This is a genomic window from Enterobacter sp. LU1 (assembly GCF_008271405.2).
In the GTDB taxonomy this organism is placed as follows: Bacteria; Pseudomonadota; Gammaproteobacteria; order Enterobacterales; family Enterobacteriaceae; genus Enterobacter; species Enterobacter hormaechei_C.
This window is the reverse complement of sequence record NZ_CP043438.2, coordinates 685,859-1,147,231: the sequence shown is the minus strand read 5'-3', so window position 1 is coordinate 1,147,231 and position 461,373 is coordinate 685,859. Positions and strand designations below refer to the sequence as shown.

Genomic DNA, 461,373 nt, shown 5'->3' with positions numbered 1-461,373 from the left:
TAGTGGCAGAGTACGCGCCAAGCTCGGAGTTAATCTGGACTGCGCGCATCATCTCGGGAGACATATCAACCGGCACCATAACCCACCCATCCGGAATCACCGGAGAGTTGCCAGACACGACGTCAGCGCGAACATAGAGAGTGTCGTCCTTGTGCTGATTGTCGCTGCACCATGTTAATTCGCTGAACTCGCCATTCTCTGGCCATACTCCAGCAGTCTGAAGCCAGATATGCTCTGGCGCATCCTTGCATGGCGTATAGGCTGGCAACTTGTTAGCAGTCTTTACAGGTTCGGCACCCTGAAGCATGGCGGCGCGGCAGGCGTTCCATCCATCAATTTTCCCAGCCTGATAGCACGACAGAGGGCCATTAAGCTCAAAGTCATCAGCTTTGCCCTTTTCATCAGGCACAGATACCGGCGCTGGAGGGGCGGCGTAAAGAGGGAATGCTCCCTTAATATTCTGACTGCACTGGTCGATCAGGTCTTCATCATCTGCGTCGAATCTTCCGAAGTAACCCACAGCCTCCGCTTCTAGCGATGCCAGCGCGATAGCAAACAGCTCGTTATCCATCACCAACCCATCAGCGTCAGTGTCCCTACTGATGCGGTATTTATTGATTGCCGTTACCTGATTGATACGGGCGATTAACTGCTCTTTGGTGAAGGTGCTCATGATGCATCTCCTTTACCGGCTGCTGCGGCGCGTAAGTTGCGCTCTGCAATTAAAGCTGTATCAGTCGGGTCGGTGGTTTCAACGACGCCCGGTTGCAAACGGCTCAAGTCAGAGCCCGTCAGGTTAAAGATTGCGTAAGAGATATCACTGGCGGCCTGGCGCATAATCTCCCTTTGTTCATCAATCAGCGTCTGTGCGGCTTCCAGCTCATCCATCAACGTCACCGCATCTAGAGCCATCTGCTGTATGATTTCAACGTCAGCGTGACCTAGGGTGTAACCAGCTTTCAAATCGGCAACTGCTTGCACGGCCCGTTTGTCGATGTTGCTCATTGGGCGGACTCCTGCTTCTGCTTGTTGTATACGGCCCAACTCAGAGAATCGAGCTTGTCACGGCCTGCTTTGTCGTACATGTGGATGCCGTCTTTGCAGGCGTGTTCGAGTTTCACCTGCTCCTCAAGCTGATTGAGTTCGTCGTATGACAGGGTGGCCAGCTTCAGGCGATTCCAGCCAAAGTTACGGATGCGTGTCATACCCCTACCCTCCCCCAAACCATCAATACCCTTCTCATCGCCGGACTGTTGCGGCACTCCTGGCAGATCACGTTTGCCTCTGTGCGCTGCACCAGCTTCGAATTTCCCTTCGGCATGGCCGGTATGGTTTCCGGTGCGTATTTCATGCCGTAGCTGGTCAGCCGATAAAGCCGCTGGCCATGCTTACCCTCGAACTCGATCAGGCCGTCTGCAAACAACGTGCTTAACGGGCCGGAAATCTTTTTGGTGGTCATGCCGATCATGCTGGCAATGCGAGCACTGCTCAGGCCCGGGTTATTACGCAGGGCTGCAAGAATCTGCCCACGAATTGTTATGGTCATCAGAACCCCCCTTTCTTTTTCGGCTGCTGCTCACGCCCGCGGCGTTCTGCGGCGGCGGCCTGCTGGTCTGTGTCGTGAATTGCCCCGTTGTTCTGATTGCAATAAACCGTTCCGGTACTGCCGTGGCGGTTGAGTCGCAGGATTAACTCGGTTTCTCCCGGCGGCACGCTGTCATCGAAAGCACCTTCCCGGTGGATGCCAACCCAGTAGTCGCAGTCCTGCTCAATCTGCCCTGTGTCGCGGGAATCGCTCGGCAACGGGCGTTTATTCACTCGCTTCTCCAGTTCGCGGTTGAGCTGGGTCAGCAGCACGACGACGCAGCCAAGCTCTTTGGCGAGGTTCTTCAACCCTTTGGTGATCATCCCGTAGGCCAGGTCATTACGGTCTGCTTTTTCGGCGGTCATCAGCGTCAGGTAGTCAACCAGAATCATGCCTACGCAGCCCTTCTCGCGTTTGATTCGGCGGCTTTCGCTAACGATGTGCGCCAGTGACAGGCCCGGAGTGTCGTCGATGTACAGCATGTCGATTTCACTCAATCGCCCGGCTGTGGCGATCGCCTTCTTAAAGTCGCCGTCGTAATCGCCCTGGTACTGGTCATCGGCGTCATCCGTGGCGGGCATGTAAAAAATGCTCGGGTTTACGCCGGACTTCTGCCCAACAAGCTTTTCGAGGATCTGGTCGCTGGGCATTTCCAGGCTAAACATCAGCGCTGGCTTTTTCTCGCGAATCGCGCAGTTGATTGCCATCTGCCCGTACAGGGTTGTCTTGCCCATCTTTGGTCTTGCGCCAATCACAAACAGGGAGCCTTTCACCAGGCCTTTCGGCGCTAACAGTCGGTCGAGTGACGGGATGCCGGTACTCATGCCACGCTGTTCGCCTGAAGGGTCGAAACGCTTCTCCAGATCCGCCACCCAGTCATCCATAACCTCGCCGAACGACCGCAACCCACGGCGACTGCCGGTTTTTGAATGGTCTGCGAGCTGGGTGAAAATACCCTGAATGGCCTCGTACTTCTGCGTAGCGCTCATGCCGTTACGGGAATACAGCAGCTCGGTAGCTTCGGTCAGGCGGTTGATACCGTAGCGCTCCATTGCGGCTTCCCGGACTGATGCTGCGTATGCCACGATGTTTGCAGCGCTTGGAGTGTTCTTGGCGATCTCAGCCAAGTAAGCAAAGCCACCTACCTGCTCCGCGAGCCCTTTTCCTTCAAGCGCGTCGAACAGTGTCAGACCATCGACTGGCTTGTTGTCGCGGAACATCTGGCGCATCTCGGCAAAGATCAGCTGGTGAGGTCGGCTGTAGAACGACTCAGGCTTGAGCATCGCCAGAACCTTCTGGACTCGCTCGCTGTTGTCATCATCCAGCAACAGGCCACCGATAACGCTCTGCTCTGCCTCGAGGTTTTGTGGTACAGCCATGAAATCAGCGGTCATCACGATCCCCCTCGCGCACTTCGATGTAGAGCTTTTCGGTCAGGAACTTATCGAATTTCATGCGGCGCCAGGTCTTCCCGGATTTCTGGTCTGGTCGGTCTTCAAGCATCCAGCGGCAGTTCTGAGCGATGTAGCGCAGATAGCTTCTGAAACCGTCCATATCCATCGGCTTACCGTCCAGGTTGCGGGCAATTTTGTTGGCCTTACCCCAGAAGGTGCGGATCAGATTGCGTCGCTCATCAGTGAGGCATCTCCATCCCCGGGCTTCAGGCAGTTCGTCTTTCAGGCATTGCCATACTTCATCGCATGACAAACGGGACTTTTTCTCTTCAGCGGGTTTCTGGTCGTTTGCGACATACTTACTACCGTTAGGTAGTAAGTTATTTAATATATTGTTATCTGTGGACACTGGCTGGACATCGGCTGGACACTCCGCCTCCACAGGTATTGATATAACTGCGTTTGCGCTGGACACTGGCTGGACATCGGCTGGACAAAAATTTGACTGATATTCGTCATATTTGACCACTTTTAGAACAGTAAAACGGTTGTTTGATTTGGTGGTGATCATGCCCAGATTCTGGAATTTACGGAGCAGTGATTTAACGCGATCAGCGGTCAAACCCGTTTCCATTGCCAGCGTGTTTCGCCCGGTAATGAACTCTCCGCGTTCGCAGATCACATCGCCAACATCAGTAGATACCAGTGTCTGTTCGTGATTAGCGCGCAGGAGCAGGTGAACCCATAAATGAGCCGCCTCAGCGTCCTTATAGAACGGCACATCCATAATTTTACGGTGCAGCAAGGCAAACCCCTTACCGTCATTCGTGCGCGGTTTCTGGAGCCTTCTGGCCTCTCTGGCTTCGGCTAAATTGGATACGTTACCCACGGCCACTCTCCTTACGTTTCAGTTCTTCCAGAATGGCGCGCATCTTCTCTGCCACAATCGGATTAACCGAGCGGATGAAGCGGTCGCGGGTTATGTTTTTATGTACAGCGGTATGGTAATAGCGTGGATTTTTTGCCATTATTCCTCCTGCAATGAGTGCAGACGATTTGCATCTGAAGGCCAGTTCTGTTGACGCAGACTGGCTTTCGCCATTTTTGATACTTCCCATCACATAACCCCCAACATCGACGTCACCATCGTCATCAGCGGTCCTACCTGCTCCGGCATGAGGCGGAACAGCGACGCTATACCCTCGCTTACCTCTTTCAGCTTCTGGTGCTCTGGGGCGTCCAGCAGCACGGCCTGTTTAGCTTCTGCACACTCTTTCATCGCAGTAGCGATCAAAGACATCGTGTCGTTCTGCGGCGCCAGCCGGTTGCGGTACTCCAGAGGCAGGACGGACATGATTGCGGGCGTCAACTGGCGCACGTTCTCGCGGTACTGTTCGGAGTCGAAACGGTTATCCAGAAAGCGAAACAGCTTCTGGCGCGCCCGGCTAATATCTTCCGGAAAGCTGATGGCGGTCCCGCCCTGCTCCCGGTATTCGTTGATGATCAGCGCTGACACCACGTCCTGATTGTCCAGCGCCGACGACCATGCTCGGACCGCATCGCGGATCTTTTCGTGGTCTGGCGCCGCTTTAGCTTGAGCGCGGTTTATCATCGCCCCCGGGTGTATTCCAGTATTGTGTTGATACGCAAGTGAATGCATTGCTTTCCCTTTCGTGGTGAGGGCCGCCGTTAAGCGGCTGTGTTGTCGGACGGTGACGGGAACAGCGTCGGCAAATCAGGGCGAATCTGGTATGCCTGAATCTCGCCACCAGTTGCTTTAACGATGCTGTTCACGTGTTCCGGAGAAACCTTCGCTTTGTTGTGTAGCCACTTGTAAACCGCCTGCTGCGACACTGCGCACGCTTCACCAAGGGCTTTTTGAGAACCGACAATGGTGATAGCGGTTTTAATGGTTGGGTTCATAACAACCTCCGTAGTGAATATGAATGAAGAATAAAACTATGGTTGTATTTAGTCAACAACCATTTTCGTTTGATGGAATAAAACCATGGTTGTACATTGCGCGTATGAAAACGACACTCGCTGAAAGATTGAAAGAAGCCAGGACATTACGAGGCCTTACGCAAAAGGCTCTCGGGGATCTGGTTGGGGTGAGCCAGGCGGCTATCCAGAAGATTGAAACAGGAAAAGCCAACCAGACAACAAAGCTGGTTGAGCTTGCTAATGCGTTAAAGGTAAAGCCTGAATGGTTGAGTTCTGGTGAAGGCGCTATGCTTCTCACTGGGCAGGATGAAGCCATCCCACCGTCTGATCAGTGGGGTACCGTTGAGCCTTGGGATAATTCAACCCCATTACCTGATGACGAGGTAGAAGTGCCATTTCTAAAGGATATTGAGCTGGCCTGCGGCGATGGGACGTTTCCTCGCGAAGATTACAATGGCTATAAACTCCGCTTCTCAAAAGCGACTCTACGCCGAGTTAATGCCCACAGAGAAAGTGTTATCTGCTTCCCCGCACATGGGAATAGCATGGAGCCAGTTATTCCGGAAGGAACGACTGTCGCTATCAATATTAACGACAAAAAGATCGTGGACGGAAAGGTCTACGCCATCAGCCAGGATGGATGGAATCGCTTAAAAATACTTTACCGTGTGGGCCCGAACAGGCTGAGCATTCGCAGCTTTAATCATGTCGAGCACCCAGACGAAGAAGCGGACCTTGATAGCGTCCAGATAATCGGAAGAATGTTTTGGACTTCAACAATATGGTAGGGAAGCAACTATGAAAAAATTCTTATGGGCAATATTATTTCTGACACCTCTGGCGGCCAATGCGGAAGAGTCGGCTCTCGATCAGCTAAAGCAATCACCATCTGCAATCTGTAAAGACCACGCACAGCCAGGTCAGTGCAAGGTAGCAGTCCAGGCTACGATGCTGGCGGTTTACAACATCACTTCGCTTGATGCTGGATGCGAGAGTAGTTCTGACGAAGTTAAAGCAAAAATGAACAATGAGCTGAAAGCGCAGTGCGCGGCAGCCAAAGAGATCTCCGATTACCTGAAAAGCCAAAACCGATAAATACTCCTCCCCTATGAAACCTCGCTCCGGCGGGGTTTTTTATTGCCAAAATCCCGCCACCAAACATTTCTTAAAAATAAATTCCTTTCAAATACAACCAAATAAAACCAAAACAACCATTAATACAACTATTGTTGTTGACGATAAAACAACTATGGTTTTTAATGAGTTCATCGAAACGAAACATCGACAGCTGAGCGAAGTTAGCCAGCGGCGGACAGCAAGTCGCCTGCTTTTTAACAACATACAAAGTCGGAACAGCACTCAGTAATCCTGTTTAGACCCCAACGTACAAATTCGGCGTAGCACCGGGCGCGATCCGGTCGGTGTGAGGCTACCCCCTCGCGAGAGCGATAAAGGCGTGGGAACGGGCAACACAGGCGGGATGAGAGGTGCGAAGCGCAAAGATTTACCAACAGCTCTTTGCGAGGGGCTGACGGTAAATCAATAAGAGGAGTGGAAATCATGCTTGGGTGTGAAAAGTGCGACCACGGATTCGTGTTCACTAGATGCTGTTCTGGTCTTGCTGAAATGTGTGGGTGCGGCGGAATGCCGGTGCAGGTAACCAATTGCAAGAACTGCAATCCAGAGAATAAAGAGCCGGATGACGCGGAGACAGAATCGCTTCTTCAGTATGTCGAATGGGTCGATTGATCAACATTTCCCCCGCATCAGCGGGTAACGACAGAGGGTAAGGGTATGGATGAAGATTTACAGCCGACTGAGGCGATGATTGAAGCGGGCATTTCCACTCTTTGGGAGATGCTGCCTGGCTCGATGGATAGCTTGTATCAGGATATTGATGATGAGGCAGAGCGTTCCGAATTACTAAGCGACACGGTCACTTTCATCTGGCAAGCCATGAAGGAAGCTCAAAACACATAACCCGCTCCGGCGGGTTTTTTATCGGCCATACATAGGCAGATTTTCGAGTCTGCCCATTTATGACAACCGGCGGCCATCCACCGCCACTATTTTTGTATTTTCGCACAAGCGCAGAAGTCTTGTATTAACCGTTCCGTTCGCCGCGATAAGGCCAAGAGGAAATCATGGTAAACCAGCAGCAGATCAGAGAGGCCCAACGGCTCGCGTCGTTTGCGGTGCTCCATCGCAATGCTCCGGCGTGGGAAGAAGCAAAGCGCCTTTACGCCGTCGCCATCGGGAGGACTCTTCACTGATGGAAACTTTATTCGCGCTCGTCCTGACCGTGGCAATGACCAACGGTGATTATCAGGATGTCATTCTCGGCGTTTACGACAGCCAGCAGGAATGCAGTCAGGCGGCTTCAGAGCAGAAAGTGTCAGCTGAATGCTGGCCGGTAGAAAGCATCCTCCGCAACGGCGAGTTCCCGGCGAAATCCATCGCGCAGCAGTAACCACCCTATTCAACCGATCTGCCTGGCTCAATGCGGGCGGCATCTGCACATCCAAATTTCAGGAGAAACCATGAGCGAAGTAACGGACTTAACTGTCATCGAAATCAAGCCTGAGCAGGCACCAGTGCTTTACGTAGCTGGCGGCCTTGATGCTTACCTCGAGCAAATCCGCCAGGCAGTAAACGAAGTGCCGGACCTGTCCACGAAGAAAGGTCGTGACCGTGTCGCCTCTCTGGCTGCTCAGGTGTCCCGCAGTAAGACGGCAATCGAAAAGCCAGGCCGTGAGTACCTGAAGCGCCTGAAAGAGGCTGTTCGACCGGCTGAGGCCGAAATTAAGCGATTCGTTGATGCCTGCGACGAGCTACGTGATGCGACCCGCCGACCACTCACCGAATGGGAAGCCGAGCAGGAACGCATTAAGGCTGAAGAAGCCATGAACGCGATGCACGCCGAAGCGCTGGAAATGAACATCAAGTTCGATCAGGAGCTGGCGGCCAAGTTTGAAGCAGACCATGAAATGGCTCTGCTGATGAACAAGGATTTCGACCGTGACCGCGAAGAGCAGCGCCGCCAGGCAGAACAGGCTCAGCGTGAACGTGACGAACGACTGAAGCAGGAAGCGGCAGAACAAGCCCGCCGCGATGCCGAAGCGAAGCACAAGGCTGAGCTGGATGCAGCGGCGCGCCGTGAAGCCGAAGAGAAAGCCCGCGCTGAGCTGGCTGAACGCCAGCGCGTCGAAGCTGAGCAGCGTGCGGCACGTGAGAAGCAGGAAGCGGAAGAGCGTGCGCGACGTGAAAAAGAAGAAGCCGTTGCCGCCGAGCGCCGCCGCCTGGAAGAGGCAGAAGCCGCCCGTCTGGCCGAAGAGCAGCGCAAAGGTGAAGAAGAAGCGCGTCGCGCCGCAGACAAAGAGCACCGCCGTACCGTCAACCGTCGAGTCATCGCCGACCTGATTGCTCAGGGCATCCCCGAAGAATTCGCGCAGAAAGCACTGCTGGCGATCGCTGGCGGCAAAGTGCAGGACGCGCACATCAAATATTGAGGCAACCATGAACGCATTCCTCACTTACGACCGCATCGAAGATCGGCGCTGGGTTGAGCAACAGCTCACCGACGAGAAAGAGAAGTGGATTGACGACCGGGCTCAGCAAATCATCGACATGATGCCAAAAGAGCCGTCCGGCCTCTTCCACTTCTCAGTACCGATCGACTCCAGCCCATACGAAGGGCTTCGCAGCGATAAAGCTGGCGAGGCCTACAACGATTTCATTTCGGCAGTTGCTTACGCCCAGGCGGAATACGACTGGGAACACCGGACCGGCTGCCCGTTCTAAGGAGGGATTATGAGCTTAACCCTTGTTGATTTCGTCAAACAACAGGAGCCGCTTTTCATTAAGGCGGCAACTGACGAGCGGATGGTATGGGCGAAGGAAAGCCAGTTCGCCATTCAACTATTTCAGAACAACGACTACCTAGCCAAAGTTGCATTCCAGAACCAGACCAGCACGCAGAACGCGATCGTCAACGTTGCGGCAATCGGCATTTCGCTAAACCCAGCTCAGAAGTTAGCCTACCTGGTTCCTCGTAAAGGGGCTATTTGCCTCGACATCAGTTACATGGGCCTGATGCACATTGCGCAGCAGTCTGGCGCCATTAAGTGGTGTCAGTCGGCAATTGTTCGCAGAAACGACCAGTTCCGCCGCGAAGGGCTCGATAAGCCGCCGATCCATATCTACAACGACTTCGATACCGAAGAGCAGCGCGGGGACATCGTAGGCGCATATGTAACGGTAAAAACTGACGATGGTGATTATCTCACCCATACGATGCGCATCGATGCCATCTATTCCATCCGTGACCGGTCTGAAGCATGGAAGAAGTACAAATCTGACAACAGCAAAAAGTGTCCATGGGTCACCGATGAAGAGCAGATGATCCTCAAGACGGTCGTGAAGCAGGCCGCAAAATACTGGCCGCGCCGTGAGCGCCTGGATGCCGCAATCGACCATGTTAATACCGAGGGTGAGGAAGGTATCAACTTTGCAGCCGAACGCCAGCCTGAACGAGATGTAACCCCAGCAGGGGACGAAATTATCAAGGAGATTAACGACGTCCTTATCGCAATGGATAAGACATGGGAAGAAAACCTGCTCCCAGTCTGTTCGCAAATTTTCCGTCGTGATATTCGCGATTCATCCGAGCTTACCCAAGCCGAGGCAGTTAAGGCCCTAGGCTTCCTCAAGAAGAAGGCGGCAGCATGACACCAGAAATTATCCTGGCCCGGACCGGCATTGACGTAACCACTATCCAACAGGGCGATGAGGCGTGGCACCGGTTGCGCCTCGGCGTCATCACCGCCTCAGAAGTACACAACGTCATCTCTAAGCCAAGATCGGGGAAGAAGTGGACAGACATGAAATTGTCCTACTTCCACACGCTGCTCGCCGAGGTATGCACAGGCGTGGCGCCAGAGGTTAACGCCAAGGCGCTGGCCTGGGGCAAGCAGTACGAGGAAGACGCCCGCACCCTCTTCGAGTTCACCACGGATGTGAAAGTCACGGAGTCTCCGATCCTGTTCCGTGACGAGAGCATGCGCACTGCGTGCTCCCCTGACGGCCTGTGCAGTAACGGGTTTGGCCTTGAGCTTAAATGCCCTTTCACCTCTCGCGACTTCATGAAATTCCGCCTTGGCGGTTTCGAAGCAATCAAGTCCGCCTACATGGCCCAGGTGCAGTACAGCATGTGGGTGACCGGAAAAGAGGCCTGGTTCTTTGCCAATTACGACCCGCGCATGAAACGGGAAGGCATTCACCACGTCGTCGTTGAGCGGGAACCGCTGTATATGACCGACTTCAACGAAATGGTGCCGGAGTTCATTGAGAAGATGGACGAGGCGCTGGCGGAAATTGGCTTCACGTTCGGGGAGCAGTGGAAATGAAACGCACACCCTTCTACCGCAGACCCGGTCGAACCGGGCAATTCTCCGGCCTCCGTGAGCGCGTTATCTGGATGATTCAGACGCGCGGCCGCCCGGTCACCGGTAGCGAAATAGCCGAGAAGTTTGGCGTAACACTCATCGAGTTTAACCGGGTCGCCAACGGCATTACCCGCGGCTCCGGACAGATAGCGCAGATCGTTGAGTCGGAAAAATGGATCAACGAGGACGGCATCTGCGACCGGAAATTTAACTTGGCCAGCAAGCCAAAGGTCGTAACGCCGCAAGGCAAATCACGGCTGTTCACCCGGCGCGCCATTGAACAATCGCAGGAAGGTAGACGGCAGGAGTGCATTGAACGCGCCGCCCGCCGTAGCCGCCTGATTGCTCAGGGCCTCTACATCGACGAAATGGAGTCCATTCTATGACTCATGCTCACGACAACATCAGGGTTGGCACACTGTGCCTTCCCTTCATTGGTAACGGCTGGCTAATGCCATGGGGTGAAGTGGTCCGCAATCCATTAAAGGCGCAGCGGCTCGCTGAGGAATATCGGGATAGGCAGGAGGCGGCATGAGCGAAGCACCAATGATTATCGTGCCGACGGATATCAGCCAGAAGATTAAAGAAATCGAATCTGCTTACCAGCGTTACGGCGATGAGTTCAGGATCCCTGAAGACCACAAAATCATCGTTAACTTTTCTGCCGGTAAAGATTCCACTGCCACCATGGCGATCGCCCACGCGCTGTTCGGCGACAAGGTGCAGGGTGTCATGGCCGATACCGACAACGAACACGAGCTGACAATTGAGTTTGGCAAAACTATTCATGAGCAAATCGGGTGCTCACCAGTTCAGATGGTGAAGCGTATTTATACGCAGGAAGAATTTGATGCCCGCCGTGTATCCTTAACAAAAAACTGGAGCAAGCGCCAGGCGATACGCAGTGGGGCTTATCGTGGTGTCATCATGCCTTCATTGTCACGGTCAGATACTCCATTTGGTCGCGCATGGCTGAAAACAGCAGAGCGTTGGGGTATTGAATTTGACACCCCTCTTGAGGCGGCTCTTTCAGTTCTCCATCCAAGCGGAAACAGCTTCCTGGACGCTGCGTTACTGCATGGGATGTTCCCTATGCTCCGCAACCGATTCTGTACAGACGAGTTGAAAATCCAGGTTGCATTCGATTTCGCGATCAAACCTTTGCTAGATGATGGTGAAGTCGTTGTTCAGTGGTCCGGCGTTCGTGGTGACGAATCAGCTAAGCGTGCGGGATACGAGCGCTTTTCCGCCGATCAGAGAGACCCTGAGTTTCTCTACAATTTCCTTCCTATCCACCAGTGGACAGCAGCAGATGTATTTGCCCTTCATAAATATTTCGGTGTTGCCCCGAACCCTTTGTATACCCAGGGTGCTGCGCGCGTCGGCTGCATGAACTGTGTGCTGTGCAACAAAGAAGAAATTTCAGAAACCGCCGCCCGCTGGCCAGAGCACATTGAGAAGCACCGCCAGTGGGAGCATAAGGTTCGCCTTGTTTCTCGCTGGGTTCACTGGATGAGCGTTGGCACAGAGAGCCAGGCATGGATGCGTTCACAGCTTGGGTTCAGAGAGATCAACTGGAGGGAATTTTCCGGATTCTCCGAAGAAGAATCAGCACCAGGAATCATCGAGCGCAGCAGGAAATACCCGGTACATCTCGGTAAAGATGTCCTGCTTTATGGGCTTGACCCGGATGTTCAAAATATTGACTGGTCAGGGTTCTATGGCCCGCGCGGAAATATGGGCGCGCCGTCCGTTCCGGAAGTCGTCGAGTGGGCCAAGACCGGTCGGGGGGGGAAGGTTTACGACCTGGTGAAAGCGAGCATGGACGCATCAGTTTGCTCGTCCCGTTATGGACTCTGTGAGTGAGGTTTCGTAATGACTGGAAAATACTCCCTTATCTATGCAGATCCTCCCTGGTCTTACGGCAACACCATCAGTAACGGTGCCGCAGCCGACCACTACTCCACCATGAAGCTCATCGACATCAAGCGCCTGCCAGTGTGGGAACTTGCCGCCGATAACGCGGTGCTGGCGATGTGGTACACCGGCACACATAACCAGGAGGCTATCGAACTTGCCGAGGCCTGGGGCTTTACCGTTCGCACGATGAAAGGCTTTACCTGGGTGAAATTGAATCAGAACGCGGAACTGCGCATCAACAAGGCGCTGGCCGAGGGTGAAATCACCGACTTTTACGACTTCCTCGATCTGCTTAACGCCGAGACGCGCATGAACGGCGGCAACCACACCCGGGCCAATACCGAAGATCTGCTGATTGCTACCCGCGGCGCCGGGCTGGAAAGAAAGCACGCCGGGATTAAGCAGGTGGTCTACAGCCCGCTCGGCGCGCATAGCGAAAAGCCGTGGGAAGTGCGCCACCGGCTGGAGCTGCTTTACGGTGATGTGCCGCGCATTGAGCTGTTTAGCCGCAGCGCGGCGCCAGGCTGGCATCACTGGGGAAATCAGTGCGCCACCTCCGCGGTTGAATTGCTACCCGGCTGCGCCATCGACGTCGTGAAAACGGAGGCCGCATGACGCCAGAAACAGACAACGCCATCCGCGCCGCCTGCCGCCGCTGCACCGAAGAAATCCAGCAGGCCATGCGCAAGAAGCCAAAGCCTAACTGGAACGAAACGGTGCCCCCCATCATCAACAAGCATCACAAGAAAATTGAAGCTCTTGGGGTTAGCCTCCTGGAGTTCGTCGTATACACAGGGCGGCTTAATCGCCGCTTCGGAGCAGAACAATGACAACAGAATTTAAAGCGCTTCCCGTCGAACGCGACCAATACGGTTACTGGACTCATCCGCTTTACGATGAATTTTGCGATGGGCGTGAGTCTATCTCACCTGATGAATTTAACGCCTGGCTGGATAAGAACGGCCTTGAGTGGAAAGTAGAGTACCGCGATGAGGATGACTTCGATCCAGAGGTTGACGGTTATGACATTTCAGCTTGGCAGCCAGAAACACCCGCCGGCGATGGTTGGTTTGTCGGTTCAATTCACGACACGGAAGATGGCGCGGTCTGCATCTGGCTGCGTCACGCTGGCGGTGCGGCATGAACAGAGCCTCACCAGTTGATTTGAGGAGAAGCCTCGAAATTGCCAACAACCTCGCGCACATCGGGATTCGCTTCGTGCCGATTCCGGTGGAGACCGAGGAAGAATTCCAGACGATGGCCGCCGAGTTATCGCGACGGCTTGAGCAGATGGCAGTCGAAGCCGAGAAGAATGAAGGCGGTGCAGCATGAGGGCACTAATCACCAGGTCGCTAAAGCGGCCTTTTTTATTGATGGCGTTCACCTTCAACCGAATTAACCGACAGTTCAGGGAGCATTGACCATGGCCGATATCATCGATACCGCAGCAGAGATTGAAGAGCTTCAGCGTAACGCTGCCCTTTCCGCTCACCGCCTCAACCACAACGCAGTATCAGAAACACATTGCGAAGAGTGCGATGAGCAGCTTAGCGATGAGCGGAGACAAGCCTACCCGGGCTGCACGATGTGCGTTAGCTGTCAGGGTGAGATGGAGTTACGGAATAAGCAGAGGGGGATGTGATGGATTACAGCAAGCTCAGTGATGGTGAAATAAGCATCAGGCTGGCGTATTTTCTCAAGCCAAAATACAGCGCCACTATCCATCCTAATGACAAGTCTGGCGCTCAGTTGTCATGGAACTGGTTCAACACAGTGCAGAACACTGGTTATTTCCCGCTACGTCGTGCCGAAGAGCTTTTCTCGGTTATGAAGAAGCATCGGATCGGCCTCGCTCCATCAGGAAAGACTGTCTGGCAGGCAACCCACGAGTCGGGCATCAAAGCCACTCACCGCAACCCACTTCGAGCTATAGCCATCGTATTCCTCATGATGCAGGAGTCAGCCAATGTTCCAGCTAATTCAACAGGGTCAGATATACGCTGACCAGCACGGTTGGCCAGTTATCATTCACAGCAGCACATCAGAAATAGTCCGCTACTGGCGACAGGGCCGGATCAACACCGCTTCAATCGACCGTTTTAACAATGATTTTGAGCACCTCGATCACCGTGAGGCGGCGCAGATACGCGCCGAACTGGAGACGAGCGAGCACATTAAATCGCTACGTGCCCAGCGCGCGGCATGAGGAGAGAGCGTGAAACCTTACGAATCGAAGAAATCACAGTTCACCAGAAACCTTATCCGGCGGCGCCACGCTGAATGGTCAGAAAAGACCTTCGGTAATGTCGGCCCTATCGGACCGCTGAAACACCTTTCTAAAGAAGCGCTGGAAGCTGCCGCCGATCCCGGCGACCTCAGCGAATGGGCTGATATGCAGTTCCTGCTATGGGACGCGCAGCGGCGCGCCGGTATCACCGATGAGCAAATCACCGAGGCGCTGGAAGAAAAGATGAAGGTGAACATGACCCGCCACTGGCCGGAACCGAAAGACGGTGAGCCGCGTCTTCACATCAAACCATGACGCAACTGATAGCCAGTTATGAGCTGGCTATTGGGTGCGAAAGCACCACCTCGTGATCCCTTTTGCCCGGCCCCGCGCCGGGTTCTTTTTTGCCTGGAGGAAATGCATGGTTGAGGCAAAAACACTGACAGCCAGACAGGCGGCCGAGCTACTAATCACCTCACCGAGAACTGTCTACCGTCTTATCGACTCCGGGCAACTAGCCGGTAAGAAGATCGGTAACAAATACCGCACGACCGACGTTGCATGTATTGCGTATTTACATGACCCGCGCGATCCTGTTCCTGCGAGCGCGGGTGAACATAAAGGAGAAATTTTATGTCAATCACCCTCAGAGGCGGCGTCTGGCACTGTCATTTCGTTACGCCGTCAGGGAAAAGAATTAGACGATCTCTTGGTACGGGGGACAAGAAACAAGCGCAGGAGTTGCACGACAAGCTGAAGGCAGAAGCGTGGCGGGTTGATAAAATTGGAGAGCTGCCGACGAGGGCGTTTGAGGAATGTTGTATCAGGTGGATCCGCGAGAAGGAGCATAAGCGGTCACTCGATGACGATAAGACCAAAATCGAATATTTCCTGCGGCATTTCTCCGGCCGGGATATTTCAACCATCACAGCTGATCAGGTTCATGAGGCTGTTTCGAAGATGGTCAACCGTAAGCATATTCAGGTCTGGGAGTCGCGCAGGGACGCGGCTATACGCCGGGGGAAGGAACCGCCTCCGTATGTTGAGAAACCGGTAAGCCAGGCCACAAAGAGCCAGCACCTTTCGTTCATGCGATCTCTATTCAAGGCTGCGGCTAATGACTGGGGCTGGATTAAAACGGCCCCGGTTATAAAAACGAAAAAGCCGATCAGCAAACGCATCCGATGGCTGACCAGGGACGAGGCAGAACGGTTAATTGCCTGCATGCCGGATTCGATAAAGCCGGTGGTGATATTTGCACTGGCAACCGGCCTGCGCCGCTCCAACATCATTGATCTGGAGTGGCAGCAGGTCGATATGCAGAGAAAGGTTGCATGGGTAAATCCGGAGAACGCGAAGGCGGGCAAGGCTATCGGCGTGGCTCTGAATGATACCGCATGCAGGGTGTTAAGGGATCAGATCGGGAAAAGTTCCAGGTGGGTATTCGTTCACACGAAGCCATCAACGCGCCCGGATAAAACCGTCACTCCGGCTGTCCGCAAAATGCGAGTGGATGACAATGTCGCCTGGCGCATTGGACTGGAAAGAGCTGGTATAGAGGACTTCCGTTTTCACGACCTTCGTCATACATGGGCGAGCTGGTTAATTCAGTCCGGCGTTCCGTTGTCCGTTCTGCAAGAAATGGGAGGCTGGGAGTCAATCGAAATGGTACGTCGATACGCTCACCTGGCACCGAACCATTTAAGCGAACATGCACGGAAAATTGATGCCATTTTTGGCAACCATGACACAAATACGACACAAGGAGAAAATCAGGCTGGGTTGAAACTGGCGTAAGTGCCTGATATTTAATGGCACGCCCTGTAGGATTCGAACCTACGACCTACGGCTTAGAAGGCCGTTGCTCTATCCAACTGAGCTAAGGGCGCACGGAGAAGAGTGTACTTCGCGGTGGTGAAACGCCTGGAATTATACGGTCAATGCGTAGTGAGTCAATGCCTTTTCCGCCTTCTCTGGCGATAATGACTAGCTGATTGTAAATACGGCTGTTTTTTCAACATTTATCCCTCTTTTACGGGCTGCGAAAAGGCTTAGCCGCTTTTAAGTAACGCCTGCTGTTTTCCTGTTTACTTCACCTTCACACTGTCCAGCGGTAACCCGGCCGCCTGGAGGCTGGAAGTGAACAGGACGACGGAGTGACAGCGCCAGACCAGACAGGTTTTCCCTCGTGCGTGCAGCACATCTCACACGATATTACAGGCATTAAGCTTGAACCCATTGTCGCCCTCTCATCTTCGCGCACGGTGGGGGCCGAAGTGCTCAGTGTGCTGTCGCCGCATCAGCAAAACGAAAGCTTTTTCCAGGACTGGTCCGCCGCCCGGGCGCTTATGCTGCTGGAAGCACAGATCGCCGCGTTAAAAAACCCCTTCCCCTGTGACAACCTTTTCATAAATTTGCCGATAACCGTTCTGACCATACCGGAAATGTTCCAGCGTTTACTGCAACTTAACAGCCCACCGCTGAACATTGAACTCGTGGAGCCTGCCTCGTTCTTTACACTCTCAGACCCGGCGCGTCTGAGGGTGAGTTGTGCGCTTCAGCAGTTGACCGCGCGAGGACACCGGATCTGGCTGGATGATATTGATGAAGCGTCAGGACAAGCATTTTTATCCTGCCGCCTGCCATTAAGCGGAATAAAAATCGATAAGATCGCTTTCTGGCGTTTACGTGAAACGCAGGCGCTGACACAGCTGGTCACCCTTTGTTCAAAAATCGCTGCGAATGTGCTTATTGAAGGCATTGAAACAGAACGGGACCGTACTTGCGCGCTTCATGCTGGCGCGCGCTTCGGTCAGGGATATTATTGGCCATCCTGGAGATGGCAGGAGGACTGAACGGTCATCGCCAAGAGGGAAGCTATGCGAATGACAGTGCGCCGTTACCGGCGTCGTCGGACAGGAAGTGATTCACTGGGTTCTACGCACTCGCCTTTTGCTCTCCCATTTTTTGATCGTCTCGAATATTTGAGCCAGTCAATCAACCAGACCCGCAAAACCGATGCTCCCTTTATCATTCTGGTCACACAGGATAATTTTTTCCGTTCCGGTTTACTGAGCGGGCAGTCGCCCCTGAGCAATTGCTGCGACTATTCCACGCTGGAAGCCGCCCTCAGTGATTTAAATCACTGGCCTTCATCGCGTCTGGTAATAGACATTGAGAGCCGCGCCTCGCCGCTAATCGACCTGCTGGACCGATTACGCCGCCACAGCCTGTTCGCCCCCTACCTGACACCCTACCTGCTCGTCCGCGCCGATGATTATGATGCTCGCCTGTTTTGTAAAGCGGCTGGCCCTTTTCATGTGCTTGAACGCCAGCTAACGGCGCTGGCTATGCAACAAACCTTGCTGGAAGCACCGTCACCCGCCGGCAACCGCAAAGAGTGGTTTTCACGGGATGAATGGCCGATTTTACAGGCGCTGTCGCAGGGGAGCTCCTTGCGGCAGATCGCGCAGTTACAGAACCGCCCCTACAGCCGCATTATTTACCGTCTCAGCTGCATCCTGGCGAAACTTGGGCTGAATCATCGTCATGAGTTGCTACATCTTCTCAACAACCTCTCAGATTTCACGTATTAACGTATTCAGTAACTTCTTAATTCCTAAAGACCTTTAGGAAATTACTTAGGATATATGTTAAATTTTTGTGTTTTTTAACAAAACTTTCGATTTTATAACTATTCCTAATTCCAGGTCTTAAACCATGCGAAATGCTGCCGGTACGCTCAACGAGAGTGATTTTATCCATGCGTTAAGGTTCTGGCGCTTCAGTTAACAGGATGATAATGGTGTAAAAACAAGCGATTCACCTGTAAAAGAATGCGATGAGAGGTGAAGAAAACAGCAGATAGTACTGTTCTGTTGTTGGGAACGGCAATTTGCCAGGAGGCGTTTGAAACGGAGAGATGACGCACGAAATGGCGGATTTCAGGGATGGCAGGCAGGCGGGATGCTGGTTGTCACAGCCCGCTCGCTGTTAACATTCATTTAACATACAGTAAAATCGTTTATTTTTTGTTATTACATAAAGATGAAAGTGTGTGGTAAATGCAATATCAGGACATTTTTGCTAATTTTAAAAAGTTAGTGATTCAGATCCAGAACATAATAATCAGCAATATATGGATATTAATTTACAGGCTTTTCGGACAATACTTAAACGGTATAATAAGACGTGTTTGACACGCGAATAAGAAAAATCATTTTGCCATAACCAGCCTTATGAGATAACTGCGCTGAGGCATTGATATCACCACTACGTAAACAAGGATGCTTTCGCTCTTCCCAGGGACATTTACCGTACAAGGATCTGCGCAATTATCCTTCCGGCTTTTCGAGAGTTTTAACAAAACTCAGCATAACGCTTTTAACAATCTGAGGCATAAAAAATGAAACCGGCATCCGTTATCATTATGGACGAACACCCTATCGTCAGAATGTCGATAGAAGTCCTGCTACAGAAAAATAAAAACATCCAGGTCAAACTGAAGTCAGGCGACAGCCACGAGGTGCTTGACTGTATACGCAACCACCCCATTGATCTGGTCATTCTCGATATTGAAATGACGGGCACAGATGGGTTTGTATTGCTGAAAAGAATCAGGAACTTAAATAAAGACATTAAGGTTCTTTTCCTCTCTTCGAAATCTGAAGCCTTCTACGCAGGACGCGCCATCCGCGCCGGGGCAAATGGTTTTGTCAGTAAGCGAAAAGATCTGGGGGAAATTTATAACGCGGTGGAAATGATCCTGACGGGCTATTCTTTCTTCCCCTCAGAAACATTGAGTTTTATAAACCATCTGGGCTCGCGGACGGGCGCCGCTGTGGATATGCCATTATCGAATCGTGAAGTGACGGTTCTGCGATATCTGGCGAACGGATTATCTAATAAGGAGATTGCGGATCAATTATTACTTAGCAACAAAACAATTAGCGCCCATAAGTCTAATATCTTTTCCAAGCTGGGTGTGCAAAGTATCGTTGAATTAATTGATTACGCGAAAGCGCACGAATTACTGTAATCCCTCCCTCTCCCTGCAACATATAACCGTTACAGGGAGAGTGGATACGATTAATTATAATTAATCATGAACGTTGCATCGGCGTCAGCCCGGCCCGGCTGCGGGTTATCCGCCGTGGCGATATAATTGGCATAAAACGACAGTTCGGCATTTCCCTGCGCATCTACCGCCACCGTCTGGCTGGCCTGCTGCAACGCGAGGCGCGTTTTATCCCGGTCAAGGATCTCCACGGCCACGTTGCTGGCCGCACTGGCAGCATTCAGCGCCAGCAGGCTGTTATCATGCCCGTCCATCTTCCCCGTAAATGTGACCGAAGCCGCCCCCGGCGGGCATCCGGTCAGCTTCAGGGTGAACGGTACAGGCTGCGTCCGGCTCCCCGTTGTGCGAAGCTGTTTCGTGGGCCAGGTGCCGAGCGTGACGGTTTTATTGCTGTCGTCCCCCTCCGCCACGCAGGTAAAATCCACGATATTGCCGTAAAGCTGAATGTTAATTTCCCCAAGCGCCGTCTCTGCGTGTGCAGGGGAGCAAAGCGCAAAGAGCGCGACGGCTAAATACCGCATTCCGTTTCGCATACCTGCTCCTTAGTCGTAGTCGACGCGTAAATAGCCGCGAGAGGTAAAACGCCCCTCGGCAGGTTTTTTACCGGTCACGCTGACGGGCCACGCGCGGATCCCCACCTGCGCCTGAGCGCTGTCGTCCAGACGGAACGGGATTTTGCTGGTCAGGTTGTTGGGCGTCAGCGGCACGCCATTACTGTTGGCAATCACAAAACCCACATCCGCGTTATCGGAAACCAGCGTACTGCCTGAAACCTTCTCCGCTTCAACACGCATCGTGAGCATGGCGTTCGCCTCGACGTTGGTGCATTTTATGCCGATGGTTTTGCTTTGCGCTGAGATCCCCTCCGGCTTATTCCCGATGCCCGCTTTACTGAACAGGGAGGCGCCGATGTCTCCGAAATCGAACTCCACCACATTCCCGGCATTAATTTCACAGCTCTGAGGCACCTGAATGGTCCCGCTGTAGCTGATGGTATAGACCGGCGTGGTGAGCGGATCCGAGGAGGTCGTGGTGACGTAAACCCGGAACATGGTCGCCCGGGGGATCACCACCATATTGATAAAGCGTCGGGTCACTTTAAGCCGGAAGACGAGGCTGGAATCCTGTACGCCAAACGGTTTGTTTTTAGACACATTCGGGTGGCTCCCCATCTGAATGTAGCTTTTGGGCGGATAAAACGTGCCAGCGTAGCTGTCGGTGATTTTCATCGCCCCGTCCAGATAGTCGTTTAGCTTCAGATACTGGTAGCCATCGCTGGTGCCCGTGACCGGGAAATCGGTAACATAGCTGCGCTTGGTGGTGTTCCCGGACGTTCCCTTAGGACAGACGGCGTTAACGCCCACCCACTGGGACTTCTCGCTGAGCGTGACAATCTGCCCCACCTGGTTATTGGAGCTGTTGAATTTATCCGTCAGGTCGTAATACACCTCCGTCGGCACGCCATTTTCATTGACGCAGACCGTGGCGAAGGCCTCAGATAGCGGAAAAAACGCCAGCAGGGATAGCCCCAGATAATGGATTTTATTCACAGCGGATCCCCTTAAGTGTGATCGCCTGTTGCAGGCTTTGTTCTGGCAGGCTGTAGGGCGCACGACACTGGGACTGTTTCCCGTCTCCCCACTGAATCAGCAGTTCTCCGCTCAGCGGCAGCCCGCTCAGGTAAATCTGACCGTCATCTCCCACCATGCTGGTTACGCCGCTCTGCGTCTCACGCACCACCGCCCCAAACGGTACAGGCTGGTTATCACGCTTCACGGTGAGCAGCGCACGCACGCCGATGCGGGTGTCAAAACTGGCGCGCACCAGCGCACCGTTCGTCGGCACGACGCTGGAAACGTTATTTTCAATGTCGGTGTTGTTGCTCATGGTGTTGGTGTCGAGCGCCACGCGGTTGTAACGGTACACCGTGGCGTAAGGCATCACCGCATAGCCACGCCAGTCTGTTTTGACGCCGGTCTGGTTTTCGACGCTCACGCCTGACGCGCCCGGCGCTTTGATCAAGACGTTGGTATCGCCCAGCGGCTGACTGAATGTGATGCCGTCTGAATGCCCTACCACGCCGCCGGAGAGCTGCCAGTTGAGGTCGTGCTGATCCCGGGCGTAGTTGTAGCCCACGCCCAGCGTGCCGTACGTTGCCTGCCAGTTAGCGCTGGCGCTGCCGCTGGCACCGTTATTGCTGGTGTGACCCTGCGTGACGCTGTAGTTCAGGTTACGATCCTGGAGCAGCGTTCCGCTGATCCCGGTCTGCCAGCTGGTATCACCGTCGCTGTTGCGGCTGGCTGAGGCCGTGGCATAGGCCCGGTCGATCGCGTTATCGCGACGGTAGCCGTGACGGGTGAACAGGCTGAACGGGACGGAGACGTTGAACGAAGCGATCCGGTCGGTTCCGTCAATGCCGACGGCCTTGTTCCACGACCAGGATAAGGCGTAGCTGACCCCTTTCACCCCGCCCGCGTAGCCAAGCTGATACCAGACGTTGGATTCGCTGGTGCCCCAGTAACTCTGCTGGCTGCCCGACACGTACACCGAGCCGTAATCGCCGAGAGACTGGGAGATATTGAGCTGGAAACGCCCTTTTTTATTCAGCGTCAGGTTGTGATAGCTCTGCACGTCCGGCACGCCGTCATCGTCCTGATCGTCGCCATACTGGTAGCCTTCCATTGTGCGCCAGGCCACATCGTCGAGGGTGTAGAAGCCTTTGGTCGAGTAGCGATAGCCCAGCAGCTGGAAGTTGGTGCCGAATCCGTTAAGGGATTTTGCGTACAGGAACCGCAGGGACTGCCCTTCATGGCGGCTGTCATCGGCAAGCTGGCTGCGGGCATGGGTGAGATCAAGTGAAACCGCCCCCCAGTCACCGAGGTTTTTACCCGCGCCAATGGCGATGGCGGTATAGCGCGAGGCCAGCTGCGTTCCGCCGTACAGCGTGTAGCCGTCGGCAAGACCCGCAATCATCGTACCCTGAGTAAAGAACGGCGTGTCCTGCTCGCTGTTGCCGCTGCGATAGTCCCCTGCCACCAGATCGTATTTCCAGCGTCCTTCACGCTGGAGCAGCGGAACGGTGGAATACGGGACGGTGTAGCGCTGCTGGCTGCCGTCCCTCTCTTCCACCGTCACCTCCAGGTCACCGCTTGAGGAGGTCGGGTTAAGGTCAGTTATCGCAAAAGCCCCCGGCTGCACATAGCTCTGGTAAATCACGTATCCGTTCTGGCGGATCACCACTTTGGCAGGGGTGCGGGCGATTCCGCGCACGGTAGGCGCGTAACCTTGCAGGCTGTCCGGGTACATACTGTCGGACGAATAGAGGCGACCACCGCGAAAACCAACGCTGTCGAAGACATCGTTACCGGTGTTGCTGTCGCCAAGCACCAGCTCGCTTTTCAGCGGGATGATCGTACGCTGCGCCCAGGTACCAATATTTTGCCAGCTGCTGTGCCGCTGGCCGTTGCTTTCGGTATAACGCCACGCTCCGTTATTGCGTAATCGCCAGGCGCCATAGTTCAACCCGCTTTGCAGGTTCAGATAGTAGCTGTCGTCGTCGCTGCCCCTGTTGCCGGTAAAGCTGTAGTTCAGCAGCGCGGCGGGGATGCCTTCATCCCACTGTTCAGGTGGAATATACCCGCGGGCGCTGTTTTGCATCGCCACCTGAGGCAGGCTGACGTTCAGGCGCAACGAGGCGAAGTTGAACGCCGTTTCGCTGCCCGGAATAGCCGTGGTGAGCGGAACGCAGGTATCGCCCTGCACGTTGCTCAGTTCCGGGAAGGCGGCGATATTGACGCCAAAGCGATCGAGCATCGCGCGCGTAATGCACGGCGACAAACCGCCCGCGACCGGCGGCGCGTTGTCAGCTTGCTCAAACCGCACGTCCTGCGTGCCGATAAACTCATCGTTACGCCAGATATCGACGCGATAGACGCCCGGTGCCTGCTGGTGGCCTTTTTCAAAACGCGACAAATCCGCCACGCTCGCCGTGTCATCGGAGAGAAACGCCGGGTTAAAGTAGCTTTCGCCCCAGCCAGCGAGTGGCCAGAGCGTTGCCATCAGTGCCAGCGCAACCGGGCAGTAACGCCATTGAGTGTTCATCGCCCTGTCTCTGCTCACAGGCTGACGCTACGCGCCGGCGTAATGGCGCCATAGTCATTCACACTCTGCCAGGAGAGCGTGCCGCTCGCAGCGGCAGGCAGCACCTGCTGCGCCGAGCTTTTAGGAGCAACCATCAGGTTATCCAGCGTCTGACCGCCGAGCTTCAGATTGACCAGCGTGACGTAATACGGCGAGGCATTGCTCACCTTAAGATGGTTGCCGACGCGCTCAAAGCGCAGCTGTGAGAGCGCCTCTTCCGGCGGCATCGCCAGGTTAGCCGGGCGAACAAACAGCTTGATACGTGACAGAATAGCCAGTTGCAGGACGTTGTTGCCGTCCTGATGTTTTTTGCTGACGGAGGGAATCGCTTTGACGTTCATGTAAAAGAGCGATTCGCGATCGGCAGGCAGCGCCGGGCCTGCGTAGATAATGCGCAGGGTGTTTTCGCTGGCCGGCTCGCTGACAAACAGCGGCGGCGTGACGGCAAAGGTTTTTTCCTTTTGCCCGTTGGCATTTTCTATCCACGCGTTAATTAAATAGCGCTCTTGTTTATTGCTGTTGGTGATCGCCAGCGACGTTTGTTTGGCATCGGCCGGATAAATAACGCGCGTCGCGCCCAGCGCAATTCCGCCGGACGCATTCGCGCTGGCAGAAACCATCATCAAAATAAAAGATAAAAACAGTCCAGGTTTAATCAGGGTGTTCATCACAACCGTACCTTTAATAATTAGTTCGCAGGCGTCAGGGATAAATCAACGTAAACCAGACATTCGACTGAATAGTGCCTGGTACAAGGTGTTCGGAAATTGCCCGGTAGCGGGCGCTGAAATGAAATACCAGCTCGCGGGTGTCAATGGGTAACCAGCTCACCGCCGTCGCGTTCGGGATGATCTGACGTTGCTGTTCGTCAAAAAGCGCCAGCCCGACACCGCTGCTGACCGCATTTTCCCCCGGCCGCGATGTCGCCAGGAAAACCTGCGGATCTTCTGCCGGTGTCACTCCCTGGAACTGGATCCCCACGGTGCGGGAGACGTCCACGCTGCAATCCAGCAGACGTACGGTGAAAGGCACATTAACCGTGGAAAAGCTGCCGACGCCGGAAAAGGCGTTTGTGCGGTATTGCCCCATATCCACGCGCATATTCTGGCTGTCCGGGGCCACGGCGCAGCCGCCGTTCACCAGCTCTCCCCTGAGGTGTACTTTGCCGCCGTCTATGACCACGGTATGTGCGTTTACCGCTGAGGCAATCGCAAGGGCACACAGCAGTATCCCAGTCCTTGTCATCCTTCGCTCCCGGTATAGGCGATCAAAAGACCTCTTCCCTGAGGCCAGCCACATCCCTGTACTCAGGCATTACTCGTATTTCATTACGAATGTTGCGTCCGCGTTTGCCTGGCCTGGCTCGGTGGTCGCCGCCGTGGCTTTATAGCGCGCGGTGAAGTTCAGGGTGTTAGTCCCTTCAATCAGGTTCTGCGCCGCAGAGAAGGTGGCGCCGTCCGGGGTCAGCGTGGAGGATTTGCTGTCGAGGATCTCAATACCCACGCCCTTCGCGGAGTTGTCGTTATTACCGGAGCTTACCGCCAGCAGCGTTTTGTCGGTGGCGTCGATCTGGCCGGTAAACGCGACAGCAGCGGTTTTCGCTACCGCAGGATCGCAGTCGTTCAGTTCGATGGTGAACGGAATATTGGAGGTGGTGTCACCTACTTTAGTGAATTTCGCGGTACGGTACTGGCCAAGATTAACCGTCTGCTCTGAAGAGTCAGTATTCACTGAGCACGCGGCATTCACTAATTCACCTTTAAAATGCACCGTACCACCGTTTACAGATACAGGCGCTACCGGATCTTCTGCGTGAGCGGCACCCGCGACCAGGGCCAGAGTTGCAATAACAGTAGAAGCAATGTTGCTGAGTTTCATGTCTATTCCTTTAAAATGTAAATAACCCTTCCCGCGCATATTCGGGAATAAGAAATACGATCAATTAAAAAATTGAAGGCTTATTTCGGAGAGGACAAAGTAGCTCAGGAATCTATTTTGTAATATGTCAAAACGCTGCCATTTTGCCAGGTCACATCCTAATCACCTCTAAGAAATTGACCATGCCCTGAGAAGGGATTTTGCGGGACATCGATGAAATCTCGTAAAGGGTGACTGACAGCGGCGCTCGCTTCTGACAAAATACAGGCAATCCCTCCTTTCTAACGTTACAGACGGAATCTTCTCTCTGATGGCAGCAAAGATTATTGATGGTAAAACGATTGCGCAGCAGGTGCGCTCTGAGGTTGCGGAAAAAGTGAAGGCGCGTAAAGCCGCCGGATTTCGCGCCCCCGGGCTGGCCGTTGTGCTGGTTGGCAGCAACCCGGCTTCGCAAATTTATGTCGGCAGCAAACGCAAAGCGTGTGAAGAGGTGGGGTTCGTCTCCCGCTCTTACGATCTGCCGGAAACCACCAGCGAAGCGGAACTGCTGGAACTGATCGACACCCTGAATGCCGATAAAGAGATCGACGGCATCCTTGTTCAGCTGCCGCTACCTGCGGGCATTGACAACGTGAAGGTGCTGGAGCGCATCGCGCCAGACAAAGATGTTGACGGTTTCCATCCGTATAACGTAGGCCGACTGTGCCAGCGCGCGCCACGCCTGCGTCCGTGCACCCCGCGCGGCATCGTGACGCTGCTGGAGCGTTATAACATCGATACCTACGGCCTCAACGCCGTGGTGATTGGCGCCTCCAACATCGTGGGCCGCCCGATGAGCATGGAGCTGCTGCTGGCGGGCTGTACCACCACCGTTACCCACCGCTTCACTAAAAACCTGCGTCACCACGTCGAAAACGCCGATCTGCTGATCGTTGCGGTCGGCAAGCCGGGCTTTATTCCGGGCGAGTGGATCAAAGAGGGCGCAATCGTCGTGGACGTGGGTATTAACCGTCTGGAAAACGGCAAAGTGGTCGGCGACGTGGTGTATGAAGATGCCGCAGCGCGCGCATCCTATATTACTCCGGTCCCGGGCGGCGTAGGCCCGATGACGGTAGCAACACTGATTCAGAATACCTTGCAGGCGTGCGAGGAGTATCACGACGTAGAGGACGCGTAATCATGGCAACTTTTTCTTTAGGTAAACACCCGCACGTTGAGCTGTGCGATCTGCTGAAGCTGGAAGGCTGGAGCGAAAGCGGCGCGCAGGCGAAGATCGTCATCGCCGACGGGCAGGTAAAAGTAGACGGCTCGGTGGAAACCCGCAAGCGCTGCAAAATTGTCGCGGGTCAGACCGTGAGCTTCGCAGGACAGAGCGTGACCGTGACGGCCTGAGCTGTCTGATGCCCGGTGGCGCTGCGCTTACCGGGCCTACGTACTGTCTCCGTTTGTAGGCCGGGTAAGGCGAAGCCGCCACCCGGCAACTTCTCTCACAATCCCCTCACACCCATCACGGTTAATTATCGATCAACTTCAAATAATCACTATTCCCTCTGGCGAAATGTGAAAATTAAGTTGCGCGATTTTCAGACTTTCCCCACGATAAGTAGAACGTTCTACTAAAACGTTCTACTTAAAAATAACAGCGCGAAAAAGCGCTACTCGGGGGAAATCAGCATGAGCCTGATATCAGGGTTTGTTAAATCGCTGTCTAAGTTATCGATGATTGGTCGCGCCTTAATGCTGCCAATTTCACTGCTTCCCGCTGCGGGCCTGCTGCTGGCCTTCGGCGATAAGTTCCATCTGCCGCTGATGATGAACGCCGGCGGGGTTATCTTTGATAACCTGCCGATGCTGTTCGCCATCGGCTCTGCCGTCGGACTGGCTTCGGAATCCGGCATTGCCGCACTCTCTGCCGCGGTCTCCGTGTTTGTCACCAACATCACCATCAGCACCGTGCTGAGCATCACGCCGGAAATGGCCTCTCAGGGCGGCAAATACGCCATGGTCGTTGGCATTCCGACGTTGCAGATGGGCGTCTTTGGCGGCCTGATCTGCGGTATTCTTGCGGCCTGGTGTTACAACCGCTTCCACACCATGCAGCTGCCGGAGTTCCTCGGCTTCTTCTCCGGCAAGCGCTTTGTGGCGATTGCGACGGCGTTTCTGTCGTTCCTGCTCGGCCTGCTGCTGCCGTACGTCTGGCAGCATATTCAATCCGGGATCGACGCCCTGTCCGTGGTGGTAAACGGCGATAACCAGGCGGCCTCGACCTTTATCTTCGGGCTGGTGGAGCGCGCGTTGATCCCGCTCGGCCTGCACCATATCTGGTATCCCTCCTTCTGGTATTCGTTCGGGGATTACACTACCCAGGCGGGTCAGGTGATCCACGGTGACCAGACCATCTGGTTCAAGATGCTGGAAGAGGGAGTGAAATCCTTCAGCAGCGACACCTACCAGAACGCCGGGAAATTCATGCAGGGCGAGTTCCCGCTGATGCTGTTCGCACTGCCTGCGGCGTGTCTGGCGATGTACCACGAAGCGCACACGAAGAATAAGAAAATCGCGGCCGGTATTCTGTTCTCTGCGGCCCTCACCTGCTTCCTGACGGGCATCACTGAGCCGGTAGAGTTCACCTTTATCTTCGTGGCGCCGATCCTTTACGTCTTCAACGCCATTATGGCGGGCCTGGCGTACATGACCATGTACCTGCTGCATGCGCACATCGCCAAGTCGTTCTCGGCGGGCTTTATCGACTACCTGTCGTTCGGGATCCTGCCGTCGTTTAACGGCTATCAGACCAACTTCCTGAGCGCCATTATCATCGGCATTCCGATGGCATTGATCTACTACTTCACCTTCCGCTTCGTGATCCGTCGCTTCGACGTGAAAACGCCGGGCCGCACCGAAGTGACCGCCAGCGCGAATGACAAGTCCGATTCCGAACTTGCCACCGAAATCATCGGCCTGCTGGGCGGTGCGCAGAACATTGATTCCGTCGGCTCCTGCATCACGCGTCTGCGTCTGGAAGTGGCGAAGAGCGAAGCGGTGGACCGGGACGGGCTGAACGGGCTTGGCGCGCGCGGCGTGGTGTTCGTTGGCGATAACGGAATACAGGTGATTTTCGGGGCCAGAGCACAGTTTATCGCCCAGACCATGTCCACGATGATTGGCAAATAATAAGATGCCTGAAGGAGGCGTCTCCTGTACGCTGGGGGACGCCTCTTATCTGGCTGATAATCGGGAAATTTCAGGGAGCGGTTTTGAAGAAAGTCAGCATTATTGATGTCGCAAAGCATGCGGGCGTGTCGGTTTCTACCGTTTCGCTGGTGCTGCGCCAGAAAGGGAAGATCTCAGAGGCGACGATCGGGAAGGTCAATGCCGCCATCACAACGCTGGGCTATGTTCATAACGTCGCCGCTGCCAATCTTCGCGCCAACACCTCCAACTTAATCGGCCTGATCCTGCGCGACTTCAGCGACAGCTTTTCCATCAAGGTGATGGCGAGCATCGTTCAGGAGCTGGAGAAACAGGGTTATATGGTATTTCTCGGTCAGCCGCTGAACGACGGCGAACATCTTGAGCGTACCCTGCTCTCATTTAAGCAGCAGGGCGTGGCGGGCGTCATCTACCTGGCGTCGGACACCCGCGCCGCCTCTCTTCCGGAACACATTCGTCACTGCCCGCTGCCGCTTGTGGCGGTTTCGCAGTCGTTGCTGGAAGAGAAATGCAACCTGGTGATGCGCGATAACCGCCAGGCGGCGAACCTGGCCGCGCGTTATATTATCGAGCGCGGGCACCGTAACATCGCCTACATTGGCGGGCGCGACGGGTGCCGTATCCGCGAGCAGCGCCTGCTTGGTTTTCGCAGCGCGATGACGCAGAGCGGCCTGGTCTGGCGTGAGGAATATTCTCCCGCCTGCACCGATGACACGCAGGCGGCGGCCATGGCGACTCGTCAGCTGCTGGAGAAGAACAACACGATTACCGCCCTGCTCTGCCATTCACCGGACGCGATGATCGGTTCAATCTCAGGTATTCACCAGGTGGGGCGCACGGTGGGTAAAGACGTGTTTTTAACCCAGCAGGTGGCGCTGATTGGTTTTGAAGATATGCTCCACGTTAATCTCACGTCGCCGTCACTGACTTACGTTTCGTCTGCCAGCGAAGAGACCGGCCGCCAGGCGGCAGGGCTGATGATCCGCAGGCTGAAAGAGCCGGATCTGCAAACGCAGCGCATTACCCTCTCCGGGCAGCTTATCGCGCGAGAATCGGCGTAAAATCAGAATTTAGCACAGGTTTGCTGCGGCGGATCTGCTGCTATATTCCCATGATTTGCCATGGATAAATGCAATGCCTACCATTATCACCCACGCTGCCGTACCTCTGTGTCTGGGCTTAGGGCTCGGAACCAAAGTCATCCCACCCCGCCTGCTGTTTGCCGGGATCGTCCTCGCCATGCTGCCCGATGCCGACGTACTGGCGTTTAAATTCGGTGTCGCCTACGGGAATATTTTCGGCCACCGCGGTTTCACTCATTCGCTACTGTTTGCCCTGGTGGTGCCGATACTCTGCGTGCTGGCAGGCCGACGTTGGTTCAGGGCCAGCCTGACGCGGTGCTGGCTGTTTTTAACCGTATCATTGCTGTCGCACAGCCTGCTGGATTCAATAACGACAGGCGGGAAAGGCATCGGCTGGCTGTGGCCATGGTCTGATGAACGCTTCTTTGCGCCGTGGCAGGTGATCAAGGTCGCGCCGTTTGCGCTGTCACGCTACACCACGCCGTACGGGCATCAGGTAATCATTTCAGAACTGCTGTGGGTGTGGCTGCCGGGGATGTTGCTGATGGGGTTGCTGTGGTGGAGGCGGAGGTAAAAGAAAAGCCGGGTGGCGGCTACGCCTTACCCGGCCTACGGTCGTGATTTTGTAGGCCCGGTAAGCGTTAGCGCCACCGGGCGTTACGGACCTACTTACGACGCCAGGTGGTTCCCTGCGGGCCGTCTTCCAGAATAATGCCCATCTCGGTCAGACGGTTACGCGCCGCATCCGCCGCCGCCCAGTCTTTCGCCTGACGCGCTTCGAGACGCGCTTTGATCAGTGCTTCAATTTCCGCCACTTCACCGTCGTCCGCCTGCGCGCCGCTTTGCAGGAACAGGTCCGGCTCCTGCTCCAGCAGGCCGAGCACGGAAGAGAGCTTACGCAGATGAGACGCCAGCGCATTGGCCGCCGCCATATCTTCTGACTTCAGGCGGTTCACCTCACGCGCCATGTCGAACAGCACGGAGTAGGCTTCCGGGGTGTTGAAGTCGTCGTTCATGACCTCAACGAAGCGGGCCTCGAACGCCTCACCGCCTGCGGCCGGAACAGATTTATCGGTGCCGCGCAAGGCGGTATACAGACGCTCCAGCGCAGCGCGAGCCTGCTTCAGGTTCTCTTCGCTGTAGTTCAGCTGGCTGCGATAGTGGCCAGACATCAGGAAGTAGCGCACGGTTTCCGCGTCGTAATACTTCAGCACGTCGCGCACGGTGAAGAAGTTACCCAGCGATTTCGACATCTTCTCGCGGTCAACCATCACCATCCCGGAGTGCATCCAGTAGTTCACGTACTCGCCGCCGTGTGCACAGGTGGACTGCGCGATTTCGTTTTCATGGTGCGGGAACATCAGATCCGAACCGCCGCCATGGATGTCGAAATGGTTGCCCAGCTGCTTGCAGTTCATCGCGGAACATTCAATGTGCCAGCCCGGACGCCCTTCGCCCCACGGGGATGGCCAGCTCGGTTCGCCCGCTTTGGACATCTTCCACAGCACGAAGTCCATCGGATTACGCTTCACGTCAACCACGTCCACGCGCGCACCGGCCTGGAGCTGGTCCAGATCCTGGCGGGAAAGCGCACCGTAGGTTGGGTCCGTAGGCACCGAGAACATCACGTCACCGTTGTCCGCCACATAGGCGTGACCACGCTCGATCAGCTTTTGGGTGATATCAATGATTTCATGGATATGGTGGGTCGCACGCGGCTCGCTGTCCGGGCGCAGAATATTTAAGGCATCAAAATCCTTGTGCATTTCGGCGATCATGCGATCCACCAGCGCGACAAAGCTTTCGCCATTTTCATTAGCACGTTTAATGATTTTGTCGTCGATGTCGGTGATGTTGCGCACGTACTTCAGGTTGTAGCCCAGGAAGCGCAGGTAGCGTGACACCACGTCGAACGCGACAAAGGTACGGCCATGGCCGATATGACAGAGATCGTAAACCGTAATACCACACACGTACATGCCGACTTCCCCGGCATGGATAGGTTTAAATTCCTCTTTTTGGCGCGTCATTGTATTAAAGATTTTTAACATCGAAGATTCCATGTAAACACGTGTGTGGATTGTTTGTTCCTTATAATACCCATAATTCGGAGTACGGTCAGCACACAATGCAAGGTGATCGTGTCCTGTGGTTATGCTATAACAAGCCCCTATATGTGACCCGAGCACGGGTCGACGCACCACAATAACGGAACAGGATGCAAAAATGGTTACTTTCCACACTAATCATGGCGATATCGTAATCAAAACCTTTGATGACAAAGCGCCTGAAACAGTTAAAAACTTCCTGGACTACTGCCGCGAAGGTTTCTACAACAACACTATTTTCCACCGTGTGATCAACGGCTTTATGATCCAGGGCGGCGGTTTCGAGCCTGGCATGCGCCAGAAAGAGACGAAAGAAGCGATCAAAAACGAAGCGAACAACGGCCTGAAAAACACCCGTGGTACGCTGGCAATGGCCCGTACTCAGGCGCCACACTCTGCGACCGCACAGTTCTTCATCAACGTAGCGGACAACGACTTCCTGAACTTCTCTGGCGAAAGTCTGCAAGGCTGGGGCTACTGCGTATTCGCAGAAGTGGTTGAAGGGATGGACGTGGTCGACAAGATCAAAGCCGTTTCTACTGGCCGCAGCGGTATGCACCAGGACGTTCCTAAAGAAGACGTTGTGATCACAAGCGTGACCGTCAGCGAGTAATTCGTGGCGACACTCTTTATTGCGGATCTGCATCTGCAAACAGAAGAACCGGCGATAACCGCCGGTTTTCTGCGTTTTTTACGCGGTGAAGCGAAAAGCGCCGACGCGCTGTACATTCTGGGCGACCTGTTTGAGGCCTGGATTGGCGACGACGATCCGAACCCGCTGCACCGTGAGATGGCGGCGGCCATTAAAGCACTGGTGGATTCCGGCGTCCCCTGCTATTTCATTCACGGCAACCGTGATTTCCTGATCGGCCAGCGCTACGCCCGCGAGAGCGGTATGACGCTGCTGCCGGAAGAGCAGGTGCTCAACCTCTATGGCCGCAATATTCTGATCATGCACGGCGACACGCTCTGCACTGACGATACCGGCTACCTGGCGTTTCGCGCCAAAGTTCACACCCCGTGGATCCAGAAAGTGTTCCTCGCCCTGCCGCTGTTTATCCGCAACCGCATCGCCGCCAGAATGCGCGCGGGCAGCAAGGCCGCCAACAGCAGCAAATCGATGACCATCATGGACGTCAATCCGCAGGCGGTGGTGAAGGTGATGGAGAAGCATCGCGTTCAGTGGCTGATCCACGGCCATACCCATCGTCCCGATGTGCATTCCCTTATCGCCAACGGCGAGCCCGCCCATCGCGTGGTTTTAGGCGCCTGGCACAGCGAAGGATCGATGGTCAAAGTTACGCCGGAAGGTGTCGAACTGATCGCCTTCCCGTTTTAACGCCTCCCCGTCTTTTCGCTCACTTCCCGACCACGCAACCGTTTTCCTTGCCGGTATTACATGCTATTCTCTGTGCCCTCGAAAGCAGTGTGTTCCGCACCACAGGAGTTTTAAGACGCATGTCTTCCCGCAATAATCCGGCGCGTGTCGCCATCGTGATGGGGTCCAAAAGCGACTGGGCTACCATGCAGTTCGCCGCCGAAATCTTTGAAATCCTGAATGTTCCGCACCACGTCGAAGTGGTTTCCGCGCACCGTACGCCGGATAAACTGTTCAGCTTCGCCGAAAGCGCCGAAGAGAACGGTTACGAGGTGATCATTGCCGGTGCGGGCGGCGCAGCACATCTGCCGGGCATGATTGCCGCCAAAACGCTGGTGCCGGTACTGGGTGTTCCCGTGCAAAGCGCCGCGTTAAGCGGGGTGGATAGCCTTTACTCTATCGTCCAGATGCCGCGCGGTATTCCTGTCGGTACCCTGGCGATTGGTAAAGCAGGTGCGGCAAATGCCGCCCTGCTGGCCGCGCAGATCCTGGCGACGCATGATAAAGATTTGCACCAGCGTCTGGCGGAGTGGCGTAAAGCCCAGACCGATGAGGTGCTGGATAACCCGGATCCGCGGGGTGCAGCATGAAGCAGGTTTGCGTTCTTGGTAATGGTCAGCTTGGCCGGATGCTACGTCAGGCCGGTGAGCCGCTGGGTATTGCCGTCTGGCCCGTCGGGCTGGATGCCGAGCCGGAAGCCGTGCCGTTCCATCAGAGCGTGATCACCGCCGAAATTGAACGCTGGCCGGAAACCGCCCTGACCCGCGAGCTGGCGCGCCATAACGCCTTTGTGAACCGCGACGTCTTCCCGATCATTGCCGACCGTCTCACGCAAAAACAGCTTTTCGACAAGCTCGGCCTCGCGACCGCGCCGTGGCAGCTGCTTTCCGATAAGCGCGAGTGGGATGACGTGTTTGCGATGTTGGGAGACCTGGCGATTGTGAAGCGTCGCGTCGGCGGCTACGACGGCCGCGGGCAGTGGCGCCTGCGCGCGAACGACACCGCCGAGCTGCCGGACGACTGCTACGGCGAGTGCATTGTTGAGCAGGGCATTAACTTTAGCGGTGAAGTGTCGCTGGTTGGCGCGCGCGGGCATGACGGGCACACCGTTTTTTACCCGCTAACGCATAACCTGCATCAGGACGGGATTCTGCGCACCAGCGTCGCCTTCCCGCAGGCCAATGCTGACCAGCAGGCGCAGGCGGAAGAGATGCTCTCTGCCATTATGCATGAGCTGGGCTATGTGGGCGTGATGGCGATGGAGTGTTTCGTCACGCCGTCGGGTCTGCTGATCAACGAACTTGCGCCGCGCGTGCACAACAGCGGCCACTGGACGCAAAACGGCGCCTCCATCAGCCAGTTCGAGCTGCACCTGCGCGCCATCACCGATCTGCCGCTGCCGCAGCCGGTGGTGACCAGCCCGTCGGTAATGATCAACCTGATCGGCACCGATCTGAACTACAACTGGCTGAAGCTGCCGCTGGTGCACCTGCACTGGTACGACAAAGAGGTGCGTCCGGGGCGTAAGGTCGGCCATCTGAACCTGAACGATACCGACACGGACCGACTGAGCGCCACGCTGGAAGCGATTGTTCCCCTGCTGCCGCCAGAATATGCGAGCGGTATTGTCTGGGCGCAGTCAAAACTGAAGTAAGTATCCCTCGCCGGGGAGTTGACCTTCCCCTTCCCCGGCGTACAATCCCCGCCCATTGCTGCTCAGTTTTCTTCTGGAACCACCATGAACGATGGAACGGACTATCGCGCGATCCTCGCGTCCGATACCCCTTTAATCGACGTTCGCGCGCCGATCGAATTTGCCCAGGGTGCGATGCCCGCCGCACTCAACCTGCCCTTAATGAACGACGACGAGCGTGCCGCCGTCGGCACCTGCTATAAACGCCAGGGTCCGGACGCCGCGCTGGCGCTCGGCCATAGCCTGGTCAACGGCGAGACGCGCGAGGCGCGCATCAGCGCCTGGCGGGAAGCCAGCCTTGCCCATCCTGAGGGCTACCTTTGCTGCGCGCGCGGTGGCCAGCGCTCACACATCTCCCAGGCCTGGCTGAAAGAGGCGGGAATCGACTACCCGCTGATCCGCGGCGGCTATAAGGCCCTGCGTCAGACGGCGATTCAGGTGACCATTGAGCAGTCACAAAAGCCGATGGTGCTTATCGGCGGCTGCACCGGTAACGGGAAAACGCTGCTGGTGAAGCAGCATGCGCAGGGCATCGATCTGGAAGGGCTGGCGCACCATCGCGGCTCGTCATTTGGCCGCACGCTCACGCCGCAGCTTTCCCAGGCCAGCTTTGAAAATCACCTTGCGGTTGAGCTATTGAAAAAAGACGCCGCGCGCTGGGTGCTGGAAGATGAAGGCCGGATGATTGGCTCTAACCACCTGCCGGAGTGCCTGCGAGACCGCATGGCTGAAGCGCCTGTCGTGGTGGTCGAGGATCCGTTTGAGATCCGTCTTGAGCGCCTGCGCGAAGAGTATTTCGTCCACATGTGGGCCGACTTTTCTGCCGCCTGCGGTGAAGAGGCGGGCTGGAAAGCGTACAGCGAATATCTGCATCACGGCCTGTACGCCATTCGTCGCCGTCTGGGGCTGCAACGCTTTGCGGAATTTACCGCCCTGCTGGATGCCGCGCTTGTCGAGCAACAGCGTACTGGCAGCACTGACGCGCACTTCAGCTGGCTTGTGCCGTTGCTGAAGGACTATTACGACCCGATGTACGGCTATCAGCTGGAGAAAAAGGCGGAGAAGATTGTGTATCGCGGGACGTACGAAGAAATTGCTGAGTGGCTCGATCGCTGAAAAATAAAGCCGGGTGGCGAGGTAAAAGCAAAACGGCAACCTGGGTTGCCGTTTTTAATGTTTTTTCCCTCTCCCCGTGGGAGAGGGTCAGGGTGAGGGCATCAGGCCGCACCCTACATGACAACTTAGAAGTCGTAACGCAGACGCACCAGGTTCATATCGCCCAGGTTGTCGGTGCTGGAGGTGAACACGTGTTCGTAATCCACGCGGAAACCGTAATCCAGCTGGAAGCTGATACCCACACCGTTGTCGATGCGCTGGTAGTTACGGCCATTCACGTACTCAATACGGTCGCCCATGAAGTACGGCTGGATGGATTTCACCGCATACTGACCAACCGGGAACTTGTAACCCGCAAAGTATTCAATACCCCATGCATCACCGGCGAAGTAGTCGTTAACGGACACTTTTTTGGTGGTCAGGAAGTTTTGATACCAGCCGCCGCCTGCGGAGAAGGTCCAGTTATCCGGCGTCCAGCTCAGGGCGGTACCAAGGATGTTCTGGTCGTAGGATTTGCTGTCGCCGTTGTCCGGGTTACGCATGTCCGCGCGGGTGTAGTTCCACGCTGCGCCCCAGGTCAGATCGGTGGTCAGGTGATAATCGATACCCAGAGAACCGCCGCCTTTACGCTTGTAGCGCAGGCCGTTGCCCGGCAGGTATTCGCTGTCTTCAAACAGGTAAGAGGCGTAGATGTCAGCATCGCCCACGGTTTTCTTGTACTTCAGCATCTGGCGTGAACGGTAAGAGCCGTCGTAGTCGCCATTGATCCCGTTACCTGGCGCCTGACCAATCATGTCGTAGTCCCAGATGTCGGTTTTTGCGCCCACCACGTCATAGTACACGCTGTTCTGCTGGCCGAAGGTCAGCGTACCCCAGGTGTCGCTCTTCAGACCGGTGTAGAGCATACGACGAGAGGTGTCGTGCGCGCCGTCGGCGTAGTGATGATCCCAGTTGAACTGCGCCGGAATGTTCACACCCAGCTCGTAGTAGCTGATCCAGCTGATGTCATCGAACAGGTAGTAATCCGCAGCGAAACGGAAGCGGGTGCCGCCGTCAAAGCCGTTGCGCTTGTAGCTGTTTTTGCCGTCATCACCGGTCATATTCTGGAACTGAGGACGAATACTGCCGCCAACGGTGAAGTTCAGGCGGCTCAGCGGGTTACCCGCCTGCGGATCCTGTTTCAGAAGGGTGATTTCCGCCTGAGATGCGAAAGAAGCCAATGCCACTGCTGCGCCGATCGTTGTCGCCAGCGCTGTTTTTCTTATAGTCATTCTTTTTCCTTGATAGACACGCTGCTAAATATTTAGCTGGTGAATATTAACCGGAAAAATTCGGGCTGTGTGGGCGGGTTTTTAATGTTTTGTGCTACTAAATGCAGGGGCATTAACGATTTGTGCCGTTAAGCGATGACACACCAGCAGAAATGCCGGTGCGTCATCATCACGTCAGTAAACTAGCTGACAAACTGGCGGAATAGCGCTTTACCTTTCAACAGCCGGGTTCCGAGCCAGCCGCCGCACAGGGACAGCAGCACGGCGCCGCAGACGGGCAGCGTGAGCCACAGCCGCCAGTCGGGCTCCCACGGGAAGTCGAAGACTTTGCTCTGGAGTACCGCCAGCGCGGTTTCCGCCCCGATGGCCGCCACCAGGCCCGCCACCAGACCGAGCAGGGCAAATTCGCTCCACAGCGTGGCGCGCAGCAGCCGTTTACTGGCTCCCAGCGTGCGGTAGACCACCAGCTCCTGATGACGCTGACGCATGCCCACCTGCACCTGCGCCAGCAGCAACAGCACGCCGCAGACGGTCACCAGTACTACCATCACCTCCAGCGCGCGGCTCACCTGCTCCAGCACCTGCCCGACCTGTTTGAGGATCGCGCCGATATCCAGCAGGCTCACCGTCGGAAATTCCCGGTTAAGCTGCGTCAGCATGCCGTTGCCGTTTTCCCAGCGGAAGCTGGTGAGCCAGCTCTGGGGCTGTCCGTCCAGCGCACCCGGCGGGAAGATGAAGAAGAAGTTTGGTCGCAGGCTTTCCCAGTCCACTTTACGCAGGCTGGTAACTTTGGCGGTGAAATCCTGGGTATCACCGGTGAAGGTCACGCTGTCGCCGAGGTTCACGTTCAGGCGTGTCGCCAGCCCCTCCTCCATCGACACTTCCCCCGCTTTCGGCGGCCAGGTGCCGGCAACGATCGGGTTATGGTCCGGACGTTTCGCCTGCCAGGTCAGGTTGAGTTCGCGATTGAGCGATTCATCCTTATTTCCCTCCGTCGACTGGCCGTTGATCTGCGTCAGTCGGGCGCGCACGATCGGATAGAACGATTCCGGAATAATGTGATGCTCAGACAGGAAACCCTTCAGCGGCGTCACCTGTTCGGGAGCAATGTTGATCAGGAAATAGTTCGGGCTTTCCGGCGGAAGCTGTTGCTGCCAGCGATCCAGCAGATCCCCGCGCAGCACCAGCAGAAGCGCCAGCAGCATAAACGACAGCGAAAATGCCGAGAGCTGGCTGAGGGTAGACCACGGCTGGTGCAGCAGTCGGTTAACCGCTAACCGTATGGGGAGTGATTTAACTGTCAGCTTTCTCAGGACATTAAGCAGTATCCAGCCCACTACGCCGCACAGCAGCGCCAGCACCACCGCGCCCGCCAGCACCGCCCACAGCAGCGTACTGCCGCCCATCAGCCAGGCCAACAGCCCGACCGCCACCGCAATAATCACCGGCAGATAGAACTTCAGCGGCCAGACGCTGGCCACCACATCGCGGCGCAGCACGCGCAGCGGCTGGGTGGCGAGCAGCAGCCGGTACGGGCGTAACCCCACCAGCAGGGAGATCGTCGTCATCGCGCCGATGGCCCACAGCCACGGCCAGAGGCTGGCAGGCGGTAATGCGGCGGGCAATACCGGTTTGAGCAGCACCATCAGCAGCTTTTCAAACAGCAGCCCTATCGCCCCGCCGGTCAGAGCCGACAGCGCCAGCACCATCAGCCACTGGCCGACAATCAGCTTGCGCAGCTGCGCGCGGCCCGCGCCGAGGGTTTTGAGGATCGCCACCAGATCGTAACGGCTGCGGCAGTAGTGCCCCATCGCCACGGCAACCGCCGCAATGGCAAGCAGCAGAGTTAACAGCGCCGACAGCAGCAGGAACTGCTGGGAACGTTCGAGGGATTTGCCGAGCGCCCCGTCATCCTGCTCCAGCCCGTACCAGCGGTGTTCCGGCTTGAGCTGCGGCAGGAGCCATTTTTCGTACGCCTCCAGCTGCGCAGGCGTCCCGCCAAACTTATACCGCCAGGTGACACGGCTTCCCGGCTGGACGGCGTTGGTTTTCGCCACATCAGCGGTGTTCATCAGCAGGCGCGGCGCAAGCTGGAACGGATTAAATCCAGAGTCGGGCTCCTGCACCACTTCCCCGGCAATTTTGAGTGTCGCGTCGCCGACGTCGATACTGTCGCCGGGTTTCAGGTTCAGCAGCGCCATCAGTCGCGATGCCAGCAGGACCGTACCGGCCGTCGGTTTTAGCCCCGGCGGGCTGGTTTGTAAGTCACCATACATCGGGTAGATGTCATCCACGGCTTTTACGCTGGCAAGCTGCGGCGTGTCGCCCGCAAAGGTCATAGTCTGAAAGGTGATCTGCTCCCCTACCTTCAGCCCCTCTTTGCGCGCTTCCTCAATCCAGCCCGGCGGCACGGGGCGAGAACTTTGCAGAGCCCGGTCCCCGGCCATAAATTCCCGACTCTGCTGGCTAAGCCCTTTCTCCATACGATCGCTGACGCTGCCGAGCGCCAGCACGCAGGCCACCGCCAGGCTCAACGCCAGCCAGACAATCAGCAGCGAGGGCGAGCGCCACTCGCGCCAGAACCAGCGGGCAATCATGCTTCCTCCTGAAGAATACCGTTCACCAGCCGCAGGCGGCGGTCGCAGCGGGCGGCCAGCTGCGGATCGTGGGTAACCAGAATCAGCGTGGTGCCGTGCTCGCGGTTGAGGGAAAACAGCAGATCGGCAATCTTGTCTCCGGTTTTACGGTCAAGGTTACCAGTGGGTTCATCGGCAAACAGCACTTCAGGGCGCCCGTTAAACGCGCGCGCCAGCGCCACGCGCTGCTGCTCACCGCCGGAAAGCTGTGCCGGAAGATGGTCGAGACGTTTGCCTAGCCCCAGCTGTTCCAGCAACGCCTTGGCGTGATCGCGGCTTTCACGGGTATTGTCACCGCGCAGCAGGCCGGGCAGCTCAACGTTTTCCATCGCGTTCAGCGTCGGGATCAGCATGAATGACTGAAAGACAAACCCGATATGCCGGGCACGCAGCGCGGCGCGGGCCTCTTCATCAAGCGCGTGGAGGGGCTGGCCGACCAGGTTCACTTCCCCACTGCTGCCATCGTCCAGACCGGCGAGAATGGCCAGCAGCGTGGACTTACCGGAACCGGATTCACCAATCAGGGCGATGGTTTCGGCACGTTTGACAACGAGTTCAACTCCGGTGAGGATGGAAAGCTCGTGTTCTCCCTGACCGACGGACTTCTTAAGACGATGAACTTCAACAATGTTTTCCGCTGGCATTTGCCCTTCCTGTTTTTGATGCTGATGACCTTCCGCGCGGCGGCTGCGGACACGTTATTGATTCTGGGCGACAGCCTGAGCGCGGGCTATCGTATGGCCGCCAGTGCGGCCTGGCCCGCCCTGCTCAATGATAAATGGCAGTCCCGGGCATCTGTCGTGAACGGCAGCATCAGCGGCGATACGTCGCAGCAAGGCTTATCGCGCCTGCCTGCCCTGCTTAAGCAGCATCAACCGCGTTGGGTGCTGGTTGAACTGGGCGGTAATGATGGTTTGCGCGGCTTCCAGCCTCAGCAAACGGAGCAAACGCTGCGGACTATTTTGCAGACCATTAAGGCCGCCAATGCCCAGCCGCTGCTGATGCAAATTCGCCTGCCCGCCAACTACGGCCGTCGGTATAATGAGGCGTTTAGCGCGATCTATCCTAAGCTTGCCAAAGAGTTTGATATTCCGCTGCTGCCATTTTTCATGGAAGAGGTCTATCTGAAACCCCAGTGGATGCAGGATGATGGCATTCACCCCAATCGCGATGCCCAGCCGTTCATTGCCGACTGGATGGCAACCCGGCTGGCTCCTTTAGTAAAACATGACTCGTCAAACAGCTGAGAACCTGACAGGTAAAGTTATGCAAAAATCGGTCTTAATAACAGGATGTTCCAGCGGAATTGGCCTTGAAAGCGCCCTTGAACTGAAACGTCAGGGGTTTTGGGTACTGGCAGCCTGCCGCAAACCCGAGGATGTCGAACGCATGCGAGGGCTGGGATTTACCGGCATTCTGCTGGATCTCGATTCGCCAGAGAGCGTAGAGCAGGCCGCCGATGAGGTTATCGCCCTGACCAACAACCGTCTTTACGGTCTGTTCAACAATGCGGGCTACGGCGTGTACGGCCCGCTACAGACTCTCTCACGGGAACAGCTGGAGCAGCAGTTCTCCGCAAACTTTTTCGGGGCGCATCAGCTTACCATGCGCCTTCTCCCCGCCATGCTGCCGCACGGCGAAGGGCGCATCGTGATGACCTCCTCGGTCATGGGCCTGATCTCCACGCCGGGGCGCGGGGCTTACGCCGCCAGCAAATATGCGCTTGAAGCCTGGTCCGATGCGTTGCGCATGGAGCTGCGCCACAGCGGTATTAAGGTCAGCCTGATTGAACCGGGCCCGATCCGCACCCGCTTTACGGAAAACGTTAACCAGACGCAGGCGGACAAACCGGTCGAAAACCCCGGCATCGCGGCGCGTTTTACGCTTGGGCCAGAAGCCGTTGTTGCCAAAGTGCGCCACGCGTTTGAGAGCGATACCCCTAAAATGCGCTATCCGGTCACGCTGGTAACCCATGCCGTCGGCTGGTTGAAACGCCTGCTGCCGGGGCGGATGATGGACAAAATTTTGCAGGGTTGAGTTGAAGCGACGACGCTTACCCCCATGTAAAGAGTAAACCGATAAAAGAGAATGCCGCATGTCCGTACAGAATATCGTCAACATAACTGAAGCTAACCTGCAACAGACGCTCGAACAGTCAATGACTAAACCGGTGCTGTTCTACTTCTGGTCTGAACGCAGCCAACACTGCCTGCAACTGACGCCGGTCCTGGAAAGCCTTGCCGCGCAGTACAACGGTCAGTTCATTCTGGCGAAGCTGAATTGTGACGCCGAACCAATGGTGGCTTCCCAGTTTGGCCTGCGCGCGATCCCAACCGTCTACCTGTTCCAGAACGGTCAGCCGGTGGATGGCTTCCAGGGGCCGCAGCCGGAAGAGGCGATCCGCGCCCTGCTGGATAAAGTTCTGCCGCGCGAAGAAGAGCTGAAAGCGCAGGAAGCCATGGCGCTGATGCAGGAAGGCAAGTACGACGAGGCGCTGCCGCTGTTAAAAGACGCGTGGCAGCTGTCGAACCAGAACAGCCAGATTGGTCTGCTGCTGGCAGAGACCCAGATTGCGCTGCACCGCCCTGAAGACGCGGAAGCCGTGCTGAAAACGGTGCCGATGCAGGATCAGGATACCCGTTATCAGGGTCTGGTGGCGCAGATTGACCTGCTGAAACAGGCGGCCGATACCCCTGAAATTCAACAGCTTCAGCAGCAGGTTGCGGACAACCCGCAGGATGCCGCGCTGGCAAGCCAGCTGGCGCTTCAGCTTCATCAGGTGGGGCGTAACGAAGAGGCGCTGGAGCTGCTGTTTAGCCATCTTCAGAAGGACCTGGGCGCCGCAGACGGACAGGCGCGGAAGATGTTCCAGGAGATCCTGGCCGCGCTGGGTACCGGTGACGCGCTGGCGTCGAAATATCGTCGTCAGCTGTACGCGTTGCTCTACTAGTAAAAAAATGCCCGGTGGCGCTAACGCTTACCGGGCCTACAAAAGCCGATATTACCCCGTCTTTTTCAACTGCGTCACCACCAGCTGGTGGCGCGCGTTGTAAAACTTCCGATAGGTCAGGTAGCAGGCAATGATGGTGGACAGGCTCGCCGTAGAGAGCAGCATAAACGTCACCATAATCTGGTACTTAATCGCTTTTACCGGATCGATACCGGCAAAAATCAGCCCCGACATCATGCCCGGCAGGCTCACCAGACCCACCGTTTTGGCGGAATCCACCGTTGGGATCAGCGAAGAGCGAATGCTGTCGCGGATCAACCGCGCAGAGGCCACCTTCGGCGTCGCGCCCAGGCTTAGCTTCTCCTGAAGCTGCTGCTGTTCACTGCTGAACCGTTGCCCCAGATTGTTGTAGCACAACCCGACCGCCACCATCGCATTGCCCGCAATCATCCCGGAAATGGGGATCACCTGCATCGGCGTAAATTCTATCGAGCCGGAGAGTACCAGTACCGCCAGCGTTAACGCGGTCCCGGTAGTGATGGCGATCAACGACGAAATGAACGCTTTATCGATGTATTTACTGCGTTTCTGCGCGTTCCATGCCGCGTTAAAGCAGATAAACAGCACCATCAACAGGGTCAGCACGGCATGATTGACGTTGAAGATGTATTTCAGCACATAGCCGACGATGATGAGCTGAATGACCGCGCGGGCGATACTCCAAAGAATATCTTTTTCCAGCCCCAGCTTTTCCCGGTAGCTGACCACAATCGCCACCAGCACCAGGACCATCGACAGCGCCAGCGATTCGTTGGTTATGTTATGTTCACCCACGATGAGCCTCCTCCATTTTCCCGCCCTGCGGCCTGAGCGTGATGACATCATCCGCATGGGTAATTTCATTTGAATCATGCGTCACCCACAGCACGGCAATATTCTGCTCCCGGGCGTAGCGATGGATAATGTCATTGACGTTGCGCTTGTTAGCGTCATCCAGCGCGCTGGTGATTTCGTCCAGCAACAGCGCCTTCGGCAAGAATTGCAGGTTACGGATCAGCGAGACGCGCTGCTTTTCCCCTCCCGACAGTTCGGCGATCGATTTGGTCAGCGTCTCCGGCGAAAGCCCGAACCGAGTCAGATCGTCGGTAAACTTTTTTGGATCAGGCGTTTGGTTGCGGATGTGCCAGGGGAAAACCAGATTGTCGTACACCGTGTCGCCAAACAGGGACGGCGTTTGCACGCAGTATGACACCTGCTGGCGATAGCTTTCCGGTGAAAGCGTGGCGATATCTTTTCCTGCAAACAGGATGGTTCCCTCCGTTGGGCTCAGTAGCGAAGCCACGATTTTCAGGAGGGTGCTTTTGCCGCAGCCGGAGGAGCCAGTTATCAGTTTAAATTCGCCCGGAGAGAGACAAAAATCAACGTGCTGAAGGATGGTGTTATCACCCACACGAAAGCCAACATCCCTGATATCCAGAAGATTTTTTTTATTATTCATTCCGATTCCATTAACCGCTGTAATAAGAACAGCCTTTAGCATAATCCTTTCCGCTACGCAGCGCGAATAGCCTTAACCTATAGCAAGTGTTAAACTTTTTGCTCGCTAATTGTCACCTCTATAACTACAGGAAGTCAGCAACATGACACATATCTTTTATGAGTTCTCTTCCCTGAAGCCTGGTGTTCCTGATGTGGAAACATTAATGGAAGTCATCAATTCTTCTGAACTCACGCGTTTTGTCATGGGTGCAGAGGTGGTCGATTTTGTTAAGAAGGCGCTCATCGTTAACACCACAATCGGTAGCTTTAAAAACTGCTATTTTGCTTTCGATGATGGGGCTTACTTTCTCGAGTTTGACGGCAAGGGTAAATCCAGACGCTTTACTGAGGTGCCGGACTGGTTCGTTTCCCCCGCGGAATTTGCCCGCTCGCAATGGCTGATTAACCATGATCTGGCCGATGTGAAGGCGACGGCGTTTATTGACGTGCTGATGTCCTATCCGCTTAAAGAGCGCCGGGCGCACTGCAATCTGCTGTTTGGTCTGGATCTGCATAAGGTCAATGTGGTTCCGGCGCCTACAGCCCCTGCCGGAAAAATGGGCAATAAAAACGGAAAAACCACCAAGCCTCGCGTCACAGACCTCGGCTCTTTTGAGCTTTTTACCGCGTTCTTTGCGCGTATGAAAACCGCCGTCAATGCTAATGAATTCCCTACCCTACAGGTGCTGACCGGCCAGGAGGATCTTACAAAAGCGCCGCACAGCTTAAAGCAAGGGATCAGAACCTGGTTTAAGGCGATTACCGGCGATCTGCCGCCGAACAACAAACGTGTCGGGGCGGGCAATGCGGTATTGTTCTGCGCTCCCGTTCGCGAGCAGATCCAGCAGATAGAGGCCATCGGCCTGGAAAAATACTATCAGGGCTTATCAAAAGCTATCGCTGACGCCGGGGATGGGTTTATCACTGACTTCAGCTATACCTGGTCTGAAAAGTAACGCTTTGCGCCCCGCATCCCGAACGGGGCGTTTTATTTCTGCCAGTCCGGTTCCCACCTCTTTACAGGGGCGAAATCCTGTTCGTTAGCCGATATACTTACGTTCAACAAATACGCAGTTTTTCTCGTTACGGCATGCAAAACAGGAGGTTTTTATGCTCATCGTTGTTCCTGTCCTTATATTCGTTGCGCTGGTTATCGTGGGCGCAGGCGTCAAAATTGTCCCGCAGGGTTACCAGTGGACCGTCGAACGCTTCGGTCGCTACACCAATACTCTTCAGCCGGGTTTAAGCCTGATCGTCCCGTTCATGGACAGAATTGGGCGTAAGATCAATATGATGGAGCAGGTGCTGGATATCCCTTCCCAGGAAGTCATCTCCAAGGATAACGCCAACGTCACCATCGATGCGGTTTGCTTTATTCAGGTGATTGATGCGCCGAAAGCGGCCTATGAGGTGAGCAACCTGGAGCTGGCGATCGTCAACCTGACCATGACCAACATCCGTACCGTGCTTGGCTCAATGGAGCTGGACGAAATGCTCTCCCAGCGCGACAGCATAAATACCCGCCTGCTGCACATTGTGGATGAAGCCACCAATCCGTGGGGGATCAAAGTGACCCGCATTGAGATCCGCGACGTGCGCCCACCGGCAGAGCTGATTGCTTCCATGAACGCGCAGATGAAGGCCGAGCGTACCAAGCGTGCCTATATTCTTGAAGCCGAAGGGGTGCGTCAGGCTGAAATCCTGAAAGCGGAAGGGGAAAAACAGTCGCAGATCCTGAAAGCCGAGGGCGACCGTCAGTCTGCCTTCCTCCAGGCGGAAGCGCGTGAACGTTCGGCAGAAGCGGAAGCCCGCGCGACGCAAATGGTCTCCGAGGCGATTGCCGCCGGGGATATCCAGGCCGTGAACTACTTCGTCGCGCAAAAATATACCGATGCGCTGAAGGAGATCGGCTCCGCGAACAACAGCAAGGTGGTAATGATGCCGCTGGATGCCAGCAGTCTGATGGGATCTATCGCCGGAATTGCCGAGTTGATCAAAGACGGCGGAAACGAGCGTAAAAAATGATTGAGCTCATCGTTGCACATCCTCATGCGTTCTGGCTAAGCCTTGGCGGCTTACTGCTGGCCGCCGAGATGCTTGGCGGCAACGGTTATCTGCTGTGGAGCGGGGTTGCCGCGGTGATTACCGGGCTGGTCGTCTGGCTGCTGCCTGTCGGCTGGGAGTGGCAGGGCGCGCTGTTTGCCGTGCTGACGCTGCTGGCCGCCTGGCTGTGGTGGCGCTGGCTGAACAAACGGGTGAAGGCGCAGAAGCCGGTCGACGCGCACCTCAACCAGCGTGGGCAGCAGATCGTGGGTAGACGCTTTACGCTTGATAACGCGCTGATCAACGGACGCGGTCATATGCGCGTGGGGGACAGTTCGTGGCCAGTGGTGGCCGACGATGACCTCAGCGCCGGCACGCGGGTTGAGGTCATTGCGGTGGAAGGCATTACCCTGCGGGTTAAAGCCTGTTAGGCGTGGGTTTTACGGTGGCAGCAGCCGGAAAGATTGTCGATAATCGGGCACTCGGCGCTGTCATCTCCCGGGCAGGATTCTGCCAGCTGTAACAGTTGCTCACGCATCGCCTGTAATTCGATGATATGGCGTTCGATCTCCGCCACTTTTTCCAGCGTACGTTTTTTCACGTCGGCACTGTGGCGTTTCGGATCGTTAAACAGGTTAACCAGCTCGCCGCACTCTTCAAGGTTAAATCCTACCTGTCTTGCCTGGCGGAGTAACGTCAGTTCATCAAGATGCAGCTGCGTATAGCTGCGGTAGCCGTTCTCACTGCGCAACGGTGGCGTCACCAGCCCTTTTTCCTCATAAAAGCGAATCGCTTTGCTGGTTAAGCCGGTTTTTTTCGCAACATCGCTGATATTCACATTTCCCCCTTGACCTTCCCCTTGATGGAAGGTTTAACCTTCATAACAGTTAGCGAAAAGCAGAGTGAAGGTCAACAATTGACCAGAACATTATACGGGAGTTTTGTTATGTCTCATACTATTGACCTGACACTGGACGGCCTCTCCTGCGGCCACTGTGTCAAACGCGTTAAAGAAAGCCTGGAGCAGCGTCCTGACGTGGAAAGCGCTGAGGTGAGTATCGATCATGCCGCCGTGACCGGCAGCGCCAGCGCCGACGCGCTGATTGATGCCATTAAACAGGCCGGTTACGGGGCGGAGTTAAGCCACCCAAAGGCTAAACCGCTGGCAGAGTCATCATCCCCGTCGGAAGCACTGACAGCGGCCACTCCTGAGCTTCCGGTAGCTGATGATATTGATGACAGCCAACAGCTGCTGATCAACGGCATGAGCTGCGCCAGCTGCGTCTCCCGGGTACAAAACGCCTTACAGGCGGTACCGGGCGTCGCACAGGCACGGGTAAACCTGGCGGAGCGTACTGCGCTGGTGATGGGCAGCGCCTCCGCCGCAGAGTTAGTGCAGGCCGTGGAGAAAGCGGGCTACGGGGCGGAGGCCATCGAAGATGATGCCGAGCGCCGCGAGCGCCAGCAGGAAACGGCTGTCGCCACTATGAAGCGTTTCCGCTGGCAGGCGATTGTCGCCCTGCTGGTCGGTATTCCGGTGATGGTGTGGGGCATGATGGGTGACAACATGATGGTCACCGCTGACAACCGCACCCTGTGGCTGGTGATTGGTCTGATTACCCTTGCGGTGATGGTGTTTGCTGGCGGACATTTCTATACCAGCGCCTGGAAGAGCCTGAAAAACCGCACCGCGACGATGGACACGCTGGTCGCGCTCGGTACCGGCGCGGCGTGGCTGTATTCGATGAGCGTGAACGTCTGGCCGCAGTGGTTCCCGATGGAGGCGCGCCATCTCTATTATGAAGCGAGTGCGATGATTATCGGTCTGATTAACTTAGGCCATATGCTCGAAGCCCGCGCGCGTCAGCGCTCGTCGAAAGCGCTGGAAAGATTACTCGATTTAACCCCGCCGACGGCCCGCGTGGTCACGGACGACGGGGAAAAAAGCGTTCCGCTCTCAGAGGTACAGCCGGGAATGACGCTGCGCCTGACCACCGGCGACCGCGTGCCCGTCGACGGTGAAATCACCCAAGGCGATGCCTGGCTGGATGAAGCGATGCTGACCGGCGAGCCGATACCCCAGCAGAAATCTCAGGGCGATGCGGTGCATGCGGGTACGGTGGTACAGGACGGCAGCGTACTGTTCCGCGCCAGCGCGGTCGGGAGCCATACCACGCTGTCACGCATCATTCGCATGGTCCGCCAGGCGCAGAGCAGTAAGCCGGAGATTGGTCAGCTTGCCGATAAAATCTCCGCCATTTTTGTGCCGGTGGTCGTCGGTATTGCCCTGCTGAGCGCGGCGATCTGGTATTTCTTCGGCCCGGCGCCGCAGATTGTCTACACCCTGGTGATCGCCACCACGGTGCTGATCATCGCCTGCCCTTGTGCCCTTGGCCTGGCCACGCCGATGTCGATTATCTCTGGCGTCGGACGCGCCGCCGAATTTGGCGTACTGGTCCGTGATGCTGACGCCCTGCAACGGGCAAGCACGCTGGACACCCTTGTCTTTGATAAAACCGGCACGCTCACCGAGGGCAAACCGCAGGTGGTGGCCGTCAGTACCGTTGGCTGTACGGAGACGGACGCCCTGCGCCTTGCCGCCGCGCTGGAACAAGGTTCCAGCCACCCGCTGGCGCGCGCCATCCTGGAGAAAGCCGGTGATGGCCGTCTGCCGCAGGTCAGCAACTTCCGCACCCTGCGCGGTTTAGGGGTCAGCGGTGAAGCCGAAGGCCATACGCTGCTGCTGGGCAACCAGGCACTGCTGACTGAACACGGCGTTGATACGTCCGCGCTAGACGCAGAGCTAAACGCGCAGGCCTCTCAGGGCGCAACGCCGGTTCTGCTGGCGAGGGATGGTCAGGTGGCGGCGCTGCTGGCCGTGCGCGATCCGTTACGCCAGGACAGCGTAGATGCCTTACAGCGCCTGCACCGCGCGGGCTATCGTCTGGTGATGCTGACCGGGGACAACCCGACCACCGCCAACGCCATTGCGAAAGAAGCCGGTATTGATGAGGTGATCGCGGGCGTGCTGCCGGACGGCAAAGCGGACGCCATCAAGAACCTGCAAAGTCAGGGTCGCCAGGTGGCGATGGTGGGCGACGGCATCAACGACGCCCCGGCGCTGGCGCAGGCTGACGTAGGCATTGCGATGGGCGGCGGGAGCGATGTCGCCATTGAAACCGCGGCGATCACCCTGATGCGCCACAGCCTGATGGGGGTGGCGGATGCGCTGGCGATTTCGAAAGCCACGTTGCGCAACATGAAGCAGAACCTGCTGGGGGCCTTCGTCTATAACTCGCTCGGCATTCCGATTGCCGCCGGGATTTTGTGGCCGCTGACCGGTACCCTGCTGAACCCGGTTGTTGCGGGTGCGGCGATGGCGCTCTCGTCAATTACCGTGGTGAGCAACGCTAACCGTCTGCTGCGGTTTAAACCGAAGGATTGAACCTTGTACCCGTACGCGCTAGCATGAACCTTTGCGATCATGGAGCGCGTATGGGTCTGTTTAATCGTCTAAAAACATCGTTTCGCGCCCTTTTTCCCCGCCGTTATGCCTGGCCCGGTATGGATATTTCGCTTCCGGGCGGGCAGCATCTGCACCTGGTGGGAAGCATTCATATGGGCACGCAGGATATGTCCCCCCTGCCCTCCGGCCTGATTAAACTGCTGAAGCGCGCCGACGCGCTGATCGTCGAAGCCGACATCTCCGGCCATGAATCGCCGTTTGCCGGGCTGGAAAGCGATCGCCCCCTGGCGGAACGTCTTAACGGGACGCAGCTGGCTGAGCTTACCCGTCTTGCGGATGAGACCGGCGTCTCGCTCTCAATGCTCGACACTCTGCCCCTGTGGCAAATTGCCATGGTGTTACAGGCCACCCAGGCGCAGCGCCTGGGGCTGCGCGGCGATTACGGTATCGATTATCAACTGCTGAATGCGGCAAGGGCGCGCAACCTGTCCGTCATTGAACTGGAAGGCACGGACAGCCAGATTGCGCTTCTTCGCCAGCTTCCCGATGACGGCCTGATGCTGCTGGATGATACCCTGACCCACTGGCACACCAACGCGCGTCTGCTGCAAACGATGATTGGCTGGTGGCTGGATGCGCCGCCCGCAGACGGTAAGCTGGCGTTACCGTCGACGTTCAGTGAATCGTTGTATGATGTGCTGATGAACGCGCGCAACCAGGCGTGGCGGGAGACACTATATGCCCTGCCTGCCGGTCGTTATGTTGTCGCGGTTGGCGCGTTGCATTTGTACGGAGAAGGGAATTTGCCGTCGCTGCTGAAATAAAAAAATGGCCAATATCTCTATTGGCCCGTCAAAGAGGAATTTCATCGTTTTTATTATACCGAAGTGACCTTCGGCTACGCCGATTGTCGCTCAAAGTAACCATCACTGCCAATACTATTGCGCAAGATGGTGCTATTTTTTAGACAAACGTCAGGCGTATGCTGCTGGTATGAATCGTCTGTCGTAAGAAGGATAGCCATGACTCCCGCCGTTAAATTACTCGAAAAAAACAAAATTTCTTTCCGGATCCACACCTACGATCACGATCCGAACGAAACCAACTTTGGTGATGAAGTGGTGCGCAAGCTGGGGCTGAACGCGGACCAGGTCTACAAAACGCTGCTGGTCGCGGTGAACGGCGATATGAAGCACCTCGCCGTGGCAGTGACGCCCGTCGCCGGACAGCTTGATCTGAAGAAAGTGGCCAAAGCGCTGGGAGCGAAAAAGGTCGATATGGCTGACCCGATGGTTGCGCAACGCACAACGGGTTATCTGGTCGGCGGGATCAGCCCGCTCGGCCAGAAAAAGCGTCTGCCGACGCTGATCGATGCGCCTTCGCAGGAATTTGAGACGATCTATATTTCTGGCGGCAAACGCGGGCTGGATATCGAACTGGCCGCAGGCGATCTGGCGAAAATGCTGGACGCGAAATTTGCGGATATTGCGCGCCGGGATTGAGAAAATTGCCCGGTGGCGCTGCGCTTACCGGGCCTACGATTCGAATGTAGGCCGGGTAAGGCGAAGCCGCCACCCGGCAAAAAAACGCACTACTGCCAGCTCACCTCGCCTTTCGGCTCATACATGTTCACGTCAATCGGTGAATTTTGCTGGATAAACTGCTTCAACACTTCCGCATCAATAAACCCGGTATTTACATAGCCCGGTTTGTTATCGATATGCGGATAGCCGTCGCCGCCGGTGGCGTTAAAGCTTAACGTTGCCAGGCGGTAGGTTTTCGCCGGATCAACCGGTTCGCCTTTGATTTTGAGATCGTTAAGCTTGCCGTCCTTCGCGACGAAGCTGACGTTAGCAAACTGCGGATACGCCCCGGAATCCGGCTTCATCTGCGCCACGGCGGTCAGGTAGTCAATCACCTCCTTCCCGCTCATGTCCGCATAGACCACCACGTTGCCAAACGGCTGCACCTTGAGCACGTCTTTATAGGTGATGTCTCCGCCTTCGATGGAATCACGAATACCGCCGCCGCTCATCACGCCGAAATCAGCATTCGTGCGCGCCATCTGCGCGGCCAGCACCAGACGCCCCATGTTGGTCTGTACAAAGCGGACTTTGCTGCGGTCCCCTTCCAGTCGTCCGTTAAGCGTGCCAATCTTCACGTCCAGCTGCGCTTTCCCTTTGCTCTGGAACGGCGTCAGCAAAGAGAGCATCTGCTGGTTTTCAGCGATCTCTGGCGTGTAGAGTACCCGCTCGCTTTTGCCATCCGGGTAGGTCACTTTCTTCTTCAGGTTGACCGGGATGAGCTGATAGTGCACCAGCTTCATTTCGCCGTTACGGAATTCGAAATCCGCGCGGCCAACGTATTTACCCCACTCGTGGGCCTGTACAATCCAGATCCCGTTCTGACGATCAGGCGCGCACGGCGTGCCGGGCACATAATCTGCCTGCTTTTTATTCTCAGAAGCCATGCAGACCGGATCCTGTGAGTGACCGCCCACAATCATCGCCAGCGAGCCCGCAGGAAGGCTGCGCGCCATCTCCACGTCGCCCGGCGCGTTAGAGCCGTGCTGACCGTTATCGTAATGCCCCATGTGGGTGGTCGCGATAATCACATCCGGTTTTTCATTCTGCTGCAACTCCTGGATCACCAGCTTCGCTTCGTCCGCCGGTTTACGAAATTCGATGTCGGTGAAAAATTCAGGGTTGCCAATTTTGGCCGTATCGTCGGTGGTTAAGCCGATGACCGCGATCTTCAGATCCTGACGCTTAAACAGCGCCCACGGTTTAAACAGGCGCTCGCCGGTGCTTTTCTGATAAATATTGGCGGAAAGGAACGGGAATTTGGACCACTTCTCCTGCTGGCGCAACACGCTCAGCGGATTATCAAACTCGTGGTTTCCGACCGCCATCGCGTCGTAACCAATTAAATTCATGCCGCGGAAATCAGGCTCGGCATCCTGTAAATCAGATTCCGGCACCCCGGTATTAATATCCCCGCCCGACAGCAGCAGGACGCTGCCGCCCTGGGCCGCGACCTCTTTACGAATGCCGTCCACCAGCGTTTTTTGCGCCGCCAGGCCATATTCACCGTATTCGCTGCGCCAGAAATGGCCGTGATGATCGTTAGTATGCAGAATGGTAATTTTATAGGTTTTATCTTTTTCATAAGCCTGCGCGGGCAGGCTTGTCAGCCCCCATGCGGCGATGAGCGCCAGCGCGACGCCACGCTTCATTAACTTCATCTTCTCTCTCCCTGACCCATAGACAAACGCAAAAATTACAGTGACTCACAAGAATAGACAAATAAGTTTTCAGAATTGCGACTTTCTTCAAATGTCACGGACGGGTATGTTAGTCGGATAATAATTACTCCCTGCATCTCTAATAACAAATCGACGTGGTATTTATGGCAATCAGTGAATCAACCCAGCCCGTCCAGGGCGCTCCGGCGTCGCCGCCGAAATCGCGCACTTCCTTTAAAGTATTAGGCGCAATCAGTCTCTCTCATCTGCTCAACGACATGATCCAGTCGCTGATTCTGGCGATCTACCCGCTGTTGCAGTCTGAGTTCTCATTAACCTTCGTGCAGATCGGGATGATCACCCTGACCTTCCAGCTGGCCTCTTCGCTGCTACAGCCGGTAGTGGGCTACTGGACGGACAAATACCCGATGCCATGGTCGCTGCCCATTGGCATGTGCTTCACCCTGAGCGGGCTGGTGCTGCTGGCCATGGCGGGCAGCTTTGAGGCGGTACTGGTTGCCGCGGCGCTGGTGGGAACCGGTTCATCGGTGTTCCATCCGGAATCGTCCCGCGTGGCACGTATGGCCTCAGGCGGACGTCACGGGCTGGCGCAGTCTCTGTTCCAGGTGGGGGGTAACTTTGGTAGCTCCCTCGGTCCTCTGCTGGCGGCGGTAATTATCGCGCCTTACGGCAAAGGCAACGTGGCGTGGTTTGTGCTGGCCGCGCTGCTGGCGATTGTCGTCCTGGCGCAAATCAGCCGCTGGTATGCCGCGCAGCATCGCGTAAATAAGGGAAAACCTGCCGCGAAGATAACCAATCCCCTTCCGCGCAATAAGGTGATCCTTGCCGTCAGCGTGCTGCTGGTGCTGATTTTCTCGAAATATTTCTATATGGCGAGCATTAGCAGCTATTACACCTTCTATCTGATGCAAAAATTCGGATTATCAGTACAAAACGCCCAGTTCCACCTCTTTGCCTTCCTGTTTGCGGTGGCGGCAGGCACGGTGATAGGCGGCCCTGTGGGGGATAAAATTGGACGTAAATATGTCATTTGGGGCTCTATCCTCGGCGTCGCGCCGTTTACGCTTGTTTTACCGTACGCAACGCTGGAATGGACCGGAATATTGACGGTGATTATTGGTTTTATTCTCGCATCGGCATTTTCAGCCATCCTGGTCTACGCGCAGGAGCTGCTGCCGGGACGTATCGGTATGGTTTCCGGCCTCTTTTTCGGTTTTGCCTTTGGCATGGGCGGCCTTGGCGCAGCCGTGTTGGGGATGGTTGCAGACCACACCAGCATCTTCCTGGTCTATAAAATCTGCGCTTTCCTGCCACTTCTGGGGATGTTGACCATATTCCTGCCTGACAATCGTCATAAAGCGTGACTTCACGGCTGCCAAAGTTAAACTTTGGCAGCCGGATAACCTGATGCCATAAGGCTTTCCTCTCCCTCCCCTCAGCAAATTTATCAAAATCTGCCTTTTTTCATGCTTATTGCCTTTTTATTGTGATTTCAACAATTATTCATAAACATAAGCGTAAAAATTGTCATAAACTATTAATCGGCTTTTTGGTATTTGCACCAAAAATGGATCACCCATCGCGAAAGGAGACGGAATGCACCACGCCACACCGCTTATCACCACCATTGTTGGTGGACTTGTGCTCGCTTTTATTCTCGGCATGATTGCCAATAAATTGCGTATTTCGCCCCTGGTAGGCTATTTGCTGGCGGGCGTGCTGGCAGGGCCCTTTACGCCGGGTTTTGTCGCAGATACCAAACTGGCGCCTGAGCTGGCGGAATTGGGCGTGATCCTGCTGATGTTTGGCGTCGGACTGCATTTTTCCCTGAAGGATCTGATGGCGGTAAAGTCGATCGCCATACCGGGAGCGATCGCCCAGATAGGGGTGGCGACGCTGCTGGGCATGGCGCTTTCGGCGGTGCTGGGCTGGTCAATCATGACCGGTATCGTATTTGGGCTGTGTCTTTCAACCGCCAGTACCGTGGTGCTGCTGCGCGCGCTTGAAGAGAGACAGCTGATAGACAGCCAGCGCGGACAAATCGCGATAGGCTGGCTGATTGTTGAAGATCTGGTAATGGTGTTGACGCTGGTTCTGCTGCCTGCCGTTGCCGGGATGATGGAAAAAGAGAATATCGGCTTCGCCTCGCTGGCGCTGGATATGAGCATTACCATCGGTAAAGTCGTGGCGTTTATCGCCATCATGATGCTGGTGGGCCGCCGTCTGGTGCCGTGGATCATGTCCCGCAGCGCCGCCACGGGCTCGCGTGAACTGTTCACGCTTTCGGTCCTTGCGCTGGCGCTGGGCATTGCCTTTGGCGCCGTCGAGCTGTTTGACGTCTCCTTTGCGCTGGGCGCGTTCTTCGCCGGGATGGTGCTGAACGAGTCCGAGCTGAGCCACCGTGCCGCGCACGATACCCTGCCGCTACGTGATGCATTCGCGGTGCTGTTCTTTGTCTCCGTCGGGATGCTGTTCGACCCGCTGATCCTCATTCAGCAGCCGCTGGCCGTGCTGGGTACGCTGGCAATCATCATCTTTGGTAAGTCCGTTGCCGCCTTCTTCCTGGTACGGATGTTCGGTCACTCGCCGCGCACGGCGCTGACCATCGCCGCCAGCCTGGCGCAGATTGGCGAGTTCGCCTTTATTCTTGCTGGTCTGGGGATGGCCCTGAACCTGCTGCCACAGGCGGGGCAAAATCTGGTGCTGGCGGGGGCGATCCTCTCCATCATGCTAAACCCGGTATTGTTTGCCCTGCTGGAGAAATATCTCGAGAAGACCGAAACCCTCGAAGAGCAAACCCTGGAAGAAGCGATTGAGGAGGAGAAACAGATCCCCGTAGATATCTGCAACCACGCGCTGCTGGTCGGTTTTGGCCGCGTCGGCAGCCTGCTCGGTGAGAAGCTGATGGCCCAGGGGATCCCCCTGGTAGTGATTGAAACCTCCCGCACTCGCGTCGACGAGCTTCGCGAGCGCGGCATCCGCGCGGTGCTGGGCAACGCGGCTAACGAAGAGATTATGAATCTGGCGCATCTGGACTGCGCTCGCTGGCTGCTGCTCACTATCCCGAACGGTTACGAGGCTGGCGAGATTGTCGCCACAGCCCGTGAAAAATGCCCACATATCGAAATCATTGCCCGCGCCCATTATGATGACGAAGTGGAGTACATCACCGAGCGCGGCGCGAATCAGGTGGTGATGGGTGAGCGTGAGATTGCGAATACAATGCTGACAATGCTGACAAAACCGCCAGTTGAAGAGGCGGTGACGGGTTAAGTTTTGTGCGGCCTGATGCCCTCACCCTGGCCCTCTCCCACAGGGAGAGGGAACAAACACTAAAAACGGCAACCACAGGTTGCCGTTTTGCTTTTACCTGTCCCAATACGCCTCTTCGAGGCTGTCTTCCCGTTCCGGCAGCCCCCGCGTTAAGCGCGGTGAATGCTGGTTCAGCACCTGATAACTCACGCGGTTCGCGTACTTGCACACCTGCGCCAGCGAGGAGTAGGTCAGCCAGTTGAAGGTGTGCTTGCTGGAATTCGGCACATTGGTTTTGTGGTAGGCGTTGGCGGTGATGTCGTGCAGCAGCGCGGCCAGCGCGCCGTCGCCCGCGCCGTTGGTGTTCATGATCTTCTCGGGGCCACCCATATACGGTGCGATGTGGGAGAAGATACGCAGCGGGTTGATGCAGTCTTTATGACGCATGGCGCGGCTGAACTCGTACTGGTTAAATTCGGCGATTGCGCCCGGCAGCAGCGGGTGCTGGGTTTTCCGCTTGCTCTCTTCTTCCGTGAAGCCCGCCATATACAGCCCGACCGGCCCGGCGGTGCAGAGCACCAGATCTACCCAGTCCAGCGCCTTATCAGACGCCAGCAGCGGATCGCTTTCGCCGGTCAGCGCTTCGGCTTCTTCTTCATTCATCGCCAGAATCGAGACGTGTTCTTTCAGGAAGGCCTGCCACCACTCCGGGTTGTCGGCAATGACGAATTTGGTGCCCAGCGTCAGAACCACAGGCACGTTGTATTTCTTCGCGTACTCAATTGCCTTCATGGTTGCGTCCGGCATTGGTTCGCCCGGCTTGCAGCGCACCAGATAGGAGGTCAGTACCAGCGCAGACGCGCCCGCGATCACCTCTTCCGGGATACTTTCAGCGCGCAGCTTGTTCATATGGCCGGGGCTGATGGCAAAGGTACGCTCGCCGGAATCGCTTATCAGCGTAAAGCAGCGGCCAATCGGCCCGTCAACGCCCTGCAAATAGTTCAGATCGGTGCGGCTGGAGGTATTGCACAGGTAGCGGTAGGCATAGCCACCGATTTCGATATTGCTGCACATCACGCCAAGCAGCACCGAGCGGTCGTCTGCCAGTACGGAGTAGTTGTGCATGGTGTTGCCGATGGTGCCGCCGGCAAACTGGTGGGTGATAAGATTTTCGCGCACCAGCTCCTGATACAGCGCTTCAGCAACGTCATCCTCAATCACCAGCGAGTGCCCGGCGCTCAGACCGTAACGTGCGACAAACGCATCATCCACTTTGGCTTCAATGTCCACCAGCGTCTGATCGATACCGACCACCCAGGCAGCGCTGGTTTCGCTTTCCTGCTGAATTTGCTGTAACAGCGGATCGCGGGCATCGACGGGGAAATAGTGTTTGGACTTACGTTTACCGGGAAATTTCATGGTCTGAACTGTGCAAAGAATACGGGCCGGGAATGGTAGCACAAACCCGGCCCGTAACGCGATCAGCGGCGGGTGGTGACCAGTGACACCATCATGTCGATGTGTTCAGGGGAGTCGTTAAGCGCAGGAATGTATTCGTATTTCGTTCCGCCCGCCTCCATAAAGAACTCTTTGTTCTGGACAGCAATCTCTTCCAGCGTTTCCAGACAGTCCGCCGAGAAGCCCGGCGACATCACCTGAATGTGCTTCACGCCCTTCTCGCCCAGCATCTTAAGCGTTTCATCAGTATACGGGGTGAGCCACGGTTCACGGCCGAAGCGCGACTGGAAGGTCATCATCACCTTCTCAGGCGGCAGGCCGAGGGCGGAGACCAGCTCGCGGGTGGTATCGCGGCAACGCTGGGGGTAATCATCCCCTTCGTTCGCGAAACGCTGCGGAATACCGTGATAGGAGAGCAGCAGCAGATCCGGCTCGCCGTGTTTTTCAAACGACGCGCGCGCGCTGCTGGCAAGCGCCTGAATGTACAGCTCGTTATCGGCGTAGTCGCGGATAAAGGTGATACCCGGTATACGGCGGCGGGTCGCCAGAATGCGCGCCAGTTCGTCCCAGACGGCAGCTACCGTGGAGCACGAATACTGCGGATAAAGGGCCAGCACCACAATGTGTTCAACGCCCTGCGCCAGCAGAGAGTCGACGGCGCTTTCCAGGGACGGCTTACCGTAGCTCATGCCGAGCGCAACGGGCATGTCCGGCAGGCGGGCGGCCAGCGCCTTCTCCTGACGACGGCTGTACACCATCAGCGGCGAGCCCTCTTCCATCCACACGGACTGATAGAGCTTTGCCACACGCGGGGAACGAATCGGCAGAATGACGCCACGCAGCAGTGGCCACCACAGCAGTCTTGGGGTATCCACGACGCGCGTGTCGCTTAAAAATTGTCGCAGGTAGCGTTTGACCGCCGCTGGAGTAGGTGCTTCTGGGGTGCCCAGATTGGCAAGCAGGATGCCGGTTTTCGCCTGACTCATTCACGCCTCTTAACCATTTGATAGGCTGTCAATTGTAGCGGAAATGCGTTTAAACGAAACCCATTGCTGTAATAGGTAAGATGAGAATTTTTCTCACCCGGGGCTCCGGGTGAGAGAGGTGCGCTTAGCCGAGGATTTTTTCCAGCTCTGCACGTACGTCAGCCACGGCTTTGGTGCCGTCCACTTTCGCGTATTTGGTGTTACCCGCCTGCGCTTCTTTGGTGTAGTAGCCGATCAGCGGTGCGGTCATCTGATGATATTCCACCAGGCGTTTACGCACGGTTTCTTCCTGATCGTCTTTACGGGTGGTCAGCTCTTCGCCGGTCACGTCGTCTTTGCCTTCAACCTTAGGTGGGTTGAATTTGATGTGGTAAACGCGGCCAGAAGCAGCGTGTACGCGACGGCCAACGATACGGTCAACGATCAGCTCGTCTGGTACGTCGAACTCCAGCACGTAATCCACGTTGATGCCCGCTTCTTTCATGGCGTCAGCCTGAGGAATGGTGCGCGGGAAGCCGTCCAGCAGGAAACCGTTACGGCAGTCTTCCTGAGCAATGCGCTCTTTAACCAGCGCGATAACCAGTTCGTCGGTCACCAGTTTGCCTGCGTCCATGATGTCTTTCGCTTGTTTACCCAGCTCGGAGCCAGATTTAACAGCGGCGCGCAGCATGTCACCGGTGGAGATTTGCGGAATACCGTATTTCTCCATGATGAACTGAGCCTGAGTTCCTTTACCCGCGCCCGGAGCGCCAAGCAGAATAATACGCATTGCGAAAATCCCCTCAAAAGTCGATTCAATTTTTCAAAAAGCGCTAAACAATACCACCAGAACGGGTATGGCTCAAGGAAGGCGGGAAGGCTGAAACGGTTAACGGGGGGAGATAATTTGGCTTCGTGCGGTCTGGTGCCCTCACCCTAACCCTCTCCCTGTGGGAGAGGGAACTCTTTCACCCTCTCCCACAGGGAGAGGGCCGGGGTGAGGGAAGATTACGCCAGCAGCAGCGCATTCACACGTTTAATGAACAGGTTAGGGTCTTCCAGCGTACCGCGCTCGGCCAGCAGGGACTGATCGAGCAGCAGTTCAACCCACTCGGCAAAGCGGGCGTCGTCCTGGGTATCCGCCGCGCGTTTCACCAGCGGATGATCCGGATTAAGCTCAAAGATATATTTCACTTCCGGCACGGCCTGGCCCGCCGCAGCGAACAGTTTCGCCATCTGGGTGCTCATTTCGTCCGCATCGGTGGTGACAATGGCTGGCGTATCGGTCAGACGGTGCGTGAAGCGCACCTCTTTCACGCGGTCGCCCAGCAGGGTTTTCACGCGCTCAACGAACGGCTCCAGCGCCTTCTCGGCTTCTTTCGCGCTGTCGTCCACTTCATCCGCCAGCTTATCGATAGACTCGTCGGCTTTGGCAACGGACTGGAAGGATTTACCGTCGAACTCGGTCAGGTAGTTCATCATCCACTCGTCGATGCGGTCAGACAGCAGCAGCACTTCGATGCCTTTCTTACGCAGTAGTTCCAGATGCGGGCTGCTCTTCGCTGCCGCATAGCTGTCGGCGGTGATGTAGTAGATCTTCTCCTGCCCTTCTTTCATGCGGGAGACGTACTCTTCCAGCGACACGGTCTGGGCGGAGGAGTCGTTGTGCGTAGAGGCGAAGCGCAGCAGTTTAGCGATAGCTTCCACGTTCGCAGTATCTTCCGCCGGACCTTCTTTCAGCACCAGGCCAAACTGTTTCCAGAAGGTCTGGTATTTTTCCGCATCGTCCTTCGCCAGTTTTTCCAGCATCTGCAACGCACGTTTGGTCAGGGCGTTGCGCAGGTTACGGGTGACGGTGCTGTCCTGAAGAATTTCACGGGAGACGTTCAGCGGCAGATCGTTGGAGTCTATCAGGCCACGCACAAAGCGCAGGTAGTTCGGCATGAACTGCTCGGCGTCGTCCATGATGAAGACGCGCTGCACGTACAGCTTCAGGCCGTGCTTGTGATCGCGGTTCCACATGTCCCACGGCGCCTGCGCCGGAATGTACAGCAGGCTGGTGTACTCCTGTTTCCCTTCCACACGGTTGTGGCTCCAGGTCAGCGGATCGGTGAAGTCGTGGGCGATGTGCTTGTAAAACTCGTTGTACTCGTCGTCTTTAATTTCAGCTTTATTACGCGTCCACAGCGCCTGCGCCTTGTTGATTTTTTCCCAGGAAACCACGGTTTCGCCGTCTTTCTCTTCCTGTTTTTCAATCTCAACCGGCAGCGCAATATGGTCGGAATATTTGCTAATGATGGAGCGTACGCGCCAGTCGTTCAGGAAATCGTCTTCGCCTTCACGCAGGTGCAGGGTGATTTCGGTGCCGCGATCCGCTTTGGTGATGTCATCAACGGTGTATTCACCTTCACCTTTAGACTCCCACAGCACGCCGTTCTCTGCGCTGTCGCCCGCGGCGCGGGTGCGTACGGTGACTTTATCCGCCACGATGAACGCCGAGTAGAAGCCCACGCCAAACTGACCGATCAGCTGGCTGTCTTTCGCCTGGTCAGAGCCCATGGACTCCAGAAACGCTTTGGTGCCGGATTTGGCGATGGTCCCGAGGTGGTCAATCACCTCGTCGCGGTTCATCCCGATGCCGTTATCGGCGATGGTCAGGGTGCGGTTCTCTTTATTAAACGAGACGCGCACGCGCAGCTCGCCGTCGCCTTCATACAGATCCGGGTTAGACAGCGCGCGGAAGCGCAGCTTGTCCGCCGCATCAGAGGCGTTGGAAATCAGCTCACGCAGGAAGATTTCTTTGTTGGAATACAGGGAATGGATCATCAGGTGCAGAAGCTGTTTTACTTCTGACTGGAAACCACGGGTTTCTTGTCCTTTCATCTAAGTCGACCTCAACAATGCCATTTAATGGGGTTGTAAAACGTTGAGTGAGAGATGGGGATAAGGGGGGAAATTTTCAAGCGGAGGCCGCGCGCGCAGCCTCCGTTTGGTCAGAAAATAATCTTGTGACGTCCGGCCAGCGAGTGCGACAGCGTGGTGCCGTCGACCATCTCCAGCTCACCGCCGACTGGCACGCCGTGGGCGATGCGGCTGGCGTCAACGCCGTACTGCGCGCACAGTTCGGCGATGTAGTTGGCGGTTGCCTCCCCTTCCACCGTCGGGTTGGTGGCGAGGATCACCTCTTTGATGGTTTCCGACTCCAGGCGCTGCTCCAGGCGATCGAGACCGATATCGTCCGGGCCGATGCCGTCCAGCGGGGAGAGATGCCCCATCAGCACGAAATAGCGGCCGGAAAACTGCCCGGTTTGTTCGATGGCGTAGATATCCGCCGGACTCTCCACCACGCAAATCTGACCGTTTTCCTGACGACGCGGGTTCGTGCAGATGTTACATACGTCCTGCTCGGTAAAGGTCCGGCAATCCGCACAGTGACCAATTTCTGACATGGCGCGGGTCAGAGCCTGCGCCAGGCGCATCCCGCCGCTGCGGTCGCGCTGCAATAGCGTAAACGCCATACGCTGCGCCGACTTCGGGCCAACGCCCGGCAGGCAGCGCAGTGCTTCCATTAACTGCGTGAGCAGCGGACTGGTTTGCATCAGAATGGCATCTTAAAGCCCGGCGGCAGTTGCATACCGCTGGAAACAGAGGCCATTTTCTCTTTCTGGGTTTCGTCGATACGGCGAGCGGCATCGTTAAACGCGGCTGCAACCAGATCTTCCAGCATCTCTTTGTCGTCTTCGAGCAGGCTCGGGTCGATTTCAACGCGACGGCAGTTATGCGCACCGTTGATGGTCACCTTGACCAGACCGGCACCGGATTCACCCGTGACTTCCAGCTGAGCGATCTCTTCCTGCATCTTCTGCATTTTTTCCTGCATCTGCTGAGCCTGCTTCATCAGGCCACCCAGACCGCCTTTTCCACCAAACATAGGCTTCTCTCTTCTTTCACGTTAAGGATTACAACCGTAAGTCAGACTCACGATCAAATGGGGCGAATACTCTCTTCATCCAAATCGGCGTCGAAGAACCGGCGCAGGGTCTGGATGTTGTTATCCGCAATTATCGCCTCGCGCGCCTGCGCGAGCTTCTCTTCATAAATGGCCTGACGCCACTCGAGCGGCGTTTTCACCGCCGGATTATCATCTTCAATGATAGTCAATTCAACCGGTACACCCTGTAATGCGGTAAGCGCCTCGGCCAGCGCCTTTTGCGCGCCAGGGGAGTTGAGGTGCCGCTGGCCAGGGCGCAGGTGCAGACGCACCTGATTACCGTCCTGCTCTTTCCAGGCGTTCAGCGCGACCTGCTCCACCAGCTTCGGCAGTTGCAGTTTGCTGACCTCGGCGGCCCAGGCATCGCGCTCAATGGATTCTTCCGCGAGCTTCGCGGATAGCTCCGGCGTTTTTTCATGCTCCAGCGCCTTTTTCAGCGCTTTTGGCGTGGCGACCACTTCCTTGACCGTTTCAACAACGGTGGTCGCCTTCCAGCGGTATGCCTCTTCTTTCGCCGGGGCTTTTTGCTCGAGCGCGGACGGTGCCGGACGCGACTGCACGCGCTCCGTTACCGAGGCCAGTCGTTCAAGCGCGGCGTTGTTCACCGGCCGCGCTCTTGCAGGCGCTGCCGGTTCACTCTTTTTTGGTTTGGTTGCTCCCTGCGCACGTTGCAACTGGCTTCGTGCGGCAAGCACCGAACTGGTGGCATCCGACAGCGGCACGTTTTGCGGCGGCGGCGATGCCGGTTGCGGTGGCACCTGCTGCGGTGACATTACCGCGGTCGGCGCTACCGGCGCAAAGGACTGCCGGGGCGTTTCCGGCTCCGGCAATGGCTTGCGCGGATGGAAGGCCAGCGCGCGCAGCAGCGTCATTTCAACGCCCATCCGGCGATCCGGTGCAAACGGCAGCTCTTTGCGGCCAATCAGCAGCGTCTGATAATAAAGCTGAACGTCAGCCGGCGGCACGGTGCGCGCAAGTTCACGCATCCGCTGTTCAATGGTCGCCATGTCCGCGCCAATGGCCGACGGAGACAGTTGCAGCATCGCCACGCGGTGCAGCAGGCTGAGCATCTCGACAAGCAGCGCTTCCCACTCAATGCCACGGGCAGCGGCGTCGTTGACGAGGGTCATTACCCGCTCACCGTTGGCGGCAATCATCGCTTCAATAAGCGACAGCGCCTGATCGTCATCCAGCGTGCCGAGCATAGTGCTGACCGCGTCGGTGGAGAGTTTACCGTCACCGCTGGCAATCGCCTGATCGGTCAGGCTCAACGCATCGCGCAGGCTGCCGTCCGCGGCACGGGCCAGCAGTTGCAGCGCACGCGGCTCGTGGACAATGTTCTCTTCATCGAGGATATGCTCAAGCTGAGCGCGGATCTGCTCAACGTCGAGCGCCTTCAGATGGAATTGCAGGCAGCGCGAGAGGATCGTGACCGGCAGCTTTTGCGGATCGGTGGTCGCCAGCAGGAATTTGACATGCGCAGGCGGCTCTTCCAGCGTTTTCAGCAGGGCGTTGAAGCTGTGGCGCGACAGCATGTGCACTTCATCGATCAGATAGACCTTGAAGCGGCCGCGCGCCGGGGCGTACTGCACGTTGTCGAGCAGATCGCGGGTATCTTCCACTTTGGTGCGCGAGGCGGCGTCGATCTCAATCAGATCGACAAAACGCCCCTGCTCGATCTCACGACAGTTGTCGCACACGCCGCACGGGGTGGCGGTGATCCCGGTTTCGCAGTTCAGACCTTTTGCCAGCAGACGGGCAATAGAGGTTTTACCGACGCCGCGGGTGCCGGAAAAAAGATAGGCGTGATGGATGCGACCTAGCGACAAGCCGTTCGCCAGGGCCGTCAGCACATGTTCCTGACCGACAACGTCAGCAAAGGTTTGTGGTCGCCATTTACGGGCTAACACCTGATAACTCATGGGCAGGCTCTGCAACGCTGGAAGGTGAATTAATGGAGGGGAATGCTATCACAACCTCACCCATTGAGCGAGGTTGTGAGATACGGGATTAATGTCCCGGGAATGGCACCAGGCTGTAGCTGGTAATACCCTGTTTTTCCAGGCGCTGCTCGCCGCCGAGATCGAACAGGTTGATGATGAATGCCGCGTCGGTCACTTCCCCGCCCAGACGACGGATCAGCTTCACGGTCGCTTCGATGGTGCCGCCGGTTGCCAGCAGATCGTCCACCACCAGCACTTTGTCGCCTGGCTTGATGGCATCAACGTGAATTTCCAGCTGATCGGTGCCGTATTCCAGCTCATAGCTCTCAGCAATGGTTTCACGCGGCAGTTTGCGCGGCTTACGCACCGGCACAAAACCCACGCCCATCGCCAGCGCAACCGGTGCGCCAAACAGGAAGCCACGGGCTTCAGTACCTACTACTTTGGTGATCCCGGCGTTTTTATAACGCTCAACCAGCAGTTCAATGCTGAGGGCGTACGCTTTCGGGTCTTCCAGCAAGCTGGTGACATCGCGGAAAAGAATGCCAGGTTTTGGATAGTCCTGGATACTTTTGATGCTATTTTTCAGATATTCAAGCTGCTGTGCAGTTGCGGTCATCGGTTTGTGCCTAAATGAAACAGTGTTACTCACGGCGCGCGACGAGTCGGTCAAAGTAACAGTTGTTTAACCTTTGACCAGGCGCACCTGTGCTCGAAAACGGTCGAATTTACTGGCTGTGCGCCATAATTGCAACCGCCATGATGAGGCTTCAGTGCTTTTGTTGCTTTTCATCAACCACGGGGATCCGCCACATAAAGATCAGCAGGCAAACCAGGATCGCCAGCAGCAGAATGCGCACCCACATCATTTTCACCAGCCATAACGAGACGGCGAAGGTGATCAGGATGAAGGCAATGGCGCGCGGCTTGGCCCCGGGCGGCATGGCCCGGTGTTTTTGCCAGTGCCGCAGGTAGCCGCCAAACCACGAGCGGTACAGAAGCCAGTGGTGAAAACGCGGCGACGAGCGGGCGAAGCACCAGGCGGCCAACAGGATAAACGGGGTGGTCGGCAGCAAGGGTAAAACCACACCCAGCGTGCCCAGCACTACCGCGAGCCAGCCAATGATGATTAAAATAGTACGCTGCATAATGCGAATCGTTATCAAACTGAACGGCTACTTTACCACTGGAGAGCGCCTTGAAAACAGCACTGCTTCTTGAGAGGCTGCAAAATCAGCTGATCGCGCTGCGGGCGCAGGCCACGCCGTTGATGGGCCACGCCACGCTGAAACCGCGCTTTGACCGACAGCTCTTCCGCACCCGCAGCACCGTCATTGAGGATTATCTTGCTGAAGCGCAGACCAATCTCGACGAGCTTCGTCACGCGGTTGAGAGTGAACAGCAGGAACAGGTCGCGTGGCTTGCGGAGCATCTTACCGAGCAGATCACCGCCCTGCACCGCGAAATCGCCGCCTGGCCGTTACGGGCGTGGGACAGCGCCTCGCCGGGACTCGGAAAATGGCAGCGCAAGCGGCTGGAGAACCAGGAGTTTGAGCGCCGTCTGTTTGAGATGAAGCGCGAGCGCGAAGCCCGCCTGAACACCAGCGAAACGCTGGAAGAGCAGCAGTTATTAATGCGTGAAATCAGCGCGCTGGAAGGCCGCATCGTCCGCTGCCGTCAGGCGCTGGATGAGATTGAACGCGTCATTGAACGCCTGACCCGTTAACAGGAGCCACTGATGTCACTGGAAAATGCCCCCGACGAGGTCAAGCTGGCCGTCGATTTAATTATGCTGCTGGAAAATCACGAGATCCCGGCGGAGACGGTGCTGAAAGCGCTGGAGATTGTGCGACGAGATTTTGAGGGGAAAATTTCCCCTCACCCTGCCCTCTCCCCAGAGGGGAGAGGGAAATAGATTAGGCGAGAGTAGGGTCGTCCCCCTTAATCTCGCGCTTCACTTCCGTATGCTCATCGCCTTTCTCGTTGCGCAGATGAACCTCAAGCTGGTTAAAGGCGATATTAATATCGTTTTCACGACACAGACGGTCAATGGTGCGGTTCAGCTCATCGACGGTGTAGCTGCGATCGCGCAGTTCGCGTACGTACAGGCGCAGCTCATGATCCAAAGTGCTCGGCCCGAAGGTGGTGAAGAATACCGCTGGCGCAGGATCGTGCATCACTTTTGGATGGTCGGCTGCCGCCTTCAGCAGTACCTCTTTCACCTTGTCCAGATCCGAGCCATAGGCCACCCCGAGTCGGATCACCACGCGAGTGGTGGTATCCGAGAGCGACCAGTTGATCAGACGCTCGGTCACAAACGCTTTGTTCGGGATGATCACCTCTTTACGATCGAAGTCGGTAATGGTGGTCGCACGAATGCGGATCTTGCTGACGGTCCCGGAGAAAGTACCGATGGTGACGGTATCGCCGATACGCACCGGACGTTCGAACAGGATAATCAGGCCAGAGACAAAGTTACCGAAGATCTCCTGCAAGCCGAAGCCCAGACCCACCGACAACGCCGCCGCCAGCCACTGGAGTTTATCCCACGAGACGCCCAGCGAGCCGAATACCGTCATCGCCCCGACAATAATAATGACATAGTTCAGGATGGTGGTAATAGCGTACGACGCCCCCTGACGCAGGTTCAGCCTTGAGAGCACCAGCACTTCCAGCAGACCCGGCAGGTTGCGGATCAACGCCCAGGCAACCACTGACGACACCAGCGCAAAGAGCAGGCTGCCCATGGTGACGCTTTTCATTACCGCAGCGCCCGCTTCGGTACCGTTGTATTGCCAGAGCGTGATACTGTCGAGGTAGGCGAAGACGGTAATTAAATCAGACCAGATGGCCCAGAACATCACCGCAAACAGGGCGATCATCACCAGCATGGTAATACGCATCGTTTGCTGGTTAACCTGCTCCAGAGCAATGGTCGGCTCTTCCTGCGGCTCTGCCCCTTCAGCCCCCTCTTTCACCTGATGCTGCCGACGGGCAACAGCACGACGATACGCAATGCGGCGCGCCGCCACGCTCAAACCACGCAGCACGGTCTGGAACAGCAGGTTCCATACAATCACCAGATAAACCGTTTCGATCCAGCGACCGGACAGACGCAGCGTGGTATAGAAGTAACCCGTCGCCGTCAGCACCATCAGCGCCAGAGGAATGATCGCCAGTACCGTTACGGTAGCCAGACGAAGATTGTGGGACTCTTTATCCCGCCAGCTGTCGCGGCACATTGGCCACATCAGAACGGCAATCAGCAGCAGGTTCAGCATAATCACCAGTTGCCCCAGCACGTCATCCATCAGGTGCAGCGGGGAAAGCTCCGCCACAACTGACCAGAAGTGCAGCGGCAGCAGCGCGAGGCTGATGCGCACAATCTGGCGACGCCAGTGGCTGGTGAGTTTTTCCGGCATGTTGAAGTGGCGGACGGCGACGCCATCTTTTTCCAGCACTTTCCAGCACAGACCAAACACCAGCCAGAACAGCGCCAGCTTCTTGCTGAACGCCCACAGCAGATCGCTGATATTCAGCTGCATGGTCAGCAGGATCAGGCCCACGGCGAGTATCAACAGGCAGACCGGCAGAGCACGGATCAGATCGATCAGGATCGCTTTCGGGGTGTGCAGCTGGCTGTCGTTACGCAGTTGCCCCACTTCCGAGGCCAGCTTCGCCTGGTACTGTTTCAGCCATTTCAAACGCCAGCGTATGACGCCAGCGATGAGCAGCAAAGGCAGCCCCGTCAGGAAGGCAATCATCACCGCAGGCCAGGCTTTCTCCCAGTTCACGGTAATTTTCATGCTTTTGATCTGGGATTTCAGCGTTTCCGGGAAAGATTTAAACCAGTCCCAGTCCATGGGTTTATTGCTGTTCACCCAGAAAATCTGCTGGGTCAGGATCTCCTGGAGGCTTTTAGAAACGCTCACCAGCTGCTGCTGGTTGATTTGCAGGTTAATCGCCATCATCAGCTGGTTGCCCAGCTGCTTGTTAAGCTGATCGAGCAATTCGCGGCGCATGTCCACCACCTGCAACAGCGCGTCGTGAACTTCAGCGTTCACTTCACCTGAATGGCCCTCTTCCACTTTGGCAACGAAGGTATCGCTCTGGAATAGCGCATCGCGCTGCTGGTTAACGTCAAACTGTTCAAGACGCAAATCCGCAATGCGGTTGGTCATGTCTTCCAGCTCGTCGGCGGAAGGCAGCGTCTGCTGTTGCTGGTAGAGAATGCGCGACAGCAGCAGGCTGCCCTTCAGGACGGCAATCTGCTCCTTGACGTTGCGCTCGGCCTGCAAAGCGCGATCCAGCCAGTTTTTGACCTTAATATTTTGCTGCACCAGCGCGCTGCCGTTTTCAGTCGCCTGAATCAGACGCTCGCTCAGCTGGTGGTTAATCTCCAGCTCCTGCTTCACCAGCGGGTTGGCCTGAATACGGGCCGTCTCGTCTGGCGAAACCGCTTCCTGCGCCGTTTTTTCAGTCAGCGTCAGGCGCTTGCTGTTCACCGCTTCCTGCAACAGCTGAAGCTGATGCTCAAGCCGGTTGATATTCGCGGTCACGTAGTCACGCTGTTTTTGCAGCGCATCCTGTAGCACCGTGTTGCCTTCCAGGCTCTTACGCTGCTGTTCAATCTCCGCGTTTAGCAGCGTCTGCTGGATGTTCAGCAGCGTTTGCTGGGTGGGACGAAGCGCCCCTTCCCCCACGGTGATGCCATTCAGACGGTTACGTATCTGCTGTAGCTGTTGCGACGCCGAGTACATAGCGTTCTGCACGCGCTCAGGCTGGGTTTGCAGCGAAACCAGCTGGCTGTTGTAGGTTGAGAGATCGGACTGCGCCGTTTGCAGATCGTCCAGCAGCTGCGCCACGCGCGACTCAAGCTGGCGCAACGACAGCGTGGCAAGCGTTTTTCGGGTTTCATCGTCGTTATCGACGTCGCTGAGCGCACTCAGCGCCTCCGTTGCCTTACGCATGTTCTCCGGCGCCTGAGCGACCTTCTGCCGTAGCTGGGCCGTTTCGGCTTTGATGCGATCGATCTTGTCCAGCGTTTCCAGGGTTTCCGTCAGATCCTGCTGAACGAGCTTTTCCTGGGCGGAGAGATCTTTTTGCTTATTCAGGGTGTCGAGTTGCGACTGAACATCAGCACGCGTGGGAATGTCACTGCCGTTGTCTGCACGGGCCCATGAAAGCGGCGCGGCTGCAAAGTAAAACAGCAGGATCAAAAACAGGGCCAGAACAGGATGTTGCGAGCGATTGATGTGCAGCATAGTTGTGAATGTGATGTGAGAAATGACCGGAAATAGTCGGGCATGAAGGATATCACGCCCGGCTGAAGCAGAATAGTACGACGGAAAGGGTCTACGATTTTTCCCATGCCCGATCAGGCAGAGCGCGGGCTAAGTTTACTTTGAAGGGTCGGACAGAGCTGGCACATCTCAAGAAAAATTTCGACGTAGCTGCGCGCCTCTGATCTGAGATCGAACGACTCCGGAGCAAAAAGCCAGTTTTCCATCAGGCCGGAAATATAGCTGCGCATCAGGATCGCCGCCCGGCGGGTGAGTAATGTGGCAGGAAGCATTTTGGCCTGCATGCACTCCGTGAGGACCTGTTCGATGCGATCGTAGCTTTCCAGACACAGGTCGCGCTGCGCCTGTTGAACCACCGCCATTTCACCGACGAACTCACATTTATGGAAGATGATTTCCATCATCAGACGACGACGCTCTTCAACAACCGTCGCTTCAAGGATATATACTAGAATTTCTCTTAACACTGAGAGTGGATCGTGAGGGAATTTTGCCCGATACTCACTCTCAAGATCGCTAATGCTGGACTCTGAAAGCTCCCAGATTTCACCAAACAGATCGGACTTGTCTTTGAAATGCCAGTAAATCGCTCCCCGCGTGACGCCCGCGGCCTGAGCAATCTGTGCCAGCGAGGTTGCCGAAACACCCTGCTGTGAGAACAAACGCATTGCCACATCCAGAATGTGTTGTCGGGTTTCCAGCGCTTGTTGTTTGGTTTTTCGTGCCATACGTTGATGAATTTACAGGAGTCAGATTTACATACATTTATGAATGTATGTACCATAGCATGACGATAATATAAACGCAGCAATGGGTTTTTAGACTCAGGACCCTTGATCAATTTGAAATCGGACACTCGAGGTTTACATATGAACAAAAACAGAGGGTTAACGCCTCTGGCGGTCGTTCTGATGCTCTCAGGCAGCTTAGCGCTTACAGGATGTGACGACAAACAGGCTCAACAAGGAGCTCAGCAGGTGCCAGAAGTTGGCGTCGTGACGCTCAAATCCGAACCTCTCCAGATGACAACAGAACTACCGGGCCGCACCAGCGCCTACCGCATTGCGGAAGTGCGTCCGCAGGTGAGCGGTATCATCCTGAAACGTAACTTCACCGAAGGCGGTGATGTCAAGGCAGGCGAGTCTCTGTATCAGATTGATCCAGCAACCTATCAGGCGTCTTATGAGAGCGCTAAGGGCGATCTGGCCAAAGCCGAAGCGGCAGCCAAAATCTCGCAGCTGACGTTGAATCGTTACAAGAAACTGCTCGGCACGCAGTACATCAGCCAACAGGATTACGATTCTGCCCTGGCCGATGCACAGCAAGCCAACGCAGCCGTTGTGGCGGCGAAAGCGGCGGTAGAAACCGCGCGTATTAACCTGGCCTACACCAAAGTGACCTCCCCTATCAGCGGTCGCATTGGTAAATCAGCCGTCACCGAAGGTGCGCTGGTGCAGAACGGTCAAACCAACGCGCTGGCCACCGTGCAGCAGCTCGACCCGATCTACGTTGACGTCACCCAGTCCAGCAACGATTTCCTGCGTCTCAAACAGGAGCTGGCTAACGGCACCCTGAAACAGGAAAACGGTAAAGCCAAAGTGGAACTGGTTACCAACGACGGTATCAAGTTCTCACAGACTGGCACACTGGAATTTTCTGATGTGACCGTCGATCAGACCACCGGCTCTATCACCATCCGGGCCATTTTCCCCAATCCGGATAAAACCCTGCTGCCCGGTATGTTCGTACGCGCCCGTCTTGAGGAAGGGACTAACCCAAGCGCCATTCTGGTTCCTCAGCAAGGTGTGACCCGTACGCCACGCGGTGATGCGAGCGCACTGGTTGTGGGTGCCGATAACAAAGTCGAAACACGCAATATCACTGCAACGCAGGCGATTGGCGACAAGTGGCTGGTAACGGAAGGTCTGAAAGATGGCGATCGCGTAATTATTACTGGTTTGCAAAAAGTTCGTCCTGGTGCGCAGGTCAAAGCTCAGGAAGTGAAATCTGACGACAAACAACAAGCGTCGGCCGCTGGCCAGTCAGAACAAACCAAGTCTTAACTTAAACAGGAGCCGTTAAGACATGCCTAATTTCTTTATCGATCGCCCCATATTTGCGTGGGTGATCGCCATAATCATCATGCTGGCCGGGGGACTTGCGATCCTGAAGCTGCCTGTCGCGCAATATCCAACGATTGCGCCGCCGGCAGTGACGATCTCCGCAACCTATCCGGGCGCTGATGCCAAAACGGTGCAGGATACCGTTACGCAGGTTATCGAACAGAACATGAACGGTATCGATAACCTGATGTACATGTCCTCAAACAGTGACTCAACCGGTACGGTTCAGATCACCCTGACCTTTGAATCCGGTACGGATGCGGACATTGCACAGGTTCAGGTGCAGAACAAATTGCAGCTGGCGATGCCTCTGCTGCCGCAGGAAGTACAACAGCAGGGCGTGAGCGTCGAGAAATCGTCCAGTAGCTTCCTGATGGTTGTCGGCGTGATCAACACCAACGGCACCATGACGCAGGAGGATATTTCCGACTACGTGGGCGCCAACATGAAGGACGCCATCAGCCGTACGTCTGGTGTGGGTGACGTTCAGCTGTTCGGTTCCCAGTACGCGATGCGTATCTGGATGGATCCGAATAAACTGAACAACTTCCAGCTGACGCCGGTTGACGTTATCAGCGCAATTAAAGCGCAGAACGCCCAGGTTGCCGCCGGTCAGTTGGGTGGTACACCGCCGGTGAAAGGCCAGCAGCTTAACGCGTCGATCATCGCGCAAACGCGTCTGACCTCCGCCGATGAGTTCAGCAAAATTCTGCTGAAGGTGAATCAGGACGGTTCGCAGGTTCGCCTGCGTGACGTGGCGAAGGTTGAGCTGGGCGGTGAGAACTACGACATCATTGCGAAGTTCAACGGTAAACCGGCTTCCGGTCTGGGTATCAAACTGGCGACGGGCGCGAACGCCCTGGACACCGCGACGGCTATCCGTGCAGAACTGAAGAAGATGGAACCGTTCTTCCCGTCAGGTCTGAAAATCGTTTACCCGTATGACACCACGCCATTCGTTAAAATTTCGATTCACGAAGTGGTGAAAACCCTGGTTGAGGCGATCATTCTCGTCTTCCTGGTGATGTACCTGTTCCTGCAAAACTTCCGCGCAACGCTGATCCCAACCATCGCCGTGCCGGTTGTACTGCTCGGGACCTTCGCGGTGCTGGCGATATTTGGCTACTCGATAAACACCCTGACGATGTTCGGGATGGTGCTCGCCATCGGCCTGCTGGTGGATGACGCCATCGTGGTGGTCGAAAACGTCGAGCGTGTCATGGCGGAAGAAGGCCTGCCGCCGAAGGAAGCAACCCGTAAATCAATGGGCCAGATCCAGGGCGCGCTGGTCGGTATCGCGATGGTACTGTCTGCGGTATTTATCCCGATGGCCTTCTTTGGTGGCTCTACCGGTGCGATTTACCGTCAGTTCTCCATCACGATAGTTTCGGCGATGGCGCTGTCGGTACTGGTTGCACTGATCCTGACGCCAGCCCTGTGCGCGACGATGTTGAAGCCGATTCAGAAAGGCGGTCACGGCGAGCATAAAGGCTTCTTCGGCTGGTTCAACCGCATGTTTGATAAGAGTACGCACCACTACACCGACAGCGTGGGTAACATCCTGCGCAGCACCGGTCGTTACCTGCTGCTCTATATCATCATCGTGGTGGGCATGGCTTTCCTGTTCGTTCGTCTGCCAAGCTCGTTCCTGCCAGATGAAGACCAGGGCGTGTTCCTGAGTATGGCGCAGCTTCCGGCCGGTGCGACGCAAGAGCGTACGCAAAAGGTGCTGGATGAAATGACCGACTACTTCCTGACCAAAGAGAAAGACAACGTCGAATCCGTGTTTGCGGTTAACGGCTTTGGCTTCGCGGGTCGTGGTCAGAACACCGGTATCGCCTTCGTTTCTCTGAAAGACTGGTCTGAACGTCCGGGCGCAGAGAACAAGGTAGAAGCCATTACCGGCCGCGCGATGGGCACCTTCTCACAGATTAAAGATGCGATGGTCTTCGCCTTTAACCTGCCAGCGATTGTTGAACTGGGTACGGCGACCGGCTTCGACTTCCAGCTGATTGACCAGGGCGGTCTGGGCCACGAAAAACTGACTCAGGCGCGTAACCAGCTGTTTGGCGAGGTGGCAAAACACCCTGACCTGCTGGTGGGCGTTCGCCCTAACGGTCTGGAAGATACGCCGCAGTACAAGATCGATATCGACCAGGAAAAAGCGCAGGCGCTGGGTGTTTCCATCAGCGACATTAATACCACGCTGGGTGCAGCCTGGGGTGGCAGCTACGTCAACGACTTCATCGACCGTGGTCGCGTGAAGAAAGTCTACGTGATGTCCGAAGCGCAATACCGTATGCTGCCGAACGATATCAACAACTGGTATGTTCGCGGCAGCGATGGCCAGATGGTGCCATTCTCCGCCTTCTCAACCTCGCGCTGGGAATACGGTTCACCGCGTCTGGAGCGTTATAACGGCTTGCCATCGATGGAAATCCTCGGTCAGGCAGCGCCGGGCCGAAGCACCGGTGAAGCCATGAACCTGATGGAAGAACTGGCCAGCAAACTGCCTGCGGGTGTCGGCTACGACTGGACCGGCATGTCCTATCAGGAACGTCTGTCCGGTAACCAGGCCCCTGCCCTGTACGCCATTTCACTGATTGTGGTGTTCCTGTGTCTGGCGGCATTGTATGAGAGCTGGTCGATTCCATTCTCCGTTATGCTGGTGGTTCCGCTGGGGGTTATCGGTGCGCTGCTTGCCGCAACGTTCCGTGGGCTGACCAACGACGTTTACTTCCAGGTGGGCCTGCTGACAACCATTGGCTTGTCGGCGAAGAACGCGATACTAATCGTCGAATTCGCCAAAGATCTGATGGAGAAAGAAGGAAAAGGCCTGATTGAAGCAACGCTGGAAGCCGTTCGTATGCGTTTGCGTCCAATCCTGATGACGTCCCTGGCATTTATCCTCGGCGTTATGCCGCTGGTTATCAGCTCCGGCGCGGGCTCCGGCGCACAGAACGCAGTAGGTACCGGCGTAATGGGTGGGATGGTAACCGCGACCGTTCTTGCGATCTTCTTCGTACCGGTGTTCTTCGTGGTGGTTCGCCGCCGCTTCAGCCGTAAGAATGAAGACGTTGAGCACAATCATTCGGTAGAACATCACTGATACCGGTTTCACATGATAAAAAGGCCGCATTTGCGGCCTTTTTCTTTTTCAGAAAAAATCATAAAATAGACCTATTGCCTTTCTATTTATTTTCCTCTTTTTTAATAAGGCCTATCATAATAGGCCGATAACTTACACCAGGAACTCAGCATTCTTTTATTATCATTTCGTGACGTAAATTATTCGGACTATTCCTAAGCAATGGAAAATATCTGAAGATATCTGGTTTCGGACTTCACATGAAACTTTGCGCTAACTCAATGAATTCTAAGGAACCGATAAAAACCGTCTTTTTTATTGATTAACGCGTTCGCTGCAAAAGGTAGATTTGCGTAAAGGCTCGAACAGTAACGATTTAATTGTAATTTTTCGTAATAGCGCGGTGAAATCTTGATCAGAGTGGCTTATAGTTAGAGTTATCAGGAACACAGCTCCCGTGTGGCTAAGCAAGTTGTATCCATCCCGACATGATGTTCGGTGAGTAAAAAATCACTCAGAAGGGGATGCGCTATGGACGAGTACTCGCCAAAAAGGCATGATATCGCGCAGTTGAAATTTCTCTGCGAATCCTTGTACCATGACTGCCTTGCCAATCTTGAAGAAAGTAACCATGGCTGGGTGAACGATCCAACGTCTGCTATCAATTTACAGCTTAACGAGCTGATCGAGCATATCGCCACCTTCGCACTTAATTATAAAATTAAGTACAATGAAGATAATAAGTTGATAGAGCAAATTGATGAATACCTGGACGACACCTTTATGTTGTTCAGCAGCTACGGCATTAACGCACAGGATTTGCAGAAATGGCGTAAATCAGGAAACCGTCTATTTCGCTGCTTCACTAATGTCAGCAGAGCTAATCCGGTTAGTCTTTCCTGTTAAAATTATTACAATTACTAAGGTGAATTTATGTCTGATAAACCATTAACAAAAGTCGATTATTTGATGCGCCTGCGACGCTGCCAGTCAATTGACACCCTTGAACGAGTTATTGAGAAAAATAAATACGAGCTGTCTGATAATGAACTGGCGGTATTTTATTCAGCTGCCGACCATCGTCTTGCTGAGCTGACCATGAATAAACTGTATGACAAGATCCCCTCTTCGGTGTGGAAATTTGTTCGTTAATCGTTGAAGAGAGACTGTAAAGGCATTACGCCCGTTGTTAAGCTGAATTTACCTTTCGAATTACGCTTCAAATGCAAACGCCAGGTTCCCGTATAAAACGTATTTATGCGCAAGAATGTTGTGACTCCCGTCACAGCCACTTTTAGGGAACGTTCCCTTTCTGGTTAATCCTCTTTACGCTGCGTAAAACGATTCCAGAGAGGTTCCCATGAGTGAAGAAAAACAGAAGATGATTGCAGGTGAATATTACCGCCCTGGCGATGACACGCTGAGGGCTGACCGTTTACGCGCGCGTCATCTTGTTCACCGCTATAACCATACCGCACCCGATGAGAAGGCCGAACGTCGCGCCTTATTAGCTGACCTGCTGGGTCAAAGCGAAGGTGCCTATATAGAGCCAAGCTTCCGCTGCGACTACGGGTATAACATCTATCTGGGCAACAATTTTTACGCTAACTTCGATTGCGTCATGCTGGACGTCTGCCCTGTCCGCATTGGCGATAACTGTATGCTTGCGCCGGGAGTGCACATTTATACGGCCACGCATCCTCTGGACGCGACCGAACGTAACAGCGGGCTGGAGTACGGTAAACCGGTCACCATTGGTGATAATGTCTGGATCGGCGGACGCGCGGTGATTAATCCAGGCGTGACCATTGGCGATAATGCGGTTATCGCTTCCGGCGCGGTAGTGACCAAAGACGTGCCGGCCAATGCGGTAGTGGGCGGGAATCCGGCGAAAATCATTAAAATGATCTAAGCGCATCCTGAGTAACTGTTATGCTTTTTCCTGGCATAACTGTTACTTTCATCGCATAAACCCCTCTCATAAAATAGGCAGATCACCTGTATTTTTAACAATCATAAAGGCAAAAAATGACAGAGATACAGCGCCTGCTTACCGCCACCATCGACGATCTCAATACCCGCGAAAAGCGCGACAATCGCCCGCGCTTTAGCATCAGCTTTATTCGCAAACACCCCGGATTGTTCGTCGCCATGTACGCCGCCTGGCTGGCAACGCTTATCGTCATGCTGAAGTCTGAAACACTGGTTGATTCCGTCTGGCTACTGGTTGTGCTGTTCGTGGTGTTTAACGCGTTTTTCTTTTTCGACGTCAATCCGCGTTACCGGTATGAAGATATCGACGTACTCGATTTCCGCGTGTGCTACAACGGGGAGTGGTACAACACGCGCTACGTGCCGAAGGAGCTGATCGACAGCATCCTGCACTCGCCGGCCGTCGAAGCCGGGCAAAAAGAGAAGTTGCAGAAAATGGTCATCACTAAGGGCCAGCTCTCTTTTTATGATGTCTTTACCCTTTCCCGCCCCACTGCTGTGTAATGAGCGCCTGAAGACGTCGGATACCCGGCGCAAACTGCGAAGCAGAGGTATTACCGTAACCTAAAACCAGACCGGTTTGCCCCTGCTTCGTCTCAAGGTAATACCCGCTCAGCGCAGCGGGTGCCAGCTGAAACGCTCTCGCCTGCTCCACCAGCCGCTGGTCGTCGATACCGTCAATTGCCAGCGTCAGATGCATTCCCCCTTCCCCGGCAAGAACACGGTGCGGCGTATGAAGCTCTGCGCTCAGCACCTCCCGCAGCTGGCGGTAACGCTTACGATAAAGGCGGCGCATGGCGGCAAGATGTCGTGCATAGTGGCCTTCCTCAATAAACAGCGCCAGGGTACGCTGTTCAGCGCGATGCCCGCCGCGCAGCAGCGAGCCGATGGCCGGACGCGCCGCCTTCGCCAGCGCTGGCGGTAACACCATGAACCCCATCCGGAGCGATGGAAACAGCGTTTTGCTGAACGTCCCCAGATACACAACGGGCGCATTGTTGACCATTCCGAGCATCGCCGGGACGGGCTCACCGGTATAACGAAATTCGCTGTCGTAATCATCCTCAATGATCCACGCGCTGTGCTGCCGGGCCAGTTCCAGCAGCGCCAGACGCCGCCGCGCGCTGAGCACGCTTCCGCAAGGGAACTGATGCGATGGCGAGGTAAAAATCAGCGTGGGTGAAGGCGCAGACAGCCCTTCCCAGCACATCCCCTCGTCATCCACCGGTATGCCGGACATCGCCAGGCCGGTTTTGACGAAAGCGCTTTTGGCGCCGCTATAGCCGGGATTTTCCACCCAGGCAACATCCCCCGGCTCGCTTAACAGCATCGTGCACAGATTGACGCCCTCCAGCGCCCCTTCGGTTATCACAATCTGGCTGGCATCGCAGTCAATGCCGCGGGACAGCGCAAGATGGCGGGCAACGGCGGCCCGCAGCGTCGGCTCGCCGGCCGGGTCGCCATACCCTAACAGGGTGCTTCCCTCCTCGCGCAGAACACGATCGTACAACCGCCGCCACAGCGGTAAGGGGAAATAGTTGATGGCAGGCGTTCCCGGCGTAAACGCCATCACCGGGGTGTCGCGCGGCACAGGCGCGGGCAGCAGGGCGACACGTTTTGTCAGCCTGACGTCCGGGTCCGGTAATGTCCGGGTAATCGTACGAGGAGCGAATTGCCCCACCCGCGTACCCTGGCGGCTACGCAGCAAATAACCTTCGAGCGTGAGCTGGTCCAGCGCCGCGTTGACGGTGTTTCGGGACACCGAGATCTGCTGCGCCAGCGTTCGTGAGCCGGGCAAATGGCTGCCGGACCGAAGCCTTCCGCACAGTATGGCCTCCCGCAAAGCAAGATAGAGCGCACGCTGGAGCGTCTCTTCCCCACGTTTTTTCAGCGCAGCATGGAGCAAGGTGTAAAGCTCATCACCCGGTATATTCATCATTCCTCCTCGTGGTACCAGAAAAACATAGCCTGGTGGTTCTTTTTAAGGAACCAGCAATTCATTAATCTGGAGATCTTTTCAATTTGACGGGAATAAAGATGAATACATTCAATGAGTTTGGACAACCTGTAGGCGAAAGCCTCATCGACTGGCAGCCTCGCCCGCACCCGTCCCGGGTGGTACTTCAGGGTCGCTATTGTCGGCTTGAGCCTCTGCGCGTGGAGCATGCCCCGGCGTTGTTCTCTGCGTATTCCCTGGCCGGAGATACCCGAAGCTGGACGTGGCTGCTGCGTGAACCCGATACCACCGCAGAGGAGTTTGCCAAATGGGTGGCGAGCGTGAGCGAATTAGCCGATCCCATCCACTTTACCGTTATCGATAACCAGACCCAGTCTCCTGTCGGGACGCTGTCCTTGATGCGGATCGATCCTAAAAACGGCGTTGTGGAAGTGGGACATGTTCACTTCTCGTCACTGTTAAGTCGCACGCCCATGTCGACAGAAGCGCAGTATCTGCTGATGCGGTACGTGTTCGATACCCTGGGCTACCGGCGTTATGAATGGAAGTGCAACAGCCTGAACGAACCATCCCGCAAAGCGGCTCTGCGTCTGGGCTTTCAGTTTGAAGGGCGTTTTCGCCAGGCGCTGGTCATTAAAGGCCGAAACCGGGACACCGACTGGTTTTCAATTCTCGACAAAGAGTGGCCAGCGCTGGCGAGCGCGTTTGAAAGCTGGCTTGCCACCGACAATTTTACCGCCGATGGCAAACAGAAAAGCTCCCTGGAAAGCTGGCGAGAGACGCGCGTTTAGCGTCTTTTTTTACGTCCCTGCACCGCCTTAAAGCGCGGGTTAGATTTGCAGATCACGTATAAGCGTCCCTTGCGTTTGACTATCTGGCAATCCGGGTGACGCTGTTTTGCACTGCGCAATGAGTTCAGCACCTGCATGATTAGCCTCGCTTCGCATCAAGAAAGCCGCCAAAACGCTTGCGGAAGCGTGCCGCGCTGCCATCCGTCGAGAAGGTCTTCTGCTTCCCGGTATAAAACGGATGTGATTTAGAGGAGACATCAAGGGTAACGTAGGGATACGTTTTCCCCTCCAGCTCAATTTCACGGTCTGTCTTAATTGTTGAGCCGACTTTAAAGTATTCATTAGCCGTGGTGTCGTGAAACACAACGGTGCGATAGGTTGGATGGATATTCGGTTTCATCTCTGGCCTTCATGTATTGTTATAACATAACAAAATACTATCTGAGCTTTGCTGCAAAAACAACCCCTGTCACGCACAGCCTGTTTTTGAAAGGTTGATTCAGATACCTGCCTGAGACTGTCACATGCTATAACTATATCATTTAGCGATAAAAAACTTTTTCTTCTGGCGCGCAAACTCCAGGCCCAAGGTGGGCATATGGAAAGGATAAAGCAGCATGCGAACCCGACATCTGGTCAGCCTGGTAACAGGCATACTGATCTTCTCTGTGCTGGTCCCTGTGTGCCTCAGTATCTGGCTGGCGCATCGTCAGGCAGAGGATAAATTTGTGGACGCTCTGGACAGCTATGCCTCGCGCGTCCTGATCCGTACCGACAGAGTCGTTGCGCAGGCAAAACAGGCGCTCACGCACCTACAGACATTCCACGCCCCACCCTGCACTCCCCCGCATTTACGCGAAATGCGTCGGGTTGAATTCTCATGGCGCTATATTCAGGAAGTGATGTATATCGATAACCTGAAGCCGCTCTGCTCATCCCTTGAACAATCCAGTAATACGGCGATCTTACCGCCCCCGATGCGGATCACCGCAGACGGGTATAGCGCGTGGCTCACCTCGCAAAACGACCTCGGCATTCACCGCTATATGGCCGTTCTGGGGAAAGGACATTATCTGGTGATGGTTGATCCTGCCTCGCTTGTGGATGTTGTCCCGTTTGGTGAAATTTCGATGGATGCCGCCCTGGTGGGCAGTGAAACCCATCGGATATTTGCCAGAAGCAATATTGTCGACCCGTATATTCTTTCTGTCGTTAAGGAGCAGCAGGACGTTACGCGCGTACAATACAACGGCTCGATGTACGTGTTGAAACCTGTACCCGAACTGGGTTTTACGGTGATCGCGTGGGCGTCGTTAAAACCGCTGGCGGAATCGTGGCACCAGCAGCTGATCATCTGGCTACCGGCTGGCATCTTGCTAAGCCTGGCTGGTGCCCTTATTGTCCTGCGCATCCTCCGCCGTTTGCTGTCACCGCGTAACCGCCTGATCGACGCAATCAACAACCGGGAGATCGAGGTTTACTATCAGCCCATCGTAGCGCTGTGCAGTGGAAAACTGGTGGGTGCTGAAGCGCTGATGCGCTGGCCGCAGCCAGATGGCAGTCACCTGTCGCCCAATCTCTTTGTGCCGCTGGCTGAGCAGACGGGGCTTATTTCAACGCTGACGCAGCTGGTGGTGAATAAGGTGTTTGAGGATTTAGGCGCCTGGCTGCATCATCACCCGGAACTGCACATTTCTGTCAACCTTGCGCCATCGGATTTAACGTCCCCCGAGCTGCCTCGCCAGCTGAGTCAGTTGCTCAACAAATGGGGCGTCCACCCGCGCCAGATCGCCCTTGAATTAACCGAGCGCGGCTTTGCCGATCCCGCCGTCAGCGTGCCTGCCATCGCTGCGTTTCGCCGCGCCGGACACGCTATCTACATTGATGATTTTGGCACGGGTTACTCCAGCCTGAGCTATTTGCAGGATCTGGATGTCGATACCCTGAAGATTGATAAATCCTTTGTGGATGCGCTGGAGTACAAGAACGTGACTCCCCACATCATCGAAATGGCCAAATCGCTTAAACTGGCGATGGTCGCAGAAGGCATTGAAACTGAAGGGCAGATCGAATGGTTGCATCGCCACGGCGTGCAGTACGGCCAGGGCTGGTATTTCAGCAAGGCGCTGCCTAAAGAGGATTTCATTCTCTGGGCCGGGCACAACCTGGAGAAGCACATTACTTAAGGTACGATTTGATCACCTGCATCACGACCCCGAGATCGGCCTCGCGCTGCGCTTCCTCTGGCTCTTTCACCACGTGATCGGTTAAATGCCCCTCAATCACTTGCATCATCATACCGTTTACCGCGCCCCTGATCGCCGCCAGCTGCTGTAACACCTCGGCGCATTCATGATCGCTGTTAAGCATTTTTTCCAGCGCAGCGCTTTGCCCCTGAATTTTTTTCAGGCGGGTCAATAACTTCTTTTTATCACGAACTGTGTGTGACATCGCTTAGCTCCTCTTTGGTGGCGTAAAAAGCATATCACGCTCTACTCCCCCTGGGTATTTTTCTACTGGGGGGTAGTATTATACTACTGGGGGGGAGTAGTATTCTCGGCATGTTTTCCACCCCGGAATGTTCAATGAACGATTTTTCTTCTCTTCTACAGCAGGGTAACGCCTGGCTGTTTGTCCCCAGCGCCATCCTGCTTGGCGCGCTCCATGGCCTTGAGCCAGGCCATTCAAAAACAATGATGGCGGCTTTCATTGTGGCGATCCGCGGTACGCTGAAACAGGCTGTGTTGCTTGGGTTGTCCGCAACGCTGTCTCATACGGCGGTCGTCTGGATCATTGCGATGGCGGGATTATGGTTTGGTCGGGGATGGGATGCAGATACTTCTGAGCCCTGGTTTCAGTTGATTTCCGGGGTTCTGATCGTGTTGATCGCCCTGTGGATGGCGTGGCGAACCTGGCATGAGAGCCAGCCGCATCACCACCATGATGATCATCATCACCATCATGATCATCACGACCACGCGCATCATCACGACCACACGTCTCCTCTGGTTGAAGAGGAGTGGCAGGATGCCCACCAGCGCGCACACGCCCAGGACATTAACCGACGCTTCAACGGTAAAGAGGTCACCACCGGGCAAATCGCGCTATTCGGCCTGACCGGTGGGCTTATCCCCTGTCCGGCCTCCATTACGGTGCTGCTGATCTGCCTGCAACTGAAACATTTCGCGCTCGGCGCCACGCTGGTGTTCAGTTTCAGTATCGGACTGGCGCTCACTCTCGTCGCCTCTGGCGCAATTGCCGCATTAAGCATGAAACATGCGGCGAAGCGCTGGCCCGGCTTTAGCGCCTTTTCGCGCAAGGCGCCGTGGATCTCAGCGGCACTGATCGCGGTAGTCGGGATTTATATGAGCATTCACGGCGCAAGCGGGATCCTGAGATAAGCATTGCGGCCACGGCAGTGGCCGCACGTGTCGGCTCAGCCGTTCTGCTGCCAGCTAAACGTGTAGCGCAGCCGGCGGTTTTGCAGAATGAAGGCCGGGGCTACGCTCGGGCTCCATGAGTCGTCCCCCCCTACGCCCATGTGAAACGCATCAAGATTCAACCAGCAGCCAGCCTCTTCCCGCAGCAAATGCTGATGCGTTGTCTCATGCAGCTGCCGCTGGCTATAACGGCTCAGGGAGAAATGGAACTGTCCCTGCAACTGATGGGAGCCAAACGTCAGCTCGCGGGTGTCGCAGCGCAAGCCGTTCTCCGTCGGGAAGATATACGGCGTCTGCATCTCTTCCAGCGGTAACGCCCAACGCCCCTGCTGCGCCGCCAGTTTTCTGTCCGGATAGTTCTCCAGCGGGCCTAGCCCCAGCCAGCGCACCGTTTCCGGGATATCCGCCAGCATAACGCTCAGGCCCACGCGAGCGGGCTCAGGAATGTCAGACGCCACCGTCACCTGCACATCACCGTGCAGCACCCCGTGGTCATCAATCCGCCAGAGCTTGCAGCTGATAAACAGCGCTTTACCCTGATGCTCCCACACGTGCTGCGTGGTCACCACCACCTCACGGGCATGCTGCTCCGCTTCACACTGGAGGAGGCGCGCGGACATCCCATACATCCCTGCCGCTTTCCAGCGTTCCACCCACGCGTTCGGATCGATGCGGGTCGCCTCGCTGACGCCAATGTCATTGTCCAGCGGCGCGCGGGTGAAGTTATCCGTTAGCGGGGAACGGAGCGTTTCAGCGCCCTCGTTCCACCACTGGGCCAGGTTTCCGGTGAGACGGCTAAACTGCCAGCGCTGCTGCTGATGAGTAATGTCCAGCGCCTCGTCCTGCACCGTTAGCTGCGGAGGGGTTCCGCCTGCTTTCGGTGGCGCAAGGTACAGCGGAGCCGGGAGCGGCCACTGATCCCAGGCACAACGGTGGCCGGGCGGCGACCACGGCGTGGCCTGCGGCTGAACGATCTCCACGTTGAGCCAGACCTCGCCCGGCTCAGCGTCAAGCTCAGGCAGCGGGATCTCAACGCGCTGCGTCTCCTGAGGCGCAACAGAAAGGGGTGTTTCGCCGGAGGCCAATACCGCACCGTCACGCGCCACCGACCATCGCAGATATTCGTTGTCAGTATGACGGAACAGATATTCGCTCTGGATCTCGACGACCAGCGGAGCGGTGCTCACCAGCATAAAGGTAAAGAACTGCTGGGCACGCTGCGCCTCGTAAAGGGCGGGATGCGGAGTGCGATCGGGAAACACCAGTCCGTTGAGGCAGAACTGACGGTCGTTGGGCTTATCGCCAAAATCGCCGCCGTAGGCCCAGAATGCCGTGCCGTCTTCCGCTTTTTTCGTCAGCGCCTGATCGACCCAGTCCCAGACAAACCCGCCCTGCAAACGGGGATGGCTGCGGAATGCCTGCCAGTAGCTGGCAAAGCCGCCAAAGCTGTTGCCCATCGCGTGGGCATACTCGCAGAGGATCAGCGGACGGGTTTCGTCCGGCATGCCGATCCACTTTTTAATCGACCACTTTGGCACCGCCGGGAACGGCTGATCCTGATCGACGCGGGCATACATCGGGCAGACAATATCGGTAGCGGCTGTACTCGCGCCGCCGCCTTCGTACTGCACCGGCCGCGTGGGATCGGTGGTTTTCAGCCAGCGGTACAGCGCATCGTGGTTCGCCCCATGCCCGGACTCATTCCCCAGGGACCAGATGATGATGGACGGATGATTCCGGTCCCGCTGCACCATACGCGTTACGCGTTCGCTCATGGCAGGCAACCAGCGCGGATCGTCCGCCAGGCGGCTCATCGGCACCATGCCGTGGGTTTCAATATTCGCCTCATCGACCACGTACAGGCCGTAGCGATCGCAAAGCGTGTACCACAGAGGATGGTTCGGATAATGCGAGCAGCGCACGGCGTTGAAGTTATGCTGCTTCATCAGTTCGATGTCGCGGCGCATGGTCGCCTCATCCATCACCTGCCCCTTCTCAGGATGATGTTCGTGACGGTTCACGCCGCGGATCAGCAGCGGTTTGCCGTTAAGCTTCAGCAGGCCGTTGCTGATTTCGACGCGTCTGAAACCGACATCGCAGGCTTCAGTCTCCAGCACGTTACCCTGCGCATCCCGAAGCGACATTGTCAGCCGATAGCATTCCGGTGTTTCAGCGCTCCACAGCGCGGGAGCGTTCACGGGTATCGCCACCGTGAGCCGTTCTGCCCAACAGCCACGTTCGTCCACGATGGCCGATCCGGGCTGCTGCGTGGTTTGCGCGCAGGCTTCGCCGTTACGCCACAGGGTAAACGCCACCTCGCATTCGGCGTAGCGTGAGCCTTCCAGCGCAACGTCAACCCGGAGTATCGCCCGATCGCATTCGGCATTCAGATCGGTCACGATCTGATAATCGGCAATTCGCGTTTCCGGCTTGTGCAGCAGCGAGACGTCACGGAAAATGCCGCTCATCCGCCACATGTCCTGATCTTCCAGGTAGCTTCCGTCGCACCAGCGTAACACCATCACCGCCAGACGGTTCTGCCCCGGTCGCAGCACCGCGCTAAGATCGAACTCCGCAGGCAGACGGCTGTCCTGCGAATAGCCCACCCACTGGCCGTTACACCACAGATGAAAAGCTGAATTCACCCCGTCAAAAATAATGCGGGTTTGCCCGCTGCACAGCCAGGCGTCATTCATCTCAAATGTGAGCGAGTAACAACCAGTTGGGTTTTCAGCCGGAACATACGGCGGGTTCACATTTATCGGATAGGTGACGTTGGTATAGATGGGAGTGTCAAATCCCTCCATCTGCCAGTTCGACGGCACGGGCATCTCAACGGCGTCAGCCAGATCGTCCGTTATCCATGCCTCGGGAACCTGCTCTGGCGCCGGGAAAAAGCTGAATCGCCAGACGCCGTTAAGCAGACACTTGCTTAGCGAAAGTTTATCCTCGCGGGCGAAGGTTTCATCGCGCCAGCTATGAAAAGGCGCGTGTGTAGCCAGACGATTCCACTGCGTCACGCCCGGGTTTTCCCAGTCACGACGCGCCAGAAGTGCGCTGAGGGTCAGCGGTAATGTAGAAGACATATCAACCTCTTCGCGAAGCGCTCACAATTTCAGCCAACATGCCCTGGTAAACGGTGGCGGTAAAGACTTTGATCGTCACCAGGCGAGCACGATCACAAAAGTGCTAGCTGCGCGCCAGTTTCTCCGCCAGCAGCGCCAGCGTTCTGAGCTGTTGCGCCAGATCTTCACGATCGGCCTGCTGTGCGGCGCGCGGCGCGGTGGAATGACGTACTATCAACGTAACGGGAAGTTGTTCCTGCCAGCATTCGTCGTGATGGTCAGGTGCCATCAGCCACTCCACGCTGCGCTCACCGGCCTCGCGGAACGCCTGCCGAACGGTGGTGAGCGGAGGTGAAAACCACGCGCTGTCAGCCGTATCATCAAACCCGACAACCGAGATCTGCCCCGGTACCGCAACGCCTTTTTCCGCACAGGCGCGTAAAACGCCAAGCGCCATCTGATCGTTAGCGACGAGGATCGCCTCCGGCAGCTGCGCGCCCGCCAGGAGCTGATGCCCTTTCTCATAGCCCGAGGCCGCGCTCCAGTCGCCCTGCGCCACCGCAAACGCCTCCACGCCGGCCCGGGCCAGCGTGGTTTTCCATCCCGCCAGACGAGCCCGGGCAGAGACAGAACTTTCCGGCCCGGCGAGCAGCGCAATTCGCTGGTGCCCCAGCGAAAGCAGATGCTCTGCCCCCAGGCCAGCGCCCTGTTCGGCATTGAAAACAAGGCTGTTAACCCGAGCTGTGGGGGAAACATCGAGAAAAAGAACCGGGGTCGGCGAGGCCATTTCCTGAAGCATTTCTGCCTGTGCATCTTCCAGCGGAACGTTCACCAGCAGCGCCTCCACGCGCTGCGCCAGTAATTCCTGCAAAGCAGCCTGACACTGCGCGGGTTGCTCCACCATGGAGATGAGTACGCTAGCCCCCTGCTCCACTGCCCGGGATTTTACAGCTGAGGCGATTTGCGACGGCGCATGCAGCGCCAGATCGCTGGTCATTAGCCCCAGCGTGCGGGTACGTTTCCCGGCCAGCTGCTGCGCGCCACGGTTAGGCACATAGTGTAGCGCCGCCATGGCCTGCCGGACCTTTTCCCGCGTACGGGCAGAAACGTGTTCTGCGTCGTTAATCACCCGGGAAACGGTCTGATAGGAAACGCCCGCCACGCGGGCAACGTCATAAAGAGTGATCGCTTTCATACATTCTGGCGTCGTAAAAAGAGAAGTCTCTATTCTGACACAGTTACGCCATCATAGCCTGTGAGCGCTTCGCAAAATTAAACAATCCGCTCCGGCCGCGCGGCTTTCTGAATGCGCGGTCCCTGACGAAACCACGGCAAACAGAGCTGGATCAGCGGGCCGATGGTTAATGCATACAGTACGGTTCCAACGCCAAACGCTCCCCCGAGGAGGTAGCCGACGATCAACACGGTCACCTCGATCGCGGTACGCACGCTGCGGATCGACCAGCCCAGCCGGGCATGTATGCCGGTCATCAGACCGTCGCGCGGGCCTGCGCCAAAACCCGCGCCGATATACATCCCGGTGGCAAGGGCGTTAACCACAATGCCGGAAACCAGCAGGGTGATGCGCACGGGCAGCGAGGTGAGCTCAGGGATCAGCGCCATTGACGCATCGGCCGCCAGACCAATACAAATCACATTACTGATAGTACCCAGTCCCGGCAGCTGACGCAGCGGGATCCACAGCAGCAGCACCGCGGCCCCGGTTAAAATAATCACCGTGCCGATGCTCATCCCGGTCTGGATGGCGACGCCAAGGTGAAAGACATCCCACGGGTCGACACCCAGATCCGAACGAATAAACATCGCGGTTGAAAGCCCGTACAGGCCTAAACCGACATAAAGTTGTACCAGACGACGTACCATTTTCTCTTCTCCGAAGAACCAGGTTCCATCTTCGGTGAAAATGGCACTATGATTAATGTCCAGTTTTCAAATAGTGGACTGCACATGTCATCACGTCGTTTTGGTAGCCAGTCTCTGGTTCGCCTGTTAGGGCACTGGCAGCAAGCCTCTTCCCGTACCCCGCTGTGGCGCCAGCTGGCTGACGCGTTACGCCTGTTAATTCTGGATGGCAGGCTGGCGTTAAACACGCGCCTGCCCGGAGAGCGGGAACTGGCCGCCGCTCTGAGCGTAAGCCGCACCACCATCAGCAGCGCGCTGGCGCATCTGCGGGAAGAGGGTTATCTGGAGAGCCGTCACGGCAGCGGTTCGCGGGCGATCCTGCCAGACAGCCGCGCCGTGCCCACGCTTTCTACTGCCAGCGCGGCGCTGGATCTCTCAACCGCCGCACTCAACGCGGGGCCAGAGATCCACCAGGCCTACGCCCACGCGCTGACGGCCATCACGCCGAATCTGGCGCTGACCGGGTACGATCAGCTTGGGCTTCCGGCGCTACGTGAAGCTATCGCCGCCCGCTACACCGCACGCGGTCTCCCCACCCGGGCAGACGAAGTGATGGTGGTGAACGGCGCCGTCAGCGGCTTTGCCCTGATCTTAAGAATGATGACCGGCCCCGGGGATCGCGTGGTGGTAGATCATCCCACTTACCCGCTGGCGATAGCCGCCATTCAGGGGGCGCTATGCCGGCCCGTGGGCGTCTCGCTGCCTGAAACGGGCTGGGATACCGACGGTTTTGCCGCAACGCTTGCCCAGACAGCCCCGCGTCTGGCCTATCTGATGCCGGATTTTCATAATCCAACCGGACGTTGCATGGATGCCGCGACGCGCCAGACCATAACCGACATCGCCGCGCAGACCCGCACCACGCTGGTGGTGGATGAAACCATGGTCGATCTCTGGTTCGATGTTCCCCCGCCGCCGCCGCTGGCCGCCTTTAACCCGGAGGCCACGGTGATGACGCTGGGTTCCGCAGGTAAAAGCTTCTGGGGTGGGCTGCGTCTCGGCTGGATCCGCGCCTCGTCACGCACTATCGCCACCCTCGCGCAAACGCGCGACACGCTGGATCTGGGCTCGCCGGTGCTGGAACAGCTGGCCACGCTGTGGCTTATCGAAAACAGTGCAACCTTCCTGCCTGCCCGGCGGCAAATGCTGGCAGAACGGCGCGACCGCTGCGGCCAGATGCTGCGGGAACATTTCCCCGAATGGCGGTTTCAGGAAGCGGAGGGAGGGCTTTCATACTGGATTGAATTACCCGGCATGCTGGCGACACAGCTGGCGGCACGCGCCGAAACGACAGGCATCATTATGGGCACCGGCACGCGTTTTGGACTATCAGGCGCGTTTGACCGCTACCTGCGTATGCCCTTCTCACTCAGTTCACCAGAACTTGAAGAGGCATTATTGCGGATCAAACCGCTGTGGCGTGCATTAAATAAAAGTGTAGCGCCAGTAAAACGGAGCCTGGTGTAAATTATTCGCCAGAAACAATAAAAACTGCTGACTGTATCGCATGCAGTCAGCAGTTTTCATGAAGAACAACTTAATGTTGAGGTGGAATCGGGAAGCCTTTCAGCGAAATAATGAAATTATCCCCTTCTTTCTTTATTTTTGCACCGGTATCACACCAGTCAGACGCAATACGAAAGAACTCATCACTTCCTACATTCCAGCCAAGACGAACATGTTTCACGTAGCCGGAACGTAACAGATTGCAGGCCTCGTTGTAGTCACTGGCAGTCGATAGTTGTTGTTTCATTTTCTCTTCTTCAGAAGTTTACGTAGTGCTTTGATTTCTTTAGGAGTAAATGGAGTTACGCTCTCTTCTTCCGTATGCTGATTATCAACATCCTCTTCCGATACTCCCGCCTCTTCTACTGCTTCAAATGCCAGCAGCAGCAGTTTCTCTGTGGTCACGCTTAAATTCTCATTATTGTCTTCCGCATAGTGGCGAAGTCTTTCTTTTAGCGCTTCATCAATTTTAACGTTTAAAACCGCAGTAACCATGATTGTCACATCCTTTCGGAACACGTGTTTAATTTAATACACGAAGATAAGTTTGTTATCCAGATATATATTTTTTAGCTTATAACAGAATAAAGGCATCGAAAAATAAAATGACAGTCTATTATTACAGGTTTATGACATTATTATTTCAGTTAAATGAAGGTTGCATTACAAAAAATACAATAGTCACATTATTTAGAAGGTTTATTCAGGGGAACGACTGGAGAGGAGCTCAAATGGGTGGGGGCCCTGCCAGCTACATCCCGGCACCCACGTCGTCTGCCCTGGCTGCTTCCTTCCGGACCTGACCTGGTGAACAGAGTAGCGTTGCGGGAGAACCAACAGAGCCCCCATTGAGAGCGTTGATAACCAACGCGCTGGCGCATTATCCCTGTGGAGCACCTCAATTGCAAGCCGCTAGCAACCGGATGCTGGATTATTGCGCAAACTGCCCCGACAATCTTCTTTATCTTCGTATAACATTACCCTTCGCTGATTTCCCGCAGGAGAAACAATGGACGAACATGACACTTTCCCACAGCGAGTGTGGCAAATCGTAGCCTCGATCCCGGAAGGCTGTGTCACGACCTATGGGGAAGTTGCCCGGCTGGCGGGTTCTCCGCGCGCGGCGCGTCAGGTAGGCGGCGTGCTAAGGAGGCTACCAGAAGGAAGCACGTTACCGTGGCACCGGGTCGTCAATCGCCATGGCGCCATTTCCCTCACCGGGCCAGACTTGCAGCGCCAGCGTCAGGCTTTACTTTCAGAAGGGGTGCAGGTGTCCGGGGCAGGACAAATTGATATGCAGAAGTATCGCTGGGAGTACTGACGCCCTCTCCCGTCAACATGGAGAGGGCGAAAGAGAATTACAGCTGTGTTGGCGGTGTAGGCAGAGTCGGCTGATTGGTCTGCGTTGCAACAGGTACTTCAGTTTGCTGCACCGGTACCAGGGTCAGGTCGATTTTGGTGCCGCCTTTGTTGACCGCTTCCTGCACGGTATCGGTGATAAAGACCAGCTTATCGTTGATCGTTACCGCCGCGCTCAGGAGGATACGCGCATTGGGTTGCACGTCAGACGGGTTGTACGGCAGCACAAAGCTGAACGGCGCCTGTTTACCCTCTGTACGAACCGCACGCTGCGCAAGCACTTTAGACGGCGCATCCGCCAGGGAAGCATCAGACAGCGTGACAGTTAATACCGCATCCGGCGGCAGCGCAACCTTCTGTTTGATCCAGATCGTACCGGAAACATTTGGCTGCTGAATAGCTTGCTGTGAAAGGGTGTTAATCCCGTTTGCGCTTGCTGTTGGCACCGGTACATCGGCACTCTTACCAGCACAGGCGGACAACGCTACCGCAATTGCTACACCACTGAGCATAGGCACGAGTTTCATTGAAGTCTCCTTATCATCAATGCACCAGCGGGATCGATCCCATCTGATGTCGTTTTATTCACACAACGAATACAAGTGTGGCACAAATCACGGATTTATGCCTAATTTCGTCCGGATATTAAGATTATTCTACCCATCGGACCACTTTCATTTCTGGGTTATACTCAGCGTATCTTTCGCCACGGCGTTTATTGAGGACCACTATGAGTCAGGCACTGAACAATCTGCTGACATTGCTGAACCTGGAAAAAATAGAAGAAGGGCTATTTCGCGGACAGAGCGAGGATTTAGGCTTACGCCAGGTTTTTGGCGGCCAGGTCGTGGGGCAAGCGCTGTATGCCGCCAGGGAGACCGTCCCGGCAGACCGTCTGGTGCACTCGTTTCACAGCTATTTTTTACGCCCCGGTGACAGCGCTAAACCGATTGTTTACGACGTGGAAGTTCTGCGTGACGGTCAAAGCTTCAGCGCCCGTCGCGTGGCGGCCATCCAGCATGGCAAACCCATCTTCTACATGACCGCCTCGTTCCAGGCGCCAGAGCCGGGCTATGAGCATCAAAAAAAGATGCCGTCTGCCCCGTCGCCGGACGATCTGAAATCGGAAACCGAAATTGCCCGCGCTCTCGCGCATCTGCTGCCGCCGCAGGTAAAAGAGAAGTTCCTGTGCGATAAACCGCTGGAGATCCGCCCGGTCGAATTTCATAACCCAATGAAGGGGCATACCGCTGAGCCCGCCCGTCAGGTGTGGATCCGCGCCAACGGCAGCGTACCCGCAGATTTACGCGTGCATCAGTACCTGCTGGGGTATGCGTCGGATTTCAACTTCCTGCCGGTTGCGCTACAGCCGCACGGTGTGGGCTTCCTCGAAAAAGGGATGCAGGTAGCCACAATTGACCATTCCATGTGGTTCCACCGTCCATTCGATATGAATGAATGGCTGCTTTACAGCGTGGAAAGTACCTCTGCGTCCAGCGCGCGCGGCTTTGTACGCGGGGAGTTTTACACTCAGGATGGCGTGCTGGTGGCTTCTACCGTGCAGGAAGGTGTGATGCGTAATCGCGGGTGATGTAAAAAGCCCGGTGGCGCTGCGCTCACCGGGCCTGCGAATTGTGCTTTTTCAGGCCGGGTAAGGCGAAGCCGCCGCCCGGCAAAAGCACTCAAACTATGCGTTGTACGCATTCTCGCCGTGGCTGTTGACGTCCAGGCCTTCGCGCTCCTGCTCTTCCGGCACGCGCAGCCCAACGGTCATATCAGCCAGCTTGTAACCGATAAAGGCCACAACACCGGACCAGACAACGGTGATCGCGATGCTTTCCAGCTGTACCAGCACCTGATGCATCATGGTCACGCCTTCTGCGTAACCTACTCCGCCCAGAGATTGGGCAGCAAAGATACCGGTCATGATACAGCCGACGATGCCGCACACACCGTGTACGCCGAATACATCACACGGATCGTCAACGCGCAGAACACGTTTCAGTGCGGTAACGCCCCACAGCCCCGCCAGTCCTGCGACGATACCGATCAGCAGCGCACCGCCCACGCCCACGTAACCGCACGCTGGCGTAATACCTACCAGACCGGCAATCGCCCCGGAACAGGCACCCAGCAGCGATGGCTTGCCGCGAACGGCCCACTCGCCAAATACCCATGAGAGGATAGCGCCGGCGGTTGCCACAACGGTATTCACGAAGGCCAGCGCGGCGATTTCGTTAGCGGCGCTGGCTGAACCTGCGTTGAAGCCGAACCAGCCAAAATAGAGGATGGCGGTGCCGGTAAAGACCATCGGCAGATTGTGCGGCTTAAATGCTTCCTTCCCGAAGCCCACGCGCTTACCAATCAGGTATGCGCCTACCAGACCTGCTACCGCGGCGTTGATGTGCACAACGGTACCGCCCGCAAAGTCCAGCGCGCCATGGGAAGCCAACAGACCACCTCCCCAGACCATATGCGCAATCGGGATATAGGAGAGCGTCAGCCAGACCACCACGAAAATCAGTACCGCAGAGAAGCGGATACGCTCAGCCAGCGCGCCCACAATCAGCCCCACGGTGATGCAGGCGAATGAGCCCTGGAACGCGACATGAATATACTGATAAAAACTGCCCATCACCGCGGTCAGTTCGATATTTTTCAGCATCGCCCAGTTAACGTTGCCGAAGAAGGCGTTGCCCTCCCCGAAGGCCAGCGAGTAACCGTAAACCACCCACAGCACACACACCAGCGCGAACGTGACGGCAACCTGCGTCAGCATGGAGAGTACGTTCTTGCCGCGGATCAGGCCGCCGTAAAACAGCGCGATCCCCGGAATCGTCATGAACAGCACCAGCGCGGTGCAAATCATCATAAAGGCGTTATCGGCTTTGTCTGCCACAGCAGGTGCAGCCATTGCCAGGCCCGGCAGCAGTGCCAGCGAACCCAGACCTGTTTTCATTGTTGCTTTCTTCATTTTCTCGATCCCTATCACTGTGTGCCAGGAGTTACTTACAACGCCGCTTCGTCAGATTCGCCGGTACGGATGCGAATGACGCGCTGTAGTTCGGCAACGAAAATTTTGCCGTCGCCAATTTTTCCGGTGTAGGCTGCTTTGCTGACGACATCAATCACCTCATCAAGCTGATCGTCGGCAATCGCCACATCAATCTTCACTTTTGGCAGGAAGTTAACGCTGTATTCCGCCCCGCGATAAAGCTCGGCATGACCTTTCTGACGCCCAAAGCCTTTCACTTCGGTGACAGTCAGTCCCTGAATACCCATGGAAGACAGCGCTTCACGCACGTCTTCGAGTTTGAATGGTTTGATTACCACCGTAACCAGCTTCATATATCCCCTCCAGTCAGAATTCGGTAATGGCCGCAGCTAACACGAAAGGGATATTGCAAAGGGTGTGCCAGAAGTGAAAGGTGAGGAGGAAAGCGCCGCGGCGCGGATGCGCCGGGAAGAGGCGAAAAAAAACGCACCATGGCAGTGCAGGGTGCGTTTCAGTTTTGCACCAACGGTTAAGTCTGTTAGCGCATTGCCTTGTTATGGTGCATCAGGCGCTGAGTGACTCTTCCTCGCGCGCGCTGGCGGCCAGTTCGTCGCCTGCCAGCTGCAACTGATACATCTGCCAGTAGCGTCCTTTTGCCTCAAGCAGCGCTCTGTGCGTCCCCCGTTCAATGGCCTGGCCACGGTGCAGCACCAGAATGGTATCGGCATCGACGATGGTTGAGAGGCGGTGGGCGATTACCACCAGCGTAGTGCGATCCCGCACGGCAGCCAGCGCCTGCTGGATCGCCTGCTCGGTACCGGAGTCAATGCTTGCGGTCGCTTCATCCAGAATTAACACCTGTGGCGTCTCAATCAGCACGCGCGCCAGCGCAAGAAGTTGCTTTTGCCCGACCGAGAGATTATTGCCCTGCTCACCCAGCCGGGTATGGATCCCCTCGCTTAACCCGCGCGCCAGATCCGCAAGCTGTACCGTTTCCAGCACCTCCCATACCTGCTCAGGCGTGAAAGGTCGTCCCAGCGTCACGTTGGCATAAAAGGTATCCGCCAGTACCACCGGATCCTGCTGCACCATCGCGACGCCCTTACGTAACGCGTTGTGGCTAAGCGCGGCAAGCGGCCGTCCGTCCAGACGGATCTCCCCTTGCGTCAACGGATAGTAGCCCATCAGCAAACTGGCGAGCGTGCTTTTGCCGCTACCGGTATGCCCAACCAGGGCGACAAAACCGCGCGACGGTACCTCGAGGTTGATATCCTGCAAGACAAGCTGGTCGTCGCGGTAGGCAAACGAGACATGATCAAACGCTATGGATCCACTTTCCAGCGGGCGTTCGTCATCGCCATAGGTCTGACGCGGCCTGTCCATCAGCTCGAATACACGTTCGCCCGCGACCACTGCCTGTTGCAGCATCGATTGCTGCGTGGTGAGTTCAATCAGCGGTTCGTTAAGGCGTCCAAGGTAACTGATAAATGCGTACAGTACCCCCACCTCGATGGTTCCGCGCGTCGTCAGGCCAAACAGCATCAACAGCCCGCACAGCACCAGCGCAGAGAAGAGGCTCAGCAGCGGGCGTAACAGGAAGCCATCCAGCCGTAACGTCTGCATCCGCGCCATATAATGCGAGCGGCTGGCTTCTCCCATTCGCTCGCCAAAACGCGCCTGCTGGCGAAACTGCTGGATAACGCTCATGCCGTTGATCACTTCGTTGAAGCCATCATTGATATCTGCGAGGTAAGCGCGCACGCGACGAACAATCGGCGTGCTGTAGCGCTGGTAAATTACCATCACAATCAGCACCGCCGGGAAAATAGCGATCGCCACCAGCGCCATACGCCAGTCCAGGCTGAACATCGCCACCAGCATCGCGCCAATTAACGCGGCACTGCGCAGAACCGTTGCGACAACGGTTACATAGAGGTCGCGGATCACCTCGGTGTCATTGGTGACGCGCGAAATAACCTGTCCGACCGGCTGGGTATCAAACTCGCTCAGCGGCTGGCGCAGCGCGGCATCCATCACATCCGTGCGTAGCTGCTGGACCACGCCCACGGCAGCCCGGTTAAACAGCAGCGACTGCGCATAGTGCAGCCCCGCCGCCGTCAGCTGTAGGCCGACATACGCCACGCCCAGCCCCGCCACCAGCCCCAGCGGCAGATAGTTTTTCGCCACCATATTGTCGATGAAATAGCTGATAAGCAGCGGACCGGTCACCTCCGCAATCGCGGCGATCCACAGCAACAGCACGGCGATGGAAAGCGGTTTGCGCCACGGTGAGCCATAGGCCAGCAGCCGTTTTAACGTCGGCCACATCTGTCCAAACTTACGCATCGGCGACCTCCTCATCCAGCGCGGCTTCAAGCTGTTGATAGCGGTACATATCCCGATACCATCCGGTCTGCCCGGCAAGCTGCTCATGCTGACCACGCTGAGCAATATGCCCGTGCTGAAGCACCAGAATTTCACTGGCTTCGGTAAGGGCCGACAGACGGTGCGCGCTGATGATGACCGTGCGCCCCTCTCCCCACTGGCGAAGGTTATGCAAAATTTGATGTTCAGTACGTCCGTCAACCGCGGACAGCGCATCATCCAGTATCAGGATCTCAGCGTCCAGCAGCAGCGCGCGGGCAATAGAGATACGCTGTTTTTGTCCGCCGGAGAGCATAACGCCCCGCTCACCCACTTCCGTGTCGTAGCCCTGCGGCAGGCGCAGAATATCCTCGTGGACGCTGGCCAGACGCGCCACGTGCTCGATCTGGTCCTGTGTCGCCGTCGGACACCCGAGCGCGATATTGTTGGCAATGGTGTCTGAAAACAAAAACGGCGTCTGGCTGACGACCGCCAGGCGGCTGCGCCAGTCATCCAGCAGCAGACGTGGCAGAGGGACGTCGTGGAAACGGATATCGCCTTCGCTCACGTCAAAATGGCGCTGAATCAGTGACAGAATGGTGCTTTTACCGGAACCCGTCGGGCCACAGATGCCCAGCATCTGACCAGGACGCAGCGTGAAACTGACGTTCTCAAGCACCGGATGTTCCGTTTGCGGGTAGATAAAGGCGCGGATATCAGCCTTGAGAATACCCGGACCTTCCGGCACCGGCTCGCTGCCATCGTTCACGACCGGCACTTCCGCCAGCATGGCGCGGATACGGCTGTAAGCGGCGCTCCCGCGTTCAACGATATTAAACATCCAGGCCAGCGCCAGCATCGGCCAGATCATCAGCCCAAGGTACATCGCAAAGCTGGTTAACTGCCCGAGGGTCATCGTGCCTTGCACAACCATCCAGCTGCCGCCGCCCACTGCCAGCAGGTTCGCCATGCCAATCGCAATATAAATTGTCGGATCGAAACGGGCATCAATACGCGCCACGCGCATGTTTTTCGCGCCGGTATCGGCGGCGTCGGCGGCAAACAGCGCGGACTGGCGGTCTTCCAGACCAAACGCTTTAATCATGCGGATGCTGGTCATGCTCTCCTGGGTGCGATCGTTCAGCGACGAGAACGCCGCCTGCGCCAGCTTAAAGCGTTCATGGAGCTGCTCGCCGTAGCGGTTAATTGCCAGCGCCATCAGCGGCATCGGCAGCAGCGCCAGCAGCGTGAGCTCCCAGCTAATTTGCGTAGACATCACAATCAGTACCGCACAGCCCATCACCAGGGAATCCACCAGCGTTAGCACCCCTTCACCGGCGGCAAACACCACGCGGTCTACATCGTTAGTGGCGCGGGCGATGAGATCCCCGGTACGGTGACGCAGATAAAACTCAGGGTGCTGGCGGCTCAGCTGGCGGTAAAAGTCCTCACGCAGCTCAACGGCAAGCTGATAGGACGCGCCGAACAGCAGCACGCGCCAGACATAACGCAGCAGGTAAACCACCACGGCCGTCAGCACCAGCGTACCGCCCCACATCATCACCCGTGCGGCGGTGTAATGTTGTTCCGTAACGCCATCCACGACGTAACCCACCACTTTGGGCGGGATCAGTTGCAGAATGGCAATGATAATAAGCAGGGCCACCGCGCCGAGGTAGCGTTGCCACTCCCGACGAAAGTACCAGCTTAATTGGGCAAATAATCGCACGCGGTCTTTTCCTGAAGGTATTTTAAGAAGTTATTCAATGGGTAACGCTGTGGTGTATTTAATCTGTTCCATGGCGAAACTGGAGGTGACATCGGACAAGCCTGGTACGCTATTGACCAGCCGCTTGTAGAAATCATCGTAGCGCTTCATGTCTGCCACCTGAACGCGCATCAGATAGTCGTATTCCCCCGCCATGCGCCAAAAGCCGAGCACTTCGGGCATGTCGGAAACCTGGGTGACGAAGCGGCAGTACCATTCGCTACTGTGATGCTGCGTTTTTATCAGGACGAAGGCGGTCAGTCCAAGCCCCAGTTTTTCGGGATCCAGCAACGCCACGCGTCCCAGCAGAATGCCATCATCTTCCAGCTTCTTGAGGCGCTTCCAGCACGGTGTGGTGGTCAGATTAACGGCATCTGCCAGCGCCTGCAAAGAGAGGGTGCAGTCGCTTTGCAGCAAAGAAAGCAGCTTACGATCAATTTTATCTAACATAGCCACCTCGAAGAGAAAATTATTCTCCTTACATTCTATTTTAAAGGTCAGATAGCAACAATTTTTTCTGTGCTTTTCGCTATGCTGGGCACAAAATGACAAACGGATAACTACGATGAATAGCACCTGGGTTAAACATGCCATCAGCGAAATAAATGCCGACTATCAGCGCTCGGCAGACACCCACTTGATCCGCCTGCCTCTGCCTGGATTTCCCGGCATTCAGCTTTACCTGAAGGATGAAAGCACCCATCCTACCGGCAGCCTGAAGCATCGCCTGGCGCGTTCACTCTTTTTATACGGTTTATGTAACGGCTGGATTAAAGAAGGCACCACGATTATTGAATCGTCGTCCGGATCAACTGCCGTCTCCGAAGCCTACTTTGCCCGCCTGCTGGGCCTCCCGTTTATCGCCGTGATGCCCTCCTGCACGGCGAAACGTAAAGTCGAACAGATCGAATTTTACGGCGGACGCTGCCACTTTGTGGAAAGCGCCTGCGAAATCTATGCGGCCTCCGAAATGCTGGCCCGCGAACTGAATGGTCACTATATGGACCAGTTTACCTTCGCCGAGCGCGCCACCGACTGGCGCGGCAATAATAACATTGCGGACAGCATTTTCCGCCAGATGACCCACGAGCCGCATCCTGTTCCCTCTTACATTGTCATGAGCGCGGGCACGGGCGGAACCTCCGCCACCATCGGACGTTATATCCGCTGTCAGGGTTATGATACGCAGCTGATGGTGGTTGACCCGCAAAACTCGGTGTTCCTCGATTACTGGCAATCCCGCGATGCCAGCCTGCGCAGCCCCGTGGGGAGCAAGATCGAAGGGATTGGTCGCCCGCGCGTCGAACCCTCGTTCATTCCGGACGTTGTGGATGAGATGCTCCGCGTGCCGGACGCCGCCAGCGTCGCGACGGCGCACTGGCTGGAGACACAGCTTGGCCGTAAAGTCGGGGCTTCCACCGGCACCAATATGTGGGGCGCGCTACAGCTGGCCGCGAGGATGCGCGAAGAAGGCCGTACCGGCTCTGTCGTCACGCTGCTGTGTGACAGCGGGGAGCGCTACCTGGACACCTATTACAACGCAGAATGGGTGCAGGCAACTATTGGCGATGTAGAACCGTGGAAAGCGCAGATTTCGCAGCTGGTGAAATAAAAAAAAGCCAGGCTAAAGCCTGGCTTGCTGGAAGGGTCTCACTATTCGGGGGAATATGGGAGGTTATTTTTGTCCAGCCAATGCGTCAAAAAATGGGACACCGCTTCGTTACGACAGTGTCCGATAACCGGTAAATGCGGGAGCGCGGCAATAAGTTGCGGCATCGCGTTCCCCATAATCAGTCCACGACCCACGCTGCTCAGCATCTCGTGGTCGTTCATGGCGTCACCAAAGGCCATACAGTCCTGCATCGTCAGCCCCAGATGATCGCTCAGCACCGCCAGCGCAGATCCTTTGTTACAGCCCACCGGCAGCACTTCAAGGCAGTCCACCGCCGAGAAGGTCAGGTGCGCCCGGTCGCCCAGCGCCTCGTTAAGCTGAATACGCAGGCGGCAGAGATCGTCGTGATCGCCACAGAAGCAGATCTTGGTCACCTTGTGTGCCGGAATGCGGCGCAAATCGATAAGCTGATATTTAAAGCCGCTGTAAACGTGAGCGTGCAGCAAGGCCGGGATCGCACGCCCGGTAAACCAGCCTTCATCATTAAAAACATGCACGCTGGCCTGCGTATCCCAGGTGCTGTGCAGGACAATGTCCGCCACTTCCGGATTCAGATCCTGACGGTGCAGCATATTGCCGTCGACGGAGTGAATGCGCGTCCCGTTGCCGGTGATCAGGAACGCATCGAGGGCAAATGTTCCCAGCAGATGGCGCATCTCGAGAACATGACGACCAGTGGCAAACGTCAGGGTGACTTCACGCTCGCGCAGGCGCTTAAGTGTGTTCAGGGTTTTCTCCCCTAAACGGTGATCCGGCATTAACAGCGTGCCGTCCATATCAAATGCAGCGAGCCGAGCCATAATTACTCCCGAAATGTGATGCGGTTAACTTGTGCATCAGTATTACGTGAGATATACGGAAGTAATAGTGAATAGATGATAATTATTGTTCCGGGTTTTTCATGCGCCAGCTTAATCGTCTTAACCAGTATCAGCGTCTGTGGCACCCTTCCGCCGGCGCACCGCAGCAGGTTACCATCAGTGAACTTGCCAGCCGCTGCTTTTGCAGCGAGCGACATGTTCGCACCCTGCTGCGCCAGGCGCAGGAGGCGGGCTGGCTAAGCTGGCACGCCCGCTCCGGACGAGGTAAGCGTGGGGAATTACGCTTTCACGTCACCCCGGACTCGTTGCGTAATACGATGATGGAAGAGGCCCTGAAAAGTGGACAGCAGCACAACGCGCTGGAGCTGGCCCAGCTCGCGCCTGAAGATTTGCGATCGCTGCTGCATCCGTTTATGGGCGGGCAGTGGCAGAACGATACGCCGACGCTGCGTATTCCCTACTATCGCTCGCTGGAGCCGCTTCAGCCGGGGTTTCTCCCTGGCCGGGCGGAGCAGCATCTGGCGGGACAGGTATTCTCTGGTTTGACGCGTTTTAATGGTACCAGCAGTGAACCCACGGGCGATCTGGCGCATCACTGGGAAATCTCCGCTGACGGCCTGCGCTGGCATTTCTACATTCGCTCCACCCTGCACTGGCATAACGGCGATAAAATAGAGACGGCACAGCTCCGGAAAAGCCTGGCGGCGCTGTTATCGCAGCCCGGCATGGGCACGCTTTTCCGCAGCGTCTTACGTATCGAAACCACGCATCCGCAGTGCCTGACGTTTATTCTCCATCAACCTGACTACTGGCTGGCGCACAGGCTGGCAACCTACTGTAGCCGTCTGGCGCATCCCGATTACCCCGTGGTGGGCAGCGGTCCCTTTCGACTGAGCGTTTTTGAGCCTGAACTGGTGCGTCTGGAAAGCCACGAGCAGTATCACCTTGGCCATCCGTTGCTTAAGGCTATCGAGTACTGGATCACGCCCCAGCTTTTTGACTACAGTCTGGGCACCAGCTGTCGCCACCCGGTGCAAATCGCCATTGGCGAGGCCGACGAGCTGGCCAGCCTGCGGCTGGTGAGTAACAGCACCAGTCTGGGTTTCTGCTACCTCACGCTGAAACAGAGCCCACGTCTGAGCGAACTTCAGGCAAAGCGGCTGATTAATATCATTCATCTCTCAACGCTGCTGCACACGCTTCCCCTGAACGAAGGGCTCATCACCCCTACCGAGGAACTGCTTCCCGGCTGGGCGATCCCCCAATGGCCTGATTTAACCGACGTTGCGCTGCCAGAGGCATTGACGCTCGTCTACCACCTGCCGGTTGAGCTTCACACCATGGCCAGCCAGTTAAAAGCATACCTTGCGCGGCAGGGTTGTGAACTGACCGTCATCTTTCACGACGCCAAAACGTGGGACGGGTGCCAGCAGCTTGCCGATGCAGACATCATGATGGGAGACAGACTGATTGGCGAAGCGCCAGCGTACACGCTTGAGCAGTGGCTCTGCTGCGATGCGCTCTGGCCGCATCTGCTGAGCGCACCGGCATACGCCCATTTGCAGGCCACGCTGGATGCGGTGCAGACGCAGGCCGACGAACGTGACCGACACGCAGGACTTCAGGCTATCTTCAGCCGGTTAATGGAGACAGCCGTCTTGACGCCGCTCTTTAACTACCAGTATCAAATCAGCGCGCCTCCGGGCGTCAACGGCATACGCCTTAACACTCGCGGCTGGTTTGACTTCACCGAAGCCTGGCTTCCTCCCCCAAACGCGTGAAGAAGCTGGTCGCCGCTTTAGCCAGGCGTTAACATGACGCTTTTACTGTAACTGTCGAGATGATCTATGAAACGTGCCGTCGTCGTGTTCAGCGGAGGACAAGATTCCACCACCTGCCTGATTCAGGCGCTTCACCAGTATGATGAAGTGCACTGCGTCACTTTTGATTATGGTCAGCGTCATCGCGCTGAAATCGATGTCGCTCGTGAACTGGCCCTCAAACTGGGCGCCCGCGCTCATAAAGTGCTGGACGTGACGCTGTTAAATGAACTTGCCGTCAGCAGCCTCACCCGCGACAGCATTCCGGTGCCTGATTACGAACCGGATGCCAGCGGCATTCCGAACACCTTCGTACCGGGCCGCAACATTCTCTTCCTGACCCTGACGGCGATCTATGCCTACCAGGTGAAAGCCGAAGCGGTGATCACGGGCGTATGTGAGACCGACTTCTCTGGCTACCCGGACTGCCGGGATGAATTCGTGAAAGCACTCAATCACGCTGTCGATCTGGGAATGGCAAAAGAGACCCGCTTCGAAACGCCGCTGATGTGGCTGGATAAGGCTGAAACCTGGGCCCTGGCCGACTACTGGGGCAAGCTGGATGTTGTTCGCAACGAGACCCTGACCTGCTACAACGGCATTAAAGGGGACGGCTGCGGGCAGTGTGCCGCCTGTAACCTGCGCGCGAACGGTCTGAATCATTATTTTGCGGATAAAGCGGGCGTGATGGCCGCGATGCAGAAAAAGACCGGGCTGAAATAAGGGCTACCTGACCGTGCTGTCGAACGGTAAGTGTCGACAGCACAGTTATTCCTGAACATTTCTTACGCGATCATCAGCTCCAGCTTTTCGCGCAACTCCCCTTCCAGCGGCAACGCTTTCTGGGTTTTGAGATCGATACAGACAAAGGTGATCAGCGCATCGGCCACCACCTGCCCTTCTGGCTCCAGCGTAACGACCTGGCTCAATACACCACTTTTGCCATTCAGTTGTTGGACCTCACTGGTCACGGTGAGCACATCCCCCAGCACAGCCGGGCGGCGGTAGTTAATGTTGATATTGACGACCACAAACGCGATGTTGTGTGCGGTCAGCCACTGGAAGCTTTCGCTGTTCTCCAGGCCGTCCCAGCGCGCCTCTTCAAGAAATTCAAGGTAGCGGGCGTTATTGACGTGCTGGTAAACATCGAGGTGATAACCACGGACTTTGATTTGTGTCTGCATAGCGCAATAGCCTTTCGTTGTTATAGGTTCAGAGGTCATAACTGGTATGACCTCTTTATCCTGGCAAATTTTTGCCGCAGTGCAAGTGATTACGCGATTACAGCGTCAGGTGTGCGAGATTGCGCTCAACCAGCGCGCTGCCCATACCCGGCACCTGCTTGAGATCGTCAAGGGTTTTGAAAGGGCCATACTCTTCACGATAGCTGACGATGGCCTGCGCTTTTTTTAGACCCACACCATTCATAACGCGGGCAAGATCGTCCGCAGAGGCAGTATTGATACTGACCCGCGTACCCTCGTCCTCAATGGCTTTCGTGCTGGCCGTCGCGTTGGCTTTAACATGACCTTGTGACGTTGCATCGGCCTGGTTTTGTGCAGCCTGCGCTTTAACCGAGGGGGACGCCGCCAGCGCGCCCGCACTCATCCCGGAAGTGGCAATAGCCAGTGTAATTAACAGTGCTTTGATTCCACATTTCATGCTGTTTTCTCCTTGTTTGTTGACAGCCACGCCACAATAACCGCACGGGAAAACAGGGACAAACAACAGATTGCAGAAATGGAAAAGGCCGCGAAAGCGGCCTTTAGTTTTTGCAGAGCGTTACGAAAATCTGCGAGCAGATACGTAATTATTGCTCCTGAGTGACCACATCACCCAGTTTGATTTTGGCTTCTTTACGCAGGTTGCTCATCATCGCTTCGAAAGCAATCTGGGCATTGTTCTGGGTAATTCCCTGAACCATGGCCTTCTTCTGCGCGTCTGGCAGCGTACCGGCTTTTACTTCATCCAGCGCCAGAAGCACCACGTTACCCTGCATATCGGTCGTGGTGCCAAAGACAGGTTTGTCTTTCGCCGGCAGGCTCAGGCCAAACGCCGCCTGGCTGACAGGATCCTGACCGGTACGGCTCAGCGTTTTTGCTTCGCCAAAGCTCAGGCCAGCCGCTTTCAGCGCATCGTTCTTACCGGCTTTCAGATCGGCCAGAATTTTCTCTGCATCCAGTTTTGCCTGCTGTGCCGCTTTGTTGTGTTTGACCAGCGCCACCACCTGATCTTTCACTTCCGCCAGGGGCTTCACTGCCTCGGCTTTGTGCTCGCTGACGCGCAGTACGAACGCACGGTCACCGTCAACGGTAATGATGTCTGAGTTGCTGCCCGGCGTACCGTTCTCACCGACCAGACCACCATTGAAAATGGCATCTGAAACTGGTTTGAAGTTCAGTTCTTCCGGCAGGTTTTCGTGGCTGAACCAGCCCGTCTCAACCGCTTTAACGCCAGCAGCCTGCTCAGCACCCGCCAGTGATTCATTGTCGTTGCTTGCGGCATCGCTCACTTTCTGTTGCAGAGCATAGAAGGCGTCCAGCGCTTTCTCCTGCTTCACTTTCGCAGCGATATCATCACGAACGTCAGCCAGCGGCTTGGTTTTCGCCGCCACAACATCGTCCAGACGCGCCACCAGGAAACCAACGGAGGATTTGATTACACCAGACAGTTGGCCTTTCTCTTTCAGGCCTGCATTTTTCAGCTCGTCCGGGGTAGTGGACTCTTCCAGCCAGCCCATATCACCGCCGTTTTTGGCAGAAATAATGTCGGTGGATTTTGCTTTCGCTAAGGTGGCGAAATCAGCGCCTTTGTTCAGCTCGTCCAGCACGGCTTTCGCTTCTGCTTCCGTTTTGGTCTGGATCACGCTGTAACGGTTACGCTGCGGCTGAGTGAACTGATCCTGATGCTGGTCGTAATAAGACTGGATCTCGGCGTCAGTCGCGTTTTCCTGCATCGCAGCTGCATCCAGCTTGATATAGCTTACGCGGAACTGTTCCGGAGAGATGAAGTTGTTCTTGTTTTGCTCGTAGTAAGCATTAACTTCAGCGTCGCTAACCTGCTGTTTCGCTGCCAGTGCGTTGACATCAATCGTCGCTTCACGCACCACGCGTTGCTGCGCCACCAGTGCCGCCAGCTCTTCAGTTTCGCCTTTCAGCATGAAATCGGTGCCCACCACCGCGTTGATCAGCTGTTGCGTGGTCAACTGGTTACGCAGCGCCTGAGCGTACTGGTCAGCCGTAATACCCATCTGGTTAACAATGCTGTTGTAACGCGCGTTGTCGAACTTCCCGTTAGACTGGAAAGCCTGCGTCGAGAAGATGGCTTTTTTAACCTGCTCATCGCTGATGCCCAGACCCAGGCTTTTCGCGTACTGATCCAGCAGCGCTTCGTCGATAAGGCGGTTCAGCGTCTGCTGACGCAGGTTTTTCATATAGCCTTCGTTGGCTGCAAGTTCAGAGTATTGGTCGCCCAGTTGCTGCTGCATGCGGTTACGTTCACCAGCAAAAGCGTTCTCGAACTGCCCACGGCTAATTTCCTGGCCATTCACTTTTGCGGCGTAGTTCGCGCCACCGCCGATGAGGTAACTACTCACACCGGTCAATATGAACGACACGATAATGATACCGAAAATAATCTTGAGCACGAGACTGTTAGCAGCCGTGCGTAAGCTGTCCATCATGGTGTAACAACACTCCGCTGTAGGTGACTGGTTACCTGACGCTGACGGAAAATCCTGACCGTCGCGCGTAAAGGCGTATTGTGACAAGAAAACAGGGCAATTGTCAGCCCACAACTCGCATAAACTCGCACAAATCAGGTCTGGACAAACAAAAAAGGCACATCAAACGATGCGCCCTTGTACTTTTCAGCTTCCCTGGAGCGGGAAAGCAATCAGTTTACTGCGTCTTTCAGCGCTTTACCTGCACGGAAACCCGGCACTTTAGCGGCAGCAATGGTGATCTCTTTACCGGTCTGAGGGTTGCGGCCAGTACGGGCTGCACGCTCTTTAACCGCAAAAGTACCGAAGCCTACCAGTGCAACGTCGTCCCCAGCTTGCAGAGATTCAGTAACAGAAGCAATTAAAGCATCTAAAGCACGTCCCGCTGCAGCTTTAGAAATATCAGCACCCGCAGCAATTTTGTCAATCAGTTGAGATTTATTCACTGTTCTCTTCCTCTCTTTATAATTTATATCGCACCTGAATCCTTCACAGCGCGACCGCGCAGCAGTTATATCAGTCCTGCTATGACCTTACAACACCCGTTGTTGATGGCTAACCCAATCAGCAATCTAAATTAGCTATACAAAAAAAGGCTGGCAAGTACGAAATGACTTACCAGCCTTGTTTTTATTGGCGCTCTTTGCGCGAGGTCACTATTTTGCGGTTACAACCTGCATTCCGGACGGTTCATTTTGCAGTGCGAGAGTCAGAACTTCCTCAATGCGTTTCACCGGATGGATCTGCAAATCGGCAATAACGTTGTCCGGAATCTCTTCCAGATCGCGTTTATTTTCGTAAGGGATCAATACGGTTTTGATCCCACCGCGGTGTGCCGCCAGCAGTTTTTCTTTTAACCCGCCGATAGGCAGTACCTGACCACGCAGCGTAATTTCACCGGTCATGGCCACATCAGCACGAACCGGGTTCCCTGTCAGGCAGGAAACCAGCGCCGTACACATGGCAATACCCGCGCTTGGGCCATCTTTCGGCGTCGCCCCTTCCGGAACGTGAACGTGAATGTCGCGTTTTTCGTAGAAATCCGGGTTGATACCCAGTTTTTCCGCACGCGCGCGCACCACGGTCAGCGCCGCCTGGATGGACTCCTGCATCACTTCACCCAGTGAACCGGTGTAGGTCAGCTTGCCTTTGCCCGGGACACAGGCGGTTTCGATGGTCAGCAGATCGCCGCCCACTTCCGTCCATGCCAGACCGGTCACCTGACCAACGCGGTTTTCGTTGTCCGCACGACCGTAGTCGAAGCGCTGAACGCCAAGGTAAGCATGCAGATTGTCGCCGTTAATCACAATGTGCTTCAGGCTCTTATCCAGCAGCAGCTGTTTCACCGCCTTACGGCACAGCTTAGAGATCTCACGCTCGAGGCTACGCACGCCCGCTTCACGGGTGTAATAGCGAATGATGCCAATAATCGCGCTGTCCTCGACGGTCAGCTCGTTGGCTTTCAGCGCGTTACGCTCAATCTGTTTCGGCAGCAGGTGCTGCTTAGCAATGTTCAGCTTCTCATCTTCGGTATAACCGGAGAGACGGATCACTTCCATACGGTCCAGCAGCGGGGCCGGAATGTTCATGGAGTTGGAGGTCGCCACGAACATCACATCGCTCAGGTCGTAGTCCACTTCCAGGTAGTGATCGCTGAACGCCACGTTCTGTTCTGGATCAAGCACTTCCAGCAGCGCCGACGCCGGATCGCCACGCATGTCCGAAGACATTTTGTCGATCTCATCGAGCAGGAACAGCGGGTTTTTAACCCCCACTTTCGCCATCTTCTGGATCAGCTTGCCCGGCATGGAACCGATATAGGTGCGACGATGGCCGCGGATTTCCGCTTCATCGCGTACGCCGCCCAGCGCCATACGGATATACTTACGTCCGGTCGCTTTGGCGATGGACTGGCCCAGAGAGGTTTTACCCACGCCTGGAGGCCCTACCAGGCACAGAATTGGACCTTTGATTTTGTTCACACGGCTCTGTACCGCGAGGTACTCAAGAATGCGGTCTTTCACGCGTTCCAGGCCGTAGTGGTCGGTATCGAGGATTTCCTGCGCCTGACGCAGGTCTTTTTTGACCTTGCTGCGGGCATTCCACGGAACCTGCACCATCCACTCAATATAGCCGCGCACGACGGTCGCCTCTGCCGACATCGGAGACATCATTTTCAGCTTCTGCAACTCAGCTTCGGCTTTCTCTTTCGCCTCTTTCGGCATCTTCGCCGCGTCGATCTTACGCTTCAGCGCTTCGTTTTCATCCGGCGCATCGTCCATCTCGCCGAGCTCTTTCTGAATGGCTTTCATTTGCTCGTTCAGATAGTACTCACGCTGCGATTTTTCCATCTGCTTTTTGACGCGGTTGCGAATGCGCTTCTCAACCTGGAGCAGATCGATCTCAGACTCCATCATCGCCATCAGGTATTCCAGACGTTCGTTAACGTCGGACATTTCCAGCACGGACTGTTTGTCGGCAAGCTTCAGCGGCATATGGGCAGCGATGGTATCCGCCAGACGTGCAGGATCGTCGATGCTGTTCAGCGACGTCAGCACTTCAGGTGGGATTTTCTTATTCAGCTTGATGTAGCCTTCGAACTGGCTGATCGCGGTGCGTACCAGCACTTCCTGTTCGCGCTCATCAAGTTCCGGTGAATCAAGGTACTCTGCCTTCGCAGAGAAGTGCTCGCCATCGTCTGACAGAGTGGTAATACGCGCACGCTGTAAGCCTTCCACCAGCACCTTCACGGTGCCGTCTGGCAGCTTCAGCATCTGCAAAATAGAGGCCACGGTCCCGACGGTGAAAAGATCGTTTACACCCGGCTCATCCGTTGATGCTTCCTTCTGCGCGACCAACATGATTTTTTTATCATGATCCATGGCGGCTTCGAGGCAACGGATAGATTTTTCCCGCCCTACAAATAAGGGTATGACCATGTGCGGATAAACCACCACATCGCGCAACGGCAATACGGGGATTTCAATGCGTTCAGAACGCTCAGGATTCATAGAGCTCTCTCTTAGTTTAGTGTCCGCCAGGTAAACTGGTCATGTAACTGTGCTTCACACAACCATTAACATGTAATCCAGTATATGGGGATGTTTCCCATACATTCAACGCCATGAATACGGAAAAAGTAAAGGGGAGATAAAATCCCCCCTTTTTGATTAACTGATTGTATGAAATGGTGAATTATTCGCCAGATGCCTGCTGCGCTTCCGGTTTACCGTAAATCAGTAACGGCTTGGACTGGCCACCAATGACGGACTCGTCGATCACGACTTTTTCAACGTCTTCCATAGAAGGAAGATCGTACATCGTGTCGAGCAATGCTGCTTCTACGATAGAACGCAGGCCACGGGCACCGGTTTTACGCGCCATCGCTTTCTTGGCAATCGCGTCCAGTGCTTCGTCACGGAATTCCAGCTCAACGCCTTCCAGATTAAACAGCGCCTGATACTGCTTGGTCAGCGCGTTTTTCGGCTCTTTCAGGATTTGAATCAGCGCGTCTTCGCTCAGTTCGTTCAGGGTCGCCACAACCGGCAGACGGCCGATAAATTCCGGAATCAAACCGAATTTGATCAGATCTTCCGGTTCAACCTGCGCCAGCAGCTGGCCTTCGTTTGGTTTTTCAGACGTGGCTTTCACCGTTGCGCCAAAACCAATGCCGGAGCCGGTTTCCACACGGTGAGAGATCACTTTATCCAGGCCTGCAAACGCACCACCACAGATAAACAGGATCTTGGAGGTATCAACCTGCAAGAATTCCTGCTGCGGATGTTTACGTCCACCCTGCGGTGGAACAGCCGCAACCGTACCTTCAATCAGCTTCAGCAGCGCCTGCTGCACGCCCTCGCCCGAGACGTCACGGGTGATCGACGGGTTGTCTGATTTACGGGAGATTTTGTCGATCTCATCGATATAGACGATCCCGCGCTGGGCTTTCTGTACGTCGTAATCGCACTTCTGGAGCAGCTTCTGGATAATATTTTCAACGTCTTCACCCACATAACCGGCTTCGGTCAGGGTGGTGGCATCCGCCATGGTGAACGGAACATCCAGCAGGCGCGCCAGCGTTTCCGCCAGCAGGGTTTTACCAGAACCCGTAGGCCCGATCAGCAGAATGTTACTTTTGCCCAGCTCTACGCCATTGCTGGTATCGCCGTTACGCAGACGTTTGTAGTGGTTGTATACCGCCACCGCCAGCACTTTTTTCGCCTGCTCCTGACCAATGACATAGTCGTCCAGGTGGTGGCGAATCTCGTGTGGCGTTGGTAACGCGCTGCGCTCACGGTGCGGCGCGACTTCTTTAATCTCTTCGCGAATGATGTCGTTACATAAATCGACGCATTCGTCGCAGATATACACGGACGGCCCGGCAATCAGTTTACGCACTTCATGCTGGCTTTTGCCGCAAAAAGAGCAGTACAGCAGTTTGCCCGAACCATCTTTGCGTTTATCTGTCATGAGTCCAAACCTCTTTTTAAGTTCTATGTGCCGCACATGACGACGCAAATGCCATTCTCAGACGCAAGCTGCTTACAGGCAACGTTCCGCCCTACCTTAGTATAGCGGCACACTCGCGTCGCGGGCATCAATTACGATGGGTCAAAATGGAGTCGACTAAGCCGTACTCAACTGCCTCTGGTGCAGAGAGGAAGCGATCGCGCTCGGTATCGCGCTCGATCTGCTCGAGAGGTTGACCCGTATGCTGCGCCATAAGTTCATTCATGCGCGCTTTTACTTTCAGAATTTCTCGGGCGTGGATTTCAATATCCGTCGCCTGGCCCTGGTAACCACCCAGCGGCTGGTGAATCATCACGCGGGAGTTAGGCAGGCAGAAACGCTTACCTTTCGCCCCTGCGGTTAACAGGAAAGCACCCATGGATGCCGCCTGCCCCATACAGATGGTACTGACATCCGGCTTGATGAATTGCATGGTGTCATAAATTGACATGCCCGCCGTAATCACACCGCCTGGCGAGTTGATGTACAGGTAAATGTCTTTTTCCGGGTTTTCCGCTTCCAGGAACAGCATCTGCGCCACGATCAGGTTAGCCATATGGTCTTCCACCTGGCCGGTCAGAAAGATAACGCGTTCCTTGAGCAGACGGGAATAGATATCGAAAGAACGCTCACCGCGTGAGGTCTGTTCAATAACCATTGGCACCAGCGCCATATGGGGTGCAAAGTTATCTCGTTCGCCACTGTATGACATTTCCGTCTCCTGGTTCAAAATTGAAAACACCTGCTGTACTGATTGTAACCTTATGGACGGATTATCAGCCAGTCTCAATCATCGTGATTACATACTAATGGGGGTCGTCATGCCCTATTTCAAGCATAACAACGTTTTGTTGTAACGCTAACACTGAAAGGGCGTTTTAGCACCCTTCCAGGACTAAAGCTGTGATAAAAAAAACCCGTCGCCGGAGGGCAACGGGTTTTTTGTTCAAACTTTAAACCGTCGGGGCGAAATTACGCCTGCTGGTTCATCAGTTCGGTGAAAGAGGTCTCTTTTTCGGTCACTTTCGCTTTCGCCAGTACCGCTTCAACAGCCTGCTCTTCCAGTGCGACGTTGCGCATGTTGTCCATCAGCTCTTTGTTCTTACCGTAGAACTCGATCACTTCTGATGGATCTTCGTATGCAGAAGCCATCTCTTCGATCAGGCCTTTCACACGCTCTTCGTCTGCTTTCAGTTCGTGGGTACGAATCACTTCGCCCAGCAGCAGGCCGACAACAACGCGACGTTTCGCTTGCTCTTCGAACAGCTCGCGTGGCAGTTCCATCGCTTGCTGCTGGTTGCCACCGAAGCGCTGTGCAGCCTGACGGCGCAGAACGTCGATTTCGCTGTCGATCAGGGCAGCAGGAACGTCGATGTCGTTCGCTTTCACCAGACCTTCAATCGCCTGAGACTTCACGCGGTTACGTACAGCGCCGTTCAGCTCGCGCTCCATGTTTTTACGCACTTCGGTACGCAGGCCCGCAACAGAACCATCTTCCACGCCGAAACGCTTGATGAATTCTTCAGTCAGTTCTGGCAGTTCGCGCTCTTCCACTTTCTTCAGGTTGATAACGAACTTCGCTGCTTTACCTTTCAGGTTTTCAGCGTGGTATTCTTCAGGGAAGGTCACGTCGATGGTGAACTCTTCGCCCGCTTTGTGGCCTTTGATACCGTCTTCGAAGCCTGGGATCATACGACCCTGGCCCATCGCCAGTACGAAGTCAGACGCTTTACCGCCTTCGAACTCTTCGCCGTCTACAGAACCGGTGAAGTCGATGGTTACGCGGTCTTCCGCGTCAACAGCGCCTTCTTTCTCTTTCCAGTTCGCCTGCTGCTTGCGCAGGGTATCCAGCATGCCGTCAACGTCTTCGTCAGTCACGGAAACGATCGGTTTTTCAACTTCGATAGATTCCAGACCTTTCAGCTCAACTTCCGGGTACACTTCGAACTCTACGGAGTAGGTGAAGTCTTCGCCCTGCTTGTATTCACCTGGAACGTAGTTCGGCGCGCCGGCTGGATTGATTTTTTCTTTGATGATCGCGTCGATAAAGTTGCGGCTCATCAGTTCACCCAGCACATCCTGACGCACGGAAGCGCCATAACGCTGAGCAACAACATTCATTGGTACTTTGCCCTTGCGGAAGCCGTCAATACGTACTTTTTTTGCTACGTTGACCAGCTCGCTTTTCACAGCAGTTTCGATGCTGTCAGCAGCGATAGTAATCGTTACACGGCGGCCAAGGCCTTGAGTGGTTTCAACTGAAACTTGCATCTTGTTACCTCAAAAAAATCACAGTGCTCGGTCAACTCTGAATCTGTCTGTTATACCGGGATGCTCTCTTATGTGCAGATTCACATTCCCTGTCGCCAGAATCATCCCGAAGACATTCAATAAGACGCGGCATTATAGCGGCATCACTTAGGTGAGTCGAGAACGGTTGGAGCATGTTGCTGCGGCTTTTTTCACACTTTAAGGCTATTTTTAGCCTTAAAAACGCGCCATCCGCTCAAAACTCAGACAAAACAAAACGGCCTGAAGGCCGTTTTGACGAAATCTGTAAGCAACATACTGGAAAAACTCCGGCGGTTGCAAATCCGATTTATCAGGCGATGGTGCCTGCACCCCGACAAGGCGGTGATGCGAATACCGTATCCTGTAGCCCTTCCCATTCCTTAATGGTGTAGGTATGCAGCGCCAGCGCATGTACGGTTGTGGAGAGTTCTTCCGTCAAGGTGCTGTAGATCAAGCGGTGTCGGTTCAGGAAACGTTCTCCCGTGAAGCGATCGCTGACCAGAACCACTTTAAAGTGGCTTTCAGAACCTGCCGGCACGTTATGACGATAGCTTTCGTCGACAACTTCGAGAAACACAGGGTTGAACGCTGCCCTTAATTTTTCTTCTATCTGTTCACGTATCATCATGAAATCACTCCTCCGACAACGCTAAGGTGTCACCCATCCCTTTAAATATTAGCCGCTTTTACCGGTTCCATTACACCTTGACAACAAATATTTAGCTTTCGTCTGATTTTCTCATCCAAACGAATGAAGTTCACTATGAGGTTCATACGTTTTGTCACTTACAGGCAGAGAAAAGCGGAAAGGTGGTCAGTTTTCGGACAAGGCGATGAATTTACATGCGTTGACCACTTCCCCTGGCCGTTAGCGATGTTATGATGGCGGCAATTTTTCTCTCTTTGCTTACGATTCGTTGAGAACCCGAAAATGTTAAAAAAACTCTTCTTTCCGTTGGTAGCACTCTTTATGCTCGCCGGCTGCGCGACTCCGCCGACGACCATTGACGTTTCACCAAAAATTACCCTGCCTCAGCAGGATCCAAGCCTGATGGGCGTCACAGTCAGCATTAATGGCGCCGATCAGCGTCAGGACCAGGCGCTGGCGAAAGTGACTCGCGACAACCAGCAGGTCACGCTGACCGCCTCCCGCGACCTGCGCTTCCTGTTGCAGGAAGTGCTGGAAAAACAGATGACCTCCCGTGGATACATGATTGGCCCAAGCGGCGCGGTTGATCTGCAAATCATCGTGAACAATCTGTACGCTGACGTCTCCCAGGGTAACGTTCGCTACAACATTGCGACCAAAGCCGATATCGCCATCATTGCTACCGCGAAGAACGGCAATAAAATGAACAAAAACTACCGTGCAAGCTATTCCGTTGAAGGCGCATTCCAGGCCTCCAACAAAAATATCGCTGACGCGGTTAACAGTGTGCTGACTGACACCATTGCCGACATGGCACAGGACACCAGCATTCACGACTTCATCAAGCAGAACGCCCGTTAATCCTGCTGACTGACCCGGTGCTTCACCGGGTCAGTTCATAAGAACATGTCCAGTCACTACTTACGTATTTTCCAGCAACCGAAATCAGCTATTCTGCTGATCCTTGGTTTCGCCTCCGGTTTACCCCTTGCGCTCACCTCCGGCACGTTACAGGCGTGGATGACGGTTGAGAACATCGATCTTAAAACCATTGGTTTCTTCTCGCTCGTCGGCCAGGCTTACGTCTTTAAGTTCCTGTGGTCGCCGGTGATGGATCGCTATACCCCACCGTTCCTCGGGCGCCGTCGCGGCTGGTTAGTGATGACGCAGGTGCTGCTGTTGCTGGCCATTGCCGCAATGGGTTTCCTTGAGCCGTCAACACAGCTGCGCTGGATGGCCGCGCTTGCGGTGGTGATCGCCTTCTGCTCCGCTTCGCAGGACATTGTTTTTGACGCCTGGAAGACGGACGTCCTGCCAGCGGAAGAGCGTGGCGCCGGTGCGGCAATCAGCGTGCTTGGCTACCGCCTGGGTATGCTGGTTTCCGGCGGGCTGGCCCTCTGGCTTGCCGACCGCTATCTCGGCTGGCAGGGAATGTACTGGCTGATGGCCGCTCTGCTGATCCCCTGCATTATTGCCACGCTATTCGCGCCTGAACCGAGCGATGTGATTCCGGTCCCCCGCTCGCTGGAGCAGGCCGTCGCCGCACCGCTCCGAGATTTCTTTGGTCGCAATAATGCCTGGCTGATCCTGCTGCTGATTGTCCTTTATAAGCTTGGCGACGCTTTCGCCATGAGTCTGACCACCACCTTCCTGATCCGCGGCGTCGGGTTTGATGCGGGCGAAGTCGGCGTGGTAAACAAAACCTTGGGACTGTTTGCCACGATCGTCGGCGCGCTGTACGGCGGTGTATTGATGCAGCGCCTGACGCTGTTCCGCGCTCTGCTGATCTTCGGCATCCTTCAGGGCGCATCGAATGCCGGTTACTGGCTGCTGTCGATCACCGACAAGCATATGATCAGCATGGCGACGGCGGTATTCTTTGAAAACCTGTGTGGCGGTATGGGTACTGCGGCATTTGTCGCCCTGCTGATGACGCTGTGCAATAAGTCATTTTCCGCCACCCAATTTGCGCTACTGTCTGCCCTTTCTGCCGTCGGGCGCGTATACGTTGGCCCCGTCGCGGGCTGGTTTGTTGAAGCTCACGGCTGGCCGACGTTTTATCTCTTCTCGGTGGTGGCGGCGGTGCCGGGGATTTTATTGCTGCTGGTCTGTCGCCAGACGCTGGAATATACCCAGCGGACGGAACACTTCATGCCGCGCACGGAATATCAGGCTGCCTATCGGTTTGCCCTGCGTCTGCTGATGGCTGGTTGTCTTGCGCTGGTAGTGTGGCTCGCGGTACTCATCTTGAATGCGACGACCACCTTGTCGCTTCCGTTTGAAACCCAGCTGCTTGATGCAGGGGTGTTACTCGCCATCGTGGGTATCCTGACCGGTGGGATGCTGGATTTCATGTCATTGCGGAAAACGCAGATGACATGAAGTAAAAAGCGAAAGGTTATTTCCCGTTGTAATAACGACACGAAATTATAACGGCGAAATAACCGCCATCGGCAAAAAAAATATTTGTTGTTTTGTGCGGGATAGCATTCGGAAATTATTGGAGCTTATTTCGCTACGCTATTTTCCGTTAAACGATTCAGCATTCGAAAGATTGAATTTTCGTTTTTTAGTTGTCTTTTTATTGATAATTAATTGTTAATTATTTGTGTATTTTTCACAATGGTTATACCAATTGTCCCTTTTGCGGTATGCTGGGGCACCCTTTCGTTATAACGCCCGCTCCGTGCGGCTTCCCCCGGAAAACGCGACATAATTTGCAACACTTGTGACATGTGCGGCAGAACCCGGTAACACCTTCCTGACACAGGGCTAATGATGTTTACAGTAATGTAACCTTCCCGTAAAATGCCCCCACACTTTAAACGCCACCAGACTCCCGTGGAATTGAGGTCGTTAAATGAGACTCAGGAAATACAATAAAAGTTTGGGATGGTTGTCATTATTCGCAGGCACTGTATTACTCAGTGGCTGCGATTCTGCACTACTAGACCCCAAAGGACAGATTGGACTGGAACAACGTTCATTGATACTGACGGCTTTTGGCCTGATGTTGATTGTGGTTATTCCTGCCATCTTGATGGCTGTTGGTTTCGCCTGGAAGTATCGTGCGAGCAATAAAGATGCGAAGTATAGCCCTAACTGGTCACACTCCAATAAAGTGGAAGCTGTGGTCTGGACGGTACCTATTCTGATCATCCTGTTCCTTGCTGTACTGACCTGGAAAACCACTCACGCACTTGAGCCGAGCAAACCGCTGGTTCACGATGAAAAACCTATTACCATTGAAGTGGTCTCCATGGACTGGAAATGGTTCTTCATCTATCCAGAACAGGGCATTGCTACCGTGAATGAAATCGCCTTCCCGGCGAACACTCCGGTTCAGTTCAAAGTGACCTCCAACTCCGTAATGAACTCCTTCTTCATCCCACGTCTGGGCAGCCAGATTTACGCGATGGCCGGTATGCAGACTAACCTGCACCTGATCGCGAATGAAGCAGGCACCTACGACGGTATCTCCGCCAGCTATAGTGGCCCGGGCTTCTCGGGTATGAAGTTCAAAGCTATCGCTACGCCAGACCGCGCGACTTTCGACCAGTGGGTTGCAAAAGCGAAGCAGTCTCCAAACACCATGTCTGACATGGCGGCGTTCGAAAAAGTGGCTGCACCTAGCGAATACAACAAGGTGGAGTACTTCTCTAACGTGAAACCGAATCTGTTCAAAGACGTTATTGGCAAATTTATGGATCACGGCATGAGCATGGACATGACCCAGCCTGAAGGCGAGCACAACACGCACCAGGGTATGGAAGGCATGGACATGAGCCACGCGGAAACCGCTCACTAAGGGGCCGAGGAAGAAAATGTTCGGAAAATTGACACTGGATGCAGTGCCCTACCATGAACCGATTATTATGGTTACGGTGGCTGCAATTATCATTGGTGGCGCGGCCTTAGTTGGCCTGATCACTTACTTCGGTAAGTGGAGCTACCTGTGGAATGGGTGGCTGACTTCGGTTGACCACAAAAAACTCGGTATCATGTACTGCATCGTCGGTATCGTCATGTTAATTCGTGGCTTTGCGGATGCAATCATGATGCGTAGCCAGCAGGCGCTTGCGTCTGCGGGCGAAGCCGGCTTCCTGCCACCGCACCATTACGATCAGATCTTTACCGCCCACGGCGTTATCATGATCTTCTTCGTGGCGATGCCGCTGGTAATCGGTCTGATGAACGTGGTCGTTCCGCTGCAAATCGGCGCGCGCGACGTTGCGTTCCCGTTCCTGAACAACCTGAGCTTCTGGTTCACGGTTGTCGGCGTTATCCTGGTTAACCTGTCACTGGGTGTGGGCGAATTTGCTCAGACTGGCTGGCTGGCCTACCCGCCGCTGTCGGGAATTGAGTACAGTCCGGGCGTGGGCGTTGACTACTGGATTTGGGCGCTTCAGCTCTCCGGTGTCGGTACCACCCTGACCGGTATTAACTTCTTCGTGACCATCCTGAAGATGCGTGCACCAGGTATGACGATGTTCAAGATGCCAGTATTTACCTGGGCATCTCTGTGCGCCAACGTCCTGATTATCGCGTCGTTCCCAATTCTGACCGTCACCATCGCGCTGCTGACCCTGGATCGCTATCTGGGTACCCATTTCTTCACGAATGATATGGGTGGCAACATGATGATGTACATCAACCTGATTTGGGCCTGGGGTCACCCAGAAGTGTACATCCTGGTTCTGCCGGTGTTCGGTGTGTTCTCCGAAATCGCGGCAACCTTCTCGCGCAAACGCCTGTTTGGTTACACCTCTCTGGTGTGGGCAACCGTATGTATTACCGTCCTGTCGTTCATCGTCTGGCTGCACCACTTCTTCACCATGGGTGCGGGTGCCAACGTAAACGCCTTCTTCGGTATTACCACCATGATTATCGCGATCCCGACCGGGGTTAAGATCTTCAACTGGCTGTTCACCATGTACCAGGGTCGTATCGTGTTCCACTCAGCTATGCTGTGGACCATCGGCTTCATCGTGACCTTCTCCGTAGGTGGGATGACCGGCGTACTGCTGGCGGTACCAGGTGCTGACTTCGTTCTGCACAACAGTCTGTTCCTGATTGCGCACTTCCATAACGTTATCATCGGTGGCGTGGTCTTCGGCTGCTTCGCTGGTGTGACCTACTGGTGGCCAAAAGCGTTCGGTTTCACCCTGAACGAAAAATGGGGTAAACGCGCGTTCTGGTTCTGGATCATCGGCTTCTTCGTGGCGTTTATGCCGCTGTACGTGCTGGGCTTCATGGGGATGACCCGTCGTCTGAGCCAGCAGATCGATCCGCAGTTCCACCCAATGCTGATGGTTGCAGCGGGCGGCGCAGCGCTGATTGCCTGCGGTATTCTGTGCCAGCTGATTCAGTACTACGTGTCTATCCGTGACCGTAACCTGAACCGCGACCTGACCGGTGACCCATGGGGTGGCCGTACGCTGGAGTGGGCGACCTCTTCTCCGCCTCCGTTCTATAACTTTGCCGTAGTGCCGCACATTCACGAGCGTGATGCATTCTGGGAAATGAAAGAAAAAGGTGAAGCGTACAAGCAACCTGAGCATTACGAAGAGATCCATATGCCGAAAAACAGCGCCGCGGGCATGGTCATTGCCGCTTTCGCAACGGTATTTGGTTTCGCAATGATCTGGCACATCTGGTGGATGGCGATTGTTGGCTTCGCTGGCGTCGTAATCAGCTGGATTGTGAAGAGCTTTGACGAGGACGTGGACTACTACGTACCAGTCCGTGAAGTTGAAAAGCTGGAAAACCAGCATTTTGACGAGATTTCTAAAGCGGGGCTGAAAAATGGCAACTGATACTCTGGCGCACTCAACTGCCCACGCGCATGAACATGCGCACCATGATACAGGACCGACGAAAGTCTTCGGTTTCTGGATCTACCTGATGAGCGACTGCATCCTGTTCTGCTGTCTGTTCGCAACCTATGCCGTTCTGGTGAACGGCACAGCGGGCGGCCCGACCGGTAAGGACATCTTTGAACTGCCGTTCGTTCTGGTTGAAACCGCACTGCTGTTATTCAGCTCCATCACCTACGGCATGGCGGCTATCGCCATGTACAAAAACAACAAGAGCCAGGTTGTCTCCTGGCTGGCGTTGACCTGGCTGTTTGGTGCTGGCTTTATCGGGATGGAAATCTATGAATTCCATCACCTGATCATGGAAGGTTTCGGCCCGGATCGTAGCGGCTTCCTGTCAGCGTTCTTCGCGCTGGTAGGCACCCACGGTCTGCACGTGACCTCGGGTCTGATCTGGATGGCGGTGCTGATGTTCCAGATCTCCCGTCGCGGCCTGACCAGTACTAACCGTACCCGTATTATGTGCCTGAGCCTGTTCTGGCACTTCCTGGACGTGGTATGGATCTGTGTGTTCTCTGTTGTCTATCTGATGGGGGCGATGTAATGAGTCATTCTAACGATCATGGCGCTTCCCACGGCAGCGTAAAAACCTACATGACAGGTTTCATCCTGTCGATCATTCTGACGGTGATCCCGTTCTGGATGGTGATGAACGGTTCTGCATCTAAGCCGGTTATCCTGGGCGCAATCCTGGTGACCGCGGTGATTCAGATTCTGGTGCATCTGGTTTGCTTCCTGCACATGAACACCAAGTCCGATGAAGGCTGGAACATGACGGCCTTTATCTTTACCGTGATTATCATCGCTATCCTGGTAGTCGGTTCCATCTGGATTATGTGGAACCTTAACTACAACATGATGGTTCACTAAGAGCGGCGAGTATGTTTAAGCAATACCTGCAAGTCACGAAACCAGGCATCATCTTTGGCAACCTGATCTCCGTAATCGGAGGGTTCCTGCTGGCCTCTAAAGGCAGCATTGATTACACCCTCTTTATTTACACGCTGGTCGGTGTGTCACTGGTGGTTGCGTCCGGTTGTGTATTTAACAACTACATCGACATGGATATCGACAAGAAGATGGAAAGGACCAAAAATCGGGTGCTGGTTAAAGGCCTGATTGCTCCTTCCGTCTCGCTGGTGTACGCCACCTTGCTGGGTATTGCTGGCTTTATGCTGCTGTGGTTTGGTGCTAACCCGCTGGCCTGCTGGCTGGGGGTGATGGGGTTCGTGGTGTATGTGGGCGTCTACAGCCTGTATATGAAACGTCACTCCGTCTACGGCACGCTGATTGGTTCTCTCTCCGGCGCGGCGCCGCCGGTGATTGGCTACTGCGCCGTCACGAACGAGTTCGACAGCGGTGCGCTGATCCTGCTGGCTATCTTTAGCCTGTGGCAGATGCCGCACTCCTACGCCATCGCGATTTTCCGCTTTAAGGATTATCAGGCGGCGAACATTCCGGTTCTGCCGGTCGTGAAAGGCATTTCGGTTGCCAAGAACCACATCACGCTCTACATCATCGCTTTTGCCGTGGCAACGCTGATGCTCTCTCTGGGCGGTTACGCCGGATATAAATATCTGGTGGTAGCAGCTGCGGTGAGCGTATGGTGGCTCGGCATGGCCCTGCGCGGTTATAAAGTGGAAGATGACAAGGTCTGGGCACGCAAGCTGTTTGTGTTCTCGATTGTCGCCATCACCTCCCTGTCCGTGATGATGTCCGTAGACTTCATGGTGCCAGATTCACAACACCTGCTGACTTACGTCTGGTAAGAAGACTGATGTAAAAACGCCGGGTTTAGCCCGGCGTTTTTTATTGGTACGGCGTAACCCCTTTCTTTAACAGTATATTGCCGTATTTCGCGGTCTCGCCCGTCACCACGATGGCGTACGCTTTCTGTGCCCGCGCATAAAACGCATAACGGTCAATACGCGTAATCCCCTCCCCTTCCGCCTCACCAAAGAGTGCGTTGCGATAGCGCGCTTCTACCTGTATATCGAGTGTATCCCCGTCGACAGGGGCCATCATCACCAGCGGTGGCGCATAGCTGTCCAGTTCAAACAGCGGTATCACCGCGGCCAGCAAATCGCTGATGAGCAGGCCATCTGCGCGGATCGTCTTTGGCCCCAGGCTATGCGCGGGAAAGTGAGCATCTGCAAAAATAATCTCGTCACCATGACCCATTTCTGCCAGCGTTTTCAGCAGCTCGGGTGAAATCAGAGGGGATATCGTTTTAAGCACAAGGTTGCTCCTCAGGATAGAAATAACGGTAACGATAGTGGACCCGATCGCGAGCAGCCTCAGCGCTGGCCGTTTCTCCGACGCCCCACCATCCGTACAAAGACGCCCCCAGCACGGTCGTATCAGCCTCTTCAAGAACCTTCACCGGGATCCCAAGCGCATTGGACTTGAGCTGATTCCACAGCATATTGCGGCTACCTCCCCCCACCAGCAGGAGTTCACGCGCCTTAAATTGCGCGATCGCCTCCAGCGCCAGGCATTTTTCTTGCAGATGCACCGTGAGTCCTTCCAGGGCTGCGCGGTAAAAATGGGCTGGCGTTGTGGTGAGCGTAACGCCCTGCCAGCCGGCGAGTGGAGAATCGAGCAGTTGGGTATTCATCGTGACGCCATCCGCGCCGTTCGGAATTGCCGCCGCCTGAGCCAGAATAGTGTCCCAGTCGGTACCAGGCGACCAGAACAGCGCGCGGATCCACTCCAGTACGCCAGACGCCAGATATTGCATTCCCGGATTATAGAGCCCCGTCCGGCTATCCAGTTCGCAGGTCGCACCCGGGTATTGCCCCAGTAAAGCGGTATCAACCTGCGAGGTGCGCGCCATTAAAATCTCCCAGGTACCCGAAGAGAGAACTGGCTCATTAATTCCCGCCCCGGCGCCAAAAAGGGCAAACTGCGTGTCGTGCCCGGCGGAGATCACCGGCACTCCGCAAGGCAATCCGAGCCTGGATGCAGCGTCGGGCCGCAATTCACCAATCCTTTCTCCGGGGGAAACCAGCGGCGGGAAAAGGGAATGAGGCACGCCGATCTTGCTTAAGATCGTTTCACTGAAGCGCTGCTGATGCAGATCGAACATCTGACTGGTACCGGCCATCGTGAGATCGGTCGTCATCTTTCCGGTCAGGCGATGGTTGATTAGCGAGGAGATAAAAAGCCAGGCGTGAGCACGCTGTAACAGATCGGGATGGTTGTCCTGAAGCCAGCCTAGCTTATACAACGTGTTAAAACTAAACTGCCCAACGCCGGTGATCTGCTGTAGTTCTGCCGGGGAGCATGAACGGGCAACCGCTTCCATCACCGGCACGGTTCGCGGGCACTTCCAGCTAATGATCGGGTAAAGCAGTTCTCCCCGCTCATCTACCAGTGCGCCATCCACGCCAAAGGTCGTCACACTCATTCCGCACAGGTGATGCTCGCTCAGCGCTGCGCTGATTTTCTGACAACAGACGGCAAACCGTTGCATGATGGCGTCGAGCGACCACTGGTGCCAGGCCGGATTTTCAGCGGCGCTTTCGCTTTCGTTCGCCACCGCGGCGCGCGCCACAATATTCCCTTCGGGATCCAGCGCAATGGCGCGCACGTTCGTCGCGCCACAATCGAGAACCAGAAAACATTTTTTCATCGCGGTCCCCACAGGCTGCCAGCCCGCCGGAGCAGGCTGGCAGGCCGGATTAATGTTTGTATAACGGTCCGTAATTTTCACAGGCGCGGTAATCCTGCCCTTCCGGATCCATACCGTGAGCGCCCCAGGCCGTCGGCCGATAAATCAGCGCCTCCGGTACGTTATGCATGCATACAGGGATGCGTAGCATGGACGCTAGGGTGATGAAATCAGCGCCGACGTGCCCGACGGTTAATACCCCGTGGTTAGCGCCCCAGTTCGCCATCACTGAATAGACGTCGCTGAACGGGCCTTTACCGGTCAGGCGTGGGGCAAACCAGGTGGTGGGCCAGGTTGAATCGGTGCGCTTATTCAGAATGTCATGTACGTGTTCCGGCAGCTCAACACTCCAGCCTTCCGCTATCTGTAATACCGGACCCACACCCTTGATGAGGTTTACGCGGGTCATGGTAAATGGCACGCCACCCCGGGTGAGGAAGTTTGATGAGAAACCGCCCCCGCGGAAGTATTCATGCACCGCCGGACACCAGTGGGTTGCGGCCAGGCACGCGTTGGCTTCCTGCTCAGTAATGTCCCAGTGTGGTTTCAGGGTCGGTTTCCCCTCGGCGTCTTTCTGCTCCGCTGTACCGTCCAGCGCCGCCGAGCCGGAGTTGATCAGATGAATAATGCCGTGCTCAGCCCGTCCAGTGAGCTTCTGGCCGGTAACACGCTCAACCGACTCCGGCGACCAGTAGGTGCGTACATCAGCAAAAATCTGCGCGGTGCCGGTCATCAGATGCCCAAACAGCATCGCTACCCCGTTAAGGCTGTCATTTTCCGTCGCCACTACCAACGGCTGGCGAATACCGTTCCAGTCGAAAGAGCTGTTCAGCAGCGCCTCTGCGGTATCGCCATTTGGATACTGATCCGTCCAGTGGCGCTGCCCCTGGAAACCGGACGCAATGGCGTTATAGCCCAGCGATTCCTCCACGCGGCCCATCGCAGCGAGTTTAGGGTTGCCCTGCATCATGTCGCGGATGCACATCGCCATTAGCAGGCTCTCCCGCAGGATCGCGGCATTTTCCTGTTCATTGCGACGATACTGCTCTGCGTTTTTATCCTCGCCGAAACGGAAATGTGCCTTCGCCCAGCTCAGGGCCAGCTCAAGTTCTTGCTCGTCGTAAATCTTATGATCGATGCGGCGACGCAGTTCGGTCATATCCACCGCCTGCACCTTCATCCCCAGCCAGGATTCAAAGAAGTTGTGATCGACAATCGAGCCCGCGATCCCCATTGAGACACCGCCCACCGACAGATAACTTTTCCCCTTCATGCTGGCGACCGCCAGGCCCGCCCGGGCGAAGCGCAACAATTTTTCCTCAACGTCTGCCGGGATGGTCTCGTCGCCCGCATCCTGTACATCGTGGCCGTAAATGGAAAACGCCGGGATCCCTTTCTGGTTATGCGCTGCCAGCGCCGCTGCGAGGTATACCGCCCCCGGACGCTCGGTGCCATTAAAGCCCCAGATCGCTTTCGGGCGCAGCGGATCCATATCAATGGTTTCACTCCCGTAACACCAGCAGGGGGTGATGGTGATCGTCAGACCAACGTGGCACGTGCTGAACTTCTCTTCGCAAGCGGCGGATTCCGCCATTCCGGCAATGCAGCTGTCGGCAATTACGCACTCTACGGGCGTACCGCAGGGGTGGCGTAATTTTTCACTGAGTAGCGCCGCCGTGGCTTTCGCCATGTTCATGGTCTGCTCTTCCAGAGACTCGCGTACGCCCATTCGGCGGCCGTCAATAACAGGTCGAATGCCAATCCGGGGTAACGCTTTTATCGTTTTCATAGCCCTTCCTCACGTTGGTTAACCTATCCGTCTCAGGGGCATAGCCGTGAAAAAGCACCCGGGCAGCACCGTGAACGGAAAGCGGTGAAATTTGCTAACTCGAATTAGCTTAGGGTTCTCACTAAAAATGAGACAAGATAAATGTGCAGGATCTGTGAGCAGTTTCACGATGAGAGGTCAAAATTCGATCAGTGTCAGGTATTACGATTCAGCAAAATCTAAACATATCGTTTGAATTCAATTAAATAACAAAATACCTTTGCACGACGTCACAATTTGAATACAAATGATTTGGCTAAATTATGACCCTAAAATAGCTTTTAAGGACGAAAGCTAAGTCGAGTTAGCTTAATAACTAAATCACTGTGGCTTGTGATTCATTGCCTTTCCAACACAGGAATTTTGCAATGTCAGAGACTCTTATTCAGATGACGCGCATCACCAAACGCTTTCCCGGCGTGCTGGCGCTGAATCAGGTTGATTTCGATTTACGCCGCGGCGAAGTTCATGCCCTGTTAGGTGAAAACGGTGCCGGCAAATCGACGCTGATGAAAATATTATCCGGTGTTTACCAACCCGATTCCGGTGAAATTCGCTTTGAAGGGCAATCCGTATCATTCAGCGATCCGCTAAGTGCTCAGCACGCAGGTATTACGATTATCCATCAGGAATTTAATCTCTTTCCCGATTTAACCGTGGAAGAGAATATCTTTATTGGCCGTGAATTCTGCAAAAATAGTCGCTGGCAGTTAGATAAACGCGCCCAGCGACAGGCGGTTGAGAAAATACTGCACACGCTGAATTTAAAAATCGCCCCGGACGCCCGCGTCAGTGAATTAACCGTAGCCCAGCAGCAGATGGTTGAAATTGCCAAAGCGATTTCGGTCAATGCCAAAGTGCTAATCATGGATGAACCCACCGCCGCGCTGACCGAAAGTGAAATCGAGAGTTTATTTGACGTCACGCGGATGCTCAAGGCTCAGGGCACGGGGATAGTCTACATCTCGCACCGTCTGGAAGAATTGGCGCTGATCGCCGATCGCGCGACCGTCATGCGCGACGGACAATACATCGCCACCGTAGATTATGAAACGGTTCAGATCGGCGAGCTTATCGCCATGATGGTTGGCCGCAATCTCGATAACATCTACCCAAAACGCCCGCCGCATCAGCGCAGAGAAAAAGTGCTGGAGGTGAATGGCCTGACGCGAAATGGTGTACTGCACGACATCAACTTTACCCTCTGGCGCGGTGAGATCCTCGGCCTCGCTGGCTTAATGGGCGCAGGCCGAACGGAACTGGGCCGGGCCCTGTTTGGCGCCGATGCGATCGACGCCGGTACCCTGACGCTGAACGGCACCCCCACACGGATTAAAGACGTGGCTGACGCCATTGAGAAAGGCATCAGCTATTTAACAGAAGACCGCAAAAAAGAGGGACTCGCCCTCGGCCTTTCCGTTGAGATGAACATTATGCTCGGCAATTACCCGGACTACGCCGGCGCCGCGGGTAATGTCGATGAAAAACGCTGCCGGGAGTCCAGCCAGAAACTGGTGGATGCGCTGCGAATAAAAACGCCGCATCTGGAACAGGCGGCACTGAATTTAAGCGGCGGTAATCAACAGAAGATCATTATTGCCCGCTGGGTCTGTAAAGATACCGATATTTTAATTTTTGATGAGCCAACCCGGGGAATTGATGTTGGCGCCAAGCTGGAAATTTATGAACTAATGAACCGCCTTGTCGCTAAAGGTAAATCGATCATCATGATTTCATCCGAACTGCCGGAAGTATTAGGAATGTGCGACCGCATACTTGTGATGCGCAGCGGCCACATTGCCGGCGAAATAGAGGCTGAGCACGCCACCCAGGAAAAAATCATGCAATACGCCACGCTGGAGGATTAATCATGTCCGTTACCGTTCCATCGCCGCAAAGCGGAAGTCATACGATGAAAATAAATAAAGCGCTCCTGATGCGTCTGGCGCCTCTTTTTAGCCTGGTATTGCTGGTTCTGTTTTTCAGCTTCAGCTCACCGTTCTTCTTTAATACTGAAAATATCATGACTATCGCCCTGCAAACGGCGGTGATTGGCATCATGGCCATTGGCGTAACCTTTGTGATTATTACCGCCGGGATCGACCTGTCGCTCGGATCGGTGGTGGCGTTCTCAGGGGTTGCGGTGGGCATCGCCGCCGGGTTTGGTATGCCGCTGCCGGTCTGTATTCTGGCAGGCGTGCTCGCCGGCGGGCTTTGCGGCTATGTGAACGCGTTTCTGGTCACCAAAATGACCATACCACCGTTTATTGCCACCCTCGGCTTAATGATGTCGGTACGCGGCATCAATATGGTGATGACCGATGGCCGCGCGATTTATTTTTCTGACTACCCGCAGTTCAAGTTGCTAGCGCAGGGTCGCCTGTTCGACGTCCTGCCTTACCCGGTGTTCTACCTGGTCATCGTGGCACTGATCGCCATGTGGATCCTGAAGAAAACGGTGATGGGCCGCTATATCTACGCTGTCGGCAGCAATGAAACGGCGGCACATCTTTCCGGGATTAAAGTCCAGCGAGTGAAAATTTTCGTTTACGCCTTATGCGGCCTGTTAACCGGCGTGGCCGGGGTGATCCTCGCCTCTCGTCTCAATTCAGGCCAGCCAACCGTAGGCGTGGGTTATGAGCTGGAAGCCATTGCGGCGGTAGTGATTGGCGGTACCAGTCTGATGGGCGGCGTGGGCACGATTGGCGGCACCATCATAGGCGCGTTCATTATGAGCGTGCTGAAAAACGGCCTCAATCTCATGGGCGTGTCCCAGTTCTGGCAGATGGTGGCGATGGGCGTGGTCGTCGTTGCCGCCGTCTACCTGGACACGTTACGTAAAAGAATGCGTTAGGTTCTCGATACAACAAGCCCTGCCAACCCTACAACGGAGCAAATAATGAAAACCAGCCATATCCTGAGCGCCCTGTCGCTCGTTGCCATCCTGTCCAGCAGCGCGCTGGCAAAAGATTTAAACCTGCCGGTAGTCAGTAAAGGTTACCAGCACGAATTCTGGCAGACGGTCAAAATGGGGACGGAAGCTGCCGCAAAAGAGTTGGGTGACAAAACCAGCTACGTTGGCCCTGCCGATGAAACGCAAATCGCCGAGCAGATCCAGTTAGTCGAAAACACCATGGCACAAAAGCCAAACGGCCTGTTGCTGGCCGCGCTTGATGCAAACGCCCTTGCCCCGCTGGTCGAAACCGCCAACAGCCGGGGGATCAAAGTGGTGACCTTCGACTCGGGCGTGAACTCCGATATCCCGGCCAGCTTTGTCGCCACCAATAACCGTAAGGCGGGCGCACAGGCTGCGGATGCGCTGGCGGAGCAGGTAGGCCAGAAGGGGAAAGTGGGTATTATCGCCCACGTAGCCGGAACGACGTCCGCCATTGAGCGCTCTGAAGGATTCAGCGAGCGAATGAAAGAGAAGTACCCGAATATTCAGGTACTGCCGGTGCAATATAGCGACGGCGACCCGCAAAAGGCGATGGATAAAACCATTGATATGGTTCAGGCCAACCCGGATATCGCCGGTATTTATGCCACCAACGAAGGCTCAACCCTGGGCGTTGCGAACGCGATCGACAGCCAGAATCTGAAGGGCAAAGTGAAAGTCATCGGTTTTGACAGCACCGAAGCCATCATTAACTTCCTCAAAAACGGCGTGATTCAGGGCTTCGTGGTGCAGGACGCGTACCAGATTGGTTATCAGGGCATAAAGGCGCTGAACGCGGTGATTTCCGGACAGACGGTGGCTAAAGAAATTGATATTCCAGTGAAATATGTCAATGCGCAGAATATCAACACCCCTGAAATTGATAAACTGTTACATCCGTTTGGTAAAAAATAAGGAAGTTCATGATGAGTGACGGCTATTTCCTCGGGGTCGATGTGGGTTCAGCCAGCGTTCGTGCTGGGCTTTACTCTGCGCAAGGCGAGCGTTTGAGCTTCGCGACCCGTCCGATTTCGCAGTTTCACGCCAGCAACGCGCGCGTGGAACAGTCCTCCGCGGAGATCTGGCAGCAGGTTTGCGCGGTGGTGCGGGAAGCCGTCAACTCCTCTGGGATCTCACCCGACGCCATTCGTTCGATTGGCTTCGACGCCACCTGCTCGCTGGTCGCGCTGGATGCTGAGGGTAACGGCCTGAGCGTGTCCCCCGACAGTCCGGCATCGCAGGACATCATTATGTGGATGGATCATCGTGCTCACGAAGAAACTGTTCGCATCAATGCCACACGCGATCCGGCCCTGTGCTACGTGGGCGGCGAGGTGAGTATTGAAATGGAACTGCCAAAACTGCTGTGGTTGCAGCGACATCATCCTGAAACATGGAATCAGGCCTGGCGCTTTTTCGACCTTGCCGATTTTCTGGTCTGGAAAGCGACGGGCCAGGACGCCGCCAGCCTGTGCACCCTCACCTGCAAATGGAACTACCTTGCGCATGAGGCGCAGTTCAGCGAATCGCTGCTCAGGGAGGTGGGGCTGGAGACCTTACTGACAAAAATTCCCGATACTATTCTGGACGTCGCTGAATGCGTCGGGAAACTCAGCCCACAGGCAGCGCAAGCTCTGGGGTTGCCCGAAGAGGTGGTTGTGGCAAGCGGCATGATCGATGCCCACGCGGGTGGCGTGGCGCTGACGGGCTCACACCCGGAGGGCACGCTGGCGCTCATCAGCGGAACCTCGAACTGCCATATGCTTGCCAGTCAGACGGAGATCCATACGCCCGGCGTCTGGGGGCCTTACTGGAGCGCCATGCTGCCGGGCTACTGGCTGACGGAAGGCGGGCAAAGTGCTGCCGGGGCGCTGGTCGACTGGACGTTGCGCGAGCACGGAGCCAGCGCAGACCTGTTTGCAAAAGCAGAAGCGGCGCAACGCCATCCGGTGGCGCTGCTCAACGACTGGGTAGCCGCGCTTGAACAGGAAGAAAAATATCCCACCCGCAACCTGCACATTCTGGCCGATCACCACGGCAACCGCTCGCCGCGTTCGCGTCCGGATGCGCGGGGCAGCGTGGTCGGTCTGACATTAGAAACCGGTGAACGTGCGCTGGCGAGGCTCTATCTGGCCACGCTACAGGCCATAGCCTATGGCACACGACATATTATGGATACCCTGAAACATCACGGGCACACCTTGTCGCGCATTGTCATTTGTGGAGGAGCCACCCATAACCGGCTCTGGCTGCGGGAGTATGCCGATGCCACGGGCTGCGATATTCATCTCTTAGCCGAAGAAGATGCCGTCACTCTCGGCGCGGCCATTTGCGGCGCTGTGGCGAGCGGTGCATGGGCAACGCTCACCGATGCCACCCGGGAAATGGTCAAAGCCGGCGACATCATCACCCGTCGGCCGGAAACCGCGGCTTTCCACAGGCAAAAATATGAGGCGTACCTGATGCTGTGGACCCAGCAGCAGGCGCTTAATCTCCTGATGCAACAGGAAATGTAATGGCAGGATGCGTATGCTTTATCAGCAGTTTTTTACGTACGTTAAGGATTGAGGCGTAGCGATGGCCAAAACAGTTGAACAGATAGCGAAGGATCTGAATTTATCCGTCACCACCGTGCGGCTGGTACTGAGCGGGAAAGCCGAACAGTATCGGATCAGCGTGAAAACACAGTCCCGAATTAATGAACACGTCGAGCGCTTCGGCTATACCCTCAACCATTCGGCGCGCAGTCTTAAGCTAAACAAAACCGAGACGCTGGGACTCATCGTGCCCAACATCTCGAACGTGTTCTTTGCAACGCTCGCCGAGAAACTCGAACTGCGCTGCCGCCGTTCGGGCTACCAGCTGATGATCAGCTGTACTTACAACGATGTGGATTACGAAAATAAGCTGGTCAAAGCCCTGATGGCGCGCAACGTGGACGGCTTGTTTATCGTTCCCTCGACGCTGGAAAACCAGCAGCATCATTTGCGGCAGATCCAAAAACCACTGGTGCTCCTCGACCGGGATTTTGGCTTTACTGACAACGCGCTGGTTGAGAGTCATAACGAGGCCGGGGGGGATGAATTGGCCCGCAACATGCTGGCAGAGAGAAAAACGCCGCTCTGGTTCCTTGTGGGCGATACCGCACTGCCCAGTATTACGGACCGTCTGAACGGCTACTTACAGGCCCTGAAAACAGCCGGTATTCACCATCGCGAGTGGGTCATCGAAGGGCCGGACAATACGCCGGAGGGCGGATATGCCCTGATGGATTCGCTTATCGACAGCCAGGGTGTTCCGCAGGCGTTTATCGCCTCATCGTTACCCGTTCTGGAAGGGGCAATTGAAGCCCTGCGGACGCGTACCGGCACCGTGCCCCAACACATCAATATCGGCACCTTCGATGAGCACCCCATGCTGGGGTTCCTGCCTAACAGCGTCTGGTCCATGCAGCAGGATGAAGATACCTGGGCGGAAAAAGCGTTTGAACTGATGCAGCGAGCCATCGACGGCGAAGCGGTCAACGAGACGGCGAAAGTCGATATGAAGCTGGTCAAACGTTCCCGCCAGTAAAAATAAAACTGTACCCGGAGAATAAAAAATGGAACGAGCCCGATTAGCCAGAGACATTATCGACACCTGCCTTGAGATGACCCGCATGGGGTTAAATCAGGGCACCGCCGGCAATATCAGCGTTCGCTATCGCGACGGCATGCTGATTACGCCGACCGGGATTCCCTACGAGCATCTGACCGAAGAGAGTATCGTCTATGTAGATGCACAGGGGCGACACGAAGAAGATAAACTGCCCTCCAGCGAATGGCGTTTTCATCAGGTTGTGTATCAGACCCGCCCGGATGCTAACGCCGTCGTCCATAACCATGCGGTTAACTGTACCGCCGTCTCGATACTCAACCGCCCCATTCCTGCTATTCACTATATGATTGCCGCCGCCGGGGGAAACTCCATTCCCTGCGCCCCTTACGCGACCTTCGGGACGCGCGCGCTGTCAGAGCATGTCGCGGTCGCATTACGCGATCGCAAAGCGACGCTATTACAGCACCACGGCCTGATAACCTGCGAAGAAAATCTTGAAAAGGCACTGTGGCTGGCGCAGGAGGTAGAGGTGCTGGCAAAACTCTACCTGGCCACGCTGGCGATCGTGGATCCCGTTCCGGTACTCAGTGACGATGAAATTGCCATTGTTCTTGAGAAATTCAAAAGCTACGGATTGCGCGTCGAGGCGTAATTTTTTATCCGGGGGTGCTTTTATCACACCCTCGTAATATCTCTTAAACAAACACCTATTTACCGCACTTATCACCCCGCCTAAACTATGGCCTGCTTTTTGGTAGAGGTGGTAATGAACGATTATAAAATGACGCCAGGCGAACTGCGTGCGACCTGGGGTTTAGGGACTGTTTTCTCGCTGCGGATGCTTGGCATGTTTATGGTCCTGCCCGTTCTGACCACATATGGCATGGCGTTACAGGGTGCCAGCGAAGCGCTGATTGGTCTGGCGATTGGTATCTACGGCCTGGCGCAGGCGATATTCCAGATCCCCTTTGGCCTGCTCTCCGACCGCGTGGGTCGCAAACCGCTGATTGTCGGCGGGCTGCTGGTGTTTGTACTTGGCAGCATCATCGCCGCCCTCTCCCACTCCATCTGGGGAATTATTCTTGGGCGCGCCCTGCAAGGTTCCGGGGCGATTGCCGCCGCCGTGATGGCGCTGCTTTCAGACTTAACCCGCGAGCAAAACCGCACCAAAGCCATGGCGTTTATCGGCGTCAGCTTCGGCGTCACGTTTGCCATTGCCATGGTGCTGGGGCCTGTTATCACTCATGCGCTCGGCCTGCACGCCCTGTTCTGGATGATTGCGGTACTGGCGACCATTGGGATCGCACTCACGCTGTGGGTTGTGCCTGACAGTAAAAACCACATCCTCAACCGTGAATCCGGGATGGTGAAAGGCTGTTTCAGCAAAGTCATCGCCGAGCCGCGCCTGCTTAAGCTGAACTTCGGCATTATGTGCCTGCACATTCTGCTGATGTCCACCTTCGTCGCCCTGCCTGGTCAACTTGCCGCAGCAGGTTTCCCGGCGGCAGAGCACTGGAAAATTTATCTGGTCACAATGCTGATCTCGTTTGTCTCCGTTGTGCCCTTCATTATTTACGCCGAAGTGAAGCGCAAAATGAAACGCGTCTTCGTGGGCTGCGTGGCGTTATTGCTGATTGCCGAGATTGTGCTGTGGGGCGCTGGCCCGCATTTCTGGGAACTGATCGCCGGCGTACAGCTGTTCTTCCTGGCGTTTAATCTGATGGAAGCCCTGCTGCCGTCGCTTATCAGCAAAGAGTCTCCGGCAGGATACAAAGGCACCGCGATGGGCATTTACTCCACCAGCCAGTTTCTCGGCGTGGCGATCGGCGGGTCGCTCGGCGGCTGGGTGGACGGTCTGTTTGACTCCCAGACCGTTTTCCTCGCCGGTGCGCTGCTGGCGATGCTCTGGCTGTTTGTTGCCAGCACCATGAAAGAGCCGCGCTATGTAAGTAGCCTGCGGGTAGAAATTCCCGATGACGTGGCAATCGGTGACGCGTTAAAACAGCGTCTGGAAGCGACAGAGGGCGTGAGCGAAGTACTGATTGTCCCGGAAGAGCGCAGTGCGTATGTCAAAATTGACAGCAAAGTGACTAACCGCTTTGAGGTGGAGCAGGCGCTGAAGGCCTGAAAAAATGCCCGGTTTAGCCGGGCATGATTGTCTTAATCGCGGAAGTTTTTAAACTGGAATGGCTGACCGAGATCGCCGCCACGCACCAGCGCCATCACGGATTGCAGGTCATCACGGGATTTTCCGGTCACGCGGATCTCTTCACCCTGGATCTGCGCCTGCACTTTGAGCTTACTGTCTTTGATAAGCTTAACGATTTTTTTCTGTACCGCGCTCTCAATCCCCTGCTTCAGCTTCGCTTCCACAAACCAGGTTTTGCCGCTGTGAACAAATTCTTCCGGTACATCGAGTGAGGTTCCTTCTATGCCGCGCTTGAGCAGCTTGGCGCGCAGGATATCCAGCAACTGGTTGACCTGGAAATCAGACTCGCTCAGGACTTTGATCGTCTTGTTCGCGTCGTTCAGTTCAATGGTCGCCTCAACGCCACGAAAATCGAAACGTGACTCAACCTCACGGACAGCATTTTCTACGCCGTTACGCGCTTCCTGCAAATCAACTTCAGAAACAATATCGAAAGATGGCATCTTTTCTTCTCCCTTCATTTTTGTTGCGTTGCATAATACCCGCAACGAGGCATAACGAGAAGCTTAGCTGATGGCGCTATACTTAGCGTCATAGCACCTGGCGCCGTTGCAGGTGAGGAGGAACGATGAAAGTAACAGTGCTTGGATGCGGAGCCCTTGGCCAACTCTGGCTTACAGCGCTATGCAAACAGGGACACGACGTTCAGGGCTGGCTGCGAATTCCCCAGCCCTATTGCAGTGTGAACGTAATTGGTACAGACGGTTCAATTTTCAACGAGTCTTTGACGGCAAACGATCCGGAATTTCTTGCCACCAGTGATTTGCTGCTGGTCACGCTGAAGGCCTGGCAGGTCTCCGATGCGGTGAAAAGCCTGGCCGCCCAGTTACCTGAACGCACGCCAATCCTGCTGATTCACAACGGTATGGGTACCATTGAAGAGCTTAAATCTGTCCGGCAACCGCTGCTGATGGGGACAACCACCCACGCGGCACGTCGCGACGGTAACGTCATTATCCATGTTGCCAGTGGTATCACCCATATCGGTCCTGCGCGTGAACAGCCCGGCGATTACAGCTATCTTGCGGATACCCTGCAAAGCACGCTGCCTGACGTCGCCTGGCACAATAACATTCGCGCGGAGCTGTGGCGCAAACTGGCGGTCAACTGCGCGATCAATCCGCTGACCGCCCTGCTGGATTGCCCTAACGGTGAACTGCGTCAGCATCCCGATCGGGTAGCGCTGATTTGCCGGGAAGTTGCCGCCGTCATTGAACGCGAAGGCTACCACACCTCAGAGTCCGATTTACGTTATTATGTCGACCAGGTCATTGAGAGTACGGCAGAAAATATCTCCTCAATGTTGCAGGATATCCGGGCTATGCGGCATACCGAAATTGATTACATTACCGGTTATCTGTTAAAACGCGCCCGGGCACACGGTATTACCGTTGCGGAAAACAGCCGTCTGTTTGAGTTAGTAAAACGAAAGGAGAGTGAGTATGAGCGCATCGGCACTGGTATGCCTCGCCCCTGGTAGCGAAGAGACAGAAGCGGTCACCACCATTGATTTGATGGTGCGTGGTGGTATTAAGGTTACTACCGCCAGCGTCGCCAGCGACGGAAGTCTGGCGATTACCTGCTCGCGTGGGGTGAAGATCCTGGCGGATGCACCGCTTGTACAGGTGGCGGACGGTGATTACGACATGATCGTTTTGCCGGGTGGGCTGAAGGGTGCAGAGTGTTTCCGCGACAGCCCGCTGCTGGTTGAAACCGTTCGTCAGTTTCATCTTTCCGGGCGTATCGTCGCGGCAATCTGTGCGGCCGCAGGTACGGTGCTGGTTCCGCACGACATTTTCCCCATCGGGAATATGACCGGCTTTCCTGGCCTGAAGGACACAATTCCGGAAGACCAGTGGGTGGATAAACGCGTGGTCTGGGATCCGCGCGTTAACCTGCTCACCAGCCAGGGGCCGGGCACCGCCATTGATTTTGGCCTGAAGATTATTGACCTGCTGGTCGGGCGCGAAAAAGCGTACGAAGTGGCGTCATCGCTGGTGATGGCGGCGGGGATTTATAATTTCTACGAAGCCTGATGTGCTCCCGGGCTGGCAACGCGCTGGCCCGTCTGCCCTACAGAAATAGTGCAGTCAGCGTCACAGTTCTGCGATTCATTTTCCTGCCCTGAAGCGTCTCCCCACCGTCTCAACCTTCAAAAAACCCTTTATTTTCAGACAAATAATCAAGTATGCACCGCATTGCATGCCTGTTTGACAGGCTAAAAGAACCGTGAAAAACTGCATTCAACTGGTATATACCAGTTTAAAAATCCGCCAGCAAAGCCTGATAACATCAACAGCGGCGGGAGAGCAGAAATCTCTTCTGGAGTAAGCAATGTGATTACATTTCTTGAGCACAGAGTCATTCCTGTACTGATTCGCGTAGGCGAAAATAAAATACTGGTCGCCGTGCGCAACGGTATTGCGCTAACCTTACCCTTCACCATCACCGGTAGCCTGTTTCTCATTCTCGCCAATCTACCGATACCCGGCTGGAGTGAGTGGCTTGGCCCGTTTGCCGAAAAGCTCAGCGCCCCGGTGGGCGTTACCTTTGGTGCAATAGGGCTGATTTCTGCGGTGGGTATCAGCTACAACCTCGCGAAGGAGTACAACCTCAACGCTATCACCTGCTGCATAGTCACGCTGGTGGTGTTCTTACTGGCGCAACTCAACGACAGCTATCAGCTCAACGTTGACAATCTTGGTGCGGCGGGGCTGTTTTCTGCCATCATCCTGGCGATTTTGACGGTGCACATCGTGCGATTTTTTATCCGGCACAACGTCGTGATCACCCTGCCGGAGGGCGTGCCTCCTGCCGTGGCGCAATCTTTTGCGAGCCTGATCCCCGCCGCGGTAGCAATCACTCTGATCTGGCTGATTCGGGTCATCCTGAATTTTGATATCAACCACTTCTTCACCCTGCTGCTCAGCCCGCTCGTCTCCGGCCTCGGTTCGCTGCCGGGCATGCTGGTGCTTATTTTTCTGATTTCGCTGCTGTGGTGCTGCGGCATACATGGCGACAACGTGCTTTCCGGCATCACCAGTCCCATTTTCCTGAAATACATCGCTGAAAATACTCAGGCCTATCTGCATCATCAGCCCATTCCCCATATTACCGCCGACGGGTTTTATATCGTCTTTATGTGCCTGGGCGGAACGGGCGCGACCATGGGGCTGGTCATTGCCATGCTGCGTTCCCGCAGTCGGCTGTACAAATCAGTGGGCAAGCTCTCCCTGCCCTCCGCGATATTTTGTATTAACGAACCTGTCATTTTCGGTTGCCCGATAGTCTTCAACCCACTGCTGATGATCCCGTTTACCCTGACGCCGATGATCCTGTGCATCTCAACCTGGTCGCTGATGTACTTCGACATCATTGGTCGCCCCGTCTTACAGATCCCCTGGACCATGCCGCCGATTTTCGCCGCATGGTTCGTGACCGGCGGCAATATCCCTGCCGTGATCTGGTCCGTCTGCACGCTGGTTATTTCCGCCCTGGTCTGGCTGCCGTTTTTCAAACTGGCCGAGCGCAAACAACTTGAAACCGAAGCGGCCGAAGAGAATGCCCGCCGCAACGCGGACACGCTTTCCGACCCCATCTTGTAAAAAGGAACCACGATGAAAAAGCTCAAGGTTGTCACTATTGGCGGCGGCTCCAGCTACACGCCAGAATTGATCGACGGTTTTATCAAACGCTACGCAGAGCTGCCGGTCACCGATTATTATTTGCTGGATATTGAAGAGGGAAAAGAGAAGCTGGAGATTGTCGGAAAGCTGGCCCAGCGCATGGTAGCTGAAGCCGGGCTCCCAATGAATATCCACCTGACGCTCGATCGGGAAGAGGCGCTGAAAGATGCCGATTTTGTCACCACGCAGCTGCGTGTCGGCTTTCTTGATGCCCGCATCAACGATGAAAAAATCCCGCTAAAATACGGCGTTCTGGGGCAAGAGACGACAGGTCCCGGCGGGTTTATGAAAGCTCAACGCACGATCCCGGTCCTGCTGGATATCTGTAAGGACATGGAAAGATGGTGCCCGAACGGCTGGCTGATTAACTTCACCAACCCGGCCGGGATTGTCACCGAGGCAATCACCCGCCACTCGGCCATTCGGACCATAGGCATTTGCAGTGGCGCAAACAGCATGATGATGGACATCGCCAAAGCCTACGGCGTGAAGAAGTCGGACGTTTACGCACGCATTATTGGTCTGAACCATCTTATTTTTGCCGACCAAATTTTCCTCAAGGGAGAGGATTATACCGACGACTTTATTGAAAAACTGGCCGAGGGCAGCGCAAATAACTCCCTGAAAAATATACCGGACATTGGGTTTAGTGCCCGCTTTGCCAGGGCACTCCACATGTACCCTATCTCCTACCTCAAATACTATTTTTTGACCCGCGAGATGACCGACGCCGCGCTGCGCGATGCAAATACTAAGGGAACCCGCGGCGAGCAGACGCGCGAAATTGAGCAACGGCTTTTTACGCTTTATCAGGACCCCCATCTCGCGCACAAGCCGAAAGAGCTGGAGCAGCGCGGAGGCGCCTGGTACTCCGATACTGCATGCTCGATCATCAGCGCTATTTATAACGATAAAAAAGAGATCCACGTCGTAAATGTTCCTAACAGGGGCACAACACCCGATCTGCCGGATCACGTTACGCTGGAAACCAACGCCATGATCGACCGAAACGGCGCGCATCCCCTCGCCTATGGCAGGCTGCCCGTGAAGATTCGCGGCCTGATCCAGAGCGTGAAGGCCTATGAAGAGCTCACCGTTGAGGCCGCTGTCACTGGAAATTACGACACGGCGCTGCTGGCGCTGAGCGTAAATCCCCTTGTGCCTTCTGCCGCCGCGGCAGAACAGATCCTTAATGAATATCTTGAGGTCAACCACCGTTATTTACCCCAGTATGCTAAACGTAAGGACGCACAATGAACGTAGAACAGACAGACGATTATGCGGCGCTGAGTGACGCCGTGGCGAAAGCGGTCATTGAAACCGTTACGCAAAAACCCGATGCGCTGATTTGCATCGCGGGTGGAGATACGCCGCTGGGCGTTTTTGCCGCGCTTGTGCACGCCAGCAAACAGGGTAGGGTCGATTTTTCCCGTGCGGCATTTGTTGGCCTGGATGAGTGGCTGGGGCTCGGTCAGGCCGATAAAGGCAGCTGCCGGGAGATGGTATGGGGCCATTTCTTCAGCCACCTGGCCCTGCGCGACGATCAGATCTGTTTCTTTGATGGCCTGAAGCAATCCCCCGAGGAAGAGTGTCAGCGTGTGGATAACTTTATTACGGCCCACGGTGGGCCTGACATCATTGTGTTGGGGATCGGTATGAACGGCCATATCGGCTTCAATGAACCGGGCGCCGCCCTCGATACCGGTTGCCACATCGTGGACCTGGATGCGGTGACGCAGGCCGTTTCGGTTAAATACTTCGGCCAGCAGCGTCATATCCGTCAGGGCATTTCGCTGGGGATGAAGACTATCCTGGCCTCACGGGCCATTATTTTGATGGCAAGCGGCGAGAAAAAAGCCGACATCATCGCAACAACCGTCAATTCCGCACCGGACCCGGCGGTTCCCGCGACGCTGCTAAAGCCGCACCCACGGTTAAGGATCATTGTCGATAAAGCGGCAGCCGCTAAGCTGTAAAAGAGAAACAGGCGCTGATGCGCCTGTTATCGTTTGATATGCATATTCTTGACGCGGAAAATATCTGCCCGGTTGTAGCTGATGGAGAAGTTAAATGCTCTACCGTCATCGAGGCGCGTGACTTCGGTAATTTTCAACATCGGCTGGCCTGGCAGAATATTGAGATGGGCCGCCAGCTCCTCATCAAAAAGATCCGCTTCAATCAGTGAATCGGCGTCGCTGATTTTCTTACCGGTAAAGTCTTCAATATAGCCATACAGCGATCCCTCTTCGAGAATAGCCTGCGGAACAGTGGCAACCACCTTGTGAGGAATATTGCTGTCTTCAATTAACACCGGCTGTCCGTCCAGTAAACGGATACGGCGAATAAACCAGACATCATCACCCTGCGCAATTTCGAGGTGCTGTGCCAACGCCGCGTCGGCGTGAAGGGTCGTCAACGTCAGCAAGCGGCTGGTTACGTTGACCCGCCCCTGAAATTCACGGGAAAACCCGAGAATACTGTCACTCTTTTCATTATTCAGAATGTAAATATTGCTGGCAGTATTCTTTAAAACAAACATGCCCTTGCCGTGGATACGCTCGATATACCCTTCCTGTACCAGCATCGCCATGGCTTTCTGAACCGTTACGCGCGTAACGTCATAAATACCGGCAAGATCGCGCTCCGACGGAATGCTTTCGCCCTTTTTGTAGACTTCATTGAGAATATCTTTTTTGATTCTCTCTTTGATTTCCCAGTACTTATGTTTTTTTTCCATTGTCGATTACCCGGCCAAAAAGAGCATAGAATCGCAGGCCCGGTAGCGCTCGCGCCACCGGGCGAGAAACTACGGGCGATACACCTTCACGTTCGCGAAGCCCTGCTCACGCAGATACAGCGCCTGCAAACGGCTCATGACCCCACGTTCGCACCACAGCAGATACGTTTTGCTCTGGTCGAGATCGCCAAACTGGGTGCTCAGCTTGTAGAACGGCAGCGAAACCACCTCGACGCCTTCCACCTGCAACGGCTTGTCATCCTGCTCATCAACAGAACGGATATCCAGAATCGTATCGTTAGCACCGAAGCCGCTGACCGTCTCCACCTCAACCACTTCCTGCTCGGTCTGCTGAGCGATCTCACGGATATCGATGTTGGACGCTTCCGCCACCACTTTTTCCAGGATGCTGAAATCGAAGTTCTCTTCTTCCGCTTCGATCTTCGCCTTCACCGCTTTGATGGTTGGACTTTTTGAGATCACACCGCAATATTCCGGCATGGTGCGGGCAAAATCTTCAGTACCGATTTTACGCGCCAGATCGATGATGTGCTCTTTATCGTGAGAGATCAGCGGACGCAAGATCAGCGTATCAGACACGTTATCGATAAGACGCAGGTTAGTCAGCGTCTGGCTGGAGACCTGCCCCAGCGCTTCACCGGTGACCAGCGCCTGCACGCCGTAGCGCTCAGCCACTTTGGACGCCGCACGCACCATCATACGTTTCAGCACCACGCCCATCTGGCCGTCGTCCACTTTTTCGAGGATTTCGCCGACCACCGGCTCAAAGTTGATCGCCACAAAACGCACGCGGTGAGAGCTGCCGAAGCGGTTCCACAGGTAATGCGCCACCTGACGTACGCCGATTTCATGCGCCGCGCCGCCCAGGTTAAAGAAGCAGTAGTGCACGCGGCAGCCACGACGCATCAGCATATAGCTGGACACGCCGGAGTCGAACCCGCCGGAGATCAGCGACAGCACATCTTCCTGAGTGCCGATAGGGAAACCGCCAATACCTTCATAACGACCCTTGACCAGCAGCAGGCGATCGTTTTCGATCTCAAGGTTAACGGTGACGTCCGGGTTAGTCAGGCGCACGCGCGCCGTTTCAACGTGCTGGTTCAGACCACCACCGACGTAGCGCTCAACCTCAATAGAGCTAAACTCATGCTTACCCCGGCGCTTCACGCGCACGCAGAACGTTTTCCCTTCGATCTGGTCGCGGTACTGCACCAGCGCCTTTTCGAAGATATCGTGCATATCGGTGAAGGGAACGTCTTCCACTTCCAGAATATGGTGAATACCCGGGATACGGGTCAGCGCGTCGCGAATATCAAGACGTTTGTTTTCGTCTTTCGCGCGGACTTCTACGTGGTCCCAGTGACGCACCACGGCGAGCGTTTCGTCGTAGTGTTTTAATACGTTACGAATGTTCCCGGTGAGAATTTTAATAAAGCGCAAACGCACGGATTGGCTTTTGATGGTGATTTCAGGGAACAATTTAATGATAAACTTCATGGCGGCAATGTTTCTTAGGCAAGCTTATAAAGGCTTGTAGTGGAAAATGATACAGCAGCCCACACCCGTGGCTGCATCCAGGCGCGCAAGTATACCACCATCGCGCCACTCGCGTTATTTGATAATTGCCCCGAGTCCGTTACCATGTCAGGGCGAAAAATTTAAGAGTCAATTCACTATGCCGAAGAAAAACGACGCACCGGCCAGTTTCGAAACTGCGCTGAGTGAACTGGAGCAGATCGTTATCCGTCTTGAGAGCGGCGATCTCCCGCTGGAAGACGCGCTCAACGAATTTGAACGCGGCGTGCAGCTCGCGCGCCAGGGGCAGGTAAAACTCCAGCAGGCCGAGCAGCGTGTGCAGATCCTGCTTTCCGACAGCGAAGACGCTAAAACCACGCCATTCACACCGGACGCCGAGTAAATGGATTTTTCCAACGCGCTTCAGGCGCGCGTCATCCGCGCCAACGATGCGCTGCGCCGATTCATTGAGCCGCAGCCTTTTCAGAACACTCCACTGGTTGAAGCCATGCACTATGGCGCACTCTTGGGGGGTAAACGCCTGCGTCCGTTCCTGGTGTATGCCACGGGCAATATGTTCGGTATCAGCGATAACACGCTGGACGCCCCGGCAGCCGCCGTGGAGTGTATCCACGCCTATTCGCTGATCCACGATGATTTGCCGGCCATGGACGATGACGATCTGCGTCGCGGTCAGCCAACCTGCCATATCAAATTTGGCGAAGCGAATGCCATTCTGGCGGGGGATGCGCTGCAAACCCTGGCCTTCTCCATTCTGAGCGATGCGCCGATGGTTGAGGTGAGCGATTGCGATCGTCTGGCAATGGTGTCCGAACTGGCAATGGCCAGCGGCGTCGCCGGGATGTGCGGCGGCCAGGCGCTGGATTTAGAGGCTGAAGGGCGTCAGGTTACTCTGGAACAGCTGGAGCGCATCCACCGTCACAAAACGGGCGCACTGATTCGTGCAGCCGTTCGCCTGGGCGCGCTGAGCGCGGGTGAACGCGGGCGTAAAGCCCTGCCGATTCTGGACAGATACGCAGAAAGTATCGGTCTGGCATTCCAGGTTCAGGATGACATTCTGGATGTGGTGGGCGATACTGCAACATTGGGAAAACGTCAGGGTGCGGATCAGCAGCTTGGCAAAAGTACCTACCCCGCCCTGTTGGGCCTTGAGCATGCCCAACGTAAAGCCCGGGATCTGATAGACGATGCCCGCCGGTCGCTGAATGAGCTGGCCGCGCAATCGCTGGATACCTCGGCACTGGAAGCGCTAGCGGACTACATAATCCAGCGTGATAAATAAACTATAAATCTCGATGAGCCTTTGATGAGTTTTGATATTGCCAAATACCCGACACTGGCGTTAGTTGACTCCACTCAGGAGTTACGTCTGTTGCCGAAAGAGAGTCTGCCGAAGCTGTGTGACGAGCTGCGTCGCTACCTGCTCGACAGCGTTAGCCGCTCCAGCGGCCACTTCGCCTCCGGACTTGGCACGGTTGAGCTGACCGTGGCGTTGCATTACGTCTATAACACGCCGTTCGATCAGCTGATCTGGGATGTAGGCCACCAGGCCTATCCGCACAAAATTCTGACCGGACGTCGCGATAAAATTGGCACCATTCGCCAGAAAGGGGGCCTGCACCCGTTCCCGTGGCGCGGCGAGAGTGAATATGATGTGTTAAGCGTCGGCCACTCTTCCACCTCCATTTCTGCGGGCATTGGTATTGCCGTTGCCGCCGAAAAAGAGAATAAACAACGCCGCACCGTCTGCGTGATTGGCGACGGGGCGATCACCGCCGGGATGGCCTTTGAGGCCATGAACCACGCGGGCGATATCAAACCGGACATGCTGGTGATCCTCAACGATAACGAAATGTCGATCTCCGAGAACGTCGGCGCGCTGAATAACCATCTGGCGCAGCTGCTGTCCGGCAAGCTTTACTCCTCACTGCGTGAAGGCGGTAAAAAAGTCTTCTCCGGCGTACCGCCGATTAAAGAGCTGCTTAAGCGTACCGAAGAACACATCAAAGGCATGGTCGTGCCGGGTACGCTGTTCGAAGAGCTGGGCTTTAACTATATTGGCCCGGTGGACGGCCACGATGTGCTGGGCCTGGTGACGACGCTTAAAAACATGCGCGACCTGAAAGGCCCGCAGTTCCTGCATATCATGACCAAAAAAGGGCGTGGTTACGAACCGGCGGAAAAAGATCCGATCACCTTCCACGCGGTGCCTAAGTTCGACCATACCAGCGGTTGTCTGCCGAAAAGCAGCGGCGGGATGCCAAGCTACTCAAAAATATTTGGCGACTGGCTGTGCGAAACGGCGGCGAAAGACAACATGCTGATGGCGGTGACGCCTGCCATGCGTGAAGGCTCCGGCATGGTGGAGTTTTCCAAAAAATACCCGGACCAGTATTTCGACGTGGCTATCGCCGAGCAGCACGCGGTAACTTTTGCTGCGGGCCTGGCGATTGGCGGCTACAAGCCGGTGGTAGCGATCTACTCTACCTTCCTGCAACGCGCCTACGATCAGGTTATCCATGACGTTGCCATCCAGAAGCTGCCGGTGCTGTTTGCTATCGATCGCGCGGGCATTGTGGGGGCTGATGGCCAGACGCACCAGGGCGCGTTTGATCTCTCCTTCCTGCGCTGCATCCCTGATATGGTGATTATGACGCCAAGCGACGAAAACGAGTGTCGTCAGATGCTGTATACCGGTTACCACTATCAGGACGGCCCCTGCGCGGTACGTTATCCGCGCGGTAATGCCCTTGGCGTTGAATTACAGCCGCTGGAAAAACTGGACATCGGTAAAGGTCTGGTGAAACGCCGCGGTGAAAAAGTGGCGATCCTGAACTTTGGTACGTTGATGCCGGAAGCGGCAAAAGTCGCTGAAAACCTGAATGCGACGCTGGTCGATATGCGCTTCGTGAAGCCGCTCGATGAATCTCTGATTCTGAGCATGGCGGAAAGCCATGACGTGCTGGTCACGCTGGAAGAGAACGCCATCATGGGTGGCGCGGGTAGCGGCGTGAACGAAGTGCTGATGGCGAACCGTAAAGCCGTTCCGGTGCTTAATCTCGGCCTCCCTGACCACTTCATCCCGCAAGGCACCCAGGATGAGGCGCGCGCCGACATTGGTCTGGACGCCGCCGGTATCGAAGCTAAAATCCGCACCTGGCTGGCCTGATCCCTCCCCTTTTCTGCTCCTGCTATGCTTAAACGTATTGTTTAAACAGCAGGAGCGGAACCATGCAATACACGACATTAGGAAAAACGGACCTTAAGGTGTCCCGGCTTTGCCTGGGATGCATGACGTTTGGCGAGCCTGACCGGGGAAATCATGCCTGGACGCTGCCGGAAGAGAGCAGCCGCCCTATCATCAAGCGCGCCATTGACAGCGGCATCAACTTCTTCGATACCGCCAACAGCTACTCAGACGGCAGCAGCGAAGAGATTGTCGGCCGCGCCCTGCGAGATTTTGCCCGTCGTGATGACATTGTGGTCGCCACTAAGGTGTACTACCCGTCAGGCGATCTGGCGGAAGGCCTTTCTCGCGCGCAGATCCTGCGTTCCATTGATGACAGCCTCAGACGCCTGAACATGGATTACGTCGACCTGCTGCAAATCCACCGCTGGGATTACAACACCCCGATCGAAGAGACGCTTGAAGCGTTAAACGACGTTGTGAAAGCCGGTAAAGCGCGCTACATCGGCGCATCGTCCATGCATGCCTCACAGTTTGCCCAGGCGCTCGATCTCCAGGCGCAGCACGGCTGGGCGCGCTTTGTCACCATGCAGGATCACTACAACCTGATTTACCGGGAAGAAGAGCGCGAGATGCTGCCGCTCTGCTACCAGGAAGGCGTGGCGGTGATCCCGTGGAGCCCGCTGGCGCGCGGAAGGTTAACCCGTCCGTGGGGGGAAACTACCGCCCGGCTGGTATCGGATGAAGTGGGTAAAAACCTGTATGACGATACAGAAGCCAGCGATGCGTTAATTGCCGAACGCTTAGCCGGGATCGCCGACGATATCGGTGCAACGCGCGCGCAGGTGGCGCTGGCGTGGCTGCTGAGCAAGCGCGGTGTCGCCGCGCCGATTGTGGGCACATCGCGGGAAGAACAGCTGGATGAGTTGTTAAGTGCGGTGGACTTATCGTTGACGCCGGAGCAGATTGCCGAGCTGGAGACGCCGTATCAGCAGCATCCGGTGGTAGGGTTTAAATAAACACTTGCCGGGTGGCGCTGCGCTTACCCGGCCTACAAATAAAGTGCGATCGTAGGCCGGGTAAGGCGAAGCCGCCACCCGGCAAAACACTCACCCAAAGTGATCGTACCCTTTCCAGTCAAGCGTAACCGGGGCGCCGTCGCGGACAAACAGCAACCCTTCACTTTCCGGCATCACCTGCCCGATGCAGGTAAATTTCGCGCCGAGATGCGCTAGCGCCACATCCAGCGTCCCGCGATTCAGCTCAGGCACGGTGAAGCACAGCTCATAATCTTCTCCACCGGATAACGCCCAGCGCAGCGCCTGTTCAGGTTCGACATGGCGAAGCAGTTGCTCCGACAGCGGGAACAGATCCAGGTCAACGCGTGCACCCACGCCGCTGGCCTTCAGGATATGGCCGAGATCGGAGATCAGCCCGTCAGACAAATCGATAGCCGAACTGGCCCGCTCGCGCAGCGCCTGACCGTGCAGAATACGCGGCGTTGGCCGCAGATGGCGCTTCACCAGATACGCCGCATCGTCAGCCTCTTCAACCGTTAAGCGATTCTGAAGGATAGCTAACCCCGCGGCGCTGTCGCCCGGCGTACCGGTCACGTAGAGCCAGTCGCCTGGTTTTGCACCCGAGCGCTTCAGCGCGCGCCCGGCAGGCACATAGCCGTGGATTGCCAGGGTCATGGACAGCGGACCGGCGGTGGTATCACCGCCAATCAGCTGCATATCGTAATAATTCAGCTGTTCAAACAGGGCATCGCTGAAGGCTTCAAGCCAGGCTTCATCCACCTCCGGCAGGGTCAGAGCCAGCGTCAGCCAGGCCGGGTCGGCGCCCATTGCCGCCAGATCGCTGACGTTCACCGCCAGCGCTTTATACGCCAGATCGGCAGGATCGATATCCGGCAGGAAATGACGCCCACACACTAAGGTGTCGGTGCTGATTGCCAGCGTCTGTTTTTCGGGAATATTGAGAAGTGCGCAGTCATCGCCAATGCCGGTTTCAACATCAAGACGAGAGGTTCTGACACGGTCGAAATAACGGGCAATCAGGGAGAATTCGCCGCATGCCATACGTTATGCCTCAGCAAATTAAATAAAAAAACCGGAGCCGCACTGCCAAAAAGGCAATGCAAGACTCCGGTTTGCGGATCACTTTTTGTGGGGACGGATCGCAGGTGCGGCTTTATCCAGCACGCCGTTAACAAACTTGTGGCTGTCTTCAGCGCCGAAGGTTTTCGCCAGTTCGATCGCTTCGTTGATGGCCACTTTGTACGGCACATCATCACGTTTAGACAGCTCAAACAGCGCGATACGCAACACTGCTTTTTCGACCTGGCCCAGCTCTTCGAGCAGACGGGACAGGTATGGCTTCATCAGACCATCGAGATACGCGCTATTAGTCGCCACTCCCGACAGCAGTTCACGGAAGTACAGAACGTCAACGTCTTTCACGTCCTGTTCTGACAGGAACTGGTATTCAACATCAGCGATGTCGTTCTGGGACAACTGCCAGGAGTAAAGTGCCTGGACGGCACATTCACGGGCGCGGCGACGAGCAGCAGGTTTCACGGAATTCCCCTTACAAAAAAATCAGGCCTTGATGGCTTTCAATACATTGATCATTTCAAGCGCGGTCAGTGCAGCTTCTGCACCTTTGTTACCGGCTTTAGTGCCAGCACGTTCGATGGCTTGTTCAATACTTTCGGTGGTCAGCACGCCGAACGCGACTGGGATTTCAGCATCCTGTGCAACGTGTGCCAGACCGTTGCTTGCACCGCCCGCAACGTATTCGAAGTGCGCAGTGCCGCCACGAATAACGGTACCCAGCGCAATCACCGCGTCGTATTTACCGGTTTTCGCCAGCGCGCCCGCTGCCAGTGGCAGTTCGTAAGCACCTGGTACCCAAACGACGGTAATGTTGTCATCTTTAACCTGGCCGATACGTTTCAGGGCGTCAACCGCACCTTCCAGCAGGCTATCGTTGATGAAGTTGTTGAAACGCGCAATGGTGATGGCGACGCGAGCGTCCGGGGTAGCTACAGCAGCTTCAATAATGTTCATACTCTTCCTTTACGGGTTCATTTGGCCCCGCAGGGGGGCGGATTTTATCATAATACTTTGCGCACTGCTTCCCTATTTCAGGAGCAATTACGCTGTCGTTAAATGGAGGCAGACATCCGGGCCTACCGGACGAATCTCGCTGAATGAGAGTTGCGGCGCATCGGCCAGTTTTTCAAGGCCGGGCAGCACAAACAGGCCGCGCGCGTCATTACCTAACAGTTTAGGCGCAACGTAGACGAGAAGCTCATCCACCAGCCCCGCCTGAAGCAGTGCGCCGGCGAGCGTCGGACCGGCTTCAACCCAGATGCTGTTGACCTGCTGTTTGCCGAGCAACATCATCAGCACCACGAGATCGAGATGCCCGTTATGTTCCGGCACCATAATGCTGCGCACGCCTTCCGGCCACTCGCGCGTATCTTCTTTGGTGCGGGCAATCCAGGTTTCACCCGGCTGCTGCACGATGCGGTGCTCCGGCGTCACGCGGTTCTGGCTATCAACAATAATGCGCAGCGGCTGACGCAGGTTCTCCTGCGGATAGAGCGCCTGCGTATCCGCATTCAGCTCTTCCCAGCGCACGGTCATGGCCGGATCGTCAGCCAGTACCGTTTCACTGCTGGTGAGAATAGCATGGCTTTGCGCGCGCAGACGTTGCACATCGCGCCTTGCCTGCGGCGAGGTGATCCACTGGCTCTCGCCGTTCGCCATCGCCGTGCGGCCATCCAGTGACGCGCCAAGCTTAAGCTGGATAAACGGGAAGCCGGTGCGCATACGCTTCAGGAAGCCTTTGTTGATGTTTTCGGCATCCTGCATCATCAGGCCGTGGCTGACGTCGATGCCTTCCTGTTGCAGACGATACAGCCCGCGGCCCGCCACCTGCGGATTAGGATCCTGCATGGCGGCGACAACGCGCGAGACGCCCGCCGCAATCAGCGCTTCACAGCACGGCGGCGTACGTCCGTGATGACTGCATGGCTCCAGCGTCACATAGGCCGTCGCGCCACGCGCTTTCTCACCCGCCATGCGCAGGGCATGCACTTCAGCATGCGGCTCGCCTGCGCGGTAGTGAAAACCTTCCCCCACGATCTCGCCATCTTTAACAATGACGCACCCGACATTGGGGTTAGGGTGAGTGGTAAACCGACCGCGCTGCGCCAGCTTCATGGCTCGCGCCATGTACATCTCATCGTGCATGGGCTTAATCCTGTAAGCGGGCGATCTCTTCGCCAAACTCTTTAATGTCTTCGAAGCTGCGGTAAACGGAGGCAAAGCGGATATAGGCGACTTTATCGAGCTTCTTCAGCTGTTCCATCACCAGATTGCCGATCATTTTGCTTGGCACTTCGCGCTCGCCTAACCCCCGCAGATAAGATTTAATATGGTTTAACGCCATTTCGACGTCATCGGAGCTGACGGGCCGTTTTTCCAGCGCCTTGAGCATCCCGCTACGCAGTTTCTCTTCATTGAACGGTTCGCGCACATCGTTACTTTTTACCACGCGCGGCATTACCAGCTCTGCCACTTCAAAGGTGGTAAAACGCTCGTTGCACACCAGACACTGCCGACGACGACGCACGGAAGACCCTTCGCCTACAAGACGCGAGTCGATGACTTTGGTATCCACAGCGGAGCAAAATGGGCAATGCATACGATGTCCCTGTTATCTGGTTAACTGATTTCTATTTTACCCTGAACTGGCCCGACAACAAAGGAAGAGCTTTTTGAGACAAAGGATCTATGCCTGACGGCAATATCCTGTCTACCATTGCAGCAATCTGTGATTTCAAGGAATTAAACGCAATGACAAGACGTTACCTGAAAATAGTGCTGGTGGGGAGCCTGTTCACGCTCAGCGCCTGCGCACAGCAAAGCGAAGTCCGCGAGATGAAACAAAGCGTGAATACGCTTAACGTGGCGATGGACAAACTTAACAAAGAAACCGTGAAGATCACCCAGCAGAACGCGCTGAATGCCAAATCCAGCAATGGCGTTTATTTATTGCCAGGTGCAAACACGCCCGCGCGTCTGAACAGCCAGATTGGCACGCTAAAGATGTCTGTGGTGAATGTTGCAGCGAATGCCGATGGTACTCGCGCAACATTACGCATTCAGGGTGAGTCCAACGATCCGCTTCCCGCGTTCAGCGGCACCGTAGAGTGGGGCCAGATTCAGGGCACCACCGAGAGCTATCAGGAAGTGAACGTGAAGAATCAGCTCTTCACCGCCCCCGCCAGCACGCTGGCGCCGAGCGATGTTGATATCCCGCTCCAGCTGAGCGGACTGACCCCAGAACAGCTGGGCTTTATCCGTATTCACGACATTCAACCCGCCGCGCAATAACCCGCCCTTCTAGCGGAGTGAAATGTCACTCCGCTAACATTTACATTTCGTATGGATTGGCAACATAAATGATTGCCGCTACAATCCCGCCCGTCTAAAGTACGCAAACGTGAACGCAATCGATTACGTATGTGAGAGATATGTGAAACAACACATATTTTTGTGAGCAAGGATTCCTATAATAGGCTCCGCAGAAATACGAAATATTTAGAAACGCAATTCGCGCATTTTTCACTCCCGGAAGGGAATTTCAATCAGTGGCATGATTATGAAAAAAACATTATTCGCAGCCGGTGCAGTTCTGGCACTCTCCACCTCTTTCACTGTTAACGCAGCGGAAAACGACAAACCACAATACCTTTCCGACTGGTGGCATCAGAGCGTTAACGTTGTAGGCAGCTACCATACCCGTTTCGGACCGCAGATCCGTAACGATACCTACCTCGAGTACGAAGCATTCGCTAAAAAAGACTGGTTTGATTTCTATGGCTACATGGACGCACCGGTATTCTTCGGCGGTAACACCGACGCGAAAGGTATCTGGAACCACGGTTCCCCACTGTTCATGGAGATCGAACCCCGCTTCTCCATTGATAAACTGACCGGTACCAGTCTGGCGTTTGGTCCGTTCAAAGAGTGGTATTTCGCAAACAACTACATCTACGACATGGGTCGCAACAAGTCCGGTCGCCAGAGCACCTGGTACATGGGTCTGGGTACAGACATTGAGACTGGCCTGCCGATGAGCCTGTCCATGAACGTCTACGCAAAATACCAGTGGCAGAACTACGGCGCCGCGAACGAGAACGAGTGGGACGGCTACCGTTTCAAAGTGAAATACTTCGTGCCAATTACCCAACTGTGGGGCGGTAACCTGAGCTATATCGGCTTCACCAACTTTGACTGGGGTTCAGACCTGGGCGATAACGATTTCCGCGACCTGAACGGCAGAAAAGCGCGCACTAACGACTCCATCGCGTCCAGCCACATCCTGGCGCTGAACTACGATCACTGGCACTACTCTGTTGTTGCGCGTTACTGGCACAACGGTGGCCAGTGGAACGACGACGCCAGCCTGAACTTTGGCAACGGCGACTTCAGCGTTCGCTCTACCGGTTGGGGTGGTTACCTGGTCGTGGGTTACAACTTCTAATCAGTGCGGATTCCGCCCGGTGGCGCTACGCTTACCGGGCCTACGATCCGAATGTAGGCCGGGTAAGGCGTAGCCGCCCCCCGGCTTTTTACTGCCTCACCTTGCGCAAAAAATCTGCCAATGACCTGTCCGCACTCTCGCTAAACCGCCTCTCCGTCTGCACAATATTGAGGCATCGGTCGAGCCGGAAACAGCGGTAGTCATCGCGTCGCTCGCACCACGCAGCCAGCAGCCAGTGCTCCCCCCAGAAGAACAGCCCAAGCGGCTGCACCTCACGCCAGGTTAACTGCCCGGCCTCATCACGATAATGCAGCGCCAGCACGCGCTGCGCAGATATCGCCTGATGAATCACATCAAATCCGCTGCGGGAATGGGGCTGAAGCGCAATATCCGGCGCATATATACGCGTCTGCTCCGCCTTGCGGCGGCTCTCTTCTGGCAGGATCGCCAGCACTTTTTCCTGGGCCGACTCCAGCTCGCGCGACAGCGATTCCCCGCCCCAGGTTTTGAGCAGGCGAATCGCCACCATCAGCGCCTCGGACTCTTTGTTGGTCAGCATCAGCGGGGGTAAATCAAAACCCGACATCAGCCGATATCCGCTTCCCGCCTCGCCTTCCACCGGCACGCCGGAAAGCGACAGGTCGCGGATATCGCGGTACACCGTGCGCTCGGACACGCCAAGCCTTTCCGCCAGATGCGCTGCCGTTGTCAGACGCCTGCCCCGAAGGATCTGCACAATCTGGAACAAACGGTCAGCGCGTCGGGTCATCGGTTTACTCTCATACCGGTTGATGGAGGCCGACGCGATTACCTTCGCTGTCGGTAAACAGGGCTATAGTGCCAATGCCTTGCGGCAGTTCCAGCGGGCCAAACACGCACTCACCGCCCGCAGAAGCAATACGATCGAGCGTGGCCGCCAGATTGTCAGTATGCAGGTAGATAATAGCGCCCTGCGAAGACGGTGTAACGCCGTCAAATTTCGCCAGCGCGCCGCCGGTGGCCGGATCCTCGTGCGGGAAAATCGCCAGATCAGCCACGTCCATCTTCTCGCGCCGCAGCGCGACCTGCATCACCGACTCATAAAATTTGATGGCGCGATCCATATCGGCGACCGGAATTTCAAACCAGTTAATAACACTTTTCATACGTCCTCCTGCCTGTTGTTAGGGTTCAGAAGGAGTCTACGACAGGGCTCCTGACAGCATACTGTCAGGAGTGTTTGTGAGATGCAGACAAAAAAAATCCCGGCCAACAGGCCGGGATTTCGATACTACATAAGACTCTTACGGCAGAATGGACGGCTGATCCGCCCCTTCTTTCTCGACTTTCTGCTGGATCAGATGCTCGCGCTTCATGCCCAGCTTCAGCGCCAGTGCGGACGCGACGTAGATAGACGAGGCCGTACCGATAGACACACCGATCAGCATGGTCAGCGAGAAGCCTTCCAGCACCGGGCCACCGAACAGGAACAGCATCAGGATCACCATCAGGGTGGTGCCGGAGGTGATCAACGTACGGTGCAACGTCTGGGTCAACGACACGTTAAAGATTTCGTACGGCGTGCCGCGACGGATCTTACGGAAGTTTTCACGAATACGGTCAGATACCACGATACTGTCGTTCAGTGAGTAACCGATAACGGACATCAGGGATGCCACAATCGTCAGGTCAATCTCAATGTGGAACAGAGACAGTATGCCCATGGTGATCACCACGTCGTGCGCCAGGGCGATAACCACGCCTGCCGCCAGTCGCCACTCAAAGCGGAAACCGACGTAAATCAGGATCGAGATCAGCGCCACCAGCAGCGCCATCGCACCGGTCTGCGCCAGGTCAGCACCAACGCTCGGGCCGACAAACTCAATACGCTTAACCGTTGCATCCTGGCTGGTCGTTTCGTTAATAACCTGGACGACCTTGCTGCCCAGCTCCTGGCTGCCGTTGGCATCGTGTACCGGCGGCATACGCACCATGATGTCGCGGCTGCTGCCGAAGTTCTGTAGCAGCGGCTCTTCAAAGCCCGCTTTTTGCAGAGACTCACGCATCTGGTCCATATCGACCGGTTTTTCCAGGGTAATTTCGATCACCGTACCACCGGTGAAATCCAGACCCCAGTTGAAGCCTTTCACGCCCATAATGACGATGGACAAGATCAGCAGAAAACCTGAAATGCCGAAGGCCCAGTAGTCCCAGCGCATAAAGTCCCAGACTTTACGGCCGTGGTTCAATTGTTCAACAGTATATTCCTGTGCCACAACGCACTCCTCAGATAGACAGCTTTTTGACGCGCTTGCCGCCGTACAGCAGGTTCACGATGGCACGGGTGCCGACAATAGCGGTAAACATCGACGTTGCGACACCGATACCGGTAGTAATCGCAAAGCCTTTGATCGCGCCAGTACCCACTGCATACAGGATAAGAACCTTAATCAGTGTTGTTACGTTCGCATCGAAGATGGAGCTGAACGCCCCTTTGTAGCCTTCTTCGATCGCCTGCTGTACAGAACGACCGTTGCTCAGCTCTTCTTTGATACGTTCGTTTATCAGTACGTTGGCGTCGACCGCCACCGCAAGGGTTAGAACGATACCCGCAATCCCCGGCATGGTCAGCGTCGCCCCCGGCAGCAGGGACATGATACCGATGATCAGCACCAGGTTGGCAATCAGCGCGGAGGTCGCAATCAGGCCGAACTTCTTATAGAAGAAGATCATGAAGATGATGGACACCGCCAGACCGGCCAGACACGCTTCCAGACCCTGTTTGATGTTCTGCATACCCAGGGTTGGACCGATGGTACGTTCTTCAACAATCTGAATTGGCGCAATCAGCGCACCGGCACGCAGCAGCAGAGAGAGCTGACGCGCTTCGTTCGGGTTGCTGATACCGGTAATACGGAAGCTGTTACCCAGACGAGACTGGATGTTGGCGATGTTAATCACCTCTTCCTCTTTCACCAGCACGGCACGGCCATTGGCGTCTTTCTTACCGCTGTCTTTGTACTCCACGAACAGGGTCGCCATCGGCTTGCCGATGTTGTCCTTGGTGAAGTTAGACATGATGTTGCCACCTGCGCTATCCAGCGAGATGTTAACCTGCGGCTGGTTGTACTCATCCTGGCTTGAAGTGGAGTCGGTAATATGGTCACCGGTCAGGATCACGCGTTTGTACAGCACAACCGGCTGGCCTTCGCGGGTCTGTTTCACTTCAGAATCGCCCGGCACACGGCCTGAAGCCGCAGCAGCCTGGTCGACATTGGAGTTAACCAGACGGAACTCCAGGGTCGCAGTCGCGCCCAGAATCTCTTTCGCACGGGCGGTATCCTGGATACCCGGCAGTTCGACCACGATACGGTCAGCACCCTGACGCTGTACCAGTGGCTCAGCCACGCCCAGCTGGTTTACACGGTTACGCAGAATGTTAATGTTCTGCTGAACGGCGTATTCACGTGCTTCACTCAGACGCGCGTCGGTCATTACCGCACGCAGCTGGTTGCTGCCCTGAGAGGTGATCACCAGATCGCGGTGACGCTGAGACAGATACGTCACAGCCTGATCGCGTGCCGCGCTGTCGCGGAACGTGATGCTCAGGCCGTAGTTATCTTCTTTACGTACGGTGGTGTACGGAATGCCCTTATCGCGCAGATCGCTGCGCAGGCTGTCGATATTCTGTTCCTGTAGCTTGCCGAGCGCGGTATCCATATCCACTTCCATCAGGAAGTGAACGCCGCCACGCAGGTCAAGACCCAGTTTCATTGGCTCTGCGTTCAGCGCAGCCAGCCAGCGTGGGGTTGCAGGAGCAAGGTTAAGCGCCACGACATACTTATCACCCAGCACGCCCATCAGCGCTTCACGTGCGCGGAGCTGCGTGTCGGTGGTGTCGAAGCGAGCAAGAATTGCGCCCTCTTCCAGTGCCACAGACTTAGCGGTAATTTTTTCTTCTTGTAACGTTTTCTGGACCTGGATCAGCGTTTGCTCACTGGCGGCGACACCGCGCGCGCCAGTGATTTGAACGGCCGGATCCTCACCATACAGGTTGGGAAGCGCGTACAGCAGGCCGACGATAATCACGACGACCAGCATGATGTACTTCCACAAAGGATAACGGTTTAACACGGCAGTTCCCTTTGGGAAAAGTTGGGATTACAGCGCCTTCATGGTGCCTTTCGGCAGAACGGCAGCTACGAAGTCACGTTTGATAACCACTTCAGTGGTGTCGTTGAGGGCGATAGCAATGTAGCCGTTTTCCGCTACTTTGGTTACACGACCCACCAGGCCACCATTGGTCAGGACTTCATCGCCCTTCGCGATGGAGTTCATCAGGTTTTTGTGCTCTTTAGTACGCTTCTGCTGTGGACGCAGGATCATGAAGTAGAAGATCAGACCGAACACAACCAGCATCAGAATCAGAGACATCGGGCTGCCCTGCGCTGGTGCACCCGTTGCTGCTACCGCATCAGAAATAAAAAAGCTCATTCAAATTCCCTCATTATTAAAATTAATCAACGTTCAACGGTGGAACATCCCGCCCCTGACGTTGGTAGAAATCGGTCACGAAGCTCTCTAATTTACCCTCTTCGATAGCCTTACGTAAACCAGCCATTAAGCGCTGATAATAACGAAGATTATGAATGGTATTGAGACGCGCCCCCAAAATCTCGTTGCAACGATCGAGATGATGCAGATACGCGCGAGAATAATTGCGACAGGTATAGCAATCGCACTCGGAATCGAGCGGGCTGGTGTCACTCTTATGCTTCGCGTTACGGATTTTCACCACGCCATCGGTAACGAACAAATGACCGTTACGCGCGTTTCGGGTTGGCATAACGCAGTCGAACATATCAATGCCGCGACGTACGCCTTCCACCAGATCTTCTGGTTTACCCACACCCATCAGGTATCGTGGTTTATCCGCCGGGATTTGCGGGCAGACATGCTCCAGAATGCGGTGCATGTCTTCCTTCGGCTCACCCACAGCCAAACCGCCGACAGCGTAGCCATCAAAGCCTATCTCTACCAGACCTTTAACCGAGATATCGCGTAAATCTTCGTAAACGCTGCCCTGAATAATGCCGAACAGCGCATTTTTGTTTTGCAGGGAGTCAAAACGGTCGCGGCTACGCTTCGCCCAACGCAGGGACATCTCCATAGAACGCTTGGCGTAGTCCCAGTCCGCCGGGTATGGCGTACATTCGTCGAAGATCATTACGATATCGGAGCCGAGATCGTACTGAATCTCCATGGATTTTTCCGGATCGAGGAAGATTGGATCGCCGTTGATCGGGTTACGGAAGTGTACGCCCTGCTCGGTGATCTTACGGATATCGCCCAGGCTGAAGACCTGGAAACCGCCGGAGTCGGTGAGGATCGGGCCTTTCCACTGCATGAAATCGTGCAGGTCGCCGTGGAGCTTCATGATCTCCTGACCCGGACGCAGCCACAGGTGGAAGGTGTTGCCGAGGATAATCTGTGCGCCAGTGGCTTCAACTTCTTCCGGCGTCATTCCTTTTACGGTGCCGTACGTGCCCACAGGCATAAACGCGGGGGTTTCTACCACGCCGCGATCAAACACCAGACGACCGCGACGCGCGCGGCCATCGGTGGTATCGAGTTCAAATTTCATTTTTTCTCCGACGTCAGAAAAACAGTCCAACGTTGTAATACGGTGCCGCGGACTTATTCCCCGACACGCTCATTCAAAGCCTGCGGATTGTACGTGATAAACATCGCGTCACCGTAGCTAAAAAAGCGATATTTTTGTTCTACCGCAGACTTGTAGGCGTTCATCGTATGCTGATACCCCGCAAACGCGGAAACCAGCATAATCAACGTCGATTCAGGCAGATGGAAGTTGGTCACCAGCGCATCAATGACTTTGTACTGATAGCCCGGGTAGATAAAGATCTGCGTATCGCCAAAGAACGGCTCAATCAGCTCGCTTTTCGCGGCCTGCGCAGCGCTCTCAAGGGAACGTACCGACGTTGTACCGACGGCCACGACGCGATTACCGCGCGCTTTCGCCGCCAGCACCGCATCCACAACCTCCTGTGGCACTTCGGCATACTCAGAGTGCATGATGTGGTCTTCGATGCTGTCCACGCGCACCGGCTGGAAGGTGCCTGCACCAACGTGCAGCGTCACGAAGGCCATCTCAATGCCCTTGGCGCGCAGCTTTTCCAACAGCGGTTCATCAAAGTGCAGGCCCGCCGTTGGCGCCGCCACCGCGCCAGGCTTCTGGCTGTAGACGGTCTGATACAGCTCGCGGTCGGCCTCTTCGTCCGGGCGCTCAATATACGGCGGCAGCGGCATGTGGCCGATAGCGTTCAGGATGTCGAGCACCGTGCGCTCGTCGTTGAATTCCACTTCAAATAGCGCGTCGTGACGCGCGGTCATGGTCGCTTTGATGCTCTCGTCATCCCCCAGCAGCAGTTCAGCGCCCGGCTTCGGCGCTTTGGAGGCGCGAATATGTGCCAGAATACGTTTATCATCGAGCATACGTTCGACCAGCACCTCAATCTTACCGCCGCTGGCTTTACGGCCAAACAGACGCGCCGGGATCACGCGGGTATTGTTAAAGACCAGCAGATCGCCAGGGTTGAGCTTGTCGAGCAGATCGGTGAAAGTACCGTGCGTCAGCGCGCCCGTTGGCCCGTCCAGTGACAGCAAGCGACAGCTGCTACGCTCAGGCATGGGGTAGTGAGCAATCAGGGATTCAGGTAGTTCAAAGGAGAAATCGGCGACGCGCATGACGTATACTCGTGACTTAAAAACAGGCGGCATAGTCTAGTGCTCACACCCTTTTGCTGCAACAACTAGCCGCCACCGGACAACGAAAACGCATGAATTTTCTCGCTCATCTGCATCTCGCTCATCTCGCGGACAGCTCCCTCTCCGGCAATTTGCTGGCCGATTTTGTACGCGGCAACCCCGCGGAAGCGTACTCCCCTGAGGTTGTCGACGGGATTTTTATGCACCGCCGCATCGACGTGCTGACCGATAACCTGCCGGAAGTGACGGAAGCCAAAGCCTGGTTCCGCCCCGAAACCCGACGCGTGGCGCCGATCACGCTCGACGTCATGTGGGATCATTTCCTGTCGCGCCACTGGTCCCGGCTGTCGCCTGATATGTCGCTGCCTGAGTTTGTGCGCTACGCCCACGCGCAGGTGTCGATCATTTTGCCGGACTCCCCGCCGCGCTTTGTGAATCTGAATAACTATCTCTGGTCTGAACGCTGGCTGGAGCGATACCGCGAGATGGATTTCATTCAGAACGTCCTGAACGGCATGGCGAGCCGTCGACCGCGTCTGGACGCGCTGCGCGACTCATGGCATGACCTGGATGAACATTATGATGCGCTGGAAACCCGCTTCTGGCAGTTCTACCCGCGTATGATGACGCAGGCGAAAAATAAAGAACTGTGAAGTCGGTTCGATTGATAGGTAAAAGCTGGTGGAACGATTGTTACCACCTCTTTGTCTTATTCCCGTACTGCCTCTATACTGGCCCGCGTTGCGTTCCAAATAACCTTAGTATCTACAGGAGAATCATATGGTTCTGGTAACTCGTCCGGCTCCGGATTTTACAGCTGCCGCCGTTCTGGGCAATGGTGAAATCGTTGAAAACTTCAACTTCAAACAGCACACCAACGGTAAAGCGACCGTTCTGTTCTTCTGGCCAATGGACTTCACTTTCGTTTGCCCGTCTGAGCTGATCGCGTTCGACAAACGTTACGAAGAATTCCAGAAGCGTGGCGTGGAAGTGGTTGGCGTCTCCTTCGACTCTGAATTTGTACACAACGCATGGCGTAACACCCCTGTCGAAAACGGCGGCATCGGTGCAGTGAAATACGCGATGGTTGCGGACATCAAACGCGAAATCCAGCAGGCTTACGGTATCGAACATCCGGACGCTGGCGTTGCACTGCGTGGTTCTTTCCTGATCGACGCGAACGGCATCGTTCGTCACCAGGTTGTGAACGATCTGCCGCTGGGTCGTAACATCGACGAAATGCTGCGCATGGTTGACGCGCTCCAGTTCCACGAAGAGCACGGTGAAGTGTGCCCGGCTCAGTGGGAAAAAGGTAAAGAAGGTATGGCGGCTTCCCCAGACGGCGTAGCTAAATACCTGTCCGAGAACGTATCCAGCCTGTAATCGGCACGGTTTACGAAAAAAACCCGCGAATACGCGGGTTTTTTTATGGCTTATGCTGCGCCGTCTTTTTTTACCTCGCGCCAGATGCGCCATGCCATACCCGCAAGCACCATCACCCCCGCAATCAGTACGCCCCAGACCATCAGCGTTTTCATTCTGCTTTCCTGCTCAGCCGCAGACGTCGCGGTTAAACGCGCCTCGCCACCCAGCGGGACAGGTTCCAGCGTATCCGCCATCGGCAGGGCTGCCAGATCGTAGGTTTTACGCAGTTCGGTCGGGATCAGCATATCCGTCTCCACGCTCGCCGGTTTCGCAGCCCCGTTCCCCCACGCGAGCAGGTACGGCCCCTTCCCCTGCGCGTTAAACACCAGATCGTAGCGCACGCGTTGCCCGGTCACGCCAGGCAGGTTCTCAGGCAAACGCGCATTGAGGGTCTTGATTTTTACCGCCTCGACCAGCCCGCCAGGGAGCGGAACAGGTTCAGACGTTTTGCCGCCGAGCTGGTAGATCACCTCTTTTTTCAGCGTATGCCACCGATCCTTATCCGCCTCCCGCCAGGCTATTTCTGCCGGGAGAACACCGTCGCCATTCAGCATGAAGCCGATCGCACTCAGAGGCTGCGGATGTTTCCAGCGCCACACGGCTTCGCTTTCGGATAACCGCTCCCCCTCTCCCGCCAGGCTAATGTGCTCAGATTCCGGCTGTGCAGGTGCGTTAATCGCGTTGACGCCGGTTAACGTCAGGGCAGAACGCCCCGTGTTCAGCACCAGCAGCAGATAACGATTCGCCTCAGGCGATAACACCAGATCGGTATCGATGCGGTCGAGCTTCAGGCGATCCTGTCCACTCATCACGTCCAGCAGGGGCATCTCTTCGCGCAGGGTATACCAGTTTTTCAGATCCTCGCTGTAATAGACCGATGCCGTCCCCTGCCACGAGCCCTGCGGCGTGTCCCAGAAAAGCTGGAGCTGAGAGAGCGGAACCTCCGTCGCGTTTTCCGGCAGGGTCAGCAGATAGTGCTGTCCGGCAGCCGCCGCGTGTTGCCCTTCCAGCACAATTTCCACGCCGTTTCTGGCCCGTAGCATAATTTTATCGCCGCTGTCCTCTTCTCCGCCCGGCGAGGCGTTAAGCGCAAAGAGGCGCAGCGCCGTGGTGGTCGGTGCCGGCTGCGGACGCGTCGTGGTAACCAGGCTGAACGGTACCGGCTCGCCCGACTGATTAAACACGCGCACGTCGCGCAGATCGGGCGATGTGCTCTGCTGATAAACCGCCAGCGGCAGCATGACCCGATACCACGGCGAAGAGGCAGAGGTATCAAGGGACAGGCCATAGGCATAATCCCGCGGGGATTCCGCTGGCGCGCCCTCGCAGAATGCCGGACCGGCCACGGCCAGCAGTGCCGTACAAACAACCGCGTTCATCCATTTCATTTTTCTTCTCCTGCTTTAGGCGGTAGCGGCGAGAAATAGCCCACAATCAGGACCAGGATCGCCACGCCAATAAACGCGACGGCGCGCGCCAGGCCGCCACCGCCCGCGCTGTCCACCAGCATCAGTTTGAGCATGACCACCCCCAGTAGCGCCGCACCGCCAAGCCACTGCTGACGGGAGGCGTGACGGGTGGCGCGGATCATGACCACCAGCGCGCACAACATCCAGAACAGGGCAAAGGTGGTCTGGATAAGCCGCGAATGCCACAACGACTCCATATTCCAGGCCACCTCGCCGTACCACGCCAGCGCGCGCAGCAATGCGCCGTTAAGCCACCAGAAACCCAGGGCCATCAGCACAACGGCGGGCCACGGACGGGACTGCGCAAGCGATGCCGGATAGTAGCGATCCACTTCCCGATAAAACACCACCAGCCCCAGCAGCGCGAACGCCGCCCCTTCCTCAAGCGGGTTCACCAGCGGCAGCCATGTCTGTCGATAGACCACACCGTCCTGCAAATTGGTCACGACCAGCAATACCACCAGCGCCACAACCACAGGGATCGCGGCAAGGCAGGCGTAGAGCGCAGGCCATACCCGGAACGGCCACCCGCGACGCCGCACGGCCGCGGAGAGCGCCATAATCACCCCACCGCCAACAGCCATCGCAATGCCGCTTCCCCAGGCCGCCATGCCCCACGGCAGGGAGCGGGCAAACCAGTAAAGCTCGGCGGCTATGGCGAGTAAAATCATCCACACCAGCGACAGATGCAGCCCCATTGAGATGCGCGGCAGAAGTTTATCTTCGTCGCACCGCAGCAGCATCAGGGCGGCAGGCAGCGCAATAGCCCAGGCCAGATTTGCCCAGCTGGCCGCCAGGATTTGCTGTTGCCAGATCTGATACAGCACCATCAGCAGCATCACCGGCCACAGCAGCCATTTGCTGGCATCCAGCTCCCGCCACGCCAGACGAGCGGCGGCCTGCCGCCATCCCCAGGCCGACGCCGCCGTCAGCGCCAGCACGCCTGCCAGAACCGATAACTCCTGCTTCAGGAACAGCTGAGATGCGCCCAGCTGCGCCACTAACCAGAACAGCAGCCCACCGGCCAGCAATGCCCAACTGCCCGGCTGCGCGATTTTCTGCCACAGCCAGGCCGCAGCCAGCCAGCAAAGACTGAGCACTGCGAAAATAAGCAGCAGGCTCAACGAGGTGACGCCGTCCATTTGCGCCCATATCGCGCTGCCGAGCGCCAGCACCAGCAGCGCCGTCCCGCTATAGCTCATGCGCCGCTGCTGCTGTTGCACGCCCAGCCAGAGAATACCCAGCCCTTCCAGCGCCCAGGCCATCGCCGTCCAGCGCGCTGAAAGCGCCAGCGGAATGGCAAGCGTGGCAAACCCGCCGCCGATCGCCAGCGCCGCCATAATCAGTGGCCGCCCGACAGACGGATAGCGTCGCAGTGCGAGAAACGCCAGTGAGAGATAAAACGCACCATAGCCCAGCGCACTGAGCGCCGGGCCGTACGTCCAGTGAGACGTCATGCCATACTGCATCCCAAAACCAATCAGCGGCGGAGCAAACAGCAGTGCGCCGTCAATAATCTGTTTGCCTTTTTCCTGCGCCCGCAGCGACAGCGCCACGCTAAACACGCCAAAAATAAGCGTATTGGCAATCAGGAACAGCTGACAAATAATATAGTCTTCCGGCTGGTAGTCGCTCAGCCCCCACACCCCGCCAACACCAAACGTGAAGATCAACCCGAGCAGGTTCAGCTCGCGCCAGTGCTGCCAGATGCTGATGGCGAGAATGCCGATGGAAAGCAGGAGATAGAAGGAGAACAGCGCCACAAAGCTGCCGCCTCCGGTAGACAACAGCAGCGGCGCAAGGTATCCGCCGAGGCTCGCCAGCATGGCAAGGCTCAGCGCCTTTTGCAGCACGGCCAGCCCGACGCTCGCCGCGCAAATCACCACCAGCAGCGCAAACGCCAGCGTCATCGGCAGCATTTGCCACAGCCGGAATGCGCCAAAGACGGTCAGATAAAGCACGCCGGTCGCCCCGCCCTGGAGGATCAGCGCGTAGATCCGCTGCCTGTGCCGCAGCCGCCATCCAACGGCCAGCAGAACCATGGCAAATAGCGCCGTGGCGGCAAGACGCAGCTCAAGCGGAAACAGTGAATGTTCAACGGTATAGCGCAGCAGGAACGAGAGGCCGAGGAAGAGCAGTATAATCCCCAGTTTTGCCAGCGGATTGCCCTGCATAAACCAGCGCGTCAGCGAGGACAGGATGCCGCCAAAGGCGGAAGGCCGTTTTGCCGCCGGTACAGGCGCAGGTTCCGCTTCAGTGACGGGCGGTTCGGGACGCCAGGGATCGACAGGTGCGGTAACGGCTTCTGCCACCGACGCTGGCGTCTCCACCGGCGCGGCGGTCTGCACCGGCTCCGGCGCTTTCTCCGTGACACCGCGCTGCTCAAGCGCCTCAATGCGCTGGCGAAGCCGGGCGATCTCCTGCCGCGCCGCCGTGCTTCGGTTAAAGCCTATCACCGCGAGCACGGGTGCCACGACCAGCGCAAAAACCAGGAACAAACAGCCAAGGATGTAAAGCTCGTCCATGTTTCCACCTTCACCGTAAACGATCCGCTAAGATTGACACAAATCGTTGCATTTGCGCCATCTTAAAAGGTGAAAACCATTCTGCCTGCGCTTAGCTGCCGAACCAGACCGCAGCGGAGATCGCGGGCAGCGTGAGCACGCTCTCCTGGAACGTCGCTTTACCCTCTTTGATCTTCCACGTTTTACCGGCCAGCAGCGGTGAATCTTCCAGCACCACTTCACACGCCTCGCCCCGGTTGATCGCCACCAGCACGCGCTGCTGGTTATAGACGCGGACAAACACCACTACGTTATCGTGGGCGTACATCACCTGACAGCCCCCGTAGCGCAGGGCCTGACTCTGCCTGCGCAGCGTCGCCATACGCTGGTACAGGCTGAACAGATCCTGATCCTGTTTTTCACTCTCCCACGGGAAGGTTTTACGGCAGAACGGATCGTTATTCCCCTCCAGCCCCACTTCATCGCCATAGTAGATGCAGGGTACGCCCGGCCAGGTAAAGAGCCAGGTCACCGCCAGCGGCAGACGCACCACATCTTTACCCAGCAATGATTTAAAGCGCGCGGTATCGTGGCTGTCGAGCTGGTTAAACATCCGCAGCTGCTGCTGATGCGACAGGCCAGCGCGATAGTTTTCCATCCACGCCATGCAGGTTTCGGCGTCAATATGCTGCGGATCGTAAGAGATATCGGTGTTAGCGAGGAACCCCCACAGCGGGAAGGTGAAGCCGCGATAGTTCATCGCCGCGTCTTCTGCATCAGCCTGCAACCACTGACGCGCGTCGCCAAAGTGCTCCCCGAAGACGAATGCTTCCGACCGGGCCGCTTTTGCCGACCGGGTAATGGCGGCGACATGCTGAAGGTTATTCCGCGCCCCGCCTGCTTCACCCAGCATATGCACCACGTCTAGTCGCCAGCCGTCCATGTTCCACGGCGCTTTCAGCCAGTGGCGCACGATGCTGTCGTCGCCGCCGTAGATCTCATTCACCAGCGATGGCGACTGGAAATCGAGCTTCGGCAGACTCGGGTAACCCAGCCAGTCCAGGGCGCGGCCATTCTCATCAAAACTGTACCAGTCACGCTGCGGTGAGTCCGGATTATGGCATGCGCCGCCCATCGATTGATTATGACGGTCAAACCATGCGTGAGAATCACCGCTGTGATTGAACACGCCATCAAGGATCAGGCGCATACCCTCTTTTTGCGTGTTGTGCCGCAGCCGCAGCAGCGCCTCGTCACCGCCAAACTGCTCGTCAACGTGGCGGTAGTCCTGCGTATCGTATTTGTGCACGCTTGGCGCTTTAAACACCGGGTTCAGGTACAGCGCCGTGACGCCGAGCTTTTTCAGGTACGGCAGTTTTTCGCTGATACCGTCGAGATCGCCGCCGTAAAAGGTCGATCCCCCCGCCTGGGCGGTCAGCGGCTCGTCCCATTTTTTCAGAATGATGTCGTGACCGACCGCATGATGGTAATAAACCTTGTCCTGATCGGCGGTGCGCTTTTCGCTGCGCGCAAAGCGGTCCGGGAAAATCTGGTAAAAGACCTGATCGTTAACCCACTGCGGGCCGTTATCCGGGTGATCCACGGCAAACTGCTCCAGCCGGGCCGGAGGAAAACGGCTGAAGCCCTGCGGGGTAAACCACAGCTGCCGGTTATTCCACAGCAGCTTGAAGCCGTAGCGGCGACGCGGCTGCCCGCTGCGCAAATCGATATTTGCCCGCCACGCCGTGACGCCCGGCTGCGGCTGGCTGCGCACTTTGTGCATTTTCAGCGACGTTTCTTCGTTATCCACTTCGGCGCGCAGGGTCACACGTTCAGGCTGATTGTCCCCTGCCAGCCAGAGCGTAATCACAAGGTTGTCTTTGTTTTGCTTAACAAATGGGGCAACCGGAAGGTGCCAGGCGTTTAACATCACGAATCCCCTTTGATGAAATTGACGTCACCTTGCCACAGGGTGATTAAAGATAGCTCATCGTGTTCGGGATTATTGGGGGAGGAGAACGAAGGAGGAGATTTTTTCCAGGGCAAAAGGGAGTGTAGGCCGGGTAAGCGCAGCGCCACCCGGCATTTTTACCTTACTGTGCTTCCGCCAGCTGACGATCGCGGCGACATTTAAACATCCAGCCCACCAGCAGCAGGACGATCCACGCGAAGCCCACGTACAGGGAAATACGGGTATCCGGGTGATAACCAATCAGGCCAATGATGAAGACCAGGAAGATGAGACCGACAATGGTCGTTGGCACGCCGCCCGGCACTTTAAACTTCAGCGCTTTGGCCTCTTCTGGCGACAGGCGGCGACGGAACGCAATCTGCGACAGCAGGATCATGATCCACACCCACACCGTCGCAAAGGTCGCCAGTGACGCAATCACCAGGAAGACGTTCTCCGGCATGATGTAATTCAGGTAAACCGAGAACAGCAGCGCCACGGTCATGACCAGCACCGTTACCCACGGGGTGCCGCGACGCGACGTTTTGGCAAACACCTTCGGCGCACTGCCCTGCTCCGCCATGCCGTGCAGCATACGACCCACGCCGAACACGTCACTGTTGATGGCCGACAGCGAGGCGGTCAGTACCACAAAGTTGAGAATACTGGCGGCAAACGCAATGCCCATATGCTGGAAAGTCAGGACAAACGGGCTGCCGTTGGTGCCCACCTGGTTCCACGGGTAGATGGACATAATCACAAACAACGTGCCCACGTAGAACACCAGGATACGCATCGGCACCGAGTTGATGGCGCGCGGAATGGACTTCTCCGGATCTTTCGCTTCCCCGGCGGTGATGCCGATAATCTCAATACCGCCATAGGCGAACATGACCATCTGAAGCGACATGACCATCCCGAGCCAGCCGTTGCTGAAGAAGCCGCCGTTGCTCCACAGGTTATGGATGCCGGTTGGCTGCCCACCGTTGCCGATACCCCAGATGATGATGCCGAAACCGGCGAGGATCATGATGATAATGGTCGCGACCTTGAAGAAGGAGAACCAGAACTCCAGCTCGCCAAACACCTTCACGCTCATCAGGTTGACGGCGCAGATGATCAGCACCACGCTCAGTACCCAGATCCAGTGCGGCACGGCGGGGAACCAGACCCCCATATAGATGCCAAACGCCGTCACATCGGCAATGGCGACAATCAGGATTTCAAAGCAGTAGGTCCAGCCGGTGATAAACCCGGCCAGCGGGCCTAAGTTTTCTTGTGCGTAGCGGGAGAAGGAACTGGCAGAGGGGTTGTGAACCGACATCTCCCCCAGCGCACGCATGATGATATAGGCCGCCACGCCGCCGATGATGTAGGCCAGCAGAACGCTTGGACCGGCCATTTTGATGGCATCTGCCGAGCCATAAAAAAGACCGGTGCCGATAGCCGAGCCCAGCGCCATAAAGCGGATGTGGCGGGTGCTCAATCCACGTTTAAGTTTGTTAGTGCTTTCCATTAAAATCTTGCCATTCAACACGAAAAAAACAAAAAACCACGGGGCCTTAAGCCCCGTGGTTAAACAATTTGTTGCCGTTGATTAATGGGCGTTGGATGTCACCTGACGCCCTGCCGCACGGTCCCAGATAATCGCCAGAACCAGCGCTACAACGGAAGGCATCAGCCAGGCCAGGCCCTGCTCGGACAGCGGCAGACGCTGTGTCCAGGCTGGCAGGATTTCTGCAAATGCTGATGCTTTGATCCCGTCAAGGATACCAAAAATCAGGCTGATAAACATGGCCGGCGCAATAATTCGCGTCGAGTTATGCCACCACGGGCGGGTGAAGCTCAGCACCACCAGCACGATACATGGCGGATAGATCGCCGTCAGCACCGGAATTGACACCTGAATCAGGTGGCTCAGACCGAGGTTTGACACCGCCATGGAGAAGATGCCAAGGATAAACACCAGCGTGCGGTAAGAGAGCGGCAGATACTGAGCGAAGAACTCCGCGCAGGCGCAGGTCAGACCCACCGCCGTCACCAGACAAGCCAGGAAAATCAGCGCCGCCAGCAGCATGCTGCCTGCACCACCAAAGGTATGCTGCACGTAAGCATGCAGGATCGCCGCGCCGTTTGCGCTCTGATCGACCAGCGTTGCGCTATCTGAACCCAGACGGAACAGCGCCAGATACAGCAGCGTCAGGCCGACACCGGCCATCAGGCCAGCCCAGATGGTGTAGCGAGTCAGCAGGCGCGCTTCGGTCACCCCGCGGGAACGCGCGGCGTTAACGATAACGATACCAAACACCATCGCACCCAGCGTATCCATTGTCAGATAGCCGTTCACGAAACCGTTTGAGAACGCCGCGTTCTGATAAGCGTCCATCGCGGAGCTGATGGGCCCCGCAGGCCAGACGATGGCCGCAACCGCCAGCACGATCAGCGCCACAATTTTCAGCGGAGCCAGAAAGTTACCCACGGTATCCAGCAGTTTGCCGGGATAGAGAGAAACCAGAATCACGATGGCGAAGTAAATGAGGCTGTAAATAAACAGCGGCATCGCGCCGTCACCGGTCAGCGGGGCGATACCCACTTCAAAGGAGACGGTCGCCGTACGTGGGGTCGCGAACAGCGGGCCAACGGCCAGATAGCAGACGGTTGCCAGCAGAACGCCAGCCACTTTGCCAATCGGGGTGCTGAGGCTGTCCACACCGCCACCGACTTTCGCCAGCGCGATAACGGTCAGTACCGGCAGGCCCACGGCAGTAAGCAGGAAGCCAAACGCAGCCGTCCAGACGTGTTCACCCGCCTGTAAGCCAACCATTGGAGGAAAAATGATGTTACCTGCGCCAACGAACAGCGCAAATGTCATAAAGCCCAGCGCGATAATGTCACGCGATTTCAAGTGATGGGTCATAAAACCTTACTGCCTGTGGATGTGGTGTTGAATACGTTGAGATTTTCGCCATCCCTCACGGGACGATACAGCGGAAAATTTGCTCAATTTCAGCGGGATATGCTCCCGTCCTGGCGTGGCGAAGAATAGTTTTTCGATTTACCACGCAAATACAGTCGGTCTGACAGTATATGGGGGGCAATTTAAACGCTTATAACGTTTAAAGGCAAGAAGGGATCGTAAAACCAGAACAATATGCCAGCATGAAAATTCAGACCAAAATAATATGCCATGTATAAGAAAAACTCATGGCTAATCATGCGAACAAAAAAGCACCAGCCGTATAATATTCATCCGCGTTTCGCTTGACTGCAAAGCAAACGGGCCAGCAATCGCTGGCCCGTGGAAAGGTAGCCTGACACATCTGCCGTCAGGCGCTTTTTTTGGCAATTAATCGTTCCGGAATCACGAAGCTAAAGCGCGTGCCCTTACCCAGGGTGCTTTCGATATTGAGCCGGCTTTCGTGGTGGCTGACGGCATGCTTCACAATTGCCAGTCCCAGTCCGCTCCCGCCGGTCTGCCGCGAGCGCGCCTTATCCACCCGGTAGAATCGTTCGGTGAGACGCGGGAGGTGCTCGGGCCCAATCCCCGGCCCGTTGTCCTCGACGCTAAACTCAGCGCCCGCCGGGGTATGCTGCCAGCACACCGCGATATGCGTCCCTTTCGGGGTATGATTCACGGCGTTATAGACCAGGTTTGAGATAGCGCTTCGCAGCTCATCTTCACTGCCGAGCACTTTCAGCGTGTTATCAACGTCAAAACTCAGGGTGTGCTGATTATGACTCAGCGTTTGGGCTTCGCGCTCCACCACCCGCAACATCATCGGCACATCAATGATGTCGTTTAGCGCCAGCGACGGGGCAGCCTCAATCTTTGAAAGCGTCAGCAGCTGTTTGACCAGCCCTTCCATGCGGAACGTCTGCTCCCGCATGGTATGCAGTGCTTTCTCACGCGGCGCCCCCTCAAGCGTTTGCTCCTGCATCATCTCCAGGTAGCCCTGAAGCACCGTCAAGGGCGTACGCAGCTCGTGGCTGACGTTGGCAAAGAAGTTACGTCTCGCGCCCTCAAGCTGGTGCATCTGGGTAACGTCCCGCGCCACCATCAGCCACTGCCGATCGCTGTAGGGCATCACGCGGATTTCCAGATGGCGACCGTTATTGAGCTTCAGATTGTGCGGGCGCGAAAAATCCCGCTTTTTCAGATACAGCGTGAACTCGGGATAACGCAGAAGGTTCAGGATGTTCTGACCATTATCATCCGGCCAGCGCAGGCCCAGCAGCTGTTGCGCGAGGCCATTACACCAGAAGATTGTCCCTTCTTCTGTCGTCAGGATCACCGCGTCCGGCAGCGACTCCGCACCGCTACGAAAGCGTTTGATCAGGCTTCCCAGCTCACGACGGCGCTTTTTGTTACGCATCTGCATCTGGTGCAGGCCGTAGAGTAGCGGTTCCCAGCTCCCGCTTCCCGGCGGGGGTGTCATACTTCTGTCGACCCACAGCCACCAGGAGAGACGCAGTAAATTCCAGAAATGCCAGACGAGCAATCCCGTCACGGCCACCAGTAAAAACCACGGCAGATAGCCAAAGATAGCCCCCAGAATGAGGGCCGGAATACAACATAAGATCAGTTCAAAGACGAGCCTTTTCCATGACAGACGTTCCAGCACGCGTCACACTCCTGTCATTGTTCAGAAACGGGTCGAGAAACGATAACCCGTGCCGCGGACCGTCTGTACCATGCGATCGTGGCCGCTCAGTTCCAGTGCTTTACGCAGGCGGCGAATATGGACGTCAACCGTTCGGTCTTCGACATAGACGTTAGTTCCCCAGACGTTATTCAGCAACTGTTCGCGGCTGTAAACGCGCTCCGGGTGGGTCATAAAGAAGTGCAGGAGTTTAAATTCGGTCGGTCCCATATCGAGGGGATTTTCACCGGTCATGACCCGGTGTGAGGTAGGATCCAGGCTCAGCCCCTGCATCTCAATCACCTCTTCCACCGCCATCGGTGAAATACGGCGCATCACGGCTTTGATACGCGCCACCAGCTCTTTCGGGGAGAACGGTTTAGTGATGTAATCGTCCGCGCCGGTTTCCAGACCGCGCACGCGATCCTCTTCCTCGCCGCGCGCCGTCAGCATTACCACCGGGATATCGCGGGTCATCGCCTCGCGTTTGATATGCTTGATAAACTGCAATCCGGAACCGCCAGGCAGCATCCAGTCCAGCAGGATCAGATCGGGCCAGGGTTCATTCAGCTGGTTCACCGCGCTGTCATAATCTTCCGCTTCAACCGGCTGGAAGCCATTTTGTTCAAGCACGAAGCACACCATTTCACGGATCGGAGCTTCATCTTCTACGACCAGAATACGTCTCGCCATACTTTGCCCTGTCTTATCGTATTTAAGTTACAAGTCTGTAATGCGGCGTCATTATGCGTCAGATTTATGACAGATTTATGAAAAACATTACCACTATAAATAGCAAACTGTTGTTTTATTACAGCGGTTATTTTCCGTTCCCCGAACGTTTATAATCCTGCTTTCTTATTATTGCCACGGATCTTTTATGCGCATACTTCACACCTCAGACTGGCACCTGGGTCAAAATTTTTACAGCAAAAGCCGCGCCGCGGAACATGAAGCGTTCCTGAACTGGCTGCTGGAGACGGCTCAGGCTCACGAGGTGGACGCGATTATTGTGGCGGGCGACATTTTTGATACCGGATCGCCGCCGAGCTATGCGCGTGAGCTGTACAACCGTTTTGTGGTCAACCTCCAGCAAACCGGTTGTCACCTGGTGATTGTCGCCGGAAACCATGACTCGGTGGCGACGCTGAATGAATCCCGCGATATTCTGGCGTTCCTCAATACCACCGTGGTGGCCAGCGCCGGACACGCGCCGCAGATCCTGAAAAAACGCGACGGCACGCCGGGCGCAGTGCTGTGCCCAATTCCGTTTTTACGCCCGCGCGATATCGTGCAAAGCCAGGCAGGTCTGTCCGGCAGCGAAAAACAGCAGCATCTGTTGCAGGCCATCACCCGCTATTATCACCAGCAACATACGGAAGCCTGCGCCCTGCGCGGCGATCAGGCCATTCCGATCATTGCCACCGGGCACCTCACCACCGTCGGAGCCAGTAAGAGTGATGCGGTGCGCGAGATCTATATCGGTACGCTGGACGCGTTTCCGGCGCAAAACTTCCCTCCCGCCGACTACATTGCCCTCGGGCATATTCACCGGGCGCAGATCATCGGCGGCTGCGAGCATATCCGCTACTGCGGCTCGCCCATTTCGCTCAGTTTTGACGAAACGGGCAAAGCCAAATCCGTGCATCTGGTGAGCTTCACCGGAGGCAAACTCAGCGCCGTTGAGACGCTTGAGGTGCCGGTCACCCAGCCGCTGGCGGTGCTGAAAGGCGATCTGGCCGCTATTACCGCTCAGCTTGAGCAGTGGCGCGGCGCAGCGCTTAATCCCCCCGTCTGGCTCGATATCGAAATCACCACCGACGACTACCTGTACGATATGCAGCGTAAAATACAGACGCTGACGGAAGACCTTCCCGTGGAGGTGCTGCTGGTACGCCGCAGCCGCGAGCAGCGCGAGAAAATACTGCTCAACGCCCAGCGTGAAACGCTTAGTGAACTTCGGGTTGAAGAGGTGTTCGCGCGGCGGCTTGCGCATGAAGAGGTGGACGAGGCCAGACGCACCAGGCTTAACGAGCTGTTTGCCCAGACCCTGCATTCCCTCCATGACGAGGACGAAAACGCATGAAAATTCTGAGCCTGCGCCTGAAAAATCTGAATTCGCTAAAGGGTGAGTGGAAAATTGATTTCACCGCGGAGCCGTTCGCCAGCAACGGGCTGTTTGCCATCACCGGCGCAACCGGCGCGGGTAAAACCACGCTGCTGGATGCCATCTGCCTGGCGCTTTACCACGAAACGCCGCGTCTTAATAAGGTCTCTCAGGCGCAAAACGACCTGATGACGCGCGATACCGCCGAATGCCTGGCGGAAGTAGAATTTGAGGTCAAAGGTGTTGCTTATCGCGCTTTCTGGAGCCAGAACCGCGCCCGCAACCAGCCGGACGGGAACTTACAGGCACCGCGCGTTGAGCTGGCCCGCTGCGAAGACGGCAAAATTCTGGCCGACAAAGTCACGGATAAGCTGGAACAAACCGCCACGCTTACCGGGCTGGACTATGGTCGCTTTACCCGTTCGATGTTGCTCTCTCAGGGGCAGTTTGCCGCCTTCCTGAATGCTAAACCGAGCGATCGCGCTGAGCTGCTGGAAGAACTGACCGGCACGGAAATTTACGGCCAGATTTCCGCCATGGTTTTCGAAAAACACAAAGCGGCACGTAACGCGCTGGAGATGTGCGAAGCGCAGGCCGCAGGGGTTGTGCTGCTGAGCGAGGAACAGCAGCAGCACTTGCAGCAAAGTTTGCAGGCACTTACTGACGAAGAAAAAGTCCTGCTGGCACAGCAGCAAAGCCAACAGAAAGATTTTCAGTGGCTTACGCGTAACGACGAACTGATACGTGAGCAGCAGCGTGCAGCCGCTTCGCAGCAGCAGGCGCAACAGGCTCTGACAGACGCCGCGCCCCAACTGGCGAAGCTCAAGCTGGCGCAGCCCGCCGCCCAGCTACGTCCGCTATGGGAGTATCAGCAGGAGCAGACCACCCGCCTGGCACAGACAACAGAGCGAATTGTTGAAGTAAATACTCGCTTACTCGACAGAGCGGCGCAGCGCTCGCGTATCCGTAACGGTGCGCTGCGCAACCGTGAACAGTTGCAGGCAGAGCACACGGTACTGACGCAGTGGCTGACCGAACACGATCGTTTCCGTCAGTGGGGGCAGGAAATTGCCGGCTGGCGGGCGCATTTTACGCAGCTGAATCGCGATAAGAATCAGCTTGTTGCCCAGTCAGCGCGTATGGCTGAGCTTCGTCAGAAGCTGGCTGAGATGCCTGAAAGTAGGTTGACGCTGACGGCTGAGGATCTCGCGACGGCAATGGAGCAACAGGCACAATCGCGGGCGCTCCGCCAGCGTCTGACCGCGCTTCACGCTCGCTATCAGCCGCTGCAAAAACGACTGCGCCAGAATGCGGAAAGCGTGCAGAAAGCGCAGGCTGAGCAGGGTAAGCTCAATGAAACGCTGATCCTGCGGCGTCAGCAGTTCAAAGAGAAAAATCAGCACTATGCCGACCTGAAAGCGCTCTGTGAGCGTGAGGCGACAATCAAGGATCTTGAGAACTATCGTGCACAGCTCGAAGCGGGTAAGCCTTGCCCGCTCTGCGGTTCACGCGAACACCCGGCAGTTGTGCAATATCAGGCGCTTGAACTGACCGACAATCAGCGCCGCCGCGACGCGCTGGAGAAAGAGGTTGCCGCGCTAAAAGAGGAAGGATTGCTGGTGCTCGGGCAGGTGAATGCGCTGACCCAGCAGATCCAGCGCGAGACAGAGGAAGCACAGACTCTCTCTGAGGAAGAGCAAGCACTCACTAAAGAGTGGCTGGAGGTCTGCGCCTCCCTGAACATAGCGCTGAATATTCAGGATGATATTGCCCCCTGGATGAGCGAACAGGAACAGTATGAACGCCAGCTGTATCAGCTCAGCCAGCGTCTGACGCTGCAAAACCAGCTCAATGAACAGGAAGGTCAGGCGCGCCAGTACCAGCAGCAGCTGACGGCGACGCGTCAGGCGCTGGCGGCCTCGTTACAATCGCTGTCGCTTAGCGTGCCCGATGAAGGGGCTGAAAGCGCCTGGCTGAGCGCGCGCGAAAGCGAATATACCCTGTGGCAGGAAAAACAGGCCCAGCACGGTACGATTCAGGAAGGTATTAACGCCCTGATGCCCATTCTGGAAACGCTGCCGGTTACCAATGATGCAGAAGCCGACGCGGTTATCCCTGAGAACTGGCGCGGCATCCACGACGAATGCGTGTCGCTGCAAAGTCAGCTCACCACCCTACAGCAACAGGAGACGCTTGAGCGTGAACGGCTCCAGCAATCACAGGCTCAGTTCAACGCCGCGCTGACCGCGAGCTGCTTTGCCGATCGGGAAGCATTTCTCTCCGCCCTGCTGGATGAAACGTCGATCCGCCAGCTTGAACAACAAAAGCAGACGCTGGAGAACCAGCTCCAGCAGGCCACGGCGCTTTCGGTGCAGGCAAGCATGCAGCTTCAGGCGCATCAGGCACAGCGCCCCGAGGGGCTGGAAACCGATGCCGCAACGCTTCAGGCGCAGTTACACCAGCTGGCGCAACAGCTTCGGAACAACACCACGCATCAGGGGGAGATCCGCCAGCAGCTCAAACAGGACGCCGATAACCGTCTGCACCAGCAGGCGCTTATGCAGCAGATTGAGGAGGCGGCGCGTCAGGCCGACGACTGGGGCTATCTCAACGCGCTGATAGGCTCCAGCACCGGCGATAAATTCCGTAAATTCGCCCAGGGGCTGACGCTGGATAATCTGGTGTGGCTTGCCAACCAGCAGCTCAACCGTCTGCATGGCCGCTATCTGCTTCAGCGTAAAGCCAGCGACGCGCTGGAGCTGGAAGTGGTCGATACCTGGCAGGCCGATGCGGTACGCGATACCCGTACCCTTTCCGGCGGGGAGAGTTTCCTGGTCAGTCTGGCGCTGGCTTTAGCGCTTTCCGATCTGGTCAGTCACAAAACGCGCATTGACTCGCTGTTCCTGGATGAAGGATTCGGCACGCTCGACAGCGAAACGCTGGACACCGCGCTGGACGCGCTCGACGCGCTGAACGCCACCGGGAAAACCATTGGCGTGATCAGCCACGTAGAGGCAATGAAAGAGCGCATTCCGGTGCAGATCAAAGTGAAGAAGATCAACGGGCTGGGATATAGCAGGCTGGACAGGGAGTTTGCGGTGCAGTAAATGGGGGGATGATGCGCTCTGGTGCCCTCACCCTGGCCCTCTCCCACGGGGAGAGGGCACAAACATCAAAAACGGTTTTGCGTTTATTCCGGCCAGAGCCACGCCGCGCCGCGTACGCCGCTGGAGTCACCGTGGACGGCTTTGCGGATCGGCGTTTCGCACTCGCCGCCAAATACCCACTGTTTCACCAGCGTTGGCACCGTGGCGTACAGCCGGTCGACGTTGCTCATGCCTCCGCCCAGTACAATCACGTCGGGATCAAGAATATTGATCACATGCGCCAGTGACTTAGCCAGCCGCATTTCGTAGCGGTTGAGCGCCAGTTCAGCCACCGGATCCTGCTCCTCAACCAGACGCATAATCTCGTTACCTTTCAGCGGCTGACCGCTCAGACGATGATAATCGGTGGCAAACCCCGTGCCGGAAATAAAGGTCTCAATACAGCCCTGCTTGCCACAGTAGCACGGTACTTCGGCGCGGTATTTGAGTTCATCTTCGTCCATCCACGGCAACGGATTGTGTCCCCACTCGCCCGCGGTGCCGTTGCTGCCAATATGCGAGCGCCCACCGAAGGCCACGCCCGCCCCGCAGCCGGTGCCGATAATGACCGCAAATACGGTCTGCGCGCCAGCCGCTGCGCCATCCACGGCCTCAGACACCGCCAGGCAGTTGGCATCATTCGCCAGACGCACCTCCCGGTTCAGGCGTTGGCTTAAGTCTTTATCAAACGGCTGACCGTTGAGCCAGGTGGAGTTGGCGTTTTTCACCACGCCGGTATACGGCGAAATGGAGCCGGGGATCCCCATCCCGACCGTGCCCGTCTCGCCCGTTGCCTGCTCTGCCATATCGACCAGGCGGGCAATCGTCTCTATGGTCTGGTGATAATCATCGCGCGGCGTAGGCAGACGGTGGCGAAACAGTTGCTCCCCCTGCTCGCTCAGCGCAATAACTTCTGTTTTGGTGCCGCCCAAATCAATCCCAATACGCACAAGACACTCCTCATTATTTTGATTATCAACAGAGTAGAAGCCCGCTTCCCGATTAGCAATGCAAGCGATGCGACAATTCGTTATCATGCCCGCTGATTTAACGACAAGGCCGTGGAAATTATCATGCTGTGGTTCAAAAATTTGATGGTTTACCGTCTCAGCCGCGACGTTTCGCTGCGTGCAGAAGAGATGGAAAAACAGTTAGCCGCTTACTCCTTTACCCCTTGCGGTAGCCAGGATATGGCAAAAACCGGCTGGGTTCCGCCAATGGGTTCTCAAAGCGATGCGCTGACCCACGCCAGCAGCACGGGGCAAATCATCGTTTGCGCCCGTAAAGAAGAGAAGATCCTGCCGACGCCCGTGGTTAAGCAGGCGCTCGAAGCGAAGATCTTCAAGCTGGAAGCTGAACAGGGCCGTAAGCTTAAAAAAACCGAAAAAGATTCGCTGAAGGATGAAGTGCTGCACTCGCTGCTGCCGCGCGCTTTTAGCCGCTTTAGCCAGACCATGATGTGGATCGACACTGTTAACGGGCTGATCATGGTGGACTGCGCCAGCGCCAAAAAAGCGGAAGATACGCTGGCGCTGCTGCGTAAGAGCCTTGGCTCATTACCGGTGGTACCGCTGGCGCTGGAAACGCCGATTGAGCTGACCCTGACCGAGTGGGTGCGCAGCGGGACTGCCGCGCAGGGCTTCCAGATCCTTGATGAAGCAGAGCTGAAAGCGCTGCTGGAAGATGGCGGCGTGATCCGCGCGAAGAAACAGGATCTGGTGAGCGACGAAATCGCCGTGCACATTGAAGCGGGCAAAGTGGTGACCAAACTGGCACTCGACTGGCAGCAGCGCATTCAGTTTGTGATGTGTGATGACGGCTCCGTGAAGCGCCTTAAGTTCTGCGATGAACTGCGCGATCAGAACGAAGATATCGACCGCGAAGATTATGCTCAGCGCTTTGACGCAGACTTTATCCTGATGACCGGCGAGCTGGCGGCGCTGATTCAGAACCTGGTGGAAGGTCTCGGCGGCGAAGCGCAGCGCTGACAGGCAAAACGCAGGCCGGGTAAGCGAATGCGCCACCCGGCATGCTTTTATTTCAGATAGCGGCACAGATAAGAGGTTGGCTCTGCAACCTGCAAATGGAACTCGCTGTGGCCCGGCACGTTGAAGACCTGCCCGGCACTATAGACTTTCCACTCCGTTTCACCTGGCAGCAGGACGTTCAGCGCGCCGCTGACCACCGTCATCTCTTCCGCTTCTGCGGTGCCAAAGGTGTATTCCCCTTCCGCCATTACGCCGACACTGGCGCGGCCAGTGCTGCTGCTGGTAAAACCAATGGATTTCACTTTACCGGAAAAGTATTCGTTACTTTGAAGCATGAACTGGCCCTTATATTTATAGAGAAAAATCCACTATAGGGGCCATGCTCATGACCTGTCACGCAAAATCATTACACCAGTAATTCTGACGCCAGGCGCGCCATCAGGACGTTAGAGAGCAGCACCGGAACATCCAGCGCCTTTTGCAGTAAATCACGATGCCGCTGATGGAAGCCCAGGCAGTCGAGCATCAGGACATCCGCCCCTCTGTCGATCAACTCCTGCCCGGCTGCAATCAGCTTCGCTTCGCTGTCCCAGAACGGGTTTGCCAGCGCGTACAGCGGGGTGTGCTCCAGCGCGGCCCACTTCACCGTCTGGTTATCCAGCAGTTCCTCAACGGGAACGATGACCCCAACCTGATGACCATCAACAATTGAGGCCACCAGCGGGGGGATAATCCGCATCGGTTCGAGCAGAATGGCATTACGCGCGCTGAGCCCTTTAACGGGTGCTGTGCTCATCAGCAAAATAACGTCATAGTCCTGATTGTCGAGCACTTCGATCACGCCCTGTAGCGCGCGTTCGATTTTCTGGCGCGACACATGCGCCAGTTTACCGTCACTGAGTAACGTTGCCAGGGGATCTTCCCCCTCTCCGACCGCGTAGTCTTCCATGACCTCTTCCCGACTCAGCTTCCCTAACAGACTGAGATGCGTAATTTGTTGTTCAGAGACATGCTCGGTTAAGAGCGGTAATACTTCGCTTACAGGCACCACACCAATCGTGAGGATCGCCAACGTCGCCTTCATTTTGATCGCCTTCCGTTACTACCACAACTGCCACACAGGTACAGGCTCACTACGCTGCACTGTTCATTTTTTCAACAAAACAGCACCAAGGGTAGCAGGGGATCTCTACACCGTAATGTAAAGATCGACTGGCCTTTCCGAATCCACCTGTAATAACTAAATATTAACTGCTGCTTAACATCAGCGATATGTTAAAAGTGTGATTCAGGCACGGTTGTAACGAATTCGGATTCCTGTCAGGACTTCTCAGGATCCTCATAGCGCCGTTTCGCATCCAGCGCTTCCTGTTCGGTTTCATGTTCGCTGATCAGCGAATCAGGTTTAGGGTGATCGGCACGCAGCTGGTACCAGGTTACGGTCTGATCGCCGTTACCTTTTTCAACGGTAACGATGCGGGCTTCACGTGGATAGGGAGGTCTGGTTGGCATAGCTCATCCTTTTTTTATGTCTGAGCTATGAGTATAGACGGCTGTTAGCTGGCGCAAGCCAAACGCAGGGCGGTAATAATCTGAATCGCAACTTTCTCGGGTGACGCTGACGCATCCACAACGTGGTGTGCCGCCTCGCGGTACAGTGCATCGCGTTCGGCGAGGACGTCGCTGACCTCTTCACTCAGCGGTTTCGCGGTCAGCGCCGGGCGCTGTCCCTCTTCCGGAAACGCCTCCAGCCGCCCCACCAGCGTAGAGACCGGGGCACAGAGGTAGATCACGACACCCTTTTCGCGCATAAACTGGCGGTTATACGGTGCCAGAATAATGCCCCCACCGGTCGCGATCACGGTTGACGGCGCGGTCACCGCTTCCAGCGTGGCTGTTTCACGCGCACGAAAGCTCTCCCAACCCTCATCCTCAACGATATCGGCAATGGTCTTACCGGCATTCTCCTGGAGCCAATGGTCAGTATCGACAAACTGACTCTGGCACAGACGCGCCAGCTCCAGACCAACGGTGGTTTTCCCACAGCCGCGAGGGCCAACTAAAAAGATGGGTGGGTTCATAACCAGGTGTTCCCCTTGCTGCCGGATAACTGAAGGCTGTAAAGAAATGATTGCAGTAGATGTTGCGCTAACTTTACTGCAAAGCGGTACGGAATGACAAGCCTGTGGAAGCCACACTGTACCACAAAACCGCCCGGAGGTGGGCTACGCCGGGCGGCGCTTCACTTCCAGCAGCCATTTATCCAGCTCGGCGGCAAACTGCTGGCGATCGCGCTGCGACAGGCTGTCCGGCCCACCGGTTTGCACGCCGCTGGAACGAAGCGTATCCATAAAATCACGCATGGTGAGCTTCTCGCGGATCGTTGCCGGCGAATAGCGTTCTCCGCGCGGGTTCAGCGCCGCCGCCCCTTTCGCCAGTACATCGGCAGCCAGCGGGATATCCGCGGTGATCACCAGATCTCCTGCGTCACACAGGCGTACTATCTCGTTATCCGCCACGTCAAACCCGGCCGGAACGCGCAGAGAACGGATGTATCTGGAGGGCGGCACGCGGATATTCTGGTTCGCCACCAGCGTCAGCGGCATCTGCACGCGCTCGGCAGCACGAAATAAAATCTCTTTGATGACATTCGGACACGCGTCCGCATCAACCCAAATCGCCATAGTCTCTCCCCATTATGATTCTGGTGACTATTGTCGCCTGCATTTCGTTGTTAAGCTATCAATGAGAGATAACAACGCATAATAACGGAGAGACGTGATGGATAAGAAAATCGGGTTTATCGGCTGCGGAAATATGGGCAAAGCTATCCTCGGCGGACTGATTGCCAGCGGGCAGGTGCTGCCGGGGCAGATTTGGGTCTATACCCCATCCCCGGATAAAGTCGCGGCGCTGCGTGATGAGTATGGTGTCAACGCTGCCGAAAGCGCACAGGACGTGGCTCAGGTGGCGGATATTGTCTTTGGCGCCGTTAAGCCGAATATCATGATTAAAGTCCTGAGCGAGATCACCTCCAGCCTTAACAAAGAGACCCTGGTGGTATCGATTGCCGCAGGCGTGACCCTCGATCAGCTCGCCCGCGCGCTGGGCCACGACCGTAAGATTGTTCGCGCCATGCCAAACACCCCGTCGCTGGTGAATGCCGGTATGACATCCGTTACCCCGAACGCGCTGGTCACATCTGAAGACGTGGCGGATGTACTGAATATTTTCCGCTGCTTCGGCGAAGCGGAAGTGATTGCCGAACCGATGATCCACCCGGTAGTCGGCGTGAGCGGCTCTGCCCCGGCGTATGTCTTTATGTTTATCGAAGCCATGGCCGATGCCGCCGTACTGGGTGGAATGCCGCGCGCGCAGGCCTACAAATTTGCAGCGCAGGCGGTGATGGGTTCGGCCAAAATGGTGCTGGAAACGGGTAAACATCCGGGCGAACTGAAAGATATGGTGTGCTCACCGGGGGGCACAACCATTGAAGCCGTGCGCGTGCTGGAAGATCGCGGGTTCCGCTCCGCCGTGATCGAGGCGATGGAAAAATGCATGGAAAAATCAGAGAAGCTCAGTAAGTCCTGATGCGCTACGCCGGGCGTCAGGCGGCCACTTCGGTGCGGCCCCGTCCGGCATTTTTGGCTTTATAGAGGGCCACGTCCGCCGCCTTTAGCCATTCACGATAGTGGGTGAACTGCGCCCCCCAGGGGGCAACCCCAACGCTGATACACAACCTCGCCATAGGTGCTCCGTGCAGCGGCATGTTGACCAGCCGTTCGTGGACGCGCGACATCGCTGCAATCGCGCTGTCGGCAGGCGTGCCGGACATGATCACCGCGAACTCATCCCCGCCAAAACGGCCAATATAATCGCCTGAGCGCAGGGTCAGCTGAAGCTGGCGCGTGATGGCGACAATCGCTTCATCCCCCACGTCATGCCCCCAGGTGTCGTTGATCGTCTTGAAGTGATCGATATCGATGAGCAGTATCGTCGCCTGTCGATGGCTGCGACGGCAGGCCTCAAATTCATTACGCAGCAGCGTTTCCCAGTGACGGCGATTGAACACGCCGGTCATGCCGTCGCGGGTACTCATCAGCTCAAGCCGACGCTTATGCTCTGCCAGACGGATCGCCGTGCGGTGGCTGAGCCAGGCAAACAGTATGGGATAGACCACCAGCACGGGGAGCGTCAGCCACAACGACAGCGGTTCAGAGGTCAATACCACAGGAGTACCCGTGGATTGCACGGTGAGCAGAGCAGACAGAGCAAGCAGCGCCAGTCCTGTCAGAAATAACCGACATCCCCCCGATCCCATCATATTCATGCCGATCATCACGATCAGCGCCGCTGTTGGTAGCGCATTGAACCCTGTTAGCCCCATCCAGACACCGGCAATAATGGCATCGATTTTCAGATTAACAATTTCACTGCTGTGGGGTTCAGCCGAACGAAAAGCCAGCTGCCAGGCCAGATGGGGCCAGACAAAGACCCAGCCCACCAGCAATAACCACCAGACGCCGGAAAGAAACTGGCTCACCAGGACGCTGGCAAGCGGAACGAATAGCGCCGCCAGACCAACGATGCGTGCCAGCCGTATTCGCCGGGCAAATCGCAGACCGGAACGGTATGAATCATCCTGAGAAAGCTGCTGGTGCCACGCTTCCCGAATGTTCTCGTGATTGTCATAAAACTCATCATTCATCATTTTTGGGAATATTCTGAAACATTTTCCCAAATTATAGAGAGGGGGATAGCGGGGAAAGTATGAAATTTTGGGTGAGCCACAGCCGTGACTCACCCGTTAGCACTACGCCTGTTTTTTGAGGCACGCGCTCATAAACTTGCTGCGATCGTCGCCTTTCAGCATCTGCTGTGTCGCCTGGGCGTTGCACTCACGCATTTTTTGCTGCTGTGGGGTCAGGCTTTTTTCACCGGGTTTAGCCGCACCATTTTTAAGGCAGTCGCTCATGTACGTTTTACGGGCATCCCCTTTCAGGCTTTGCGATGTCGCCTGTTGGTTACAGGTCGTCATGCGCTGCTGCTGGGGCGTTAACGTTTTCTCTTCCGCGTGTGCTGAGGCGATCAGACACAGGCCAGAGAGCAGGGTAACCAGTATTGTTGTTTTCATTGCACCATCCTTTATGTGAAGTTCCACGTTAAGTCTGGCTCGTTACGGGAAAAAAACCACCCTGCGACTCTGATTTTCGCCGGGCTCTGCGGTTATTTCAGCCCTGTATCGGCACAATATTCATTAACCGGTTTCGCCGGGGGGGAGGCGGTAATTAATAACAGAAATTATGCGGTGAAAGGTGTGCTCTGTCTCAATTTAATTTTCCCTGCATAAATGTGTAAAAATAAAAACAGAGCGACGCCAGGCATCCTGCATGACAATTCTGTGACACGTCATTTCACCTCAGACAGGTTAGCTGCGAGGATGCCTTAAAAGCTTCTTTACGTATTGCTGAAGCAGCTCCGCATCTTCCGCAGGCACCTGGGAATCAGGACGCGCTTTTTCCAGCGCGCCTTCAACGTTGTCGATCAACGCCTCCTGCTCCGGTTTTGCCATCTGTCGCAGCAGCGCCGTCACAACGATTTCCAGCGCCTCGACCTGGGCAACCAGCTCTTTCGACTCTTCTTCCTTTTGGGCAAGCTTAACCAACAACTCAGCAATGAGATTTTTCATGGTGCTATTTCCTTATGTGATTTCCCCTGAAATTAACACCCTCTCTGAATAATGAAAAGCATGGATTGGCTTTATCTTATGCAAAAGTGACATCGCTGCCAAAAAAGATATTTCAGCGCGAAAGCGAAACGTTTTCCTGAAAGAAAGGCGCCGCATTTCGTTATATAAAAATGCGGCGTTCATAAGAATAAATAATATATTATCGTGTTTACCGGGCCGACTTTGCCTCAGCGATTCGCCTGCGGCGTCGCAAGGCAAAGGCCAGTTGAATAATATTCAGCAGGACCACCACCGCCGTCGCGGCAAATACCCAGCGGAAACCCGCCATCGCCGAGACCGAGGCGCCGATAAGCGGGCCCGCTACGTTGCCTAAATACATGAACGACTGGTTGTAGCCAAAAATGCGGCCGGTTACCTGGTCACTGGAATATTTCACCAGCAGCGTCTGAACAGCGGGCAGCATGGCGCCATCTGCGAAGCCAAGCAGGAAGCGCAGGATGCCGAGCTGAAGAGGTGTGGTGACGAATGACATGGCAAAGAAAAGGATCACCGCAATGATGAGCGTTGCCATCAGAATACGTGCCGTACCGATCCTGTCGCCCAGTTTCCCCAGACGCGGAGCAGACATCAGCGCCGACACGCCCGGCACCGCGGCAATCATCCCGCTCAGAAAAGCAATGTTGCTGCTGTCCGGCGCCATCGACTTGATAAACAGCGCCAGAATCGGCCCTACCGAACCGTTACAGAGCTGGATCACCATCGTCGTCACAAAGAGGCTAATCATCAGGCCAGGATAAGGCAGCGAGGCGAAAACCGCTTTTCCGCTCAGGCGTTCGGATTTACTGACAACAGGCCGCCCGCCCTCTTTAATCAGAAAAAGGGTGACCAGAAAGCTGATCGTTAGCAGGATCGCGGTAATGATAAAGACCGCACGCAGCCCGACATGGTCCGCCAGGAAGCCGCCGAGCAGCGGGCCGCCAATGACCCCGCTGATCTGGGCCGTGGAAAGCGTGCTGAGCGCCCAGCCGCTTCGCTCACGCGGTACCTGTGAGGCCACCAGCGCCATGGCATTCGGAATGTAACCGGAGGTCAGCCCCATTATCGCCCGCAGAATAAACAGCTGCCAGACGTTGGTGGCGAAGGCCTGGAGCAAAATGGCTATCGCCATCCCCAGCGAGGCGCGGAGCAGCATCAACTTGCGCCCCTTGCGATCCGCCAGGCTGCCCCACATCGGCGACACAATGGCGGAGACCAGAAACGTCACGCTGAACGTCAGGCCGGACCACATCGAGAGCGCTTCATGAGAAGTCACTCCCAGCTGCGACACATACAGCGGCAGGAAGGGCAATATTTGGCTGATAGCCAGTCCGGTGAAGAAGCAGCCGAACCAGACTGAAATGAGATTAACTTTCCAGGATTCCATAACAGAAATAGTCTTCATTTTTAGGCGAATTCGCCGACAGATTAGCAAGTTACGCGCAATGACATAGCGCCAGAGATGCGGCCTTGCAGACTTTGGTGTTTTATCTTCCCAGTCATCATATTTGTGAAATAAGTCACAATTTATCCAATTTTTGGCGGAAGATTATGCTTCATCGACATAATCCATAGCCGCGCATCCCCAGATGGAAATGGTTGGCATGGGCGGCATTATAGTCCGGCCCCAGACCGTTACCGTAATAGCCACAGCTTGCCGAGAGCAGGGCCTGTAGCCAGGGCTGCGTCTTTTCCGCTTTCCAGCCGTTCAGGACGGTAACGCGCTGTCCATTTGCCAGCCTGAAAGCGCTGATATCCAGCGCATCCGCCGTGGCATGTTCGCTGCGCCGCGCATCCGGGCGGCTGTAGATATTGCGGCAGGCGAAGCTGCCCAGATGTTCAATACGGGTAAGCTCGCTTCCCGTCCAAGTTTTAGTGAGCGGTCGGGCCTGCTGGCTGACAAACAGCGCCGAACTTAACGCCAGCGGACAACTGGCCAGAAAGCTGCTGTTCAGGCTCACCGGGCCAAAATCGCGCACGCGCACCACGTTACTCAGCGGACACTCACCGGCGCTGTCAGCGACAGCCTGGGTACGGATAAGCTGGCGTTGATTCGCCTGCGCTAACAGGCTTTCGCATGCCTGCGGTGTTAAACGTCGAAGTTTAAACTGGGTTATTTTTCCGGGCGGATCGTCAAGCGTAAGCGGCACGAAAGGATTGTAATACGGCGGCAACCAGCGGTAGCCCACCGTGGCGATCCCGGCAATAACAATAAGAATAAGCAGACCTTTTCCTTTCACGCGCCCCCCTTCAGCATCCCCAAAACATTATGGCAGAAGGCCGCGAAACCCGCCGGGCATCGTGGTATGTTATGGGCTTTTCGTCAGACTGGAAGAGAGTGAGATGGCAAAGCAGCGCGTAGGTATTGTCTTTGGGGGAAAATCGGCAGAGCACGAGGTGTCATTGCAATCGGCTAAAAATATCGTTGATGCGATTGATAAAAGCCGTTTTGACGTGGTGCTGCTGGGCATTGATAAACAGGGCCAGTGGCATGTTAACGATGCCAGCCAGTATCTGTTACACGCTGACGATCCGGCGCACATTGCCCTTAATCCTTCTGATGTCAGCGTCGCAACGGTTCCAGGCGTGGAACAGGGACAGCTTATCGATGCCGGGAACGCGCAGGCGCTGGCACAGATTGACGTAGTATTCCCTATCGTTCACGGCACGCTGGGCGAAGACGGCTCTCTGCAAGGCATGTTGCGGATGGCGAACCTGCCGTTTGTCGGTTCCGATGTGCTGGGCTCTGCCGCCTGCATGGATAAAGACGTCACAAAACGTCTCCTGCGCGACGCCGGTCTGAATATTGCGCCGTTCGTGACGCTCACTCGCGCCAACCGCGATAAACACAGCTTCGCGCAGATCCAGGCGCAACTCGGCCTGCCGCTGTTTGTGAAACCGGCGAATCAGGGCTCGTCCGTCGGCGTCAGCAAAGTCACCAGCGAAGCGCAGTTTAACGATGCCGTTCGTCTGGCCTTTGAATTTGACCATAAGGTGGTGGTTGAGCAGGGAATTAACGGTCGTGAAATTGAGTGCGCCGTACTGGGCAACGACTTCCCGCAGGCGAGTACCTGTGGTGAAGTGGTACTGAACAGTGACTTCTATTCCTACGACACCAAATATATTGACGACAAAGGTGCCCAGGTTGTGGTTCCCGCCGCGCTCGATCCTGACGTTAACGACAAGATCCGGGCGATCGCCGTTGAAGCTTATCAGGCGCTGGGTTGCTGTGGGATGGCGCGCGTCGACGTGTTTCTGACGCCGGATAACGAGGTGGTGATTAACGAAATCAACACTCTGCCGGGCTTTACCAATATCAGCATGTACCCGAAGCTGTGGCAGGCCAGCGGGATAAGCTATCCGGAACTGATCACCCGCCTGATTGAACTGGCACTGGAGCGCCACGCCGCTGACAGCGCCCTGAAAAGTTCCGTTAACTAACGGTTAGTCAGCTTTCTCTGCCGTCGTCGTCTCATCGGGACGACGGCGGATAATAAATCCCGCCAGCCAGAAACTGATTACCCAGGTTACCAGCCCAACCGCATAGGTTTGCCAGCCTTTCGCTTCAAATCCCAGCAGCCCGACAACACCGTTGAGAATAAAGATCAGCCCGATCGCAAAGGCGTAGTAATGCCAGTCACGGCGTAATTTGGAAGTGAGCTTCATGACAACTCCGGCAGAAAAAAAACTATCCTCTCACAGTTTGATAAAGGCGTCTGTGGCGGATACGTAAATTCTGAAATGCAGCGCAGTTTCACTTATGTTATCAATTTGTGACGTGATGCAGAAATCGACAATCCAGGAGAAATCCTGAGCCGAATTTCCCACGATTCTGATATTGACAAATGCTATGACCTGTCACACTCACCCTGTACGACGCGTATTAAAACAGAGTGATATTATCGGGAGGTCTTATGGCAGACTTTACATTGTCGAAACCGATTTTTGGCGGAAAACAACCAAAAACCTCCACGGCGGGGAATATTGCCTATGCCCTGTTTGTTCTGTTTTGTTTCTGGGCAGGAACCCAACTGCTGAATATGCTGGTGCATGCCCCTGGCGTGTATGAGCATCTGATGCAGGTGCAGGATACAGGCCGCCCGCGCGTTGAAATCGGTTTAGGCGTGAGCACCGTATTTGGACTCATTCCCTTCCTCGCGGGCAGCATGGTTCTGGGCGTGATTGCCCTTGTCCTGCGCTGGCGCAACCGCCACTGATTACAGTCCCATACAGCGTGCCCGACGATCGTCAACGCGTTTCGCGAACCAGGCGGTCGTCAGGTTACGCGTGATCTTCGGGCTTTCCAGCTGAATGCCTGGCAGAATGGCTCTGGGTAAAGCCTTTCCACTTTTCTTCTCGGCCAGCGCAAAGACCTGCTTATACAGATCCGTTTTCTCAAACGCCAGGCTGTCGCCCTTCTCCAGCTGTCGGCGAATGTCGCTGTTGCTCATCTCCAGCTTCGTCGAGAGTTTTCGCACCGCACGTTCGGTGGTCCCGGCCTCACTGCTGCCGTAAGCAATGAGATCGCCGTCCAAAGCGAGCTTCACACCGCTGGCGCGGCTTACCGCATTCTGGAAGGCTGCATTTCGGCTGGCATACCAGCCCGCGTTAAAGTCGGCAAAGCGATACAGCGGTTTATCGTAGTTGGCCGGATAATTCAGCAGGTGATACGTCCCAAACCACAGCCCACCGCGCAGGGAGAAGACCTCCTGACGTACCGTACCGTCGATATCCCACGGATAGCCGTCGGTATGCTTTTCCGCAAATGCGATACTGACCTGCATCGGACCGCCGGTATGCACCGGATTTAGCGAGCCAAACAGCTTCTGCCCCATCGGCACCATATTGATGAAATCATCGAAAATGGCGCTAAGCTGTTTCTCGGTTTTCACCGTATCCAGCCGTTCACTGTAGCTTTTACCGTTTGGCGAGGTGATTTTAAGGGCGGTATGCACCAGGAAAACCGGGATATGCATCGATTCGGCCCGGCGGTCGATCTCCTTCCAGGCGATTTTGTTCAGGCCAGGCACTACAGGATCTGACTGATACATCGATTCCTGCTGCGCCACCGCGAGCACCGAGCAGATATTCTCCTCGGTAGGCGCGATCTTCTGGCTTTTGAAGGTCGCTGCCAGCGCATCAGCCCACTCACTGCGATCCTTCACGCTGGCGGGCATCTTTTGCCGCACCACGCTCGCCACATCAACGGGCTTCTCCCCTTCTTTGAGCGGGGCAGCCCCTTTTTCGGCACAGCCCGCCAGCACAAAAGCGGCGAGTAACGTCAGCGGTAATGCACGTGGTACGGCAAATGGCATAGCAATTCCTTTTTAACCTAATGTATGGGTGACTTCCTGCACGTCCTTATCGTCCAGCTCACGCTCGAAACTGCGTAAACGTTTGTAGATGGACATCAGCTCCACCAGCGTAGTCCAGGAGCTGATCAGATACTGGAACGAACCGCGAACCTGACCAAAGACGTTGGTGATTTGGGTCATCAGACCGAGCGTAATCGTACCCGCAACGATGGACGGGAACAGCAGGAACAACCCGAAAACGTTATCAACCTGAAGATAAAGAATGCGCGCGATATTGAAATACATGTAATGGAAATAGAGGCGGAAATAGTTACGACGTACGGCGCCAAACAGCTCACGCACGGTAGGCGGTGACGCACGGTTGGCATCGTCTTCGCCATACACCAGTTCTTTACGGTAGGCCGCTTCCACGCGCTGGTTTTTAAACTCCAGCCCCGGCAGCTTGATCCCCACCACCGCCAGCAGCCCCGTTCCCATCAGCGACCAGACAATCGCAGCAATCACCAGGCCGTATGGCAGATGGCCGACAATCGGCAGCTCCGGAACGTGCGACGAGAGCGTCACCAGCACCGGCAGGAAGGCGATCAGCGTCATGATGGCGTTGATAAAGCTCACGCCCATATCTTCCAGAGTAGAGGCAAAACGCATGGTGTCTTCCTGCACACGCTGTGCGGCACCTTCGATATGCCGCAGGTGCTGCCAGTGCGCCATATAGTGTTCGTTCATCGCGGTACGCCAGCGGAACACATAGTGGCTGACGAAAAAGTTATTCATCACGCCAATCACCACGGCGATAAGGGCGATGCCGAGGAAGATCCCCACCTCATGGTAGAACTGGTTAATGGTCACTTTATGCGGCGAACTCAGCGCCGTCTGGATCAGATCGTAAAACGGCGCATACCAGGCGTTGACCGCTACGCCCACTTCCACCAGGAACCAGGTGACAAAGATGATTAACGACGTGCCGAGAATCGACCAGTATTGCCAGCGGTGAGGAGAATAGACGAACCAGAACATGGCGAAAAGCCCTACGCAGAGCGCGTAGTAAGCGTAGAAAAGCAGGTAGCTCATGGACCAGAAGCGCGCTGCGCTAATGGGAATATCGCCCGTTGCCCCCGTAAGACGGGTCAGCCACGCGCCGCCACCGGCCTGCCAGAAAATGACAGCCAGCAGTGCCCAAATAAATGCCGACAGGAAAAAGGGCCCCGGCTTTGGGAAAAAAGACTTAAACATTGTGCTTCCTTCTTGTTGTTATGGCTGTTGCTGTGTTCAACATATCGCCACACGAAACCTTGCCTGTGCCAGCCTCCCGGCTCAGGCAAAAAAGTGAGACCTGCGGGTGAATTATTAGTTCGCTTCCCAGTTTTCAGGAATTGTTTCGGTGCGTTTCATTCGCAACAGCGATCGTAGCGTCTATCATACGGTCGATGTCACAAAATGGGAGCCACGCCGCAAGTAATTGTTCAAATTTACCCACGGTTACGTTTTTCTCGCTATCGTTATGCAAATCGGGCCATTGCCCGACGCCGATTAGTAGTATAACTACCCGTAACTTTCCTTATTCACTTGATGGATGCTTTTCGTTGAAACGTTGTCTGCTCTCTATCGCCGCGCTGTGTGCGGTGAGCCTGTCCACCGCCCAGGCAGCACAGCCTCTGACGGCCCCGGTTCTGGCCTCTGACATTGCCGATCGCTACGCGAACCTTATTTATTACGGCAGCGGTGCGACGGGAATGGCGCTGGTCGTGATCGACGGTAACCAGCGGGTGTTTCGCAGCTTCGGTGAAACACGACCGGGAAATAACGTTCGTCCGCAGCTGGATTCCGTTATCCGTGTCGCATCGATAACCAAGCTGATGACCAGCGAAATGCTGGTCAAACTGCTCGATCAGGGCGTGGTGAAACTCGACGATCCGCTCAGCAAATATGCACCGCCCGGCGCTCGCGTTCCGACATATCAGGGAACGCCGATCAGACTGGTGAATCTGGCGACCCATACCAGCGCCCTGCCGCGAGAACAGCCCGGTGGCGCTGCGCATCGCCCTGTCTTTGTCTGGCCAACCCGCGAGCAACGCTGGAACTACCTGAGCACAGCAACCCTGAAATCGGCCCCGGGCTCGCAGGCCGGCTATTCTAACCTGGCGTTTGATCTGCTGGCCGACGCTTTAGCGACGGCGTCGGGTAAGCCCTACCCTCAACTGTTTGAAGAGCAGATCACGCGTCCGCTCGGGATGAAAGATACCACTTACACCCCCTCCCCGGACCAGTGCAAGCGTCTGATGGTGGCGGAAAAAGGGGCCAGCCCGTGCAATAACACGCTGGCCGCCATTGGCAGCGGTGGCGTTTACTCTACGCCTGGCGACATGATGCGCTGGATGCAACAGTTCCTCTCATCGGATTTTTACGCGCGCAGCAATCAGGCCGACCGAATGCAGACGCTCATCTACCAGCGTGCTCAGCTACGACGCGTCATTGGCATGGATGTTCCAGGTAAAGCCGATGCCCTCGGCATGGGCTGGGTGTATATGGCGCCAAAAGATGGCCGACCGGGGATTATTCAAAAAACCGGTGGAGGTGGCGGATTCATCACCTACATGGCGATGATTCCGCAATCAAACGTAGGCGCTTTTGTGGTGGTCACCCGGTCGCCAAATACACGCTTCGTGAATATGAGTGATGGCGTAAATAATCTGGTGGCCGAGCTGAGCGCCAATAAAGCGCAGGTGCTTACGGCCTCTAACTGATCTCAATAGTCCGTGGGCAAACGGTTGATACTGATCAGTTTGCCCCGGCTCATATTGATGTAGTTCCCCTGCCGCAGCGCCGCCAGAACCTCAGCAACGACCGAACGAGAAATACGCGTGCTACGCTGAATATGATTCATAACACCAATTTTTGAACGTAGCGTGTCATCCCACTCGGCCATATTGATCAGCATCGCCCGGATTTGGCTATAGGAATTATTTCCGACCAATTGCATGTCACGTTTTCCCAATAAATGGTTAAGCCATGACAGCCAGCAGAAAGCCTCTTGCCAAAGTTGCGCGTCCTGAATAAGCTGGTACGCGTCAGATGCCGGTAAATAAAATCCGGTACAAGGCGTCTGTGCCATCAAAGAATATTCAAGATAGTTTTCATTTATCCATGCGCTTAAACCGTGGATATACGGTGCCCGCGCAATACCCATAAGTAATTCGTCTGATTTACGGTGGACGGCCGTCAGGCCGGATTGTATGACAACGGTCAATGGTTCATCATCATTATTGCCGGTAGTTATTAATTGTTGTGGTTCGATCTTAAATGGGGTACCGGCGACTTCCATACACTTTATGAGCCGGCTTAATTCAGAAAGTGGCTTCGCATTAACGTTCATGCATACCTCAAGTCATCTGTATCTGTCGGTTCTTTATAATTTTTAAAACACATAAAAAAGCGGGGGAAAAATCCCCCGCGCTTTCTATATTACCAGGTGTATTTCACACCCAGGTTTGCTCCCCAGTTCTGGTCAACGTCGCCGCCGCCCAGATAAGTCGCATCAGTGTAAGCACTGAAGTTTTTCGTGAAGCTGAACTGAGTGCCCAGTCCCACGCGAACCGCAGAGCCTTCCACGCCGTTATCAATGCTGTCATTGTTGATATCAGCATTGTTGTCGGCATCGTCATACACGTAAGCCAGTTTGAAGTAAGGCGTTAATGCCTGCTCGCCGCCGTAGTTGAAGGTATAACCTGCATCCACGCCGAGTTCATAACGCATACTGTCGTAAGACTGACCATCGATACGCATGTCGTTGCTTAGCTGGTAGTCATCACCGGACTGGAACAGGCCAGAGATCGCCGCGTAAGGCGTGACGTAGCCAGACAGGTTTGGTTTCCAGTCATAGCCCAGTTTCATCCCGAAACCAACGGCGTCAGTCGTGGTATTACCGTCAACATACTGACCGTTGCTCATGGTAGCAGAGAGGTCGTTGTTGAAGCGGGTGTAGCTCAGGGAGCTGTCGAGGAAGATGTCGTTCATGAACTTCGCCGACGCGTAGATCATCGCAGTCTGGCTGTCCTGATCGACCTGACCAGTACGATCGCTGATATCACCCTTCGCGAAACCAGCCGCACCACCGACAATCCACTTCGCGTTATTACCGTCGATCTGAGTATCCAGACCTACCATAATGCCGCTTACGTCCTGATCGTAGCTAACGGTGCCATTATCCGCGTCAAAGTTGCCGCCGAAATAGCTCACCCATGCGCCGCCGTTATCTGCCAGGCCATGACGGCTGTTGGTCAGACGGGTACCCACGGTATCCTGTTGCAGATTCCAGATGTTGGTATTAGCAGAAGGAATGCTCAGCGCCATGTTGGCGTAGTCAGTCAGCTCTTCCTGCTGGAGAACAACGGTGTCGCCCTTCTGCTGCGCCTGATAGGTGTATGCACCTAAATCAGCTTTGTTTGCCGCAGTAAAGCTGGCAGCGGTATCCGCGTTATTGTCATAGACGCGAACGATCTCTTTGTTTTCGTAGTCAGCTACGGAGCCTGCGCCGGTCGCATCGTCGATGCGCACTTTATAGTTACCGGCAACGTCACCGTTCACCGCCAGATGGCCGTCAGAGTTCAGCGCGACAACACCATAGTCGTAATCCGCTTTAGAGCGATCGTTGGTGATATAGCGTGCGTTGTTCAGGTCGCTGTTCAGCACATAATCACGGCTGGCAACGTTAAGCACACCGCCATCGGTCAGCACCATATTGTGCGTATCAACCTGACCCAGACCCAGCGCCAGCTCTGCACCGTTGTCCACGGTAATGGTGTTGGCATACAGCTCAGCTGTCTCTTCAGTGAGTGCAGCACGGCTGTAGCTATCCAGATACAGGCTGTCGGTAGCCACACCACCGCTGTCGCCAATATTCAGGCTAGACGCATTGGTCAGGGTGATGGAATCTGCCAGCAGGCCGGAGTTTTCAACATTGACCTGAGACTGGTTGTTCACCGTCAGCGCGTCGATGTTGGAGATCTTACGGGTATCCCACTCGGAACCGTTATCCAGCGCCACGTTGAACAGGCCGCTCTGATAAACTTCTTCACCTGCAACATGACCGTTGCTGTCAAAGGTAGAATCAGGCCAGATGCTGTTTGGAGAAAGCGTGTGCCAGTCTACATCGCTGTAGCCTTCACCATACATCTGCGCCGTGCCGATGGCTTCAACGCTGGACTGCGCGGCACCCACCCATTTACTGCCGTTGGTCAGCGTGACATCCAGCTTGTCGGTATCATCCCAGCCGTTGGTGGTTGGGTTATAGACGCCGTCATCGGTGGTATCCGTTGCCGGATCGCCATTCTCGTAGAAGTTGTTATCAAAGGTGCTGGCGAAAAGGATGTCGCCGGTAATGGTAGAGTGATCGAAGGTAGCGGTGGTCTGCATAGCGTTATCAGACGCGCCAGCAACAACGATCAGCGCCGCATCATCCGCAGCCGTGGCGTTGGTTTCACCGTAGTCGCTCGGCTTCGCCGTTTGACCGTAGAAGCCACTGGTACCCAGATCGCTGTACGCACCAGAGGTCAGCACAGAATCTTTCACCACCAGCGTATCGGTAAAGATATTGCTGCTGTTAGCAACGCCTTCAACACCGTCGTATGGCGTGTTATCCAGCTCCTGATAACCCTGCGTCAGCGTGATGCCCGCGATATGGGAGTTGTTCTGAATAACGATGTCAGATTCAACCTCCAGCGTGATCGCGTTACCCAGACCATAGGTGTCCAGATAATGCGTTTCAGTGGTTTCACCATTGACGACATCGTAGGCGTAATGCTCGTAGGTATCGTTGATGGTGGAGTTATCAACAGTCAGGCTAAAACGATCATACTGGGTATGAGTGGTACCGTCAGTATCCACGCCATCTGCACACGTCGTGGTCATACACTCTGACGTGATCATGCCGTTAATGGTGCTGTTAGAAATACTCAACGCGTTCGCACGGCCATTGACACCATCATCCAGATAGTATGTCGAAATAACTCCGTTTACGGTTGATTTATTGATGACTGGATAAATGTCACCATCATGTGTGGCATCTGAATAATCCCAGTCAGCATAACCATAATACCAGGGCGTGGACGCGGTATTGTCATAGCCAAAAGTATTATATGTTGTGCCGGATATATCTTTCGCATTGGCCTGAGAAGCGATAGCCAGTGTGCAGGCTAATGCAAGTTGTGATACAACCAGTTTCTTTTTCCATGTTTGCATTGGGTCATCCCTCCTCAGGGACGTAAGCAAGTTTGTCCATCAAATCATTTGGCAACATTAAATTGCGGAAGGAATTATGCAGTTTCAGTTCGAAAAGGTTCAATGAATGATTCCATTAAGTCCGTATTCAGACAAATAAGCTTGTAAACCCAGGACAATATCAATCATTATGAATAAATATTATAAATTCAACTGATTGCAAACTACTTTAGTTGCTTCGGCACATATAATAAAAAGCAATAAATCATTTATATTTATAATCCCGAACCAATATAGAAACCTCACCAATATTAAACACCAGAATAAGTTTTATAATATAGACAAAATACATACAGCGAATATTAGTCGATTTCGAAAATCTAAAAGACAACTTTAGTAAAACACCGCTCCCTGCTTTCAGGTACACTATACCTCTTTGTTCCACAAACATCAGGCATACCATGACCGATTTAATTGCACGTCCCCGTCGCCTGCGCAAGTCTCCCGCACTGCGCGCCATGTTTGAAGAGACAACACTGACCTTAAACGATCTGGTGTTGCCGATTTTTGTTGAAGAAGAGATCGATGACTACAAAGCCATCGACGCGATGCCGGGCGTGATGCGCATTCCTGAAAAGCATCTGGCCCGCGAGATCGAACGCATTGCGAATGCGGGCATCCGCTCGGTAATGACGTTCGGTATCTCCCACCACACTGACGCGACCGGCAGCGATGCCTGGAAAGAAGACGGCCTCGTCGCCCGCATGTCGCGCATCTGCAAAGAGAGTGTGCCGGAGATGATCGTCATGTCCGATACCTGCTTCTGCGAATACACCTCTCATGGCCACTGCGGTGTGCTGTGCGATCACGGCGTGGACAACGATGCGACCCTGCTGAATCTGGGCAAGCAGGCGGTAGTTGCCGCCGCTGCGGGTGCGGATTTCATTGCGCCTTCTGCGGCAATGGATGGGCAGGTACAGGCGATCCGTCAGGCGCTGGACGCTGCGGGCTTCACCGACACCGCCATCATGTCCTATTCCACCAAATTCGCCTCCTCTTTCTACGGTCCGTTCCGTGAAGCAGCCGGCACGGCGCTGAAAGGCGATCGTAAAACCTATCAGATGAACCCGCTGAACCGCCGCGAAGCGATTCGTGAGTCTCTGCTGGATGAAGCCCAGGGCGCTGACTGCCTGATGGTGAAACCGGCTGGCGCATACCTGGATATCCTGCGCGACATTCGCGAACGCACCGAACTGCCGCTGGGCGCCTACCAGGTGAGCGGCGAGTACGCGATGATCAAATTCGCCGCGCAGGCGGGTGCCATCGACGAAGAGAAAGTGATCCTCGAAAGCCTGGGGGCGATCAAACGCGCGGGCGCGGACCTGATCTTCAGCTATTTCGCGCTGGATCTGGCTGAGAAGAAAATTCTGCGTTAATCCGCTTTAGCGCCGGGTAACGACTTCGCCTTACCCGGCCTGCTCTCTGCGCTAATCTTCACCAAACTGCAATACAAACGACATCTCCTCCTTCTACTGTCTGGGCAAGACGGCAGGAGGAGTGATCAATGTTTAGTCTCGACAGCGTTCTTGATGACCTTTGGCCTCAGGCGAGGCCCGCACCCTGGCAAAAAAGTCTGTTAAAAAGACTGCTTCACGAAGACGAATTTCAGCAGTTTGCCGCCAGCCACCGTCACCTGAAAGGGCTGGATATGGTGGAGCAGGTTCTGGAACACCTTGATATTCACTGCTCCGTTTCCGCCCGCGACCTCGAACAAATCCCCGAACACGGCCCAATCATTGTGATAGCGAACCACCCGACCGGCACCCTGGATGGGCTGGCGCTGCTGTATGCCGTTTCCCGCGTGCGCCGCGACGTGAGGGTTGTTACCAACAGGATGCTGTCCCACCTTGAGCCCCTCAGTTCATTATTTATTCCCGTAGATAATATGGGCGGCAGAACCGCAAAATCCTCGCTGATACAGATGGAGCAGCACCTGCAAAACGCCGGCGTGCTGATCTTCTTTCCGGCGGGCGAAGTTTCCCGCCCAACGCGCAAAGGCATCCGCGATAAAAAATGGCATCCGGGCTTTATCAAGCTGGCCGGCAAACTACGGGTGCCGCTACTCCCGGTACATATCCAGGCGCACAACAGCCTGCTGTTTTATGCCAGTACCCTGGTCTCGCCAACGGTATCCATGCTGCTGCTGATGCAACAGATGTTTCGCCGCCGTCACAGTCAGTTGCCGATCAAAATCGGCCAGCAGATTGCCTGGAATGAGCGGTTTAGTTCTACCCTTTCATCGCGTGAGATGGCCGAGCAGTGTCGTCAGCACGTGATACGTCTTGGCAAGGGATTGCCTGGCGTCTTTAAAACCCAGTGCGCCATTGCCCGCCCGGAAGACAGGGCGACGCTCAAGCGCGAACTGGCGCAGGCCGAGTGTCTGGGCAAAACCAGCGATGGTAAGGCCATCTATCTTTGGCAGCGCAACGGGCAGGAAGAGGCGCCTCTGCTGCGCGAGCTTGGGCGGCTGCGCGAGATTGCCTTTCGTGCCGTGGAGGAAGGCAGCGGGAAGCGCCGGGATACCGACAGCTACGATGATGACTATCTGCACCTTATTCTGTGGGATGACGATGACCTGGAGATTGTCGGCGCGTACCGCTTTATGCCAACGGCCATGCAGGTGGAAAAGCGCGGCGTCGAGGGGTTGTACAGCTACAGCCTGTTCCACTACGACGAAAAAATGCAGGACATACTGGAGCACGGTATTGAGCTGGGGCGCAGCTTTATACAGCCGCGCTACTGGGGGCGTCGCGGTCTGGACTATCTGTGGTCAGGCATTGGCGCCTATCTGGCACGCTATCCCCATTACCGTTACCTGTTTGGTCCGGTGTCCATCTCCGGCGGCTTACCGCCAGCCGCACGGGATCTGCTGGTGGCGTTTTATCGTCTCTGGTTTCCGGCCAGCCATCCCTTAGCCGCCTCGCGTCAACCCTACCCGGCCTCACTTCCGGACGTGCTGGCACAGTTTGGCGGAGTGGATTACGTGGATGACCTGACAAAGCTGAAATCCCTGCTCGGCAACCTGGGTTGCGGCATCCCGCCGCTCTACAAACAGTATTCCGAGCTATGCGAACCCGGCGGCGTGCAGTTTATCGATTTCGGCAGCGATCCGGCGTTCAATAACTGTATCGACGGGCTGGTGCTGGTGGATCTGTGTTATCTGAAGGCAAACCGCTATCAGCGGTATATAGAAGCACACCTTTAGCTCCGTTGCCCGGTGGCGCTGCGCTTACCGGCCCTACAATTAAACGTAGGCCGGGTAAGGCAACGCCGCCACCCGGCAATCAAGGCGCACGGTAAAACGGCTTATCCCCCAGGATCGTCGCCCGCTGCATAATCCTTCGCTGCGGCAGGTAATCCGCATTGGCGTAATGCTGCGTGACGCGGTTATCCCAGATCGCCAGATCGTTCTCCTGCCAGCGCCAGCGCACCTGGAACTCCGGTTTGGTGATGTGTGCGAACAGGAAGCCGAGCAGCGCCTCACTCTCTTTTTCCGCTACGTCCACGATACGCGTGGTAAACCCTTCATTCACAAACAGCGCCTGTTTGCCCGTCACCGGATGGGTACGCACCACCGGGTGCAGCAGCGGGGGATGTTTTGCGACCGCATCCAGCCAGCGCTGGTGCTCCTCTTCGCTTTTGCGGTACTTGTACTCCGGGAACGATTTTTTGAAGTCATGCTCCGCCCGCAGGCCGCTCAGCAGAGTCTGGAGCGGCGCGGAGAGCGCCTCAAACGCGGCAATCCCGCTGGCCCACAGCGTATCCCCACCCGTTTCCGGCAGCTGTTTTGCTGCCAGAATCGCCCCGGCTGGCGGTGTGTCGATAAAGGTAACGTCCGTGTGCCAGTTGTCATTATCGGGCGGGTTATCGTTATGGGTGTCCAGCACGATAATTTCCTCCACCCCTTCCGCATGCGGGTAGACCGGGTGGATATGCAGGTCGCCAAAACGCAGGGCCAGCGCGCGCTGCTGCTGTGGGGTAATGGCCTGTTCGCGCAGGAACACCACCTGATGACGCAGCACCGCGTGGTACAGCTGCTCAAACTGGTTATCGCTCAGCGGACGGGTTACGTCCAGGCCCGACACCTGCGCGCCAATATATGGCCCCAGCGGGGTAATGGTCAGTCGTTCACTCATTGTATTTCTCCATGCCAGGGCGTCAGGCGACGCTGTAGCGCGCGCAGTCCCAGTTCTAATCCAAAGGCAATCGCGGCGATCACCGCGATCCCTGCCAGTACCACGTCAGTCGCCAGGAACTCTCCCGCCGACTGCACCATAAACCCAAGGCCGCGCGTGGCGGCTATCAGCTCTGCCGCCACCAGCGTAGACCAGCCCACCCCAAGGCCGATGCGCAGCCCGGTCAGTATCTCCGGCAGCGCGCCTGGTAAAATGACGAACAGCAGTATCTGCGCGCGGCTGGCGCCGAGCGACTGCGCCGCACGTATGCGTACCTGCTGCGCACTTTTTACGCCAGCCAGGGCCGACATGGCTACCGGCGCAAATATCGCCAGGTATATCAGTAAGATCTTTGACGTCTCGCCGATGCCAAACCAGATCACCATCAGGGGCAGGTAAGCCAGCGGCGGGACGGGACGGTAAAGCTCTATCAGCGGGTCGAGAATGCCGCGTACCGTCGGGCTCAGTCCCATCGCGATCCCCACCGGAACGCCAATAATGACCGCCGCCAGCAGCGCCACCAGAATACGCATCAGACTGGCGCCTAAATGCTGCCAGAGCGTGGCATCCATAAAGCCCTGCGGCCCGGCGATGGTAATCAGTTTTTCCAGAACCTGGCCTGGCGGGGGCAGAAACAGCGGGCTGACCCACTGCTGCGCGGCAACCGCCCACCATACCGCCAGCAGCACCACCAGCGTGCTGAGGCTTAAGGTGAGCTGGCGAGAAAACGGCCAGCGTAAGGCAAGGCGCGTCCGCCGCGTTTTTTCACTGAAAACAATGCTCATGAGAACGCCTCCCGTTGCTCAAACACGCGGCTTAAGACGTATTCACGCTGTTCAATAAACAGCGGATCGGATTTGATGCTGCGTACCGGCTCTCCCGCCACATAGCGGCGGGCAAACTCAAGCGGCAGGCGCTCCAGCACGCGTCCCGGCCCCGGTGAGAGCAGCACCAGCTCCGTCGCCATAAACACGGCCTCTTCGATATCGTGGGTGATTAACAGCACCTGCTTGCCGGTTTCGTGCCACAGGCGCAGCAGCAGGGTTTGCATCTGCTCGCGGGTGAAGGCATCCAGCGCCCCGAAAGGTTCGTCCAGCAACAGCAGCTGTGGGTTAGCCGCCAGCGCACGGGCGATCCCGACGCGCTGACGCTGCCCACCTGAAAGCTGCCAGATAAAGCGTTTTTCAGCCCCCTCCAGCCCGACCTTTTTCAGCATATCGCGCGCCGTACTCAGGCGCTGTTCACGCGCTACACCGGCCAGTTGCAGACCAAACGCAACGTTTTCCTGAACGTTTCGCCACGGGAGTAATCCTTCATTCTGAAAGACCACGCCGCGCTCTGCGCCCGGCCCCGTTACCCGTTTTCCTTCCAGCTGGATCGTGCCGTGCTGATACGGTACAAACCCGGCGATCAGGTTCAGCAGCGTCGTTTTCCCGCAGCCGGACGGCCCCAGCACCACCAGCAGTTCACCGCTGTCCAGCGTCAGGTTGATCTCTTCCAGGGCGGGTTTGCCGCCGTAATCGGCAGACAGGTTTGTAATGTTCAGCATTGCAGCCCCCTTATTTCACAAAGCGATCGGTCACGAACTGGCTGTAATCCGCCGCCACCGCAGGCACTTTGCCCTGCTCTTTCAGGAACGTCGCAGTGTCGACAATCGCTTTGCTCACCGGCCCGTTCAACTGCTGGACCTGCTGCGCAGGCGTCAGATAGGTGTTGCCTTTTACCAGCCCCGGCACGTCAGCTTCCGGCACGCCGCTCAGACGTGAGAGCTTCTCCAGGTTGGCGGGATGTTTCAGCCATTCATCCGGGTTGCTGATGTATGGCTGCTGTGCGTCGATGGCGCTTTTGGCGAAGGCTTTCACCACTTCAGGGTGTTTCTCGGCAAAGTCCTTCCGTACGACCCAGACGTCAAGGGTTGGCGCGCCCCACTGCCCCACTTTTTCGGAGTCGGTCAGCACGGTGCCCTCTTTTTCCAGCTCGTTGACGGCGGGCGCCCAGACGTATGCTCCGTCGATGTCGCCACGCTGCCAGGCGGCAATAATCGCCGGAGGTTGCAGGTTAATGATCTGCACCTGGCCCGGCTTAATGCCCCAGTGTTTCAGCGCTGCCAGCAGGCTGTAATGCGTGGTGGAGATAAACGGCACCGCGATGCGTTTGCCGATCAAATCTTCGGGTTTCGTGATGCTTTTCTTCACCACCAGCGCTTCGGAATTTCCGAGCTGCGACGCCAGCAGGAAGACTTCAATCGGCACCTGCTGGCTGGCGGCCACCGCCAGCGGGCTGGAGCCCAGGTTGCCAATCTGCACGTCGCCCGAGGCTAACGCCCGCACAATCGCCGCGCCGCTGTCGAACTTGCGCCAGTCGACGTTCGCCCCGCTCGCTTTGGCAAAGGTGTTGTCCGCCTGCGCAACTTTCGCCGGCTCAGCGGAAGTCTGATACGCGACGGTGACGTCCACCGCCTGCGCCTGAAATGCCCACAGCGCCAGTGCGCCGAGAAGTGTGATTCGCGATGAAATTGCCATAGTGCCTGCTCCCCTTGTTGTTATAAGGGCAGTATTTCCGGCGCGAGAAATTTGATAAAGGAATAAAAAAGAATCGCTAATGACGATTCGTTTTTAGAAAAAAAGCGGGAAAGGATAGTGAATTTTGTGCGGTTGTTTCTCCGGGTGGCGCTGCGCTTACCCGGCCTACGGTTCGTGCAATTTGTAGGCCGGGTAAGGCGCAGCCGCCACCCGGCAAAGACCTCAGCGCTGAACCGTCAGCGCAGCAATATCCTGCGGCGTGGTGCGACAGCAGCCGCCAATCAGCTTCGCACCGGCATCCAGCCACTGCGGTAAATACCCCGCCAGCGTCTCGCAGGCTTCACCGTGGTGATGCCAGGTTTTGCTCACCGCATCATAATGCTCGCCGGAATTCGGATAGACCACCAGCGGCAGCGACGTCAGGCTGTGCAGATGCGTCAGCGCCGCGGTGGTGTTTTCCAGCGCGATACAGTTGATCCCCAGCGCGACAACCTGCGAGTAGTTTTCCAGCGCAGAAACGACATCCCGCAGCGGCGTCCCGTCACTCAGGTGCTCGCTGTCACGCAGGGTAAATGAGAACCATGCCCGGGCGCGAGGATACGCCGTCAGCAACGCCGCCAGCGCCTTAATCTCCGGGAAAGAAGGCAGCGTTTCACAGGCCAGCAGATCCGCGCCCGCATCCAGCAGCGCCTCCACGCGGGGACGGTGGAACGCGGTGAACTCTTCAGCGCGACGCACATAATCGCCGCGATATTCAGATCCATCGGCAAGGTACGCGCCGTACGGCCCTACCGACCCCGCCACCAGCAGCGTGCCCGCCTGCGCATTCTCTGCCAGGTACGCTTCCCGCGCTTTGCGTGCCAGCTCTACGCTTTTGCCAATCAACGCCCGCGATTGCGCCTCGTCGAGCCCGCGTGCGGCAAAGCCCGCAGGCGTGGCCTGATAGCTGGCGGTGATCGCCACCTGTGCCCCCGCGCGGTAATAGTCGAGGTGCACGTCCCGGATCAGCTCCGGGTTTTCCATCAGCACTTTGGCCGACCAGAGGCTGTCGGCAAGGTTACAACCGCGCGCTTCCAGCTCCGTTGCCATCGCCCCATCCAGCACGACAAACGGCTGGTTTTCAAGGAGGGCGGTAAGCGGATTATTCTGCGACATGTTCAGGCTCCTGCGTGGTCAGGTTTCGGGTCAGGTAGTACGCACCATAACACAGGGCGACAAACGGAAGCCCGCAATAAAGGGCAATACGCTGGCTGGGGTCAAACCACAGGCCGACGCAGGCCACCAGGCAGAGGATAAAGCCAAGCACGGGCACCAGCGGATACCATGGCGCGCGATACTGCAACGCCGAAAGCGGCTGCCCGGACTGCACGTGACGGCGACGAAACACGAAGTGTGACGCGCAGATGCTGATCCACACCGCCACCACCGCAAAACCGGAAATGGCTGACAGGGCCACAAACACCGTATCCGGCGCAACCACGCTGGAGAACAGCGCCAGCACGCCACCCAGCATGGAAACGGAGAGCGCCGTCAGCGGCACGCCGTTTTTGTTGACGCGGGCAAAGCAGCGCGGCAGCGTTTTCTCGTTAGACAGAGACCACAGCATACGGCCAGAGGCGTACAGACCCGAGTTCGCCGCCGAGAGGATCGCCGTCAGGATCACGAAGTTAAAGATATCCGCCGCATACGGAATGCCGACCTTTTCAAACACCACCACGAACGGGCTTTTCTCCACGCCAGCCTGCTGCATCGGGATCAGCGCCGCCAGCACAAACACGGTGCCAATAAAGAAGATGATGAGCCGGGCGATGGTGGTGCGAATAGCAACCGGAATAACCTTGTGTGGGTTTTCCGTTTCTCCTGCCGCGATGCCGATAAGCTCCGTTCCGGAGAAGGCAAAGTTGACCGCCACCATGGTCATCAGGATCGGCAGACCGCCGTGCGGGAACCAGCCTTCGGCAGTAAGGTTGCTTAAGCCCGGCGCCGGTGAACCGTCCTGCATCGGGATAAAACCGAAGATCGCCGCCCCGCCGAGAATAATGAAGGCGATGATGGTGATGACTTTCACCAGCGAGAACCAGAATTCCCCTTCGGCGAAGAAGCGAGTGGAAATGACGTTAAGAGCAAAAATCACCACGCAAAAGACGACGCACCACGTCCAGACGGGAACCTGCGGGAACCAGTACTGCATACAGAACCCGGCTGCGGTAAAGCTCGATCCCAGCGCCACTGTCCACGTAAGCCAGTAGAGCCACGCCACGGTATACCCTGTCGCCGGGCCGAGATAACGAGCGGCGTAGACGTGGAACGCGCCGGTTTCCGGCATTGCTACGGAAAGCTCGCCCAGACACTGCATAACCAGCCAGACCACCAGCGCACCAATAAGATACGCCAGCAGCGTGCCCGCCGCGCCGGTTGTCGAAATGATGTATCCGGTATTGAAGAATAACCCTGTGCCGATAACGCCCCCCAGCGAGAGCATAATCAGGTGACGGGTTTTCATGGTGCGCTTAAGCTGCCCGTTTTGTTGTTCTGTTTGCATATTACCTTCTAAACGTATGGACATCTAAACATCCAAAGAAGGGTGTTATACCGCGATTGTTAACAAAAAGCCACCCGGCACGACTTCGGCGCAATTATTGGTAAATCTTTAAATCAGTTCTATAGTCGACACAGTTTCTTCTTCACCTGGACTCACTATGCGATTTAACGGACTGACCAAAGGTTTCTTTATTCTCATCCTGGCCCTTGTTACCTGGGCTTTCTTTGACGTGCTGTCACCCTATTTCTCGGCGATTCTGTGGGCCGCGATCCTGACCATCATTTTCAACCCGGTGAAAAACAAATTGCGTACCGCGCTGGGCGATCGCAACGGGCTGGCTTCCCTCCTTACACTCGGCATTATCTGCCTGATCGTGTTTATTCCGTTGATGGTGATCCTTTCCTCGCTCGCGGTGGAACTGAACATGGTTTACACCAAGCTGCAACAGAACAACACGCAGTTCCCGGAAGTCATCGCCGGTATCTTCAATCGCCTGCCGGACTGGGCCAGCGGCTTCCTGGCGGATCACAACCTGACCAACGCCGCGCAGATTCAGAAAAAGCTTTCCGATGTCGCGTTACAGGGTGGACAGTATCTGGCGGGAAGCGCGTTCCTGATTGGTAAAGGGACGTTCGGCTTTGCTATTAGCTTCGGCATTATGCTGTACCTGCTGTTTTTCCTGCTCAAAGACGGGCCCTATCTGGTGCGCCAGATCCTCGACTCGCTGCCGCTGTCTGACTTCGCCAAACAGCACCTGTTCGCTAAGTTTGTCGGCGTCTCGCGAGCCACGGTAAAAGGTACGGCGGTCGTGGCAGTGGTTCAGGGTACGCTTGGCGGTATCGCCTTTGCCATCGTCGGTATTGACGGTAGCGTACTGTGGGGAGCGCTGATGGCGTTCCTCTCCCTGGTGCCCGCCGTCGGATCGGCTATCGTCTGGGTTCCCGCCGCGATCTTCCTGTTTGCCACTCACCAGCTGTGGCAGGGTCTGTTCATTGTGGGCTTTTTTGTCATTATCGTCGGGCTGGTGGACAACCTTTTACGTCCGCTGCTGGTGGGCAAAGACACCAAAATGCCGGACTACCTGATACTGATCACCACGCTCGGCGGTATGGAGCTGTACGGTATTAATGGTTTTGTGATTGGGCCGCTGATTGCCGCCCTGTTTATCGCCTGCTGGAACCTCTTCTCCGGCCGCGACCACGCAGGCAACGCCGAGGAGCTGGACGCAGACTTTATCGAAGAGGGAAAAAACCCTCCGGATCTCTAACGAAACGCGTTTTGTCAGGCGGCCCTGTGCCGCCTTTTTTTTCGCGATAAATCAGGGGTTTTCTATAATCTGAAATGAACGCTCTTCCACATTTGTCGTAGAAGGATCCAACAGGTGCGAATCGCCACGATCACAAACTGGGCCTATGGTGTCACGGTGTGCCTGACCATTGCCTCCGGTATCGTCATGCTGATGGCTTCCCATGCCGACAACGTAGAGCGTCAGGCTGTTAAGCAACGACAAATTTTTGACCAGCTTACGGAAGAGATTGAAGCAGAAACCTGGATGCTCTCCGATTTAGCGCGCCTTTACGCCATCAAAAAAGAGCCCGATGTGCTGAAAGCGTACCAGGCGAAAGAAGGTGAACTGAAGAATATTGAACACAAAGTGGGACAGTTAAAAGATACGGGCGCAACGGGCGAAGAGCTGGCGCTGCTGTATGAAGGGCTGAAGATTGTTGATGGCCTACAGGATGAACAGCAGGCAGCAATTGCCAGCGTCGCCCGGGGTGAGGAACAACAGGCCATTGCGTTACTCTTCGGCAAAATCTACGAACTTGAAACGGAACGCGCCCAGAGCAAGATTGACCATTTTCGTATGCTGCTGGATAAGCGCATTATTGCCGATGTCCAGGCGGCGACCAACACGTCGAAAACGCTGCGTACCGCCTCAGAGGTGATGGTCGGCCTGACCGCCCTGCTCTTCTTATTCGTGATGGGCTTTATTCTCAAGCACCGCGTGCTGCGCCCGGTAGTGCGCCTCAGCGATGTGGTTCACCGCCTGGCCTCACAGGATTACGGCGTCGAAACGCCCAATTTCAACCAGGTCGATGAGATAGGCGATATGGCGCAGGCCATTCGCATTTTCCGCGAGAACGGGCTGGCAAGGCAGCGGCTTGAAAAAGAACGCGACGCAGACTGGGCCATCCGCGAGCTGCTCGCGCGAATGACCCAGCGCTTGCAGGGATGCGAGAACGTCAGCGACGTGATTGAGGTGGCAGAGTTGTTTGCTCCCAACATTGCGCCGGGTGTCGCCGGACGTCTGTATATTCTGGATCGAAACCCGTGGGAGATGCGCTGTGCGGCGGAATGGTTATCTCCACAGGGAGAAAAAAATGCTTTCCACCCCGATCAATGCTGGGCCATACGCCGTGGTCAGAGCCATCCACCGGTCAACGGCGAGCCGGATATCGGTTGCCAGCATCTGCCTGAATCACAAAAAGACAGCTCACTGTGCGTGCCGCTCATTGCGCAGGGGGAAGCCATTGGTTTGCTGTCGTTTCAGAACATCACGCCTGAAACGGCACCGTCCCGCGCATATCTCGAATTAATGGCGGAAGCCCTGGGTCTGGCGCTGGCCAACCAGCGTCTGCGCGATGCCCTGCTGGAAAAAGCGCTATTCGACCCGCTCACCGGCTTGCGTAATCGTCACCACCTGGAAGATACCCTGCGCACTCAGATAGCTCAGGCAATGCGCAATGATGAGCCGATGAGCTGCATGATGATCGACATCGATCACTTTAAAAGCATTAACGATCGCTTCGGCCATGAGGCTGGCGATCATGTGATTAAGAGCGTGGCGACAATTGTTCAGCGTGCCGTGCACGATGCCGGCCTGGCCTTCCGCTTTGGTGGCGAAGAGTTTCTGGTGCTGCTAACGGGTGCGGATGAGGAAGCGGCTCACGCCTGCGCAACTGAGATTTATAACGGCGTCCATACGCTGTCGCTGCGCTATGGGCTTGCTGAGATTGGCCCAGTGGATGTGTCGATCGGGATCGCCAGTTACCCGCAGCACGCCCAAAGCGACGACCTGCTGCGCGCAGCAGATGTGGCGCTTTACCGGGCGAAAGAGCTGGGGCGCTCGCGGATCGTCAGTTTCAGTATGCTGGAGACGGGTTAACCGAAAATCCCTGCCAACGACGTCAGAGGTACGCGCACTCTCTTATTCCCTCACATTGAGGGTGCGTTATCATTCTTTGTACAAATAAATCAATCTTAACGATGCCACCATTGATAAAAAATGGGGGTGCGTAAATATATCAATAATCAAAGCGATCATTTTTTAAACCCGGGTGGCTAATTACACTGAGTTTTTATGTTTTAAAAAACGTAAGCTCCAGCCAGAGGTCTGCAATCACGGGGCAAACAACGATTATCCATTTGATTTTAATACATTTAATGAAGTATCGTTTGCAAAAAGCCATGGCGTTCAACAAAATAGACAAACTTATAGGATAAATAACTTATAATTCTTATACTTCTGTTAAAAAGAGGAGGCCAATATGCGAATAATCCTAATGCTGTGCTGCTTTTTGGTACAAAGTTTAAGCTGGGCTGGCGAACTGCCAAAGCCTGTGGGCAAACCCATCTTAACCATTACCGGTAATATAGAAAATACGAACGAAAATGGAAAAGCCGTTTTTGATATTGCCAGCCTGGAAAAACTGGGGATGGTGAGTTTCCAGACGACCTCTCCCTGGTATAATGGCCGCACGAAGTTTGAGGGTATCCCGATGCGCAAACTGATGGAGTATGTGGGTGCAAAGGGTTCTGTCCTGAATGTGATTGCACTCAATGATTACACTACCGTTATCCCTCTCAGCGACTTCCAGAAATACAACGCCATCCTGGCTTTAAAGGTCAATGGCGAATATATGCGCATCCGCGATAAAGGTCCGTCATTCATCGTCTACCCCTATGACAGTCTTCCTGAACTCAATAATCAGATTTATTACTCGCGATCGGCCTGGCAGGTCAGCAAAATGAAGATTGAATAGTAGTTCAGGAGAACATAATGAACAGGATACTGGTTGGTATCATTTTTTCTCTTTTTATCACTACGGGATATATAGCCTTTCTTGTCTACGACCGTCAGCAGGAGTTGCAAAAATTGACTCACTACACTGAGTCCTGGTCTGTAGCCCAACTGGTATCTGAATATTACCGATTTGAATCATGGATTGGACTGTACGCAACCGAGACTGATGACGTTACGGTAGACCAGGTTCGCATGCGCCTGGAAATCATGCTGAGCCAGAATGATTTATTGAAAGAGGGCGGCCTGGGTCGTTATATAAACAGCGAAAAAGCGCATCAGGCGCTCGCCTTACGCCTGGAAAATATACTGAACTATCTAGATGGTCATCTTGAGAAAATGAGCCGTTCAGAGTTAAAGCTCTATCTGAAAAATATGCATTCACTGGATGCACCGCTAAGCCAGCTTTCATCAATGGCTTTAACAAAAGATGTTAATACAATCAATGAAACTAACCTAAAAATACAGGTTCTGTATTATATTTATTCAGCACTTTCGCTGTTACTGGTTATTTTAAGCTTCATACTGGGCTTTTTGATTATCTATCAAAATAAAAACATCCTCAAAGCACATACACAGGTTAAAACGTTGGCTGAAGAACTTCAGCTGTCCAAAGAAACCCTGCAAATCCAGAATACAAAACTGGAATACGATGTTTATCATGACTCCCTTACCGGCATGAAAAACCGTCTTTTCTTCTGGGATGATCTCAATAAACTTAATCTACAGGCTGAGGAAAAACATATTTCGGTCACGGTGATGTTATTCGATTTAGACCGGTTCAAAGAGGTGAATGATACCTACGGTCATGATGCTGGCGATTTACTGTTACGTGAGGTATCCACGCGCCTTAACGCTTTGAGCCGCTTTTCAGAGACATTTTATCGTTTGGGCGGCGACGAATTTGCGTTTCTCTCCAGTGGCTTAACCGAAGCCGCAGCCGTTTCACGCGCGCGAGAAATCAGTGATAGCATCAGCAAGCCCTATACAATTAATAATCAACTTATAAAAATAGCCACCTGTGTGGGTATTGTTTTATCGGATAACGAACGACGTTCAGATTACCTTTATAAATTTGCCGATCTGGCGCTCTATGAAGCCAAGAAAGAAGGTTCTCAGCAAATCAAAGTCTTCCGCCAGCGAATGCTACAGAAGTTGCAGGAAAGCAGAACCCTTGAAAATGATATGGCAAGAGCAATAGAGAATGATGAGTTTATTGTTTATTACCAGCCTATTGTGAATTCCGTCAGCAAGGAAATTTACGGCTATGAAGCGCTTATTCGCTGGATGCACCCCGTCAAGGGGATGCTCTCCCCGGATAGCTTTATTTTCGCCGCTGAAAAAACAGGCATGATCAACGAGATAGGTAAAACTGTACTTAAACTGGCGTGTAGGGAGGCGGTCTCCTGGGCTGTTCCGGCCAGGATCTCCGTCAACGTCTCGCCTGTTCAATTGGGCAGCAAATCATTTATTAATACGGTGCAGTCCGTTCTGGCTGAGACCGGGCTACCGGCTAACCGTCTTGAGTTAGAGGTCACAGAGTCATCCCTCTTCAGTGACAGAAATAACCCCATTGCGATCCTCAAAAAACTCCGCGCACTGGGCGTAAGAATCTCCATTGATGATTTTGGCACGGGTTATTCGTCGCTCTCCAGACTCAGCGAACTGAATTTTGATAAAATCAAGATCGATAAATCTTTTGTCAATCCGATATCTACGCAGGAAGATGCGCTTAATATTGTGAAGCTGATTACCGGTATGGCTAAAAGCCTTAATATGGGCGTCATTGCCGAGGGCGTTGAGACCGAAGAGCAGCTTGAGCGGCTTCAGGCTCTGGGTTGCGAGCTTGTGCAGGGATATCTTTTCAGCAAACCACAGCCTCAGGTCGACAGCAAAATTAAGAGCGGCCAGGAATGATCCCCTCTCCTCAGCCCGATACCAACCGGGATCACATTTTTCACCCCTGGGTATTCACTGACAATAAACAGGTGTTATCATTCACCCCGTAAATACCTATCAACTCAATCCGAGGCTTTGATGCTGGAGAATGTAATCATCCGATAATCAGCTTCCCGACCTTTCCAGGCCGGACTGATTATCAATGCGCCGAAATCGTATGCGGACACCGCTGTGTGTTTGCACGTTTTGCACATGATGATTAAACAGGTTTTCCAGTATGAATTTATCCCGTCAGGAACAACGTACCTTACACGTTCTCGCCAAAGGTGGCCGTATTGTGCACGTCCGCGATAACTCTGGCCGCGTCACCGCCGTTGAATGCTATAGCCGCGAAGGGCTACTGCTGGCTGACTGCACGCTCGCCGTTTTCAAAAAGCTCAAAACCAAAAAGCTGATCAAATCCGTTAACGGTCAGCCCTACCGCATTAACACTACGGGGCTGAACAATGTTCGCGCTCAGCCTGATAATCGTTAAGGAGAGGATGATGGATATCCCACGTATTTTTACTGTTAGCGAAAGCAAACACCGCATTCATAACCCCTTTACACCAGAGAAGTACGCGACGCTGGGCCGCGTGTTACGCATGAAGCCAGGCACACGCATTCTCGATCTCGGCAGCGGCTCGGGAGAGATGCTTTGTACCTGGGCACGTGATTACGGTATTACCGGTACCGGCATCGACATGAGCCCGCTCTTCACCGCGCAGGCCACGCGGCGCGCAGAGGAACTCGGCGTCAGCGAACGCGTCCATTTCATTCATAACGACGCGGCCGGCTACGTCGCGAATGAAAAATGTGACGTGGCGGCCTGCGTTGGCGCAACCTGGATTGCGGGGGGCGTAGCCGGGACAATGGATCTGCTGGCAAAAAGCCTCAAGCCCGGGGGAATAATGCTCATCGGCGAACCGTACTGGCGTCAGGTACCTGCGACGGAGGAGACAGCCCAGGCCTGCGGCGTCTCGTCGATCGCAGACTTTCTCACTCTGCCCAGTCTGGTTGCGTCTTTCGATCAACAGGGCTATGACCTGGTTGAAATGGTGCTGGCTGATCAGGAAGGCTGGGACAGGTACGAAGCCGCAAAATGGATGACCATGCGGCGCTGGCTGGAGGAAAACCCAGACGATGACTTCGCGCAGGAAGTTCGGGCGGAGCTGACGATAGCGCCTGAACGTCATGTGACGTACACGCGGGAGTACTTTGGCTGGGGAGTGTTTGCGTTAATGGCGCGATAACATGGCGCTGGCGGTATAGCCTTTAGGGTTATGCCGCCGATCAACTTCTTTGAGGTACAAAACGATGACGCGAAAATGTGCAGCCATTAGCAACATTTGCTGCCATGATCTGAGAATGAGATTTACTGGAATGTAGGGTAACTATTTGATTTAGATGGTGCGATAATAGGAATAGCACAAACTTTCAACGTATTGATTTTAAATCATTTATTTTCAACAACAGATAAACATGCCCCCAAAAATGCCTCCACATCAAAAAAATGATGAATACGTAGTGCCAAGGTAGGTGGATATTATGAAGAAGGTCAATCTGCTCATTAAATCTTGAATGATATGGCTGTGAAACATTTGATCACAGCCGACTATAGAACCTAACTTAAAAGAAACTGTTTAATGGTCAAATAATCACTTACCCTACCATCCCAGTATGATTTAGAATTTTTCATCGATTCAATGAGGTCCTCGAATAAATAATCTCTAATTTTAACAATTATTTCTCTATCTGGAATACCTTCAGGATATATTTTGTGAATGTGCATCATTACATTGAATTTTTGAGTACTACTTGAGGAGTCATCTTTACTGCATGCATCAATTATAGAGGTTATATTTATTTTTTTTAAACGACAAACCTCTACCATGAACTCGAATTCATCTATTGTCATATAATAAATTCTTTCCTTATCAATTGGTAATTCACCATTCTTTTCCTCAATCATCTTAAAAAATGAATTATCAAGCATATCCTCAATCGTTTTACCTGTAGATATATAATGATCCATGTGAGTGATTATAATCAAAGAATCTCTTTTAGATTTTTTATTACCATTGATTTTATTTATGGTTCGAGCGCAATCCAATCCTTGCAAAACTCCTTTCATAAAGCTATTACCTAATCGCTGTTTAATTACAACAGCAGTGTTTGAATATTTTACCGTTTTATCAGGCTCAATTGCCTTTGAGTCTATATAAACATTCCCTTCATCTTCTTCGAGGATGAAATCGACGACCTTAGTTTTTTCAGAAACTTGATGTTTTCGATATAACTCTTTAATTTGCCTTTCTGTTTTAACATTTGGAAAGATTTCAGTTAGGAGGGTTTCTATGTAATTCTCCATAGCCTTTCCGAACTTATCCTTGTAAGCCGACCCCAAATCTTTTTTAAGTAATGAAGGAACTAGGCCAGAGAGTGATGCTCTTAAAATGTGTTTGCTCAACACTACCAAACCTTCGTTAATTTGTATGAAGGGTTTGGACAACATTGGAGTATCAAGAAAATATTCTATATCTTTTTGCTGCTCATCTTTAAACTGAACCATGAATGCTCTAAGTTCAGGCCATTTCACCGAAACAAGATTTAGATAATTCTTAAGTGTCTCGGGGCTAAAGTAAGGTATTAGGTGTATTATATAGACATTTGAAGCGATATATACAGATTCCTTATAATCTTCTACACAAGATAATAATGCAAAGTAAGCACTTATTTTATAATATTCTTCAAGAGTTAGACCATACAACTTTTCGAAGTTGCGCCGAAAATAACCGCCACCATAATTAGCATACCAGTAGTATTGCCGTGCAAGTGTGTTAAGTTCCAATTTCATGGGAACTTGATACAATTTCTGATTTACGATCATTCTTCTTATGCTGAGTAAAATTTTATTATTGTCATAAAGTCCTTCAACTTCACTCTGCAAATTATAAATCCTATTGATAATATCAATAAAGTCCTTCATTTCCATTTCGATGCATTTATGACGAATAGGCTCAGATAGCTTCCATTTCAAAGCAAGAAAGCAACACCACGGGAAATTAGACACAATTCCTGTCTTTGGTTGTCGAATAGTTTGAAAGTGCATATACATATTTTTAAAAAAAGAGTCATCCGTAAAAGTATTTAATTTCTTTTTAATGGATGTGACTTTACCGCTGTAATTCTTTGCTGTTTGAATCTGTAGTGGAAATGTTACTTTCATTGTAGCCACCAATTTCTTCTTATGAAATCTAGTAGTGACTCATCTTAAACCATTATTAACAAACGAAACAATCTATGCAAAAAATCTTTTAAAGTCCAAAATTGCACTACACCGCACCCGCCTGCGGTTTTCAGATCGCAAAAATTTTTCAGTTGGGATTTTTTACAAATGATAGCGCCAGACCGCGCCACAACTGGGGATTTACAGCGTGCAGGGAACTCAAAAGAGTGAAAAGAATTTCAGCTTTTTTCAGTTTAGCTTTACTCCAACATCGTAACCACTTGAATTAAGCCATTGGTAGTAAAGAGATATAAAATATTTGGTGAGATTTTTCATGATTACTGATGGCACACTTAAAAGTTAACAAATTGATTCTTATAGACATTTTTCCTTAATCAACTGAAATCTAATGAACCGAATCCGGGAAAATTTTAGTTACTCCCGGCGAACCGTTCAGTGGCTCTCTTTGGCTGCCAACAGGAGTTCTAATGCTTTTTGACGCTCGTCCGGTGGCAGGGCATCCATTAGCTCTTTAATCCGTCCCTGGCCGCTCAAAGCGCTGGGACTAATCGTGTGTGAGAAGGAAACGTTCATCACAAACGTATGCCCACATTCTACATTTGAGCAATAACAGTACACATCTGATAATTTGGGGTGCTTTCGGTTTGTTTTCCTCACCGTTGCCACAGACATACACTCCGGGGCAGTAAAGTGAGTTGACTTGAGAAAACGAAAGGATGGTGCCGATAATAGGAGTCGAACCTACGACCTTCGCATTACGAATGCGCTGCTCTACCAACTGAGCTATATCGGCCCTGAAAGGCCGGTTACGAGCGTAACCACGGGGCAAAAGAGTAGATCTAACCGGGTGATGCGTCAATGCCCTTTTGAATCAAACGGCTATTTTTGCATCACCCGCGATTATTTACCCACGAATCGTATCATCACCGTAGCCGATCCACTTGTAGGTGGTCAGTGCTTCCAGCCCCATCGGACCGCGGGCGTGCAGCTTCTGAGTGCTCACAGCCACCTCCGCGCCCAGACCAAACTGGCCGCCATCGGTGAAGCGCGTCGAGGCATTCACATAAACCGCAGACGAATCCACTTCATTCACAAACCGATCGGCATTGCGCAGGGTGCGCGTCAGGATCGCGTCAGAATGCTGGGTTCCGTGTTCACGAATGTGTGCAATAGCGTCATCAAGATCCGCAACTACCTTCACGTTCAGATCCAGCGACAAATACTCATCGTCGTACTGCTCCGCGTTAACCGGAACGACCTTCGCCGGACCGTCTTTCAGCAGGGCGAGAGACTTCTCATCCGCATGCAGCGTGACGCCACTTTCCGCCATCTGCTTGCTCAGCGCTGGCAGGAAGGTACTGGCGATGCCCTGATGCACCAGCAGCGTTTCCACCGTATTACAGGTGCTTGGACGCTGTGTTTTAGCGTTGACGATAATCTTCAGCGCAGGTTCTACCTCCGCGGTGTCATCCACTACGATATGGCATACGCCAATACCACCGGTGATCACCGGAATGGTAGATTGCTCACGGCACAGCTTGTGCAAGCCCGCGCCGCCGCGTGGAATCAGCATGTCGATGTATTTGTCCATGCGCAGCATCTCGTTGACCAGCGCACGGTCGGGGCTTTCAATCGCCTGCACGGCACCCGCCGGTAAACCACACTCCTCCAGCGCCTGCTGAATGACGTTTACCGTCGCGGCGTTGGTGCGCCAGGTCTCCTTCCCGCCACGCAGAATCGCAGCGTTACCGGTCTTCAGGCACAGGGAGGCGACATCCACCGTCACGTTTGGACGCGCTTCGTAAATCACCCCAATGACGCCAAGCGGCACGCGGCGACGCTCAAGGCGTAATCCGCTGTCGAGCACCCCACCGTCAATCACCTGCCCTACCGGGTCGGCGAGGTTGCACACCTGACGGACGTCGTCGGCAATACCTTTCAGACGCGCAGGGGTCAGCGCCAGACGATCGAGCATCGCTTCACTCAAGCCGTTGCGACGCGCTTCCAGCAGATCCTGCTCGTTGGCGAGCAAAATTTCCTGCGACTGAGATTCCAGATAATCAGCGATTTTTTCCAGCACGCGATTTTTCTCGCGGCTGGAAAGGAGCGCCAGTTTATAAGAGGCGGCTTTCGCGGCTGCGCCCATTTGTTCCAGCATGTTCTGGCTCCTTAACGAATAATCATGTCGTCACGATGCACGGCAACCGGGCCATATTCATAGCCCAGGATGGCGTCGATCTGCTGGGAATGGTGACCAGCAATCCGACGCAGCGCGTCGCTGTTATAACGACTTACGCCATTAGCGATGTCGCGACCTTCAAGGTTACGGATTCGGATCACTTCACCACGCGAGAAGTTGCCTGTCACGCTTTTAATTCCTTTTGGAAGTAACGAGCTTCCTCTTTCCAGAATAGCGGCGGTCGCGCCTTCATCCACGGTCAATTCGCCAGCCGGTGGCGCACCAAAGATCCAGCGTTTTCGGTTTTCCAGAGGGGACGCCTGGGCGTGGAAGCGAGTGCCCACAGAGATGCCTTCCATCACATCACCGATCACACCCGGACGGCTGCCCGCGGCGATGATGGTGTCGATACCGGCCCGGCACGCCACGTCCGCGGCCTGGAGCTTGGTGCCCATGCCGCCTGTCCCCAGACCAGAAACGCTGTCACCCGCAATGGCACGCAGCGCATCGTCAATGCCGTGAACGTCTTTGATCAGTTCAGCCTGTGGATTAGAGCGCGGGTCAGCGGTAAACAGCCCCTGCTGATCGGTCAGAAGCAGCAGCTTATCGGCCCCTGCCAGGATCGCCGCCAGCGCAGAGAGGTTATCGTTGTCGCCCACTTTGATTTCAGCGGTGGCAACAGCGTCGTTTTCGTTAATGACCGGAACGATATGGTTATCCAGCAGCGCACGCAGCGTATCGCGGGCGTTCAGGAAACGTTCTCTGTCTTCCATATCCGCACGCGTCAGCAGCATCTGCCCGACGTGAATGCCGTAGATGGAGAACAGTTGTTCCCAGAGCTGTATGAGTCGGCTTTGTCCCACGGCGGCCAGCAGCTGTTTGGAAGCGATCGTCGCGGGGAGTTCGGGGTAGCCCAGGTGTTCACGCCCGGCGGCAATCGCCCCGGAAGTCACAATCACAATACGATGCCCTGCGGCATGCAACTGAGCGCACTGACGTACAAGCTCAACGATATGGGCACGATTCAGGCGGCGCGATCCGCCTGTTAACACACTGGTACCGAGTTTTACCACCAGCGTCTGGCTGTCACTCATGATTCTCTGCCGTTCAACAATAAGGGAAAATGATGTCAGTCAGACGTTTTAACAGGTGTCAGCTCCGTTGCCAACTGCCTTAGCGCATGACCCGTCACTTTGTTGCGCGGGATCAGGAAGCGTAGCGGCAGATTTTGACAATTTTATTACCGAAAAATTAAAACATACTTTTTTAGACATATTCTTACTTTGTCATAAAACTTTCACCCACGAACGATAAAACCCTTCCTGTTTTTCACGGGGTAATAAGCCGAATCTTATTACTCAGCGAATATTAGCGCGTTTTTATAAAATCAGGATTGAAAATGAAAAAGAGCACTCTGGCATTAGTGGTAATGGGCGTAGTTGCTTCCGCATCTGTTCAGGCAGCAGAAGTTTATAATAAAAACGGGAATAAACTGGACGTGTACGGCAAAGTAAAAGCAATGCACTACATCAGTGATGATGACGCTAAGGATGGTGACCAGACTTACGTTCGTTTCGGCTTTAAGGGTGAAACGCAAATTAACGATCAGCTGACGGGCTACGGACGTTGGGAAGCTGAGTTCGCGGGTAACAAAGCTGAAAGCGACTCTTCTCAAAAAACACGTCTGGCATTTGCCGGGCTGAAACTGAAAGACTTCGGCTCACTGGATTACGGCCGTAACCTGGGCGCGCTGTATGACGTCGCCGCATACACCGATATGTTCCCGGAGTTCGGCGGTGACGGCCTGGCACAGACCGATAACTTCATGACGAAACGCGCCTCCGGTCTGGCCACATACCGTAATACCGATTTCTTTGGCCTGGTTGACGGCCTGAATATGACCCTGCAATACCAGGGCAAAAATGAAAACCGCGACGTGAAGAAGCAAAACGGTGACGGCTTCGGTACCTCCCTGAGCTATGACTTCGGCGGCAGCGATTTTTCTGTGATTGGTGCGTATGCCAGCTCCGATCGCACCAACGATCAAAACCTTCAGGCACGCGGCGAAGGTAAAAAAGCAGAAGGCTGGGCAACCGGTTTGAAATATGATGCCAACGATATTTACCTGGCCACTATCTATTCCGAAACCCGCAATATGGCCCCTATTTCCGGTGGCTTTGCAAATAAAGCGCAAAACTTCGAAGTGGTCGCGCAATATCAATTTGACTTTGGTCTGCGTCCATCTCTGGGTTACGTGCAGTCTAAAGGCAAAGATATCGAAGGTATCGGTGATGAAGATATCGTGAAATACATCGATGTAGGTGCGACATATTATTTCAACAAAAATATGTCTGCCTTTGTTGATTATAAGATCAACCAGATCGATGACGATAATAAACTGGGCGTAAGCAGCGATGATATCGTTGCGCTGGGCATGACCTACCAGTTCTGATGTTGTGGTAATAAAAAACCGGCGCTGAGCCGGTTTTTTTGTGCCCGGTGACGCTGTGCTTACCGGGCGTACGGGATAGTACATTTTTCATGCCGGGTAAGGCGTAGCCGCCACCCGGCGCTGTGACATCATCAGGCTCTCAGTTTCACCGCTTCGCTGGAAAAATCGTCCGCAGGCTCCAGCTTCAGATCCAGCGTTGCCAGCAGGTCGCGAGCTTTGCCGTGAAATTCTTTTAGCGTATGCTCCAGGCGATCGATCACTTCCTGATCTTTGATGCTCGTCGCCTGCCAGTGCCCGTCTTTATTAAACAGGCCAAACTGATAGCTATAGGTAAAACGGTTTTCCTGTGCTTCCATTTCCATCCACCAGCCCCAGAACTCACGTTTTTCGGGTGCAGGCTTCACGTTGACGCAAACAGCCAGGCAGTCGAAAAAAAAGCGATTCTCTTCACACTGCTCTTCTCGAATATACGGGCCAAGAGCCATGAACTTCTTAATCAGTCTACTTTTCGGGTGTCCACTCGGTAACGTCATTGCGATCTCCTTTTGTGAAGCACTGTTTTACCAAACCAACGAAATTTAGCAAACTATTAACACAATCTCTGCGTGATCCAGCGTGTGATCTCTTTCAGCGCTTTGTCAAAATTCTGGTACACCGGGCTGAAGGGTACCTCCAGCAATTTACCATCAGAAGATGACGACGTGATTAAGCGTGACTCCTCTTCCGGGCTAAACGGATCGTTCTTCCAGAAACCGGACATCATCGGGGTTGGGCAGCGGCGGCCGAGTAAGCCCTGCGTTTTTAATGAATAACGATTAAGTTCAATGCGCAACGCTTCATCTGAAGCATCATGCATGCCAAGTCGGCTCGCCAGCACGTCCAGATACATCTCAGGAACGCTACCCTGACGCGCAGGATCGCTTAACAGAGCATGCACCACCGGGCCAAGACAGGCGACGGCCTTCAGGCGTGAAGATTCAAGGTAGGCAAGCCGTACCGCGACGTTAGCGCCAAAGCGGAAGCCAAACGCGCCAACCCGGGTGTGGTCAACCCAGGGGATATTCTCCAGCGCTTTTAAAGCATGCTGGTGCAGCAGGCTGGAGTCTTGCGTAAGTTTCCATTTGGATGAAAAACCAATGGAAGGCATATCGAGCGTCAGCATGGCGATTCCGTTTGGGGCAAAGTAGCGCTCATACAGGCTGTAATAGTCAATTTGTAACGAGTCCAGTCCACCGCACATCAGAACCGTCGGGAACGGTCCTTCCCCCTCCGGCATATGCAGGAATCCGGTCACCGGGCTGCCACCGGGAATGGCGAACTCAATTTCACGCATCCGGCCAGGCAACCGCTGCGCGGCCTCTTCATAAGCCCGGTTTGCCAGCGCCTGCGCCTGCTCTGCCAGTTCATCGCCTTTAAGATGCGGATATGCAGCGATGCTGTACAGATTTGCCGCATGTAGCCAGTGCTTGCCGCTGAGAGTGGCATCTTCTTCCTGGCTCGCTTTTTGCTGCCAGAGCATGGCCTGCTTTGACCATTCGTAGATCCAGTTTCCACCACGGTAGCCCACCACCGTATCGTAGAGATCGCTGTCGGTACGCTCGGACTCGCTCATCACGATACGCGCCTGCACGTCGAGGATTTCACGCGGATCGATGCCGCGCCAGATCCACATCAGACGGTTAATCATTCGATACCAGTGGGGCACGTTCTTACCGTCTAACGCTGACTGAACGGCAGGCATTGTCCCCGGATTAAAACGACGCACCAGCGTCGACGTTTCAGGGTGCTTGAAACGGGGTTTGAAGAGAGTTTCGGTAAGATTCGCCTGCGTCATTGCGTTGCCTCCATGGATACGTCATATGAAGACCATTGTAACGCGTGGCAGGCTAAAAAGAACAACGCCCGGCATAACCGGGCGTGTAAAGTTACGTACTGAAATTAACGGCCAGAGATAGGCGGTACGAAGACCACGCCCATATCCCATGGCTGTTCAATCCAGGTATCCTGCGGGATATCAATAACGTAATCATCAACCAGTGGGCGACCCGCTGGTTTCGCGAAGATAGTGACGAAGTGCGCTTTTGGATACATTTCGCGGATAGCCACCGCGGTACCGCCGGTGTCCACCAGATCGTCGATAACGATAAAGCCTTCACCGTCGCCTTCCGCGCGTTTCAGCACTTTCAGTTCGCGCTGGTTGTCGTGATCGTAGCTGGAGATACATACGGTATCGACATGACGAATACCCAGCTCACGTGCCAGCAGCGCCCCCGGTACCAGACCGCCACGGCTGACGGCAATAATGCCTTTCCACTGTTCGGAAGGCATCAGACGCGCAGCCAGTTTGCGTGCGTGAATCTGCAACATGTCCCAGGTGACGACGTATTTTTCGCTCATGTGAAGTGTCCCAGCCTGTTTATATACGGCTTAAAAAAATGAGGGTGAACCAGGTTGCGCGAGATTATAGAGATCTGACGCACTAAAAACCAGTGTTACGCGCCATGAGCCTGAGTTTTTACATGCTTAATGCTACCAGCCACGGGAGAAAGTGGTATTCTCAGTTGCATCTCGCAAGCCTGACTTGTGGTAACGATTAACCTGCTAACCCTGTGACCTGCAACATTGTTTTGCAGCGCAACGACAAGGAGACCTATCGTGTCTGAACTGTCTCAATTATCTCCACAGCCGCTGTGGGATATTTTTGCCAAAATCTGCTCCATTCCGCACCCTTCCTATCACGAAGAACAGCTTGCCGAACATATTATGGGTTGGGCGAAGGAAAAAGGTCTGCACGCTGAGCGCGACCAGGTTGGCAATATTCTTATCCGCAAACCTGCCACCGCAGGTATGGAAAACCGTAAGCCAGTGGTATTGCAGGCGCACCTGGATATGGTTCCGCAGAAAAACAACGACACCGTTCACGACTTCACAAAAGACCCGATTCAGCCGTACATCGACGGCGAGTGGGTGAAGGCGCGCGGCACGACCCTGGGCGCAGATAACGGTATTGGTATGGCTTCCGCGCTGGCCGTGCTGGCTGACGACAGCGTTGAACACGGTCCGCTGGAAGTGCTGCTGACCATGACTGAAGAAGCGGGCATGGATGGCGCGTTCGGTCTCCAGGCAAACTGGCTGCAAGCGGACATTCTGATCAACACCGACTCCGAAGAAGAGGGTGAGATCTACATGGGCTGCGCGGGCGGGATCGATTTTATCTCTACCCTGCCGCTGTCCCGCGAAGCGATCCCTGCCGGATTCGAGACCTTTAAGCTGACGCTGAAAGGGCTGAAAGGCGGTCACTCCGGCGGTGATATTCACCTGGGCCTGGGCAACGCCAACAAACTGCTGGCGCGTTTCCTGGCGGGCCATGCCGCTGAACTGGATCTGCGTCTGGTGGACTTCAACGGCGGTACTCTGCGTAACGCGATCCCTCGCGAAGCCTTCGCCACCGTGGCGGTATCTGCGTCGAAAGCGGACGAACTGAAAAAACTCTCCAGCGTGTATCTGGAGATCCTGAAAAACGAACTGTCTGCGAAAGAGAAAAACCTGACGGTGGTGCTGGAGTCCGTTACGACGGATAAAGCCGCGCTGACCGCACAGTCTCGTGACACGTTCGTCCAGCTGCTGAACGCAACGCCAAACGGCGTTATTCGCAACTCTGACGTGGCGAAAGGCGTGGTGGAAACCTCCCTGAACGTGGGCGTGGTGACCATGGGTGACGACAGCGCAGAGATCATCTGCCTGATCCGTTCCCTGATCGACAGCGGCAAAGAGTACGTTGTGAGCATGCTGGAATCTCTGGGCACCCTGGCCGGTGCTAAAACGTCTGCAAAAGGCAGCTACCCGGGCTGGCAGCCGGATGCAAGTTCTCCGGTCATGGCACTGGTGCGTGAAACTTATCAGCGACTGTTCAACAGCACCCCGAACATTCAGGTTATTCATGCGGGTCTGGAGTGTGGTCTGTTCAAGAAACCGTATCCGGATATGGACATGGTCTCCATCGGGCCAACCATCACCGGGCCACACTCCCCGGATGAGCAGGTTCACATTGAAAGCGTCGGTCACTACTGGACGCTGCTGACTGAGCTGCTGAAAGCAATTCCTGTTAAGTAATTAGCCGTTTGATGCCCGGTGGCGCTACGCTTGCCGGGCCTACGATTAGCGTAATCTACAGTCCCAACACCAGCTGACGCTCCAGCTGCGGATCCAGCAAGGTGACGTGCAGCCCCACCAGCCTCACCCCTCGTCCGCCCCGCCGTTCTTCCCACGCCTTTTTCGCCGTCGCGATAAGATCCTCTTTGTTGAGGCGTGGCCAGACGTGCTCCTGCGTCGTCTGCTGAAAATCGTTAAATTTCAGTTTGATGCCCTGTCGGGCAATAAGCAGATCCGGTTTGACCTTCAGTAAGCGTCGTTCAAGCTCAGGATAAAGCTGTTCCGTAATAATGGTTTCACACTCGGTCCAGTCATGGATATCTTCGCTGAGCGTGCGTTCAACGCCGACCGATTTACGCAGCCGTTCGTTGTTCACATCCCGGTCATCAATGCCCTGACTGCGTTCCCACAGTACGCGGCCAAACTTGCCAAAACGCTTAAGCAGCAGCGCCAGATCGCTGTGCTGAACGTCTTCGCAGGTGCGTAGCCCCATACTTTCCAGCTTCGCGGCGGAGACTTTGCCCACGCCGGGGATTTTGCTGAGCGGCAGCGTCTTTAAAAACGCCAGAACCTCTTCCGGAGTGATGACGTACTGGCCGTTGGGCTTATTTAAATCGGAGGCGATTTTGGCGAGAAATTTTACCGGCGCGACGCCTGCCGATGCCGTCAGGTTCAGCTCATTAAAAATAGTCTGGCGGATCTCCTGCGCCATGAGGGTGGCAGAGCCGTGGCAGTGCATGCTGTGGGTGACATCCAGATAGGCTTCATCCAGCGATAACGGTTCAATCAGTGAGGTGTAGCGGGAGAAGATCTCCCGAATGTGGCTCGATGCTTCTTTATAGGCATCAAAACGTCCGGGCAAAAGAGTGAGATGCGGGCACAGTTTCAGCGCCATCGCTGTCGGCATGGCGCTGCGTACACCGTATTTGCGAGCAGGATAGTTGGCGGTGCTGATGACACCGCGCTGAACCCGGCTGCCGCCAATGGCGATCGGAATATCCCGCAGCGCCGGGTTGTCACGCATCTCCACTGCGGCAAAAAAGCAGTCCATATCGACATGGATTATTTTGCGCATAGTAAGCCCTCACTTATTACTGGATAAGTATACAGTAAACAAATGAGGGTTGAGAAGTGCGCGCAGGAATTGTCGGGTGGCGGCGTTGCCTTACCCGACCTGGAAGACTAAAGAATGCGTTGCTGCTCGCGAGCCATCCGCTTTTTCCGCGCATCGCACGGTTCCGGACAATCGCACACTTTTTCCATTCCGATGGAAGAGATTCCTCCGCAACTGCCTTGAATGCTTTTACGCTTGATGATCCAGCCTAAGGACATGCCGAAGATCACCAGCACAAACACCGCAAAGGTCGCCAGAAAAGTCAGCATAATCAGCCTCCGAAATCATCAAGCATGATGTTCTCATCTTCCACGCCAAGATCTTTTAGCATCTTAATCACGGCGGCGTTCATCATTGGTGGACCACACATATAGAACTCGCAGTCTTCCGGTGCCGGGTGCTGTTTGAGGTAATTTTCATACAACACGTTGTGGATGAAGCCCGTATAGCCTGTCCAGTTATCTTCCGGCTGCGGATCGGATAGCGCCACATGGAAGGTAAAGTTAGGGTTATCACGCGCCAGTTGTTCAAACTCATCGTCATAGAACATTTCGCGCAGTGAACGCGCCCCGTACCAGAAGCTGATCTTACGCTTGCTGCCAAGTCGTTTGAGCTGGTCAAAAATATGCGAACGCATCGGCGCCATACCCGCACCGCCGCCGATAAAGACCATCTCCGCGTCAGTATCTTTGGCAAAGAATTCGCCGAACGGGCCGGAAATCGTCACTTTGTCGCCAGGCTTGAGGGACCAGATATACGACGACATGACGCCAGGAGGGGCATCAGGCACATTCGGTGGCGGCGTGGCGATACGCACGTTGAGCATAATAATGCCCTTCTCTTCCGGATAGTTAGCCATGGAATAGGCGCGAAGCGCGGGCTCTTTTACCTCGGAAACAAAGCGGAAGAGGTTAAATTTATCCCAGTCTGCCCGGTACTCCTCAGGCACATCGAAGTCAGCATACGCGACGGTGTGTGCCGGACAATCAATCTGGATATACCCACCCGCACGGAACGGGACGCTCTCCCCTTCAGGGACACGCAGCTTGAGCTCTTTGATGAACGTGGCTTTGTTATCGTTAGAGATAACTTCGCACTCCCATTTTTTCACGCCGAAGATCTCCTCCGGCAGCTCAATCTTCATGTTCTGGCGCACAGCGACCTGGCACGCCAGACGGCATCCCTCTTTCGCTTCACGCTTCGTGATATGCGACAGTTCCGTTGGCAGAATATCACCGCCGCCCTCTTTGACCGTCACACGGCACTGGCCACAGGAGCCACCGCCGCCACAGGCAGACGAGACAAAAATCCCGTTGCCGGAGAGCGTGTTAAGCAGCTTATCCCCTGCCGGGGTACGGATCTGATTCTGCGGATCGTCATTGATATCAATGATCACATCCCCGGAATTGACCAGCTTCGCACGCGCCGCCAGGATCAGCCCTGACAGCACCAGTACTATCAGCGTGAACATCACCACGCCAAGAATAATTTCCATCTGTTAGCCCTTATAGCTGCACACCGGAGAAGGACATAAAGCCCAACGCCATCAGGCCGGTGGTGATAAAGGTGATCCCTAAGCCACGAAGCCCCGCAGGTACGTTGGCATATTTCATTTTTTCACGGATCCCCGCCATGGTGACAATCGCCAGCATCCAGCCGATACCGGAACCGAAGCCATACACAACCGATTCACTGAAGTTGTAATCGCGCTGAACCATAAACGAGACGCCACCGAAGATGGCGCAGTTTACGGCGATCAGCGGCAGGAAGATCCCCAGCGCGTTGTACAGCGACGGGAAGTATTTATCGAGGATCATCTCCAGGATCTGAACAAGCGCCGCAATCACTCCGATAAAGGTGATGAAGTTCAGGAAGCTAAGATCAACCCCCTCCACCAGCGCGCCATCGCGCAGCACGAAGTTGAATACCAGGTTGTTAATCGGAACGGAAAGCCCCAGCACAACGGTAACTGCCACGCCCAGACCAAATGCCGTCGATACCTTTTTAGAAACGGCAAGGAACGTACACATGCCCAGGAAGAAAGCGAGCGCCATGTTTTCAACAAACACCGCGCGCACAAATAAACTCAGGTAATGAGCCATTGTCGGTTACTCCTTTTCCTGCTGTTCAGGCTTCAACGTACGAATCAGCCAGATCAGCAAACCGATAATGAAAAATGCGCTTGGGGCCAGCAGGAACAGGCCGTTCGGCAGATACCAGCCGCCGTTCTGTACCGTATCCAGCACCGGAATGCCAAACAGCTTGCCGCTGCCAATAAGTTCGCGCAGGAAACCAACCGTCAACAGGATCACGCCGTAACCCAGACCGTTGCCGATACCGTCCATAAAGCTCGCCAGCGGTGGCATTTTCATCGCATAGGCTTCAGCACGCCCCATCACGATGCAGTTGGTGATTATCAGGCCGACAAACACCGAAAGCTGCTTCGAGGTTTCATAGGCGAAGGCGCGCAGGAGCTGATCGACCACGATCACCAGCGAGGCGATAATCGCCATCTGCACGATGATCCTCACGCTGTTGGGTATGTGGTGGCGGATCATTGAGATAAACATGCTGGAAAACGCTGTCACCAGCGTTACCGCCAGCGTCATGACCACCGCCGTTTCCAGCTTGGTGGTCACCGCCAGCGCCGAGCACACCCCCAGCACCTGTAGCGTTATCGGGTTATTGGCTAACAGCGGGCCAATCAGCACCTTTTTAACTTCTTTCAGTTCACCCGTATCAGCCATTATTCAGCGCTCCTTCACGTACATTCTTCAGAAAGGGACCAAAGCCCAGTTCACCCATCCAGAAATCAAAGCTGTGCTGCACACCGTTAGAGGTGAGCGTGGCACCGGAAAGGCCATCAACGGCAAATTCATCGCCGGGACGCGCGCCCCCTTTCACCACCTTCAGCGCAGGCTGGCCGTTGTCGTCGAGCACTTTTTTACCAACAAACTGTGCCCGCCAGTTAGGGTTCTCAACTTCGCCTCCCAGCCCTGGTGTTTCGCCCTGATCGTAATAAGTAATGCCTTTGACCGTACGACCATCGGTTTCCAACGCCACAAAGGCGTACATCATTGACCATAAACCGTTGCCATAGATGGGCAACACGATTTCCTGGATGCGCTTTTGCTCGTCACGGACGAGGTAAATCTCCGCGACATTGCTGCGGCGCTTAATGCCTGCCGGATCCTGCGAGGCGTCAAGCGTGGTGCTCATCTGCGGATCTTTTAGCGCCAGCGCCTGGTTGTATTTCGCCGGGTCTTTATCCATTAACTCCCCGGTTTTTAAATCCACCAGCCGTGCGGTAATACGTTCGGCAAACACCGCTGCGACGTCATCCTTCGTCATGCCTTCCTGCATCAGCCCGGCCACGGCCAGGATGTTACGCTGTTTATCCAGCGCTCGTTGCTCCTGCTGTAGCGGTTTTAACCCTACGGCAGAACCGGCCACGACAATGGAACAGACCAGACACAGTACCAGCACCACCAGCAGCGTTTTGCTGATGCTGTCGTTATTTTTGATCTCAGCCACGCGCCTTCCTCCGCTTAATGTTGGCGCGCACGACCAGGTAGTCGAACAGCGGCGCAAACAGATTGGCAAACAGAATGGCCAACATCATCCCTTCCGGATAAGCCGGGTTGACCACGCGAATCAGTACACACATCACCCCAATGAGCGCGCCGTAACACCATTTACCTCTGTCGGTAAACGAAGCCGAGACCGGATCGGTGGCCATGAACATCATGCCAAACGCAAAGCCTCCCAGCACAAGGTGCCAGTACCACGGCATGGAGAACATCGGGTTTGTGTCTGAACCAATGAAGTTGAAAAGCGTGGCGGTGAGTACCATCCCGAGCATGACGCCTGCGACAATGCGCCAGGACGCCACGCGGCCAAAGAGGATGATGGCCCCGCCGATCAAAATCATCAGGGTAGACACTTCACCGATGGAGCCCGGAATATTGCCGATAAACGCATCAAACCAGGTGACAGGCTGTCCGGTTGCATTATTGATCAGCGTTTCGCCGCCGCCAGCCGCCCACTGTGAAAGTGGCGTCGCGCCGGAGAATCCGTCTGCTGCCGTCCACACCAGGTCGCCCGAGATTTGCGCCGGATAAGCAAAGAACAGGAACGCGCGCCCTGCCAGCGCCGGATTGAGGAAGTTGCGTCCGGTCCCGCCGAAGATCTCCTTGGCAATCACCACGCCAAAGCTGATCCCCATCGCCGCCTGCCAGAGCGGCAGCGTTGGCGGAACAATCAGCGCGAACAGAATAGAGGTAACAAAGAAGCCCTCGTTGATCTCATGTTTGCGAATAATAGCGAACAGCACCTCCCAGAAACCGCCGACGATAAAGACAGTCATATAGATAGGGAGGAAAAAGACAGCGCCCAGCGTCATCATGCTGACCCAGCCGGCATCTGCCGCAAAGCTCACCCCCAGCGACTGCGCCAGACGATAGTGCCAGTCAGACTGAATCACCTGCGCCAGCTGCTCTGCATCGTACATATGGTGCAGCGCCGGAATAGTTTGCAACCCAACGTTATACATCCCCCAGAACATGGCCGGGAAGACCGCAAACCAGACCAGAATCATCATTCGCTTGAGGTCGATGGCGTCGCGAACGTGCGCCGCGCCTTTCGTCACCAGACCCGGCGTGTAGAAAATGGTCGTTGTCGCTTCATACAGCGGGTAGTACTTTTTGAGCTTCCCTTCGGTAAAGTGCGGCTCAATTTTTTCAAAGAGGTGTTTTAAGCCCATGGTTATCCTTCCTGCTCAATGCGGGTTAACACCTCGCGCAATACGGGTCCATATTCGTATTTACCTGGACACACATAGGTACACAGCGCCAGATCTTCTTCGTCCAGCTCCAGACAGCCCAGCGCCTGGGCACCGTCGGTATCGCCGGCCAGGAGATCGCGCAGCAGCACGGTGGGCAGAATATCCAGCGGCATCACGCGTTCGTAGTTGCCAATCGGAACCATGGCGCGCTCACCGCCGTTGGTGCTGGTGGAGAAGTTAAACAGCTTACGACGCAGGAAGTGGCCGAGCGTGGTGCGCGTTACCGAGTATTTTTCTGCACCAGGCAGTACCCAGCCGAACAGCTCTTTCTCGCGTCCTTCAAGCACAACGCTCACCTGAAGATGGAAACGACCCAGCCAGGCCATCGGGCCTGTCGCGTGCCTGCCGCTCAGCACCGAACCGGAAATAATACGGTTTTCACCCTCTTTCGTTTCGCCAGCCAACAGCGCCGTCAGGTCCGCCCCAAGCAGCGTGCGAACCAGACGCGGTTGGGTTGCCTGAGGGCCGCCGATGGCAATAATGCGTTCTGCGCACAGCTCACCCGTGGTGAACAGCTTACCGATAGCGATCACGTCCTGATAATTAAGATGCCAGACCTGTTTCGTCAGGCTTACCGGCTCCAGGAAATGAATATGCGTTCCCACCAGCCCGGCCGGATGCGGGCCGGCAAATTCATTAAAGGCCACCTGCCCTTGCGGATGCCCGCCCAGCTTACCGCCGCTGGCCTGGCAGACATGCACTTTGCCCGGCGTCAGGCGCGTTAACACGGTGAGGCCGGCATCGAAAGCGTTTCGTTCCGCCAGGATAAGAGGCTGCGGATCTGCGCTGAGCGGGTTGGTGTCGATGGCCGTAACGAAGATAGCGGCCGGCACAGTGCCTGGCACGGGCGTTTTGCTATAGGGGCGCGTGCGAAGCGCCGTCCACAGTCCCGACTCCAGCAGTTGCGTCTGCACCGCGTCGTGGCTGAGGGTGGCAAGATCGGCGGCGTCAAAACGCGCAAATTCGCGTTTCTCATCGCCTTCAATTTGAATAACAACCGATTGCAGGACGCGACGCTCACCACGATGGATGGCGACAACGGTGCCGCTGGCTGGGGCTGTAAACATAACGCCAGGATTTTTTTTATCCTCGAAGAGTGCCTGGCCTTTTATTACGCGATCGCCTTCCTGTACCAGCATCGCGGGACGCATGCCCACGTAATCATCACCTACAATAGCGACATGATGAATACTGGCGCCGGTGGTGACGTGCTGTTCAGGCACGCCAGAGATTGGCAGATCGAGTCCTTTTCTGATTCTAAACATGTGGTTAGCAGGTATCCATGAACAACAATCCAGAGAGGCCGGAGTGTACCATTTTCGGCCCTGCCAGGGGCAGTAAATCCGCCGTCTGGCGCGCCGAAATGCGAGCTATTGCGCAAAGTTCCTGGAGTCAGGACATTATGAATGGGTTATAAAGTAAAACTAATTTGTAAACGCAAAGGTTGGCTCTTGCGAAAATCTCCATCGGTGCTAATGTGAGCGCTCCTGTCCAGATTAGTCTGATTTCAGGTGTCTTTTGCCGTTCTGGCAAGTTGGTCATTGTTTTATCAAGGAACCAGTAGTATGCGTAAAATCGCATTGTTCATTGCGATGCTTCTGATACCGTGCATGTCGTTTGCCGGGCTGCTTGGCAGTAATAGTTCAACGACGCCGGTCAGCAAAGAGTATAAACAGCAGTTGATGGGATCCCCGGTTTATATTCAAATCTTCAAGGAAGAGCGCACACTCGATCTGTTTGTCAAAATGGGCGAGACGTATCAGCTGCTCGATAGCTACAAAATCTGTAACTATTCTGGCGGGCTGGGGCCGAAACAGCGCCAGGGTGACTTCAAAAGTCCGGAAGGGTTTTACAACGTTCAGCGTAACCAGCTAAAACCGGACAGCCGCTTCTATAAAGCGATTAACATCGGTTTCCCCAATGCCTTCGACCGTGCGCACGGTTACGAAGGGAAATACCTGATGATCCACGGTGCCTGCGTGTCTGTCGGTTGTTATGCGATGACGGATTCCGGCATTGATGAAATCTTCCAGTTTGTCACGGGCGCACTGGTCTTCGGCCAGCCGAATGTTCAGGTCAGCATCTATCCGTTCCGTATGACGGATGCGAACATGGCGCGCCATAAGTACTCTGTTTACACAGATTTCTGGAAACAGCTAAAACCGGGCTATGACTACTTCGAGCAGACCCATAAGCCGCCGGTGGTGTCCATCGTCAATGGCCGTTACGTGGTGAGTAAACCGCTCAGCCATGAAGTGGTTCAGCCGCAGCTGGCGTCAAATTACGCGGTCCCCGAGACAAAATAGCGCCCACTCGCCTGGCATGATCTTTTGCCAGGTTTCGTTGCCGGTCAGCGGCTGCGTTGCAATGACAGTGACCACATCGTTCGGTGTGGTCTCCTTCTGAAAATCAATTTCCACATCCTGATCGAGCAGCGTGGCGACGCCAAACGGCGCACGTCGGGTGATCCAGAACAGATTCGTCGAGCAGAACGCCATCACGTAGCGCCCGTCAGACAGCAGCATATTAAAGACGCCCTTCTCGCGTAACTCAGACGCCAGTGACGCTATGTACTTAAAAACGGCGGTCATATTGCCGGGCGTACGGGGGTAGCGCTCGGTCAGCTTGTGTAGCAGCCAGCAAAATGCTTTTTCGCTGTCCGTTTCACCGACAGGACGGAAATTGCCGGTTTCCAGCGACTTATAGCCCGAAAGCTGCCCGTTGTGCGCATAGGTCCAGTTACGGCCCCACAGTTCACGGGTAAACGGATGGGTATTTTCCAGCGCCACTTCGCCGCGATTTGCCTGGCGGATATGGGCGATCACCGAACAGGATTTAATAGGATAGTCCTGCACCAGTCTGGCAATGGGTGAGTTAAAGCTGGGTTGTGGATCTTTAAACGTGCGACATCCTTTGCCTTCGTAGAAGGTAATACCCCAGCCGTCTTTATGCGGCCCGGTTCCTCCACCGCGCTGAACCAGCCCGGTAAAACTAAAGCAGATATCGGTTGGCACATTGGCGCTCATCCCGAGCAGTTCGCACATAGATCACCTCCACAACAGCGGGGGGCACCGGCGCCCCCCAGCGAAGTCTTACTTAACCATCTCTTTTTCGATCAGTTGGATCAGGATGTGGATCACTTTGATGTGAATTTCCTGAACGCGATCCGCATAACCGAAGTGTGGTACACGGATTTCAATGTCCGCTGTACCGTCCATCTTACCGCCATCTTTCCCGGTCAGGGTGATCACTTTCATGCCCTTCTCACGCGCGGCGGCGATCGCTTTGATCACGTTAGCAGAGTTACCGGACGTGGAGATACCCAGCAGCACGTCGCCTTCACGGCCTACGGCTTCAACGTAGCGGGAAAAGATATGGTCGTAACCGAAGTCGTTGCCTACACAGGAGATGTGGCTCACGTCGGAAATCGCAATCGCCGGGTAGCCCGGACGGTTTTCACGATAGCGTCCGGTCAGCTCTTCGGCGAAGTGCATGGCGTCACAGTGGGAACCGCCGTTACCGCAGGAGAGCACTTTACCGCCGGCTTTGAAGCTGTCGGCAAGCAGGACCGCCGCGCGCTGAATAGCGTGAATATTGGCATCATCTTTCAGAAAATTCGCCAGCGTTTCCGCCGCTTCGTTCAGTTCGTTACGAATAAGATCCTGGTACATGAGGATAATCCTTCAGTATTGATGAAATAACACAGTGGAGTGTACCGGATAGCAGTAAAAGCGAGAAGCTAAAGCCATGCGAATCGTCCGGCGTTTTGATTTTTTGTGCCGGCTAAAACGCGAACAATGTGAACCAGGTTGTAATTATTTTGTAAACACATTGCTAAAGGAAATGACATCAACTACAACCATATCATCACAAGTGGTCAGACCTCCTACAAGCAAGGGAGCTTTTCTTTATGATGATTTTGAGCATTTTCGCAACCGTTGTGCTGCTCGGTGTGTTGTTCTATCACCGTGTCAGTTTATTCCTGAGTAGCCTGATTCTTCTGGCCTGGACGGCTGCACTTGGCGTCGCTGGCCTGTGGAATATCTGGGTCCTTGTTCCCCTGGCCATCATTTTGCTGCCGTTCAACCTGACGCCGATGCGTAAGTCGATGATCTCTGCGCCGGTGTTCAGGGGATTCCGTAAAGTGATGCCGCCGATGTCGCGTACAGAGAAAGAAGCGATTGACGCCGGTACGACCTGGTGGGAAGGCGATCTGTTCCAGGGCAACCCGGACTGGAAAAAGCTTCACAACTATCCGCAGCCGCGTCTGACCGCCGAAGAACAAGCCTTTATTGATGGTCCGGTAGAAGAAGCGTGCCGCATGGCAAACGACTTTGCCATCACTCACGAAATGGCCGACCTGCCGCCTGAGCTGTGGGCATACCTGAAAGAGCATCGCTTCTTCGCGATGATCATTAAGAAAGAGTACGGCGGTCTGGAATTCTCCGCTTACGCTCAGGCTCGCGTACTGCAAAAACTGGCGGGTGTCTCCGGGATCCTGGCGATCACCGTTGGCGTGCCAAACTCCTTAGGCCCGGGCGAGCTGTTACAGCATTACGGTACAGAAGAGCAGAAAGATCACTACCTGCCGCGTCTGGCGCGTGGTCAGGAAATTCCGTGCTTCGCGCTGACCAGCCCGGAGGCAGGCTCCGATGCCGGCGCAATTCCTGATACCGGCGTGGTTTGCATGGGCGAATGGCAGGGCCAGCAGGTGCTGGGCATGCGCCTGACCTGGAACAAACGTTATATCACCCTAGCACCTATCGCCACGGTGCTGGGCCTGGCGTTCAAACTCTCTGACCCGGAAAAACTGCTGGGCGGTGAAGAAGAGCTGGGTATTACCTGTGCGCTGATCCCAACCTCAACACCGGGCGTTGAAATTGGTCGCCGTCACTTCCCGCTGAACGTACCCTTCCAGAACGGTCCTACCCGCGGTCAGGATATCTTTGTTCCGATTGACTACATCATCGGTGGCCCGAAAATGGCCGGGCAGGGCTGGCGTATGCTGGTGGAATGTCTGTCTGTGGGCCGCGGCATTACCCTGCCGTCGAACTCAACAGGCGGTCTGAAATCGGTGGCGATGGGGATTGGGGCTTACGCGCATATCCGCCGTCAGTTCAAAATCTCCATCGGCAAGATGGAAGGTATCGAAGAGCCGCTGGCGCGTATTGCGGGCAATGCCTACGTGATGGACGCCGCAGCCTCGCTGATTACCTACGGCATTATGCTGGGCGAAAAACCCGCCGTGCTGTCGGCGATTGTGAAGTATCACTGTACCCACCGCGCACAGCAGTCAATTATTGATGCAATGGATATCGCAGGCGGTAAAGGTATCATGCTCGGCGAAGGCAACTTCCTGGCGCGCGGCTATCAGGGTGCGCCGATTGCCATCACCGTGGAAGGGGCAAACATCCTGACCCGCAGCATGATGATCTTCGGCCAGGGTGCGATTCGTTGCCATCCGTACGTGCTGGAAGAGATGGCTGCCGCGCAGAATAATGATGTGGATGCCTTCGACAAGCTGCTGTTCAAACATATCGGTCACGTCGGCAGTAACAAGGTGCGCAGCTTCTGGCTGGGCCTGACGCGCGGGCTGACCAGCGCGACGCCAACCGGCGATGCGACCAAACGTTACTACCAGCATCTGAACCGTCTGAGCGCCAACCTGGCCCTGCTGTCTGACGTCTCAATGGCCGTCCTGGGCGGTAGCCTGAAGCGTCGCGAACGCATCTCCGCCCGTCTGGGTGATGTGCTGAGCCAGATCTTCCTGGCCTCTGCGGTGCTGAAACGCTACGACGATGAAGGCCGTCAGGAAGCGGATCTGCCGCTGGTGCACTGGGGCGTGCAGGATGCGATGTATCAGGCCGAACAGGCGATTGACGATCTGCTGGCGAACTTCCCGAACCGCTTCGTGGCGGGTGCCCTGCGCGCGGTGATCTTCCCGACCGGTCGTCATCACCTGGCGCCGTCCGACAAGCTGGATCACAAAGTGGCAAAAATCCTCCAGGTACCAAGCGCAACCCGCTCTCGTATTGGTCGGGGTCAATATCTGGCACCTACCCCGCATAACCCGGTAGGTTTGCTGGAAGAGGCGCTGCTTGACGTGATGGCCGCCGACCCGATTCACCAGAAGATCTGCAAACAGCTGGGCAAAAACCTGCCGTTTACACGACTGGATGAGCTGGCAAAACAGGCGCTGGCAGGTGGCATCATCGACAACAGCGAAGTTGCGATTCTTGTGAAAGCCGAAGAGAGCCGTCTGCGCAGTATTAATGTGGATGATTTCGAACCTGAAGAGCTGGCGACACAGCCGGTAAAGCTGCCAGAGAAACACCGCAAACCTGAAGCGGCATAAGGCCTTTTGCTCCCACAAACCCCGCCCCGCGCGGGGTTTTTTATTGCCACATTTTCTGGTAATGACGTGCTACAGTGTCAAAAAGTGTTTATTAAGGAGCCTGTATCGTGCCTGGTTTAAAGATTTCTGTTTTGCAGCAACCTTTAGTGTGGATGGACGGCCCCGCCAACCTTCGCCATTTTGATCGCCAGCTGGAAGAGATTACCGGACGCGATGTGATTGTCCTGCCGGAGATGTTTACCACAGGTTTCGCGATGGAGGCAGCAAAACAGTCCATGCCGCAGGACGAGGTGGTGGCCTGGATGCACGCCAGGGCGCAGGAAACAAATGCGCTGATTGCCGGTAGCGTCGCACTCCAGACCGGGCGCGGACCGGTCAACCGCTTCCTGCTGGTCGAGCCGGAAGGAAAAGTCCATTTCTACGATAAGCGCCACCTGTTCCGCATGGCGGATGAACATCAACATTATGAAGCCGGAAGCGAACGCGTGGTATTTGAATGGCGCGGCTGGCGTATTCTGCCGCTGGTCTGCTATGACCTGCGCTTCCCGGTGTGGTCGCGCAACCGCAACGATTATGACCTGGCGTTGTACGTCGCCAACTGGCCCGCCCCACGCTCCCTGCACTGGCAGGCTTTACTGACCGCGCGCGCGATTGAAAATCAGGCTTATGTCGTTGGCTGTAACCGCGTGGGAACGGACGGCAACGGGCATCACTATCGCGGTGACAGCCGGGTGATCAGTCCGCAGGGAGAGATTATTGCCACCGCCGAGCCGCATCAGGCAACACGAATTGACGCTGAGATCTCGTTAACGACGTTAAAGGAGTATCGGGAGAAGTTTCCGGCCTGGCAGGATGCAGATCCGTTTACGATCGGATAAACGCAACCCGCGATGTTACCCTGGCTTATCGCCCTGCGTAACATCAGGGAAAAGCAGAAATGAAAAAGGCCCACGTTATAAATAACGTGGGCCTGAATAGTGGCGGAACGGACGGGACTCGAACCCGCGACCCCCTGCGTGACAGGCAGGTATTCTAACCGACTGAACTACCGCTCCACTGTTCCCGTTTGGGGAACGAGGCGAATATTACGGTTTGCCTCTGAACTCGTCAACGCTTTTTCTCAGGTTTTGAATCGTTTGCTGCAAAATTCACCCAAACGGTGATTTAACAAACGTTTCGGCACATTTTCACGTGCGCCACAAACAGCTTCCGCCCTTCTTCTGCACTAAATCGAGACGAGATTCATGGTTCATCAGTTCTTCATCACTGGCTAAAACAACCCGCAGGCGATTCGCCTGACGCACAATACGCTGAATTCCCCCTTCATCCCGCGTCTGCTGGGATTCATTTTCCATACTGAATTTCATCGACGTTTGCCCGCCGGTCATGGTCAGGTAGACATCGGCCAGGATCTGGGCATCGAGCAACGCGCCGTGCAGCGTTCGCTTGGTGTTGTCTATCTCATAGCGAGAGCACAGGGCATCAAGGCTGTTACGCTTGCCGGGGAACATCTTCCTTGCCAGCGCCAGGCTATCCGTGACTTTACAGAACGTATTCGTCTTCGGGATATCGCGGTTGAGCTTGCTGAACTCATAGTCCATAAAGCCGATATCGAACGACGCGTTATGAATGACAAGTTCCGCACCTCTGATGTAGTCGAGAAATTCATCTGCGACGTCGGCAAAGGTGGGCTTATCCAGCAAAAACTCATCGGCAATTCCGTGAACGCCGAACGCTTCCGGGTCCACCAGCCGATCGGGTTTGAGGTAAACGTGGAAGTTGTTGCCCGTAAGGCGACGGTTCACCACTTCAACGGCACCAATCTCAATGATTTTGTGCCCTTCGTAGTGGGCGCCAATCTGATTCATACCGGTGGTTTCGGTATCGAGAACAATCTGGCGAGTAATTGCAGTGCTCATAGCGGTCATTTATGTCAGACTTATCGTTTTACTGAACGTTTCAAATACAGGAAGTCTACCAGAGATGCGTAAACAGGTAGAAATTTTCACCGATGGATCTTGTCTCGGTAACCCAGGGCCCGGCGGCTATGGCGCCATTATGCGCTATCGCCAGCATGAAAAAACATTTAGTGAAGGCTATTTCCTGACCACCAACAACCGCATGGAGCTAATGGCGGCCATCGTGGCGCTGGAAGCGTTAAAAGAACATTGTGACGTGGTGCTGAGTACCGACAGCCAGTATGTCCGCCAGGGTATTACCCAATGGATCCACAACTGGAAAAAACGCGGCTGGAAAACGGCAGAGAAAAAACCCGTCAAGAATGTCGATCTCTGGAAGCGTCTTGATGCCGCCCTCGGTCAGCACGAAATCAAATGGGAGTGGGTAAAGGGGCACGCCGGTCACCCTGAAAACGAACGCTGTGACGAGCTGGCTCGCGCGGCGGCATCCAACCCAACCCATGAGGATGCAGGTTATCAACCTGAATCCTGATCATGGTTTTTTGTACTGCCGCGTGGCCCCCACGGTCTGGCGGATCCGCGTTTTTGATTTGCTTTGCTTCATCGGGTTGAGCGTAAGGGGGATCGTCCTCTTACGCGCGACAATAAATTGCATGCAGCCCAGCGCGGGTAAATGGGTGCTTAATAAGACCCCGCCTTTACGCGTCCAGGGGATGACCTGAAAACCCCCGTAGCTCAGCACTTCGAAATTTAACAGTGAAAGCCAGTCCAGCTGGCGCATCATGGTAAACATCCTGCTGTTATAAGGCGGCGTGCGACGCAGAACGGGCGTTAGCTTACGTAGCCCCATCAGACTCAGCGGATTAAAACCGCTCAGGATCAGCCAGCCGTCATCAATCAAAACGCGGTCGGCTTCCCGCAGCAGACGATGGGGATCGCTGCACCAGGGCAGCGTGTGGGCGAGCAGACAGGCATCAATGGATTTTTCCGCAAACGGCAAATGCAGCGGATCCGCTTTCACCTGAACCGGGGAGCCATTAAGCGATACGCTGACCTGATGCGAGATAGCGCAGCTTTCGGTATTGATTTCTGCGCTCAGATTGCCAATCTTAAGCAGGTGAAAACCATACATTTTCGCGAGCCAGGGTTTAAGCTGAAGTTCTAAGGCCTCGCGATAATATTCACCCCAGGGCAACTCTGCCCAACGTTCCGGTGGTGCGACAGTCTGAGGTATCCTTGCCGGTTTCATCAAAACACCCGCCACGCTATAAGAGGTAATGCATGAATCTTATCAGTATTTCCGCCTTTCAGGACAATTACATCTGGGTTTTAGTCGACGACGATCGCAGATGCATCATTGTTGATCCAGGCGAATCCGCACCGATCCTGCACGCGATAAAAGAAAACGACTGGCAGCCTGAAGCGATCCTCCTTACCCATCACCATCACGATCATGTCGGCGGTGTTCCCGATCTCCTTGCGCGCTATCCCCATCTACCCGTCTACGGACCAGCAGAGACACAGGATAAGGGTACGACGCAAGTTGTTGAAGAAGGTGAAAGTATCCTCATCCTCGGGTGGGAGTTTTCCGTATTTGCCACGCCAGGTCACACTTCCGGGCATATCTGTTTCTACAGCAAACCTTATCTGTTTTGTGGCGACACGCTGTTTTCTGGCGGCTGTGGAAGGCTGTTTGAAGGCACGCCAGAACAGATGTATCAATCTTTACAAAAAATTAATGCGCTGCCAGCCGACACCGTAATTTGTTGCGCACATGAGTATACATTAGGGAATATGAAGTTTGCTGCAAGCGTGCTGCCTGAGGATCGGGCGATTCAGGATTATTACCAGAAAGTGAAGGAGTTACGTGCAAAAAACCAAAAAACACTCCCCGTAATTCTGAAAAATGAGCGACAAATAAATTTATTTTTAAGAACTGATGATGTTGATTTAATTAATAAAATTAATCAAGAAACAAATTTGTTACAACCTGAAGCGCGATTTGCATGGTTAAGGTCAAAGAAAGATAACTTCAGATAATTGCGGGTTGCCTTTTCAAAATTTCGCCGTTATCATCGCTCGTCTTTTAAGCAACTATTGACACACACATGAAGGCAAAAGCGATATTACTCGCCTCTGTCCTGCTTGTAGGTTGCCAGTCACAAAACGGCAGCAACGTACAACAGCACGCACAGAGCCTTTCTGCGGCTGGTCAAGGGGAAGCAGGGAAGTTTACGAGTCAGGCGCGATGGTTGGACGATGGGACATCCTTTGCGCAGGAACAAGACTTGTGGGCCTCTATTGGCGACGAGCTAAAGATGGGAATTCCGGAAAACAGCCGGATTCGCGAACAGAAACAGAAGTATTTGAGAAATAAGAGCTATCTCCACGATGTAACATTACGGGCAGAGCCGTATATGTACTGGATAGCCGGGCAAGTTAAGAAACGTAACATGCCTATGGAACTGGTACTACTACCCATAGTGGAGAGCGCTTTTGACCCGCACGCGACGTCTGGCGCCAATGCAGCAGGCATCTGGCAGATCATTCCGAGCACAGGGCGAAATTATGGTTTAAAGCAGACCCGCAACTACGATGCGCGTCGTGATGTTGTCGCTTCAACGACAGCCGCTCTCGACATGATGCAACGTCTGAACAAGATGTTTGACGGCGACTGGTTATTGACCGTCGCGGCGTATAACAGTGGTGAAGGTCGTGTACTGAAGGCAATGAAAGCGAATAAAGCGCGTGGTAAACCCACAGACTTCTGGTCGCTCTCACTGCCACAGGAAACAAAGATTTACGTACCGAAAATGCTGGCACTGGGCGATATTCTCAAGAACAGCAAACGTTACGGTGTACAACTGCCAACACCAGACGAAAGTCGTGCACTGGCGCGTGTCCGCCTCAGCAGCCCGGTTGATATTCAACAGGTTGCCGATATGACGGGTATGTCGGTAAGTAAGCTTAAAACCTTTAATGCAGGTGTTAAAGGCTCCACGCTGGGCGCTAGTGGCCCTGGCTATGTGATGGTTCCGCAGAAACATGCGGAACAGTTACGAGAGTCTTTGGCTTCGGGTGAAATTGCAGCCGTTCAGTCCACGCTGATCGCTGATACGTCGCCTGTAAGCAGCCGCAGCTATAAGGTGCGTTCAGGTGATACGCTTTCAGGTATTGCATCACGTCTTGGCGTGAATGCGAAAGATCTCCAGCAGTGGAATAATCTGCGCGGATCTGGTCTGAAAGTGGGTCAAACGCTGACCGTAGGTGCAGGTAGCAGCGCACAGCGTCTCGCTAAAAACAGCGATAGCATTACCTATCGCGTACGTAAAGGCGACTCGCTGTCCAGTATTGCTAAGCGTCACGGCGTAAACATCAAAGATGTGATGCGCTGGAACAACGATACTGACAACCTGCAACCTGGCGACCAGCTGACGTTGTTTGTGAAAAACAGCGCTACGCCAGATTCCTGATAGTACGATCGCTTGTTAAAAAGGCACCGATTCCCCTCGGTGCCTTTTTTATTTATCCCGCTTTTTGCGCTTCAGCCATAATGGTGTCGCTGGTAAACGAACCATCGTCATGCAGTTCAAAGTACGCCTTCACGTCAGCAGAGGCGCTCTCCTGATACAATCGGATCGCCTGAGTCAATGCCTCGGGTGTGCGCATCCGTGCAATCCATGATGTGAACTCCAGCGGCAAACGGTCGGTTATCAATGAGCGTGAAATCAAGCCGGCTTCGGTGATAAACGTAAGCCACTCTCCACTGGAGTAGTTTTGCACGTGCGAGGTATCACGCAGCGCTTCAACCGTCTGGAGCCAGATATTTCGTACCGGATGTCCGGGAGACATCACGTCCATGATGATGAAGATTCCGCCCGGTTTGAGCACGCGTTTCACTTCCCGTAATGCCTGCCCCACATCATGCCAGTGGTGTGCAGAGTAACGGCTAATCACAACCTCAAACGACGCATCCTCAAAGGGTAAAGATTCAGCGTAGCCCTGGCGCGTCGTGACGTTATTCAGCCCTTTCGCTTTCGCCGCTTCAGCAACCACATCCAGCATCTGGCTCGATAAGTCATATGCCGTCACCTGAGCAACCTGCTGTGCGGCGGTAAAACTGGCGTGCCCCGCCCCGCAGCCTAAGTCCAGCACGTGCGCGTCAGGAAACGCGGCGAGCCGTTCGCCGAGACGCACCAGGTCGCGGCCAGAGGCGTGCACGGCGCTGCTCAGGTAGGCACTTGCCTGAGAACCAAACTGTTTTTCGACGTTGTCATGATGGGAGTGTGTTGTTGTCATGTTGCTGTCCTTTTATGGGTTAAAAAATAAAGGGCAGCACCCGCACAGGCCTGCCCCACGGCAGACCTGACGCACCATTATTTATCAGGTTTGCCGGGACTGAATTCAACTAGTAGAGGATTATGATCGGAGGCGCGCGTCACCAGAACGGAGGCGTCGTGCACGCTTAAACCCCGATAGAAGACAAAATCGAGAGGACGACCAAACGCTTTCTTGCGCTGGTCATCGTTAAAACGAACTTCACGCAGCGACATTTCACGCGCGAAGCGGTACAACGCGTTCATACGTGGACGGCTCCAGGCATTGAAGTCCCCGGCCATAATGATCGGCCCACTGTGATGAGCAATCTGATCGCCAATGGGTAGTAACTGCTTACTGTACACATCAACACCCAGGCTGAAGTTCACCGCATGAATGTTTACCACCATCAGCAGACGGGTGTCGGGCAACGGATAGACCGTGACCAGCGCCGATTTTGCCAGACGCAGGATTGGCTCACGTTCACGCAGCGGGCAGCAATAGACCGGATGTGCGGCTGAAAGGGTCATCACCCCAGAAGGATGCTGTGGCAGAACAAAGGCAGGCACCTGATCGGCTGCAAGATAGTTTGTCGTTGCAAACCTGACCAGCTCAGGCGTGGTTTGCGCCTCCTGTAACAGCACCAGATGCGCATCTTTACCAAAATTTTTAAGTACGGATAACCACTCCGCACGCTGTTGTTTAAAGATGTTCCACACCAGTACGCGAATTTTTTCGTCACTGCTTAATGGCGTGCCCGCTGGTAATGCCTGACCCAGGCTCGCAAACGACCCCGGAGGCAAGATCCTCTCCGCGGGCATTCCGGCAACATAACGCATGGCATAGGTATTTTTTCGCACTTTTGGAAACGACCTCTGTAACATGAACCAGCCCGGAAAACGGACTGGTTCTAATGTTATAGGGATTTTAGGTCACACTTTCAACGCAATTACTGAGAAACCGCTTTCCAGTTTTGTAAGCAAGCACTTACTGATACTTATCCAAGCGCGACGCGAGCGGGTTTATCAAGCCGTCCACTCAGACCAATAAGCAGGAAAGCGACAAGCACAATTACCGCACCAATCCATGGCGTTTGGGTTAATCCAACGTGTTCAACCGTCTGCCCGCCGATAACCGATCCGAGTGCGATACCGATATTGAATGCGGCGATATTCAGGCCGGATGCGACATCCACCGCATTGGGCGTATAGCGTTCGGCTTTCTGTACAACATAGACCTGCAATCCCGGTACGTTACCAAACGCGAATATTCCCATAACCAACACAGTTACCAGCGCAGCGTATTGTATCGACGCGGTGAACTGGAAAATCATCAGCAGGACAACCAGCGCGGCGAAGATAAATTTTAGCGCCGGTACCGCACCATGCTTATCTGCAAGCTTGCCGCCCCAGATATTGCCGATTGCGACGGAGATACCGTAGCCCAGTAAAATCCAGCTCACTGCGCCCGGAGAAAAACCAGCCAGCTCCTGCATCATCGGTGCAAGGAAAGTGAACGCAGTGAACACACCTCCATAACCCAGAGCCGTAACGGCATAGATCAGCAGCAGGCGCGGGTGTGTCAGAACCTTAACCTGATCGCTCAGGCTGGCGCTCGCGCGCCCCGGAATGCTGGAGGGCACCAGTAGCAGGCTGGCTACCAGAGCAATTACGCCCAACAGCGATACCGCAAGGAAGGTTTCTCGCCAGCCAAAATGTTGCCCAATAAACGTTCCTAACGGCACGCCGGTGACCAGCGCGACGGTTAAGCCGCCAAACATAATCGCAATGGCTGACGCCGCTTTCTCTTTTGGCACCAGGCTGGTTGCAATCGTGGAACCGATGGAGAAGAAGACACCGTGCGCGAGGCCAGTCAGCAAACGGGCAATGACCAGGGTAGTGTAGTCTGGAGCCTGCCACGCCAGAATATTGCCGGCAGTGAAGAGCACCATCAGGGCAACTAACAGTTGTTTACGTGGAAAGCGTCCAGTCAGTGCGGTCAGCACAGGCGCCCCAACAGCGACGCCTAACGCGTAAATAGATACCAGCAGCCCGGCAGAAGGCAGCGAAATGGCGAGTTGTTCAGCAATAGTGGGAACAAGTCCTACAATAACAAATTCGGTCGTGCCAATTGCGAAGGCACTGATCGTCAGGGCAAGAAGCGCCAGTGGCATAAATACTCCGTCTCTTCAGGATTAAGATGACAGGCAGTATGCGCCAGTGTTTAAATAACAAAAATGGTTAGAATCTCAATAGAATTTTGCGGATGATGCAATAATGAAAGCCACATCGGAAGAACTGACTATCTTTGTTGCCGTTGTTGAAAGCGGCAGCTTCAGCCGTGCGGCCGAACAGCTCGGGCAGGCGAACTCCGCCATCAGCCGCTCGGTGAAAAAGCTGGAGATGAAGCTCGGGGTAAGTCTGCTCAACAGAACAACGCGGCAGCTCAGCCTGACGGAAGAAGGTGAACGTTATTTTCGCCGCGTACAATCCGTTTTGCAGGAGATGGCGGCAGCTGAGACGGAAATAATGGAGTCGCGTAGCACTCCGCGTGGATTGCTACGCATTGATGCGGCGACGCCGGTCGTGCTTCATTTTCTGATGCCGTTAATCAAGCCATTCCGGGAACGTTATCCGGAGATGACTCTGTCCCTGGTCTCTTCAGAGACGTTTATTAACCTGATTGAGCGTAAAGTTGATGTGGCGATCCGCGCGGGAACCCTGACGGATTCAAGTTTACGCGCTCGCCCACTGTTCACCAGCTACCGCAAAATTATCGCGTCACCGCAATATATTGCAGAGCATGGCAAACCGGAGACCGTTGAGGAGCTGAAGCAGCACCTGTGCCTGGGCTTTACGGAACCTGTCTCGCTGAACACCTGGCCCGTGGCCTGTCATGACGGACAACTTCATGAGATCACTTGCGGACTTTCGTCTAATAGCGGAGAAACGCTGAAACAGCTTTGTCTTGAAGCAAATGGGATCGCCTGTTTATCAGACTATATGATTGATAAGGAAATAGCTGCGGGTCAGCTTGTAGAACTGATGGCTGACAAACGCTTACCTGTAGAGATGCCTTTTAGCGCAGTGTATTACAGTGACAGAGCGGTAAGTACGCGCATACGCGCTTTTATCGACTTCCTTAGCGAACATATAAAAACAGCTCCCGGAGGAGCTGTGTGAGGGTTTAAGGGTACAGAGGAAGGGCTTTTATTAATCCCAGTCTGGTGCTAACCCTTCCGGGCTGACCAGACGATCGTTACATTCCAGTGCAGCGATCGCGTTTTTATCTTCATCATCAAGCTGAAGATCCCGCACTAACAGGTTACTTGCCAGGTTTTCACGTTTGGTTGAAGACGGGATCACGGCATAGCCCTCACCCATCGCCCATGCCAGGATCACCTGTGCGGCTGTCGCATTGTGTTTTTCAGCGATGCGTGCAATCACTTCATCTTTCAGCGCCTTACCATATGCCAGCGTCATGTACGAGGTGATGTGAACACCATGCTGTTTCGCCCAGTCCACGACTTTGTGGTTTTGCAGGTAAGGAGAGAGTTCAATCTGGTTGGTGGCAATATTCTCTTTACCCACTGCGGCAATGGCCCTTTCCATCAACGGGATGGTGAAGTTAGAGATGCCAATTTCACGCGTTAAGCCCTGCTCTTTCGCTTCCAGCAGCGCCTGCATGAACTCCTCCACAGAGACGGCATCGTCAGGTGATGGCCAGTGGATCAGCGTAAGATCAACATAGTCAGTACGCAGCTTTTTCAGACTTTCCTTCAGGCTTGGGATCAGCTTGTCTTGGCCGAGATTCTCAATCCAGATTTTAGTGGTGATGAAAAGTTCGTCGCGCGGTACGCCACTCTCTTCGATGGCCTGGCCTACGGCAGCTTCGTTATCATAAATCTGCGCCGTATCAATAGCACGATAGCCCAACTCGAGTGCGGTTTTAACAGATGCAATAACAACATCGTCTTTCAGGCGGAAAGTGCCCAGACCCAGTGCAGGGATAGTCATATGATTCCTCAATCGTTATGTTCATAAACTGAGGAGAATTATCGCTGTAGTTGTTATGACGAAAAAGATCGTGAAACGCAGAGGATTTTTGCTAATTTCGCAACAATCAAACGACAGATAAGAAAAAAGCCCTGAGCGTTAGCTCAGGGCTTTTAATAAGTGGCGGAACGGACGGGACTCGAACCCGCGACCCCCTGCGTGACAGGCAGGTATTCTAACCGACTGAACTACCGCTCCACCGAATACTTCTGTAACCACCGGATTAATGCACCGGCTTACTACTTAATTTGATGCCTGGCAGTTCCCTACTCTCACATGGGGAGACCCCACACTACCATCGGCGCTACGGCGTTTCACTTCTGAGTTCGGCATGGGGTCAGGTGGGACCACCGCGCTAAAGCCGCCAGGCAAATTCTGTTAATCTGTATCAAAGCTGAAATTTGATTGTCTGTCTCTTCGCCAAAACACCTTCGGCGTTGTAAGGTTAAGCCTCACGGTTCATTAGTATCGGTTAGCTCAACGCATCGCTGCGCTTACACACCCGACCTATCAACGTCGTCGTCTTCAACGTTCCTTCAGGAGACTTAAAGTCTCAGGGAGAACTCATCTCGGGGCAAGTTTCGTGCTTAGATGCTTTCAGCACTTATCTCTTCCGCATTTAGCTACCGGGCAGTGCCATTGGCATGACAACCCGAACACCAGTGATGCGTCCACTCCGGTCCTCTCGTACTAGGAGCAGCCCCCCTCAATTCTCCAGCGCCCACGGCAGATAGGGACCGAACTGTCTCACGACGTTCTAAACCCAGCTCGCGTACCACTTTAAATGGCGAACAGCCATACCCTTGGGACCTACTTCAGCCCCAGGATGTGATGAGCCGACATCGAGGTGCCAAACACCGCCGTCGATATGAACTCTTGGGCGGTATCAGCCTGTTATCCCCGGAGTACCTTTTATCCGTTGAGCGATGGCCCTTCCATTCAGAACCACCGGATCACTATGACCTGCTTTCGCACCTGCTCGCGCCGTCACGCTCGCAGTCAAGCTGGCTTATGCCATTGCACTAACCTCCTGATGTCCGACCAGGATTAGCCAACCTTCGTGCTCCTCCGTTACTCTTTGGGAGGAGACCGCCCCAGTCAAACTACCCACCAGACACTGTCCGCAACCCGGGTAACGGGTCTACGTTAGAACACCAGCCATTAAAGGGTGGTATTTCAAGGTTGGCTCCACGCAGACTGGCGTCCACGCTTCAAAGCCTCCCACCTATCCTACACATCAAGGACCAGTGTTCAGTGTCAAGCTATAGTAAAGGTTCACGGGGTCTTTCCGTCTTGCCGCGGGTACACTGCATCTTCACAGCGAGTTCAATTTCACTGAGTCTCGGGTGGAGACAGCCTGGCCATCATTACGCCATTCGTGCAGGTCGGAACTTACCCGACAAGGAATTTCGCTACCTTAGGACCGTTATAGTTACGGCCGCCGTTTACCGGGGCTTCGATCAAGAGCTTCGCGTTGCCGCTAACCCCATCAATTAACCTTCCGGCACCGGGCAGGCGTCACACCGTATACGTCCACTTTCGTGTTTGCACAGTGCTGTGTTTTTAATAAACAGTTGCAGCCAGCTGGTATCTTCGACTGATTTCAGCTCCGCCCGCAGGGGCTTCACCTACACATCAGCGTGCCTTCTCCCGAAGTTACGGCACCATTTTGCCTAGTTCCTTCACCCGAGTTCTCTCAAGCGCCTTGGTATTCTCTACCTGACCACCTGTGTCGGTTTGGGGTACGATTTCGTGTTACCTGATGCTTAGAGGCTTTTCCTGGAAGCAGGGCATTTATCACTTCAGCACCGTAGTGCCTCGTCATCACACCTCAGCGTTAACAAGGTACCGGATTTACCTGGAACCTCCGCCTACATGCTTAAACCGGGACAACCGTCGCCCGGCTGACATAGCCTTCTCCGTCCCCCCTTCGCAGTAACACCAAGTACAGGAATATTAACCTGTTTCCCATCGACTACGCCTTTCGGCCTCGCCTTAGGGGTCGACTCACCCTGCCCCGATTAACGTTGGACAGGAACCCTTGGTCTTCCGGCGAGCGGGCTTTTCACCCGCTTTATCGTTACTTATGTCAGCATTCGCACTTCTGATACCTCCAGCATGCCTCACAGCACACCTTCAACGGCTTACAGAACGCTCCCCTACCCAACAACACATAAGTGTCGCTGCCGCAGCTTCGGTGCATGGTTTAGCCCCGTTACATCTTCCGCGCAGGCCGACTCGACCAGTGAGCTATTACGCTTTCTTTAAATGATGGCTGCTTCTAAGCCAACATCCTGGCTGTCTGTGCCTTCCCACATCGTTTCCCACTTAACCATGACTTTGGGACCTTAGCTGGCGGTCTGGGTTGTTTCCCTCTTCACGACGGACGTTAGCACCCGCCGTGTGTCTCCCGTGATAACATTCTTCGGTATTCGTAGTTTGCATCGGGTTGGTAAGCCGGGATGGCCCCCTAGCCGAAACAGTGCTCTACCCCCGAAGATGAATTCACGAGGCGCTACCTAAATAGCTTTCGGGGAGAACCAGCTATCTCCCGGTTTGATTGGCCTTTCACCCCCAGCCACAGGTCATCCGCTAATTTTTCAACATTAGTCGGTTCGGTCCTCCAGTTAGTGTTACCCAACCTTCAACCTGCCCATGGCTAGATCACCGGGTTTCGGGTCTATACCCTGCAACTTAACGCCCAGTTAAGACTCGGTTTCCCTTCGGCTCCCCTATACGGTTAACCTTGCTACAGAATATAAGTCGCTGACCCATTATACAAAAGGTACGCAGTCACCCCATAAAGAGGCTCCCACTGCTTGTACGTACACGGTTTCAGGTTCTTTTTCACTCCCCTCGCCGGGGTTCTTTTCGCCTTTCCCTCACGGTACTGGTTCACTATCGGTCAGTCAGGAGTATTTAGCCTTGGAGGATGGTCCCCCCATATTCAGACAGGATACCACGTGTCCCGCCCTACTCTTCGAGTTCACAGCAAGTGTGCTTTCGTGTACGGGACTATCACCCTGTACCGTCGGACTTTCCAGACCGTTCCACTAACACACAAGCTGATTCAGACTCCGGGCTGCTCCCCGTTCGCTCGCCGCTACTGGGGGAATCTCGGTTGATTTCTTTTCCTCGGGGTACTTAGATGTTTCAGTTCCCCCGGTTCGCCTCGTTAACCTATGTATTCAGTTAACGATAGTGCAACGGATTGCACTGGGTTTCCCCATTCGGACATCGCCGGGTCAAGGGTTCATATCACCTCGCCGGCGCTTTTCGCAGATTAGCACGTCCTTCATCGCCTCTGACTGCCAGGGCATCCACCGTGTACGCTTAGTCGCTTAACCTCACAACCCGAAGATGTTTCTTTCGATTCACCATCGACTTGCGAAAATTTGAGAGACTCGAACACACATGAGCTGTGTGTCGTTTCAATTTTCAGCTTGATCCAGATTTTTAAAGAGCAAAACTTCGCAGTGCACCTTTTCAGGTTCACTCTGAAGTTTTCTTGTGTTCGCAGTAAAAGATGGTGGAGCTATGCGGGATCGAACCGCAGACCTCCTGCGTGCAAGGCAGGCGCTCTCCCAGCTGAGCTATAGCCCCATCGTTTACAACCTCTTCAAATTTGCGAGGCAAATTTGGTAGGCCTGAGTGGACTTGAACCACCGACCTCACCCTTATCAGGGGTGCGCTCTAACCACCTGAGCTACAAGCCTGTAGAGGTTTTTTACTGCTGTTTTTCATCAGACAATCTGTGTGAGCACTGCAAAGGCAGGTTCTTTAAGGTAAGGAGGTGATCCAACCGCAGGTTCCCCTACGGTTACCTTGTTACGACTTCACCCCAGTCATGAATCACAAAGTGGTAAGCGCCCTCCCGAAGGTTAAGCTACCTACTTCTTTTGCAACCCACTCCCATGGTGTGACGGGCGGTGTGTACAAGGCCCGGGAACGTATTCACCGTGGCATTCTGATCCACGATTACTAGCGATTCCGACTTCATGGAGTCGAGTTGCAGACTCCAATCCGGACTACGACGCACTTTATGAGGTCCGCTTGCTCTCGCGAGGTCGCTTCTCTTTGTATGCGCCATTGTAGCACGTGTGTAGCCCTACTCGTAAGGGCCATGATGACTTGACGTCATCCCCACCTTCCTCCAGTTTATCACTGGCAGTCTCCTTTGAGTTCCCGGCCTAACCGCTGGCAACAAAGGATAAGGGTTGCGCTCGTTGCGGGACTTAACCCAACATTTCACAACACGAGCTGACGACAGCCATGCAGCACCTGTCTCAGAGTTCCCGAAGGCACCAATCCATCTCTGGAAAGTTCTCTGGATGTCAAGAGTAGGTAAGGTTCTTCGCGTTGCATCGAATTAAACCACATGCTCCACCGCTTGTGCGGGCCCCCGTCAATTCATTTGAGTTTTAACCTTGCGGCCGTACTCCCCAGGCGGTCGACTTAACGCGTTAGCTCCGGAAGCCACGCCTCAAGGGCACAACCTCCAAGTCGACATCGTTTACGGCGTGGACTACCAGGGTATCTAATCCTGTTTGCTCCCCACGCTTTCGCACCTGAGCGTCAGTCTTTGTCCAGGGGGCCGCCTTCGCCACCGGTATTCCTCCAGATCTCTACGCATTTCACCGCTACACCTGGAATTCTACCCCCCTCTACAAGACTCTAGCCTGCCAGTTTCGAATGCAGTTCCCAGGTTGAGCCCGGGGATTTCACATCCGACTTGACAGACCGCCTGCGTGCGCTTTACGCCCAGTAATTCCGATTAACGCTTGCACCCTCCGTATTACCGCGGCTGCTGGCACGGAGTTAGCCGGTGCTTCTTCTGCGGGTAACGTCAATCGACAAGGTTATTAACCTTATCGCCTTCCTCCCCGCTGAAAGTACTTTACAACCCGAAGGCCTTCTTCATACACGCGGCATGGCTGCATCAGGCTTGCGCCCATTGTGCAATATTCCCCACTGCTGCCTCCCGTAGGAGTCTGGACCGTGTCTCAGTTCCAGTGTGGCTGGTCATCCTCTCAGACCAGCTAGGGATCGTCGCCTAGGTGAGCCGTTACCCCACCTACTAGCTAATCCCATCTGGGCACATCCGATGGCAAGAGGCCCGAAGGTCCCCCTCTTTGGTCTTGCGACGTTATGCGGTATTAGCTACCGTTTCCAGTAGTTATCCCCCTCCATCAGGCAGTTTCCCAGACATTACTCACCCGTCCGCCACTCGTCAGCGAAGCAGCAAGCTGCTTCCTGTTACCGTTCGACTTGCATGTGTTAGGCCTGCCGCCAGCGTTCAATCTGAGCCATGATCAAACTCTTCAATTTAAAAGTTTGATGCTCAATGAATTAAACTTCGTAATGAATTACGTGTTCACTCGTTGAGACTTGGTATTCATTTAGTGTCCGAGGACATTAAGAATCCATGTCACTTTGAGTGCCCACACAGATTGTCTGATAAATTGTTAAAGAGCAGTTGCGACGCGCTTCAGCGCTCTGTCGCGAGGTGGCGTATATTACGCTTTCCTCTTTCAGAGTCAACCCGTTATTTCAGGATTTTTTCTCTTCAACCGACCGGGTTATCTGTGAAGTGATTCACATCCGCCGTGTCGATGGAGGCGCATTATAGGGAGCCGCCGAGGAATGACAAGCGGAAAAATGCATTTTTATTTCAACCGCTCACCTTTTCGCCAAAACGCCTTATTTTTGGTGCTTTTTAATCTCTTTTGGCAGTTCTGCCAGACTAGTTATCACCCAGTCGGCTGCATTTTCTGCTTCTGTGGTGACCGGTTTACCGGTACGCACTAATACCTTGGTACCTACACCTGCCGCCGCTGCTGCCTGCATATCTTCCAGTTTATCGCCCACCATATAAGATGCGGCCATATCAATGTGCAGGAATTCCTGTGCAGAGATAAACATGCCCGGGTGTGGCTTACGGCAATCACAGGTCTGACGATACGCCTCTACACTTCCCTGCGGGTGATGCGGACAATAATAGATGCCATCAAGATCGACGCCACGATCGGCCAGAGACCAGTCCATCCATTCCGTCAGCGTCTCGAATTGCGCTTCGGTGAATTTACCCCGGGCGATACCGGACTGGTTAGTCACCACCACCAGCGCATAGCCCATCTCTTTCAACTGGCGCATGGCATCTATTACGCCCTCGATAAACTCGAACTCATCAATCTCATGGACGTAACCGTGATCCACATTAATAGTGCCGTCACGATCGAGAAAAATTGCGGGTACAGATTTTGCCACCGGTTTGCTCCTGAAAAAGTCTTGTTCAGCTAGTATCTCATGAATCGCAGCGCAATAAAGTGCTCATCGCACAGAGGTGGATTGATTTAGACGTCTGGATGCCTTAACATCCATTTTGTTTACGGTCATTCCCCGTATCTGGCAGAAGAAAATGCCACGGCTAACTTACTTACGATAAAAATAATCTAATGATTAAACTTTCCAATATCACCAAAGTGTTCCAGCAGGGGAACCGAACCATTCAGGCGCTGAACAACGTCAGCCTGCATGTGCCTGCTGGTCAGATTTATGGCGTCATTGGCGCATCGGGTGCGGGTAAAAGTACGCTGATCCGTTGTGTTAACCTGCTTGAGCGCCCAACCCAGGGCAGCGTAGAAGTTGGCGGCCAGGAGCTTACCGCTCTCTCAGAAAAAGAACTCACCAAAGCGCGTCGCCAGATTGGCATGATTTTCCAGCACTTTAACCTGCTGGCCTCCCGCACCGTGTTCGGCAACGTTGCCCTGCCGCTTGAGCTGGATAACACACCGAAAGAAGAAGTTACGCGTCGCGTCACCGAACTGCTCGACCTTGTTGGTCTGGGCGACAAGCATGATAGCTACCCGGCAAATCTGTCCGGTGGGCAAAAACAGCGTGTAGCAATCGCTCGCGCGCTGGCAAGCAACCCAAAAGTGCTGCTGTGCGATGAAGCCACCAGCGCGTTAGACCCGGCCACCACGCGCTCTATTCTGGAACTGTTAAAAGACATTAACCGTCGCCTGGGCCTGACGATTCTCCTTATTACGCATGAAATGGATGTAGTGAAACGCATCTGCGACTGCGTGGCGGTCATCAGCAACGGTGAGCTGATTGAGCAGGACACGGTGAGTGAAGTCTTCTCACACCCGAAAACGCCGCTGGCTCAGCAGTTCATTCAGTCCACACTGCATCTGGATATTCCGGAAGATTATCTGGAACGTTTAAAAACAGACGCAACGCCTGACAGCGTCCCGATGCTGCGCATGGAGTTCACGGGCCAGTCCGTTGACGCACCGCTGCTGTCCGAAACCGCGCGTCGCTTTAACGTGAATAACAACATTATTAGCGCGCAGATGGACTACGCCGGTGGCGTGAAGTTCGGCATTATGCTGACGGAAATGCACGGCACACAGGAAGAAACCCAGGCGGCAATTGCCTGGCTGCAAGAACATCACGTAAAAGTAGAGGTACTGGGTTATGTCTGAGCCGATGATGTGGCTACTGGTTCGCGGCGTTTGGGAAACGCTGGCAATGACCTTCGTATCGGGCTTCTTTGGTTTTGTGATTGGGCTGCCGGTCGGCGTGCTGCTGTACGTTACGCGCCCGGGTCAAATTATTGAAAACGCGAAGCTGTATCGTACGCTCTCTGCGCTGGTGAACATTTTCCGGTCTATTCCGTTCATTATTCTGCTGGTGTGGATGATTCCGTTTACGCGCGTGATCGTCGGGACGTCGATTGGTTTGCAGGCAGCTATTGTCCCGCTGACCGTAGGCGCGGCACCGTTTATCGCCCGTATGGTGGAAAACGCCCTGCTGGAAATCCCAACCGGCCTGATCGAAGCTTCCCGCGCTATGGGTGCGACGCCAATGCAGATCGTTCGCAAAGTTCTGCTGCCAGAGGCGCTGCCTGGGCTGGTGAACGCAGCAACCATCACGCTTATCACCCTGGTCGGTTATTCCGCAATGGGCGGCGCCGTAGGTGCTGGCGGTTTAGGCCAGATTGGATATCAGTACGGCTATATTGGCTATAACGCTACCGTAATGAATACCGTTCTGGTATTGCTGGTTGTGCTGGTTTACTTAATTCAATTCTCTGGCGATCGTATCGTCCGGGCTGTTACGCATAAATAACGTTACAAACAACACAAACTCGACGAGTTAAGGATATAACATGGCGTTTAAATTTAAGACCTTCGCAGCAGTAGGCGCACTGATTGGCTCGCTGGCACTGGTGGGTTGCGGTCAGGACGAAAAAGATCCAAACCACATCAAAGTAGGCGTTATCGTCGGTGCAGAACAGCAGGTTGCTGAGGCCGCGCAGAAAATCGCTAAAGAGAAATATGGCCTGGACGTTGAACTGGTGACCTTCAACGATTACGTTCTGCCGAACGAAGCGCTGAGCAAAGGCGACATTGACGCTAACGCCTTCCAGCATAAACCGTACCTGGATCAGCAGATCAAAGATCGCGGCTACAAACTGGTTGCTGTCGGTAACACCTTCGTTTACCCGATTGCCGGTTACTCCAAGAAAATTAAATCTCTGGATGAACTCCAGCCGGGTTCACAGGTTGCCGTCCCTAACGACCCAACCAACCTTGGCCGTTCCCTGCTTCTGCTACAGAAAGTGGGCCTGATTAAACTGAAAGAAGGCGTTGGTCTGTTACCGACCGTTCTGGACGTAACCGAAAACCCGAAAAATCTGAAAATTGTTGAGCTGGAAGCACCACAGCTGCCACGTTCTCTGGACGATGCGCAGATCGCCCTGGCCGTGATCAACACCACTTACGCCAGCCAGATCGGCCTGACCCCAGCGAAAGATGGCATCTTCGTTGAAGATAAAGATTCCCCGTACGTCAACCTGATCGTGACTCGCGAAGACAACAAAGACGCGGAGAATGTGAAGAAATTCATACAGGCATATCAGTCTGAAGAAGTGTACCAGGAAGCCAATAAGGTGTTTAACGGCGGCGCGGTTAAAGGCTGGTAATCTCCCGGCAGTGTAATATCATCAAGACGGGCATTTGCCCGTCTTGTCATTTGTGCGGTCAACTGCTTCAATATCTGACGTTTTGATTATCCACTGAGGAATTATTATGCGTGCTTTACCGATCTGTTTTTTAGCACTGATGCTGAGCGGCTGTTCTATGCTAAGCAGATCTCCTGTTGAACCTGTTCAAAGCACTGCAACCCCGCCAAAAGCGGAGCCAGCAAAACCGAAAGCGCCTCGCGCTGCGCCGGTACGTATTATTACCAAAGCCGACGAGCTGGTCGGTAAGCCATTCCGTGAACTGGGCGAAGTGAGCGGCGAATCCTGCCAGGCAACGAATCAGGACTCCCCACCTAATATTCCGACAGCCCGCAAGCGTATGCAAATCAACGCGTCGAAAATGAAAGCCAACGCGGTGCTGCTGCACAGCTGCGAAGTCACCAGCGGCACACCAGGTTGCTATCGCCAGGCGGTATGTATCGGTTCTGCGCTTAATATTACGGCGAAATGAGTTCATTTCAGTTCGAGCAGATAGGCGTTATTCGCTCCCCTTATAAAGAAAAGTTCGCCGTGCCGCGTCAGCCGGGTCTGGTCATTAACGGCGGCGGCGAGCTTCATCTTGTCGCGCCGTATAATCAGGCCGATGCAGTGCGCGGGCTTGAGGCGTTCAGCCATTTATGGGTGGTCTTTGTGTTTCACCAGACCATGGAAGGCGGCTGGCGTCCTACCGTGCGTCCGCCTCGTCTGGGCGGAAATGCCAGAATGGGTGTCTTTGCCACCCGCTCAACCTTTCGTCCCAACCCCATCGGGATGTCGCTGGTCGAGCTGAAAGGCATACGTTGTCAGAAAGATCAGGTGATCCTGGAGTTAGGTAGCCTTGACCTGGTTGATGGCACGCCGGTCATAGATATTAAGCCTTACCTGCCCTTCGCCGAAGCGCTGCCGGATGCCCGGGCAAGCTATGCTCAGGACGCACCGCAGGCAGATATGGCGGTTCACTTCACGTCTGAAATTACAACGCAAATCAGCGAGCTGGAAAAGCGTTATCCTCGCCTGCGTGACTTTATCGTTGAAGTGCTGGCCCAGGACCCCCGTCCCGCCTACCGCAAAGAAGAGGAAGCCGGTAATACGTACGCCGTCTGGCTGCTGGACTTTAACGTGCGCTGGCGCGTGACTGCGGCGGGTTTTGAAGTGTTTGCCCTGGAACCCAGGTAATTTTGTTCTCCTCTCTTTTGGCATCTTTGCCACACTGGTAAACTAAACCACTTTTTTTGTGTCAGGCTGGTGTTTCAGCCTGTTCCAATCGTCGAAATGGAACCGTAACAACATGCGTACTAGCCAATATCTGCTCTCCACTCTGAAGGAGACACCTGCCGACGCCGAGGTGATCAGCCACCAGCTGATGCTGCGCGCCGGGATGATCCGCAAGCTGGCCTCCGGGTTATACACCTGGCTGCCGACCGGCGTGCGCGTCCTGAAAAAAGTCGAAAACATCGTGCGTGAAGAGATGAACAACGCCGGTGCTATCGAGGTGTTAATGCCGGTCGTTCAGCCCTCTGAACTGTGGCAGGAGAGCGGTCGCTGGGAGCAGTACGGTCCTGAACTGCTGCGTATTGCCGATCGTGGCGATCGTCCATTCGTTCTCGGCCCAACGCATGAAGAAGTGATTACCGATCTGATCCGTAACGAGCTGAGCTCTTACAAACAGCTGCCGCTGAACTTCTTCCAGATCCAGACCAAGTTCCGTGACGAAGTGCGTCCACGCTTTGGCGTCATGCGTTCTCGTGAATTCCTGATGAAAGATGCTTACTCTTTCCATACTTCTCAGGAATCGCTGCAAGAGACCTACGACAAAATGTACGCGGCCTACAGTAAAATCTTCTCCCGCATGGGGCTAGATTTCCGTGCTGTACAGGCTGATACCGGTTCAATCGGCGGTAGCGCCTCCCATGAATTCCAGGTTCTGGCGCAGAGCGGCGAAGACGATGTGATCTTCTCTGACTCCTCTGATTACGCCGCGAACATCGAATTTGCAGAAGCGCTGGCACCGAAAGAACCACGCGGCGCGGCAACGCAAGAGATGACGCTGGTTGATACGCCAAACGCGAAAACTATCGCCGAGCTGGTTGAGCAGTTTACTCTGCCGATCGAAAAAACCGTGAAAACCCTGCTGGTGAAATCGGCTGAAGGTAGCGCTTATCCACTGGTTGCCCTGCTGGTACGAGGCGATCACGAGCTGAACGAAGTGAAAGCCGAGAAGCTGCCGCAGGTTGCCAGCCCGCTGACCTTCGCAACGGAAGCAGAGATCCGCGCCGTGGTGAATGCTGGTCCTGGTTCTCTGGGTCCGGTGAACATGCCTGTTCCGGTGGTCATTGACCGCACCGTTGCGGCGATGAGCGACTTCGCTGCGGGCGCAAACATCGACGGTAAACACTTCTTCGGCATCAACTGGGATCGTGACGTGGCGACGCCGGAAGTGGCTGACATCCGTAACGTGGTCGCAGGCGATCCAAGCCCGGACGGCAAGGGTACCCTGATGATCAAACGCGGTATCGAAGTAGGCCACATCTTCCAGCTGGGCGATAAGTACTCGCGCGCAATGAACGCTGCCGTTCAGGGCGAAGATGGCCGTAACCAGGTTCTGACCATGGGCTGCTACGGCATTGGCGTAACGCGCGTTGTTGCTGCCGCTATCGAGCAGAACTATGACGAACGCGGAATCGTCTGGCCGGATAACATCGCGCCGTTCCAGGTGGCGATCCTGCCAATGAACATGCACAAGTCTTACCGCGTGCAGGAGCTGGCTGAGAAACTCTACGCTGAGCTGAGCGCGAAAGGTATCGACGTGCTGATGGATGACCGTAAAGAGCGTCCTGGCGTGATGTTTGCTGACATGGAACTGATCGGTATTCCACACACCATCGTCATTGGCGACCGTAACCTCGACAGCGACGAGATTGAATACAAATACCGTCGCACCGGCGAAAAACAGATGATCAAGACGGGCGATATTCTTGATTACCTGGTGAAAGCCATCAAAGGTTAAGAAACAAAAAACCCCGCCAGTGCGGGGTTTTTTAATGGCTATATCTTATTTGCTTTCGCAGTCTTTCCCCGCAGCAAACTTCGCGTCTTTATCTGCCACCAGCGTTTTCACCAGCTCGCCGCTATCCGGGTTTGGCTCCAGCGTAAAGTGCCCTTCAACCGTCAGCAACACTGGCTTACTGTCGTTGCCGCGCGCGACGGCATAGTCTCGCTCCAGCTGGGCATTGTTCGCCACGCTGACTTTCTTCCCGGTTGCACAGTCAGTGAAGATCGCCGCATCCGCCATGTAGAAATACATCCCTCGCATCGCCATTGGGGTGGCTGGCAGGGTCGCTTTTACCGGGGCCAACGTGTAGTTGAACTGGGATTCAATCGGATTACCTTCGCGATCGAGCATCTCCATCCCCTCGCCTTTGGCGCGGAAGAAGGTTTTATCGCCCGTGGTATCCGTCAATACCAGCTTCTCAGCCGTACGCGCCCATGTTCCGTAAGATGCAAAAGAAGACGGTTCTTTCGCCCCCTGGTAACGCTGGTTCATGACCCAGGTGCCATCTTTTTGCAGAAACAGAGAAGTTTCGATGCCCTCGCAATCTGCACACGGTAATACGCCGCGCCAGCTTTGCTGCATCGGCTTTAATTCTTCATTTTGCGTTGGCTGTAGTACCTGCGTTTCTGAACGGTTATTACAGCCAAAAAGCGCGAACAGGCTTGTCACGGCCAGCGCTGATAATAATGCTTTTTTCACAATACTTTCCTTATGAAAAAGGGTATCCCTTTCGTCACATTATGGGTGACGGACTTTGCCACGCAGTGATTTTACGGTGGATTTCTGCGCCTTCGATGACAACCGATGTTCTTTCGATGCCCGCGTTGGACGTGTTGCCCGGCGACTTTTTTGTACAGCCGTCAGCTCTTTGATGACCGCGACCAGCCGGGCTATTGCCGCTTCCCGGTTAAGCTCCTGGCTGCGATACTCCTGCGCTTTAATCACCATCACACCCTCGCTGGTGATCAGGTGATGGCTGGCGGCAAGCAGGCTTTCTTTATAATACTCTGGCAGGCTGGAGGCCCGAATGTCAAAGCGCAAATGGATAGCCGTTGAGGCCTTGTTAACGTGCTGTCCCCCTGCTCCCTGGGCCCGGATGGCGGTGATCTCCAGCTCGTTATCAGGGATGCTGACGTTTCGGGACAATACAATCATGATGCGGGCTGCCAGGCTGTGAGATGAATTTCCAGATTATTCTGAGAATCGGAAAGCCAGATGGCGCCGTCCTGAATCGTCGCCTGTAGCGCCATCGTCCGGCTGGCGAACGCACTCAGCTGCGCCAGCTGTTCATCATCCAGATACCAGACGGTAAGATTTTTGAACAGCGCACATTTATTTTTATTTTGTTGCCACCAGATCTCCGCCGCTCGCTGGTTGTAGGCAAACAACGCCACTTCAGCAGACTGGGTGCAGGCCTTTTTGATCCGGCGTTCATCCGGCAGGCCAAGCTCAATCCATAAATCGATACCCAGATGATCGTTGCGCAGCCAGGCTTCCGGTTCATCTTCCGCGCTTAAACCACGGGTAAATTGCAGACGCTCGTCGGCATACTTAATCCACGCCAGCAGGCGCAGCATCATGCGCTCCTGGGTTTCAGAAGGATGACGCGCCAGCGTCAATGACGCATCCAGAAACTGGTTACGGTCAAGATCCGCCACATTGACCACAGCTTTATAAATTGTCGCTTTCAGCGCCATGAGAGAACTCCTTTCGAATCAGGCGTACATTGTAGCGAAAACCGCGGCAAAAGGCTGTTACGAGGTGGTGGCGCCCTCTTATCAAGGCGCTGATATTGCTTAAATGAGTATGGTATAGTCACCTTGCTAAACCGAGTTTAACTTCGTAGGCTTAATGATATCTCACAGTAAGTCAGTACGCTGGCAGGAGGTGATGTGAATAATTATTGTGAGTTGATTCGCAGACGGTATGCGGAGATCGCCAGCGGAGATCTGGGGTACATTCCGGATGCGTTGGGCTGTGTATTGAACGTGCTAAATGAAGTGGCCTCTGATGAGAGCCTTTCTGAATCGGTCAGGGAAAAAGCAGCGTATGCTGCGGCGAATTTACTGGTGAGCGATTATGTCGATGAATGATACCTATCAACCCATCAATTGTGATGACTATGACAACCTCGAACTCGCCTGCCAGCATCATTTAATACTGACGCTGGAGCTAAAAGATGGCGAAGTGCTAAAGGCAAAGGCCAGCGATCTGGTTTCCCGTAAAAATGTGGAATACCTGGTTGTGGAAGATGCAGGTGCAACGCGTGAGCTACGCCTCGACAAAATTGCCAGTTTCAGCCATCCGGAAATCGGCACCGTTGTGGTGAGCGAATCCTGATAACCAACGGGCAGCCAGGCTGCCCGTTACGCTTTCCATTCAAAATTAACACCCGCTTCAGCCCACCCCTCTTCAGTGATGAACACCTCTGCCGCCGCGATGAGCGTGTCGCCGTAAAACAGAAGCGGCGTGGTATCACGTCGCCAGGGCGGAACGTTCTGTTCCTGCCAGATTTTCTTCAGCTTACGCCCGCCGTTACGACCGACGATATGCAGCATGCCGCTGGTCCTGAAGCGTATGGTAACGTTCTCGTCCGGCTCAGGTAGACGCACATTGCCCGAATGGCTTAACGCAACGACACCGGCATTCATCGGTAGCGTTAATGCTTTTTCCGGCGACGGCCAGTCGAGCACAACGTCAGCCAGCGACGGCACAGATTTCACCCACCAGAGTTGCCCTTTATAGCGCCTGACGTCATAACCATTCAGGTGTATACACGGGGCGGCATCTTCCCTCGCCTGTGCAACTTCCTCCCAGATACGGTTGAGCATCGCCCGGGACGGCATAACCGCACGGTGGTAAGCCAGCCAGCGACGAATCAGAGCAGCCCGACGCAGAGGGCTCATCACTTTCAACGGCGCAATGTTCAGGGCACCGTCAGCGGTAGTCAGCGTATCCAGCTCCTCGCTCAGCAACTCATCCAGCAAGCTTTCCTGTTCAGCACACAGCATGGCGCTTCTGGCCGCCGCTTCGGAAAAATGCGCCCAGCGCTCACTCAGCAGCGGTAAGACGCGCAGGCGCAGGAAGTTACGGTCGTAACTGTCGTCCTGATTGCTCTCGTCTTCAATCCAGCACAGATGATGCTGCTGCGCCCAGGCTTCCAGTGATGCGCGCGTCTCACCCAGCAGCGGGCGGATGAGCTCTGTTTCAGCAAAATCTGCGCGCTCAGGCATGGCGGATAACCCCGCAGGCCCGCTGCCCCTCTTGAGCGCCAGTAAAAACGTCTCGCACTGGTCGTCCAGATGCTGCGCGGTGACCAACGCTTCCCCTTGCTGTAATGCGCCGGAAAACGCGGCGTAGCGGGCTTTCCGCGCCTGCGCCTCAATACCCAGCCCCTCATCCTCAAGCGTGACGCGTTCAACGATCAGCGGGATCGCCCACCCTGAACACACCGCTTCGCAGTGCGCCACCCAGTCGTCGGCATGGGGGCTTAAGCCGTGATGGATATGCATCGCCCGCAGCTGGACGTCAGGCTCACGGTCGCGCCAGAGCTTAAGGCGGTGCAGCAAAACGGTGGAATCCAGGCCACCGCTGAACCCCACCAGCAGCTGGCGGTAGGGTGAAACGGCGTGCGCGATAGCGGGTAAGGTCATAGGAAATTACACATAAAAAATGCCCGAACTGAACGGGCATTATCACACATGACGGCGATTACTGCTGGTAAAGCTCCAGCGGCAGCCCGTCCGGATCGTTGAAAAAAGTGAAACGTTTATCGGTAAAGGGATCGACACGAATCGCTTCGCAGGCCACGCCGTGGGCTTTCAGATGTTTTACCGCGCTGTCCAGGTCATCGACGCTGAAGGCCAGGTGGCGCAGGCCGCAGGCTTCCGGGCGTGAAGGACGCGCTGGCGGGAAAGGAAAAGAGAACAGTTCAATCACATATTGTCCGTTTAACGCCAGATCGCCTTTCCAGGAGTCGCGCTCCTCACGGTAGGCCTCGCTCAACAGCGTAAAGCCGAGAACGTCGCAGTAGAATGCCTTACTTTTCGCGTAATCGGTGGCAATGATCGCAATATGATGAACCGCTTTTAAACCCAGCATAGTTTCTCCTTTTTATGATGCCCTGAACGTTACAACCGACAACCCGCCCCTGGCAAGCAGACCCTTTTATTTTAGGACTATCACCCAGTACACGCCGTTATCATCGCGTTTCGCGCCATGAATATCCGTTTCAAAGCCCGGATAGTGGCGCCCCACCGAACAGAGCATCAGCAGGAAATCGAGCACCGCCCGGCTCTCCTCAGTGATCATTTCACCCGGCATCAGCAGCGGCACGCCCGGCGGATAAGGCAGGATCATGTTGGCCGATACCCGCCCGACCAGGTTCTCCAGCTCAACGGTTTCAACCTCCCCTTTCACCTGGCGCTGCCACGCCCTGTGCGGCGTCAGCTTCATTTCAGGCAGAACATCAAATGCCTGCAACATCAGGCGCGGCAGATCGTGCTGGCGGATCAGCCTGTGGATCCCCTGGGCCAGATCCTGAATACGCATATTGCGATAGAAGTCAGGATCTTCCGCGTAGAGATCCGGCAGCATATTCTTCACCCGCAGGTTCAGATCATATGCACGCTTAAACTCCATCAGTCCGCGCAACAGCCCCATCGCGCGGGTTTTATCGATCCCGATGCTGAACAGGAACAGCAAATTATAGGGGCCGGTTTTCTCCACCACCACGCCGCGCTCATCAAGGAACTTCGCCACCAGCGCAGCCGGGATCCCTTCCTCACCCATCACACCCTGCTCATCCATGCCCGGCGTCAGGATCGTCACCTTAACCGGATCGAGGAACATGTGGTCCGCATCGGCATCCCGAAAACCGTGCCAGCTCTCCCCCGGCGCGACGGGCCAGCATTCTGCTTCATCAATCTCTTCCGGCTGCCAGATATCAAAGAACCAGCCGTCCGCTTCATCTTTAAGCCGCTGAACCTCTTTTCGGAAATGCAGCGCCCGTTCCACCGAACGATTGATCAGGCGTTTACCCGGATTACCGCGCAGCATCGCCGCCGCCGTTTCGATGGACGCCACCAGCGGGTAGCTCGGCGACGTGGTCGTGTGCATCATAAAGGCTTCGTTGAAGGTGTCCTCGTCGTACTCGCCCTTGATGTGAATGAGAGACGCCTGGGAAAACGCGGCCAGCATTTTGTGCGTCGACTGCGTTTCGAAGAACACCTTGCCCGGCACCCGCTCGCCGCTCATCCCACTTTTACCCGAGTAAATCGGGTGGAAATTGGTGTAAGGCACCCACGCGGAGTCAAAGTGGATCGACGGCACGTCGAGCGTCTGCTTGATCCAGTTCGTGTTGTAAAGCAGCCCGTCATAGGTGGAGTTGGTGATCACCGCGTGCACAGGCCAGCCTGCCTCGGGGATCGCTGCGATCTTATTTTCAATGGCTTCATGCGCGAATTCACGGCGAGGAATGCCGCCGAGAATACCCAGCGCATTACGCGTAGGCGACAGCCAGAGCGGCACCACGTCGCTCATCATCAGCAAATGCGCCAGTGATTTATGGCAGTTGCGGTCAATCAGCAGCGTACTGCCGGCAGGCGCGGCGTACATCCCGACGATTTTGTTCGAGGTTGAGGTACCGTTGGTCACCATGTAGCTTTGCTCGGCGCCAAAGGTCCGGGCGATGTACTCTTCGGCTTCCAGATGCGGGCCGGTATGATCCAGCAGAGAGCCTAACTCGGTGACCGAAATCGACACATCCGCCTTCAGCGTGTTACCGCCGAAGAAATCGTAGAACAGACATCCCACCGGGCTTTTTTGATAGGCTGTTCCCGCCATGTGGCCTGGCGTACAGAAGGTGTACTTCCCTTCATTCACATAGGTGAACAGCGCGCGCGTGAACGGCGGTGTGATGTTATCGAGGTATTCACCGGTGTACTGCTGAATGCGGGTCGCAATGTCCTCGGCAACGCCGAGTGAGTATTCGAAGAACCACAGCGCCATACGCATATCCTGCGCGCTCACGTCCATGGTCGAGTGAGTGTTGATAAACGCGTACAGCGGAAGATATTCGTTGAGCTTATTGATATCGCTGCACAACTCCATGTCGTATTCGTCCCAGTCGAATATCACGCCACAGATGCGCGGATTGTGTTCGATAAATTTCAGCAGGTCGGCGCTGTTTTGCGGCCAGATCAGCTGGTATCCGCGTGCTTTAAGGGCTTGCTCCAGCTCCTTGATGGGTTCGTCTTTATAAAAGACGCCGTGTGGCCCCATGATGGCAATGATGTTCATGGTTTACCTCCTTGAAAAACATCAGATAAGCATAGTTAAGGTAAACGGCAGGTATAAAAAAAGCCGCAACAATGTGCGGCTTTTAGGATAATTGTGAGGCTTACGCGTAACCGTAGGTCATCAGACGCTGATAACGACGGTTGAGCAGATCTTCTGTGCTCAGCACGTCCAGGTCCGCCAGATCTGCCAGCAGCTGCGCTTTCAGGGAAGCAGCCATCACTTCCGGCTTACGGTGCGCGCCGCCCAGCGGTTCAGGGATAACGGTGTCGATCAGCTTCAGCTCTTTCAGACGTGGGGCAATGATGCCCATCGCTTCAGCAGCCAGCGGCGCTTTATCGGCACTTTTCCACAGAATGGAGGCACAGCCTTCCGGAGAGATAACGGAATAGGTACTGTACTGTAGCATATTCACTTTATCGCCCACGCCAATTGCCAGCGCACCGCCGGACCCACCTTCACCGATAACGGTACAGATGACCGGCACTTTCAGGCGAGACATCTCACGCAGGTTGCGTGCGATGGCTTCAGACTGACCGCGCTCTTCAGCGCCAACACCCGGGTAAGCACCCGGCGTGTCGATGAAGGTGATGATAGGCATATTGAAACGCTCAGCCATCTCCATCAGACGCAGGGCCTTACGGTAGCCTTCTGGTGCTGGCATACCGAAGTTACGACGGATTTTCTCTTTGGTTTCACGGCCTTTCTGATGACCAATAATCATCACCGGACGTCCATCCAGACGCGCGATACCGCCGACGATAGCTTTATCGTCAGCGTATGCGCGGTCGCCTGCCAGTTCGTCAAATTCGTCAAACGCCAGGCGGACATAATCCAGGGTGTACGGACGCTGTGGATGACGCGCCAGCTGGGCGATCTGCCATGCGCCGAGATCGGCAAAGATTTTGCGCGTCAGTTCTACGCTTTTTTCGCGCAGACGATGCACTTCTTCGTCGATGTTAATATCCAGTTTTTCATCCTGACGGCTCACGGCTGTCAGAGAATCGATTTTCGCTTCCAGCTCTGCAATCGGCTGTTCGAAATCAAGGAAATTCAGACTCATAGTATTCCTGTATTAGTCAAACTCCAGTTCCACCTGCTCCGAACCAATGAGGCCACGGAGATCGTTCAGTAAACGATCGCTCGGAGAGACACGCCACGTTGCACCAAAGCGCAACCGCGCACGTGCATCCGCCCTCTGATAGTAGAGATGTACTGGAATGGTCCCCGAGCGGTGGGGTTCCAGAGACTGACGGAGTCGGTTTAAAAGCTGGTCATCAATTTGCCTGTCCGTCAGCGAGATAGCAAGCCCGCGAGCATATTTTTCACGGGCTTCGTCAATGTCCATCACTTCGCGGGCGGTCATTTTAAGCCCCCCGCTGAAGTCATCAAAGCTGACCTGTCCGCTGACGATAAGTATGCGGTCTTTTTCCAGCAATTGCTGGTATTTATCCAGCGCGTCGGTGAACAACATCACCTCCAGACGCCCGGAACGGTCATCCAGGGTACAGATGCCGATACGATTGCCGCGCTTGGTGACCATTACCCTTGCAGCAATCACGAGCCCCGCAGCCGTGGTGATTTTACCACGTTCTGTCGGATGCATGTCTTTAAGCCTGTGGCCGCCGACATAGCGCTCAATTTCTTTCAGATACTGGTTGATCGGGTGCCCCGTCAGGTACAGGCCTAACGTCTCACGCTCCCCATCCAGCACCACCTGTTCTGGCCAGGGCTGGCAGTTGGAATAAGACTGCTCAATCTGCTCTGGCTCTTCCGCCAGCACGCCGAACATATCTGCCTGGCCAATGGCTTCCGCTTTCGCGTGCTGATCGGCCGCTTTCAGCGCATCGCCGAGCGAGTTCATCAGCGCGGCGCGGTGTGGCCCCAGCCGGTCAAACGCGCCGGACATGATCAGTTTTTCCAGCACGCGGCGGTTCAGTTTTTTGGTATCGGTGCGGGCGCACAGATCGAACAGCTCGCGGAAATAGCCGCCGTTGTTACGCGCTTCGATGATCGCCTCGATCGGCCCCTCACCCACGCCCTTGATCGCGCCGATCCCATAGACGATTTCCCCGTCATCGTTAACGTGGAAATGGTACAGGCCAGAGTTAATATCCGGCGGCAGGATCTTCAGCCCCATGCGCCAGCACTCGTCCACCAGGCCAACCACCTTCTCGGTGTTGTCCATATCGGCGGTCATTACCGCCGCCATAAACTCAGCGGGATAGTGAGCCTTCAGCCACAGCGTTTGATACGAAACCAAAGCATAGGCGGCGGAGTGGGATTTGTTAAATCCGTACCCGGCGAATTTCTCCACCAGGTCGAAGATTTTCATCGCCAGTTCGCCATCGACGCCGTTTTTCTTCGCCCCATCCTCAAAGATGGAACGCTGCTTGGCCATCTCTTCCGGCTTTTTCTTACCCATCGCACGACGCAGCATGTCTGCGCCGCCAAGGGTATAACCCGAAAGCACCTGGGCGATCTGCATGACCTGTTCCTGATACAGGATGATGCCATAGGTTGGCTCCAGTACCGGTTTCAGGCTTTCATGCTGCCACTGCACGTCCGGGTAGGAAATCTCTTCGCGCCCGTGTTTACGGTCGATAAAGTTATCTACCATCCCCGACTGCAACGGCCCCGGACGGAACAGGGCCACCAGCGCGATCATATCTTCGAAGCAGTCTGGTTGCAGACGCTTAATCAAATCTTTCATGCCGCGGGATTCAAGCTGGAAGACGGCTGTCGTCTCCGAGCGTTGCAGCATGTCGAAACTTTTCTTGTCATCAAGCGGGATAGCCGCGATATCCAGCGGAGGCTCGCCGTTCTTCTCGCGACGGGCGTTGATCATCTCCAGCGCCCAGTTGATGATGGTCAGCGTACGCAGGCCGAGGAAGTCGAACTTCACCAGCCCGGCGTATTCTACGTCGTTCTTGTCGAACTGGGTGACCGGATGCTGGCCCGCTTCGTCGCAGTACAGCGGCGCAAAGTCGGTGATTTTGGTCGGGGCGATAACCACGCCCCCCGCATGCTTACCGGCGTTACGCGTGACGCCTTCCAGCTTGCGCGCCATGTCGATCAGCGCTTTGACCTCTTCGTCGGCTTCGTAGATTTCCGGCAGCTGAGGCTCAGCTTCAAAGGCTTTCGCCAGAGTCATGCCCGGATCGGGCGGCACCAGCTTAGAGATACGATCGACAAAACCGTACGGGTGGCCCAGAACGCGGCCCACGTCGCGGATAACCGCTTTCGCCGCCATCGTACCGAAGGTGATGATCTGCGAAACCGCATCACGACCGTACATATCGGCCACGTGCTCAATCACCTGGTCGCGTTTTTCCATGCAGAAGTCGACGTCAAAGTCGGGCATGGAGACACGTTCCGGGTTGAGGAAACGTTCGAACAGCAGGTCGAATTCCAGCGGATCGAGGTCAGTGATTTTCAGGGCGTACGCCACCAGCGAGCCGGCACCAGAACCACGGCCCGGGCCTACCGGCACGCCGTTATCCTTCGACCACTGGATGAACTCCATCACGATCAGGAAGTAGCCAGGGAACCCCATCTGGTTGATCACCTGGAGTTCAATATCCAGGCGCTCGTCATATTCAGGACGCTTCTCTTTACGGACCGCTTCATCCGGGAAGAGGAATTCCAGACGCTCTTCCAGACCCTCTTTCGATTTCATGACCAGGAAATCTTCGGTGGTCATGTCGCCCGTCGGGAACTGCGGCAGGAAGTATTCGCCGAGACGCACGGTGACGTTACAGCGCTTGGCAATCTCTACGCTGTTTTCCAGCGCTTCCGGGATGTCGGAGAAGAGCTCACACATCTCCTCTTCGCTGCGCATGTACTGCTGCGATGAGTAGTTGCGCGGACGTTTCGGATCGTCGAGGGTGAAGCCGTCGTGGATAGCGACGCGAATTTCATGTGCGTCAAAATCAGCCGCCTCAAGGAAGCGCACATCGTTGGTGGCCACCACAGGCAGGCCACGCGCTTCCGCCAGGGCGACGGCCGCATGCAGGTAGCTCTCTTCATCCGCACGCCCGGTACGAATCAGCTCCAGGTAATAGCGATCCGGGAAATACTCTTCGTAGAACGAGACGCACTGATCCACCAGCGCGTTATTACCGCGCAGCAGACATTTGCCGACATCTCCCATACGGCCACCGGAGATCAGCAGCAAACCTTCGTTCAGCTCCGCCAGCCAGTCGCGGTCAATCCATGGACCCAGTGCGCCGTAGCCGCGCTGGTAGGCTTTTGAGATCAGCAGAGTGAGGTTCTGATAGCCCGTGTTATTCATGGCTAACACGGAAATTTGCGTCATCTCATCGCCGAGCAGGTCGCTCTGCACATGAAAATCCGCGCCGACGATGGGCTTTAATCCTGCACCATGCGCCGTTCCGTAGAACTTCACCAGGCCACAAAGGTTGGTAAAATCGGTGATCGCCAGCGCAGGCATGCCAAGCGAAGCCGCCTTTTTTACCAGCGGCCCGGTCTTTGCCAGCCCATCGATCATGGAGTAGTCGCTATGCACCCGCAGGTGTACGAAACGTGGTTCAGCCATCTTCAAATCCCGCGTTACTTAATTGCTTGCGTCTTGATTCAGGACACCAGTCCCAGCGCGCGTTTCACCGGGCCAAAGCTGCGCCGATGATGTTCAGTTGCGCCATGTTCAGCCAGCTTTTCCAGATGGAAAGCCGTTGGATATCCCTTGTGCTGGGCGAAACCATACACGGGATAAGTGAGGTCCAGCGCGGCCATTTCGGCATCGCGCGTCACTTTGGCAATGATTGACGCCGCACTGATTTCTGCGACGCGGCTATCGCCTTTAACAACAGCCATGGAAGGCATCGGCAGCGCCGGGCAACGGTTACCGTCGATCAGCACATACTCAGGCACAATCTTCAGGCCAGCAACGGCACGCTGCATCGCCAGCATGGTGGCGTGCAGAATGTTCAGATCGTCGATCTCATCCGGCTCTGCGCGCCCGAGACTCCAGGCCAGCGCCTTCTCTTTAATTTCATCGAACAGCGCCAGGCGACGCTTTTCACTCAGTTTTTTCGAGTCGTTCAGGCCAACGATCGGGCGGGCTGGATCGAGGATCACCGCCGCGGTAACAACGGCACCCACTAACGGGCCACGACCGACTTCATCCACACCGGCAACGAGGTGGGTATGGGGATAAATAAATTCCATCATTGTGCTAACTCCAGCACCGCATCGGCCGCCTGCTCATCAGCATTACAGCGGATCAATTGATGCAGTTCACGGAAGGTATCATGCATCTGGTGGCTGGTTTTACCGTTGGCCAGCAGCGGCAGTAATGCATCAGCCAGCGCCTGCGGCTGGCATTCATCCTGCAAGAGCTCTTTCACCAGTTCGCGACCCGCAAGCAGGTTTGGCAGGGATACGTAATCTGTTTTTACCAGACGTTTTGCCAGCCAGAAGGTAAATGGCTTCATGCGATAACCGACCACCATTGGGCATTTTGCCAGCATACACTCCAGCGCAGCCGTGCCGGAAGCCAGTAGTGCAGCATCGCTCGCAAACATGGCTTGCCGCCCTTTCCCGTCCAGCAGGCGGACGTGAAGATCCGGGGCGACGTCGGCTTTGATACGCTCAAACTGCTCGCGGCGTTTGGCATTCACCAGCGGCACGACCACTTCAAGATCGGGGTAAGTCTTGCGAAGAATTTGCGCCGTTTTCAGGAAATCGGCACTGAGCATTTCAACTTCCGCACCCCGGCTCCCTGGCAGCAGCGCCAGACAGTGCACATCATGCGGGATGCCCAGTTCATCACGCGCCGCGTTTTTATCCGGATCCAGCGGCATGGCATCCGCCATGGTATGACCGATAAAACGGCACGGGACATTAAATCTGTCGTAAAACGCTTTTTCGAAAGGCAGAAAAGCCAGCACCAGATTGGTGGACCGTCCGATTTTGAAAACGCGTTTCTGTCGCCACGCCCACACGGACGGGCTGACGTAATGGATAGTTTTGATCCCCTGCTTTTTCAGGTTCCCTTCAAGGGTAATATTGAAGTCAGGCGCATCAATGCCGACAAATACATCGGGCTTGAGGTCGGTAAAGCGGCGGGTAAGGTCGGCGCGAATATGCAGCAGGCGACGCAAGCGGCCCAGCACTTCGACGATGCCCATCACAGCCAGTTCTTCCATTTCATACCAGGCTTCACAGCCTTCGGCCTGCATCAGCGGCCCAGCCACACCCACAAAGCGGGCATTGGGTACACGGGCTTTAAGCGCGCGGATAAGACCTGCACCAAGAATATCGCCGGAGGTTTCTCCGGCGACCAGGGCGATGGTAAGCGGACGACTGTCGACCATTAACGAATCAGACCACGGGTTGAACGTTCAAAGAATTCCATGAACATCTTCACTTCAGGGTGCTTATTCGCCAGCTCGGCAATTTCCGGCTTCGCCTCTTCCAGCGTTTTACCGCTACGGTACAGCAGTTTGTACGCGTTGCGGATGGCAGTAATCGCTTCGCGACTAAAACCACGACGCTTGAGACCTTCGATGTTCACGCCAAACGGCGTGGCATGGTTGCCCTGCGCAATCACAAACGGTGGGACGTCCTGCGCCACACCGGAGCATCCGCCGACCATCACGTGTGCACCAATGATGCAGAACTGATGGACTGCGGTCATGCCGCCAATAATTGCGAAATCATCGACCGATACGTGTCCCGCCAGCGTTGCGTTGTTGGCGAGAATACAGCGGCTACCCACGGTACAGTCGTGCGCAATGTGCGCATTAACCATAAACAGGTTGTCGCTGCCCACCTTCGTCAATCCACCGCCTTGCGTTGTACCACGATGAATGGTGACGCTTTCGCGAATGCGGTTACGATCGCCGATTTCCACGCGGGTCGGTTCGCCAGCATACTTAAGATCCTGGTTAACTTCGCCGATGGAGGCGAACTGATAGATCTCATTGTTGCAGCCAATGGTGGTATGACCATTCACGACAACGTGAGATTTCAGTACTGTACCCTCACCAATTTCGACATGGGGTCCAACAATACAAAACGGGCCAATGTGGACGTTGGCACCAATGATGGCACCCGTTTCCACAATGGCGGTAGGATGAATAAAGGCGGATTTATCAATCACGTATCAGGCCTCCCGGCTACGCGCACACATCATTGTCGCTTCGCAAACAACTTTGCCGTCAACCATAGCTACGCCTTTGAAGCGAGTCAGGCCGCGACGCGTTTTTTCAAAAGTGACTTCCATGATCATTTGATCACCAGGCACGACCGGACGCTTGAAGCGCGCTTCATCGATACCCGCGAAGTAATAGAGTTCACCCGGTTCCAGTTTACCTACGCTTTTAAACGCCAGAATACCGGTAGCCTGTGCCATCGCTTCCAGGATCAATACACCCGGGAAGATAGGCTTACCAGGGAAGTGCCCCTGGAAGAACGGCTCGTTAACGGAGACATTTTTCACTGCGCGCAGAAAGCGACCTTCTTCAAAATCCAGCACACGGTCTACCAGTAAAAACGGATAGCGGTGCGGCAGAAGTTCTAAAATCTCTTCAATATGCAGAGTATGAGTGTCAGTAGTCAAAATACTCTTCCTGTCAAATGTACTAAGTAGCAATAATAACACGGCCTGCCGGTTTATAAACAAAGCCGACAGGCCGGGAAATTTAGCGTTAAACGGATGAACGCTTAGTCTTGTTGATCGATTTTGCGCTCAATCGCTTTGAGTCGCTTGCTCATATCATCAATATTCATCACCAGTGCAGCTGTTTTACGCCAGACCTTGTTCGGTTGCAGCGGAATACCTGAGGAATAAACGCCAGGCTCAGTGATTGGACGCATCACCATACCCATCCCCGTCACCGTGACTTTGTCGCATATTTCCATATGGCCATTGATCACGCTGGCACCGCCAATCATGCAGTAACGGCCAATTTTCAGGCTGCCTGCCATGATAACACCACCCGCAACTGCGGTATTGTCGCCAATCACAACGTTATGTGCAATCTGGCACTGGTTGTCTATGATAACACCGTTACCAATAATGGTGTCGTCAAGCGCACCGCGGTCGATAGTTGTGCAAGCGCCGATCTCTACACGATCGCCGATAATCACGCGACCCAGCTGAGGGATCTTAACCCAGTTACCCCGATCGTTGGCGTAACCAAATCCGTCAGAACCAATCACCGTGCTGGACTGTACGAGACAATTCTCGCCAATCTCAACCTCATGGTAGACAGAGACATTGGCCCACAGACGAGTCCCTGCGCCAATTTTCGTATTTTTTCCAACAAAGCAGCCAGGGCCAATCACCACGTTATCACCCAAAACAACGCCGGATTCGATAACGGCGTTTGCGCCGACTGATACGTTGTTACCCAGCTGAGCCGTCGGATCAATCGCAGCACTGGCTGCAATGTTCTGTGCCGGCTGCGGCGTGGTATCAAGAATTTGGGCCATGCGCGCATAGGTCAGGTAGGGATTTTTCACTACCAGTGCAGCGCTAGTGGCAAACGGAAGATCGTCCTGCGTCAGCACAACGGCAGACGCCTGGCACTGGGCCAGGTGTTCACGGTACTTAGGGCTTACCATGAAGGTAATAGTGCCTGCTTTAGCAGATTGCATGGACGCAACAGCGGTGATGACGATATCGCCATCACCGTGTAATTCTGCATCCAACTGCTGAGCTAAATCAGCCAGTCGAATTGAAGGCATTACTTATTTAACCTGTTTCAGAACATCAGCGGTGATGTCTTTAACATCGCTGCTGTTGAATGCAACGGCGTTCGCATCAACAACCAGATCGATGCTCTGATCGGCTGCTACTGCTTTAACGGCAGACTGAATACGCGTCACCAGTTTGCCACGCTCTTCGTTAGAACGACGCTGACGATCCTGCTCGAAAGCCTGTGCTTTCTGAGAGAAGGTCTGGCGCTGAGACATGACGTCTTTTTCCAGTTTGCTGCGCTCGCTCGCTTTCATGGTAGAACCATCACGCTGAAGACGCTGCATCTTGGACTGAAGATCACCTTCCATACGTTGCAGTTCGCTCGCACGGCCTTTGAATTCGTTTTCCAGCGTTGCAGAAACACCGGTTTTCTGTGCAACCTGCTGGAACAAATTACCCATGTTGACGATTGCAATTTTATCCGCTGCCTGAGCAGAAGTTGCCATCGCTAAACCGAGACCTGCAGCTAATAACCACTTTTTCACAATTAACTCCTTACCATCCCATTGGCACCCGAGGGGTACCGTTCTTTGCGTGGCAAGGCGACCGTGTTACCGATCGCCGGTTGTCAGCGCTACACTGCCAACGCATTCCATTGCAGCGGATTATTACCAGGTTTTACCAATGTTAAACTGGAACTGCTCCGCTTTGTCTCCATCGTATTTCTTAAACGGCTGGGCGTAAGAGAAGACCAACGGCCCCAGCGGTGACATCCATTGTAATGCGATACCTGCGGACATGCGAATGTTGCTCGGATCGCTGTAGTCCGGAACCCCCGCCGCACGCATCTGGGCGGTGTTCTCCCAGTTGGTGTCCCACACCGTACCTGCATCCATAAAGAAGGAGGTACGCACGGAGTTCGCATACTTATCACTGATAAACGGCGTAGGCGTGATGAACTCGAGGCTCGCCACGGCCATAGCGTTACCACCTACTGCGTCATCAGAGCTACATACTTGCTTAGGATCACGGCTTGCGCAGTTATCTTCGTCATTACCGCCGTAATAAACCGCTTTCGGACCAATGTTATTGGACTGGAAGCCACGCACGGTGCTTGAACCACCGGCGTAGAAGTTTTCATAGAACGGCAGTTCTTTGCTTCCAATACCGTCACCATAACCCCAACGGGTACGACCCAGAACGACCCACTTGTGATCTTCATCAATTGGGAAGTAGGACGCTGTATCCAGCGTGACCTTGTAGAACTCGTTATCCGAGCCCGGGATAGTCACTTTACCGTTCAGGTTGACGCGTGAACCTTCCGTCGGGAAGTAGCCACGGTCAAGACGGTTGTAGGTCCAACCGTAGTTGAAGGTGAAGTCATCCGCGGCGAAACCGTTATCATCGCTGGACGTACTCGCCGACTGACCGATGGAGTCCAGGTAACGCCACATCGCCACCTGCGGTTGCATGTTGGACAGGTCGTTATGCACGTACCCTAAACCTGCGCGCAAGGTGTTGTATTCGTTAACCGGGAAGCCGAGCGTACCATCCAGACCGTAACTCTTGTTGGTATACGAGGAGAGGTCCGCGTCGTCCGCTTTAAAGTCGTTATAGAAGATACGACCGCCCAGGCTTACACCGTCGACGGTGAAGTATGGGTTGGTAACGGAGAACTCAGAGTAGGTCTGGTAGTCGTTTTTCGTCCCGTTGATACCGACAGAGTAGCCCGTACCCAGCCAGTTATCCTGCTGAACACCGACCTGGAAGCTAACGCCACTTTCAGTACCGTAACCAATACCGAAGTTGAAGCTACCGGTATTACGTTCTTTAACTTTATAAACAACATCAACCTGATCCGGACGACCTGGTACACGCTGAGTATCGGTATCGACCGTTTCGAAGTAGCCCAGACGGTTCAGACGCTCTTTACCCTGATCTACCAGATCGCTTCCCAGCCATGCCCCTTCCATCTGGCGCATTTCACGGCGCAGAACGGAGTCTTTAGAGGTATCGTTACCTTCGAAGCGGATCTTACGCACGTAGAAGCGGTTGCCCGCATCAACGTTAACGTGCAGCTTAACGGTTTTATCCGTGTCGTTAATTTCCGGCTGCGTTTGCACACGCGGATACGCATAACCATAACGGCCGAGCAGCTTCTTAATGCTGTCTTCCATTTTGGTGACTTTAGATCCGCTGTACAGATCGCCCGGCTGAATTTTGGTCAGAGATTCAATTTCAGCTGAATGTCCTGCCAGGTTGCCGCTGACTTCAACACCCGAAAGCGTGTACTTATCGCCTTCTGTGATGTTAACGGTAATGTAGATACCTTTCTTGTCCGGAGTCAGACTCACCTGAGTTGAATCGATGTTGAAACGGGCGTAACCGCGATCCAGATAGTAGCTGCGCAGGGTTTCAAGGTCACCCGCCAGTTTCTGTTTCTGGTATTTACGATCGCCTACCACGTTCCACCACGGCACTTCGTCACGCAGCTGGAAGTTGGAGATCAGTTCGTCGGTGCTGAACGCGTGGTTGCCCACGATGTTGATCTGCTGGATCTTCGCAGAAACACCTTCCTGGAAGACCAGTTTCAGGTCAACACGGTTACGTGGCAGCGGTGTAACAACCGCTTTAACGCTCGCGCTGTATTTACCGACGCTGTAGTAGAAATCTTCCAGACCTTTTTCAATGTCTGCAAGGGTTGTGCGGTCCAGAGATTCCCCCACACGAACACCCGATGCCTCAAGGTTCTGCTTGAGCATGTCGTCTTTCACCGATTTGTTACCGGAGAAAGTGATGCTGGCAATCGTTGGACGTTCTTTTACCTGAACCACCAGCGTATCACCATCGCGCAGGACGCGGACGTCCTCAAAGTTGCCAGTGGCAAACAGAGCACGGATGGTGTTACTGATATCTTCATCATTAACCGTATCGCCGGGGCGCACAGGCATACTGAGGAGGGCCGCACCAACGGCGACACGCTGAAGGCCTTCGAAATGAATATCTTTCACTACGAACCCGTCAGCACCGTATACGGTCGCGCTGCTAAACAGCAGCGACGCTATGAGCAACTTTTTCATCGCCATCGTTATTATGCGTTCTTCCTAACTAACTCTCTTACAACCGAGAGAAATCATTGAAAAGTGCAAGCCCCATTAACAGCACCAGCAAAATCGAGCCAATGCGATAACTAAAGTCTTGAACTCGCTCGGATACCGGTCCGCCTTTTAGCTTTTCAATCGCTAAAAACAGCAGATGGCCCCCATCTAATACGGGAAGCGGGAACAGGTTGATTATCCCCAGGTTCACGCTAATCAGCGCAAGGAACATGAGATAGTAAATCACCCCGAACTCCGCTGACATCCCAGCCCCCTGAGCAATCGAAATTGGCCCACTGAGGTTGTTCAGTTTCACATCACCGGTTATCAATTTCCCCAACATGTTGACCGTAAGCTTCATCAGCTGCCATGTTTTATCCGTGGCCTCAACGATGGCGCTAAACGGCCCATACTGGCGTATTGTCTTGTACTCATCTGGCAGTGGGATCACTTTCGGCACAACGCCTGCAAACCCTTCCGCCTTACCGCCGCCCGATTTGGTATCCGGGGTGAGAGTCAGTGAGAGCGAACTCCCCTGCCTTTCCACTTCCAGCGCGAGCGGCTTGCCTGGATTATCGCGCACCAGAGTAACAAAGGTCATCCATTGTGTTAATGGCTGACCATCGACTTTAACGATCCTGTCACCCGCTTGTAAACCTGCTTTACTCGCTGCCGATTTGGCCTGTACTTCGGCTAATACCGGCTCGATCTGCGCGCCGCGCGGTCGAATTCCGAGTGCGGCGACAGGGTCCTCTTTGTCTGGCTCAAAGCGCCAGTGGCGTAAATCCAGCACTTTTTCCTGCCGCTGGTCGGAACCAAATGGCGATACGCTGACGGTTGTCTGCTCATCACCAATTTTGGCAACCAGTTGTAACCTCACGGCATCCCAATCAGGGGTTTCGATACCATCAATCGCTTTAAGTTCCATTCCCGGTGTAATTTGCGCCGTTGCCGCAATAGAACCCGTGGTGATTTCGCCCACAACCGGGCGCACGCCAGGCACGCCGATGATAAACACCAGCCAGTAGGCGAAGATAGCGAAGATGAAATTGGCTACCGGGCCGGCAGCGATGATGGCAGCACGTTGTCCAACAGTTTTATTGTTAAACGCGCGATGGCGAAGTTCCGGGGCGACAGGCTCAACGCGTTCGTCGAGCATTTTGACATAGCCGCCCAGGGGAATCAGAGCAATGACAAACTCGGTGCCATGCTTATCGGTGCGCTTCCAGAGCGATTTGCCAAAGCCAATCGAGAATCGCTCCACCCGCACACCACAGCGCCGGGCAACCCAGAAATGGCCAAATTCATGCACGGTAATCAGTACACCCAGTGCAACAATGAACGCCGCCAGATTCCAGAGAATGCTCAGCATAAAACCTTCCGTTATATCGTCCCAAACACCAGTAAAAGCAGGCAAGCAAATACGGGAACAGCCGCGGTAAGGCTGTCAATGCGATCCAGTATTCCGCCATGTCCTGGAATCAGGTGACCACTGTCCTTAATCCCTGCTTCACGCTTAAACATACTCTCGGTTAAATCACCCAGCACCGATGCCAGCGCCGCGAAAATCGAACATACCAGCAGCGTCGAGGGGGCAACCTCAAGATTCGCCCAGACGCCATAGCCCCAGGAGATAATCGCTGCCGTAAACAGGCCGCCGATGAAGCCTTGCCAGGTTTTACCCGGAGAAACCTTTGGCGCCAGTTTATGTTTACCGAACAGTTTACCAAACATATAGGCCCCGGAGTCAGCCCCCCAGACGAGAATCATCACATAAAGCAGCCATATCGCGCCGCTGTAGTGGTTTTCGTCATAGTGCCAGGCGCGCAACGCAACCATCCCCCAGAAAAACGGAACAATCGTGAGCAGACCAAAAATAAGGCGCAACACTTTAGAGTTACGCCAGATCGCCGCAGAGCCCGGATAGAAAAGCACTAAAACAAGCGCAGCAATCCACCAGGCCAGCGATATCCATAAGGATCCGGCAACCAGCGGCTGGTGAACATCATGATGATATTCAGGCAAGGTATACAGCATCAGGGCCAGTAAAAAACCACAGAGTACCGCCAGCCATACCCGCTGAGTGCGCGAGGTAAAGCCGCTAAGCTGCCCCCATTCCCACGCGGCGAGCATACACACCACCAGCGTAACAATAGCGAATCCCACCGGAGGCAGTAAAAACAGCGCTGCGATGACGACGGGTATTAATACAAAAGCGGAAATCAGGCGATACTTCAGCAAAAGCTACCCCCATCAGGCGTTATCGCCACCAGGCTCGGTGCCGCCGAAACGACGCTCTCGATTGGCAAAGGCATGCAGCGCACCTTCAAAGTCTTGTTCATCAAAATCTGGCCAAAGAACATCCGTAAAGTAAAGTTCGGCGTAGGCAATTTGCCACAGCAAAAAGTTACTTATGCGATGTTCCCCCCCTGTCCTTATAACCAAATCCACGGGTGCCAGTTCATTCATGCAGATTTGCTGACTCAGCGCCTCTTCATCAATCTGGTCGGGTCTTAACAGCCCTTCCTGAACCTGCTCAGCCAAATGCCGAACCCCCTGGATAATATCCCAGCGTCCGCCGTAATTCGCCGCGATATTGAGCGTCAGGCCGGTATTATTTTCCGTCAGCGCTTCTGCTTTGCGAATCCGTTCCTGCAAACGTGAGTTAAAACGACTGGTTTCGCCAATAATACGCAAGCGGACGTTGTGGCGGTGCAGGCTTTTTACTTCACTATCGAGCGCCCACACGAACAGTTCCATCAACGCAGTCACTTCCTGCGCAGGTCGATTCCAGTTCTCACTGCTAAAAGCATAGAGCGTTAACGCATCAATGCCGTTATTGGCGGCAAAAGAGACGGCGCGGCGAACAGATTTCGCCCCAGCTTTATGCCCAAAGGCTCGTATCTTCCCTTGTCTTTTCGCCCAGCGGCCATTGCCATCCATGATGATTGCAACATGGCGACAGCCATGTGCTGGCAAGTTTTCGCTTATTGGTTGATTCGCAGACAACATAACGCGTTTTTAGTCCCTGAAAGGATTTAACGGTACACAGGAATACTGAAGCCTATACATAAAAAAGCCGTGTCAAACCACGGCTTACCTGACCACTTAAAGCCAAATACCTGCGATCAGGTGGCGCAGACTATATCACTGAAGCCCAACGCTAACAAATAGCACGACGACTAGTGCTTGCTTTATCACCAGCTTGCCAGACGTGTCACCTGTTTACGCGCAACAATGCGTGCCTGTTCATCCACGGCCAGCACCTCTTCCACGCTCTGCGGCTCACGCAAATCCATCATCTCCAGCACGGATAAATTCAACGCGGCGATGTCAGTAAAGCGGATCTGCTGATTCAGGAATGCTTCAACGGTCACTTCATTGGCTGCATTAAGCGCCGTTGTCGCCGCCTGCCCCTGATCGAAGGCCGTCATCGCCAGTTTCAGACAGGGATAACGGTCGTAATCAGGCTCGCTAAACGTCAGTGAACTCAGCTTACAAAAATCGAGAGGCTTAACGCCCGATTTTACGCGGTTTGGCCACGCCATCGTATGAGCAATAGGCGTACGCATATCCGGTTCGCCCAGCTGGGCCAGCACGCTGCCGTCCTGATAGCGCACCATCGAGTGAATCACCGACTGCGGGTGGATCAGCACTTCCATCTGTTTCGCCGACGCATTGAACAGCCAGCGAGCTTCAATGTATTCCAGACCTTTGTTCATCATGGTGGCTGAATCGACGGAGATCTTACGCCCCATTGACCAGTTCGGATGACGACACGCCTGATCCGGCGTCATTGCGCTCAATTCAGACAGTGGCGTTTCACGGAACGGGCCACCAGACCCGGTAAGCAGAATCGACACAACGCCATTCTGCTCCAGGTCAGCGTACCCCAGGTTTTGTTGAAAAGGTTGAGGTAAACTCTGAAAAATCGCGTTGTGTTCGCTATCGACCGGCAAAAGACGCGCCCCACGCTGTTTTACCGCTTCCATAAAGAGGCGTCCGCAGGTGACCAGCGACTCTTTGTTCGCAAGCAGGACATCTTTACCCGCATCAATAGCGGCAAGCGTCGGCAGAAGACCCGCCGCCCCGACGATTGCCGCCATGACCTGATCAACTTCATCAAGCGCGGCCATATCGCACGCCGCCTGTTGCCCGCTGAGTACCTCGGTACGGCAGCCCTTCTCCTGCAACAGCGCTTTCACCTGGCGGGCGCTCTCTTCGTCATCCATCACCGCAAAACGGGGGGTAAACTCCAGGCACTGTTCGACCATTCGCTGCACGTTTTTTCCGGCCACAAGCGCGGCCACGGTGTAGCTGTCAGGATTATGACGTACAACGTCGAGAGTGCTGCAACCGATAGAGCCGGTCGAGCCGAGGAGAGTGAGATGCTTCATGAGATGCCCAAAAGTTAGACCAGATAAAAGCAAAACGCCGCCAGCAAGACTCAATGTCCTTCTGAACGGCGTTTATCAGTGTACAGCGAAAATCAGAACTGCATCAGTTCCGCTTCTTTTTCTGCCAGCGCCGCATCAATTTTCTTGATGGCCGCGTCGGTCATTTTCTGAATGTCGTCCTGAGAACGACGATCGTCGTCTTCGCTGATCTCTTTTTCTTTCAGCAGGGCTTTCACTTTATCGTTCGCATCGCGACGCACGTTACGTACGGAAACACGACCCTGCTCAGCTTCACCACGAACTACTTTGATCAGGTCTTTACGACGCTCTTCCGTCAGCGGAGGCAGTGGCACGCGAATATCCGCGCCGGCTGAGCTTGGGTTCAGACCCAGGTCAGATGCCATGATCGCTTTTTCAACGGCCGGGCTCATTGAGCGGTCGAACACGTTGATTTTCAGGGTACGGGTATCTTCTACCGTCACGCTCGCCAGCTGACGCAGAGGCGTTGGCGTACCGTAATATTCTACGATGATGCCATCCAGCAGGCTTGGGGAAGCACGGCCAGTACGGATTTTGCTGATTTGGTTTTTGAACGCTTCTACGCATTTTTCCATGCGTACTTCAGCATCTTTTCTGATGTCGTTAATCACGTTACGGATCCTTGAAAACTTGTCTCAGGCAGACTATCCGCCAGCACAGCGCTACAGGTGTGCTAAGTATAGTCGCGTTTAATTCATGACAACGCCAAAGGCGCGCCCGGGTAAGATACCACGTCGAAATAAAGCGGAATCTTACCTGTATTTATCGCCGACGGAAATTATTCCGTGATCAAAGTGCCTTCTTTTTCGCCCATAACAACGCGACGCAGCGCGCCAGGCTTGTTCATATTGAAGACACGGATCGGTAGTTTGTGGTCACGAGCCAGCGTAAAGGCGGCAAGATCCATCACTTTCAGCTCTTTTTCCAGCACTTCGCTGTAGGTCAGCTGATCGTACATGGTCGCTGAAGGATCTTTTGCCGGGTCGGCAGTAAACACGCCATCTACTTTGGTCGCTTTCAGCACCACATCGGCTTCGATTTCGATACCGCGCAGACAGGCTGCGGAATCGGTGGTAAAGAACGGGTTACCCGTACCGGCGGAGAGGATCACCACGCGGTTGTTGCGCAGCAGGCTGATGGCCTCTGCCCAGCTGTAGTTATCGCATACGCCATTCAAAGGAATAGCGGACATCAGGCGAGCGTTCACATAGGCGCGATGAAGCGCATCACGCATCGCCAGGCCATTCATCACGGTTGCCAGCATACCCATGTGGTCGCCCACTACGCGGTTCATCCCCGCTTTCGCCAGACCAGCACCACGGAAAAGGTTGCCACCGCCAATGACCACGCCAACCTGAATACCCAGTTCGACCAGTTCTTTGATTTCCTGTGCCATGCGATCAAGGATGCTTGCGTCAATACCGAAGCCTTCCGATCCTTGCAGCGCTTCGCCACTCAGCTTAAGCAGAATGCGTTTGTACACGGGTTTTGCATTGGTAGCCATGTTTCTTTCCTGAGACTGTCAACGATTAAGATGGGGTTAATTCTGGCGACATGATATGTCGCAAATCAGCACAGCGATACTGGAGCCTGTCTGATTTCGTGAGACGGGTGACAAAAAGAAGCCGCCCTCAGGCGGCTCCTTTTCAATCATTAAGACTGCTTGGACATTGCAGCAACTTCTGCTGCGAAGTCAGTCTCAACTTTCTCGATGCCTTCGCCCACTTCGAAGCGGATGAAGCCAGTTACATCAGCGTTGTGCTCTTTCAGCAGCTGAGCAACAGACTTGCTTGGATCCATTACGAAAGGCTGGCCAGTCAGAGAAACTTCGCCGGTGAATTTCTTCATGCGGCCTTCAACCATTTTCTCTGCGATTTCTTTTGGCTTACCAGACTGCATCGCGATGTCCAGCTGAACCTGGTACTCTTTCTCTACCACTTCAGCAGACACGTCTTCTGGCTTAACGAATTCTGGTTTGCTTGCAGCGATGTGCATTGCCAGCTGTTTAACCAGCTCTTCGTCAGCGCCTTTAGCCGCAACCAGAACACCGATACGCGCGCCGTGCTGGTAAGAGCCCAGAACATCGCCTTCCAGGGAAGAAACGCGACGGATGTTGATGTTCTCACCGATTTTAGCAACCAGCGCTACACGCTCTTCTTCGAACTGTGCTTTCAGAACTTCAACGTCAGTGATTTTGCCTGCAACCGCTGCGTCCAGAACTTTGTTAGCAAATGCCTGGAAACCAGCATCTTTAGCAACGAAGTCAGTCTGGCAGTTAACTTCCAGAATGATGCCGTAGTTGCCGTCGATTTTGGTGATGATCACGCCGTCAGCAGCAACGTTGCCTGCTTTCTTAGCTGCTTTGATCGCACCGGATTTACGCATGTTTTCGATTGCCAGCTCGATGTCGCCGTTCGCTTCGGTCAGCGCTTTTTTGCAATCCATCATGCCTGCGCCAGTACGCTCACGCAGCTCTTTTACCAGGGATGCGGTAATTTCAGCCATTCTTAAATCCTCGGGAGATGTGAACTGCCCGGCCGGGAGCCAAACAGTATAAATTGAAAAAAGGGGCCGATAATGGGCCCCTATTCATACACGGTACTAATAAGGGGTAAAACCTTATTATTCAGCTTCTACGAAGCTTTCTTCCGCCTGAGAAGCCAGATCCTGGGAACGGCCTTCACGAACGGTAGCAGCTACAGCGCTCAGGTACAGGCTAACAGCACGGATTGCGTCGTCGTTACCCGGGATAACGAAGTCAACACCGTCCGGATCGGAGTTGGTATCAACGATAGCGAATACCGGGATACCCAGGTTGTTAGCTTCTTTGATTGCGATGTGCTCGTGGTCTGCATCGATTACGAACAGCGCGTCTGGCAGGCCGCCCATATCTTTGATACCGCCCAGGCTGTTTTCCAGCTTGTCCAGTTCACGAGTACGCATCAGCGCTTCTTTCTTAGTCAGCTTATCGAAAGTACCGTCCTGAGACTGGGTTTCCAGATCTTTCAGGCGCTTGATGGACTGACGAACAGTTTTCCAGTTGGTCAGCATGCCGCCCAACCAGCGATGGTTCACGAAGAACTGGTCGCAGCTGTTAGCAGCATCTTTCACAGCTTCGCTTGCAGCGCGCTTAGTACCAACGAACAGAATCTTACCTTTACGGGAAGAGATCTTGTTCAGCTCAGCCAGGGCTTCGTTGAACATTGGTACAGTCTTCTCAAGGTTGATGATGTGAACTTTGTTACGTGCGCCGAAGATGAAAGGCTTCATTTTCGGGTTCCAGTAACGGGTCTGGTGACCGAAGTGAACACCAGCCTTGAGCATGTCGCGCATGGAAACAGTTGCCATGTTTAAAACCTCTATATTGAAAGTTGGGGTTATGCCTCCACGTATCCCATATTACCGACCCCGAAGGGCACCCCGGAATATGTGCCGATACGTGTGTGTTGTTACACAAAGTGAGATTTGTCGCTCCCGTCCAGCCTGTGTATCTGAGATGGATCGGAAGTCCGGCGCGCTTTATATCACAAAACACGGCCAGAAACCAATAATTGTTGGCGGAGTGTGCTGTTAATGATTCTCAATTTGGCACGGGGTGCGCCTGACTGATACCATTGACAACACTTACACTAGTATTGTCGAAAAAATCGACACCGATGGACAGATTACATGGCTATCTCTATTAAGACACCTGAAGAAATTGAAAAGATGCGCGTCGCCGGTCGTCTGGCCGCGGACGTGCTGGAAATGATCGAGCCGTTTGTGAAACCGGGCGTCAGCACTGGCGAACTGGATCGCATCTGTAACGACTATATCGTCAACGAGCAGCACGCGGTCTCCGCCTGCCTTGGCTATCACGGTTTCCCGAAATCCGTCTGCATCTCTATTAATGAAGTGGTTTGCCACGGCATTCCGGATGACGAGAAGCTGCTGAAAGATGGCGACATCGTCAACATCGACGTGACCGTGATTAAAGACGAGTACCACGGCGACACTTCTAAGATGTTCATCGTTGGCAAGCCAACGATTCTGGGCGAGCGTCTGTGCAAAGTGACGCAAGAGAGCCTCTACCTGGCGCTGAAAATGGTGAAGCCGGGCATCCGCCTGCGCACCATCGGCGCCGCAATCCAGAAATTTGTGGAAGCGGAAGGTTTCTCCGTGGTGCGCGAATATTGCGGTCACGGTATTGGTCGTGTGTTCCATGAAGAACCGCAGGTTCTGCACTACGATGCAGACGACGGCGGCGTAGTGCTGCAAAAGGGCATGACCTTCACTATCGAACCAATGGTCAACGCGGGTGATTACCGCATCCGTACCATGAAAGATGGCTGGACGGTAAAAACCAAAGACAGAAGCTTGTCTGCCCAGTACGAGCATACTATTGTGGTTACAGACAACGGCTGCGAAATTATGACGTTGCGCAAGGATGACACCATCCCGGCGATACTGACGAACATTGAGTGATAAGAAGCCGGCGAATGCCGGCTTTTTTAATGGCGATAGCTTTTTCTTATGGGTGGCGCACGATGAGTAATCTCTTACCCGAACAGTATGCTAACACAGCACTTCCCACCCTCCCCGACCAGCCTGATAACCCGGGCGTCTGGCCACCGCATGAGCTGACCTGCGCGCATATCAAAGCCCACATGGAAGTTTTCCATCGCTGGCTGGGTAGCGCATTTGACGCAGGCGTTTCGGCCGAGCAGCTCATTGAAGCGCGCACCGAATTTATCGACCAGCTCCTGCAACGTCTGTGGATCGACTACGGTTTCGGCCAGGTGAGCGACGTCGCGCTGGTTGCGGTCGGCGGCTATGGCCGGGGTGAACTGCATCCGCTCTCTGATATCGACCTGCTGATCTTAAGCCGTAAAAAACTGCCGGACGATCGGGCGCAGAAAATCGGTGAACTGTTGACCCTGCTTTGGGACGTAAAGCTGGAAGTGGGCCACAGCGTACGCACGCTGGAAGAGTGTCTGCTGGAAGGGTTATCTGACCTGACCGTCGCCACCAACCTGATTGAAACCCGCCTGCTGATTGGCGACGTTGCGCTGTTCCTCGAACTGCAAAAGCACATCTTTAGCGACGGCTTCTGGCCTTCGGAAAAATTCTTCGCCGCGAAAGTCGAAGAACAAAACCAGCGCCACCAGCGTTATCACGGTACCAGCTATAATCTCGAACCGGATATTAAAAGCAGCCCCGGTGGCCTGCGCGATATCCACACGCTGCAATGGGTCGCCCGTCGACATTTTGGAGCAACATCACTGGACGAAATGGTCGGGTTTGGTTTTCTGACCGAAGCCGAACGTAACGAACTCAATGAGTGTCTGCATCTGCTGTGGCGCATCCGTTTTGCCCTGCACCTGGAAGTCACCCGCTACGATAACCGCCTGCTGTTTGACCGACAGCTCAGCGTGGCGCAGCGCCTGAATTACCAGGGCGAGGGCAACGAGCCGGTCGAGCAAATGATGAAGGATTTCTTCCGCGTCACCCGCCGCGTCTCTGAGCTAAACCAGATGCTGTTACAGCTGTTCGATGAGGCGATCCTCGCGCTGACGGCAGACGAAAAACCGCGTCCGATTGATGACGAATTTCAGCTGCGCGGCACGCTTATCGATCTGCGCGACGAAACGCTGTTCATCCGCGAACCGGAAGCGATCCTGCGAATGTTCTACACCATGGTGCGCAACAGCACGATCACCGGGATCTACTCCACCACCCTGCGTCATCTGCGCCATGCACGACGCCATCTGAAGCAGCCGCTGTGTTACATCCCGGAGGCGCGCTCGCTGTTCCTGAGCATGCTTCGTCATCCGGGCGCCGTCAGCCGCGGTCTGCTGCCGATGCACCGTCACAGCGTATTGTGGGCCTATATGCCCCAGTGGTCGCATATTGTCGGGCAGATGCAGTTCGACCTGTTTCACGCCTATACGGTAGATGAGCACACGATCCGCGTCATGCTGAAGCTGGAAAGCTTCGCTAAAGAAGAGACGCGATCCCGCCATCCGCTGTGCGTTGATCTGTGGCCACGTCTGGCGCACCCGGAGCTGATCCTGATCGCCGCCCTGTTCCATGATATCGCCAAAGGTCGCGGCGGCGACCACTCCGTGCTCGGTGCCCAGGACGTGCTGAAATTTGCCGAGCTGCACGGCCTGAACTCGCGTGAAACGCAGCTTATCGCCTGGCTGGTTCGCCATCATCTGCTGATGTCAGTTACCGCTCAGCGTCGTGATATTCAGGATCCGGAAGTGATCAAGCAGTTCGCCGAGGAAGTGCAAACGGAGAACCGCCTGCGCTACCTGGTCTGCCTGACGGTAGCCGATATCTGCGCCACCAACGAAACCCTGTGGAACAGCTGGAAGCAGAGCCTGCTGCGCGAACTCTACTTCGCCACCGAAAAACAGTTGCGTCGCGGGATGCAGAACACCCCCGACATGCGCGAGCGTGTGCGCCACCATCAGTTGCAGGCGCTGGCCCTGCTGCGCATGGATAACATCAACGAAGAGGCACTGCATCAGATTTGGGCGCGCTGTCGCGCCAACTACTTTGTGCGCCACAGCCCAAACCAGCTTGCCTGGCACGCCCGGCATCTGCTGAAGCACGACCTGACAAAACCGATGATTCTGCTCAGCCCGCAGGCCACGCGCGGCGGGACGGAAATTTTCATCTGGAGCCCGGACCGGCCTTATTTGTTTGCAGCGGTCTGTGCCGAGCTGGACAGGCGTAACCTGAGCGTTCACGACGCGCAGATTTTTACCACCCGCGACGGCATGGCGATGGACACCTTTATTGTGCTGGAGCCGGACGGCAGCCCGCTGTCGTCGGACAGGCATGAGGGGATACGCTTTGGCCTCGAGCAGGCGATTACGCAGCGCAGCTGGCAACCTCCGCAGCCGCGTCGTCAGGCGGCAAAACTGCGCCACTTTACCGTCGATACCGAGGTCAATTTCCTGCCGACCCATACCGACCGTAAATCGTTCCTTGAGCTGATTGCGCTCGACCAGCCAGGGCTGCTCGCCCGCGTCGGTCAGGTTTTTGCCGATCTGGGAATTTCGCTTCACGGCGCCCGAATTACAACCATTGGCGAACGAGTAGAAGATTTATTTATAATCGCGACGGCCGACCGGCGTGCCCTTAATAATGACCTGCAACTTGAAGTGCAACAACGGTTGACAGCAGCCCTCAATCCAAACGATAAAGGGTGACGTGTTTTTTAGTGAAATGGAAAGAGTAAACAATGCAGCAGTTACAGAACGTTATTGAGTCCGCTTTTGAGCGTCGCGCCGACATCACTCCGGCAAATGTGGATACCGTGACCCGTGAAGCGGTAAACCAGGTTATTTCCCTGCTGGATTCCGGCGCGCTGCGCGTGGCAGAAAAAATCGACGGTCAGTGGGTTACTCATCAATGGCTGAAGAAAGCTGTGCTGCTCTCTTTCCGCATCAACGATAACCAGGTTATCGACGGAGCAGAAAGCCGCTACTTCGATAAAGTACCAATGAAATTTGCGGATTACGACGAAGCGCGCTTCCAGAAAGAGGGCTTCCGCGTAGTACCACCGGCGGCCGTTCGTCAGGGTGCCTTCATCGCACGCAACACCGTGCTGATGCCATCCTACGTGAACATCGGCGCCTACGTTGACGAAGGCACCATGGTGGACACCTGGGCTACCGTCGGCTCCTGCGCGCAGATCGGTAAAAACGTTCACCTGTCCGGCGGTGTGGGCATCGGTGGCGTTCTTGAGCCACTTCAGGCTAACCCAACCATCATCGAAGACAACTGCTTCATCGGCGCACGTTCCGAAGTGGTTGAAGGCGTGATCGTCGAAGAAGGTTCTGTGATCTCCATGGGCGTTTATATTGGCCAGAGCACCCGTATTTACGATCGCGAAACCGGTGAAATTCACTACGGCCGCGTTCCAGCTGGTTCCGTTGTGGTTTCCGGCAACCTGCCGTCTAAAGATGGCAAATACAGCCTGTATTGCGCGGTCATCGTGAAAAAAGTGGACGCGAAAACGCGCGGTAAAGTGGGCATCAATGAACTGCTGCGCACCATCGATTAATCGGGTATAACAAAAAGCGGGGGCAACCCCGCTTTTTTTATATCCGAAGGTGGCGAAAATAGATTTTTTCGTTAATTATTCATAGGTTATGTTGAGATCAAGGGTACCGCTATGTACGATAATCTGAAAAGTCTGGGCATTACCAATCCTGATGAAATTGATCGTTATAGTCTCCGCCAGGAAGCCAATAACGATATTTTGAAAATCTATTTTCACAAGGACAAAGGAGAGTTCTTCGCCAAAAGCGTGAAGTTTAAATACCCTCGCCAGCGTAAGACCGTTGTCGCTGACGGTATCGGTCAGGGATATAAAGAAGTACAGGAAATCAGCCCTAACCTGCGCTACGTGATCGACGAACTCGATCAAATCTGCCAGCGCGATCGCAGCGAAGTCGATCTGAAACGTAAGATCCTTGACGACCTCCGTCACCTGGAAAGCGTAGTCACCAATAAGATCAGCGAGATTGAAGCGGATCTTGAGAAATTGACGCGTAACAAATGAGCCGTTTTATTGCCCGGTGGCGCTTCGCTTACCGGGCCTACGAACACATGTAGGCCGGGTAAGGCGAAGCCGCCGCCCGGCAAACAGCATCATCTCTGTTCATCCAGCTGCAACGCCACATACAGCAGTAGCCGGTCGTCAAAATTCCCTAAATCCAGCCCCGTCAGTTCCGAGATCCGGTTAAGCCGATACTCCAGCGTATTACGGTGAATAAACAGCGCTTTTGACGTTGCCAGCGGCTGCACGTTATGCCGGAACCACGCCTGCAACGTGCGGCGCAGCAGCCCGTTGTTGTCCATTGCTTTCAGACGCACCAGCGGACGCGCCAGCTCGTTGGCCTGCCAGCCGCCGCGCAGGCTGTCGAGCAGGACCGGCAGCATCAGATCCTGATAGAAATAACTGCGGCTCTCCGGCATGCGCTGTTTACCCACCATCATGGTGGTGCGCGCCGTTCGCCATGAACGAGCGATGCTTCCCGGCCCGGTAAAGTAATTTCCCAGCGCGACGCGAAAACGGAGCTGTCCGTTCTCCTTCATGCGCTCGATTAGCAGCTCAACGCGGCGACGATGATCTTCCGCGTCCCAGCGACCAAACTGATTAAGCGCAGGCTTGAGCACCACCATTTCCGTCAAAGAGACAATCGCCACCAGGTTGTTACGCTCCGGCGTCGCCAGCATGTTTTGCAGCTGCTGTAGCTCCACCATGGCGCTGTCCACACCAAGCTGGCCGCTATCCACCTCAATAACGGCGACCACGCGCGGCTGATTCAGGTCGATACCCAGACGCTGCGCCCATTCGCTCAGGGCAGGCGTGTGCTCCTCAGCCTGAATCAAATTCATCACCAGCTCTTCACGCAGGCGGCTGTCCTGGGCGAGCAGGTGCATCAGACGCGACTGCTCCAGCATCATCTCCGCCGTCATGCAGACCAGCTCACCGTATTTACGCAGTGATTCAGGGTCGCCGGTCAGACCGATAACGCCAACAATCTCTCCTTCCAGACGCAGCGGCAGGTTGATCCCCTGACGGACCCCGTGCAGATGTTTCGCCACGGCGTCATCGATGTCGACCACGCGCCCCTGAGAGAGCACCAGCAACGCCCCTTCGTGCAATTCCCCAATACGCTCACGATCGCCGCTGCCGATAATGCGCCCGCGGGCATCCATTACGTTGATATTGGTATCAATGATGCGCATGGTTCGCGCCACGATATCCTGCGCCATTTTGGTATCAAGATGCCAGCCAGCCATATAACCCTCCCGTGAGCAGAGCTCAAGCATAGGGAAGTTCAGCTAAGGCTGCATTGTGCAGATGCCCAGAGGCAGAGAGAGATGTATGGAGTTGTGGGAAAGGTCACAGAAAAGAGAAAGCCCCTGCGAACAGGGGCTTAAGAAGATTACTGCATCAGGAGATAAATAGAGGTATCACCACGCTGAATATTCAGTGCCAGCACAGAAGGCTTGCTGTCGAGAATTTTGCGCAGTTCAGCGATGTTTTTCACCGGCTGCTGGTTAGCGCCCATGATCACATCACCTTTTTTCAGGCCGATACGGGCAGCAGGTGAGTTCGCTTTCACGTTGTTCACCACCACGCCTTTATCTGCCCCTTTGTTGCTCATCTCGGCACCTTCAATACCGCTGAAGATGGTGCTGGAATCGACCTGATTCTGACTGCTTTGTTGCAGTTCCAGGCTCACGTTAACCGGCTTACCTTCACGCAGCAGGCCGAGGGTCACTTTACTGCCGATTGGCATAGAACCCACTTCCGCACGCAGGGCGGCAAAGCTGCTGATCGGCTTACCGTTCAGAGAGGTGATCACGTCACCCGCTTTAATGCCGGCTTTCGCCGCCGAAGAGTTCGGCATGACCTGGCTTACGAATGCGCCGCGCTGAGCGTCCACTTTCATCGCTTTCGCCAGCTCGGAGTTCAGTTCGGTACCCATGATCCCCAGCTCACCGCGTTTCACCTGTCCATATTGCACCATCTGCGCAGTCAGGTTTTTCACCATGTTGCTCGGGATAGCAAAGCCGATACCGATGTTGCCACCGTCCGGTGCCAGGATAGCGGTGTTGATACCGATCAGCTCACCGTTCAGGTTAACCAGCGCACCGCCGGAGTTACCACGGTTAATGGCCGCATCCGTCTGAATGAAGTTTTCATAGTTTTCCGCATTCAGGCCGCTACGTCCCAGCGCAGAGACGATACCCGAGGTCACGGTTTCGCCCAGACCAAATGGGTTACCGATGGCGACGGTGTAGTCACCCACGCGCAGCGCGTCAGAGTCGGCAAGCTTAATCGCCGTCAGGTTCTTCGGATCCTGGATTTGAATCAGCGCGATGTCGGAGCGCGGGTCTTTACCAACCACTTTGGCATCGAATTTACGGCCATCGCTCATCTGCACCTTAATGGTGTTAGCATTATCTACCACGTGGTTATTGGTCACCACGTAGCCTTTCGCTGCATCAATAATCACGCCCGAGCCGAGTGCCATGAATTTCTGCTGCTGGCCGCCGCCCATGCCGTCATCCCCTGCGCCGCCGCCCTGACAGAACGGGGAGCTCTGGAATGGCGAACCGTCCTGGCAGAATGGCGAATTATCGCCGAAGAACTGCTGGAAATTACGCGGCATACGCGGCGTATTGACGGTCGTGCTGCCCTCAACGTTAATACTCACCACCGATGGCATCACTTTTTCGAGCATCGGGGCCAGGCTTGGCATCTGCTGCGCAGTCGCTGCCGAGGAAGCTGTCTCGGCCGCCATCGCCAGAGGGGACAGCGCTAAACCTAAACTCAGAGCCAGTGCACTCATTGCTAATGTGGTTTTTTTCATGTTTCTCAATCTCGATTTACCAGATAACGCAAAATTGCTGTGTAACTCAGATTCGTTTTATACCGCTTAGTTCCGGGATTAAGTTTATGGAAAAAGTAAAAATTTATTGGTCGTCTTTACAAAACTCATGGCTTATTCAACGGCCATAAGCTTGCGGTATTCATCCCAGGCATACAAATCTGTCATCCCGCTGATATAGTCCTGGATAAGACGACAGCGATAATAATATTCCATGACTGGCCATTGGGAAGAATGGCGTTCTATTTTACTGACGGCTTCAATGTATGCCAGCCGGTGGCGGGTTGAAAGCTTCTGATAGAGACGAGATTCAATCGGCAGGCGGCGAACACGTTCATTTTCGACCAGCTCACTGAACTCATCGACCGTCAGCTGGAGCAGCGGGCCATAAATCTCCAGCAACCCGCTGATAACCCGGTATCCTTGCAGCTCCAGCTGTTCGACATCCGGGTGGCTGAAAACATGGCGAACAGCCACGTTTTTATATAATTCAAGAAGCTGACTAAAACTGCTCTCATCTTCCAGCAGGGCGTGATTAAATTCCCCGCTAAATATCATCGGCAAATTATCAATGAAACGGGCGGCCGCATACGGCACCAGTTTATTCAGCGTGTTCACCCGCAAATACATAAAGAACTGATCTTCGGTACTGCGGCTCAGCGAATTTGAACGCGATTTATCCCAGGCATTCTCGACGACCTGCGCAAACAGAGAACCTTTTTCATGCTCTCCCCAGGCATCATGAAGATGCTGATACAGCTCCTCGACGCTGAATATTCTTTTTTCCACCGCGTCTTCCAGATCGGCCACGCAATAAGAAATGTCATCAGCCGCTTCCATAATCCATGTCAATGGAAAACGGCCATTAGGGGTCAGAGACAGTTCTTTACGCAACCGCGCGATGTATGCTTCTTCCGATAAGTAATAGCCCGGTTTTTTCATCAGGTAGCTATGCGTGGCGGGCGTTTCTCCGGTCCACCATGCGGGACGCGTGTATTTAAGAATACAGCCCACCTGGGCCCAGGTCAGATTCATCCGCATCAGGGAGTGCACCAGACGGATCCCCTGCGCGTTACCTTCGAAATGACACAGATCCTGGCGCACCTTACGGCGCAGATCGTTCAGGCTATCTTCGCCTTCACGCAGACATAAATCGCGTACCACACAGCGGTCATCGCTGAGCGGCTGGCTTATGGCGTCAGAGGGAAAAAGCCGCTGTTTAAACCAGTCATTGATGGCGGCCTCGCCGAAATGACCAAAGGGAGGATTGCCGATATCGTGCATCAGGCAGGCCATCTCAACGATGCTTTCGAACGGCCCGGTCAGTTCATCCAGTCCGTAGGTTTCCAGCAGACGTTGCTCTTTAAGGCGACTGAGGATCTCTTTCGCAATGTAGCGCCCCACCTGCTGCACTTCCATGGAGTGCGTTAACCGCGTACGCACCGCGGCGTTACGCTCCAGCGGGAACACTTGGGTTTTTTGCTGTAACCGACGGATGGCGGGCGAGTTGATGATGCGTCCGCGATCGCTTTCGAAAATGCGCAGGATCTCATGTTCGCTCTTATCGCCCTGTGGCGAACGGAAACGTCGGTGCCAGTTAATTTTGGTGCGAAAATCGATTGGTGCCATGTGCTCCCCCGCGTGAGAATGCGTTTCCCCTTAACCGCATGATAGACTATGCATCTTAACAAGGCACATCGCGAGTAAATCTATGAAAATCGGCATTATTGGTGCAATGGAAGAAGAAGTTACGCTGCTGCGTGACAAAATTGAGAACCGTCAGACCCTCTCCCTCGGTGGCTGTGAGATCTACACCGGCCAGTTGAACGGTGTTGACGTGGCTCTGCTGAAATCAGGCATCGGTAAAGTTGCAGCGGCACTGGGCGCGACCCTGCTGCTTGAGCGCTGCAAGCCTGACGTTATCATTAATACGGGTTCTGCGGGCGGTCTGGCGCCGACGCTGAAAGTGGGCGATATCGTGGTTTCCGACGAAGCGCGTTATCACGATGCAGATGTCACCGCATTCGGCTACGAATATGGTCAGCTTCCGGGCTGCCCGGCCGGGTTTAAAGCGGATGATAAGCTGATTGCCGCCGCTGAAAGCTGCATTAACGAGCTGAACCTCAATGCGGTGCGTGGCCTGATCGTCAGCGGCGATGCCTTTATCAACGGCTCTGTCGGTCTGGCGAAAATCCGTCATAACTTCCCGCAGGCTGTGGCCGTTGAGATGGAAGCCACGGCCATCGCGCACGTATGCCATAACTTCAGCGTGCCGTTTGTGGTCGTTCGCGCGATCTCTGACGTGGCGGACCAGCAGTCCCACATCAGCTTCGACGAATTCCTGGCCGTTGCGGCCAAACAGTCCACCGTGATGGTGGAAACTCTGGTGCAGAAACTGGCGCGTGGGTAAGGTGTCATTCAGGGCGCTGGTCGCCCTGCTTCTGCTCGCTCCGGCCTGGCTCATCGCCGCGCCGCGGGTTATCACTCTCTCCCCTGCCAATACGGAACTGGCGTTTGCCGCCGGGATCACGCCCGTTGCGGTGAGCAGCTTTTCCGATTATCCACCGCAGGCCGCCCATATCGAACAGGTTGCCACCTGGCAGGGAATGAACCTGGAACGCATCGTGGCGCTGAAGCCCGATCTGGTCCTCGCCTGGCGCGGCGGTAATGCCGAACGGCAGGTGAACCAGCTCTCTTCGCTGGGCATAACGGTAAAATGGGTGGACGCGGTGAGCATCGAACAGGTGGCGCAAACCCTCCGTGACCTCGCGCCCTTCAGCCCTACCCCCCAACGCGCCGGGCAGGCTGCACAGCAGATGCTCAACGACTATGCCGCGCTAAAAGCCCGATACGGCACGCAACCGAAACAACGCGTTTTTCTGCAATTTGGCAGCCAGCCGCTGTTTACTACCGGTAAAGGCTCGATCCAGAACCAGGTGCTTGAAACCTGTGGAGGTGAAAATATCTTTGCCGAAAGCCGGGTTCCCTGGCCCCAGGTCAGTCGTGAGCAGGTTCTGGCACGACAACCGCAGGCCATTGTGGTGGTCGGAAATGCGAGCGAGATTCCTAAAATAGAACAATTCTGGCACCGGCAGCTTAAAATTCCGGTCATCGCACTCAACAGCGACTGGTTTGAACGCGCCAGCCCGCGTATTATCCTCGCCGCAAAACAACTCTGCGCCGAACTGGCAGAGAGTCACTCAAACAGATAAATACCCCCTTCGAGGATTTAACGATGCTCGTGTATTGGCTGGATATTCTTGGCACAGCCGTTTTTGCTATCTCCGGCGTTTTGCTTGCCGGAAAACTACGCATGGATCCTTTTGGCGTACTGGTACTCGGCGTTGTTACGGCGGTGGGAGGCGGAACGATCCGCGATATGGCGCTGGCAAACGGCCCGGTATTCTGGGTAAAAGATCCCACGGATCTGGTGGTGGCGATGGTCACCTGCCTGTTAACCATCGTGCTGGTTCGCCAGCCTCGCAGACTGCCAAAATGGATATTGCCGGTGCTGGATGCCGTCGGTCTGGCGGTCTTTGTGGGAATAGGCGTGAATAAAGCCTTTATTGCCGGGACTGGCCCGCTGGTGGCGATCTGTATGGGCGTGTTAACCGGCGTGGGCGGAGGGATTATTCGCGACATACTGGCGCGAGAAGTCCCGATGATCCTGCGAACGGAAATCTACGCGACGGCCTGTATCATCGGGGGGATTGTTCACGCCACGGCGTATTACACCTTTGCTGTCCCGCTGGAGAATGCGGCGATGCTGGGGATGGTGGTCACGCTGGTGATCCGTTTAGCGGCGATACGCTGGCACCTGAAGCTGCCGACGTTTGCGCTGGATGAAAATTCAAGATAGGCGTCGTTTATAAGCCCGGTAGCGCTTCGCTTACCGGGCCTACAATCTGCATTCAGGCTTAAATACTGAACGAAGAACCACACCCGCAGGTGCTGGTCGCATTCGGGTTAGTCACCACAAAGCGCGAACCTTCCAGACCTTCAGTGTAGTCCACTGAACCGCCCACCAGATATTGCAGGCTCATCGGGTCAACCACCAGCGCGACGCCCTGTTTCTCGATAGTCATATCACCATCGTTAACCTGATCGTCAAAGGTAAAACCATACTGGAAGCCACTACAGCCGCCGCCGGTAATATAAACACGCAGTTTCAGATCCGGATTGTCCTCGTCGGCAATCAGGGTTTTCACTTTTTTCGCTGCTGCTTCGGTAAATTCCAGCGGCAACGCTACGTCATCACTCATCTTATGCTCCCATGAATACTGCGACTGCTATTGGGCAAAAATCACCCAATTCTTTTTGTCATTATCTAATACCCTGGTAATTCATTCAAGTATTCTGCTTCAGGGCCTGTTCAGCTTCCTGTTTTGCCAGGGTACGGGCAAGAATGGTGGAGTATAGCGGTTTTCCACCCAGGAATTGGGCTAATAGTGTCGCGCCGAGACAGGTAATGATCATTGGCAAAATGAGCTGGTAATTGTCGGTCATTTCCAGCACCAGTACGATCCCGGTCAGCGGCGCGCGCAGGGAGGCCGCCAGCAGCGCCCCCATTCCCGCAACCGCAAACGTCCCCGCATCCAGATGGTAGGCCGGGAAACCTGCCGCCGCCGCCATCCCGAACGCCGTACCCAGCAGCGTCCCCAGTGCCAGCATCGGAGCAAAAATGCCGCCCGGGGCGCCAGAGGAGAAGCACAATACCGTGGTGATGACGCGTGAAATAAACATAAACAGCAGCAGGCCTACGCTGAAATTCCCCGCCGCGGCAATGGGAATCAGGCCGAAACCGCCGCCCGCCGCATTCGGTTCGATGAAACCGAGGATCCCGCACACGCCGCCAAGCAGGCCTCCCACCAGCACCCATTTCGTGATATTTCCGCCATGGATGCGCTGAAACATATCCTGCGCCCGTAAAATCAGGGTGTTAAAAAGCGGGCCGACGACGCCAAAAATCATCCCAAGAACCAGATACAGCCATAAAGTATTGACCGGCGCATTGGTCAGCTTGCCAACTTCAATCACCGCTCCTTCGCCGTTAAAGACGCGAAAGACAATGCTCGACATAATCACGCCGGTAAACACCGCTTTAATGGAGATCAGGTTGTAGCGGAACTGGGCGCGCATCTCTTCAATGATAAACAGGATACCCGCCAGCGGCGCGTTAAACGCCGCAGACAGCCCCGCTGCGGCCCCCGTCGCCAGCAGCGTATGCCGTGCTTCGGCGCTGCGCATACGGAACAGATCGCCGACCATGCGCCCGACGTTACCGCCCAGCTGTACCGTTGGCCCTTCCCGACCGAGCACCATGCCCGCCCCGAGGGTTCCCATCCCGCCGATAAATTTCACAGGAAGCACCCGCCACCAGCGAACCGGGCGTAGCTCCTCCAGCGCCCCCTCAATTTCAGGGATCCCCGAGCCACCTGCTTCAGGTGCGAATTTACGCACCAGAAAATACCCCACCATGGCAAACAGCGCCGAAAGGCCAAAGGCCCACACCCAGACCAGCCATTCCCGATCGGCAAAGCTGGCGACGGTACCTATGCGCCAGTTGAGCACCGCGTTGACCGCTTTCTCGAATGCGACCCCCACCAGCCCGGCCAGCGTACCGACCACGGCGGCTGCCAGCAGAATGGCTAACGGGGTTTTGTCACGGTTGAGCAGCCGCCGGATACTGACCCGGTGCTTCGCGCGCGTAAACTGTTGTTGTTCAAAAGAAGGTGTGTTCTCGTTCATTACCTGTTCTGTTTCGTCATACAAAAGGCCGCAGGGATTCTACCAGAGACAATCCCCTCGTCCCCTGAAAAATACTTAACAATTGTTAAGCCTTCTGAGGGGCAAAAATTTTATAACCTCTTCCGAATCACTTAGAATAGTTGCCTTAACTTATTTCTACGAACCAGGAACGACGCCATGAGCAAGTCTGAAAACCTCTACAGCGCAGCCCGCGAGCTTATCCCAGGCGGCGTAAACTCACCCGTGCGCGCCTTTACCGGCGTGGGTGGCACCCCGCTGTTTATCGAACGTGCGGATGGCGCATATCTGTATGATGTGGATGGTAAAGCCTATGTCGATTACGTCGGCTCCTGGGGCCCGATGGTACTGGGGCACAACCACCCGGCGATCCGCAATGCGGTGATTGAAGCCGCTCAGCGCGGCCTGAGCTTCGGCGCGCCAACCGAGATGGAAGTCAAAATGGCGGAGCTGGTCACCGAGCTGGTGCCAACGATGGACATGGTGCGTATGGTGAACTCCGGTACCGAAGCGACCATGAGCGCTATCCGTCTGGCGCGCGGTTTTACCGGTCGTGACAAGATCATCAAGTTCGAAGGTTGTTATCACGGCCACGCCGACTGCCTGCTGGTAAAAGCCGGTTCCGGCGCGCTGACGCTCGGTCAACCGAACTCCCCGGGGGTGCCGGCTGATTTCGCGAAACACACGCTGACCTGCACCTATAACGATCTGAACACCGTTCGCGCCGCGTTCGAGCAGTATCCGCAGGAGATCGCCTGCATCATCGTTGAACCGGTGGCGGGCAACATGAACTGTATTCCACCGCAGCCGGATTTCCTGCCGGGCCTGCGCGCGCTGTGCGATGAGTTCGGCGCGCTGCTGATCATCGACGAAGTGATGACCGGTTTCCGCGTCGCGCTGGCGGGGGCGCAGTCATACTACGGCGTTGAGCCGGATCTGACCTGCCTCGGCAAAATCATTGGCGGCGGCATGCCTGTCGGCGCGTTTGGCGGCCGTAAGGACGTGATGGACGCGCTGGCGCCAACCGGTCCGGTTTACCAGGCGGGTACGCTCTCCGGTAACCCGATTGCGATGGCGGCGGGCTTTGCCTGTCTGACCGAAGTGGCGCAGCCGGGTATCCACGAAACCCTGACGGACCGGACGACGCAGCTGGCAAACGGCCTGCTGGAAGCCGCAGAAGACGCGGGTATTCCGCTGGTGGTAAACCACGTCGGCGGGATGTTCGGGATTTTCTTCACCGATGCGAAAACCGTGACCTGCTATCAGGACGTGGTGAAATGCGACGTGGAACGCTTCAAACGCTTCTTCCATCTGATGCTGGAAGAAGGCGTGTATCTTGCGCCGTCAGCGTTTGAAGCGGGCTTTATGTCCGTGGCGCACAGCGAAGAAGATATCAATAACACCATCGACGCAGCGCGTAAGGTGTTTGCGAAGCTCTAAGGGCATTGCCGGGTGGCGCTAACGCTTACCCGGCCTACGATGTTCTCCATCTTCCCTTGGGAGAGGGAGCAAACACGAAAACGGCAATCTAAGGATTGCCGTTTTCTTTTATTACCGACTCTGCTTTCTCAACAGATATATAAAGTACGGCGCGCCGATAAAGGTCGACAGCAGGCCCGCCGGGATCTGATACGGGAACAGCACCATCCTTCCGCACCAGTCAGCAAAGACCAGGATCGCTCCGCCCGTCAGCGCAGAGATCACGATATGCGGCAAAGTCCTGCGGAAGCCCATCATACGGGCGATATGCGGCGCCATTAATCCGACAAAACTGAGCGGGCCGATAGTCATGGTGGCCGTCGCCGTCAGGCACGCGGCCAGCAGCAACAGGGCGATACGCGTTGGCGTCAGCGCCACCCCGACCGCGCGGGCGGTATCCCCACCCAGCGGCAGAATGGTCATCCAGCGACGGCACAGCGGCACAATCGCCAGCAGTACGATCATCACAATCCCGGTATGCACCACCTGACTGCCGGTGGCGTTGTACGTTGAACCGGAAATCCAGGTCAGGATCTGCGCCATGCGCGGATCGCCGCTCGCCTGCAACATCATCAGCAGCATAGTAAACGCGGTGCTGAGCGCCATCCCGGCCAGCAGCATGCGGTGAGGTGAGAACCCCCCTCGCCCGGAGGCGATCAGGATAATCATCAGCGTGACTGCCGCGCCGATACTCCCGGCAGGCATCAGCCAGCCGAACGCATTTCCCGGCACGAGGAACAACATTAACACTACGCCAAACGCGGCCCCGGAGCTGATCCCTAATACTTCCGGGCTTGCCATCGGGTTGCCGGTGAGACGCTGGATAATACAGCCCGCCACCGCCAGCATGACGCCCGCAATCAGCGCGGAGAAGATCCGCGGCCAGCGCCACTGCATGAGTTCATGCAGCAAATCCCCCGTCGCCCAGTGCCAGCCTGTGGCGTCGCGTCCCAGCGAGAGTGCGGCAAACGAGGCGATAACCAGCACCGCCAGCCCGGCAAGGCTGAACCACACCACCGACTGACGTTCGGCATGTACTTTATCGCCGGCATCCATTGCCGGGGCGCTAATGCTGCGCAGGCGCGGCAACAGCCACAGCAGCAGCGGCGCGCCGATCAGAGCCGTCACCGAGCCCGTGGAAACTTCCATCCAGACGCGCGCCAGCCAGAGAATGAGTTGATCGGAAAGCCAGAGGATCAGCGCGCCAATCAGCGGAGCCAGCATCAGACGCGCCAGCAGACGGCGCGCGCCGAGCATTTTTGCCAGCAACGGCGCAAACAGGCCGATAAACCCGATGATGCCGACGGCGTTAACCAGTAACGCGCTCAGCACAATCGCCAGGGTCAGGGCCGCCAGACGCGCCAGCGACAGCGCCAGCCCCAGATTGCGCGCCACGCCGTCATCGAGGCCCATCAGCGTCAGCGGACGCAGCAGCAGCAGCGTCAGCACCACGCCGCCGAACAGCTGCGGCCACAGGCGCTGGACGATACTCCAGTCGGTCTGGGTGAGCGTGCCGGTACTCCACATAAACATGCTTTGCAGCTGGTCGTGGTGAAACAGCACCAGCAGCTGGTTGATCGCCCCACAGTAGAGGCTGACGACCAGCCCCGCGAGGATCAGCGTGACCGGCGAGAGACGTTTTCCCCAGGCCACGCCAAAGACCAGCGCACCGACCACACATGCGCCTGCCAGCGCGGCAAACTGCGAGGTTAACGCTCCCGGCAGGGTCCAGAGAGTGGTGATGGTGATCCCCAGCTGAGCCCCCGTCGCCACGCCCAGCGTGGTCGGCTCTGCCAGCGGGTTACGCAGCACCTGCTGAAACAGTACGCCCACCAGTCCCAGTCCCGCCCCGACCAGCAGGGAGATAGCCAGACGCGGCAGCAGGCTGTAGTGGAACAGCATTTGCTGAATATTATCGATATCCGGTGCGGCAAACGCGGCTGCCCACTGATCGCGCGGTAACGCCGTGGTCAGGTTAAAGCCGGTTAACACCAGGGCAGCCAGAAAAATGAGCGCTAACAGTAACATCGGGAAACGGGCCATACGCGTGCTCATGCCTTGCCTCCCAGTGCATTGTCCAGCACGCGGGCAAAATGCATTGCCGACAGCGTCGCGCCGTAGAACCATACCGCTGGCGCGCGCAGGAAGCGCTGCTCGCGGACGAACGGCATTGCCTGCCAGAGCGGGGTCGCCATCAGGGTTTGCATCTCGCGCTCGTTCCCGTGATCGAAGCACAGCACGTCCACATCACGAAACGCCGCCAGACGGTCAATACCCACGGCGGTACTGCCCCAGAATGTCATCTCGCCTTCCCAGGCATTGCGAATGCCAAAGCTGTCGAGCACTTCCTGGAACAGACAGTTATTTCCAAAGACCAGCATATGGCGGGCATCCAGCAGGGTTACCATCAGCAAAGGCCGATCGCCACGGTGGGCAAAGCGCGGCTTGAGGGAATCAATCAGCGCATCAAATTCATCGAGATGTTTTTTCGCCTGAGCCTCACGGTTGAGAAACTGCGCCATCTCGTGGATGGAATTTTTTGCCATGGTCAGCGGCTTTTTGCCGTCGCTAAAGGAAAAGCCCCGTCCGGGCGCAATCTTCGCCATGGTCTCTTCCGACGGGCCATACCCCGCAGACCAGAATAAATAAGACGGTTTCATCTGGGTGAGAAGCTCAAGGTTCGGCTCCGTACGCAGGCCAATGTCGATGACGGAGTCCGGCAGTTTTGGCTCATTCACCCACAGGGTGTAGTTGGGAATATCGGCCACGCCGTAAGGCGTCACGCCAAGCGCCATCATCAGTTCGACGGGCAACCACTCCAGCGCCACGATGCGGTGCGGATCGATAGCCGCAGCGCGGGCCGGGCCCATCTTTAACAGCAGCGGTGAGAGCGCCATGGCCGTCAGCAGGCGACGGCGGCTAATGAATGTTGAATCCAGCATCAGTAGACAAAGCTCACGGGTGCAGCCCCGGCTGGGTGAGGCAGGATGCCCATAGGAATACCGTAGATATGTTCCAGCGTTTCGCTGCGCATCAGTTCGGCAGGCGTACCCTGAGCGATCATTTCACCGCCGCGCAGCGCTACCAGGTAGTCGCAATAGCGTGCCGCCATGTTGATATCATGCAGAACGGCAATCACCGTCAGGCCGCGCTGCTGACTTAAGCGATGCACCAGCGCCAGGACGTCAACCTGATGAGCAATATCCAGCGCCGAAGTGGGTTCGTCGAGCAGCAGGCAGCGGCTGTCCTGCGCCACCAGCATCGCGATCCATGCGCGCTGACGCTCGCCACCGGACAGGCTATCCACCAGACGGTGCGCCAGCGGTTTTAACCCAACCAGCGCGATCGCCTCTTCCACTTTCTCTCTGTCAGCGACGCCAAAACGCCCGAGCGCACCGTGCCACGGATAACGTCCAATCGCCACCAGCTCGCGCACCGTCATCCCCTCCGCCTGCGGCAACTGCTGCGGCAGATAGGCCACCTTGCGGGCAAAGGCCTTACTGCTCCAGCTCGCCAGCGGCTGGTCATCCAGCAATATGTCGCCCTCGGACGGCGGCTGATGACGACCCAACATCTTCAGCAGCGTCGATTTACCGGAACCATTGTGCCCGATTAAACCGGTCACTTTACCTGCGGGAAACGTCAAAGAGAGCGGATGCAGCAAGGTGCGCCCGGGTACGCGAAAGGAGAGATTGTTAAGCGTGAAGGTGGAGTCGGATTGCGTTTTATTATCCTGCATGTCAGCCAACTTAAATAAAAAGGGCACGGCGAACCGTGCCCATAAAGAGGTTAGAAGCGGAAGGTCGCGGTGGCAACAACCTGGCGTCCTGCTCCCCAGTAGCATGCATACTCGCTGTAGCAGCTGGAGACGTATTCACGGTCAAAGATGTTGTTCACGTTGACGCCGACGGAAGATCCCGGCAGACCGAAGCGCGCCAGATCGTATTTCACGGTCGCATCCGCCAGGGCATAACCCGCGACGTTAAAGGACTCATAGGCTTTAGGCGACGCTGAGGAGTAGTACGTCACCGTGTTACCGATGTAACGCGCGCCCGCACCGACGGTCAGGCCACTCAGCGCCGTCTCGTGGAAGGTGTAATCCGCCCACAGGGATGCCATGTTGCGCGGTACTTCTGCCGGACGACGACCTTCATACCAGGTATCGTGGGTATATTCCGCATCGGTGTAGCTGTAGGCCGCCGTCACGTTCACGTTAGCCGACACTGCCGCTTTCGCTTCCAGTTCAAAGCCACGGGAGCGAATTTCACCGCCCTGCACGCTAAAGCCGCTGGTCGGGTTCGCCGGATCGGCGGTCAGGTTGTTGTTCTTGGTCAGCTGATAGACCGCGGCCGTCACCACAACAGGCAGATCTTTCGGAACATACTTCACGCCCGCTTCATACTGCTTGCCGCGCGCCGGATCGAACGGTTTGCCGCCCTGGGTGGTGCCAGAGAGCGGTTCAAAGGATTCACTGTAGCTGAAGTATGGGGTAATCCCGTTGTCGAACAGGTAGTTAATCCCCCCGCGCCAGGTAAATGCCTGATCGTTAATTTCCGCGGTGGTCCCGTTATTACGGTTAAAGGCAGACGTTTTTGCAAAGTCATAGCGGCCACCCATGGTGAGTACCCACTTATCCCATTCCGCCTGATCCTGCGCATAGAGCCCGGTCTGCTCCTGACGATTGAGCATGGCATACGGGAAGTTCACATTGACGTTCGCATTGCCGTGCTGCGGATTGTTCATGCTGATCGGATCGGCGGTACCGTAGTCAGCATCAATATCATTGCGCATACGAAGGTAATCCACCCCCGTCAGCAGCGTATGGTCAACGGCACCGGTCGCGAATTTCGACTGGAGCTGTGTATCAACCGTGAACGAGTTGAGGTCTTCATCTGAGCGCACGTACGCACGGCTGATCTGGGCCGGAGCGATATAGCCATTACCGTAAACTGAACGGTAAAGCGTATTGATTTTGGTATAACGCAGATTCTGACGCACGGTGAAGGTGTCGTTGAATTCATGCGCGAAGCTGTAACCCACCATTTTCTGACGACGGGAGATCTTATTGTCTTCATCGCCTTCGTTGAAATCGGTCGGCAGTTTGTGCGCCTTACCGTTAGCATCATAGTAAGGCACAACGGTACCTTCACGCGGCAGCCAGCCGTAGTAACCCGCATCCGGATCGCTCTGGAAGTTGCTCAGGAAAGTGAAATCGGTTTTATCATCAGGACGCCAGCTGAAAGACGGCGCAATCGCGTAACGAGTAGACTTCACCATCTCCTGCTGCGCATTTTCACTGCGTCCCAGGCCGGTCAGACGGTAGGACCACACGCCGTTATCATCAATCGCGTCGCTGAAGTCAAACCCAGTCTGCCACAGGTTATCCGTCCCCATTTTGAACTGAATTTCTTTTAACGGTTCCGTGGTTGGACGCTTGCTGACCATACTCACTACGCCGCCAGGGTGGCTTTTTCCATACAGTACGGACGTCGGGCCTCGCAGCAGCTCTACGCGCTCCAGGAAGTATGGGTCCATCGACGCTTCAGAGTAGTTATCCCCTTGCAGCTTCATACCGTCCAGATACTGGTTGGTGTTCACTGTACTGGAGGTCGTAAAACCACGAATAGAAACCACGTCATAGGTCGTGGAGGCGCCGCGCGTTGCGAAAACGCTCGGCGTGTAGGCCAGCGCCTGTTTAACCGTCCCCGGCTGTTTCATGTCCATCTCTTCACGTGTGACCACGGAAATGGACTGCGGGGTTTTCTCGATCGGTGTATCGGTTTTCGTCGCCGTTGCAGTGCGCTTTGCTGCAATCGTCGGTGCAGGCCCCCAGGCACTCTCCTGCGCAGCCGGTGCGGCAGTAACAGTAATGGTTTCTTCTTTTTTCGGGGTTTCGGCGGCATGAGCATAAGCAGACATGCCGGCAACCGCTGTGGCTACGACGACCGCGATTTTACGCAGCGACGTGTTAATTGGCTGAGCAGTATTGGAAAGCGCCATGATGGATCTCTGATGGAAAAAGTGAATGATAACGTAAACGAGAATTATTATTATGACCGCAGAATAATATGCGAAACGTTGGCTGCATAGCAAGCAGTATGCGGCCCTACAAGATTTAAGGGTTTAAGAATTAACCAGATGAAAATAGAGGGTTAATGAAGTTAGCGAAATGATCGCTAAAGCCCGCCGAAACGGGCCGGAGGGCTTAACGATAGAAGAGTTCGAAAGTCGCGACGGCGTCGACTTTCCCGGCTTTAACCTCTCCCGTTTTGATGTAACGGGCTTTGAGTGGGATCTCAACCGGGACGTTGTCCTGGGTACGGGTTATTGCCGTGTAGCTCTGGTCGAACTGTAACACCGCATCGTTCTTGTCGAGGATTTGAATGCCTACGCCGCTTGCAGCGTTGTCTCCGGTAGCAATATTGAGGATATTGCCATCCGTTACGCCAGTCGACCCTGCACTGGTGAACTGATAATCAATTTTTGTCCCGGCGGCGCAGTCCGTAATATCAATCCTGAAACGACTGTCGGTCAGGATGTCAGAATACTGACCGTTAAAATCGTGCGCATTGACCGTTTCCAGCGGCACGTAGATGTTTTTATCCGCCAGGTTACAGGTGTTTGTCGTAATGTGCACACTGGTTGGTGAAAAGCGAATTTCGCCTATCACGTCGTTATCGTAAGTTTCATGTGAGGTTAACAGGGACGTATTAAGATCGCCCTCTTCGACTTCACCAATAACGATCAACTGAGCGGTAGCCCGGAAATTGTAATTCGTTGAAAAGCTTCTGATCGTGCCAAGATAAGTTTCCGGCCTGATAATGTCTTCTTCGGTATAGCTGGGGAACTGGGTTGTAGACGCTGCAACGCGAATGCCAATCCCGGTCACGTTGGTTTTATACACTCCGGGTAAAACATCTTCACGCGCATCAGCATCACTCAATGAGAGATAGCCTCTACGTACCCGAACGGAATCACCATCACATCTTTGCGCAATTTCACCTGATTCCACGCTGGCGTCATAAATAATGGTACCGACCTGAACGTCTGGCTCAAGCTGGATGACAGCGGGAATGTTGAAGGTAACAATTCCCCCGCTACTTCCGCCTCCCGTAAATGTACAAGTTGCGAATGCCGGAGCTGAAAACAGCATGATTAGGCCAGCCATTGCGCTGATGAATAGTTCTTTGCTACGCCTCATTGGCAATTTACCGTCATTTTCAAAATAGTTGCTGAGCGCCCGGGAGGGAGATCCCCCGCCCACGCACACCGTTGATCGCGCCCGTCACCCCACTGCACATTCAGGGAAACCGCTTCATGCAGACCGGTAAGCCAGACTTCTCCTTCATCACCGACGATAGCCGTTGCACTTTCCTGCGTGACAATGGCGCCGAAAGGTACCGGCTTGCCGTGGAAAAGCAGCGTGATAAGCGCACGCTTCCCCACTCGTGCATCAAAATTCGCTGAGATGGCCGCGCCTTTTGTTGGGACAACATCCTGGGTAGCGGCGGCAATTTCAATATCTTCACGATCCTGGGTGTTGACCGTAATACCGTTTTTCCGGTAGGCCGTCAGGGAAGGGACAATCGCGTTACCAAAGCGATCGGTGTAGATCCCTCGCCCGTTCTGTACTTTGACGTTATCGCCATCTTTGATATGGACAATGGCAAAGGCGTCGCGGACGGATTGCCCCAGGGTTACTCCATGTTCATGCGCAACAATTGAACCCTGCGCGCTGTAGTTCCACTGTCGGTTATCGCCCCCGTAGTTATACCCCAGCCCGACATCACCGGCAGATCCCCGGTAGCGCCCGGATACACTGCCACCATAGCCAGTATCGTGACTGGCATAGGTCTGCTGGAGGTTATAGCTGAGGTTATTGTTCTCAAGTGCCGTGCCGCCGATCCCTACCTGATGCGAAACGAATCCACCGCTGGCAGTGTTGGCGCTGTAAGTTGACCATGCGTTCGCTAGCCAGCGTGAAAGAGGTACGTTGACCATCAACGCCATTTGCCGATCGGTATTGGCGTCCGGCGTACGCGTCAGGCTGTAGCTTACCGACCAGGTTATACCGCGCCAGCCGGAGCTTAGCCCCGCACTGACGCTGCGCTCGTGTCCCGCCATGTTCCAGTAATCCTGCTGATAGCCATTAAGGTAAGCCGATCCCCAGTCCGAAACGCGTTGGGAAAGATTAACCTGCATGCGGCTGCGCCGATTATTGGTTCGCCGATAGGTATAAATCCCATCGTCAATCTCGCTGTCACGCTGGTCGACAGCTTCCTGAAAGGTATAAAACCCTGAGGTGGAATAACGGTAGCTGGCAAGCGTCACGGTGGTGTCTGTATCCGGAATATCCCTGGAATACTGCGCACGCCATGACATCCCGCGGGCATCATCTCGTCCATCATCAAAAGCCGTACGGGCGGCGGTCACATCCACGGATGCCGATCCGAAACGGCCAAGATCGGCCCCTGTTCCCGCCAGCATAGCCTGATACGACGATGCAACGAGCGCGCCGGCGTATGTTGTTACGCCATAAGGCAGGCCGTAAATGACCGTCCCTTGCAGAAAAGGGGGCTCGTCCTCACCTTCATTACCGCGATAACGCCCTGCCGCCAGCGAATATTTAAATGCCCCTTCCCGCTGTAGCACCGGTACCGATGCGCTGGCCTGGATGAAGCTGTGTTCGCTGCCGTCGGCCTCTTCCACCGTCACCTCCAGATCCGCGCCGGATGTGACCTGGCTTAAATCGCGGATCTCAAATGGCCCCGGAGAGACGTTGCTTTGATAAATGGTGTAGCCGTTTTGCCTGATGGTGACCTTTGCATCGCTATTTGCGATACCACGCACCACGGGGGCAAACCCCTGCTGGCTGGTGGGCAGCATGGAAGTATCCGTTTCCAGCTTCACGCCGGTCATTTGGACGCTGTCGAAAAGCTCGCCGTTAGTGTACGTCTGGCCTATCTCAAGCTGGCTTTGCAGGGTTTTGATATCACGTTGCAGCGTACTGGCGATTGCATCCCAACCGGCGTTGTCACTCCAGGTGCTGTTGTTACGCAACCGCCACGCCCCGAGGTTGATCCCCGACTCCAGACCAAGCCATGCAGATGACGTTTCACCAGAACGGTAGTGCTGCTGAGAGCCGCTAAACTGGTAGCTTGTCCAGGCGGCGGGAGCACCGTCATCCCAGAATTTAGGCTCGATAGCCCCGGCCGCAGCCTGGTCGCGGTATTTTTGCGGGATCACCAGCTTGAGGGTCTGATTATCCTGGTCGTAATCGTAGCGGGCATTATCAATAAAATGGGAGATGTCATCGATTATCACCGCATCATCCAGATCTTTCATGTCCGGGATCGTGTCGACTTTTACCCCTAATGCACGCAGATCCGCTTTGGTCAGCTCCGGTAACAGGCGCTGCTTATCGTCAGACAAGATCCAACTCACCGTGCGTTTATCCAGAACATCCCGATCCCACATAATGGTCGTCAGAAAGTTTCCGGGCAGTAAGCCATTATCATTGATGAAATTTTTTAGCGTTGAGGTGTTTTCCAGCGGAGTGTCCATCTCGAGGATCCGCAGGTTAAATTCGTCATCTGCACTCACAGGCTGGATCATCGCGAGCAGCGCTAACGCGATTCCCTTCAGAACCTGTTTGTAGAGTGGAGATGACGACATAGGGTACCAGCATTGTGTGTTTAAAGAGCCTGCTTGCGCTGGGAGGTTTGCGCGCCGAAATCGCTAATAGCAGTCCACGTCACGGGCCCGTTTGCAGATTGAGGCACAGAAAAATATTGCTCGCTGAAAGGTGCGACCATCATTGAAATTGCCCCCGGCGTGGTTTTTGTGTCAGTCACAGGGACACTTTTCCCGCCCACGGCCAGCTCGCCAAAGGAGACGTAAAACGGCGTTGGGTTTTTCGCAATGAGCCTGTTACCCTGGCGGCGGAAGGTGATTTTTTCATAGGCCTGAAGGGCATCGGCTTCTTTCAAATCAGCAGGGCGCCAGAACAGCTTCAGACGCGTTTTCATCGCGAATTGCAGCGTATTCTTGTCTTTTAAGTCAGGTGATAACGCCGAGACGGATTTCACATTCGCCAGAAATAAAGATTCGCGATCTGCGGGCAGATTTTTTTTATCGCCGGTAAAAATGATGTGCAAAAGGGTCTGACGATTTTCCTGTAATTTATAGACAGGCGGCGTAATGATGAAAGGTGCTTTTGCATCGTTGGGGTAACTCACCCAGCTTTGCACCAGATATCGAGTATGAGGGTCTTTATTTTTGAGTGCTATTTGTACTTCGGATTTATTCGATGGATAAATAATTCGCGTGCCACCGAGAACCACACTTGCCTGTACTGAACAGCAAGAGATAATCAAACATCCACCTAACAATTTTAATAAATAATTCATACTACGTTCCAGAAGGCAGCCCTTTCAGGCTGCCAAAATAGATTTAGCGATAAACAACCTCGAACGTTGCAGATGAGGAGTAGTGACCTGCTGTTGGTTTGTTATCACCAACCTGAATAACTTTCGCGGTGTAATTAAAGACAGATGCTGTGGCGCCAGTGGCATCGTTCGCAACATCGGTACCGGCTTCCGGTTCTGATCCGTTGAAAACCACGTCCCCCTTAGTCCCATTTTCATTACTGACAATGATGCCAACGTTGGTCGCATTGCCAGCGCCGGAAAGATCGTTCTTCAGGCGCTTGTATTCCGCATCCGTTGTGGTGCCGCTGAACTTGAGGTTCAGTTTGGCAACCAGCGGATCACATTTTTTCACTTCAATCTTAAAGGCCTTCGACGTCCCGACCTGACCGTCAGTACCAAAATCAGAAGGATAAGTATCTGCAAATGTGACGGTGGAAGTATTGGACCCCGAGCCATCAACATCAATTTCACAGGTATCCGCCACAATTTTTCCGGCGAAATTTACCGTACCAGAATCGTTCGCTGCAAATACCGGCAGAGAGAGTGCAGCCATAAGCGTGCTGGCCAGCACCGTTGAAACAACATATTTACTCATAACAATATCCTTATATGTGATGATGAAGATATCCATTCTTGATATATACAAAAATGTTGGGAAGTCCTCTAAGGAATATCCTGTGAGGTCAGTAAATTTCCGGAGAGGATTTAATCAGATTATTCTTCATCACGTCTAGATCGCAAAATGATAACACCCGAATAATCGGACACAACTTTCTGTTTTAGATGAAAAAAAGCAGAAATTAATAATTCTACATTTTAAATTTAATAATTTTAAATATAAATGAATGTAAACATAAAAAAAGGCCGCTTAATCCTTAAGCGGCCTTTTATTCAGGAAACTAATTAGTTTCCGCCAAACATGTCCTTGATCCAGCCGGCGACACCGTCGCTGTCTTTCTTCTCATTCTGCTGCTGCGGCTGTTGCTGCGGCTGCTGGGGTTGAGAAGACTGATCGAACGGGTTACCTGTCGGTTCTTCTGGCTGACTTTGCTGACACAGCGCATCCGGGTTAGTCGTCCAGACCGGCAGCGTACGCATCCCGCCACCGCAGATAAAGTTGCCCGATGCGTCCACGCCCATATCAACGATATCTTCCGGGGCAACCAGGTTCAGCGGCACCGGAGACTGGTTGGCCAGGTAGCGCTGGTAAATCGACATCGCACCGCTCGCGCCATACAGTTTGGTCGGCTGGTTGTTATCGCGCCCCACCCAGGTGATGACCACTTCACGACCATCAATACCGGCGAACCAGGTATCGACGTTGTTGTTGGTGGTCCCGGTTTTACCCGCCAGATGCAGGCCCGGATACTTCGCTCCCAGCTGACGGCCGGTACCGCGCTGGACAACCTGCTGCATGGTCCACAGCGTCATATAGGCCGCCTGCGCCGGAACTGCACGTTCTGCCTGCGGGAAGCTCTGATACAGCACGGAGCCATCTTCGGCAATCACCGAACGCAGAGCGGAAAGCGGAGCACGGTTACCGCCGCTGGCGATGGTCTGGAACGCCTGCGCCACTTCGATTGGCGTCAGGTTAAGCGCCCCCAGAATCATCGCTGGCACCGGGTGCAGCTGATCTTTCGGTACCCCCAGCTTCTGCCAGGTGTCGGTAATGGCCGGCAGGCCCAGCGCCATTCCGAGGTTAACCGTTGGCACGTTCATCGAGCGGGTTAACGCATCCACCAGCATGACCTGGCCGCTGAACTGTCTGTCATCGTTCTGCGGTGACCAAACCTGGCCGTTAGGCTGGCGCAGGGAAATTGGCGCATCGGCAATCCAGGTATTCAGGCGATAAAGATTCGGCTGGCTCAGCGCGGTCAGATAGGTCGCCGGTTTTGCCAGTGAACCAATTGAACGACGCGCCTGCATGGCACGGTTATAGCCCGCAAACTGCGGCTCAGCACCGCCCACCATGGCACGAACTTCGCCGGTGTTACGGTCAACCACTACCATCGCGGTTTCCAGATCGCTCAGCTTACGCTGCTTTTTCAGCGCCGGAATACCTTCTACCGCCGCTTTTTCTGCGGCGTCCTGTGCCACGGAGTCAAAGGTGGTAAAGATCTTCACGCCGGAGAGATCTTTCACTTTATCCCCGAGCTTAGACTGCAACTCCTGACGCACCATCTGCATAAAGGCTGGCTGCGGAGAAATCACCCCTCCACGCGGCTGAACGCCCAGCGGACGCGCGCTCAGCATGTCGTACAGCTCCTGGTCAATCACCTGCTGTTGTTGCAGCAGACGCAGCACCAGGTTACGACGTTCCAGCGCCAGTTTCGGGTTACGCCACGGGTTGTAGATCGACGCGCCTTTCACCATGCCCACCAGCAGCGCCTGCTGGTCAAGGCTCAGCTCTTCTACCGGACGACCAAAGTAGTACAGGCTCGCCAGCGGGAAGCCGCGGATCTCGTTGTCACCGCTCTGACCGAGGTACACCTCGTTCATGTACAGCTCAAGAATACGATCCTTGCTGTAGCGCGCATCCATCAGCACGGCCATGTACGCTTCGTTGGCTTTACGCCAGTAAGAGCGCTCGCTGGAGAGGAACAGGTTTTTCACCAGCTGCTGGGTCAGGGTACTTGCCCCCTGCACCGTACGCCCGGCAGTCAGGTTCGCCAGTACCGCACGACCAATGGAGTAAAGGCTAATACCGTCGTGCTCGTAGAAGTGGCGGTCTTCGGTTGCCAGCAGGGTATCTACCAGCAGATCCGGGAAGCCGTTACGCGCCACGAACAGGCGCTGTTCGCCGTTTGCGGACGACAGCATGGTGATGAGACGCGGATCGAGACGGAAGAAACCGAACTGGCGATCGTTATCCATGTTCTCAATGGTTTCCAGACGATCGCCGTCAAAGGTCAGACGCGCGCGCACCTGCCCTTCTTTACTGTCCGGGAAGTCGAACGGACGGCGGATCATCTCAATGCTTTTCGCCTGGACGGTAAATTCACCCGGACGGGTCATTTTCGTGACCTGACGATACTGTGTGGCTTGCAGCAGCTTCACCATCTCGTTCTTGCTGATGGACATGTCCGGCTCAAGGTTCACCATGCGACCGTACACTGCCGCAGGCAATTGCCAGACTTTCCCGTCGATACGGCTGCGGATCTTCTGATCCAGATAAACGCCGTAAATCGCGATCAGGACAACAAAAACAATGAACAGCTTCAGCAGCAACCAGAACCAGCCGCGCTTACCACGAGGCTTACGCCCTTTGCCTTTCCCTTTACGTGGCATCGGTTCTTCATCCTCATAATCGTCTTCATAGTCATCGTCATACTCCTCATCTCTGAGGCGACGACGGCTTACCTTTTCTTTCGCCGGACGCGTCGGCTTTCCCTTACGTCCTATTGGCTCGCGGTCATTCCCCGCCATGCTTTTTCTCCGCAACATTCAGGCGCAAAGGCCAGATTTTCTTATCTTGCACAGGTCAGTGAAAGAAGAAATCTCTCAAAGTTTGTTTATCCCTTTCCCCGTGGGAGAGGGCCGGGGTGAGGGCATCAGGCCGCACTCCCCTTTTCGATCCATTACGAATATTTCTTCGTGCGCCGTGTCGGCGCGGTATTCGCCGGATCGTCCGGCCAGACGTGTTTGGGATATCGCCCTTTCATCTCTTTCTGCACTTCACGATAGCTCCCCGCCCAGAACGCCCCCAGATCGCGGGTGATCTGCAAGGGACGATGCGCAGGCGAAAGCAGCTCAAGCACTAACGGCACGCGCCCTTCAGCGATGGACGGCGTGGTGGCCTCACCAAACATCTCCTGCATCCGAACCGCCAGCGCCGGCGGATTATCCTCATGATAACGAATGGCAATCCGGCTCCCGGTTGGCACAGTGTAATGCCCAGGCAGTTCACTATCCAGACGTTGACGTAACGACCAGTCCAGTAAATTCTGTAACGCTGCCTTAACATCAAGCACCTTCAGGGCGCGCAGCGAGTGTACGCCGTTCATCTGCGGCAACAGCCACTGTTCAAGCGTCGCGAGCAGCGTCTCATCATCCACCGCTGGCCACCCCTGTTCCGGCAGCCACTTCGCGGCGCAATGCAGGCGAATGCGATACTGTTCGGCCTCCGGCGTCCAGTTCAGTACGCTCAGCCCTTTTTCCCGAATGCCGTTCAGCATCGCCTGGTGTAACTCTTCCTCCGACGGCTTCGCCAGCGGTTTCGTCCCGAGCGTCAGTTTGCCAATCTGGCTACGACGGAACGCCTTCAGCGTGCCCTGGGCATCATCCCATTCCACGATGTTAGATTGCTGAAGCAGCTGCGGGCAGGCACGCGTCAGCGCGTCAATATCCACGGCAACCGCCTGTAAAATACGCGCGTCCGGGGAGTGGCTGCCCTGGAGCAAGAGCGGCGCGATCAGCCATTCGTGACGCGTCAGGGCGTCATCGCTGTCCAGCATCGCGCCCATCCCATTTGCCAGCTGATAGCGACCATCCAGCCCGCGACGGCGAGCGATCCTGTCCGGGAAGGCCTGGGCCAGCAGAGGGATAACTTTATCGCTGTCAGGCGAACCGCCCCGGCAATTCAGGCGTTTACACAGCTGCTGCGCGCGTTGTTGCCAGTTTCCCTGATGGCGAGAAAAGGCCTGTCCCAGATCGCTGCTGCCACCGCGCGGCGGCTCCTCAAGAATAGCCGCCAGTTTTGCCGCCGTGGCAATTTCATCGTCGCCCTGTGCTGCCACCAGCATTGCCGCCAGACGCGGATCGTTGCCCAGCGCCGCCATTTTCTGACCGCGCGCCGTCAGTCGCTCGTCTTCCAGCGCGCCAAGCTGGGTCAGCAGGCTGCGCGCGGCGGAAAGGTTCACGACAGGCGGAGGATTAAGCCAGGTGAGCTGGTCAGGGTCCGGGCAGCCCCACTGCATCAGATCCATCACCAGCCCGGAGAGATCGCTTTGTAAAATCTCAGGCGTGCTCTGCAATGTCGCACGCTCCGCCTGCTCGGCGCTGGTTAAATGCAGGCAAATACCCGGCTCAAGACGCCCTGCTCGCCCTGCGCGCTGCACCATTGAGGCCTGGCTGATGCGCTGCGTCAGTAGCCTGGTCAGCCCGGTACGCGGATCAAAACTGGCCACCCTCTCCTGCGTACTGTCCACCACCAGGCGAATGCCTTCGATGGTCAAACTGGTTTCCGCGATATTGGTTGCCAGCACCACTTTGCGCTGCCCCGCCGGTGCGGGAAGGATCGCCTTGCGCTGGTCAGCCAACGGCAGCGCGCCGTAGAGCGGGCACAGCATAACGTCACTGTTCACCCGGGATGCCAGCTGCTCCTGTACGCGCTGGATTTCGCCTACGCCGGGTAAAAACAGCAGCAGCGAGCCGGGTTCCTGACGGAGCAATTCGGCGGTGGCGATGGCAACCGCTTCGTCAAAACGCTGATGGGCAGGCAGCGGCTGATAGCGGCGCTCGACCGGGAACGCACGCCCTTCAGAGGCGATCATCGGCGCATCAGGGAGCGTCTGCCGGAGCCGCTCGTTATCCAGCGTCGCCGACATAATCAGCAACCGAAGGTCGTCGCGCAGCCCCTGCTGAACGTCGAGCAGCAGCGCAAGGGCCAGATCGGCCTGGAGGCTACGCTCGTGAAATTCATCAAGGATCACCAGCCCGACGCCGGTCAGCTCCGGATCGTTTTGCAGCATACGGGTGAGAACACCCTCGGTGACCACCTCCAGCCGCGTGGACGGTCCAACGCAGGTTTCGGCGCGCATCCGGTACCCTACCGTCTCGCCCGGTTTTTCATTCAGCAGTTCCGCCAGGCGCTGCGCCACATTGCGCGCGGCCAGCCTGCGTGGCTCCAGCAGGATAATTTTCCCGCTGATGCTCCCCTCGCGCAGAATTTGCAGGGGCAGCCAGGTGGATTTACCCGCTCCGGTGGGCGCGCTGAGCATAACCTGTGGCGCATGTTCTAAGGCTGCGAGAAGCTCAGGAAGGACGACGGCGACGGGCAAAGAGGACACTTAGGGCTCCAGAGGGTTAACATTAATCGGCGTACATTGTAGCATCGGCGCATATCATTACCGAGTCTTGCCCATGTCTGAGTCAAAACGGCTATTCTTCGCCATTGAATTACCCACCACGCTTCAACGGCAGATTGTTCGCTGGCGCGCCAGCCACTTCCCCGCGGAAGCGGGCCGCCCCGTCGTCGCCGCCAATATGCACCTGACGTTAGCCTTTCTTGGTGAAGTAAGCGCTGAAAAGCAGCGCGCGTTAAGCGCAATGGCCGGACGCATTTCGCAGCCGGGGTTTACGCTGCATCTTGACGATGCCGGGCAATGGCTGCGCTCTCGGGTGGTCTGGCTGGGGACGCGGCAGCCCCCTCGCGGACTGCTACAGCTCGCCAACATGCTGCGGGCGCAGGCCGCGCGCAGCGGCTGTTATCAGAGCCCGCAGCCGTTTCATCCCCACATTACCCTGCTGCGCGATGCGGGTCAGGCCGTTGCCATCCCGCCACCGGGCTTTCACTGGTCCTTTCAGGTGAATGAATTTGCGCTGTACGAATCTGCCTTTGTACAAGGACGCACCCGCTATACTCCGCTTCAGCGCTGGACGCTGGGCGACACGTTAAGGAATCCTGATGAAGTTTAGCCCTGCACTCCAGCCCGCCACGCTGATCCAGCGTTACAAACGCTTTCTCGCTGACGTGATCACCCCTGAGGGCGAAACGCTCACGCTGCACTGCCCTAACACCGGCGCCATGACCGGTTGCGCCACGCCGGGTGACACGGTCTGGTATTCCACATCAGAAAATACTAAACGCAAATATCCTCATACCTGGGAAATGACCGAGACGCAAAGCGGGGCATTTATTTGCGTGAATACCCTGCGCGCAAATCAGTTGGTTAAGGAAGCCCTGACAAATGGAATGCTTCCTGAACTGGTGGGTTACGGCACGCAAAAAAGCGAAGTGAAATATGGCGATGAAGGCAGCAGAATTGATTTTATGTTACAGGCGGAAGACCGCCCTGAGTGCTATATTGAAGTGAAATCAGTGACGTTAGCGGAACAGGAAAACGGCTTCTTTCCGGATGCGGTAACGCTACGTGGCCAGAAGCATCTGCGAGAGCTAATGAGTGTAGCGGCGGCGGGCAAGCGCGCCGTGTTGCTGTTTGCGGTTCTGCATTCAGCCATTGAACGGTTTTCCCCGGCCCGTCATATTGATCCTAAATACGCGCAATTGTTGAATGAGGCACAAAAGCAGGGGGTAGAGATTTTCGCTTATAAAGCGGAACTTTCTGCCGATAATATGACTCTGAGATCCTCTCTTCCCATTGTCTTATAAGGGATTAGACGATTGACTAATAAGTGTTCTGGCCGCGTGCGCAAATACGCTTTTCCTCACAGGGTTGTCAAGTGTTACGTTTAGATAATTGCCATACGGAAAAGCATCTGCTATTTATAGCGACCTGATTTTTCCCCCAACACGGGGATCGATAGTGCGTGTTAAGGAGAAGCAACATGCAAGAAGGGCAAAACCGTAAAACATCGTCCCTGAGTATTCTCGCCATCGCTGGGGTGGAGCCGTATCAAGAGAAGCCGGGCGAAGAGTATATGAACGAAGCCCAGCTGTCGCACTTCAAGCGTATTCTTGAAGCATGGCGTAATCAACTCAGGGATGAAGTCGATCGCACCGTTACACATATGCAGGATGAAGCTGCTAACTTCCCGGACCCGGTCGACCGTGCCGCTCAGGAAGAAGAGTTCAGCCTCGAACTGCGTAACCGTGACCGCGAGCGCAAACTGATCAAAAAGATCGAAAAAACGCTGAAGAAGGTCGAGGACGAAGATTTTGGCTACTGCGAATCCTGCGGTGTTGAAATCGGTATTCGTCGCCTGGAAGCGCGTCCAACAGCCGATCTGTGCATCGACTGTAAAACGCTGGCAGAAATCCGCGAAAAACAGATGGCCGGCTAACGCTTGCCCTCTCACTACTCAGCTAAGGCGGGAGTCTCTCCCGCCTTGTTACCGTTGATATGTCTGAATCTCACTATATTGGGCGCTTTGCGCCATCTCCCTCCGGTGAATTACACTTCGGCTCATTAATTGCCGCGCTCGGCAGCTACCTACAGGCTCGCGCCCGTCAGGGTCAATGGCTGGTCCGCATTGAAGATATCGATCCTCCACGTGAAGTTCCCGGTGCAGCAGAAACTATTCTGCGTCAGCTGGAACATTACGGTCTTCACTGGGATGGCGACGTACTCTGGCAGTCTCAACGCCATGATGCCTACCGTGAACGTCTGGCGTGGCTTGCTGAACAGGGCCTTTCCTATAACTGCACCTGCACGCGGGCGCGTATTCAGAGCGTAGGTGGCGTTTATGACGGCCACTGCCGTACGCGGCACAACGGTCCTGATAATGCCGCCGTACGGCTAATACAGCGTTCTCCGGTGACGCAGTTTACCGACGTTCTCTCAGGAATAATTCAGGCGGATGAGCGCCTGGCGCGTGAAGATTTTATTATTCACCGTCGTGATGGTTTGTTTGCCTATAACCTGGCGGTGGTTGTCGATGACCATTTCCAGGGTGTTACGGAAATCGTGCGCGGGGCGGATCTGGTTGAGCCTACCGTGCGGCAAATATCGCTTTACCAGCAGTTTGGCTGGGCGGTGCCGGATTACATCCATCTGCCGCTGGCAGTCAATGAACAGGGAAATAAGCTATCGAAACAGAATCATGCCCCGGCGCTGCCTGACGGCGATCCGCGCCCGGTTTTGATCGACGCGCTGCGATTTCTCAACCAGAATGTAACGCAGGAATGGCAGGATCTGAGTCTGGATGAATTGCTGAAAACGGCCATTGCTGACTGGGCGCTTATGGCCGTGCCAAAAATCCAGCATTCTCAAATGCGTTGCGCTGAGCTATGATTAGCCGCTTTTTTGATAACAAAACACACTACGAGGTGTACTATTTTTACCCGAGTCGCTAATTTTTGCCGTAAAGTGCTGAGCCGCGAAGAGAGCATGGCGAACGACGCTATTGCACAGCCACACATGTCGGTCATTCCGCGTGAGCAGCACAATATTTCCCGCAAAGATATCAGTGAAAATGCCCTCAAGGTGCTCTATCGTCTGAATAAAGCAGGCTACGAGGCCTATCTCGTCGGCGGCGGGGTGCGCGATTTACTGCTGGGCAAAAAACCAAAAGATTTCGACGTGACGACCAGCGCCACGCCTGAGCAGGTGCGTAAATTATTCCGCAACTGCCGTCTGGTTGGCCGCCGTTTCCGTCTGGCGCACGTGATGTTTGGACCGGAAATTATTGAAGTGGCGACCTTCCGCGGTCACCACGAAGCGGGCGTTAACGATCGCACGACTTCCCAGCGCGGCCAAAACGGTATGCTGCTGCGCGACAACATCTTCGGCTCTATTGAAGAAGATGCTCAGCGTCGCGATTTCACCATCAACAGCCTGTACTACAGCGTGGCGGATTTTACCGTGCGCGATTACGTCGGCGGTATGCAGGATCTGAAAGACGGCCTGATTCGCCTGATCGGCACGCCGGAAACGCGCTATCGCGAAGATCCGGTCCGAATGCTGCGCGCCGTGCGTTTCGCCGCCAAGCTGAACATGCGTATCAGCCCGGAAACCGCAGAGCCGATCCCGCGCCTGGCGACGCTGATCAACGACGTACCCCCTGCCCGTCTGTTTGAGGAGTCGTTAAAGCTGCTCCAGGCAGGCTACGGGTTTGAAACCTACAACCTGCTGCGTGAATACAACCTGTTCCAGCCGCTGTTCCCGACCATTACCCGCTACTTCACCGAAAACGGTGACAGCGCAATGGAGCGGATAATTGCGCAGGTGCTGAAGAACACCGATACCCGTATTCATAACGATATGCGCGTGAATCCGGCGTTCCTGTTCGCGGCCATGTTCTGGTATCCGCTGCTGGAAACGGCGCAGCGCATTACCCAGGAGAGCGGTCTCGCCTATTATGATGCGTTCGCGCTGGCGGCAAACGACGTGCTGGACGAAGGCTGTCGCACGCTGGCGATCCCGAAACGTATTACCACGCTGGTGCGTGATATCTGGCAGCTTCAGCTGCGTATGTCCCGCCGTCAGGGTAAACGCGCCTGGAAGCTGATGGAGCATCCTAAGTTCCGCGCCGCGTTCGATCTGCTCTCTCTGCGTGCTGAAGTTGAAAGGAACCCGGAACTACAGCGCCTGGCGCAGTGGTGGGGCGAGTTTCAGGTTTCTGCGCCACCGGAGCAAAAAGATATGCTTACGGATCTGGATGATGAACCGGCACCGCGCCGTCGTCACCGTCGCCCGCGCAAACGCGCACCGCGTCGTGAAGGTACGGCATGACCCTTGCGTATATCGCCATCGGCAGCAATCTGGCCTCTCCGCTGGAGCAGGTTAACGCTGCCGTGCAGGCTCTGGGAGAGATCCCCCAAAGCCGCATTGTCGCGCTGTCCTCATTTTACCGTACGCCGCCGCTTGGCCCGCAGGATCAGCCTGATTATCTGAACGCCGCCGTGGTGCTGGAAACGACCCTTGACGCAGAAACGCTGCTGGATAATACCCAGCGTATTGAGCTACAGCAGGGTCGCGTCCGCAAAGCCGAACGCTGGGGACCGCGCACGCTCGATCTCGATATTATGCTTTTCGGTCACAAGGTGATTAACACCGAACGCCTCACCGTTCCGCATTACGACATGAAAAACCGCGGGTTTATGCTCTGGCCGCTGTTTGAAGTCGCGCCCGATCTCACCTTCCCAGACGGCGCCTCGCTGCACGCCGTTCTGCAAAATCTCAACGCGGATAAACCGGCCCGCTGGTAATCCCGCCTCTGCATCGATTAACCATTTATTATTTGCGGTTAATCGATTGCCTAAAATCATTGTTCCCTCGAATGTTACTGTTAGAATGCGCAAAGATTCGCTTTTGGGCCATCAGGAAACAGTATGAAACCAACCACCATCTCCTTATTGCAGAAATGCAAACAGGAAAAAAAACGCTTCGCCACTATCACCGCGTATGACTACAGCTTCGCAAAACTGTTTGCCGAAGAAGGGATCAACGTCATGCTGGTCGGAGACTCGTTAGGGATGACGGTACAGGGACATGATTCCACTCTGCCGGTCACGGTCGAGGATATTGCTTACCATACCCGCGCCGTGCGCCGGGGTGCCCCCGCCTGCCTGCTGCTTTCCGATCTGCCGTTTATGGCGTATGCCACCCCGGAACAGGCCTTCGAAAATGCAGCGACAGTGATGCGCGCTGGCGCCAATATGGTCAAAATCGAAGGCGGCGCCTGGCTGGTCGATACGGTGAAAATGCTCACCGACCGCGCCGTGCCGGTTTGTGGTCATTTGGGGCTGACGCCGCAGTCTGTCAACATCTTTGGCGGATATAAGGTGCAGGGCCGAGGCGATGCGGCGCAGACGCTGTTTGATGATGCCGTGGCGCTGGAAGCCGCAGGCGCGCAGCTGCTGGTGCTGGAGTGTGTGCCGGTTGAGCTGGCTAAGCGTATCACTGAGGCGCTGTCGATTCCGGTGATCGGCATCGGCGCGGGCAACGTCACCGATGGCCAGATTCTGGTCATGCACGACGCCTTCGGGATCACCGGCGGCCACATTCCAAAATTTGCAAAAAATTTCCTGACAGAAGCAGGCGACATACGTGCTGCTGTGCGGCAGTATATTGCCGAAGTTGAGTCCGGCGTTTATCCGGGCGAAGAACACAGTTTCCATTAAGGAGTCCAGGTGTGCTAATCATAGAAACTCTGCCGCTGCTACGTCAGCATATCCGCCGCGCACGTCAGGAAGGTAAACGTATTGCACTGGTCCCGACCATGGGCAATCTGCACGACGGGCATATGAAGCTGGTCGATGAAGCGAGAGCCCGGGCAGATATCGTGGTGGTCAGTATTTTCGTTAACCCGATGCAGTTCGATCGCGAAGACGATCTGGCGCGCTACCCACGTACCTTGCAGGAAGATTGCGAGAAGCTCAAAAAACGTCATGCGGATATCGTCTTCGCACCGGCACCCGCAGAAGTGTATCCCCAGGGTACCACTGAATCGACCTACGTCGACGTGCCGGGTATTTCGACCATGCTGGAGGGCGCCAGCCGCCCGGGCCATTTCCGTGGCGTCTCCACCATCGTCAGCAAGCTGTTTAACCTTGTGCAGCCGGACATCGCCTGCTTTGGCGAGAAAGATTTCCAGCAGTTGGCGCTGATCCGCAAAATGGTTGCCGACATGGGCTACGACATCGAGATCGTCGGCGTGCCGATTGTACGCGCGAAAGATGGCCTGGCGCTCAGTTCCCGTAACGGCTATCTGACCGCCGAACAGCGTAAAATTGCGCCGGGCTTAAGCAAAGTCATGAATACCATGGCAGAGCAACTGCTGGCAAAAGAGTTAACAGCAGAAGAGATCATCGCCCTGGCTGAACAGGCGCTGAACGAGAAAGGTCTTCGTGCTGACGACGTTCAAATTCGGGATGCCGATACGCTTCTGGCACTTACAGAGACCAGCAAACGTGCGGTAATTCTGGTGGCGGCATGGCTCGGCCAGGCCCGCCTTATCGATAACAAAGTGGTTGAGCTGGCGTAGTTTTTCTACCCGGAAGATGAAAGGTAAACGTAATGATTCGCAAAATGCTGCAAGGTAAACTTCACCGTGTGAAAGTCACTCAGGCCGACCTGCATTATGAAGGCTCCTGCGCGATCGACCAGGATTTTCTCGACGCGGCGGGTATTCTCGAAAACGAAGCCATTGATATCTGGAACGTAAATAACGGCAAACGCTTCTCTACCTACGCCATTGCCGCTGAGCGCGGGTCCAAAATCATCTCCGTCAACGGGGCGGCGGCGCACTGCGCGGACGTAGGCGATATCGTGATTATCGCCAGCTTTGTCATGATGTCTGACGAAGAAGCGCGTCGCTGGCAGCCAAAAGTAGCCTACTTTGAAGGCGACAATGAGATGAAACGTACCGCGAAGGCGATTCCGGTACAGGTTGCCTGATAATATTTATCCCACGACCCATTCCTGCGCATTTATTAAATGAATGGGTCTTTAAAAAGCATTTATAGAATTAATATTCAAACTCTCCCCGCACAACCAGACAATCCCATCACATTGATAACAAATAATTTTAAATTTACTAAACTATTCATTTAGTTTAAATCACGCACAACATCTATATTTCATTGAGATTAACAATATAATTCGCCACGAAATTTAATTTCAAATAAAAGATTTACGGGCACTTATTATTCACTCAACGAATATGGATATTTAAATGATTTCTAAAAAATATGGTTTGGCAATTGCTATGGCAAGCGTATTGGCTGCGGGTTCAGCGGTAGCAGCAGATCCTGACACCGGCACTATTACTTTCCACGGCATGGTTTCTAACAATACTTGCCAGGTCTCCCTTGACCAGAAAATCGATCAGAACGGTAACGATTTTGACGTGACTCTGGACACTGTATTTGTGCGTGATTTCGCAAACGCACTGGGTAGCACCAGCACCCTGGGTGAAAAGAAATTCAGCCTTTCACTGACCGGTTGTGATACCGCAACTGTGAAGAAAGCATCTGCACAGTTCTCTTCCTGGGCTGGCTCCTCTTCTACCGAAGGCGGTCTGCTGGTTCCACCAAGCAATGCTCAGGGTTCAGCTAAGAACGTTAACCTGGTGCTGTCAAACGACGGTAACTCAGCTGTCGATCAGATCAAAATTGACCAGACTAACAACTCCCAGAAAGCAACCATCGATGAAACTTCTGGCGCAGGAAACCTGTACTACCGCGTAGCGTACACCCAGGGTCAGGGTTGGGATGCAACAAGTAATCCAGTTTCTGCTGGTACCGTGCAGGCACAGGTTGCCTTCACCATGATTTACGAATAAGAGATTCGTAAACTTTAAATTAAGCAATCCTTCATGATGAATGAGGGATTGCTTGTGTAATTCCAAAAGGAAGTGGAAAAAATGTCTCATTCAGTCTTCATTAAAAGTTTTCAAGCCGTATTGCTCGCAACTGCCGTTTTGGCCACATCGAATGCAAGTGCGGATATTGTTATTTCCGGCACCCGTATTATCTATCCACAGTCATCGAAGGATGTTGTTGTTAATCTCGATAACCATGGAACCAAACCGCTTTTGGTTCAAACCTGGCTTGATGATGGGCGTGATGGCGTAAATCCGGAAGAGTTAAAGCTTCCTTTTATCATTACCCCTCCAGTATCCCGTATTGACCCGAAAAAAGGCCAATCCGTACGTATTACCTACACAGGTACACCTTTACCACAGGATCGTGAATCGCTTTTCTGGTTCAATGTCCTGGAGATTCCACCAAAATCAAAAGCTGCGGATAAAGAGAATCTTAACCAGCTTCAGCTGGCATTCAGAACACGTATTAAATTCTTTTACCGTCCTGACGGGTTAAAAGGCTCGGCAGGTGAAGCAGCTGAGCATTTGACATGGACGCAGAAAAAAGAAGGAAACGCGGTTAAGCTTGTTGCCCATAATAATTCACCGTATAACGTCTCCGTTTCGGCGGTAACCATTAAAGCCAGTCAAAAAACATACGACGTTGATCATAAGGCCGTTCCACCGTTCAGTGATACCACAATGACGGTTAAAGGTTTAGCTTCTGCCGTAAATGGTAAAGTAGAGTTTGATTCTATTAATGACTATGGCGGCACAGACCATCACGAAGCGGGACTAAAATAGAGCACCCTTTAATACATATAATAATTAATAGCATTAACTCTGTGGAGAGGACCCTCTCTGCACTGATTAAGTGGATGTGCCATGTTATTTAAACGTTCTCTTTTATGTCTTACGATAAGTGCAGCATTGCCTTTTTATGCCTGTGCAGAAAATATCACGCCAGCAAAAGATCTGCCTGATAATGAAGAAGAGGTCGAGTTTAACGATCAATTTCTTTTAAATGGCAGCGCTAATATTGATATTAATCGTTTTTCACATGGCAACCCGGTTTTACCGGGGACCTATCGCACTAAGATCAACCTGAACGGTAAACTGAAGTCCACCGTAGAGGTCACGTTTAAAGATAACGGAACACCTCGTGCGACCCCGTGCATAACAAAACTGCTGCTGTCACAATCGGGTGTCGACACCAGCACATTGCCTGACGGACCGGAAGACGATGAAACCTGCGTCGATATTAAAAAATCTTTCGCTGGCGCTACGGTTAGCTATGACAGTGGCAAGCAGGCTATGGATTTTAATTTTCCCCAGATTTATGTGCTGAAACGCCCGGCGGGCTATGTCGATCCATCGTTGTGGGATAACGGGATTCCTGCCGCTCTGCTCTCTTATGACATGAACGGCTGGCGTAGCGAGAACAACGGCAGTACATCAGAAAGTGCATATGTAGGGTTACGCTATGGTCTGAATATGGGGCCATGGCGCCTGCGCTCGCGTGGCAATTTTAACTGGGACAAAGATAGCGGCACAAAATACTCCAGTCAGGATGTCTATTTGCAGCGCGATATTACACCATTGAGTGCTCAGTTTGTCATCGGCGACTCTTACACGCGTGGCGAGGCATTTAACTCTATGAGCCTTCGCGGCGCACGCATGTACAGTGACGATCGCATGTTGCCAATGGGGTCCACAGGCTACGCGCCTGTCATTCGGGGTGTCGCGAACAGTAACGCGAAGGTCAGCGTCACGCAGAGCGGCAATAAGATTTATGAAACCTCGGTGCCACCAGGCGCGTTTGAAATAAACGACCTGAGTACCACAGGTTACGGAAATGATTTACTGGTAACGATTGAAGAAGCTGATGGCAGCAAACGCTCCTTTACCGTACCCTTTTCATCCGTCACGCAGATGCTCCGTCCGGGAGCCTCTCGCTGGGACGTCGGTTTAGGTGAGTTAAATGACGATTCACTGATTGATGCGCCTAAAGTGGGTTACGGTACGCTTTACTATGGCCTGAATAATACGTTCACGGGTTATATTGGCGCGCAATATACCGACATGGATTTTTATGCCGGTATTCTCGGCGTGGCAATGAACACCCCTGTTGGTGCGTTTGCATTCGACGTTACGCAATCTTATGCAGATATTGAGGGGCTGGATAAATTAAGCGGGCAAAGTTATCGTTTAACCTACAGCAAAATGATTGAGTCGACGAATACTTCCTTTAACGTTGCGGCTTATCGTTTCTCGACGGAAGACTACCTGACGCTTAACGATGCGGCGCAACTTCAGGACAGTATTAGGCACCAGAAGTACTCAAACCGTAGCTATGACTCAAACGAAGCGCTATATGCAGACTATCAGCGCACCAAAAACCAGGTGCAAATTAGTCTTAACCAACCGCTGACCTCCGGAGAAGACAATTTTGGCTCCCTGTATGTAAGCGGCACCTGGCAGGATTACTGGAACGCGACGGGCTCTACTTCCAATTACAATATTGGGTATAACAATAGCTTCACCTACGGCAGCTACAGCTTGTCATTACAGCGAACCTATGATCAGAACGGCAAGAAAGACGACAGCGTTTATTTAAGCCTAAGCATTCCATTAAGTGTATTCTCAAAAGATAGAGGGAATGCCGGTGGATTCTCGAACATCAATATGGGATTACGTTCCGACCTTAAAGGCGGCACAAGCTTTAACACGTCCGCGGGTGGAAATACGCAAGATAATAAGGTGAGTTATTCCGTTAGCGCCTCGTCAAACAGTGGTAATTATGGTGACCTGAATCAGATAAGCGGCTACGGGTCCTATAACAGTGAATATGGCCCGCTGGGTTTATCTGCCTCTTTTGGTGATGACAACAGTAAACAATATTCTGCCTCCTATAACGGTGGCATGGTCATCCATTCAGGAGGTATTGCATTTGCGCCAGGGAGTATTGGTGACAACGATGCGCTGGCACTGGTCAAAGCGAGTGGTGCGAAAGGCGCCGGTATCGGCTTTGGTAACAGCGAAATAGGCAGTTCCGGCTATGGCATTCTGCCTTATATGTCTGCCTACCGTGAAAACCGCGTATACCTTGATATCAGCACGCTGGAAAACGACGTTGAAATTAAAAACACCAGTGAAATTACGGTTCCCCGCAGTGGTTCCGTTGTGCTGGTTGATTTTGCAACCGATGAAGGTCGTTCATTAATTTTAGAACTTAAGCGCACCGATAACGGATTTATTCCTTTAGGCGCTGATGTTTTAAATGAAAAAAATGAATCTATTGGCACCGTGGGACAGGCGGGGCAAGCCTATGTCCGCGGCGTTGAGGATGAAGGCACGCTTCATGTTGTCTGGGGAAGCGATAAAGACAGTAAATGTGACGTGCATTATAACGTCTCATCACATGCTCAAAAAGTAGGACTTACAACGGTGCTCAGCAATCAAGTGTGCCAGATGTAATTATTCGGGAAAATAGACGAGAGTTTGTATGAAAAAAAATCTTTATAGCCTGTCAGTCGTTGCCGTAACGATGCTGGCGTTATCAGGTTCGGCGCTCGCCGAGGGCACGAATCTCGATGTTAACTTTACGGCCAATATCCGTGAAACCACTTGTGATATGAAACTGATGGGCGGTACGGGTTCCGATACGGATCAAACACTGCTCATTGGTAACGGCGGCCAGGTGCGTCTCGACGATGTCAAAGCTGGCACCGCAAATGCCAATTTCAAAATTGTGATTGTTGAATGCCCGGCCTCTCTGACCTCACTGAAAGCCACGGTAAAAGGAAGCCAATCGGGTTATTTGCTTAGCGGCCTTGTTAATCAAAAACCAAAAGCCGATGGAGGCGCAGATTTCTCTGCTGTTGAAATTGCCAGAGCCAGCGCACCGGAGGCCCCTTTTATCATCAACTCTGACGATGATGCTAAGCGACTGGTCTGGAGTGCAACAGAAATCCAGAATAAAGAAGTTCCTTTAGTAGCCACAATACGTGAAACCAAAGTTAATAGCATGACAGTTGGTGATTTTGAGGCTACTGCGACTTTTGAATTTAGCTACGAGTAATTGGTGCAGGAAAACGGAGCAACATTATGAAATTTAAATCTACTTTTATCGCCCTATCCGTTTCTGCACTTCTGTATTCGGGAATGGCAAACGCAGCAATTACAGGTACTGACAGTGTTAAATTAACGATAAAATCAAAAATAGTCTCGGGCACGTGTACAGCAAAAGTGCTTAACGGTGCAGGAACTGCGTCCACTGAAATTGCGTTTGGCGACGTATATAAAACCGATCTGGTAAATAAGACTCGTGTCGAGCCGTTAAAAATTGCCTTTACAAACTGCTCTGGTGTAACTAAGGCAACGGTAGCCGCAGCGAGTGGTGCAGGTGGGGGATGCTCGGGTCCGAAAACGGACGGAGATTCTTATTCTGCTGGGTTAGCAACAGGCTTCGAAATCTGGTCAGGAGTTGTAGATACTGGCGTAATGTTGAGTTGCAAAAGGCCTCCGGCGGCACAGGAGGTCAGCATTGCTGACGGTGTAGGGGAATTCCCGATGAACTCACGCATTGTGATTGCGAAAGACAGAAATATTGCCGATGTTGGCACAGGTGCCGTTACTGCGCCAGTAACCTTCACAGTCACCTATCAATAATTCCAGGAACCATTATGCAACAATCACCGTTTAATTTACACCAGCCCGGTCTTGTGTTGCTTATCGGTCTGGCTGGTAGCACTCTGCCTGGCGTAAGCCAGGCAGGTTCAGGTATGGATGTAAACCTGACAGCAAACATCGTTAATAATACCTGTCGGCTAAGCGTCGAAAACGGCGGAGAGATCACTTTGCCGACCGTGTCACGAGACTGGTTTTATAACAGCGACAAGAGCGATCGTTTATCGCCAAACGATGATGAAGCTGGAACGCCTTTTACCATCCACGTAGATGACTGCTATGCGAGCAGTACAGAAGGCGCAACGATTAACAAACTAAAATTTAGTTTTGCTCCGCAAAATGGTTTCTGGAGTAATCACAACCAGGTGTTTAAAAACGATGCCACAGCCGGTGCGGCTGAAAATGTGGGTATCGTTATTTTTTCAGATACGTTCAAAACTAACGTCCTGAACAGCGACGGGACATCAAACGTTATTTACGATGTCGGTGGAAGTAGTGAGAACTATATAAAGGATTATGGCTTTTACGCACGTTATCAGAATATTGGAACGATCACCAGCGGCGCTGTGATAAGTAATGTTCTGGTTAATGTCAGCTACGAATAAAGGGATTTAGGATGAAAAAATACCTCACTATATTAGCGTTCGCAGCGTTCGGGCTGTCTGGCGCAGCACGGGCTAATTTCGAGGAGTGCAAATTTTACGGTAATGATGACTTGCAGATTATGTCTCCAGGTGCACAACCAGTTATCACTCCTCTGCCTGTGGGCACAGTAACAACTCCCATACAGATCAGTAATACGATCATTATGGAAACAACGCCTGCGTTAAAATCTCACTGTGCTGGGGGAAATGACGGTGAAAACACCTATCAGATTACCGACAACTCAATGCTGGCAGGCTACATAGATAACAAAGCCACCTTCCGGACGAATATTCCGGGTATTGTCTATACCCTGGCGATGTATCCCGATGGTAACGGCGTCACCGCGTGGTTCCCGCCCAACGCAGGGTCCTGGTATATGACCGCACCTAATGACGATCACGAAGAGCTGCTTGACGAAAAAACCTGGCATGTGCGCATGGAAATCTATCAAACCAATGGATTTCAGGGTGTTCCTTCGGATGTTAATTTTTTAACGGCCGGTGCAGGCCCGATTGGTCAGATCATTCTGGGCGATCCAAGCGATCCGAAGACATCCGATCACCCTCGTCCCCATGTGAACATGAGCGAGATGTCATTTAGCATGCCATTAAATCGCCCGACCTGTGTCTTACGTGCGCCCACAACGGTAAATCTTGGTGACTGGTATCCCGCAGAAGTCGAAAACGGGAATACCAGCAAAGTCGAGTTCCATGTTACGGGTACATGTGTAAATACAACCGCTGTTTACTATACGTTATCCTCCACACATACCACCGCAGATAAAAAATATTTTACCAATACCGTCGAGAATACTGGTGGTGTTACTGCGGCAGGAGGCGTCGGCGTCATGATTACGGATTCTGAAAATGATCATTACCCCGTGCCGGCAGACAGTTACCAACGTGTCATTGCTATAGGAGAGGTTGTTGGGGATCCTGTTAGTATTATTGACAGATCACTTTGGGCCAGGTTGGTCAAAACCGGTAGCGATCCGGTAACCGTCGGTGTTTTCGGTACCACCGTGACCATTCAGACCACGTACGAATAACCTACCCCTGCGGCTGATTGCTGATCAGCCGCGACATTGTCTCCAGCGAATCCGTTCTCAGAATATACAGTCGCTTCAGTAAGAACGGATTATCCCCCGGCTTCACCTTCCCCTTCACCGTTGTCACTGCCAGATGAAAACCGGCATCATTCGCGGCTTTAATCGCTTTATTGTCATACCCGCCAAACGGGTACGAAACATACAGCACGCGCGGGTTGAACTGCGCCAGTGCACGCCGTGAGCGTTCAAAATCGAACAGGATCACGTGATAGCTGCGGCTCAATAAGATGGGGTGCTTATACCCATCCACGCGATGCAGGAAGTGGGTGTGAGACTGAATGTCGAACACATCCTGAATGGCCTTAATTTCCTGAACGCTCATAAACTGTAGCGATCGGGGATCCCACTTCTGAGGGTGACCTTTGATTCGGGATGAAATAATAAACGCCGTCGCGTTGAAGCCATACTCTTTCAGCACCGGATACGCGTAGCGGCTCACCGATTTCAGGCCATCATCAAAAGTGATCACCACCGCTTTCGCGGGGAGGTTCATCTTGTTACGCACGTACCCTTCAAGCTGGTACATTGTCAGCGTGGTATAGCCTTGATCGCGTAACCAGGCCATCTGATTATTAAACGCACGTACGCTGGTTGTCGTGGAGGTATGTCGAAAACGGGTGTTCTCTTCATCACGCAGGATATGGTGGTAGGTCAGAACCGGCAGTCCGTTATCTTCCTGTGCATCCAGGCTGCTGATCCACGCCAGACGATTGCCGATGCGGATCTGAAACCAGGTCTGGTTCAGGCGATCTTTCAGCTTATTCAGAATCGGATAGCGAAGATTGGCGCTTAAGGTGCCAAAGGGCGCGCTTCCGCTGCTGGGGGCATTATACACTGGCGTGTCTTTCCAGGTGATGAGGTTTTGATTGCTGAGCGGCTTGTTCAGATCGCCCAGGCTATCCTCGACGCGTTGCTTACCCTGCACTTTTTCCAGGTGCTCTTTATCAATAAACCCCGTACCGAATCCGAAACGAAATTCATAGTAATCCGCCGCGGCCGGAAAGACGGCGAGGATCTGCCCGGCGCGGACATTGCCCACGTTCACGACGGCATTTCCCACCTGAGCCCAGATGGCCGCATCTTCGGTGGTTTGCATATATTGGGCAGGAAGGCCTTGCTGAATGGTCAGGCTGGCAGACGCACCACCGGAGACCAGTAGCAGAAGGATAAAGATAACGCGCATGAGCATGGGATATAAATCGATACGGAAAATCAGTCGCCATTGTAGCAAAAGCGACATCAATACCAATGTTTAATGCTTATACAGATCGTGAAGCAGAACGAAAGGCGGATTCTTCTGCTGCTGGTGCCACAGGCTGCTCACGTCCGGCGAGCCCTGCGCCACAATGGCGTGACGAAACTCAGCGCTGCTCAACGTTGCGCGCAGCGGATACATCGCTTCGAGTAAAGGCAGGCTGATACCGGAGATCACTTCACAGTTATCATGCTTATGGCTCATTAACGCCGCTGAACGGTAAGGCGCCGCGCCCGATCTGTCGGTGAGAAAAATCACGCCATCACCGGTGTCGGTTTCATGCAGCGCGTCGCACATCATCCGGCTTAGCATATTGGTGCTCAGCCCTCGCCAGTAATTTACCGCACGACATTGCGCCAGAGGGCCAAATCGGGCCTCCAGCTTCAGGAGCATTTCCTGTGCCTCTTCATCGTGGCAGGTGATAACCCATCCCAGCATATCGTCTCTCCTTAGCAGGCGAGTAGTTTATCCAGGTGAAGGTTAGTTTACGGTGATAACTGTCAAAGAAAGTGCCCGGCAAACAGAACGTCGCCGGGCAGAAGATTAGCTACGCAGCCCACGTCCACGCTGGATCAGATACCAGCACAGCAGATAGAACGCCACGATAAATACCGCCAGCACCACAACGGTGGTGAACAGCGGGACATCGGTAATGCCGAGGAAACCAAAGCGGAAGCCGCTGATCATATAGACAATCGGGTTCAGGTGCGACAGCGCCTGCCAGAACGGCGGCAGCAGCGTCAGGGAGTAAAACACCCCGCCCAGATAGGTCAGCGGCGTCAGCACGAAGGTCGGGATCAGGCTGATGTCATCAAACGTTTTGGCGAACACGGCGTTCAGCAAGCCGGCCAGTGAGAACAGGATCGCCGTCAGCAATAGCGTGAGCGCCACGAACAGCCACGAGTGCACCTGGAACGGCACGAAGAACAGCGAAATCGCCGTCACCAGAATACCCACCCACAGCCCGCGCGCCACGCCACCGCCCACGTAACCGGCGATAATGACGTGCGTCGGCACTGGCGCCACCAGCAGCTCTTCAATGTTACGCTGGAACTTGGCGCTGAAGAATGAGGACGCCACGTTCGCGTAAGCGTTGGTGATCACTGCCATCATGATCAGGCCCGGCACGATAAACTGCATATAGGTAAAGCCGTGCATCTCACCAATGCGGGAGCCAATCAGGTTGCCGAAAATGATGAAGTAGAGCGTCATGGTGATCACCGGCGGCACCAGGGTTTGCACCCAGATGCGCATAAAGCGGTTAATCTCTTTCGCCCAGATGCTTTTCAGCGCGACCCAGTAAAGATGCGTCATGCCTTGTCTCCTTGTTTATCGTGCACCAGAGAGACAAACAGCTCTTCCAGTCGGTTCGCTTTGTTACGCATGCTTAATACCTGAACGCCCTGCGCGCTCAACTGGGAGAACACGCTGTTGATTCCCTGCTCGCGCAACACTTCTACCTCCAGCGTCGAGGTATCGACCAGGCGATAGTTATACCCCTCCAGCTTCGGCAGGGCGCTTTTCGCCGCCAGATCGAGGATAAAGGTCTCTGATTTTAGCTTGGAGAGCAGGTTCTTCATCGAGGTGTTTTCCACCAGCTCGCCGTGCTGAATGATGCCGATGTTGCGGCACAGCATCTCTGCCTCTTCCAGGTAGTGCGTGGTCAGAATGATGGTGGTGCCTTTGTCGTTCAGATCCTTCAGGAAGCCCCACATGGAACGACGCAGTTCAATATCCACGCCAGCGGTCGGTTCATCAAGAATGAGCAGCTTTGGCTCGTGCATCAGCGCGCGAGCAATCATCAGGCGGCGCTTCATCCCCCCGGACAACATCCGCGCGCGCTCGTTACGCTTCTCCCACAGGTCAAGCTGTTTGAGATACTTTTCGCTGCGCTCCAGCGCTTCTTTGCGCTCAACGCCATAGTAACCCGCCTGGTTAACAACAATCTGCTGTACCGTCTCGAACGGGTTGAAGTTGAACTCCTGCGGCACCAGCCCCAGCTGGCGCTTGGCGTTGACCACGTCTTTTTGCAGGTCGTAGCCAAACACGCTAACGCGGCCCGAGGTTTTATTGACCAGCGAGCTGATAATCCCGATGGTGGTCGATTTTCCCGCCCCGTTCGGCCCCAGAAGCGCGTAGAAATCTCCCGCTTCGACTTTAAGATCTATCCCGCGCAGCGCCTGGACGCCCCCCGGGTAGGTTTTTTTGAGCTGTTCAAGCTCCAGTGCAATCGCCATGAATTCAACTTACCTTAAGTTCTGACACACGTTGTGTGGTTTCATTAAAAGTCGGGTTACCCTATAGTAGCGCAACGCAATCACTTGGTTACAGGTCGCTAACCTCCATGAACGACATAGATACACTCATCAGCAACAATGCACTATGGTCAAAAATGCTGGTGGAGGAAGACCCCGGATTTTTTGGAAAACTGGCACAGGCGCAGAACCCGCGCTTTCTCTGGATTGGATGTTCCGACAGCCGCGTCCCCGCCGAACGTCTGACCGGTCTTGAACCGGGCGAACTGTTTGTTCACCGCAATGTTGCTAACCTCGTTATTCATACCGATCTCAACTGCCTTTCGGTTGTTCAGTATGCCGTTGACGTTCTGGAGGTTGAGCACATCATTATTTGTGGCCACTACGGCTGCGGCGGCGTACAGGCGGCGGTCGAAAATACAGAGCTGGGGTTAATCGATAACTGGCTGCTGCACATCCGTGATATCTGGTTCAAACATAGCTCACTGCTGGGCGAAATGCCGCAGGAGCGCCGTCTCGACACGCTGTGTGAGCTGAACGTGATGGAGCAGGTCTATAACCTGGGCCACTCGACGATTATGCAGTCTGCCTGGAAACGCGGACAGAAGGTCTCCATCCACGGCTGGGCGTACGGTATTCACGACGGCCTGCTACGCAATCTGGAAGTGACCGCCACCAACCGCGAAACGCTGGAACAGCGTTACCGCTCGGGAATTGCCAACCTCAAGCTTAAGCACGTTAACCATAAATAACAAAGCCGGGGGTTTTCACCCTCTCCCTATGGGAGAGGGCTGGGGTGAGGGCATCAGCCCGCAATTATTCGTCCAGAATCACTACTTTCCCAACATACGGCAGATGGCGATAACGCTGCGCGTAATCAATGCCGTAACCCACCACAAATTCGTCCGGGATGGAGAAACCAACGAACTCCACCGGCACCTGCACTTCACGGCGCTCAGGCTTATCCAGCAGAGTACAAATCGCCAGTGATTTTGGTTCACGCAGGCTCAGGATCTCACGCACTTTAGAGAGCGTGTTGCCGGAGTCGATGATGTCCTCAACAATCAACACATCTTTGCCACGAATATCTTCATCCAGATCCTTCAGGATTTTCACATCACGGGTTGTGGACATGCCGCTGCCGTAGCTGGAGGCGGTCATAAAATCGACCTCGTGCGGCACCTGCACTTCACGGCACAGGTCTGCCATGAACATGAAAGAGCCACGCAACAGACCGACCAGCACCATTTCGCTGCCGCTGTCCTTGTAATGTTCGGTGATTTGACGACCCAGTTCGGCGATACGCGCTTTGATCTCGGCTTCCGGGATCATCACTTCAACAGTATGTTTCATATTACTAACCAAATGATTTTAGTGAAAATCTCTCAATGCGGATGACTCTCGCTCCGGCATCGATACGCAAGCCAGCCATTATACCAGTAAATGGATAAGCCTGGCGTATGAGTTATAAAAAGCAATATTTGTGATTCCGATCACAGTTGTTAATACCTATAATTAATTGCTAGCAAATAATTAACAAAACTGACGAGTACTTTTCTATGGCTGAAACAAAAACTAAACAGCCGCGTCTACTGGTGACATTAACAGCCGCGTTTGCCGCGTTCTGCGCGCTGTATTTGTTAATCGGTGGCGTATGGCTGGTCGCGATTGGCGGCTCCTGGTACTACCCGATTGCGGGTCTGGTTATGGTTGGCGTAACCGTCCTGCTTTTACGCAGAAAACAATCTGCTCTGTGGCTGTACGCAGCGTTACTGCTCGCAACCATGATCTGGGGCGTCTGGGAAGTCGGGTTCGACTTCTGGGCGTTGACGCCGCGCAGCGACATTCTGGTCTTCTTCGGTATCTGGCTGATCCTGCCGTTTGTCTGGCGTCGTCTGATCGTCCCTTCCAGTGGGGCCGTGGCCGGTCTGGTCGTTGCCCTGCTGATTAGTGGCGGCATCCTGACCTGGGCCGGTTTTAACGACCCGCAGGAGATCAACGGTACGCTGAACGCGGAATCCACGCCGGCTGCGGCTATTTCGCAGGTGGCGGACGGTGACTGGCCTGCTTATGGTCGTAACCAGGAAGGTCAACGCTACTCCCCGCTGAAGCAGATCAACGCGGACAACGTGAAAAACCTGAAGGAAGCCTGGGTATTCCGTACCGGCGACCTGAAGATGCCAAACGATCCGGGTGAGCTGACCAACGAAGTGACCCCAATTAAAGTGGGCAACATGCTCTACCTGTGTACGGCGCACCAGCGTCTGTTCGCGCTCGACGCGGCTACCGGTAAAGAGAAATGGCACTTTGATCCACAGCTGAACTCCAACCCGTCGTTCCAGCACATTACCTGCCGCGGCGTCTCTTACCACGAAGCGCGCGCCGATAATGCCAGCCCGGAAGTCATTGCCGACTGTCCTCGCCGCATTATGCTGCCGGTGAACGATGGCCGCCTGTTTGCCATTAACGCTGAGACCGGCAAGCTGTGCGAAACCTTCGCCAATAAAGGCATTCTGAATCTTCAGACCAACATGCCGGACACCACGCCGGGCCTGTATGAACCGACCTCCCCGCCAATCATCACCGATAAAACCATCGTGATTGCCGGTTCGGTAACGGATAACTTCTCCACCCGTGAAACCTCCGGCGTTATCCGTGGTTTCGACGTGAACACCGGTAAACTGCTGTGGGCCTTCGACCCGGGCGCGAAAGATCCTAACGCGATCCCATCGGATGAACACACCTTTACCTTTAACTCACCGAACTCCTGGGCACCGGCAGCGTATGACGCGAAGCTGGACCTGGTCTACCTGCCGATGGGCGTGACCACGCCGGATATCTGGGGCGGTAACCGTACGCCGGAGCAGGAACGTTACGCCAGCTCCATCGTGGCGCTGAACGCAACGACCGGTAAACTGGCATGGAGCTACCAGACCGTTCACCACGATCTGTGGGATATGGATATGCCGTCCCAGCCGACGCTGGCGGACATTACCGTTAACGGTAAAACCGTACCGGTGATTTACGCCCCGGCGAAAACCGGTAACATCTTCGTGCTTGATCGTAGCAACGGTAAGCTGGTTGTTCCTGCGCCGGAAAAACCGGTTCCGCAGGGTGCGGCCAAAGGCGACTACGTCACCAAAACGCAGCCGTTCTCTGACCTGAGCTTCCGTCCGAAGAAAGATCTCAGCGGTGCAGACATGTGGGGTGCCACCATGTTTGACCAGCTGGTATGCCGCGTGATGTTCCACCAGCTGCGCTACGAAGGGATTTTCACCCCGCCGTCAGAGCAGGGTACGCTGGTCTTCCCGGGTAACCTGGGGATGTTCGAATGGGGTGGGATCTCCGTTGACCCTAACCGTCAGGTCGCCATCGCTAACCCAATGGCGCTGCCGTTCGTTTCCCGCCTGATCCCTCGTGGTCCGGGTAACCCAATGGAGCAGCCGAAAGATGCGAAAGGCAGCGGTACCGAAGCCGGTATCCAGCCACAGTATGGCGTTCCTTATGGTGTGACCCTGAATCCGTTCCTGTCTCCGTTTGGTCTGCCGTGTAAACAGCCTGCCTGGGGTTACATCTCCGGTCTGGATCTGAAGACCAACAAGATCGTCTGGAAGAAACGTATTGGTACGCCACAGGACAGCATGCCGTTCCCGATGCCTGTTCCAGTGCCTTTCAATATGGGTATGCCAATGCTGGGTGGCCCAATCTCCACCGCCGGTAACGTGCTGTTCATCGCGGCAACCGCAGATAACTACCTGCGCGCGTACAACATGACCAACGGTGAGAAACTGTGGCAAGGCCGTCTGCCAGCCGGTGGACAGGCAACGCCGATGACCTATGAAGTGAATGGCAAGCAGTACGTTGTCATCTCTGCGGGTGGTCACGGTTCGTTTGGCACGAAGATGGGCGACTATATTGTCGCGTATGCACTGCCTGACGACGCTAAGTAACGAAAAAGCCCGGTGGCGCTAACGCTTACCGGGCCTACGGGTGCCCTATGTAGGCCGGGTAAGGCGAAGCCGCCACCCGGCTTTTTTTATACGGTAAAACCGAGCATCATCCCCGTATCTTCATGCTCCAGCAGATGACAGTGGGCCATATAGGCAAACTCTTTCGGCGCCTCGTGGTCGAACTTCACCAGCACCTCGCTGACGCCGCCTTCCACCCTCACCGTATCTTTCCAGCCCGCACGATGCGCCTCCGGCGCTTTACCATTTTCAGACAGAATACGGAACTGCGTGCCGTGGATATGGAACGGGTGCAGCATCATGTCGCCTTCGCCTGAAATCACCCAGCGTTCAAACTGCCCTTTCGTGGCGGCGAACATGGGCGTGTTCATATCGAACGCTTTGCCGTTGATGCGGTTGGCGTTGTGGAAATCGAAACCATGGCCGCCGTGATCCATGCCGCCCATTTTACCGTGGTCCATATTCATATGGCCCATCATCTGGCCGTGATGCATTCCCGCCATGGCCTGATTGCCGTACTTCTTCATCAGCGCCTGCATGCCCATCATGTCTAGCATCGGATCCATAGAAAGCTGAAGTTTACGCTGCGTAAGCCCGTCCAGCGACGGGAGTGCTGGCAGCGTGGTGAGGGTCTCCGGCAGCGTACCGGAGGCGGTGATCTGTAGCGGCTGAATGCGCAGGACCGGATGCGGCTTATCAAACGGCGCAACGGCCATCCCCATCTGGCTGACCGGCAGGGTCACCAGGTCAAACGCTTTGCCATCGCTGATATCCACCAGCACCTCGAAGCGCTCCCCCATCAGCATCGGCAGCTCGCTCACCTTCACCGGCTCCGGCAGCAGGCCGCCGTCGCTTGCCACCACGTAAAGCGGGCGTTTATCGCTGGTGGCGAAGTTCAGCGAGCGGGCGTTACAGCCGTTAAGCAGACGTAAGCGCAGCCAGCCTTTTGGCGCGGCATGCTGCGGGTAGATCGCGCCGTTGGTCAGGAGTGTATCGCCAAACCAGCCTACCGCCGCGCTCATTACGTCCAGCTGATAGTCAATTTGCCCGTCAGCGTTGAATTTTTTGTCCTGCACAATCACCGGGACATCGTCGATTCCCCACTGTTTCGGCAGGCGCAGCAGGCGGCTTTCATCGTCTTCAATCAGCACCAGGCCGGCCAGCCCCATCGCCACCTGATGGCCCGTTTTGCCATGCTGATGCGGGTGGAACCAGCAGGTCGCCGCGCGTTGTTCCGGAGTAAAGGTTACGCTGCGTTTACCACCAGGCCTGATAATGCCCTGAGGCCCTCCATCCACTTCGCCCGGGACTTCCAGCCCGTGCCAGTGCAGCGTGGTCTCTTCCGCAAGCGTGTTATGAATGTCTACCGTCACCGCCTTCCCTTTGCGTAACTGCAACGCCGGGCCGAGCAGATTGCCGTTATAGCCCCACGTCGTGGCGGCGTGCTGACCGAACGTCGTTTTACCGGCCTGCACCACAAGCTGAATGCGGCTGCGGGCATCTGGGGCGAGTAATTCAGGAATGGGTAAAGCCGGTCTGTCGGCGGCAAATACGGCGCGGCTCCAGAGAGGTAACGCGCTGGCAACCCCCAGCGCGGCAGAAAATTTTAAAAAATCACGACGTTGCATGTGCATTTCCTTATTTCCAGCAGGCGATCTTTTGAGCATAAACCCTCCCCTTACCGGAAGGTCAAGCACGGCGGCAATAATAAAGATCGTCGGCCTGGCATCAAGTATGCTAACGTTAATTTTCCGTGATGCAGTGGTAAAGGCAATGAAGACGTTTTTCAGAACAATTTTGTTCGCCAGCCTGATGGCGATGTGTGCGAACAGTTACGCGCTAAGTGAAAACGAAGCGGAAGATATGGCCGATCTGACGGCAGTTTTTGTTTTTCTGAAAAACGATTGTGGTTACCAGAATTTACCCAATGGGCAAATTCGTCGCGCACTGGTCTTTTTTGCCCAGCAGAACCAATGGGACCTCAGCAACTACGACAGCTTCGACATGAAGGCGCTCGGTGAAGACAGCTACCGTGATTTAAGCGGTATTGGCATTCCCACTGCTAAAAAATGCAAAGCGCTGGCTCGCGATTCACTCAGCCTGCTCGCCTACGTGAAGTAACCTTCCCGACGCCCCTTGTTGACCCGCTAACCGCCTCACGGCGGTGTTGTGTTGCGCCCATCTGCCGGATGTAATGGATGTTAACGAAGGAGGTGCTCCCCATGACCGAAAAAACGGTATGGCAAGAAACGCTGCATGACCAGTTTGGTCAGTATTTTGCCGTGGATAACGTGCTCTATCATGAGAAAACCGATCATCAGGATTTGATAATCTTCGAAAACGCCGCCTTTGGCCGCGTGATGGCGCTGGACGGCGTGGTGCAAACCACCGAGCGCGACGAGTTTATCTATCACGAAATGATGACCCACGTCCCGCTGCTGGCCCACGGCCACGCGAAGGACGTGCTGATTATCGGCGGCGGCGACGGCGCGATGCTGCGTGAAGTCTCTCGCCATCAGAATGTCGAAACCATCACCATGGTGGAAATCGACGCCGGTGTGGTGTCGTTCTGCCGCCAGTATCTGCCCAACCATAATGCCGGCAGCTATGACGATCCGCGGTTTAATCTGGTTATCGATGATGGCGTCAATTTTGTTAACCAGACCACGCAAACGTTTGATGTCATAATCTCTGACTGTACCGACCCTATTGGTCCGGGCGCGTCGCTGTTTACCTCGTCGTTTTACGAAGGCTGCAAGCGCTGCCTGAAGCCTGGCGGAATTTTTGTGGCGCAAAACGGTGTTTGCTTCCTGCAACAGGATGAAGCACTTGATAGCCACCGTAAGCTGAGCACCTATTTTACTGACGTCAGCTTCTACCAGGCGGCGATCCCCACTTACTACGGCGGGATCATGACCTTTGCCTGGGCGACGGATAACGACGTTCTGCGCCATCTCTCTACCGAGATCGTGCAGGCCCGCTTCCACCAGGCCGGACTCCAGTGCCGCTACTACAACCCGGCGATCCACACCGCAGCCTTTGCGTTGCCTCAATATCTGCAAGACGCGCTGTCCTCAAAGGAGGTGAACTAATTGAAAAAGCTTAAACTGCATGGCTTTAACAATCTGACCAAAAGCCTGAGTTTTTGTATTTACGATATCTGCTACGCCAAAACAGCAGAAGAGCGCGATGGTTACATCGCCTATATCGATGAACTCTACAACGCCAACCGTCTGACCGAGATCCTGACAGAGACCTGCTCGATTATCGGCGCGAACATCCTGAATATCGCGCGCCAGGATTATGAGCCTCAGGGTGCGAGCGTCACCATTCTGGTGAGTGAAGAGCCGGTTGACCCGAAGCTTATCGACAAAACCGAGCACCCCGGCCCGCTGCCGGAAGTGGTAGTCGCCCACCTGGATAAAAGCCACATCTGCGTGCACACCTACCCGGAAAGCCACCCGGAAGGCGGGCTGTGTACCTTCCGCGCGGATATTGAAGTGTCGACCTGCGGCGTGATTTCACCGCTGAATGCGTTGAATTATTTAATCCACCAGCTGGAATCCGATATCGTCACTATTGATTATCGCGTGCGCGGTTTTACCCGTGATATCAACGGCATGAAGCACTTCATTGATCATGAGATCAACTCCATTCAGAACTTCATGTCCGAGGATATGAAGTCGCTGTACGACATGATGGATGTGAACGTCTATCAGGAGAATATCTTCCATACCAAGATGATGCTTAAAGAGTTCGATCTTAAGCACTATATGTTCCACACCAGGCCGGAAGATTTAAGTGAAGAAGAGCGTAAGGTCATTACCGACCTGCTCTGGAAAGAGATGCGCGAAATTTACTACGGCCGTAACATTCCGACCGTGTAAACGTGATCCGGAGCAGGGACGCTTCGGGGAGTTACTTCTGTTTCATAAAATCGCGGTAGGCGTTCAACACGCTCAGGAAGTCTTCCACGCCGCACAGCGACAGGCTCTCTTCGTCGTAGTAGCTCATCCCCTCTTCCATCTCATCACCCGAGAACTCAAGTTGGTTGGCGCGCACCATCACCTCTTCGCCATCCATCCACAGCGTGTATTCGTGCCCGGCGCGTTGCCAGGAGCGTTCACTGCCTTTCACCGTTTCCGCCGCCTGTTCGACTTCATCCAGCAGCGCGAGGTTCTCTTTCACCTCTTCGTTAAACCAGTGTCCAACGGCTTCGTGCCCCATCGACATTCGCACTTTCACCACGCCGGTGATGTCGCGCAAAAATTCGTAATCCATAGCGTTTTCCTCTGCAAAGCCATTAGGGTAATTATCGCAGCAGAGAGGAAGAAAAAAAGCGGGAGAGGTGGGAGGAATGAAAATAAAAAACCCACCGACGTTGCGATGGGTTTTGTAGGCCCGGTAAGCGTAGCGCCACCGGGCAATGGGTCAGGTGCGGAGCGGTCTGGTGCCCTCACCCCCAGCCCCTCTCCCACGGGAGAGGGTAGCATTTATACTGCGGTCTGGAAGATCACCCCGTCAGCCTTCTCGGTGTACTGAGAGAGCTGGTCGAAGTTCAGATAACGATAAGTATCCACCGCCGTCTTATCTACCTGAGCCACAAAGGTCTGGTACTCTTCCGGCGTTGGCAGTTTGCCAATCAGCGCCGCAACCGCCGCCAGCTCCGCAGAGGCCAGGTAAACGTTCGCCCCGGTACCTAAACGGTTCGGGAAGTTACGGGTTGAGGTGGAAACCACCGTCGCACCGTCGGCCACGCGCGCCTGGTTGCCCATACACAGGGAACAGCCAGGGATTTCAATACGCGCCCCGCTCTTACCAAACACGCTGTAGTAGCCCTCTTCGGTCAGCTGCGCCGCATCCATACGGGTTGGCGGCGCCACCCACAGACGGGTCGGCAGCTGGCCTTTGTGGGTATCCAGCAGCTTACCGGCAGCACGGAAGTGGCCGATGTTGGTCATACAGGAGCCGATGAACACTTCGTCGATCTTATCGCCCTGCACGTCAGAGAGCAGACGCGCATCGTCCGGATCGTTAGGCGCACACAGGATTGGCTCTTTGATATCCGCCAGATCGATCTCAATCACCGCCGCGTACTCTGCGTCAGCGTCGGCTTCCAGCAGCTGCGGATCCGCCAGCCATTTTTCCATACCCTGAATACGACGCTCCAGCGTACGACGGTCGCCGTAGCCTTCCGCTATCATCCACTTCAGCAGCACGATGTTGGAGGTCAGATACTCAATAATCGGCTCTTTGTTCAGCTTGATGGTACAGCCCGCCGCAGAACGCTCGGCAGAGGCATCGGTCAGCTCGAACGCCTGCTCCACTTTCAGATCCGGCAGACCTTCAATTTCCAGAATGCGGCCAGAGAAGATGTTTTTCTTGCCTTTCTTCTCGACGGTCAGCAGACCCTGTTTAATGGCATACAGCGGGATCGCGTGCACCAGATCGCGCAGGGTAATGCCCGGCTGCATTTTACCTTTGAAGCGCACCAGCACTGATTCCGGCATATCCAGCGGCATCACGCCGGTCGCTGCGGCAAACGCCACCAGACCGGAACCCGCCGGGAAGGAGATCCCGATTGGGAATCGGGTATGGGAGTCACCGCCGGTACCGACGGTATCCGGCAGCAGCATGCGGTTCAGCCAGGAGTGGATAACGCCGTCGCCCGGACGCAGGGAGACACCGCCACGGTTCATAATGAAGTCTGGCAGCGTGTGGTGCGTGGTTACGTCAACCGGCTTCGGATACGCCGCGGTGTGGCAGAAGGATTGCATCACCAGATCGGAAGAGAAGCCCAGGCACGCCAGGTCTTTCAGTTCATCACGGGTCATTGGGCCAGTGGTGTCCTGAGACCCCACGGAGGTCATTTTCGGTTCGCAGTACGCGCCAGGACGGATACCAGTGACGCCGCAGGCGCGACCCACCATTTTCTGCGCCAGAGAGTAACCGCGGTTGCTCTCGGCCACGTCTTTCGCCTGACGGAATACGTCACTGTGCGGCAGACCCAGCGCTTCACGCGCTTTGGTGGTCAGGCCACGGCCGATGATCAGCGGAATACGGCCACCGGCACGCACTTCGTCGATCAGCACGTCGGTTTTCAGTTCGAAGCTGGCCAGCAGTTCGTTGGTTTCGTGGTTGCGCACTTCGCCTTTATACGGGTAAACGTCAATCACGTCGCCCATGTTCAGGTTGCTCACGTCCACTTCAATTGGCAGCGCGCCCGCATCTTCCATGGTGTTGAAGAAGATTGGCGCAATTTTGCCGCCGAGGCACAGGCCGCCGCCGCGCTTGTTCGGCACGTGCGGAATGTCGTCGCCCATGAACCACAGCACGGAGTTGGTGGCGGATTTACGGGAAGAACCGGTACCGACCACGTCACCGACGTAAGCCAGCGGGAAACCTTTTTGTTGCAGGGCTTCGATCTGTTTGATCGGGCCAACCACGCCTGGCTGATCCGGCTCAATGCCTTCACGGGCGTTTTTCAGCATCGCCAGGGCGTGCAGTGGGATATCCGGGCGAGACCATGCATCCGGCGCCGGAGAAAGGTCATCGGTGTTGGTTTCACCGGTCACTTTAAAGACGGTAACGGTAATTTTTTCAGCAAGCTGAGGGCGGTTCAGGAACCATTCGGCATCGGCCCAGGACTGCATCACCTGCTTCGCGTAAACGTTGCCTGCTTTGGCTTTTTCTTCCACATCGTAGAAGTTATCGAACATCAGCAGCGTTGAAGAGAGCGCTTTGGCAGCAATTGGCGCCAGCTTGTCGTTATCCAGCGCGTCAATCAGCGGATGAATGTTATAGCCGCCCTGCATGGTGCCGAGCAGTTCAATCGCTTTTTCAGGAGTAACCAGTGGGGAGGTGGCTTCGCCTTTGGCAACGGCGGCAAGGAATCCGGCTTTTACGTAGGCAGCTTCATCTACGCCAGGCGGTACACGGTTGATCAGCAGATCTAACAGGAATTCTTCTTCGCCCTCAGGCGGGTTCTTCAGCAGCTCGACGAGCGCGGCCATTTGGGTTGCATCTAACGGTTTGGGTACAATTCCCTCGGCGGCACGTTCTGCTACGTGCTTACGGTATTCTTCTAGCACGACGGTTCTCCTCGCTCTCATTGTCATATGCGGCGGGCGTTCTCTTCACGCTCCTGTGAGACAGCAGTTTGTAGGGTAAATGCCCGATACCGCGTCGGGCAGCATAGCAGGATTTCTGCACAGTGTTAATCTGTTTACAAAAAAGCAACATTAAAAAATTTGCTGAATCGTTAAGCATGGTATAGCACCCCGTCACCGGGCCCGAAAGCAGTTCCGTAAGTTTGTCGCCACCCCAGCAACTAGCTGCTGGCCGCTCGCAAGAGCGGCCTTCTGAATGTCCGTCGCCTGCTCAGCCATCCGATATAATTGTGTAATAAATACTCACACTCTTTATCCGGACGCTTCGGAGGGTTTCCCAACAAAAGTCAAAACTGTAAAACACGGGTGAATGATACTCGCGGCAACAGCAACGCCTCACGGCACTGCACTCGTCTCGTTGGAGTCAATCTATGAAGTTGCCTTTTAAACCACATCTTCTTATTCTGCTTTGCAGTGCGGGGCTGTTTGCCGCCTCGGGCGTCATGTTCGTTAAAAGCCGCGCAACGGAACCCGCTCCCGCACCTGCGCCGGTAGCCCCGCAGCTCCCCGCACCAACAGCACAACCTGCCCCGGTGGCGACTCCGGCCTATACCGCCGCGCAGATCGATCAGTGGACCGCGCCCATTGCGCTCTACCCCGACGCGCTGCTGTCGCAAATTCTGATGGCCTCAACCTATCCGGCGAGCGTGATTCAGGCCGCCCAGTGGTCAAAGGACAACCCTAAAATGCAGGGCGATACCGCCATTCAGTCGGTCAGCGGGCAGCCATGGGATGCCAGCGTGAAATCGCTGGTCGCCTTTCCGCAGTTAATGTCGTTGATGGGAGCAAACCCGTCGTGGGTACAGAGCCTCGGCGACGCCTTTCTCGCCCAGCCAAAGGATGTGATGGATTCCGTGCAGCGTCTGCGCCTGCTGGCGCAGCAGACAGGCACGTTGCAATCCACCCCGCAGCAGACCGTCACCACCGTGAAAAAATCTGCGCCAGCCTCCGCCAGTACAGCCGCGACGTCAACGTCGGCTAGTCCGACGGTGATTAAAATTGAGCCAGCCGATCCACAGGTGGTTTATGTACCCACCTACAACCCTTCCACCGTCTACGGCACGTGGCCAAACGCCAGCTATCCGCCGGTGTATCTGCCCCCGTCTCCCGGCCAGCAGTTTACCAATAGTTTTGTCAGAGGCTTTGGCTATAGCCTCGGCGTAGCCACCACCTATGCGCTGTTCAGTAATATCGACTGGGACGATGACGACGATCATCATCACGATCATGATGACGATCGCCACGGCGGTTATTCGCATAACGGCGATAACATTAATATTAATGTTAATAACTTCAATAAGATCACCGGCGAGCACCGTACCGATAATCATCAGGTCTGGCAGCATAACCCGGCCTACCGCAACGGCGTGCCCTACGCCAATAGCCAGCTTGCCAGCCGCTATCATCAGACTTCAGTGCCGGGCGGGCTGAGCGCTACCCGGCAGCAGCCTGTCAACCGCGATAGCCAGCGGCAGGCTGCGATGGCGCAGGTACAGCAGTCGACGGGCAAAACCCTCGCACAGCTACAGCATGGCGACGTGCATTCCCCGCAACATTCAGCGTCCGCGCAGCAGCTGAAGCAGCTCTCTCAGCGCAGCAACTATCGCGGCTACGACAGCGCGCGGTCCCACGCACAACGGATGAATAACCCTCCCGCCCAAACCAGACGCCCTGCGCAGGTTCAGCATCAGCCGCTGCGGGCAAACGCCCTGAGCGGCAACGACAGCCGCTCGGCCAACTGGCAGGCCCAGCACCAGCGCGGGCTGGAAAGCCGCCAGCAGCTGTCCGAACATCATACCGAACACCGTGAATTCCATCGTCGTTAAGGAAGCCGCTATGAACATGAAACCGATCGGTGGAATGCTGTTGTTGATGGTATCCACCTTCGCCTGCGCCCAGCAATCTTTCTCCACGCCTGAGCAGGCGGCCAATGCCCTGACGAAGGCCATCAGCGAGCAGAATGAGAGCGCGATGGCCGACCTGCTGGGGGATAACTGGCGCGACTATCTGCCACCTGAAGGGGTTGATCCGGAGGCGGTAGCTCGATTCCTGCGTGACTGGAAGATTAACCATCGTACCGAAATCAGCGGCGATATCGCCCATCTGTCAGTTGGCGATAACGGCTGGCAACTCCCCATACCGGTAGTGAAGAAAAAAGAGGGCTGGCAATTTGATATGCAGAAAGCGGCTAATGAGATCCTGACCCGCGAAATCGGCCGCAACGAACTCGCGGCTATCGGAGCGCTGCACGCCTACGTCGACGCACAGCAGAGCTACTACGCCATGAACCACCGCTATGCGCACAAGATTGTCAGCACACCAGGGCTAAAAGACGGCCTGTACTGGCCCATCTCGCCGGGCGAAGCGCCAAGCCCGCTGGGTCCCGCCTTCAGCCCGCCGGAGCCTGGTATGGGCTATCACGGTTATCGGTTCCGCATTCTGCCGGATAAAAATGGCTTTGCGATGGTTGCCTGGCCCGTGAGCTATGGTCAGACGGGGGTAATGAGCTTTGTCGTTAACCAGGATGACAAGGTGCATCAGGCAAATCTCGGCAACGATTCGGCACAAAAAGCGCAGGCGCTCGCTGCATACCACCCGGATAAAACCTGGCAGCCTGTCACCCCCTGAACGCGGCGCATAAAAAAGCGGCCTCAGGCCGCTTTTTTCATCTGAAGAAACTTATTTCTTCTTCGCTTTCGCGTTTGGCAGGTCGGTGATGCTACCTTCAAACACTTCTGCCGCCAGGCCCACGGACTCGTGCAGAGTCGGGTGAGCGTGGATGGTCAGCGCGATGTCTTCCGCGTCACAGCCCATTTCGATAGCCAGACCGATTTCACCCAGCAGCTCGCCGCCGTTGGTACCGACAATCGCACCACCGATCACGCGGTGAGTCTCTTTGTCGAAGATCAGTTTGGTCATACCGTCTGCGCAGTCGGACGCGATAGCACGGCCAGAAGCAGCCCACGGGAAGGTGGCGGTTTCGTAGCTGATGCCTTTCTCTTTCGCTTCTTTCTCAGTCAGACCGACCCATGCAACTTCTGGCTCGGTGTAGGCGATAGATGGGATCACTTTCGGATCGAAGTAGTGCTTCATGCCGGCGATAACTTCAGCGGCAACGTGACCTTCGTGAACACCTTTGTGCGCCAGCATTGGCTGACCGACGATATCGCCGATAGCAAAGATGTGCGGCACGTTGGTGCGCAGCTGTTTGTCAACGCGGATGAAGCCACGGTCGTCCACTTCCACGCCAGCTTTGCCCGCGTCGAGGTTTTTACCGTTCGGCACACGACCGATAGCCACCAGCACGGCGTCGTAACGCTGTGGTTCGGAAGGGGCTTTTTTGCCTTCCATGGAAACGTAAATACCGTCTTCTTTCGCTTCAACGGCAGTCACTTTGGTTTCCAGCATCAGGTTGAATTTCTTGCTGATGCGTTTGGTGAAGACTTTAACGATGTCTTTGTCGGCAGCCGGGATAACCTGGTCGAACATTTCAACCACGTCGATCTCTGAACCCAGCGCATGGTACACGGTACCCATTTCCAGACCGATGATACCGCCGCCCATAACCAGCAGGCGCTTAGGAACGGTTTTCAGCTCCAGCGCATCGGTGGAATCCCACACGCGTGGATCTTCATGTGGAATGAATGGCAGTTCGATTGGGCGAGAGCCTGCCGCGATGATCGCGTTGTCGAAGTTAATCACGGTTTTGCCGTTTTCGCCTTCCACTTCCAGGGTGTTCGCACCGGTGAATTTACCCAGACCGTTTACCACTTTCACTTTACGGCCTTTGGCCATACCCGCCAGACCGCCGGTCAGCTGAGTGATAACTTTCTCTTTCCAGGTACGAATTTTGTCGATGTCGGTTTTCGGCTCGCCGAAGACGATACCGTGTTCAGCCAGCGCTTTGGCTTCTTCGATAACTTTCGCTACGTGCAGCAGCGCTTTAGAAGGGATACAGCCGACGTTCAGACAAACACCGCCGAGGGTGCTGTAACGTTCTACGATGACGGTTTCCAGACCTAAATCCGCGGCGCGAAATGCTGCGGAGTAACCTGCCGGGCCTGCCCCAAGTACTACGACCTGAGTTTTGATTTCTGTGCTCATCATGACCTCTTAATGTATACCCGTCGTCCACCGGGTCGTTCTATCCGCCCGTATTTTACAAAATTGTTAACAATTTTGAAACAACAAACGGCTCACGAATTATCGCTTTCACCAATAACCTCAAAAACCCCATGAGATTATCAGAAAAAAGCCGGCCGACTGGCCGGCTTTTCGATTACATCACCAGGCGGCGAATGTCGCTCAGCATGTTGTTGATGATGGTGATGAAACGCGCACCATCAGCCCCGTCGATCACGCGGTGGTCGAAGGACAGAGAGATTGGCATCATCAGACGCGGCACGAACTCTTTGCCATTCCACACCGGCTCCATCGCGGACTTGGACACACCGAGGATAGCCACTTCCGGCGCGTTCACAATCGGTGCGAAGTGGGTGGTACCCAGGCCGCCGATGCTGGAGATAGTGAAGCAGCCGCCCTGCATTTCGCCGGCAGTCAGCTTACCATCACGCGCTTTTTTGGAGATGGTGGTCAGTTCACGGGACAGCTCAGTGACGCTCTTCTTGTTCACGTCTTTGAAGACCGGAACAACCAGACCATTTGGCGTATCAACCGCAACACCGATGTTGATGTACTTCTTCAGCGTCAGCTTCTGGCCGTCTTCGGACAGGGAGCTGTTGAAGCGAGGCATCTGCTCAAGGGCAGCGGCAACCGCTTTCATGATGAAGACCACTGGAGTGAACTTCACGTCCAGCTTACGCTTCTCAGCTTCGGCGTTCTGCTGTTTACGGAACGCTTCCAGATCGGTGATATCGGTCTTATCGAAGTGGGTAACGTGCGGGATCATTACCCAGTTACGGCTCAGGTTAGCACCCGAGATTTTCTGGATACGGCCCAGTTCCACTTCTTCGATTTCACCGAACTTGCTGAAGTCCACTTTCGGCCATGGCAGCATGCCCGGGATACCGCCACCGGCAGCAGCAGGTGCAGCTTCGGCGCGTTTCACCGCATCTTTCACGTAAGCCTGAACGTCTTCGCGCAGGATACGGCCTTTACGACCAGTGCCCTTCACTTTCGCCAGGTTCACACCGAATTCGCGCGCCAGGCGACGAATCAGCGGAGTCGCGTGGACGTAAGCGTCGTTTTCAGCGAACTCAGATTTTTCTGCTTTAGCAGCAGGGGCAGCAGCCGGTTTAGCAGCCTGAGCCGGTGCAGCAGCCGGTGCCGGAGCAGCCGCGGCAGCTGGAGCGGCGGCAGGTGCTGCGCCTTCCACTTCGAAGACCATGATCAGAGAGCCGGTAGATACTTTGTCGCCGGTGTTGATTTTGATCTCTTTAACGGTACCGGCGAACGGCGCAGGCACTTCCATAGAAGCTTTGTCGCCTTCAACGGTGATCAGTGACTGTTCAGCGGCAACTTTGTCGCCCACTTTTACCATCACTTCGGTCACTTCAACTTCGTCACCGCCGATGTCCGGTACGTTAACGTCTTTCACGCCGCCAGCAGCCGCTGGTGCAGCAGCCGGAGCCGGAGCAGCTTCCGCTTTCGCTGGAGCCGCAGCGCCTTCAGCGCCCGCCACTTCGAAAATCATGATCAGGGAACCTGTAGACACTTTGTCGCCGGTGTTGATCTTGATCTCTTTAACGGTACCCGCGAACGGTGCCGGCACTTCCATAGAGGCTTTGTCGCCTTCTACGGTGATCAGTGACTGCTCGGCCGCAACGGTATCGCCCACTTTCACCAGGATTTCAGTGACTTCAACTTCGTCACCGCCGATGTCAGGCACGTTCACTTCTTTCGCTGCCGCGGCCGCTGCTGGAGCAGCAGCAGGTGCTGCTTCTTTCTTCTCTTCCTGCGCAGGTGCAGCAGCTGCTGCACCGTCGGCGGAATCGAAAATCATGATCAGTTTACCGGTCTCGGTTTTATCGCCAACAGAGACTTTGATCTCTTTAACGATGCCAGCCTGAGGAGACGGGACTTCCATAGAAGCTTTGTCGCCTTCTACGGTGATCAGCGACTGTTCAGCTTCAACTTTGTCGCCCACTTTGACCAGGATCTCGGTGATTTCAACTTCATCAGCCCCGATGTCCGGTACATTGATTTCGATAGCCATTATTCTTTTACCTCTTACGCCAGACGCGGGTTAACTTTATCTGCATCGATGTTGAATTTGGTGATTGCGTCTGCAACCACTTTCTTATCGATTTCGCCACGTTTAGCCAGTTCGCCCAGTGCTGCTACTACCACGTAGGAAGCATCAACTTCGAAGTGGTGACGCAGGTTTTCGCGGCTGTCAGAACGACCGAAGCCGTCAGTACCCAGTACGCGATAATCATCAGCTGGAACGTAAGTACGAACCTGCTCAGCGAACAGTTTCATATAGTCAGTAGACGCCACCGCTGGCGCGTCGTTCATCACCTGAGCGATGTACGGAACGCGTGGGGTTTCCATTGGGTGCAGCATGTTCCAGCGCTCACAATCCTGGCCATCACGCGCCAGTTCAGTGAAGGAGGTAACAGAGTACACATCGGAACCCACACCGTAGTCTTTCGCCAGGATCTGCGCTGCTTCACGAACGTGACGCAGGATAGAACCGGAGCCCAGCAGCTGAACTTTACCTTTGCTACCTTCGATGGTTTCGAGTTTGTAGATACCTTTACGGATACCTTCCTCGGCACCTGCTGGCATTGCCGGCATGTGGTAGTTTTCGTTCAGGGTGGTGATGTAGTAGTAAATATTCTCTTGCGCTTCACCGTACATGCGCTGCAAGCCGTCATGCATGATGACTGCCACTTCGTACGCGTAAGACGGGTCGTAAGAGATACAGTTAGGGATAGTCAGAGACTGAATGTGGCTGTGACCATCTTCGTGCTGTAGACCTTCACCGTTCAGGGTCGTACGACCAGAAGTACCACCGATCAGGAAGCCGCGAGCCTGCTGGTCGCCTGCCTGCCAGCACAGGTCACCGATACGCTGGAACCCGAACATGGAGTAGTAGATGTAGAACGGGATCATCGGCAGGTTATTGGTGCTGTAAGAAGTCGCAGCAGCCAGCCAGGATGCGCCTGCACCCAGTTCGTTGATACCTTCCTGAAGGATCTGACCTTTCTCGTCTTCTTTGTAGTATGCAACCTGCTCACGGTCCTGCGGGGTGTACTGCTGACCGTTCGGGCTGTAGATACCGATCTGACGGAACAGACCTTCCATACCGAAAGTACGCGCTTCGTCGGCGATGATTGGAACCAGACGATCTTTGATCGACTTGTTCTTCAGCATCACGTTCAGGGCACGAACGAAAGCGATAGTGGTAGAGATCTCTTTGTTCTGCTCTTCCAGCAGCTGAGAGAAATCTTCCAGCGCTGGCAGTTCCAGCTTCTCGGTGAAGTTAGGCTGACGAGCAGGCAGGTAGCCTTTCAGCGCCTGACGACGTTCGTGCAGGTACTTGTGCTCTTCAGAACCTTCCGGGAAGGTGATGTAAGACAGTTTTTCTACCTGCTCATCGGTCACTGGAACGTTGAAACGATCGCGGATATAACGCACGCCGTCCATGTTCATTTTCTTAACCTGGTGAGCGATGTTTTTACCTTCTGCGGTATCACCCATGCCGTAACCTTTAATGGTGTGGGCCAGGATCACAGTCGCTTTACCTTTGGTTTCACGCGCTTTTTTCAGTGCAGCGTAAACTTTCTTCGGATCGTGACCACCGCGGTTCAGCGCCCAGATCTGCTCGTCAGTCCAGTCTGCAACCAGGGCTGCGGTTTCAGGATATTTGCCGAAGAAGTGCTCACGAACGTAGGCACCGTCTTTGGATTTGAAGGTCTGGTAGTCGCCGTCAACGGTTTCGTTCATCAGCTGGATCAGTTTACCGCTGGTGTCTTTACGCAGCAGCTCATCCCAACGACCGCCCCACATCACTTTGATCACGTTCCAGCCAGCACCTGCGAAGATGCCTTCCAGTTCGTTGATGATCTTGCCGTTACCGGTTACCGGACCATCCAGACGTTGCAGGTTACAGTTGATGATGAAGCACAGGTTGTCCAGCTTCTCACGGGTCGCGATGGTGATCGCGCCTTTAGATTCTGGCTCATCCATTTCACCGTCGCCCAGGAAGGCGTAAACGGTCTGCTCAGAGGTGTCTTTCAGACCACGGTGTTCCAGGTACTTCAGGAATTTAGCCTGATAGATCGCACCGATTGGACCCAGACCCATAGATACGGTCGGGAACTGCCAGAACTCAGGCATCAGTTTAGGGTGCGGGTAAGAAGACAGACCCTTACCGTGAACTTCCTGACGGAAGTTGTTCATCTGCTCTTCAGTCAGACGACCTTCCAGGAAGGCACGTGCATAGATGCCCGGAGAGATGTGGCCCTGGAAGTACACCAGATCGCCGCCATCTTTCTCGTTAGCTGCACGGAAGAAGTGGTTGAAGCACACTTCGTAAATGGTCGCAGAAGACTGGAAGGACGCCATGTGGCCACCCAGTTCCAGGTCCTTCTTGGATGCGCGCAGAACGGTCATGATGGCGTTCCAGCGGATAGCAGAACGGATACGGCGTTCCAGATCCAGATTGCCCGGGTATTCCGGTTCGTCTTCGACGGCAATCGTGTTTACGTAGTTGCTAGCCCCTGCACCTGAAGCCACTTTCACGCCGCCTTTGCGTGCTTCTGAAAGCAGCTGATCAATCAGATACTGAGCGCGCTCAACACCTTCTTCACGGATGACCGATTCGATCGCCTGTAGCCAGTCGCGAGTTTCGATCGGATCCACGTCATTTTGGAGACGTTCTGACATGGGGGTATTCCTTATCTATCTAATACGTTGATTTGTCTGGAACCTGTCCCATTGTATTTTCGCCAGAAAACACAATAAGACAGGTTCTGCGTTTAGTTGCCGCGCTCTAAAAGTACCTGGCGCTTAATCCTTTCGTTGCTGTATGCGGCGTAATGAACGTTCGCGACGCGATTGTTCACGGCTGCGGTCCAGCAAGATTTCCTCAATGAAAGCCAGATGGCGGTGCGACGCTTCGCGCGCCTGCTCCGGTTCCCCGGCCATTATCGCCTCGAATACTCGGGTGCGATGGTTGCTTACCAGCGGGAGCATCTCCCGACGGGCATACAACAATTCAAAATTCTGACGAACGTTCTGGGCCAGCATCGGCTCCATGCAGCGTAGCAGATGGAGGAGCACCACGTTGTGCGCCGCTTCGGTGACGGCAATTTGATACTGGACGACGGCATTGGACTCGGCGTCTAAATCGCCGGACTGCTGTGCCCGTTCAATGGCCTGATGCAGCTCGCGAATACGTACGCGGTCTTCATCAGTGCTGCGAAGGGCGGCGTAATAGGCCGCGATACCTTCCAGCGCGTGACGGGTCTCAAGCAGATCAAACTGGGATTCTGGGTGGTCAGAGAGAAGTTCTACCAGCGGGTCGCTGAAGCTCTGCCACAGGCTGTTTTGCACAAAGGTTCCGCCACCCTGGCGACGGAGCAACAGGCCCTTTGCTTCGAGACGTTGAATCGCCTCACGCAGAGAGGGGCGTGAAACGTCGAACTGTTTTGCCAGCTCGCGTTCTGGCGGGAGCTTCTCGCCCGGGCGCAGTGTCCCTTCGAGAATCAAAAACTCCAGCTGCTGCTCAATCACATCGGAAAGTTTTGGTTGGCGAATTTTGCTGTAGGCCATATTCCCTGTCTTACGCCTTTTTGCCCGGAGTCAATTGGTCTTACCAATTTCATGTTCGTATCGCTAAAGTAACAAAGTATTCACCTTCTGTCCATATTGGTTTTGATTGAAATCAGTAAACCCGGCACATTTTAACAACCTTACAGAACTAACGTTTCAGGAATGTAACTTTGCACAAATGAAATGGTTACTACCAAAGAGGCAGTTTTAACCATAATGAAACGAGGGTTTTTGCAATCTGAAGCGATTCAACAAGGCAAAAAATGAAAATTCGCCCTCTTCTGACGCATTTCTATTCTATAGGTTGGGGTATGAGGGGTTAACGTACCGATTTACAATTGGTTTCTTTTTATTCAAGTCGTCTTCATCCCTTCATAAAGCAGGTGCATTCGCTGGCGCTTACCACTATTCTTGCGCTAACGGAAGCCATCTCCGCTTTTTTCGGTATCGTTAACCGTAAAGAAATAAATACAGAATATGGACTTTCATAATTACACACGCACAGCGTGAACATAACAACCACACACGAGGTTTCAAATGGAAGCTCAACAGCATGGCGATCAGCTAAAGCGCGGCCTTAAAAACCGCCATATTCAGCTCATCGCCCTGGGCGGTGCTATTGGTACTGGCCTGTTTCTGGGCAGTGCATCGGTTATCCAGTCAGCCGGTCCGGGCATTATTCTGGGGTACGCGATTGCGGGTTTTATTGCATTTCTGATTATGCGCCAGTTAGGTGAAATGGTTGTTGAGGAGCCGGTCGCAGGCTCATTCAGCCACTTCGCCTATAAATACTGGGGCAGCTTCGCAGGTTTCGCCTCGGGGTGGAACTACTGGGTTCTGTACGTTCTGGTTGCCATGGCCGAGCTGACCGCCGTTGGGAAATACATTCAGTTCTGGTACCCGGAGATCCCCACCTGGGCGTCTGCGGCGGCCTTCTTCGTCATTATCAATGCCATTAACCTGACCAACGTAAAAGTGTTTGGTGAGATGGAGTTCTGGTTTGCCATCATCAAAGTGATTGCCGTTGTAGCGATGATCATCTTCGGCGGCTGGCTGCTGTTCAGCGGCAACGGCGGTCCGCAGGCCACCGTGCGCAACCTTTGGGAGCAAGGCGGGTTCCTGCCGCACGGCATGACCGGTCTGGTGATGATGATGGCAATAATCATGTTCTCCTTCGGCGGTCTGGAGCTGGTGGGCATCACCGCCGCGGAAGCCGACAACCCGGAGCAGAGCATCCCGAAAGCCACAAACCAGGTTATCTACCGTATTCTGATCTTCTATGTGGGCTCCCTGGCGGTCCTGCTCTCCCTGCTGCCATGGACGCGCGTGACGGCGGATACCAGCCCGTTTGTGCTCATCTTCCACGAGCTGGGCGACACCTTCGTGGCGAACGCGCTCAACGTCGTGGTGCTGACCGCCGCGCTCTCCGTTTATAACAGCTGCGTTTACTGCAACAGCCGTATGCTGTTCGGCCTGGCGCAACAGGGCAACGCACCGAAAGCGCTGCTTACCGTTGATAAGCGTGGCGTACCGGTTAATACCATCATCGTGTCGGCGGTCGTGACGGCGCTGTGCGTTCTGATTAACTACCTGGCACCGGAATCTGCCTTCGGTCTGCTGATGGCGCTGGTGGTTTCCGCGCTGGTGATTAACTGGGCGATGATTAGCCTCGCGCACATCAAGTTCCGCCGCGCCAAGCACCAGCAGGGCGTAACCACGCGCTTCCCTGCCCTGCTCTATCCGCTGGGGAACTGGGTTTGCCTGCTGTTCATGGCAGCTGTGCTGGTCATCATGCTCATCACCCCAGGCATGGCGATTTCCGTCTACCTGATCCCGGTCTGGATTGCGATCCTCGGCGTGGGTTATATGGTGAAACAGAAAAATGCCAAAACGGTGAAAGCGCACTAAGTGTTTTCTCGCTGTACTCGCGGTTGCGGGTACAGCGTCTTGTTACCTTCCTCACAAATTCGCGCCTACAGCAAAATCCTCCATATCACCGCCTTTATATTGCAACGCATATATTCGTTTGCCAGCGAATAATTCTCTCCATACCGAAACCCGGAGAGCTGTCGATGAATAACAACAAACTGTCAGTAAAAGAAAAGATCGGCTATGGCATGGGTGACGCCGGATGCAACATTATCTTTGGCGCCATCATGTTATTTGTTAGCTACTTTTATACGGATATTTTTGGTCTGGCTCCTGCACTGGTTGGCGTTTTACTCCTGTCCGTACGCGTCATTGATGCCGTCACGGACCCAATTATGGGCGCGATTGCCGACCGTACCCGCAGCAAATATGGCCGGTTTCGTCCATGGCTGCTGTGGATTGCCTTCCCCTACGCGCTGTTCAGCATCCTGATGTTTACCACGCCTGACTGGAGCTATAACAGCAAAGTTATCTATGCCTTTGTCACCTACTTCCTGCTGTCGCTGACCTATACCGCCATCAACATTCCGTACTGCTCGCTCGGCGGCGTGATCACCAACGACCCGAAAGAGCGCGTTGCCTGCCAGTCCTACCGTTTTGTTATGGTTGGTATCGCCACGCTGCTGCTGTCGCTGACGCTCCTGCCGATGGCCGACTGGTTCGGTGGGGATAACAAAGCCAAAGGCTACCAGATGGCGATGACCGTGCTGGCGCTGATTGGTACCTGCATGTTCCTGTTCTGCTTCGCCACGGTGCGCGAGCGCGTGCGTCCGGCGGTGCAAACCCATGACGAACTGAAAAACGACCTGAAAGACGTGTGGAAGAACGACCAGTGGGTGCGCATTCTGCTCCTGACCCTGTGCAACGTCTGCCCTGGCTTTATCCGCATGGCGGCCACCATGTATTACGTCACCTGGGTCATGGGGCAAAGCACCCATTTCGCCACGCTGTTTATCAGCCTGGGCGTGGTCGGCATGATGTTCGGCAGTATGCTTGCGAAAGTGCTGACCGACCGCTGGTGTAAGCTGAAGGTCTTCTTCTGGACCAACATCGTGCTGGCGATTTTCTCAACCGCCTTTTACTTCTTCGACCCGAAAGCGACGACAACCATTGTCGTGCTCTACGTCCTGCTGAACATCCTGCACCAGATCCCGTCACCGCTGCACTGGTCGCTGATGGCCGACGTGGACGACTACGGTGAATGGAAAACCGGGAAACGCATCACCGGGATCAGCTTCTCCGGCAACATCTTCTTCCTGAAGCTGGGTCTGGCGATTGCCGGGGCAATGGTCGGCTTCCTGCTCTCCTGGTACGGCTACGACGCGGGCGCAAAAGCGCAGAGCGCGGACGCCATCAACGGGATCGTGCTGCTGTTTACCGTCATTCCCGGCATTGGATACTTAATTACCGCGGGCGTAGTACGTCTGCTGAAAGTGGACCGTGAGACCATGAAGCAGATCCAGTCCGATCTGGAAAAGCGTCGCACCAACTATCGCGAGCTGAACGATTATCAGGAACTCAAAGCCGCTGAGACTAAATAAGGAAAGCCGAATGCAAACCTGGCCAAACCCGTTTATTGAACAACGCGCCGACCCGTATATCCTGCGTCACGATGGGCAATATTACTTTATCGCCTCCGTACCAGAGTACGATCGGCTGGCGATCCGCCGCGCGGACTCGCTGGAAGGTTTACGCGATGCCGAAGAGGTGGTTGTCTGGCGCAAGCCCGACACCGGCCCGATGAGCCAGCTGATCTGGGCGCCGGAGCTGCATCATATCGACGGCAGGTGGTACATCTATTTTGCCGCCACGCATACCCAGGCGCTCGATCAGCTCGGGATGTTCCAGCATCGAATGTTTGCCATTGAATGCGCAGATCGCGATCCGCTTACCGGTACGTGGGTGGAAAAAGGGCAAATCAAAACCCCGTTTGACACCTTCGCGCTGGATGCCACCACCTTTGTTCATCAGGGTAAACGCTGGTATCTGTGGGCGCAAAAAGCTCCGGATATTTCCGGTAACTCCAATCTTTACCTGTGTGAAATGGAAAATCCGTGGACGCTGAAAGGCGAGCCGGTGATGCTCAGTAAACCGGAATATGACTGGGAGTGCCGTGGGTTCTGGGTCAACGAAGGCCCGGCGGTGCTGTTCCATGGCGATAAGCTGTTTATCAGCTATTCCGCCAGCGCCACCGACGAGAACTACTGCATGGGATTACTGTGGGCAGACCTGAATGCCGATCCGCAAAACCCGGCTAACTGGCATAAATCCCCGCGCCCGGTGTTCGTCACCAGCTACGAAAACCGTCAGTATGGGCCAGGCCATAACAGCTTTACGCAGACGCCGGAAGGCGAAGATGTGCTGGTCTACCACGCGCGAAACTACACTGCAATTGAAGGCGATCCGCTTTACGATCCCAATCGCCATACTCGCCTGAAACTCGTCCGCTGGAACGAAAACGGGATGCCTGACTTCGGCATCCCGCCTGCGGATACGCCGTAACAGCTTCGGCGCGCTGGCTTAGACCAGCGTGCCGTAAATCGTCAGCAGCGCCACAATCACCACCACCACAAAGGATGTTTTCTTCGCCATCGAGACGGCAGCTTTTGGCGTTGCGACTTTGTCCGTGTGCGGCTCACGCGCCAGCGAGAACTGTGCCAGTCGGGTTAAAACCTGATACTGCGAGGTATGGCGGTCTGCAAGGGAGACAAACCACGCGGGCAGCGCCTTTTCACCGTGACCGATGAGGGCATAGACCACGCCTACCAGACGCACCGGAAGCCAGTCGAGCACGTGCAGGATGGCATCAATGCCGGACTGTAGACGTTCATGCGGCGTAAGATAGCGGGCAAGCCAGGTCTGCCAGGCGCGCAGGAACGCATAACCCATCAGCAGTACCGGCCCCCAGGGTCCGCCCACCACGAACCAGAACAGCGGCGCCAGGTAGTAACGGAAGTTGATCCACAGCAGCGCGTTTTGCAGCTCCCGCAGAAACTCGCGTTCATCGCAGTCCGGCGGTACGCCGTGGATCATCGTCAGCTCGCTCGCCATCGCGCCGCGCGCGTGGGCATCATCCCGGGAAGCGGCTTTCAGATACGCGTGATAGTGCAAACGCACCTTGCCCGCGCCAATACACAGCACGCCGAGCAGGATCCACACCACCAGCAGCGGCACGTTGAAAAAGAGGCCGTAAAGCGAGCGCAGCAACAGGAACGTAATCGCCATCACGCCTGCCGCCATCAGCAACGTGCGCAGCATGGAAAAATGCCTGATGCGGCGGAATAACACCTCCAGCCGATGATCCAGATGCCAGTGCTCGCCGAGCTTAAACAGGCGTTCAGCGATCATAACCAGCAGCATGGTAAACAACGTCATGTTATCTCCTTATCTGACGACGTGGTAAGCATGGCGTGAAACCGGGACCAGTCAAACGCCGGGCCGGGGTCGGTTTTTCTTTCGGGGGCGATGTCGCTGTGCCCTGTAATATTGTCTGCAATGGCGGGATAGCGCCCGATTAACGTTTGCGTTACAGCAACCAGTTTCTCATATTGCGCATCGGTGTAAGGCGTGGTGTCCGTTCCTTCCAGTTCAATTCCAATGGAGAAATCATTGCACCGCTCGCGCCCCTGATACATCGACACGCCAGCATGCCAGGCTCGCTTATCAAAAGGAACATACTGAACCACTTCGCCATCACGACGGATCAGACAGTGCGCCGATACGCGCAGATGCGCAATCTCAGCAAAGAAGGGGTGGGCATCGGGATCTATCGTTCCAGTGAATAACGCATCGATCCACGGACCGCCAAACTCACCCGGCGGGAGACTAATATTGTGAACCACCAGCAGTGTGGGCTTTTCATCCTCCGGGCGGCAGTCGTGGTGCGGCGACGGTACATGCCGCGCGTCCACCAGCCATCCGTTTTCTAACAACATGCTGGAACTCCTTATCTATGGTGCTGTTACTCGGTTCAGAGTAGCATGTTTCAATATTATGATTCGTTACCAATTTGGAGTTTTATCATGCCGCCTCGCCGCTATAACCCCGACCACCGACGTGACGCGCTTCTGGAACGTATTAATAGTGATATCCCGGCAAGCGTTGCCCATGCCCTGAAAGAAGATCTCGGCGGCGACGTCAGCGCCGATAACGATATTACCGCCCAATTGTTGCCAAAAGAGACGCGCTCGCATGCGGTGATCATCACCCGCGAAGCGGGAGTCTTCTGCGGAAAACGCTGGGTTGAGGAGGTCTTTACCCAGCTGGCAGGCGACGAGGTGCAGGTAACATGGCACGTTGAAGACGGTGATGCGGTCACGGCGAATCAGCCACTGTTCGAGCTGGACGGCCCGTCCCGCGTCTTGCTGACCGGCGAACGCACCGCGCTCAATTTTGTGCAAACGCTCTCTGGCGTTGCCAGTGAAGTACGCCGCTACGTTGACCTGCTGGCAGGCACCCGCACGCAGCTGCTGGATACCCGTAAAACCCTGCCGGGCCTGCGGACCGCGCTGAAATACGCGGTACTCTGCGGTGGCGGCGCCAACCATCGTCTGGGGCTATCCGATGCCTTCCTGATCAAAGAGAACCACATTATTGCCTCTGGCTCGGTGCGTCAGGCCGTGGAAAAAGCCTTCTGGCTGCATCCGGATGTGCCGGTCGAAGTGGAAGTGGAAACGCTGGAGGAGCTGGACGAGGCCATCAAAGCGGGGGCTGACATCATCATGCTCGATAACTTCGACACGGAGCAGATGCGTGAAGCGGTCAAACGCACAAACGGCCAGGCGCAGCTTGAGGTGTCCGGCAACGTGACGTTCGACACCATCCGCGAATTTGCTGAAACCGGCGTCGATTACATCTCCGTTGGCGCCCTGACCAAGCACGTCCGCGCCCTCGACCTCTCGATGCGCTTCAAATAAATTATCCTCCCCTCTCCGCCCGGAGAGGGGAAATACGAAACCGCTCGCAATTACGCTGTCCTTCTCTGCAACACTGAATCATTTCCCTGAAAGCCCCTTCACGTTCACGCTTTTGTCCCTCGTTTCTGCATGCTGGCACTGCCACAGTAGCGCCACTTAACGTAAGGAGCAGACATGAACAGACAACAAGGATTTACCCTGATTGAGCTAATGGTGGTCATTGGCATTATTGCCATCCTGAGCGCCATTGGCGTCCCGGCCTATCAGAACTACCTGCGAAAAGCGGCGCTCACCGATTTGCTGCAAACGTTCATCCCCTACCGCACCGCCATTGAGCTTTGCGCCCTGGATCGTGGTGGTGTGGATAGCTGCGACGCAGGCACCAATGGCATCCCCTCCCCGACAACCACACGTTACGTTTCAGCGATGAGCGTGGCAAAGGGGGCCGTATCGTTAACAGGGCAGGAAAGCCTTAACGGACTTGAAGTGCTCATGACACCGATCTGGAGCGACGGTAACGGTATGACGGGCTGGACGCGTGACTGCAAAATTGCGTCCGACACGGCGCTCAGACAAGCTTGTGAAGATGTTTTCCGCTTCGACAACAACTGACAGGAGTGGACAATGAATACCGAACAGCTAATGACGCTCTGTCAGCGCCATCACGCACTGCTACTCGCAAGCGACGCCGATATGATCAGCATTGCGGTGGTGGGTAATCCTGCCTCTGAGCTGATGGAAGCGTTACGCTTCGCCACGCAGAAGCGTATTGATATTGAGTGCTGGACGGCAGAACGGATGGAAAAACGGCTTCAGTCCGTCTCATCATCACACCTGCCGGGCATAGCGCCAAACTCAGCCGCTGACGTGCTCAGTACAACGTTGCAGCAGGCAGTAAACCAGCGGGCTTCTGACATCCATATTGAACCGACGGAGCACGGCTACCAGATCCGTTTGCGAATCGACGGTGTTCTCTACCCGCAACCGCCGATCTCTGCCGCCCTCGGGACGACGCTTGCCGCACGCCTGAAGGTGCTGGGTCAACTGGATATTGCGGAGCGCCGCCTGCCGCAGGACGGCCAGTTTACGGTGGAGCTGGCAAGCATCCCCGTATCTTTTCGTATCGCAACCCTTCCCTGTAGCGGCGGAGAAAAAATCGTGCTTCGTCTGCTTCACCAGGTACAGCAGGCACTGGAGCTTGAACAGCTGGGGATGAGCGCAGACCAGCAGGCCCGTTTTGCCGGGGCGCTTAACAGCCCTCAGGGGTTGATTCTGGTCACCGGCCCGACCGGTAGCGGGAAAACGGTGACGCTGTACAGCGCGTTACAGGCGCGAAATACCCCTGACGTCAATATTTGCAGCGTGGAAGATCCCGTTGAAATCCCGCTTGCAGGCTTAAACCAGACACAGATTAATCCGCGCGCGGGGCTGACCTTTCAGAGCGTGCTGCGTGCCCTGCTCAGGCAGGATCCTGACATCATTATGGTGGGTGAAATTCGTGACGGCGAAACGGCAGAAATTGCCATTAAGGCGGCGCAAACCGGGCATCTGGTGCTGTCCACCCTCCATACTAATTCGACGACTGAAACGCTGGTACGGCTGCAACAGATGGGCGTCGCGCGCTGGATGATCTCTTCGGCGCTCTCGATGGTGATTGCCCAGCGACTGGTGCGCCGTTTATGTCCGTACTGCCGACAGGAAGCCAGCCGCCACACCGAATTACCCCGCACGCTGTGGCCCCGGCCGCTTCCTCGCTGGCAACCCACCGGCTGCGATCGCTGCTACCACGGTTTTTATGGTCGCGTAGCCATTTTTGAAGTGCTCGTCATCGACGACACGCTGCGGCAGGCCATCGCCAGCGGAGCAAGCACGGAGGTGATTGGGTCCAGCGCTCGTCAGGCGGGAATGACCTCTTTGTTTGAGCATGGCTGCATGGCCGTAGAACAAGGGCTGACCACGCTCGAAGAGCTGTTGCGCGTCCTGGGAATGCCCGATGGCTGCTAATTCGCTCTGGCGCTGGCGTGCCCTGAACACCGAGGGGGAGGTGCAAACCGGCACCCTCTGGGCCATCGACCGTGACGCAGCTTACACGGCTCTGGTGCTTAAACAACTGCACCCGCTGGCGCTAAAACGCTGTCAGCAGCGCCACCGATGGCAGGTGCAGCACTGCTACGATATTTTTCGCCAGCTCGCCACGCTGCTACAGGCTGGACTCACGCTATCCCAAAGCCTGCACATGCTGGCGGAACAGCATCCTTTGCAGCACTGGCAGGCGCTGCTGCACAGTCTTGCTGATGACCTGAGCGAAGGTTGCGCCCTGTCAGAGGCCATGAAGAAATGGCCAGAGGTGTTTAGCCCTCTTTATGTCTCAATGGTGAAGACGGGTGAGCTGACGGGTAAGCTCGAAGCCTGCTGCCGTCAGCTTGCGCAGCAACAAAAATCCCAGCAGCAGCTTAGTGCGAAGGTGAAGAAAGCGCTGCGCTATCCGCTGATCATCCTGACGCTGGCCGTTTTCGTGGTGCTGGCGATGGTCACGCTGGTTTTGCCTGAGTTTGCTGCAATCTACAAAACGTTCAACACCCCGCTCCCTTTGCTCACGCAGGCAGTCATGGGGCTGGCGGCCTTGGTTCAGGCGCATATCCTCACCCTTTTGACCCTGCTCGTGGCAATGGTTGTCATCGCCTGTAAGCTGCGGCGGCATCCACGCTGGCAGTATGTCTTGTTACACGTACCGGTGATGGGCACGCTGACGCGCGGGCAAAAACTGGGGCAGATTTTTACCGTGCTGTCATTAACCCAGCAGGCCGGAATTGCCTTTTTACAAGGACTGGAGAGTGTGGAGGAGACCGTTGAGAGGGGCTACTGGCAGGAGAAACTCCGTGAGATACGCAGCGATATCGAACAGGGGATGCCCGTGTGGTCCTCCTTCCAGAAGGCCTCTGTTTTTACGCCACTGTGTATTCAGCTCATTCGCACCGGAGAAGTGTCGGGTTCACTGGATGTGATGCTGATGAATCTGGCCCGCCACCATACGGAACAGACATTTCAGCAGGCAGACAATCTGGCGGCGCTTCTTGAGCCTTTGCTACTGGTCGTGACGGGTCTGATTATCGGCACGCTGGTGGTGGCAATGTATCTGCCGATTTTCCATCTGGGGGATGCAATGAGCGCGGGGTAACGCTGGCGCACGGACGCGCGCCAGCCGTAGCCGTCAGAGGCTATTAAATACGCGGTTTTCCTGCTCCTGAACGCGGATAAACGTCGTGCGTTTCGTCAGCTCTTTCAGGCGGGAAGCACCAACGTAGGTGCAGGCAGAACGCAGACCGCCGAGGATATCGCGCGCCGTGTTTTCGACCGGGCCGCGCAGTGGCAGCTTAACGGTTTTGCCTTCCGCCGCACGGTATTTCGCGACACCGCCCACGTGACGGGTCATCGCGGATTCAGAGCTCATTCCGTAGAACAGCATGAATTTCTCGCCGTTCTCTTCCACCACGGTACCGCCGCTCTCTTCGTGGCCTGCCAGCATGCCGCCGAGCATCACGAAATCCGCGCCGCCGCCGAAGGCTTTCGCGACATCGCCTGGCATGGTGCAGCCACCGTCGCTGATGATCTGGCCGCCCAGACCGTGCGCAGCGTCAGCGCATTCAATTACCGCAGACAGCTGCGGATAACCCACACCGGTTTTCACGCGCGTGGTGCAAACGGACCCCGGGCCAATGCCAACTTTTACAATGTCGGCCCCGGAGAGGATCAGCTCTTCACACATTTCACCGGTCACCACGTTGCCCGCGATGATGGTTTTGGTTGGCCAGGCCTCACGTGCCTTGCTGACGAACTGAACGAAATGCTCGGAATAACCATTTGCCACGTCAATGCAGACAAAATTCAGCGCTGGATTGGCGTTCAGGATCTGTTTGGTTTTCTCGAAATCTGCATCAGAGGTACCGGTCGAGACCATCACATGCTTCACCACGTCAGCCGAGGCGGAGGCGACAAACGCATCCCACTCTTCAGCGCTGTAGTGTTTGTGTACCGCAGTAAGGATGTCGAATTGCGCCAGTGCGGTCGCCATCTCGAAGGTCCCGACGGTATCCATGTTGGCCGCGATAATCGGCACGCCAGACCACGTCTGACCGGAATGCTTAAAGGTGAATTGACGTTCGAGTTCAACGTCTGAGCGACTTTTCAGTGTAGAGCGTTTAGGGCGGATAAGAACGTCTTTGAAACCTAACTTCAGATCTTCTTCGATACGCATGTGCGGATTCCTGGGGTTAGAGACAAATATATTAAAAGCACAACTCCAGTGACGCTATCATACGCACTAATACCTGCTCCGCAAGACTGCGAAATTCTCTTTTTTTACGCTACAATCCTATAAATTTACCTGGTAAAAAGCGGGTAAAGAGAGCTAAACATTGGCTGTTGTAAGTTTGAATTTTAAGCAACTGATTTTAAAACTGAATAATTCCCAGGATCTGATTTAATGGGGTATATCGTCGCATTAACCGGCGGCATCGGTAGTGGTAAAAGCACCGTTGCGCATGCGTTTGCTCGTCTCGGCATCACGATTATCGACGCCGATATCATTGCCCGTCAGGTGGTAGAACCCAATACACCCGCCTTAAACGCCATCGAAGCGCATTTTGGTCGCCGTGTGATACAGGCTGACGGCACCCTGAATCGTCGGCAGCTGCGTGAGTGCATATTTTCCGTTCCAGCGGAAAAAGCCTGGCTTAATGCCCTGCTCCACCCCATTATCCACCAGGAAACTCAGCGTCAGATTGCCGCAGCCAGTTCGCCCTATGTGTTGTGGGTGGTCCCGTTACTGGTGGAAAATCAGCTTCAAAATAAAGCAGACAGAACGCTGGTGATTGACGTTTCCCGCGAAACGCAAATCCAGAGAACCATGGCGCGTGACCATGTTTCACGCGAGCATGCTGAACAAATTCTTGCCGCACAGGCCACGCGCGAAGCGCGCCTCGCCATTGCGGATGATGTTATTGATAATAACGGCGCACCAGATGCCATTGCATCGGATGTTGCTCGTCTGCACGCGCAGTATCTGACCTTCGCCGCGCAGGCCGTTGCACAGGAAAAACCATAATGTCGACTCATATCCTTTTTGAGCACCCGCTTAACGAAAAAATGCGTACCTGGCTACGCATAGAATTTCTTATTCAACAGCTTTCACAACATCTGCCTGTCAACGATCACGCCACCGCGCTGCATTTTTTCCGCAACGTGGGCGATCTGCTGGATGTGATTGAACGCGGCGACGTCCGCACTGAGCTGTTGAAAGAGCTGGAGCGCCAGCAGCGTAAATTACAGGCCTGGGCCGAAGTACCGGGCGTGGATCAAAGTCGAATTGACGCTTTACGCAAGCAGCTAAAAAACAGCAGCACGACCCTGATGGCCGCGCCGCGCGTTGGCCAGTTTTTACGAGAGGATCGTCTGATTGCGCTGGTGCGCCAGCGCCTGAGCATACCGGGCGGATGCTGTAGCTTTGACCTGCCAACGCTGCATATGTGGCTGCACATGCCGCAGGAACAGCGCGATCGCCAGGTGAACAGCTGGCTGGGCAGCCTGGAGCCGATGAATCAGACGTTATCCCTGATCCTCGATCTTGTGCGTAACTCTGCCCCGTTCCGCAAACAAACCAGTCTCAACGGTTTCTATCAGGATAACGGCGACGACGCCGATCTTCTGCGCCTGAACCTGTCTCTTGGCGAGCAGCTTTACCCGCAAATTTCCGGGCATAAAAGCCGTTTCGCGATCCGCTTTATGCCGCTGGACAGTGAACATGGCACCGTGCCGGAACGCCTCGATTTTGAACTGGCCTGTTGTTAAGGAGTGCCAATGTCTGACGTAACCACCGTAAACTGCCCAACCTGTGGGAAAACTGTCGTCTGGGGAGACGTAAGTCCATTTCGCCCATTCTGCTGTAAGCGCTGTCAGCTTATAGACCTGGGCGAATGGGCGGCGGAAGAGAAACGCATTCCGAGCGAAGGCGATCTCTCGGATAGCGATGACTGGAGCGAAAACCAGCAGTAACGTTCAAAGCCTGCTGGCGCTTCGCTTAGCAGGCCTACGGTTGTGCGGCCAGCCGGAGGATCACAGGCTCATTGGCAGGCGGGAATTTTTCCGCATCGCTGGCCTGAAGCTCAATCCAGTTACCCGGCTGCCCCTCTTTTCCCCACGGCTCACCTTCCCAGTTTTCAACCAGCCAGAACCACAGCGTGATGTGACGATCCGGAAACTGGTACTCCAGCTTATCGAACAGCGTTGCGCCAAGCGGGGTGATCCCCACCTCTTCCTGAAGCTCACGCACCAGCGCCTGCTCCGGCGTTTCACCTGATTCGATTTTTCCGCCGGGGAATTCCCATTTGTTGGCCATGTGCGCATCGGCGGCACGTTGGGTAATGAAGATCTGATTTTGCGGGTTGCGAATGATCCCGACAGCAATTTGCAGTGTTTTCATCATGTCACTTCCATAAAAAAGGCGCAGATATCTGCGCCTTTTCGGTTTGTTATGTTCTTAGCTCAGGCGGCCGTGGCACGCCTTGTATTTTTTGCCGGAACCGCATGGGCACGGATCGTTACGACCGACTTTACGATCGCCCGTCTGCGCTGCGATTGCCGCTGCGGCTTCGCTCTCATCGGTCTGATGGCTCAACTGCTGCATCTGTGCCAGACGCTCAGCTTCTTCACGACGCTGCTGCTCCATCGCTTCCACTTCTTCCGGCATACGCACCTGAACTTTGCTCAGGGTGCTGATGACTTCATACTTCAGCGACTCCAGCATGGCAGCAAACATGGAGAAGGATTCACGCTTGTACTCCTGCTTCGGATCTTTCTGCGCATAACCACGCAGATGGATACCCTGACGCAGGTAGTCCATTGCCGCCAGGTGCTCTTTCCACAGGGAGTCCAGGGTCTGCAACATTACGCCTTTCTCGAAGTGACGCATCATCTCTGCGCCAACCACTTCTTCCTTACGCTTGTAGACGTCCAGCGCGGTTTCGTAGATACGCTCGCGAAGGGTCTCTTCGTGCAGCTCAGGCTCTTTGTCCAGCCACTCTTTGATTGGCAGTTCGAGATCGAAGTCGTTTTTCAGACGTTCCTGCAAACCTTCGATATCCCACATCTCTTCCAGAGACTGCGGCGGAATGTGCGCGTCGATAGTGGCTTTGAACACATCTTCGCGAATGCTGTTGATGGTTTCGCTCACGTCGGATACGTCCAGCAGTTCGTTACGCTGGGTGTAGATCGCACGACGCTGGTCGTTGGCAACGTCATCATATTCCAGCAGCTGCTTACGAATATCGAAGTTGCGGCTTTCTACTTTACGCTGGGCGTTGGCAATCGCTTTGGTAACCCACGGGTGCTCGATCGCTTCGCCAGGTTTCATGCCCAGTTTACGCATCATGCCGGACACACGGTCAGAGGCGAAAATACGCATCAGCGCATCTTCCATAGACAGATAGAAGCGGGAAGAACCGGCATCACCCTGACGACCTGCACGACCGCGCAGCTGGTTATCGATACGACGAGATTCATGACGCTCGGTACCAATGATGTGCAGACCACCGGATGCCAGCACCGCGTCGTGACGCACCTGCCAGTCGGCTTTGATCTGCGCGATTTGCTCTGGGGTTGGGTTTTCCAGCTCCGCCACTTCGGCCTGCCAGCTACCGCCGAGCATAATATCGGTACCACGACCCGCCATGTTGGTGGCGATGGTTACGGCAGCCGGGTAACCGGCCTGCGCAACGATATCTGCTTCTTTAGCGTGGAACTTGGCGTTCAGAACGTTGTGTTTGATGCCTGCTTTGGTCAGCTCGTTAGATACCACTTCGGATTTCTCGATGGAGATGGTCCCCACAAGTACCGGCTGGCCCTTCGCGGTACGTTCGCGAATATCTTCAATGATCGCCTGAATTTTTTCCGCTTCAGTCATGTATACCAGGTCCGGCATATCCTTACGGATCATCGGACGGTTGGTAGGTACTACCACGGTATCCAGCTTATAGATGGAGCTGAACTCAAACGCTTCGGTATCTGCGGTACCGGTCATCCCCGCCAGCTTCTCGTACAGACGGAAGTAGTTCTGGAAGGTGATGGATGCCAGCGTCTGGTTTTCGTTTTGAATATCCACGCCTTCTTTCGCTTCCACGGCCTGGTGCAGGCCATCGGACCAGCGACGTCCCTGCATGGTACGGCCGGTGTGTTCATCGACGATGATGACTTCGCCGTCTTTAACGATGTAGTCAACGTCGCGGGTGAACAGGGCGTGCGCGCGCAGTGCGGCCGTTACGTGGTGCATCAGCATGATGTTGCTCGGGGAGTACAGAGACTCGCCCTCTTCCATAATGCCTTCAGCCACCAGCAACTCTTCGATTTTCACCAGGCCGCGTTCGGTCAGGTTGACCTGACGCGCTTTTTCATCCACGGAGAAGTGACCTTCACCCTGGAAGGTATCGGAGTCTTCTTTCTCCTGACGCAGCAGGTGAGGAATGATTTTGTCGACTTTACGGTACATCTCGGAGCTGTCTTCGGCCGGGCCGGAGATGATCAGCGGGGTACGCGCTTCATCGATCAGAATGGAGTCAACCTCATCCACCAGCGCATAGTGCAGTTTACGCTGGACGCGCTCTTCCGGGCTGAACGCCATGTTGTCACGCAGGTAGTCGAAGCCGTATTCGTTGTTGGTGCCGTAGGTGATATCCGCGTTATAGGCTTCACGCTTGGCAGGTGCCGGCAGGCCGGACATGTTAATGCCCACGGTCATGCCGAGGAATTCGAACAGTGGACGGTTGTTTTCTGCGTCGCGCTGCGCCAGATAGTCGTTGACGGTAACAACGTGAACGCCCTTACCCGTCAGCGCATTCAGGTAAGCCGGCAGCGTTGCCGTCAGGGTTTTACCTTCACCGGTACGCATTTCCGCGATGCAGCGCTCGTTGAGCACCATCCCGCCCAGCAGCTGCACGTCGAAGTGACGCATGCCGAACACGCGTTTACTGGCCTCACGTACAACGGCGAAGGCTTCCGGGATCAGGCTTTCTAAGGTTTCACCTTTCTCCAGACGCGCACGGAACTCCGCGGTTTTCGCTTTCAGCTCATCATCAGTGAGCTTCTCCATCGCCGGTTCCATACCGTTGATGACGTTCACAGCTTTGCGCATGCGGCGCAGGGTACGATCGTTACGACTACCAAAAACTTTGGTTAACAATTTGATTAGCATAATAAATTCTCAAACGCCCCAGTCGGGCAGATAAATTAAGGTATTGAAAAAGGTTAATTTAGCTGAGGCGTTGAGGCCCGGCACGGATGCCGTGAACCTGGCTAATCCATGTCGAAACAGAGAAGGATGCAGGGGAAACAAAATCCGTTTGCGCCGTCTGATTTACGGTCACTGGCGGCTGGTTGTCCTGCGTCAGAAGCGCATTAAGCGTATCGAGCAGGGCAAGATGCTGAGCCTGAACCGGCAGCGTTTCTTCCGCAACAGGCATCGTCTGCGGCGCCATCGCGAATGACAGATGGCGGATAACCGTGCGAATCGCGTGCTGCTGCCAGTAATCAACGGAGAAATTGGGACGACGGCTGGCTTCAAGCCATGCGAGATTAGTGAAGTTAACCCGCGTGGTGAGATCGTGTTTGGTCGTCGTGGAACGTGCTGGCGTGGCCGCGTCTGCGCTGTTGCTGAGCACAGGCAAGCCGAAACTCGCCGCGACCATCCCCAATAAGAGATGCGGCCAGAAGTAACGTCTGCCAAATTGTCGCCAGCGCGTCAGTATTCCGCTCACTTGCTCCACCACGTTCGCCCGCCAGTGCAGGCTGAGTTCAGTTATTCTTTTTTAGCGCCCAGATATTACCACTAAAGCCAATACACGGCAGCAGGAATGACACCTTGCAGCAGGTAAAAACGGTCAATAATGCAGCGAACACACCGTTATTCGGCACCCGACACAGGCCAGGGGTGAGGGGGACAAATTAAAGAAGGGCAGAAATAAAAACGACTGGCTTCCCTGGTCGGAGAGAGTACCAGGTGAACCAGTCGCTTTTCTTACGAAACGGCTTTAACCGTTACGCCAGGACCATAGTCGGGGCTTTGAACGCCAGCGGCAGTTCAGCTTCGTCTTCGAAGGTCACATATTCCCAGGCTTCCTGTTTTGCCAGGACGGCCTGCAACAGTTTGTTGTTCAGTGCATGACCGGATTTAAACGCGGTAAAGGCACCAATGATGTTGTGACCACACATGAAGAGGTCGCCGATCGCGTCCAGCATTTTGTGACGAACAAATTCATCTTCAAAACGCAGGCCGTCTTCGTTCAGTACGCGATAATCGTCAACAACGATGGCACAATCGAAGCTGCCGCCCAGGCACAGGCCGCGGGATTGCAGATATTCGATATCACGCATAAAGCCGAAGGTACGTGCTCGGCTGATCTGACGCATGAACGCATCCGCAGAGAAGTTCATCGCATAGCGCTGGGTGCTGGAGTCAATCGCCGGATGATTAAAATCGATGGTGAAGTCCAACGAGAAACCATTGTACGGTTTGAATTCAGCCCATTTGTCGCCATCTTCGACGCGAACGGTCTCTTTAATGCGAACAAATTTCTTCGCGCAGTTCAGTTCTTCGATGCCGGCATCCAGCAACAAATAAACGAACGGAGCAGCACTCCCGTCCATAATCGGGATTTCTGGTGCATCGACTTCAACCATAATGTTGTCGATACCCAGACCCGCCAGGGCGGCGTTCAGGTGCTCTACGGTAGAAATCCGCACGTCATGCTCGTTCACCAGACAAGTACAGAGCATAGTATCACGCACAGATTTGGCATCGGCCGGAAAATCTACCGGTGGATTCAAGTCGGTGCGACGATAGATGACCCCGGTATTGGCCGGCGCAGGGCGTAACGTCAGTGTGACTTTCTTGCCGGTATGTAAACCGACACCCGTCGCCTGAACGATACGTTTAAGTGTCCTTTGTTTGATCATCGTATAATCTCGCCAAATTAACTATCCAACCGAGAGTGTATATCACTAACGGTGGGCCAGTTTAGCACAAAGAGCGCAAATCCCCAAATTCCAGCCAATTCTTAGTCAGCTTGCTTACGCAGGAACGCCGGGATATCCAGATAATCTGGCTCTTTTGCCGTTTGTGGAGTCGGGTCGTTCACCACTTTCGCAGCGGGTTTTTGCTCCTGAGTCAGAGGCGCCATACCGTGCTGCTGGTAACGATCCATAACCGGCTGCTGAGTCTGTTTGTTGGTCACCAGGGTGATCTCAGGACGCTTGTCCATACCGATACCGGTGGCCACAACGGTCACACGCAGTTCGTCGTTCATTTCCGGATCAAGGGACGTACCGATAACGACGGTCGCGTTGTCAGAGGCGAACGCACGGATGGTGTTACCCACGGTTTCGAACTCATCCAGACGCAGGTCAAAGCCAGCGGTAATGTTGACCAGCACGCCGCGCGCACCAGACAGATCGATATCTTCCAGCAGTGGAGAAGAGATCGCCATTTCAGCGGCTTCTTCCGCACGGTCTTCGCCGCTCGCCACGCCAGAGCCCATCATCGCGTAGCCCATCTCGGACATCACGGTGCGAACGTCTGCAAAGTCAACGTTCATAAGACCTGGACGGGTAATCAGTTCAGCAATACCCTGAACCGCGCCTTTCAGCACGTCGTTTGCCGCGCCAAAGGCGTCCAGCAGAGAGATACCGCGACCCAGCACTTTCAGCAGCTTGTCGTTCGGGATGGTAATCAGAGAGTCCACGTGCTTGGACAGCTCGGTGATACCCTGCTCCGCGAAAGCCATACGCTTCTTACCTTCAAAGTTGAAAGGCTTGGTCACGACAGCAACGGTCAGAATACCTAAATCTTTAGCGACTTCCGCCACAACGGGTGCTGCACCGGTACCTGTACCGCCGCCCATACCCGCTGCGATGAAGACCATGTCTGCACCGTCCAGTGCAGCGCGCAGCGCTTCACGATCTTCTTCTGCCGCGTTGCGGCCCACTTCCGGGTTAGCCCCTGCTCCCAGACCTTTGGTGATGCCACCACCGATCTGAATCGTCTGGCCAACAGCCGTTTTACGCAGCGCCTGCGCATCGGTGTTCACCGCGAAGAATTCAACACCTTCGATGCGCTCGCGCACCATGTGCTCTACGGCATTACCGCCGCCGCCACCGACGCCGATGACTTTAATCACCGCGTCGTTGGTTAATTCCATAGGTTCAAACATAATCTCTCTCTCCGTTGTGCCTGTCGCCCGAGACCGCTAATTCTCTCCGGTCTCTTAAAAAAATTAAAACTCTTTTCGCAACCAGGTGTTAAGTCGTTTGACCCAAGACCCCACCGAGACGCGTTTTTCCACTTCTGCTTCACCACTCAAATGGGATTCTTTCCCGTAGTGCAGCAGGCCCACGGCCGTTGAGTAATACGGCTCCTGAGCGTAATCCGTTAAACCGGTAATATTCAGCGGCGCACCAATACGCACCTGCGTATGGAACACGCGCTGAGCGCAGGCCGCAAGACCTTCAATTTGCGCTGCCCCGCCGGTTAATACAATCCCCGCCGCGAGATGATGTTTCACACCCTGCTGGCGAAGCTGTTCCTGTAACTGCAAAATCTCTTCGTTGACCAGGTTGAGCAGCTCGGTATAACGCGGCTCAATCACCTCTGCCAGCGTCTGGCGTTGCAGGCTGCGCGGCGGTCGCCCGCCTACGCTCGGCACTTCAACGCTCTCGTCTTTGCCGACGATAGAGCCCAGCGCGCAACCATGGCGCACTTTAATCGCCTCTGCATCGCTCGGTGGCGTACCAAAGGCGTAAGCGATATCGCTGGTCACCACATTCCCGGCGTACGGGATCACTTTGGTGTGGCGTAACGCACCGCCGGTATAGACGGCCATGTCCATTGTACCACCACCAATATCGACCACACAGACGCCCAGTTCACGTTCGTCTTCGGTCAGCACGGAATAGCTCGCGGCAAGACCGGCGAAAATGAGTTGGTCAACTTTCAGGCCACAACGTTCAACGGCTTTTACAATGTTCTTCGCCATATCGTTGTGACATGTGATCAGGTGCACTTTTGCCTGCATACGCACGCCCGAGAGACCGACCGGATTCTTGATGCCTTCCTGGTAGTCGATCGCGTATTCCTGCGGGATCACATGCAGCACACGGTGCTCGTCGCGAACACGCACGGATTTCGCCGTGTGGACAACGTTCTCAACGTCTTCCTGCGTCACCTCTTCTTCAGAAATCGGCACCATACCGATTTCATTCTGGCAGCTGATGTGCTTACCAGACAGGGCCAGATAGACAGAGGAAATCTGGCAATCTGCCATCAATTCAGCCTGGTCGATGGCGCGCTGAACGCATTTCACCACCGACTCAAGGTCGTTTACCCCACCTTTATCCATACCACGGGAGGGGCAGCTGCCCACGCCAATGATATTGACCATACCGTCGGGCAGAACTTCCCCTACCAAAGCGGCAACCTTCGCGGTGCCAATCTCCAGTCCTACTACCAATTTTCTGTCCGTCGACTTGATCATTGTTGTTCTGCCTGTACCTGTGCCTGATTTTGTTGCTGATTAGGTTCCTCGACCGGAGCCGGCTCCCAACCGACTGCTGCGCCTGAGTCATAGCGCAAATCAACGTAGCTTATCCGTTTGCCATCCGTCTGCGCCTGCTGCTGTAAAACCGGGTAAAGTTCTACAAAACGCGCCAGACGTTTCATTGTGTCGCCGCGGCCAAGATTGAGCTTAATGCCATTCGTTAGGGTCAACTGCCAGGAACGGCGCGCCGTCATCGCAGCATCTTTTAACGTAAAGCGATCCTTAGCCAGCACCTGCCCCATCTCACGAAAACCCTGCAATACTTCGTTTTCGCTGCCTTCCGGGCCATACAACATCGGTAAATTCTGCTTGTTGACACGATCGCTCGGGACGCTGAACGAATTTCCGTCTACGTCAACCATATGCTGATCATTCCAACGCGCAATCGGCACATATTCAACCAGATGAATCTTCAATTCATCAGGCCATTGTTTTCTGACACTCGCCTGTTTTATCCACGGCAGACGTTCAATCTGACTCTGGATAATGTTGACGTCCTGCGTCATAAAGGTGCCAGGCGACCCAAGCGCCAGAATCGACTGGCGAATGTCATCGTTACGCGTGTAGTGTCGCTCCCCGGTCACCACCAGCTTCGACAGCGGCAACCGCTGCGCGTCTTCCATCCAGCCCAGCACCATCCAGCCGCTGATAAACACGGTGCACAGCACCCCGAGCAGGAAGATGATCCCTGCAAGACGCGTTCCATTACTCCGGCGCGAAGAGGAGTATTCTTCTTCGTCATCGCGGTTGCGCGTGTTCAATGCAGCCTGAGACATATCAGCCCGCCTGGTCCAGAATACGTACGACTAACTGCGAGAAGCTCATTCCCGCCTGACGCGCCGCCATCGGCACAAGGCTATGGCTGGTCATACCCGGAGACGTGTTTGCTTCCAGCAGATAAAATTGCCCGTCACCGTCAAGCATCACGTCAATGCGTCCCCAGCCACGACATCCCAGCACATTCCAGGCTTTAAGCACCAGAGACTGTAATTCGGCCTCACGCTCTGCTTCAAGACCCGCTGGGCAGAAATATTGCGTCTCATCAGAGAGATACTTCGCCTCATAATCATAGAAGACTCCGGCGGGTTGGATGCGAATTGACGGTAAAATTTCTTCGCCAAGCATCGCGACGGTAAATTCCGGCCCGCTAAGCCATTTTTCAATCAGAACTTCTTCATCATGTTGAAATGCCAGTGCTAAAGCGTCAGCCAAATCTACAGCTTTATCGACTTTAGACATTCCCACGCTCGACCCTTCACGGCTCGGCTTCACAATAACCGGTAAGCCCAGTGCCGCAATGCGTGTATTAACGCTGTCCGACAGGCCCAATTCATATTCACGACGCGTCAGTGCAACCCATGGCGCAACGGGCAGGCCCGCCCCCTGCCACAGCAGTTTGCTGCGCAGTTTATCCATGGAGATGGCGGATGCCATCACGCCGCTGCCGGTGTACGGCATACCGATCAGCTCCAGCAGCCCCTGCAACGTGCCGTCTTCACCGCCGCGACCGTGCAACGCGATAAAGGCTTTATCGAAGCCCATCGCTTTCAGCTGCGTGACGTCCACCTCTTTCGGATCAACCGGATGCGCGTCCACACCACCTTCACGCAGGCCCGCCAGCACGGCAGCGCCCGAATTCAGAGAAACCTCGCGTTCGGCGGAAGTGCCGCCAAACAGGACAGCAATCTTATCAGCCATGACGCTCGTCCTCCTGAGTTTGCGGCTTCAGTTTGATTTCAGCTAAGGTACGGGCGATTTTGCCGATATTTCCCGCGCCCTGAATCAGGATCAGATCGTTACCCGTCAGGACCGGGGCAAGCATTTCAGCCACCTGCGCCGGGTCGGGAACCAGAATAGGATCCACTTTACCGCGTCCACGGATGGTACGACATAAAGAACGACTGTCCGCACCCGGAATCGGAGTTTCACCCGCTGCATAAACATCCAGCATCAGCAGGGTATCGACCTGCGAAAGGACGTTGGCAAAATCGTCATACAGATCGCGAGTACGCGTGTAACGGTGCGGCTGGAAGATCATGACCAGATTCTTTTCCGGCCAACCCGCGCGTGCCGCTTTGATGGTTGCGTCCACTTCCGTCGGATGGTGACCGTAGTCGTCTACCAGCATCGCAGAACCTGGCTTACCGTTTACCGGCTCCAGCGGGAATTCACCGAGGAAGTCGAAGCGACGGCCCGTCCCCTGGAAGCTCTCCAGTGCGCGCAGGATCGCTTCATCGTCAATGCCTTCTTCTGTCGCAACAGCCACCGCCGCTGCCGCATTCAGGGCGTTGTGACGTCCCGGAGCGTTCAGGGTGACATGCAGCAGGTCTTTATCCTGACGCGCGAGGGTGAAATGCCCCTGCGCACCGATCTGCTTGTAATCTTCTACGCGTACATCCGCGTCTTCGCTGAAGCCGTAGGTCGTAATTTGACGCCCGACGCGCGGCAGCAGCTCGCGAATAACCGGATCGTCCACGCACATCACCGCACGGCCATAGAACGGCAGGTTGTGCAGGAAGTTAATAAAGGTCTGCTTTAAGTTCTCGAAGTCGCCCTGGTAAGTGTCCATATGGTCAGCTTCGATGTTGGTGACGATCGCCACCATCGGCTGTAGATGCAGGAACGACGCATCGCTCTCATCCGCTTCCGCAATCAGATAACGGCTGTGGCCCAGACGCGCATGCACGCCAGCGGCTTTCACCAGACCACCGTTAACGAACGTCGGGTCGAGACCCGCTTCCGCATAAATGCTGGAGACCATCGCTGTTGTGGTGGTTTTACCGTGCGTACCGGCCACCGCAATGCCGTGACGAAAACGCATCAGTTCCGCCAGCATTTCCGCGCGACGGATCACCGGAATGCGCGCCTCGTGCGCCGCAACGATTTCCGGGTTATCCGCGGAGATAGCGCTGGACACCACAACCACGCTCGCATCGCTCACGTTTTCCGGGCGATGATTGAAATAGATAGTCGCCCCCAGCGACGCCAGCTGCTGCGTAACAGGGTTTGGCGCCAGGTCAGACCCGCTGATCTGATAGCCTTCGTTAGCTAACACTTCGGCAATACCGCCCATGCCAGCACCACCGATGCCGACAAAGTGAATGTGCCGGACGCGACGCATCTCGGGCACGATAGAACGCAGTTTTGCCAGTTGTTGTGTATTCATTCTCTAAACGCCATCGACTACTTCAAAAAAATCGTGCAGCGCAACACGCACTGCGAGAATTATGCCTGGGCTGCCAGGCTCACTTCTTTTGCCACCCGTTCCGTTGCATCCGGGATAGCGGTCGCGCGTGCGCGTTGCGCCATATCCAGTAATACATCCCGGTTCCAGCCCGCCAGGGTAGTGGCGACCGCATCAGCGGTAAATTGTGGCTGCTCAAAAATCTTCGCTGCGCCCGCTTTCTCAAGCGGCAGCGCATTCCAGTACTGCTGTCGGTCTTTGTGCTGGAACGGCACAAACAGCGCCGGCAAACCGGCGGCGGCGATTTCGCTCACCGTCAGCGCGCCCGAACGACAGACCACGACATCGGCCCAGGCATAGGCTGCGGCCATATCATCAATAAATTCAGTCACTTTATGCTGCGGCTGACCTTCCTGCGCGTAGGCCTGCTCAACGGTCTGCTGAGCACCCTTCCCGCTCTGGTGCCAGATGGTCACCGCATCACCCAGTTTTGCCGCAACCTGCGGCATCGTCTGGTTTAAAATACGTGCGCCCTGGGAACCGCCGACGACCAGCACGCGCACCGGCCCTTCGCGACCCGCCAGACGCGTATCTGGCAGCGGCAGCGCCAGCACGTCCACACGTACCGGATTCCCTACGACATCCGCTTTCGGGAATGCCCCGGGGAAGGCCTGCATAACTTTGGTGGCGATTTTTGCCAGCCATTTGTTGGTCAACCCGGCAATACCGTTCTGCTCATGCAGAACAACGGGGATGCCCAGTGACCACGCCGCCAGTCCGCCCGGACCGGAAACGTAACCGCCCATGCCCAGAACGACGTCAGGCTTAAAACGCTTCATAATGGCGCGCGCCTGACGCCAGGCATTGAAAATGCGCACCGGCGCCAGCAGCTGCGCCTTGATCCCTTTGCCACGAAGGCCAGAAATACGAATAAAGTCGATCTCGATACCGTGTTTAGGTACCAGATCGGCTTCCATGCGGTCTGCGGTTCCCAGCCAGCGTACCTGCCAGCCCTGTTCCATTAAATGGTGCGCAACCGCCAGTCCCGGGAACACGTGTCCGCCGGTCCCGCCTGCCATCACCATTAACCGCTTCGGTTGATTCATCGTGAACCTCGTGTAAACGCCTGAGCTTTCTCCAGACGCGTTTCATAATCTATACGTAACAAAAACATGATGGCCGTCGACATGATCAACAGACTCGAACCACCATAACTGATCAACGGCAACGTCAGACCTTTGGTCGGCAGCATACCCGCTGCCGCCCCGACGTTTACCAGCGCCTGGAAGCTAAACCAGATACCAATTGAGCAGGCCAGGAAACCGGAGAAGCGGTGATCGATCTCCAGCGCTTTCCGGCCAATCGACATGGCGCGGAAAGCGACGAAGAATACCATTAATAGCGCCAATACCACACCGATATAACCCAGTTCTTCCCCAATAATGGAGAAGATGAAGTCGGTGTGCGCCTCCGGTAAATACTCCAGTTTTTGCACCGAGTTACCCAAGCCTTGACCCCAGACTTCGCCGCGGCCAAACGCCATCAGCGACTGCGTCAGCTGGTAACCGCTGCCGAACGGATCTTCCCATGGGTTCCAGAACGAGGTCACACGGCGGATACGGTATGGTTCGGCGAGGATCAGCAGCACCACCGCCGAAATCCCCATCCCGATGATGGCAATGAACTGCCACAGTTTTGCGCCCGCCAGGAACAGCATCGCCAGCGTAGTGACAAACAGTACGACTACCGTACCGAGGTCGGGCTGCGCCAGCAGCAGGATCGCGAGGACCAGAATCACGCCCATCGGTTTTAAGAAGCCGCGAAGGTTGTTACGAACTTCGTCAACTTTACGCACCAGGTAGTTAGCCAGGTAGCAGAACAACGACAGTTTGGTGAACTCCGCGGGCTGAATACGCAGTGGCCCAAAGGCAATCCAGCGTGATGCCCCGTTAACGGAGCTCCCGACAACCAGAACGATCAACAGCATGATGATTGAGGCGATGAGCATGGCTGTACTGTGCCGCTGCCAGAACGACATCGGCAGGCGTAAGGTGATCATTGCCAGGCAGAACGCGAGAATGATGTACAGCCCGTCACGCTTGGCAAACAGGAACGGGTCGTTTGCCAGACGCTGTCCGACAGGCATTGACGCCGAGGTGACCATAATAAAGCCGATCGCCGCCAGCCCCAGCGTGAGCCAGAACAGCGTGCGGTCGTACATGATCAGGCTGTCGGAATCTTTATCCCGTGAAGCCATCACCCAGCCTTTCAGCGCCGTAAACAGCCATACCAGGATACCAAATCCTGGCAGGCGCGGCATTTTCAGGCGAGGGAGAGATAAACGCATCAGCCTAACTCCTTCGCCAGGCGGGTAAAGACATCACCCCGCTGTTCGAAACTCTTGAATTGATCGAGGCTGGCACAGGCTGGCGAGAGCAGTACCATATCGCCGGGCTTCACGCGTGGGGCGATGAGGCGCATCGCCTGCTCCATGGTCTCGGTTTGCTCGGCGACTTCAGGACGCAACGCCGCCAGCTCGCTGCCATCGCGGCCAAAGCAATACAGGCGCACGTTATCACCGTTGAGGTACTGCTTCAGCGAGGAGAAGTCAGCCGATTTACCGTCGCCGCCCAGCAGCAGGTATAGCGTGCCATCAACGTGCAAACCGTTCAGTGCCGCCTCGGTGCTACCCACGTTGGTCGCTTTGGAATCATTAATCCAGCGTACGCCGTTGTGCTCCAGCGCCAGCTGGAAGCGGTGCGCCAGGCCGGTAAAGGTGGTCAGCGCCTTCAGGCTTGAAGATCGCGGCAGGCCAACGGCATCCGCCAGCGCCAGCGCCGCCAGAGCATTGGTGTAGTTATGCTGGCCGGAGAGCATCATCTCTTTCACGTTCAGCACTTTCTCACCTTTCACGCGTAGCCAGGTTTCGCCCTGCTGACGATTAAGGTGATAGTCACCCATGTTAATACCGAAGCTAATGCAGCGTTCGTCTGCGCCGCGCACCGGCATGGAGAGTGCATCATCGGCATTCACTACGCAAACTTTGGCATTTTCATAAACGCGCAGTTTGGCCGCACGGTACTGCTGCAAGCCGAACGGGTATCTGTCCATATGATCTTCGGTGACGTTTAGGATCGTCGCTGCCGCCGCATGCAGGCTTGAAGTGGTTTCCAGCTGGAAGCTGGAAAGCTCAAGGACGAACAGCTCACACCCTTTATCAAGCAGCATTAAAGCGGGCAGACCAATGTTACCGCCCACGCCGACATTTTTGCCCGCCGCCTTCGCCATTTCCCCCACCAGCGTGGTGACGGTGCTTTTACCGTTTGAACCGGTAATGGCGACGATCGGGGCCTGCGCCTCCCGGCAGAACAGTTCGATATCGCCGACAATCTCAACGCCCGCATCCGCGGCGGCGCTCAGGGAAGGATGCGCCAGCGCCATACCGGGGCTGGCAACAATCAGATCGGCGGCCAGCAGCCACTCATCATTCAGACCACCCAGGTGGCGTTCAACCTGCTCCGGCAGCTTGTCCAGACCCGACGGAGAGACGCGCGTATCCATCACGCGCGGCGTCACGCCACGCGCAAGGAAAAAGTCCACGCAGGAGAGGCCGGTGAGGCCCAACCCGATGATTACGACTTTTTTGCCCTGGTAATCTGCCATGATTAACGTACCTTCAGCGTTGCCAGGCCAATCAGCACCAGCATCAGCGAAATAATCCAGAAGCGCACAATGACGCGCGGCTCCGGCCAGCCTTTCAGTTCATAGTGGTGGTGAATCGGTGCCATACGGAAGATGCGCTGACCGCGCAGCTTGAAGGAACCGACCTGCAAAATCACCGACAGGGTCTCAACCACAAACACACCGCCCATGATCACCAGCAGGAATTCCTGACGCAGCAGCACGGCGATAATGCCCAGCGCGCCGCCCAGCGCCAGTGAACCGACGTCGCCCATAAAGACCTGCGCCGGATAGGTGTTAAACCACAGGAAGCCCAGCCCCGCCCCGACAATCGCCGTACAGACGATCACCAGCTCACCCGCATGTCGCAGGTACGGGATGTGCAGGTAGTTTGCAAAGTTCATGTTACCGGTCGCCCACGCCACCAGCGCGAAACCGCCCGCAACAAACACGGTTGGCATGATGGCCAGGCCGTCCAGACCATCGGTCAGGTTGACGGCATTGCCGGTGCCGACGATCACAAAGTAAGCCAGCAGAATGTAGAACAGCCCCAGCTGCGGCATCACGTCTTTGAAGAACGGCACCACCAGCTCGGTGGCCGGGGTGTCTTTTCCTGCCAGGTAAAGCGCGAAGGCCACGCCCAGCGCAATCACCGACATCCAGAAATACTTCCAACGGGCGATCAACCCTTTAGTGTCTTTGCGCACGACTTTACGATAGTCGTCAACAAAACCGATGATCCCGTAGCCAACCAGCACGGTCAGCACGCACCAGACGTAGGGGTTAGACGGATAGGCCCACAGCAGAACGGACACCACAATCGCGGTCAGGATCATGATCCCGCCCATGGTCGGCGTACCGCGCTTGCTGAAGTGCGATTCCGGACCATCGTTGCGTACAACCTGGCCGAAAGAGAGTTTTTGCAGACGGGCAATCATGCGCGGGCCCATCCACAGCGAGATGAACAGCGCAGTCAGCAGGCTGACGATGGCGCGAAACGTCAGATAGGAAAAGACGTTAAAGCCTGAGTAATATTTGACCAAATGTTCGGCCAGCCAAACTAACATGTCCCGTTCTCCTGTAATGCGTGCACAACCTCTTCCATGGCGGCACTACGTGAACCTTTAACTAAAACAGTCACAATCTGTTTTTCTGTAATCAATGCCTTCAGGCGTTCGATCAGTGCAGATTTATCGGCAAAATGTTCGCCAACTTCACTGGCATCGGAAATGGCCTTGCTCAGCGTGCCTGCGCTCAATACGCGGTCAAGCCCGGCGGCTTTCGCCGCTTCACCCACCTGAACATGGCAGGCTTCGCTTTCATCACCCAGCTCGGCCATATCGCCCACAACCATCACGCGATAGCCCGGCATCTCAGACAAGACCTGCACGGCCGCCGTCATGGAGCCGACGTTAGCGTTGTAGGAGTCATCCAGCAGAAGTTTGTTTTCAGCCAGCTGGATCGGGAAAAGACGCCCCGGCACGGCTTTTAAATTTGCCAGACCTGCTTTGATCGCCGCGTGTGAGGCACCTACCGCCATTGAGAGCGCTGCCGCAGCAAGCGCATTGGCGATGTTATGACGACCGGGCAGGGGCAGCAGCACCTCGATGTCGCCCGTTGGGGTCGTGAGGGTGAACTCGGTGCCGTGTGACGTCACATGAATGTTGGTCGCCGAAAAATCACTGTTTGCCGCATTCGGTGAGAAGCGCCAGGTTTTGCGTGAACCAATGATGCTCTGCCAGTTCAGCCAGTCGTTGTTATCGGCATTCATAATGGCGATACCGTCATCCGGCAGGCCGGTATAAATTTCACCTTTCGCTTTCGCCACACCGGCCAGCGAACCAAAACCTTCAAGATGTGCCGCCGCCAGGTTATTCACCAGCGCCGCTTCCGGACGCGTCAGGCTCACGGTCCAGGCGATTTCGCCCTGATGGTTAGCCCCTAATTCAATCACCGCATATTCATGCTCGTGGGTCAGGCGCAGCAGCGTCATCGGTACACCGATGTCATTATTAAGGTTGCCCGCCGTATAAAGCGTGTTACCGCACTGGCTAAGGATCGCCGCCGTCATCTCTTTAACGGAGGTTTTGCCCGACGAGCCCGTCAGCGCCACGACGCGTGTTGGCACCTGCTGGCGAACCCATGCCGCCAGCTCGCCAAACGCCAGGCGCGTATCTTTCACCACAATCTGCGGCAAATCGATATCGAGCTTACGACTGACCAGCAGCGCGCCCGCCCCGTTATCTTTAGCCTGTTGCGCAAAATCGTGGGCGTCAAAACGTTTACCCTTCAGCGCCACAAACAGGCAGCCCGCCGTCACCTTACGGGTGTCGGTGGTCACAGCCTCGATGGTCAGATCCTGACCATGCAGCATCCCCTGCAATACCGCAGCGGCCTGGCTTAACGTAATGCTAATCATGCCACCACTCCCAGCAGACGTGCTGCCGTCACGCGGTCGGAGTAGTCCAGACGACGATTGCCGACGATCTGATAATCTTCATGACCTTTACCGGCCAGCAGAACCACATCGTTCTCCTGCGCCTGCATAATGGCGTTAGTCACGGCCTCCGCACGGCCTTCGACCACGCGCGCACGACCCGCATCCAGCATGCCCGCCAGAATGTCATTGATAATGGCCCGCGGCTCTTCGGTACGCGGGTTGTCATCGGTTACCACGGGAATATCCGCGAACTGCTCAGCGATGGCGCCCATCAGCGGACGTTTGCCCTTGTCGCGATCGCCACCGCAGCCAAACACGCACCAGAGCTTGCCTGCGCAGTGCAGACGCGCCGCTTCCAGCGCTTTTTCCAGCGCATCCGGCGTGTGTGCGTAATCCACGACCACCGTCGGCTTGCCCGGCGCGCTGAACACTTCCATGCGGCCACAGACCGGTTGCAAACGCTCAGACGTTTTCAGCAGATCCGCCATCGGGTAGCCCAGCGCCAGCAGCGTCGCCAGCGCCAGCAGCAGGTTACTGACGTTAAAGGCCCCCATCAGGCGGCTTTCAATTTCACCTTCGCCCCAGGTGGAAGCGAAGCGGATCGTCGCCCCACTATCGTGGTAGTTCACCTCGACCGCCTTCAGCCAGCGGCCGCGGCAGTTCGGATTAATGCGATCTTCCATCGACACCGCCACCGCATCTGGCAGTTTTTCCAGCCAACGGCGACCGACTTCATCGTCGGCGTTAATGATCGCCTGCCCGTGGTGGTGAGTGGAATAAAGCAGCCATTTCGCCGCTTCGTAGTGCTCCATATCACCATGATAATCAAGGTGATCGCGGCTCAGGTTAGTAAAGACAGAGGCAGCAAATTTCAGGGCCGCCACGCGATGTTGTACCAGACCATGGGAAGAAACTTCCATCGCAGCGAAGGTCGCCCCCTGCTCAGCGAGGCCCGCCAGCACACGCTGCACGTCAACCGCCGAGCCTGTAGTGTTTTCCGTCGGGCTTACTTTGCCCAGAAGACCGTTCCCCACCGTGCCCATGACGGCACCGGTTTCGCCCAGCAGCTGCGCCCACTGCGCCATCAGCTGAGTGGTGGTGGTTTTTCCGTTGGTTCCTGTCACGCCAACCAGCTTTAACTGGTCGGAAGGTTCGTTGTAAAAACGTCCTGCCAGCGCGGAGAGACGCTCATTCAGCTGGCTGAGATAGATGACCGGCACGCCGTGCATTTCACGGATCTCACCGTCTGTTGCCTCATCTTTGGCCTCAGCAATAATGGCAGCAACACCTTGCGCAATCGCCTGCGGGATATAACGACGCCCGTCCGCCTGATGACCCACCACTGCCACAAAAAGATCGCCAGAAGCCGCTACGCGGCTGTCCAGTACCATCTCTCGCAGTGCTCGCGCAGGTAGCATAGGCACCCACGGAGCAAGAAGGTCGCGCAAATTACGATCTGCCACCTGTTCCCTCGCCTTGATTAATTACAAATTCACTTTTTTCGCCCGTCGCCAGCGCATCCGGTTCAATGTTCATGGTGCGCAACACGCCGCCCATAATAGCCCCGAACACAGGCGCGGAGACGGCGCCGCCGTAGTATTTACCCGCCTGCGGATCGTTGATGACGACCACCAGCGCAAAACGCGGATTGCTTGCAGGCGCTACGCCTGCGGTATAGGCAATGTATTTGTTGATATAGCGGCCGTCCGGCCCCACTTTTTTCGCTGTACCGGTTTTAATGGCGATACGATAGCCCTTAATTGCGGCCTTCACGCCGCCACCGCCAGGTAACGCGACGCTTTCCATCATATGCACGACGGTACGAACGATAGATTCCGGGAAAACACGTTCCCCCGGAACCGGTGGATCAACTTTGGTGATCGACAGCGGACGATAAATGCCATAGCTGCCAATCGTTGCGTAGACTCGCGCTAACTGTAAGGGAGTTACCATTAGCCCGTAGCCGAAAGAGAAGGTGGCCCTCTCTATGTCAGACCACCGTTGTTTTTGAGGATATAAGCCACTGCGTTCTCCGACCAACCCCAAATTGGTCGCCTTTCCCAGCCCAAAACGTGAGTAAGTATCTACTAACGCTGAGGACGGCATCGCTAACGCCAGTTTTGACACACCGACGTTACTCGACTTCTGTAAGACCCCGGTCAGGGTCAGTTCGCTGTAACGTGCCACGTCTTTGATTTCGTGACCGTTAATTCGATAAGGGATCGTATTCAGAACGGTATTTTCGTTGACGATGCCTCGCTGTAGAGCCGTCATCACCACCATAGGTTTTACGGTTGAGCCGGGTTCAAACACATCGGTGATGGAGCGGTTACGCATTGCATCTTTTGCTGTACCGGCAAAATTATTCGGGTTGTATGAGGGGCTACTGGCCATCGCCAGCACTTCACCTGTCGCCACATCCACCAGCACGGCGCTGCCCGATTCCGCCTTGTTAAACGCGACGGCGTTGTTCAGCTCACGATAGACCAGCGCCTGCAAGCGTTCATCAATACTCAGGGCCAGGTTGTGCGCGGCCTGGCTGTCTGTCGAGGAAATGTCTTCAATGACGCGACCATAGCGGTCTTTACGCACGATTCGCTCGCCAGGCTGGCCGGTAAGCCACTTGTCGAAGCTTTTTTCAACGCCCTCAATCCCCTGGCTATCCACGTTGGTAAAGCCAATCAGGTGCGCGGTGACTTCGCCCGAAGGATAGTAACGGCGGGATTCTTCTCGCAGATGAATGCCCGGCAGCTTCAGTTTCTTAATGTAGTCAGCCATGTCAGGGTTCACCTGACGGGCAAGATAGATAAAGCGCCCTTTCGGGTTGGCGTTAACGCGCGACGCCAGCTGATCCAGCGGCATTTTCAACGCGTCTGACAGCGCCTTCCAGCGGTTATCAAGGGTGATCCCGCCTGCATCGTGTAACTCTTTCGGATCGGCCCAGATCGCCTTCACCGGCACGCTCACCGCCAGCGGACGGCCGGAACGATCGGTGATCATCCCACGAGAGGTAGAAACTTCCTGCACGCGCAGAGAACGCATATCACCCTGACGTACCAGCATGTCAGGCGCGATGATTTGTAGCCACGCCACGCGTCCCAGCAGGAAACCCAGCGCCAGTAAAATGCAGCCGCAAAGCAACGCAAAACGCCAACTGACAAAGTTGGCCTGTTCTTCCTGGCGTTTTGGTTTTAGCGTTTTTGCCGCTGCTTTCATGCGTCGCGTTTTCCCTTATTTTTGTACTACGATATTTTCCTGCGAAGGATCAACATGCTGTAATTGCAGTTTTTCCGTTGCGATCCGTTCAACCCGGCTGTGATCGCCGAGCGCGTTTTCTTCAAGGATCAGATTTCGCCATTCAATATCCAGCGCATCGCGTTCCAGTACCATCTGTTCGCGCTGCGCAGTTAATAAACGGGTATGGTGAGCGGTGGTGACCACCATGACTGCCGTCACAATGATGCAAATGAACAAGCAGAGTGGCAGCTTCCCAAACCGCAAAAGATCGTCGCCGATCACGCCAGGCAAGGCATGGCGCTCGTTGCTTCCTAACGATCCCTTAACTTTGCTTAGGGTCTCTGTCACTCTGCTGATCATGCGTTCGTCCTCTCTGCAATACGCAGCACTGAACTACGGGCACGTGGATTCTCTGCCACCTCTTCTTCGCCCGGCATCAACTTGCCTAATGCTCGCAACTGACGGCCTCCCAGCTTTCTGAGTTGTTCTTCCGTCATCGGCAACCCAGCTGGAACCTGCGGACCGCGGCTCTGTTCACGCATAAAGCGTTTTACGATGCGATCTTCCAGCGAATGGAAGCTGATGATGGATAACCGCCCACCCGGGGCCAGCACGTCGAGCGAGCTTTTTAGCGCCAGCTCTATTTCCTCCAGTTCACTGTTTACCCAAATACGAACCGCCTGGAAGGTACGGGTCGCAGGATGTTTGTGCTTATCCTTCACCGGCGTTGCCGCCGCGATGACTTCTGCCAGCTCTTTGGTGCGGGTCATTGGCTCAACGCGGTTGCGCTCCACGATGGCGCGGGCAATACGTTTGCCAAAGCGTTCTTCACCGAAGGTTTTGATTACCCAGGCGATATCCGCTTCGTCAGCAGTTTGTAACCATTCAGCGGCAGACTGGCCGCGAGTGGGATCCATACGCATATCCAGCGGCCCATCACGCATAAAGGAGAAGCCGCGTTCTGCATCATCAAGCTGTGGTGAAGAGACGCCAAGATCGAGGAGAATCCCGTCGATCTTGCCGGTCAGGCCGCGCTCAGCGACATAATCCGCAAGCGCAGAGAAAGGTCCATGCACGATGGAAAAGCGAGGATCATCGATGGTTTGCGCAACGGCAATCGCCTGCGGATCGCGGTCAATTGCCAGCAGGCGTCCTTCCGCTCCAAGCTGGGAGAGGATCAAACGCGAGTGACCACCGCGACCAAAAGTGCCATCAATATAGATGCCGTCTGGACGAATATTCAGGCCGTTAACGGCCTCATCCAGCAGCACCGTTGTATGTTTATAATTTTCCATCATATTTATAGAGACAAGTCCCGCAGCCGTTCCGATAATGTTGCGGAATCAGACTGCTCAGCGTCGATATCTTCCTTGACCTGTTGATACCAGGTCGTTTCGTCCCACAGTTCAAGCTTGTTGAACTGCCCGACCAGCATCACTTCTTTAGTCAGACCGGCATGTTGCCGCAACACAGGCGCAATCAATAATCGCCCGGCGCTATCCATCTGACATTCACTGGCATGTCCCAATAACAACCGCTGCACGCGGCGTTCTTGCGGGTTCATGCTCGACAGTTGCGACAGCTTTTGCTCAATGATTTCCCATTCAGGCAAAGGGTAAAGCAGCAGGCAGGGGGAGTTGATGTCAATGGTGCAAACCAGTTGACCCGAAGCGTTCTCAATCAGCTGGTCGCGGTATCGGGTTGGTACCGATAAACGCCCTTTGCTGTCGAGATTGACTAACGTTGCTCCACGGAACATGCCAGCCTCACCCCTCCTCACCACTTTAACCCACAAATTCCCACCTGAAGGAGTTTACGGAGCGAGGGAAAAGCTTGTCAAGCCAGGACTCTCTCTATACCGGCGCGAAAGCACCGTATTTACAGAGCAAGAGTGACCTGGCTAATAACTACACAACTGGCGAGGCAAAATTAACGTTATGAATATTTGTAAGAAAAAAACCGAATATGCACACGAGCGTTAAGACTCACTCAATATCATCGCAGGGAAATATAAAGTGTCAGTTTGCGACGCGGGCAGCATTTTAAGGCATATCGCCAGGGGATAACAGCACCAGATTAAACGCAAGGCAATATGGATTCGTTCGTGTACATTGAGGGCTGAAGGGGAGAGTAAAAAATGGCTGAATATTCATCGGCTGGCGGCTGTTTGTAACAAAACAATACAAAAGAATGCCCGTTAAAAATTATAATTGCGCTTTTTAACGCCAAAACGGATTCAGAAAAATAGCTGGCTACGAATCTTAGAGATAAATCCTAATTTTTATCCGGGAATTATTTCCCGCAATAAATGCGCCGCAAAAGGGGCAGTTTTACCGCCCCTGTGGAAATATTAATGGCGGCTCAGAATCCCGCGCCGATAGAGATTACGTTTGATACGCGTAAGCCCGGGTTTCGGTTTGCGAGGTTCATCCAGGCTTGCCAGAACAATCTCAAGCACGCGCTCGGCGACGTCGCGGTGACGCTGAGCCACGGCCAGCACCGGACATTGCAGGAAGTCGAGCAGTTCGTTATCGCCGAAGGTCGCAATCGCCAGATCGGATGGCAGCTTGCCATCGCGACGTAACGTCACGTCCATCACCCCCTGCAACAGGGCAAACGAGGTGGTAAACAACGCCTGCGGCATCGGGTGCGTTTCCAGCCATTTCTCGAACAGCTGAGCAGCCGCTTCGCGCTCATAGCTGTTGGCATACAGATAATGAACGTCACGCGGATCGTCTTTCCACGCCGTACGGAACCCTTGTTCACGCAGGAAGCTCACGGATAGTTCAGGCAAAGCGCCAAGATAGAGCACCGTTTCCGCCGGGAAGGTACGCAGCTCGGCAGCCAGCATTTCTGCATCGTCCTGATCGGCACCTACGACGCTGGTGAAATGTTCACGATCCAGAGCACGATCCAGCGCCACAATCGGGAATGGATCGTTCGCCCAGCGCTGATAGAAAGGATGCTCGGGTGGTAAAGAGGTCGACACGATGATGGCGTCAACCTGACGTTGCAGCAGATGCTCAATGCAGCGCATCTCGTTGTCGGGCTGATCCTCGGAGCAGGCAATCAACAGCTGATAGCCCCGCTGACGAGCCTGACGTTCAAGATAGTTGGCGATGCGGGTATAGCTGGTGTTTTCCAGATCCGGGATCACCAGGCCAATCGAGCGGGTGCGTCCGGCACGTAAACCTGCGGCGACAGCATTCGGATGGTAATTATGCTCACGAACGACTGCCATCACTTTCTCAACGGTCTTATCGCTGACACGATACTGCTTTGCTTTACCGTTAATCACATAGCTGGCCGTGGTTCTCGACACGCCGGCGAGCCGGGCGATTTCATCCAGTTTCACAATTGCCCCTCAAAAAAAGAAAAAAGTCCATGGCCCTGTCAAGGTTATGGTTAAATATTTTAACATCTAAACGCAGAATAGCTTTCACGGCAACCGCTTTTGTCCGCGTTGTCGGCGGATTACGCAAAAAAAAGCCCGGCTTTGGCTACCGGGCTGAAAGAGGCGAACCTTTTGCGCAACTAACGCATGATTTTATCGCCGCGCGAGAGGCCAACAACGCCAGAGCGCGCAACTTCAACAATTTTTGCCACATCCCTGACGGAGGCCAGGAACGCATCCAGCTTATCGCTCGTTCCGGCAAGCTGCACAGTATATATAGAAGGCGTGACGTCAATGATCTGCCCACGGAAAATATCCGTGTTACGCTTGACCTCTTCACGGCCATAACCGCTGGCCTGAATTTTCACCAGCATCACTTCACGTTCGACGTAAGCCCCCTGCCCCAGCTCGCTGACGCGCAACACGTCCACCAGCTTGTGCAATTGCTTTTCGATCTGCTCAAGCACTTTCGCATCGCCGACAGTCTGGATCGTCATGCGGGAGAGCGTTGGATCATCGGTCGGCGCAACGGTCAGGCTTTCAATGTTGTATCCGCGCTGCGCAAAAAGCCCAATGACGCGTGATAGTGCGCCCGACTCATTTTCCAGTAATACAGATAATATCCGGCGCATATCAGGTTCTCTCCGTTTTGCTTAACCACATTTCATCCATACCACCGCCACGGATATGCATCGGATAAACGTGCTCTGTGCCGTCGACGATGACGTCCATGAAGACGAGGCGATTGTTTTTAACGTGCTCAAGCGCTTCGCCGAGCTTCGCTTCCAGCTCTGACGGATCGGTTACCCGCATGCCAATATGACCATAGGCTTCAGCCAGACGGACAAAGTCCGGAAGTGACTTCATATAAGACTGAGAGTGACGGCCGGAATAAATCATATCCTGCCACTGCTTCACCATACCGAGGTAACCGTTATTCAGGTTAAGCACCAGCACTGGCAACTCATATTGCAGCGCAGTAGAAAGCTCCTGAATATTCATCTGTATACTGCCATCACCCGTTACGCAGATAACCGTTTCGTTCGGCAACGCCAGCTTCACCCCCAGCGCGGCGGGCAGACCAAAGCCCATCGTGCCAAGCCCGCCTGAGTTGATCCAGCGACGCGGTTTATCAAACGGGTAATACAACGCAGCGAACATCTGATGCTGGCCTACGTCAGAAGTGACATACGCCTCGCCTTTGGTCAGATGCCAGATCGTCTCGATCACCGCCTGCGGCTTGATGTTCTCACTCTGCGTGTCGTATTTAAGGCACTGACGGCCGCGCCATTGTTCGATTTGTTGCCACCAGTCACGGATCTCATCCAGCGGTTGAGAGGCGGTCTCCTGCGCCAGCAGTTCCAACATTTGATCCAGCACCTGTCGTGCGTCCCCCACGATGGGCACATCCGCCGGCACCGTTTTAGAGATAGAAGTAGGATCGATATCAATGTGTAGCACCGTCGCATTCGGACAGTATTTCGCCAGGTTATTGGTGGTGCGATCGTCAAAACGTACGCCGACGGCAAAAATCACATCAGAATGGTGCATCGTCATATTGGCTTCATAGGTGCCATGCATACCCAGCATGCCCAGCGCCTGACGGTGGGTAGCCGGGAATGCCCCCAGCCCCATCAGCGATGACGCGACAGGAAGGTTCAGCTTCTCAATCAGTTCGCGTAGTTGCGTTTCACAGGCTGCATTGACGGCGCCGCCCCCCACATAGACTACGGGCTTTTTCGCAGCCAGCAGCGTTTGCAGCGCACGCTTAATCTGGCCTTTGTGTCCTTGCGTCGTCGGATTATACGAACGCATGCTCACCGACTCAGGCCACAGGTAAGGCAGTTTATTCGCGGGATTGAGAATATCTTTTGGCAGATCGACAACCACTGGCCCAGGACGACCGCTGGCGGCCAGCCAGAAGGCTTTTTTCAGCACGCCCGGGATATCTTCCGTTTGCTTAACCAGAAAGCTGTGCTTCACCACGGGGCGTGAGATCCCCACCATGTCGCATTCCTGAAACGCATCATAGCCAATCAGTGACGTCGCCACCTGTCCGGAGAGAATGACCAGTGGAATAGAGTCCATATACGCAGTCGCAATGCCGGTGATGGCATTGGTCGCTCCCGGCCCCGAAGTGACCAGCACTACACCCACTTCGCCCGTGGCGCGGGCCAGGCCGTCAGCCATATGCACAGCAGCCTGTTCATGACGAACCAGAACATGATCAATACCGCCTACCGTGTGCAGCGCGTCATAAATATCGAGAACCGCGCCTCCGGGATAGCCGAACACTTGTTTCACGCCCTGATCGATAAGCGATCGGACGACCATTTCCGCGCCAGACAACATCTCCATGCTTTGCCTCCAGGCTTTTGTTATAGACGGTCAACAGAATTCATTTCCGCGCCGTCTTCTGACAGGATAAACCCATCTTATAATGTGCAGAGTGAGGGATACCTTAACCGCTCGTTATGAGGCAGGCAATTAGCAAACGGAATGCGGGAATGGGCAATAAAAGCAGAAAAAATAGCTGTCAGACACGAATATGGTGAATTCGTCTGGTATGAGGGGAGACGCTAATAATTCATCTCTTAAAAAGAGGATGGATCAGGAAATCATCTATTTTTAAGCCGCCCTGAGCGTCTGAAAAAATGCGCACAGAACAAAATATTGCCTGCATAAAAAATCACAGAATAAACCGCATGGCACCATGCGGTTTATTCACCCTGACTTATCGACGACAAATATTGATCAGCAACTCTTCCATCCACTGGTGCCCTTTATCCCGCCCCGCCGCTTCATGCCAGGAAAGATAACAGGTACGGCTATTCAGCTTGAGCGGCAGAGGTAAAATTTGCAGGCTCAGCGAATCGGAGAACTCTTCAGCAAGCCAGCGCGGTGCAATAGCGACTAGCTGCGTCTGAGAAACGACATTTAAAACGCTGACCATCGCCATCCCCTGATAGGCCACGCTGGCTTGTTTATCGGCAGTGTCATACCACGGCTGACTGAACGAAGCATATCTGTCCAGAGCAACAACGGCATGCTGCTCGCTGTAAACATCGCTTTCACGCAGCGGCGAATTCATGCGTGGATGTTTTTTGCTGGCGACTAACACCATTTCATCTTTAAACAACGGAACACAGGCAAACTCTGGACGGCGAAACTCTTCGTAGCCCAGAACGAACTCCGTTTCCTGATAACGAAGCTGGTGCTCAGTGTTTTGATTTAAAGATGATTTAAAAACAAGATGAATATTAGGAGCAATCTGTTCAACTTTATTATATATAACAGACGTCAAATAATTGTCTAACGGACTGCAAACACAGAGATGGAAAACCCGCTCACTGCTTAAAGGTTCAAACCCTGAGCCGGGAAGCTCATTTTGAACCAGCTGTAGCGCCTGACGAATCGAACCGAATAGCTGGAATGCACGCGCCGTGGGCTGGATACCTCTTCCATACCGGACGAATAACTCGTCGTTAAACATCACCTTAAGTCTGGCTACGGCATTACTCACGGCAGGTTGAGACATTCCCAGAGATTGCGCTGCTCGCGTAATATTCTGCTCCTGCATAACTGCATCAAATACAGTTAACAGGTTGAGATCCACTGTGCGTAACTGAGGCTTAACCCCATCATAAGGCTGTGGTTGGTTAATATTATTTTCTGGCATTTCTGACTCCACTGTCACGCTAAATTCCCTTTGCCAAAGTACAGTAATAACTTCGAAAAATATGATTTACCATGCATATACAACAAGCGAAAGGAAATTATTTAAAATTCAGAATATATAAAGAACCCTCATTCAAGAGATGGCATTAAGCATTCCCTGAATGAAGAGCTAAAAATCGTTCAAATGATATCTAAAACTTTAATGCAGGCATGAAACCATAAAGCTGGCAAATACACAATCACCGCCTTAGTTAATAATAACTTAAGTATTATTAAACTATGAAGAGCATACACCACGATTTCATTAACAAAATGATATCAATATTGATAACTTTCCCGCCCATGATTCATTCATAGAACTTATAACTCAATGAAATAAAACACATTCCATTTCACAGCACATCGGTAAAAATACTGTGTTCAATTGCTACCAATTATATTCAAATTATTCCAGAGATGAATCTCAAGTCCAATAATAGACAATTAAATCGGTTAACAGCGTAAAAACCAGCACAATTAGCTAATGTGTTTATCCTGCGCTGAGTGGCCGTTTTGCCTGAGAGGGGTTGACATGAGTCGGCGTATCCAGTACCACTAAAAGCATATCGCATTCATCTGGAGCACGATTCATGATTCGCACCCTTCGTTTCACCGGTCTACTACTACTAAACGCATCCACTGTGCGCGGTAGACTGGCGGGCGAAATTCAGCGTTGAATCGTCTTCAGTAAAACAAAAAACCCGCGCCACTGCGCGGGTTTTTTTATGCTCGTAGCAAGGCGCCCTAAGACTGACAAGGACCTAACCCATGAGCCAGCAAGTCGTTATTTTCGATACTACTTTACGTGACGGTGAACAGGCATTACAGGCGAGCCTGAGTGTTAAAGAAAAACTGCAAATTGCGCTGGCCCTCGAACGCATGGGTGTAGACGTAATGGAAGTCGGGTTTCCCGTCTCCTCGCCGGGTGATTTCGAGTCAGTACAGACCATCGCCCGCACCATCAAAAACAGCCGCGTGTGCGGTCTGGCTCGCTGCGTTGAGAAAGATATTGATGTGGCCGCGGAATCCCTGAAAGTTGCAGAAGCCTTCCGTATCCATACATTCATTGCCACCTCCCCCATGCACATTGCAACCAAGTTGCGCAGCACGCTGGATGAAGTGATCGAACGTGCGGTGTATATGGTTAAACGCGCGCGTAACTACACTGATGACGTCGAATTCTCCTGTGAAGATGCAGGCCGCACGCCGATTGACGATTTGGCCCGTGTAGTGGAAGCCGCGATTAATGCCGGAGCCAGAACCATCAACATCCCGGATACCGTCGGCTACACCATGCCGTTTGAGTTCTCTAACATCATCACCGGCCTGTACGACCGCGTACCTAATATTGATAAAGCCATCATCTCTGTTCACACCCACGATGATTTGGGTCTGGCTGTGGGCAATGCCATCGCTGCCGTCCACGCCGGCGCGCGTCAGGTAGAAGGGGCAATGAACGGCATTGGTGAACGCGCCGGCAACTGCTCGCTGGAAGAAGTGATCATGGCGATCAAGGTGCGCAAAGACATTATGAACGTACACACTCGCATCAATCACAACGAAATCTGGCGCACCAGCCAGACCGTGAGCCAGATTTGCAATATGCCGATCCCGGCGAACAAGGCGATTGTTGGTACTGGCGCGTTCGCTCACTCCTCCGGTATTCACCAGGATGGCGTGCTGAAGAACCGTGAAAACTACGAAATCATGACTCCGGAATCCATCGGTCTGAACCAGGTTCAGCTGAACCTGACCTCACGCTCTGGCCGCGCGGCGGTGAAACACCGTATGGAAGAGATGGGGTATCAGGACAGCGATTACAACATGGATCAGCTGTACGACGCATTCCTGAAACTGGCTGACAAGAAAGGCCAGGTCTTCGATTACGACCTGGAAGCGCTGGCATTCATCAACAAACAGCAGGAAGAGCCAGAACACTTCCGTCTGGACTACTTCACCGTTCAGTCAGGCTCAAGTGATATCGCTACCGCCTCCGTCAAGCTGGCCTGCGGCGATGAAATTAAAGCGGAAGCCGCCAACGGTAACGGCCCTGTGGATGCCATTTACCAGGCGATTAACCGCGTCACTGAGTACGACGTAGAGCTGGTGAAATACGACCTGACGGCAAAAGGGCACGGTAAAGACGCCCTGGGCCAGGTTGATATCGTCGTCAACTATAACGGTCGCCGCTTCCACGGTGTGGGTCTGGCGACAGATATCGTTGAATCCTCCGCGAAAGCGATGGTGCATGTCCTGAACAACATCTGGCGCGCCGCCGAAGTCGAAAAAGAGTTGCAACGCAAAGCTCAGAATAAAGAGAACAACAAGGAAACCGTGTGATGTCGAAGAATTACCATATTGCTGTGTTGCCGGGTGACGGTATTGGCCCGGAAGTGATGACACAGGCGCTGAAAGTACTGGAAGCCGTACGTTCGCGTTTTGCGATGAAAATTACCACCAGCCACTACGACGTGGGCGGTATTGCCATTGATAACCACGGTACTCCCCTGCCGAAAGGGACTGTAGAAGGCTGCGAGAATGCCGATGCCGTTCTGTTTGGATCCGTGGGTGGCCCTAAGTGGGAACACCTGCCGCCAGCAGAGCAGCCGGAGCGCGGCGCGCTGCTGCCGCTGCGTAAACACTTCAAACTGTTCAGCAACCTGCGTCCGGCGAAGCTGTACCCGGGGCTGGAAGAGTTTTGCCCGCTGCGCGCCGATATCGCCGCCAACGGTTTCGACATTCTCTGCGTGCGTGAGCTGACCGGCGGGATCTACTTCGGGCAGCCCAAAGGCCGCGAAGGCAGCGGTCAGCATGAGAAAGCGTTTGATACCGAGGTCTATCACCGTTTTGAAATTGAACGTATCGCTCATATCGCGTTTGAGTCAGCGCGCAAACGCCGCCGTAAAGTGACCTCTATTGATAAAGCGAACGTGCTCCAGTCGTCTATTTTGTGGCGCGAAATCGTCAGTGAAGTTGCTAAGCAGTACCCGGACGTTGCGCTGTCGCATATGTATATCGACAACGCAACGATGCAGCTGATTAAAGATCCGTCCCAGTTTGACGTGCTGCTGTGCTCCAACCTGTTCGGCGATATTCTCTCGGATGAATGCGCGATGATCACTGGCTCCATGGGCATGCTGCCCTCGGCCAGCCTGAACGAAGAAGGCTTTGGCCTGTACGAACCGGCGGGCGGCTCCGCGCCGGATATCGCAGGTAAAAACATCGCCAACCCGATTGCGCAGATCCTCTCCCTGGCTCTGCTGCTGCGCTACAGCCTGGATGCAGGCGATGCAGCAACCGCAATTGAAAACGCCATTAACCGGGCATTAGAAGAAGGCGTCCGTACCGGTGATTTAGCACGCGGCACGGCAGCAGTCAGTACCGATGAAATGGGCGATATCATTGCCCGCTATGTCGCTGAAGGGGTGTAATCATGGCTAAGACGTTATATGAGAAGTTGTTTGATGCGCACGTTGTTTACGAAGCACCAAACGAAACCCCACTGTTGTACATCGACCGTCATCTGGTACACGAAGTGACCTCTCCTCAGGCATTTGACGGCCTGCGCGCGCACAAGCGCCCGGTGCGTCAGCCGGGTAAAACCTTTGCCACGATGGATCACAACGTTTCCACCCAGACCAAAGACATCAATGCATCTGGCGAGATGGCACGTATCCAGATGCAGGAGCTGATTAAGAACTGTAACGAGTTTGGCGTGGAGCTGTACGATCTGAACCACCCCTATCAGGGTATCGTCCACGTAATGGGGCCTGAGCAGGGTATTACTCTGCCGGGCATGACCATCGTCTGCGGCGACTCCCACACCGCGACGCACGGCGCATTTGGCGCCCTGGCGTTCGGGATTGGGACCTCTGAAGTTGAACACGTTCTGGCGACGCAGACCCTGAAGCAGGGCCGCGCCAAAACCATGAAGATTGAAGTGAAGGGTAAAGCTGCGCCGGGTATCACCGCGAAAGATATCGTGCTGGCGATTATCGGCAAAACCGGCAGCGCAGGCGGCACCGGTCACGTCGTGGAATTCTGCGGCGACGCTATCCAGGCGCTGAGCATGGAAGGTCGTATGACCCTGTGCAACATGGCCATTGAGATGGGCGCCAAAGCAGGCCTGGTGGCCCCAGACGAAACCACCTTCAACTATGTGAAGGGGCGTCTGCATGCGCCGAAAGGTCAGAATTTTGACGACGCGGTAGCGTACTGGAAAACCCTGAAAACGGACGAGGGGGCAATTTTTGATACCGTTGTGACGTTACAGGCGGAAGAGATCGCCCCGCAGGTCACCTGGGGCACCAACCCGGGCCAGGTGATTTCCGTCAACGACAGCATTCCTGATCCGGCCTCCTTTGCCGATCCGGTCGAACGTGCCAGTGCGGAAAAAGCGCTGGCTTACATGGGGCTGAAACCCGGCGTACCGCTGACCGACGTGAGCATTGATAAAGTGTTCATCGGCTCCTGTACCAACTCCCGTATTGAAGATTTACGCGCAGCGGCAGAAATTGCTAAAGGCCGCAAAGTGGCGCCGGGCGTGCAGGCGCTGGTTGTGCCGGGCTCCGGGCCGGTGAAAGCCCAGGCGGAAGCGGAGGGTCTGGATAAGATCTTTATTGAAGCAGGCTTCGAGTGGCGCCTGCCGGGTTGCTCCATGTGTCTGGCCATGAACAACGACCGCCTGAATCCGGGCGAGCGCTGTGCCTCCACCAGCAACCGTAACTTTGAAGGCCGTCAGGGCCGCGGTGGGCGCACCCACCTGGTCAGCCCGGCAATGGCCGCCGCTGCGGCAGTCACCGGTCATTTCGCCGATATTCGCAGCCTGAAATAAGGAGACAATCATGGCAGAGAAATTTACCCAACATACGGGCCGGGTTGTCCCGCTGGACGCCGCTAACGTCGACACCGACGCGATCATTCCTAAGCAGTTTTTGCAGAAAGTGACGCGCACGGGTTTTGGTGCGCATCTGTTCAACGACTGGCGTTTCCTCGACGATAAAGGCGAAGTGCCCAACCCGGAGTTCGTCCTGAACTTTCCGGAATACAAAGGGGCATCCATTCTGCTGGCGCGGGAAAACTTCGGCTGCGGATCGTCGCGTGAACATGCGCCATGGGCATTGACCGACTACGGCTTTAAGGTGGTTATCGCCCCGAGCTTCGCGGATATCTTCTACGGTAACAGCTTCAACAACCAGCTGCTGCCGGTGACGCTGAGTGACGAACAGGTCGATGAACTGTTTGCGCTGGTGCAGGCGAATCCGGGGATTGCGTTTGAGGTGGATCTGGAAGCAGAAGTGGTGAAAGCCGGGGATAAGACCTACAGCTTCAGCATTGATGCGTTCCGCCGCCATTGCATGCTGAACGGTCTGGATAGCATTGGCCTGACGCTGCAACACGAAGAGGCTATCTCCGCCTACGAGAAAAAACAGCCAGCATTTATGGGCTAAAGGCAATGGCCCGCAGGGCGCGGGCCATTGATAAGGGTGCGTTGAGGCTCAACCACTCTGGAGAGGCGGGGAAAAACCCCCGCCAATACCGCTAACGTTTTGCTTCGTAAGCCAACACTGCTGCCAGCTCTGTTTTCTCCTGTCTGAAGTGCAGCTCACACAGCGAGTCGCGCACCATCCAGGTGAAGATCAACAGCGTCGTACAGATCAGAAACAAACCTAACAGCAGAGTACGTTTTGGCATTCCAGCCTCCTTATTGCTTTTCGGCAATGAAGAGACTAACCTCGCAATGTGGGTTGTGAAGTTAATCTCCCCATCAGTTTTTTGATGTGGGACTCTCCACTGTTTGCCTCTTGCGAAAGCCTGAGGCAAACAGCCTCAAGCACCCGTCACGCACTCTATGCGCCTTCTCTGTGCCTGTCAGAAAGTCGTTTCATTTCGTGAAGCCGCCTTCCAGAATCAAACGTCTTTTACCCGGCAAGTCAGCATCAGCGTGACAAGCGAAATCGCTGCGATCACCCAGTACACGGATGCATGCCCATAGCTTTGCGACAGCGCCCCCTGAATTACCCCTGCCAGAATCACGCCGGTAGAGATACTGTTGGTAAACAGCGTGGTCGCGGAGCCTGCGCGCCCCGGCATTAAATCCTGGAACCAGAGCATGCCTATCCCGGCAACGATGCCGATAAATACCGCGTTAAACAGCTGTAACGCCAGCAAAGCTTCACGCGAATGGAACAGGATCAGCCCCGCGTAGAACAGTACCCCGGCCGCCACGGCGACGACCATCATCCGACGCTTTCCGAAACGTTTGACGTAGTAACCCGCCAGAATCATCGCCGGGATCTCCAGCCCGGCAGCGGTGCCCATCAGAATACCCGCCAGCTTGTCGGGCAGTCCCAGATCGCTGCTGATCCACAGCGGCATATCAATAATGTACATGGTGTTGCATGTCCACATCAGCGTGGAGGCGATAAACAACATGCGGACGTTTTTATCCTGCCAGCCGCTCACCTGCGTGATGGGCTTGTCCGTCACCTGCTCTACGCGCGCCACCGATGGCAGCGCAAAGGCTATCAGCGCCAGGCTGATGACAAAAATCCCCGCCGCGATGGAAAACATGGTGGTGAAGCCGTAGTTCAGCGCCAGCATAAACGCCAGCGGCGGACCGATGACCCACGCGAGAGAGAGCTGTGCACGCATCACCGAGCTGAACATCACCACTTCCCTCGCCGAGCTGTCGGCGTACTCCCGGGCCAGGGCGAACAGTTGCGGCATCGCGGTGTTCGCCAGAGAGGCCAGCAGCACGCCGCAGGTAATGAGCGTCAGGTAATGGCGGTTGAAGGCAAACAGCAGCGCGTTGCCCACGGCCATGGCGCAACAAAAGAGGATCAGCTTACGGCGATCGCCCTGGCTGTCGGATCGTTTCGCCAGCCACAGGCTGACGAGGATCCCGGCAATGGCGTTGACGGTGTAGAACAGACCCACCCAAAACGGCTGCGCCCCCACCTCGCGGCTGAGAAACAGGCTCAACGTCGGCGCCTGTAGCGCGCCGGCCACGCCCATCATGAAGGCCACCAGCATAAAAGCGGCGTACACGCCATTCAGGCGTCGCCCCATCGTCATCAACCAGAGCATGCGCAAGTCCTTATGAAAGTGAATCGAAATTGGGTGAAATAGTAAACGAAAAAAGCCAGCAAAAAACATTTTGCTGGCGGGTGATTAGCACCAATACTCAGTCACACATGATCGAGGCGAGTTAGCGAGAAGAGGTCGGTTTCGTAACGTCCCACTGCATCAGATCTTCCAGTATTCTCAGCCGCTGCTCTGCGCACTGGCGGGCCAGCCAGGACACTCCCTTTGTCGCTGAAAAATAGTGCTGATAAAACTGACGTGCGGTAGACCTCTTCATAATTTACCTCCTCGCTTCATCGAAAAGGATTATTGGCTTAATATAGGGATTAATAAATTGCTGATTTTTTGTCAGGAGTTCCCCTTTTATGCCTTCCGGTCGTCTGCAACAACAATTTATCCGCCTCTGGCAGTGCTGCGAGGGGCAATCGCAGGAGACCACGCTGAACGAGCTGGCCGAGCTCCTCAACTGCTCCCGGCGTCATATGCGCACGCTCCTTAATACCATGCAGCAGCAGGGCTGGCTAAACTGGGAGGCCGAAGCCGGACGCGGCAAGCGTTCGCGCCTGACTTTCCTTTATACCGGCCTGGCGTTACAGCAACAGCGAGCGGAGGATCTGCTGGAGCAGGACCGCATCGATCAGCTGGTCCAGCTGGTGGGCGACAAAGCCGCCGTGCGCCAGATGCTGGTCTCGCATCTGGGACGCAGCTTTCGTCAGGGACGCCACATTCTGCGGGTACTTTACTACCGCCCAATGAAAAATCTGTTGCCCGGTACGGCGTTACGTCGCTCTGAAACCCACATGGCCCGGCAGATATTCAGCGGTCTGACGCGGATAAATGAGGAAAACGGGGAACTGGAAGCGGATATTGCCCATCACTGGCAACAGGTGTCTCCGCTGCACTGGCGCTTCTTTCTACGCCCCGGCATTCATTTCCACCATGGACGCGAGCTGGAGATGCGCGACGTTATCGCCTCTTTAGAGCGCGCCCGCACGCTGCCGCTCTATTCGCATATCACGCGGATCCACTCCCCAACGGCCTGGACGCTGGATATTGAGCTTTCGCAGCCGGACAAATGGCTTCCGTGGCTTCTGGGCTACGTGCCATCAATGATCCTGCCTGCCGAGTGGCGATCCCTGAACAATTTTTCCAGCCAGCCGATTGGTACGGGCCCCTACTCCGTTACACGAAATAACAGTAATCAGCTGAAGATCCGCGCCTTTGATGATTACTTTGGCTATAGGGCGTTGATCGACGAAGTGAACGTCTGGGTGTTACCGGATCTCAACGAAGAGCTGAGCGCAGGCCTGACCCTGGAAGGGCCAACAGCCGGTGAAAAGGCGTTCGAAAGCCGCCTGGAGGAGGGCTGCTACTACCTGCTCTTTGATAGCCGCAGCCATCGCGGGGCAAACCACGACGTCCGCAGGTGGATAAGCCATATTCTGGCGCCCGCTAACCTGATTTATCACGCAGAGGAGCAATACCAGACCTGGTGGTTCCCGGCCTATGGCCTGCTCCCACGCTGGCACCATGCGCAGCCTGTCCGCAGTGAAAAGCCTGCCGGACTGGAGATCATCACCCTCAGCTACTATCGCGATCACATTGAGCACCGTTTTCTGGCGAGGATCATGAGCACGCTGCTGGCAGCCGAAGGCGTGACGCTGGCGATTCAAGAAGTCGATTATGATGAATGGCATCGCGGAGACGTCATCAGCGATATCTGGCTCAACAGCGCAAACTTTACGCTGCCGCTTGATTTCTCGCTCTTTTCTCACCTGTACGAGGTGCCCCTGATTCAGCACTGTATCAACCGGGACTGGCAGCAGGACGCCGCGCGGTGGCGCGCGGGAGAAATGGATCTGGCCGCCTGGTGTCAGGAATTACTGACCGGGCAGACGATCGTACCGCTGATTCACCACTGGCTGCTGATCCAGGGGCAGCGCAGCATGCGCGGCCTGCGGATGAATACCCTCGGCTGGTTTGATTTTAAATCCGCCTGGTTTGCGCCGCCGGAGCCATAACGCTTTCGTAATATTCACCAAATCATTACAATAGCGCCGTTCTCAACGGGGTGCTGCATCACTGATGTGCGCTGAGATAATACCCGTCGAACCTGATCCGGATAACGCCGGCGAAGGGATTTGAGGCTGTCTCTCAAAATCCTTTGCCACTCAACCCTGAGGTGCAAAGTGTTAAAAAACGTTCTTCCTCTGCTGGCGCTGTTTGCGCTGCCTGTTTTTGCTAAGCCCGTTCTGACGGTCTATACCTACGACTCCTTCTCCGCCGACTGGGGCCCCGGCCCGGTGGTAAAAAAAGCCTTTGAAGCCGACTGCAACTGCGAGCTGAAATTCGTGGCGCTGGAAGATGGTGTCTCTCTGCTTAACCGGCTGCGCATGGAAGGCAAAAACAGCAAAGCCGACGTGGTGCTCGGGCTGGATAACAACCTGCTGGAAGCCGCCACCCAAACCAGACTGTTCGCCAAAAGCGGTGTGGCGTCAGATGCCGTCAACGTACCGGGCGGCTGGAAAAACGACACCTTCGTTCCCTTTGATTACGGCTACTTTGCGTTTGTCTACGATAAAAACAAGCTGAAGAATCCGCCCAAAAGCCTGAAAGAGCTGGTCGAAAGTGACCAGAAATGGCGCGTAATTTATGAAGATCCGCGTACCAGCACGCCGGGTCTGGGGCTGCTATTGTGGATGCAGAAAGTCTACGGGGATAAAACGCCGGAAGCGTGGCAGAAGCTGGCCGCGAAAACCGTTACCGTCACCAAAGGCTGGAGCGAAGCCTACGGCCTGTTCCTGAAAGGCGAAAGCGATCTGGTGCTGAGCTACACTACCTCTCCGGCCTACCACATTATCGCCGAGAAGAAGGATAACTACGCCGCCGCGAACTTTGCTGAAGGGCATTATTTGCAGGTGGAAGTGGCCGCCCGCACCGCCGCGAGCAAACAGCCGGAGCTTGCCGAAAAATTCCTGAAATTTATGGTCTCCCCGGCATTCCAGAATGCTATTCCGACAGGAAACTGGATGTACCCGGTCACTGACGTTGCGCTTCCGGCAGGCTTTGAGCAGCTAAACAAGCCGCAAACCTCACTGGAATTTACGCCGCAGCAGGTTGCCGCCCAGCGCGCCGCATGGATTAGTGAATGGCAACGCGCCGTCAGCCGCTGATCCCCGGCTGGTTAGTTCCCGGGCTGCTCGCCGCCATACTGATGGTGGTCGTCAGCCTGGGTGCATTCCTTGCGCTGTGGTTTAACGCGCCAGAGAGCGATCTGCTCGCCCTCTGGCACGACAGCTATCTCTGGCACGTCATCCGTTTCTCCTTCTGGCAGGCGTTTCTCTCCGCGCTGCTGTCGACGATCCCGGCCATTTTCCTTGCACGCGCCCTCTATCGCAGACGTTTCCCCGGCAGGCTTGCCCTGCTGCGGCTGTGCGCGATGACGCTGATCCTGCCCGTGCTGGTGGCGGTGTTCGGCATTCTGAGCGTCTACGGTCGACAGGGCTGGCTGGCATCCCTCTACAACCTGCTTGGTCTGGAATGGACCTTCTCCCCTTACGGCCTGAAAGGCATTCTGCTGGCGCATATTTTTTTCAATATGCCGATGGCGACGCGCCTCTTTTTACAGGCGCTGGAAAACATTCCCGGTGAGCAGCGTCAGATTGCCGCCCAGCTTGGCATGCGCGGCTGGTCGTTCTTCCGCTTTGTCGAATGGCCGTGGCTGCGACGCCAGATTGCCCCGGTGGCCGCGCTAATCTTTATGCTCTGCTTCGCCAGCTTCGCGACCGTGCTTTCTCTCGGCGGCGGGCCGCAGGCCACCACCATTGAGCTGGCGATCTATCAGGCCTTAAGTTACGACTACGATCCGGGCCGCGCCGCGCTGCTGGCGATGGTGCAGATGGTCTGCTGCCTGGCGCTGGTGTTACTCAGCCAGCGGCTGAGTAAAGCGATCCCCACAGGCAGCAATCACTTGACAGGCTGGCGCGATCCGCAGGACAGCCTGCACAGCCGCGTCGCGGATTTTATGCTGATCGCGCTGGCCCTCCTGCTTCTGCTGCCTCCGCTGCTGGCCGTTATCGTTGATGGCCTGAATCGCAATGTGTTGTCGGTACTGCAACAGCCTGTCCTGTGGCAGGCGACGTGGACCTCATTGCGCATCGCGCTGGCAGCCGGGCTGCTGTGCGTGATCCTGACCATGATGCTGCTCTGGAGCAGCCGCGAGCTGTACGCGCGTCATGCCCGTAAAGCCGGACACGCGCTGGAACTGACGGGTATGCTGATCCTGGCGATGCCGGGTATTGTGCTGGCGACCGGATTCTTTTTACTGTTCAACAGCACTATCGGCCTACCGGAAAGCGCCGACGGCATCGTCATTTTTACCAACGCACTGATGGCTATCCCTTACGCGCTCAAGGTGCTGGAAAACCCGATGCGCGACGTCAACAGCCGCTACAGTTTGCTGTGTCAGTCGCTGGGCATGCAGGGCTGGAAGCGTCTGAAGGTGGTCGAACTGCGCGCGCTAAAGCGTCCGCTGGCTCAGGCGCTGGCGTTTGCCTGCGTGCTGTCGATTGGCGATTTTGGCGTTGTGGCCCTCTTTGGCAACGAGGATTTCCGCACGCTGCCGTTCTGGCTTTATCAGCAAATTGGCTCCTATCGTAGCCAGGACGGCGCCGTCACGGCACTTTTACTGCTGGTGCTGTGCTTTGCGTTATTTACCGTTATCGAAAAACTTCCGGGGCGTGATGTTAAAACTGACTGATGTAACCTGGCTTTATGAGCACCTGCCAATGCGTTTTACCCTCTCCGTTCGTCAGGGAGAGCGAATCGCAGTGCTTGGCCCTAGCGGGGCCGGAAAAAGTACTCTGCTCAATCTGATTGCCGGTTTTTTGCAGCCTGCCAGCGGGTCGATCGTCATTGATAATGGCGAGTATACCTACGCTCCGCCGGCTAAGCGCCCGGTGTCGATGCTGTTCCAGGAAAACAATCTGTTCAATCATCTTACGGTGTGGCAGAACATCGCGCTGGGTATGGATCCGGGGTTAAAACTCAGTGTTGCGCAGCGTCAGACGCTGGAGGCGATCGCCGAACAAATGGGCCTGGCTGCGTTTATCAACAGACTACCGGGTGAGCTTTCCGGCGGCCAGCGCCAGCGCGTGGCGCTGGCACGCTGTCTGGTGCGCAAGCAGCCGCTGCTGCTGCTCGACGAACCCTTTTCGGCGCTCGACCCGGCCCTGCGTCAGGAGATGCTCTCGCTGGTTGAGGAGGTTTGCGAGCGCGAGCAACTGACGATGCTGATGGTTTCGCATAGCATCGAAGATGCCGCACGCATCGCGCCGCGATCGGTAGTGATCGCGGAGGGACGTATTTTGTGGGATGGAACAACCGACGCCTTAATGAGCGGGAAAGAAAGCGCGTCAGGATTACTGGGTATAAGACCGTAGGCCGGGCAAACGCAGTGCCGCCCGGCGTTTAACGGCTCACCACCTTCAACAGGATCTCACCGTACACCGGCATCAGCGGGTGGCGAATCAGCGCCACCAGCGCCACGACAGCCACTCCCAGCGTCAGCGGGGCCAGCCAGAGCAGGCGAGAGCGCGGAAGATAGCGCGTCAGGCGATCAACACTGGCTTTCGCGCTGCGCCACAGGCGCCAGCAGAGCCAGACCGCCAGCCACAGCAGGACCGCCGTTCCCAGCAGCAGCCACTTGAACTCACCGCTTTGCATACCGTCAGGAATATCGATGGCCGCGCCCGCCAGGATCCCCGGCAGGAAGTAGAACGGCGGCCAGAAGACGCAGCCGATGATGTTCGGCACCACAAACTTCGCGACGGGCAGATCCAGCATCCCGGCCACCATCGGCACCAGCGGGCGCGTTGGGCCAACGAAGCGCCCCACGAGGATGGTGAACATGCTGTGCTGGTGCAGCGCGTGCTCGGTTTTATCCAGCAGCGCTTTATTTTTTTTCATGAACGACCAGCGGTGCAGCGGCTTCTTAAAGCGCCAGCCCAGCCAGAAGGAGATCCAGTCCCCCAGCAAACAGCCAATAATACCGGCCATCCACGCCTGCCAGAAATTGACCTCGCCGCTGCCGATCAGCGCCCCAAGCCCCGCCATCATCACGGTGCCGGGCAGGATCAGCCCGACCAGCGCCAGCGACTCCAGAAACGCCACCAGCGCCACGGCGATGAGCGAATACATAACGGACTGGGTAATAAAATGTTCCAGCAATGCCTGCATAACTATTCCGGTCAGAAAACGAATCAGCGATTCTGCTTAGCGCCCTGCACCGCGTCAAGGCATCAATTGTCTGAATAGTTTACAAGATGCGCCTGAAGTTCACCTGAATGTTTACCGATTATTCACATCCCGCACGGAATTCGCTCGGGCTGGCACCGGTGCACTTCTTAAACACGCGAGAGAAATAGAGCTGATCTTCAAAGCCGACGTTACGCCCGACGGTGGCGATAGGCATTCGGGTGGTGCTGAGCAGCAGTTTCGCCTGGCTGATGCGCTGATCCTCACGCCAGCTGAGTACACTCACGCCAAGCTGCTGGCGGAACAGATGAGAGAGCCGTGACGGCGACAGACACACATGCTGGGCGACGCTGGCAATATCAAACTGGCTGTCGGCAAGGTGGTCGCTGATGTACTGGCAGGCGTCGCGGACGCGGTTGTCCAGCGGCGGATTAAGCGACTCGTTGATGGCCTCCATGCGGCGCAGCAGCACCTGTTCAAGCAGGTTGATGGCCAGCAGTTCGGCGTAGCGCCCGCCCGCCTGCCCTGCCTCAATAATCTGTGCGAACAGCTCACGGAACTGCGCCAGATGCGCCTCATCCGGGCGATATAAACCGGTATGGGCGAAAATGGCCGGCCACGAGAGCCACTCCTGCCAGTAGGCGCGCGGACGGAAATAGACCCACTGGTGATACCACTCTTTGGCATCCGGATGGCGCCCGTAGTGGTGGATCTCCCCCGGCGAGAACAGCAGCATATCACCGGGGCGGCAGATAAACTGCTGATCCCCGTTTTTGACGACCCCTTCTCCGCGTACGGTCAGGTTCAGGATATATCCCTTCATGCCAAGAGGGCGATCGACGTAAAAATCGAGATATCCCTCGGCCTCAATTGGCGTCAGCCCCGCCACCAGATGGGCGTTAAATGAGTAGCCCGGCAGTAAGGGATCGTTTTGCGGTTCGGCCATAGATTCAGTTCTCCCAAGGGTCCTGAAGGAAACCAATTGTCCATATCGATAAAAGCAGTATAAAAATGGCCCGCGAAAAGATCCAAAAAGCATCACGCCTCTTTTACGTCCGCCATGTTTCAGCCTTTCCCCCTGATTTGTCCGCCAGTACGGGCAGATAAGCAGTAACAAAAGTGTCTATAAGTGCGGCAGAAATGTCCACATAGAATATTTGCACGGCGTCACACTTTGCGTGGCTACAGCAATTTAGTCCATAAGATTAGCGGATCCTGCCTGACGATTTTTGTCCCCAGTCTCTAATGTTCTTCCATACCTGTTTTTTGGATGGAGCAACACCATGGCAATTGCAATTGGCCTCGATTTTGGCAGCGACTCAGTTCGCGCGCTGGCAGTGGACTGTACGACTGGCCAGGAGATAGCAACCAGCGTTGAGTGGTATCCGCGCTGGCAAGAGGGGCGCTACTGCGATGCGCCGAACAACCAGTTCCGCCACCACCCGCGTGATTACATTGAATCAATGGAAGCGGCGATCAAAACCGTGCTGGCGGAGTTGACGGACGCCCAGCGGGCCGATGTCGTGGGGATTGGCGTCGACAGCACCGGCTCAACGCCTGCCCCTGTCGATGCCGAAGGCCGCGTACTGGCGCTGCGACCGGAGTTTGCCGACAACCCGAACGCCATGTTTGTGCTGTGGAAAGACCATACCGCCGTGGAAGAGGCGGAAGCCATCACCCGCTTATGCCATCAGCCGGGCAAAACTGACTACTCACGGTATATCGGCGGAATTTACTCCAGCGAGTGGTTCTGGGCCAAGATCCTGCACGTTACCCGCGCGGACGCGTCGGTCGCACAGGCAGCCGCGTCATGGATTGAGCTATGCGACTGGGTTCCCGCCCTGCTCTCCGGCACCACTCGCCCGCAGGATATCCGCCGCGGCCGTTGCAGCGCCGGGCATAAATCGCTGTGGCATGAAAGCTGGGGGGGGCTGCCTCCGGCAACGTTCTTCGATGAACTCGACCCGATCATCAACAAAAACCTGACATACCCGCTGTTTACCGACACCTTCACCGCCGATATTCCGGTCGGCACGCTCTGCGAAGAGTGGGCGAAACGCCTCGGTCTGCCGCAAAACGTGACCATTTCCGGCGGCGCGTTCGACTGCCATATGGGTGCGGTGGGCGCGGGTGCGCAGCCCAACACGCTGGTGAAAGTTATCGGCACCTCCACCTGTGACATTCTGACGGCAGATAAAGCCAGCGTCGGCGACCGCGCGGTGAAAGGCATTTGCGGTCAGGTTGACGGCAGCGTGGTACCCGATTTTATCGGCCTCGAAGCGGGTCAGTCCGCCTTCGGCGATATCTACGCCTGGTTTGGCCGCGTGCTCGGCTGGCCGCTGGATCAGCTTGCTGCCGCGCATCCTGAACTGAAAACACAGATTACCGCGAGCAAAAAACAGCTCCTGCCGCAGCTCACCGAAGCCTGGGCAAAAAATCCGTCTCTCGACCACCTGCCGGTGGTGCTGGACTGGTTCAACGGGCGTCGTACGCCGTTTGCCAACCAGCGTCTGAAAGGGGTGATTACCGATCTCAACCTCGCGACCGACGCGCCCGCGCTGTTTGGCGGCCTGATCGCCGCCACCGCATTCGGCGCGCGCGCCATTATGGAGTGCTTCACCGGGCAGGGCATTGACGTAAACAACGTGATGGCGCTGGGGGGCATCGCCCGTAAAAACCCGGTGATCATGCAGGCCTGCTGCGACGTGCTGAACCGGCCGCTGCAAATTGTGGCCTCCGATCAGTGCTGTGCGCTGGGCGCGGCGATTTTCGCTGCCGTGGCCGCAGGCGTACATGCGGATATCCCGACCGCGCAACAGCATATGGCGAGCGCCGTCGAAAGTACGCTCCAGCCGCAGACTCAGCAGGCACAACGCTTTGAACAGCTTTATCAGCGCTACCAGCAATGGGCAAAAAGCGCCGAACTTCACTATCTCCCTGTCGCCGCCCCGGCCAAAAGCACCGCGGACACTACGGCAACCCTGACACATTAAGGACACGATAATGACCATTTTTAATAATTATGAAGTGTGGTTTGTGATTGGCAGCCAGCATTTGTACGGACCGGAAGCGTTGCAGCAGGTGACTAAACACGCGGAGCACGTTGTGAATGCGCTGAACGCGGAAGCCAAACTGCCGTGCAAACTGGTGCTGAAGCCGCTGGGTACCACCCCGGACGAAATCACCAACATTTGCCGCGATGCCAATTACGATGACAAATGCGCTGGCCTGGTGGTGTGGCTGCACACCTTTTCGCCAGCCAAAATGTGGATCAACGGCCTGGCTATCCTCAACAAACCGCTGCTGCAATTCCACACGCAGTTCAACGCCTCCCTGCCGTGGGACAGCATCGACATGGACTTCATGAACCTGAACCAGACCGCGCACGGCGGCCGCGAGTTCGGCTTCATCGGCGCGCGCATGCGTCAACAGCATGCCGTGGTGACCGGGCACTGGCAGGACGCTCAGGCACAAAAACGTATTGGCTCCTGGATGCGTCAGGCGGTATCTAAGCAGGATACCCGCCACCTGAAAGTGGTGCGTTTCGGCGACAACATGCGCGAAGTGGCGGTCACCGACGGTGATAAAGTGGCCGCGCAGATTAAATTTGGCTTCTCCGTCAACACCTGGGCGGTGGGCGACCTGGTGCAGGTGGTGAATGACATCAGCGATGGCGACGTTAACGCGCTGGTGGACGAGTACGAAAGCAGCTATCGCCTGACGCCTGCGGCACAGGTCAACGGTGACAAGCGCCAGAACGTGCTGGATGCCGCACGTATTGAGCTGGGCATGAAGCGTTTTCTGGAACAGGGCGGCTTCCATGCCTTCACCACCACCTTTGAAGATCTCCACGGCCTGAAACAGCTCCCGGGTCTGGCGGTACAACGTCTGATGCAGCAGGGCTACGGCTTTGCGGGCGAAGGCGACTGGAAAACTGCCGCTCTGCTTCGCATCATGAAGGTGATGTCGACCGGTCTACAGGGCGGCACCTCTTTTATGGAGGACTACACCTACCACTTCGAGAACGGCAACGATCTGGTGCTCGGCTCGCACATGCTGGAAGTGTGTCCATCCATCGCGGTTGAAGAGAAACCGATCCTCGACGTGCAGTACCTCGGCATTGGCGGCAAAGCGGATCCGGCCCGTCTGATCTTCAACACCCGTACCGGCCCGGCCATTAACGCCAGCTTGATTGACCTCGGCGATCGTTTCCGCCTGCTGGTGAACTGCGTCGATGCGGTTGAAACCCCGCATTCTCTGCCGAAGCTGCCGGTCGCCAACGCTTTGTGGAAAGCGCAGCCTGACCTGCCAACCGCCTCGGAAGCCTGGATCCTGGCCGGCGGCGCGCACCACACCGTATTCAGCCACGCGCTTGACCTGAACGATATGCGTCAGTTTGCCGAGCTGCACGACATCGAACTGACCGTAATTGATAACGACACCCGTCTGCCAGCCTTTAAAGACGCGCTGCGCTGGAACGAAGTCTATTACGGTTCAAAACGCTAAGTACGGAGTGCCCGGTGGCACTTCGTTTACCGGGCCTACGGTTCTGTAGGCCGGATAAGCGTAGCGCCATCCGGCAGGAGACGACAATGTTAGAAGATCTCAAACGTCAGGTACTCGAAGCCAACCTGGCGCTGCCAAAACATAACCTCGTAACCCTGACATGGGGCAACGTCAGCGCCGTTGACCGGGAAAAAGGGGTGTTCGTGATCAAGCCTTCCGGCGTGGATTACACGGTAATGACCGCAGAAGACATGGTGGTGGTCAGCATCGAAACGGGTGAAGTGGTTGAAGGCAATAAAAAGCCCTCCTCCGATACGCCCACTCATCGCCTGCTGTATCAGGCCTTCCCGACCATCGGCGGGATTGTGCATACCCATTCGCGTCACGCGACCATCTGGGCGCAGGCGGGCCAGCCTATTCCGGCCACCGGCACCACCCACGCGGACTACTTTTACGGCACCATTCCCTGCACGCGTCTGATGACCGATGCGGAGATCGGCGGTGAGTACGAATGGGAAACGGGGAACGTGATTGTCGAAACCTTCGAAAAACAGGGAATCGACGCGGCGCAAATGCCCGGCGTGCTGGTGCACTCCCACGGCCCGTTTGCCTGGGGTAAAAACGCGGAGGACGCGGTGCACAACGCGATCGTGCTGGAGGAAGTCGCCTATATGGGGATCTTCTGCCGCCAGCTGGCACCGCAGCTGCCGGATATGCAGCAAACCCTGCTGGATAAGCATTACCTGCGTAAGCACGGTGCGAAAGCCTACTACGGGCAGTAAACCCTTGCCCGGTGACGCTGCGCTTACCGGGCCTGCGGAACCTGTAGGCCGGATAAGCGCAGCGCCATCCGGCGGAACAGACACTGTATAAAACCCCAGCAAACACCCCTCAACCAGGCTATAATCAGGCCTGGTTTGTTTTATGGGATAACGCCGTGACGCAGGCGCAAGAAGGCTTTTTACTGACCAGACACTGGCGGGATACCCCTCAGGGTACTGAGGTTGAATTCTGGCTGGCAACGGACAACGGCCCACTAAACGTTACGCTCCCGCCGCAGGAGTCCGTGGCCTTTATTCCTGAAGCTCACGTCGAGAAAGTGAAACAACTGCTGCGCGGCGAAAACAACTGGCGCCTTACGCCGCTTCAGCTGAAAGATTTCCACCGCCAGCCGGTTTACGGCCTCTACTGCCGCGCCCATCGCCAGTTGATGCGCTATGAAAAGCTGCTTCGTGAAGCAGGCGTGACGCTTTACGAGGCCGACATTCGCCCGCCTGAACGCTTTCTGATGGAGCGGTTTATCACCGCCCCCGTCTGGGTAGATGGCACCGCGCAAAACGGCAGGATCGTTAACGCGCGCCTGAAGCCTAATCCGCACTATCGCCCGCCGCTAAAGTGGGTGTCGCTGGATATTGAAACCACCCGCCACGGCGAACTGTACTGCATTGGCCTGGAAGGCTGTGGGCAGCGGGTTGTCTATATGCTCGGGCCGCCGAACGGCGATGCGTCCGCGCTGGATTTTAATCTGGAGTACGTCAACAGCCGCCCGCAACTGCTGGAGAAGCTTAACCGGTGGTTTGCCGAGCACGATCCGGATGTTCTGATCGGCTGGAACGTAGTGCAGTTTGACCTGCGCGTGCTGCAAAAACATGCCGAGCGTTACCGTATCCCGCTGATTCTGGGGCGTGGCAACAGCGAGCTGGAGTGGCGTGAGCACGGTTTTAAGAACGGCGTATTCTTTGCACAGGCTAACGGTCGCCTGATTATCGACGGTATCGAGGCGCTGAAATCCGCCTTCTGGAACTTCTCTTCCTTCTCGCTGGAAGCGGTCGCCCAGGCGCTGCTCGGCGAAGGTAAATCCATCGACAATCCCTGGGACCGAATGGACGAGATCGACCGGCGCTTTAACGAGGATAAACCGGCGCTCGCTACCTATAACCTGAAAGATTGCGAGCTGGTGACGCAGATCTTCCACAAAACCGAGATCATGCCGTTCCTGCTGGAACGCGCAACGGTGAACGGTCTCGCGGTCGACAGGCACGGCGGCTCGGTAGCGGCCTTCAGCCACCTCTATTTCCCGCGGATGCACCGGGCGGGCTATGTCGCCCCTAACCTCGGCGACGTGCCGCCGCAGGCCAGCCCCGGCGGTTACGTGATGGATTCACGGCCCGGACTGTATGACTCGGTGCTGGTGCTGGATTATAAAAGCCTGTACCCGTCAATTATCCGCACGTTTCTGATTGATCCGGTGGGGCTGGTGGAGGGGATGGCCCAGCCAGACGATGCGCACAGCACGGAAGGTTTTCTTGGGGCACGCTTCTCGCGCGAAAAACACTGCCTGCCCGAAATTGTGGGAAACATCTGGCACGGCCGCGACGAGGCCAAGCGCCACGGCAACAAGCCGCTCTCACAGGCGCTGAAAATCATTATGAACGCCTTTTACGGCGTGCTGGGTACCAGCGCCTGCCGCTTCTTTGATCCCCGTCTGGCGTCTTCCATCACCATGCGCGGGCACGACATTATGCGCCAGACCAAAGCGCTGATTGAATCCCGGGGCTATGACGTTATTTATGGCGATACCGACTCCACCTTTGTCTGGCTGAAAGCGGCCCATTCAGAAGACGACGCCGCGCGAATCGGCAAAGAACTGGTCGCCTACGTGAACGACTGGTGGCGCGAAAATTTGCAAAAAGAGCGGTTAACCAGCGCGTTAGAGCTGGAGTTTGAAACCCATTTTGCCCGCTTTTTAATGCCGACCATTCGCGGAACCGACCAGGGCAGCAAGAAGCGCTACGCCGGGCTGATTCAGGAAGGTGACACGCAGCGGATGGTCTTTAAAGGGCTGGAGACGGTGCGCACCGACTGGACGCCACTGGCGCAGCAGTTCCAGCAGACGCTCTACCTGCGGGTGTTTCGCAACGAGCCGTATCAGGACTACGTGCGCGACACCATCGCCAGCCTGATGGCGGGTGAACTGGATGACCAGCTGGTGTATCGCAAGCGCCTGCGCCGCCCGCTGGCCGAATATCAACGTAACGTTCCTCCCCACGTACGCGCCGCGCGGCTGGCGGATGAAGAGAATGTTCGCCGGGGCCGTGCGCCGCAGTATCAGAACCGGGGGACGATCAAATACGTCTGGACAACTAACGGCCCGGAACCCGTTGATTACCAGCAGTCTCCGCTCGATTACGATCACTACCTGACCCGCCAGCTTCAGCCGGTTGCGGAGGGAATTTTACCGTTCATCAATGACGACTTTGCTACACTAGTGACAGGACAACTTGGGCTATTTTGACGCGTGACGAAACCGTTGCCATCCAGTACCATAGCGCCCTTTCCATTCCCGGACCCATTTTTCGATGACCGTCTTTTTTGACGGGGTCGAACTATTGCCTGCAATTAAAGATTAGAGCCGAACAACTATGCCTTTTACACTTGGTCAACGCTGGATCAGCGATACAGAAAGCGAACTTGGATTAGGAACCGTCGTTGCCGTCGATGCGCGCATGGTTACCCTCCTTTTCCCTGCTACCGGTGAAAACCGCCTGTACGCTCGCAATGACTCCCCTGTTACCCGCGTAATGTTCAATCCGGGCGACACCGTGACCAGCCACGAAGGCTGGCAGCTGAAGGTTGAAGACGTAAAAGAAGAGAATGGACTGCTCGCCTACATTGGAACGCGTCTTGATACCGACGAGACGAATGTTATCCTGCGTGAAGTGCTGCTCGACAGCAAACTGGTTTTCAGCAAGCCGCAGGACCGTCTGTTTGCCGGGCAAATCGACCGAATGGATCGCTTCTCCCTGCGCTACCGCGCGCGTAAGTTCCAGAGTGAACAGTACCGCATGCCGTGGAGCGGCCTGCGCGGCCAGCGTACCAGCCTTATTCCCCATCAGCTGAATATCGCCCATGACGTGGGCCGTCGCCATGCGCCTCGCGTGCTGCTGGCTGACGAAGTGGGCCTGGGTAAAACCATCGAAGCAGGCATGATCCTGCACCAGCAGCTGCTCTCTGGCGCTGCCGAGCGCGTGCTGATTGTGGTGCCGGAAACGCTGCAACACCAGTGGCTGGTCGAGATGCTGCGCCGCTTTAACCTGCGCTTCTCCCTGTTCGACGACGAGCGCTATGCCGAAGCCCAGCACGACGCGGACAACCCGTTTGAAACCGAACAGCTGGTGATCTGCTCCCTGGACTTCGTACGCCGCAGCAAGCAGCGCCTGGAGCACCTGTGCGACGCAGAATGGGATCTGATGGTCGTCGACGAAGCGCACCACCTCGTCTGGAGCGAAGATGCGCCAAGCCGTGAATACATGGCGATTGAGCAGCTTGCCGAGCGCGTACCGGGCGTTCTGCTTCTGACCGCCACCCCGGAGCAGCTGGGTCTTGAGAGCCACTTCGCCCGTCTGCGCCTGCTCGATCCGAACCGATTCCACGATTTTGAGCAGTTTGTTGAAGAGCAGAAAAACTACCGTCCGGTGGCGGACGCCGTCGCGCTGCTGCTGGCCGGTAATCGTCTCTCTAATGATGAACTTAACACCCTCAGCGATCTGATCGGCGAGCAGGATATTGAGCCGCTGCTTCAGGCCGCGAACAGCGACAGCGATAATGCGGGATCTGCGCGTAAAGAGCTGATCGACATGCTGATGGACCGTCACGGCACCAGCCGCGTGCTGTTCCGCAACACCCGTAACGGCGTGAAAGGCTTCCCGAAACGCGAGCTGCACACCATCAAACTGCCGCTGCCGACCCAGTACCAGACGGCGATTAAAGTCTCCGGCATTATGGGCACCCGTAAATCAGCGGAAGATCGCGCGCGCGATATGCTCTACCCGGAGCAAATTTATCAGGAATTTGAAGGCGACACTGGCACCTGGTGGAACTTCGATCCGCGCGTGGAGTGGTTAATGGGTTATCTGACCGCGCACCGTTCCCGGAAGGTGCTGGTGATCTGCGCCAAGGCAGCCACCGCCCTGCAACTTGAACAAGTGCTGCGCGAGCGCGAAGGTATTCGCGCCGCCGTGTTCCATGAAGGCATGTCTATTATCGAGCGCGACCGCGCTGCGGCGTGGTTTAGTGAAGAGGACAGCGGCGCGCAGGTTCTGCTGTGCTCCGAAATCGGTTCTGAAGGCCGTAACTTCCAGTTCGCCAGCAATCTGGTGATGTTCGATCTGCCGTTTAACCCGGATCTGCTGGAGCAGCGAATCGGCCGTCTGGATCGTATCGGTCAGGCGCACGATATTCAGATCCACGTTCCGTATCTGGAGAAAACCGCCCAGTCCGTTCTGGTTCGCTGGTACCACGAAGGCCTGGATGCGTTTGAACATACCTGCCCGACGGGCCGCACCATTTATGACCAGGTGCATAGCGATCTGATCGGTTACCTCGCGGCGCCGGAAAACACCGAGGGCTTTGATGAGCTGATCAAATCCTGTCGAGAGAAGCACGACGCGCTGAAAGCTCAGCTGGAGCAGGGTCGCGATCGCCTGCTGGAGATCCACTCCAACGGCGGTGAAAAAGCGCAGCAGCTGGCCGAAAGTATCGAAGAACAGGACGATGACACCAGCCTGATCAGCTTCTCCATGAACCTGTTCGACATCGTCGGCATTAACCAGGACGATCGCGGCGAGAACATGATCGTGCTGACCCCGTCCGATCATATGCTGGTGCCGGATTTCCCGGGCCTGCCGGAAGACGGCTGCACCATCACCTTTGAGCGTGATGTGGCGCTTTCCCGCGAAGATGCACAGTTCATCACCTGGGAGCACCCGCTGATCCGCAACGGTCTGGATCTGATCCTCTCCGGCGATACCGGCAGCAGCACCATCTCCCTGTTGAAGAACAAAGCCTTGCCTGTGGGCACGCTGCTGGTGGAGCTGATCTACGTTGTGGAAGCGCAGGCGCCGAAACAGCTTCAGCTTAACCGCTTCCTGCCGCCAACTCCGGTGCGTCTGCTGCTGGATAAAAACGGTACGAACCTGGCCGGCCAGGTGGAGTTTGAAAGCTTCAACCGTCAGCTGAGCGCGGTGAACCGCCATACCGGCAGTAAGCTGGTGAATGCGGTGCAGCAGGACGTGCATGCCATTCTGCAACTGGGTGAAGCCCAGGCCGAAAAAGCGGCCAGAGTGCTGATCGATGCGGCGCGTAGCGAAGCCGATGAGAAGCTTTCTGCCGAGCTGTCGCGTCTGGAAGCGTTGAAAGCAGTGAACCCTAACATTCGTGACGATGAGCTGGCCGCCATTGAGAGCAACCGCCAGCAGGTGCTGGAAAGCCTGAATCAGGCGGGATGGCGTCTCGACGCCCTGCGTCTTATCGTTGTGACGCATCAGTAAGCGGAGCGCAAGATGGTAATGGAGCCCTACAATCCCCCGATGGATCCGTGGCTGGTCATTCTGTATCAGGACGAGCATATTATGGTGGTTAACAAGCCGAGCGGCTTGTTATCCGTGCCGGGGCGTCTGGAAGAGCATAAAGACAGCGTGATGACGCGTATCCAGCGTGATTATCCCCAGGCCGAGTCGGTCCATCGTCTGGATATGGCGACCAGCGGCGTGATTGTGGTGGCTCTGAATAAAGCGGCAGAACGCGAGCTGAAGCGTCAGTTCCGCGAGCGCGAGCCGAAGAAACAGTATGTCGCGCGCGTCTGGGGCCATCCGGCGCAGGCGGAAGGGCTGGTGGATTTACCGCTGATTTGCGACTGGCCGAACCGGCCAAAGCAGAAGGTGTGTTACGAAACCGGCAAGGCCGCGCAAACCGAGTATGAAGTGCTGGAGTACGCGCCGGATAACACCGCGCGCGTCCTGCTGAAGCCGATTACCGGGCGCTCCCACCAGTTGCGTGTGCATATGCTTGCGATGGGTCACCCCATTCTGGGGGACAGATTCTATGCGCCGCCGGAAGCGCTGGCGTTAGCGCCGCGCCTGCAACTGCATGCGCAGACGCTCACCATCACCCACCCTGCTTTCGGCAACGCCATGACGTTCAAAGCCCCGGTGGACTTCTGAAAAAATGGCCCGACACTGTCGGGCCATTTTTTTATTTAAAACCTTTCTGCTCTTTAATTAGCTCGTAGGCTTTCTGGATTTCCTGCGCTTTCTGTTTCGCCATCTCCATCATCTCTGGCGGCAGGCCTTTCGCCACCAGCTTATCCGGATGGTGCTCGCTCATCAGCTTACGATAGGCGCGTTTGATGGTCGTAACATCGTCAGACGGCTTCACGCCGAGGACGTTACAGGCATCTTCAAGCGTAGGGCCACGCTGCGCCTGCTGCCAGCCGCCGCCGGACGATTGCTGCTGATAACCGCCGCCAAAGTGCGCGCCGCCCTGCATCATGCGCAGGAACTGATCGAACTGCATGCGGGAAATGCCCAACTCTTCAGCAATCACATACAGGACGTCCCGTTCATTCGGATGCAGAGAGCCATCCGCGAAGGCGGCCTGGATTTGAATTTCCAGAAACATCCGAATTAAATCAAAACGCCCGAAACAGATGCTACGGAACTGCCGCATTTTTTCACGCAGCGGGTAGTGATCTGATTTACCAATCCGGAACGCATTCTGCGCCGCGATGCGGGATTCGCCGTGCAGATTCATGCGATCCATAAAGACGCTGGCCACCTGAATATCGGCTTCCGTTACGCGTCCTTTTGATTTGGTTAAGTGCCCCATCACCTCGAAGGTGGTGGAGAAAAAGAGTGACTGGCGCTCGCGCTGGTTGGCAAACCAGGCCATTTTGCGGCTGCGTGCTTTATCAAACATATGGCCGATAATGAGGCCAAGAACGACACCCCAGAATCCGGCACCCATAATAATTGCGAACGCAACGCCGATTATTTTACCCCAATACTGCATATACTCCCCGAATGGTCATGTTCCTGGCCGACGCAACGCCATCATTACAGTGGTCGCGCCACGGTCAATTGAGGGACATCGCCTATAATTTGCATTATCATACTCGTCATTCGATAGCGAGCCTAACACTCTGGCGCGCAAACGGGCAGGATTAACGCTGGTACTGCGCTGATGAGTAAGATAGTCTCTGAGCGTTTGTAAGCCGTAGCCACTGATGACGGAACAATAAAATACAACGTATGAAAAAACGTATCCCCACCCTTCTGGCCACAATGATTGGCACCGCCCTGTATAGCCAACAGGGGCTCGCAGCCGATCTCGCCTCGCAGTGTATGCTTGGCGTCCCAAGTTACAATCGCCCACTGGTGAAAGGCGATACGAATGACTTACCCGTCACCATTAATGCCGACAGCGCAAAAGGTAATTATCCTGACAATGCGACCTTTACGGGCAATGTCGATATTAACCAGGGAAACAGTCGCCTGCTTGCTGACGAAGTGCAATTGCACCAGAAGCAACCGGAAGGTGCTCAGGCGCCTGTCCGTACGGTGGATGCGCTGGGTAATGTGCACTATGACGACAATCAGGTCATCCTGAAAGGTCCGAAAGCCTGGTCGAATCTGAATACCAAAGACACCAACGTCTGGGAAGGTGATTACCAGATGGTCGGTCGTCAGGGGCGCGGTACCGCGGACCTGATGAAACAGCGCGGCGAAAACCGCTACACCATTCTCGAAAACGGCACGTTTACCTCCTGTTTGCCAGGGTCAAATACCTGGAGCGTTGTGGGCAGTGAAGTGATCCACGACCGTGAAGAACAGGTTGCAGAGATCTGGAACGCCCGTTTTAAACTCGGCCCGGTGCCCATTTTCTATAGCCCTTACCTGCAACTGCCTGTGGGTGACAAACGTCGTTCAGGTTTCCTGATCCCGAACGCCAAGTACAGCACGTCGAACTACTTTGAGTTCTACCTGCCGTACTACTGGAACATTGCGCCCAACATGGACGCCACGATCACGCCGCACTATATCCATAAGCGCGGTAACATCATGTGGGAGAACGAATTCCGCTATCTGACCAAGGCGGGCGCGGGTCTGATGGAATTTGATTATCTGCCATCAGATAAGGTGTTCCAGGACGAGCATCCGAGCGAAGGTGATAAGCACCGCTGGATGTACTACTGGAAGCACGCCGGGGTATTGGATCAGGTGTGGCGCTTCAACATCGACTACACCAAAGTCAGCGATCCGTATTACTTCAACGACTTTGATTCTAAATACGGCTCCAGTACCGACGGTTACGCCACGCAGAAATTCAGCGTGGGCTACGCCATTGAGAACTTTGACGCGACGGTGTCGACCAAACAGTTCCAGGTATTTGATACGCAAACAAACAGCACCTACGGCGCAGAGCCGCAGCTGGACGTTAACTGGTACCAGAACGATGTGGGTCCTTTCGACACGCGCGTTTACGCGCAGGCGGTCCATTTCGTCAACACCAACTCGGATATGCCGGAAGCTACGCGTCTGCATATCGAGCCGACGATCAACCTGCCGTGGTCAAACGACTGGGCGAGCCTGAATACCGAAGCTAAGCTGATGGCCACCCACTACCAGCAGAAAAATCTGGACTGGTATAACAAACGCTATGGCACCGATCTTGAAGAGTCGGTAAACCGTACGCTTCCGCAATTCAAAATGGACGGGAAGCTGATCTTCGAACGTGATATGGGCCTTCTCGCCGATGGATACACCCAGACGCTTGAGCCGCGTATGCAGTATCTGTATGTGCCTTATCGCGATCAGAGCAAAATTCAAAACTACGACTCTTCCTTCCTGCAATCAGACTACAGCGGCCTGTTCCGTGACCGTACCTACGGCGGGCTTGACCGTATTGCGTCTGCTAACCAGTTAACGACTGGCGTCACAACGCGCGTATATGATGATGCTGCCGTTGAACGTTTTAACGTTTCTGTTGGTCAAATCTACTATTTCACCGAGTCTCGTACCGGTGATGACGACATTAACTGGGAGAAAGACAACAAAACGGGCTCACTGGTATGGGCGGGCGACACCTACTGGCGCATGACGGATCGTTGGGGTCTGCGCGGTGGTGTTCAGTACGATACACGACTGGACAATATCGCGACGGGCAGCGCAGCCATCGAATACCGTCGTGATGAAGACCGCATGTTGCAGTTGACGTACCGTTACGCCAGCCCGGAGTATATCCAGGCGACGCTGCCAAACTATGCGAATACAGACCAATACAAAGACGGTATTTCACAGGTGGGTACCGCCGCGAGCTGGCCGATCGCCGATCGTTGGTCAGTCGTCGGGGCCTACTACTATGACACGAATGCCCAAAAACCTGCTGACCAGATGCTGGGTCTGCAATACAACTCCTGCTGTTACGCAATACGTGTCGGTTACGAACGCAAACTTAACGGCTGGGATACGCAAAACAGTCAGGGCAAATATGATAACGTGATCGGCTTTAATATCGAGTTGCGCGGCCTGAGTTCTAACTACGGTCTGGGCACGCAGCAGATGCTGCGCTCGAACATTCTGCCGTATCGTAGTTCATTGTAATGTGCTTGATTTACAACGTAATCCGCTTTGCGGTTAATTGAAATGGAAAAAGTATGAAGAACTGGAAAACGCTGCTACTCGGTGTCGCTATGGTTGCGAATACCAGCTTCGCGGCCCCACAGGTTGTCGATAAAGTCGCGGCTGTGGTTAACAACGGCGTCGTGCTTGAAAGTGACGTTGACGGTTTGATGAAATCTGTAAAGCTCAACTCGGGCGAAGCAGGTCAACAGCTTCCGGATGACGCTACGCTGCGCCACCAGATCCTGGAGCGTCTGATCATGGATCAGATTGTTCTTCAGATGGGCCAGAAAATGGGCGTGACGATCTCTGACGAGCAGCTCGATCAGGCGATCGCCAACATTGCAAAGCAGAACAACATTACCCCGGATCAGATGCGTAGCCGCCTGGCCTATGACGGCATCAGCTATGCCACCTACCGTAATCAGATCCGTAAAGAGATGCTGATTTCAGAAGTGCGTAACAATGAAGTCCGTCGCCGCGTCACCATCCTGCCTCAGGAAGTGGATGCCCTGGCAAAACAGGTGGGGAATCAGAATGATGCCAGCACTGAGCTTAACCTGAGCCACATCCTGATCCCACTGCCGGAAAACCCAACTTCCGATCAGGCGGCTGAGGCGGAAAGCCAGGCGCGCGCTATCGTTGAGCAGGCGCGTAATGGCGATGACTTCGGCAAGCTGGCGATCACCTATTCCGCTGACCAGCAGGCGCTGAAAGGCGGCCAGATGGGCTGGGGCCGTATTCAGGAGCTGCCATCCCTGTTTGCCCAGGCGCTGAGCACGGCGAAGAAAGGCGACATCGTCGGTCCAATCCGTTCCGGTGTGGGCTTCCACATTCTGAAAGTGAACGACCTGCGCGGCCAGAGCCAGAACATTTCGGTTACCGAAGTGCATGCGCGTCATATCCTGCTTAAGCCGTCTCCGATCATGACTGACGATCAGGCTCGTGCGAAGCTGGAACAGATCGCGGCAGACATCAAGAGCGGTAAAACCACCTTCGATAAAGCGGCAAAAGAGTTCTCTCAGGATCCTGGCTCTGCAAACCAGGGCGGTGACCTGGGTTGGGCGGCAGCGGATATTTACGATCCGGCTTTCCGCGATGCGTTAATGAAGCTGAATAAAGGCCAGATGAGCGCGCCGGTACACTCCTCCTTCGGCTGGCATCTGATCCAGCTGATGGACACGCGCAACGTGGATAAAACCGACGCGGCGCAGAAAGACCGTGCGTATCGCATGCTGTTTAACCGTAAGTTCTCTGAAGAAGCCGCAACCTGGATGCAGGAACAACGCGCCAGCGCTTACGTGAAAGTGTTGAGCAACTGATGATACCGCATCGTGTTGTGATCACCCCCGGCGAACCCGCCGGGATTGGGCCTGACCTTGTGGTTCAGCTCGCCCAGCGCAGCTGGCCGGTAGAGTTGGTTGTCTGCGCAGATGCAACACTGTTACAAGACCGGGCAGCCTTGCTCGGTCTGCCTTTAACGCTCCTCCCTTACGTTGAAGGCCAACAGCCCGCACCGCAGCAGGCGGGTACTCTCACCCTGCTTTCTGTTCCGCTCCGTGCGCCTGTTGTCCCCGGTGAGTTACACACTGAAAACGGCCACTACGTCGTCGAGACGCTGGCGCGCGCCTGTGACGGTTGCCTTCAGGGCGAATTTGCCGCCCTGATCACCGGTCCGGTGCATAAAGGCGTGATCAATGACGCGGGCATTCCGTTTACCGGGCATACCGAATTTTTCGAAGAGCGTGCGCACAGCCCGAAAGTGGTGATGATGCTGGCAACCGAAGCAATGCGCGTTGCGCTGGTAACAACGCACCTGCCGATCAAAGCCATTCCGGATGCCATTACGCCTGAACTCCTGCGTGAGATCATCGGCATTTTGCATCACGATCTGCAAACCAAATTCGGCATTCCGCAGCCGCATGTGCTGGTTTGCGGCCTGAATCCGCACGCGGGTGAGGGCGGACATATGGGCACCGAAGAGATCGACATCATCATTCCGGTGCTTGAGGAGATGCGGGCGAAGGGGATGAACCTCAGCGGGCCTCTGCCTGCCGACACCCTTTTCCAGCCCAAATACCTGGATAATGCCGACGCCGTACTCGCGATGTACCACGATCAGGGTCTGCCCGTGCTAAAATACCAGGGCTTTGGCCGCGGGGTGAATATCACCCTCGGTTTACCCTTTATTCGAACGTCCGTTGACCACGGTACTGCGCTGGATCTGGCAGGCCAGGGAAAAGCGGATGTCGGCAGTTTTATTACGGCGCTTAATCTCGCCATCAAAATGATTGTTAATACTCAATGACTAATCGAGTCCATCAGGGCCACTTAGCCCGTAAACGCTTCGGGCAAAACTTCCTCAACGATCAGTTTGTGATCGACAGTATCGTTTCTGCCATTAATCCGCAGAAAGGTCAGGCCATGGTCGAAATCGGCCCGGGTCTTGCCGCGCTGACCGAGCCGGTAGGCGAACGCCTCGACGAACTGACCGTTATCGAACTCGACCGCGATCTGGCCGCGCGTCTGCAAACGCACCCGTTCCTCGGGCCGAAGCTGACGATTTATCAGCAGGATGCGATGACCATGAACTTTGGCGAACTGTCAGAAAAAATGGGACAGCCGCTGCGCGTGTTCGGTAACCTGCCGTACAACATCTCCACCCCGCTGATGTTCCATCTGTTTAGCTATACTGATGCCATTGCCGACATGCACTTCATGTTGCAAAAAGAGGTCGTTAACCGTCTGGTTGCAGGGCCGAACAGTAAAGCGTATGGTCGTTTAAGCGTGATGGCGCAATATTACTGCAACGTGATCCCGGTATTAGAAGTACCGCCTTCCGCATTCACGCCACCGCCAAAGGTAGATTCTGCGGTTGTGCGCCTGGTGCCACATAAAACGATGCCGTACCCGGTCAAAGACCTGCGCGTGCTGAGCCGTATCACGACAGAAGCCTTTAACCAGCGCCGTAAAACGATTCGTAACAGCCTTGGCAATCTGTTTACCGTTGACGTATTAGCTGAGCTGGGCATCGACCCGGCAATGCGTGCGGAAAATATTTCCGTAGAGCAGTACTGCAAGCTGGCTAATTACATCAGCGACAATGCGCCGCCGAAGGAGAGCTAAGCCATGATTGATTCGCCCCGCGTCTGTGTTCAGGTTCAAAGCGTCTACATTGAGTCCCAATCCACACCGGATGAAGAACGTTTTGTCTTTGCTTATACCGTAACCATTCGCAATCTGGGGCGGATGCCTGTGCAACTGCTCGGGCGCTACTGGCTTATCACCAACGGCAATGGCCGTGAAATTGAAGTCCAGGGCGAAGGCGTGGTCGGTGAACAACCCCATATCGCCCCTGGCGAAGAGTATCAGTACACCAGCGGCGCGGTCATTGAAACGCCGCTGGGTACCATGCAGGGCCATTATGAAATGGTCGATGCCGACGGCAATGCTTTCCGCATTGCTATTCCCGTATTCCGTCTCGCCGTACCTACACTTATTCATTAATCTAATGTCTACATATCTGATTGGCGACGTTCACGGTTGCTACGATGAACTGATCGCATTATTAAAACAGGTCGACTTCACCCCCGGGCAGGACACGCTCTGGCTGACGGGCGACTTAGTGGCGCGCGGTCCCGGTTCCCTGGACGTCCTCCGCTATGTCAAATCGCTGGGTGACAGCGTGCGCATGGTGCTGGGCAACCACGATCTGCATCTGCTGGCCGTATACGCCGGGATCAGCCGTAATAAGCCGAAAGATCGCATTACCCCCCTGCTGGAAGCACCGGATGCCGATGAGTTGCTCAACTGGCTGCGTCGCCAGCCGCTGCTACAGATTGACGAAGAGAAAAAACTGGTGATGGCGCATGCCGGCATCACGCCTCAGTGGGATCTTGAGACGGCAAAAACCTGCGCGCGCGACGCCGAAGCGGTGCTGGCGAGCGACTCCTACCCGTTCTTCCTTGATGCGATGTACGGCGACATGCCAAATAACTGGAGTGATGACCTCAGCGGCCTGGCACGACTGCGTTTTATCACCAATGCTTTTACGCGGATGCGCTACTGCTTCCCGAACGGGCAACTGGATATGTATTGCAAAGATACGCCTGAAAATGCCCCTGCGCCGCTTAAGCCATGGTTTGCGATTCCGGGCCCCGTGACAAACGAATACAGTGTGGTATTTGGACACTGGGCATCGCTGGAAGGAAAAGGCACCCCGGAAAATATCTATGCGCTGGATACCGGATGCTGCTGGGGCGGGGATTTAACCTGCTTACGCTGGGAAGATAAAACTTACTTTGTGCAGCCATCCAACCGACAGCTGGACTTAGGCGAGGGTGAGGCAGTCGCCTCCTGAAGATGTTTATCCTCTCCCTTCGGGGAGAGGATAAAACCGTTAACGACGTTCCAGAATTTCGAAGCAGTAGCTGTGTGAGTTCTGCGCATCCGCATCGTGAAACTCACTGAATACGGACTCCCACTCGTCCGGATCGTAATCCGGGAAATGGGTATCCCCTTCCACTTCCGCATCAATGTGCGTCAGATACAGTTTCTGCGCTTTAGGCAGGAACTGCTCATACACACGCCCCCCGCCGATCACCATGATCTCTTCGGCATCGCCGCAGGCGGCAATGGCTTCATCAACGGACTTAACCCACTGAACGCGATCGTCAGTGCCCGGCTGGCTACTGATCACAATATTCTTACGACCCGGCAGTGGACGACCAATCGACTCCCAGGTCAGGCGGCCCATCACTACCGGCTTGTTTAACGTAGTACGTTTAAACCATGCGAGATCGGCAGGCAGGTTCCACGGCATGGCGTTTTCCATGCCGATAACGCGGTCTACCGCCAGCGCTGCAATCAGACTGATCATTGAAAATTTCCCGGATGCAAAAAATTGCCGCCACTATACGGAAAGCTTAATCTTTCGTCGACTGGCGGCAGGGTAAAGAATTAGAAATTTTTTAATATTGCTGGCAACTCCACTTCACGCAGAGGGTTTACTCTCCGGTTCATCCGCAGGATCACCAGTATGCTTGCCCTCTTCCGTTCCTTGCCAGCCGTGGCGCTGAACCAGCGACAGATGATTACGATCCTCGTTGATGATCTCCGTCAGCATGGTGCTGGTGCGTTTAAACACCGCAGCGCGTTCGGTTGCCGTACTGCTCGCCATCGCCACCATCTCTTCCACCATCTCATGATTAAAACGGCGGAACAGATCGGCACGCTCACGCGCTTCATACGCACCAAGCCCCAGGCTTTCCAGCGCCATGCGGCCAGATTTAAGCGCCCCTTCGAAGGTTTCGCGTTCAGGGGCTGCCACACCCGCCTGACGCAGCTGGATGTAGTGATCCACATCGCGCGCACGGGAGATAATGGTCAGATGCGGAAAATGCTCTTTAACCAGCTCAACCATCTGCATACTGGTCTCTGGATCGTCAATGGCATTAATCAACACCTCGGCTTTCGCCGCCCCGGCGGATTCCAGCAGATCAACTCGGGTCGCATCACCGTAAAACACTTTCATATCGAATTTACGCAGCGTATCGACATGGTCAGGATCGTGATCGAGGATAACCATTTTGACTCCGCTGGAGAGCAGTAAACGGCCAGTAATCTGCCCGAAGCGGCCAAATCCGGCGATGATCACCCGCGGCTGCTCCTCGTCGATCTCATCGGCTTCTCGCTCCTGTTCGCTTCCCGTTTTCTCCAGACGCGTCAGCAGCACCAGCAGGATCGGCGTTGCGGCCATCGACAGCGCAACCGCCAGCGTCAGCGCTTTTGCCCATTCCGGATCAAGTACATTTGCCATCTGCGCTGCGCCAAAGACAACGAAAGCAAACTCACTCCCCTGCCCCAGCAGCACGGCAAACCAGCGGCGTTGCGGTTTTGGCACATTTAACGGGCGGGCAATCAGCCACAGCATCGCCATTTTAATGACCAGGAAACCCACCAGCAGAATGATGATGCGCAGCGGATGGGTTACCAGCGTCCCGAAGTCGATAGACATCCCGACGCCGATGAAAAACAGCCCCAGCAGCAATCCTTTAAACGGCTCGATATCGCTTTCCAGCGCGTGACGGTATTCGGAGCTTGCCAGTAAGACTCCCGCGAGGAAGGCGCCCATTGCCATCGACAGCCCGGCCTCTTCCAGCAGCAATCCAAAACCAAACACCAGGAATAACGCAACGGCGCTGAATACTTCGCGCAGGCCAGAGCGAGCAACAAAGCGCAGCAGCGGACGCGTTACGTAGCGACCAAGCAGAACAACCAGCGCCAGCGCACCGGCAACCTTCAGCGCTGATAAGGCAAATGCCCCCAGCGTCGTTGATGCGCCGCTGGTTGCCAGCAGCGGGATCATCGCCACCAGCGGGATGGCGGCAATATCCTGGAACAACAGTACGGAGAAGGTGCTGCGCCCCATTTGCGACACCGTCAGATTACGCTCGTTCATTGCCTGCATGGCAATCGCCGTCGAGGAGAGCGCCAGCGTCATGCCGATCAGCTCTGCGACTTTCCACTCCATCCCCAGCAGAATGCAGAACCCGCCCAACAGCAGACCGCAGGCCAGCATTTGCAGGGCGCCTCCGCCAAACACCGAGGCGCGCAGTTTCCACAGCCGCTGCGGATCCAGCTCCAGACCAATCACAAACAGCATCAGCACCACGCCGATCTCCGCAAAATGCAGGATCGACTCGGCATCCGTCACCAGCCGAAAGCCCCAGGGGCCAATCACACACCCGGCAATCAGATAGCCGAGCACCGAGCCCAGCCCCAGACGAACCGCCACGGGCACAATTAATGCCGCCGCGCCGAGGTAAATCAGCGCCTGTATCAGCGTATGGCTATCCATTGTGCGCCTCCTGCCACTCAAGTAAGCGTTGTTTGTAGTGACGAGCCTGCGCCTGCAAGGTTTCATCGTCGCAGACAAAGGTACAGTGCATCGCAAAAGGCGGAAGCCAGTTCAGACCGCAGTATAGGGCAGTAGCCTGGAGCGGCTGCGCCAGCACGTCAAATCCGGGGAAGGCGCCAATCTCAAAGTGGCTTTCCCCCCCGCCGGTGGTAACAGCCCACATCAGGCTTTTGCCCTGAAGCGCGTTGCCGTTGTGCCCATATGCCCAACCGTGGGAGAAAACTTTGTCGATCCACAATTTCAGCAGCGGAGGCGTGCTGTACCACTGCATCGGATGCTGCCAGACGATCAGATCGGCACGGGAGAGCGCCTCCTGTTCGGCGGCGACATCGATATTAAAATCAGGGTAGAGTTGATAGAGGGAACGTATCTCTACGTTTTCGAGCGTCCTTGCCTGCTCAAGCATCCGCTTATTCGCATGCGAGTGCTGCGGATAGGGGTGCGCATAAATTATCAGAATCATGTATATGCCCGTCTTTTACTTTTCTTGTAGCAATGAGTGTAGACAGTTACCACCCCGACTTAAAGGGGTCATCTTACGCTTCAAAGTAAATCGCAAGTATTGGCAATCATCACCACCTTAACAGCGATTACGGCGCTAAAGAAAGAAAACGACGCGTACGACAAATTCATGCCGCAAAATAATAGTAACAACTCATATTGCCAACAGATATTTTTAGAGGACCTTAAGTCATTCTTTAATAAAACAGTCTGTACATAACCCATTGAAAAAATAATAATTTTACGCTCTTTGTTTTGAGCTCATTATTTAGGCGGTCGATATACGTTTCACACACGTGTCGAATATTCCTTCTCACTCAAATGGATGTGTACATGAGCAACAAACCCTCCCAATTAAATAATACAACCAAAACTCTGGGAAAGATATTTCCTGCCTTGTTGATATGCACCCCTGCGGTTGCGTTTTCTGCAACGATTGACCAATCAACTTCTGTTCCTCAAGATTTCTCAGCCGATGCTGAATATGTTATTAATAAAGACGTGACGATATCTTCCGCAGATAGTGAAGCGGCGGTATCTGTCACTGGGTTTACTATCAATAATATCACTAACGAAGGGAATATTTCCGGTAGGGAAACTGGCCTGGATATAAATACTGCCGCGCAACGTGTTGTGGTGAATAACGAGGAAGGTGCCGCCATCACATCGAAATCGGCTACAGCTATTAGTATTGAATCAATGCAAGGTGAAATTAGCAACCGTGGGAATATAACCGCTTTTGAGGATGGTATATTCGTTAGTGAAAACTCATCGGCTGTAAGTATTTCAAATAGCACAACCGGAGTTATTAAAGGTAAAACTGGCCTGAACGCACTTGCAGGCGTTGCCATTAATAATGCGGGTACGATCACTGGTACAGCGAATGATGGAATCGCTCTGAGCGAGGGTAACACTAAGGTCATAAATACTGGTAACGTGCAGGGTGCGCAATACGGTTTTAATGTAACGAATAATGCAAAAGTAGATATCACGAATAGCGGAACGATTAGTGGTGATACAGCCGCTGTTATGTTTGCCAGCAATAAAAATAACACCCTGGTGCTTGATACGGGTTCCACTCTTATCGGTGACGTTATTTCCACCAATTCCACGGGAAACACTCTCACCCTGATCGGCACCGGTACGGAAGACAGTAACTTTGTGGGTCTGAACGAAGGCGACGGTTTTGCCAGTATAAAAATGATGGGCGAAAATTGGGCGCTGTCGGGCGATCTCGATATTATTGGCTCTGGCGATTCCTTGCTGATAGACACGGGCGCGTTAACCCTGTCAGGCGCGGTATCGAATACCGGTAATACACGGGTGGCCAAAGATGCTTCGTTGCAACTGGGCGATGGCGAAAAAACCGCGACCCTCAGCGGTGGGCTCACCAACAACGGTACCGTCATTTTTAACCAGGGAAGCGATTTCACTTTCGCCACCGACATGACCGGTAGCGGTAACGTCGAAAAAGTTGATTCCAACACCCTGACCCTGACGGGCAAAAATAGCTATACAGGGGATACGGTTCTGCACGGCGGCACCACGCTGGTCTCCACTGGCGCAACGCTCGGCGTCAAGGGCAGTAACGCCACCGTTACCGTTGAAAATGGCGCGACCTTTGCCACCGCAGGCGAAGTGAACAACAACATCGCGGTTCTTAGCGGCGGTACGCTGGCGGCGTGGAATGCAGTCCAGGGTAACTCCACGCTCAGCGCTTCCGGCGTCGATACCATCAACGGCAACGTGACTAATGGCGGCACGCTGTTACTCAGTGCGGCTAATAATAGCGTTGGCAATAATTTTACGATTAATGGCGACTACACCGGCTCTGACGGTAGCCAGATCGTGATGAACAGCACCCTGGGTGAAGATAATTCACCAACTGATCACCTCACTATTACGGGCAGCAGCTTCGGTCAGTCCGGCATCAGCATCACCAACATTGGCGGCGCAGGCGCGCAAACCATTAACGGTATGGAAATTGTCAGCATCGGCGGCAGTTCCGAAGCCCAACTGACGCTGGCAAAACCGGTCGTTGCAGGCGCCTGGGAATATAGCCTCTACCAGCACAGTGACGGCAACTGGTATCTGGAATCAAAGGCGACGCCTTCTGATGAGCCTTCCGATGACACCGATGACGGTGGCAATACTGATGATGGCGGTAATACCGATGATGGTGGTAATACCGATGATGGTGGCAACACCGATAACGGCGGCAGCACCGACAACGGCGGCAACACCGATGATGGTGGCAACACCGACAACGGCGGCAACACCGATAACGGCGGTAGCACCGACAACGGCGGCAGCACCGATAATGGCGGCAACACTGACAACGGCGGTAGTAATACGCCGGAAGTCATGGCACCTGAAGTGGGTGCTTACTTAGGTAACTACCTTGCCGCACAGGGCATGTTCCTGCATAAGCGTGACGATCGCGACCAGATCACCTTCCGCAATGAAGACGACCTGAACACCTGGATGTACGTTAAGGGTCGCTATCACGAGAACGATGCGGGTGGCGATAAAGTCAGCTACGACACCACCACCACCGTACTGCAAGTCGGCAGCGATTTCATGAGCAAGCCAATGGATAACGGTATCCTGCGTGCTGGCGGGATGTTCGGTGCAGGCCAGGCGAAGACCCACTCTGATGCGAAGCACAACGTACGTGACGCACAGGGTAAGGTTGATGGCTTCAATGTTGGGCTGTACGCCACCTGGCAGGAAGATCAGAAATTACGTCTGGGCAGCTACGTTGATACCTGGGCCGCTTACAGCTGGTACAACAACAACGTCACCAGCAATCGCAACGATGAAGACTACGATAGTGAAGGTTTCGCCGCGTCTGTTGAAGTCGGCCACGCGTGGATAATCCAGTCTGAAAATGAACGCACCTGGAAGATCGAGCCGCAGGCGCAGGTGATCTACAGCTATCTCGATCAGGAAAATCATACCGATCGCGACGGCGTACGCGTCACTACCCTGGACAATGACAGCGTCTTTGGTCGTCTCGGCGTTAAAGCAAGCTACTTCCAGCAGAAGGACGTCAAGGCCTGGCAGCCGTACGTTGCGGTTAACTGGTTGAAAGGTGCTGGTCAAAACGATCTGGCATTCAACGACGAGACCGTCAGCAACGATACGCCGGAAGATCGTGGTCAGTTAGAGTTGGGCTTAACCGGCAACCTGAACGAAACCACGACGATCTCCCTGCGTGCCAGCGGCGAGTGGGGTGAAAACAGCTATGCCGCCTACGGCGGTCATATTTTGTTAAACCATCGCTGGTAATCGATCATCCTGAAGCAAAAAAGCAGTGGCATGTGCCACTGCTTTTTTTTAGTTATCCAGCTCGCCCATTGATTTAACCTGGTCACGGTTAATCTGTTCAGTTTGACCGGTTTCGGCGTTTTTGTACGATACCAGACCGGTATCGTCATCCACCTGCGGTTTCCCGTCAGTAACAATCGTTTTGCCATCGGTGGTTTTTACGGCCTGATTGGACGAACAGCCCGCCACGGTGAACATTGCGGTGGCAGCCAGAACGGAAGCGATCAGTAGTTTATTTTGCATGGTGTATTCCCCTGCTCTCAGTTGAATTTTCGTTATCGACCTAACTATTTTAGGCTAACTGACTGAAAGCGGATGAAAAACCAGAAGGTTCTTAAGATGGGAAAATTGCCCGGTAACCGGATGGCACCGGGCAATGTGTGTTACTTGCTAATCTGAGCGTGCATTTCCTGTACCGAAATCACCTTCTCGGTGGCATCCGCATTCAGCGCCATGGCCGTCGCGAAACCGCCGTTCAGGGTGGTGTCGTAATGCACTTTGTACTGGAGCGCGCTGCGGCGAATCAGCTTGGAGTCTTCAATCGCCTGGCGACCTGCGGTGGTATTAATGATGTAGGTGTACTCGCCATTCTTAATGCGGTCCTGAATGTGCGGACGACCTTCATGCACTTTGTTCACCAGACGCGGGTTGATACCCGCTTCACCCAACACAATCGCCGTACCGTGAGTGGCGTCCAGCTCGAAGCCCTGTTTCAGCAGCTTGGCAGCCAGGTCAACCACGCGCTCTTTATCGCCTTCGCGAACGGAGAGCAGCGCACGACCAGATTTTCTCATGGTGGAGCTACTGCCCAGCTGCGCTTTCGCAAACGCTTCTGCGAAGGTACGGCCAACGCCCATCACTTCCCCGGTAGAGCGCATCTCTGGCCCTAACAGCGGGTCAACGCCCGGGAATTTGTTGAACGGCAGTACCACCTCTTTCACCGAGTAGTACGGCGGGATAATTTCTTTCGTGACACCCTGCTGAGCCAGCGTCTGGCCAGCCATCACGCGCGCCGCCACTTTCGCCAGCGGAATACCGGTCGCTTTGGAGACGAACGGTACGGTACGCGCCGCACGCGGGTTGACTTCAATCAGATAGACTTCGTTGTCTTTTACCGCGAACTGAACGTTCATCAGGCCGCGAACCTGGAGCTCGAAGGCCAGCTTCTGCACCTGCTGGCGCATCACGTCCTGAATCTCCTGGCTCAGGGTGTACGCTGGCAGAGAACAGGCGGAGTCACCGGAGTGCACGCCCGCCTGCTCGATGTGCTCCATGATGCCGCCAATCAGCACCCTTTCGCCGTCGCAGATGGCATCCACGTCGACTTCAACCGCGTCGTCGAGGAAGCGGTCGAGCAGCACTGGCGCATCGTTGGAAACGCTCACCGCCGTCTGGAAGTAGCGACGCAGGTCCGCTTCGTCGTAGACGATTTCCATCGCGCGGCCGCCCAGTACGTAGGATGGACGCACCACCAGCGGGTAGCCGATCTCTTTCGCTTTCTCAACGGCCATTTCAATTGCGGTCACGGTGGCGTTCGCCGGCTGTTTCAGTTTGAGACGGTCAACCGCCTGCTGGAAACGCTCGCGGTCTTCCGCACGGTCAATCGCATCCGGGCTGGTGCCGATAACCGGCACACCTGCTGCTTCCAGCGCGCGCGCCAGCTTCAGCGGAGTCTGGCCGCCGTACTGCACGATCACGCCTTTTGGCTTCTCGATGCGCACGATTTCCAGCACGTCTTCCAGGGTGACCGGCTCGAAGTAGAGGCGGTCGGAAGTGTCGTAGTCGGTCGAGACGGTTTCCGGGTTACAGTTGACCATAATGGTCTCGTAACCGTCTTCGCGCAGCGCCAGTGAGGCGTGTACGCAGCAGTAGTCAAACTCGATGCCCTGGCCGATACGGTTTGGACCGCCGCCCAGCACCATAATCTTGTCGCGGTCGACGGACGGGTTCGCTTCGCACTCCTCTTCATAGGTGGAGTACATGTATGCGGTATCGGTCGAGAATTCAGCCGCACAGGTGTCCACGCGCTTGTAGACCGGGTGCAGGTCGTACTGGTCGCGCAGCTTGCGGATTTCCGCTTCACGCACGCCCGCCAGCTTAGCCAGACGCGCATCGGCGAAGCCTTTACGCTTCAGCATGCGCAGGAAGTCTGCGTCCAGGCCGTTGATGCCCAGCTCCGCCACTTTCTCTTCCAGACGCACCAGCTCTTCAATCTGCACCAGGAACCAGCGGTCAATGTTAGTCAGGTTAAATACGCCGTCGACGGACAGGCCCGCGCGGAAGGCATCGGCAATGTACCAGATACGCTCTGCGCCCGCGTCTTTCAGCTCGCGGCGGATTTTGGTCAGCGCTTCCGGGTCGTCCAGGCTGACTTTCGGGTCAAAGCCGGTCGCGCCCACTTCCAGGCCGCGCAGCGCTTTTTGCAGGGATTCCTGCTGCGTGCGGCCAATCGCCATGACTTCACCAACGGATTTCATCTGGGTAGTCAGACGGTCGTTGGCACCGACGAATTTCTCGAAGTTAAAGCGTGGAATTTTGGTCACAACGTAGTCGATGGACGGTTCGAAGGACGCTGGCGTGCGGCCACCGGTGATATCGTTCATCAGCTCGTCAAGGGTGTAACCCACCGCCAGTTTCGCCGCCACTTTCGCAATCGGGAAGCCGGTGGCTTTGGAGGCCAGTGCGGAGGAACGGGACACGCGCGGGTTCATTTCGATAACAATCAGACGGCCGGTTTTCGGGTTCACCGAGAACTGCACGTTAGAGCCGCCGGTTTCCACGCCGATTTCACGTAGTACCGCCATCGAGGCGTTACGCATGATTTGGTACTCTTTGTCGGTCAGCGTCTGAGCTGGCGCAACGGTGATGGAGTCGCCGGTGTGGATCCCCATCGCGTCGAAGTTTTCGATGGAGCAGACGATGATGCAGTTGTCGTTTTTATCACGCACCACTTCCATCTCGTACTCTTTCCAGCCAATCAGCGATTCATCAATCAGCAGCTCTTTGGTTGGGGAGAGATCCAGGCCGCGCTCGCAAATTTCTTCAAACTCTTCGCGGTTGTAGGCAATACCGCCGCCGGTGCCGCCCATGGTGAAGGAAGGACGGATGATGCACGGATAACCCACTTCAGCCGCAACGGCCAGCGCTTCTTCCATATTGTGCGCGATACCGGAACGTGCGGTATCAAGGCCAATTTTTTTCATGGCCACGTCGAAGCGGCGACGGTCTTCTGCTTTATCAATCGCGTCGGCGGTCGCACCGATCATGGTCACGCCGAACTCTTCCAGCACGCCCTGACGCTCCAGCTCCAGCGCACAGTTCAGCGCCGTCTGGCCGCCCATGGTCGGCAGCACCGCGTCCGGACGCTCTTTCTCGATAATTTTGCGTACCACTTCCCAGTGAATCGGTTCGATGTAGGTCGCATCCGCCATTTCCGGGTCGGTCATGATGGTGGCCGGGTTAGAGTTTACCAGGATGACACGGTAACCCTCTTCACGCAGGGCTTTACACGCCTGCGCGCCGGAGTAGTCGAATTCGCAGGCCTGGCCGATGACAATCGGGCCAGCGCCAAGGATCAGGATGCTTTTTATGTCTGTACGTTTTGGCATGGTCTTCTCAGCTCCTGATTATTTAGCGGTCTTACGGTATTGCTCGATAAGTTCGATGAAGTGATCGAACAGCGGCGCGGCATCGTGTGGGCCCGGGCTGGCTTCAGGGTGGCCCTGGAAGCTGAACGCAGGCTTATCGGTGCGATGGATACCCTGCAAGGTACCATCGAACAGTGACTTATGCGTCACGCGCAGGTTAGACGGCATCGTCGCTTCATCCACAGCGAAGCCGTGGTTCTGCGCGGTGATCATCACCGTGTTGTTGTCGATATCTTTCACCGGGTGGTTACCACCGTGGTGGCCGAACTTCATCTTGACGGTGTTCGCTCCGCTCGCCAGCGCCAGCAGCTGATGGCCGAGACAGATGCCGAATACTGGGATGTCGGTTTCAAGGAAGGACTTGATGGCGTCGATAGCGTAGTCGCACGGCGCCGGGTCGCCAGGACCGTTAGAGAGGAAGATGCCGTCCGGGTTCATCTTCAGAACATCTTCAGCAGAGGTTTTCGCCGGAACCACCGTCAGGCGGCAGCCACGGTCAACCAGCATACGCAGGATGTTGCGCTTGGCGCCAAAATCGTAGGCCACCACGTGGAAAGGCAGCTCGCTTTCCGGTTTCGCTTCCGGCAGGCCGCCTTCCAGCGTCCAGCTTCCCTGCGTCCAGCTGTAGGCTTCAGCGGTGGTCACTTCTTTCGCCAGGTCCATACCGTTCAGTCCCGGGAAGGCTTTCGCTTTTTCCAGCGCCAGCGTCGCATCGAGGTTATCCCCTGCGATGATACAACCGTTTTGTGCACCCTTCTCGCGCAGCAGACGCGTCAGCTTACGGGTATCGATATCGGCAATCGCCACAATGTTGTGGCGCTTCAGGTAAGAAGAGAGGTCTTCGGTGTTGCGGAAGTTGCTGGCAATCAGCGGCAGGTCGCGAATGACCAGGCCTTGCGCATGTACCTGAGAGGATTCTTCGTCAGCCGCATTGGTGCCGACATTGCCGATATGAGGATAAGTAAGAGTAACGATTTGGCGAGAATAGGAAGGATCAGTGAGGATTTCTTGATAACCGGTCATTGAAGTATTGAAAACGACTTCCCCAACCGCCGAACCCGTTGCCCCTATGGCCCGACCGATAAACTGGGTTCCGTCTTCCAGAACCAATAGCGCTGACTTAATCAAAACACCCTCCAGAGAATATTCACTCACTTTATTTGCATATTAATTCATAACCATGTCATGGATCAATGCAAATGTGTTGCCAGCGGATTTTTGGCAAACGGCGGCATTCTGGGGATTTGCCATGTAAAAGTCAACTTAAAACGGGAGTTTTGTATATTCTTTTGCAAGCCTGGCGGTCTGAACTCAGATTAAGCGGCAAAAAGATCAACTAAATCACTGTGGAAACCGCTTGCGTATGCAGTTTAATAGAAAGGAACGTCTTGCAGGAATAAAAAGTGGACCAAATGGTCAAAATTTACAGTTCAGCAACAGAAATTATCGAGAAAACACTTACTTTAAATCAGTTAGACACAATAAATACCACAAATAGACAAAATAAAAGGGCAATAAAATATTGCCCTATGCAATCAAGTAATTACGACTGCAATAACCACATCACGATGGGTAATAATGCTTACAAATTGTTGAGTTCGAGGACATCTCGCATATCAAAAAGACCATTACGCTTACCTTTCAGCCACAATGCCGAACGTACCGCCCCGTTTGCAAATGTCATGCGGCTGGATGCTTTATGAGTGATTTCGATCCTTTCGCCAATATCGGCGAACATAGCGGTATGTTCACCGACGATATCACCCGCGCGAACGGTGGCAAACCCAATGGTGCCAGGCACGCGCTCGCCAGTGTGGCCTTCGCGAGAATAGACCGCGATGTCTTTCAAATCTTTATCCATTGCACACGCAATCGCTTCGCCCATCGCCAGCGCCGTGCCTGACGGTGCATCGACTTTGTGGCGATGGTGCGCTTCGACGATTTCAATGTCGGTGTAGTCGCCCATCACCTTCGCCGCCTTCTCCAGCAGTTTCAGCATGACGTTTACCCCCACGCTAAAGTTTGCCGCAAAGACAATCGCAATCTCAGTGGACGCATCCTGAATGGCTTGCTTACCGGCCTCGTCAAAACCGGTGGTGCCAATCACCATCCCTTTACAGTGCTGACGGCAAAACGCCAGGTGAGCCAACGTGCCTTCAGGGCGGGTAAAATCGATAAACACGTCAAAGTCTTCTTTCACCGCCTCAAGGCTGCTCTGCACGGTAACGCCCGTTTGACCTGCGCCTGCCAGCTCGCCTGCATCGGCTCCCAAAAGCGATGAACCTTCACGCTCCAGCGCCGCGCCAAGCGCCACGCCATCCATCTGTAGTGCCGCCTGAATCAGCTGACGGCCCATACGTCCACCCGCGCCCGCAATGGCGACGCGGATCTGTGCATCATGCATAGTTATTCTCTTACGTTAAAATGATGTAAATCGTTTTCAGATTAACCAGCCTTTGCACAGGCTGCCACAGAAAACGCCGATAATTAGAATTTAATGATAAACAGGGTGAGATATCAGTGAAAGACATGATCGTCAGCGAAAACCACATGATTCCCGCACCACCAGCGCAGGCGGCAGAATGATTCGTTTGGCGGGTTCGTCGTTGCCCTGTATGCGGCTGTAAAGTAACTCCCCTGCCTTACGACCAATCTCTTTCGCCGCCACCGATACGGTGGTCAATGCGGGCTGCACCAGAGCCGCTTCGGTAATATCATCGAAACCGACCAGCGCAAAATCACGTCCCGGCTCACGGCCCATCTTGCGTAAGCTTTGCATCACCCCCAGCGCCACAACATCCTGATAGCAAATTGCCGCACTGATGTGTGGATGCTCGAGAAGTAACGCCTCTGCCACGCGCGCGCCGTCGCTTTGGCTGGCGTGAGAGGTTCTGATCCAGGCAGGATTCGGCGTCACGCCGTACTCCAGCAGCTTGCTGGTAAAGCCCCCGATACGCTGCGCCCGAGAGCCCGAATTCTGGCTCCCTCCAATGAACGCAATGTGCCGATGGCCCATTCTGAGCAGATGCTCCGTCGCCATCTGCGTGCCTAAGAAGTTATCCGTTCCGACAAAATCAAAATCCGGATCGTTCAGCGGGCGCACAACCATGATAGCCGGAATATTGCGCCGCTTCAGACCCTCAAAAAAGGCCTGGGGCGTTTCCCGAGCCGCACACAGCACCATACCGCCGACGTTATTACGCATCAGTGAATCAACAAATTTTTGCTGTCGCTCTGCCGATTCCTCGCTATTCGCCAGAAAAAGCATCAGCTCGTGGCGCTCCATTTCATGACTTAGCCCTGCCGTCATCTCGCTATAAAAAGGGTTGGTGATATCGTGCAAGAGCAGCCCGACCTGGTTACTGCTGCGGTTACGTAAATTGGCTGCCGTCTGGTTATAGACATAGCCGGATTCATCCAGCGCCTTAAGCACACGTTCGCGCGTGCTTTGCGAAATGCGGCCTTTGTTGCAGAGCACCATCGAGACCGTCGCCGTTGACACGCCGGCGCGTTTCGCGACATCGGCCAGTGTAATTCCCGTCATGTTGTCTCCTTCATTATCACTACAGGTTAATCGAATAACCTGTTTTTTGCATTTTTCCCTGTGAGACTCTTCACATTACCGCTGTTGTTCTGGATTCGATTCGCATTTATGGCGGGTTAATCGCGTTAACCACTCTTCTCAAATACGGTTAATCGAATAACCTTAAATAACGATTACGGAGGATACAATGACAACCTACGACAAATTCCCCACGGTGGCGATACAGGGTTTTGATGACAGCGCCTGGCAAGGCTGGGAAGCAATAACCCGCGTTCTTGAGTCAAAAACCCAACAGCGCAGCCGCACGGTGCTGGTGATTGACTGCTATCCGGGCGTGCGCATGACCGAGCTTGAAGAGAACGTGCTGCCGCGTCTACGCCCGACGCTGGCGATCAATGCTGAACAGGCGCGACGGGATGAGTGTGCCATTCATGAGATGCTGGCACGCAACCTCACAGACGATCGCGTCTTTGGCGTTCTCTCCTGCCACCAGCTTGGAGAGTTTTTCGATCCCGCGCGTCTGGAGGCGTTGCAGGTTCGGGTGAGCCAGTGTTCTGGGGGGCTGATTGTGATCTACGGACCCGGTGCGACGCTTGTCCATCCGGGTGATGTGCTGGTGTATGCCGATCTGCCGCGCTGGGAGATCCAGCAGCGTATGCGCCGGGGTGAGACTGGGAACTGGGGCGCAGATAATCAGCAGGAAGATATGCTTCGTCGCTACAAGCGCGCCTTTTTTGTCGAATGGCGCGTCTTCGATCGCCACAAAACACCGCTGCTCAGGCGCACCGATTTTTTACTGGATACAACCCAGACGAACCAGCCCGCGATGGTCAGCGGCGAGGCCCTGCGAGCCGGGCTGAAGCAAACTACCACCCAGCCTTTCCGCGTGGCGCCCTTTTTCGATCCTGGCGTCTGGGGCGGCCAGTGGATGAAACAGCAATTCGATCTCGATCCCTCTGCACCCAATTACGCGTGGTGTTTTGACTGCGTGCCCGAGGAGAACAGCCTGTTACTGCGTTTTGGCGCAGTGCGGATCGAGATCCCCTCTCAGGATCTGGTTTTGCTTGAGCCCCGTGCTCTGCTGGGCGAGAAAGTTCACGCACGTTTCGGCGCGGAATTCCCGATCCGTTTTGACTTCCTCGACACCATGGGTGGCCAGAATCTGAGCTTCCAGGTCCACCCCATTACCGAGTACATCCAGCAGCAGTTTGGGATGCACTATACCCAGGATGAGAGTTATTACATTCTGGAAGCGGAGCCGGGTGCCGTCGTCTATCTGGGGACCAAAACCGGCACAGACCCTGAGGCCATGATGGACGATCTCAGGCGCGCGGGTCGCGGTGAAAAACCGTTTGATGACGACCGCTTCGTTAATCAGATCCCGGCGAAAAAGCACGACCATTTCCTGATCCCGGCTGGGACGGTGCACTGCTCCGGCGCGGGAACCATGGTGCTGGAGATCAGCGCTACGCCGTATATTTTCACCTTCAAACTGTGGGACTGGGGCCGCCTGGGCCTGGACGGGCTGCCGCGCCCGGTACACCTGGAGCACGGTGAAAAGGTGATCGACTGGCAGCGCGACACGCGGTGGGTACATCAGCATCTGGTGAATCAGTTCGAACCTGTCGCGGAAGGAAACGGCTGGCGTGAAGAGCGTACTGGCCTGCACGAGCGTGAATTTATCGAAACCCGCCGCCACTGGTTTAGCGAACCCGTTTTGCACCACACCGGCGGCGGCGTGAACGTGCTGAATCTGGTAGAGGGCGACGAAGCAATTGTCGACAGCCCAACCGGTGCATTTGAGCCGTTTACCGTCCATTACGCCGAAACCTTCATCATTCCGGCAAGCGTAGGTGACTATCGCATTTCACCTTCAGCCCGTGCTTCCGGACACCCCCTCGCGACTATCAAAGCCTGGGTAAGGAGCTAACGATGATTCATTTTATTGTCGCCACTCATGGGCCGTTAGCCGCCGCGCTGCTGGAGAGCGGCCGGATGGTATACGGCGAGCTCCCCGGCGTACACACCGTTTGTCTGACCGAACAGGCGGGAATAGAGGGCTTCCGGCAGGATTTCATCTCCACACTGGAAGCGGCAAGCGTCAACGCTGACGGCGTGCTGGTGCTGTGCGACATGCAAAGCGGCACGCCGTGGAACGTGGCCTGTGAGGCCGCGCTTAACCCACATACGCAGCCGCCGGTCGCCGTGGTGGCTGGAGTCAACTTCCCGATGCTGCTGCAAACCGATGAGGTGATGATGGCTCGCGATGTTCATCAGGCTGCCGGGCAGCTTATCGAAATTACTCTGCCGACGCTGGTACAGGCGAAACCGGCAGATACTGCACAGACAGACGATTTTTAAGGAGCCGCATATGAGTATTTCTTTTGTACGCATTGACGATCGCGTGATCCACGGGCAGCTCATTACACGCTGGGCCAGGGAGCTGCCCTGCGACGGCATCGTTGCCATTGACGATGCCGTTGCGGCCGATCCGCTGTTATCGTCGGTCATGAAAGGAGCCGTATCAGATACTAAAGTGTGGCTGTTCGATACGGCAACCGCGATCGAAAAACTGCCAAAAGTGATTGCCAGCGAAAAGCGCTATTTCGTGATTGGCAAATCTCCACTCACGCTACAGCGCATTGAGCAGGCGGGCATTAGCCTGAAAAACAGCAACGGAAAAATTAACGTGGGCCCGATGAGCGCCCGGGCTAACACGATCACCATCGGCCCGAATCAATCGGTAACCCAGGATGAAGCGGCAGCATTCGAGTGGCTGACCGGGCAGGGACACGCGATTGAATTCCGCCTGGTTCCCGATGCCAGTTTTTATACCTGGCAGGATGCCAGACAAAAGCTGAAATAAGGAGCAGATCATGATTATCGAAGCGGCTTTAATTGGCCTGCTGTGTTATCTGGGCGCACTCAGTAGTCCGTGGCTTTTAGGGCTGACGGGCGGCTGGTATCTCATCTCCCGACCGCTCATTTCCGGGATGCTGGTTGGCCTGATCCTGGGCGATATCAAAACCGGGATTATGATTGGCGTAGCGGTGCAGGCGGTGTATATCGCAATGGTGACACCCGGCGGCTCGATGCCAGCAGATTTAAACTTTGTGGCTTATCCGGCCATTGCGCTGGGAATACTTTCCGGCAAAGGACCTGAGGTTGCCGTCGCGCTGGCGGCGACTATTGGGATCGCCGGAACCATTCTCTTCAATGCGATGATGGTGCTGAACTCCTTCTGGAACCATCGTGCGGATGTGGCGCTGGAGAACGGCGACGAGCGCGGGATCTACCTTAACAGCGCCATCTGGCCGCAGGCGATGAATTTTGTGCTGCGCTTTGTGCCTACCTTTATCGCCGTCTTTTTTGGCGCACAGCACATTAGCGGGTTTATGGACAGCCTGCCGCACATCGTCCTCTCCACCATGAATGTGCTGGGCGGCATCTTGCCCGCCGTCGGTATTGCCATCCTGCTTAAGCAGATCATCAAAAGCTATACCATGCTCATCTACTTTCTGGTGGGCTTCGTTTGCATCGTTTTCCTGAAACTCAATATGGTCGCGCTGGTGATCGTGGGCGCCCTGCTGGCACTGATTCATTACAACTATAAACCCGAGGCACCGCAGGCCGTGGCTTCAGCACCTGTCCCTGACGACGAGGATGAATTCTGATGGAAGAACGTAAACTCACCCGCAAGGATCTGCGCCGCTGCTGGCGAGCGTGGATGATGCACAACCTCTCCTCAATGAGCTTTGAACGCCTTGAATCCTTCGGCTTTTGCCTGAGCATGCTGCCGGTCGCAAAAAAGCTCTATCCCGACCCGGTACAACGTACCGAGATGCTGCGCCGTCACGCGTCGTTCTACAACACGGAGCCACAGATTGGCGCGATCGTTAACGGTATGGCGCTGGGGCTGGAGGAGAAAAAAGCCAACGGCGAGCCGATTGACGGTGAAACCATAAATACCCTGAAGGTAGGCCTGATGGGGCCAATTGCCGGGATCGGCGATTCGATGATCCCCGGCATGCTGATCCCGATCCTGCTTAGCATTGGGATGGCGCTGGCGGCAGGCGGAAATATCCTCGGTCCACTGTTTTATACCGTTGCCTGGCTGGCCATCATTATCCCTGGCTCCTGGTTCCTGTTTCTCAAAGGCTACCAGATGGGATCAGGCTCCGTGGAGATGCTGGTCAGCAGCAAATCTACCCGGCTACGGGAAGCGCTCTCGCTACTGGGCGTATTTGTCATGGGCGGCGTGGCGGCCAGCTACGTGAAGCTCGGCACCGGGCTGGAGTTCATCACCCGGGACGGGGTTAACATTCACGTTCAGCAGATGCTGGACGGTATTTTCCCGCAGCTGCTTCCGCTGGCGGTGGTGCTGGGGACCTGGTATCTGATGGCAAAACGCGGCGTGTCGCCGGTAAAAGCCATGATATTGCTGCTTATACTGGCAGCGCTTGGCGTGGCGTCCGGTTTGTTTGCAGGATAAGAAAACCGGGGCAATGCCCCGGCTTCTTTATGGATGGAAGTTATTCCACAGTTCTGCGACTTTATCCGGACGCGAAATAAACTGGAACCGTGCGGGGTCATCAATAAACTGCTGATAAACAGGCGCATCAGTAATGCCAAATTCCGGATAACTTCTCGGCGTAATCATCTGCAAGCGCCCTGGTCTGTAGTGACTGTTATGCTGCCAGACAATATGATTACCCTGAACTAAGGGATACCAGGCCAGACCTTTTCGTGCACGAACGGCCTCATACTCAAAGCCATATTCCCGATCGCACCACGCACCAAACGTCAGCGGCTCATTGGGCGAGGCCGAAATCGTCGCATGGCCCCATCCGGGAGGGACCAGTACCTTTTCACCCGGCCCCGCGAGTACCGCAAAACAACGTCCCGGATCGTCGTCCACATACTCCTGCATGTAGATAATCGCTTTACCCTGCCAGATTTCGTACAGCTCAGGGGGCGACCATCCGCTGTGCTGGCTAATACGGTGAACATGTCCCTGGCTGCGGACCGGCTCATCGCCAAGCGTGCCTGCCGCGTAGGTGACCACACCAAAAAGCAGCATGCGTTTTTCGAGCTCCGGCCTGTCCGCCAGACGCGCCACGTCCATCGCGATGGCATATACCTGTTCAGGCCCTTCGCAGTCCGGATTGCGCAGCGACGGGCGGATCTGATCCAGCGTTCTGATCTCCGGCATCGGCCCGGTAACATCCTCTCCGTAGCAAAAACCGAGCGGCTGACGGTTGATGGTCATATCAAGGCCATAGTTAGCCATGGCGCACCTCGTAACCTTCCCCGGAGGCAAAGATCCGCAGGGTGAAGCCCTCTGCCAGCGCCGCATAGTCGTGTCCCGCAATGCTCGGCCAGACGGCAAGGGAGGATAGCGTCTCGTTGCCAGTGTTAATCAAACGATGCGCTGTAAAAGGAGGAATAATATGCACGGAGCCAGCCGTCACCTGCTCAAGCCGCGCGTCGCCCGCCTCCGTTTGCAGCAGCAACAAGCCGCATCCGCGCAGGCCAAAATAGACCTCGCCCTGTTCGCGGCGCTGATGAAAATGACCGCGAGTCATAAAGAACTCATCGCCCACGTTACCCGCACGCAGGTGAGTTACCCCAACGAAGAGTGCCCCTTCCCCTACGGGCGAGCCCAGTACGTCTACGTCATACACACTTTTTTGAGGATTGCCGCACTTCCACGCCTCGCCGTCTGCGAAGATCCCAGGAAGATCCGCAAGACGAGTCGTTTTGCGGATAAGCGGCCCGCCGGCTAGCGCGCCGGTAGCCCACGTCAACTGAGGTGGCAAAAAGATGTCTGAATTCATATCGCTCTCCGGCCCGAGGAGAACAGCAATATCATGATGGCAGATTAAACGATTAACCTAGTGATAAAAGCGTCAATATTGATGGTGAATCACAGTTAACCAGAAACAAAAATGCCGGAGGCTTTCGCCACCGGCATTTTGAAGATTGAGAGGACATTATTCCACTTCGCGGGCGTCGATTCGCAGCTCTTTCGGCACTTCGAAGACAATGTTCTCTTCACGGCCTTCCAGCGGCACCGCTTCGCCACCGCCCAGCTCTTGCAGGCGGGCAATGACGTTTTGCACCAGGATATCCGGCGCTGAAGCGCCTGCGGTAACACCGACGCAGGCCGCGTTTTTCACCCACGCTTCCTGAATGTCCGTTGCGTCGTCGATCAGAAAAGCTGCTTTCCCCATACGCTGCGCCAGTTCGGCCAGTCGGTTGGAGTTAGAGGAGTTTTTCGAGCCGACCACCAGCACCACATCCGCCTGTTCAGCCAGGGCGCGTACGGCTTCCTGACGGTTGGTGGTTGCATAGCAGATATCATCTTTGCGCGGCCCGACGATTTTCGGGAAGCGCTGGCGCAGGGCGTCAATCACGTCTGAGGTGTCGTCTACGGAAAGCGTCGTCTGGGTCATAAATGACAGACGGGCTTCGTTTTTCACGTCCAGCGTAAAGACATCTTCCGGTGACTCAACCAGATACATGCCCCCTTCCGGGTTGCTGTACTGGCCCATGGTGCCTTCAACTTCCGGGTGACCAGCGTGACCAATCAGAATTGACTCTTCACCACGACGGCTGGCGCGCGCCACTTCCATATGCACTTTTGTCACTAACGGACAGGTGGCATCGAATACGGTCAGATCGCGGCTTTTCGCCTCGTTGCGTACCGCCTGAGAGACGCCGTGCGCGGAGAAGATGAGGATTGCGCCGTCCGGCACTTCGCTGATCTGCTCGATAAAAATCGCACCGCGCTCGCGCAGGCTGTCGACCACGTAACGGTTGTGCACCACTTCGTGACGCACGTAAATCGGCGCGCCGTAAATCTCCAGCGCGTTTTCAACAATGCTGATAGCGCGGTCTACACCGGCGCAAAAGCCGCGCGGGTTAGCCAACAGGATCTGCATTTTACTCCTCCAGTGCCGGATCGATCTCCAGCACTTCGACATCAAAATGAACGGTACGCCCGGCAAGCGGATGGTTGAAATCGACGGTGATAGAATCGCCGTTGATTTCTCGGATCACGCCAGGCATTTCGCTGCCGTCCATAGCGGTAAAGAGCATAATCGCCCCGATTTCTGGTTCACCCGCATCCATAAACTCACGACGCGAGAAATACTGGATCAGGTCCGGGCTTGGCACGCCAAATGCCGCATCCGGCTCCAGCGAAAACGCTTTTTTCTCGCCCTCTTTCAGACCCAGAAGCTGCTGCTCAAGGCCTTCAGACAGGGAGGTGTCACCCAGACGAAACAGCGCCGGTTTGCCATTGTTGCGGGTGGATTCGGCCGTGGAGCCGTCATCCAGCTTCAGCGTGAAATGAACGAGAACCGCGCTGTTGCTCTGTACGGATTTAGACATGCAAATTGCTCGCTTGTTTTGGGTCACCTGTTGCCCGGTGGCGCTACGCTTACCGGGCCTACGGGGGCCACAAATTCTGTAGGCCGGGATCGCTACGCGTCACCCGGCTGGTTTTGTTACGCCTGCTCTTTCGCGGCCGGTTTAGGCAAGAAGCCTTCCAGCACGATTAACGCCGCACCAACGCATATTGCGCTATCGGCGAGGTTAAAGGTCGCGAAGTGCCAGTCGCCGACGTAGAAATCGATCATATCGACCACAAAGCCGTGCCACAGGCGGTCAAACAGGTTACCCAGCGCGCCGCCAATGATCAGCGCGTAGGCGATGTTATTCAGCTTTTGCGTGGCCTTTGAGCGGTACATCAGCACCGCCAGCACGACGCAGATACCGATAGCGATACCCGCGAAGAACCAGCGCTGCCAGCCACCGCTGTCGGCAAGGAAACTAAACGCCGCACCATAGTTGCGGGCATAGTGCAGGTTAAGCGACGGAAACAGCGGGACCGTATCCCCCAGAGCGAAATTCTGGAGGATCAGGAACTTGCTGCCCAAATCAATAATCAGCACCACCACCACCAGCCACAGCCAGCGCAGTCCTGTTGAACAGAGAGTTTTACTCATCAGGCAAACTTACGTTTTTCGCCGTCACCGGCGACGTTGCTTACACAGCGTCCGCAGATGTCTGCGTGTTCCGCCACCTGGCCAACATCGGTGGTGTAATGCCAGCAACGCGGGCATTTCTCACCGTCGGCTTTGCTCAGTGCGACCTTCAGGCCTTTGAGCAGCTCGCTCTGCTGAGCATCAGCAGTAGCTTCGGCATAATCCGCAACTTTCGCACCGGAGGTCAACAGGACAAATCGTAATTCATCGCCCAGCGCGGTCAGTTTGGCCGCCAGCTCCGGTTCGGCGTACAGGGTCACCGTCGCTTCCAGAGAGCCACCGACTTTCTTGTCCGCACGCGCCTGCTCGATAACCTTGTTCACTTCGCCGCGCACTTTCAGCAGCTCGTCCCAGAAGGCATCGTTCATTGCTTCAGTGCTGGAGAGGTCGAACAGACCTTCGTACCACTCGCCGGTGAAGACATACTTCTCACGGTCGCCCGGCAGGTAGCCCCAGATTTCATCCGCGGTGAAGGACATGATCGGTGCCATCCAGCGCACCAGCGCTTCTGCGATGTGGAACAGCGCGGTCTGGCAGCTACGACGCGCCACGCTGTCCGCTTTCGCGGTGTACTGGCGGTCTTTGATGATGTCGAGGTAGAACGAGCCCATCTCGATGGAGCAGAAGCGCATCAGGCGCTGCACCACTTCGTGGAAGTCGTAAGACTCATAGGCTTTAAGAATATCTTCCTGCGCCGCTTTCGCGCAGCCTACCGCCCAGCGATCGAGCACAACCATCTCTTCCGGCTTCACCATGTCTTTTACCGGATCGAACCCGTTCAGGTTCGCCAGCAGGAAGCGCGCGGTGTTACGAATACGACGATAGCTGTCAGCAGCACGTTTCAGGATCTCATCAGAGACCGCCATTTCGCCGGTGTAGTCGGTAGAGGCCACCCACAGACGCAGAATGTCCGCGCCCAGTTTGTTCATCACGTCCTGCGGAGAAACGGTGTTACCGATAGATTTGGACATCTTACGGCCCTGACCATCCACGGTGAAGCCGTGGGTCAATACCTGGCGGTAAGGTGCTTTACCCTTCATGGCGGTGGAGATCATCAGCGATGACATGAACCAGCCGCGGTGTTGGTCAGACCCTTCCAGATACATATCGGCAGCGTGACCAGCAAACTCCGGACGCACATCAACCACGGAGGAGTGGGTAGACCCGGAATCGAACCACACGTCCAGGGTATCCGGCACTTTCTCGTAGCTGTCTGCGTCAGCGCCCAGGATGTCGCGGGCGTCGAGATCCCACCACGCCTGAATGCCGTCAACTTCGACGCGCTTCGCCACTTCTTCCATCAGTTCCAGAGTGTTCGGGTGCAGCTCCTGCGTCTCTTTATGTACGAACAGAGACATCGGCACGCCCCAGGTGCGCTGACGGGAGATACACCAGTCAGGACGGTTAGCCACCATGGATTCGATACGCGCCTGACCCCAGTCAGGGATCCACTGCACGCCTTTGATCTCTTTCAGAGACTGGGCGCGCAGGCCTTTCTGATCCATGCTGATGAACCACTGCGGGGTCGCACGGAAGATGATCGGGGTCTTGTGACGCCAGCAGCACGGATAGCTGTGCTGCATTTTCTCAACGTGCAGCAGCGCGCCGCTGGTGCGCAGCATGTCAACGATGATGTCGTTAGCTTTAAAGACGTTGATGCCGTCCAGCGCCGGGTACGTGCCTGGCAGGTAAGAGCCGTCCGGACCAACCGGGTTAGCGATTTCCAGACCATATTTCAGGCTGATGTTGTAGTCGTCAGGACCGTGGCCACCGGCGGTATGCACCGCACCGGTACCCGCGTCCAGCGTGACGTGGTCGCCCAGGATCGCCGGAACGTCGAAGTCCAGGAACGGGTGTTTGAAGCGCATCAGTTCCAGCGCGTCACCTTTTACGGTGCCCAGCACGGTGTAATCGGTGATGTTCGCGCGTTTCAGCACGCTTTCGACCAGGTCTTTCGCCAGGATAACCGCACGGCCATCAATCTGCACCAGCGCATACTCAAACTCGCCAGAGAGGGAGATCGCGCGGTTAGCAGGCAGCGTCCACGGGGTGGTGGTCCAGATCACCAGAGAGATCGGGCCGCTTACACCAGGCAGACCAAATTTAGCTTTGATCGCATCCTGATCGACCGCTTCGAAGGCCACGTCGATAGAAGGCGAGGTTTTGTCGTAATACTCCACTTCCGCTTCTGCCAGCGCAGAGCGGCAGTCGACGCACCAGTGCACCGGCTTCGCGCCTTTGTGCAGGTGACCGTTGCCGATGATTTTACCCAGCGCTCGGATGATGTTGGCTTCGGTTTTGAAGTCCATGGTCAGGTACGGATGCGACCAGTCACCCAGCACGCCCAGACGGATGAAGTCAGCGCGCTGACCGTCAACCTGGGTGGCAGCGTATTCGCGGCATTTCGCGCGGAATTCTGCGGCGGTGAACTTCTCACCCGGCTTACCGTACTCTTGCTCAACTTTCAGCTCGATTGGCAGACCATGGCAGTCCCAGCCCGGAACGTAAGGCGAGTCATATCCCGCGAGTCCTTTGGACTTCACGATAATGTCTTTCAGAATCTTGTTTACAGAGTGACCAATATGAATGCTGCCATTCGCATATGGAGGGCCATCATGCAGAATGAAGGTTTTTTTGCCTTTTTTGGCTGCACGAATGATGCCGTACAGGTCATCATCGGTCCAACGCGCCAGCATTCCCGGTTCACGCTTGGCGAGATCGCCGCGCATCGGGAACCCTGTTTCCGGCAAATTCAGGGTTGATTTATAGTCACTCATCAGATTCTCGGTTCCGTATTTATCACGTAGGCAGTTAAGCCGGTTCTAAAGCCCAAAAAACTCGCGGGCCGTTAATTCATCTCGCGCGATTTGCGCCTTAAGTTCATCCAGCGAAGCGAATCGCTGTTCATTGCGTATTTTTTTACGCAGTATCACATCTATATGGCGACTGTAGAGGTCCATTACAACGTCCAGCAGGTGTACTTCTAACTGTTGACGCACACCGGCAACCGTTGGACGTGTGCCAATGTTGGCGACGCCGTAGAAAGGCTTCTCGCCCAGTCCTGCCACTTCCACCGCATAGACCCCTTTAACCGGGGAGACCTGACGACGCAGCGGTATATTCGCCGTCGGGAAACCTATCGTGCGGCCCAGCGCATCGCCATGGACCACGCGACCTGAAATTGTGAACGGGTGACCCAGCAGCGTTTCTGCCGTGTCCAGTTCATCGTTCGCCAGCGCCTGACGTACCGCCGTGCTGCTTACGCGCACGCCGCCCTCACAGAAGGTCATCGTGCTGGTGACGTCAAACCCGTACTCCAGGCCAGCCTTCTGTAATAACAAGAAATCGCCCTGACGACCAGCGCCAAAGCGGAAATCATCGCCCACGGCGAGAAACTGCACGCCAAGCTGCCTGACCAACAGGTCGCTGACAAAGTTTTGTGCGGTCAGCGCGGCAAAACGACGGTCGAACCTTACGCACAGGACGTAGTCCACCCCTGACTCCGCGAGGTAGCGTAACTTCTCGCGCAGACGCGTCAGCCGCGCGGGGGATTTCTCGCCTGCAAACAGCTCCAGCGGCTGAGGCTCGAAAATCATCACCACGACGGGCAAGCCTCGCGCCTCGCCTTCTTTACGCAATCCCTGCAACAGCGCCTGATGCCCACGATGCACGCCGTCAAAATTACCAATGGTCAGCACGCACCCGTGCGGGGCTTGACTGAGATTATGTATGCCGCGTATCAGCTTCATGACTGGCTCAAAACAGTGAAAATCGCCAAAGTATACCTTGTACAGCGGTTAAGGTTAACCGCCGATTGTTCACGCTAAACAGAAAGCCGTATGATTTCATCACGCTGACCTTTCACAGCAAAAAAATCTGTCCGCGAACTGCGATTTTTACGCCGAAAAGCTGTATTCACGAACGACAAGCTGGTAGAATCCTGCGCCATCACTACGTAACGTAGCGTCGCCACATTAACGGCGCTTATTTGCACAAATCCATTGACAAAAGAAGGTATAGAGGGCATATTCCTCGGCCTTTGAATTGTCCACATAGATCATATTTGGGAGTTGGACCTTGGCTAATATCAAATCAGCTAAGAAACGTGCCGTTCAGTCTGAAAAGGCTCGTAAGCACAATGCAAGCCGTCGCTCTATGATGCGTACTTTCATCAAGAAAGTATACGCAGCTATCGAAGCTGGCGACAAAGCTGCAGCGCAGAACGCATTTAACGAAATGCAACCAATCGTGGATCGTCAGGCTGCTAAAGGTCTGATCCACAAAAACAAAGCAGCGCGTCATAAAGCAAACCTGACCGCGCAGATCAACAAACTGGCTTAATCGCCACTTGTTGTTGCTTGTTTGAAAGAACCCGCTTAACGCGGGTTTTTTTATGTCTTCAGATTGCCGGCGGCGTAAAAAGCGCCGAATAGTCGCGATTGCAGATTCGCTGCACCGCCGGGTGCTGAATCATCCTTTCGGCGAATATGGCGTGATACTCTTCCATCACGTTATCCACCCTGCCGATCTCGGTTATTTTGTCGTCTGAATAGAGATCGTGCGCGTACAGCGTCGGAGCAACGAAGATAGCGTTATGCGCTTCGCCAAAGGCTTTCATTAGCGCCGCATCGTCGAACTCACCGAGAATTTCTACGTTCAGCCCCTGCGAGTTAAACCAGTTCAGCAGCTTCCGTCCGAGCATGGACCGCCGACCCGGCACCAGCAAGCGGCGCTCTTCCAGGCAGGCAGGAAACGGTTTTTCCGGTGGCGGATTGATGCACCAGAAACTGACGCCGCATTCGCCAATTTTCACCGAGAACAAGCCTTCCTGCTGCGTGGAATCGATAGGGCAATCCGAAATAATCATATCCAGCTTATGCTGGCTCAGCTGTTCCAGCAGCATCTCGTGAGTGGACTCAAAGCAGCGTAAATGGATCTGTTCATCTTCCACCACCGCCGCATCCAGCACGCCACTCACCAGCCGTTTGGACAGCGCATCCGCCACCCCCACGTCAAAAAGCAGGTTAGACTCTTTGCGGTAGTTGACGATATCCAGCATCTCCTGGCTCAGGGTGAACATTTTATCCGCATAGCGGAACACCAGCTCGCCCAACTCACTGGGCTCAATCCCACGGCCCTTGCGCTTGAACAACTTACCCTGTAACCGCTCTTCCAGGGCTTTGATTTGCCCGGTAATGGTTTGTGGCGTCAGGTAAAGCGCTTCTGCCGCCCCCACGACCGAGCCCTGTTTATAAACGTGCCAGAAGTAATAAAGATGGTTGTAATTCAAATGAGACATCGCGTGTTCTCTCCCTGAGTGTGTATCGGGAGAAGGAGCCCCCTCCTCCCGGTTTTCCGTTATGCCTGGACAGCCTGTCCGGACAATTTCACCTTCAACAAGGTATAACCAATGACTGCGGCCAGTAATGACCCGATGAGAATGCCGAGTTTTGCCCAGACGATAAGCTCAGGCGCGTTTGCGCCAAACGCCAGCGTCGAGATAAAGATCGACATGGTGAATCCAATACCGCACAGCACGCCGACGGCCATAATCTGGCTAAAGGTGGTCCCGTTTGGCAATGACGCCAGCTTCAGCTTCAGCGCCAGCCAGCAGAACAGGCTGATACCCAGCGGCTTACCGATAAACAGACCGGCGATGATACCCAGCGGCAGCACGGAGGTGAGTCCGTCCAGGGTAACCCCGGCCAGGGAAACTCCCGCGTTGGCAAACGCAAACAGCGGCAGGATCATAAAGCCCACCCACGGATGAAGCACATGCTCCAGCTGTCTGGCTGGCGATTTGCCGTCCTGCTCCTTCAGCGGAATAAAGAAGCCAACGATGACGCCCGCCAGCGTGGCATGCACGCCAGACTTCAGCACCGCCGTCCACAGCACCATGCCCACCAGAATATAAATACCCGTACGTCGGACGTTGAAGACGTTCAGCAAGGCCAGCACCACAATAGCCACGGCCGCCACGCTCAGCGACAGAACCGACAGATCGCTGGTGTAGAACAGCGCGATAATCACGATAGCGCCCAGATCATCGATAATCGCCAGCGCCATCAGGAAAATTTTCAGTGCTACCGGGACGCGGCTACCGAGCAAGGCTAAGACCCCGAGCGCAAACGCGATATCCGTTGCGGCCGGGATCGCCCAGCCGTCACGCGCAACCGGATCCTGCCACGCAAACGCGAGAAAGAGCAACGCCGGAGCGATCATCCCGCCAATCGCCGCGATCACCGGAAACGCCGCGCGCTGACGGCTGGCAAGCGAACCGATCACCAGCTCACGTTTAACCTCCAGACCCACCAGCAGGAAGAACACCGCCATCAGCGCATCGTTGATCCACAGCAGCATGTTCTTGTTAATTTCCAGCGCCCCGACTTTCAGCTCGACGGGCGTTTCCAGAAATGCGTGATAGAGATCGCGCGTCATGCCCATATTGGCGAGCAGCATGGCGGCCGCAGCAGCAATAATCAGGATGACGCCGCCGGATGCCTCACTGCTAAAGAAACGGTGTAGTAATTTCACGTTTAAACTCTCTTTTACAACAATACCTCGGTAAAACCATAATATCAGCGCAAACAGATCGGTAAAAACAGATTAATATTGGGTATATATTCAGTTTAACCGAGGAATAACGCTATAAACAAAAAGCCCGGAATCGCTTCCGGGCTTTAAAGGATAGTAACCAGCTGGCGGGTTAGCGGGTTAAATCGTCGAAGAATTTTTTGACGCCATCGAAGAAGCTTTTGGAGCGCGGGCTGTTTTTCTCACCCGTCGGGCCGCCAAAGCTTTCCTGAAGCTCTTTCAGCAGCTGTTTCTGCTTATCGTTCAGGCCGACCGGCGTTTCCACGACCACGCGGCATAACAGGTCACCCTGCGCGCCACCGCGAACGGATTTAACGCCTTTGCCGCGCATGCGGAACAGCTTCCCGGTCTGGGTTTCGCCAGGGATTTTCAGGTTAACGCGACCGTCCAGCGTCGGCACTTCGATTTCGCCACCCAGCGCCGCCATCGCAAAGTTGATCGGCACTTCACAGTACAGGTTGTTACCTTCACGCTCGAAGATGGCGTGCTGCTTCACCTGAACCTGAACGTACAGATCGCCTGCCGGTGCGCCGTGCTCGCCGGCTTCACCCTCACCTGCCAGACGGATGCGGTCGCCCGTATCCACGCCTGCCGGGATCTTAACGGACAGCGTTTTGGTTTTCTCCACGCGACCGTGACCGTGGCATTTGGTGCACGGATCTTTAATCAGCGTACCGCGACCATGACAGTGCGGACAGGCCTGCTGCACCGCGAAGAAGCCCTGGCGCATCTGCACCTGACCGGAACCGTGACAGGTTGGGCAGGTCTGTGGCTGAGTCCCCGCTTTCGCGCCGCTGCCGTGGCAAACGTCACACTCTTCCAGCGTCGGGATACGGATCTCTTTGGTTACGCCACGAACCGCTTCTTCCAGCGTCAGGTCCATGTTGTAGCGCAGGTCTGCGCCGCGCGCCGCGCGCTGACGACCACGCCCGCCGCCGAAGATATCGCCAAATACATCACCAAAGATATCGCTGAAATCAGCGCCGCCGCCGAAGCCGCCGCCACCAAATCCACCGCCGCCCATGCCGCCCTGTTCAAAGGCCGCGTGACCATACTGGTCATAGGCCGCACGTTTTTGTGCATCAGTCAGGACTTCGTAGGCTTCTTTAATCTCTTTAAATTTGGCTTCAGCCTCTTTGTCACCCTGATTACGGTCAGGGTGGAATTTCATGGCCAGGCGCTTATACGCCTTTTTGATTTCACGCTCTTCCGCAGTTTTCGGAACGCCTAAAATCTCGTAATAGTCTTGCTTTGCCATTGGTTTTTTTAAGCCCCTTAACATGCGAGCACGGGCGTGGAGAATTCTCCTACGCCCGTGCCGATTACTTACCCTGCATCAGGGCGATTATTTTTTGTCTTTCACTTCTTCGAACTCAGCGTCGACAACATCGTCGTCTTTCGCGTTGTTCTGGGAAGCCTCAGCGCCCGCCTGCTGCTGTGCGTGCTGCTGCTGAGCGATTTCCATCAGCTTCTGAGAAACCTGTGCCAGCTCCTGCATCTTCGCTTCGATGTCCGCTTTGTCTTCGCCTTTCAGAGACGTTTCCAGCGCGCTCAGTGCAGTTTCGATCGCAGTTTTGTCTTCCGCTGGCAGTTTATCGCCCGCTTCTTCAACCTGCTTACGGGTGCTGTGCAGCAGATGGTCACCCTGGTTACGGGTCTGAACCAGCTCTTCGAACTTACGGTCGGATTCCGCGTTAGCTTCGGCATCACGAACCATTTTTTCGATTTCCGCTTCGTTCAGGCCAGAAGATGCCTTGATGGTGATCTTCTGCTCTTTACCGCTGTTTTTGTCTTTCGCAGACACGTGCAGGATACCGTCAGCATCGATGTCGAAGGTGACTTCGATCTGTGGCATGCCGCGTGGTGCCGGGTTAATACCGTCCAGGTTGAACTGACCCAGAGATTTGTTATCCGCCGCACGCTTACGCTCACCCTGAATCACATGGATGGTTACCGCAGACTGGTTGTCTTCAGCGGTAGAGAACACCTGGCTGTGTTTCGTCGGGATAGTGGTGTTCTTGTTGATGAGCGGAGTCATCACGCCACCCATGGTTTCGATACCCAGAGACAGCGGGGTAACGTCCAGCAGCAGGACGTCTTTCACTTCACCGGTCAGTACACCACCCTGAACCGCAGCACCGATAGCAACCGCTTCGTCCGGGTTCACGTCTTTACGTGGCTCTTTACCAAAGAATTCAGCAACTTTCTTCTGAACCATTGGCATACGAGTCTGACCACCTACCAGGATAACGTCCTGAATGTCAGACACGGACAGGCCAGCGTCCTGCAATGCAACTTTCAGTGGCTCGATAGAACGGTTCACCAGGTCTTCTACCAGGCTTTCCAGTTTCGCACGGGTCACTTTGATGTTCATGTGTTTTGGACCGGTCGCGTCTGCGGTGATGTACGGCAGGTTCACGTCGGTCTGCTGAGCGGAAGACAGCTCGATCTTCGCTTTCTCAGCGGCTTCTTTCAGGCGCTGCATAGCCAGCGGGTCGTTACGCAGGTCAATGCCCTGATCTTTCTTGAACTCGTCAACGAGGTAGTTGATCAGACGGGTATCGAAGTCTTCACCACCCAGGTGGGTATCACCGTTGGTTGCCAGAACTTCGAAGGTTTTTTCGCCGTCAACATCGTCGATTTCGATAATAGAGATATCGAAGGTACCACCACCCAGGTCGTAAACCGCGATAGTACGGTTGCCAACTTCTTTATCCAGACCGTAAGCCAGTGCTGCTGCGGTTGGTTCGTTGATGATACGTTTTACTTCCAGACCTGCGATACGGCCAGCATCTTTGGTTGCCTGACGCTGAGCATCGTTGAAGTAAGCAGGTACGGTGATAACAGCTTCAGTTACCGGTTCACCCAGGTAATCTTCCGCGGTTTTCTTCATTTTCTTCAGCACTTCAGCAGAGATCTGCGGAGGTGCCGTTTTGGTGCCTTTCACATCAAGCCATGCATCACCGTTATCGGCTGCGATGATTTTGTAAGGCATGATGGAAACGTCACGCTGAACTTCTTCGTCCTGGAAGCGGCGGCCAATCAGGCGTTTGATCGCAAACAGGGTGTTTTGCGGGTTTGTCACGGCCTGACGTTTAGCCGGCTGACCAACCAGAGTTTCACCATCCTGGGTATATGCAATGATAGAAGGCGTGGTGCGATCGCCCTCGGCGTTCTCCAGCACACGTGCAGTAGTGCCATCCATAATCGCTACACAAGAGTTGGTAGTACCCAGGTCGATACCAATAATTTTACCCATCTAAACGTCTCCACTAAAAATTCAGTCAACATGTGGTTGTGTACCTGTAATAAGGGCAGAACGTGCTTTTTCAACTGCCCAGATTTGATTTTTTTCAGGTCCACACACTGCGGTTGCTTACAAGATGGGGTCACAACAGCATCCATCAAGGGGGAAGGATAAAAAATTTTTTAATTTCACCCCGGTGAGATCATAGACGGCGTCGATGCCGCCCATTATGATGCCGCGCCCCGTCAGGTAGAACTGGCGCGGGTTTAACCATTTCACCATATTAATGATGATTTTTTTGAGGACTTATGGGCAACACTAAGTTGGCTAATCCGGCTCCGCTGGGCCTGATGGGTTTTGGCATGACCACCATTCTGCTGAACCTGCACAATATCGGGATGTTCCCGATGGACGGCATTATCCTGGCGATGGGCATTTTTTACGGCGGTATCGCACAGATCTTTGCGGGCCTGCTGGAATATAAGAAAGGCAACACCTTCGGCTTAACCGCATTTACCTCTTACGGTTCCTTCTGGCTGACTCTGGTCGCAATTCTGTTGATGCCTAAAATGGGCCTGGCAGAGGCGGCAAACGCCCATTTCCTGGGCGTGTACCTGGGACTGTGGGGCGTGTTCACCCTGTTCATGTTCTTCGGTACCCTTAAGGCGAACCGCGCACTGCAATTCGTCTTCCTGAGCCTGACCGTACTGTTCGCTCTGCTGGCCATCGGTCACCTGGCGGATAACGAAGGCATCGTTCACGTTGCCGGCTGGGTAGGTCTGGTTTGCGGCGCAAGCGCAATCTACCTGGCCATGGGTGAAGTGCTGAACGAGCAGTTCGACCGCACCATTCTACCTATTGGTGAAAAACACTGATCCCTCTGTCGTGCCCGCGTCGCGGGCACGACGTCCCTCTGACTGGCGAAGCCACACCCCCAAAACCAGTCCCATCAGCGATAACGCCAGCACGTACCACGCAGGTGCAAGGGGTGACACCCCCATCAACACCGTCACCACAATCGGGGTCAGCCCACCGAAAATGGCATACGAGACATTATAAGAGAAAGAGATCCCAGTGAAGCGTACCTCCGGCGGGAAGGCGCGGACCATTACGTACGGTACGGCGCCAACGACGCCCACGCACAGCCCGACGACACCGTACAGCAGGAACAGCTGTTCAGGATGGGTGCCCGCAAGATGATAAAATGCCCAGCTCGACGCGGCCAGAAGCAAACTGCCGACAATAAAGGTCGCGCTTGCGCCGAAACGATCCGCCGCCAGCCCGGCGGCCAGACAACCAAAGCAGAGCATAATTGTCGCGATACTGTTCGCCTGTAACGTCACGGCAGGCGCAAAACCGTACTGTTTTTGCAGCCAGACCGGCGACATCAAAATGACCACCACGATCCCCGCAGACAGCAGCCAGGTCAGAAGCATCGACACCATTACCGCTTTTTTATGCCGCACTACTACGGTTTTCACCGGCAGTTCTTGCGCCAGCGCCTTCCGCTGCTGCATTTCCAGAAATATTGGCGTCTCTTGCAACCAGCGTCGCAGGTACATTGCCACCAGCCCAAACGCCCCGCCCAGCAGGAACGGTATACGCCAGCCCCAGTCGTGAACGGCCTGTTGCGTCATGCTGGTATTGATGATGGTTGCAACCACGGAGCCAAGCAGGATCCCGATCGTCAGCCCTGCGGTCAGCGTTCCGCACGCAATGCCGATGCGGCGCACCGGGACGTGCTCAGCGACAAACACCCAGGCGCCCGGCACTTCCCCGCCGATGGCCGCGCCCTGGAGAATACGCATCAGCAGCAGCAATAACGGGGCGATAATGCCCATCGACTCATAGGTAGGCAAAAGCCCAATCGCCAGCGTCGGCACGGCCATAAGCAGGATGCTGAGGGTAAACATCTTCTTGCGCCCGACCAGATCGCCAAAGTGCGCCATGACAATGCCGCCCAGCGGACGCGCCAGATAGCCGGCAGCGAAAATGCCGAAGGTTTGTACCTGACGCAGCCATTCCGGAATATCCGCCGGGAAAAACAGCGCCCCCACAACGGCGGCGAAGAAGACAAAGATGATGAAGTCGTAAAACTCCAGCGCGCCGCCCAGAGCAGCGAGCGTGAGGGTTTTGTAGTCCTGTCGATTCAGAGGTCGGGTGTTATGTGACATAGCGAACCATTGTGCATGTGTTGTGGATTATTTTTTACAGTAATCGTAAAGAAAAAATTACTATATCGTAAATCCATTTACACGCTACAGCGGCTGGCGCTAATGTCACATTTTAAAGAATTTCAGGAGATTGTTTCGCGGCGAGCGCTTTTAGGGCGAAATGCTGCTACCACATTGCCGTCAGTTTCCACGTACGGACCGTCAAGCAGTTGTATACAATACGGTACACTAGCAAAGATACCGTGGACGATAACGCTGCCGTCCTCGGCTTTTACCCCTTCCAGCGTTTCTTTTATCGACTTCGGCTGCCCCGGCAGGTTCAGGATCAGCGCCTGTTTGCGGATCACCCCGACCTGACGGGAAAGAATGGCCGTCGGGACAAAGTGTAGACTGATCTGGCGCATCTGCTCACCGAAGCCCGGCATTTCACGATCGGCGATAGCCAGCGTCGCGTCCGGCGTTACATCGCGGCGCGCGGGGCCGGTTCCGCCCGTCGTCAGCACCAGGTGGCAGCTCATCTCATCCACCAGTTCACACAGGGTTTGCTCGATGATCGGTTGCTCGTCCGGGATCAGGCGAGTCTGGATCTCAAACGGGGTAGTGAGCGCGCTGCCCAGCCACTCTTCCAGAGCAGGGATGCCTTTATCCTGATAAACACCGCTGGAGGCGCGGTCAGAAATCGACACTAAGCCGATGCGTAAGGTATTCATATCCATTCCATTCAAAAAGTACTGATTAAAGGGAATGATACACGCAGAGAGAAAATTCAGACAGAGGCGGGGGAAAGACGCGTGACCGGGAACCCGGTCACGCAGAATGATTACAGCAGGTCGCCGATCATTTTTTCCAGTTTTTCCTGGTCGATAGCAAACTTACGGATACCGTCCGCCAGTTTATCTACGGCCATTGGATCCTGGTTGTGCTGCCACAGGAACTCGGACTCGGTGATGCGCTCAGGGCGTGCTTTCACTTCGCCGGTGTAGGACAGTTTACGCTCGATAGCACCTTCGCTTTCTGCCAGCTCTTTCAGCAGCGCAGGAGCGATGGTCAGGCGGTCACAGCCAGCCAGCTCGATGATTTCGCCGACGTTACGGAAGCTTGCGCCCATCACTACGGTCTCATAGCCGTGCTGTTTGTAGTATTCGTAGATTTCAGTCACTGAAATCACGCCTGGATCTTCAGACGCCGCGTACTCTTTCTTGTCGGTGTTGGCTTTGTACCAGTCCAGAATACGGCCCACGAACGGAGAAATCAGGTATACGCCAGCTTCGGCACATGCACGCGCCTGCGCGAAGGAGAACAGCAGAGTCAGGTTACAGTTG

General features: G+C 55.1%; 423 protein-coding genes, 6 tRNA genes, 3 rRNA genes, 1 other RNA gene, 2 pseudogenes, 1 riboswitch and 1 other annotated feature (2 of these 437 only partly in view). Of the genes and pseudogenes, 190 read left to right on the top strand and 245 right to left on the bottom strand.

What is annotated here, in order from left to right; all coding sequences use genetic code 11:
- The 9 genes from FZF21_RS22175 to FZF21_RS05430 form a co-directional block, all read right to left on the bottom strand.
- Nucleotides 1-673, bottom strand: partial view of a hypothetical protein gene (locus FZF21_RS22175; protein ID WP_244323626.1) — the 5' portion only. It extends 80 nt beyond the left edge of the window; only the first 673 of its 753 coding nucleotides appear in the window; it begins with the start codon at nucleotides 671-673; its stop codon lies off the left edge, out of view.
- Nucleotides 670-1,005 (bottom strand): hypothetical protein, encoded by a 336-nt coding sequence (locus tag FZF21_RS05465; protein ID WP_149121033.1) that lies wholly within the window; start codon nucleotides 1,003-1,005, stop codon nucleotides 670-672. The genes FZF21_RS22175 and FZF21_RS05465 overlap by 4 nt, the downstream gene beginning before the upstream one ends.
- Nucleotides 1,002-1,205 (bottom strand): hypothetical protein, encoded by a 204-nt coding sequence (locus tag FZF21_RS05460; RefSeq protein WP_047050266.1) that lies wholly within the window; start codon nucleotides 1,203-1,205, stop codon nucleotides 1,002-1,004. The genes FZF21_RS05465 and FZF21_RS05460 overlap by 4 nt, the downstream gene beginning before the upstream one ends.
- Nucleotides 1,202-1,546: a winged helix-turn-helix domain-containing protein gene (locus FZF21_RS05455; protein ID WP_149121034.1), complete on the bottom strand. Its 345-nt coding sequence runs from the start codon at nucleotides 1,544-1,546 to the stop codon at nucleotides 1,202-1,204. Before FZF21_RS05455 ends, FZF21_RS05460 begins: the two co-directional genes overlap by 4 nt.
- On the bottom strand, nucleotides 1,546-2,979 hold the full coding sequence (locus FZF21_RS05450; RefSeq protein WP_149121035.1) for a DnaB-like helicase C-terminal domain-containing protein: 1,434 nt from the start codon (nucleotides 2,977-2,979) through the stop codon (nucleotides 1,546-1,548). Before FZF21_RS05450 ends, FZF21_RS05455 begins: the two co-directional genes overlap by 1 nt.
- Nucleotides 2,969-3,868, bottom strand: coding sequence for a DNA replication protein (locus tag FZF21_RS05445; protein WP_149121036.1), 900 nt, complete (start codon nucleotides 3,866-3,868; stop codon nucleotides 2,969-2,971). The genes FZF21_RS05450 and FZF21_RS05445 overlap by 11 nt, the downstream gene beginning before the upstream one ends.
- Entirely contained in the window at nucleotides 3,861-4,007 is a 147-nt protein-coding gene (locus FZF21_RS05440; protein ID WP_015571544.1) for a hypothetical protein, read from the bottom strand. Before FZF21_RS05440 ends, FZF21_RS05445 begins: the two co-directional genes overlap by 8 nt.
- Nucleotides 4,008-4,096: 89 nt before the next feature.
- A complete protein-coding gene (locus FZF21_RS05435) occupies nucleotides 4,097-4,639 on the bottom strand; it encodes a toxin YdaT domain-containing protein (protein WP_149121037.1) in 543 nt (180 codons plus the stop codon).
- Between the two features lie 29 nt (nucleotides 4,640-4,668).
- Complete coding sequence (locus FZF21_RS05430; RefSeq protein ID WP_149121038.1) at nucleotides 4,669-4,902, bottom strand: helix-turn-helix domain-containing protein; 234 nt, start codon at nucleotides 4,900-4,902, stop codon at nucleotides 4,669-4,671.
- A 104-nt stretch (nucleotides 4,903-5,006) separates the two neighbouring features.
- On the opposite strand from FZF21_RS05430, the gene FZF21_RS05425 reads away from it, so the two are divergent.
- From FZF21_RS05425 to FZF21_RS05325, 21 genes and pseudogenes are all read left to right on the top strand, one after another.
- Nucleotides 5,007-5,711, top strand: coding sequence for a helix-turn-helix transcriptional regulator (locus FZF21_RS05425; protein ID WP_032656806.1), 705 nt, complete (start codon nucleotides 5,007-5,009; stop codon nucleotides 5,709-5,711).
- A 10-nt stretch (nucleotides 5,712-5,721) separates the two neighbouring features.
- Nucleotides 5,722-6,018, top strand: coding sequence for a hypothetical protein (locus FZF21_RS05420; RefSeq protein WP_149121039.1), 297 nt, complete (start codon nucleotides 5,722-5,724; stop codon nucleotides 6,016-6,018).
- Nucleotides 6,019-6,717: 699 nt separating this feature from the next.
- Nucleotides 6,718-6,903: a hypothetical protein gene (locus FZF21_RS05415; RefSeq protein ID WP_149121040.1), complete on the top strand. Its 186-nt coding sequence runs from the start codon at nucleotides 6,718-6,720 to the stop codon at nucleotides 6,901-6,903.
- 292 nt (nucleotides 6,904-7,195) lie between these two features.
- The gene (locus FZF21_RS05410; protein ID WP_149121041.1) at nucleotides 7,196-7,393 is read left to right on the top strand and encodes a DUF1482 family protein; all 198 of its coding nucleotides are present in this window, start codon (nucleotides 7,196-7,198) and stop codon (nucleotides 7,391-7,393) included.
- Nucleotides 7,394-7,463: 70 nt separating this feature from the next.
- Nucleotides 7,464-8,432 carry a hypothetical protein gene (locus FZF21_RS05405; RefSeq protein ID WP_149121042.1) on the top strand — a complete coding sequence of 323 codons (969 nt, stop codon included), beginning with the start codon at nucleotides 7,464-7,466 and terminating at the stop codon, nucleotides 8,430-8,432.
- A 7-nt stretch (nucleotides 8,433-8,439) separates the two neighbouring features.
- Complete coding sequence (gene gamL, locus FZF21_RS05400) at nucleotides 8,440-8,724, top strand: host nuclease inhibitor GamL (RefSeq protein WP_063418855.1); 285 nt, start codon at nucleotides 8,440-8,442, stop codon at nucleotides 8,722-8,724.
- 9 nt (nucleotides 8,725-8,733) lie between these two features.
- Complete coding sequence (locus FZF21_RS05395; protein WP_149121043.1) at nucleotides 8,734-9,651, top strand: RecT family recombinase; 918 nt, start codon at nucleotides 8,734-8,736, stop codon at nucleotides 9,649-9,651.
- A complete protein-coding gene (locus FZF21_RS05390) occupies nucleotides 9,648-10,328 on the top strand; it encodes a lambda exonuclease family protein (protein ID WP_047352296.1) in 681 nt (226 codons plus the stop codon). The genes FZF21_RS05395 and FZF21_RS05390 overlap by 4 nt, the downstream gene beginning before the upstream one ends.
- Nucleotides 10,325-10,753 carry a regulator gene (locus FZF21_RS05385; protein WP_149121044.1) on the top strand — a complete coding sequence of 143 codons (429 nt, stop codon included), beginning with the start codon at nucleotides 10,325-10,327 and terminating at the stop codon, nucleotides 10,751-10,753. The genes FZF21_RS05390 and FZF21_RS05385 overlap by 4 nt, the downstream gene beginning before the upstream one ends.
- Nucleotides 10,750-10,902: a DUF1317 family protein gene (locus tag FZF21_RS05380; protein ID WP_149121045.1), complete on the top strand. Its 153-nt coding sequence runs from the start codon at nucleotides 10,750-10,752 to the stop codon at nucleotides 10,900-10,902. Before FZF21_RS05385 ends, FZF21_RS05380 begins: the two co-directional genes overlap by 4 nt.
- Nucleotides 10,899-12,233 (top strand): phosphoadenosine phosphosulfate reductase family protein, encoded by a 1,335-nt coding sequence (locus FZF21_RS05375; RefSeq protein WP_149121046.1) that lies wholly within the window; start codon nucleotides 10,899-10,901, stop codon nucleotides 12,231-12,233. The genes FZF21_RS05380 and FZF21_RS05375 overlap by 4 nt, the downstream gene beginning before the upstream one ends.
- Before the next feature lie 9 nt (nucleotides 12,234-12,242).
- Nucleotides 12,243-12,902, top strand: coding sequence for an MT-A70 family methyltransferase (locus FZF21_RS05370; protein ID WP_149121047.1), 660 nt, complete (start codon nucleotides 12,243-12,245; stop codon nucleotides 12,900-12,902).
- Nucleotides 12,899-13,117 carry a hypothetical protein gene (locus tag FZF21_RS05365; protein ID WP_109956910.1) on the top strand — a complete coding sequence of 73 codons (219 nt, stop codon included), beginning with the start codon at nucleotides 12,899-12,901 and terminating at the stop codon, nucleotides 13,115-13,117. Before FZF21_RS05370 ends, FZF21_RS05365 begins: the two co-directional genes overlap by 4 nt.
- Nucleotides 13,114-13,431, top strand: coding sequence for a hypothetical protein (locus FZF21_RS05360; protein WP_149121048.1), 318 nt, complete (start codon nucleotides 13,114-13,116; stop codon nucleotides 13,429-13,431). Before FZF21_RS05365 ends, FZF21_RS05360 begins: the two co-directional genes overlap by 4 nt.
- Nucleotides 13,428-13,619: a DUF1382 family protein gene (locus FZF21_RS05355; RefSeq protein WP_149121049.1), complete on the top strand. Its 192-nt coding sequence runs from the start codon at nucleotides 13,428-13,430 to the stop codon at nucleotides 13,617-13,619. The genes FZF21_RS05360 and FZF21_RS05355 overlap by 4 nt, the downstream gene beginning before the upstream one ends.
- 91 nt (nucleotides 13,620-13,710) lie before the next feature.
- Nucleotides 13,711-13,929 carry a TraR/DksA family transcriptional regulator gene (locus FZF21_RS05350; protein WP_149121050.1) on the top strand — a complete coding sequence of 73 codons (219 nt, stop codon included), beginning with the start codon at nucleotides 13,711-13,713 and terminating at the stop codon, nucleotides 13,927-13,929.
- Nucleotides 13,929-14,291: a DUF2591 family protein gene (locus tag FZF21_RS05345; RefSeq protein WP_149121051.1), complete on the top strand. Its 363-nt coding sequence runs from the start codon at nucleotides 13,929-13,931 to the stop codon at nucleotides 14,289-14,291. Before FZF21_RS05350 ends, FZF21_RS05345 begins: the two co-directional genes overlap by 1 nt.
- A complete protein-coding gene (locus FZF21_RS05340) occupies nucleotides 14,254-14,493 on the top strand; it encodes a DUF4222 domain-containing protein (RefSeq protein ID WP_149121052.1) in 240 nt (79 codons plus the stop codon). The genes FZF21_RS05345 and FZF21_RS05340 overlap by 38 nt, the downstream gene beginning before the upstream one ends.
- A gap of 66 nt (nucleotides 14,494-14,559) precedes the next feature.
- Nucleotides 14,560-14,823, top strand: a pseudogene (locus FZF21_RS05335) (dATP/dGTP pyrophosphohydrolase domain-containing protein); the annotation flags it as partial.
- Between the two features lie 112 nt (nucleotides 14,824-14,935).
- Nucleotides 14,936-15,271: a helix-turn-helix domain-containing protein gene (locus FZF21_RS05330; RefSeq protein ID WP_071886183.1), complete on the top strand. Its 336-nt coding sequence runs from the start codon at nucleotides 14,936-14,938 to the stop codon at nucleotides 15,269-15,271.
- Nucleotides 15,154-16,311 carry a site-specific integrase gene (locus FZF21_RS05325; protein WP_244323629.1) on the top strand — a complete coding sequence of 386 codons (1,158 nt, stop codon included), beginning with the start codon at nucleotides 15,154-15,156 and terminating at the stop codon, nucleotides 16,309-16,311. Before FZF21_RS05330 ends, FZF21_RS05325 begins: the two co-directional genes overlap by 118 nt.
- A 15-nt stretch (nucleotides 16,312-16,326) precedes the next feature.
- On the opposite strand, the gene FZF21_RS05320 is transcribed toward FZF21_RS05325, so the two are convergent.
- Nucleotides 16,327-16,403, bottom strand: a tRNA-Arg gene (locus FZF21_RS05320).
- A gap of 303 nt (nucleotides 16,404-16,706) precedes the next feature.
- On the opposite strand from FZF21_RS05320, the gene FZF21_RS05315 reads away from it, so the two are divergent.
- The 3 genes from FZF21_RS05315 to fimZ all read left to right on the top strand — a co-directional run bounded on the left by FZF21_RS05315 (nucleotide 16,707) and on the right by fimZ (nucleotide 19,552).
- Nucleotides 16,707-17,369 (top strand): EAL domain-containing protein, encoded by a 663-nt coding sequence (locus FZF21_RS05315; RefSeq protein ID WP_017383241.1) that lies wholly within the window; start codon nucleotides 16,707-16,709, stop codon nucleotides 17,367-17,369.
- Between the two features lie 24 nt (nucleotides 17,370-17,393).
- Nucleotides 17,394-18,110 (top strand): response regulator transcription factor, encoded by a 717-nt coding sequence (locus tag FZF21_RS05310; RefSeq protein WP_017383240.1) that lies wholly within the window; start codon nucleotides 17,394-17,396, stop codon nucleotides 18,108-18,110.
- A gap of 809 nt (nucleotides 18,111-18,919) precedes the next feature.
- Nucleotides 18,920-19,552 carry a fimbria biosynthesis transcriptional regulator FimZ gene (fimZ, locus tag FZF21_RS05305; RefSeq protein WP_003858901.1) on the top strand — a complete coding sequence of 211 codons (633 nt, stop codon included), beginning with the start codon at nucleotides 18,920-18,922 and terminating at the stop codon, nucleotides 19,550-19,552.
- Nucleotides 19,553-19,602: 50 nt separating this feature from the next.
- Here the strand turns inward: fimZ and sfmF are convergent, their stop codons facing one another.
- The 6 genes from sfmF to fimA all read right to left on the bottom strand — a co-directional run bounded on the left by sfmF (nucleotide 19,603) and on the right by fimA (nucleotide 25,609).
- Entirely contained in the window at nucleotides 19,603-20,124 is a 522-nt protein-coding gene (gene sfmF, locus FZF21_RS05300; protein ID WP_063158078.1) for a fimbria assembly protein, read from the bottom strand.
- Between the two features lie 9 nt (nucleotides 20,125-20,133).
- Nucleotides 20,134-21,141 (bottom strand): type 1 fimbria D-mannose specific adhesin FimH, encoded by a 1,008-nt coding sequence (gene fimH, locus FZF21_RS05295; RefSeq protein ID WP_023296054.1) that lies wholly within the window; start codon nucleotides 21,139-21,141, stop codon nucleotides 20,134-20,136.
- Nucleotides 21,134-23,692: a fimbrial biogenesis usher protein gene (locus FZF21_RS05290; RefSeq protein WP_126499168.1), complete on the bottom strand. Its 2,559-nt coding sequence runs from the start codon at nucleotides 23,690-23,692 to the stop codon at nucleotides 21,134-21,136. The genes fimH and FZF21_RS05290 overlap by 8 nt, the downstream gene beginning before the upstream one ends.
- A 14-nt stretch (nucleotides 23,693-23,706) precedes the next feature.
- The gene (gene fimC, locus FZF21_RS05285) at nucleotides 23,707-24,399 is read right to left on the bottom strand and encodes a type 1 fimbria chaperone FimC (RefSeq protein ID WP_017383236.1); all 693 of its coding nucleotides are present in this window, start codon (nucleotides 24,397-24,399) and stop codon (nucleotides 23,707-23,709) included.
- A gap of 34 nt (nucleotides 24,400-24,433) precedes the next feature.
- Nucleotides 24,434-24,976 carry a type 1 fimbrial protein subunit FimI gene (gene fimI, locus FZF21_RS05280; RefSeq protein WP_017383235.1) on the bottom strand — a complete coding sequence of 181 codons (543 nt, stop codon included), beginning with the start codon at nucleotides 24,974-24,976 and terminating at the stop codon, nucleotides 24,434-24,436.
- Between the two features lie 69 nt (nucleotides 24,977-25,045).
- Nucleotides 25,046-25,609 carry a type 1 fimbrial major subunit FimA gene (gene fimA, locus FZF21_RS05275; RefSeq protein ID WP_003858911.1) on the bottom strand — a complete coding sequence of 188 codons (564 nt, stop codon included), beginning with the start codon at nucleotides 25,607-25,609 and terminating at the stop codon, nucleotides 25,046-25,048.
- Between the two features lie 310 nt (nucleotides 25,610-25,919).
- Between fimA and folD the strand changes: the two genes are divergently transcribed.
- The 5 genes from folD (at nucleotide 25,920) to FZF21_RS05250 (ending at nucleotide 30,478) form a co-directional block, all read left to right on the top strand.
- Complete coding sequence (gene folD, locus FZF21_RS05270) at nucleotides 25,920-26,786, top strand: bifunctional methylenetetrahydrofolate dehydrogenase/methenyltetrahydrofolate cyclohydrolase FolD (RefSeq protein WP_006809817.1); 867 nt, start codon at nucleotides 25,920-25,922, stop codon at nucleotides 26,784-26,786.
- Between the two features lie 2 nt (nucleotides 26,787-26,788).
- On the top strand, nucleotides 26,789-27,001 hold the full coding sequence (gene ybcJ, locus FZF21_RS05265) for a ribosome-associated protein YbcJ (RefSeq protein ID WP_015571224.1): 213 nt from the start codon (nucleotides 26,789-26,791) through the stop codon (nucleotides 26,999-27,001).
- A 282-nt stretch (nucleotides 27,002-27,283) separates the two neighbouring features.
- A complete protein-coding gene (locus FZF21_RS05260; protein ID WP_003858916.1) occupies nucleotides 27,284-28,783 on the top strand; it encodes a PTS transporter subunit EIIC in 1,500 nt (499 codons plus the stop codon).
- Nucleotides 28,784-28,866: 83 nt separating this feature from the next.
- Complete coding sequence (gene malI, locus FZF21_RS05255; protein ID WP_149121055.1) at nucleotides 28,867-29,883, top strand: Mal regulon transcriptional regulator MalI; 1,017 nt, start codon at nucleotides 28,867-28,869, stop codon at nucleotides 29,881-29,883.
- Between the two features lie 73 nt (nucleotides 29,884-29,956).
- Nucleotides 29,957-30,478 (top strand): metal-dependent hydrolase, encoded by a 522-nt coding sequence (locus FZF21_RS05250; RefSeq protein ID WP_149121056.1) that lies wholly within the window; start codon nucleotides 29,957-29,959, stop codon nucleotides 30,476-30,478.
- Nucleotides 30,479-30,569: 91 nt separating this feature from the next.
- On the opposite strand, the gene cysS is transcribed toward FZF21_RS05250, so the two are convergent.
- Nucleotides 30,570-31,955 (bottom strand): cysteine--tRNA ligase, encoded by a 1,386-nt coding sequence (cysS, locus tag FZF21_RS05245; RefSeq protein ID WP_017383232.1) that lies wholly within the window; start codon nucleotides 31,953-31,955, stop codon nucleotides 30,570-30,572.
- Nucleotides 31,956-32,130: 175 nt separating this feature from the next.
- Between cysS and ppiB the strand changes: the two genes are divergently transcribed.
- The 5 genes from ppiB to mnmH all read left to right on the top strand — a co-directional run bounded on the left by ppiB (nucleotide 32,131) and on the right by mnmH (nucleotide 36,199).
- The gene (gene ppiB, locus FZF21_RS05240) at nucleotides 32,131-32,625 is read left to right on the top strand and encodes a peptidylprolyl isomerase B (RefSeq protein ID WP_000256009.1); all 495 of its coding nucleotides are present in this window, start codon (nucleotides 32,131-32,133) and stop codon (nucleotides 32,623-32,625) included.
- A gap of 3 nt (nucleotides 32,626-32,628) precedes the next feature.
- Complete coding sequence (gene lpxH, locus FZF21_RS05235; RefSeq protein WP_023303214.1) at nucleotides 32,629-33,351, top strand: UDP-2,3-diacylglucosamine diphosphatase; 723 nt, start codon at nucleotides 32,629-32,631, stop codon at nucleotides 33,349-33,351.
- Between the two features lie 119 nt (nucleotides 33,352-33,470).
- Nucleotides 33,471-33,980 carry a 5-(carboxyamino)imidazole ribonucleotide mutase gene (gene purE / locus FZF21_RS05230; RefSeq protein ID WP_006809824.1) on the top strand — a complete coding sequence of 170 codons (510 nt, stop codon included), beginning with the start codon at nucleotides 33,471-33,473 and terminating at the stop codon, nucleotides 33,978-33,980.
- On the top strand, nucleotides 33,977-35,044 hold the full coding sequence (gene purK / locus FZF21_RS05225) for a 5-(carboxyamino)imidazole ribonucleotide synthase (RefSeq protein WP_003858922.1): 1,068 nt from the start codon (nucleotides 33,977-33,979) through the stop codon (nucleotides 35,042-35,044). Before purE ends, purK begins: the two co-directional genes overlap by 4 nt.
- Nucleotides 35,045-35,128: 84 nt before the next feature.
- Nucleotides 35,129-36,199 (top strand): tRNA 2-selenouridine(34) synthase MnmH, encoded by a 1,071-nt coding sequence (mnmH, locus tag FZF21_RS05220; RefSeq protein WP_015571228.1) that lies wholly within the window; start codon nucleotides 35,129-35,131, stop codon nucleotides 36,197-36,199.
- Nucleotides 36,200-36,324: 125 nt separating this feature from the next.
- Here mnmH and FZF21_RS05215 read toward each other — a convergent pair whose 3' ends face one another.
- The 3 genes from FZF21_RS05215 to ybbA form a co-directional block, all read right to left on the bottom strand.
- The gene (locus FZF21_RS05215; protein WP_017383228.1) at nucleotides 36,325-37,470 is read right to left on the bottom strand and encodes a porin; all 1,146 of its coding nucleotides are present in this window, start codon (nucleotides 37,468-37,470) and stop codon (nucleotides 36,325-36,327) included.
- Between the two features lie 182 nt (nucleotides 37,471-37,652).
- Entirely contained in the window at nucleotides 37,653-40,067 is a 2,415-nt protein-coding gene (gene ybbP, locus FZF21_RS05210) for a putative ABC transporter permease subunit YbbP (RefSeq protein ID WP_015571231.1), read from the bottom strand.
- Nucleotides 40,064-40,750 (bottom strand): putative ABC transporter ATP-binding protein YbbA, encoded by a 687-nt coding sequence (gene ybbA, locus FZF21_RS05205; protein ID WP_032652752.1) that lies wholly within the window; start codon nucleotides 40,748-40,750, stop codon nucleotides 40,064-40,066. The genes ybbP and ybbA overlap by 4 nt, the downstream gene beginning before the upstream one ends.
- Here ybbA and tesA point away from each other — a divergent pair.
- The 3 genes from tesA to FZF21_RS05190 are packed head-to-tail and all read left to right on the top strand — an operon-like array spanning nucleotide 40,721 to nucleotide 43,056.
- Complete coding sequence (gene tesA, locus FZF21_RS05200; RefSeq protein ID WP_003858933.1) at nucleotides 40,721-41,353, top strand: multifunctional acyl-CoA thioesterase I/protease I/lysophospholipase L1; 633 nt, start codon at nucleotides 40,721-40,723, stop codon at nucleotides 41,351-41,353. The two genes, ybbA and tesA, sit on opposite strands and share 30 nt — an antisense overlap.
- Nucleotides 41,334-42,143: an SDR family oxidoreductase gene (locus FZF21_RS05195; RefSeq protein ID WP_006809829.1), complete on the top strand. Its 810-nt coding sequence runs from the start codon at nucleotides 41,334-41,336 to the stop codon at nucleotides 42,141-42,143. Before tesA ends, FZF21_RS05195 begins: the two co-directional genes overlap by 20 nt.
- Nucleotides 42,144-42,201: 58 nt before the next feature.
- Nucleotides 42,202-43,056, top strand: a complete 855-nt coding sequence (locus FZF21_RS05190) for a co-chaperone YbbN (protein ID WP_047738017.1) — start codon at nucleotides 42,202-42,204, stop codon at nucleotides 43,054-43,056.
- A 51-nt stretch (nucleotides 43,057-43,107) separates the two neighbouring features.
- Here the strand turns inward: FZF21_RS05190 and fetB are convergent, their stop codons facing one another.
- Complete coding sequence (gene fetB, locus FZF21_RS05185; RefSeq protein WP_017383223.1) at nucleotides 43,108-43,890, bottom strand: iron export ABC transporter permease subunit FetB; 783 nt, start codon at nucleotides 43,888-43,890, stop codon at nucleotides 43,108-43,110.
- A complete protein-coding gene (gene fetA, locus FZF21_RS05180; protein WP_047738019.1) occupies nucleotides 43,883-44,554 on the bottom strand; it encodes an iron ABC transporter ATP-binding protein FetA in 672 nt (223 codons plus the stop codon). Before fetA ends, fetB begins: the two co-directional genes overlap by 8 nt.
- 142 nt (nucleotides 44,555-44,696) lie before the next feature.
- Between fetA and FZF21_RS05175 the strand changes: the two genes are divergently transcribed.
- The 3 genes from FZF21_RS05175 (at nucleotide 44,697) to FZF21_RS05165 (ending at nucleotide 47,069) form a co-directional block, all read left to right on the top strand.
- Nucleotides 44,697-45,551, top strand: coding sequence for a hypothetical protein (locus FZF21_RS05175; RefSeq protein WP_015571236.1), 855 nt, complete (start codon nucleotides 44,697-44,699; stop codon nucleotides 45,549-45,551).
- A 154-nt stretch (nucleotides 45,552-45,705) separates the two neighbouring features.
- On the top strand, nucleotides 45,706-46,620 hold the full coding sequence (locus FZF21_RS05170; protein WP_003858941.1) for an SPFH domain-containing protein: 915 nt from the start codon (nucleotides 45,706-45,708) through the stop codon (nucleotides 46,618-46,620).
- Entirely contained in the window at nucleotides 46,617-47,069 is a 453-nt protein-coding gene (locus FZF21_RS05165; protein WP_015571238.1) for an NfeD family protein, read from the top strand. Before FZF21_RS05170 ends, FZF21_RS05165 begins: the two co-directional genes overlap by 4 nt.
- Here the strand turns inward: FZF21_RS05165 and cueR are convergent.
- Complete coding sequence (cueR, locus tag FZF21_RS05160; protein ID WP_017383222.1) at nucleotides 47,066-47,476, bottom strand: Cu(I)-responsive transcriptional regulator; 411 nt, start codon at nucleotides 47,474-47,476, stop codon at nucleotides 47,066-47,068. The genes FZF21_RS05165 and cueR overlap by 4 nt on opposite strands.
- Nucleotides 47,477-47,584: 108 nt before the next feature.
- On the opposite strand from cueR, the gene copA reads away from it, so the two are divergent.
- The 3 genes from copA to ybaK all read left to right on the top strand — a co-directional run bounded on the left by copA (nucleotide 47,585) and on the right by ybaK (nucleotide 51,606).
- Nucleotides 47,585-50,083 (top strand): copper-exporting P-type ATPase CopA, encoded by a 2,499-nt coding sequence (gene copA / locus FZF21_RS05155; protein WP_047738022.1) that lies wholly within the window; start codon nucleotides 47,585-47,587, stop codon nucleotides 50,081-50,083.
- Between the two features lie 50 nt (nucleotides 50,084-50,133).
- Nucleotides 50,134-50,928 carry a TraB/GumN family protein gene (locus FZF21_RS05150; protein WP_017383220.1) on the top strand — a complete coding sequence of 265 codons (795 nt, stop codon included), beginning with the start codon at nucleotides 50,134-50,136 and terminating at the stop codon, nucleotides 50,926-50,928.
- Between the two features lie 198 nt (nucleotides 50,929-51,126).
- Entirely contained in the window at nucleotides 51,127-51,606 is a 480-nt protein-coding gene (gene ybaK / locus FZF21_RS05145) for a Cys-tRNA(Pro)/Cys-tRNA(Cys) deacylase YbaK (protein ID WP_010428207.1), read from the top strand.
- Between the two features lie 89 nt (nucleotides 51,607-51,695).
- Here the strand turns inward: ybaK and ushA are convergent, their stop codons facing one another.
- Complete coding sequence (gene ushA / locus FZF21_RS05140) at nucleotides 51,696-53,348, bottom strand: bifunctional UDP-sugar hydrolase/5'-nucleotidase UshA (protein WP_017383219.1); 1,653 nt, start codon at nucleotides 53,346-53,348, stop codon at nucleotides 51,696-51,698.
- A 164-nt stretch (nucleotides 53,349-53,512) separates the two neighbouring features.
- Between ushA and FZF21_RS05135 the strand changes: the two genes are divergently transcribed.
- Nucleotides 53,513-54,733 (top strand): MFS transporter, encoded by a 1,221-nt coding sequence (locus FZF21_RS05135; RefSeq protein ID WP_015571242.1) that lies wholly within the window; start codon nucleotides 53,513-53,515, stop codon nucleotides 54,731-54,733.
- Nucleotides 54,734-54,965: 232 nt separating this feature from the next.
- Nucleotides 54,966-56,642, top strand: coding sequence for a YbaL family putative K(+) efflux transporter (gene ybaL, locus FZF21_RS05130; protein WP_017383218.1), 1,677 nt, complete (start codon nucleotides 54,966-54,968; stop codon nucleotides 56,640-56,642).
- A gap of 93 nt (nucleotides 56,643-56,735) precedes the next feature.
- On the opposite strand, the gene FZF21_RS05125 is transcribed toward ybaL, so the two are convergent.
- The 9 genes from FZF21_RS05125 to FZF21_RS05085 all read right to left on the bottom strand — a co-directional run bounded on the left by FZF21_RS05125 (nucleotide 56,736) and on the right by FZF21_RS05085 (nucleotide 66,126).
- On the bottom strand, nucleotides 56,736-58,040 hold the full coding sequence (locus tag FZF21_RS05125) for an inosine/guanosine kinase (RefSeq protein WP_032104066.1): 1,305 nt from the start codon (nucleotides 58,038-58,040) through the stop codon (nucleotides 56,736-56,738).
- A 62-nt stretch (nucleotides 58,041-58,102) separates the two neighbouring features.
- Entirely contained in the window at nucleotides 58,103-59,065 is a 963-nt protein-coding gene (gene hemH, locus FZF21_RS05120) for a ferrochelatase (RefSeq protein ID WP_017383216.1), read from the bottom strand.
- 124 nt (nucleotides 59,066-59,189) lie between these two features.
- The gene (gene adk / locus FZF21_RS05115) at nucleotides 59,190-59,834 is read right to left on the bottom strand and encodes an adenylate kinase (protein WP_006809841.1); all 645 of its coding nucleotides are present in this window, start codon (nucleotides 59,832-59,834) and stop codon (nucleotides 59,190-59,192) included.
- A 218-nt stretch (nucleotides 59,835-60,052) separates the two neighbouring features.
- Nucleotides 60,053-61,927 (bottom strand): molecular chaperone HtpG, encoded by a 1,875-nt coding sequence (gene htpG, locus FZF21_RS05110; RefSeq protein WP_015571245.1) that lies wholly within the window; start codon nucleotides 61,925-61,927, stop codon nucleotides 60,053-60,055.
- Between the two features lie 110 nt (nucleotides 61,928-62,037).
- On the bottom strand, nucleotides 62,038-62,643 hold the full coding sequence (recR, locus tag FZF21_RS05105) for a recombination mediator RecR (protein WP_006809843.1): 606 nt from the start codon (nucleotides 62,641-62,643) through the stop codon (nucleotides 62,038-62,040).
- On the bottom strand, nucleotides 62,643-62,975 hold the full coding sequence (locus FZF21_RS05100) for a YbaB/EbfC family nucleoid-associated protein (protein WP_003858972.1): 333 nt from the start codon (nucleotides 62,973-62,975) through the stop codon (nucleotides 62,643-62,645). Before FZF21_RS05100 ends, recR begins: the two co-directional genes overlap by 1 nt.
- Before the next feature lie 53 nt (nucleotides 62,976-63,028).
- The gene (gene dnaX, locus FZF21_RS05095; protein WP_017383214.1) at nucleotides 63,029-64,957 is read right to left on the bottom strand and encodes a DNA polymerase III subunit gamma/tau; all 1,929 of its coding nucleotides are present in this window, start codon (nucleotides 64,955-64,957) and stop codon (nucleotides 63,029-63,031) included.
- Nucleotides 63,635-63,699: a sequence feature (DnaX frameshifting element), on the bottom strand. It overlaps the preceding gene by 65 nt.
- An 88-nt stretch (nucleotides 64,958-65,045) precedes the next feature.
- A complete protein-coding gene (apt, locus tag FZF21_RS05090; protein WP_000127359.1) occupies nucleotides 65,046-65,597 on the bottom strand; it encodes an adenine phosphoribosyltransferase in 552 nt (183 codons plus the stop codon).
- 151 nt (nucleotides 65,598-65,748) lie between these two features.
- Nucleotides 65,749-66,126, bottom strand: a complete 378-nt coding sequence (locus FZF21_RS05085; protein WP_015571246.1) for a DUF454 family protein — start codon at nucleotides 66,124-66,126, stop codon at nucleotides 65,749-65,751.
- A 50-nt stretch (nucleotides 66,127-66,176) separates the two neighbouring features.
- Here FZF21_RS05085 and priC point away from each other — a divergent pair, with 50 nt between their 5' ends.
- Entirely contained in the window at nucleotides 66,177-66,704 is a 528-nt protein-coding gene (priC, locus tag FZF21_RS05080; protein WP_017383213.1) for a primosomal replication protein N'', read from the top strand.
- Between the two features lie 12 nt (nucleotides 66,705-66,716).
- Nucleotides 66,717-66,893 (top strand): pleiotropic regulatory protein RsmS, encoded by a 177-nt coding sequence (rsmS, locus tag FZF21_RS05075; protein WP_047738024.1) that lies wholly within the window; start codon nucleotides 66,717-66,719, stop codon nucleotides 66,891-66,893.
- Between the two features lies 1 nt (nucleotide 66,894).
- On the opposite strand, the gene mscK is transcribed toward rsmS, so the two are convergent.
- Both mscK and acrR read right to left on the bottom strand, forming a co-directional pair.
- A complete protein-coding gene (gene mscK / locus FZF21_RS05070) occupies nucleotides 66,895-70,242 on the bottom strand; it encodes a mechanosensitive channel MscK (protein ID WP_047738025.1) in 3,348 nt (1,115 codons plus the stop codon).
- Nucleotides 70,243-70,355: 113 nt separating this feature from the next.
- Nucleotides 70,356-71,009 (bottom strand): multidrug efflux transporter transcriptional repressor AcrR, encoded by a 654-nt coding sequence (acrR, locus tag FZF21_RS05065; protein WP_015571247.1) that lies wholly within the window; start codon nucleotides 71,007-71,009, stop codon nucleotides 70,356-70,358.
- Between the two features lie 141 nt (nucleotides 71,010-71,150).
- On the opposite strand from acrR, the gene acrA reads away from it, so the two are divergent.
- From acrA to FZF21_RS05035, 6 genes are all read left to right on the top strand, one after another.
- Entirely contained in the window at nucleotides 71,151-72,344 is a 1,194-nt protein-coding gene (acrA, locus tag FZF21_RS05060) for a multidrug efflux RND transporter periplasmic adaptor subunit AcrA (RefSeq protein WP_017694395.1), read from the top strand.
- 22 nt (nucleotides 72,345-72,366) lie between these two features.
- Nucleotides 72,367-75,513 carry a multidrug efflux RND transporter permease subunit AcrB gene (gene acrB / locus FZF21_RS05055; protein WP_015571248.1) on the top strand — a complete coding sequence of 1,049 codons (3,147 nt, stop codon included), beginning with the start codon at nucleotides 72,367-72,369 and terminating at the stop codon, nucleotides 75,511-75,513.
- Nucleotides 75,514-76,023: 510 nt separating this feature from the next.
- Complete coding sequence (gene tomB / locus FZF21_RS05050; protein ID WP_006809850.1) at nucleotides 76,024-76,398, top strand: Hha toxicity modulator TomB; 375 nt, start codon at nucleotides 76,024-76,026, stop codon at nucleotides 76,396-76,398.
- Nucleotides 76,399-76,425: 27 nt separating this feature from the next.
- Nucleotides 76,426-76,644 carry an HHA domain-containing protein gene (locus FZF21_RS05045; RefSeq protein WP_015571250.1) on the top strand — a complete coding sequence of 73 codons (219 nt, stop codon included), beginning with the start codon at nucleotides 76,426-76,428 and terminating at the stop codon, nucleotides 76,642-76,644.
- A gap of 208 nt (nucleotides 76,645-76,852) precedes the next feature.
- The gene (gene maa, locus FZF21_RS05040; RefSeq protein ID WP_015571251.1) at nucleotides 76,853-77,404 is read left to right on the top strand and encodes a maltose O-acetyltransferase; all 552 of its coding nucleotides are present in this window, start codon (nucleotides 76,853-76,855) and stop codon (nucleotides 77,402-77,404) included.
- A 116-nt stretch (nucleotides 77,405-77,520) separates the two neighbouring features.
- Nucleotides 77,521-77,988 carry a YlaC family protein gene (locus FZF21_RS05035; RefSeq protein ID WP_015571252.1) on the top strand — a complete coding sequence of 156 codons (468 nt, stop codon included), beginning with the start codon at nucleotides 77,521-77,523 and terminating at the stop codon, nucleotides 77,986-77,988.
- Here FZF21_RS05035 and FZF21_RS05030 read toward each other — a convergent pair.
- Nucleotides 77,960-79,420, bottom strand: a complete 1,461-nt coding sequence (locus tag FZF21_RS05030) for a PLP-dependent aminotransferase family protein (RefSeq protein ID WP_033486652.1) — start codon at nucleotides 79,418-79,420, stop codon at nucleotides 77,960-77,962. The genes FZF21_RS05035 and FZF21_RS05030 overlap by 29 nt on opposite strands.
- A 101-nt stretch (nucleotides 79,421-79,521) precedes the next feature.
- Between FZF21_RS05030 and FZF21_RS05025 the strand changes: the two genes are divergently transcribed.
- Entirely contained in the window at nucleotides 79,522-80,232 is a 711-nt protein-coding gene (locus tag FZF21_RS05025; protein ID WP_047738029.1) for a GNAT family protein, read from the top strand.
- Here FZF21_RS05025 and ykgO read toward each other — a convergent pair.
- Complete coding sequence (ykgO, locus tag FZF21_RS05020) at nucleotides 80,229-80,369, bottom strand: type B 50S ribosomal protein L36 (RefSeq protein ID WP_003859006.1); 141 nt, start codon at nucleotides 80,367-80,369, stop codon at nucleotides 80,229-80,231. The genes FZF21_RS05025 and ykgO overlap by 4 nt on opposite strands.
- Before the next feature lie 2 nt (nucleotides 80,370-80,371).
- Nucleotides 80,372-80,632, bottom strand: a complete 261-nt coding sequence (locus FZF21_RS05015) for a type B 50S ribosomal protein L31 (RefSeq protein ID WP_015571255.1) — start codon at nucleotides 80,630-80,632, stop codon at nucleotides 80,372-80,374.
- 217 nt (nucleotides 80,633-80,849) lie between these two features.
- Between FZF21_RS05015 and FZF21_RS05010 the strand changes: the two genes are divergently transcribed.
- Nucleotides 80,850-82,418, top strand: coding sequence for an EAL domain-containing protein (locus tag FZF21_RS05010; RefSeq protein ID WP_023303200.1), 1,569 nt, complete (start codon nucleotides 80,850-80,852; stop codon nucleotides 82,416-82,418).
- On the opposite strand, the gene FZF21_RS05005 is transcribed toward FZF21_RS05010, so the two are convergent.
- Entirely contained in the window at nucleotides 82,411-82,683 is a 273-nt protein-coding gene (locus FZF21_RS05005; RefSeq protein ID WP_015571258.1) for a metal-sensing transcriptional repressor, read from the bottom strand. The genes FZF21_RS05010 and FZF21_RS05005 overlap by 8 nt on opposite strands.
- Before the next feature lie 134 nt (nucleotides 82,684-82,817).
- Here FZF21_RS05005 and FZF21_RS05000 point away from each other — a divergent pair, with 134 nt between their 5' ends.
- Nucleotides 82,818-83,633, top strand: coding sequence for a nickel/cobalt efflux protein RcnA (locus FZF21_RS05000; RefSeq protein ID WP_017694400.1), 816 nt, complete (start codon nucleotides 82,818-82,820; stop codon nucleotides 83,631-83,633).
- Nucleotides 83,634-83,668: 35 nt separating this feature from the next.
- Here FZF21_RS05000 and FZF21_RS04995 read toward each other — a convergent pair whose 3' ends face one another.
- The 3 genes from FZF21_RS04995 to FZF21_RS04985 all read right to left on the bottom strand — a co-directional run bounded on the left by FZF21_RS04995 (nucleotide 83,669) and on the right by FZF21_RS04985 (nucleotide 88,621).
- Entirely contained in the window at nucleotides 83,669-86,758 is a 3,090-nt protein-coding gene (locus FZF21_RS04995; RefSeq protein ID WP_149121057.1) for a beta-galactosidase, read from the bottom strand.
- Nucleotides 86,759-86,861: 103 nt separating this feature from the next.
- Nucleotides 86,862-87,932 carry a LacI family DNA-binding transcriptional regulator gene (locus tag FZF21_RS04990; protein WP_015571260.1) on the bottom strand — a complete coding sequence of 357 codons (1,071 nt, stop codon included), beginning with the start codon at nucleotides 87,930-87,932 and terminating at the stop codon, nucleotides 86,862-86,864.
- A 77-nt stretch (nucleotides 87,933-88,009) separates the two neighbouring features.
- On the bottom strand, nucleotides 88,010-88,621 hold the full coding sequence (locus tag FZF21_RS04985) for a membrane protein (RefSeq protein WP_015571261.1): 612 nt from the start codon (nucleotides 88,619-88,621) through the stop codon (nucleotides 88,010-88,012).
- A gap of 84 nt (nucleotides 88,622-88,705) precedes the next feature.
- Between FZF21_RS04985 and FZF21_RS04980 the strand changes: the two genes are divergently transcribed.
- Nucleotides 88,706-90,127 carry a PLP-dependent aminotransferase family protein gene (locus FZF21_RS04980; protein ID WP_039271548.1) on the top strand — a complete coding sequence of 474 codons (1,422 nt, stop codon included), beginning with the start codon at nucleotides 88,706-88,708 and terminating at the stop codon, nucleotides 90,125-90,127.
- Between the two features lie 70 nt (nucleotides 90,128-90,197).
- Here the strand turns inward: FZF21_RS04980 and FZF21_RS04975 are convergent, their stop codons facing one another.
- From FZF21_RS04975 to ffs, 3 genes are all read right to left on the bottom strand, one after another.
- On the bottom strand, nucleotides 90,198-90,413 hold the full coding sequence (locus tag FZF21_RS04975; RefSeq protein ID WP_015571263.1) for a hypothetical protein: 216 nt from the start codon (nucleotides 90,411-90,413) through the stop codon (nucleotides 90,198-90,200).
- Entirely contained in the window at nucleotides 90,410-90,661 is a 252-nt protein-coding gene (locus tag FZF21_RS04970) for a hypothetical protein (RefSeq protein ID WP_006809862.1), read from the bottom strand. The genes FZF21_RS04975 and FZF21_RS04970 overlap by 4 nt, the downstream gene beginning before the upstream one ends.
- Nucleotides 90,662-90,908: 247 nt before the next feature.
- Nucleotides 90,909-91,005: signal recognition particle sRNA small type (ffs, locus tag FZF21_RS04965), an RNA gene on the bottom strand.
- A gap of 170 nt (nucleotides 91,006-91,175) precedes the next feature.
- On the opposite strand from ffs, the gene FZF21_RS04960 reads away from it, so the two are divergent.
- Complete coding sequence (locus FZF21_RS04960) at nucleotides 91,176-91,487, top strand: MGMT family protein (RefSeq protein WP_003859016.1); 312 nt, start codon at nucleotides 91,176-91,178, stop codon at nucleotides 91,485-91,487.
- A 37-nt stretch (nucleotides 91,488-91,524) separates the two neighbouring features.
- Here the strand turns inward: FZF21_RS04960 and FZF21_RS04955 are convergent, their stop codons facing one another.
- Complete coding sequence (locus FZF21_RS04955) at nucleotides 91,525-92,052, bottom strand: YbaY family lipoprotein (protein WP_023296032.1); 528 nt, start codon at nucleotides 92,050-92,052, stop codon at nucleotides 91,525-91,527.
- A 203-nt stretch (nucleotides 92,053-92,255) separates the two neighbouring features.
- Here FZF21_RS04955 and tesB point away from each other — a divergent pair, with 203 nt between their 5' ends.
- Complete coding sequence (gene tesB / locus FZF21_RS04950; RefSeq protein WP_039271549.1) at nucleotides 92,256-93,116, top strand: acyl-CoA thioesterase II; 861 nt, start codon at nucleotides 92,256-92,258, stop codon at nucleotides 93,114-93,116.
- Nucleotides 93,117-93,212: 96 nt separating this feature from the next.
- Here the strand turns inward: tesB and amtB are convergent, their stop codons facing one another.
- The 5 genes from amtB to FZF21_RS04925 form a co-directional block, all read right to left on the bottom strand.
- Entirely contained in the window at nucleotides 93,213-94,499 is a 1,287-nt protein-coding gene (gene amtB, locus FZF21_RS04945; protein ID WP_015571265.1) for an ammonium transporter AmtB, read from the bottom strand.
- A gap of 35 nt (nucleotides 94,500-94,534) precedes the next feature.
- Complete coding sequence (glnK, locus tag FZF21_RS04940; protein ID WP_006809867.1) at nucleotides 94,535-94,873, bottom strand: P-II family nitrogen regulator; 339 nt, start codon at nucleotides 94,871-94,873, stop codon at nucleotides 94,535-94,537.
- Between the two features lie 211 nt (nucleotides 94,874-95,084).
- Entirely contained in the window at nucleotides 95,085-96,866 is a 1,782-nt protein-coding gene (locus tag FZF21_RS04935; protein ID WP_047738032.1) for a SmdB family multidrug efflux ABC transporter permease/ATP-binding protein, read from the bottom strand.
- Nucleotides 96,859-98,613 (bottom strand): SmdA family multidrug ABC transporter permease/ATP-binding protein, encoded by a 1,755-nt coding sequence (locus FZF21_RS04930; protein WP_017383197.1) that lies wholly within the window; start codon nucleotides 98,611-98,613, stop codon nucleotides 96,859-96,861. The genes FZF21_RS04935 and FZF21_RS04930 overlap by 8 nt, the downstream gene beginning before the upstream one ends.
- Nucleotides 98,614-98,643: 30 nt before the next feature.
- A complete protein-coding gene (locus FZF21_RS04925; protein WP_015571267.1) occupies nucleotides 98,644-99,102 on the bottom strand; it encodes an Lrp/AsnC family transcriptional regulator in 459 nt (152 codons plus the stop codon).
- A gap of 115 nt (nucleotides 99,103-99,217) precedes the next feature.
- Between FZF21_RS04925 and FZF21_RS04920 the strand changes: the two genes are divergently transcribed.
- A complete protein-coding gene (locus FZF21_RS04920; protein ID WP_017383196.1) occupies nucleotides 99,218-100,264 on the top strand; it encodes a PLP-dependent cysteine synthase family protein in 1,047 nt (348 codons plus the stop codon).
- 41 nt (nucleotides 100,265-100,305) lie between these two features.
- On the opposite strand, the gene cof is transcribed toward FZF21_RS04920, so the two are convergent.
- Nucleotides 100,306-101,124, bottom strand: coding sequence for an HMP-PP phosphatase (gene cof / locus FZF21_RS04915; RefSeq protein WP_047738034.1), 819 nt, complete (start codon nucleotides 101,122-101,124; stop codon nucleotides 100,306-100,308).
- A 101-nt stretch (nucleotides 101,125-101,225) separates the two neighbouring features.
- Here cof and FZF21_RS04910 point away from each other — a divergent pair, with 101 nt between their 5' ends.
- A complete protein-coding gene (locus FZF21_RS04910) occupies nucleotides 101,226-102,926 on the top strand; it encodes an SgrR family transcriptional regulator (RefSeq protein WP_149121058.1) in 1,701 nt (566 codons plus the stop codon).
- A gap of 66 nt (nucleotides 102,927-102,992) precedes the next feature.
- Nucleotides 102,993-103,688 (top strand): 7-cyano-7-deazaguanine synthase QueC, encoded by a 696-nt coding sequence (gene queC / locus FZF21_RS04905; protein WP_015571271.1) that lies wholly within the window; start codon nucleotides 102,993-102,995, stop codon nucleotides 103,686-103,688.
- A 62-nt stretch (nucleotides 103,689-103,750) separates the two neighbouring features.
- Here queC and FZF21_RS04900 read toward each other — a convergent pair whose 3' ends face one another.
- The 9 genes from FZF21_RS04900 to bolA all read right to left on the bottom strand — a co-directional run bounded on the left by FZF21_RS04900 (nucleotide 103,751) and on the right by bolA (nucleotide 114,115).
- Nucleotides 103,751-104,149 (bottom strand): YbgC/FadM family acyl-CoA thioesterase, encoded by a 399-nt coding sequence (locus tag FZF21_RS04900; RefSeq protein WP_017694410.1) that lies wholly within the window; start codon nucleotides 104,147-104,149, stop codon nucleotides 103,751-103,753.
- A gap of 97 nt (nucleotides 104,150-104,246) precedes the next feature.
- The gene (locus tag FZF21_RS04895; protein WP_017383193.1) at nucleotides 104,247-104,627 is read right to left on the bottom strand and encodes a helix-hairpin-helix domain-containing protein; all 381 of its coding nucleotides are present in this window, start codon (nucleotides 104,625-104,627) and stop codon (nucleotides 104,247-104,249) included.
- A gap of 148 nt (nucleotides 104,628-104,775) precedes the next feature.
- Nucleotides 104,776-106,647, bottom strand: coding sequence for a peptidylprolyl isomerase (ppiD, locus tag FZF21_RS04890; protein WP_149121059.1), 1,872 nt, complete (start codon nucleotides 106,645-106,647; stop codon nucleotides 104,776-104,778).
- 212 nt (nucleotides 106,648-106,859) lie between these two features.
- Nucleotides 106,860-107,132, bottom strand: a complete 273-nt coding sequence (gene hupB, locus FZF21_RS04885) for a nucleoid-associated protein HU-beta (protein WP_002444653.1) — start codon at nucleotides 107,130-107,132, stop codon at nucleotides 106,860-106,862.
- Between the two features lie 210 nt (nucleotides 107,133-107,342).
- Complete coding sequence (gene lon, locus FZF21_RS04880; RefSeq protein ID WP_014882775.1) at nucleotides 107,343-109,697, bottom strand: endopeptidase La; 2,355 nt, start codon at nucleotides 109,695-109,697, stop codon at nucleotides 107,343-107,345.
- A gap of 184 nt (nucleotides 109,698-109,881) precedes the next feature.
- Nucleotides 109,882-111,156 (bottom strand): ATP-dependent protease ATP-binding subunit ClpX, encoded by a 1,275-nt coding sequence (gene clpX / locus FZF21_RS04875; RefSeq protein ID WP_015571275.1) that lies wholly within the window; start codon nucleotides 111,154-111,156, stop codon nucleotides 109,882-109,884.
- A gap of 127 nt (nucleotides 111,157-111,283) precedes the next feature.
- The gene (gene clpP, locus FZF21_RS04870; RefSeq protein WP_006809880.1) at nucleotides 111,284-111,907 is read right to left on the bottom strand and encodes an ATP-dependent Clp endopeptidase proteolytic subunit ClpP; all 624 of its coding nucleotides are present in this window, start codon (nucleotides 111,905-111,907) and stop codon (nucleotides 111,284-111,286) included.
- A 260-nt stretch (nucleotides 111,908-112,167) separates the two neighbouring features.
- Nucleotides 112,168-113,466, bottom strand: coding sequence for a trigger factor (gene tig, locus FZF21_RS04865; protein WP_015571277.1), 1,299 nt, complete (start codon nucleotides 113,464-113,466; stop codon nucleotides 112,168-112,170).
- Between the two features lie 331 nt (nucleotides 113,467-113,797).
- Nucleotides 113,798-114,115, bottom strand: a complete 318-nt coding sequence (bolA, locus tag FZF21_RS04860; protein WP_003859051.1) for a transcriptional regulator BolA — start codon at nucleotides 114,113-114,115, stop codon at nucleotides 113,798-113,800.
- 303 nt (nucleotides 114,116-114,418) lie between these two features.
- Between bolA and FZF21_RS04855 the strand changes: the two genes are divergently transcribed.
- The 7 genes from FZF21_RS04855 to cyoE all read left to right on the top strand — a co-directional run bounded on the left by FZF21_RS04855 (nucleotide 114,419) and on the right by cyoE (nucleotide 121,781).
- A complete protein-coding gene (locus FZF21_RS04855; RefSeq protein WP_003859052.1) occupies nucleotides 114,419-114,997 on the top strand; it encodes a lipoprotein in 579 nt (192 codons plus the stop codon).
- A 45-nt stretch (nucleotides 114,998-115,042) separates the two neighbouring features.
- Complete coding sequence (ampG, locus tag FZF21_RS04850) at nucleotides 115,043-116,518, top strand: muropeptide MFS transporter AmpG (protein ID WP_017383190.1); 1,476 nt, start codon at nucleotides 115,043-115,045, stop codon at nucleotides 116,516-116,518.
- Nucleotides 116,519-116,996: 478 nt separating this feature from the next.
- Nucleotides 116,997-117,944, top strand: coding sequence for a cytochrome o ubiquinol oxidase subunit II (gene cyoA / locus FZF21_RS04845; RefSeq protein ID WP_006809886.1), 948 nt, complete (start codon nucleotides 116,997-116,999; stop codon nucleotides 117,942-117,944).
- A 16-nt stretch (nucleotides 117,945-117,960) separates the two neighbouring features.
- Nucleotides 117,961-119,952 (top strand): cytochrome o ubiquinol oxidase subunit I, encoded by a 1,992-nt coding sequence (cyoB, locus tag FZF21_RS04840; protein WP_149121060.1) that lies wholly within the window; start codon nucleotides 117,961-117,963, stop codon nucleotides 119,950-119,952.
- Nucleotides 119,942-120,556 carry a cytochrome o ubiquinol oxidase subunit III gene (locus FZF21_RS04835; protein ID WP_003859057.1) on the top strand — a complete coding sequence of 205 codons (615 nt, stop codon included), beginning with the start codon at nucleotides 119,942-119,944 and terminating at the stop codon, nucleotides 120,554-120,556. Before cyoB ends, FZF21_RS04835 begins: the two co-directional genes overlap by 11 nt.
- Complete coding sequence (locus FZF21_RS04830; protein ID WP_006809888.1) at nucleotides 120,556-120,882, top strand: cytochrome o ubiquinol oxidase subunit IV; 327 nt, start codon at nucleotides 120,556-120,558, stop codon at nucleotides 120,880-120,882. The genes FZF21_RS04835 and FZF21_RS04830 overlap by 1 nt, the downstream gene beginning before the upstream one ends.
- An 11-nt stretch (nucleotides 120,883-120,893) precedes the next feature.
- The gene (gene cyoE / locus FZF21_RS04825) at nucleotides 120,894-121,781 is read left to right on the top strand and encodes a heme o synthase (protein WP_017383188.1); all 888 of its coding nucleotides are present in this window, start codon (nucleotides 120,894-120,896) and stop codon (nucleotides 121,779-121,781) included.
- Between the two features lie 40 nt (nucleotides 121,782-121,821).
- Here cyoE and fucU read toward each other — a convergent pair whose 3' ends face one another.
- The 3 genes from fucU to fucI are packed head-to-tail and all read right to left on the bottom strand — an operon-like array spanning nucleotide 121,822 to nucleotide 125,474.
- Nucleotides 121,822-122,250 (bottom strand): L-fucose mutarotase, encoded by a 429-nt coding sequence (fucU, locus tag FZF21_RS04820; protein ID WP_022647241.1) that lies wholly within the window; start codon nucleotides 122,248-122,250, stop codon nucleotides 121,822-121,824.
- On the bottom strand, nucleotides 122,243-123,646 hold the full coding sequence (gene fucK / locus FZF21_RS04815; RefSeq protein WP_032620378.1) for an L-fuculokinase: 1,404 nt from the start codon (nucleotides 123,644-123,646) through the stop codon (nucleotides 122,243-122,245). The genes fucU and fucK overlap by 8 nt, the downstream gene beginning before the upstream one ends.
- 49 nt (nucleotides 123,647-123,695) lie before the next feature.
- Nucleotides 123,696-125,474, bottom strand: a complete 1,779-nt coding sequence (gene fucI / locus FZF21_RS04810) for an L-fucose isomerase (protein ID WP_017383185.1) — start codon at nucleotides 125,472-125,474, stop codon at nucleotides 123,696-123,698.
- Nucleotides 125,475-125,881: 407 nt separating this feature from the next.
- Here fucI and FZF21_RS04805 point away from each other — a divergent pair, with 407 nt between their 5' ends.
- The 7 genes from FZF21_RS04805 (at nucleotide 125,882) to FZF21_RS04775 (ending at nucleotide 134,173) form a co-directional block, all read left to right on the top strand.
- Entirely contained in the window at nucleotides 125,882-127,381 is a 1,500-nt protein-coding gene (locus tag FZF21_RS04805; RefSeq protein WP_017383184.1) for a sugar ABC transporter ATP-binding protein, read from the top strand.
- A gap of 2 nt (nucleotides 127,382-127,383) precedes the next feature.
- Entirely contained in the window at nucleotides 127,384-128,367 is a 984-nt protein-coding gene (locus tag FZF21_RS04800) for an ABC transporter permease (RefSeq protein WP_017383183.1), read from the top strand.
- Nucleotides 128,368-128,412: 45 nt separating this feature from the next.
- A complete protein-coding gene (locus FZF21_RS04795; RefSeq protein ID WP_000858088.1) occupies nucleotides 128,413-129,363 on the top strand; it encodes an ABC transporter substrate-binding protein in 951 nt (316 codons plus the stop codon).
- A gap of 11 nt (nucleotides 129,364-129,374) precedes the next feature.
- The gene (locus FZF21_RS04790) at nucleotides 129,375-130,964 is read left to right on the top strand and encodes an FGGY-family carbohydrate kinase (RefSeq protein WP_039271571.1); all 1,590 of its coding nucleotides are present in this window, start codon (nucleotides 129,375-129,377) and stop codon (nucleotides 130,962-130,964) included.
- Between the two features lie 61 nt (nucleotides 130,965-131,025).
- Entirely contained in the window at nucleotides 131,026-132,021 is a 996-nt protein-coding gene (locus FZF21_RS04785; RefSeq protein ID WP_015571284.1) for a LacI family DNA-binding transcriptional regulator, read from the top strand.
- A 28-nt stretch (nucleotides 132,022-132,049) separates the two neighbouring features.
- The gene (fucA, locus tag FZF21_RS04780) at nucleotides 132,050-132,697 is read left to right on the top strand and encodes an L-fuculose-phosphate aldolase (RefSeq protein WP_017383181.1); all 648 of its coding nucleotides are present in this window, start codon (nucleotides 132,050-132,052) and stop codon (nucleotides 132,695-132,697) included.
- Nucleotides 132,698-132,811: 114 nt separating this feature from the next.
- Nucleotides 132,812-134,173, top strand: coding sequence for an MFS transporter (locus FZF21_RS04775; protein ID WP_032647425.1), 1,362 nt, complete (start codon nucleotides 132,812-132,814; stop codon nucleotides 134,171-134,173).
- 32 nt (nucleotides 134,174-134,205) lie between these two features.
- On the opposite strand, the gene FZF21_RS04770 is transcribed toward FZF21_RS04775, so the two are convergent.
- The gene (locus tag FZF21_RS04770; protein ID WP_047051145.1) at nucleotides 134,206-134,697 is read right to left on the bottom strand and encodes a YajQ family cyclic di-GMP-binding protein; all 492 of its coding nucleotides are present in this window, start codon (nucleotides 134,695-134,697) and stop codon (nucleotides 134,206-134,208) included.
- 125 nt (nucleotides 134,698-134,822) lie between these two features.
- Here FZF21_RS04770 and panE point away from each other — a divergent pair, with 125 nt between their 5' ends.
- The 5 genes from panE to FZF21_RS04745 all read left to right on the top strand — a co-directional run bounded on the left by panE (nucleotide 134,823) and on the right by FZF21_RS04745 (nucleotide 139,916).
- The gene (gene panE / locus FZF21_RS04765) at nucleotides 134,823-135,734 is read left to right on the top strand and encodes a 2-dehydropantoate 2-reductase (protein WP_032647423.1); all 912 of its coding nucleotides are present in this window, start codon (nucleotides 134,823-134,825) and stop codon (nucleotides 135,732-135,734) included.
- The gene (gene yajL / locus FZF21_RS04760) at nucleotides 135,697-136,290 is read left to right on the top strand and encodes a protein deglycase YajL (protein ID WP_015571288.1); all 594 of its coding nucleotides are present in this window, start codon (nucleotides 135,697-135,699) and stop codon (nucleotides 136,288-136,290) included. The genes panE and yajL overlap by 38 nt, the downstream gene beginning before the upstream one ends.
- A 300-nt stretch (nucleotides 136,291-136,590) precedes the next feature.
- Nucleotides 136,591-137,859, top strand: coding sequence for a PTS transporter subunit EIIC (locus FZF21_RS04755; protein WP_017694419.1), 1,269 nt, complete (start codon nucleotides 136,591-136,593; stop codon nucleotides 137,857-137,859).
- 12 nt (nucleotides 137,860-137,871) lie between these two features.
- Entirely contained in the window at nucleotides 137,872-139,197 is a 1,326-nt protein-coding gene (locus FZF21_RS04750) for a 6-phospho-beta-glucosidase (protein WP_047738045.1), read from the top strand.
- The gene (locus tag FZF21_RS04745) at nucleotides 139,194-139,916 is read left to right on the top strand and encodes a glucosamine-6-phosphate deaminase (RefSeq protein ID WP_047738047.1); all 723 of its coding nucleotides are present in this window, start codon (nucleotides 139,194-139,196) and stop codon (nucleotides 139,914-139,916) included. Before FZF21_RS04750 ends, FZF21_RS04745 begins: the two co-directional genes overlap by 4 nt.
- Before the next feature lie 26 nt (nucleotides 139,917-139,942).
- Here the strand turns inward: FZF21_RS04745 and FZF21_RS04740 are convergent, their stop codons facing one another.
- Nucleotides 139,943-140,677, bottom strand: a complete 735-nt coding sequence (locus tag FZF21_RS04740; protein WP_017383174.1) for a GntR family transcriptional regulator — start codon at nucleotides 140,675-140,677, stop codon at nucleotides 139,943-139,945.
- 69 nt (nucleotides 140,678-140,746) lie between these two features.
- Nucleotides 140,747-142,195: a tRNA uracil 4-sulfurtransferase ThiI gene (gene thiI / locus FZF21_RS04735; RefSeq protein ID WP_006809903.1), complete on the bottom strand. Its 1,449-nt coding sequence runs from the start codon at nucleotides 142,193-142,195 to the stop codon at nucleotides 140,747-140,749.
- A 178-nt stretch (nucleotides 142,196-142,373) separates the two neighbouring features.
- Here thiI and xseB point away from each other — a divergent pair, with 178 nt between their 5' ends.
- The 4 genes from xseB to FZF21_RS04715 all read left to right on the top strand — a co-directional run bounded on the left by xseB (nucleotide 142,374) and on the right by FZF21_RS04715 (nucleotide 146,440).
- Entirely contained in the window at nucleotides 142,374-142,616 is a 243-nt protein-coding gene (gene xseB / locus FZF21_RS04730) for an exodeoxyribonuclease VII small subunit (RefSeq protein ID WP_015571292.1), read from the top strand.
- Nucleotides 142,617-143,516, top strand: coding sequence for a (2E,6E)-farnesyl diphosphate synthase (ispA, locus tag FZF21_RS04725; protein ID WP_047738050.1), 900 nt, complete (start codon nucleotides 142,617-142,619; stop codon nucleotides 143,514-143,516).
- Nucleotides 143,517-143,540: 24 nt separating this feature from the next.
- Nucleotides 143,541-145,403, top strand: a complete 1,863-nt coding sequence (dxs, locus tag FZF21_RS04720; RefSeq protein WP_015571294.1) for a 1-deoxy-D-xylulose-5-phosphate synthase — start codon at nucleotides 143,541-143,543, stop codon at nucleotides 145,401-145,403.
- Between the two features lie 62 nt (nucleotides 145,404-145,465).
- Nucleotides 145,466-146,440, top strand: coding sequence for an aldo/keto reductase (locus FZF21_RS04715; protein ID WP_017694422.1), 975 nt, complete (start codon nucleotides 145,466-145,468; stop codon nucleotides 146,438-146,440).
- 90 nt (nucleotides 146,441-146,530) lie between these two features.
- Here FZF21_RS04715 and thiL read toward each other — a convergent pair whose 3' ends face one another.
- The 5 genes from thiL to nrdR all read right to left on the bottom strand — a co-directional run bounded on the left by thiL (nucleotide 146,531) and on the right by nrdR (nucleotide 150,137).
- Nucleotides 146,531-147,502: a thiamine-phosphate kinase gene (gene thiL, locus FZF21_RS04710; RefSeq protein ID WP_015571296.1), complete on the bottom strand. Its 972-nt coding sequence runs from the start codon at nucleotides 147,500-147,502 to the stop codon at nucleotides 146,531-146,533.
- Nucleotides 147,503-147,580: 78 nt separating this feature from the next.
- A complete protein-coding gene (gene nusB, locus FZF21_RS04705; protein ID WP_006809908.1) occupies nucleotides 147,581-148,000 on the bottom strand; it encodes a transcription antitermination factor NusB in 420 nt (139 codons plus the stop codon).
- A gap of 21 nt (nucleotides 148,001-148,021) precedes the next feature.
- A complete protein-coding gene (ribE, locus tag FZF21_RS04700) occupies nucleotides 148,022-148,492 on the bottom strand; it encodes a 6,7-dimethyl-8-ribityllumazine synthase (protein ID WP_003859098.1) in 471 nt (156 codons plus the stop codon).
- A gap of 87 nt (nucleotides 148,493-148,579) precedes the next feature.
- The gene (ribD, locus tag FZF21_RS04695) at nucleotides 148,580-149,683 is read right to left on the bottom strand and encodes a bifunctional diaminohydroxyphosphoribosylaminopyrimidine deaminase/5-amino-6-(5-phosphoribosylamino)uracil reductase RibD (protein WP_017383169.1); all 1,104 of its coding nucleotides are present in this window, start codon (nucleotides 149,681-149,683) and stop codon (nucleotides 148,580-148,582) included.
- Between the two features lie 4 nt (nucleotides 149,684-149,687).
- The gene (nrdR, locus tag FZF21_RS04690) at nucleotides 149,688-150,137 is read right to left on the bottom strand and encodes a transcriptional regulator NrdR (RefSeq protein WP_003859099.1); all 450 of its coding nucleotides are present in this window, start codon (nucleotides 150,135-150,137) and stop codon (nucleotides 149,688-149,690) included.
- Between the two features lie 152 nt (nucleotides 150,138-150,289).
- Between nrdR and FZF21_RS04685 the strand changes: the two genes are divergently transcribed.
- Together FZF21_RS04685 and FZF21_RS04680 are read left to right on the top strand one after the other, a co-directional pair.
- Nucleotides 150,290-150,829: a DUF3251 domain-containing protein gene (locus FZF21_RS04685; protein ID WP_032649957.1), complete on the top strand. Its 540-nt coding sequence runs from the start codon at nucleotides 150,290-150,292 to the stop codon at nucleotides 150,827-150,829.
- Between the two features lie 268 nt (nucleotides 150,830-151,097).
- On the top strand, nucleotides 151,098-151,982 hold the full coding sequence (locus FZF21_RS04680; protein WP_032670818.1) for a nucleoside-specific channel-forming protein Tsx: 885 nt from the start codon (nucleotides 151,098-151,100) through the stop codon (nucleotides 151,980-151,982).
- Between the two features lie 88 nt (nucleotides 151,983-152,070).
- Here FZF21_RS04680 and FZF21_RS04675 read toward each other — a convergent pair whose 3' ends face one another.
- From FZF21_RS04675 to queA, 7 genes are all read right to left on the bottom strand, one after another.
- The gene (locus FZF21_RS04675) at nucleotides 152,071-152,751 is read right to left on the bottom strand and encodes a YafY family protein (RefSeq protein WP_017383166.1); all 681 of its coding nucleotides are present in this window, start codon (nucleotides 152,749-152,751) and stop codon (nucleotides 152,071-152,073) included.
- A 10-nt stretch (nucleotides 152,752-152,761) separates the two neighbouring features.
- On the bottom strand, nucleotides 152,762-153,127 hold the full coding sequence (locus tag FZF21_RS04670) for a VOC family protein (RefSeq protein ID WP_017383165.1): 366 nt from the start codon (nucleotides 153,125-153,127) through the stop codon (nucleotides 152,762-152,764).
- Nucleotides 153,128-153,265: 138 nt separating this feature from the next.
- Nucleotides 153,266-154,237, bottom strand: a complete 972-nt coding sequence (secF, locus tag FZF21_RS04665) for a protein translocase subunit SecF (protein WP_003859105.1) — start codon at nucleotides 154,235-154,237, stop codon at nucleotides 153,266-153,268.
- 10 nt (nucleotides 154,238-154,247) lie between these two features.
- Nucleotides 154,248-156,095 (bottom strand): protein translocase subunit SecD, encoded by a 1,848-nt coding sequence (gene secD / locus FZF21_RS04660; RefSeq protein ID WP_017383164.1) that lies wholly within the window; start codon nucleotides 156,093-156,095, stop codon nucleotides 154,248-154,250.
- A gap of 27 nt (nucleotides 156,096-156,122) precedes the next feature.
- On the bottom strand, nucleotides 156,123-156,455 hold the full coding sequence (gene yajC, locus FZF21_RS04655) for a preprotein translocase subunit YajC (protein WP_003859109.1): 333 nt from the start codon (nucleotides 156,453-156,455) through the stop codon (nucleotides 156,123-156,125).
- 22 nt (nucleotides 156,456-156,477) lie between these two features.
- The gene (gene tgt / locus FZF21_RS04650; RefSeq protein ID WP_003859110.1) at nucleotides 156,478-157,605 is read right to left on the bottom strand and encodes a tRNA guanosine(34) transglycosylase Tgt; all 1,128 of its coding nucleotides are present in this window, start codon (nucleotides 157,603-157,605) and stop codon (nucleotides 156,478-156,480) included.
- 53 nt (nucleotides 157,606-157,658) lie between these two features.
- Nucleotides 157,659-158,729: a tRNA preQ1(34) S-adenosylmethionine ribosyltransferase-isomerase QueA gene (gene queA / locus FZF21_RS04645; RefSeq protein WP_015571304.1), complete on the bottom strand. Its 1,071-nt coding sequence runs from the start codon at nucleotides 158,727-158,729 to the stop codon at nucleotides 157,659-157,661.
- A 92-nt stretch (nucleotides 158,730-158,821) separates the two neighbouring features.
- Between queA and acpH the strand changes: the two genes are divergently transcribed.
- Nucleotides 158,822-159,403 carry an ACP phosphodiesterase gene (acpH, locus tag FZF21_RS04640; protein ID WP_015571305.1) on the top strand — a complete coding sequence of 194 codons (582 nt, stop codon included), beginning with the start codon at nucleotides 158,822-158,824 and terminating at the stop codon, nucleotides 159,401-159,403.
- A gap of 127 nt (nucleotides 159,404-159,530) precedes the next feature.
- On the top strand, nucleotides 159,531-160,133 hold the full coding sequence (locus FZF21_RS04635; RefSeq protein ID WP_003859113.1) for a peroxiredoxin C: 603 nt from the start codon (nucleotides 159,531-159,533) through the stop codon (nucleotides 160,131-160,133).
- A 50-nt stretch (nucleotides 160,134-160,183) separates the two neighbouring features.
- Here FZF21_RS04635 and FZF21_RS04630 read toward each other — a convergent pair whose 3' ends face one another.
- The 7 genes from FZF21_RS04630 to phoB form a co-directional block, all read right to left on the bottom strand.
- On the bottom strand, nucleotides 160,184-161,563 hold the full coding sequence (locus FZF21_RS04630; protein WP_047738051.1) for a DUF3999 domain-containing protein: 1,380 nt from the start codon (nucleotides 161,561-161,563) through the stop codon (nucleotides 160,184-160,186).
- Nucleotides 161,560-164,169, bottom strand: coding sequence for a DUF2339 domain-containing protein (locus FZF21_RS04625; RefSeq protein WP_047738052.1), 2,610 nt, complete (start codon nucleotides 164,167-164,169; stop codon nucleotides 161,560-161,562). Before FZF21_RS04625 ends, FZF21_RS04630 begins: the two co-directional genes overlap by 4 nt.
- 91 nt (nucleotides 164,170-164,260) lie before the next feature.
- Nucleotides 164,261-166,078: a maltodextrin glucosidase gene (gene malZ / locus FZF21_RS04620; protein WP_047738054.1), complete on the bottom strand. Its 1,818-nt coding sequence runs from the start codon at nucleotides 166,076-166,078 to the stop codon at nucleotides 164,261-164,263.
- A 163-nt stretch (nucleotides 166,079-166,241) separates the two neighbouring features.
- Nucleotides 166,242-167,615, bottom strand: a complete 1,374-nt coding sequence (gene proY, locus FZF21_RS04615; RefSeq protein ID WP_017383160.1) for a proline-specific permease ProY — start codon at nucleotides 167,613-167,615, stop codon at nucleotides 166,242-166,244.
- An 81-nt stretch (nucleotides 167,616-167,696) separates the two neighbouring features.
- Nucleotides 167,697-169,016 (bottom strand): branched-chain amino acid transporter carrier protein BrnQ, encoded by a 1,320-nt coding sequence (gene brnQ / locus FZF21_RS04610; RefSeq protein WP_003859118.1) that lies wholly within the window; start codon nucleotides 169,014-169,016, stop codon nucleotides 167,697-167,699.
- Between the two features lie 409 nt (nucleotides 169,017-169,425).
- Entirely contained in the window at nucleotides 169,426-170,721 is a 1,296-nt protein-coding gene (gene phoR, locus FZF21_RS04605) for a phosphate regulon sensor histidine kinase PhoR (RefSeq protein ID WP_017383159.1), read from the bottom strand.
- A 21-nt stretch (nucleotides 170,722-170,742) separates the two neighbouring features.
- The gene (gene phoB, locus FZF21_RS04600; RefSeq protein ID WP_003859122.1) at nucleotides 170,743-171,432 is read right to left on the bottom strand and encodes a phosphate response regulator transcription factor PhoB; all 690 of its coding nucleotides are present in this window, start codon (nucleotides 171,430-171,432) and stop codon (nucleotides 170,743-170,745) included.
- Nucleotides 171,433-171,619: 187 nt separating this feature from the next.
- On the opposite strand from phoB, the gene sbcD reads away from it, so the two are divergent.
- Together sbcD and sbcC are read left to right on the top strand one after the other, a co-directional pair.
- Nucleotides 171,620-172,825 (top strand): exonuclease subunit SbcD, encoded by a 1,206-nt coding sequence (gene sbcD / locus FZF21_RS04595; RefSeq protein ID WP_017694432.1) that lies wholly within the window; start codon nucleotides 171,620-171,622, stop codon nucleotides 172,823-172,825.
- Entirely contained in the window at nucleotides 172,822-175,953 is a 3,132-nt protein-coding gene (gene sbcC, locus FZF21_RS04590) for an exonuclease subunit SbcC (RefSeq protein WP_047738058.1), read from the top strand. Before sbcD ends, sbcC begins: the two co-directional genes overlap by 4 nt.
- Nucleotides 175,954-176,036: 83 nt before the next feature.
- Here the strand turns inward: sbcC and mak are convergent, their stop codons facing one another.
- A complete protein-coding gene (gene mak / locus FZF21_RS04585) occupies nucleotides 176,037-176,942 on the bottom strand; it encodes a fructokinase (RefSeq protein ID WP_045911121.1) in 906 nt (301 codons plus the stop codon).
- Nucleotides 176,943-177,065: 123 nt separating this feature from the next.
- On the opposite strand from mak, the gene rdgC reads away from it, so the two are divergent.
- Nucleotides 177,066-177,980 (top strand): recombination-associated protein RdgC, encoded by a 915-nt coding sequence (gene rdgC / locus FZF21_RS04580; RefSeq protein ID WP_006809928.1) that lies wholly within the window; start codon nucleotides 177,066-177,068, stop codon nucleotides 177,978-177,980.
- Between the two features lie 47 nt (nucleotides 177,981-178,027).
- Here rdgC and ppnP read toward each other — a convergent pair whose 3' ends face one another.
- The 5 genes from ppnP to FZF21_RS04555 form a co-directional block, all read right to left on the bottom strand.
- The gene (gene ppnP, locus FZF21_RS04575) at nucleotides 178,028-178,315 is read right to left on the bottom strand and encodes a pyrimidine/purine nucleoside phosphorylase (RefSeq protein WP_003859131.1); all 288 of its coding nucleotides are present in this window, start codon (nucleotides 178,313-178,315) and stop codon (nucleotides 178,028-178,030) included.
- 71 nt (nucleotides 178,316-178,386) lie between these two features.
- The gene (locus FZF21_RS04570; protein ID WP_003859133.1) at nucleotides 178,387-179,064 is read right to left on the bottom strand and encodes an AroM family protein; all 678 of its coding nucleotides are present in this window, start codon (nucleotides 179,062-179,064) and stop codon (nucleotides 178,387-178,389) included.
- 236 nt (nucleotides 179,065-179,300) lie between these two features.
- Nucleotides 179,301-179,492 carry a protein YaiA gene (gene yaiA, locus FZF21_RS04565; protein WP_003859135.1) on the bottom strand — a complete coding sequence of 64 codons (192 nt, stop codon included), beginning with the start codon at nucleotides 179,490-179,492 and terminating at the stop codon, nucleotides 179,301-179,303.
- 44 nt (nucleotides 179,493-179,536) lie between these two features.
- The gene (aroL, locus tag FZF21_RS04560; protein WP_017383154.1) at nucleotides 179,537-180,061 is read right to left on the bottom strand and encodes a shikimate kinase AroL; all 525 of its coding nucleotides are present in this window, start codon (nucleotides 180,059-180,061) and stop codon (nucleotides 179,537-179,539) included.
- Nucleotides 180,062-180,205: 144 nt separating this feature from the next.
- Nucleotides 180,206-180,664: a YaiI/YqxD family protein gene (locus FZF21_RS04555; RefSeq protein WP_003859141.1), complete on the bottom strand. Its 459-nt coding sequence runs from the start codon at nucleotides 180,662-180,664 to the stop codon at nucleotides 180,206-180,208.
- Nucleotides 180,665-180,761: 97 nt separating this feature from the next.
- Between FZF21_RS04555 and proC the strand changes: the two genes are divergently transcribed.
- A complete protein-coding gene (gene proC / locus FZF21_RS04550; RefSeq protein ID WP_015571314.1) occupies nucleotides 180,762-181,571 on the top strand; it encodes a pyrroline-5-carboxylate reductase in 810 nt (269 codons plus the stop codon).
- Nucleotides 181,572-181,587: 16 nt separating this feature from the next.
- Here the strand turns inward: proC and adrA are convergent, their stop codons facing one another.
- The 5 genes from adrA to FZF21_RS04525 form a co-directional block, all read right to left on the bottom strand.
- Nucleotides 181,588-182,691, bottom strand: a complete 1,104-nt coding sequence (adrA, locus tag FZF21_RS04545) for a diguanylate cyclase AdrA (RefSeq protein WP_017694436.1) — start codon at nucleotides 182,689-182,691, stop codon at nucleotides 181,588-181,590.
- A 102-nt stretch (nucleotides 182,692-182,793) separates the two neighbouring features.
- Nucleotides 182,794-183,114, bottom strand: coding sequence for a phosphate starvation-inducible protein PsiF (psiF, locus tag FZF21_RS04540; protein WP_015571316.1), 321 nt, complete (start codon nucleotides 183,112-183,114; stop codon nucleotides 182,794-182,796).
- Between the two features lie 294 nt (nucleotides 183,115-183,408).
- Nucleotides 183,409-183,669, bottom strand: coding sequence for an anti-adapter protein IraP (gene iraP / locus FZF21_RS04535; RefSeq protein WP_003859148.1), 261 nt, complete (start codon nucleotides 183,667-183,669; stop codon nucleotides 183,409-183,411).
- 208 nt (nucleotides 183,670-183,877) lie between these two features.
- Nucleotides 183,878-185,092, bottom strand: coding sequence for a multidrug efflux MFS transporter (locus tag FZF21_RS04530; protein WP_015571317.1), 1,215 nt, complete (start codon nucleotides 185,090-185,092; stop codon nucleotides 183,878-183,880).
- Between the two features lie 169 nt (nucleotides 185,093-185,261).
- Nucleotides 185,262-185,945: an extensin family protein gene (locus tag FZF21_RS04525; RefSeq protein WP_017383151.1), complete on the bottom strand. Its 684-nt coding sequence runs from the start codon at nucleotides 185,943-185,945 to the stop codon at nucleotides 185,262-185,264.
- Between the two features lie 103 nt (nucleotides 185,946-186,048).
- Here FZF21_RS04525 and ddlA point away from each other — a divergent pair, with 103 nt between their 5' ends.
- Nucleotides 186,049-187,146, top strand: a complete 1,098-nt coding sequence (ddlA, locus tag FZF21_RS04520) for a D-alanine--D-alanine ligase (RefSeq protein WP_017383150.1) — start codon at nucleotides 186,049-186,051, stop codon at nucleotides 187,144-187,146.
- Nucleotides 187,147-187,149: 3 nt separating this feature from the next.
- Here the strand turns inward: ddlA and FZF21_RS04515 are convergent, their stop codons facing one another.
- Nucleotides 187,150-187,371 carry a DUF2754 domain-containing protein gene (locus tag FZF21_RS04515; protein WP_015571318.1) on the bottom strand — a complete coding sequence of 74 codons (222 nt, stop codon included), beginning with the start codon at nucleotides 187,369-187,371 and terminating at the stop codon, nucleotides 187,150-187,152.
- Between the two features lie 248 nt (nucleotides 187,372-187,619).
- On the opposite strand from FZF21_RS04515, the gene FZF21_RS04510 reads away from it, so the two are divergent.
- The gene (locus FZF21_RS04510; RefSeq protein ID WP_003859159.1) at nucleotides 187,620-187,922 is read left to right on the top strand and encodes a DUF2755 family protein; all 303 of its coding nucleotides are present in this window, start codon (nucleotides 187,620-187,622) and stop codon (nucleotides 187,920-187,922) included.
- On the opposite strand, the gene FZF21_RS04505 is transcribed toward FZF21_RS04510, so the two are convergent.
- Nucleotides 187,923-189,020, bottom strand: a complete 1,098-nt coding sequence (locus FZF21_RS04505; RefSeq protein ID WP_017383149.1) for a DUF1615 domain-containing protein — start codon at nucleotides 189,018-189,020, stop codon at nucleotides 187,923-187,925.
- Nucleotides 189,021-189,032: 12 nt separating this feature from the next.
- A complete protein-coding gene (gene sbmA, locus FZF21_RS04500; RefSeq protein WP_045341115.1) occupies nucleotides 189,033-190,253 on the bottom strand; it encodes a peptide antibiotic transporter SbmA in 1,221 nt (406 codons plus the stop codon).
- Between the two features lie 350 nt (nucleotides 190,254-190,603).
- On the opposite strand from sbmA, the gene ampH reads away from it, so the two are divergent.
- The gene (ampH, locus tag FZF21_RS04495) at nucleotides 190,604-191,764 is read left to right on the top strand and encodes a D-alanyl-D-alanine-carboxypeptidase/endopeptidase AmpH (protein ID WP_003859164.1); all 1,161 of its coding nucleotides are present in this window, start codon (nucleotides 190,604-190,606) and stop codon (nucleotides 191,762-191,764) included.
- Nucleotides 191,765-191,766: 2 nt separating this feature from the next.
- Here ampH and FZF21_RS04490 read toward each other — a convergent pair whose 3' ends face one another.
- Complete coding sequence (locus tag FZF21_RS04490) at nucleotides 191,767-192,393, bottom strand: helix-turn-helix domain-containing protein (protein ID WP_017694440.1); 627 nt, start codon at nucleotides 192,391-192,393, stop codon at nucleotides 191,767-191,769.
- An 89-nt stretch (nucleotides 192,394-192,482) separates the two neighbouring features.
- Entirely contained in the window at nucleotides 192,483-195,257 is a 2,775-nt protein-coding gene (locus tag FZF21_RS04485; protein WP_149121061.1) for an autotransporter outer membrane beta-barrel domain-containing protein, read from the bottom strand.
- A 440-nt stretch (nucleotides 195,258-195,697) separates the two neighbouring features.
- Between FZF21_RS04485 and hemB the strand changes: the two genes are divergently transcribed.
- Both hemB and FZF21_RS04475 read left to right on the top strand, forming a co-directional pair.
- Nucleotides 195,698-196,672, top strand: coding sequence for a porphobilinogen synthase (hemB, locus tag FZF21_RS04480; RefSeq protein ID WP_015571323.1), 975 nt, complete (start codon nucleotides 195,698-195,700; stop codon nucleotides 196,670-196,672).
- A gap of 128 nt (nucleotides 196,673-196,800) precedes the next feature.
- Entirely contained in the window at nucleotides 196,801-198,501 is a 1,701-nt protein-coding gene (locus FZF21_RS04475; protein ID WP_017694442.1) for a lysophospholipid acyltransferase family protein, read from the top strand.
- Nucleotides 198,502-198,580: 79 nt separating this feature from the next.
- Here FZF21_RS04475 and tauD read toward each other — a convergent pair whose 3' ends face one another.
- The 6 genes from tauD to mmuP form a co-directional block, all read right to left on the bottom strand.
- On the bottom strand, nucleotides 198,581-199,432 hold the full coding sequence (gene tauD, locus FZF21_RS04470; protein ID WP_017694443.1) for a taurine dioxygenase: 852 nt from the start codon (nucleotides 199,430-199,432) through the stop codon (nucleotides 198,581-198,583).
- Nucleotides 199,429-200,256 carry a taurine ABC transporter permease TauC gene (tauC, locus tag FZF21_RS04465; protein WP_017383144.1) on the bottom strand — a complete coding sequence of 276 codons (828 nt, stop codon included), beginning with the start codon at nucleotides 200,254-200,256 and terminating at the stop codon, nucleotides 199,429-199,431. Before tauC ends, tauD begins: the two co-directional genes overlap by 4 nt.
- Nucleotides 200,253-201,020: a taurine ABC transporter ATP-binding subunit gene (tauB, locus tag FZF21_RS04460; protein WP_017383143.1), complete on the bottom strand. Its 768-nt coding sequence runs from the start codon at nucleotides 201,018-201,020 to the stop codon at nucleotides 200,253-200,255. Before tauB ends, tauC begins: the two co-directional genes overlap by 4 nt.
- Before the next feature lie 10 nt (nucleotides 201,021-201,030).
- Nucleotides 201,031-201,993 (bottom strand): taurine ABC transporter substrate-binding protein, encoded by a 963-nt coding sequence (tauA, locus tag FZF21_RS04455; RefSeq protein ID WP_017383142.1) that lies wholly within the window; start codon nucleotides 201,991-201,993, stop codon nucleotides 201,031-201,033.
- Nucleotides 201,994-202,215: 222 nt separating this feature from the next.
- Nucleotides 202,216-203,148: a homocysteine S-methyltransferase gene (gene mmuM / locus FZF21_RS04450; protein ID WP_047738067.1), complete on the bottom strand. Its 933-nt coding sequence runs from the start codon at nucleotides 203,146-203,148 to the stop codon at nucleotides 202,216-202,218.
- Entirely contained in the window at nucleotides 203,135-204,535 is a 1,401-nt protein-coding gene (mmuP, locus tag FZF21_RS04445) for an S-methylmethionine permease (RefSeq protein WP_017694445.1), read from the bottom strand. Before mmuP ends, mmuM begins: the two co-directional genes overlap by 14 nt.
- A 157-nt stretch (nucleotides 204,536-204,692) precedes the next feature.
- On the opposite strand from mmuP, the gene FZF21_RS04440 reads away from it, so the two are divergent.
- The 6 genes from FZF21_RS04440 to FZF21_RS04415 all read left to right on the top strand — a co-directional run bounded on the left by FZF21_RS04440 (nucleotide 204,693) and on the right by FZF21_RS04415 (nucleotide 211,807).
- Nucleotides 204,693-205,802: an AI-2E family transporter gene (locus tag FZF21_RS04440; RefSeq protein WP_017383139.1), complete on the top strand. Its 1,110-nt coding sequence runs from the start codon at nucleotides 204,693-204,695 to the stop codon at nucleotides 205,800-205,802.
- A 114-nt stretch (nucleotides 205,803-205,916) separates the two neighbouring features.
- Entirely contained in the window at nucleotides 205,917-207,701 is a 1,785-nt protein-coding gene (locus FZF21_RS04435; protein ID WP_047738069.1) for a diguanylate cyclase, read from the top strand.
- A gap of 382 nt (nucleotides 207,702-208,083) precedes the next feature.
- A complete protein-coding gene (locus tag FZF21_RS04430) occupies nucleotides 208,084-208,578 on the top strand; it encodes a molybdopterin-dependent oxidoreductase (protein WP_023295996.1) in 495 nt (164 codons plus the stop codon).
- 17 nt (nucleotides 208,579-208,595) lie between these two features.
- The gene (locus FZF21_RS04425; RefSeq protein ID WP_149121062.1) at nucleotides 208,596-210,533 is read left to right on the top strand and encodes a bifunctional diguanylate cyclase/phosphodiesterase; all 1,938 of its coding nucleotides are present in this window, start codon (nucleotides 208,596-208,598) and stop codon (nucleotides 210,531-210,533) included.
- A gap of 259 nt (nucleotides 210,534-210,792) precedes the next feature.
- Nucleotides 210,793-211,050, top strand: a complete 258-nt coding sequence (locus FZF21_RS04420; protein WP_017694448.1) for a YjhX family toxin — start codon at nucleotides 210,793-210,795, stop codon at nucleotides 211,048-211,050.
- Between the two features lie 10 nt (nucleotides 211,051-211,060).
- Nucleotides 211,061-211,807 carry a class I SAM-dependent methyltransferase gene (locus tag FZF21_RS04415; RefSeq protein WP_045344611.1) on the top strand — a complete coding sequence of 249 codons (747 nt, stop codon included), beginning with the start codon at nucleotides 211,061-211,063 and terminating at the stop codon, nucleotides 211,805-211,807.
- Nucleotides 211,808-212,178: 371 nt separating this feature from the next.
- On the opposite strand, the gene FZF21_RS04410 is transcribed toward FZF21_RS04415, so the two are convergent.
- The 5 genes from FZF21_RS04410 to proB form a co-directional block, all read right to left on the bottom strand.
- Nucleotides 212,179-213,792 carry a hypothetical protein gene (locus tag FZF21_RS04410; RefSeq protein ID WP_232933980.1) on the bottom strand — a complete coding sequence of 538 codons (1,614 nt, stop codon included), beginning with the start codon at nucleotides 213,790-213,792 and terminating at the stop codon, nucleotides 212,179-212,181.
- 444 nt (nucleotides 213,793-214,236) lie between these two features.
- The gene (locus FZF21_RS04405; protein WP_045344612.1) at nucleotides 214,237-214,476 is read right to left on the bottom strand and encodes an ogr/Delta-like zinc finger family protein; all 240 of its coding nucleotides are present in this window, start codon (nucleotides 214,474-214,476) and stop codon (nucleotides 214,237-214,239) included.
- Between the two features lie 45 nt (nucleotides 214,477-214,521).
- Nucleotides 214,522-214,597: transfer RNA gene (locus FZF21_RS04400), tRNA-Thr, on the bottom strand.
- A 111-nt stretch (nucleotides 214,598-214,708) separates the two neighbouring features.
- Entirely contained in the window at nucleotides 214,709-215,962 is a 1,254-nt protein-coding gene (gene proA, locus FZF21_RS04395) for a glutamate-5-semialdehyde dehydrogenase (protein WP_017694463.1), read from the bottom strand.
- An 11-nt stretch (nucleotides 215,963-215,973) separates the two neighbouring features.
- Nucleotides 215,974-217,077 carry a glutamate 5-kinase gene (proB, locus tag FZF21_RS04390; protein WP_149121063.1) on the bottom strand — a complete coding sequence of 368 codons (1,104 nt, stop codon included), beginning with the start codon at nucleotides 217,075-217,077 and terminating at the stop codon, nucleotides 215,974-215,976.
- A 305-nt stretch (nucleotides 217,078-217,382) separates the two neighbouring features.
- On the opposite strand from proB, the gene phoE reads away from it, so the two are divergent.
- Entirely contained in the window at nucleotides 217,383-218,435 is a 1,053-nt protein-coding gene (gene phoE / locus FZF21_RS04385) for a phosphoporin PhoE (RefSeq protein ID WP_017383128.1), read from the top strand.
- A 131-nt stretch (nucleotides 218,436-218,566) separates the two neighbouring features.
- Here the strand turns inward: phoE and crl are convergent, their stop codons facing one another.
- The 3 genes from crl to gpt all read right to left on the bottom strand — a co-directional run bounded on the left by crl (nucleotide 218,567) and on the right by gpt (nucleotide 220,832).
- Complete coding sequence (gene crl / locus FZF21_RS04380; RefSeq protein WP_006809999.1) at nucleotides 218,567-218,968, bottom strand: sigma factor-binding protein Crl; 402 nt, start codon at nucleotides 218,966-218,968, stop codon at nucleotides 218,567-218,569.
- A gap of 56 nt (nucleotides 218,969-219,024) precedes the next feature.
- The gene (gene frsA, locus FZF21_RS04375; RefSeq protein ID WP_023295967.1) at nucleotides 219,025-220,269 is read right to left on the bottom strand and encodes an esterase FrsA; all 1,245 of its coding nucleotides are present in this window, start codon (nucleotides 220,267-220,269) and stop codon (nucleotides 219,025-219,027) included.
- A gap of 104 nt (nucleotides 220,270-220,373) precedes the next feature.
- The gene (gene gpt / locus FZF21_RS04370) at nucleotides 220,374-220,832 is read right to left on the bottom strand and encodes a xanthine phosphoribosyltransferase (RefSeq protein ID WP_003863205.1); all 459 of its coding nucleotides are present in this window, start codon (nucleotides 220,830-220,832) and stop codon (nucleotides 220,374-220,376) included.
- A 258-nt stretch (nucleotides 220,833-221,090) separates the two neighbouring features.
- On the opposite strand from gpt, the gene pepD reads away from it, so the two are divergent.
- The gene (gene pepD, locus FZF21_RS04365) at nucleotides 221,091-222,548 is read left to right on the top strand and encodes a cytosol nonspecific dipeptidase (protein WP_023303125.1); all 1,458 of its coding nucleotides are present in this window, start codon (nucleotides 221,091-221,093) and stop codon (nucleotides 222,546-222,548) included.
- 55 nt (nucleotides 222,549-222,603) lie between these two features.
- Here the strand turns inward: pepD and dinB are convergent, their stop codons facing one another.
- The 8 genes from dinB to FZF21_RS04325 form a co-directional block, all read right to left on the bottom strand.
- Entirely contained in the window at nucleotides 222,604-223,662 is a 1,059-nt protein-coding gene (dinB, locus tag FZF21_RS04360; RefSeq protein ID WP_149121064.1) for a DNA polymerase IV, read from the bottom strand.
- Between the two features lie 107 nt (nucleotides 223,663-223,769).
- A complete protein-coding gene (gene nqrM, locus FZF21_RS04355; protein ID WP_032647342.1) occupies nucleotides 223,770-223,970 on the bottom strand; it encodes a (Na+)-NQR maturation NqrM in 201 nt (66 codons plus the stop codon).
- Nucleotides 223,971-223,972: 2 nt separating this feature from the next.
- Complete coding sequence (gene nqrF / locus FZF21_RS04350; protein ID WP_015571374.1) at nucleotides 223,973-225,196, bottom strand: NADH:ubiquinone reductase (Na(+)-transporting) subunit F; 1,224 nt, start codon at nucleotides 225,194-225,196, stop codon at nucleotides 223,973-223,975.
- Between the two features lie 10 nt (nucleotides 225,197-225,206).
- Nucleotides 225,207-225,803 (bottom strand): NADH:ubiquinone reductase (Na(+)-transporting) subunit E, encoded by a 597-nt coding sequence (gene nqrE, locus FZF21_RS04345; RefSeq protein WP_003863217.1) that lies wholly within the window; start codon nucleotides 225,801-225,803, stop codon nucleotides 225,207-225,209.
- 6 nt (nucleotides 225,804-225,809) lie between these two features.
- The gene (locus FZF21_RS04340; protein WP_003863219.1) at nucleotides 225,810-226,448 is read right to left on the bottom strand and encodes an NADH:ubiquinone reductase (Na(+)-transporting) subunit D; all 639 of its coding nucleotides are present in this window, start codon (nucleotides 226,446-226,448) and stop codon (nucleotides 225,810-225,812) included.
- Nucleotides 226,441-227,235, bottom strand: a complete 795-nt coding sequence (locus FZF21_RS04335; protein ID WP_017383124.1) for a Na(+)-translocating NADH-quinone reductase subunit C — start codon at nucleotides 227,233-227,235, stop codon at nucleotides 226,441-226,443. Before FZF21_RS04335 ends, FZF21_RS04340 begins: the two co-directional genes overlap by 8 nt.
- Nucleotides 227,228-228,463 carry an NADH:ubiquinone reductase (Na(+)-transporting) subunit B gene (locus FZF21_RS04330; RefSeq protein ID WP_047057928.1) on the bottom strand — a complete coding sequence of 412 codons (1,236 nt, stop codon included), beginning with the start codon at nucleotides 228,461-228,463 and terminating at the stop codon, nucleotides 227,228-227,230. Before FZF21_RS04330 ends, FZF21_RS04335 begins: the two co-directional genes overlap by 8 nt.
- 2 nt (nucleotides 228,464-228,465) lie before the next feature.
- Nucleotides 228,466-229,809, bottom strand: a complete 1,344-nt coding sequence (locus tag FZF21_RS04325) for a Na(+)-translocating NADH-quinone reductase subunit A (protein WP_032647337.1) — start codon at nucleotides 229,807-229,809, stop codon at nucleotides 228,466-228,468.
- A 300-nt stretch (nucleotides 229,810-230,109) separates the two neighbouring features.
- On the opposite strand from FZF21_RS04325, the gene dpaA reads away from it, so the two are divergent.
- Entirely contained in the window at nucleotides 230,110-230,850 is a 741-nt protein-coding gene (gene dpaA / locus FZF21_RS04320) for a peptidoglycan meso-diaminopimelic acid protein amidase (RefSeq protein ID WP_006810008.1), read from the top strand.
- Here dpaA and FZF21_RS04315 read toward each other — a convergent pair.
- On the bottom strand, nucleotides 230,821-231,588 hold the full coding sequence (locus FZF21_RS04315; protein ID WP_017383120.1) for a class II glutamine amidotransferase: 768 nt from the start codon (nucleotides 231,586-231,588) through the stop codon (nucleotides 230,821-230,823). The two genes, dpaA and FZF21_RS04315, sit on opposite strands and share 30 nt — an antisense overlap.
- Before the next feature lie 48 nt (nucleotides 231,589-231,636).
- Nucleotides 231,637-232,215: a D-sedoheptulose 7-phosphate isomerase gene (gene lpcA / locus FZF21_RS04310; RefSeq protein WP_003863232.1), complete on the bottom strand. Its 579-nt coding sequence runs from the start codon at nucleotides 232,213-232,215 to the stop codon at nucleotides 231,637-231,639.
- Nucleotides 232,216-232,454: 239 nt separating this feature from the next.
- Between lpcA and fadE the strand changes: the two genes are divergently transcribed.
- Together fadE and FZF21_RS04300 are read left to right on the top strand one after the other, a co-directional pair.
- Nucleotides 232,455-234,899, top strand: a complete 2,445-nt coding sequence (gene fadE, locus FZF21_RS04305; RefSeq protein ID WP_058701016.1) for an acyl-CoA dehydrogenase FadE — start codon at nucleotides 232,455-232,457, stop codon at nucleotides 234,897-234,899.
- 107 nt (nucleotides 234,900-235,006) lie between these two features.
- Complete coding sequence (locus tag FZF21_RS04300; protein ID WP_045142005.1) at nucleotides 235,007-235,777, top strand: amidohydrolase; 771 nt, start codon at nucleotides 235,007-235,009, stop codon at nucleotides 235,775-235,777.
- A gap of 100 nt (nucleotides 235,778-235,877) precedes the next feature.
- Here the strand turns inward: FZF21_RS04300 and FZF21_RS04295 are convergent.
- Both FZF21_RS04295 and dnaQ read right to left on the bottom strand, forming a co-directional pair.
- A tRNA-Asp gene (locus FZF21_RS04295) sits at nucleotides 235,878-235,954 on the bottom strand.
- A gap of 132 nt (nucleotides 235,955-236,086) precedes the next feature.
- Nucleotides 236,087-236,818 (bottom strand): DNA polymerase III subunit epsilon, encoded by a 732-nt coding sequence (dnaQ, locus tag FZF21_RS04290; RefSeq protein WP_003863237.1) that lies wholly within the window; start codon nucleotides 236,816-236,818, stop codon nucleotides 236,087-236,089.
- Here dnaQ and rnhA point away from each other — a divergent pair.
- Complete coding sequence (gene rnhA, locus FZF21_RS04285) at nucleotides 236,772-237,350, top strand: ribonuclease HI (protein ID WP_160840538.1); 579 nt, start codon at nucleotides 236,772-236,774, stop codon at nucleotides 237,348-237,350. The two genes, dnaQ and rnhA, sit on opposite strands and share 47 nt — an antisense overlap.
- On the opposite strand, the gene FZF21_RS04280 is transcribed toward rnhA, so the two are convergent.
- Nucleotides 237,351-238,067, bottom strand: coding sequence for a class I SAM-dependent methyltransferase (locus FZF21_RS04280; RefSeq protein ID WP_017383714.1), 717 nt, complete (start codon nucleotides 238,065-238,067; stop codon nucleotides 237,351-237,353).
- Between the two features lie 32 nt (nucleotides 238,068-238,099).
- On the opposite strand from FZF21_RS04280, the gene gloB reads away from it, so the two are divergent.
- Both gloB and mltD read left to right on the top strand, forming a co-directional pair.
- A complete protein-coding gene (gene gloB / locus FZF21_RS04275; protein ID WP_047738139.1) occupies nucleotides 238,100-238,858 on the top strand; it encodes a hydroxyacylglutathione hydrolase in 759 nt (252 codons plus the stop codon).
- Between the two features lie 68 nt (nucleotides 238,859-238,926).
- Nucleotides 238,927-240,291 carry a murein transglycosylase D gene (mltD, locus tag FZF21_RS04270; protein ID WP_023295957.1) on the top strand — a complete coding sequence of 455 codons (1,365 nt, stop codon included), beginning with the start codon at nucleotides 238,927-238,929 and terminating at the stop codon, nucleotides 240,289-240,291.
- A 52-nt stretch (nucleotides 240,292-240,343) separates the two neighbouring features.
- On the opposite strand, the gene FZF21_RS04265 is transcribed toward mltD, so the two are convergent.
- The 3 genes from FZF21_RS04265 to FZF21_RS04255 all read right to left on the bottom strand — a co-directional run bounded on the left by FZF21_RS04265 (nucleotide 240,344) and on the right by FZF21_RS04255 (nucleotide 243,308).
- Nucleotides 240,344-241,117: a class I SAM-dependent methyltransferase gene (locus FZF21_RS04265; RefSeq protein ID WP_015571390.1), complete on the bottom strand. Its 774-nt coding sequence runs from the start codon at nucleotides 241,115-241,117 to the stop codon at nucleotides 240,344-240,346.
- Nucleotides 241,118-241,194: 77 nt separating this feature from the next.
- Nucleotides 241,195-241,995, bottom strand: coding sequence for an endonuclease/exonuclease/phosphatase family protein (locus FZF21_RS04260; RefSeq protein WP_026080641.1), 801 nt, complete (start codon nucleotides 241,993-241,995; stop codon nucleotides 241,195-241,197).
- Nucleotides 241,996-242,132: 137 nt separating this feature from the next.
- Nucleotides 242,133-243,308, bottom strand: coding sequence for an MFS transporter (locus FZF21_RS04255; RefSeq protein ID WP_047738142.1), 1,176 nt, complete (start codon nucleotides 243,306-243,308; stop codon nucleotides 242,133-242,135).
- A 103-nt stretch (nucleotides 243,309-243,411) separates the two neighbouring features.
- Between FZF21_RS04255 and yafC the strand changes: the two genes are divergently transcribed.
- Entirely contained in the window at nucleotides 243,412-244,317 is a 906-nt protein-coding gene (gene yafC, locus FZF21_RS04250) for a DNA-binding transcriptional regulator YafC (RefSeq protein WP_047738144.1), read from the top strand.
- 30 nt (nucleotides 244,318-244,347) lie between these two features.
- Here the strand turns inward: yafC and dkgB are convergent, their stop codons facing one another.
- The 8 genes from dkgB to gmhB form a co-directional block, all read right to left on the bottom strand.
- Entirely contained in the window at nucleotides 244,348-245,151 is an 804-nt protein-coding gene (gene dkgB, locus FZF21_RS04245) for a 2,5-didehydrogluconate reductase DkgB (protein WP_047738146.1), read from the bottom strand.
- Nucleotides 245,152-245,311: 160 nt separating this feature from the next.
- Nucleotides 245,312-245,388 (bottom strand) — tRNA-Asp (locus FZF21_RS04240).
- Nucleotides 245,389-245,443: 55 nt separating this feature from the next.
- Nucleotides 245,444-245,559, bottom strand: a 5S ribosomal RNA gene (gene rrf, locus FZF21_RS04235).
- Between the two features lie 72 nt (nucleotides 245,560-245,631).
- Nucleotides 245,632-248,537 (bottom strand): 23S ribosomal RNA (locus FZF21_RS04230).
- Between the two features lie 180 nt (nucleotides 248,538-248,717).
- Nucleotides 248,718-248,793: transfer RNA gene (locus FZF21_RS04225), tRNA-Ala, on the bottom strand.
- 36 nt (nucleotides 248,794-248,829) lie between these two features.
- Nucleotides 248,830-248,906 (bottom strand) — tRNA-Ile (locus tag FZF21_RS04220).
- A gap of 70 nt (nucleotides 248,907-248,976) precedes the next feature.
- A 16S ribosomal RNA gene (locus tag FZF21_RS04215) occupies nucleotides 248,977-250,518 on the bottom strand.
- Together the 16S, 23S and 5S rRNA genes with 3 tRNA genes alongside form the textbook arrangement of a ribosomal RNA operon.
- A 372-nt stretch (nucleotides 250,519-250,890) precedes the next feature.
- A complete protein-coding gene (gene gmhB, locus FZF21_RS04210; protein WP_017694475.1) occupies nucleotides 250,891-251,457 on the bottom strand; it encodes a D-glycero-beta-D-manno-heptose 1,7-bisphosphate 7-phosphatase in 567 nt (188 codons plus the stop codon).
- Nucleotides 251,458-251,645: 188 nt separating this feature from the next.
- Between gmhB and metN the strand changes: the two genes are divergently transcribed.
- From metN to proS, 6 genes are all read left to right on the top strand, one after another.
- Nucleotides 251,646-252,677, top strand: coding sequence for a methionine ABC transporter ATP-binding protein MetN (gene metN / locus FZF21_RS04205; RefSeq protein WP_006810022.1), 1,032 nt, complete (start codon nucleotides 251,646-251,648; stop codon nucleotides 252,675-252,677).
- Nucleotides 252,670-253,323 carry a methionine ABC transporter permease MetI gene (locus FZF21_RS04200; protein WP_003856130.1) on the top strand — a complete coding sequence of 218 codons (654 nt, stop codon included), beginning with the start codon at nucleotides 252,670-252,672 and terminating at the stop codon, nucleotides 253,321-253,323. The genes metN and FZF21_RS04200 overlap by 8 nt, the downstream gene beginning before the upstream one ends.
- A gap of 40 nt (nucleotides 253,324-253,363) precedes the next feature.
- Nucleotides 253,364-254,179: a methionine ABC transporter substrate-binding lipoprotein MetQ gene (gene metQ / locus FZF21_RS04195; RefSeq protein WP_003856132.1), complete on the top strand. Its 816-nt coding sequence runs from the start codon at nucleotides 253,364-253,366 to the stop codon at nucleotides 254,177-254,179.
- Between the two features lie 106 nt (nucleotides 254,180-254,285).
- A complete protein-coding gene (gene rcsF / locus FZF21_RS04190; protein WP_015572735.1) occupies nucleotides 254,286-254,690 on the top strand; it encodes an Rcs stress response system protein RcsF in 405 nt (134 codons plus the stop codon).
- Nucleotides 254,687-255,394: a tRNA (N6-threonylcarbamoyladenosine(37)-N6)-methyltransferase TrmO gene (gene tsaA, locus FZF21_RS04185; RefSeq protein ID WP_017694476.1), complete on the top strand. Its 708-nt coding sequence runs from the start codon at nucleotides 254,687-254,689 to the stop codon at nucleotides 255,392-255,394. Before rcsF ends, tsaA begins: the two co-directional genes overlap by 4 nt.
- A gap of 112 nt (nucleotides 255,395-255,506) precedes the next feature.
- Nucleotides 255,507-257,225 carry a proline--tRNA ligase gene (proS, locus tag FZF21_RS04180; RefSeq protein WP_032670529.1) on the top strand — a complete coding sequence of 573 codons (1,719 nt, stop codon included), beginning with the start codon at nucleotides 255,507-255,509 and terminating at the stop codon, nucleotides 257,223-257,225.
- 45 nt (nucleotides 257,226-257,270) lie between these two features.
- Here the strand turns inward: proS and nlpE are convergent, their stop codons facing one another.
- The 3 genes from nlpE to FZF21_RS04165 are packed head-to-tail and all read right to left on the bottom strand — an operon-like array spanning nucleotide 257,271 to nucleotide 258,967.
- Nucleotides 257,271-257,969 carry an envelope stress response activation lipoprotein NlpE gene (nlpE, locus tag FZF21_RS04175; RefSeq protein WP_017383734.1) on the bottom strand — a complete coding sequence of 233 codons (699 nt, stop codon included), beginning with the start codon at nucleotides 257,967-257,969 and terminating at the stop codon, nucleotides 257,271-257,273.
- A gap of 39 nt (nucleotides 257,970-258,008) precedes the next feature.
- The gene (gene arfB, locus FZF21_RS04170) at nucleotides 258,009-258,425 is read right to left on the bottom strand and encodes an alternative ribosome rescue aminoacyl-tRNA hydrolase ArfB (RefSeq protein ID WP_149121065.1); all 417 of its coding nucleotides are present in this window, start codon (nucleotides 258,423-258,425) and stop codon (nucleotides 258,009-258,011) included.
- On the bottom strand, nucleotides 258,422-258,967 hold the full coding sequence (locus FZF21_RS04165) for a YaeQ family protein (protein WP_015572732.1): 546 nt from the start codon (nucleotides 258,965-258,967) through the stop codon (nucleotides 258,422-258,424). Before FZF21_RS04165 ends, arfB begins: the two co-directional genes overlap by 4 nt.
- A 195-nt stretch (nucleotides 258,968-259,162) precedes the next feature.
- Here FZF21_RS04165 and FZF21_RS04160 point away from each other — a divergent pair, with 195 nt between their 5' ends.
- On the top strand, nucleotides 259,163-259,363 hold the full coding sequence (locus FZF21_RS04160) for a YaeP family protein (protein ID WP_003856146.1): 201 nt from the start codon (nucleotides 259,163-259,165) through the stop codon (nucleotides 259,361-259,363).
- Nucleotides 259,350-259,610, top strand: coding sequence for a Rho-binding antiterminator (gene rof, locus FZF21_RS04155; protein WP_003856148.1), 261 nt, complete (start codon nucleotides 259,350-259,352; stop codon nucleotides 259,608-259,610). The genes FZF21_RS04160 and rof overlap by 14 nt, the downstream gene beginning before the upstream one ends.
- A gap of 26 nt (nucleotides 259,611-259,636) precedes the next feature.
- Here the strand turns inward: rof and tilS are convergent, their stop codons facing one another.
- The 20 genes from tilS to rpsB all read right to left on the bottom strand — a co-directional run bounded on the left by tilS (nucleotide 259,637) and on the right by rpsB (nucleotide 283,117).
- Nucleotides 259,637-260,923 carry a tRNA lysidine(34) synthetase TilS gene (tilS, locus tag FZF21_RS04150; RefSeq protein ID WP_149121066.1) on the bottom strand — a complete coding sequence of 429 codons (1,287 nt, stop codon included), beginning with the start codon at nucleotides 260,921-260,923 and terminating at the stop codon, nucleotides 259,637-259,639.
- A gap of 58 nt (nucleotides 260,924-260,981) precedes the next feature.
- Nucleotides 260,982-261,371, bottom strand: coding sequence for a VOC family protein (locus FZF21_RS04145; RefSeq protein ID WP_047737090.1), 390 nt, complete (start codon nucleotides 261,369-261,371; stop codon nucleotides 260,982-260,984).
- A 66-nt stretch (nucleotides 261,372-261,437) separates the two neighbouring features.
- On the bottom strand, nucleotides 261,438-263,570 hold the full coding sequence (locus FZF21_RS04140) for a lysine decarboxylase LdcC (protein WP_149121067.1): 2,133 nt from the start codon (nucleotides 263,568-263,570) through the stop codon (nucleotides 261,438-261,440).
- Nucleotides 263,571-263,670: 100 nt separating this feature from the next.
- On the bottom strand, nucleotides 263,671-264,630 hold the full coding sequence (gene accA, locus FZF21_RS04135; protein ID WP_003856154.1) for an acetyl-CoA carboxylase carboxyl transferase subunit alpha: 960 nt from the start codon (nucleotides 264,628-264,630) through the stop codon (nucleotides 263,671-263,673).
- A 12-nt stretch (nucleotides 264,631-264,642) separates the two neighbouring features.
- The gene (gene dnaE / locus FZF21_RS04130) at nucleotides 264,643-268,125 is read right to left on the bottom strand and encodes a DNA polymerase III subunit alpha (RefSeq protein WP_047740770.1); all 3,483 of its coding nucleotides are present in this window, start codon (nucleotides 268,123-268,125) and stop codon (nucleotides 264,643-264,645) included.
- Between the two features lie 38 nt (nucleotides 268,126-268,163).
- Nucleotides 268,164-268,760 carry a ribonuclease HII gene (gene rnhB / locus FZF21_RS04125; RefSeq protein WP_047737100.1) on the bottom strand — a complete coding sequence of 199 codons (597 nt, stop codon included), beginning with the start codon at nucleotides 268,758-268,760 and terminating at the stop codon, nucleotides 268,164-268,166.
- Nucleotides 268,757-269,905, bottom strand: coding sequence for a lipid-A-disaccharide synthase (gene lpxB, locus FZF21_RS04120; RefSeq protein ID WP_003856161.1), 1,149 nt, complete (start codon nucleotides 269,903-269,905; stop codon nucleotides 268,757-268,759). Before lpxB ends, rnhB begins: the two co-directional genes overlap by 4 nt.
- Nucleotides 269,905-270,693 (bottom strand): acyl-ACP--UDP-N-acetylglucosamine O-acyltransferase, encoded by a 789-nt coding sequence (gene lpxA / locus FZF21_RS04115; protein WP_023295949.1) that lies wholly within the window; start codon nucleotides 270,691-270,693, stop codon nucleotides 269,905-269,907. Before lpxA ends, lpxB begins: the two co-directional genes overlap by 1 nt.
- A gap of 3 nt (nucleotides 270,694-270,696) precedes the next feature.
- Nucleotides 270,697-271,152: a 3-hydroxyacyl-ACP dehydratase FabZ gene (gene fabZ / locus FZF21_RS04110; RefSeq protein WP_003856165.1), complete on the bottom strand. Its 456-nt coding sequence runs from the start codon at nucleotides 271,150-271,152 to the stop codon at nucleotides 270,697-270,699.
- A gap of 104 nt (nucleotides 271,153-271,256) precedes the next feature.
- On the bottom strand, nucleotides 271,257-272,282 hold the full coding sequence (gene lpxD, locus FZF21_RS04105) for a UDP-3-O-(3-hydroxymyristoyl)glucosamine N-acyltransferase (protein ID WP_003856168.1): 1,026 nt from the start codon (nucleotides 272,280-272,282) through the stop codon (nucleotides 271,257-271,259).
- Nucleotides 272,283-272,285: 3 nt separating this feature from the next.
- On the bottom strand, nucleotides 272,286-272,780 hold the full coding sequence (gene skp, locus FZF21_RS04100; RefSeq protein ID WP_006810039.1) for a molecular chaperone Skp: 495 nt from the start codon (nucleotides 272,778-272,780) through the stop codon (nucleotides 272,286-272,288).
- A 123-nt stretch (nucleotides 272,781-272,903) separates the two neighbouring features.
- Nucleotides 272,904-275,321: an outer membrane protein assembly factor BamA gene (bamA, locus tag FZF21_RS04095; protein WP_003856172.1), complete on the bottom strand. Its 2,418-nt coding sequence runs from the start codon at nucleotides 275,319-275,321 to the stop codon at nucleotides 272,904-272,906.
- A 31-nt stretch (nucleotides 275,322-275,352) separates the two neighbouring features.
- Nucleotides 275,353-276,705: a sigma E protease regulator RseP gene (rseP, locus tag FZF21_RS04090; RefSeq protein ID WP_003856174.1), complete on the bottom strand. Its 1,353-nt coding sequence runs from the start codon at nucleotides 276,703-276,705 to the stop codon at nucleotides 275,353-275,355.
- An 11-nt stretch (nucleotides 276,706-276,716) separates the two neighbouring features.
- Nucleotides 276,717-277,574 carry a phosphatidate cytidylyltransferase gene (cdsA, locus tag FZF21_RS04085; RefSeq protein WP_003856175.1) on the bottom strand — a complete coding sequence of 286 codons (858 nt, stop codon included), beginning with the start codon at nucleotides 277,572-277,574 and terminating at the stop codon, nucleotides 276,717-276,719.
- A gap of 12 nt (nucleotides 277,575-277,586) precedes the next feature.
- Nucleotides 277,587-278,345, bottom strand: coding sequence for a (2E,6E)-farnesyl-diphosphate-specific ditrans,polycis-undecaprenyl-diphosphate synthase (gene ispU / locus FZF21_RS04080; protein WP_003856176.1), 759 nt, complete (start codon nucleotides 278,343-278,345; stop codon nucleotides 277,587-277,589).
- Between the two features lie 185 nt (nucleotides 278,346-278,530).
- The gene (gene ispC / locus FZF21_RS04075) at nucleotides 278,531-279,730 is read right to left on the bottom strand and encodes a 1-deoxy-D-xylulose-5-phosphate reductoisomerase (RefSeq protein WP_023315432.1); all 1,200 of its coding nucleotides are present in this window, start codon (nucleotides 279,728-279,730) and stop codon (nucleotides 278,531-278,533) included.
- Nucleotides 279,731-279,822: 92 nt separating this feature from the next.
- On the bottom strand, nucleotides 279,823-280,380 hold the full coding sequence (frr, locus tag FZF21_RS04070; RefSeq protein WP_017383739.1) for a ribosome recycling factor: 558 nt from the start codon (nucleotides 280,378-280,380) through the stop codon (nucleotides 279,823-279,825).
- A gap of 167 nt (nucleotides 280,381-280,547) precedes the next feature.
- Nucleotides 280,548-281,273 (bottom strand): UMP kinase, encoded by a 726-nt coding sequence (gene pyrH, locus FZF21_RS04065; RefSeq protein ID WP_002889306.1) that lies wholly within the window; start codon nucleotides 281,271-281,273, stop codon nucleotides 280,548-280,550.
- A 149-nt stretch (nucleotides 281,274-281,422) separates the two neighbouring features.
- The gene (tsf, locus tag FZF21_RS04060) at nucleotides 281,423-282,274 is read right to left on the bottom strand and encodes a translation elongation factor Ts (RefSeq protein WP_015572722.1); all 852 of its coding nucleotides are present in this window, start codon (nucleotides 282,272-282,274) and stop codon (nucleotides 281,423-281,425) included.
- A 117-nt stretch (nucleotides 282,275-282,391) separates the two neighbouring features.
- A complete protein-coding gene (gene rpsB / locus FZF21_RS04055; protein WP_003856207.1) occupies nucleotides 282,392-283,117 on the bottom strand; it encodes a 30S ribosomal protein S2 in 726 nt (241 codons plus the stop codon).
- A 321-nt stretch (nucleotides 283,118-283,438) separates the two neighbouring features.
- On the opposite strand from rpsB, the gene map reads away from it, so the two are divergent.
- The 4 genes from map to FZF21_RS04035 all read left to right on the top strand — a co-directional run bounded on the left by map (nucleotide 283,439) and on the right by FZF21_RS04035 (nucleotide 288,329).
- A complete protein-coding gene (gene map, locus FZF21_RS04050) occupies nucleotides 283,439-284,233 on the top strand; it encodes a type I methionyl aminopeptidase (RefSeq protein ID WP_015572721.1) in 795 nt (264 codons plus the stop codon).
- 62 nt (nucleotides 284,234-284,295) lie between these two features.
- Nucleotides 284,296-286,971, top strand: a complete 2,676-nt coding sequence (glnD, locus tag FZF21_RS04045) for a bifunctional uridylyltransferase/uridylyl-removing protein GlnD (RefSeq protein ID WP_003856210.1) — start codon at nucleotides 284,296-284,298, stop codon at nucleotides 286,969-286,971.
- A gap of 32 nt (nucleotides 286,972-287,003) precedes the next feature.
- Entirely contained in the window at nucleotides 287,004-287,828 is an 825-nt protein-coding gene (gene dapD / locus FZF21_RS04040) for a 2,3,4,5-tetrahydropyridine-2,6-dicarboxylate N-succinyltransferase (RefSeq protein ID WP_003856214.1), read from the top strand.
- 111 nt (nucleotides 287,829-287,939) lie between these two features.
- Nucleotides 287,940-288,329 carry a DUF3461 family protein gene (locus tag FZF21_RS04035; protein WP_015572719.1) on the top strand — a complete coding sequence of 130 codons (390 nt, stop codon included), beginning with the start codon at nucleotides 287,940-287,942 and terminating at the stop codon, nucleotides 288,327-288,329.
- 89 nt (nucleotides 288,330-288,418) lie between these two features.
- Here FZF21_RS04035 and FZF21_RS04030 read toward each other — a convergent pair whose 3' ends face one another.
- From FZF21_RS04030 to dgt, 3 genes are all read right to left on the bottom strand, one after another.
- Nucleotides 288,419-289,576, bottom strand: a complete 1,158-nt coding sequence (locus tag FZF21_RS04030) for a CdaR family transcriptional regulator (RefSeq protein ID WP_003856217.1) — start codon at nucleotides 289,574-289,576, stop codon at nucleotides 288,419-288,421.
- Nucleotides 289,577-289,722: 146 nt separating this feature from the next.
- Nucleotides 289,723-291,156 (bottom strand): serine endoprotease DegP, encoded by a 1,434-nt coding sequence (gene degP, locus FZF21_RS04025; RefSeq protein WP_023303104.1) that lies wholly within the window; start codon nucleotides 291,154-291,156, stop codon nucleotides 289,723-289,725.
- 132 nt (nucleotides 291,157-291,288) lie between these two features.
- Complete coding sequence (gene dgt / locus FZF21_RS04020; protein WP_045344480.1) at nucleotides 291,289-292,803, bottom strand: dGTPase; 1,515 nt, start codon at nucleotides 292,801-292,803, stop codon at nucleotides 291,289-291,291.
- Between the two features lie 82 nt (nucleotides 292,804-292,885).
- Here dgt and mtnN point away from each other — a divergent pair, with 82 nt between their 5' ends.
- Genes mtnN through FZF21_RS04005 form a run of 3 tightly spaced genes read left to right on the top strand, consistent with a single transcriptional unit; the run spans nucleotide 292,886 to nucleotide 295,033 of the window.
- Complete coding sequence (gene mtnN / locus FZF21_RS04015; RefSeq protein WP_003856223.1) at nucleotides 292,886-293,584, top strand: 5'-methylthioadenosine/S-adenosylhomocysteine nucleosidase; 699 nt, start codon at nucleotides 292,886-292,888, stop codon at nucleotides 293,582-293,584.
- The gene (btuF, locus tag FZF21_RS04010; RefSeq protein ID WP_017383741.1) at nucleotides 293,577-294,386 is read left to right on the top strand and encodes a vitamin B12 ABC transporter substrate-binding protein BtuF; all 810 of its coding nucleotides are present in this window, start codon (nucleotides 293,577-293,579) and stop codon (nucleotides 294,384-294,386) included. Before mtnN ends, btuF begins: the two co-directional genes overlap by 8 nt.
- A 23-nt stretch (nucleotides 294,387-294,409) precedes the next feature.
- Complete coding sequence (locus FZF21_RS04005) at nucleotides 294,410-295,033, top strand: TRIC cation channel family protein (RefSeq protein ID WP_003856227.1); 624 nt, start codon at nucleotides 294,410-294,412, stop codon at nucleotides 295,031-295,033.
- Between the two features lie 58 nt (nucleotides 295,034-295,091).
- Here the strand turns inward: FZF21_RS04005 and erpA are convergent, their stop codons facing one another.
- Both erpA and clcA read right to left on the bottom strand, forming a co-directional pair.
- The gene (erpA, locus tag FZF21_RS04000) at nucleotides 295,092-295,436 is read right to left on the bottom strand and encodes an iron-sulfur cluster insertion protein ErpA (protein WP_003856230.1); all 345 of its coding nucleotides are present in this window, start codon (nucleotides 295,434-295,436) and stop codon (nucleotides 295,092-295,094) included.
- Between the two features lie 85 nt (nucleotides 295,437-295,521).
- Nucleotides 295,522-296,922: a H(+)/Cl(-) exchange transporter ClcA gene (gene clcA / locus FZF21_RS03995; RefSeq protein ID WP_047737101.1), complete on the bottom strand. Its 1,401-nt coding sequence runs from the start codon at nucleotides 296,920-296,922 to the stop codon at nucleotides 295,522-295,524.
- 177 nt (nucleotides 296,923-297,099) lie between these two features.
- On the opposite strand from clcA, the gene hemL reads away from it, so the two are divergent.
- Nucleotides 297,100-298,380: a glutamate-1-semialdehyde 2,1-aminomutase gene (gene hemL, locus FZF21_RS03990; protein WP_015572714.1), complete on the top strand. Its 1,281-nt coding sequence runs from the start codon at nucleotides 297,100-297,102 to the stop codon at nucleotides 298,378-298,380.
- Between the two features lie 111 nt (nucleotides 298,381-298,491).
- Here hemL and fhuB read toward each other — a convergent pair whose 3' ends face one another.
- The 10 genes from fhuB to hrpB all read right to left on the bottom strand — a co-directional run bounded on the left by fhuB (nucleotide 298,492) and on the right by hrpB (nucleotide 314,857).
- Nucleotides 298,492-300,474, bottom strand: a complete 1,983-nt coding sequence (fhuB, locus tag FZF21_RS03985; RefSeq protein ID WP_032647300.1) for a Fe(3+)-hydroxamate ABC transporter permease FhuB — start codon at nucleotides 300,472-300,474, stop codon at nucleotides 298,492-298,494.
- Nucleotides 300,471-301,361, bottom strand: coding sequence for a Fe(3+)-hydroxamate ABC transporter substrate-binding protein FhuD (fhuD, locus tag FZF21_RS03980; protein WP_003856240.1), 891 nt, complete (start codon nucleotides 301,359-301,361; stop codon nucleotides 300,471-300,473). Before fhuD ends, fhuB begins: the two co-directional genes overlap by 4 nt.
- On the bottom strand, nucleotides 301,361-302,158 hold the full coding sequence (gene fhuC / locus FZF21_RS03975) for a Fe3+-hydroxamate ABC transporter ATP-binding protein FhuC (RefSeq protein ID WP_003856242.1): 798 nt from the start codon (nucleotides 302,156-302,158) through the stop codon (nucleotides 301,361-301,363). The genes fhuD and fhuC overlap by 1 nt, the downstream gene beginning before the upstream one ends.
- A gap of 50 nt (nucleotides 302,159-302,208) precedes the next feature.
- On the bottom strand, nucleotides 302,209-304,419 hold the full coding sequence (fhuA, locus tag FZF21_RS03970) for a ferrichrome porin FhuA (RefSeq protein WP_015572711.1): 2,211 nt from the start codon (nucleotides 304,417-304,419) through the stop codon (nucleotides 302,209-302,211).
- Nucleotides 304,420-304,624: 205 nt separating this feature from the next.
- On the bottom strand, nucleotides 304,625-305,572 hold the full coding sequence (locus tag FZF21_RS03965; RefSeq protein WP_223862345.1) for a fimbrial protein: 948 nt from the start codon (nucleotides 305,570-305,572) through the stop codon (nucleotides 304,625-304,627).
- A gap of 44 nt (nucleotides 305,573-305,616) precedes the next feature.
- Nucleotides 305,617-308,094, bottom strand: coding sequence for a fimbria/pilus outer membrane usher protein (locus tag FZF21_RS03960; protein ID WP_047062356.1), 2,478 nt, complete (start codon nucleotides 308,092-308,094; stop codon nucleotides 305,617-305,619).
- A 20-nt stretch (nucleotides 308,095-308,114) separates the two neighbouring features.
- Entirely contained in the window at nucleotides 308,115-308,828 is a 714-nt protein-coding gene (locus FZF21_RS03955; RefSeq protein WP_032682231.1) for a molecular chaperone, read from the bottom strand.
- Between the two features lie 43 nt (nucleotides 308,829-308,871).
- Nucleotides 308,872-309,480, bottom strand: a complete 609-nt coding sequence (locus FZF21_RS03950) for a fimbrial protein (protein ID WP_015572710.1) — start codon at nucleotides 309,478-309,480, stop codon at nucleotides 308,872-308,874.
- Nucleotides 309,481-309,752: 272 nt separating this feature from the next.
- Nucleotides 309,753-312,275: a bifunctional glycosyl transferase/transpeptidase gene (gene mrcB / locus FZF21_RS03945; RefSeq protein ID WP_017383751.1), complete on the bottom strand. Its 2,523-nt coding sequence runs from the start codon at nucleotides 312,273-312,275 to the stop codon at nucleotides 309,753-309,755.
- A 152-nt stretch (nucleotides 312,276-312,427) separates the two neighbouring features.
- Nucleotides 312,428-314,857 carry an ATP-dependent helicase HrpB gene (gene hrpB, locus FZF21_RS03940; protein ID WP_047737106.1) on the bottom strand — a complete coding sequence of 810 codons (2,430 nt, stop codon included), beginning with the start codon at nucleotides 314,855-314,857 and terminating at the stop codon, nucleotides 312,428-312,430.
- Nucleotides 314,858-314,930: 73 nt separating this feature from the next.
- Between hrpB and thpR the strand changes: the two genes are divergently transcribed.
- The 16 genes from thpR to FZF21_RS03860 all read left to right on the top strand — a co-directional run bounded on the left by thpR (nucleotide 314,931) and on the right by FZF21_RS03860 (nucleotide 329,157).
- Nucleotides 314,931-315,485 carry an RNA 2',3'-cyclic phosphodiesterase gene (gene thpR / locus FZF21_RS03935; RefSeq protein WP_003856249.1) on the top strand — a complete coding sequence of 185 codons (555 nt, stop codon included), beginning with the start codon at nucleotides 314,931-314,933 and terminating at the stop codon, nucleotides 315,483-315,485.
- Nucleotides 315,475-316,179, top strand: coding sequence for a DNA/RNA nuclease SfsA (sfsA, locus tag FZF21_RS03930; RefSeq protein WP_017694492.1), 705 nt, complete (start codon nucleotides 315,475-315,477; stop codon nucleotides 316,177-316,179). Before thpR ends, sfsA begins: the two co-directional genes overlap by 11 nt.
- A 176-nt stretch (nucleotides 316,180-316,355) precedes the next feature.
- On the top strand, nucleotides 316,356-316,811 hold the full coding sequence (dksA, locus tag FZF21_RS03925; protein ID WP_001155232.1) for an RNA polymerase-binding protein DksA: 456 nt from the start codon (nucleotides 316,356-316,358) through the stop codon (nucleotides 316,809-316,811).
- A gap of 59 nt (nucleotides 316,812-316,870) precedes the next feature.
- Nucleotides 316,871-317,761, top strand: a complete 891-nt coding sequence (gene gluQRS / locus FZF21_RS03920; protein ID WP_047737108.1) for a tRNA glutamyl-Q(34) synthetase GluQRS — start codon at nucleotides 316,871-316,873, stop codon at nucleotides 317,759-317,761.
- 42 nt (nucleotides 317,762-317,803) lie between these two features.
- On the top strand, nucleotides 317,804-319,201 hold the full coding sequence (gene pcnB / locus FZF21_RS03915) for a polynucleotide adenylyltransferase PcnB (RefSeq protein WP_026080645.1): 1,398 nt from the start codon (nucleotides 317,804-317,806) through the stop codon (nucleotides 319,199-319,201).
- The gene (gene folK, locus FZF21_RS03910) at nucleotides 319,198-319,677 is read left to right on the top strand and encodes a 2-amino-4-hydroxy-6-hydroxymethyldihydropteridine diphosphokinase (protein ID WP_047737110.1); all 480 of its coding nucleotides are present in this window, start codon (nucleotides 319,198-319,200) and stop codon (nucleotides 319,675-319,677) included. The genes pcnB and folK overlap by 4 nt, the downstream gene beginning before the upstream one ends.
- Before the next feature lie 123 nt (nucleotides 319,678-319,800).
- The gene (panB, locus tag FZF21_RS03905) at nucleotides 319,801-320,592 is read left to right on the top strand and encodes a 3-methyl-2-oxobutanoate hydroxymethyltransferase (protein WP_047737113.1); all 792 of its coding nucleotides are present in this window, start codon (nucleotides 319,801-319,803) and stop codon (nucleotides 320,590-320,592) included.
- An 11-nt stretch (nucleotides 320,593-320,603) separates the two neighbouring features.
- Complete coding sequence (gene panC, locus FZF21_RS03900) at nucleotides 320,604-321,455, top strand: pantoate--beta-alanine ligase (protein ID WP_047737115.1); 852 nt, start codon at nucleotides 320,604-320,606, stop codon at nucleotides 321,453-321,455.
- 32 nt (nucleotides 321,456-321,487) lie between these two features.
- Complete coding sequence (panD, locus tag FZF21_RS03895; protein WP_003856284.1) at nucleotides 321,488-321,868, top strand: aspartate 1-decarboxylase; 381 nt, start codon at nucleotides 321,488-321,490, stop codon at nucleotides 321,866-321,868.
- A gap of 277 nt (nucleotides 321,869-322,145) precedes the next feature.
- The gene (locus FZF21_RS03890; RefSeq protein WP_017383757.1) at nucleotides 322,146-322,754 is read left to right on the top strand and encodes a fimbrial protein; all 609 of its coding nucleotides are present in this window, start codon (nucleotides 322,146-322,148) and stop codon (nucleotides 322,752-322,754) included.
- A gap of 81 nt (nucleotides 322,755-322,835) precedes the next feature.
- Nucleotides 322,836-323,579: a fimbrial chaperone gene (locus tag FZF21_RS03885; protein ID WP_015572704.1), complete on the top strand. Its 744-nt coding sequence runs from the start codon at nucleotides 322,836-322,838 to the stop codon at nucleotides 323,577-323,579.
- An 81-nt stretch (nucleotides 323,580-323,660) separates the two neighbouring features.
- Nucleotides 323,661-326,252: an outer membrane usher protein gene (locus tag FZF21_RS03880; RefSeq protein WP_023303092.1), complete on the top strand. Its 2,592-nt coding sequence runs from the start codon at nucleotides 323,661-323,663 to the stop codon at nucleotides 326,250-326,252.
- 28 nt (nucleotides 326,253-326,280) lie between these two features.
- Complete coding sequence (locus FZF21_RS03875; protein WP_015572703.1) at nucleotides 326,281-326,856, top strand: fimbrial protein; 576 nt, start codon at nucleotides 326,281-326,283, stop codon at nucleotides 326,854-326,856.
- A 26-nt stretch (nucleotides 326,857-326,882) separates the two neighbouring features.
- Nucleotides 326,883-327,446 carry a fimbrial protein gene (locus FZF21_RS03870; RefSeq protein ID WP_149121068.1) on the top strand — a complete coding sequence of 188 codons (564 nt, stop codon included), beginning with the start codon at nucleotides 326,883-326,885 and terminating at the stop codon, nucleotides 327,444-327,446.
- A gap of 14 nt (nucleotides 327,447-327,460) precedes the next feature.
- Nucleotides 327,461-328,069 (top strand): fimbrial-like protein, encoded by a 609-nt coding sequence (locus tag FZF21_RS03865; RefSeq protein ID WP_045337993.1) that lies wholly within the window; start codon nucleotides 327,461-327,463, stop codon nucleotides 328,067-328,069.
- Between the two features lie 11 nt (nucleotides 328,070-328,080).
- Entirely contained in the window at nucleotides 328,081-329,157 is a 1,077-nt protein-coding gene (locus tag FZF21_RS03860; protein ID WP_045350060.1) for a fimbrial protein StkG, read from the top strand.
- Between the two features lies 1 nt (nucleotide 329,158).
- On the opposite strand, the gene FZF21_RS03855 is transcribed toward FZF21_RS03860, so the two are convergent.
- The 4 genes from FZF21_RS03855 to FZF21_RS03840 all read right to left on the bottom strand — a co-directional run bounded on the left by FZF21_RS03855 (nucleotide 329,159) and on the right by FZF21_RS03840 (nucleotide 332,709).
- Nucleotides 329,159-330,406, bottom strand: coding sequence for a polysaccharide deacetylase family protein (locus FZF21_RS03855; RefSeq protein WP_047364724.1), 1,248 nt, complete (start codon nucleotides 330,404-330,406; stop codon nucleotides 329,159-329,161).
- A 63-nt stretch (nucleotides 330,407-330,469) separates the two neighbouring features.
- A complete protein-coding gene (locus FZF21_RS03850) occupies nucleotides 330,470-330,910 on the bottom strand; it encodes a PTS sugar transporter subunit IIA (protein ID WP_047364722.1) in 441 nt (146 codons plus the stop codon).
- A gap of 105 nt (nucleotides 330,911-331,015) precedes the next feature.
- Entirely contained in the window at nucleotides 331,016-331,786 is a 771-nt protein-coding gene (locus tag FZF21_RS03845) for an ABC transporter permease (RefSeq protein WP_149121069.1), read from the bottom strand.
- Nucleotides 331,783-332,709: an ABC transporter ATP-binding protein gene (locus tag FZF21_RS03840; RefSeq protein WP_017383763.1), complete on the bottom strand. Its 927-nt coding sequence runs from the start codon at nucleotides 332,707-332,709 to the stop codon at nucleotides 331,783-331,785. The genes FZF21_RS03845 and FZF21_RS03840 overlap by 4 nt, the downstream gene beginning before the upstream one ends.
- A 107-nt stretch (nucleotides 332,710-332,816) precedes the next feature.
- On the opposite strand from FZF21_RS03840, the gene can reads away from it, so the two are divergent.
- Nucleotides 332,817-333,479: a carbonate dehydratase gene (gene can, locus FZF21_RS03835; protein WP_003856301.1), complete on the top strand. Its 663-nt coding sequence runs from the start codon at nucleotides 332,817-332,819 to the stop codon at nucleotides 333,477-333,479.
- A gap of 64 nt (nucleotides 333,480-333,543) precedes the next feature.
- On the opposite strand, the gene hpt is transcribed toward can, so the two are convergent.
- On the bottom strand, nucleotides 333,544-334,080 hold the full coding sequence (gene hpt, locus FZF21_RS03830) for a hypoxanthine phosphoribosyltransferase (protein WP_003856303.1): 537 nt from the start codon (nucleotides 334,078-334,080) through the stop codon (nucleotides 333,544-333,546).
- 206 nt (nucleotides 334,081-334,286) lie between these two features.
- On the opposite strand from hpt, the gene FZF21_RS03825 reads away from it, so the two are divergent.
- Nucleotides 334,287-336,677, top strand: coding sequence for a glucose/quinate/shikimate family membrane-bound PQQ-dependent dehydrogenase (locus FZF21_RS03825; RefSeq protein ID WP_003856304.1), 2,391 nt, complete (start codon nucleotides 334,287-334,289; stop codon nucleotides 336,675-336,677).
- 86 nt (nucleotides 336,678-336,763) lie between these two features.
- On the opposite strand, the gene cueO is transcribed toward FZF21_RS03825, so the two are convergent.
- On the bottom strand, nucleotides 336,764-338,323 hold the full coding sequence (gene cueO, locus FZF21_RS03820) for a multicopper oxidase CueO (protein WP_047737119.1): 1,560 nt from the start codon (nucleotides 338,321-338,323) through the stop codon (nucleotides 336,764-336,766).
- A gap of 145 nt (nucleotides 338,324-338,468) precedes the next feature.
- Between cueO and FZF21_RS03815 the strand changes: the two genes are divergently transcribed.
- From FZF21_RS03815 to speD, 3 genes are all read left to right on the top strand, one after another.
- Nucleotides 338,469-338,816, top strand: coding sequence for a YacC family pilotin-like protein (locus FZF21_RS03815; RefSeq protein WP_003856306.1), 348 nt, complete (start codon nucleotides 338,469-338,471; stop codon nucleotides 338,814-338,816).
- Nucleotides 338,817-338,917: 101 nt separating this feature from the next.
- The gene (speE, locus tag FZF21_RS03810) at nucleotides 338,918-339,787 is read left to right on the top strand and encodes a polyamine aminopropyltransferase (protein WP_032652585.1); all 870 of its coding nucleotides are present in this window, start codon (nucleotides 338,918-338,920) and stop codon (nucleotides 339,785-339,787) included.
- Nucleotides 339,788-340,582, top strand: a complete 795-nt coding sequence (gene speD, locus FZF21_RS03805; RefSeq protein WP_017383765.1) for an adenosylmethionine decarboxylase — start codon at nucleotides 339,788-339,790, stop codon at nucleotides 340,580-340,582.
- 31 nt (nucleotides 340,583-340,613) lie between these two features.
- Here speD and yacL read toward each other — a convergent pair whose 3' ends face one another.
- Both yacL and acnB read right to left on the bottom strand, forming a co-directional pair.
- The gene (gene yacL / locus FZF21_RS03800) at nucleotides 340,614-340,976 is read right to left on the bottom strand and encodes a protein YacL (protein WP_017694501.1); all 363 of its coding nucleotides are present in this window, start codon (nucleotides 340,974-340,976) and stop codon (nucleotides 340,614-340,616) included.
- Between the two features lie 212 nt (nucleotides 340,977-341,188).
- Complete coding sequence (gene acnB, locus FZF21_RS03795; protein ID WP_017383766.1) at nucleotides 341,189-343,786, bottom strand: bifunctional aconitate hydratase 2/2-methylisocitrate dehydratase; 2,598 nt, start codon at nucleotides 343,784-343,786, stop codon at nucleotides 341,189-341,191.
- A 449-nt stretch (nucleotides 343,787-344,235) separates the two neighbouring features.
- Between acnB and FZF21_RS03790 the strand changes: the two genes are divergently transcribed.
- A complete protein-coding gene (locus FZF21_RS03790; RefSeq protein ID WP_047737124.1) occupies nucleotides 344,236-345,690 on the top strand; it encodes a DUF3300 domain-containing protein in 1,455 nt (484 codons plus the stop codon).
- Nucleotides 345,691-345,700: 10 nt separating this feature from the next.
- Nucleotides 345,701-346,492, top strand: a complete 792-nt coding sequence (locus FZF21_RS03785) for a DUF2950 family protein (protein WP_045350064.1) — start codon at nucleotides 345,701-345,703, stop codon at nucleotides 346,490-346,492.
- A gap of 51 nt (nucleotides 346,493-346,543) precedes the next feature.
- Here the strand turns inward: FZF21_RS03785 and lpdA are convergent, their stop codons facing one another.
- The 4 genes from lpdA to pdhR all read right to left on the bottom strand — a co-directional run bounded on the left by lpdA (nucleotide 346,544) and on the right by pdhR (nucleotide 353,605).
- Nucleotides 346,544-347,968 carry a dihydrolipoyl dehydrogenase gene (lpdA, locus tag FZF21_RS03780; RefSeq protein ID WP_003856313.1) on the bottom strand — a complete coding sequence of 475 codons (1,425 nt, stop codon included), beginning with the start codon at nucleotides 347,966-347,968 and terminating at the stop codon, nucleotides 346,544-346,546.
- Nucleotides 347,969-348,143: 175 nt separating this feature from the next.
- Nucleotides 348,144-350,039: a pyruvate dehydrogenase complex dihydrolipoyllysine-residue acetyltransferase gene (gene aceF, locus FZF21_RS03775; protein ID WP_017694504.1), complete on the bottom strand. Its 1,896-nt coding sequence runs from the start codon at nucleotides 350,037-350,039 to the stop codon at nucleotides 348,144-348,146.
- A 14-nt stretch (nucleotides 350,040-350,053) separates the two neighbouring features.
- Nucleotides 350,054-352,717: a pyruvate dehydrogenase (acetyl-transferring), homodimeric type gene (aceE, locus tag FZF21_RS03770; RefSeq protein ID WP_003856315.1), complete on the bottom strand. Its 2,664-nt coding sequence runs from the start codon at nucleotides 352,715-352,717 to the stop codon at nucleotides 350,054-350,056.
- Nucleotides 352,718-352,840: 123 nt separating this feature from the next.
- Nucleotides 352,841-353,605 carry a pyruvate dehydrogenase complex transcriptional repressor PdhR gene (gene pdhR / locus FZF21_RS03765; protein ID WP_015572686.1) on the bottom strand — a complete coding sequence of 255 codons (765 nt, stop codon included), beginning with the start codon at nucleotides 353,603-353,605 and terminating at the stop codon, nucleotides 352,841-352,843.
- A 537-nt stretch (nucleotides 353,606-354,142) separates the two neighbouring features.
- Between pdhR and aroP the strand changes: the two genes are divergently transcribed.
- From aroP to FZF21_RS03750, 3 genes are all read left to right on the top strand, one after another.
- The gene (gene aroP / locus FZF21_RS03760; RefSeq protein ID WP_015572685.1) at nucleotides 354,143-355,513 is read left to right on the top strand and encodes an aromatic amino acid transporter AroP; all 1,371 of its coding nucleotides are present in this window, start codon (nucleotides 354,143-354,145) and stop codon (nucleotides 355,511-355,513) included.
- Between the two features lie 164 nt (nucleotides 355,514-355,677).
- Nucleotides 355,678-357,075: an MFS transporter gene (locus tag FZF21_RS03755; protein WP_047737132.1), complete on the top strand. Its 1,398-nt coding sequence runs from the start codon at nucleotides 355,678-355,680 to the stop codon at nucleotides 357,073-357,075.
- A 10-nt stretch (nucleotides 357,076-357,085) separates the two neighbouring features.
- Nucleotides 357,086-358,036: a family 43 glycosylhydrolase gene (locus FZF21_RS03750; protein WP_047062347.1), complete on the top strand. Its 951-nt coding sequence runs from the start codon at nucleotides 357,086-357,088 to the stop codon at nucleotides 358,034-358,036.
- Between the two features lie 18 nt (nucleotides 358,037-358,054).
- Here the strand turns inward: FZF21_RS03750 and ampE are convergent, their stop codons facing one another.
- Together ampE and ampD are read right to left on the bottom strand one after the other, a co-directional pair.
- Nucleotides 358,055-358,909: a beta-lactamase regulator AmpE gene (ampE, locus tag FZF21_RS03745; protein ID WP_003856320.1), complete on the bottom strand. Its 855-nt coding sequence runs from the start codon at nucleotides 358,907-358,909 to the stop codon at nucleotides 358,055-358,057.
- Entirely contained in the window at nucleotides 358,906-359,469 is a 564-nt protein-coding gene (ampD, locus tag FZF21_RS03740; protein WP_017694507.1) for a 1,6-anhydro-N-acetylmuramyl-L-alanine amidase AmpD, read from the bottom strand. The genes ampE and ampD overlap by 4 nt, the downstream gene beginning before the upstream one ends.
- Before the next feature lie 87 nt (nucleotides 359,470-359,556).
- Here ampD and nadC point away from each other — a divergent pair, with 87 nt between their 5' ends.
- The 4 genes from nadC to hofC all read left to right on the top strand — a co-directional run bounded on the left by nadC (nucleotide 359,557) and on the right by hofC (nucleotide 363,628).
- A complete protein-coding gene (nadC, locus tag FZF21_RS03735) occupies nucleotides 359,557-360,450 on the top strand; it encodes a carboxylating nicotinate-nucleotide diphosphorylase (protein WP_015572681.1) in 894 nt (297 codons plus the stop codon).
- Nucleotides 360,451-360,624: 174 nt separating this feature from the next.
- Complete coding sequence (gene ppdD / locus FZF21_RS03730; protein ID WP_017694509.1) at nucleotides 360,625-361,062, top strand: prepilin peptidase-dependent pilin; 438 nt, start codon at nucleotides 360,625-360,627, stop codon at nucleotides 361,060-361,062.
- 12 nt (nucleotides 361,063-361,074) lie between these two features.
- Complete coding sequence (gene gspE / locus FZF21_RS03725; RefSeq protein ID WP_017694510.1) at nucleotides 361,075-362,454, top strand: type II secretion system protein GspE; 1,380 nt, start codon at nucleotides 361,075-361,077, stop codon at nucleotides 362,452-362,454.
- Nucleotides 362,444-363,628 carry a protein transport protein HofC gene (gene hofC / locus FZF21_RS03720; RefSeq protein WP_017694511.1) on the top strand — a complete coding sequence of 395 codons (1,185 nt, stop codon included), beginning with the start codon at nucleotides 362,444-362,446 and terminating at the stop codon, nucleotides 363,626-363,628. Before gspE ends, hofC begins: the two co-directional genes overlap by 11 nt.
- 33 nt (nucleotides 363,629-363,661) lie before the next feature.
- Here the strand turns inward: hofC and FZF21_RS03715 are convergent, their stop codons facing one another.
- Entirely contained in the window at nucleotides 363,662-364,705 is a 1,044-nt protein-coding gene (locus FZF21_RS03715; RefSeq protein ID WP_017383777.1) for a GMP reductase, read from the bottom strand.
- Between the two features lie 228 nt (nucleotides 364,706-364,933).
- Here FZF21_RS03715 and coaE point away from each other — a divergent pair, with 228 nt between their 5' ends.
- From coaE to yacG, 3 genes are read left to right on the top strand one after another with little or no spacing between them, the layout of a single operon-like run.
- A complete protein-coding gene (gene coaE, locus FZF21_RS03710; RefSeq protein ID WP_039271719.1) occupies nucleotides 364,934-365,554 on the top strand; it encodes a dephospho-CoA kinase in 621 nt (206 codons plus the stop codon).
- On the top strand, nucleotides 365,554-366,297 hold the full coding sequence (zapD, locus tag FZF21_RS03705) for a cell division protein ZapD (RefSeq protein ID WP_017383779.1): 744 nt from the start codon (nucleotides 365,554-365,556) through the stop codon (nucleotides 366,295-366,297). Before coaE ends, zapD begins: the two co-directional genes overlap by 1 nt.
- A gap of 9 nt (nucleotides 366,298-366,306) precedes the next feature.
- The gene (gene yacG / locus FZF21_RS03700) at nucleotides 366,307-366,501 is read left to right on the top strand and encodes a DNA gyrase inhibitor YacG (protein WP_015572675.1); all 195 of its coding nucleotides are present in this window, start codon (nucleotides 366,307-366,309) and stop codon (nucleotides 366,499-366,501) included.
- Nucleotides 366,502-366,535: 34 nt separating this feature from the next.
- Here the strand turns inward: yacG and mutT are convergent, their stop codons facing one another.
- From mutT to leuO, 23 genes are all read right to left on the bottom strand, one after another.
- On the bottom strand, nucleotides 366,536-366,928 hold the full coding sequence (mutT, locus tag FZF21_RS03695; RefSeq protein ID WP_026080649.1) for an 8-oxo-dGTP diphosphatase MutT: 393 nt from the start codon (nucleotides 366,926-366,928) through the stop codon (nucleotides 366,536-366,538).
- A 57-nt stretch (nucleotides 366,929-366,985) separates the two neighbouring features.
- Nucleotides 366,986-369,691 carry a preprotein translocase subunit SecA gene (gene secA / locus FZF21_RS03690; protein WP_015572673.1) on the bottom strand — a complete coding sequence of 902 codons (2,706 nt, stop codon included), beginning with the start codon at nucleotides 369,689-369,691 and terminating at the stop codon, nucleotides 366,986-366,988.
- Between the two features lie 58 nt (nucleotides 369,692-369,749).
- Entirely contained in the window at nucleotides 369,750-370,253 is a 504-nt protein-coding gene (secM, locus tag FZF21_RS03685; protein ID WP_032103219.1) for a secA translation cis-regulator SecM, read from the bottom strand.
- Between the two features lie 280 nt (nucleotides 370,254-370,533).
- Nucleotides 370,534-371,451 carry a UDP-3-O-acyl-N-acetylglucosamine deacetylase gene (gene lpxC / locus FZF21_RS03680; RefSeq protein WP_003856337.1) on the bottom strand — a complete coding sequence of 306 codons (918 nt, stop codon included), beginning with the start codon at nucleotides 371,449-371,451 and terminating at the stop codon, nucleotides 370,534-370,536.
- 101 nt (nucleotides 371,452-371,552) lie between these two features.
- Complete coding sequence (gene ftsZ / locus FZF21_RS03675; protein ID WP_003856338.1) at nucleotides 371,553-372,704, bottom strand: cell division protein FtsZ; 1,152 nt, start codon at nucleotides 372,702-372,704, stop codon at nucleotides 371,553-371,555.
- Nucleotides 372,705-372,767: 63 nt separating this feature from the next.
- Complete coding sequence (gene ftsA / locus FZF21_RS03670) at nucleotides 372,768-374,024, bottom strand: cell division protein FtsA (RefSeq protein WP_003856340.1); 1,257 nt, start codon at nucleotides 374,022-374,024, stop codon at nucleotides 372,768-372,770.
- The gene (gene ftsQ / locus FZF21_RS03665; protein WP_003856342.1) at nucleotides 374,021-374,863 is read right to left on the bottom strand and encodes a cell division protein FtsQ; all 843 of its coding nucleotides are present in this window, start codon (nucleotides 374,861-374,863) and stop codon (nucleotides 374,021-374,023) included. The genes ftsA and ftsQ overlap by 4 nt, the downstream gene beginning before the upstream one ends.
- A gap of 1 nt (nucleotide 374,864) precedes the next feature.
- A complete protein-coding gene (locus tag FZF21_RS03660; protein WP_032652572.1) occupies nucleotides 374,865-375,785 on the bottom strand; it encodes a D-alanine--D-alanine ligase in 921 nt (306 codons plus the stop codon).
- On the bottom strand, nucleotides 375,778-377,253 hold the full coding sequence (gene murC, locus FZF21_RS03655; protein ID WP_003856345.1) for a UDP-N-acetylmuramate--L-alanine ligase: 1,476 nt from the start codon (nucleotides 377,251-377,253) through the stop codon (nucleotides 375,778-375,780). The genes FZF21_RS03660 and murC overlap by 8 nt, the downstream gene beginning before the upstream one ends.
- A gap of 59 nt (nucleotides 377,254-377,312) precedes the next feature.
- Complete coding sequence (gene murG / locus FZF21_RS03650; protein WP_047737137.1) at nucleotides 377,313-378,377, bottom strand: undecaprenyldiphospho-muramoylpentapeptide beta-N-acetylglucosaminyltransferase; 1,065 nt, start codon at nucleotides 378,375-378,377, stop codon at nucleotides 377,313-377,315.
- Entirely contained in the window at nucleotides 378,374-379,618 is a 1,245-nt protein-coding gene (gene ftsW / locus FZF21_RS03645) for a cell division protein FtsW (protein WP_006810115.1), read from the bottom strand. The genes murG and ftsW overlap by 4 nt, the downstream gene beginning before the upstream one ends.
- Nucleotides 379,618-380,934, bottom strand: a complete 1,317-nt coding sequence (gene murD, locus FZF21_RS03640; RefSeq protein WP_047737140.1) for a UDP-N-acetylmuramoyl-L-alanine--D-glutamate ligase — start codon at nucleotides 380,932-380,934, stop codon at nucleotides 379,618-379,620. The genes ftsW and murD overlap by 1 nt, the downstream gene beginning before the upstream one ends.
- A gap of 2 nt (nucleotides 380,935-380,936) precedes the next feature.
- Nucleotides 380,937-382,019: a phospho-N-acetylmuramoyl-pentapeptide-transferase gene (gene mraY, locus FZF21_RS03635; RefSeq protein ID WP_003856353.1), complete on the bottom strand. Its 1,083-nt coding sequence runs from the start codon at nucleotides 382,017-382,019 to the stop codon at nucleotides 380,937-380,939.
- Nucleotides 382,013-383,371, bottom strand: coding sequence for a UDP-N-acetylmuramoyl-tripeptide--D-alanyl-D-alanine ligase (gene murF, locus FZF21_RS03630; protein WP_047737142.1), 1,359 nt, complete (start codon nucleotides 383,369-383,371; stop codon nucleotides 382,013-382,015). The genes mraY and murF overlap by 7 nt, the downstream gene beginning before the upstream one ends.
- Nucleotides 383,368-384,855, bottom strand: coding sequence for a UDP-N-acetylmuramoyl-L-alanyl-D-glutamate--2,6-diaminopimelate ligase (murE, locus tag FZF21_RS03625; protein WP_017383786.1), 1,488 nt, complete (start codon nucleotides 384,853-384,855; stop codon nucleotides 383,368-383,370). The genes murF and murE overlap by 4 nt, the downstream gene beginning before the upstream one ends.
- Nucleotides 384,842-386,608 (bottom strand): peptidoglycan glycosyltransferase FtsI, encoded by a 1,767-nt coding sequence (gene ftsI / locus FZF21_RS03620; RefSeq protein WP_003856361.1) that lies wholly within the window; start codon nucleotides 386,606-386,608, stop codon nucleotides 384,842-384,844. The genes murE and ftsI overlap by 14 nt, the downstream gene beginning before the upstream one ends.
- Before the next feature lie 15 nt (nucleotides 386,609-386,623).
- Nucleotides 386,624-386,989: a cell division protein FtsL gene (gene ftsL / locus FZF21_RS03615; protein WP_003856363.1), complete on the bottom strand. Its 366-nt coding sequence runs from the start codon at nucleotides 386,987-386,989 to the stop codon at nucleotides 386,624-386,626.
- Nucleotides 386,986-387,927 carry a 16S rRNA (cytosine(1402)-N(4))-methyltransferase RsmH gene (rsmH, locus tag FZF21_RS03610; RefSeq protein ID WP_003856366.1) on the bottom strand — a complete coding sequence of 314 codons (942 nt, stop codon included), beginning with the start codon at nucleotides 387,925-387,927 and terminating at the stop codon, nucleotides 386,986-386,988. The genes ftsL and rsmH overlap by 4 nt, the downstream gene beginning before the upstream one ends.
- 2 nt (nucleotides 387,928-387,929) lie before the next feature.
- Nucleotides 387,930-388,388 carry a division/cell wall cluster transcriptional repressor MraZ gene (mraZ, locus tag FZF21_RS03605; protein ID WP_149121070.1) on the bottom strand — a complete coding sequence of 153 codons (459 nt, stop codon included), beginning with the start codon at nucleotides 388,386-388,388 and terminating at the stop codon, nucleotides 387,930-387,932.
- 591 nt (nucleotides 388,389-388,979) lie between these two features.
- On the bottom strand, nucleotides 388,980-389,984 hold the full coding sequence (gene cra, locus FZF21_RS03600) for a catabolite repressor/activator (RefSeq protein WP_003856369.1): 1,005 nt from the start codon (nucleotides 389,982-389,984) through the stop codon (nucleotides 388,980-388,982).
- Between the two features lie 179 nt (nucleotides 389,985-390,163).
- On the bottom strand, nucleotides 390,164-390,655 hold the full coding sequence (gene ilvN / locus FZF21_RS03595) for an acetolactate synthase small subunit (protein WP_003856371.1): 492 nt from the start codon (nucleotides 390,653-390,655) through the stop codon (nucleotides 390,164-390,166).
- Between the two features lies 1 nt (nucleotide 390,656).
- A complete protein-coding gene (gene ilvI / locus FZF21_RS03590; protein WP_015572665.1) occupies nucleotides 390,657-392,381 on the bottom strand; it encodes an acetolactate synthase 3 large subunit in 1,725 nt (574 codons plus the stop codon).
- Between the two features lie 376 nt (nucleotides 392,382-392,757).
- Nucleotides 392,758-393,702, bottom strand: coding sequence for a transcriptional regulator LeuO (leuO, locus tag FZF21_RS03585; protein ID WP_017383788.1), 945 nt, complete (start codon nucleotides 393,700-393,702; stop codon nucleotides 392,758-392,760).
- An 806-nt stretch (nucleotides 393,703-394,508) separates the two neighbouring features.
- Here leuO and leuA point away from each other — a divergent pair.
- From leuA to leuD, 4 genes are read left to right on the top strand one after another with little or no spacing between them, the layout of a single operon-like run.
- Nucleotides 394,509-396,080, top strand: coding sequence for a 2-isopropylmalate synthase (gene leuA / locus FZF21_RS03575; RefSeq protein ID WP_017383789.1), 1,572 nt, complete (start codon nucleotides 394,509-394,511; stop codon nucleotides 396,078-396,080).
- Nucleotides 396,080-397,171 carry a 3-isopropylmalate dehydrogenase gene (leuB, locus tag FZF21_RS03570; protein ID WP_032652563.1) on the top strand — a complete coding sequence of 364 codons (1,092 nt, stop codon included), beginning with the start codon at nucleotides 396,080-396,082 and terminating at the stop codon, nucleotides 397,169-397,171. Before leuA ends, leuB begins: the two co-directional genes overlap by 1 nt.
- Nucleotides 397,172-397,173: 2 nt before the next feature.
- Nucleotides 397,174-398,574 carry a 3-isopropylmalate dehydratase large subunit gene (leuC, locus tag FZF21_RS03565; RefSeq protein ID WP_003856382.1) on the top strand — a complete coding sequence of 467 codons (1,401 nt, stop codon included), beginning with the start codon at nucleotides 397,174-397,176 and terminating at the stop codon, nucleotides 398,572-398,574.
- Between the two features lie 10 nt (nucleotides 398,575-398,584).
- A complete protein-coding gene (gene leuD / locus FZF21_RS03560; protein WP_023295915.1) occupies nucleotides 398,585-399,190 on the top strand; it encodes a 3-isopropylmalate dehydratase small subunit in 606 nt (201 codons plus the stop codon).
- A 91-nt stretch (nucleotides 399,191-399,281) separates the two neighbouring features.
- Here leuD and FZF21_RS03555 read toward each other — a convergent pair whose 3' ends face one another.
- From FZF21_RS03555 to sgrT, 3 genes are all read right to left on the bottom strand, one after another.
- Entirely contained in the window at nucleotides 399,282-399,434 is a 153-nt protein-coding gene (locus FZF21_RS03555; RefSeq protein WP_010427008.1) for a Hok/Gef family protein, read from the bottom strand.
- A 216-nt stretch (nucleotides 399,435-399,650) separates the two neighbouring features.
- Nucleotides 399,651-400,829: a sugar efflux transporter gene (locus FZF21_RS03550; protein WP_015572661.1), complete on the bottom strand. Its 1,179-nt coding sequence runs from the start codon at nucleotides 400,827-400,829 to the stop codon at nucleotides 399,651-399,653.
- A gap of 121 nt (nucleotides 400,830-400,950) precedes the next feature.
- Nucleotides 400,951-401,103 (bottom strand): glucose uptake inhibitor SgrT, encoded by a 153-nt coding sequence (gene sgrT, locus FZF21_RS03545; protein WP_003856388.1) that lies wholly within the window; start codon nucleotides 401,101-401,103, stop codon nucleotides 400,951-400,953.
- 88 nt (nucleotides 401,104-401,191) lie between these two features.
- On the opposite strand from sgrT, the gene sgrR reads away from it, so the two are divergent.
- The 4 genes from sgrR (at nucleotide 401,192) to thiQ (ending at nucleotide 406,267) form a co-directional block, all read left to right on the top strand.
- A complete protein-coding gene (gene sgrR / locus FZF21_RS03540; protein ID WP_047737145.1) occupies nucleotides 401,192-402,847 on the top strand; it encodes an HTH-type transcriptional regulator SgrR in 1,656 nt (551 codons plus the stop codon).
- Nucleotides 402,848-402,883: 36 nt separating this feature from the next.
- Nucleotides 402,884-402,984, top strand: a riboswitch (TPP riboswitch).
- 31 nt (nucleotides 402,985-403,015) lie between these two features.
- A complete protein-coding gene (thiB, locus tag FZF21_RS03535) occupies nucleotides 403,016-403,999 on the top strand; it encodes a thiamine ABC transporter substrate binding subunit (protein WP_032647227.1) in 984 nt (327 codons plus the stop codon).
- A complete protein-coding gene (gene thiP, locus FZF21_RS03530; RefSeq protein ID WP_047055969.1) occupies nucleotides 403,975-405,585 on the top strand; it encodes a thiamine/thiamine pyrophosphate ABC transporter permease ThiP in 1,611 nt (536 codons plus the stop codon). The genes thiB and thiP overlap by 25 nt, the downstream gene beginning before the upstream one ends.
- On the top strand, nucleotides 405,569-406,267 hold the full coding sequence (gene thiQ / locus FZF21_RS03525; RefSeq protein WP_017694525.1) for a thiamine ABC transporter ATP-binding protein ThiQ: 699 nt from the start codon (nucleotides 405,569-405,571) through the stop codon (nucleotides 406,265-406,267). Before thiP ends, thiQ begins: the two co-directional genes overlap by 17 nt.
- A 28-nt stretch (nucleotides 406,268-406,295) precedes the next feature.
- On the opposite strand, the gene FZF21_RS03520 is transcribed toward thiQ, so the two are convergent.
- Entirely contained in the window at nucleotides 406,296-407,063 is a 768-nt protein-coding gene (locus tag FZF21_RS03520; protein ID WP_015572658.1) for a DedA family protein, read from the bottom strand.
- Nucleotides 407,064-407,181: 118 nt separating this feature from the next.
- Complete coding sequence (araC, locus tag FZF21_RS03515; protein WP_149121071.1) at nucleotides 407,182-408,027, bottom strand: arabinose operon transcriptional regulator AraC; 846 nt, start codon at nucleotides 408,025-408,027, stop codon at nucleotides 407,182-407,184.
- Between the two features lie 337 nt (nucleotides 408,028-408,364).
- Here araC and araB point away from each other — a divergent pair, with 337 nt between their 5' ends.
- From araB to rluA, 6 genes are all read left to right on the top strand, one after another.
- Nucleotides 408,365-410,074 carry a ribulokinase gene (gene araB / locus FZF21_RS03510; RefSeq protein WP_023303071.1) on the top strand — a complete coding sequence of 570 codons (1,710 nt, stop codon included), beginning with the start codon at nucleotides 408,365-408,367 and terminating at the stop codon, nucleotides 410,072-410,074.
- Nucleotides 410,075-410,084: 10 nt separating this feature from the next.
- Nucleotides 410,085-411,587, top strand: coding sequence for an L-arabinose isomerase (araA, locus tag FZF21_RS03505; protein ID WP_047737148.1), 1,503 nt, complete (start codon nucleotides 410,085-410,087; stop codon nucleotides 411,585-411,587).
- 86 nt (nucleotides 411,588-411,673) lie between these two features.
- Entirely contained in the window at nucleotides 411,674-412,369 is a 696-nt protein-coding gene (gene araD, locus FZF21_RS03500) for an L-ribulose-5-phosphate 4-epimerase (protein WP_023295910.1), read from the top strand.
- A 155-nt stretch (nucleotides 412,370-412,524) separates the two neighbouring features.
- On the top strand, nucleotides 412,525-414,882 hold the full coding sequence (polB, locus tag FZF21_RS03495; protein ID WP_047737151.1) for a DNA polymerase II: 2,358 nt from the start codon (nucleotides 412,525-412,527) through the stop codon (nucleotides 414,880-414,882).
- A 127-nt stretch (nucleotides 414,883-415,009) separates the two neighbouring features.
- Nucleotides 415,010-417,916, top strand: a complete 2,907-nt coding sequence (gene rapA, locus FZF21_RS03490; RefSeq protein WP_015572654.1) for an RNA polymerase-associated protein RapA — start codon at nucleotides 415,010-415,012, stop codon at nucleotides 417,914-417,916.
- A 12-nt stretch (nucleotides 417,917-417,928) separates the two neighbouring features.
- On the top strand, nucleotides 417,929-418,588 hold the full coding sequence (gene rluA / locus FZF21_RS03485; protein ID WP_003856412.1) for a bifunctional tRNA pseudouridine(32) synthase/23S rRNA pseudouridine(746) synthase RluA: 660 nt from the start codon (nucleotides 417,929-417,931) through the stop codon (nucleotides 418,586-418,588).
- Nucleotides 418,589-418,619: 31 nt separating this feature from the next.
- On the opposite strand, the gene djlA is transcribed toward rluA, so the two are convergent.
- Complete coding sequence (gene djlA, locus FZF21_RS03480) at nucleotides 418,620-419,435, bottom strand: co-chaperone DjlA (RefSeq protein WP_015572652.1); 816 nt, start codon at nucleotides 419,433-419,435, stop codon at nucleotides 418,620-418,622.
- Between the two features lie 239 nt (nucleotides 419,436-419,674).
- Here djlA and lptD point away from each other — a divergent pair, with 239 nt between their 5' ends.
- Genes lptD through apaH form a run of 6 tightly spaced genes read left to right on the top strand, consistent with a single transcriptional unit; the run spans nucleotide 419,675 to nucleotide 426,404 of the window.
- On the top strand, nucleotides 419,675-422,026 hold the full coding sequence (lptD, locus tag FZF21_RS03475; RefSeq protein WP_047737154.1) for an LPS assembly protein LptD: 2,352 nt from the start codon (nucleotides 419,675-419,677) through the stop codon (nucleotides 422,024-422,026).
- A gap of 53 nt (nucleotides 422,027-422,079) precedes the next feature.
- Nucleotides 422,080-423,366, top strand: coding sequence for a peptidylprolyl isomerase SurA (surA, locus tag FZF21_RS03470; protein ID WP_017383803.1), 1,287 nt, complete (start codon nucleotides 422,080-422,082; stop codon nucleotides 423,364-423,366).
- On the top strand, nucleotides 423,366-424,352 hold the full coding sequence (gene pdxA / locus FZF21_RS03465; protein ID WP_047731003.1) for a 4-hydroxythreonine-4-phosphate dehydrogenase PdxA: 987 nt from the start codon (nucleotides 423,366-423,368) through the stop codon (nucleotides 424,350-424,352). Before surA ends, pdxA begins: the two co-directional genes overlap by 1 nt.
- A complete protein-coding gene (rsmA, locus tag FZF21_RS03460) occupies nucleotides 424,349-425,170 on the top strand; it encodes a 16S rRNA (adenine(1518)-N(6)/adenine(1519)-N(6))-dimethyltransferase RsmA (RefSeq protein WP_003856423.1) in 822 nt (273 codons plus the stop codon). Before pdxA ends, rsmA begins: the two co-directional genes overlap by 4 nt.
- 3 nt (nucleotides 425,171-425,173) lie before the next feature.
- On the top strand, nucleotides 425,174-425,551 hold the full coding sequence (gene apaG / locus FZF21_RS03455) for a Co2+/Mg2+ efflux protein ApaG (protein WP_003856425.1): 378 nt from the start codon (nucleotides 425,174-425,176) through the stop codon (nucleotides 425,549-425,551).
- 4 nt (nucleotides 425,552-425,555) lie between these two features.
- Nucleotides 425,556-426,404 (top strand): bis(5'-nucleosyl)-tetraphosphatase (symmetrical) ApaH, encoded by an 849-nt coding sequence (apaH, locus tag FZF21_RS03450; RefSeq protein ID WP_015572649.1) that lies wholly within the window; start codon nucleotides 425,556-425,558, stop codon nucleotides 426,402-426,404.
- Between the two features lie 39 nt (nucleotides 426,405-426,443).
- Here apaH and folA read toward each other — a convergent pair whose 3' ends face one another.
- From folA to kefF, 3 genes are all read right to left on the bottom strand, one after another.
- Nucleotides 426,444-426,923, bottom strand: coding sequence for a type 3 dihydrofolate reductase (gene folA / locus FZF21_RS03445; RefSeq protein ID WP_003856431.1), 480 nt, complete (start codon nucleotides 426,921-426,923; stop codon nucleotides 426,444-426,446).
- Nucleotides 426,924-427,037: 114 nt separating this feature from the next.
- Nucleotides 427,038-428,903 carry a glutathione-regulated potassium-efflux system protein KefC gene (kefC, locus tag FZF21_RS03440; RefSeq protein WP_015572648.1) on the bottom strand — a complete coding sequence of 622 codons (1,866 nt, stop codon included), beginning with the start codon at nucleotides 428,901-428,903 and terminating at the stop codon, nucleotides 427,038-427,040.
- The gene (gene kefF / locus FZF21_RS03435) at nucleotides 428,896-429,426 is read right to left on the bottom strand and encodes a glutathione-regulated potassium-efflux system oxidoreductase KefF (RefSeq protein ID WP_047737158.1); all 531 of its coding nucleotides are present in this window, start codon (nucleotides 429,424-429,426) and stop codon (nucleotides 428,896-428,898) included. The genes kefC and kefF overlap by 8 nt, the downstream gene beginning before the upstream one ends.
- A 371-nt stretch (nucleotides 429,427-429,797) precedes the next feature.
- On the opposite strand from kefF, the gene FZF21_RS03430 reads away from it, so the two are divergent.
- Nucleotides 429,798-432,755, top strand: a complete 2,958-nt coding sequence (locus FZF21_RS03430) for an autotransporter outer membrane beta-barrel domain-containing protein (RefSeq protein WP_180240431.1) — start codon at nucleotides 429,798-429,800, stop codon at nucleotides 432,753-432,755.
- A 48-nt stretch (nucleotides 432,756-432,803) separates the two neighbouring features.
- Here FZF21_RS03430 and FZF21_RS03425 read toward each other — a convergent pair whose 3' ends face one another.
- From FZF21_RS03425 to FZF21_RS03405, 5 genes are all read right to left on the bottom strand, one after another.
- On the bottom strand, nucleotides 432,804-433,037 hold the full coding sequence (locus FZF21_RS03425) for a YgdI/YgdR family lipoprotein (protein WP_003856439.1): 234 nt from the start codon (nucleotides 433,035-433,037) through the stop codon (nucleotides 432,804-432,806).
- Nucleotides 433,038-433,177: 140 nt separating this feature from the next.
- On the bottom strand, nucleotides 433,178-436,402 hold the full coding sequence (carB, locus tag FZF21_RS03420) for a carbamoyl-phosphate synthase large subunit (protein ID WP_023295906.1): 3,225 nt from the start codon (nucleotides 436,400-436,402) through the stop codon (nucleotides 433,178-433,180).
- Between the two features lie 18 nt (nucleotides 436,403-436,420).
- Nucleotides 436,421-437,569 (bottom strand): glutamine-hydrolyzing carbamoyl-phosphate synthase small subunit, encoded by a 1,149-nt coding sequence (gene carA / locus FZF21_RS03415; protein WP_149121072.1) that lies wholly within the window; start codon nucleotides 437,567-437,569, stop codon nucleotides 436,421-436,423.
- Between the two features lie 454 nt (nucleotides 437,570-438,023).
- Nucleotides 438,024-438,845, bottom strand: coding sequence for a 4-hydroxy-tetrahydrodipicolinate reductase (gene dapB, locus FZF21_RS03410; protein WP_047737164.1), 822 nt, complete (start codon nucleotides 438,843-438,845; stop codon nucleotides 438,024-438,026).
- Between the two features lie 132 nt (nucleotides 438,846-438,977).
- Complete coding sequence (locus tag FZF21_RS03405) at nucleotides 438,978-439,985, bottom strand: LacI family DNA-binding transcriptional regulator (RefSeq protein ID WP_015572642.1); 1,008 nt, start codon at nucleotides 439,983-439,985, stop codon at nucleotides 438,978-438,980.
- 187 nt (nucleotides 439,986-440,172) lie between these two features.
- Between FZF21_RS03405 and FZF21_RS03400 the strand changes: the two genes are divergently transcribed.
- Genes FZF21_RS03400 through FZF21_RS03380 form a run of 5 tightly spaced genes read left to right on the top strand, consistent with a single transcriptional unit; the run spans nucleotide 440,173 to nucleotide 444,477 of the window.
- Entirely contained in the window at nucleotides 440,173-441,915 is a 1,743-nt protein-coding gene (locus FZF21_RS03400) for a class I mannose-6-phosphate isomerase (RefSeq protein ID WP_047737165.1), read from the top strand.
- 2 nt (nucleotides 441,916-441,917) lie between these two features.
- Entirely contained in the window at nucleotides 441,918-442,346 is a 429-nt protein-coding gene (locus FZF21_RS03395) for a PTS fructose transporter subunit IIA (protein ID WP_047737167.1), read from the top strand.
- Between the two features lie 10 nt (nucleotides 442,347-442,356).
- Nucleotides 442,357-442,851, top strand: coding sequence for a PTS sugar transporter subunit IIB (locus tag FZF21_RS03390; RefSeq protein ID WP_015572639.1), 495 nt, complete (start codon nucleotides 442,357-442,359; stop codon nucleotides 442,849-442,851).
- Between the two features lie 10 nt (nucleotides 442,852-442,861).
- A complete protein-coding gene (locus FZF21_RS03385; RefSeq protein WP_047737170.1) occupies nucleotides 442,862-443,659 on the top strand; it encodes a PTS sugar transporter subunit IIC in 798 nt (265 codons plus the stop codon).
- The gene (locus FZF21_RS03380; RefSeq protein ID WP_015572637.1) at nucleotides 443,659-444,477 is read left to right on the top strand and encodes a PTS system mannose/fructose/sorbose family transporter subunit IID; all 819 of its coding nucleotides are present in this window, start codon (nucleotides 443,659-443,661) and stop codon (nucleotides 444,475-444,477) included. Before FZF21_RS03385 ends, FZF21_RS03380 begins: the two co-directional genes overlap by 1 nt.
- Before the next feature lie 27 nt (nucleotides 444,478-444,504).
- Here the strand turns inward: FZF21_RS03380 and FZF21_RS03375 are convergent, their stop codons facing one another.
- The 8 genes and pseudogenes from FZF21_RS03375 to FZF21_RS22170 all read right to left on the bottom strand — a co-directional run.
- Entirely contained in the window at nucleotides 444,505-445,275 is a 771-nt protein-coding gene (locus tag FZF21_RS03375) for a glucose-6-phosphate isomerase family protein (RefSeq protein ID WP_017694538.1), read from the bottom strand.
- Complete coding sequence (locus FZF21_RS03370) at nucleotides 445,268-445,822, bottom strand: glucose-6-phosphate isomerase family protein (RefSeq protein WP_017383813.1); 555 nt, start codon at nucleotides 445,820-445,822, stop codon at nucleotides 445,268-445,270. The genes FZF21_RS03375 and FZF21_RS03370 overlap by 8 nt, the downstream gene beginning before the upstream one ends.
- A 156-nt stretch (nucleotides 445,823-445,978) precedes the next feature.
- On the bottom strand, nucleotides 445,979-446,929 hold the full coding sequence (ispH, locus tag FZF21_RS03365; RefSeq protein ID WP_017383814.1) for a 4-hydroxy-3-methylbut-2-enyl diphosphate reductase: 951 nt from the start codon (nucleotides 446,927-446,929) through the stop codon (nucleotides 445,979-445,981).
- Nucleotide 446,930: 1 nt separating this feature from the next.
- Nucleotides 446,931-447,380, bottom strand: coding sequence for an FKBP-type peptidyl-prolyl cis-trans isomerase (gene fkpB, locus FZF21_RS03360; protein WP_015572634.1), 450 nt, complete (start codon nucleotides 447,378-447,380; stop codon nucleotides 446,931-446,933).
- Between the two features lie 116 nt (nucleotides 447,381-447,496).
- The gene (gene lspA, locus FZF21_RS03355; RefSeq protein ID WP_003856452.1) at nucleotides 447,497-447,997 is read right to left on the bottom strand and encodes a signal peptidase II; all 501 of its coding nucleotides are present in this window, start codon (nucleotides 447,995-447,997) and stop codon (nucleotides 447,497-447,499) included.
- A complete protein-coding gene (ileS, locus tag FZF21_RS03350; protein WP_039271751.1) occupies nucleotides 447,997-450,813 on the bottom strand; it encodes an isoleucine--tRNA ligase in 2,817 nt (938 codons plus the stop codon). Before ileS ends, lspA begins: the two co-directional genes overlap by 1 nt.
- 45 nt (nucleotides 450,814-450,858) lie before the next feature.
- Entirely contained in the window at nucleotides 450,859-451,785 is a 927-nt protein-coding gene (ribF, locus tag FZF21_RS03345) for a bifunctional riboflavin kinase/FAD synthetase (RefSeq protein WP_149121073.1), read from the bottom strand.
- A gap of 7 nt (nucleotides 451,786-451,792) precedes the next feature.
- A pseudogene (locus tag FZF21_RS22170) lies at nucleotides 451,793-451,998 on the bottom strand (DUF2575 domain-containing protein); the annotation flags it as partial.
- Nucleotides 451,999-452,113: 115 nt separating this feature from the next.
- On the opposite strand from FZF21_RS22170, the gene rpsT reads away from it, so the two are divergent.
- On the top strand, nucleotides 452,114-452,377 hold the full coding sequence (gene rpsT / locus FZF21_RS03335; RefSeq protein ID WP_003856458.1) for a 30S ribosomal protein S20: 264 nt from the start codon (nucleotides 452,114-452,116) through the stop codon (nucleotides 452,375-452,377).
- A gap of 58 nt (nucleotides 452,378-452,435) precedes the next feature.
- On the opposite strand, the gene nhaR is transcribed toward rpsT, so the two are convergent.
- From nhaR to dnaK, 4 genes are all read right to left on the bottom strand, one after another.
- Nucleotides 452,436-453,335: a transcriptional activator NhaR gene (gene nhaR, locus FZF21_RS03330; protein ID WP_003856462.1), complete on the bottom strand. Its 900-nt coding sequence runs from the start codon at nucleotides 453,333-453,335 to the stop codon at nucleotides 452,436-452,438.
- Nucleotides 453,336-453,394: 59 nt separating this feature from the next.
- Nucleotides 453,395-454,570, bottom strand: coding sequence for a Na+/H+ antiporter NhaA (gene nhaA, locus FZF21_RS03325; RefSeq protein ID WP_045338411.1), 1,176 nt, complete (start codon nucleotides 454,568-454,570; stop codon nucleotides 453,395-453,397).
- Between the two features lie 172 nt (nucleotides 454,571-454,742).
- On the bottom strand, nucleotides 454,743-455,888 hold the full coding sequence (gene dnaJ / locus FZF21_RS03320; RefSeq protein WP_008502040.1) for a molecular chaperone DnaJ: 1,146 nt from the start codon (nucleotides 455,886-455,888) through the stop codon (nucleotides 454,743-454,745).
- An 87-nt stretch (nucleotides 455,889-455,975) separates the two neighbouring features.
- The gene (gene dnaK / locus FZF21_RS03315; protein WP_017383818.1) at nucleotides 455,976-457,889 is read right to left on the bottom strand and encodes a molecular chaperone DnaK; all 1,914 of its coding nucleotides are present in this window, start codon (nucleotides 457,887-457,889) and stop codon (nucleotides 455,976-455,978) included.
- Nucleotides 457,890-458,185: 296 nt separating this feature from the next.
- On the opposite strand from dnaK, the gene satP reads away from it, so the two are divergent.
- Nucleotides 458,186-458,752: an acetate uptake transporter gene (gene satP, locus FZF21_RS03310; protein WP_003856474.1), complete on the top strand. Its 567-nt coding sequence runs from the start codon at nucleotides 458,186-458,188 to the stop codon at nucleotides 458,750-458,752.
- Here the strand turns inward: satP and FZF21_RS03305 are convergent.
- From FZF21_RS03305 to tal, 3 genes are all read right to left on the bottom strand, one after another.
- Nucleotides 458,729-460,051 (bottom strand): MFS transporter, encoded by a 1,323-nt coding sequence (locus FZF21_RS03305; RefSeq protein WP_017383819.1) that lies wholly within the window; start codon nucleotides 460,049-460,051, stop codon nucleotides 458,729-458,731. The two genes, satP and FZF21_RS03305, sit on opposite strands and share 24 nt — an antisense overlap.
- Nucleotides 460,052-460,173: 122 nt before the next feature.
- A complete protein-coding gene (mog, locus tag FZF21_RS03300; protein WP_017383820.1) occupies nucleotides 460,174-460,761 on the bottom strand; it encodes a molybdopterin adenylyltransferase in 588 nt (195 codons plus the stop codon).
- Nucleotides 460,762-460,871: 110 nt separating this feature from the next.
- A protein-coding gene (gene tal / locus FZF21_RS03295) for a transaldolase (RefSeq protein WP_047737176.1) crosses the window boundary here: on the bottom strand, nucleotides 460,872-461,373 show its 3' portion. The gene runs 452 nt beyond the window's last position; the window shows 502 of its 954 coding nt (coding positions 453-954); its start codon lies beyond the right edge, outside the window; its stop codon occupies nucleotides 460,872-460,874.

Excerpts from the sequence above, each read along its gene's own strand:
- folD (WP_006809817.1), top strand. The coding sequence starts at position 25,920 with ATGGCAGCAAAGATTATTGATGGTAAAACGATTGCGCAGCAGGTGCGC.
- maa (WP_015571251.1), top strand. The coding sequence starts at position 76,853 with ATGAGTGAAGAAAAACAGAAGATGATTGCAGGTGAATATTACCGCCCT.
- FZF21_RS05215 (WP_017383228.1), bottom strand. The coding sequence starts at position 37,470 with ATGACTATAAGAAAAACAGCGCTGGCGACAACGATCGGCGCAGCAGTG.
- FZF21_RS05310 (WP_017383240.1), top strand. The coding sequence starts at position 17,394 with ATGCGAATGACAGTGCGCCGTTACCGGCGTCGTCGGACAGGAAGTGAT.
- FZF21_RS04920 (WP_017383196.1), top strand. The coding sequence starts at position 99,218 with ATGAATAGCACCTGGGTTAAACATGCCATCAGCGAAATAAATGCCGAC.
- fetA (WP_047738019.1), bottom strand. The coding sequence starts at position 44,554 with ATGAATAATAAAAAAAATCTTCTGGATATCAGGGATGTTGGCTTTCGT.
- apaH (WP_015572649.1), top strand. The coding sequence starts at position 425,556 with ATGTCTACATATCTGATTGGCGACGTTCACGGTTGCTACGATGAACTG.
- lpcA (WP_003863232.1), bottom strand. The coding sequence starts at position 232,215 with ATGTACCAGGATCTTATTCGTAACGAACTGAACGAAGCGGCGGAAACG.
- proA (WP_017694463.1), bottom strand. The coding sequence starts at position 215,962 with ATGCTGGAACAAATGGGCGCAGCCGCGAAAGCCGCCTCTTATAAACTG.
- FZF21_RS04510 (WP_003859159.1), top strand. The coding sequence starts at position 187,620 with ATGGCAGACTTTACATTGTCGAAACCGATTTTTGGCGGAAAACAACCA.
- FZF21_RS05190 (WP_047738017.1), top strand. The coding sequence starts at position 42,202 with ATGTCCGTACAGAATATCGTCAACATAACTGAAGCTAACCTGCAACAG.
- mmuP (WP_017694445.1), bottom strand. The coding sequence starts at position 204,535 with ATGCAAACAGAACAACAAAACGGGCAGCTTAAGCGCACCATGAAAACC.
- FZF21_RS04630 (WP_047738051.1), bottom strand. The coding sequence starts at position 161,563 with ATGAAATGGATGAACGCGGTTGTTTGTACGGCACTGCTGGCCGTGGCC.
- FZF21_RS03875 (WP_015572703.1), top strand. The coding sequence starts at position 326,281 with ATGAAAAAAAATCTTTATAGCCTGTCAGTCGTTGCCGTAACGATGCTG.
- rdgC (WP_006809928.1), top strand. The coding sequence starts at position 177,066 with ATGCTGTGGTTCAAAAATTTGATGGTTTACCGTCTCAGCCGCGACGTT.
- araD (WP_023295910.1), top strand. The coding sequence starts at position 411,674 with ATGTTAGAAGATCTCAAACGTCAGGTACTCGAAGCCAACCTGGCGCTG.
- djlA (WP_015572652.1), bottom strand. The coding sequence starts at position 419,435 with ATGCAGTATTGGGGTAAAATAATCGGCGTTGCGTTCGCAATTATTATG.
- hofC (WP_017694511.1), top strand. The coding sequence starts at position 362,444 with ATGGCTGCTAATTCGCTCTGGCGCTGGCGTGCCCTGAACACCGAGGGG.
- FZF21_RS04935 (WP_047738032.1), bottom strand. The coding sequence starts at position 96,866 with ATGCGTAAGTTTGGACAGATGTGGCCGACGTTAAAACGGCTGCTGGCC.
- FZF21_RS03855 (WP_047364724.1), bottom strand. The coding sequence starts at position 330,406 with ATGCTCATGCGCGTTATCTTTATCCTTCTGCTACTGGTCTCCGGTGGT.
- ushA (WP_017383219.1), bottom strand. The coding sequence starts at position 53,348 with ATGAAGTTAATGAAGCGTGGCGTCGCGCTGGCGCTCATCGCCGCATGG.
- FZF21_RS05260 (WP_003858916.1), top strand. The coding sequence starts at position 27,284 with ATGAGCCTGATATCAGGGTTTGTTAAATCGCTGTCTAAGTTATCGATG.
- FZF21_RS05005 (WP_015571258.1), bottom strand. The coding sequence starts at position 82,683 with ATGTCACACACAGTTCGTGATAAAAAGAAGTTATTGACCCGCCTGAAA.
- FZF21_RS05370 (WP_149121047.1), top strand. The coding sequence starts at position 12,243 with ATGACTGGAAAATACTCCCTTATCTATGCAGATCCTCCCTGGTCTTAC.
- FZF21_RS03955 (WP_032682231.1), bottom strand. The coding sequence starts at position 308,828 with ATGAATTATTTATTAAAATTGTTAGGTGGATGTTTGATTATCTCTTGC.
- pyrH (WP_002889306.1), bottom strand. The coding sequence starts at position 281,273 with ATGGCTACCAATGCAAAACCCGTGTACAAACGCATTCTGCTTAAGCTG.
- phoE (WP_017383128.1), top strand. The coding sequence starts at position 217,383 with ATGAAAAAGAGCACTCTGGCATTAGTGGTAATGGGCGTAGTTGCTTCC.
- FZF21_RS04255 (WP_047738142.1), bottom strand. The coding sequence starts at position 243,308 with ATGCCACTGGCGCTTCTTGCCCTGACGATCAGTGCCTTCGCAATTGGC.
- fhuB (WP_032647300.1), bottom strand. The coding sequence starts at position 300,474 with ATGAGCACGCGTATGGCCCGTTTCCCGATGTTACTGTTAGCGCTCATT.
- leuO (WP_017383788.1), bottom strand. The coding sequence starts at position 393,702 with ATGCCAGAAAATAATATTAACCAACCACAGCCTTATGATGGGGTTAAG.
- yacG (WP_015572675.1), top strand. The coding sequence starts at position 366,307 with ATGTCTGACGTAACCACCGTAAACTGCCCAACCTGTGGGAAAACTGTC.
- speE (WP_032652585.1), top strand. The coding sequence starts at position 338,918 with ATGACCGAAAAAACGGTATGGCAAGAAACGCTGCATGACCAGTTTGGT.
- FZF21_RS03785 (WP_045350064.1), top strand. The coding sequence starts at position 345,701 with ATGAACATGAAACCGATCGGTGGAATGCTGTTGTTGATGGTATCCACC.
- fimZ (WP_003858901.1), top strand. The coding sequence starts at position 18,920 with ATGAAACCGGCATCCGTTATCATTATGGACGAACACCCTATCGTCAGA.
- araA (WP_047737148.1), top strand. The coding sequence starts at position 410,085 with ATGACCATTTTTAATAATTATGAAGTGTGGTTTGTGATTGGCAGCCAG.
- FZF21_RS05460 (WP_047050266.1), bottom strand. The coding sequence starts at position 1,205 with ATGACACGCATCCGTAACTTTGGCTGGAATCGCCTGAAGCTGGCCACC.
- pdhR (WP_015572686.1), bottom strand. The coding sequence starts at position 353,605 with ATGGCCTACAGCAAAATTCGCCAACCAAAACTTTCCGATGTGATTGAG.
- FZF21_RS03390 (WP_015572639.1), top strand. The coding sequence starts at position 442,357 with ATGAGTATTTCTTTTGTACGCATTGACGATCGCGTGATCCACGGGCAG.
- apaG (WP_003856425.1), top strand. The coding sequence starts at position 425,174 with ATGATTGATTCGCCCCGCGTCTGTGTTCAGGTTCAAAGCGTCTACATT.
- leuC (WP_003856382.1), top strand. The coding sequence starts at position 397,174 with ATGGCTAAGACGTTATATGAGAAGTTGTTTGATGCGCACGTTGTTTAC.
- ftsI (WP_003856361.1), bottom strand. The coding sequence starts at position 386,608 with ATGAAAGCAGCGGCAAAAACGCTAAAACCAAAACGCCAGGAAGAACAG.
- rsmS (WP_047738024.1), top strand. The coding sequence starts at position 66,717 with ATGTCACTGGAAAATGCCCCCGACGAGGTCAAGCTGGCCGTCGATTTA.
- FZF21_RS04715 (WP_017694422.1), top strand. The coding sequence starts at position 145,466 with ATGCAATACACGACATTAGGAAAAACGGACCTTAAGGTGTCCCGGCTT.
- FZF21_RS04555 (WP_003859141.1), bottom strand. The coding sequence starts at position 180,664 with ATGGCGATTTGGGTTGATGCGGACGCGTGTCCGAATGTCATCAAAGAG.
- dnaX (WP_017383214.1), bottom strand. The coding sequence starts at position 64,957 with ATGAGTTATCAGGTGTTAGCCCGTAAATGGCGACCACAAACCTTTGCT.
- FZF21_RS03550 (WP_015572661.1), bottom strand. The coding sequence starts at position 400,829 with ATGCTCTGGTTGATGACGATGGGGCGACGCCTGAATGGCGTGTACGCC.
- ampG (WP_017383190.1), top strand. The coding sequence starts at position 115,043 with ATGTCCAGTCACTACTTACGTATTTTCCAGCAACCGAAATCAGCTATT.
- FZF21_RS04315 (WP_017383120.1), bottom strand. The coding sequence starts at position 231,588 with ATGTGCGAACTGCTCGGGATGAGCGCCAATGTGCCAACCGATATCTGC.
- FZF21_RS04790 (WP_039271571.1), top strand. The coding sequence starts at position 129,375 with ATGAGTGACGGCTATTTCCTCGGGGTCGATGTGGGTTCAGCCAGCGTT.
- malZ (WP_047738054.1), bottom strand. The coding sequence starts at position 166,078 with ATGTTAAACGCCTGGCACCTTCCGGTTGCCCCATTTGTTAAGCAAAAC.
- fucA (WP_017383181.1), top strand. The coding sequence starts at position 132,050 with ATGGAACGAGCCCGATTAGCCAGAGACATTATCGACACCTGCCTTGAG.
- ampE (WP_003856320.1), bottom strand. The coding sequence starts at position 358,909 with ATGACGTTGTTTACCATGCTGCTGGTTATGATCGCTGAACGCCTGTTT.
- psiF (WP_015571316.1), bottom strand. The coding sequence starts at position 183,114 with ATGAAAACAACAATACTGGTTACCCTGCTCTCTGGCCTGTGTCTGATC.
- aceF (WP_017694504.1), bottom strand. The coding sequence starts at position 350,039 with ATGGCTATCGAAATCAATGTACCGGACATCGGGGCTGATGAAGTTGAA.
- FZF21_RS04330 (WP_047057928.1), bottom strand. The coding sequence starts at position 228,463 with ATGGGCTTAAAACACCTCTTTGAAAAAATTGAGCCGCACTTTACCGAA.
- FZF21_RS04200 (WP_003856130.1), top strand. The coding sequence starts at position 252,670 with ATGTCTGAGCCGATGATGTGGCTACTGGTTCGCGGCGTTTGGGAAACG.
- FZF21_RS03950 (WP_015572710.1), bottom strand. The coding sequence starts at position 309,480 with ATGGATATCTTCATCATCACATATAAGGATATTGTTATGAGTAAATAT.
- sbmA (WP_045341115.1), bottom strand. The coding sequence starts at position 190,253 with ATGTTTAAGTCTTTTTTCCCAAAGCCGGGGCCCTTTTTCCTGTCGGCA.
- sgrR (WP_047737145.1), top strand. The coding sequence starts at position 401,192 with ATGCCTTCCGGTCGTCTGCAACAACAATTTATCCGCCTCTGGCAGTGC.
- FZF21_RS05440 (WP_015571544.1), bottom strand. The coding sequence starts at position 4,007 with ATGGCAAAAAATCCACGCTATTACCATACCGCTGTACATAAAAACATA.
- FZF21_RS04325 (WP_032647337.1), bottom strand. The coding sequence starts at position 229,809 with ATGTTTAGAATCAGAAAAGGACTCGATCTGCCAATCTCTGGCGTGCCT.
- lpdA (WP_003856313.1), bottom strand. The coding sequence starts at position 347,968 with ATGAGCACAGAAATCAAAACTCAGGTCGTAGTACTTGGGGCAGGCCCG.
- queA (WP_015571304.1), bottom strand. The coding sequence starts at position 158,729 with ATGCGCGTCGCCGATTTCTCCTTTGAACTACCTGAATCCCTGATTGCT.
- metN (WP_006810022.1), top strand. The coding sequence starts at position 251,646 with ATGATTAAACTTTCCAATATCACCAAAGTGTTCCAGCAGGGGAACCGA.
- ribF (WP_149121073.1), bottom strand. The coding sequence starts at position 451,785 with ATGAAGCTGATACGCGGCATACATAATCTCAGTCAAGCCCCGCACGGG.
- FZF21_RS04800 (WP_017383183.1), top strand. The coding sequence starts at position 127,384 with ATGTCCGTTACCGTTCCATCGCCGCAAAGCGGAAGTCATACGATGAAA.
- rpsB (WP_003856207.1), bottom strand. The coding sequence starts at position 283,117 with ATGGCAACTGTTTCCATGCGCGACATGCTCAAGGCTGGTGTTCACTTC.
- dnaQ (WP_003863237.1), bottom strand. The coding sequence starts at position 236,818 with ATGAGCACTGCAATTACTCGCCAGATTGTTCTCGATACCGAAACCACC.
- dkgB (WP_047738146.1), bottom strand. The coding sequence starts at position 245,151 with ATGACTATCCCTGCACTGGGTCTGGGCACTTTCCGCCTGAAAGACGAT.
- thiL (WP_015571296.1), bottom strand. The coding sequence starts at position 147,502 with ATGGCATGCGGCGAATTCTCCCTGATTGCCCGTTATTTCGACCGTGTC.
- kefC (WP_015572648.1), bottom strand. The coding sequence starts at position 428,903 with ATGGATAGCCATACGCTGATACAGGCGCTGATTTACCTCGGCGCGGCG.
- ybbP (WP_015571231.1), bottom strand. The coding sequence starts at position 40,067 with ATGATTGCCCGCTGGTTCTGGCGCGAGTGGCGCTCGCCCTCGCTGCTG.
- nadC (WP_015572681.1), top strand. The coding sequence starts at position 359,557 with ATGCCGCCTCGCCGCTATAACCCCGACCACCGACGTGACGCGCTTCTG.
- FZF21_RS04145 (WP_047737090.1), bottom strand. The coding sequence starts at position 261,371 with ATGCTGGGTTTAAAAGCGGTTCATCATATTGCGATCATTGCCACCGAT.
- FZF21_RS05135 (WP_015571242.1), top strand. The coding sequence starts at position 53,513 with ATGGCAATCAGTGAATCAACCCAGCCCGTCCAGGGCGCTCCGGCGTCG.
- folA (WP_003856431.1), bottom strand. The coding sequence starts at position 426,923 with ATGATCAGTCTGATTGCAGCGCTGGCGGTAGACCGCGTTATCGGCATG.
- tauD (WP_017694443.1), bottom strand. The coding sequence starts at position 199,432 with ATGAGTGAACGACTGACCATTACCCCGCTGGGGCCATATATTGGCGCG.
- FZF21_RS04995 (WP_149121057.1), bottom strand. The coding sequence starts at position 86,758 with ATGTCTTCTACATTACCGCTGACCCTCAGCGCACTTCTGGCGCGTCGT.
- yacL (WP_017694501.1), bottom strand. The coding sequence starts at position 340,976 with ATGGATTACGAATTTTTGCGCGACATCACCGGCGTGGTGAAAGTGCGA.
- FZF21_RS05125 (WP_032104066.1), bottom strand. The coding sequence starts at position 58,040 with ATGAAATTTCCCGGTAAACGTAAGTCCAAACACTATTTCCCCGTCGAT.
- hemH (WP_017383216.1), bottom strand. The coding sequence starts at position 59,065 with ATGAGTCAGGCGAAAACCGGCATCCTGCTTGCCAATCTGGGCACCCCA.
- rapA (WP_015572654.1), top strand. The coding sequence starts at position 415,010 with ATGCCTTTTACACTTGGTCAACGCTGGATCAGCGATACAGAAAGCGAA.
- adk (WP_006809841.1), bottom strand. The coding sequence starts at position 59,834 with ATGCGTATTATTCTGCTTGGCGCTCCGGGCGCGGGTAAAGGAACTCAG.
- ftsL (WP_003856363.1), bottom strand. The coding sequence starts at position 386,989 with ATGATCAGCAGAGTGACAGAGACCCTAAGCAAAGTTAAGGGATCGTTA.
- sfmF (WP_063158078.1), bottom strand. The coding sequence starts at position 20,124 with ATGCGAAACGGAATGCGGTATTTAGCCGTCGCGCTCTTTGCGCTTTGC.
- FZF21_RS03370 (WP_017383813.1), bottom strand. The coding sequence starts at position 445,822 with ATGAATTCAGACATCTTTTTGCCACCTCAGTTGACGTGGGCTACCGGC.
- panE (WP_032647423.1), top strand. The coding sequence starts at position 134,823 with ATGAAAGTAACAGTGCTTGGATGCGGAGCCCTTGGCCAACTCTGGCTT.
- thiI (WP_006809903.1), bottom strand. The coding sequence starts at position 142,195 with ATGAAGTTTATCATTAAATTGTTCCCTGAAATCACCATCAAAAGCCAA.
- proS (WP_032670529.1), top strand. The coding sequence starts at position 255,507 with ATGCGTACTAGCCAATATCTGCTCTCCACTCTGAAGGAGACACCTGCC.
- fhuD (WP_003856240.1), bottom strand. The coding sequence starts at position 301,361 with ATGCTGGATTCAACATTCATTAGCCGCCGTCGCCTGCTGACGGCCATG.
- zapD (WP_017383779.1), top strand. The coding sequence starts at position 365,554 with ATGTCGACTCATATCCTTTTTGAGCACCCGCTTAACGAAAAAATGCGT.
- ppiD (WP_149121059.1), bottom strand. The coding sequence starts at position 106,647 with ATGATGGACAGCTTACGCACGGCTGCTAACAGTCTCGTGCTCAAGATT.
- murG (WP_047737137.1), bottom strand. The coding sequence starts at position 378,377 with ATGAATCAACCGAAGCGGTTAATGGTGATGGCAGGCGGGACCGGCGGA.
- tauA (WP_017383142.1), bottom strand. The coding sequence starts at position 201,993 with ATGGCAATTTCATCGCGAATCACACTTCTCGGCGCACTGGCGCTGTGG.
- ampD (WP_017694507.1), bottom strand. The coding sequence starts at position 359,469 with ATGTTGTTAGAAAACGGATGGCTGGTGGACGCGCGGCATGTACCGTCG.
- yajL (WP_015571288.1), top strand. The coding sequence starts at position 135,697 with ATGAGCGCATCGGCACTGGTATGCCTCGCCCCTGGTAGCGAAGAGACA.
- FZF21_RS04035 (WP_015572719.1), top strand. The coding sequence starts at position 287,940 with ATGTACGATAATCTGAAAAGTCTGGGCATTACCAATCCTGATGAAATT.
- can (WP_003856301.1), top strand. The coding sequence starts at position 332,817 with ATGAACGACATAGATACACTCATCAGCAACAATGCACTATGGTCAAAA.
- cysS (WP_017383232.1), bottom strand. The coding sequence starts at position 31,955 with ATGTTAAAAATCTTTAATACAATGACGCGCCAAAAAGAGGAATTTAAA.
- cyoA (WP_006809886.1), top strand. The coding sequence starts at position 116,997 with ATGAGACTCAGGAAATACAATAAAAGTTTGGGATGGTTGTCATTATTC.
- FZF21_RS04785 (WP_015571284.1), top strand. The coding sequence starts at position 131,026 with ATGGCCAAAACAGTTGAACAGATAGCGAAGGATCTGAATTTATCCGTC.
- frsA (WP_023295967.1), bottom strand. The coding sequence starts at position 220,269 with ATGACGCAGGCGAATCTTACCGAAACTCTCTTCAAACCCCGTTTCAAG.
- dpaA (WP_006810008.1), top strand. The coding sequence starts at position 230,110 with ATGCGTAAAATCGCATTGTTCATTGCGATGCTTCTGATACCGTGCATG.
- nqrM (WP_032647342.1), bottom strand. The coding sequence starts at position 223,970 with ATGCTGACTTTTCTGGCGACCTTTGCGGTGTTTGTGCTGGTGATCTTC.
- yaiA (WP_003859135.1), bottom strand. The coding sequence starts at position 179,492 with ATGCCAACCAGACCTCCCTATCCACGTGAAGCCCGCATCGTTACCGTT.
- FZF21_RS04530 (WP_015571317.1), bottom strand. The coding sequence starts at position 185,092 with ATGGAATCCTGGAAAGTTAATCTCATTTCAGTCTGGTTCGGCTGCTTC.
- FZF21_RS04280 (WP_017383714.1), bottom strand. The coding sequence starts at position 238,067 with ATGAAACCGGCAAGGATACCTCAGACTGTCGCACCACCGGAACGTTGG.
- fucK (WP_032620378.1), bottom strand. The coding sequence starts at position 123,646 with ATGAAAAAATGTTTTCTGGTTCTCGATTGTGGCGCGACGAACGTGCGC.
- sbcD (WP_017694432.1), top strand. The coding sequence starts at position 171,620 with ATGCGCATACTTCACACCTCAGACTGGCACCTGGGTCAAAATTTTTAC.
- FZF21_RS03375 (WP_017694538.1), bottom strand. The coding sequence starts at position 445,275 with ATGGCTAACTATGGCCTTGATATGACCATCAACCGTCAGCCGCTCGGT.
- FZF21_RS03960 (WP_047062356.1), bottom strand. The coding sequence starts at position 308,094 with ATGTCGTCATCTCCACTCTACAAACAGGTTCTGAAGGGAATCGCGTTA.
- ybcJ (WP_015571224.1), top strand. The coding sequence starts at position 26,789 with ATGGCAACTTTTTCTTTAGGTAAACACCCGCACGTTGAGCTGTGCGAT.
- acrB (WP_015571248.1), top strand. The coding sequence starts at position 72,367 with ATGCCTAATTTCTTTATCGATCGCCCCATATTTGCGTGGGTGATCGCC.
- murC (WP_003856345.1), bottom strand. The coding sequence starts at position 377,253 with ATGAATACACAACAACTGGCAAAACTGCGTTCTATCGTGCCCGAGATG.
- FZF21_RS04570 (WP_003859133.1), bottom strand. The coding sequence starts at position 179,064 with ATGAAGGCGACGTTGGCGATCCTCACGATTGGTGTGGTGCCTGTAAGC.
- kefF (WP_047737158.1), bottom strand. The coding sequence starts at position 429,426 with ATGATTCTGATAATTTATGCGCACCCCTATCCGCAGCACTCGCATGCG.
- glnD (WP_003856210.1), top strand. The coding sequence starts at position 284,296 with ATGAGTAATCTCTTACCCGAACAGTATGCTAACACAGCACTTCCCACC.
- mmuM (WP_047738067.1), bottom strand. The coding sequence starts at position 203,148 with ATGTCGCAGAATAATCCGCTTACCGCCCTCCTTGAAAACCAGCCGTTT.
- tsaA (WP_017694476.1), top strand. The coding sequence starts at position 254,687 with ATGAGTTCATTTCAGTTCGAGCAGATAGGCGTTATTCGCTCCCCTTAT.
- araB (WP_023303071.1), top strand. The coding sequence starts at position 408,365 with ATGGCAATTGCAATTGGCCTCGATTTTGGCAGCGACTCAGTTCGCGCG.
- FZF21_RS05165 (WP_015571238.1), top strand. The coding sequence starts at position 46,617 with ATGATTGAGCTCATCGTTGCACATCCTCATGCGTTCTGGCTAAGCCTT.
- FZF21_RS05030 (WP_033486652.1), bottom strand. The coding sequence starts at position 79,420 with ATGAATATACCGGGTGATGAGCTTTACACCTTGCTCCATGCTGCGCTG.
- purE (WP_006809824.1), top strand. The coding sequence starts at position 33,471 with ATGTCTTCCCGCAATAATCCGGCGCGTGTCGCCATCGTGATGGGGTCC.
- dnaE (WP_047740770.1), bottom strand. The coding sequence starts at position 268,125 with ATGGCTGAACCACGTTTCGTACACCTGCGGGTGCATAGCGACTACTCC.
- tomB (WP_006809850.1), top strand. The coding sequence starts at position 76,024 with ATGGACGAGTACTCGCCAAAAAGGCATGATATCGCGCAGTTGAAATTT.
- FZF21_RS04030 (WP_003856217.1), bottom strand. The coding sequence starts at position 289,576 with ATGGCTGGCTGGCATCTTGATACCAAAATGGCGCAGGATATCGTGGCG.
- secA (WP_015572673.1), bottom strand. The coding sequence starts at position 369,691 with ATGCTAATCAAATTGTTAACCAAAGTTTTTGGTAGTCGTAACGATCGT.
- FZF21_RS04745 (WP_047738047.1), top strand. The coding sequence starts at position 139,194 with ATGAACGTAGAACAGACAGACGATTATGCGGCGCTGAGTGACGCCGTG.
- lpxD (WP_003856168.1), bottom strand. The coding sequence starts at position 272,282 with ATGCCTTCAATTCGACTGGCTGATTTAGCTCAGCAGTTGGATGCAGAA.
- tauB (WP_017383143.1), bottom strand. The coding sequence starts at position 201,020 with ATGCTGAACATTACAAACCTGTCTGCCGATTACGGCGGCAAACCCGCC.
- FZF21_RS05430 (WP_149121038.1), bottom strand. The coding sequence starts at position 4,902 with ATGAACCCAACCATTAAAACCGCTATCACCATTGTCGGTTCTCAAAAA.
- FZF21_RS03790 (WP_047737124.1), top strand. The coding sequence starts at position 344,236 with ATGAAGTTGCCTTTTAAACCACATCTTCTTATTCTGCTTTGCAGTGCG.
- FZF21_RS04835 (WP_003859057.1), top strand. The coding sequence starts at position 119,942 with ATGGCAACTGATACTCTGGCGCACTCAACTGCCCACGCGCATGAACAT.
- glnK (WP_006809867.1), bottom strand. The coding sequence starts at position 94,873 with ATGAAGCTGGTTACGGTGGTAATCAAACCATTCAAACTCGAAGACGTG.
- FZF21_RS04685 (WP_032649957.1), top strand. The coding sequence starts at position 150,290 with ATGACAAGACGTTACCTGAAAATAGTGCTGGTGGGGAGCCTGTTCACG.
- FZF21_RS04340 (WP_003863219.1), bottom strand. The coding sequence starts at position 226,448 with ATGGCTGATACGGGTGAACTGAAAGAAGTTAAAAAGGTGCTGATTGGC.
- FZF21_RS04670 (WP_017383165.1), bottom strand. The coding sequence starts at position 153,127 with ATGAAAAGTGTTATTAACTGGTTTGAAATTCCGGTCGCCGATATGGAT.
- sbcC (WP_047738058.1), top strand. The coding sequence starts at position 172,822 with ATGAAAATTCTGAGCCTGCGCCTGAAAAATCTGAATTCGCTAAAGGGT.
- FZF21_RS05290 (WP_126499168.1), bottom strand. The coding sequence starts at position 23,692 with ATGAACACTCAATGGCGTTACTGCCCGGTTGCGCTGGCACTGATGGCA.
- recR (WP_006809843.1), bottom strand. The coding sequence starts at position 62,643 with ATGCAAACCAGTCCGCTGCTCACGCAGTTAATGGAAGCACTGCGCTGC.
- FZF21_RS04985 (WP_015571261.1), bottom strand. The coding sequence starts at position 88,621 with ATGGTACGTCGTCTGGTACAACTTTATGTCGGTTTAGGCCTGTACGGG.
- FZF21_RS03840 (WP_017383763.1), bottom strand. The coding sequence starts at position 332,709 with ATGGCGATTGCACTGGAGCTTGAACAGCTCAAAAAAACCTACCCGGGG.
- FZF21_RS04680 (WP_032670818.1), top strand. The coding sequence starts at position 151,098 with ATGAAAAAAACATTATTCGCAGCCGGTGCAGTTCTGGCACTCTCCACC.
- ftsW (WP_006810115.1), bottom strand. The coding sequence starts at position 379,618 with ATGCGTTTATCTCTCCCTCGCCTGAAAATGCCGCGCCTGCCAGGATTT.
- ybaL (WP_017383218.1), top strand. The coding sequence starts at position 54,966 with ATGCACCACGCCACACCGCTTATCACCACCATTGTTGGTGGACTTGTG.
- FZF21_RS03400 (WP_047737165.1), top strand. The coding sequence starts at position 440,173 with ATGACAACCTACGACAAATTCCCCACGGTGGCGATACAGGGTTTTGAT.
- FZF21_RS05000 (WP_017694400.1), top strand. The coding sequence starts at position 82,818 with ATGAACGATTTTTCTTCTCTTCTACAGCAGGGTAACGCCTGGCTGTTT.
- FZF21_RS05410 (WP_149121041.1), top strand. The coding sequence starts at position 7,196 with ATGGAAACTTTATTCGCGCTCGTCCTGACCGTGGCAATGACCAACGGT.
- FZF21_RS05150 (WP_017383220.1), top strand. The coding sequence starts at position 50,134 with ATGGGTCTGTTTAATCGTCTAAAAACATCGTTTCGCGCCCTTTTTCCC.
- FZF21_RS04505 (WP_017383149.1), bottom strand. The coding sequence starts at position 189,020 with ATGCCATTTGCCGTACCACGTGCATTACCGCTGACGTTACTCGCCGCT.
- FZF21_RS04005 (WP_003856227.1), top strand. The coding sequence starts at position 294,410 with ATGCTCGTGTATTGGCTGGATATTCTTGGCACAGCCGTTTTTGCTATC.
- FZF21_RS05340 (WP_149121052.1), top strand. The coding sequence starts at position 14,254 with ATGTTCCAGCTAATTCAACAGGGTCAGATATACGCTGACCAGCACGGT.
- FZF21_RS03870 (WP_149121068.1), top strand. The coding sequence starts at position 326,883 with ATGAAATTTAAATCTACTTTTATCGCCCTATCCGTTTCTGCACTTCTG.
- ribD (WP_017383169.1), bottom strand. The coding sequence starts at position 149,683 with ATGCACGATGAGATGTACATGGCGCGAGCCATGAAGCTGGCGCAGCGC.
- map (WP_015572721.1), top strand. The coding sequence starts at position 283,439 with ATGGCTATCTCTATTAAGACACCTGAAGAAATTGAAAAGATGCGCGTC.
- tgt (WP_003859110.1), bottom strand. The coding sequence starts at position 157,605 with ATGAAATTTGAACTCGATACCACCGATGGCCGCGCGCGTCGCGGTCGT.
- fimC (WP_017383236.1), bottom strand. The coding sequence starts at position 24,399 with ATGAACACCCTGATTAAACCTGGACTGTTTTTATCTTTTATTTTGATG.
- carB (WP_023295906.1), bottom strand. The coding sequence starts at position 436,402 with ATGCCAAAACGTACAGACATAAAAAGCATCCTGATCCTTGGCGCTGGC.
- FZF21_RS05100 (WP_003858972.1), bottom strand. The coding sequence starts at position 62,975 with ATGTTTGGTGGAAAAGGCGGTCTGGGTGGCCTGATGAAGCAGGCTCAG.
- ppnP (WP_003859131.1), bottom strand. The coding sequence starts at position 178,315 with ATGCTTCAAAGTAACGAATACTTTTCCGGTAAAGTGAAATCCATTGGT.
- gluQRS (WP_047737108.1), top strand. The coding sequence starts at position 316,871 with ATGTCTGAATCTCACTATATTGGGCGCTTTGCGCCATCTCCCTCCGGT.
- nqrE (WP_003863217.1), bottom strand. The coding sequence starts at position 225,803 with ATGGCTCATTACCTGAGTTTATTTGTGCGCGCGGTGTTTGTTGAAAAC.
- sfsA (WP_017694492.1), top strand. The coding sequence starts at position 315,475 with ATGAAGTTTAGCCCTGCACTCCAGCCCGCCACGCTGATCCAGCGTTAC.
- FZF21_RS03430 (WP_180240431.1), top strand. The coding sequence starts at position 429,798 with ATGAGCAACAAACCCTCCCAATTAAATAATACAACCAAAACTCTGGGA.
- FZF21_RS04425 (WP_149121062.1), top strand. The coding sequence starts at position 208,596 with ATGAACAGGATACTGGTTGGTATCATTTTTTCTCTTTTTATCACTACG.
- FZF21_RS04830 (WP_006809888.1), top strand. The coding sequence starts at position 120,556 with ATGAGTCATTCTAACGATCATGGCGCTTCCCACGGCAGCGTAAAAACC.
- sgrT (WP_003856388.1), bottom strand. The coding sequence starts at position 401,103 with ATGAAGAGGTCTACCGCACGTCAGTTTTATCAGCACTATTTTTCAGCG.
- FZF21_RS04140 (WP_149121067.1), bottom strand. The coding sequence starts at position 263,570 with ATGAACATCATTGCCATCATGGGGCCACACGGCGTCTTTTATAAAGAC.
- amtB (WP_015571265.1), bottom strand. The coding sequence starts at position 94,499 with ATGAAGAAAGCAACAATGAAAACAGGTCTGGGTTCGCTGGCACTGCTG.
- satP (WP_003856474.1), top strand. The coding sequence starts at position 458,186 with ATGGGCAACACTAAGTTGGCTAATCCGGCTCCGCTGGGCCTGATGGGT.
- lpxB (WP_003856161.1), bottom strand. The coding sequence starts at position 269,905 with ATGGTCGACAGTCGTCCGCTTACCATCGCCCTGGTCGCCGGAGAAACC.
- fhuA (WP_015572711.1), bottom strand. The coding sequence starts at position 304,419 with ATGGCGCTTTCCAATACTGCTCAGCCAATTAACACGTCGCTGCGTAAA.
- ybbA (WP_032652752.1), bottom strand. The coding sequence starts at position 40,750 with ATGCCAGCGGAAAACATTGTTGAAGTTCATCGTCTTAAGAAGTCCGTC.
- ftsQ (WP_003856342.1), bottom strand. The coding sequence starts at position 374,863 with ATGTCTCAGGCTGCATTGAACACGCGCAACCGCGATGACGAAGAAGAA.
- ispC (WP_023315432.1), bottom strand. The coding sequence starts at position 279,730 with ATGAAGCATCTCACTCTCCTCGGCTCGACCGGCTCTATCGGTTGCAGC.
- FZF21_RS05250 (WP_149121056.1), top strand. The coding sequence starts at position 29,957 with ATGCCTACCATTATCACCCACGCTGCCGTACCTCTGTGTCTGGGCTTA.
- FZF21_RS04975 (WP_015571263.1), bottom strand. The coding sequence starts at position 90,413 with ATGAAACAACAACTATCGACTGCCAGTGACTACAACGAGGCCTGCAAT.
- FZF21_RS03825 (WP_003856304.1), top strand. The coding sequence starts at position 334,287 with ATGGCTGAAACAAAAACTAAACAGCCGCGTCTACTGGTGACATTAACA.
- rof (WP_003856148.1), top strand. The coding sequence starts at position 259,350 with ATGTCGATGAATGATACCTATCAACCCATCAATTGTGATGACTATGAC.
- acrR (WP_015571247.1), bottom strand. The coding sequence starts at position 71,009 with ATGGCACGAAAAACCAAACAACAAGCGCTGGAAACCCGACAACACATT.
- dnaK (WP_017383818.1), bottom strand. The coding sequence starts at position 457,889 with ATGGGTAAAATTATTGGTATCGACCTGGGTACTACCAACTCTTGTGTA.
- FZF21_RS04515 (WP_015571318.1), bottom strand. The coding sequence starts at position 187,371 with ATGAAGCTCACTTCCAAATTACGCCGTGACTGGCATTACTACGCCTTT.
- FZF21_RS04405 (WP_045344612.1), bottom strand. The coding sequence starts at position 214,476 with ATGTCTGTGGCAACGGTGAGGAAAACAAACCGAAAGCACCCCAAATTA.
- FZF21_RS04770 (WP_047051145.1), bottom strand. The coding sequence starts at position 134,697 with ATGCCATCTTTCGATATTGTTTCTGAAGTTGATTTGCAGGAAGCGCGT.
- mrcB (WP_017383751.1), bottom strand. The coding sequence starts at position 312,275 with ATGGCGGGGAATGACCGCGAGCCAATAGGACGTAAGGGAAAGCCGACG.
- mltD (WP_023295957.1), top strand. The coding sequence starts at position 238,927 with ATGAAGGCAAAAGCGATATTACTCGCCTCTGTCCTGCTTGTAGGTTGC.
- leuA (WP_017383789.1), top strand. The coding sequence starts at position 394,509 with ATGAGCCAGCAAGTCGTTATTTTCGATACTACTTTACGTGACGGTGAA.
- purK (WP_003858922.1), top strand. The coding sequence starts at position 33,977 with ATGAAGCAGGTTTGCGTTCTTGGTAATGGTCAGCTTGGCCGGATGCTA.
- FZF21_RS04165 (WP_015572732.1), bottom strand. The coding sequence starts at position 258,967 with ATGGCGCTGAAAGCGACAATTTATAAAGCTGTGGTCAATGTGGCGGAT.
- ribE (WP_003859098.1), bottom strand. The coding sequence starts at position 148,492 with ATGAACATTATTGAAGCTGCTGTAGCTACCCCGGACGCTCGCGTCGCC.
- fadE (WP_058701016.1), top strand. The coding sequence starts at position 232,455 with ATGATGATTTTGAGCATTTTCGCAACCGTTGTGCTGCTCGGTGTGTTG.
- FZF21_RS04415 (WP_045344611.1), top strand. The coding sequence starts at position 211,061 with ATGGATATCCCACGTATTTTTACTGTTAGCGAAAGCAAACACCGCATT.
- acpH (WP_015571305.1), top strand. The coding sequence starts at position 158,822 with ATGAATTTTCTCGCTCATCTGCATCTCGCTCATCTCGCGGACAGCTCC.
- metQ (WP_003856132.1), top strand. The coding sequence starts at position 253,364 with ATGGCGTTTAAATTTAAGACCTTCGCAGCAGTAGGCGCACTGATTGGC.
- FZF21_RS05465 (WP_149121033.1), bottom strand. The coding sequence starts at position 1,005 with ATGAGCAACATCGACAAACGGGCCGTGCAAGCAGTTGCCGATTTGAAA.
- FZF21_RS03860 (WP_045350060.1), top strand. The coding sequence starts at position 328,081 with ATGAAAAAATACCTCACTATATTAGCGTTCGCAGCGTTCGGGCTGTCT.
- FZF21_RS04960 (WP_003859016.1), top strand. The coding sequence starts at position 91,176 with ATGGACGAACATGACACTTTCCCACAGCGAGTGTGGCAAATCGTAGCC.
- ilvN (WP_003856371.1), bottom strand. The coding sequence starts at position 390,655 with ATGCGCCGGATATTATCTGTATTACTGGAAAATGAGTCGGGCGCACTA.
- mraZ (WP_149121070.1), bottom strand. The coding sequence starts at position 388,388 with ATGTTCCGTGGAGCAACGTTAGTCAATCTCGACAGCAAAGGGCGTTTA.
- clpX (WP_015571275.1), bottom strand. The coding sequence starts at position 111,156 with ATGACAGATAAACGCAAAGATGGTTCGGGCAAACTGCTGTACTGCTCT.
- FZF21_RS04635 (WP_003859113.1), top strand. The coding sequence starts at position 159,531 with ATGGTTCTGGTAACTCGTCCGGCTCCGGATTTTACAGCTGCCGCCGTT.
- hpt (WP_003856303.1), bottom strand. The coding sequence starts at position 334,080 with ATGAAACATACTGTTGAAGTGATGATCCCGGAAGCCGAGATCAAAGCG.
- ftsA (WP_003856340.1), bottom strand. The coding sequence starts at position 374,024 with ATGATCAAGTCGACGGACAGAAAATTGGTAGTAGGACTGGAGATTGGC.
- ispU (WP_003856176.1), bottom strand. The coding sequence starts at position 278,345 with ATGTTGTCTGCGAATCAACCAATAAGCGAAAACTTGCCAGCACATGGC.
- FZF21_RS04970 (WP_006809862.1), bottom strand. The coding sequence starts at position 90,661 with ATGGTTACTGCGGTTTTAAACGTTAAAATTGATGAAGCGCTAAAAGAA.
- FZF21_RS05345 (WP_149121051.1), top strand. The coding sequence starts at position 13,929 with ATGGATTACAGCAAGCTCAGTGATGGTGAAATAAGCATCAGGCTGGCG.
- FZF21_RS03715 (WP_017383777.1), bottom strand. The coding sequence starts at position 364,705 with ATGCGTATCGAAGAAGATCTGAAGTTAGGTTTCAAAGACGTTCTTATC.
- FZF21_RS05350 (WP_149121050.1), top strand. The coding sequence starts at position 13,711 with ATGGCCGATATCATCGATACCGCAGCAGAGATTGAAGAGCTTCAGCGT.
- thpR (WP_003856249.1), top strand. The coding sequence starts at position 314,931 with ATGTCTGAGTCAAAACGGCTATTCTTCGCCATTGAATTACCCACCACG.
- ilvI (WP_015572665.1), bottom strand. The coding sequence starts at position 392,381 with ATGGAGATGTTGTCTGGCGCGGAAATGGTCGTCCGATCGCTTATCGAT.
- FZF21_RS05420 (WP_149121039.1), top strand. The coding sequence starts at position 5,722 with ATGAAAAAATTCTTATGGGCAATATTATTTCTGACACCTCTGGCGGCC.
- FZF21_RS05175 (WP_015571236.1), top strand. The coding sequence starts at position 44,697 with ATGACACATATCTTTTATGAGTTCTCTTCCCTGAAGCCTGGTGTTCCT.
- FZF21_RS04750 (WP_047738045.1), top strand. The coding sequence starts at position 137,872 with ATGAAAAAGCTCAAGGTTGTCACTATTGGCGGCGGCTCCAGCTACACG.
- iraP (WP_003859148.1), bottom strand. The coding sequence starts at position 183,669 with ATGAAAAATCTCATTGCTGAGTTGTTGGTTAAGCTTGCCCAAAAGGAA.
- FZF21_RS04490 (WP_017694440.1), bottom strand. The coding sequence starts at position 192,393 with ATGAACGTTAATGCGAAGCCACTTTCTGAATTAAGCCGGCTCATAAAG.
- hemB (WP_015571323.1), top strand. The coding sequence starts at position 195,698 with ATGACCGATTTAATTGCACGTCCCCGTCGCCTGCGCAAGTCTCCCGCA.
- FZF21_RS04420 (WP_017694448.1), top strand. The coding sequence starts at position 210,793 with ATGAATTTATCCCGTCAGGAACAACGTACCTTACACGTTCTCGCCAAA.
- rluA (WP_003856412.1), top strand. The coding sequence starts at position 417,929 with ATGGTAATGGAGCCCTACAATCCCCCGATGGATCCGTGGCTGGTCATT.
- FZF21_RS05435 (WP_149121037.1), bottom strand. The coding sequence starts at position 4,639 with ATGCATTCACTTGCGTATCAACACAATACTGGAATACACCCGGGGGCG.
- lpxC (WP_003856337.1), bottom strand. The coding sequence starts at position 371,451 with ATGATCAAACAAAGGACACTTAAACGTATCGTTCAGGCGACGGGTGTC.
- FZF21_RS04775 (WP_032647425.1), top strand. The coding sequence starts at position 132,812 with ATGAACGATTATAAAATGACGCCAGGCGAACTGCGTGCGACCTGGGGT.
- FZF21_RS04265 (WP_015571390.1), bottom strand. The coding sequence starts at position 241,117 with ATGACAACAACACACTCCCATCATGACAACGTCGAAAAACAGTTTGGT.
- FZF21_RS04795 (WP_000858088.1), top strand. The coding sequence starts at position 128,413 with ATGAAAACCAGCCATATCCTGAGCGCCCTGTCGCTCGTTGCCATCCTG.
- FZF21_RS03555 (WP_010427008.1), bottom strand. The coding sequence starts at position 399,434 with ATGCCAAAACGTACTCTGCTGTTAGGTTTGTTTCTGATCTGTACGACG.
- FZF21_RS03750 (WP_047062347.1), top strand. The coding sequence starts at position 357,086 with ATGCAAACCTGGCCAAACCCGTTTATTGAACAACGCGCCGACCCGTAT.
- FZF21_RS03885 (WP_015572704.1), top strand. The coding sequence starts at position 322,836 with ATGTCTCATTCAGTCTTCATTAAAAGTTTTCAAGCCGTATTGCTCGCA.
- FZF21_RS03305 (WP_017383819.1), bottom strand. The coding sequence starts at position 460,051 with ATGTCACATAACACCCGACCTCTGAATCGACAGGACTACAAAACCCTC.
- FZF21_RS03380 (WP_015572637.1), top strand. The coding sequence starts at position 443,659 with ATGGAAGAACGTAAACTCACCCGCAAGGATCTGCGCCGCTGCTGGCGA.
- dxs (WP_015571294.1), top strand. The coding sequence starts at position 143,541 with ATGAGTTTTGATATTGCCAAATACCCGACACTGGCGTTAGTTGACTCC.
- FZF21_RS05085 (WP_015571246.1), bottom strand. The coding sequence starts at position 66,126 with ATGCAGCGTACTATTTTAATCATCATTGGCTGGCTCGCGGTAGTGCTG.
- copA (WP_047738022.1), top strand. The coding sequence starts at position 47,585 with ATGTCTCATACTATTGACCTGACACTGGACGGCCTCTCCTGCGGCCAC.
- dinB (WP_149121064.1), bottom strand. The coding sequence starts at position 223,662 with ATGCGCAAAATAATCCATGTCGATATGGACTGCTTTTTTGCCGCAGTG.
- FZF21_RS04855 (WP_003859052.1), top strand. The coding sequence starts at position 114,419 with ATGTTAAAAAAACTCTTCTTTCCGTTGGTAGCACTCTTTATGCTCGCC.
- tesB (WP_039271549.1), top strand. The coding sequence starts at position 92,256 with ATGAGTCAGGCACTGAACAATCTGCTGACATTGCTGAACCTGGAAAAA.
- dapB (WP_047737164.1), bottom strand. The coding sequence starts at position 438,845 with ATGCATGATGCACAGATCCGCGTCGCCATTGCGGGCGCGGGTGGACGT.
- rsmH (WP_003856366.1), bottom strand. The coding sequence starts at position 387,927 with ATGATGGAAAATTATAAACATACAACGGTGCTGCTGGATGAGGCCGTT.
- FZF21_RS04805 (WP_017383184.1), top strand. The coding sequence starts at position 125,882 with ATGTCAGAGACTCTTATTCAGATGACGCGCATCACCAAACGCTTTCCC.
- FZF21_RS03405 (WP_015572642.1), bottom strand. The coding sequence starts at position 439,985 with ATGACGGGAATTACACTGGCCGATGTCGCGAAACGCGCCGGCGTGTCA.
- murD (WP_047737140.1), bottom strand. The coding sequence starts at position 380,934 with ATGGCAGATTACCAGGGCAAAAAAGTCGTAATCATCGGGTTGGGCCTC.
- rcsF (WP_015572735.1), top strand. The coding sequence starts at position 254,286 with ATGCGTGCTTTACCGATCTGTTTTTTAGCACTGATGCTGAGCGGCTGT.
- panB (WP_047737113.1), top strand. The coding sequence starts at position 319,801 with ATGAAACCAACCACCATCTCCTTATTGCAGAAATGCAAACAGGAAAAA.
- FZF21_RS04990 (WP_015571260.1), bottom strand. The coding sequence starts at position 87,932 with ATGAAAGCGATCACTCTTTATGACGTTGCCCGCGTGGCGGGCGTTTCC.
- fhuC (WP_003856242.1), bottom strand. The coding sequence starts at position 302,158 with ATGCAGGATAATAAAACGCAATCCGACTCCACCTTCACGCTTAACAAT.
- adrA (WP_017694436.1), bottom strand. The coding sequence starts at position 182,691 with ATGATGAATGATGAGTTTTATGACAATCACGAGAACATTCGGGAAGCG.
- cyoB (WP_149121060.1), top strand. The coding sequence starts at position 117,961 with ATGTTCGGAAAATTGACACTGGATGCAGTGCCCTACCATGAACCGATT.
- leuD (WP_023295915.1), top strand. The coding sequence starts at position 398,585 with ATGGCAGAGAAATTTACCCAACATACGGGCCGGGTTGTCCCGCTGGAC.
- FZF21_RS04980 (WP_039271548.1), top strand. The coding sequence starts at position 88,706 with ATGTCATCACGTCGTTTTGGTAGCCAGTCTCTGGTTCGCCTGTTAGGG.
- FZF21_RS04485 (WP_149121061.1), bottom strand. The coding sequence starts at position 195,257 with ATGCAAACATGGAAAAAGAAACTGGTTGTATCACAACTTGCATTAGCC.
- htpG (WP_015571245.1), bottom strand. The coding sequence starts at position 61,927 with ATGAAAGGACAAGAAACCCGTGGTTTCCAGTCAGAAGTAAAACAGCTT.
- lon (WP_014882775.1), bottom strand. The coding sequence starts at position 109,697 with ATGAATCCTGAGCGTTCTGAACGCATTGAAATCCCCGTATTGCCGTTG.
- FZF21_RS04440 (WP_017383139.1), top strand. The coding sequence starts at position 204,693 with ATGCGATTTAACGGACTGACCAAAGGTTTCTTTATTCTCATCCTGGCC.
- dgt (WP_045344480.1), bottom strand. The coding sequence starts at position 292,803 with ATGGCACCAATCGATTTTCGCACCAAAATTAACTGGCACCGACGTTTC.
- FZF21_RS05360 (WP_149121048.1), top strand. The coding sequence starts at position 13,114 with ATGACAACAGAATTTAAAGCGCTTCCCGTCGAACGCGACCAATACGGT.
- FZF21_RS05025 (WP_047738029.1), top strand. The coding sequence starts at position 79,522 with ATGAATACATTCAATGAGTTTGGACAACCTGTAGGCGAAAGCCTCATC.
- degP (WP_023303104.1), bottom strand. The coding sequence starts at position 291,156 with ATGAAAAAAACCACATTAGCAATGAGTGCACTGGCTCTGAGTTTAGGT.
- FZF21_RS05170 (WP_003858941.1), top strand. The coding sequence starts at position 45,706 with ATGCTCATCGTTGTTCCTGTCCTTATATTCGTTGCGCTGGTTATCGTG.
- fimI (WP_017383235.1), bottom strand. The coding sequence starts at position 24,976 with ATGACAAGGACTGGGATACTGCTGTGTGCCCTTGCGATTGCCTCAGCG.
- ileS (WP_039271751.1), bottom strand. The coding sequence starts at position 450,813 with ATGAGTGACTATAAATCAACCCTGAATTTGCCGGAAACAGGGTTCCCG.
- thiP (WP_047055969.1), top strand. The coding sequence starts at position 403,975 with ATGGCAACGCGCCGTCAGCCGCTGATCCCCGGCTGGTTAGTTCCCGGG.
- proC (WP_015571314.1), top strand. The coding sequence starts at position 180,762 with ATGGATAAGAAAATCGGGTTTATCGGCTGCGGAAATATGGGCAAAGCT.
- mraY (WP_003856353.1), bottom strand. The coding sequence starts at position 382,019 with ATGTTAGTTTGGCTGGCCGAACATTTGGTCAAATATTACTCAGGCTTT.
- aroL (WP_017383154.1), bottom strand. The coding sequence starts at position 180,061 with ATGAACCCACCCATCTTTTTAGTTGGCCCTCGCGGCTGTGGGAAAACC.
- FZF21_RS05045 (WP_015571250.1), top strand. The coding sequence starts at position 76,426 with ATGTCTGATAAACCATTAACAAAAGTCGATTATTTGATGCGCCTGCGA.
- FZF21_RS03845 (WP_149121069.1), bottom strand. The coding sequence starts at position 331,786 with ATGACGCATCTTTACTGGGTCGCGCTGAAAAGCATCTGGGCGAAAGAG.
- FZF21_RS03385 (WP_047737170.1), top strand. The coding sequence starts at position 442,862 with ATGATTATCGAAGCGGCTTTAATTGGCCTGCTGTGTTATCTGGGCGCA.
- nqrF (WP_015571374.1), bottom strand. The coding sequence starts at position 225,196 with ATGGAAATTATTCTTGGCGTGGTGATGTTCACGCTGATAGTACTGGTG.
- ppiB (WP_000256009.1), top strand. The coding sequence starts at position 32,131 with ATGGTTACTTTCCACACTAATCATGGCGATATCGTAATCAAAACCTTT.
- FZF21_RS04955 (WP_023296032.1), bottom strand. The coding sequence starts at position 92,052 with ATGAAACTCGTGCCTATGCTCAGTGGTGTAGCAATTGCGGTAGCGTTG.
- mscK (WP_047738025.1), bottom strand. The coding sequence starts at position 70,242 with ATGCTGCACATCAATCGCTCGCAACATCCTGTTCTGGCCCTGTTTTTG.
- FZF21_RS03850 (WP_047364722.1), bottom strand. The coding sequence starts at position 330,910 with ATGCTGGGATGGGTTATCACCTGCCACGATGAAGAGGCACAGGAAATG.
- FZF21_RS04895 (WP_017383193.1), bottom strand. The coding sequence starts at position 104,627 with ATGAAATGTGGAATCAAAGCACTGTTAATTACACTGGCTATTGCCACT.
- mutT (WP_026080649.1), bottom strand. The coding sequence starts at position 366,928 with ATGAAAACACTGCAAATTGCTGTCGGGATCATTCGCAACCCGCAAAAT.
- FZF21_RS03880 (WP_023303092.1), top strand. The coding sequence starts at position 323,661 with ATGTTATTTAAACGTTCTCTTTTATGTCTTACGATAAGTGCAGCATTG.
- tsf (WP_015572722.1), bottom strand. The coding sequence starts at position 282,274 with ATGGCTGAAATTACCGCATCCCTGGTAAAAGAGCTGCGTGAGCGTACT.
- FZF21_RS04475 (WP_017694442.1), top strand. The coding sequence starts at position 196,801 with ATGTTTAGTCTCGACAGCGTTCTTGATGACCTTTGGCCTCAGGCGAGG.
- brnQ (WP_003859118.1), bottom strand. The coding sequence starts at position 169,016 with ATGACCCATCACTTGAAATCGCGTGACATTATCGCGCTGGGCTTTATG.
- ispA (WP_047738050.1), top strand. The coding sequence starts at position 142,617 with ATGGATTTTTCCAACGCGCTTCAGGCGCGCGTCATCCGCGCCAACGAT.
- FZF21_RS05405 (WP_149121042.1), top strand. The coding sequence starts at position 7,464 with ATGAGCGAAGTAACGGACTTAACTGTCATCGAAATCAAGCCTGAGCAG.
- FZF21_RS05035 (WP_015571252.1), top strand. The coding sequence starts at position 77,521 with ATGACAGAGATACAGCGCCTGCTTACCGCCACCATCGACGATCTCAAT.
- proY (WP_017383160.1), bottom strand. The coding sequence starts at position 167,615 with ATGGAAAGCACTAACAAACTTAAACGTGGATTGAGCACCCGCCACATC.
- FZF21_RS03890 (WP_017383757.1), top strand. The coding sequence starts at position 322,146 with ATGATTTCTAAAAAATATGGTTTGGCAATTGCTATGGCAAGCGTATTG.
- cof (WP_047738034.1), bottom strand. The coding sequence starts at position 101,124 with ATGGCTCGGCTCGCTGCATTTGATATGGACGGCACGCTGTTAATGCCG.
- yafC (WP_047738144.1), top strand. The coding sequence starts at position 243,412 with ATGAAAGCCACATCGGAAGAACTGACTATCTTTGTTGCCGTTGTTGAA.
- FZF21_RS03865 (WP_045337993.1), top strand. The coding sequence starts at position 327,461 with ATGCAACAATCACCGTTTAATTTACACCAGCCCGGTCTTGTGTTGCTT.
- arfB (WP_149121065.1), bottom strand. The coding sequence starts at position 258,425 with ATGATTGTATTGTCCCGAAACGTCAGCATCCCTGATAACGAGCTGGAG.
- queC (WP_015571271.1), top strand. The coding sequence starts at position 102,993 with ATGAAACGTGCCGTCGTCGTGTTCAGCGGAGGACAAGATTCCACCACC.
- dnaJ (WP_008502040.1), bottom strand. The coding sequence starts at position 455,888 with ATGGCAAAGCAAGACTATTACGAGATTTTAGGCGTTCCGAAAACTGCG.
- FZF21_RS04740 (WP_017383174.1), bottom strand. The coding sequence starts at position 140,677 with ATGGAAAAAAAACATAAGTACTGGGAAATCAAAGAGAGAATCAAAAAA.
- ppdD (WP_017694509.1), top strand. The coding sequence starts at position 360,625 with ATGAACAGACAACAAGGATTTACCCTGATTGAGCTAATGGTGGTCATT.
- FZF21_RS03965 (WP_223862345.1), bottom strand. The coding sequence starts at position 305,572 with ATGCTGTTTTCAGCTCCGGCATTCGCAACTTGTACATTTACGGGAGGC.
- aceE (WP_003856315.1), bottom strand. The coding sequence starts at position 352,717 with ATGTCAGAACGTCTCCAAAATGACGTGGATCCGATCGAAACTCGCGAC.
- FZF21_RS05385 (WP_149121044.1), top strand. The coding sequence starts at position 10,325 with ATGAAACGCACACCCTTCTACCGCAGACCCGGTCGAACCGGGCAATTC.
- proB (WP_149121063.1), bottom strand. The coding sequence starts at position 217,077 with ATGAGTGACAGCCAGACGCTGGTGGTAAAACTCGGTACCAGTGTGTTA.
- FZF21_RS05330 (WP_071886183.1), top strand. The coding sequence starts at position 14,936 with ATGGTTGAGGCAAAAACACTGACAGCCAGACAGGCGGCCGAGCTACTA.
- FZF21_RS03660 (WP_032652572.1), bottom strand. The coding sequence starts at position 375,785 with ATGGCTGATAAGATTGCTGTCCTGTTTGGCGGCACTTCCGCCGAACGC.
- yajC (WP_003859109.1), bottom strand. The coding sequence starts at position 156,455 with ATGAGCTTTTTTATTTCTGATGCGGTAGCAGCAACGGGTGCACCAGCG.
- FZF21_RS05380 (WP_149121045.1), top strand. The coding sequence starts at position 10,750 with ATGACTCATGCTCACGACAACATCAGGGTTGGCACACTGTGCCTTCCC.
- FZF21_RS04430 (WP_023295996.1), top strand. The coding sequence starts at position 208,084 with ATGCGAATAATCCTAATGCTGTGCTGCTTTTTGGTACAAAGTTTAAGC.
- fkpB (WP_015572634.1), bottom strand. The coding sequence starts at position 447,380 with ATGTCTAAATCCGTACAGAGCAACAGCGCGGTTCTCGTTCATTTCACG.
- clcA (WP_047737101.1), bottom strand. The coding sequence starts at position 296,922 with ATGAACGAGAACACACCTTCTTTTGAACAACAACAGTTTACGCGCGCG.
- panD (WP_003856284.1), top strand. The coding sequence starts at position 321,488 with ATGATTCGCAAAATGCTGCAAGGTAAACTTCACCGTGTGAAAGTCACT.
- FZF21_RS03815 (WP_003856306.1), top strand. The coding sequence starts at position 338,469 with ATGAAGACGTTTTTCAGAACAATTTTGTTCGCCAGCCTGATGGCGATG.
- thiQ (WP_017694525.1), top strand. The coding sequence starts at position 405,569 with ATGTTAAAACTGACTGATGTAACCTGGCTTTATGAGCACCTGCCAATG.
- FZF21_RS04910 (WP_149121058.1), top strand. The coding sequence starts at position 101,226 with ATGCGCCAGCTTAATCGTCTTAACCAGTATCAGCGTCTGTGGCACCCT.
- FZF21_RS05355 (WP_149121049.1), top strand. The coding sequence starts at position 13,428 with ATGAACAGAGCCTCACCAGTTGATTTGAGGAGAAGCCTCGAAATTGCC.
- tesA (WP_003858933.1), top strand. The coding sequence starts at position 40,721 with ATGAACTTCAACAATGTTTTCCGCTGGCATTTGCCCTTCCTGTTTTTG.
- ddlA (WP_017383150.1), top strand. The coding sequence starts at position 186,049 with ATGGCAAAGCAGCGCGTAGGTATTGTCTTTGGGGGAAAATCGGCAGAG.
- FZF21_RS04675 (WP_017383166.1), bottom strand. The coding sequence starts at position 152,751 with ATGACCCGACGCGCTGACCGTTTGTTCCAGATTGTGCAGATCCTTCGG.
- dapD (WP_003856214.1), top strand. The coding sequence starts at position 287,004 with ATGCAGCAGTTACAGAACGTTATTGAGTCCGCTTTTGAGCGTCGCGCC.
- FZF21_RS03755 (WP_047737132.1), top strand. The coding sequence starts at position 355,678 with ATGAATAACAACAAACTGTCAGTAAAAGAAAAGATCGGCTATGGCATG.
- accA (WP_003856154.1), bottom strand. The coding sequence starts at position 264,630 with ATGAGTCTGAATTTCCTTGATTTCGAACAGCCGATTGCAGAGCTGGAA.
- ftsZ (WP_003856338.1), bottom strand. The coding sequence starts at position 372,704 with ATGTTTGAACCTATGGAATTAACCAACGACGCGGTGATTAAAGTCATC.
- FZF21_RS05365 (WP_109956910.1), top strand. The coding sequence starts at position 12,899 with ATGACGCCAGAAACAGACAACGCCATCCGCGCCGCCTGCCGCCGCTGC.
- phoB (WP_003859122.1), bottom strand. The coding sequence starts at position 171,432 with ATGGCGAGACGTATTCTGGTCGTAGAAGATGAAGCTCCGATCCGTGAA.
- murF (WP_047737142.1), bottom strand. The coding sequence starts at position 383,371 with ATGATTAGCATTACGTTAAGCCAGGCCGCTGCGGTATTGCAGGGGATG.
- cyoE (WP_017383188.1), top strand. The coding sequence starts at position 120,894 with ATGTTTAAGCAATACCTGCAAGTCACGAAACCAGGCATCATCTTTGGC.
- FZF21_RS05375 (WP_149121046.1), top strand. The coding sequence starts at position 10,899 with ATGAGCGAAGCACCAATGATTATCGTGCCGACGGATATCAGCCAGAAG.
- gamL (WP_063418855.1), top strand. The coding sequence starts at position 8,440 with ATGAACGCATTCCTCACTTACGACCGCATCGAAGATCGGCGCTGGGTT.
- ybaK (WP_010428207.1), top strand. The coding sequence starts at position 51,127 with ATGACTCCCGCCGTTAAATTACTCGAAAAAAACAAAATTTCTTTCCGG.
- bolA (WP_003859051.1), bottom strand. The coding sequence starts at position 114,115 with ATGATGATACGTGAACAGATAGAAGAAAAATTAAGGGCAGCGTTCAAC.
- FZF21_RS03395 (WP_047737167.1), top strand. The coding sequence starts at position 441,918 with ATGATTCATTTTATTGTCGCCACTCATGGGCCGTTAGCCGCCGCGCTG.
- tauC (WP_017383144.1), bottom strand. The coding sequence starts at position 200,256 with ATGAGCATTGTTTTCAGTGAAAAAACGCGGCGGACGCGCCTTGCCTTA.
- acrA (WP_017694395.1), top strand. The coding sequence starts at position 71,151 with ATGAACAAAAACAGAGGGTTAACGCCTCTGGCGGTCGTTCTGATGCTC.
- gspE (WP_017694510.1), top strand. The coding sequence starts at position 361,075 with ATGAATACCGAACAGCTAATGACGCTCTGTCAGCGCCATCACGCACTG.
- FZF21_RS04925 (WP_015571267.1), bottom strand. The coding sequence starts at position 99,102 with ATGTTAGATAAAATTGATCGTAAGCTGCTTTCTTTGCTGCAAAGCGAC.
- FZF21_RS05455 (WP_149121034.1), bottom strand. The coding sequence starts at position 1,546 with ATGACCATAACAATTCGTGGGCAGATTCTTGCAGCCCTGCGTAATAAC.
- hemL (WP_015572714.1), top strand. The coding sequence starts at position 297,100 with ATGAGCAAGTCTGAAAACCTCTACAGCGCAGCCCGCGAGCTTATCCCA.
- FZF21_RS05010 (WP_023303200.1), top strand. The coding sequence starts at position 80,850 with ATGCGAACCCGACATCTGGTCAGCCTGGTAACAGGCATACTGATCTTC.
- lspA (WP_003856452.1), bottom strand. The coding sequence starts at position 447,997 with ATGAGTAAAACTCTCTGTTCAACAGGACTGCGCTGGCTGTGGCTGGTG.
- mnmH (WP_015571228.1), top strand. The coding sequence starts at position 35,129 with ATGAACGATGGAACGGACTATCGCGCGATCCTCGCGTCCGATACCCCT.
- FZF21_RS05395 (WP_149121043.1), top strand. The coding sequence starts at position 8,734 with ATGAGCTTAACCCTTGTTGATTTCGTCAAACAACAGGAGCCGCTTTTC.
- gloB (WP_047738139.1), top strand. The coding sequence starts at position 238,100 with ATGAATCTTATCAGTATTTCCGCCTTTCAGGACAATTACATCTGGGTT.
- fimA (WP_003858911.1), bottom strand. The coding sequence starts at position 25,609 with ATGAAACTCAGCAACATTGCTTCTACTGTTATTGCAACTCTGGCCCTG.
- mtnN (WP_003856223.1), top strand. The coding sequence starts at position 292,886 with ATGAAAATCGGCATTATTGGTGCAATGGAAGAAGAAGTTACGCTGCTG.
- surA (WP_017383803.1), top strand. The coding sequence starts at position 422,080 with ATGAAGAACTGGAAAACGCTGCTACTCGGTGTCGCTATGGTTGCGAAT.
- leuB (WP_032652563.1), top strand. The coding sequence starts at position 396,080 with ATGTCGAAGAATTACCATATTGCTGTGTTGCCGGGTGACGGTATTGGC.
- erpA (WP_003856230.1), bottom strand. The coding sequence starts at position 295,436 with ATGAGTGATGACGTAGCGTTGCCGCTGGAATTTACCGAAGCAGCAGCG.
- tilS (WP_149121066.1), bottom strand. The coding sequence starts at position 260,923 with ATGACCTTACCCGCTATCGCGCACGCCGTTTCACCCTACCGCCAGCTG.
- ispH (WP_017383814.1), bottom strand. The coding sequence starts at position 446,929 with ATGCAGATCCTGTTGGCTAACCCGCGCGGCTTTTGCGCCGGTGTAGAC.
- mog (WP_017383820.1), bottom strand. The coding sequence starts at position 460,761 with ATGAATACCTTACGCATCGGCTTAGTGTCGATTTCTGACCGCGCCTCC.
- araC (WP_149121071.1), bottom strand. The coding sequence starts at position 408,027 with ATGGCCGAACCGCAAAACGATCCCTTACTGCCGGGCTACTCATTTAAC.
- bamA (WP_003856172.1), bottom strand. The coding sequence starts at position 275,321 with ATGGCGATGAAAAAGTTGCTCATAGCGTCGCTGCTGTTTAGCAGCGCG.
- clpP (WP_006809880.1), bottom strand. The coding sequence starts at position 111,907 with ATGTCATACAGTGGCGAACGAGATAACTTTGCACCCCATATGGCGCTG.
- nrdR (WP_003859099.1), bottom strand. The coding sequence starts at position 150,137 with ATGCATTGCCCATTTTGCTCCGCTGTGGATACCAAAGTCATCGACTCG.
- lptD (WP_047737154.1), top strand. The coding sequence starts at position 419,675 with ATGAAAAAACGTATCCCCACCCTTCTGGCCACAATGATTGGCACCGCC.
- tig (WP_015571277.1), bottom strand. The coding sequence starts at position 113,466 with ATGCAAGTTTCAGTTGAAACCACTCAAGGCCTTGGCCGCCGTGTAACG.
- FZF21_RS05450 (WP_149121035.1), bottom strand. The coding sequence starts at position 2,979 with ATGACCGCTGATTTCATGGCTGTACCACAAAACCTCGAGGCAGAGCAG.
- rsmA (WP_003856423.1), top strand. The coding sequence starts at position 424,349 with ATGACTAATCGAGTCCATCAGGGCCACTTAGCCCGTAAACGCTTCGGG.
- FZF21_RS05390 (WP_047352296.1), top strand. The coding sequence starts at position 9,648 with ATGACACCAGAAATTATCCTGGCCCGGACCGGCATTGACGTAACCACT.
- ykgO (WP_003859006.1), bottom strand. The coding sequence starts at position 80,369 with ATGCAGGTGCTGAACTCATTGCGCAGTGCAAAACAGCGTCACCCGGAT.
- crl (WP_006809999.1), bottom strand. The coding sequence starts at position 218,968 with ATGACGTTACCGAGTGGACACCCGAAAAGTAGACTGATTAAGAAGTTC.
- FZF21_RS05415 (WP_149121040.1), top strand. The coding sequence starts at position 6,718 with ATGGATGAAGATTTACAGCCGACTGAGGCGATGATTGAAGCGGGCATT.
- FZF21_RS04900 (WP_017694410.1), bottom strand. The coding sequence starts at position 104,149 with ATGCAGACACAAATCAAAGTCCGTGGTTATCACCTCGATGTTTACCAG.
- rseP (WP_003856174.1), bottom strand. The coding sequence starts at position 276,705 with ATGCTGAGCATTCTCTGGAATCTGGCGGCGTTCATTGTTGCACTGGGT.
- xseB (WP_015571292.1), top strand. The coding sequence starts at position 142,374 with ATGCCGAAGAAAAACGACGCACCGGCCAGTTTCGAAACTGCGCTGAGT.
- FZF21_RS03425 (WP_003856439.1), bottom strand. The coding sequence starts at position 433,037 with ATGCAAAATAAACTACTGATCGCTTCCGTTCTGGCTGCCACCGCAATG.
- nhaR (WP_003856462.1), bottom strand. The coding sequence starts at position 453,335 with ATGTCTCATTTGAATTACAACCATCTTTATTACTTCTGGCACGTTTAT.
- FZF21_RS03520 (WP_015572658.1), bottom strand. The coding sequence starts at position 407,063 with ATGCAGGCATTGCTGGAACATTTTATTACCCAGTCCGTTATGTATTCG.
- FZF21_RS05015 (WP_015571255.1), bottom strand. The coding sequence starts at position 80,632 with ATGAAACCGAATATCCATCCAACCTATCGCACCGTTGTGTTTCACGAC.
- aroP (WP_015572685.1), top strand. The coding sequence starts at position 354,143 with ATGGAAGCTCAACAGCATGGCGATCAGCTAAAGCGCGGCCTTAAAAAC.
- cueO (WP_047737119.1), bottom strand. The coding sequence starts at position 338,323 with ATGCAACGTCGTGATTTTTTAAAATTTTCTGCCGCGCTGGGGGTTGCC.
- dksA (WP_001155232.1), top strand. The coding sequence starts at position 316,356 with ATGCAAGAAGGGCAAAACCGTAAAACATCGTCCCTGAGTATTCTCGCC.
- FZF21_RS04625 (WP_047738052.1), bottom strand. The coding sequence starts at position 164,169 with ATGGACGAGCTTTACATCCTTGGCTGTTTGTTCCTGGTTTTTGCGCTG.
- gpt (WP_003863205.1), bottom strand. The coding sequence starts at position 220,832 with ATGAGCGAAAAATACGTCGTCACCTGGGACATGTTGCAGATTCACGCA.
- coaE (WP_039271719.1), top strand. The coding sequence starts at position 364,934 with ATGGGGTATATCGTCGCATTAACCGGCGGCATCGGTAGTGGTAAAAGC.
- rnhB (WP_047737100.1), bottom strand. The coding sequence starts at position 268,760 with ATGATGGAATTTATTTATCCCCATACCCACCTCGTTGCCGGTGTGGAT.
- pdxA (WP_047731003.1), top strand. The coding sequence starts at position 423,366 with ATGATACCGCATCGTGTTGTGATCACCCCCGGCGAACCCGCCGGGATT.
- fucI (WP_017383185.1), bottom strand. The coding sequence starts at position 125,474 with ATGAAAACGATAAAAGCGTTACCCCGGATTGGCATTCGACCTGTTATT.
- folK (WP_047737110.1), top strand. The coding sequence starts at position 319,198 with ATGACCCTTGCGTATATCGCCATCGGCAGCAATCTGGCCTCTCCGCTG.
- FZF21_RS05425 (WP_032656806.1), top strand. The coding sequence starts at position 5,007 with ATGAAAACGACACTCGCTGAAAGATTGAAAGAAGCCAGGACATTACGA.
- apt (WP_000127359.1), bottom strand. The coding sequence starts at position 65,597 with ATGACCGCAACTGCACAGCAGCTTGAATATCTGAAAAATAGCATCAAA.
- FZF21_RS05195 (WP_006809829.1), top strand. The coding sequence starts at position 41,334 with ATGACTCGTCAAACAGCTGAGAACCTGACAGGTAAAGTTATGCAAAAA.